The sequence below is a fragment of the Streptomyces sp. NBC_00019 genome, assembly GCF_045041015.1.
GTDB lineage: Bacteria > Actinomycetota > Actinomycetes > Streptomycetales > Streptomycetaceae > Streptomyces.
Genome location: NZ_CP108302.1, coordinates 9,321,621 through 9,776,820, shown reverse-complemented (window position 1 = coordinate 9,776,820; position 455,200 = coordinate 9,321,621). Strand labels below are relative to the sequence as shown.

The following is a 455,200-nucleotide window of genomic DNA, read 5'->3' as shown; positions in this document are numbered from 1 at the left end:
TCCTGGAGCAGCTCCAGCACCCGGATGCGTACGGGGTGACCGAGCATGCGGAAGAACTCCGCCTTGACTTGATAGAGAGGGGCCTGCATGTCTGCTCGCTCCTGGTCGGGTGGGGGGGCGACGGGGCTGCCGAGGTGCGGCGGCATCCGAGGACGCCGCCGCACCGCATGCCGCCCTCGGATGCCGATCCTTCATGCCCCGGGCCCGCCACGACCGCACATTGGAATCATGCTGATGTGGTGACTTGAAGAAGTCTTCACATGACGGGCAGACGTGGCCCAGGGCCTTTCGACCGCGCTAGATCTCGATCGCCTCCTCCACCCGCTTGAGCTGATGGCGGGCCATCGCCAGGTTCGAACGGGCCTTGTCCAGGACGAGGTACAGGAACAATCCGTTGCCGGTGCGACCGGTGACCGGGCGGATCAGGTGGTACTGGGAGTCCAGCGTGATCAGGATGTCCTCGATCCGGCGGTTGAGACCCAACTGCTCCATCGTGCGCACCTTGGCCCGGATCACATCCGTGTTGCCGGCCGCCGCGACCGTCAGGTCCAGGTCCTTGCCCCCGCCCAGTGTGCCCAGCGCCATTCCGCTGGTGTAGTCGACGACGGCGGCTCCCAAAGAACCCTCGACCCCGGCCATCATCTCCTTCAGCGACACTTCCACACTCGCCACAACGCCTCCCCTTGCATGCCGTTGACTGCGGCGGACCGATGCTCCCGACCCGCCTCGGTCTCCGGACCGTATGCACGCCGTCCGCACACCACGACCGAGTCTTTGAGACTGACCTGTGCCGACCGAACAACGGCATGCCCGGACCGTTCGATGGACCGGAAGTGCCGTGACTGGCCTTGAAGTTGACACCCCCGCACCGGTCGGCAAGCGACGCCCCACCGACCGGTGCGCCGGATCGCAGGGACGACGGTTCTGTCAGGGATCTGCCAGAGTTCGGTCGTGCGAGGTCGAGGCGGGTTTCCCGGACGGAGAGAACAGTTGGCCATGGACGTGAGCAGACGGGCGTATCGAGGACAACGGTGGGCGGCGAGGGTGGCATTGGCCGCTGCCGTCCTCGCGGTCCTGGTGCCTCTCGGCTACGACGGCCTGGCCGGCGTGCTGCTTCTGGTGTGCGGCGCTGTCGGCCTGGCGGTAGCCGCGGCTGCGGCGTGGTGGACGCTGACCCTGCGGGGACCGTTGCGCTGGGCGGCGGGCGTGCTGGCCCTGGCCGTCCCCGCCGGAATCGTCGCCCTGTTCGCCGCCACCCTCTTCTGGGCACTGCCGGTGTCATTGGCGCTGTGGGGCGTGGCCGTGTGGAGCGGCCGGTATGCGTTGCGCGGCACCGGAAGCCATCGGGTGCGGAGCAAGGAGCACCGCACGCCCCCGCCGCAACGGCCGTTCCTGATCATGAATCCGCGCTCGGGCGGCGGCAAGGTGGACCGCTTCGGGCTCAAGGAGAAGGCCGAGCGGCTCGGCGCGCGTGTCGTCCTGCTCGACCCGGACGAACAGCAGGACATCACGGCGCTGGCCCAGGCCGCCGTCGCGGAGGGTGCGGATCTGCTCGGTGCCGCGGGCGGCGACGGAACCCAGGCCCTGGTCGCGGCCGTCGCCGCCGAGCACGGCATACCGTTTCTCGTGATCAGCGCCGGCACCCGCAACCACTTCGCCCTGGACCTCGGTCTCGACCGCGACGACCCGAGCACCTGCCTCGACGCGCTCAGCGACGGTGTCGAACTCCGCGTCGACCTCGGCTTCGCCGGTGACCGTCCCTTCGTCAACAACGCCTCGTTCGGGGCGTACGCGGCGATCGTGCAGAGCCCCTCCTACCGCAACGACAAGATCGGCACCAGCCTGGACCTGCTGCCCGACCTGCTCACCGGTCAGCAAGGTGCCCGCCTCACCGCAAAAGCGGGAGACACCACACTCGACTCCCCTCAGGCTGTGCTGGTGAGCAACAACCCTTATCGGACCGGCGATCCCTTCGGGTTCGGCCGTCGCGACCGCCTCGACACCGGAGCGCTGGGGGTCCTCGGCGTACGAGTGGACAGCGCGGCCGACGCCGCCGCGCTGCTGCTCGACCCGGAACCGGCCGCGCTCACCGTCCTGACCGTCCGCGAGGTCCTCGTCGAAGCCGACGGCGCGGAGGTGCAGGTGGGTCTCGACGGCGAGGCCCTCGTCCTTCCCTCACCGGTCCACTGCCGCATCGCGCCGGGCGCCCTCGCCGTCCGAGTCCCTCGCAAGCGGCCGGGGGTGGTGCAACGTCAACCCCGTCTGGACTGGCGCCGGTTGAGGAAGCTGGCGGCGACGGTCGGCCGTACGGCTGCCCCACGCCGTACCTGACGGTCACCGACGACCTGGTAAGGCTGTCGGCTCGTACGTCCGCGAGAGTCGTCTCTTACGGCTCCGACGTCTCGGATTCGAGCGAAGTTCGCGTCGCCGGTCCGTAGACGCCCGGCTCGTCCTCGGCCACCACACGAGTCAACTGGTAGGCGCGGACCGCGTTCTCGACCTCACGGTCGTAGACGCCGTCGGCCTCTCCGCTGAGGAAGCCGGTCTGCCGCAGGCGGAGTTGGAGCTCGATCACCTCGGGGCCCCGGTCGCCGAGGCGGAGCACGGGGGCCTCCCCTGGCGAGGGGCTCGATGTGGGGCTGCCCGTGGCGGTGACGCTGGACGAGGTCTCGCTGGGGGTGGTGCCGGTCGGGGGGAGCGGACCTGCGGTCGGGGTCGTGTCCGGTGAGGGACTTGCAGACGGGGACGGTTGCGCCGAGGTCGTCGACGCGGAGGGGTTCGGGGACGAGGGATCGATTGGCGTGGACTGTTCGTCGGGCAGGCCCGCGCGCACGCCGCCGGACAAGGAGCCGTCCCGATCAGGACTGTCGTACCAGAAGAACCCGCTGACGAAGCTTCCCGTCAGCAGGACGGCCGCCGCGGCCCCCACCCCGGTGCCCAGCGCGATCCGGCGCCTGCGCGGAGAGTTCTGGGCGTTGTCGTCCGATGGAGGCACATCCGGATTGTCGACGTGCGGTGAGGTTGCGTCTTCCCGGCCACCGGCCGGTTGGTCCGCGGGGTCCGTCTCGGACTCCTCCGACGTCGCGTAGACGTCAGGCGATGCGGCGTCGTCACCTATCTCCACGAAGGGCCGTATCCGCACCGGATCGAAGTCCTCCGCGGCCTCGGCCTCTGCCATGCGGGTCGCGCGATGGGCGTCGGATGCGCGGCGGGCACAGGAACAGGCCAGGCTGCCGTCCGCGGGTCGAGGCGTACCGCACTCCGCGCAGGCGGGACCCGTCGACTGACTCACACACGCTCCCTCTCCGTACGACCTCCATATTTTAAACATGAACAACACGCGTGAGGTCCGCAAGAAATCCAAAAATGGAATCCACGTGTCCGGACCGTCGAGAATCGGCCGTGCGGGCTCTTGGGGCGGGTGATGGCACGTCACCTGCCCGTTGACCTGGCGGTCAAGCGTCGCTGGGAGGGACGGCACCGCGGTTGACAGCGCTGCTTCGTGGCAGGCCATTCAAGCGGCATCCGGAGTACGGTCCGCAGCCCCGCGTCAGACGACGAGGTGTCTGCCGTCCGTCAGCCAGTCGGCCAGGTCGTCGCTCAAGGCCTGAACGCAGCGGATGCCTGCGGTGATGTCTTCCGTCTCAGGCTGTGCCCCGTTGTTGAGCACTTCGAGGGCACGCCGTGCCGCGCCGAGGTCGTGCGAAATGCGGGAACCTATGCCTCCGGGCAGCGAGAACATGGCGATTTCCACGCTGCTGGCGGCGACGAGCCAGTCGGATCCCTCCGTGTTCGGAACCGGCAGGCCACGATCGTCGCGGGCTCTCTCGAGCATGCTGAGGAATCGGCCTGCCAACTGAAGCATCTCCACCGCCGCCCTACGCGCCTCCGCCAGCAAAAAGGCCCGCTGCTGGTGTTTATGAGTGGCCGTCACCACCGCCCAGGCGGTCAGCGCAGCCACGACGCCTCCGATCACTGCGGACAGAGCGCCCTGCAGCAACAGCCTCCACCAGCCCTGCGGATCCACAAGTCCTCCCAAGCCAGGCCGCGCGCCCGCCCACGACTTGGGCTCCGGCCGCGTAGTGCCACCAAGGGTGAAGGCCACCCTCGTCGTCGGCCAACAGCCGACAACTCAGAGGGAACCGCACAGGATCCCGGTCGGCGAGTCGCCCATGCCGACGGATGGACTCGGAGGCATCGCCCTTCCAGCCACACTCGTCGCGCCCAGGGGCCGACCCGACTCCCGGGGTCAAAGGGATGCCAGCCAGCCCACCGTGTCCTTGGGGTGGCCGAAGCGGAGGGTGTCGAGAGGGGCGAAGCGGGGATCGCGGACGCGGCCCTCGATTTCGCGGCGGCGGACGCCGTGTTGCGACCAGGCCCACCACGCGGGGTGTTCCCGGCTCAGCCAGCCGGTCCAGGTCTCCCTGTTCCCGCCGAACAAGGCCTCGCGGGTGACGGTGCGCCGGATGGAGCGGCGCAGAACGCGGGGCATGATGACGTGTTTGGGGTAGTCCAGCCAGATCACGGTGTCGGCCCGGTCCCAGAGCAGGTCTCGGACTTCCGGGTAACCGACGGAGTCGATGATCCACCGGGGCTCGGCGGTGAGCCTTGATACGTCTTCGGTCAGCTTGTCGTTGATGGCCCAGTTGGGGCCGTTGAAGTAGAGCGCGTCCATCTCGTGGTACCGCAGGCCCAGACGACTGCTCAGGGTTTGGGCGAGCGTGGATTTACCTGCGCCGGTGACACCCACCACCAAGATCCGTTCCACGGGTGCACTCTATGCCCGGCGCCGCAGCGCAGTCCCCCAACCTCCCTGCCATGGAACCGCTTTGTTAGCGTCAGCCGCGTGAACGGTTCCCAGCCCCCCAGCCAGAGCCCGCGATGAGCGTCGTCGAGTCCTGGCCGCTCGGCGCCGCGACCACGCTGGCCGAGCTCGCCCAGGATCCGCATCCGCGTCTGGCACTGCTCCGGGCGCGGGAACCGGTGTCGTGGGTGCCCGAGTTGGGCGGCTGGCTGGTGACCCGGCGTGATCTTGCGTTGAGTGTGATGCGGGATGCCGAGACCTTCACCGTCGATGACCCCCGGTTCTCCACCGCGCAAGTGGTCGGCCCCAGCATGCTGTCCCTCGACGGTGACCGGCACGCCCGGCACCGCGAGCCCTTCAGCGCGCCCTTCCGCCCCCGGGCCGTGCGTGAGGGTTTCGCCGCGTTCATCGAGCGGGAGACCGACACCCTCATCAGCGCATTGGAGCCGGCGGGCGCGGCCGAACTGCGGCGCTCCTTCGCCGGACCCCTCGCGGTCGCGGTGGTGACCGAGGCGCTGGGGCTCGTCGGCGCCACCGTGGACACGGTGCTCGCCTGGTACGACGCCATCGTGCAGTCGGTCTCGGACATCACCTCCGGCCTGGAGGCGGGAGCGGCGGGTGTCACGGCGTACGCGCAGCTGCGCTCCGCGGTGGAAGCCACCGTCGCCGACCGGAACACGTCCTCCCTCCTCGCTGCGGCCGCCGGGCAGTTGACCGTGCCCGAGGTGGCATCCAATGCCGCGGTGCTGATGTTCGGAGGCATCGAGACCACCGAGGCGATGATCACCAACGCGCTGCTGCACCTGCTGCGGCATCCCGACCAACTCGCCCTGGTCCGGGCCGATGCCGGTCTGCTGGACGGCGCGATCGAGGAATCACTGCGTCTCGAACCCGGCGCGGCTGTCGTGGACCGCTACGCCACTGGCGACACCGTGCTCGGGCTTGCCACCATCCGCCGTGGTGACCTCGTCACCGTCTCCCTCACCGGCGCCAACCGCGACCCGGCCGTCTTTGCCGACCCCGACCGGTTCGACGTCCGCCGCGAGAACGCGCGTCTCCAACTGGCCTTCGCACACGGCCCGCACTACTGCCTCGCCGCCCATCTCGCGCGCCTGGAAACCAGTATCGCCCTCCAGCACCTGCTCCGACGCCTCCCCGCGCTGCGCCTCGACCCCGACCACACCGCGGCCCCGTACGGCCTGGTCTTCCGCAAACCCACCGCGCTGCACGTGCGGTGGGGACGAGCGGCCTGAGCGGCCCCACCGGGCTTTCGGGCGAGCAGGCCGCAATACGGATCTGCCTCGCCGCGCCGCCTGAGCGTTCTGGTGGAAGTGCGGTGATGGACCTGCGGGCCGGTGGGGGCTGCTCGCGCAGTTCCCCGCGCCCCTTACGGGGCGCGGTGCCGCACCGGACTTCCTAGCCCGCGGTCTCCTGGCAGCCGGTTTCAGTCGAGCGCGTGTCCGGGTAGCGGGCCTCTTCCACCGGGGTGAGGGTGCGGTCGACGGCCGCGCAGATGGTGCGGATGGCACGGGTCAGGTCGGGCAGGTCGACGTCCCACAGGCCGACGGAGCTGCCCATGCCGATCGCCAGGGTCCGTCCGTCGGGGCTGAAGGCCGCTGCGCCGGGCGAGCGGGTCGGCAGGGTGATGCGGCTCTGGCTGGTGGCGAGGTCCCACAGCCGGACTCCTCTTGCGGTGCTTGCGGCCAGGGTGCGTGCATCGGGGGTGAAAGCCAGGGACGACACCTGAGCGCTCAGGCTGAAGGTGTCTTCGAGCTGACCGGTACGCGTGTCCCACGTCTTCACGAGTCCGCTGCTGCCGCTCGCGGTGGCCAGGGTGTGCGCGTCCGGGCTGAACGCGAGGGTCAGCAGGCTCCGGGGGCCCGGGTCGATGGTGCGCTGTGTGCGGCCGGTCGCGGCGTCGAGCAGCGTGATCTGGTCGCCGCCGGCCTCGATGTCCACGACGGCGAGTGTTTTGCCGTCCGGGGCGAATGCCACCGCCCTCACGGATTGGCCGTGACTGGTGTGGACGGTTCTCAGTTCGCCCGTCGACAGGTGCCAGATGCGTACCCACCCCTTCTCGCCGACGATGGCGAGCCGTGTCCCGTCGGGACTGAAGACCGCTGTGTCGATGGCGCCCACGTCACGGCTTTGGCGAAGGCTGCCCGTGGCGACATCCCGGACCTCGATGACCCTGCGGTTGACGGCCTCGGCGGCCAGGGCGCGCCCGGTCGGGCCGAACCCCGCGGCCACGGGGCGGGAACCCGTGACGGGCGGTCGCCGGCCCTGAAGTGCCAGGTCGGTGTCGGGTGCCGGGGCGGCTTCGGGTTCGCCGGTCCTGGCATCCCAGAGCTGTACCGACCCACGGCCGAGCGGCCGTTGACGGACCGTCGTCAGCGTGCGTCCGCCGGGACTGAACTCCATGTCGGCGATGTACGTGCCGGATGGGCCGGGCAGCGTGGTCCGCGGGTGATCATCAAACAGGTGGTGCACGCGGATGGTGGGGCCCGTATTGCTGCTGGTGAACAGGGTACGGCCGTCCTCGCTGAGGGCCACGCTCCTGACTCCCCCTCCATGGAGGCCTGCCGTCACGGTGGTCCGCGCCGTACCGGAGGCGGTGTCCCACAGTCCCACCGTGTCTCCTGGACCCGGGATGGCGAGGGTTCGCCCGTCCGGGGCGAAGGCCATCCCGCGCGACCCGACAGGTACGTCTTTGATGGTGCGCCGGACGACGCCGGTGGCCGTCTCCCTCAGTTGCACCGAACCGTCGGTGCGGACGACCGCGTACGTCTGACCGTCCGGGCTGAAAGCCACCTCGCTGCCCGTGATCTGGCTGTCGTGGGAGGTTCGGGTGCGGCCGGTCGTCATGTCCCACACCCGCACCCCTCCGTTGAGGCTTACCGCGGCGACAGTGCGTCCGTCAGGGCCGAAGCTGACCGCCTGCGGGTCGGGGTGGTTGGTGAAGCTGTGGCGTGTGCGGCCGGTGGCCACGTCCCACACCCGTACGGCCCCTGGGGAGGAGGCGGCCACGGTACGACCGTCAGGGCTGAAGGCCAACCCGCGTACCGAACCGTCGGGAACGGAAAGGGTCCTCATCTTCCTGCCGCCGGCCGGATCCCACAGGGTCACCCTCGCGCCGGTGCCACCGGAGGTAGCGACGGCCAGGATGCGTCCGTCGGGGCTGAACACCGCGGCCTGGCTGGTTTCATGGCTGCTGGTGAGGCCGGTGAAGGTGCCTCGGAGCCGGCCTGCGGGCAGATTCCAGATCCGTATTCTGCCGTCTCTGCTGGGGGTGGCGAGGGTCTTTCCGTCCGGGCTGAGGGCGAGGGCATCCACGGGCTTGGTGCCGCTGGTCAGGCGCTTGCGCAGCGGTAGCGCCGCGGCGGCGTAGAGGGCGGCGGTGGCTTCGCGGGTCGGGCTGGTCCGGTAGGCGTGCACAGCGAGCAGTGCGGCGAGGTCGGGGTCGGAGTCCAGCAACGCGCTGGACTGGGCGGCCAGTTGCCGGGACTGGGCCATGTGCTGGGCGGTGACCGCGCTCTGCCACTGCCCCACGGCGAGGCCGGCGGCGACGAGGGCGAGGCACAGGGCGGCGGTGACCGCGGTGAGCACCAGCCGGTACCGGCGGCGGCCCTGCTGCTCGTGGTCACGGCTGGCGTCAAGGAAGGCGTGTTCTACGTCGGTCAGGTCCTCGCGCGATGCGCCACCGAAGTGTTCCTGGGATGCGGCGAGCCTGCTTCCCCGGCTCAGAGCGCCCTTCTCGCGGCCCAGTTCCTGCCAGGCGTGGGCCGCTTCGGTCAGGTTCCGGTGCACACGCAGGCGTTCACGGTCTTCCTCGATCCACCCGCGCAGCCGGGGCCACGACGTGATCAGGGCCTCGTGGGCCATCTCGACCGTGTCACCGTCCAGGGTGAGCAGCCGCGCCCCGGCGAGTGCCTCCACCACCGTGGCGTTGTCGTCCTGGCCGGTGCCGGGCAGTTCCGCGCGCCGGACGGGACGGCGGGTGTCGGGGGTGCCGTCACCGGGGGCGACCAGGCGCAGCAACACCCGGCGGGCGGCAGTCGCCTGGCTTTCGGTGAACCGGTCGTAGACCTGCTCGGCGGTCTTGGCGATCGCGCCGTCCAGGCATCCGACCGCCTCGTACCCCGCCATGGTCAGTGTCTTGCCTCGGCGGCGGCGCCAGGTCTCCAGCAACGCGTGGGACAGCAGCGGCAACCCGCCCGGCGCATCGGTGACCTCCTTGACCAGCCGTGCGGTGAGGGCGCGTTCCACGGTCAGACCGGCGGCCGCGGCCGGTTTGACGACGGCGTCGCGCAGTTCCGTCTGACTCATCGCGCCGGCCAGGAGGTTGGCGTCGCGCAGTGCGTCGGCCAGGTCTCGGTGCTCGGCGCAGCGGCCGTAGAAGTCGCCGCGGACCGCCAACAGCACCCGCAGGCGGCTGTCCGGTTGCCGGGCGGTCAGCAACAGGTCGATGAAGCGAGCGCGTTCGGCCGCGTCGTGGCAGAGGGTGAAGACCTCCTCGAACTGGTCGACGATCACGAACGTGTCCGCTTCCGCGCTGCCGTCGCGGGCTGATGCCGGTACGAGGAGGGGTGCGTGGCTGCGGGCGGGGCGTTCACCCGGTGTCAGGATGCGGATCGCGGCCGGGCGCAGACCGGGCTCCTGAGCGCGCCGGAGAGCGGGGATCAGGCCGGCCCGCAGCAGGGAGGACTTGCCGCTGCCGGAGGGGCCGAAGACGGCGGCGAACCGTCGGCCGCGCAGCAGATCGACCAGGTCGGCGGTGAGCTGGTCCCGGCCGAAGAACAGGCCGCTGTCCCCGGTCTCGAACCGTGTCAGGCCCCGATACGGCGTAAGGGATCCGTCGTCGTCCCCGTAGCCGTCACCGGCCGACTCCTCCACCGCCTCCTTCCACCGGGCCTCCCATTCCGCCAGGTCGCCGCCGCACGCCCCCGCATAGGCCAGGGCCACCGGCAGTGTCGGCAACTGCTCGCCCGCCGCCGCCTGCGACAGCGTGGTCACCGAGTAGCCCGCCCGCTGCGCCAGCGACCGGTAGGTGATCCCGTCCGCCTCCGCCCTCAGCTTGCGTAACTCGAACGCGAACCGCTGCACCGGACCCGCCGCCGGGTCCAACGGCACCTCACGACGCCCCGCCACACCTTCACCCCCTTCAGCCACCCCCGCAACACGCGGGAGCAGCCGATGCACACACCTCGATGACACCCGAAAGCTCGCGCGCCCCGCTCCATTGTTCGGCCGCCAGAACGGTACTGCCGAACAATGCTCCGGCCGCTGGACTCAGTGCTGTGAGCGGCGCGGGGCCAGTGCCCAAGAACCGACTCCGAGACGGTCGGTGAGGGCCATCGCCGCGTGAGCCTGCGGACCAGGCTCGTGCCGCCTTTCGCCGCCGTACGACAAGCCCAACGCCTACCTCGTCGAAGAGGACTTCGCCCACGCATGGAATCCCGACCCGTCGCCCCTACCTCGGCACCTTCACTTCCCGTCACGTCACGATTACTGACCACCATCACGGCAGTCGGTCCGTCACGGTTGGGCTGGCTGGACGCGTTGCGCGGCATCGCCGCACTCGTCGTCGTGTTCGACCACTCCTCGTACACCTTCATGGCCGACTTCCGGCGGGAGTTGATGCCGCAGTTCAACACGAGCCGCTACGCCATCATGGTGTTCTTCCTGGTGAGCGGCTATGTCATTCCCGCTTCGCTGGAACGCCGGGGCTGCGTCCGGACGTTCTGGATCGGACGGATCTTCCGCGTCTACCCGCTGGCGGCGGCTGTCGTCGCGATGCTCCTCACCGCCAACCTCCTTGGCGTTGCGGAGATCCGTGGCTTCGACCGGCAGAGCGCGGTCACCGTGATCGTCGCCCACGCCACCATGCTCCAGGAGTTGCTGGGGACACCCAATCTCCTGCTCGTCCTGTGGACGCTCTCCTACGAGATGTCCTTCTACCTCCTGGTCGTCGCTCTCTTCACGGTCCGCCTCCACCAGCAGTCCGCGGCGATCGCAACCGTCCTGGCGGCGCTCGCCGCCGTCAGCGTGACGGCAGGGCTGATGCTGCCGGCCTCTGCCCTGTCCGAACTGATCGGCACCGGTCCGCTGATCGCGTTCGCCTCGGTCGCCATGGTGGTCGCGATCAGCTGCGCGAGCGCCGGATCACCCGTACTCCGGGGATTCGGGGGCGTGTTGGGCGGGGTGCTGGCGCTCGTCCTGGTCTTGTTCAACGGCACGGTCCCGCAGTGGGAGGGCCTGGTGATCCTCGCCGTGATGTTCCTCGGCACCGCCGTCTACCGTGCCGAGAACGGTCAGACCACTTGGCGCCGTGCAGCCGCCGCTGCTGTCATCGTGGTCGTCTGTGCCGTGGGGAGCGCGTTCTGGTACGGCGACGTTGACCACTTCGTACGGCGCGGCTGGATCGTCGCGTTCCTGATGGCTGTGCTCACCTTCGGCGCCGGACTGTTGTTGCGGCGCCGGCGCATACCGCGGTTGCTGACCGGGCTGGGAACGATCAGCTACTCGGTCTATCTGGTGCATCCGGTGCTGCTGGCGGTGATCGACGGCACGATCGGCCGACGGCGGCAGGACAGTCTTCCGCTCGAAGTGGCTTTCTTCACCGTGCTGTTGCCGCTGTGCCTGCTGACCTACCGCTGCATCGAAGCGCCCAGCCAGAGGTGGGGCCGAAAGTCTTTGCGCGGGCCGCTCTCCGGGTGATGGAGTGGCACGGTGATCGACCACGGTGAGGCGGCGACTGTCCGGCCATTGACCCTGGCTTGGGTGGGCCGGCAACTCAACACCGGCGAACGGATCGTCGGAACCGAGGTGCTGCACGGCGGGATCACCGCCGAGATGCGACGGCTGACCATCGGCACGCGGGACGGAGGCACCCGCGACCTGGTCCTGCGAACCTTCGTCGACCCGTACTTCGTGGAGCACGCCGAGGTTCTGCTCAACCGCGAGGCCGGGGTTCTCACCCGGCTCGCGGGGACCGGCGTGCCCGCTCCCGGACCGGTCGCGGCTGATCCGACCGCCACGCATTGCGAGTATCCGTCGCTCCTGATGACTCATCTGGCGGGCCGGACGGTCCTCGATGACGAGGGGGTGGAGGCGCGGGTCCCGCTGCTGGCCCGTCAGCTCGTGGCGATCCACGCGTTGCGGCCTGCCGAGCGTCCCCAGGAGTACAAGGCGTGGACGACCGCCGACGCGGTCGTCCCTCCGGACGGTGCCGATGCGGCGGCATGGGCCGCGGCGACCAATGTGATCCGCGAGCCTGCGCCGCCCTATGAAGGGCGGTTCCTGCACCGGGACTTCCACCCCGGCAACGTGCTGTTCGACGTGCCGCCGCCACCCGGCCGCCCGGCAGGCCTCCGGATCAGCGGCGTCGTCGACTGGGTACAGACCTCTTGGGGCCCGGCGGATCTCGACGTGGCGCACTGCTCCACCAATCTCGCGCTGCTGCACGGCCCGGCGTGGGGTCCGCGGTTCGCCGAGGCGTACGAGGAGGCCGACGGGGTGCTGGCCGCGACCACGAGCGAGCGGTTGTACTGGCGGCTGCTGGACGCGCTGGCCTTCGCGCCGGGCGTCCAGTGGGCCGCGCGGCCGTGGCGGGAGGCGGGGAGGACGGAGCTGACGACGCGGGCCGTCGAGGAGCGGCTCGATGCCTACGTCACCGCGCTGATGGACACACTGGGCTGAGCTCGATCCGGTGACCGCCCGAGGGATGAGGCGTCAGCCGAAGAGGTGCCGGTGGTCTTGGCTCCATGCCAGCTTGCGTCCGAGATCCAGCAGATATCCTCCGGCCACCCAGGTCGCCTGAGGTTCGTGCCCGGCTTCGGCCAGCAGGCGTACCCGTTCGATGTTGTCCTGCTGTTCGCGGATGACAGCGTCCACGATGCCGTCGGTGGAGGAAAGACCGTAGGCCGTGCAAAACCCTTCCAGGCGTCGGCGGCGGTCGGGAGGCTGCGGGTAGTGCAGCCAGCGCGTGCACTCGGTGTCGTCCCGAAACGGCGCGACGTACTGCAAGGCGTAGGCGATGTCGTGCAGACGCGCTGCTGGGCGGGTGAAGTCGAAGTCGATGAGGCCCACGGGCCGTGGTCCTTGCCAGACCACGTTCCACGGACCGAAGTCGCCGTGGCAGACCACTTCACCGTCGGTGGCCTCTGTCGCACCGACCGCCCAGGCGGCGTTGCCGGGAGGCGTGAAGCTGGTGGTGGCGTCGTGGTAGTCGCGCAGCAGCCGGGCGAAGGCGGCCAGGCCGTTGTCGTCCACGACCTTGGCCCACCCCAGCGGCCCCGAGTCGCCGTCGATGTAGCTGAGGACCTCACGGCCTTCCTCGTCGAACCCCAGGACGCGCGGAGCACAGGGGAAGCCCACTGCCTCAAGGTGCCGCAGCAGCGCGTGCACCGTCTCGGTCCAGGGCTGCACGGGGCGGCGCACTGTGTCGCCGATCCGCACGACCTGCCGGTGAGCGTGGTCCTGCAACACATGCTCGTTCGTCACGGCACGAGGCTATCCACGTCTCCGACGGGACGACTCGCGGATATCGCGCCCTGAGTTCGACGCTGCCAGGCCCGTCGGCGGCACCCCTCACCGCGGGCCATGGGCAACGTCGAGGTCACCGTTCCCGAATGCGCCACCACCACCAGCGCCCCGCCGTCCATTCGCTCACCCAACCGGGGTTCGGAAGGGTACGACGTTCGAACTCCACGTCGATCCGCTCCACCAGGCGGCCCAGATCTGCTCGGGCTCCTGTGGGCAGGTACAGCAGAGCGACTTCCAGGTCGTCTCGGCCGTCCTCGATCTCGATACCGGGGCTCTCGGCGGGGCCGGTCAGATATCGTCCCGGCTCCTTGAAGGCCCACTTGAACCGGCTGAGCGCGGCAGCGACTGCGTCCGGCCAGAGATGTTCGGCCTCAACACGTCGCACCGCTGCCCGGGTTCGGGCTGATACGCCTGGGATCCGACGGACCGGCATGTGCTTCGGTGGCCGCCACCGCTCGGCGCGGACGGCCTTCGGGCGCCTACGCGGCATTGCCCTTTCTGATCAGAATCATGTCGGCATTCTGCCACGGCCCGTGCCCTCGGAGCAGGGCCAGGGGATCCGAGCCTCACAGCCGAGAACAGCCCTGTCATGTCGCTGAGTTGGCCCGCCGTACGGAAGCAGCGCTCCCCCTGGCCTCAGGGACAAGCCCACGAGATGATCACCTCATGGCGGATGTGATCTTCTTCGATCTGGACGGCACCCTGGTCGATCATCGAAGCGCGGTCTGGGAAACGATCGGCCAGATCATCCAGGCCGCGCCGAACGCGACGGCACCACCGGAGGAGCTGGCGGCGTTGTGGTGGACGCTGGAGGCACGCCACATGCGGGAATACCTTGCCGGTCAGTGCTCCTTCGCCGAACACCACCGGCGCAGGGTCCGCTCCTTCCTGCCGATGCTCGGCGAGTCGGTTCCTGAAAGTCCCGGCCTGCTGGACGCCTGGATCTCCGAGCGCTACCTCGCCGTGTTCGAGGCGGCCTGGCAGTGCTATCCCGATGTCCAGCCATGCCTGGAGACCCTCAAACGGCTCCCCCGAGGACCGCGTCTGGCTGTACTCACCAACGGGGATCCCGGCCAACAGCGCGCCAAGCTCGCCCGCTTCGGCCTCCTCGAGTATTTCGAAGCCGTCCTGACCCCGGCCGAGCTCGGTGCGGCCAAGCCCGTCGCCTACGCCGCCGCCTGCCGGTGGATGCGTACGGACCCCGTCCAGGCGGTCAACGTGGGCGACATGCTGGAAAGCGACGTGAACGCGGCCGCCCTCGCCGGGCTCACCGGCGTCTGGCTGGACCGCGGCGTCGACTTCGTCACCGGTGGGCCCTCGCCGACGGCAGCCGAGACGGTGCTCCGCATCGAACGGCTCACCGAGCTCCCCGAACACGTGTCCCGTACGAACGCCTGACCGGCGCTCGCGGACGCCATGTCCCTGTCCGGGGGTGTGCGGAAAAAAGGTGTGGGGCCTGTCCGCATTTGCGGACAGGCCCCAGATTGAGCGCCGGGCAGGCCTTGCACCTGCATCTCCCCGCAGGAAGCGGGGCGTCTTTCCTTGGACCACCAACGCACTGCCGAACAACCAGAGTTGTGGCGACCGGCTCGTGATCAACTCTAGCGCATGTACGGGGTGGTATTCACCACACGCCGGGCCCGCCGAATACGTCATTGCAGGGAGGCCGCGCCCCGAAACTGAAGTGCGTTCGGCCTCCGTGACACCTATCGTGCCGCCCATGCACGCGACGCCGGCCCACCGGCCACTCACGCTCGAGAACGCCCCGGCCCTGGCCGAGTTGTTCGCCGCGGTGGAGGCGGTCGACGGCACCGACGAGCACTACGACGCCGAGGACCTCGCCGATGAACTGGGCGACCCACGCCTGGAGTTGCCCCACGACTCGGCGGGGGTGTGGTCGAGCGGCGAACTGGTCGGTTACGCCAAGGCGACGGGGCTGCGAGACGCGACCGACGTGCACCTGGTGTACGTCGAGGGGGCGGTACGACCCGACGCACGCGGCCAAGGCGTGGGCGCCGGCCTGGTGACATGGCAGGTGACCCGGGCGGCGCAGCTGCATCGCGAGCGGTTTCCTGACCTGCCGGGCGAGGCGCACATCCAGATCCACGCGCCGAACACCGCCAAACGGGACCTGTATCAGGGCGCCGGGTTCCAGGCGCGACGCTGGTTCTTCGACATGCGTCGGCCGCTGGACGGCGGCGAGATCCCGGTGACGGCCCCGGCGGGCGGGCTGCGCGTCGTACCGTTCACCGCGGCGTACGAGGAGGCGACCCGGTTGGCGCACAACGAAGCGTTCCGCGATCACTGGGGTCACACGCCGACCGCTGCGGAACGGTGGCGTCACGGCACCACCGGCGCCCGGTCGTTCCGGCCGGACGTGTCGTTCCTGGCGCTGGACGGGGACGAGGTCGCCGGGTATCTCATCAGCCACGAGTACGACGCCGAGACCGCGATGACCGGTATCCGCGAATGCTGGATCGCCCAGCTCGGCACCCGACCGGGCTGGCGTGGCAGCGGCGTGGCCACCGCGCTGCTCACCACCTGCCTGCGGGCCGGCCAGGAGCAGGGCTTTCGCAGGGCCGGTCTGAATGTGGACGGCGCCAATGCCACCGGTGCGCTGAGCCTGTACGAGCGGTGCGGGTTCCGCACCCTGCACACCTGGATCGGCTACGTGAAGCCGCTCTAGCGGCAGGCACGTCCGTCCACGGGTTCACAGCAGGCCGAGGTCGCGGGCGCGCAGTGCGGCCTGGGTGCGGTCGCGCAGGGCGAGGCGGCTGAGGATGCGGGAGATGTGGTTCTTGACGGTGCCTTCGCTGAGGTACAGCTGCGCGGCGATCTCCCGGTTGGTGCGGCCGCGCGCCACGAGCCGCAGGATGTCGATCTCGCGCGGGCTGAGGGCGGGAGCGACGGCGGGCGGGTCGGGAGCGGCATGGGGCAGGGCGGCGGCGAGCCGGGCGGCCACCGAGGAGTCGAGTTGGGTGACTCCGGCGTGCGCCAGGCGGATCGCCTGCGCGAGTTCCTCGGCCGGCAGGTCCTTGAGGAGATAGCCGCTGGCTCCCGCGCGCAGCGCCTGGACGACGTACTCCTCGTCGTCGAACGTCGTCAGCATCACGACCCGGCACTCCGGTGCCCGGCCGCGCAGCACGGCGACGGCCTCCACGCCGTCCAGTTCCGGCATCCGTACGTCCATCAGCACGACGTCGGGTCCCAGTTCCACCGCCTTCTCCACGGCCTCCCGCCCGTTGACCGCCGTACCGACGACGGTGATGCCCGGCCGGATCGAGAGCAGTGCGGCGATGCCGTCCCGGATCAGCTGCTGATCGTCCACCACCAGCACCCGTACCGCCGTCGGCTCCTGGCTCACCGCTCGCCTTCCCGCCGCGGGACGACGACGGTGAGTCGTGTGCCCTGGCCCGGCCTGCTGTCGATGTCGACGCTCCCCGCGACCAGGTGCACCCGTTCGCGCATGCCGGTCAGACCGAATCCGGCCGTGGCCCGGTCCGGTGTGAAGCCGCAGCCGTCGTCGGTCACCGCCAGGCGTGCGGTGTCCTCGGTCAGCCGGACCGCCACGGACACCCGCGAGGCCCGCGCGTGCCGCAGCGCGTTGGTCAGGCCCTCCTGTGCGGCCCGGTACAACGCGGTCAGCGCGGCCGTGCCGTAACCGTCCTCTTCGCCCGTCACCTCCACGCTGACGCACGGCCCCGAACCACCCTCACGCGCCCATCCCGCGAGCGTGGCCGACAGCGACGGGCGCGCGTCGTCGCGCAGCGCCCGCACCGACTGCCGGACGTCGCCGAGTGCCAGCTTCACCGACTGTCTGGCCTCGGTCATCGCCCGTCCGGCCGCGTCCGGGTCCAGGACGCGGAACTCGGACGCGATCTCCAACTGCACCGAAATCGCGGTGAGATGGTGGCCGAGGCTGTCGTGGATGTCGCGGGCCAGCCGGTTGCGTTCGGTCGCCGCGGAGAGCTCCGCGACCCGCGCGGCGTACTCCTGCAGTTCTCGCCGGGCCCGTTGCTCGCCGACGGCGACGGCGGCCATCGAGATCGCCAGCACCAGGCCGACGCCGACCATCAGCAGGTCGGACACGTACTCCATGTCGCGATACCAGGCGGGGGCCGTCAGGAGAAAGCCGGTGAGCAGTCCGGCCAGGCACAGCGCCCCCAGTACGAGCGCCGTCGTGCGGCCGAACGCGAAGTACGCGGTGAACGGCAGGAGCACGAACAGCACTTGGGACAGTTCCGAGGCATCTGCGGCGACCACCGCACCCGTCAGCCCGCACCGTGCGAGCAGCAGCGGCACCCGCGGCAGGTTCCGGCGACGCCCCGCCACGTCCAGCGCGCACAGGGCGGCGAGCCCGGCGACGAAGCCGGCCGTGCGCCAGGACAACAGGCCGGGGCCGGCGCCCAGATCCGCCGCCAGGTAGTAGATACCGCCGACGAAGACCGCGCCGTACAGCAGCGGTGACACCCACGGCACGGGCACATACGCCGACATGCACACCCCCACCCCCCGACGCCACCGCCCAGGCTAGGCCGGACGCGCAGGCCGGGCGACACCGACGGGAGAACTCCGGCCGGGAGCCGCGAAGTATGGACGAACGGCACATGTCGAACGGCACTCACGCGACCGCGGGCGCCGGTGACCTCCAGCATCGGATGTCGCCGCTCGGCACCTGCCTGGACCGGCTGCTCACTTCCTACGGTTTCGGCCTGACCTGCCCTTCGACACACCGGAGTTGGCTCTCATGTCCTCAGCGTTCAGCACGGTGCCCGCCTCCGCCCGGCTCTCCCGCTTCGGCGCCCTGTGCGGGGTGCTGGCCGGTCTGCTCATCGCACTGCCCGCCGCCGTCGAGGCATTCACCGGCGAGACCGCCGTGACCAGCCTCCTCCTCGCCCTCTCCCCCGCGTTTGCTCTGCCGTTCCTCACCGCGCTCCACCAGTGGCAGAGCCCTGCCACCGGCCGCTTCGGAGAAATCGCCTATCTCGTGAACCTCATCGGCCTCGGCCTGTTCGGCGGGGCCGCGTTCGCCGCGAACCTGGTGCTCTACTACCTGGACGACGACGTCATCGAAGCGGAACTGACGGGTCCCACCATTCCGGCACTCCTCGGTTCAGCGGTCGTCTTCGCTGTGGGCTGCGCGCTGTTCGGGGCGGCGCTGATCCGTGCCCGCATGGTGCCGAGGGTTCCGGCGTGGGGGTATGCCGTCGCACTGCCCCTGTTCGCGTTTCTGATCGCGCTGCCCGATTCCGTGCTGACGAGCGCCCTGCACATCGTCGTCGGCATCGTCCTGGTATGGGTCTCGACCGCCCTGTGGCGATCCGCCTCATCGAACGACCGTACCGCTGTCTCGGCGTTCACCAGCTGATTCCGGCCGCCACCGGCAGATGGTCGCTGCCGGTGGCCGGCAATACCCATGAGCTGTCCGGCTCCACGCCGCGGACCAGGATCTGGTCGATGCGTGCCACCGGGAACTTCGCCGGCCAGGTGAAGCCGAAGCCGTCCCCGGCCGTGTCCTGTGCCGAGTGCAGCTGCGAGGTGATGCCGGCGAGCGCGCGGTCGTCCACGGTGCCGTTCAGGTCGCCGAGCAGCACCACGCGCTCGTTCTGCTCGGCGGCGATGGCCTTGGCGAGGGCCTGCGCGTTTCTGTCCCGCGAGTCCGTCCAGAAGCCTGTCCTGGGTGTCACGCGTACGGACCCCAGGTGGGCGACGTACACGGCGAGGGGCCCGTTGTCCGTGGCGACCGTGGTGCGCAGCGCCCGGTTGTAGGCCATCTTGACGTCGGCCGGCTTGGCGTCGCCCAGCGGCCCGGCGTCCATCTCGGTGTCGACCGCCCGGGTGTCCGACAACGGCAGCTTGCTCCACAGCCCGACCGTGCCCTGGACCGTGTGGAACGGGTACGTCTTCGCCAGCCCCTTCTCGTAGATGCCCCGGTCCTGCGCGGTCAGCTCCACCAGCGCCAGCACGTCCGCACCGGAGGCGACCAGATCACGGGCGGTGCCGGCCGGGTCGGGGTTGTCGGCGCCGACGTTGTGGCCGGCCACGGTGAGGTCACCGCCCGCGTGGGACTTGTCGCCGAACAGCCCGCCGAAGAGGTTCAGCCAGACCATGACCGGCAGCAGCAGCGAGACCACCGCCGAGGCGGAGCGACGCCACAGCGCCGCGGCCAGCAGCACCGGGATGAACAGGCCGAACCACGGCAGGAAGGTCTCCACCAGGCTGCCGAGGCCCCCGGTACGGTTCGGGATCTTCGCGTGCAGCAGCATGAGCAGGCCCAGCAGCAGCGCCAGCGCCGCGAGCACCAGGCCGCGCTTCCACGGCTCCGGCCGGGAGCTGAGGCGGATCGCCCGGTGGGCGGCCGCGCGCCAGGTCCCGGCGCCGGGGTCCCGGCGGATGCCCGCGGGCCGGGCACCGGCGTCGGCTCCCTGGCTGCCGGCGCCGCCCTGTCCGGGCTCCGCGGTGTCCACCTGCGCCATCGTCTGTCCTCGCTCACTGCCGGTCACTGCTGCATCCTGGGGTCCTGGGTGGGGTCGGCATACATGCGGGGGCAATCCCGGTCGATCGCCTCGGTACGCAGTTCGTAATGCCAGGGTTCGTTCTCGTAGATCTGGCACAGCCCGTACTCGGCGCCGTGCGTGGACAGCCACGCCGTCGCATCGGAGCGCCCGATGTCGACCGCGTCCCCCGACACGTGGGGAGATGTCGCCGCGGTGGCCACCCATCGGGCGGCTTCCTCTTCGGATCCGTACTCGGAGACCGCCTCACGAAGAAGCTGATCCTGGTACTCGGGGGAACGCCAGCCGCTGTTGACGTAGAACGCCACGCCGTCGTCGGCGGCAGCCGTCGCAGCCTCGCGGAGGACCTTGAGCAGATCCGGATCGAGGCGGGTCACGGCCGGAATCGCGTCATCGAAGACCGTCACGCCGTCGGGGACGACACCGCCGGCCTCGCCGAGCGCACCACGGTGCTCACCGCGATGAGGACTCGTGAGTAATGCGGTGGAGGGAGGTAAGGGGGGCGAGGAGGACGAGGACTTCGTCACCTGGTGGCCGAGGGCTGCGGTGAGCCCCGCCAAGACGACGAACAGGCCGACGACAAGGAGCCATCGCATCCGGCGGGTCGGTGTTCGTGCTGCTGGTGGGGTTCCCGTCATACCGACAGTCAAGGCAGCACGGTGTTGTCGGCACGTATGCGGTTTTCGATATGCCGACGATAGGCGCCGACTCGTAGCCTCGGAGCATGCGTGTGTTGATTGTCGAGGACGAGCCCTATCTGGCTGAGGCCATCCGCGACGGCCTACGTCTGGAAGCGATCGCGGCCGACCTCGCAGGCGACGGCGACACCGCGCTGGAACTGCTGAGCATCAACACCTACGACATCGCCGTCCTCGACCGCGACATCCCCGGACCGTCCGGTGACGAGATCGCCAAACGCATCGTCGCCTCCAGCAGCGGCATGCCCATCCTCATGCTCACCGCGGCCGACCGGCTCGACGACAAGGCCTCCGGCTTCGAACTCGGCGCCGACGACTACCTCACCAAACCCTTCGCACTCCAGGAACTCGCGCTCAGGCTCAGAGCGCTGGACCGCAGACGTGCCCACAACAGGCCTCCCGTGCAGGAGATCGCAGGGCTGCGGCTCAACGCGTTCCGCCGAGAGGTCTACCGCGACGGCCGCTACGTCGCGCTGACCAGGAAGCAGTTCGCGGTGCTCGAGGTCCTCGTCGCCGCCGACGGCGGTGTCGTCAGCGCCGAAGAACTCCTGGAACGCGCGTGGGACGAGAACGCCGACCCGTTCACCAACGCCGTGCGCATCACCGTCTCGGCACTGCGCAAGCGCCTCGGAGAACCCTGGATCATCGCCACCGTGCCAGGCGTCGGCTATCGCATCGACACCCAGCCAGAGGCCGGACACGAGGGGCGGGACCATGGATAGAGCGCCTGGTGTGAGCGTCCGCCTCAAGCTCACCCTCAGCTACGCCGGATTCCTCATGGTCGCCGGTGCCCTGCTGCTCACGGCGGTGTGGGTCTTCCTCCTCCGCTACGTCCCCGACCGCGCGATGCTCATCAACCCAGACGACCGGCCCACGGGTGGTGTCTTTCCCATCCGGTCCGTCCTTCTGCACGTCTTCGCTCCGAGGGCGGTCGCGGTGCTGGCGTTCCTGCTGGTGTTCGGTCTCGTGGGAGGGTGGCTCCTCGCCGGCCGGATGCTCGCCCCGCTGACCCGCATCACCGAAGCGACCCGCCTGGCCTCGACCGGATCACTCTCCCACCGGGTCCGGCTGCCGGGCCGTAAGGACGAGTTCCGCGAGCTCGCCGACGCCTTCGACACCATGCTCGCCCGCCTCGAGGAACACGTCGCCGAGCAGCGCAGATTCGCAGCCAACGCCTCTCACGAGTTGCGCACCCCGCTCGCGATCTCGAAGGCGCTTCTCGACGTGGCCCGCACCGATCCGGCACACGACACCGGCGAGATCATCGAGCGCCTCCACGCCGTCAACACCCGAGCGATCGACCTCACCGAGGCGCTGCTCCTGCTCAGCCGCGCCGGCCAGCGGTCCTTCACCCGAGAACAGGTCGACCTGTCCCTCCTGGCGGAAGAAGCCACCGAGACACTCCTTCCCCTGGCAGAAAAGCTCGGCGTCACCATCGAGACCTCCGGCGACATCGCCCCCACCGACGGCTCACACGCGCTGCTGCTGCAGTTGAGCATGAACCTCGTACACAACGCGATCGTCCACAACCTGCCGGGACAGGGCACCGTGTCGGTGAACACCGGCGTCCGCACCGAGAGCGTGGTGCTCACGGTCGAGAACACCGGCGAGAAGCTCACCCCACAGTCGGTCTCCACGCTCACCGCACCGTTCCAGCGCGGCACCGAGCGCATCCACACCGACCACGCAGGCGTCGGCCTCGGCCTGGCCATCGTCAACACCATCATCCAGGCACACGACGGAACGCTCACCCTCACCCCGCGCCCTGCGGGCGGGATCAGCGTCAGCGTGGAACTACCCCGGTCTGCCCTGCGGGGCGGGCGTCAACTGCACCGGTCGTGAACGACCGGGCTTGCTGCTCGAGTCATCACTGGCTGTGATGGGATCGGCTGCGTCCTGAGCTCACGCGAGGAGCGTAAGTTCTGGGGCCGTTGACTGGGCCCCGCAGACCCACGCCATCCACCCGCGGTGGGCGATGTTGTGGGACGAGTTGAGGTCCGCATGCTCAACGAAGCCGCAGGACCGGCACGCGAAACGGGCCTGGGAGGGCCGGTTGCCGCGTTCGATGTGGTGACACTGGGAGCATTCCTGGCTGGTGTACGCCGGATCGACGTACACCACCGGCACCCCGGCCTTCTTCGCCTTGTAGGCGATGAAGGCGCCGAGCTGGGCGAAGGGCCAGGAGTGGAGCGTGGCGCGTTGGGGCTTTCTCAGCCGTGCCCGCTGCCGGATGCCCGTGAGGTCTTCCAGGGCGATCCCGCGTGCGGTGCGTTCAGCCTCCGCCACGATCCGTTTCGAGATTTTGTGGTTGATGTCCTTGGTGCGGCGGGCCTCGCGGCCCGCGTACTTCTTCGCCCGGCGCTTCGCGGACTTCGTGTTCTTCTTCTGCAGCTTGGCGCGCAGCGTCCGGTCGTGCTCACGCCTCCGGTTGGTCTTGCGTCCGCAGTGGCGTGCGCCGTCGGAGGTCACCGCGACGTTCACGATGCCCAGGTCGACCCCCAGGAAGGAGGGCGGGTTCGCGTTCAGCGCCTTCTCGTCGATCTCGCAGATCGCGATGAGGAACCAGGCGCCGTCCTGGCACACCAGGTCGGACTCGCCCCTGCGGTGCGCGGCCAGCACGGCCAGCTGCTCGGCCTGTCCGGTGAAGGCGAGGTCCTTCATCCGGCCGCCGGTGGTCCAGATCGAGACCGTGCGCCGCTCGTGCTGCCAGGACAGCATCCGGTCGTCGTAGGGCTGGGCGGCATCCGGCCGGAAGACGACCGGCTTGCCCAAGACGCGGGTGTGGCGTTTGGAGCCGGGCCGTCCGTAGCGGCCGCCTCGTAGGTTGGCCTTCATGGTGGTGTAGGCGTCGCAGGTCTTCTTGATCGCGTGCTGGGCGGCCTGCGCTCCCAGCCCCCACCGCTGCCGGATCGGGAGGTAGGCGTGCTTGCGCAGACCCAGCGGTTTGCGCTCATTTTCCTCGAACGCAACCCGGGCGGCCCACGTGGCAGCCTCGTTGCAGGCGTGCAGGGTCGCCTCAAGTGCTTCCGCCTGTAGGGGCGTTGGCAGCAGCTTCACCCGCACCACCAGCTTCATGAACACGACCCTAACCACCCGAACACGCCCGCCGACTACGCGCGTAGGTATTCCGCTTGACCGGGTGATCCCTCGACCGCGCGTTCGCTTCACGGCCTTGGTCGGCTCCGCCGACGGCATTCCGGGCGCTCCGCGCCCAGTGGCACGACTCGGCGACGCTCCGCGTCGCAGTCTTGGGATGCGATTCCTCCCGGGCGTGAACACCCGGGGTTCCTCGCAAGATCATGCGGAAGTCGGCGTTCCAGGGTGTGTCATGTCCCCCCACGCCACTGTCGGCGCCGGTTGTTCGCCGCCGCGGCCCCGATGGAACGTTACGGATACGTTCCGAGCTCTTGACGGCCACGGTATGACTGCGTAGACATGACCGCGCAGTCAGACATGCGGCGTCTGGCTGGATCGTGCGGCCATCGGGAGACGTCATGACGCGAGGTACTGGACGGGACGGAAGCCCCGGCGCGCCGCGCAGTGTGGACGTGGCCCGTGTGGCCGGGGTCTCGCAGAAGACGGTGTCGCGGGTCTTCAACGACGAGCCGTACGTCTCCGCCGACGTACGCCAGCGCGTCCTCGACGCCGCAGAACAGCTCGGCTACCGGCGCAACAACGCCGCCCGGGCACTGGCCTCCGGGCGGACCCGCTCGATCGGCGTGGTGACACTGGGCACGGCCCTGTACGGTCCCGCCTCACTGCTCATGGGTGTGGAGCGGGTCGTCCGTGACACGGGCTACGCGCTCCGCGTGGTCAACACGATGGAAGGCGACCCGGCGGGCCTCGCCGGCGCCGTCGGCTCGCTCCTCGACCAGGGCGTGGACGGCATCGTCATCTCCGAGCCGATCGACGAGCCGGGTGGCGGCGAAGCCGAACCCCTCCGCGTCGACGTGCCGATTCTGGTCCTCGGCGCGCCGCAGCCCCTGGCGGCGTCCACGGTGCTGTTCGGGGGACGCGGCGCCGACCAGATGGCACGGGCGGTCGTCGAGCATCTGCTGGACCTGGGCCACCCGACGGTCCATCACCTCGCCGGCCCCCAGCGGTGGTACGCCGCCAAGGACCGTCTCGAGGGATGGCGGTCGGCACTGGCCGCACACGGCAGGGACGAGCCGCCCGTCATCGAGGGCGACTGGTCGGCCGCCTCCGGCTACGCGGCGGGCCGGAAGCTGGCCGCCGACCCCGAGGTGACGGCGGTGTTCGCCGCCAACGACGACATGGCCATCGGCCTCATCCGGGCTCTGGCGGAAGCCGGCCGGAATGTGCCGCAGGACGTCAGCGTCGTCGGCTTCGACGACATCCCGGTCGCCGCCTATGTGACTCCTCCGCTGACCACGGTGCGACAGCCGTTCGACACGGTGGCGCAGGAGGGGCTCAAGCGACTCGTGCACGCCATCGAGAACCCGCAGGCAGAACCTCTGCCGACGAGTGCTCCACCGGTCGACCTCATCGTGCGTGCTTCCACCCAGCCCCCGCCGCCCCGGACACCACCGGGACGCCGACGACATAGCACCTCCCGATCCCCTGGAGAGGTCCCCTCACTCGCTCCCTGAGAAAGGCTCGTCCACCCGCCGCTGAACGGCGCCGATCAGTTCTGCCTCCAGAGCCCGGACCCGGCGCATGAGCCCAGGGCCTGGCGGCCGTACCGGCCGTAGCTCAGTCCCTGCCCAGCCCGACCGCGTCCCCGCCACTGCGGACGACCCCGCCACCCGGACGACGCGCGCATGCCCCTCCACCCAGCGGCTCTCGAGCCGCAGCCGCAGCGCGCTGCGGCCCGTCCCACACCCACCTGCGTGCCATACACCGGTCGCAGCCAGCGCAACCAAGCTTGCCGAACCCGTCGGCTCCGACGTCCAGATCGTCGCGCCCACACCTGTATTCACCTTCGCCATCCCCGTTCCGCACGCCCTCCCCCGGCGTGCTGTCCCCTTCGCCATCGGCGGGAGTTCACCATGCCCACATCCGGATCCTTCGCCAACTCCTCCTCCATGAACCGTCGTCTGTTCCTCACCGCGACGGGCGCCCTGTCGCTCGGCGCCGCCCTCACCGCGTGCGGCGGCGGTGACTCCGGCGGTTCCTCCGCGGCCGCAAAGCCGGTCAGTCAGGCCGACATCGACAAGGCGATGAAGACGCCGACCGAGCTGACGTTCTGGACCTGGGTCCCGAACATCGCCAAGGAGGTCGCCCTCTTCGAGAAGAAGTACCCGGCGGTCAAGATCAAGATCGTCAACGCCGGTCAGGGCACCCCGCAGTACACCAAGCTGCGTACAGCACTGAAGGCCGGAAGCGGCGCTCCGGACATGGTGCAGATCGAGTACCAGGCCATCCCGACCTTCACGATCACCAACAGCCTCCTGGACCTGCGTCCTTACGGCGCCTCCGCCCTCAAGGGCCAGTTCGTCGACTGGACTTGGGGCCAGGTCAGCGGCAGCGACGGCGAGGTCTGGGCGATCCCCCAGGACACCGGCCCGATGGGCATGCTGTACCGCAAGGACATCTTCGACAAGCACGGCATCGAAGTCCCGGGGACCTGGGACGAGTTCGCCGCGGCGGCCCGCAAGCTCCACAAGGCCGACCCCGACGTCTACCTCACCAACCTCGCGGCGAACCAGCCCGCGGCCTGGCACGGCCTGCAGTGGCAGGCGGGCGCCAAGCCCTATGTGACCTCCGGCAAGAGCGACATCGCCATCAGCGTCGACGACGCCGTCTCCCGGAAGCTCGGCGACTACTGGGGCGGGCTCGCGAAGGAAGGCGTTATCGGCGTCGAGCCGGACTTCACCGACGCCTGGTACGCGGCCCTCAACAAGGGCAAGTACGCCACCTGGCTCACCGCCGCCTGGGGGCCCGTCTTCCTCTCCGGCTCCGCCAAGGCCACCGCGGGCAAGTGGCGGGCGGCCCCGCTGCCGCAGTGGGACTCCGCCAAGCCCAGCTCGGGCAACTGGGGCGGTTCGACCACCGCGGTCATCCGCTCGACCAAGAACCCCATCGCGGCAGCCGAGTTCGCGAAGTTCCTCAACTCCGACCCGGCCAGCGCGCGGATGTTCGCCACCGAGCAGTTCTTCTTCCCGGCGACCAAGGCCCTGCTCACGGACGCCGAGTTCGTCGGCCAGGCGCCGTCGTTCTACGGCGGCCAGAAGGTCAACCAGCTGTTCGCCGACATCAGTTCCACGGTCAACTCCTCCTTCCAGTGGCCGCCGTTCCTCGACCAGGCGGCCACCGACTGGACAGAGACGGTCGGCAAGTCCCTCGCCGACAAGACCGACACCGTCCGCGCGCTCGGCACGTGGCAGTCGCGACTGACGACGTACGCCAAGGGCCAGGGCTTCACCGTCAAGGGGAGCTGAGATGGCTGCCACCACCCCGGCCCCCGCCAAGGGCAAGCGCCGTGCGGCAGGGCCGCTGTTCGTCGCACCGTTCATGGTGCTCTTCCTCCTGCTCTTCCTCGCCCCGCTCGGCTACGCCGCCTACCTCAGCCTCTTCCAGGAACGCCTCATCGGCGGCACGGCGTTCGTCGGGCTGGACAACTACATCAAGGCCGTCCAGGACCCGCAGCTCATCCATGGCGTCGGACGCGTCGCACTGTTCTTCGCGATCCAGGTCCCGGTGATGCTGCTGCTCGCCCTGCTGTTCGCCCTCGCGCTGGACAGCGGGCTGCTGCGGCTGGCCCGGGTCATCCGGCTGGGCATCTTCGTGCCGTACGCGGTGCCCAGCGTGGTCGCCGCGCTCATGTGGGGCTATCTCTACGGCCCGGACTTCGGCCCGTTCGCCCAGCTGAGCCGGGACCTGGACCTGCCGGTCCCGCACTTCCTCAGTGAGAGCTGGATGCTCGGCAGCCTCGCGAACATCGTGACCTGGGAGTTCGTCGGCTACAACATGATCATCCTGTACGCCGCCCTGCGCACCATCCCCACCGAGCTGTACGAAGCGGCCGCCATGGACGGCGCCGGCGCCTGGCGCATCGCCTGGTCCGTCAAACTCCCCGCCCTCAAGCCGGCGCTGCTGCTCACCCTGCTGTTCTCCGTCATCGGCAGCTTCCAGCTCTTCAACGAACCGAACCTGCTGATGAAGGTCGCCCCGGACGTCATCAGCAGCTCCTACACCGCCAACCTCTACGCCTACTCCCTCGCCTTCACCGGCCAGCAGGTCAACTACGCGGCCACGGTGTCCTTCCTTCTCGGCCTCGTCATCGTGATCGCCTCCTACGCCATCCTGCTCACCGCGAACCGCAGGAGGACCCCGTGACGACCACCACCGCCCTGCCCCCGGGGACCACGAGCGCCCCGCCCAAGGGCCGGAAGTCCGCGACCCGCAGCCGGCGTAAGCCGTCCTCGGGGCGCCGTAGCACCCCGCTGACGATCGCCATGCTGGCCGCCCTGGCCTACTTCCTCCTCCCCCTGTTCTGGCTGCTGATCGCCTCGACCAAGAGCACCCAGGACCTGTTCAACAGCTTCGGCCTGTGGTTCTCGGACGCCCCGCAGCTGCTGGCGAACATCAAGGCGACCTTCACCCAGGACGACGGGGTCCTCGTGCACTGGCTGCTCAACACGGTGATGTACGCCGTGGTGAGCTCCGTCGGTGCCGCCCTGCTCGCGGCCGCGGCCGGGTACGGCTTCGCCAAGTTCCGTTTCCGCGGCGACCGGTTGGGCTTCAACCTGGTCCTCGGCGCCGTCATGGTCCCGACCACCGCCCTGGCGATCCCGACCTACCTGCTCTTCGCGGAGGCGGGCCTGGTCAACACCCCCTGGGCGATCATCCTGCCCTCCCTGGTCAACCCGTTCGGCCTCTACCTCATGCGCGTCTACGCCCAGGACGCCGTACCCGACAGCATCCTGGAGGCCGCCCGCATCGACGGCGCCGGGGAAGCACGGATCTTCTTCACCATCGCCCTGCGACTGCTCGCGCCGGGCCTGGTGACCGTGCTGCTGTTCACGCTGGTGGCGACCTGGAACAACTACTTCCTGCCGCTGATCATGCTCAACGACCCCAACCTGTACCCGATCACGGTCGGCCTCTCCTCCTGGGCCGCCCAGGCCCAGAACGGCGGGGCCGGCGCCAGCAGCGACATGCTCGCGCTCGTCGTGACCGGCTCCCTGATCTCGATCCTGCCCCTCGTCGTGGCCTTCCTGCTCCTGCAGCGGTACTGGCAGAGCGGCCTGGCCGCCGGCGGCGTCAAGCAGTAGGGCACGCAGCCCTCGTACCACTCCCCCTTCCCCGGAGGTTTCCTTCATGCCGGCTCTGCCTGCCCGCGTCCTCTTCGGTGCCGCGTACTACCACGAGTACCAGCCTTACGAGCGCCCCGACGAACGTCTCAAGACCGACCTGGACCTGATGTCCGAGGCCCATGTCACCGTCATCCGGGTCGGTGAGTCGGTGTGGTCGACCTGGGAGCCGGAGAACGGACGGTTCGACCTCGACTGGCTCCAGCCGGTCCTCGACGGCGCCCACGAACGCGGCATCTCCGTCGTCCTCGGCACCCCGACGTACGCCGTCCCGCCGTGGCTCGCCCGCCAGTACCCCGAGATCACCGGCGAGCGGCGCACCGGCGAGCGCATCGGCTGGGGTGCCCGCCAGGAAGTCGACTTCACCCACCCCGCGTTCCGCTTCCACGCCGAGCGGATCATCCGCAAGATCGTCGCCCGGTACGTCGACCACCCCGCGGTCATCGGCTTCCAGGTCGACAACGAACCCGGCCTGGAGCTCTTCCACAACCACGGCGTCTTCCAGCGCTTCACCGACCACCTGCGCGCCAAGTACGGCGACGTCGAGACCCTCAACCGCGAGTGGGGACTGGTCTATTGGTCGCACCGGCTGTCGACCTGGGCCGATCTGTGGACCCCGGACGGCAACGCCCAGCCCCAGTACGACGTCGCCTGGCGGGAGTTCCAGGCCCGACAGGTCACCGAGTTCATCGGCTGGCAGGCCGACCTCGTCCGCGAGTACGCCCAGTCCGAGCAGTTCGTCACCACCTGCATCTCCTACAAACGCCCCGGGGTGGAGGACGACGAGCTGACCGACCGGCTCGACATCGCCACCGGCAACGCGTACTACGGCATGCAGGACGATCTGCTGCTGCCCGACCCCACGCCGGACGGTCTCGAGCAGGGCTGGCAGACCACCGGCGTCTGGGCGCTCTACCAGACCGCGGACTGGATGTACTCCTCCCGCCAGGAGCCCTTCCTGGTCACCGAGACCAACGCCGGCTCCATCGGCATGCCGTGGGACAACCGCCCCGCCTACGACGGCCAGTGGCGCCAGGCCGCCTGGGCGCTGGTCGGGCGCGGGGCCCGGATGATCGAGTACTGGCACTGGCACACGCTGCACTTCGGCGCGGAGACCTACTGGGGCGGCATCCTGCCCCACACCGGGCAGCCCGGCCGTACCTACGCGGAACTGGCCCGGCTGGGCGCGGAGTTCGACGCCGCGGGCCCGCTGGTGGCCGGGCTCGAACCGGACGCCGACATCACGATGGTGTACTCGACGCCGAGCAAGTGGCTGATGCAGAAGTACCCGCCGCTGGCCAAGCCGGACGGCGAGCCCGACCCGACCGCCTACCACCGCATCTTCGACCCCTTCTACCGCGGCGCCTTCGACGCAGGCCGCCAGGTCCGCATCGTCCACGCCCGCCAGCTGCACGACCCGCGCGGCGACCGGGAGGGAATGACGCCGCAGGACGCCGCCCAGCGCCACCCCGTCCTCGTCGTCCCGGCGCTGTATATCGCCGCCGACTCGACACTCGACTGGCTCGCCGCCTACGCGGAAGCCGGCGGCCACCTGATCCTCGGCCCGCGCACCGGCTACGCCGACCACGAGGCGCGGGCCCGCCACGAGCCGGCGCCCGGACGGCTGGTCGACGCCGCAGGGGTCCAGTACGACGAGTTCAGCAACCTCGTACGAAAGGTCCCCGCGCGCTCGGCGTCCGGTGGACCGCTGGACCTGCCCGAGGGCGCGACGGCGACCCACTGGGCGGAAGGCCTGACCGTCACCGACGCCGACGTCCTCGTCGAGTACGACCACCCGCACTTCGGCCGCTGGCCCGCCGTCACCACCCGCCGCCACGGTGCGGGCCGCGTCACCACCGTCGGCACCGTCCCCGGCCGCGACCTCGCCCGGGCACTGGCCGCCTGGATGACACCGGCGTCCCGCGACGCGTGGACGGACCTCCCGGAATCCGTCACCGCCACGACCGGCACCTCACCCGACGGACGCCGCGTCCACATCGTCCACAACTGGAGCTGGGAGCCCGCCCGCGTCCAGACACCGGTGGACCTCTCCGACGCCCTGACCGGCACCGCCCTCCCCACGGGCACGGAGCTGGAGCTCGGCGCCTGGGACGTCCGCGTACTCGTCGCCTGACCCGACCCCTGACCGGCACCACCGTGGCCATCCCCCAGGAGGGGCAATGCACACAAGAAGAGCAGGAAAAGCGCTGGGCACCTTCGTCGCGGCATCAGCGATGCTGGCGATACCCGCCTCCAGTGCGCAGGCGTACAACCCGACGGGCGGAATCCTCTACCAGCTCGGCAGCGAACCGTGTCTGAAGGGGCGGGGCAACTGCGCGGTCTACCCGAAGTCGGCGCAGCTGCCGAGCGGGCGTCTGGTCGCGTCGTTCGAGAAGTCCACGGTCGTGTCGGCTACGGACAGTGCCGACAGACAGACCCTCCCCGTGTACAAGAGCGACGACCACGGCACGTCGTGGCAGCCGCTGTCGGAGGTCAAGGCTCCCGCGTACCTCTCCAGCGACCCCAAGTACGCGAAGTACACGAGCAATTGGACGAACCCGTACCTCTACACGCTTCCGCAGGACGTCGGGAACCTGAAGCAGGGCACGCTGCTCCTCGCGAGCGTCGTGTCGGGCGATGACTATTACTACAGGGAGCACAAGGCGGCCGACCCGAACTGGACGCCGTCCAACGACGGAGACCGTAAGGACCTGGCGATAGCCCTGTACTCCAGCACCGACGAAGGTGCGACGTGGAAGGTCCTCAACATCGTCGCGACCGGCGGCTGGCAGGGCGGCAGTGCGGGCGCGACCGGGCAGAACATCGCCGCCGCGAACACGAACAAGCAGGTGGATCCCCTGTGGGAGCCGTACCTGATGGTCTACAAGGGCCAACTCGTCTGCTACTACTCCGACGAGAACGACTACACCGGCTTCAACGCGAGCACCGGCGTCCCGACGCTGGACCCCGCCAACGACACGGCCACGGACTCCCTGGGCCAGATCCTCGCCCACAAGACCTGGGACGGTCGTAGTGCGCAGTGGAGCGGCCCCGTTGTCGACGTCGCCGGACTGACCCAGAGCATGGGAGGCGGCAAGACGGAGATCGGCGGCGGGCGGCCGGGCATGGCGAACGTCGTGCGCACGACGGACGGCAAGTGGATGCTCCCCTTCGAGTACTGGGGCGGCGGAGCCAACACCAGGTACGTGGTCGCCGACAACCCGTTGGAGTTCTACCGGGGTTCCGCCACCGGCGCGGACATCGCCTCCCTGCCGGTCGACTCCGGCTCCCGTCCGCTCGCCAGAAACGGCAGTCCGGTGATCATCAGGCTGCCCGGCGGGCGCCTGGTCTACAACGCGGCCGCGAGCGGCAACGTCTGGGTCAACGAGAGCGGACGCAGCGACGGCACGTGGAAGGAGTACCAGACGACCTCACCGGCCTCTTACAGCCGCAACCTGCAGTACGTCGAGGGCACCGGCCGCATCGCGATCCTCAACAACCAGGGCACGTCGACGATCGCCTACGCCGAGGTCGACCTCGGCCAATCGGCCGGCGCCTACTACCAGTTGGTCAACCGCAAGACCGACCAGGTGATCGGTACCGGGAACAACTCCAACGACGCGAACCTCGGCAACGGCGACGTTCCCGACATCGTCCTGGAGGACCCCGGCGCGGCGGCCAACCCGGACACCCAGTACTGGCACGTGGTGACCGAACCGAACGGCGGCACGACCCTGCTCAACAAGTCGGGCGGCCGCGCGGCGGCCATCTGGACGGGCAACGCCACGGCCGGCCAACGGATCGGCCAATGGGTCGACAACAGCGCCACCGGCAGCTGGAACCTGATCAAGACCAGTGACGGGTTCTACAAGCTGCAGTCGGTCAAGAACACCAGCCTGTACCTGACCGGCGCCACCGACGGAGCACCTCTGACCTTGCAGAACGCGGCCACGGACGGCTCGCAGGACTGGGAGCTCGTCCAGTAGGCGCTCCCGGCCTTCACGGTCGGCGACACCCCGTACGAGGGCTCCAGGGGGCGCTGCTCCTCGTGCGGGGTGGTCTCATGCCGGTGCGGTCAGTTCAGCGTCGAAGTGTCGATGACGAACCGGTACCGCACATCGGAGGCCAGCACTCGCTCGTACGCCTCGTTGATCTTCTCGGCCGGGATGACCTCGACCTCGGAGCCGATGCCGTGCTCGGCGCAGAAGTCGAGCATCTCCTGAGTCTCGCGGATACCGCCGATCAGCGAACCGGCGAACGACCGGCCCTGCAGGATCAGCGAGAACACCTGGAGCGACAGCGGCTCGGCGGGGGCGCCGACGTTGACCATGGCGCCGTTCACGGCCAGCAGGCCGAGGTAGGCGTCCAGGTCGAGCTTGGCGCTGACCGTGTTGACGATCAGGTCGAAGGTGCCGGCCAACTGCTCGAAGGTGGCCGGGTCGCTGGTGGCGTAGTAGTGGTCGGCGCCCAGACGCAGACCGTCGTCCATCTTCTTCAGCGACTGCGACGGACCGCGTCGTACAGCCTGTACGGTCCGCTGGTTCGTGATCATGCGCAGCCGTTTTCGGGGGAGCGCCCGGTGGCGTACCCGGACGTCAGCCGGTACTCGCCCGCACGGCGCACGGTCACCTCGGTCCACGGGCCGTTCGCCCGCACGCAGGCGCCCTCGGCACGCAGCCACGGCGAGTACACGATCCGCACGGTCACCGTCCCGGCGCGCGGCATCCACAGGGACAGGTCCGCCTCTCCCCCGAGCCTGACGTGGGCCGGAGCGGACACGAGCGGGCGGGCGTCACGGACGCGGTAGATCTTCCAGTACCGGTCGTGCCAGACCGGCTCCAGCCAGTCCTGCCCCGCCGCGATCAGGTCGGTCTCGCTCACCGCCGACCTCTCGGGCGTACCGGTGTACACGACGACGAAGCCGACAGCCCAGTGGCGCAGCCAGGCGTGGTAGCGCGGACCGTCCAGCGAGCCGTCGTAGAACAGCCGCCCCCGCTCGACGTCGAGTTGCTGGTTCCAGCCCCGCATCAGTGGCACGTGCGGGGCCAGGAGGGTGGCGCCACGATGGTCGACGTCAGTCGGCATCTCCACTCTGGTGCGGTCGGCGCCCAGCCGGTCGAGTGCGGCGAACACCCCGTCGGTGTGCGAAGCCCAGGCCGGGACAGGGTCCGGGCCACGCAGATTCCCCAGCGACGTCAGACAGAGGTGGAACACGGACAGAGCGGCGACCAGCAGCGCCACCCCGCGCGAAAGACTCCGCCGTATGCCCTTGCGGGTCGCCGTGGAACGGCGGTGGAGCGCGGCCGCGAGCAGTACCGCCGGGGCGAGATGTACGGCGAGCCGCTCCACGTTGGAGCCGATCGGCGAGGGGATCAGCCAGCATAGGACGACCCCGACTGCGTACACGACGGCCCCGGCCCGCACCACCCGCCACTCGCGCGGAGCCGCCCACGCCACGGCGGCCGACAGCAGCACGGGCAGGACCATCCGGCTCGCCGCCATGGGCTGCTCGCCCTGGAAGGGGAACAGCAGGGTCGTGCAGGCGACCACGGCGATGGGCGGAACCGCGAGCGCGAGGGACTTGCCGTACTGCCGGTCCAGCAGATAGCCGGCACCCGCGACCAACAGGAAGAGCCCTGCCACCGGACTGCCCAGGGTCGCCAGCAGTGCGCCGAGGGCAGCGGCGGTGAGCCGGGAAGGTCGGGGCGGACGGCCGGCCACGGCCAGCAGTCCGGCAAGTCCGAGGGCGAGGCCGAGTGCGAAGGTGGTGCGGCCCAGCGCGACGTTGTACCAAAGGCCCAGTGCGGCGACCAGGGCCGGCCACACCGCCACCCGCGGGACAGTGCGTTCCAGCAGCCGGGCCAGCAGCCAGGTGGCGCTCACCCCGGCGAGGACGGAGACGGTACGGACGCCCAGCACCGCCATCAACGGCGGTGACAGCACGCTGTAGTTGGCGATGTGCGCACCGCCGAACCAGAAGAGCCCGTACGGCGCGCCCGGGTGCCGGGTGAAGAACCCCGCCCACGCGTACTGCGCGGCGAGATCGCCGCCGCCCGTCGCGAGGAAGAGAGCCCACACGCCGTACAGCGGGAGGACGGCGGCGACCGCGAGCAGCGGGACTCGGGACGCCTGAGGCACGGGCGACCGAGGTTCCCGGCGTCGTAGGGGCGGTGGGGGGAGAACTGGAGGCAGCACGGAGGGCGTTTGCAGGGCCATGACGGATTTCCGGGTTCGGTGAGGAGCCGTGAGGGGGAAGGCCGGGCCGTCTCAGAGGCGGCGGGACAGGATCAAGGCGCGCTGGCCGTCCGTGTCTCGATCCGCGGCTCCGGATGACGGGCGGCCGGCTTCGGGGTGGTCTGCCGTGGCCGGCGTCATCCGCTCAGCGGCCTGGGTGACCGCCGCCGTGCGCACTCGCAGTTTCGGTGGCTGGGCCCGCGTCGTGTGATGTCCCCGATGCAGCCGCACGGCGGTCATGCCGGTTCGGCCCTGGTCGTATCCGCACGCGGGAGCCCTCTCAGTGGAACCAGGCCCGCCCAGGGACCCACCAGGCGGAGGGCTCCTGGAATCCGCGGACCCGAGCGAGTGTCACGGCCGGATCGACCCCGGCTGACATCACCACTCTCGCCGCGCGCGCCCGCTCCTCGCCTCGGCCGATCGGCCATCCCTCGCACGGGTCACGGTCGTTCACCTCGGCCGATCGGCCATCCCTCGCGCACGGCCACTCGGACGCAGCGCCGGCGGGTCACCGTTGGATCCTCAAACGATGCGGCGCAGGATGACGACCCCCGCTGTTCTCGGCCGCATGTGGAGGGCGGCCGAAGACTCGTCCACCAGGGCCGTTGCCGCGCGCCATACGCCCGCGTGGTTCGTGCCGGCCGCGACACTGCACATCCGCAGACAGCCGTCCGCCCGGCTCCGGACTGCGGATCCGGGCGGATTGGCGGCCTCGGCTGTCGGCTCGGTACGGCGTCGTCAGCTCACCGGCACGCAGCGCCGCGGTCACGCCGCCATCCATGAGGAGGTCGGCCCCGGTGATGAAGCCGGCCTCGCGGCCGAGCAGGAACGCAGCGGCCGCGGCGACCTCCTCGGCGGTGTCGAAGGGGCTCGGCCGCGGGGTCTCCAGGACGAGCTTCAGGTCCGGGCGCACGCTGCGGCTCGGCGGCGGAGGGGCTTCGGGGGCGTACCGCGTGGCCCGGGTGGAGAGCTCGCTCAGGTGCCGGTGCTCGGCGTCGTCCAGGTGCAGGGCGTGGGCGATCGCGTCCAGCGCGGAGGGGCTGGGGCGGGTCTCTTTCGCGGACGTTGCGGGCGACCGTCTCGTCGTAGTCGTCGGAGTAGGCATCGACGGCTTCGATGAACAGAACGCCGACGCCCGGCCGGCCATCGTCAACCCCCTGTCCTCAGTCGAGCGTTACGACGTGTTCCTGCTGGCCGGCCCCATCTGGAACGTCAGAGCACCCATGATCATGTCGAGCTTCGCCGAAGGGTACGACTTCCGCGGAAAGACCGTCCGTCCGGTCACGACGCATGCGATGAGCGGACTGGGTACGACCGAGCGCGACTACGCGGCCTCCTGCCCGGAAGCGACCATCGGAGAAGGGCTCGCGGTGCGCGGCGAGGAAGTCGGGAAGGCCGATGCGGAGGTCCGGTCGTGGCTGCGGCGCATCGGTGCCGCAGCCGAGTAGGGCTGTACGCCGGGTTCAGCCCGCTCGGCCCGACGCGAGAGGCGGGCGAAAACGCCTTTCGTGTCGGGCCGACGACAGCTAGCGTCTGGGTGCAGCGAGTCGCCCACGAGGAGTTGAGAGATGCCCGGTCTTCCGAGCGCGCGTTGACGTCGTAGGCCGTGATCGGCCCGTCATCGCGTGCTGCCCTTGATGTTGCGGCACAGCGAGCCTTCTCCTGCCTGGACCGTCGGCGCACCTGTCGGGTGCCCGGTGACAGGCCTCGTTGTCGGCAACCCGAGGGATCCCCGTGCCGTCCGCTTCCTCCGCTGTATCCGATTCCGGTCGACCCGTTCCGTCCAGCCTGTGGCGGGACAGCGACTTCCGCAGACTCTGGGTGGGGCAGACCGCCTCCCAACTCGGGGAACAAGCAGGTCTGGTTGTCCTTCCGCTCTTCGCCGTCCTGACGCTGCATGCCGGCGCGACCGAGCTGGGCGTGCTGCGTGCCGTCGGTCAGGCACCGATCCTGTTGCTCTCGCTGTTCGTCGGCGCATGGGTGGACAGGTGGCGCACTCGCACGGTGATGGTGTTGACGGACGTGGGCCGGACCCTTGCCCTGGGTGCCGTCGCCGTGGCCGGCCTCTTCGGCTGGCTCGGCCTGCCCGCGCTGTTCGTGATCGCTTTCGCCGTCGGGGCCCTGTCGGTGTTCTTCGACGTCGCGTACCAGGCGTGTCTCGTACGGCTGGTGCGACGCGATCAACTGGTGCGCGGAAACAGCGCCCTTGAGGGCAGCCGGTCCGCGGCGCAGATCGGCGGTCCCGCCCTTGGTGGTGCGTTGGTGTCGCTGCTGTCGGCGCCGATCGCTGCCGTCTCCAGCGCGCTGTTCTTCGCGCTGTCGTTCTTGTCGATCCGGCGAATCCGTCGAGTCGAATCGACCTCGGAGCATCGGGAACGTCCCTCGCGGGTCTGGCGGCGGATCCACGAGGGTCTACGTTTTGTCGTCAGCGATACGGCACTGCGGACCGTGTGCCTGGCCTCGGCCGCCTTCCAGTTCTCGTTCGCGGCCGTGATGACCGTCTATCTGCTCTTCCTGCCGCGGGAACTGCACCTGTCCGGCGCTGCCGTCGGGCTGGCCCTCGCGGCGACAGGGCCGGGCGCGCTCCTGGGCTCCATCCTGGCCGCCCGTCTGCCGAACCGGTTCGGGTACGGCCCGGTACTCGTGGCCGCGGCGGCGCTCGGCGACGGCGTGTTCTTGTGTGTACCCGCGCTGCACGGCTCCCCCGCGGTGACCGTTCCCGCGCTCCTCGCGGTCAACTTCGTGTTCGGGGTCGGCAGCCAGTTGGTGAATGTGGCGGTCATGGCCGTCCGGCAGACGGTCACTCCGGACGGGATGCAAGGCCGCGCCGCCGCGACGATCACGTTTGTCGGCATGGGGCTCTCCCCCCTCGGCTCGCTGCTCGGCGGATTCCTCGCGGAGGCCTGGGGGTTGCGCACCAGTCTCCTGGCGACGGCCACAGGCATGCTGCTGTCCCCGGTGGTGATGGCGGTGTCGCCGCTCGTACGCCTTGGCCGGACGCTCCCGGCCCCGCAGAACGCGCCGCTGACGGCTGACCGTGCGAAGGGCAACTCGGGGTGATGGTCTGGTCAGCCGGCTTGGAGCCGGAAGTGCAGCAGGCCGGTGTCACTGGCCGGGGCGGGCGTGCCGTCAGGATCGGTGACGGCGGTCACGGTCAGGCCGGCCGTCGTGGCCAGCTTCTCGAACTGGTCCCGGGTGTACCAATGCAGGATCCACGGGCGTTCCACGACGCTGCTGTCCGAAGCATGGTGGCGTTCGTAGCGCAGAAGCGTCGTCTGTGTTCGAGCTGTCTCGTCCCGTTGTTCGGCGACGACGGACACGCGAAGCTCGGCGCCGTCGGGTGCGGCAGCCGTGCGGACGCGGCCGATCTGTTCGGCCGGGGTCGGTGCGGGGGTGAACAGCGGCACCAGGGCGGTGCCGCCCTCCGCCAGGTGAGCGCGGATGCCGCGCAGCGCGGCCAGCGCCGCGTCGTCGTCGGGGAGCAGGGTGAAGGTCGGTCCGGCGAGGAAGATCGCCCGGTAGCGGCGGGGCAGCTTCAAAGCCTCCATACGCTGGTGGAACACGGTCGCACGGATGCCTTGCTCGTCGGCCCGGCGACGGAGGCGGTCGAGCATGTCCGCGGAGGAGTCGACGCCCTCGACCTCCAGACCGCGTCGGCGCAGTTCGAGCAGAGGGTCACCGTCGCCGCACCCCAACTCCAGTGCCGGCATGCCGGCTCGCTGAACGAAGGCCGCATAGGGCTCGGGGTCCTGGGAGAAGGACTTCAGCGGTGCGTAGAGCTCTGCGACGATGCCGGTGTAGAAGTCAGCTGGGTCCACGCGCGTCACCCTACGCAGCGCATTCCGTCCGTTCACTCGAATATCAAGGGCGGGGCACTGCTGGAGCCAGCTCCCGGCTCCGCATCAAGGGGGCGGGAGGCACGTTGACAGGTCTCTGTCGACATGTTGCTATGATGCGCTGCTCAGCCGGACCTGCGTCGCGTCGCATACCGCTCGGGCACCGGATCGACGGCCACCAGAGCGGGGGCAGTGCCCCTCAGTACAGAGCGAGGAACCATGCCGCAGCGCGCTGCGACCATCGTCGGCGGCGGCATCGGCGGGCTCGCGGCGGCCATCGCCCTGCATCGCCGGGGCTGGCGTGTCGAGGTGCTGGAACGGGCACCGGAGTTCACCGAGATCGGCGCCGGCATCTCCCTGTGGCCGAACGCGCTGCGCGCACTCGAGGCGCTCGGCCTGGCCGACGCCGTCTCGGCACTGGGCGCCGTCGAGGCCGCGGGCGGCGTACGCGACCGCCGGGGCCGGTGGCTCTCCCGCACGGACAACGCGGAACTGGCACGCCGCTTCGGCCACCCCCTGACGGTCCTGCACCGCGCCGACCTGTTGCGGGCGCTCACCGAGGCACTGCCCGCCGAGAGCCTGCGGCCGGGCAGCGAGGTGTCCGCGGTCCACGACGACGGCCACCACCCGGTCGTAGATCACGGTGGGGGTCAGTCCCGGCCCGACCTCGTCATCGGCGCCGACGGGCTCCGCAGTGTGGTCCGGCACGCCCAGTGGCCCGACGCGGCCGGCCCCAGGTACGCCGGTTACACCGCCTGGCGCATGGTCACCGAGCCCCTCCCCCAGCCGCCCGCCGAGGGCGCGGCGACCTGGGGCCGCGGGGAGAGATTCGGCTATACGGCGCTGCCGGGCGGGCGGATGTACTGCTTCGCGACCGCGTCGCTCCCGGCCGGAGCGGCCTCCGCCTCCTCCGAGTACGCCGAACTGCTGCGCCGGTTCGGATCCTGGCCGGATCCCGTCCCCGCCCTGCTGGCCGCGGTCCCCGCGGACGCTGTGCTCCGCCACGACCTGTACGACCTGCCGCCCCTGTCCTCCTTCGTCCACGGCCGCATCGCGCTGCTGGGTGACGCGGCCCATGCGATGACCCCCAATCTGGGCCAGGGCGCCTGCCAGGCGCTGGAGGACGCGGTCACCCTCGCCCACTGCCTCGACAGCACCCCGGACGTCACCGCCGCGCTCCGCTCGTACGACCTGCTGCGCCGCCCGCGCACCCAGGCCATCACCCGCCGCTCCGCCCGGCTCGGCGCCCTCGGCCAACTGTCGTGGCCGCCGGCGGTGTTGCTGCGCGACACCGCCGCCCGGCTGACACCGACGCGAGCGACCCTGCGTTCCATGACGCCGGTGCTCGGCTGGACCGCACCCGATGACCGGACGACCGCGACACAGAGCGAGACCCACTGATGCCGGACTGGACCTATCACCCGCTGCGCCAGGCGGCCGCCGCCGTCCTCGGCCGACGCCGTTCACAGCGCACCGCACTGGGACTGCTCGCCCGGATCGGCTCCCGCCCCGCCGGCGCGCGACTCATCGCCCGCGGGTTCGGCCACCGCCATCCGCCGCAGCAGCTCGCCGGCGACATCGTCGGCGTACCCGTGACCGTCCGCCTCGGCATCTCCGTCCCGCCCTCACTCGCCCGCGAAGCGATACACGCCATGCCCCCGCTCGGGGCCGGTGTCGTCGAGGTGGCGCCCGTGTCGGCGGCCGACGCCGAGACGGTACGCAAGGCCGCTGCCGACCGCACCATCCCGCTGGTCGTCCGCACCTGCGACCCCGAGGTCGAAGCCGCCCTCAAACCCCATGTCGACGGGTTCACCAGCGACGACGACCCACACCTGGTCCACGTGTCCGACCCGTCGGTCACCGCAGCGGCCTCCGCGCTCGAGAAGCCGGGCACGGTCGTCCTCGCCCGGCCCGGGGTGCTCATCGAGTCCGGACCCGGCTGGTTCGCCCGGGTCACCGAGGCGGCCACACCGACCGCGCCCGCTCCACACCTACGGGACGTCGGCCTCGATCCCCGCCGCTGGCCCGCCTGGTGGTGGGCGCTGCTCGTCGGGCTCGGGATGACCGGCGCCGGACTCGGGGCCGCGGCGATCACCCTCGGGCCGGTACTGCTCTGGTACGACCGCGACTACCTCGGCATGACGCTGCACGACCTGCATGCCGCCAACCACCACCTCGTGCACTTCCTCCAGCACGACCGGATCACCATGGCCGGCACGATGGTGGCGATCGGCGCCCTCTACACCGGCCTCGCCGTGGGCGGAATCCGACGCGGCTGGCCCTGGGCCCGCGAGGTGTATCTGCTCTCGGGGGCCATCGGCTTCCCCACCCTGTTCTACTTCCTGGCCACCGGCTTCGTGGAACCCCTCCACACGGCCACCGCCCTCGTCCTGTTCCCCATGTTCGTGGCCGGGGTCCGCCGCACCCCGCACGCACCCCGCTGGCGCCTGGCCCCCGAGGGACCGGAGCCGGAGCGCCGACGGGCGCTGACCGGCCAGCTTCTCCTGATCGTCACGGGCGCCGGGCTGTTCGTCGGCGGAGCCGTGATCTCCGTGGTGGGCCTGACCGGCGTCTTCGTGCCTACCGACCTGACCTTCCTGGGCACCAGCGCCCAGACGCTGGAAGCCGTCAATCCCCGGCTCGTGCCGTTCATCGCCCACGACCGCGCGGGGTTCGGAGGCGCCCTGATGTCCGCGGCCGTGGCGATCCTCCTGCTCAGCGCGTGGGGCTGGCGACGAGGTGAGTCCTGGGTGTTCTGGACCCTGGCCGCGGCGGCGACCGCCGGCTTCCTGCCCGCCGTAGTGGTCCACGGAGTGATCCACTACACCAACTTCATCCACCTCGCGCCGGTCTACATCGGCAGCGCCCTGACCAGCACCGGGCTACTGCTCGCGCGCCCGTATCTCTGCGCCAAGACGCCGGCCCCGCCGAACCACTGACGGGCAGCCCCGGAGAGAAACCAAACCCGAACGGCGCAAGTCACGCTGCGGGGACGGCACTTGAGCAAGGTGGACAGTCACCGTGGCGACCTCGGCCGACGGCTCACGACGCCTGCTTGCCCTGGGTGAACGCGGCGATCAGGGCCTGAGCGGTGTTGTTCTCGGAGTCGATCCGGTGGATCTCGGCTCCTTCGAACATGGCGACCTCGGCGCTGCGGGGGAACATGGCCTGTTCGTACTCGCTGAGCGCGGCCTCGATGTCGTCGGGGTGCGCAGCGAGGGCCCTGCCGAGCTCGGCGCCGTCGAGCATGGCCAGGTTGGCTCCTTCGCCATTCGGGGCCGCGAGGTGGGCGGCGTCACCAAGGAGGGTCACCCCCGGCACCCGGTCCCACCGGTGTTCGGCCGGCAGGGTGTAGTGGGGACGCAGGACCGGCGCGGTGTCACCTTCGGTGATCAGCGCGGTCAGTTCGGGCGCCCAGCCGTCGAACTCCTGGGCGATCCGTGCGGCGGCCGCGGCGGCATCGGTGAAGTCGATGGCGGCGAACCACTCCTGCGGCCTGCTCAGCGCCACATAGGTGTGCAGGGTGTCGCCGCTTTCCCGGTGGCCGAAGATCTCCTTGCCCGGCGAAGGCGCCATCAACGAACCACCGCCGACCGCTATCGCACAGGCGGGGTGCCGGGTGTCGGCATCGAACAGATAGGTCTCGACGAACGACGTCCCGACATACTCGGGTGTGGCGCTGGAGAGCAGCGGCCTCACCCGTGACCACGCGCCGTCCGCGCCGACCAGCAGACCGGTGACGACAGTGGCGCCATCGGCGAAGGACACCTCGTAGCGGCCCTCGCCGAGGGCACGGGTGCCGCTGGCCTTGTGCCCCCACCGGACGGTGCCGGCCGGGAGCGAGTCGAGCAGGATCTGCCGCAGTTCGCTGCGCTGCACCTCGGGGCGTCCGCCGGTGCCGTCGTCGCCCTCCTCGAACAGGCAGGTCCCGTCCCGGTCGAGGACCCGCATGGCCTGACGGCCCTCCAGGATGGTGGCCCGGAACTCGTCCATCAGGCCGGCCGCCTCGAGGGCGAGTTGCCCGTTGTAGTCGTGGATGTCGAGCATCCCGCCCTGCATACGCGCCGACGGGGAGGACTCAGCTTCGTAGACCGAGACCGGGATGCCGTGGACGTGCAGGACACGGGCCAGCGTGAGTCCGCCGAGTCCGGCGCCGATGATCGTGACGGGTGTCTGCATGGTGGCTCCTTGGGGATCGGGCCGCCCGGTGGTCTCCGGCCGGCCTCCTCCGGAAAGATCCCAATGCCTACCTACAAGCCACCGACATCGCACCAACAGCGCCCGACAACCGACCGACACCACGGCTCGGCCGCCCGACGAGAAGCCACAAGGGCACCGGCAGGCCCGACAGCCGCACACAGGTCTGGCCCGCCGCTACGGGGGAGAGCGACGGGCCAGCATCTCCACAGTGCCACAGCCGCGCACGAGATGTGCGGCGTCACGGGAAAGCGGCGCGGCTCAAGGTGGCCCAGAAGGCCGGAAACACACAGAGCCTGTCCCGAATTCTGCGACGGGACAGGCTCTGCTTCTGAGCGCCGGGCAGGCCTTGCACCTGCATCTCCCCGCAGGAAGCGGGGCGTCTTTCCTTGGACCACCAACGCGCGACCGGGAACCAGGAGTTCTGGCGACCAGCTCAAGATCAAGCATAGCGGATACTCAACGGCCGGCAGACACGGGCGACCGCGCGAAACGGTCAGTCCTCTGCCGGGTTCACGTCCGTCACCTTGCCCTCGGTGTCGGTCCGCAGGTAACCGGTACGGCTGTACTTGTCCGAGAGGTAGACCGACAGCCCGAACGAAGGGTTGAAGACGTCGGGTTGGCGCACCAGCACGTAACGGGTCTCGACATCCTTGACGTTCAGCTTCTTCTCCGCCTCAGCCAAGAGAGCGGGAATCCTGTCCCAGTTGAAGTCCTCGACAGCGAAGGGCTTTTCGCTACTCGTGAGGGTGCCGTCGATGATGCCCTTCTCCGCGCCCTTGCCCGGGCGGTAGTCGTACGACTCGTATGCGGTGTCACTGCCGTTGACCATCACCCGGGCCAGCACGTAGTCGTCGTAGACGGAGAAGCTTCCGAACCTCTTCCGTCCGCTCTCCTTCTCCAACGCCTTGATGGCGATGCGGATGTTGGCGGGTGTGAGCATGCTCCCCGTCGCGGTCTCCTCCGAATCCTGGTCCGACGTCGGCGTCGAGACCGACGTGGGCACCGAGACTGACGTGGGTGTTGAGGACGACGTGGGCATCGACGGGCCTCCCGTTTTCAGGTCGGCGGAGCCGTCGTCCAGGGGCAGTAGCCACCACAGCAGGGCTACGGCGCCGACGAGCGAGGTTCCCGACAGGCTCAGCAGCAAAGGGCGGCCCGGGGCGCCTCGGCGTGGCGCTCGGGTAGGGGCGATCACCGATTGAGGTGCTGTCGGCCCTGGGATCGGGTGGGCCGAAGGGGGCCCGAACGCGGCAGGAGTGGCAGGCGCGCCGGGGTACCAAGGGCCCGTGGGCGTGGTCGGTGCGGGCAGGGGGTACGAGGTGGGCTCGTCGCGCGGGGGCGTCGCGCCGGTCGTCGGCTCCGACTCGATCACGGCGAGTCTCCGGTCCAGGACAGCGGCGGAGGCCCGCGCTGCCGGGTCCCGTACCAGCACGCTCATCAGGACGTCGCCGAGAAGGCCGGCCCGTACCGGTGGCGGCACGTCCTCGTGGAGGACGGCGGCGAGGGTGGCCAGGGTGCTGCCCCGGCGCAGCGGGTGGTGGCCCTCCACCGCGTTGTAGAGCATCATCGCCAGGGACCACAGGTCGGACGCGGGTCCGCCCTCGTGGCCCGAGATGCGTTCCGGCGCCATGAAGTCGGGTGTGCCGATGATGGAGCCGGTGGCGGTGAGACTGGTCGTCTCACGGATCGCGGCGATGCCGAAGTCGGTGAGGACGGGGCGTCCGTCCGGCCGTAGCAGAACATTGGCGGGCTTGACGTCCCGGTGCTGGATTCCGGCGTCGTGCGCCGCGGTCAGTGCGGCCAGTACCCCGCGGCCGATCCGTGCCGCCTCGGCCGGGGACATCGACCCCTGGGCCAGCCGGTCGGCGAGCGAGCCGCCGCCGACCAGCTCCATCACGATCCACGGGTAGGTGCCCTCGCCGCCGTCGACGATGTGGTGGATGGTGACGACGTTGGGATGGTCGATCCGGGCCAGGGCCCTGGCCTCGCGCAGCACGCGCTCACGCAGCATCCGTGCGGCCTCGGGGTCGTACTCGGCGAGATCGCGGTCCGGCGGGCGGACCTCCTTGATCGCCACCAGCCTGTGCAGGACCAGGTCCCTGGCCCGCCAGACCATTCCCATCCCGCCGCCGCCGAGGCGGCCCTCCAACTCGAAGCGCCCGTCGACAACTCGTCTGCCGGGACCTCCGTCTGCCTCACTCATGGGCGGGAGCTTAGTTGGCGCCACCGACATCGTTCGACGGCCCCCGAGGCGCCAGTCCGGTGCTGTGCGATCACCGTGCCCAACGGCCTTCGGACAGGGCCCCGTTGGCTCTCAGTCGAACCGCAGAATGCGCGGGGCGAAGGTGCCCTCGGGGCCGTCGGCGCGGCCGACCGACCACACCGTTGACGTGCCCGGCACCGGTGCCAGCCGTAGCGTCCTGGAGTCTCCCTCCCCGGCCACCGCCGGTTCGCTGTACTCGGCGAACGACTGTCCGTTCCAGGCGAGGAAGTCCGGTCCGGGGACCCACGGTGGGGTGCTGCCCGGCGGGCCCCACTTCTGCGAGCGGGCCACCGCGGCCCAGCCCAGTTCGCCGGACGTGGTGGGCGACAGTGACGTGATGCCGCCGAAGTCGGTGGGCACGGTCACGTGGCTCCACTCGTGTCCGTCGAAGCGGACGAGCAACGGCGGTATCGGCCGGCCCACCGGGCCTCCGACGAACCCGGCCGTGCCACCCGCCCACACCTCCGTCGGAGAGACCGCCAGCACGCTGCCCACGGCCGAGCGCGGGAACCCGTCCACGATCGTCTGCTCCCACGTCTGCCCGTCCCAGTGCGACACCGCCGCACCCGAGCTGGTCTCGCCCGCGGCCCAGACGTTGTCGGCCGCCAGGATGTGCAGGCCGTACACGGCCCCCGGCGGCACGGGCACGTCCCGCCAGCCACGGCCGTCCCAGCGCAGCAGTACCTGGGCACCGTCCCGTGAGCCGATCAGCCAGGTCTCACCGCCACCGGAGACGACTCGGGTCAGCAGGACCCCGCGCGGCGACCGGCTCTCGCGCCAGGCGGTGCCGTCGTAGCGCAGCAGGTGCGCGCCGCCCGCCGAATCGCGGCCGACCGCCCAGACGGTGGTCGGTGAGGTCGCGGCGACGGACAGCAGTTCTCCCTGCCAGCCGATCCCGGGCAGGTTCTGGCGCTGCCAGGTGGTTCCGTCCCAGCGCAGCACCAGCGGGAAGCCCGGCGCCTCGCGGCCGACGGCGTCGGCACCGACCACCCAGGCCCGGTCCGGCCCGAGTGCCACGGCCTCGTTCAGTCCGGCCTGTGGGCGTACCTGTGCCGGGACGGGAACGTGTTGCCAGGACTGGGTTTCCGCCGTGGCCGTGGTCATGAAGGTGATGACGGTCAGGGCGACGGCGAGGGCCGCGACGAGAAGTCTGCGTGCCATGGTCAGCCTCCCAGCCGCTCGCTCATCAGGTTCGGTTTGGAGCCGTAGATCTCGACGGTCCCGAAGGACAGCAGTGAGGACCCGGCCCTCGTCAGTGCACTCGGTTTGACGTCGATCGCGTTCGCGCGCTCCGGGCCGTAGGAGAAGGTGGTGCGGGTGCCGTCCACCCGTGCGTACTTCGACTGGAACGCACGGTCGCTGCGCACCGGCAGCCACAGGGCGCCGTCCGGGCCGCGCGTCATGCCCTCGGTGTACGTGTCGCCCAGCGAGGGGTAAGTGGTGTGCCAGGTACGCCCGTTGAAGGTCATCAGGTAGGTGCGGGGCACGCCGTCGGTGTACTGGCTGCCGCCGATCGTGGCCCGGCCGGACGGTTCGAGCAGGATCGTGTGCACGTTGCTGTTGGGCGGCAGCGGCACCTTCGCGTCCCGCCACGCCGTGCCGTCCCAACGCAGGACGGTGGTCCCGGTGTTGGTGTCCGCCCAGGCCCAGGCGTCGGTGGCCGTACGCGCGGTGACGCCCATCAGGTAGATCACGCCGTCCGGGGTGGACTGCGTGGTCCAGCCGGAGCCGCCGTAGTGCAACACCTTCAGCCCGGTGTCGTCTTCGCCGACCACCCACGCGGCACCCGGAACGGCGGTGAAGTCCTGGTAGGTCCACAGGGTCTGCGGCAGCGGGACGGCACTCCATCCGTTCGCCGACCGGCGCAGAATCTCCCCTGTCCCCGCGCGGTTGTGGAAAATCCACACCTCTTCGCCGACGAACTGCACCTTGCCGAGCCAGCCCAGCTCGTCGGCTCCGGGGAAGGTGGTGTCCCGGTTCCACGCCGTGCCGTCCCATCGGTACAACATCGGCCGCAGTCCGTCGGTGGCGTGCTCGTACCCGGTGGCCCAGGCCTCGCCCGGCCCGCGGGCGGCGAGATCGGACACGGTCACCGGCGGGGCCGCCGCAGGCACCGGCAGCGCCGACCAGCTCGGTTTCGCAGCGGCGGCGGGCGGTGCAGCCGTGGCCGGTGACACGACCGTGGCGCACGCGATCACAAGGCAGACGATGACTGTGCGGAGACCGTTCACGAGACCCCCCAGTACGCGACGGTCGCACACGGTATTGGCGTTCACCCACCGGGAACAGACGGCATTCGGCCATCACGGCTCCCTCTGGAGGACGTCCGTGTCGTGGGGCTCCTGGAGTCACGAGCACGGTTCGTCGGGCGGGAGTCTACCTCCTGCGCGCCGCGCTGAGGTGCAAGCGTTTTCACTTCAGGGGCGCACAGACGACCAGGGCACGACGACCGTTCTGAACTCTATAGATGTAGCCATGCGTTTCACCTTGACGCGTACGCATCACGATGCTTCCATCGCCACCGTGTAAACGCTTCAACTCCGGACCGCTCGTTGGCGATCGATCGACGCGAGGTCACGCCGGCGAGGCGGTCACGAGGGCAGCCGAGTCCGGTCCGCTGCACCGCACCACGAACGCAACCGAGAGCAACCGAGAGCAACCCGAGGAGACCGTCGTGCATTTAACGCATCGGTGGCGAGCCGCCCACCGGCTCCCCGTCACCGTCTCAGCGGTCCTGGCCGTCTGCGCCACCCTGGCCGCCGCCCCGGGAAGCGTCGCCTCGCCCGACCCGGCCGCGGCCGGCGATGTGACGATCCAGGCCGCGCGCGTGATGGAGAACCTCGGACGCGGGGTCGTGGCGGTGCGCTCCGGCACCAGCCAGATCCTGGTCTCCTGGAGACTGTTGGGCCTGGACCCGGAGGGCATCGGCTTCAACGTGTACCGGTCCACCGGTGGCGGCGCGTACGCCAAGCTCAACACCGCCGTCCTGACGGGCGGGACCAACTACACGGACTCCACGGCCGACTTGACGCGGTCCAACAGCTACCGCGTGGCCGCGGTAGTGGGTGGCCAGGAACAGGCGCCCAGCGGGGCCTTCACGTTGACGGCCAACCACGCGACGGAACCCGTGGTCCGCGTGCCGCTGCGCTCCGGCGGTCCGGTGAAGTTCGTCTGGGTCGGCGACCTCGACGGCGACGGCGAGTACGACTACCTGGTGGACCGGCAGACCTCGCCCCAGAAGCTCGAGGCGTACAGCAGTGACGGCGACTTCCTCTGGGACGTCGGCATGGGGCCGAACAGCCAGAACCAGGACAACATCGAACCGGGGTCGTCCGCGATCGACGTAGGCCACTGGGACGGCGTCACGGTCTACGACTTCGACAGCGACGGCCGAGCAGAAGTCGCCCTCAAGATCGCCGACGGCGTGAGGTTCGGCGACGGAGCGACCTGGACGCACGCGGACGACGCGCGACAGTTCATGGCCATCCTCGACGGCCGGACCGGAGCACTGCGCAACTGGGCCGCCATACCCACCACTTACCTGAGTGACGGCCCGATGGGGGCGCGTCTGGGGGTGGCGTACCTCAACGGCACCACGCCAAGTCTGGTCGCCTACATGAAGAACCGACGCGACGACGGCGCGTTCAACCTGATGATGGCCGCCTGGAAATTCACCGGCAGTGCACTGAGGCAGGAATGGACGTGGCTGCGCGGCAGCCAGAACGCACCCGACGGACACAACAGCCGCGCCCTCGACGTCAACGGCGACGGGACGGACGAGGTCGCCGAGATCGGGTTCGTCCTGAACGGCGACGGCACTCTGCGCTACTCCATGGGCCCCCAGGGCATCGTCCACGGCGACCGCTTCCACATCGCCGACATGGACCCCAGCCGCCCGGGCCTCGAGGGCTACGGCGTCCAGCAGGACAACCCCAGTGGCCTCCTCGAGTACTACTACGACGCCGCGAGCGGCTCCATCATCTGGAAGCACAACGGCGGCCCCGCCGACGTCGGACGCGGCATGGCCGCCGACGTCGACGCACGCTTCCCCGGCATGGAGGTCTGGTCCTTCTCGGGCCTGTACAACGCACGCTCCAACCAGCTCACCGAACCGAACACCTCACTACGGCCGTGGCCGCAACTGGGACTCTGGTGGGACGGCGACCTCACCACGGAACTCCTCAACGACGGCAAGATCGAAAAATGGAACCCACTCAACCCGACATCGACCGGCAGCCTCCCCCGTCTGGTCAGCACCTGGAACTACGGCGCCGTCACAGCCGCCCAGGGCGGCCCCACCCTCGTCGGTGACATCCTCGGCGACTGGCGCGAGGAGGCCGTATACACCAACGCCTCCTACAACGAACTGATCATCTTCACCACGAACCAACCGACAAACACCCGCCTCTACACACCGGCCCACAACCCCGCCTACCGCAACGCCATGACCTTCAAGGGCTACATGCAGTCCCACCACGTCGACTACTTCCTCGGAGCCGGCATGTCGCCGGCGCCCCGACCGAACATCACCTACGCGGGGAGCGCTGCCGCGGCCGCGACGGAAGCACGGGTCGGCGCGAACGGCTCGGGCGGCTAGAAGCTGGTCTCCATGAAGGGGCGGCCGGTTGATTGGAGACGTCTGCCCGGTGAGTCATCGCTGGTGCGGCGATGCGGCACGGGATCGGATCGACCTGCTGATGCCAGCTGATCCGGTTCGAGGACGACGATGGTTCGACCATCGCTCTCGAAGCATCGTGGGGTGGGGGGTGCTGCGTAGGGGCCAGTGCGGCCTCACCCGCGCTGATGACTGCCAGACGCCGCGCTTGTCCGCCGGTGTGCGTGGGCGTTGTCACGCGGTTGGACACTCACCCCTGCGTCTCTTGTCGAGGGCCGGTACTGGGCTCGGCATTGTGCAGAACGGCGAGTTCCTGAAGGTCATTCGCGACCATGACCTGAGCGAGGCGACCTGCGACGGCGACCACGTCCGGCCAGGAGGGTGCCCGGAGATACTCCTCGTCGGTATCGCCGGGCGCCTCGTCTCCAGCGGCGTTGAGCGCGACGCCCAACTCACGTATGAGAGCGACCTCTTCCTCTGTCCTCAGACTGACGCCGAGGTATCGCTCGGGCTCGTTCGCGTTGCAGAAGTGATCCCAGAGCGTGTGGAAGACGTGGTCCAGGTACTCGAACACCGAGGGGTCGAGCCGGATTGGCCAGAGCCAAGACGACGGGTACGACGTGAACCCGGAAGTTCGCTATGCGGCGGGCGTCTTCACTCACGGGGGCGAGCCTAGCGATCCGACTTCGTGGACGTGCCGGGGAGCGAGCGGTCTGTAACGGAGCCTGGACTCTCAGGGGGAAGCTGCGGGTTTGGGATGGCAAGGCGGCTCAGCCGGCCGTTCCTCGGGTGGTCCAGCGCTCCGCCAACGCGCGCGGTCCCCATGAACCAGGGGAACTCGGCGAAGTGCGTGTCGGGGTACTTCCAGGCGGGCTTGATACCTGCGGGCCGCTCGATGTCAGTGCGCGCCGACCAACCGAGCAAAGACTGCTGATGGGCCGTCGACAGCCACCAGTTGAGGCAAAGCCTCGCCGCCTCCAGGTGCGGCCCGCCGGGAGGTGGCGGCGCGCTGACCCCAGGCCGCGTCGCCTCCGGGATCGTCCAGCGCAGTGTGGCGCCGGTCGGCGTGACCGCCGCTCCGCTGGCACAGCGACTCCAACGATCTTCTACCCGGAGCCGGGCCGCCGCGAGGGCATTGTCAGTGGTGGCAGGCAGGATGATGGGCATGACGACACCAGCTGCACAGATCGTGGATGCCGCCGCCTACGCGCAGGCGGTCGAGGATGCGCTGAAGGCCGCGGGCGCCTACTACGAGGGCGGCACCTCGTCCCTTGACGACGACGCCTACGACCGGCTGGTGCGCGGCATCGCGGCGTGGGAGGCCGAGCATCCCGATGAGGTGCTGTCCGACTCTCCGACGGGCAAGGTCGCCGGCGGGGCCGTGGAGGGGGATGTTCCGCACACGGCGGCGATGCTGAGTCTGGACAACGTGTTCTCGCCGGAGGAGTTCACCACCTGGACCACCTCACTGGCCCGGCGCATCGGCCACGACGTCACCTGCTTCAGTGTCGAGCCGAAGCTCGACGGGCTGGCGATCGCTGCCCGCTACACCCACGGTCGTCTGAGACAGCTGATCACGCGCGGGGACGGGACCGCCGGTGAGGACGTCTCGCACGCGATCGGCACCATCGAGGGGCTCCCGGAGGAACTGTCCGAGCCGGTCACCGTGGAGGTGCGCGGCGAGGTCCTGATGACCACGGCGCAGTTCGAGCACGCCAACGAGGTGCGCACCGCGCACGGCGGGCAGCCGTTCGCCAATCCGCGCAATGCCGCGGCGGGCACTCTGCGCGCCAAGGAGCGTGCCTACACCGTGCCGATGACGTTCTTCGGCTACGGCCTGCTCCCCCTGCCCGACACCAAGCCGGCACTGGCGGAACAGCTCGGCGAGAGCGCCCACAGTGACCTGATGGCACAGGCCGGCGGGCTCGGCGTGAACACCACCGCGACGACCGCCGTGCCCGGCAGCACCGCCGACACCGTCGAGCAGGTCCTGGCGCGGGTGCAGGAGATCGCGGCCCTGCGTGCGGAGCTGCCCTTCGGGATCGACGGGGTCGTCATCAAGGCCGACCTTGCCATCGACCAGCAGACCGCCGGATCCGGGTCACGCGCCCCCCGCTGGGCGATCGCCTACAAGCTCCCCGCCGTGGAGAAGGTCACCCGGCTGCTCGAAGTGGAGTGGAACGTGGGCCGCACCGGCATCATCGCGCCCCGCGCGGTCCTGGAACCGGTGGAGATCGACGGCTCCACCATCACCTATGCCACCCTGCACAACCCCGCCGACATCACCCGCCGCGACCTGCGCCTGGGCGACCACGTCATGGTCTACCGTGCCGGCGACGTCATCCCCCGCATCGAAGCCCCCGTCGCCCACCTGCGCACCGGCGACGAACAGCCGATCGTCTTCCCCGAGGTCTGTCCGCACTGCGGCTCCGCCATCGACACCAGCGAACAGCGCTGGCGCTGCGAGAACGGCCGCAACTGCCACCTGGTCGCATCCCTGTCCTACGCGGCCGGCCGCGACCAGCTCGACATCGAAGGCCTCGGCCACACCCGTGTCGTCCAGCTCGTCGACGCCGGACTGGTCGCCGACCTCGCCGACCTGTTCACCCTCACCCGAGACCAACTCCTGGCCCTGGAACGGATGGGCGACACCAGCACCGACAACCTCCTTGCCGCGCTGACCACGGCCAAGAACCAGCCGCTGTCGCGAGTGCTCTGCGCGCTCGGGGTACGCGGCACCGGCCGGTCCATGTCCCGCCGTATCGCCCGCTACTTCGCCACCATGGAGAACATCCGGGCCGCCGACGCCGAAGCGATGCAGCGGGTCGACGGCATCGGCACCGAGAAAGCCCCCTCCATCGTTGCCGAACTCGCCGAACTCGCCCCGCTCATCGACAAGCTCACCGCAGCCGGGGTGAACATGACCGAGCCGGGTGCCACCCCGCCCGTCCCGGCGGACGACAACACCGCAGACGCCGACGGCGAGGTTGAAGGAGCGGAGCTGCCGCTGGCAGGGATGGCCGTCGTGGTCACCGGCTCCATGACCGGCGCGCTGGAGAAGCTCTCCCGCAACGAGATGAACGAGCTCATCGAACGCGCCGGCGGCCGCTCCTCCTCCAGCGTCTCCAAGAAGACCGCCCTGGTCGTCGCCGGAGACGGCGCCGGCTCCAAGCGAGCCAAAGCCGAAGACCTCGGCATCCGTCTGGCCACCCCGGACGAATTCGCCGCGCTCATCGCCGACTTCCTCAACTGACCGAAACTGACCGACACCTGGAGCCGCGGCCGATCCTTTCCCGACCAGTCGCGGCGCCGCCCCTGTCGACGGCAGCACCAGCCACGTCCGTGCTCACGTCCAGGGCGCGTCTGGTGAGCGGCAAGGGGAAGGACCTGCGAGGTACAGGGCATGCTGACGGGGCCGGACCTGTACCAGGTGCAGTCGTACTCGCGGTGGCAGGTGGTTCTGGCGCCGACGATGGGCTCGTCGTGCTGAGTGTGCACGGGTATGCGCCGGGTCCGGCATGTCAGAGACGGCAAGTAGCCTCGGCACCATGGGCATTGAGATCGATGTAGTGGTGGGTTACCCGATCAACGATGAGGTGGAGCGGGTGCTCGGATTGGCCGAGGCGGTCGACGAGCCCATCACGGTCACGTTCATGTGGGAGGGGCGCGAAGAGGCGGAACGCGCGGTGCTGGTGCCCGCGGCCACGCTGGCGCTCTGGGAGCACTGGGCCCCCACGGCCTACCGGACAGGTCGCGCTGGGGAAGAGGACCAGGCTGTGGCGGAGGAGCCGGAACTGGCCCACCCGGCGGAGTTCGGCGAGTTCACTCTCTTTCGGCGACGCGTGGGCGGGCGCACGGCGGTTGCCCGTAAAGGCGTGGTGGTCGCCGAGCTCCTGGACCCCGACGAGGCGCACTGGCTCCAGGAGAAGGCCCGCAATGTCCGCCAAGGCTTCATGGATCCGAAGCAGAAGGCGGCGTTCGAGGAGTTCCTTGCCTGACAGGCATCCCTCGGTGATCAGTGAAGGGCCCTCGAACACGGTCCGGCGGGGGCCTGGTGCGATCCTGCGGGTATGAACGATCTCGGTGACGCTCACCTACGTACCTGGACGGTGCGGTTGATGACTCTCCTCGCAGCCGACGCCCAGGATCAGCTTGCCTGGCTGGGCGAAGGTGAGCTGGAGACGGAGTCCGTCGTTGAAGAGGTGGAGCTCCTCTGCCGTGTCTCCGAGGGACTGGCAGAGCGCGGAGTCTTCGAACCCCAGGAGCTGCTGGATCTTCGGGCCGTCGGCCGTCGCCTCGGCGAGATCGATGCCACCTCCCGCACCGGCCTCTGGGGCGACGCCCTGGCAGCCGGGGATCCGGCGTGGGGCGAGATTCGTCTTCTCGCCCGCCAGTTTCTCCTCACGGCGCTGGGCGACTGGCGTCAGCCGATGCCACGTCCCGTGCATCCGCACACGGGCCACCACTGAGCGCATCCAGGTCACCTGCGCGCCTCTGGCTCGGACTATGACACACAGATGATATCGAACAACTGTTCCCACTCGTCCCTGGAGGCGACCGCAGTGATGCAGGGGGCCCGGACCCGCGGGCCGCTGGGCGTCCGCTGGTAAAATGGGGGCACGCTTCGACATCGCCGGGGCCCGTGCCCTGGGGTACGGGCCCTGGATCGTTCCGGGGCGCCACTTCAGGAAGGTTCCCCTCATGAACGCGAAGCCGTCGACCCCTGGACGCTCCCGTGCCGGTACACCGCAGCGGGCGGCAGGGGCGCAGGGCGACCTTTCGACGCCGGAGACGGTGTCGCCGGGCCTGCCTGCGGCCGCGTCCTTCGACGCACTCGAGCTGCCGTCGGAGCTGAGGAAGGCGATGACCGGCCTCGGGGTGACGGAACCGTTCCCGATCCAGGCGGCCACCCTGCCCAACGCGCTGGCCGGCCGCGATGTCCTCGGCCGCGCACGGACCGGCTCCGGCAAGACGCTGGCCTTCGGGCTGGCCCTCCTCGTCCGGATCGCAGGCCTGCGAGCGGAGCCGAAGCGCCCGCTCGCGCTGGTCCTGGTACCGACCCGGGAACTCGCACAGCAGGTGAGCGACGCGCTGACGCCGTACGCGCAGACCCTCAACGTGCGACTGACGACGGTGGTCGGCGGGCTGTCGATCAACCGGCAGCAGGCCGCGTTGCGGACCGGAGCCGAGGTGGTCATCGCGACGCCGGGGCGACTGGCCGACCTCGTGTCACGCCGGGACTGCCTCCTGAATCAGGTGCGGATCACGGTGCTGGACGAGGCGGACCAGATGTGCGACCTGGGTTTCCTGCCGCAGGTCACGGAAATCCTGGACCAGATGCCCCTCGACGGGCAGCGCCTGCTCTTCTCCGCCACGCTCGACCGCAACGTCGACCAGCTGGTGCGCGACTACCTCCACGACCCGGTGCTCGCATCCGTCGACCCGGCGGCAGCCTCGGTCACCGAGATGGAACACCACCAGCTCAACATCCATCCCGCCGACAAGTACGCGACCGCGACCGAGATCGCCGCGCGGGACGGCCGGGTCCTGATGTTCCTGGACACCAAGGCCGCCGTAGACCAGTTCACCCGTCACCTCCGGGCCAGCGGCGTACGGGCCGGAGCCCTGCACAGCGGAAAGTCGCAACCTCAGCGCACGCACACCCTGGGCCAGTTCAAGGACGGCGAGATCACCGTGCTGGTGGCCACCAATGTCGCCGCGCGAGGCATTCACATCGACACGCTCGACCTCGTCGTCAACGTCGATCCGCCAGCTGACGGCAAGGACTACCTGCACCGCGGCGGGCGTACGGCACGTGCCGGGGAGTCCGGGACCGTGGTCACCCTGGTCACTCCCAACCAACGACGTGATGTGAACCGGATGATGTCCGAGGCCGGGATCCGGCCGACGGTCACTCAGGTGCGCTCCGGCGAGGCGCAACTGACCGCCATCACTGGTGCGAAGCGCCCGCCGACGGGGACGAAGTCCACCACCGGCAACATCCCCTTCCGCGGTCTCGGTGACCGTACGGGCCGCCCCGCGAAGGAGTCCCGCAAAGCCGCCGATGCCCGTAAGGCCGCGGAAGCCCGCGCGGCGGCCCGGGTACGCAAAAGCCGCTGACGCCGGTGCGCTCGCGCGGGCGCTGAGCGTCGTACGAACTCCGCGCGGAGCGGCACAGACGCCGGTCGATACGAAACTGCCTAGCGGTCGGCGGCGCGTGAACGCCTGCGTCGCCGCAGCGGTGCTGTCCCCCACACCGTCAGCCCGACGAGGGAAACGATCAACGCCCCTCCGATGACGATGGGGACGGCCGCTATCAGAGCGAAGTTCAGCAGGAGCTCCGCCCAGGTCGGCTCCTCACCCATCGTGCTCCCGCCCTGTGCCATACACGCCAGGACGTCGGCGGGAGTCGATCAGTTCCAGGTGTCCGGCACGGCCTACGCCACTCAAAACTCGGCCGCGAGCAAGCCGCTTGAATGTCCGCTACGAACCCTTCTGTGACCGACAACCCATCGGCAGCAGGGAGTTATCCATGCAGCGCAACACCACCACCACTCCGGGCCGCAAGCGAGCCGGGCGGCTCGCCGTCGCCGTCGCCGCAGTTGGTGTTCTCGTGGGCGGCGGGATCGCCGCGGCGGGCCCGGCCAGCGCCGACACCTTCTGCGGAGCAACCGGGGACGGCGGCTTCGGGTGTGTGATCGACCAGGGAGACGGGACGTTCAAGATGGTCAACAGCAACGGGGACATCGTCTACAACTGGTGACGACACGTACTTGGCGCCTGACCTGACGACGGGTGGACCACGACCGACTCCCGTCGGCGTGCGCCCACCCGTCTGCCCGTCTACGTCGTTGGCTCGCATCATGCGGCAGCAGCGATCGCTCACCCTTACAGAGCAATTGATCACTTTCGAGTATCTGCGCCCTGTATCAGGGTGATATGAAACCCCTTGTCAAACGCTCCACTTCAGAGACGGGCATGGGGAAACGGTTCCACAGGGGAACGCAGGTCGGCGTGGTGATTCTCGGGGCCGGCCCGGCGGGGCTGGTTTTGGGGAATCTGCTGCTGGACCGAGGTGTCGACTGCGTGATCCTGGAGCGGCGCGGCCGCGAGGCCGTGGAGGGGCGGGCCAGAGCGGGGTTCCTCGCGGCGAACTCCGTGCGGGTGCTGGCGGAGAACGGGCTGGGTGCCGGGGTGCCGGCCCGCGGGCGGGCGCACCGGACGTGTCTGTTCCACAGCGACCGTGGGGAGTTCACCCTGGACTACGGGCGGCTGGGGCAGGGCGAGACGCACACCGTGTATCCCCAGCAGGAACTGGTGCGGGACCTGGTGGCCGAGTTTCTACGGCGCGGTGGTGACCTGCGGTTCGAGGCCGAGGCCGAGGAGATCTCGGAAGGCCGGGTGCGAGTGCGCGGTGGTGCGGAGGTGACAGGTCGGTTCGTCGCCGGCTGCGACGGGCACCGGGGTGTCGCGCGCCGGGCGTTGGCAGCGCGGGGTGTGCGGACGGACCGGTGGGATCACGGGGTGTCCTGGCTGGCGGTGTTGGTCCAGGCGCCGCCCAGTCTGGCGGCCGTGGGATACGCCCTGCACGAGCGGGGGTTCGCGGGGCACATGGCCCGTACGGAAACCGTCACCCGTTATTACCTCCAGTGTCCGCGCGGAACCGTTTCCGCCGACTGGAGTGAGGAACGGATCTGGGCCGAGCTCGCGACGCGGATGCGGACGACCGAGTTCGGGCCCCTGCACGAGGGCGCCGTCCTGGAGAAGGCGGTCGTCGACCTGCGTTCCGATGTGCTGGAGACCCCGGGTGCCGGGCGCCTGTGGCTGGCCGGCGATGCCGCCGGGCTCATCAGCCCGTCGGCGGCCAAGGGGGCCAACCTCGCCGTTCTCCAGGCCGAGTTGCTCGCCCGGGCGCTGCACGAGGCGCTGGCGCGCGGGGACGAGAACGGCCTCGCGCGGTACGCCGCGGACTGTCTGCCGCGGGTCTGGCGGGCGCATGAGTTCTCGCACTGGATGAGCACGCTTCTGCACGGTCCGGCCCATGGCGGTGCCGAGGCTCGCTATGGGCGGGCGCTCCAGTACGCCCGGCTGGAGAGCCTGCGTACCTCCCGCACTCATCAGGACTTCTTCGCCGAGAACCACACCGGCATCTGATCCCCGGGACACGTCTGTCCCGGTTCCGTCCGCACGATCATCGGAAACCCCTTCATGAACCTCCCTGTCGCACAGGCCTGCCTGTCCGCTTCCGATCTGAAGCGAATTGAGCGCGCGGCCGCCCATGTCCGCGACTACGACACCGAGCAGGTTCTCGCCGAAATCCTGCCCGGCCTCACGGCCGAGGAGCGGGGCGACGTCTGCCGCCACCTCGTGTTCGACCACACCGCCGTGCTCGTCTTCCCCGCTTCTCTCGACGGGCTCTGCGACGACCTGCGCCGGCACGGGTTCGAGCCGGGTCCGGTCGCGCCGAGCGTGGTGGTCCGCGAGCGGCTGGTCCGCCGCTACGGCGCGCTCGTCGGCGACGCCCCGGTCGGCATCGTGCACGTACCCGTCGACGGGCGCAGCGTGGAGATCTTCGCGTTGCCCGTAACGCCGGACTCCCCGAGGCAGGCTGTCGCCGACGATGAACGTACCGCCGAGCACGAGGTGCACCACGCGTTCGCGGTCACCGCGCCGGGGGCTGTGGTGCCGGCCGGGCTGCGGACGTTGCTCCATGAGCGGGGCGGCGCGGTGCCGGACGGTGGTGGGTACAACGGCCATGAGAACGTGACCGTCCTGTACTTCCGCACCAGGCAGCACCGCCGCTTCGAACTCCGGCTGCCCGGCCGTCACGAGCCGCTGCCGGACCCCTCGGTGTCGTTGCTCGGCGTGATGACCGGCGCCTGGGCCACCCAGGCCCTCGCCGCCATGGCGGAGCTCGGGATCGCCGACCACCTCGCCGACCGGCCGGGGCTCGGCGCCGACGCCCTCGCGGAACTCACCGGCACCGACCCGGACGCGCTGCGCAGGCTTCACGCCTGTTCCGGCCTTGGTCGACTTCTCCGGTACGCGGCGCGTCGTCGATGTCGGCGGCGGAAACGGCGCCCTGCTCACGCGAGTTCTGCGGGCACACGGGCATCTGGAGGGCGTACTGCTGGAACGGCCCGAGGCGCTGGAGGCGGCGCGGAAGGAGCTGGCCACGGTGGGGCTCGACCGGCGGTGCTCCTTCGTCGTCGGGGACTTCACGGTGGCGGTGCCGGAGGGAGGCGACGTCTATCTGCTGTCCCGGGTGCTGCACGACTGGGACGACGAGCGGTGCCTGACGATTCTCCGGCGGTGCGCGCAGGCGATGCGGGCGGGAACCGAACTGCTCGTCGTGGAGCGGCTGTTGCCCCAGGGTGAAGGGGTTCCGTCACCTGCGGTGGCCTGGGACGTCCACATGTTGTGCAACGTGGGCGGCAGGGAGCGGACCGAGGACCACTACGCGCGCCTGCTGGCGGAAGCGGGCTTCGAGGTGGCGGCTTGCCACGGTCTGCCCCTGGGCGGCTCTCTGATCCATGCCGTGAGAGGTGCGGGGCTGTGACGTCTCCCTTCGTCGGAGCGCCCCGCTCGATCGGCTCGGGGCGGGGTGGGCTGCCTCCCTTCTGACTCAGCGGTTCTCACCACGACACACGCGCATTTGGGGGTCCTGGTCGCAGCGGCCAACCAGCCTGGTTCCGGCTGCTGCTCGCCGTGTTGTCCGTGAACTCCCCCGGAATTGTCCTTGATCGGTAACAGGCGCATCCCGGGGCCGCCAGCCATCGTCCTGCCTGGTGTCGCACGGCGACGCGGGATCGGCGAGGAACTGTTAGAAGGTGGGGCGGACATGGCGCAGCACGGCGGCGGGCGGGGCTGGTACGGCAAGGTCGTCGGAGCTGCTCTCGGTGTGACGGTGCTGGCCGCCGGTGCCTCGGCGTGGTCCGCGCAGGCCGGCGCCGTGGACGGCGCGTCGCCGCGGGCGGAGAGTTCCGCCACGCCGGGCAGTGTCAAGCCTGTGTCGGTGACCATCGCGCATGCCTCGGACAAGGGCGCGCGCGGAGTCAACATCACCATCGACGACGGCCCCGACCCCGTGTGGACCCCCCAGATGCTCGACGTGCTGCGGGAGTACGGGGTGAAGGCCACGTTCTGCATGGTCGGGACGCAGGCGCAGGCCCACCCGGACCTCGTGAAGCAGGTGGTCGCGGCCGGACACCGGCTGTGCGACCACTCGGTGGCACACGACACCACCATGGACACCAAGACCCAGGCGTACCAGTCGCAGCAGATCCTCGACGCCGAACGCATGATCACCGAGGCGTCCGGGGGCGTACGGCCGATGTACTACCGGGCCCCTGGTGGCGCGTTCACGCCCTACAGCCGCAAGCTCGCCGCCTCTCGGGGCATGCGCCCGCTGGGCTGGAACGTGGACACCAAGGACTTCGAACGGCCGGGCGCCGACGCCATCGTCGCGACCGTCCAGCAGGAGCTGTCCAACGGACCGACGCTCCTCTTCCACGACGCGGGCGGCGACCGGTCCCAGACCGTCGAGGCCCTGCGCCGGGTCCTGCCCTGGCTCAAGACCCAGGGCTACTCCTGCGGCTTCCCGGTGCGCTGAGCCCCAGCAGCTGTAAACGTTTCGGGCCCGCGAGCTTGGCTCGCGGGCCCGAAACACTTACTTCAGAACTAGGCGGGGGTGATGTTCTCCGCCTGCGGGCCCTTCTGGCCCTGGGTGATGTCGAAGGTCACCGCCTGGCCTTCCTGGAGCTCACGGAAGCCGGAGGCGTTGATGTTGGAGTAGTGAGCGAAGACGTCCGGTCCGCCGCCGTCCTGGGCGATGAAGCCGAAGCCCTTCTCCGCGTTGAACCACTTGACGGTTCCGCTGGCCATGCTGGTACCTCTCAATAGACGTCAGAACCGCACCGCGCGGTCCTGAAGGTGCTCGCCCTGGTCCGGTACTGCACAGCAAAGCGCCCGCGCCTAAGCGCGGGCAGGTACTGCGAACCACGACAGCTGGCAGTGACGCTACACCGCGGAAAGGACGATCACCAGAGAGCAACAACCGTGAACCACACCAGGCCGGTTGGAAAACTCTCCCAAAGGCTTCGTTCTGCCGGATTCCACGGTTCTGGATTGTTCAGAATGGTACGGAAAGTCCAGCCTCTCGCAGCCTGAGCAGTCTTCGGGCAGCGGGAATGCACCGTCCGCACACCGCACCGGGTCCCGGCATCCCTACGCCTCGGCATCGGACCCGGTCCTCAGGTACCGACCCCAGATCTGGGCCTTGCGGTACGGGCCGTCCCTGTCGCTGTCGTACTGCGGGGTGTCGAAGGTGACCCAGTACAGCAACTCGCCATTGAGCGCCTGGGCATGTTCGTTGGGCTCGGGCGTACGCGTGGCGTCGATCGTTCCGGGAAACTCGACCTGCCAGGGACCGTCCCAGTCCGACGCGCGGACCACCGTGACCCGGCTGCCGGGTGGCAGTGCGCCCGTCGGCCATGTCTGACCCGCATCGGCAGGAGCGGGGTCGGAAATGTCTTTCATGCCGCCCACCCTGCCCGCACCGCTTCGGAGGCGCCACAGGATAGTCATGCCTCGAGGCACGCGAGACGGCTCGATCCGGTCCTTCTCGGTCCCCCGGATATCAGCGAGGCTTTCCCTGCTCATGCCCGCGTCTTCACGCAACGGCCTTCGCGCGGAACTGTGATGACGGGTGCGGTGCTCAGGTGCCGTCGCCCACCGCACGGGCCAGAGGTCAGGAGAGGTATGTCTGTGATTGCCGAGTCGCCCGGACGCACAGCACACCGTGGACAGCACAGGACCGTACGCAGCTTCGCGCTGGGGACCGCGCTCGCCCTGATCGCGTTCGCTCCGTCGGCGGCCGCGAGCGAGCGGGACAGCTCGGTCGGCGGCGGTGCGATCTCGTGGACCACCCAGTATGTGGCTCCCGGAGTCGAGGTCCGTACCGGGGTGTTGAGCGCCCCGGAGGCCGCCGGCGTCTGGACGGTCACAGTCCAGGCACCCGCGGTCAACCGCCTGACCGGCGCGGCCACATGGGCGCCGCTCGGTGACCGGTCGTGGGCCGACACCACCGCCGAGAAGTTGCAGGCGGCCGGATTCGCGCCGCGCCTGGAGCGGGTGGCCTGGGATGCGTATGCGGACACACCGCGCGGCACGATGGGGTGGCAGGTCAGGGTCGGGCAGTACGGCACCCAGGCCGAGGCCCGTACTCTCAACTTGGCGGTGTCGGGGGCGGGTTTCCGTACGTCCGTGGAGTGGACGGGCTACGACGGGCGCCGGCGTGCCGACGCGGAGCGCATCCACGTGGCCGTCATCGATCCGGGCCGGCTGCGGGGCACCGTCGAGGTCAGCGACGGCGGCAATGCGGCCGATCGAGAGAAGACCTCGACGGTGGCCGCTCGGCTGGGGTCCCTGGTGGGTGTCAACGGCGGCTTCTTCGTCACTTCCGATGCGGACGGCGTACAGGGCACGACCGCCGGCCTGTCGGTGGTGGACGGCGAGTTGCAGTCGATGGCGGTCGGCTCCCGCGCCGCGCTGATCCTCGAGAACGGGGGACGGCACGTTCGTGTCGCGGATCTGTCCACCGACGTCACCGTGCGTGCCGGTTCCGCCGTCCACGCGGTGGAGGGCATCAACCGGGTGCCGGGCAAGGTCCGCAACTGCGGCCGTCCCGGCGCCGTACCCACCGAACTGCCCCGTCAGGACCTCACGTGTTCCCTGCCGGACGATCTGGTGAAGTTCACCGATTCGTTCGGGGCGCCGCTGCCGACGGGCGCCGGTGCCCAGGTCGTGCTGGACGAGCACGATGTCGTCGTGTCCCAGGGAGCCCGGGGCGGCTCCGTGCCTGCCGAGGGCTCCGTCCTCCAGGGCACCGGGGCAGCAGCCACCTGGCTGACCGAGCACGCCGAGGTGGGCCGACGGCTGCACCTGCGCGAGATCGTGCGGGACACTGCGGGCCGGCAGTTGCGCCTCGGTCCCGACGATGACGTCGTCAGCGCGGCACCCACCCTCGTCGAGAACGGCCGCATCCACATCGACGCCGCCACCGAGGGCACGCTGGACCCGCTCGACCTCTCCTTCGGCTTCGCCTGGTCCAACGTCCGCCAGCCCCGCACCCTGGCCGGCATCGACCGGCACGGCAGGCTGCTGCTGGCGACCGTCGACGGACGGCAGCCCGGCGTCAGCGAAGGCTTCACACTCGCCGAAGCCGCACAGTTCATGCGAACCCTGGGCGCCGTCCAGGCCCTCAACCTCGACGGTGGCGGCTCCAGCGCGATGGCCGTCGACGGGGCTCTGGTCAACGTGCCGTCGGACGCAACCGGTGAGCGAGCCGTCGGCGACACCGTCCAGATCCTGCCGCGTGCGACGCAGTCCGCTTCCGCTGAAACCGAGGTGCCCTGACTGTCATCTGTCGGGTAGCGTGCGGGCCATGTCGAGTCCTGAGTCGGACAAGGTGGGGGCTTTCGGTCACGCCGTCAGCCCCCTGAACCACTGAGCTCATAGCCCGTCGTCGCGCCGCGTCCCGCGGTGGGACACGAGCGCTCCTGAGGGCTGGCCGCGGTGACGAGATGACCCTCTCGTACTTGTCCTCACCTCGGAGCCACTCGATGCCTCTCCCCCTGTATCTGCTTGCCGTGGCGGTCTTCGCCATGGGCACCTCGGAGTTCATGCTCGCCGGCCTCTTGCCGGACATCGCGTCAGATCTCGATGTCACCGTCGCTACGGCAGGCGTGCTCACCTCCGCCTTCGCCACCGGCATGGTCGTCGGCGCCCCTCTGGTGGCCGCGCTCGCCCGCAACTGGCCCAGGCGCTCCAGTCTTCTCGGTTTCATCCTCACTTTCGCGGCAGCTCACGCCGTGGGCGCCGTCACCACGAGCTTCCCGGTCCTGTTCGCCACCCGGGTCGTCGCCGCGCTCGCGAACGCAGGGTTCCTCGCCATCGCGCTGACGGCGGCCGCCACGCTCGTCTCACCCGACAAGAAGGGACGCGCACTGGCCGTGCTGCTGTCCGGCACGACGGTGGCCACGATCGCCGGTGTCCCTGGTGGATCGGTACTCGGCGCGTTGTTCGGCTGGCGAGCCACGTTCTGGGCTGTCGCCGCCCTCTGCCTGCCCGCAGCCCTCGGCATCCTCAAAGGGACCCCAAGGGGACGAGGGAACGATGGGGCGACCGGCGGCCCAGCCTTGCGTACGGAGCTCGCCCTGCTCGCACAGCCGAGGTTGATTCTGGTGATGGTGCTCGGCGCGCTGGTGAACGCGGCGACCTTCGCCAGCTTCACCTTCCTGGCCCCCGTCGTGACCGACACCGCCGGGCTGAGTGAACTGTGGGTCTCCGTCGCCCTGGTCCTCTTCGGCCTCGGCTCCTTCGCCGGGGTCGCGGTCGCCGGCCGTCTGTCCGACCAGCAGCCCGGCCCGATCATCGCCGTCGGCGGTCCGCTGCTGCTCGTCGGCTGGCCGGCCCTGGCGGTACTGGCCGACGAGCCGGTCGCTCTGCTCACCCTCGTGTTCGTGCAGGGCGCGTTGTCGTTCGCGCTGGGCAGCACTCTGATCACACGGGTCCTCTACGAGGCCGCGGGAGCCCCCACCATGGCCGGCTCGTACGCGACGGCGGCACTCAACGTCGGCGCCGCCGTCGGACCCCTCATCGCCGCGTCCACCCTCAGCACCTCGGCCGGAGCCCTCGGGCCGCCATGGTCGAGCGGACTCATGGTCGCTGCTGCACTGCTGATCGCGTTCCCCTTGCGCAGGGTGATCGCGGCCGGCCGGAACAACGACCGGAACACCGAGGTGCTCCAATGACGCATGCGAGCGCCCCTTTGGCCTCGATCACTCGATCAGGCCAATGGTGGCGCCCAGGGCAGGGGAACCATCCAAGAGCGATGAGTCTCGTCGTGGTGGCCAGTCTCCATCCCCGACACACGATCAATCGCACCCTGCACTCAAGGAGAGCATCGTGACCGCTACCTACACCTTCGACGTCTTTTCCAGCCTCGACGGATACGGCGCCGCCGGCGGCAACTGGACCGGCTACTGGGGCAAGCAGGGCCCCGAACTCCTCGACCACCGCCTCGGCCTGTACAGCGAGGAGCAGCGGATGGTGTTCGGGGCGAACACGTATCGGGCGTTCACGCAGATGCTGGCCGCGAGCACCGAGGAGTCCGACGTGCGTGACCCATGGGTCACGCGAATGAGGAGCCTGCCGGCCACGGTGGTGTCGACCACCCTGGAAGGCCCCCTCGACTGGCCGGACGCGATTGTCGCGAGCGGTGACGCTGTCGACGTGGTCGCCCGGCTCAAGGAAGAGTCCGAGGTGCCGTTGCGCTCGCACGGCAGCCTGTCGATGAACCGGGCACTGATGGCCGCCGGTCTCGTCGACCGCGTCCAGGTGACTCTCTTCCCCGTGATCACCGGTCAGACCGGGGCGGACCCGATCTTCCAGGGCGCGGCCGACTTCGACCTCGAACTGATCGAGCACCGGACGCTCGACAGCCACATCCAAGAGCTCGTCTACCGGCCCACCCTGCATGTCTGAGCCGATACCCGTGGGCCGTGGCCGTCGCGGCTGAGGCGGGCCAGGCGGGTGACGGGCGACGTTGCGCCGACGCAACCGTGCGTGAGTCGATGCACGTCGCCGATGTCGCGGTCTCGGTGTTCGCCCCACCGCAGCGCCACTCGACCCACGCCTACGAGCACGCGCGCCTGGATCGCATGGTCGGATCTGGACTCGCAGCCGGAGCCGGTCGAGCCGCCGCAGTTGTCGGCTGTGCTCGGCGACTTGATGCCGGAGGGCCCGTGGCGTGAGTCGGTCGGGGGCCTGCAATAGGGGACCGCTTGACCGTCCCGGTCCGGTAATCGTTGGGTGGGCCTGCGGCGTTCCTCGTATGTTGGCGCAATGACGGACGAGGGAGAGCCGACGCTCTTTGTGAACCGCTGGGGCGACACTTCGACGCCGGGCCGAGGCGGGCCGGCGCCCTCCACGGACAGCTGCTCGTGCTTCGACGGCTCCAAGCCGCACCCGCGCGCCAGGGTCGGGTTTCACGGCGAACGTCAGGACACCTCCGCCCCGGGCTGGCAGCACCTGCTCGAGCTCATCGACGAGGCCGCAGCAGACGGTCGCGAAGAGTTCCGCCCCCTGGTCGAGCTCAGCCCCGAGGAGCGCCGGCAGGTCGTCACCCTGCCGCCGAGCATCGCCAAGCTCACCGAGGTCAAGCACCTCATGCTCTACGGCAGCAACCTGGTGCGGATTCCGCCCGAGATCGGGGCCATGACCAGCCTGAAGCAGTTCACGCCGTACACCTCCTACCGGCTGCACTGGTTCCCGTACGAGATCACCCGGTGCCGCAAGCTCATCTCCAGCACGGTCAGCACCCGCGCGCTGTTCGGCAACTACAAGCTGCGGCCGCCCTTCCCACGTCTGCAGCCTTCTCAGGACTCCGTCGTGGAGCTCGATACGGCTGACCTCGATCCCCGGCGTTGGGGAGCTACGGCCGTGCGCCACTGCAGTGTCTGCGAGCGGCCGATCGAGCAGAGCGGCCTGCATCAGATGTGGATCTCGATCCGTGTGGCCGCGGACGTGCTGCCTCTCCTGGTCAATGCCTGCTCGTCCGCGTGTGTGGCCGCCCTGCCCGATGGCGCCGAGGACTACATTCGCGCGCCCCACAAGGGTGGCCGCGTCGATCAACCGCGCTCTGACTGGGACTGACTCGCGAAGGCGCCCACGACACCCCCCTCACCTATCAGGGTGCTGTGAATTTCCGATGCGGTTGAACAGACGCGACTCCCCATCCGTATGGGGCCGGGGGGCTTTATATGCCGGGACGGACGACAGGCGCAGGAGTACTTCCGTGGGACGCAGTAATCGCAGACGCCCAACAGGTGCACGACGTGCGACCTTTGCAGCCGTAGCTCTGATGTTGGGGGGTGGTGGCCTGGTGGCGGCGAATGTGTACGCCTCCGCGACCGAAGGCAGCCCCGACACGAGCCAGACGACCGACGGCGGTTGGCAGGCGGGCACGATCGACTGCCCCGACGTGGGCGACACCTTGACGAACGTGCCGGATGACGCGAGAGAAGAGGTCGACAAAGAGCTCGCCCTGCTGGACCAGCAGATAGCCGAGGCGTACCAGAAGTTGCAGGACCCGGCGGTACAGGGTGACGAGGCCGCCGCAAGCGGGATCATGGATCCGCTGGCGGAGAACCGAGCCGCGACGATCGAGCGCATCGCCGCCGCTCTCGAACGCGCCGGGGAGCGCCCCGAGGGACTCGACGAGCTCGCGGCGTGCACACTCCGCCAGTCCGACGACCAGGCCGACGGACAGGACGGAGCCCAGGACGACCAGAACGGCCAGGGCGATCAGGGCCAAGAAGGCAGCCAGGAGCAGGACGGTCAGGATCAGGGCAACCAGCAGCAGGGCAACGGCGGGCAGTCCGGCAACGGCCCCGTCGCCGCCGACTTCGCCGACATCACCACCGCACCGCCCGCCGCCCCGGCCCCGAACGCCGGAGCCGACGCCTCCAGCGGCACCTTCGCCACCAGCTGCGGCGTGAACGCGAACGGCCTGTTCAACTCGGACAACGTGATCGTGGCCCCCGGCGTGTCCAACGGCGCCCATCACTTCCACGACTACGTCGGCAACCAGGCCAACAACGCCTTCGCCGACGACAACGAACTGGCCAACGGCGGCACCAGCTGCGTCGACCAGGGCGACAAGTCGTCCTACTACTGGCCCGTCCTGCGTCTGCAGAACGGCACCCAGGAGCAGGACGCGGGCGCGCCCGGCGGCGGTATCGAGGGCAACGCGGGTGAGATCGTCACGCCCAAGGACGTCACCCTCACCTTCGTCGGCAGCCCGAGCAGCAAGGTCACGGCCATGCCGCGGCTGCTGCGCATCATCACCGGCGATGCCAAGGCGTTCGTCAACGGCACCACCAACGCCAACGCGTCCTGGAGTTGCACCGGTTTCGAGGACCGCCAGTTGAAGGACAAGTACCCGGTGTGCCCCCAGGGCAGTGACGTGGTCCGCACCTTCAAGTTCCAGAGCTGCTGGGACGGTCGCAACATCGACAGCGCCAACCACCGCACCCATGTGGCGTTCGCCCAGGCCGACGGCGCCTGCCCGGCCGGCTTCCAGGCCATCCCTCAGCTGGTCCAGCGCATCGTCTACGACGTCGACGCGCCGAGCCTTCAGGATGGCGGCCGTACCGTTCCGCTCTTCGCCGTGGACGCGTTCCCGGAGCAGTTGCACAAGCCCGTCACCGACCACGGTGACTTCATCAACGTCTTCGACGAGGGCCTGATGGGCGAGATGGTCGGCTGCATCAACGACGGCCGCCAGTGCGGGGCGGGCGCGGACGAGGAGCCCGGCGACGACAACGGCAACGGCAACGGCTCAGACGACGGCTCCGACAATGGCTCGGACAACGGTTCTGACAACGGCTCGGACAACGGGGCGAGCCAGGAACCGGGGTCCGGTTCCGACAACGGTTCCGAGAATCCCGGCGGATCCGACGACGAGCCGCAGGAAGAGCCGACGCCGACCGCCGACGTACCGAGCGATGACGCGAGCACCGCACCCGCGGCCGACGAGCCCAAGACGTACACCTCGCCCTCGGCCGCCGAGAAGCCCGTCACGCAGTCCCCCGAGGCCACGTCGTACCCCCGCAACGACACGCCGAGCGCGTCCGAGAGCGACTCCACCGGCGTCGTGGCGCAGCCTCCGGCCGATGCCCAGCCCGCTCCGCAGGGCGGCAACGGCAGCCTCGCCGAGACCGGCACGCAGTTGTGGCCGGCCGCGGCCGGAGCGGTCCTGCTCATCTCCGGCTTCGTTCTCCTACGCCGCACCAGGCGCCGTTACATGTGACACCGCGGCTCGGTTGGTTCGTGACGGCGCGTCACGCCGTCACGAACCAACCGAGCCCGCACAGCACTTCAGACGCACCTTCACGCACGTGCGAACTGGCTGAAACAGCGCGCTCCGATCCGCGAGTTCGCAGCTCAGCGCCCACCGCGCAGACTTCTGGCGTACGCGATCGCCGCCCATTCCGCAGGCGCCTGCCGAGTCCTGGCACCGGCTCGGGGGACCGATTGTCAGTGATCGCCGCTAACGTTCCTCACATCGTCGCACTGGCGCCGGGAAATCACCGGCTGAACTGTGCTTTCTTCTTGCTGTCTTGGTGCGGAAGGCGGGGACTCGTGGGTTGGCTCTCGGCGGGTGACGGGTATGAAGTCGCCCTGGTGGAAGGACGGGTGGCAGCGCGTGCCACCTCGGGCCGGTCGGCGGGGCGGCAGTTGAAATCACTGCCGCGTGCGCTGCGCGACCACCCGGAGGTGGACCGGCTGCGTCGCTTCGCCGAATGGCTGGATCGGCACGCCACGGCATGTGTCGCACAGGTCGACTCGTGGATGGTGTCGTCGCTGCCCGTGCCCACCGGCCTGCTGGCCCGGGTGTGGCCGGACGAGGCCTGGCAGGCCGCGCTGCGTGACATGGCCGTGGTGGGTGATGACCCGGAGGAGGTCGGATTCCTGCGGGGGGCCACCGAGGACGGCGAGCTGCGGGTGGTGAACCTGGACGGCGAGACGGTACGGCTGTCCCCGCGCACGGTCACCCTGCCGCACCCGGTGCTGCTCCCTGACCTCGACGACATCCGGGAGTTCGCGGCGGAGCTGGGCATCGTCCAGCGTGTGGAGCAGATCCACCGGGCGACCTGGCAGCGGCCCGACGACCTCGACCCCAAGGCCACCGAGATACGGGAGTTCACGGGCGGCTCGTTCCGTTCCCGCTTCGCCCTCGCCGCTCGGGCGAGTTCGCTGGGCTACCGCGTCTCCGGGGGCTACTCCACGGCTCGGGTCCGCGACGGCGGGCGCACCGTGGAGGCCTCCGTGTGGATCGGTGAGCCGTACTGGGAGGACACGGTGGAGACCGGCAGCCTCACCTGGCAGGACCAGGACGGCCGTGCCCTGCCGCTGCGGGAGGTGGGCCCGGTGGCCTGGTCCGAGGGGATGCGGATGGCCGCGGCGCTCTATGCCGGGCGTGTGATCGAGGAAGGCAAGAACGCATGAGCGGGGGCACGCAGGTGTCGTACGAGGAACTGCTGACGGCGGGCGCGGTGCTGCCGCCGGACACCGAGGGGGGCGGCGAGCGCGCGGTGCCGCTGACGGCGCGGGCCTATCGCCATCCGGGCCTCGACGACCGTGTGGTGGTGCGGCTGGTCGCCGGTGAGCTCGGGGCGGCCGAGGACCTCGCCGCCGGGTTCCTCGGCCTGGAGCCGGACGGCGAGCCGGCCGTCGTGGGGCTCGGGTTGCGCCAGTCGTTGGGCTTTCCCGAGTGGGTGCTGGTGCACCACCCCGAGGACGGCCACCACGCGCTGGGGGTCGTACCGGACCTGGAGCGGGCGGCCCGACAGGCCAAGTCCCGCCCGAAGGCCGCCCTGGACGCCTACCTGGAACTCGGCCAGCGGCTGGCCGCGTCGGTCCCGCATTTCCTGCCGACGTTCTACGAGCAGGCAGGACGGGTGTTCCTGGCCGAGGAGAACGCCACCTACGCCGCCCAGTTGTTCACCCGCGCCCGCAAGGCCGAGGCGGAGCACGGACTGACGGTGGAGGAGGAGCGTCTGGACGCGGTGTTCCTGGAGTTCGCGCTGGCCGGCGCCCTCCCGGTCAAGGTGCTGTCCGCGTACGGCAAGGAGCTGGCCGCCCGGGTACCGGCCGAGGAGGCGCTGCGCCGCTTCACCCGGCTGTGCCTGCGCCGCACCGCGGGCGGTCTGCCGCCGTCCGCGCAGATGGCCAACGACCTGCGCAAGCTCGCCCGCGCCGCGGGCCAGGACGCCGACCGCGCCGAGCAGGACTATCTGGCCGAGCTGCTCGGCCTGCCGGCGACGCTGCGTGCCGCGGCCGGCTGGTGGAAGGGCCACCATGCCGCCCTGGTGGCGCTGGCCGAACGGGACCGGCGGGTACGCGGCACCCTGCTGGACATGCTCCCCGCCAGTGCCGACAGCGCGATGCCGGCGATGTGGCTGCAGGTGCTGGAGGCGTCCGGCGCGACGGCGGGGTTGTGGGACGAGTCCCTGCCCGCGGAGGAGCGCCCGGGCAGCGGCACGGCGGGCTGGCTGGAGCGCTTCCTGACGTTCCGGGAGCGGGCCCGGTCCTGGCGCGCCTCCACCCGGATGCCGGAGCTGTACCCGCTGGTGGAGCGGGCGGCGGACCGACTGCGTGCCGAACTCGCCGCGTCCGGGGGCGCGTTGAAGGTGCTGCACGACATCGACCTGATCGATCTGCTCCTGTCCCTGGACGTGCCGGTGGCCACCCCGGGCAAGGACGAGGACCTGCCGCTGACGGCATGGGCCGTGGGCGAGGGACAGCGGGATCTGGTGCTGTTCGGTGCCGACCCCCGTTTCCGGGACGCCTTCCTGCGGGGCGCGGAGCGCTTCCACAACAACGACCAGGGTCTGCGGGCCATCCGTCTGCTGTCGGTGTCACCCGGCGCCCGCCCCTGGCTGGCGGAGTGGGTCAGCACGGTCGTGCGACGGTTCACCGCGGTCGGGCTGCCCGGCCTGCCCAACGCGCTGACCCGGCTCGGCTGGCTCCCCGCCGAGGCCCTGGCGCTCGCCGAGGACGACGTCCGCGCCGCGGTCGGCACCGACCTCGCACCGGTGCTGGCGCGCACCCTGCGCGCCGGGCTCTTCGACGAACTGGGCTGGCCGGCCTGGGAGGAGGCGACCGCCGCCCTCGTCCCCAAGGACCGGGTCGAGGACATCATCGTCGCCGACGCCTGGCCCCACCTCGTCGTCGCCGGCAACGCCCAGGCGCGGGTCATCGGCGCCGACGGCACCTTGCTCACCCACGACCTGCGACTGCCCGCGAACGACGTGTCGGGCGACCCGGGGTTCCATCATGTGGACGGCGAGCTGCTCGTCTACTGGAACTCCCGCAAGGACGGCCTGCGCGGCTACTGGCACTCCCGTGCCGACCGCGTCGAGTCCCTCAAGGGACCGCACGCCACCCGGGGCACCGAGATGGACTGGTACCGGGCCGACTTCCCGGTCACCCTGCCCCTGCCGGACGGCGGCCGGACCACCGGACGCGGCGTCCTGCACGCCGGTGACACCACCCTGCCCGACGAGCGGCCGCTGCTCTTCGACGGCTCCTCCTACTGGGTGTGGCACGCGGACTCCGAGGACCGCGAGGCGCACGGCTGGTACGAGTACGACCCGGCCACGAACGAGCGCGGCCGTATGAGCCGCCCCGCCTTCCTGGCCGACGCCCTGCGCGACGCCCCCGAGGGCAGCAGCTTCGCGGGCGGTCGGCTGCGCCCCTCCCCCACCGCCGACACCACCTCGGCCTGCGCTCCCGTCGACGGCCTGGTCGGCCTGCGCGTGGTGGAACTGCCCGACGGCTCACGGCGCGCCGAGAACCTCGCCGGACACACCGTCACCCTGCCCGCGGAGGCCGGCAAACCGACCGCGCTTGTCGTCTTCCCGGGCGCCGAGCGGGCCAGTGCCGTCGTACGCAACAACTGGCAGCTCGAACTGGTCGACGCGGACGGCACCGTCACCGCCTGGGCCAAGACCGACCGCACCCCTGGCGACTTCGGCGAGGGCACCCTGCTGCTGCCGCCCGTGCAGTACTGGGAGTGCCTGACACCGCGTGACCCGGAAGGGTCCAAGGCGCTGCGGAACATCGACCGGGACACGGCTGCGGCGCTGCTGGCCGCCGCGGCGAGCGACGACAAAAAGGCGCTGCCCGACGCGATCGGCGCGCTCCTTCCGGTCACCCACGAAGCTCTCGTGACGGGCATCGCCGGCGTCGCCCGCTACGCCGCGGCCCAGCAGGCCGTCCTGGACGCCGCGGCCGTTCGGCTCACCCGCGCCCTCGAAGGCGACCTGGAGGACGAGGGACCTGCCGGACCGGCGGACAGCATCCTCTCTGCGGCGACGAGCGGACTCGGCACCTCCAAGGGTTACTGGTGGAACGGTGACCACGAGGCCGACACCGTCTTCCGCTCCCTGCGTGTCCTTGCCCGGGCCGCCGGGCTCGCCGAGACGGCCCTGCCCGACCGGCCGGACGTCCGGCTCCACCTCGACGGTCACCTGCTGCCCGTCGGACAGCCGGACCTGGAGTCGCTGCTCGATCGGGCGGCTGCGCTGGCCTACCGGGCGGCATCCGGCACCACCACCGAGGAGCACCGTGAGGTGCTGCGCACGCTGCTCGCCGAGTTCGACCGTCTCGGGCTGGGCCCGGCCGCGTCCGCCCACTGGCGCAAGGTGAGCCTGCACGTGCCGGCGGCCACGCTGCGCACTTCCGCGGGCCAATGGCGCGACGGATCGTGGAACGGGCTGCTCCCCCTGGCCGACGGCGCGTTCCTCGCCGTCACCGGACGCCGTCTGCTGGACGACGACGGCGGTACGTTCACCGGCTACTTCCAGGACCCGGCCGGACGGTTCGAGACGCCGCAGCCCTACAAGGTGCTGACGTCGGAGCCGCTCGGCGAGGACGCCGACACGGAACGGCTGGGCAGGTTCCTCGCCGAGCTGGCCGAGCGCGGACCGGCCCCCTGGTTCCCGGCGGCCGCCGAGGAGTTCGCCCGCCTCACCGGTGTGACCGAGACGATGGCCCGGCTGATCGTGGCCGGTCTGCCGGGGATCGACGTCTACGAGCGGAGCTTCCTGAGCACCGAGGCACGCACCCTCATCGGCGTGAAGGTGGCCCCGGCGGCGGTCGCCAAGGACGAGCTGAGCGCCGTCGACAGCATGGTGCGTGCCGCGGTCGTGGGCGCGCTCACGCCTACCGAACCCGCCCGGCTGTGGACCGAGGGCCCGGACGTGGCCGCGGCCGCCGCGGTGTGGAACGCCAGGGTCGGCAAGCGGGTCGCCGTGCCCGAGGAGCTGCTCGGCGATGCGGGCCGCACCTTCAGACGGGCGTCCTGGCCGGTCCGGCAGGCACTGCCCGAACTGCTGGACCCGGCCGGCTCTCCCCGGCTCAGCCGGGATCTGGAGTGGGCGGTCAAGGGCGACCGGGTCCGGCCCGTCGGTGACGATGCGGACGGGTTCACGGCGGAGACGCTGATCGGCGCGGTCGGTTTCACGGCCTGGCTGGCCCACCGGCTGCCCGCCGGCGACCCGGTGCGGGCCGCGCTGCCACCGGCCCTCACCGCCGTGCGTGAACGCCTCGCCCACCCCGGGCTGATGCTCGACCTGGGGCGCTACATCAGCCTCCCCGACTTCCGGAAGACCGCCGGAGCCCCCACGGAGACCGGCCCTGGCTTCGAACGGTACGGCGCCGTCGTCCTGGCCACCCATGACGACCAGCCCGCTCCGGGCGTGCGGGTCGCTCTCCTCGACGAGGCGGGCCAGGACCCCTACCTGCCCGCGGTGCGCGTCGACAACCAGCGGCCCTACACCGCCGAAGTGGCCCTGCGTCTGGTCCGCGACCAGCGGTTCGCCGCCCTCCTCGCCGACCCCGGGGCCCCGCTCGCGGGCGACCGGGACAAGGACGGCACCTGGTGGCCGCAGGACCCGAGCCGTTCGGTGCCCGAGCTGGTAATTGAGGCGGCCAAGGAGTACGGCCTCGGCGAGGACGCCGCCACGCTCTATCTGATGCTGCTCGCCATGCCCGACCCGACCGACCGTATGACGGCCCGGTGGACGGGCTGGAAGCCGGCCCGGCTCAAGGCGGCACGCGCCGAACTGGCCGCCACCGACCTGGTGGTCGAGGCCAGCCGGACGCGGGCCGGACGGTCGCTCTTCCTGCCGGGCGGCTGGGTCTCGCAGTCGTCGCCGCGCGTTCCGCTGGAGCGCTGGAAGCTGCCTCTGTTCGCCGACGTGAGCGACGAGCACGCGCCGTTCGGCGTGATCGTGCCGTTCGAGCCGGCCTCGGAGCTCTACCGCAGGGTGTGGCGGCGCGTGCAGGACGGCGACGCTCCCCGCTTCGAGGAGCTGAAGGTGCGGCGGGCCCGCCGCCGCTGACGCGACGCAGCCCGGGGCGCCGCCGAGCGGCGGCGCCCCGATCCCCCCACGTCTGTCTCCCCCACGCCCCGACACAGACCGATCCACCGAGCAAGGACATCCATGCCCCTGACCGACACGGTGTCGGCCCTCCCGGCCCGGCAGACCCTGCCCGCCGAAGAGCGCTTCGCCACCGAACTCGCCTTTCTCGCCGCCCACGACGACGGTCCTCGTCCGCCCGGCTGGCTGCTGACACCCCGCGCCGTGATCACCTTCGTCTGCGGCAGTGCCGGCGAGGCGCTCAAGCTGCCCGAGGCGCCCGGGACGCTGCCGGACGAACTGGTCATAGCCCCCAAGTTCGTCGGCGAACGCGCCCTGGTGGAGCGGTGCGTGGTCACCCTCGCCGGAGAACGCGGACTGCTGCTCGTCGGCGAACCGGGCACCGCCAAGTCGATGCTGTCGGAGCTGCTGTCGGCGGCCGTCTGCGGCACCAGCGCGCTCACCGTGCAGGGCACCGCGGGCACCACCGAGGACGCCCTGCGCTACGGCTGGAACTACGCCCTCCTCCTCGCCCAGGGCCCCACCCCGCAGGCCCTGGTGGACTCACCGGTCCTCTCCGCGATGCGCGCCGGGAGCGTGGCCCGCATCGAGGAGATCACCCGCTGTCTGCCCGAGGTGCAGGACGCCCTGGTGTCGCTCCTGTCCGACCGGCGGATGAGCGTGCCCGAGCTGTCCGGCACCGATGACGCTCAGGTCGCCGCCGCGCCCGGGTTCACCGTCATCGCCACCGCCAACCTCCGCGACCGCGGGGTGTCGGAGATGTCCGCCGCTCTCAAGCGCCGCTTCAACTTCGAGACCGTGCACCCGATCGCCGACGTCGAGGCCGAGACCGCCCTCGTCAAGCGGCAGGCCACGGCGGCCGTCGAGCGGGCGGGCGCGGCCTTCGGCGTCGACGACGCGGTCCTCGACGTCCTGCTCACCGTCTTTCGCGACCTGCGGGCCGGACGCTCCGCCGAGGGCTGGGACGTGGAGCGCCCGGGAACGGTGATGTCCACCGCCGAGGCGGTGCAGGTCGCCGTCTCCCTGGGGGTCGCCGCCGCCTACCTCCCCGGCGGCGACTCGCTGGACCTGGTCCCCGGCCATCTGCTGGGCGTGGTCCGCAAGGACGACCCGGCCGACCACGCGCGTCTCCTCGGCTACTGGGACGGCCCGGTGCGCCGCCGCGCCGAGGACGGTTCGGCGACCTGGCGCCGCCTGTGGGACCTGCGGGAGAACCTTCGGTGACCCTCGCTCAGGAACCGAGGGCGGCCCTCGCCGCCCTCGCCGACTCCGTGGTGCCGTACCTGCTGGGCGTACGGCACCACAGCCCGGCGCTCGCCGCCGCCGTCCCCGCACTGCTGGACGCCTCCGGCGCCGAGGTCGTCTGCGTGGAGCTGCCCACCGACTTCCAGCCTTGGCTGACCCATCTCGGCGCGCCGGGCACCCTCGCGCCGGTCGCCCTGGCCGGGGCCGGCGAGGGCGACCGGCTCGGCTTCTACCCCTTCGCCGACTTCTCGCCCGAACTCGCCGCCGTCCGCTGGGCACGCGAGCGTGGCGCCGAGGTCGTCTGCTGCGACCTGCCGATGTCCGACCCGCGCTGGAGTGCCGAAGCCGGGGACACTCGCGTACCGGCGGCCGAGGCGCCCACGGCGTTCGCGGCCGCGCTCACCGCGGCCGGTACGGGTCGCGACGGCGACGACATGTGGGACCGCAGTGTCGAGGTCCTCGCCCCGGGCTGCGCCCCCGACGCCGTACGCCGGGCCGCTTTGGGTGTCGGGTGGGCGCTGCGCCGCGACGCCGAGTCGGCGGGCGGGGTTCCCGCGGTGGATCTGGCACGCGAGGCGCACATGCGTGAGGCGATCGCGCGCGCCGCGGCCGGCGGACGCCGCGTCGCGGCCGTCGTCGGAGCCTTCCACGCACCGGCGTTGGCCGAAGGGGCCGCGACGCCCGCTGCGGCGCCGGTGTCCGTGGGCGAGCGGCCGGCCGTCGTCACCTCCCTCGTGCCGTACGCCTTCGATCTGCTGGACTCCCGTTCCGGCTATCCGGCCGGCATCCGCGATCCGCGCTGGCAGCAGGCCGTGTTCACGGCAGGGGGCGATCCCGAGCGGCTGCACGAGGCCGCGGCACGGGCGACCACCGACGTCTGCCGTGAGCTGCGGGCGGCCGGACACGTCGCCGGTACCGGCGAGGCCCGCGAGACGCTGCGGGTGGCGTGCGACCTGGCGCGGCTGCGCGGTCTGTCGGCTCCCGGGCGCGGCGAGGTGCTGGAGGCGCTGACGACCGTGATGGGCCAGGGTGAACCGCTCGGCCGCGGTCGGGCCCTGGCGCGGGCGTTGGAGGTCGTCCTGGTCGGCACCGACCGCGGGCGCATCGCCCCGGGCACGCCCCGCTCCGGGCTCGGCCCGTCCGTCGAGGCGGAGCTCGCCGCGCTGCGGCTGCCAGGACCGGACGATCCCGCCGGGCGTGAACTGCGGCTCGACCCGCTGCGCTCGGCGCTCGACGGCCGCCGCGAGATCCTGTTGCAGCGTCTCGCCGTGTGCGGAGCGGGGTACGGCGAGCCGGTCCAGGTGGCGGGTACGGGGGATGCGGCCGCGCTCACCACGCGGTGGCGCCTGTCGTGGACCCCGGCCGTCCCCGTCCGGCTCGATCTGGCCGGCATCCGGGGCGTGACGGCGGCCCTGGCCGCCGAGGGCACCCTGCGGGAGACCTTCCGCAGGGAGTCGGCGGACGGCGGGCCCACCAGCGCCCTCGTCCTGGCGGCACTCCGCGGCGCCGCCCGGTGCGATCTGCCGGAGCTGGTCGCCGAGCGGCTGGCCGACGCCGCCGAGGTGCTTCCCACCTGCGCCACTCTCCCCGAACTCCTCAGCGCCCTCGACCTGTTGGAGGCGCTGCGGCGAGGTCATCTGCCCGGCACCACACCCGAGAGCCGACAGGCGGCCGCCGAACTCGCCGCCGAACTGCTGGAGTCGGCGGTACGGTCCCTGCCCGGGCTCGCGGGCAGCGACGACCCGCAGGACGCGGACGCGCTCGTGTCGCTGGCCTCCCGGGCGGGGGAACAGCGCCTCGGGCTGCGGATGGACGGCGCGTTGGACGACCTCGCGCGCAGCGGCTCCCCGCTCGTCCAGGGTGCCGCGCTCGCCGCCCGGGTCATGCTTGACCTCGACGACGCCGACACGCTCGGCACCCGTGCCGCGGGCTGGATCGACACCGCCACCGGGCCCGACGAGCGGCATGCGTTGAGCCGCCGCCTGACCGGCCTGCTCAGCGGGGCCGCTCCCCTGCTCCAGTCGGCGCCGACCGCGCTGGACCCGCTGCTCGACCGCATCGACGTACTCAGCGACCAGGGGTTCCTCGACCGGCTGCCCGCCCTGCGCGGTGGCTTCGACGCGCTCAGCCCGGCCGGCCGCGGCCGGCTGCTGGACACCGTGACCGAGCGCCTCGGCGACCGGCTCGACCTGTCGCTCGGCGCCTCGCCACAGCTGCTCGCGCTGTGGACGGCCGCCGACGCGGCGGGCCGGGCGGCGGTCGACGCGCTCCGGCCACCCCTGGGGTCGGCACTCGCCCCGGCCGACAGCACCCCGCATCTGAAGGCCGCGGACACCACCAAGGCTCCCGACGCGCCCGCGTCCCGCACTGAACCACGACACGGCTCCTCCCTCCACCTCACGCCGACCGACCGCTGGCGACTGCTCCTCGGCCGGGAGAGCGACAAGCTGCCGCAGGGCGCCCGCCGTTACGCGCACGCGCTCGACGAGTTGTACGGCACCGGCCGTGGCGAGGGCTCCGCGGACCTCGGCCGCGAGGGCGGTCCCGGCGGTCAGGACGCCTCCTTCCCGACCGCCCGTGAGTGGGCCGAGGAACTCGACGCGCTGTTCGGCACCGACGTCCGTGAGGAGGTGCTGGCCCGGGCCGCCGACCAGGGCCGCAGCGACGTCCTGGCCGAGCTCGACCCGAAGGCGGTCCGCCCCTCGGTCGAGCTGCTGTCGTCCGTGCTGTCCCTGGCCGGCGGGATGCCGGAGCAGCAACTGGCGCGGCTGCGCCCGCTGGTGCGCCGTCTGGTCGACGAACTGGCCAAGGAGTTGGCCACCCGGCTGCGTCCCGCGCTGACCGGGCTGGCCACCCCGCGCCCGACCCACCGGCCGGGTGGGCGGATCGACCTGCCGCGCACCCTGCGGGCCAACCTCGCCCACACCCGCAGGACCGACGACGGCCGCACCCTGGTCGTCCCGGAGCGGCCGGTGTTCAGCACCCGCTCGCGCAGGGAGGCGGATTGGCGGCTGATCCTGGTGGTCGACGTGTCCGGGTCGATGGAGGCGTCCGTCATCTGGTCGGCGCTGACCGCGGCCGTGCTGGGCGGAGTGCCCACACTGAGCACGCACTTCCTCGCCTTCTCCACGGAGGTGATCGACCTGACGGAGCGCGTCGACGACCCGCTGTCGCTGCTCCTGGAGGTGCGGGTCGGCGGCGGCACGCACATCGCGGCGGGGCTGGCCCAGGCGCGTTCCCTGGTGACCGTCCCCAGCCGGACCCTCGTGGTGGTGGTCAGTGACTTCGAGGAGGGATATCCGCTCGGCGGCCTCCTCGGCGAGGTACGGAACCTCGCGAGCTCCGGCGTCCATCTGATGGGCTGCGCCGCCCTGGACGACACCGGCAGCCCGCGCTACTCGGTCCCCGTGGCCCAGCAGCTCGTCGCGGCCGGGATGCCGGTCGCCGCCCTCAGTCCCCTCGCCCTCGCCCGCTGGGTGGGCGACCGCCTCCGCGGAGAGACCCGATGAACCCCGAACTGCCCCCCGTGGCACCCGAGGTGGTCGCCACCGCCGTCGAGCAACTGACGTCCCGGCTGCGCAAGAAGCTGGACGCCGCGATCGAGACCTACGCCACGCTGCCCGTCACCGCCGACGGCACCGTACGGCGCGTGCGATGCGGTGAGGACGCCGAGGTCACCCTCACGCCCGGGCCGTCCGGTGCGGTCACGGAGGACGGTCAGGCGCAGTGCAGCTGTCTGCTCGCGCCCCGGTGTCTGCATCGCACGGCCGTACTCGGTGCCGCTCCGGTGGCCGACGCGGACACGGTGGCCGAGACGCCGGAACCCTCGTCCGACGGGGCCGACGTCAAGGCGGTCCCAGCTGACGGAGGTGCCGAGACACCGGGCACTCGTGAGGCGGATGCGCCGCCGGTGGGACCCACCGATGCCCAGGTGTCCGCTGCGACGGGCCTTTGGGATGCCGCCGCCGCTGTGCTGGCCGCCGGGGTGCCCGGCGCGGGCGCCGTACCGCAGGCCGAGTTGCTGCGGGCCGCGCACACGGCCCGGCTCGCCGGGCTGCACCGTCCCGAGGCGGCCGCCCTGCGGGTGGTGCGCGCACTGCGCGCGGCCCGCGCCCGTCACGACGGCCACCGGCTGGCCGACCTGGTGGCCGCCCTGCGTGAACTGCTCCTCACCAGCGGCCTGTTGGCCGCGTCCGACCCCGACCCGGCTCTGGTCGGCACCGCCCGGCGCGGCTATCTGCCGGGGGGCAGCCTGCGTGTCCACGGGGTGTGCCGGGAGCCGGTGATCTCCGCCACCGGCTACGGCGGGGTCGTCACGCATGTGCTGTCGGAGGAGGGGCGCTGGTTCTCCGTGGCCGACGTCAAGCCCGGTGGCCCGGCCCGGGCGCGGGGTGCCGCCACGGCCACCGTGGCGCTCGGCTCCGGCAGCCTCGATCACGCGCAGCTCTCCCGGGGCGGGTTGCTGATCTCCGGTGCGACGCTCTCGCCGGACGGCCGTCTCGGCGCTGGGAAGGGGGTACGGGCCACCCCGGTCACGGGCCTGTCCTGGACGTCGGGTCCGCTCGCCCGGCTGTTCTCCCGCCCGTTGGCCGAGGCCGCGGCGACACGGTTCACCGGCGCCGGGACGACCGAGCCGGAACAGGCCGGGCAGACGGCCGACGAACTCATCGGCTGTGACGTGGTCATCGTGGGAGCGGCCGAAGGCCAGCTGTTCGCCCGGGAGTTGCCCGCACAGGAAGCGGACGGCGAGGGCCTGCTGATCCGGCTGGTACCGTCCAGCAGCCACCCCGACCTTGCCCATACGGCCAACTTCCGCAAGCTGGCCTCGCGGCCCGGCTTGCGGTTGCGCGTCGTAGGGCGTCTCGACCCGGCCCGCGCCGCGACACTGCGGCCACTGGCAGTCGGCCCTGTGCCGGACGGCACGGCGACCCTGCGTCTGCCGACCGAGTGGACGGGGCACGCCGATCTGGGCTACGACCGCCTCGAAGGCGCGCACTTCCCGCCGGCCGACGAACTGCCGTCGGTGGAGACCCTGGCCGCGTTCCCACCGGATCCGGTGGCCGAAGCGCCCCTGTGGCGGCTGCGACGGCTGGTCGAGGTCGCCGTCTCCGGGGGCCGGCGGACCGCCGCCGAGCCCGCACGCGACGGCGACCGGGCGTCAGGAACCGCGGCCCTACGGCGTAGCGGCTTCCGGGCCGCGGCCGACCTGGCGGACGCGCTCGCGGCGGAGGCCGACCGCCGTGGCCGCGATGTGTTCGGCCGGACTCTGCAGGCCGATCCGGGCGGATACGCACGGGTGTGGCTCGCCGCGGCCATCTACCTGTCCGGCACCGAACGGGCCCTGGTCGAGGCGACCTGGCGGCCACCGGCTGCCGCATGACCACCAGGCCGTTCACTCCGGCCGGGGCACAGGGCCCCCGCGAACCGCGCATGTGACCCACGCCACACTGCGGAAGTGCATAGCGGGGCGGGGCCCAGCGTCTTGTTAAGGGTGACAGCGGTGGAAGCCGGCGTGTTCGGCAGGGGGTTGGGGGGGCGACGTTGACGGGGCAGCCGCGGGCCGTTGAGTTCGACCGGTTCGTGGCTGCCCGGTGGTCGGCCTTGCTTCACCTGGCGCGGCTGCTCACCGGCGGAGACCGGCACCGGGCCGAGGACCTGCTGCAGGAGGCGCTGGTCAAACTGTGGTTCGCCTGGCCGAAGGTGGCCGACCAGGCGCCCGAGGCCTATGTGCGCAAGGTCCTGGCCCGTGCCGCGGCTCGCTCGGCACGGCGTCGGTGGTGGGGCGAGCACCCTGTCGACCAGCTGCCCGACCCGCCCGGAGCGGGAGACGAGACCGCCGTCGTGGACGAACGGACCCGGCTGGAGGCCATGTTGGCGTTGTTGCCGGCACGGCAGCGGGCCGCGGTGGTGCTGCGCTACTACCAGGACCTGCCCGAGCGGGACGTCGCGGAAGTGCTGGGGTGTCCGGTGGGTACCGCCCGTTCACTGACGGCGCGCGGGGTCGCACGGCTGCGGCGGCTTCTGGCCGAGGCAGTCGAGCCGGTCGAGTGAAGGAGGAACAGTGGATCGCTTCGAGCAGGAGCTGACACGCATGATGCGTGACGGCCACACGGACAGGCCCTACGAGGACCGGCACCGATACCGACTGCAGGCCGGCGTCCGTGCCCGGCAGCGGGCCCGGACCGCCTGGATGGCCACCGCGTCCGTGCTGACCATCGCCGGACTCGGCATCGGACTGCTGCTCCTGGCGAGCTCTGTCGCCCAGGGCGGACCCCACACGAGGCAGCCCCGCCCCGTCACCTCCGCCGAGTCGGTCCCGATGCCGTCGACGGTCCTCCCCGCCTCCACGGCCCAGGTAGGGGCAGGTTCGAGCGGCCCCGCTCGCTGAGGGCCGAGCCGGCGAGGCCCTCGCCGCCCGCCAGGCGGCCGACGCCCACTCGTCCCGCTCTCCACGAACAGAAGGCTCACCAGGTGTTCCACAAGAACGCGCCCACGTCTGTCGGCATGCCTCGAATCGATCAGGCCGGTCATCGGCCGGCCTCCTGGGAGCAGCGGCTGCGCGCCTTCGGATACACGGGACGCCCGCACACGTCCGTGCGCGACCGCCTGGTCGTGCCCTTTCCCGAGCCCGGGTCAGGGCCGTGGCGCAGGCTCGGGCTGTCGCCCACGGCGGCGTGCCGGCCGGCCCGCTGGTCGGGATGGGGCGGCCCCCTGCTGGTGGCGCTCCTTTCCGGGCTGCCGCGCTTCTGGCGTCTGGGCAGCCCGCGGGCGGTCGTGTTCGACGAGACGTACTACGCCAAGGACGCCTGGTCCCTGCTCCGGCTGGGCTACGAGGGCACCTGGCCGGACCGTAAGATCGCCGACCCGCAGCTCCTGGCCGATCCCCAGGTGATATCGCTCTCCGACACCGGGTCCTTCGTCGCGCACCCGCCGACGGGCAAGTGGGTGATCGCCCTCGGCGAGTGGATGTTCGGTCTCACTCCGTTCGGCTGGCGCTTCATGACGGCGGTCCTCGGCACGCTGTCGGTGCTGATGCTGTGCCGCATCGGACGCCGTCTGTTCCGTTCGACGCTGCTGGGCTGCCTGGCCGGGGCGCTGATGGCGGTGGACGGTCTGCACTACGTCATGAGCCGCACCGCTCTGCTCGACCTCGTCGTCATGTTCTTCGTCCTGGCGGCGTTCGGCTGCCTGCTCATCGACCGGGACCACGCACGGGCCCGGCTCGCGGCAGCCCTGCCCGTCCCCGAGGACGGCCGGGTGCGCCCGGACGGCCACACCGGTGACCATGCCGGAACGGGAGTGCGTCCCTGGCGGATCACGGCCGGCCTCTTCCTGGGACTGGCGGCCTCCACCAAATGGAACGGCCTGTACTTCCTCGCCTTCTTCGTGATCCTCACCCTGCTGTGGGACGTCGGGGCCCGCCGTGTGGCCGGGGCGCGCCGCCCGTATCGCGCGGTGCTGCGCAAGGACCTCGGCTGGTCGGTGCTGTCCCTCGTTCCGGTCGCCGTCGTGACGTATCTGGTGACATGGACCGGCTGGTTCCTGTCCGACGACGGCTACGGACGCCACTGGGCGGACGGCCGCGGCGGCACATGGTCGTGGATTCCGGCTCCGCTGCGCAGCCTGTGGCACTACGAGTACGGGGTGTACCAGTTCAATGTGGGGCTGCACACGCCCCACAAGTTCGAGTCGAACCCGTGGAGTTGGCTGGTCCTCGGCCGCCCGGTGCTGTTCCACTACGAGTCGCCGAAACCCGGGACGGAAGGCTGCCACACAGCCACCGACTGCACGCAGACCATCCTCGCCCTGGGGACGCCCCTCCTGTGGTGGTCGGCGTGCTGCGCCCTGGTGTACCTGCTCTACCGGTGGGCGCTGCGCCGCGACTGGCGCTCCGGCGCGGTCCTGTGCGCGGTGGGTGCCGGTTATCTGCCCTGGTTCCTGTACCAGGACCGCACCATCTTCTCCTTCTACGCGGTCGCCTTCGTGCCGTACCTGTGCCTGGCCGTCACGATGATGCTGGGAGCCCTGCTGGGTCCGCCGGGAGCGACCGGCGAGCGCCGCGCACTGGGCGCGGTGGCCGCAGGTGTGGTCGTCCTGCTCATTGTCTGGAACTTCATCTACTTCTTCCCCGCCTACACCGGGCAGACGATTCCGTACGCGGACTGGCGCGCCAGGATGTGGCTGGACAGCTGGATCTGATTCGTGTGATGTGGGTCACTCGCCAGGTGCTGCGGGTCGGACGTGCTCGATCATGATCCGAATGGACGCCCACTTTCTTGGCATCACCGAGCTGGTCGAGACTCCGTCCGTGGCGGTCGTGGTCGACGTCATGCGTGCCTTCACCGTGGCCGCCTGGGCCTTCGGCCAAGGGGCGGAGAAGATCGTTCTGGCTGAGTCGCTGGACGAAGCCCTGGCTCTCAAGGCCCGCCACCCGGACTGGGTGGCGCTCAAGGACGGTCCGCCCGCGCCCGGCTTCGACACCGTCAACTCGCCGGGCATGCTGCGCTCCATGGACCTCGGCGGACGGACCGTCGTGCAGAAGACCACGGCAGGGACGGTCGGCGCCCTCGCGGTCAAGGACGCGTCGCTGGTGCTGTGCGCCGGCTTCGTGGTGGCGGAGGCAACGGCTCGGCTCCTGCGGACACGGAAGAGTGACAGCGTCACCTTCGTCGTCACCGGCGAGGGTGGACAGGCCGACGAAGATCTGGCGTGCGCCCAGTACATCGCCCGGCGGGCCACCGAGGCGAAAACGGATGCCGCCGAGTTCCTCCGCCGCGCCGCCGAGTCCCGCGCGGCAGCCGAACTGACGCAGGGCGTGCGTCAAGGCGTCCACCCCGATGACGTCGCACTCTGTCTCGAGCTCGACCGCTTCCCCTTTGCCATGGCGGCGGCCCTGGAAGACTCCCTGATGGTCCTTCGTCCCGCCCCCGTGCCTTCGCGGGGCGACGACACCTCGATCTGAGCGCCCATGCGGTCCGGCTAGGCCATTCCCCGAGCCCCGTGGCCTGTTCACTCCTATCGTGGAATGGCACAGTGACGCTCGGCGCCGAGGCAGGCAGCAAATGGCGGTGGAACCGCAGATCGACTATGCGGCGGTATTCAGGGCTCTGCCCGGCATGGTGGCACTGCTCACCCCCGAGCTGGTGTACGTGGACGCCAACGAGGACTTCCTCCGGCTGGCCGGACGCACCCGCGAGCAGCTGCTGGGCCACTACATTTTCGACGTCTTCCCCGAGAACCCGAACGACGCGGCCGCGGCCGGTATGCGCGAGACCCGGGAGTCGATGCTGCGCACCGCCGCCACCGGCGAACGCGACACCATGGCCCTGCTCCGCTACGACATCGAGGATCCCGCGCACCCCGGCCGCTGGGAGGAGCACTACTGGAGCCCGGTCAACGCCCCCGTCCACGGCCCCGACGGGCGGGTCACGCTGATCGTGCACCGGGTGGAGGAGGTCACCGAGCTCATCCGCGCCTTCGGCGGCCCGGGCGGCGACCGGCGGTCCCGGGTGCTGGAGGCCGAGCTGTACACCCGCGCGCGGGAACTTCAGCAGGTCAACGAACGCCTGCGCCAGGCACACGACCGCGAGCGTGAGGTCGCCCTGGCCCTGCAGGCGGCCATGCTGCCCGACCCCAGACCCCTCGAACACCGCAAAGCGGCTGTGCGCTACCGGCCCGCCATCGGCGCCCTGAACGTGTGCGGCGACTGGTACGACGTGGTCGAGCTGCCCGGCGAGAGCCTCGCGGTGGCGGTGGGTGACGTCGTCGGTCACGGCCTGGCGGCCGCCTGCGCCATGGGACAACTGCGCAGTGCCCTGAGCGCGGCCACACGCGTCGCCGACGGCCCGGCACAGGCACTGGAGGCCCTCGACATGTACGCCCGCTCCGTCGACGGCGCCGAGTCGACCACAGCGGCGACGACCTTCATCGACTGGGGCGACCACACCATTACCTACAGCTGCGCCGGCCACCCGCCCCCCGCCCTGCTCCACCCCGACGGCACCGTGTCCTTCCTCGACCGGGCCACCGACCCGCCACTCGCCGCCCGTCCCCGCTCCGCCCCGCGCCCGCAGGCCCAGACCCCCTTCGCCGAGGGCTCCACCCTGGTCCTCTACACCGACGGTCTGGTCGAACGCCGCACCGACGACATCGACGCCGGGCTGGCCCGCCTCGCCGACTCCCTCACCCACCATCAGCACGCCGCCCCCGAGGCCCTGGCCGACGCCCTCCTCACCGACCTGCTCCCCCACACCGGCAACACGGACGACACCGCGCTCATCGTCCTACGACTGTGACGCGTGCCCTGGCCCGGCCTCAGCACTCGATGACATTGACGGCGAGGCCGCCGCGGGCTGTCTCCTTGTACTTGACCTTCATGTCGGCGCCGGTCTCCTTCATGGTCTTGATGACCTTGTCGAGGGAGACGTGGTGCCGGCCGTCGCCCCGCAGGGCCATCCGCGCGGCGGTCACGGCCTTGACCGCGGCCATGCCGTTGCGTTCGATGCAGGGGATCTGGACGAGGCCGCCGACAGGGTCGCAGGTCAGACCCAGGTTGTGCTCCATGCCGATCTCGGCGGCGTTCTCGACCTGTTCCGGGGAGCCGCCCAGCACCTCGGCGAGACCGCCCGCGGCCATCGAGCAGGCGGAGCCGACCTCGCCCTGACAGCCGACCTCGGCGCCGGAGATGGAGGCGTTCTCCTTGAAGAGCATGCCGATCGCCCCGGCGGCGAGCATGAAGCGGACGATGCCGTCCTCATCGGCGCCCGGCACGAAGTTGAGGTAGTAGTGCAGAACGGCGGGGATGATGCCCGCCGCGCCGTTCGTCGGCGCGGTGACGACCCGGCCGCCCGCCGCGTTCTCCTCGTTCACCGCCATCGCGTAGAGCGTGATCCACTCCATCGCGCGCGCCAACGGATCGCCCTCACTGCGCAGTTGACGAGCCGCCGCAGCAGCCCGGCGACGCACCCTCAGACCACCGGGGAGGATGCCTTCGCAGGACATCCCGCGCGACACGCACCCTTCCATCACCCGCCAGATCGCCAGCAGGCCCGCGCGGATCTCCTCCTCGGTGCGCCAGGCCTTCTCGTTCTCCAGCATCAGCGCGGAGATCGACAGCCCCGTCTCCCTGGTCAGCCGCAGCAGTTCGTCACCCGTGCGGAACGGGTGAGCCTGCGCGGTGTCGTCGACCTTGATCCGGTCCGCCCCGACGGCGTCCTCGTCGACCACGAAGCCACCGCCCACCGAGTAGTACGTCTTCTCCAGCAGCGGGACCCCGTCGGCGTCGTACGCGAAGAGGGTCATGCCGTTGGCGTGGTACGGCAGCGAGCGCCGACGGTGCAGGACCAGCTGGGTCGAGGCGTCGAAGGCGATCTCGTGGGCCGGGCCGATCTCGGCACCGAGCAGTCGGATGCGCCCGCTGCCGCGGATCCGCTCGACGTCCAGGTCGGCCTGGGCGACGTCGACCGTGTGCGGCTCGTTGCCCTCCAGGCCCAGCAGCACCGCCTTGGGGGTGCCGTGGCCATGGCCGGTGGCACCGAGGGAACCGAACAGCTCCGCCCGTACCGCGACGGTCGGGGCGAGCACACCGTCCGTCTTCAGCCGGGCGGCGAACATCGCGGCGGCGCGCATCGGCCCGACGGTGTGCGAGCTCGACGGGCCGATGCCTATGGAGAACAGGTCGAAGACGCTGATTGCCACGCTGTACTCCATGGGTTGAAGGGCGAGGGGCGTGCCCCTGCGGGAGGTCGTCGATTACAGGCCGGGGTACAGCGGGTGCTTGTCGGCGAGGGCCTTGACCCGGGCCTTCAGGCTTTCGACGTCGGCTCCCTGGAAGGGAGAGGGCGCCTTCAGTGCGGAGGCGATGACGTCCGCGACCTCGGTGAAGTCCTGGGCGGTGAAGCCGCGGGTGGCCAGCGCCGGGGTGCCGATCCGCAGGCCCGAGGTCACCATCGGGGGGCGCGGGTCGTTGGGGACGGCGTTGCGGTTGACGGTGATGCCGACCTCGTGGAGACGGTCCTCGGCCTGCTGGCCGTCCAGCTCGGACTCGCGCAGGTCGACCAGGATCAGGTGGACGTCGGTGCCGCCGGACAGCACGTTCACGCCGGCCTCACGGGCGTCCGCGGCCGTCAGCCGCTCCGCGAGGATCCGCGCGCCTTCCACCGTACGCGCCTGGCGCTCCTTGAACTCCTGCGAGGCGGCAACCTTGAAGGAGACCGCCTTGGCCGCGATCACATGCTCCAGCGGACCGCCCTGGAAGCCCGGGAAGACGGACGAGTTGAGCTTCTTCGCGAAGGCCTTCTTCGCCAGGATGATCCCGCCGCGCGGACCGCCGAGGGTCTTGTGCGTGGTGGAGGTGACGACGTCGGCGTGCTCGACCGGGTTGGGGTGCAGTCCGGCGGCGACCAGGCCGGCGAAGTGCGCCATGTCCACCCACAGGTACGCCTCGACCTCGTCGGCGATCCGGCGGAACTCGGCGAAGTCCAGCCGGCGCGGGTAGGCGGACCAGCCGGCGATGATCACCTTGGGGCGGTGTTCCTTGGCGAGGCGTTCGACCTCGGCCATGTCGACCAGGCCGGCGTCGTCCACGTGGTAGGCGACCACGTTGAACTGCTTGCCGGAGAAGTTCAGCCGCATGCCGTGGGTGAGGTGGCCGCCGTGGGCCAGGTCCAGGCCCAGGATGGTGTCGCCGGGGGAGGCCAGCGCGAACAGCGCTGCCTGGTTGGCGGAGGCGCCCGAGTGCGGCTGGACGTTGGCGTATTCGGCGCCGAACAGGGCCTTGACCCGGTCGATGGCGATCTGCTCGGCGACGTCGACGTGCTCGCAGCCGCCGTAGTAGCGGCGGCCCGGGTAGCCCTCGGCGTACTTGTTGGTCAGGACCGAGCCCTGGGCCTCCATGACCGCGACCGGCGCGAAGTTCTCGGAGGCGATCATCTCCAGGGTGGACTGCTGACGGTCCAGCTCGGCGTCGACCGCGGCGGCGACATCCGGGTCCACCTCGTGCAGGGACTGGTTGAAGAGGGTCATCGACGGTCTCCTTGGGTGTGGGCGCAGTGAGCGGCGCAGGCGTCGACTCAGAGCGCGACCGCGGCGGCGGGGACGAGGGTGCGGCGGAGCCGGTTGAAGAACTTGGGCTGGTTGAGGGAGAGCACCGCGACGGGGGTGCCCCCGCGCCGGTAGACGGCGGTGAAGGATCGGCTGTCGACGTCGCCTTCGACGATTTCGGGCTCGGCTCCGGGGGCGACGTGTCCGGCGAGCTGGATGCGCACCTGGTACTGGTCGGACCAGAAGTACGGCGCGGTGAGCGGCGCCGGGGCCGACTCTCCGCGGAGCAGTGTCCGAGCGGCGGTCCTCGCCTGCTCGGTGGCGTTGCTCCAGTGCTCGATTCGGGCGTGGCGCCCGGTGAACGGGCTGGGGCAGCGGGCGACATCGCCCACGGCGACCACGCCCGGGACACCGGTCGCACAGCCGGCGTCGCACACCACACCGTCGTCCACCCGCACGCCGGATCCGGCGAGCCAGTCGGTGGCGGGCCTGACACCCACGCCCACCACGACGATGTCGGCGGGCAGCACTCGCCCGTCCGCCAGCCGTACGCCGGTCACCCGGTTCTCGCCGACGAGTCCCGCCACTCCGGTTCCCCTCAGCAGGCGGACCCCGTGATCGGTGTGGAGCGAGGAGCACACCAGCCCCATCTCCCGCCCCAGTTGGCGTTCCAGGGGTACGTCGAGTGCCTCCACGACGGTGACGTCGAGCCCCAGTCCGCGGGCGGTGGAGGCCACCTCGGCGCCGATGAAACCGGCGCCGATCACGACGAGCCGGGGCCGGCCGTCCAGTAGTTCGGCGCGCAGGGCCTGGGCGTCGTCCAGGGTGCGCAGGGTGTGGACACCGGCCGTCCCGTCCGTGCCGGGGAGCATCCGTGCACTGGCGCCGGTCGCGACGACGACCCCGCCGGTGCGGACGTGCCGTCCCCCGGCCAGGGTGACGGTCCTGGCCACCGGGTCCAGCCGCACCGCGCGCTCGCCGAGCAGCCACTGCACGTCCAACGCCTCGTACTCATCAGCGTCACCGAGCGCGAGCGCCTCGACGTCGAGATCCCCCTTGAGGAAGTCCTTCGACAGCGGCGGGCGGTCGTAGGGAGTGTGGCGCTCCTCCCCCACGACGACGATCTCACCGTCGTAGCCCTCTGCGCGCAGCGCACGGACCGTGCTCAGACCTGCCAGTGACGCTCCGACGACGGTGATGCTCCTCATGCGGGCTCCAGACGGAGAGTTGTCTCATATAGCACAACGACACTCGTTATGCGCAACATGGTTTCTGTGCGGCACGGGCGTTGTCAAGGGAGGAGTCGTTCATCAATTTCTGATTGCGCGCACCGTTGCGCACTTCGCAACGCGGGCCCGAAGGGTTCAGTCGGCGGGCGGCGCGTCGATCCGGTCCTGTACCCAGGTGTGGAACTCGCCGATGTGGTGCTCGCTGGGGACCAGGACGCCGCCCTTGGCGTAGACCCGTGAGCTCATGCCCGGCTGGGTGCGTTCGCAGGCGTCGAAGTCCTGCTGGTTCACGCGGTGGAACAACTCCACCGACCGCGCCGTGTCCTTGCCGCTCTCGACGACGTGCGGGAGGTAGAGCCAGTCGCACTCGACGATCGTGCGGTCGACCGACACCGGGTACATCCGGTGGAAGATCACGTGGTCGGGGACGAGGTTGATGAACACCTGCGGCCTGACGGTGATCGCGTAGTAGCGCCGGTCCTGGTCGTCGGCCACGCCGGGGATGCGGTCCAGGCCCTCGGAGCCGTCCACGGTGAAGCCCTCGACGTCCTCACCGAACTCCGCACCGTGGCCGACGTAGTACTGGGCGGCGTAGCCGTCCGCGAACTCGGGGAGCACCTCGGTGAGTTCGGGGTGGATGGTCGCGCAGTGGTAGCACTCCATGAAGTTCTCGATGATGAGCTTCCAGTTGGCCTTCACGTCGTAGGTGATACGGCGGCCCAGCTGGAGGTTGTCGATGTCGTAGCGGTCGATCGACTCCACGTCGCCCAGTCGCTCGACGACCGCGCCCACGATGTCCTCCTCGAAGGACGGCGGGGTTTCGGCCAGGCACACCCACACATATCCGAGCCATTCCCGGACGTGGATGCTGGCCAGGCCGTACTCGGTCCGGTCGATGTCCGGCATCGAGGTCAGGTTCGGTGCGGCGATGAGCTTGCCGTCGAGCCCGTAGGTCCAGGCGTGGTACGGACATTGGAAGGCTCGCTTGACCTCGCCGGACTCCTCCGTGCACAGCTTGGCGCCGCGATGCCGGCAGACGTTCAGGAAGGCCTTGATCGAGCTGTCCCGGGAGCGGGTGATCAGCACGCTCTCCCGTCCGACCTGGTAGGTGCGGAAGCTCCCGGGCTTGGCCAGCTCCGAGGCTCGGGCCACGCAGAACCACATGGCCTCGAAGATCCGCTGCTGTTCCAGGGCGAAGATCCCGGGGTCGGTGTAGTGCTCCCCTGACAGGGTGGCGATCAGGCTCGGGGGCAGGCTGGTGGTGGTCAACGAAAGTCACCTCGGGAAGTGTCGGACGCGCACACGTCGGGGGGCGCAGAGGGCGATGGGGTGGGGGGTCTGGGTCCCCACGGTCACAGGACGACCACCGAGCGCAGGACCTCCCCGTGGTGCATCTCGGCGAACGCGGCTTCCACCTCGTCCAGCGCGATGGTCTCGGCGACGAAGTCGCCCAGGTCGAAGCGGCCTTGGAGGTAGAGGTCGATCAGGGCGGGGACGTCACGGGAGGGCAGGCAGTCGCCGTACCAGGAGGACTTCAGTGCTCCGCCGCGGCCGAAGACGTCCAGCAGGGGCAGGTCGAGGGTCAGTTCCGGGGCGGGGACGCCCACCAGGACGGCGGTGCCGGCCAGGTCGCGGGCGTAGAAGGCCTGCTTGAAGGTCTCGGGGCGGCCCACCGCGTCCACGACGACGTCCGCGCCGAAGCCGCCGGCGAGGCTGCGGATCGCCTCGACGGCGTCGGTCCTGGAGGAGTCAACGGTGTCGGTGGCGCCGAACTGCTCGGCCCACTTCAGCTTCCGCTCGTCCACGTCGACGGCGATGATGCGGCCGGCACCGGCCACCTTGGCGCCCGCGATGGCGGCCATGCCCACACCACCGCAGCCGATCACCGCGATGGAGTCACCGCGGCCGACTCCTCCGGTGTTGACCGCCGCGCCGAATCCGGCCATCACTCCGCAGCCGAGCAGCCCCGCGGCGGCGGGCGAGGCGGTCGCGTCCACCTTGGTGCACTGACCTGTGGCGACCAGGGTCTTCTCGGCGAAGGCCCCGATGCCCAGGGCCGGGCACAGCGGGGTGCCGTCGGCGAGCGTCATCGGCTGGGTGGCGTTGTGGGTGCTGAAGCAGTGCCACGGCCTCCCCCGGCCACAGGCCCGGCATGTGCCGCAGACCGCACGCCAGTTGAGGACGACGAAGTCGCCGGCCACGACGTCGGTGACGCCGTCGCCGACCGCCTCGACGATGCCCGCGGCCTCGTGGCCGAGCAGGAACGGGAACTCGTCGGTGATACCGCCCTCCCGGTAGTGCAGGTCGGTGTGGCAGACGCCGCAGGCCTGCACCCGCACCAGCGCCTCACCCGGTCCGGGCTCCGGCACGAGGATGGTCTCCACCGAGGCCGGGGCACCCTTCTGCCGGGCGACGACGGCACGTACCTCATGTGTCACTGCGGTCTCCTCATTGAGGGGCGGCCGAGGCGAGGCCGAGCCACTTCTAAGTTGCATATAACGCAACTACATTCGCCATAAGAAACGAACGTCCAAACTGTCCCGCCGCCGACACCCACTGTCAAGAGGTCGGCGGATCGGACCTTCTCTCCACACGCCACCCCTTGACCGACGCGGCGCCCACGTTGGAGCATGTTGCGCATAGCTCTACTTGTTGCGTAATACGCAGCTAGACAACGGAGGATGGCATGTCCCCTCGACCGCAGCCCGGCCGCGAGTTCGTCCTCACCCTGTCCTGTCCCGACCAGGCCGGCCTCGTCCACGCCGTGACCACGTTTCTCATGAGTCACTCCGGCAACATCCTGGAGAGCCAGCAGTTCGACGACCGGCTACAGAACCGCTTCTTCATGCGGGTGCACTTCGACGTCTCGGATCCCGCGGTCTCGCTGGAGCAGCTGCGCACGGGGTTCGGTCCGGTCGGCCAGGCGTACGGGATCAGCTGGCGGCTGCAGGACGCCTCCACACCGACGCGAACCCTGATCATGGTGTCGAAGTTCGGCCACTGCCTCAACGACCTGCTCTTCCGCAGATCCACGGGCGCGCTCAACATCGAGATCCCGGCGATCGTCTCCAACCACCGCGAGTTCGAGCCGCTCGCGCGCACCTACGGCATCCCCTTCCACCACATCCCGGTGACGAAGGAGACCAAGACCGAGGCCGAGGCGCGGCTGCTGGGTCTCGTCGACGAACTGGACGTCGACCTCGTGGTCCTCGCCCGCTACATGCAGATCCTCTCCGACGACCTGTGCAAGCAGCTCGACGGACGGGCCATCAACATCCATCACTCGTTCCTGCCGAGCTTCAAGGGGGCCCGCCCGTACGTCCAGGCGCACCAGCGTGGCGTGAAGCTCGTCGGGGCGACGGCGCACTACGTCACGCCCGACCTCGACGAGGGCCCGATCATCGAGCAGGACGTCGTCCGCGTGGACCACTCGCGCACCCCCGACGAACTGGTCGCCATCGGCCGCGATGTCGAGGCCCAGGCGCTCTCCCGCGCGGTGAAGTGGCACAGCGAGAACCGTGTGCTGATCAACGGCCACTGCACGGTCGTCCTGCGCTGACGGGCGACGGACAGCACCGGGCCCGCAGAGCTCAACAGCCCGCTGACCGGCCGACATCGGGCACACCGTCGAATTCCACGACACCGGTCCGACAGAGGCAACCCGTGATTATAGTTGCGCCATGAGCAACCACACGGCAGACGGCGAGACAGCCGGGCCCGCGGTGAGCGGAATACAGTCCGTCGACCGGGCCGTCAGCGTCCTGGAGATCCTCGCCCAGCGCGGCGAGGCGGGCGTCAGCGAGGTCGCCGCGGAGATCGACGTCCACAAGTCGACCGCCTTCCGCCTGCTCGGGGCATTGGAGGCGCGCGGTCTGGTCGAGCAGACGGCCGAGCGCGGCAAGTACCGCCTCGGTTTCGGCATCGTGCGGCTGGCCGGCGCCGTCACGGGCCGTCTCGACGTCACGCAGCAGGGTCGGCAGGTGTGCGAGCGGCTCAGCGAACAGATCGGCGAGACCGTCAACATCGCGGTCCTGCAGGAGCATTACGCGGTCAACCTGTACCAGGTACGCGGTCCGGGCGCCGTCGGCACCCACAACTGGGTCGGGCAGCTCACCCCGGTGCACGCCACGTCGAGCGGCAAGATCCTGCTGGCCCACCTGCCGGCGAAGGAGCGCGCCGACGTGCTCGCGGAGTCCGGGCTGCAGAAGCTGACGCCGCGCACCCTGACCACCGAGGCGACGCTGGAGAAGGACCTCGCGGAGGCCCGGGAGCGCGGCTACGCCGTGACCCTGGAGGAACTCGAGATCGGACTGCACGCCGTGGCGGCCCCGATCCGGACCCATGACGGCGAGGTCATCGCCGCCCTCAGCGCCTCCGGCCCCGCCTACCGCTTCACCGAGGAGCGCATCCACGAGCTCGTACCCGCGCTCCTCCAGGGCGCGCACGAGATCAGCCACCGGATGGGCTACCTGGGCTGACCCCAGTTCCGCCTCGGCCGGCGGGCTGGGGGCCGGCGTTCGCTCAGACGTACTCCGTCGCCGCGTCCAGCAGCCAGTCGGTCAGGTAGCCGGCGAAGGACGAACGCACCAGGACCCAGAAACCGGCCCGGGAATCGGCCCGGGCGACCACGATGACCTGCGTACGGCCCAGTGTGGTCTGGGCGCAGCGTCCGGAGCCGAAGCTCCGCGGATGCAGGTCCAGTGCGCAGCCGTGCGCCAGCAGATCGTGGGCGCGGGGGCCCGCCACGAGCAGCGTGGTCCGCTGTGCGGAGACGTCGGTGACGGAGACGGGTTCGTCTCCCGCGGCCGTGCGGATCCGGCTCTCCAGCTCCCGCTCGGTTCCGGGCGGGCCGACCAGCAGCCATTCGTCCGGGCCGAGCCACAGCACGGTCAACTCCCCCGTGCGGACAACAGTGTTGGGCTGCAGGGGCAGTTGCAGGTCCAGCGCGAGCCCGACGGCTTCCGCCGCCGTCCCCTTGGCGTCGAGGCGCACATTGAGCTGGGCCAGGAAGGGGAGTTCGGCCAGCCGGACCGCGCCCCCGGAGGTGCGGGTGGCGGCGGCCAGTCGGCCCGCGACCTGCGACAGGGGGCTGCGGGGTGGGGCGGTCAGTGCGGTGTCAGCCATCGCGGCGGGCTCCCTCGGGGTCGTAGAGGACGGGGCTTGCGACGGTCACCGGGACCAGCCGGTCGCCCACGGGGGCGTAGAGCCGCTCACCGATGCGCTCGCGGCCGCCCTTGACCAGGGCGAGCGCGAAGGTCCGGCCCAGCGCCGCGCTGCGGTAGCTGGAGGTGACGTGGCCGAGCATCGGGACGGGCGGCGCCGGAAGGACGCTGTCGGCGACCAGGTGGGTGCCTTCGGGGAGGAAGGTGCCGGGGTCCTCGGGAAGGAGGCCGACCAGGTGCTTGCGGTCGGCGCGGCCTGTGTCGGCGCGGGCGAAGGAGCGCTTGCCGATGAAGTCGGGCTTCTTCTTCGACACGGCCCAACTCATGCCGAGGTCCTGGGGGGTGACCGTGCCGTCGGTGTCCTGGCCGATGATGGGGTAGCCCTTCTCGGCCCGCAGGACGTGCATGGTCTCGGTGCCGTACGGGGTGATGCCGTACGGCGCGCCGGCCTCGTACAGGGCCTCCCACAAGGCGCGGGCCTGCCACGGTGACACGTTGATCTCGTAGGCCAGTTCGCCGGAGAAGCTGATCCGACAGACCCTGGCGTCGATGCCCGCGACGGTCGTGTCGCGCCAGGCCATGAACGGGAAGTCGTCGTTGCCGACAGCGAGTTCGGGTGCGAGCGAGCCGAGAACGTCGCGGGAACGGGGGCCGACCAGGGCGACGGTGGCCCATTGTTCGGTCACGGACGTGCAGTGGACCTTCAGTTCGGGCCACTCGGTCTGCAGCCACTCCTCCATCCAGTCCAGTACGGCGGCGGCGTTGCCGGTCGTGGTGGTGGCCAGGAAGCGGTCCTCGGCGAGGCGGATGACGGTGCCGTCGTCGAACACCATGCCGTCCGGGCGGCACATGACGCCGTAGCGGATCATGCCGACCTTCAGGGTGCTCATCATGTTGGTGTAGAGCAGGTCGAGGAAGACACCGGCGTCCGGGCCCTGGACGTCGATCTTGCCGAGGGTGGAGGCGTCCATGAAGCCGACGCTCTCGCGGGTGGCGGCGCACTCGCGCAGCACGGCGGTCTCCATGTCCTCGCCGTTGTGCGGGTAGTACCAAGGGCGCTTCCACTGGCCGACGTTCTCGAACAGGGCGCCGTGGTCGACATGCCACTCGTGGATGGCGGTCGTGCGGACCGGGTCGCTCAGGACGCCGCGGTCGCGGCCGGCCAGCGCCGCGAAGGAGACCGGTGTGTACGGCGGCCGGAACGTGGTCGTGCCGAGTGCCGAGATGTCCACGCCGAGCAGTTCGGAGACCACGCCGCCGGCCAGGATGCCGGACGTCTTGCCCTGGTCGTTGGCGGTGCCGGCGGTGGTGTAGCGCTTGGTGTGCTCGACCGAGCGCATACCGGCGCCGGCCGCCCGGGCCAGGTCGTCGACGGTGACGTCGCGTTGGAGGTCCACGAAGCGGTGGGGGCCGGAGGTGCCGGGGACGACGTACACGTGCATCGGGGGCGTCGGTCGCGGCTGCGTTGCCACGGCCGGGAGGCGGGGTGCCTGCGGCGTGTAGCCCTCGGACTCGATCGCGCGAGCACCGGCGGCGCTGCCGTGGGCCAGGACCTCGGCCGTGGCCAGGACGCCGTTCGCGCTGCCCACGACCTCGACCGCCTGTCGGCAGGCGTCGGGCACGAAGGAGCCGAGCGTCTCGTCGTAGCGGAGCTTTCCGCCTGCCTGGCTGTACAGGTGCGCCACCGGGTTCCAGCCACCGGAGACCAGCAGCAGGTCGGCGGCGAACTCGCGCTGTCCCACGGAGTCTCCGTACGGGGCGACGGTCACCGCGGTCAGGCGGGGGGCGCCCTCCGTGCCGGTGACCGCGTGGCCGGTCAGCACCTCGATGCCGGCCTGGCGGGCGCGCTGCGCCCACTCCCCCGGTTCGGGTCGGGTGTCGACGACGGCGGTGATGTCCACGCCCGCCGACTTCAGGTCCAACGCGGCCGCGTAGGCACTGTCGTTGGTGGTGAGGACGACCGCGTGGCGGCCGGGGAGGGCGCCGTGGCGGTTGACGTGGGTGCGGGCCGAGGAGGCCAGCATCACTCCGGGGCGGTCGTTGTCCGCGAAGGCCAGTGAGCGTTCGTGGGCGCCGGTGGCGAGGACGACGCGGCTGGCGCGGATGCGCCAGACACGTTCGCGGGAGACGTTGTCGGGGGCTGCCGCGCCGAGGTGGTTGGTGCGGCGTTCCACGGCGAGGAGGTGGTTGTCGTCGTAGTAGCCGAAGACAGTGGTACGGCGCAGGACGCGGACCTCGGGTGCGGCGTCGAGGAGTTCGGCGACCTCTGACACCCAGTCGAGGTGTTCGCCGGTGCCCAGGAGACTGCCGCCCGGCTCCGGCTGGTCGTCGGCGAGGATGACGTGGGCGCCGCTCCTCGCTGCCGCGGCGGCTGCCGCGAGGCCGGCCGGGCCGGCGCCGACGACCAGGAGGTCGCAGTGGGCGTGTACGGCGTCGTAGCGGGCGGGGTCCGGGTCCGTGGCGAGGCGGCCCTGGCCGGGGAGGCTGGTCGCGACCAGGCCGTCGTAGAGCTCGACGGTGGTGGCGGGGAGCATCGGCTCGGGGAACGGGGCCTCGATCTGGATGACCGCGTTGGGTTCTTCGACGCCGGCCGAGAAGATGCCTCGGGGACGGCCGAGCTTGATGCTGGTGCCGGCCTGGATGACGCCGTTGGCGAGGAGGGCGGAGGCGAGGGTGTCGCCCTTGTAGCCCTGGTACTCGGTGCCGTCGAAGGTGAAGGTGAGGGGGGTGTCTCGGTGGATTCGGCCGCGGGTGGGGTGGCGGAATGGGCCCGCGGCGGAGCCGCTGATGGATGCAGCGCCCTCGCCGCCCTTACCCGTTCCCATCCCCAGGGGCTCCGCCCCTTCGACCCCGCCAGGGGGCTCTGCCCCCTGGACCCCCGTCGGCCCTGAAAGGGCCTCGTCCTCAAACGCCGGACGGGCTGGGTGCACTGGGCGGGGCTCAACAGGTGCCGGGCGTTCCTCGCCCGACCTGTACACCGTCAGGATCTCGTTCGTCGACGTGTCCCGTATCGCGTTGAACCACTTGCGGCAGCCCGCCGCATGGCTCCAGCGTTCGGCGAAGGGGCCCTTGGTGTTGTCGCGGAAGAACAGGTAGCGGGCCCACTCCTCGTCGGTGAGGGCCGACGGGGTCTCGGGGTACGGGACGTGGGCCTGGCCGCCGTAGTGGAACTCGGCCTCGTCGCGGGGCCCGCACCACGGGCAGGGGATGAGCAGCATGGATCGGCTCCCAGTATCCAGTGGTCCTAGTGGGCCACCGCGGCCGCGCCGTGCTCGTCGACGAGCGCGCCGGTGGTGAAACGGTCGAGCGAGAACGGGGCGTTCAGGGGGTGAGGGGTGTCGTGGGCGATCGTGTGGGCGTAGACCCAGCCGACACCGGGGGTGGCCTTGAAACCGCCCGTGCCCCAGCCGCAGTTGAGGTAGAGGTTGTCGACCGGGCTGAGGCCGATGATGGGCGAGGCGTCGGGGCTGACGTCGACGATGCCGCCCCAGGTGCGCAGGACGTGGGCGCGGGCGAAGACCGGGAAGAGTTCCAGGGCGGCCGCCATCTGTTCCTCGATGATGTGGAACGCGCCGCGCTGCGTGTAGGAGTTGTACGCGTCGATGCCCGCGCCCATCACCAGCTCGCCCTTGTGGGCCTGGCTGACGTAGACGTGGACCGCGTTGGACATGACCACCGTGGGGTGGACGGGTTCCAGCAGTTCCGACACCAGCGCCTGCAACGGGTGGCTCTGGACCGGGAGTTCAATGCCGGCCATCGCCGCGAGGACCGAGGTGTGGCCCGCCGAGCACAGGGCGACCTTGCCCGCGGCGATCGGGCCCAGGTTCGTCTGGACTCCGACGACTCGGCCGCCGACCACGTCCAGGCCGGTGACCTCGCAGTTCTGGATGATGTCGATGCCTGCCGCGTCCGCCGAGCGGGCCAGGCCCCAGGCCACGTGGTCGTGCTTGGCGATGCCCGCCCGGGGCTGGTAGGTGGCGCCTAGGACCGGATAGCGCACGTCCGGGGAGATGTTGACGATCGGGCAGACTTCCTTGACGCCGTCCGCGTCGAGCCATTCCGCGTCCACGCCGTTCAGGCGGTTGGCCTCCACGCGGCGCACGCTGTCGCGGACGTCCTGGAGGCTGTGGGCGAGGTTCAGCACACCGCGCTGGGAGAAGAGGATCGGGTAGTCCAGTTCCTCCGCCAGGCCCTCCCACAGCTTGAGCGCGTGCTCGTAGATGCCGGCGCTCTCGTCCCACAGGTAGTTGGAGCGGATGATCGTGGTGTTGCGGGCCATGTTGCCGCCCGCCAGCCAGCCCTTCTCCAGCACGGCGACGTTGGTGATGCCGTGGTTCTTCGCCAGGTAGTGGGCGGTGGCGAGGCCGTGGCCGCCACCGCCGACGACGATCACGTCGTAGGAGCGCTTGGGCTCGGGGTTGCGCCAGAGGAAGTCCGGGTGCTCCGGGAGTTCGGCGCCGGGGGTGCGGGGGCTCATCGGACGGCTCCGTCCTCGGGAAGGGACAGGTTCATACGGTGCTCGCGTTCCTCTCAGCGGCCTCGACGACGTTGGCCAGCAGCATCGCCCTCGTCATGGGGCCCACCCCGCCGGGCATCGGTGCGACCCATCCGGCGATCTCTGTCGCGTCCGGGTGAATGTCGCCGACCAGGCCGTTGTCGGTGCGGGTGATGCCGACGTCCAGGACCGCGGCGCCGGGGCGCAGCATGTCCTTGGTGATCAGCCCGGGCGAGCCGGCCGCCGCGATGACGATGTCCGCCTCGCGTACGTGCCAGGCCAGGCCCTTGGTTCCGGTGTGGCACAGGGTCACGGTGGAGTTCTCGGAGCGGCGGGTGAGCAGCAAGCCGATCGGGCGGCCGACCGTGATGCCGCGGCCGATCACGCACACCCGGGCTCCGGCGAGGGGTACGTCGTAGCGGCGGAGGAGTTCGACGATGCCGCGCGGGGTGCAGGGCAGCGGGGCCTCCACGCCCAGGACGAGTCGGCCGAGGTTGACGGGGTGCAGGCCGTCGGCGTCCTTGGCCGGGTCCATGCGTTCCAGTACGGCGTTGGCGTCCAGGTGCCTGGGGAGCGGCAGCTGGACGATGTAGCCGGTGCAGGCCGGGTCGGCGTTGAGTTCGTCGATGACCTCCTCGACCTGCTTCTGGGTGGCGTCGGCGGGCAGTTCGCGGCGGAAGGAGGCGATGCCCACCTGTGCGCAGTCGCGGTGCTTGCCTGCGACGTAGGCGTGGCTGCCCGGGTCGTCGCCGACCAGGACGGTGCCGAGGCCCGGCGGGCGCTCGCCGCCGGCGGTCAACTTGGCGACGCGCTCGGCGAGTTCGCGACGGATGTCGGCGGCGGTGGCCTTGCCGTCGAGCAGCTGTGCAGTCACCGGCTGTGCTCCTTCTGTCGAAGCCGACGCGGCAGGTCAGCCACGGAGGCGGGACATGGTGGGGTCGAACAGGGGCTCCTCGGCGACGACGGCCTCGATGCGCTGGTCGAAGTAGCCGATGTGCACGGTGGTGCCCGGGGCGGTGAGTTCGGCGGGGAGCCAGGCGTAGGCGATGCCCTTGCCGATCGTGTAGCCGTAGGAGGCGCTGGTGACGTAGCCGACCGCGCGGTCCCCGTCGTACACCGGCTCCTTGCCCAGGACGACCGCCTGCGGGTCGTCGACGGTGAGGCAGGTCAGCTTGCGCCCCACGCTCTCCTTGCGGCGCTCCAGGGCCTCCTTGCCGATGAAGTCGCCCTTGTCGAGCTTGACGGCGAAGCCGACGCCGGCCTCGTAGGCGTCGTGCTCGTAGGTCATGTCGGTGCCGAAGGAGCGGTAGCCCTTCTCCAGGCGGAGGCTGTTGAAGGCGCCGCGGCCCGCGATGATCCCGCCGAGGGGCCTCGCGGCCTGCCAGAGGGTGTCCCAGAGTTTCTGGCCCTGGTCGGCGGTGGTGTACAGCTCCCAGCCGAGTTCGCCGACGTAGGACAGGCGCATCGCGGTGACGGGGACGCTGCCGATGTAGGCGCGCTTGGCGCGGAAGTACTTCAGGCCGTCGTTGGTGAAGTCCTCGTCCGTCAGGGGCTGGAGGACCTTGCGGGCCAGGGGACCCCACAGGCCGATACAGCAGGTGCCGGGGGTGATGTCGCGGACCTGGACGGTGCCGTCGGCGGGGAGCCGGCGGGTGAACCAGTCGAGGTCGAGGTTGCCGTTGGCGCCGACCTGGAAGAGGTCGCGGGCGAGGCGGGCGACGGTGATGTCACTGCGGATGCCGCCGTCGTGGTCCAGCACCAGGGTGTACGTCACCGAGCCGACCGACTTGGCGACCTTGCCGGTGACCAGCCGCTCCAGGAAGTCCGCGGCACCGGGTCCGGCGACCTCCAGGCGCTTGAGGGCCGTCATGTCGTACATCGCGACGGTCTCGCGGGTCACCTGGGCTTCGGCGCCGACGATGGGCGACCAGTACTGCGCGGCCCAGTCGTTGGGCGTGGGGATGGAACGGCCCTCGACCAGGCCCGCGTTGGCCTCGTACCACTGGGGGCGCTCCCAGCCGTTCGCCTCCAGGAAGAACGCGCCGTGCTCCTCCTGGCGGGCGTAGAAGGGGCTCTTGCGGATCGGGCGCGGGTCGCCCGAGGGCTGGAGGGGGTGGAGGATGTCGTAGACCTCGACGAAGTTCTGGCAGTCGCGGGCCAGGACGTACTCCGGGGCGAGCTGGTGCGGCTCGAAGCGGTTGACGTCGCACTCGTGCAGGTCGAAGGACGAGCAGTGGCCGTCGACCAGCCATTCGGCCATCGCCCGGCCGACGCCCGCGGAGTGGGTGACCCAGACCGCCTCGGCGACCCAGAAGCCCTTGACGCCCTGGGACTCGCCGAGCAGCGGGAAGTTGTCGGTGGTGAAGGAGAAGAGGCCGTTGATGCCCTCCTCGACCTTGGCGTCCTTCGTCGCGGGGAGGAGGGACTGGGTCTCGGTCCAGGCCGGCTCGAAGTCCTCCTCGGTGAACTTCAGGACGGACGGCATCTCGTCGGCCTCGTCGACGGAGAGGATGTCGTCGGCCGTGATGGGCATCGGGCGGTGGCCGTAGTAGCCGATGCCGATGCCGTCGAAGCGGTCGCGGTAGTAGAGGTCGGCGTCCTGGTGGCGCAGGATCGGGCGGACGGCCTCCTCGGTCTGGCCGGCGAGCGCCGGTACCGGGCCGGTCCAGGCGAGCTGGTGGGCGAGCGGGGTGAGCGGGAGGTTCATGCCGGCCATGCGGGCGATCTTCGGGCCCCAGATGCCGGCGCAGCACACGACGATGTCGGCGGGGATCTCGCCCTGGTCGGTGAGGACGCCGGTGACGCGGCCGTCGCTCTGCTGAATGTCGAGGACCTCGTGGCGGGCCAGGAAGCGTACGCCGCGCTCGGTGGCCCGGCGGATCTGCGCCTCGACGGCGAGGACGGCCTTGGCGAGGCCGTCCGTCGGGACCAGCAGACCGCCGAGGACCCTGTCCCGGTTGACCAGGGGGTGCTGTTCGACGCACTCGTCGGCGCTCAGCAGCCTGCTCTCGACGCCCCAGGCGGTGATCCAGCCGTGCCGGCGCCGCAGTTCCACCAGGCGCTCGGGGGTGGTCGCCACTTCCAGGCCGCCGACCTGGAGGAAGCAGGGCTTGCCGTCCACGTCGAGGGAGCAGAACTTCTCGACCGTGTAGCGGGCCAGCTCGGTCATGGTCTTGGAGGAGTTCGTCTGGAAGACCAGCCCCGGGGCGTGCGACGAGGAACCCCCGGTGGCGGGCAGCGGGCCCTGGTCGACCACGGTCACCTCGGTCCAGCCGCGCGCGGAGATCTCGTCCGCGAGGGCCGCTCCCACGACACCCGCTCCGATGATGACCACTCGGGGTCCCGCCATCGCCGCACCTCCGGATTGTTGACCAGTCAAGCCGATCGAGTTGCTGTCTGCGCAACGTGATTCAGGTTGCGCAACTCAATGTGCCTTCCGTGCAGGTGGGTGTCAAGGGGGCCGGGACCTCGGAAAACAGGGCGTGACAAGGCAATGCCCGGTGGACGGTGCGCGCGGGGTGCGCACCGTCCACCGGGCATGTTCGAACGGTCCTCGACTCCTGGTCCGCCGGGGCTACTTGAGCCAGGCGTCCACCTTGTCGCGGTTGGCCTCGACCCACTTCTTGGCGGCCGCCTCGGGGGTCATCTTGTCGACCGCGATGTACTTCGCCACGAGGTTCTGGTCGTCGTTGGTCCAGTTGAAGTTCTTCACCAGGTCATAGGCGGGGCTGCCGGACTTGGCGAACTTGGCACTGACGATCTTGTCCAGGTCGTAGACGGGGTAGTCGCAGGCGACCTTCTCCGCGTCGGCGTCGCAGCCGTCCTTGTAGGCGGGCAGTGCGACCTTCTTCAGCGGCACCTCGGAGAGGAACCACTGCGGCTCGTAGAAGTAGCCGATCACCCATTCCTTGTTCTTCTCCGCCTTGCGGAAGGCCTGGATGAGCGCGGTCTCGCTGCCCGCGTACACCACCTTGAAGTCCAGCTTCAGGTTCTTCACCAGCGCCTCGTCGTTGGTGACGAACGACGGGTCACCGTCGAGGAGCTGGCCCTTGCCGCCCGACTCTGAGGTCTTGAACTTCGACGCGTACTTGTTGAGGTTCTTGGAGTCGAGGATGTCGGGGTGCGCCTTGGCCAGCCACGGCGGCACGTACCAGCCGATGATGCCCTTGTTGCCGGTCGAGCCGGCCTCCACGGCGGTCTTCTGGTCGGTGATGTACTTCTTCTTCAGGTCGGGGTGGCCCCAGTTCTCCACGACGGCGTCGACCTCGCCCGTCCCGAACCCCTGCCAGGCGATCTCTTCCTTCAGGTTCTTCGAGTTGACCTTGCAGCCGAGGTCGTTCTGCGCGACGTAGGCGAGGACGGCCGCGTCCGCCTCGTAGCCGACCCACGGGTTGACCGCGAGGTTGAAGGTGCCGCACTTGCCGGACTCACCGGATCCCGCGGAGTCGTCGCCGACCTTCGCGCCGCCGCAGGCCGTGAGGGTGAGGCCGAGTATCGCCACGCCGGCCGCGCCGGCCCGCCAATGTCTTGCCATGGTGTGGTGCTCCTTATGCGGAGGTGCGGCGAGCCGCTGCCTGAGTGATCCGGTCGAACATGACACCGAGAAGGACGATGGCGAGCCCCGCGGCGAGCCCCTTCCCGTACAACTGCCCCTGCGAGAATCCGGCCACGACGTCGTAGCCGAGGGCGCCCGCGCCCACCAGGCCGCCCACCACGACCATCGACAACACGTAGATCAGGCCCTGGTTGGTCGCGAGGGTCAGGGCGCTGCGTGCCATCGGCAGCTGGACCTTGGTGATGATCTGCCAGGTGTTGCACCCGGCAGAGGTGGCCGCCTCCACGGTGGTGGCGGGCACGTTCCGCACGCCGTCAGCGATGATCTTCATGGCGACGGGGGCCGCGTAGACGACGGCCGCGACGATCGCGGTGAAGCGGGTCGCACCGAACAGCGCGAGGAACGGGACGAGATAGACGAACGGCGGCATGACCTGTGCCGCGTCCAGCGTGGGCCGCAGCAGCCGGTCCGCCAGGGCGCTGCGGCCCATCCAGACGCCGAAGCAGATGCCGAGAAGCATCACGAGCACCGTGGCGACGGCGGTCGACGCCAGCGTCGTCATGCTGTCCGACCACACACCGGTGGCGACCAGCAGCCCCACGCACACGGCCGTGGTGATGCCGGCGCGCAGGCCGCCGAGGACGACGCCGATCCCGATCAGGGCGGCTCCGACGAGCCACCACGGGGAGTCGGTGAGCAGCGACTGGAACGGGTTGAGCAGGCCGTTGGTGATGGCGTCCCGGAACGCGTTGGTCAGACCCGACAGGTTGTCCTGCGCCCAGGTGGTCACGTTGTCCGCCCCACTGCGGATGGCACTGCCCGTGCCTCCCTCGCCGGGGAACTCCGCCGCCCACAGATAGGTGTGCGAGAGATAGATCAGAACCGCCGTGACCACAGCGCCCGCGCCCAGCAGCGGGCGCCGCCAGGCCAGGAAGCGGTTCTTCGAGCGCCGCGCCGACTCCGCGCGGGTGCTCGCCGCGGTGGTGACGCGGTCCAGCACGATCGCCAGGACGACGATGGCCAGGCCCGCGTTGAAGGCGGTGCCGACATCCAGCGACTGAAGTGCCTGCAGGACGGTCTTACCGAGGCCGGGCGCGTCGATCAGGGCGGCGATGGTCACCATGGCCAGGGCGGCCATGATGGTCTGGTTCACGCCCATCACCACGGTCCGCTTGGACATCGGCAGCAGCACCTTCGTCAGGGACTGCCGTCGGGTGGCGCCGAGCGAGTCGGCCGCCTCGACCGTGGTGTGCGGCACGGAGCGGATGCCGTGCGCGGTGATGCGGATCGTCGGCGGCGCCGCGTAGATCAGCGTGGCGATCGTGGCCGAGGCCGGGCCGATCTGGAAGAACAGGGTCAGCGGGGCCAGGTAGACGAAGGTCGGCATCGTCTGCATGAGGTCCAGGAAGGGCGTCACGATCTGGTTGAACCGGTCGGACAGCCCTGCCCACACGCCCAGCGGGATCGCGAAGAGCAGCGCCACGAAGACCGCGGAGACGGTGAGCGCCAGGGTGTCCATGCTCTCCTGCCACAGGCCCTGCAGGCCCAGGAAGGTGAAGCCCGCCACCGCGAGGAGCGCGACCCGCCAGTTGCCGACGGCCCAGGAGCCGAAGCCCACGATGCCGACGACGCCGAGCCAGCCGATCTGCGGGACGGGCCGGTCGCCGGTCGGCTGGGAGATCAGCTCCTGTACGAAGGTCACCACGTTGTCGATGACCAGGCGGATCTCGTTGAAGAAGTACAGGAAGAGCGGGTTGGAGTTGCGGTTCGCGCCGATCGAGTCGTTGACGTCGTTGAACCACCGGTGCAGATCTGTCAGGTCGGCCGCTGCCAGGGTGAGGGTCTGCTTGCCGCGCAGTACGGCGAAGAGCACCAGCCAGACCACGAGGATCGCGGCGATCACCATGGACCGGCTGACCCTGCGCACGGGTTTGACGGGCGCCGGCTCCTCCGCGGCCCCGGTCTTCTCCGGTTTCTCCATGACGACGGTCATTACGCGCCGCCTTCCTGCCCGGCGACCACCGCGAGGATCTCCTCGTCGCCGACGATGCCGAGCAGCTTGCCGTTCTCCACGACCTTGACCGGCTTGTCGGCCGCGAGCACCGCCCGGGTGGCCTCCTTGACCACGACGTCCGGGCCCAGTTCGGGTCCGTCCAGTTCGTCGCCGTCCGCCAGGGGGCGCATGATCCACCGCAGGGTGAGCACGTCGCCGCGCGGCACGTCCTTCACGAACTCGCGTACGTAGTCGTCGGCGGGGGCGCCGACGAGTTCGTCGCCGGTGCCGCACTGGACCATCTTGCCGTCGCGCATGATGAGGATGCGGTCGCCCAGCTTGAGGGCCTCGGAGAGGTCGTGGGTGATGAACACCATCGTCTTGCCGACCTCGTGGTGCAGCCGGATGACCTCGTTCTGCATGTCACGGCGGATCAGCGGGTCGAGCGCGGAGAACGGCTCGTCGAAGAAGAGTACGTCGGGGTCGCCCGCCAACGCCCGGGCGAGGCCCACGCGTTGCTGCATACCGCCGGAGAGCTGGTCGGGGTAGGAGTTCTCGTAGCCCGAGAGGCCGACGAGCTCGACGACCTCCAGGGCCCGCTTGTTCCGCTCGGCCCTGCTCATGCCCCGGATCTCCAGGCCGAACGACACGTTGTCGACGACGCGACGATGGGGCAGCAGACCGAAGTGCTGGAAGACCATGGAGAACTTGCGGCGCCGCAGATCGCGCAGCCGCCTGTCGTCGGCCTTGCGGATGTCCTCGCCCTCGAAGACGACCTCACCGGCGGTGGGTTCGATCAGCCGGGTGAGACATCGCACCAGCGTGGACTTGCCGGAGCCCGACAGACCCATGACGACGAACACCTCACCGGGCGAGACGTCGAAGTGGACGTCGCGGACGGCGGCGGTGCACCCGGTGCGGTCCATGAGCTCACGGCGGGTCAGTCCGCGCAGCTCCTCGGAGTCCGGCACCTGGTCGGCCTTCGGCCCGAACACCTTCCACAGCCGGCGCACGGATATGACCGGGGTGGAGCCCGAGTCCTGGGGCGTGCCGCGCCGCGGTGGCACCTCGGTCTGTGTGGTCACGTTCGACCTTCTTTCGGCGTTCAGCCGCTGAACCAGCGCTGCGGCCGGGGTTGGATGTTCTGCCAGATGTGCTTGGGCTCTCGGTACTCGTTCAGGCCGGTCGGTCCCAGCTCCCGGCCCACGCCCGAGTGCCCGAAGCCACCCCATTCCGCTTGCGGCACATAGGGGTGGTAGTCGTTGATCCACACCGTGCCGTGCCGCAGCCGCCGGGCGACCCGCTGGGCCTTGCCGGCGTCCTGCGTCCACACGGCTCCGGCGAGTCCGTACTCGGTGTCGTTGGCGATGCGTACGGCGTCGTCCTCGTCGGTGAACCGCTCCACGGTGAGCACGGGTCCGAAGGACTCCTCGTGCACCACCCGCATGTCCTGCCGGCACTCGTCGAGCACGGTCGGCGGGTAGTAGTGGCCGTCTGTGAGGGCCGGGTCGTCGGGGCGCGCACCGCCGCAGCGCAGTACGGCGCCCTCGGCGAGGCCCGCGGCGACATACGCCTCGACCTTCTCCAGGTGCTGTGCGGAGATCAGCGCGCCGGTCTCCGCGTCGGGGTCGAAGGGCCCGCCGAGGCGGATCAGTCCGGCGCGGCGGACGACCTCGTCGACGAAGGCGTCGTGCAGGGAGTCCTCGACGATCAGCCGGGCGCCGGCCGAGCAGACCTGCCCGGAGTGCAGGAAGACGGCCGTGAGGGCGAAGTCCACTGCCGTCTCGAAGTCGGCGTCGGCGAAGACCACGTTGGGGTTCTTGCCGCCGAGTTCCAGCGCCACCTTCTTCACGCCCGCCGCGGCGGTCGCCATGATGCGCTTGCCGGTCTCCAGGCCTCCGGTGAAGGAGACCATGTCGACGGCCGGGTGCTCGGAGAGCGGGGCGCCCACCTCGGGGCCGGTGCCCAGGACGAGATTGGCGGCGCCGGCCGGGATCCCGGCCTCCTCGAGCGCCTTCATGAGCAGGATCGAGGTGGAGGGGGTAAGTTCGCTGGGCTTGAGGACGATCGTGTTGCCGGCCAGGAGGGCCGGGGCGACCTTCCAACTGGCTTGCAGCAGCGGGTAGTTCCACGGAGTGATCAGACCACACACGCCGACCGGCTCGTACACGACACGACTGACGGCGTCGTCGCGGCCGGTGTCGATCGCACGGCCGGCATCGGTGCCGCCGAGCCCGCCGTAGTAGCGGAAGCAGGAGACGACGTCGGCGATGTCGTACTCGCTCTCCACCAGCCGCTTGCCGGTGTCCAGCGACTCGGCGCGGGCGAACTCCTTGGCGTCGCGCTCGAGGATGTCGGCGGTACGCAGCAGCAGCGCGCCGCGCTCGCGTTCGGGGGTGCCCGGCCAGGGGCCTTCGTCGAAGGCGCGGCGGGCGGCGGCGATCGCCGCTTCGGTGTCGGGGCGTGTCCCTTCCGAGACGGTCGCCGCGAGGGAGCCGTCAGCGGGACATCGGATCTCCCGGTGCCCGCCGGCCACCGGATCCCGCCATTCGCCAGCCACATACAGGTCTGCCACGCGCCGAGCCTTTCAACAGAAATTCGTTGCGCATCATGCACCCAATTGCTTGTGGTGGAACACAGTGGCGAATGTCCGGACAGACGTCAAGGGGTTCGCCTATGCCGTTCTCACCTTGAGACCACTTGCCCGACCACCCTTGACCGCGGGCCGCACCGCGCCGACCATGTTGCGTATCGCTCACCTTGTTGTGCAATACGCACCAACGGAGGCCGCACATGTCCCCTCGCCCACAACCCGGCCGTGAGTACGTCCTCACCCTCTCGTGCCCCGACAGCGCCGGACTGGTCCACGCCGTGAGCGGCTTTCTCGTCAGGAACTCCGGAAACATCCTGGAAAGCCAGCAGTTCGACAACCGACTTCAGGGCCGGTTCTTCATGAGGGTCCACTTCGACGTTTCCGATCCGAACGCCGATCTGGAACATCTGCGTTACCGGTTCGGTCCGGTCGCCCAGGCCTACGGGATCACCTGGGCGCTGAGCGACGCCTCGACACCGACCCGGACGCTGATCATGGTGTCCAAGTTCGGGCACTGCCTCAACGATCTGCTGTTCCGCAAGCGCACCGGCGCCCTCAACATCGAGATCCCCGCGATCGTCTCCAATCACCGGGACTTCGAGGGGCTCGCGGAGACCTACGGCATCCCCTTCCACCACGTCCCGGTCACCCGGGACACCAAGGACCAGGCCGAGGCACGCCTGCTGGAGCTGGTGCGCGACCTGGACATCGACCTGGTCGTGCTGGCCCGGTACATGCAGATCCTCTCCGACGACCTGTGCAAGCAGCTCGAGGGCCGCGCCATCAACATCCACCACTCCTTCCTCCCCAGTTTCAAGGGGGCCCGACCCTACGACCAGGCCTACCAGCGCGGAGTGAAGCTGGTCGGCGCGACGGCGCACTATGTGACCTCGGACCTGGACGAGGGGCAGATCATCGAGCAGGACGTGATCCGCGTGGACCACTCGCTCGACCCCGGCGACCTGGTCACGGTCGGACGCGACGTGGAGGCCCAGGTCCTCGCGCACGCGGTGAAGTGGCACAGCGAGAGCCGGGTGATGGTGGACGACAACCGCACGGTGGTCTTCCGCTGAGCGGCACCAATAAAGGGGGCGGGGCCGGATTGCGGCCCCGCCCCCTTCGTATGCGAGTCGCTCAGCCGCCCAGCCGGTCCCGCAGCTCGCGACGCCACCGCTCCGTCTCGGCGATCTGGTTGAACGTGAACAGGTGCAGACCGGCCACGCCCGCCGAGGGCGCGGTGAGGGCCTGTTCGGCCCGGGTCAGCAGCCGTTCGGGCGCGTACCCGCCGGGTGCCGCGAACCGCACGAACCACGAGGCGTGCTTCGTCAGGAAGCGCGTCGACTCCCCCACTCCGATCTTCGTCGCCATGGCCAGCAGCTTGGCCCGCTGCACGGGCCCGGCGACGCCCACATGCACGGGCAGGGTGACGTCGCGGCGCCGCAGCCGGGCGATCCACTCCCCCAGGACCCGCGGATCGAAGCAGAGGTTGCTCACGACGTAGGTGGCGTGCTCGCGCTTGTCCCACATCGACTGGATGGTGATGTCGTCGTGGATGAGGGGATGGCTCTCGGGATAGCCGGTGACGCCGACCCGTGCGAACGGGCTGCCCAGCTCGCCCAGTGCGCGCAGCACCGGCAGCGCGCCCTCGTAGGCGCCGGCGGGCGGATCGGCGTCTCCCGCCGGGACGAAGACATCGTCGACCCCGCACTCACGCAGCCGGTCGGCGACCTCTTTCAGGTGGACCTCGTCGCGCAGCAGCCGCGCGGGCACGTGCGGGACCACGCGGTGACCGTGCGCCGCGAGCCGCTCGGTCAGGGCGAGCGTCGGCTCCAGGCCCTTGACCGGCGACGCCGTCACGGTGACGACGACGTCGCGCGGCACATGGGCGAGGACCTTGTCCTCGGTCGCCTTGGCGGGCAGCACCTCGTAGCGGACGCTGTCCAGCAGCGCCCGTAGCCCTGTGGCGGCCAACGTCTATCCCGCCTGCTTCTGGGCGTCGCGGTGGCGGTAGAACGCGGCCTTCGAGGGCGCGAGCGGCTCCTTGCCGAGGATCAGGTCGGCGGCCTTCTCCGCGACCATCATCACGGGGGCATAGATGTTGCCGTTGGTGACGTACGGCATCACCGACGCGTCGACGACCCGCAGTCCCTCCACACCGTGCACGCGCATGCTGGTGGGGTCGACGACGGACATCTCGTCGGTGCCCATCTTGCAGGTGCAGGACGGGTGCAGCGCGGTCTCGCCGTCCTTGGCGACCCAGGCGAGGATCTCCTCGTCGCTCTCCACCGACGGTCCGGGCGAGACCTCGCCGTTGTTGAAGGGGGCGAGCGCGGGCTGGTTGAGCAGCTTGCGGGCCACCCGGATCGCCTCGACCCATTCGCGGCGGTCCTGCTCGGTGGAGAGGTAGTTGAAGCGCAGGGCCGGGTGTTCGCGCGGGTCCTTGCTCTTGAGCTTCACCGAGCCGATGGCGTCGGAGTACATGGGCCCGACGTGCACCTGGTAGCCGTGGCCGCCCGCGGGCACGGAGCCGTCGTAGCGGACCGCGATCGGCAGGAAGTGGAACATCAGGTTGGGGTACTCCACGTCCTCGTTGCTGCGGGCGAAGCCGCCGGCCTCGAAGTGGTTGGTGGCGGCCGGACCCTTACGGAAGAGCCACTGCAGGCCGATGAAGGGGGCGCGCCACTTCGCCAGGTAGGGCTGCATGGAGACGGGCTGTTTGCAGGCGTACTGGATGTACACCTCCAAGTGGTCCTGCATGTTCTCGCCGACGCCCGGGAGGTCGTGGACGACGTCGATGCCGAGGGCGCGCAGTTCCTCGGCGTTGCCGACGCCGGAGAGCTGGAGCAGCTGCGGGGAGTTGATGGCGCCGCCGCACAGGATGACTTCCCTGGCGCGGACCTGCTGGGGGGCGCCCTTGCCGCGCTGGTACTCGACGCCGACGGCCTTCTTGCCCTCGAAGAGGACGCGGGTGACCAGGGTGCGGGTCTTGACGGTGAGGTTGGGGCGCTTGCGCACCGGCTTGAGGTACGCCTTGGAGGCCGACAGCCGGCGCCCGCGGTGGACGTTGCGGTCGAACTTGGCGAAGCCCTCCTGCCGGTAGCCGTTGACGTCGTCCGTGGGGGCGTAGCCGGCCTCCTCGGTGGCCTTCTGGAAAGCGGTGAAGAGCGGGTTGGTGGCGGGGCCGCGTTCGAGGACGAGGGGGCCGTCGTGGCCGCGGAACTCGTCGTCCGGGTCGGCGGCGAGACAGTTCTCCATCCGCCGGAAGTACGGCAGACAGTGCGCGTAGTCCCAGCTCTCCATGCCCGGGTCGGCCGCCCAGCGTTCGTAGTCCAGGGGGTTGCCGCGCTGGAAGATCATGCCGTTGATGCTGCTGGAGCCGCCCAGCACCTTGCCGCGGGCGTGGTAGACGCGGCGGCCGCCCATGTGGGGCTCGGGCTCGGACTCGTACTTCCAGTCGTAGAACCGGCTACCGATGGGATACGTCAGCGCCGCGGGCATCTGGATGAAGACGTCCCACGGGTAGTCGGACCGGCCGGCCTCCAGAACCAGCACCCGGTTCGCCGGGTCCGCGGAGAGCCTGTTCGCCAGTGCGCTGCCGGCCGATCCGCCGCCGACGATGACGAAGTCGTATTGCAGGGGAGCCATGGTGCCTCGTCTCGCTCGCGCCGTAGATATGCGAGGCATGCTAGCGCCGTAGCGTTATACGCACCAGGTTGCGAACGGCGCAACTTCGGGGACGTTGTTTCGGTGCCGTTACTTGCAGTCGTGTTGTTTACTACGCGTATAGTTTCACTGTGAGCAACTACAGCACTGACACAGAAACGTCGAATTCACAAGCCGGCGGCGTGCAGTCCGTGGACCGTGCCATCAGCGTCCTGGAGATCCTCGCTCAGCGTGGCGAGGCGGGCGTCAGTGAGGTGGCGGGCGAGATCGACGTCCACAAGTCCACCGCGTTCCGCCTGCTCGGGGCACTGGAGGCGCGCGGTCTGGTGGAGCAGGCGGGCGAGCGCGGCAAGTACCGCCTCGGCTTCGGCATCGTGCGGCTGGCCGGCGCGGTGACCGGGCGTATCGACATCACCCAGCAGGGCCGCCCGATCTGCGAGCGGCTCGCCGAGGAGATCGGCGAGACCGTCAACATCGCGGTCATGCAGGAGCACTACGCGATCAACCTGTACCAGGTGCGTGGTCCGGGGGCCATCACCGCGCACAACTGGGTCGGCCAGCTCACCCCGCTGCACGCCACGTCCAGCGGCAAGATCCTGCTGGCCCACATGCCGGCCAAGGAGCGCACGACGCTGCTCACCGAGACCGGCATGAAGAAGGTCACCGCGCGGACCATCACCGCGAAGACGAAGCTCGAGAAGAACCTGGCCGACGCCCGGGAGCGCGGCTACGCCTTCACCCTCGAGGAGCTGGAGATCGGCCTGCACGCCATGGCCGCCCCGGTCCGCGACCGCGACGGCACGGTCATCGCCGCACTCAGCGCCTCCGGACCCGCGTACCGCTTCACCGAGGAGCGTCTGCACGAGGTCTCCCCGGTGCTCCTCAAGGGGGCCGAGGAGATCAGCCACCGGATGGGTTACCTGGGCTGAGTCACCCCAGGGGCGTGCCCAGACGCTCGTTCACCCAGTCGTGGAAGGCACCGATGTGGTGCTCACTGGGTACCAGTACGCCACCCTTGGCGTACATCCGGGAGCTCATCCCGGGCTGTGTGCGCTCGCACGCGTCGAAGTCCTGCCGGTTGACCCGGTCGAAGAGCTCCACGGACCGGCTGACATCCTTGCCGCTCTCGACGACGTGCGGGAGGTAGAGCCAGTCGCACTCGACGATCGTGCGGTCGACGGACACCGGGTACATCCGGTGGAAGATCACATGGTCGGGGACGAGGTTGATGAACACCTGCGGCCTGACGGTGATCGCGTAGTAACGCCGGTCCTGATCCTCGGCCACCCCCGGAATGCGGTCCAGACCCTCCGAGCCGTCCACGGTGAAGCCCTGGACCTCCTCACCGAACTCCGCCCCGTGGCCCACGTAGTACTGCGCCGCGTAACCGTCCGCGAACTCCGGGAGCACCTCGGTGAGTTCGGGGTGGATGGTCGCGCAGTGATAGCACTCCATGAAGTTCTCGATGATGAGCTTCCAGTTGGCCTTCACGTCATAGACGATGCGCCTGCCGACCGACAGATTGTCGATGTCGTAGCGCTCGATCGACTCCACGTCGCCGAGACGGGAGACCACCTCGCCGATGACGTCCTCCTCGAAGGACGGCGGGTTCTCCGCGAGGCACACCCACACATAGCCCAGCCATTCACGCACGGCCACGCTCACCAGGCCGTACTCGGTACGGCCGACGTCGGGCATCTTGGTGAGGTTGGGCGCCGCGACGAGCTTGCCGTCGAGGCCGTAGGTCCAGGCGTGGTACGGACATTGGAAGGCCCGCTTGACCTCGCCGGACTCCTCTGTGCACAGCTTGGCGCCGCGGTGCCGGCAGACGTTGAAGTAGGCGCGGACTGAGTTGTCACGCGCCCGGGTGACGAGGATGCTCTCGCGGCCGACGTCGACGGTGCGGAAGGCGCCGGGCCGGGCCAGTTCGGAGGCGCGCGCGACACAGAACCACATGGTCTCGAATATGCGCTCCTGCTCCTGCGCGAAGATCTGCGGATCCGTGTAGGAGGAGCCGGGGAGGGTGGCGATCAGGCTGTCCGGCAGACCGGTCGAGGTCACGGGGCACTCCTCGGAGAACGTCATGGAGGGGTCATTCACGCGCCGGGAAGAGCGACTCCGGACGGTGTTGTGTATGGAGCAACGCTGCGTGCCATATGCAACCGCAGCATGGGATGTGCCAGAGGCGGTGTCAAGAGCCCGCGGCGGCGAGCTGCTTGCGCCAGCGCGTGAACAGCCGCGGCTGGTTCATGCCGAGCACGGCGACCGGATCTCCGGCGCGCCGATAGACGGCCAGCACGTCACGGCCGTCCGCGGTGCCCGCCTCGACGGTCACGCTGTCGGCGGCCGCCGCGTGCCCGACGAACTGGATCTTCACGCCGTACTGGTCGGACCAGAAATACGGCGGCCGGGGCACACCCGGTTCCACCGCGCCGCCCGCCAGCAGCGTGGCGATCGCGGCGTCGGGCCGCTCCCGGGCGCCGGTCCAGTGCTCGACACGGCGGTGGAAGCCCGCGCGCGGGTCGTACCAGTTGGCGCAGTCACCGACCGCGACCACCCCGGCCAGGGTGGTGCGGCCGTCGGCACCGCACTTGACGCCGTTGTCGAGCTCGACGCCGGATCCCGCCAGCCACTCGACGCACGGACGCGCACCCACACCGACGACGACGATGTCGGCCGGGACGCTGCGGCCGTCCTCGAGCAGGACGGCGTCGACCCGGCTCTCCCCGCTCAGCCCCTTGACCCCCACGCCGCACAACAGCCGTACGCCGTGGTCGGTGTGGAGGGCGGAGACGACGGCGCCCATGGCCTCCCCGAGCGGCGCGGCAAGCGGCGTCGGGGCCACCTCGACGACGGTCACGTCCAGACCGAGGGCGTACGCCGTGGAGGCGACCTCGGCGCCGATGAAGCCGCCGCCGATCACCACCAGCCGTCCGCCGCGGGCCAGTTCGTCCCGCAGGGCGCGGGCGTCGTCCAGGGTGCGCAGGGTGTGCACTCCCGCCAGGCCCTCGGAGCCGGGAAGGGTGCGGGCCGCCGCCCCGGTCGCGATGACGATGCCGTCGGCGCGCACCTCACGTCCGTCGGCCAGCCGGACCGCGCGGTCCGTACGGTCGAGTCCGACGGCGCGGGTACCGAGCAGCCACTCCGCCCGCAGGTCCTCGTCACCGGCCTCCAGGGAGAGTTCGGTCTCACCGAGGGTGCCGGCCAGGAACTCCTTGGAGAGCGGGGGCCGGTCGTAGGGCCGGTGGAGTTCGTCCCCGATGACGACGAGCCGCCCGTCGTAGCCCTGCTTGCGCAGTGAGCGCGCCGCCGACAGACCGGCCAGCGAGGCGCCGACCACGGCGACGGTCCTCACGCGGGACCCCCGGCGAGCCGGGCAGATATGCAGGGCGGGAGGTTGGGTGCCGCCGTGGACACCCGGACGTAGACCATGCCGTCCTCGACGAAGACCTCGTGCGTCCGGACCGGCAGCTTGGCCGGCGGGGCGTCGACCGCTCCGGTCCTCAGGTCGAACTTCGAGGCATGCAGCGGGCATTCCACCTCGCAGCCCTCCAGCCAGCCGTCGGCGAGCGAGGCGTCCTGGTGGGTGCAGGTGTCGTCGATGGCGAAGAGCTCGCCGTCGTCGGTGTGGAACACCGAGACCGGCGGATCTGTGTCGAGCCGGTGGGCCTCACCTCGCGGGAGATCCGCGAGACGGCACGCGGGAATCATCATGACACCTCGGTGCGTATAGCGAAACGGATTGCGGTAAGCGCAACATCAGTCTGGGGTCGGCCAGAAACCTTGTCAAGGCATTCAGAGAGCACTGTGAGCCGTTCATCTTGTTGCGTACAACAGAACCAAGTTCACATAGAACAACAGCAGCCCGCCGTATCGGCTCGCGACAGCGGCGAGCCGATACGGCGGGTCCATACGGGTATATAGGGGACGTCCGCGGGCGTCAGAAGCCGCGGTCGATCCACTCCTGCACATGCGGAGCCTCGGCGGCGACGGTGGTCGTGTCCCCGTGTCCGGTGTATACGACGGTCTCGCCGGGAAGCGTGAGCAGCCGGTCCCGGATCGAGTCGACGATGGTCGGGAAGTGGCTGTACGACCGTCCCGTCGCCCCGGGTCCACCGGCGAACAGCGTGTCGCCGCTGAACAGCGCCGCCAGGGCGGGGGCGTGGAGGCAGACCGCACCCGGGGCGTGCCCGGGGGTGTGCAGCACGGTCAGTTCGACGCCGGCCACCGCGAGCACCCAGCCGTCGGCAAATTCGCCGTCGGGCGAGCGGTCGGGGTGGGTCTGCTTCCACAGCGGCAGGTCGTCCGGGTGGAGCAGGATCGGGGCGCCGGTGCGCTCCGCGAGTGCGGGCGCCGCGTCGATGTGGTCGTTGTGGGCGTGGGTGCACACGATCGCCCGCAGGGTCCGTCCGCCGACGGTCGCCGCGATGGCCTCGGCGTCGTGCGCGGCGTCGATGACGATCACCTCGTCGTCGTCGCCGACGATCCACACGTTGTTGTCGACGTCCCAGGTGCCGCCGTCCAGCGAGAACGTGCCCGAGGTGACGAGATGTTCGATGCGGGCCGCCATCAGAACACCACCACCGAGCGCAGGACGTCGCCGCCGTGCATCCGCTCGAAGGCCTTCTCCACCTCGTCGAGTGCGATGGTCTCCGTGACGAAGGCGTCCAGGTTCAGGCGGCCCTGCAGGTAGAGGTCGACGAGCATCGGGAAGTCCCGCGAGGGCAGGCAGTCGCCGTACCAGGAGGACTTCAGCGAACCGCCGCGGCCGAAAACGTCCAGGAGGGGAAGTTCGAGCTTCATCTCCGGGGTGGGCACGCCGACGAGGACGACGGTGCCGGCGAGGTCGCGGGCGTAGAAGGCCTGCTTGTACGTCTCCGGGCGGCCGACCGCCTCGATGACGACATCGGCGCCGAAACCGCCGGTCAGCTCACGGATCGCCTCGACCGGGTCGGCGTTCCTGGAGTTGACGGTGTGGGTCGCACCCAGCTTCTGGGCGGTCTCCAGCTTGTTGTCGTCGATGTCGACGGCGATGATCCGCGCCGCGCCCGCGAGGCTGGACCCCACCACCGCGGCGTCCCCGACGCCCCCGCATCCGATCACCGCGACCGTGTCACCGCGTCCGACGTTGCCGGTGTTGATGGCGGCGCCGAGGCCCGCCATCACCCCGCACCCCAGCAGACCCACGGCGGCCGCCGACGCGGCCGGGTCGACCTTCGTGCACTGCCCCGCCGCCACCAGCGTCTTCTCGGCGAACGCGCCGATACCCAGCGCCGGCGACAGCTCGGTGCCGTCGAGCAAGGTCATCTTCTGCTTCGCGTTGTGGGTGTCGAAGCAGTACCACGGCCGGCCCCGCAGACACGCTCGACACTGCCCGCACACCGCGCGCCAGTTGAGGATGACGAAGTCACCGGGGGCGACATCCGTGACGCCCTCCCCCACCGCCTCCACGACACCCGCCGCCTCATGGCCCAGCAGGAACGGGAAGTCGTCGTTGATGCCACCCTCGCGATAGTGCAGATCGGTGTGGCAGACCCCGCAGGCCTCGACCTTCACCAACGCCTCGCCCGGCCCCGGGTCGGGCACGATGATCGTCTCCAGGCTGACGGGGGCACCCTTGCCCCGCGCGACGACAGCACGCACCTGGTGCGTCATGGCCACTCCTCGGCTGGTCGAGACTCGAATCAGATGTTGCTCATTACGGCACGCATCTCATGTGTCGCAACACAGCATCATGCAGCACCGAGCGGCGGTCAAGGCACGCGACGGGGGTTCTGGCGGCTGTACGGCTTCGCCGTCGAGCAGCGCGAATGCGGACGGGGCCGTGGCCGTGGCCGTGGCCGAAGAGTGTCGGCTCACCGGACCCCGCCGGGCACAGGTCCCTGCGGCCTCGGCGGGCGGAGGGTGCCGCGGGCTCCGCGGGCGCCGCGCTGTCGTTCGGCGAAGCCGGTCCGATACGGAGCATGAGGTCGCCGTCGTACCGCTCGTGGCCGGCGATGACGGCCGTCTCGAGGCCTCCTTGTACTGGCGGCCGCGGATGACGGACGGGGCATGGCGCAGATCCCGGGTGAGCGCGAGCCGGGATGAAGGGGTCCGCCGCGAGGATGGTGAGGTTCCGCAGTCCGGTGAGTGCGTCGCCCCTGCCGCCGCCGATGAGCAGCATGACGGCGGCGACCGCGCCGGTCAGCACGCCCCAGAAGGCCACGACGTCCGGCGAGGGGCCACGTTCCCGGGCGACGGCTGGGGGGAGGTGCATCCCAGGAGATCGACCGTTGCCGGTCGCCGCACGCCGGCCGGACACGTGAGTGACGCGTCTCTGCCGCCCGAACCGGCCGGTTGTCGGCGCGGAAGCAACTCCTTCAGGGCGTGCTCGGCGAAGCCGCCGGCCCCCGGGCACCGAGTTCGGGGTGCTGCCGCTCCCCCCTCCGGCCAGAAGCGTTGAACTTCGGGCCGGAGCAACGACAGGCCGGGGACCTGCTGATTCCTCTTACGGCTACGCGGCCGAGCCGAAGTCCTGCGTCCAGTAGTAGCCCGGCTGGGCCAGGCCGATACCGATCTCCTTGAAGCCGCAGTTGAGGATATTGGCCTTGTGACCGGAGCTGTTCATCCAGCCGTCCATGACGCTCTCGGGAGTGCTGTACCCGTAGGCGACGTTCTCGCCCGCCGACCTGAACTTGTACCCGACGCGGGCGAGCCGGTCACTCATGGACGACCCGTCGGAACCGGTGTGGGACATGTTCTCGTGATCGGCCATGTCCTGGCTGTGGTCCTGAGCGGCCTTGGTGAGCTTGGCGTTCTCGGTCAGCGGCACAACCCGCCTTTTCGCGCTCGGCGTTGACGAGAACCAGCACACGATCCGTGGGTCCGGGAGCGGCACTGCCGGCGGAGGGGCTAGGGGCGCTGCTGGAGCTTGTGGCCTTCGGAGAGGCCGAAGGCGAGGTGGACTCGTCGGGCGAGTCGGAGGTGGGCGTGGCGGACGGGCTGCTGGATACCGACGGCGACGCGCTCGGGGCGGCGCTGGAGGGAGAGGCCCCCCGGGGCGCCGGACGGAGCAGACGTGGCCGAGGTGCCCGAGGCGGACGCGACCGGTGACGCCGAGGGCGTCGGATCGGCTACGGGATCCGCCTTGCCCCCTCCCCACCAGGGGAACGAGACGACCCGCCAGCCTCCCAGCCCACTACCGCTTGCCTGGGCGATCGAAGGAACGCCCACAGCGCCCACAACCACGACGGCTACCGCGGCACCGGCTATTTTCTGGCGTTTCGATTTCTGACGGTGCTTGCTCATACGTGGCCTCATTCGGTGATCCGGAATTGTGCAGCAAAAAGCAGCACCCCGTAGCGAGACCGGGTGCGCACAACGGCTCGCCTCGGCCCTGGCGAGCCCGGTCATTATGGGGATCGCTCAGCACACCGGGCAACGAACGCCCGTGCCGCTGACGGGTGTTGGCGCAATGACCCTCGGGAGTCGAGCGACCGCCGTTCGCACGCCCCCTGCAACGCCCGCACCCACTCGCGACCAGCCCGGAAGGGCTCCTCCGCAACCGCGATCACCGGCACCACGGAGCAGTCGAATGAGCCGTTCACGGCGACAAGCTCCCGGTTAGGCTTCAAAAGAGCACAGTTATTACCTTCGGTAACAAGTCAATCGATGCCATCGAGCGCAATTCCGGCGTGACGCACATCACTTCAATTCGAAGTGTGAGAACGACGGCAACCTTTCGGCTCCCAGTGGCGACTGGGAACCAGTTCGCTGAAGGTCGGCAGCCGCACCAGTGGATGCCGCGGGACTTCTGGCGGCATCTGAAGAACCGCTACGGCCACTAGCCGTCAGTTCTTCTTCAGCTCCTCGGCGAGCATCACAAGGATGCCGCTGGGACCGCGGAGGTACGTGAGCTTGTAGATGTCCTGATAGGTCGCCACACCGCGAAGCGGACGGCATCCGTGCTTCGCGGCTGCCTCAAGGGCTTTGTCGATGTCGTCGACCGAGAAGGCGACGCGATGCATGCCGATCTCGTTGGGAAGAGTGGGCTCCGTCTCGATCGCTTCGGGGTGGATGTACTCGAAGAGCTCAAGGCGACCCTGACCGTCCGGCGTCTGGAGCATCGCGATGTTGGCGTGATTGCCATCAAGGCCGACGGCGGTGTCGGTCCACTCACCACTGACCGTGTCACGGCCGAGGACCGTGAGACCGAGGTCGGTGAAAAAGGCGATCGTTGCTTCGAGGTCGCGGACGGCGATGCCGACGTTCTCAAGTTTGATGGCCATGCGTCGCATGCTATCGAGCCGGGCTGACAATCCGCTCGGCGACCGCCGTCGTGAAAGAGCGAGGCCGGCAGCGTCGCTCTGTCCTCCAGGACTCGGTGCGGGTCCCTGACATCTGTCAGGGACCGTTGGGGCCGACCGGCCTCTACGTTGCTGTGCGCACCCCCCTCTCTCAGTCCGCAACGGCCCGATCTCGCAGAGGACCACTCCGCTCGACACCCACAGGAGCAACGCAGCCCATGCGTCCCCAGCGATCCCTCCTCGCTGCGGTCGGCACCATGACCCTGGTGCTGGCCTCCGTCTTCGCCTCCGGCACGGCCCAGGCGGCGTCGTTCGCCACGTCCGCCGTCGCTCCGACGATCTCACCGGCCGCCCCCTCACAGCTGGTGCCCTCCGGCAGCCACCTCACCTGCGACACAGGGAACTTCTGTGCCGGCGTCTGGGACCCCACGGTCAACCAGTGGCGGGTCTTCTTCCTGTACGACTGCGACCGCTACTACCTGTCGAACTGGCATGGCACGGGCGAGGTCAAGAACAGCCAGACCGACGACGCCCAGGCAACGACCTACGGTCAGAACGGCGACGTGATCCAGACCTTCCCGGTCAGCACGGACGCACCCGACGTGGACTGGGAGCCCGTCTGGTCGATCCGCAACTGCTGACCAGCAACTACAAGGAGGTACTCGCGATTTTCAGCAAACTCACGAGGATCGCGGTTTCCGCCGTCGCGGTAGCTGGGTCGCTCATCGCCGTCACCGCCGGGCCCGCGTCCGCGACTCACACCGATTACGGATGCCCGTACGGAGCCGTGTGCCTCTACAACAACGCCGACCCGAACTCGGGTATCCAGAACGGCGGTGTCTACTGGGCCTATGGTCCGCACAACCTCAGCAACCAGTACGGCGACCACTACGTGATGAACAACCAGTACGACGACGCCTGGGTGGAGCTGTGCACCGGGTACAACGGAACTGGCAGAGGAACCACCATCATCTCCGCGGGGTGGGGGTTCCCCCAGAATCTGAGCCCGACCAATTCCATCGTGCTGGGTACCGGCAACAACTACCCCTGCTCCCCTCCGTGATCCGTACGTAGCCCGGACGAGGCCGCCGGGCCGTTCTCGACATCCTCGCCCGAGCCAACAAGCCCGCCGCACGAGAGACACGGTCACTCTGGCCCTGCCGCGCGTGCGGCGCGGGCGTAGCGGGCGGCGAGGTCCGCGCATGCCGTGGCCAGTTGGGGTGGGCCGATGACTTCGATCTCGGTGTCGAAGCGGCCGATGGCGGCGGCGAGTCCGGTCCATGACCAGGAGCCGAGGGTGAGCCGGCAGTGGTGGGGACCGAGTTCCTCGACGATTCCGTCCTGGGCGAAGGGCGCGATCTCGACGGCTGGGAGGTGGAGGACGACTTCGCCCTGGCAGGGCCAGTCGGTGGTGGCGCCGTCGTTGCCGCGGAACCGGCCGGTGATGAAGGCGGAGACGCTGCCGCCGGGGAGTTCGCGCGGGGTGAAGCGGGGGCCGGTGGGGGTGCGGGGCCGGATACGGTCGACGCGGAACGTACGCCAGTCCTCGCGGTCCAGGTCCCAGGCCACGAGGTACCAGCGATTGAGCCGGGTGACCAGGTGGTGGGGTTCTACGCGGCGGAGATCGTCGACTGAGGTGCTTGGGCCCAGGGTGTAGTCGAAGCGCAGTTCCTCACGGGCGTGGATGGCGCGGCTCAGCTCCACCAGGACATGCGTGTCGACCTGAGGGGCATCGCGGGCCACGGGTGGTGGGACAGCGGTGATGCGCAGCAGGTCGATGCGGTGGCGCAAGCGGGATGGCATCACCTGGCGGAGCGTGGCCAGGGCGCGGGTGGCGTCCTCGGCGACGGTCGCGTCGGCGGCCGAGGTCTGCAGCGCGACCGCCAGCGCAACGGCCTGGCCGTCGTCGAACAGCATGGGCGGCATGTGGGTGCCGGCGTCCAGGCGGTATCCGCCGGCCGGTCCTTTGACGGTCGTGATCCGGTAGCCGAGTTCACGCAGCCGATCGATGTCACGGCGCACGGTGCGCGAGGTGATGTCGAGACGCCCGGCGAGATCCTCGCCGGACCAGTCACGGTGCGTTTGCAGCAGCGAGAGCAGCGCGAGCAGTCGGGAGGATGTCTTGTGCATGAGATCCATCCTGCCTGCAGTACAGGACACATCCTGTCCGCTACCTCCGCCAGGGTGACCTACGTCTTCGTCACTTGAGGCAAGGAGCAGATCATGTCCGTCACGACCACCACGCACCTGAACTTCCGGGGCACCGCGCGTGCGGCGCTGGACTTCTACCGGTCCGTCTTCGGCGGACGCACCGTCGCGGTGACCTACAAGGACGCGGGCGCCGTGCAGAACGAGAGCGAGGCGGACTGGGTGATGTGGGGCGAGGTGGCCGGCGACAACGGCTTCCACATCATGGCCTACGACGTGCCCTCGCAGCTGCCCTGGAACCAGGGCGAGAACCCGTTCTTCGTCTCCGTACGCGGTGACGCCAGCGACGAGATCAGTGCCCTGTGGGGCAGGCTCGCCGAGGGCTCGACCGTCGTGCGCCCGCTGGAGCAGGCGCCGTGGGCGCCGCTGTACGGCATGCTCACCGACCGCTTCGGCGTCACCTGGGTCCTGGACGTCACCGCCCCGTACAACGGCTGAGCCGACCGACCCCGTCCAGGCCGCCGCGGCCACCTGGACGGGCCGGACGCCTTACGACAGGTTCAGGTCGCTGTGCAGCACGTAGTGGTCGGAGTACGAGCTGGGTTCCACACTGTGCCTGAGCGGGGTGATGCCTCGTAGGAAGACGTAGTCGAACTTGCTCTGCCACTCGGTGGTCGGCTTGCAGACGCCGACGGAGGCGGGACGGCACTGCGGGTCGGTGTCCGTGGCCAGCGCCCAGATCGGGGACAGCTCGGGAGCGTCCGGCACGGCGTTGAAGTCGCCAAGGACGATGGCACGGTCGTGCCGGGCGATTTCCTTGGCGAGTACGCCGGCCTGCTTCGCCCGGATCTCTTCCTGCCGTCGTTCGGCGAAGTGGGTGTTGAAGACCCGGACGGACTGGCCGCCCACCTTGGTGGTGACGGCCATGTAGCCGCGGTCCTCGGATCCGCCGTCGGGGTACTCCACGTTGACGCGATCCGTCATCGGAGCCGCCGACAGAAGCGCCTGACCGTAGCCTCCCGGATTCCACGGCGCTCCCCCGCAGCGACCCCAGTTCTGCAGGACCGACCCGTACTCGACGTGGTAGACCAGCCCGAAAAGGCTCTCCAGGTAATCGCGGATCTTCTTCACGTCAGGCGCGCACGCCTCCTGCACGGCAATGACCTGCGGCGCGTACTCGGCGATCTCCGCCGCCCGATCGACGTTGCTCTCCTCGCACGGGTTGCACAGATTCCACGTCATCACCCGGTTGGGAACGACCTTCTTGACCGCGCCGGCGGGCTCCGACCTGCCGGAGAGAGCACCGCCCAGTGCACCGGAGCCGACGAGCGCCATGCACGCGACGATCACCGCGCCCGCGAACAACCCCGCGCGCCTACCGAACACCAAGGCCTCCCCAATATCGATACACACGGCACCCAACGTCCTGTGCTACGTATGTACGAGGTTATGGGACCCGGTTGTCGACCACACATTCACGGCTCCGGAAACGGCGGCAACTCGTCCATGAGCCGCAGCAGCCTCCGGGCAGGGGCGTGCCCACAATTCCGTTGCCGGGCACCGGCCATCTTCGATCAAATGCCTCCATGACTCATGACGGCCACACGGACCATCTGGAGCAGAACCGACGGTATTGGGATGACCAGGCGGCCGCATGGCACGGCCCGCTCGCCCGTGATCACTGGGCTGAGGTGGAACCACGCTGGGGATTGTGGGCGACCCCGGAGTCACAGGCCTCCGTGCTTCCCTCCGACATTGCCGGGATGCGCGCCATCGAGTTGGGCTGCGGTACCGCCTATGTCTCCGCCTGGCTGGCCAGAGCGGGTGCCCATCCGGTCGGGATCGACCTCTCCGAGCAGCAGCTCAGCACTGCTCGGGCCATGCAGGCGGAGTTCGGCATCGACTTCCCCCTTGTCCTGGGCGATGCCGAGAAGGTGCCTTACGAGGACGACTCGTTCGACCTGGCGATCAGCGAATACGGCGCCTCGCTGTGGTGCGACCCCTACCGGTGGATCCCGGAGGCAGCCCGGCTCCTCGCTCCCGGAGGCCGACTGGTGTTCATGCGCTACTCACCCCTGTTCGCTCTGTGCGTGGGGCCCGAGGGATCGGCGTCCACCTCTCTGTCCCGCACGCAATTCGGCCTGACCCGACTGAACGGAGGGAATAATGTGCAGTTCGTCCTGCCGCACGGCGAGACGCTTCGTCTGCTCCGGTCCTGCGGGTTCGTCGTCGAGGACCTGATGGAGATACAGGCACCCCGGCCTACGGAGCGGGACTACTCGGAAGTGTCCGCCGACTGGGCCCGGCAATGGCCCAGCGAGGAGATCTGGAAAGCCCGTCTGGCGGGCTGACGGCGCCGCGGGCGGTGGCTTGCTCTGGTGAGCTGGTCACTCGGGCTGGTTCCAGTGGAGTTCGAGCGCTGCTGCCACCGCGGTCGGCATCTGCAGGAGCGGCCAGTGATTGCGGTCCAGTCGCAGGAAACGGGATGCGCGCACCGCGGTGGCCAGCTTCTCGCCGAACTCGATCTGGTAGAGCCTCAGGACGCTCTGTTTCATCGGTCCGTCCACGTGCCGGACCATCTCCTCGGCGAGTTCGGAGGGGACGTCGAAACCGGCTGCCAACTCCTTGGCGAAGGCCGTGGGTTCGAGCTCGTTCATGTACCGGTCGCCCTCGACCGGGTCCTGCCAGGTCTTGGCCAGGGGGTGCCAGACGTACTGGGCACTGATCGGGCAGTTCCCGCGCGCCCACGTACGGACCAGGTCGGGGCGTGTCGAGGCGACGCGTGCGGTGAGGATGCCGCCCCAGTCGTGGCCGACCAGGTCCACCGGCTCGCCGATCCGCTCCAGGCGGTCGATGAGCCAGTCGACGTACTCCTCTTTGGTGGAACCGAAGTGAGGCGGCGGCGTTGCGCCGAAGCCGGGAAGATCCCAGGCTTCCACGTCGGTGCGGGTCAGATGCCGGCGTGGGCCGACGGCACATCAGCGCCGTAACAGTGTGTGTAACCATGTGAGATGCGCACGGAAACGTACCGTGCAGGGACACACCTTGTCACACTTGCGTTATCCCTCAAGGAGCAGGCGATGAAGGAAGTCAGCGTGCCCGATCTCCATGGAAAGCTCGCGGTGGTGACCGGTGCGAGCGACGGTATCGGGCTCGGGCTGGCCGAACGGCTTGCCCGTGCCGGTGCCGAAGTCGTTCTTCCGGTCCGCAACGCGGCCAAGGGGGCCGCGGCACTTGAGCGCATCCGTGCCCGCACGGCCGGGGCGAAGGTCTCCACCCGTGTTCTCGACCTCGCTTCGCTGGCATCGGTGGCCGACTTCGCCGAGACGCTGCTGGCGGAGGGGCGGCCGGTCAACCTGCTGATCAACAATGCGGGAGTGATGGCACCGGCCACCCGGCACACGACGGCGGACGGGTATGAGCTGCAGTTCGGCACCAATCATCTCGGCCACGCGGCTCTCACCGGACGCCTGTTGCCGTTGCTGCAGGCCGGTCAGGCCCGCGTGACCACCATCACCAGCAGTGCCGCACGCAGCGGCCGGATCGACTGGGACGACCTGCAGAGCGAGCGACACTATGCGCCGGTACGTGCCTACAACTTCTCCAAGCTGGCCAACCTGTTGTTCGCCCTGGAACTGAACCGCCGCAGCACCGCGAACGGGTGGGACATCGTCAGCAACGCCGCCCATCCCGGCACCACGTTGACGAACCTGTACGCGTCCGGGCCCAACCTCGGCCGCGGCCGTCCCGCACCCCACGAAGCGATCATGAAGCGGCTCGCCAAGTGGGGCATCCTCGTCCACTCGGCCGACGCGGGAGTGCTCCCGCCGCTGTACGCGGCCACCAGCGCCCAGGCCAAGGGCGGACTCCTCTACGGTCCTGACGGCTTCGGGCAGTTCACCGGCGGCCCTACCGAGCTGGCGATCTACAAGTCGGCCCGGAGCGAGGCGGACGCGGCGCGGCTCTGGCAGATCTCCGAGCGGCTGACCGGGGTCGCGTTCGCGGCAGCCTGAGGCAACCGACAGCCGGTTCTCGGACCGTACCGCGCGCGAGACGGACGTCACACCAAAGCTCCTGTCACACATCGTGGGGTCACATGGTCAACAGTGTGTATCCGCAACGTGGCAAGGAGATCACCATGGAATCGCGTCTCGACTACTTCGGCCACCCCCTCGCGGGCAAGGTACTGAGGCACGTCAACACAGCCGCCAAAGTGGTGTCGGACTCCACGCTGCCCGGCACCGTCCAGGAGCTGGTGAAGATCCGCGCGAGCCAGATCAACGGCTGCGGTTTCTGCACCGACATGCATACCAAGGACGCCGCGCACGCCGGAGAGAGCGCGCAGCGACTCCACCTGGTCGCGGCCTGGCGGGAGGCCACCGTGTTCACCGAGGCCGAGCGTGCGGCGCTGGAGGTGGCCGAGCAGGGCACCCGTATCGCCGACGCCGCCGGTGGTGTCACCGACGAGGCCTGGGCCCGCGCGGCCAAGCACTTCGACGAGGAGCAGCTCGTCGCCCTCATCTCCCTCATCGCCGTCATCAACGCCTACAACCGCATCAACGTCATCAACCAGCAGCCCGCCGGGGACTATCAGCCCGGCCAGTTCGGCTGACCGGGCTGACAGTCCCCGACCCGATCAGGCAGCACGCCTGCCCCACTCCTGCGAACCGAGAAGGACCCATGCCCAGTTCCACCCCGCAGCACTTCATGGACCGCGTCGCCATCGTCACCGGGGCGGGGTCGGGCATCGGCCGGGCCACCGCCGTGGCCCTGGCCGAGTCGGGGGCGCGTGTCCTCGGCGTGGGGCGCCGTAAGGAAGCCCTGGAGGAGACGGCCCGGGCCCACTCCAATATCGCGGTCCTGCCGCTCGACGTCTGTGAGGAGGGGGCCGCGGACACGGTCGTCACCACCGCCGTGGAGTGGTGGGGCCGAATCGACGTCCTCGTGAACAACGCCGGTGTCACCGCTGTGATGCCGCTGGCCGAGACCGACCGGTCGGTGATCACCAGGCTGTTCGAGGTCAACGTGACGGCGCCGAGCATGCTCGCCCACGCGGCCCTGCCGTATCTGCGTGACTCCTCCGGTTCCGTCGTCAACGTCTCCAGCACCTACGGTCATCGCCCGCTGGCCCAAGGAGCCCACTACGCCGCCACCAAGAGCGCTCTGGAGCAGCTGACACGGAGCTGGGCGCTCGAACTCGCCCCGGAGGGGGTACGGGTGAACGCCATCGCGCCCGGCCCCACCGAGACCGATGTCCTGTCCGCGGCCGGTCTCCCGCAGGACGCCATCGACGCCATGCTCAGCCACGAACGTGACCGCATCCCCACAGGCCGCCTCGGCGATCCCCAGGATGTCGCCGCATGGATCCTGCGCATCGCCGATCCTTCGGGCCCGTACCTCACCGGCCAGGTGCTGACGATCGACGGCGGACTCGAACTCGTCTGACCTCCGAAGCCAGAAGCACGGGTCGCTGTATGCCCGTTCCGGCCATCACACCTCCACGGAAGCAAGCCATGCCCGCAGACACTGTGCCCGATTCACCTCCCCCGCCCCTGCGGCCGTTCCCTGCCGACTGGCAACGAGCGCTTGCCGTCGTGGCCCATCCTGACGATCTCGAATACGGGTGCTCGGCCGCTGTGGCGTCCTGGGTCCAGGAAGGCCGTGAGGTCGCCTACGTCCTCGTCTCACGCGGCGAAGCGGGCATCGACACCCTGCCGCCCGCCGAGGCCGCGCCCCTGCGGGAGAAGGAACAGCGCGCCAGTGCCGCCGCCGTCGGCGTCTCCGTGGTGGAGTTCCTCGACCACCGGGACGGCTCGATCGAGTACGGCATCGATCTGCGTCGCGACATCGCCGCCGCAATTCGCCGTCACCGCCCCGAGGTACTGATCACCCTCAACCACCGGGCGACCTGGGCGCCGGGCGCCTGGAACACCCCGGATCACGTGGCCGTGGGACGCGCGGTCCTCGACGCGGCAGCCGACGCGGGCAATCGCTGGATCTTCCCGGAGCTGACCGAGCGGGAGCTCCCGCCCTGGAACGGTGTGCGCTGGGTCGCCGTGGCCAACTCCCCCGACCCCACCCATGCGGTGCGGGCGGACCGGGGCCTGGAGCATGCGGTGTCGTCGCTGCTCCAACACCGCGCCTACATCGAGGCTTTGACCGACGAGGACCCGGAGACGTACGTGCGCCGCTTTCTGACGGAGAGCACCGGCGCATCCCGTGCACGGTTCGGCGGGAAGCCTGCCGTGGTCTTCGAGTTGTTCAGCCGATGAAGGGACGGACCGGCCACGGCCGCCGTTCCTGCCCGTCCGACGCACAGAGGAGATGGTGAAGATGTCCTATCCGGAACAGGTGTACTGGGGTAGCGGCGGCGAGGTCAGTGCTGATTTCCGTCCCGCGGACACTCCGCCGGATCTCGGTGAAGCCGGCAAGGACGCCGTCCACTATCTGGCGACCACCGCCACCACTCAAGGAGAGTTCGGGCTCTATCGCGTGGAGATGAGGGCGAAGGCCGGCGGGCCCAGGACGCACTTCCACAAGACCATCTCGGAGTCCTTCTACATACTCGACGGCACCGTATGTCTCTACGACGGAGCGCGGTGGATCGATGCCCGCAAGGGCGACTTCCTGCACGTGCCGCAGGGAGGACTGCACGCCTTCCGCAACGACTCCGACGCCCCGGCCGAAATGCTGCTGCTCTTCACGCCGGGCGCACCGCGTGAGGAGTACTTCGAGCAGGTGTCGCAACTGGCCGATGCCACGGATGAAGAGCGCGCCAAGTTCTTCGACAAGCACGACTCCTATTTCGTGGAATAGCCGAGAGTCGTCGTTCCCGGTCTCCGGGACCGGGAACGACGACTCTCGGCTGTTCAGGAGCAGTACGGCCGGTCAGGCGGCGGGACGCGGCGCGCGCCGGTGGGCCCGTCGGGCCAGTTCCTGCTCATCGACCAGTTCGAGCATGGGCTTGCCCGGCGCGCACATCATCGTCACCACGAACCGGGTCCGGGCATCGGGCAGCGCGTTGCCGTCCTGGTAGTGGATCGCGTCGCCGCCCGGTTCCCAGAACGTCCCGCCGGCCTCGACCACGCGCTCGGGTTCGCCCTCGAGCTCGAAACGGACCGCGCCCTCGATGACGTACCCGAACGCCGGTCCCGAGTGCCGGTGCGGCGGGGTTCCCGGGTCTCCCGGCTCCCACTCGACCTCGATGGTCATCGCCGAGGCGCCCTCGGGGACGGAGATCGGTGCGGCGTCCTGCAGCATCTTCGCCGCCGTCTTCCACCCCTCCGACCTTGACCGCAGGCCGGTCCCGTGAGCTGAGTCCTTGTTCGGCACTGTGCTGCACCTCCGTAGGTCCACCGTGCCATGGCTCCCATGGCCCTTCCACAGTGATGACCGGACTCCAAGGGGATCTGTGACACCAACCGACGTGTTGATTTCACAACATTGGCACGAGCCCTGGTCCTAGATGTTGTGAAGGACGGACGTCACCGTCACCGCGCGGGGCGACATGCGTGACGTGGTCGCCGACGCACTCGACGCGCCGGCTTGTAGCATGGGTGATCCACTTCTGGAGGACTCCTATGCGCGCCGGTGACGCAGACTCTCTCGACCAGGCAACCCGGGAGTTCATCGCGGTGCGTCCCCGGCTCTTCGGCATCGCCTATCGGGTGCTCGGGAGTGTCGCGGAGGCCGAGGACATCGTCCAGGACGCGTGGCTGCGCTGGCAGAACACCGACCGCGCCGAGGTCCTCGATTCGACCGCCTTTCTGGCCACGGTCACCTCCCGTCTTGCGATCAACCTCGCCCAGTCCGCGCGCAAGCGCCGCGAGTCCCATGTCGGACCGTGGTTGCCGGAGCCGGTCGACACCAGTGCGGATCCGCAGTTGGGTGCGGAGCGGGCGGAGGCGCTCGATCTGGCGGTGCTGCTCCTTCTGGAGAAGCTCAACCCGGTGGAGCGCGCCGCGTACGTGCTGAGGGAGGCCTTCGAGTATCCGTATCCGCAGATCGCGGACATGCTGGAGACGAGTGAAGCCAACACGCGCCAGTTGGTCAGCCGGTCCCGTAAACGGCTGCGGGCGGAACGCAGGGAGCAGGTGAGTCCGACCGCCCACCAGCGGCTGCTGGAGGTGTTCCTCTCCGCGGCACAGGGCGGCGATCTGAAGGTCCTTGAGGACGTTCTCACCGAGGACGTCGTCAGTTACACCGACGGTGGCGGGGTGCGTGGGGCATCCCGGATTCCGGTCGTCGGACGGCTGCATGTCTCCCGGTATCTCGCCGCCTTCGCGCCCCGGTTCTGGCCTGGGACCGAGGTGCGCCGGGTCGAGGCGAACGGCAGGCCGGCCATCCTCGTCTCGTCCGGCGGCGACGCGGTGGCGCTGTTGTCCGTCGAGGCGTCGACGCGCGGCATCGAACGCATCATGTGGGTCATGAACCCGGAGAAGCTGGCACGTTACGTTGCCTCCCTGAAGGCCTGAGGCAGCCCGGCCGTCGCTTCCGTACCGGGGTGCCCGGTCTCGCGTCACAAGTCGGGTGCCTTGCCGGTCAACTCGTTGTCCGGAACCTGGGGTTCTCCATGACGCGAAGGCGGATCACCAACGATGAACGACCACATCCGGTTGCCCGACCTGTCCACGGACAAGGATTTCCAGGGCGAGTCCTTCGCCCCCATCTACACCACGACCGTGACGGTGAGCGGTGGGGCGGCGGCTCATGGGCGGGCCTCCGGGAAGGCGCGCTCGGACGACGGTGTTCTGGATCTGGACCTGCGTATGCCTGCCGAACTGGGCGGCGACGGTCAGGGGACGAATCCCGAGCAGTTGTTCGCGGCCGGGTTCGCCGCCTGCTTCCACGGCGCACTGAGTCTGGTGGCACGGCAGGCCGCGCTCGACCCCGTCCTGATCTCGGTCGACGCGACCGTCGCGTTCGGGCGGGATCCGGAGGACGGAGGTTACCTGCTCCATGTCGACCTGGTGGTCAAGTGGCCGGGCATCGATCCCGAGATCGCCGCTCCCCTTCTGGAGAAGGCGGATTCGCTGTGCCCGTACGCGCGGATGGCCTGGCACGGCACACCGACCACCATCACGCTGGCTTCCTAGTTCCTCAGGAGGGAAACCACAGGTCGACGTCGGCGGCCTCTCCTGTCCTGTCGAGGCCGGCTCGAAGTACTCCGCGTTGATGGCCGCGTAGCGCGCCCAGCGTTGTGGGATGTCGTCCTCGTGGAAGATGGCCTCGACCGGGCAGACCGGCTCGCAGGGCTCCGCAATGACGTACGTCATCTTCTCCTCCATGGTCCGGCTGGAGGTATGACCGAGGTGCTCGTGCGGGTGTGACATCCCGCGTGTTTTCCGCAGGCTGTGGCCGGTGTTGTCACAGGATGAGGGGTTGTGCGGTCTGAAGGGTGTCCCTTCCGACATGACTCGCCGCATGCGACATCCGAGACGAGGAACACTGTGAACGCATTCGTGATCGTCGGTGGCGGTCTCGCCGCGGGCAAGGCGGCAGAGGCACTGCGGGAGCGGGGCCACAGCGGTCCGCTCGTCATCATCGGCGACGAGCGGGAGAAGCCCTACATCCGGCCGCCGCTGTCCAAGGGGTATCTGCTGGGCAAGGAGGAGCGCGATTCGATCTTCGTGCACCCGGACGACTGGTACCGCGAGCACGAGGTCGAGCTGCTGCTGGGGACGAGAGCGCGTGCGGTCGACGTGCGGGCGCGGCAGGTGGAGCTGGACGACGGCCATCGGGTTTCCTACGCCAAGCTCCTGCTGGCCACCGGTTCGTCACCGCGTCGGCTGTCGGTTCCGGGGGCGGACCTCGACAACGTTCTGTATCTGCGCCGGGTGGGCGACAGTGAGCGGCTCAAGTCCGCCTTCACCGCAGGTGCGAAGATCGTTGTGATCGGTGCGGGGTGGATCGGTCTGGAGACGGCCGCGGCCGCACGCACGGCCGGTGCCGACGTGACGGTGCTCATGCACTCCGAGCTGCCCCTGCTGAAGGTGCTGGGCCGGGAGGCCGCGGAGGTGTTCGCCGCCCTCCATGTCGAACACGGCGTCCAGCTGCTGCCCGACGTACAGGTCGAGGCCCTCACCGGAACGGACGGCCGGGTGAGCGGAGTCCGGCTGGGCGACGGCAGGCATCTGGAGGCGGACGCGGTGGTCGTCGGGGTCGGTATCACCCCCAACGTCGAACTCGCCCAGGAGGCCGGCGTGGACGTGCGCAACGGCATCGTGACCGACGCCCACCTGCACACTTCCGTCGCAGATGTCTACGCCGCGGGTGACGTCGCCAACGCCTACCACCCGCTGCTCGGCCGGCATCTGCGCGTCGAGCACTGGGCCAACGCGCTCAACCAGCCGCGTGTGGCGGCGCTCGGCATGCTCGGCGAGGACGCCGTCTACGACCGGTTGCCGTACTTCTACACAGATCAGTACGACCTCGGAATGGAGTACACGGGATACGTCGAACCCGGTGGCTACGACCGTGTCGTCTTCCGCGGTGAGCCGGCAAAGCGACAGTTCATCGCGTTCTGGATGGCGGGAAGCCGGGTGCTGGCGGGGATGAGCGTCAACGTGTGGGACGTGATCGATCCGATCCGGGACCTCATCGTCTCGGGGGCGGACCTCGACGACGCGCTCCTGTCCGACCCTGACGTACCCCTGGACCGCGTCCTGCCCTGACGCCGGAACGGTGTCACAGAAACCCCGATGGTCCGGTCGTAGTGAGTGACAACCTTGGCGATCGGAGAAGACCGTGGCTCTCACCGAACAACATCTTTCCACCATGGTGCTGGTGATCGGCACCGGCGGAGCCGGGCTGCGAGCGGCGATCGAACTGGCCGAAGCCGGTGTCGACGTCCTCGCGGTCGGCAAGCGCGCCAAGGAGGACGCCCACACGGCGCTCGCCGCCGGAGGGATCAACGCCGCCCTGTCCACCATGGATCCCGAGGACAGCTGGCAGCAGCACGCCGCCGACACGCTCAAGGAGAGCTATCTGCTGGCCGACCCGCGCACCGTCGAGATCGTCACCCAGGGCGCGGCCCGCGGCATCGACGACCTGGAGCGCTATGGCATGGCCTTCGCCAGGGAGGAGGACGGCCGGATCTCCCAACGGTTCTTCGGCGCGCACAAGTTCCGGCGCACGGCCTTCGCCGGCGACTACACCGGGCTGGAGATCCAGCGCACGCTGATCAGGCGTGCGGAGCAGCTGAGGGTACCGGTGCTCGACGGTGTCTACATCACCCGGCTGCTGGTGCACGACGGTGCGGTTTTCGGCGCCTACGGCTTCGATCTCACGAGCGGCCGGCGCTGCCTGATCCACGCGGACGCGGTCATTCTGGCCGCGGGCGGCCACACGCGTATCTGGCGGCGTACCTCCTCGCGGCGCGACGAGAACACGGGCGACTCCTTCCGTCTGGCCGTGGAGGCCGGTGCCCGGTTGCGCGACGCCGAGCTGGTGCAGTTCCATCCGTCCGGGATCATCGAGCCGGAGAACGCGGCCGGCACGCTGGTCAGCGAGGCCGCCTGGGGTGAGGGCGGAGTGCTGCGCAATGCGCTCGGGGAACGGTTCATGGCCCGCTACGACGCCGACCGCATGGAGCTGTCCACCCGCGACCGCGTGGCCCTGGCCTCGTACACCGAGATCAAGGAGGGGCGAGGGACGCCCAACGGAGGCGTGTGGCTCGACGTCTCCCACCTGCCACGGCAGACGATCATGACGCGGCTGCCCCGGGTCTACCAGACGCTGCTCGAGCTGCAGATGCTGGACATCACCCGGGAACCGATCGAGATCGCGCCCACCGCGCACTACTCGATGGGCGGAGTGTGGGTGCGTCCGGAGGACCACAGCACCGATGTGCGGGGCCTGTATGCCATCGGTGAGGCGTCGAGCGGGCTGCACGGCGCCAATCGTCTCGGCGGGAACAGTCTCATCGAGCTGCTGGTCTTCGGCCGGCTCACCGGGCAGGCGGCCGCCGCCTACTCGCAGTCGCTGACCGCACAGCCGCGGTCGGCGTCGGCCATCGCCGGGGCCCGTGCCGAGGTGGACGGCCTTCTCGCCGCGGACGGCCCGGAGAACGTCCGAGCGCTGCAGCGGGCCATCCGGAACACGATGACCGAGCATGCCGGTGTGGTCCGTGACGAGGAGGGCCTGCGCGCGGGACTCGCGGAGCTCTCGGTGATCGAGAAGCGGATGCAGGACGTCGGCGTACACCCGGACATCGCCGGTTTCCAGGACCTCGCGCACGCCTTCGATCTGCGGTCCGCCGCCCTGGCCGCCCGGGCCACCCTCGAATCGGCGCTGGAGCGTCGTGAGACGCGCGGCTGTCACAACCGCAGCGACCATCCCGACCTGGATCCCGCTCTGCAGGTCAATCTCGTGTGGTCGCCGACGACCGGTGTCACCCGCGAGAGCATTCCGGCCGTTCCTGACGAGATCTCCTCCCTGATGGAAGAGGTCTCGACCGAGGGAAAGCTTGCCGAATGAGAATCTTGCCGATTCTTTCGGGCCCGCTGTCACACACAGCGGTGCTGCCCGGTCTCTTCTAGTGCAGACCGAATAAGACGATGTGAACCCACGAGAGGAATCCGTTATGAAGGTCGTAGTGATCGGTGGCACCGGGCTCATCGGCTCGAAGCTGGTCGGCAAGCTCAACGAGCACGGCCACGAGGCGGTCGCGGCGGCGCCCCGACACCGGTGTCAACACCCTGACGGGCGAGGGCCTGGCCGAGGTCCTCAAGGGTGCGTCGGTCGTCGTGGACGTGTCCAACTCGCCCTCCTTCGAGGACGAGGCCGTCATGGACTTCTTCCGCACCTCCACGACGAACGTCCTCAAGGCGGAGGCCGAGGCCGGTGTGACACACCACGTCGCACTGTCCGTGGTCGGGACCGAGCGGCTTCAGGGGAGCGGGTACTTCCGCGCCAAGCTGGCCCAGGAAGAGCTGATCAAGGCGTCCGGTATCGCCTACTCCATCGTCCATGCCACCCAGTTCTTCGAGTTCGCGAAGGGGCTCGCGGACGGGGTCACCGAGGGCGACACCGTGCGCCTGCCCGCCGCGAAGATCCAGCCGATCGTCTCCGACGACGTGGCCGCGGCCGTCGGCCGTACCGCGGTCGGTTCCCCGGTCAACGGCGTGGTCGAGGTGGCCGGTCCCGAGGCGTTCGAGCTCGAGGAGTTCATCCGTATGGGACTCGCCGCCCACGACGATCCCCGCAAGATCGTCACGGACCCGCAGGCGACGTACTGGGGCGCCGAGTTGCAGGAGGACACGCTTCTGCCGGGTCCCGACGCGACCGTCGCCGAAACCCGGTTCGCCGACTGGCTCGCGCAGCAGAAGTAGCCGCCACAGGTGGCCCCCGCCGGCGACGGGGGCCACCTGATGTCTCCGGCAGCGGGGAATGGATCCGGATTCCTGGTTTCATGACCGGCGGAATTTCGCATCAGGAGAATTCCTGAGGGAAGCGAAACGATGAATCAAGCCACTGATTGCCCCACCGATATCGCGACCGCCGTCGTATCGCTGACCGCGGAAGCGGCGGAGCTGGAAACTCGTATGCACGCGATCCGCCGAGAACTCGCGGACGTCAGGGAACGCATGCAAGCGGTCACCGCCGCCCTGTCAGCGACCCGCGGGTAGCCGACCGGCGTCCGTGGCGAGAACCCTCCCCAGGCGCTCGACGTCACCGGACCGGGCCGCCCCGAAGAACGCCTGGACGAGCCTGCGGTGCGCGACCGAATCCACCGGCTGCCGGCGGCGGTCGGCAGCCAGGCGCTGCTGGGCGCGTGACACCTGCTGCCTGGTATTGGCGACGCTCAGGCCCAGCAGTTCGGAGATCCGGACATACGGGTGGCCGAACCCCTCGCGCAGCAGGTAGGCGGCACGCTGCGTGGGTGTGAGGGTCTCCATCAGCAGCAGGACCGCTCGCTCCACGGCGTCCTGCTGCTCGGCCACCGCCTCCGGGCTCGCGTGGCCGTCGACCAGGTCCAGAAGCCAGGGGCTGCTGCACGACTCGCGGCGCCGCCAGGCGGACTGCACCACGTTGATGGCCAGGCGCACGGTCGGTTCGGCAGGTCGTTGCACTGGGTTTCACCTCTATGACAGAACACCCTGTGAAGGTGTGACACACACGGTGGTATTCGCGGCGACGCAAAGCCCCAGCGGGGCGGTGGTGCGGCGCGGCAGGCCGTCGAGGAACCCCATGTCACGAGATGCGCGTCTGGCCGGTCTAACGGAGTGAGGCGTGAAGTGAGGTGGGGTATGGAGGACGCGGACGCGATGCCGATCGCGGAACTGCTGGAAGAGCGTCGGTATCTGCTGGACGTGGCCTACTGGATGCTGGGCAGCGCCGGTGAGGCCGAGTGCGTGGTGGATGAGGCCTACCGGCGGTGGTACGGGCTCTCGGAGGCGGCCCGCCAGGAGGTTGTCCGGCCCCGGTCCTGGCTGGCAAGGACCGCGGGCCGCAGTTGTCTGGGGCGACTCGCACTCACCGATCGGGGTGGGGGCGCCGCGCAGGACGCCGACGGGCCGGTGGCAGGTCTGGCGGCGAAGGTCAGCGGGATTCTGCTGGACGCGCTGGGGACGCTGTCGCCTGCCGAGCGGGCGGCGTTCGTGCTCAACGACGTCTTCGGGATGCGGCCGGCCGCGGTGGCCGACATCGTGGGGCGCTCGGAGCCGGAGTGCGCCGAACTCGCCGAACGAGCTCGTGACTGTCTGCGGCACCGGCGTTCGCATCCCGTGTCCGCGGAGGAACAGGACGCTCTGGTCCGCGGGGTCGAGCGGGCCTGTGCGGCGCAGGACGCGGAGCTGCTGGCGTCTCTGCTGGCGCCGGATGTCACGGCGTTCTTCGACGGCGGCGGCAAGGTACGGGCGTCGGGCAGGCCGGTGCACGGCGGCCGGCAGGTCGCCCGCAGTCTGCTGACCCTGCTGGCCCACCGGCCGCGCACCACGGTGACCCCTCAGTCCGTCAACGGCCGTACCGGCCTGGTCGCCCGCTACGACCGCCACGTCGCCGCGGTCATCACCCTCGACATCGCCGACCATCACATCGCCCAGGTCTGGGTCGTCCTCAACCCCGACAAGCTCCGCTCCTGGAACCAGCCCCGTACCCCTGGCACCTGACGCCGACGCCGGCGGTTCCACGTCGACACCGTGTGTCCGTGTGCCGTCGTCGCGTCCCGCGGCCACCGACCGAAATTTCTCTTTCCGGTCCTGTCACAGACGCATGATCACCCCGGTCTATGAAGGCAGGCGCGCCGACAGTCAGCCGCCACCGCCGGAACGGAGACAGCGGGATCATGCATTGCGAACCGTCCCCCACGGCAGGTGACCTCGAAGAGGCTCTCTCGGTCTTCGTGCAGCACAGAGCACGTCTCTTCGGCATCGCCTACCGAGTGCTCGGCAGCGCGGCCGAGGCAGAGGACGTGGTGCAGGAAGTCTGGTTGCGCTGGCAGAAGACGGACCGCTCCGTGGTGAACAGCCCGGTGGCCTTCCTCTCCAGCACCGCGACCCGCCTGGCCATCAACATCGCGCAGTCGGCGCGGGTACGCCGGGAGACCTACATCGGCCCCTGGCTGCCCGAGCCCGTCGACACGAGCTCGGACCCCGAGGTGGGAGCCCAGCGCGCCGAGGCACTGGAGCTGGCGCTTCTGCTGGTGCTGGAGAGGCTGAGTCCCACCGAGCGGGCCGCGTACGTGCTGCGCGAGGCGTTCGACTACGGCTATCCCGAGATCGCCGAGATCCTTCAACTCAGCCTCGTCAACGTGCGGAAGATCGTCAGCCGCGCTCGCAAGCACCTGTCGGAGGAGCAGCGCGAGAGCGTGGACACCTCCGAGCATCGACGCCTGCTCAGCGTCTTCGTCTCAGCGGCTCAGACCGGGGACGTGGCGTCACTGGAGGCCCTTCTCACCCCCGACACCGTCAGCCTCTCCGACGGCAACGGTGTGCGGGGCTGCGCGCGGATCCCTGTGCTGGGCCGTGCTCGGGTGGCGAAGATGGTGACCTATCCCAGGCTCTGGCAGGACGCCGAGCCCAGGTTCGTCGACGCCAACGGCCGCGCGGGTGTGATGGTCTACCGGGACGACCGCCCCGTGGCGTTCATGACGATGGCCGCCTCGAAGGAAGGCATCCACCAGTTGATGTGGGTGTTCAGCCCTGGCAAGATCGCCGCGTTCCTCGATTCACGCTCCCGCCTCGCAGCCGGTCTCCGTGCAGCTCGAGCGACTTCCTGACCGAGGCCGCCGGCCTCGAAGCCAGTGTGCGCATACCGCATCCACACCCATTGCGTCAGCCGCGAACAGTGGCAATCATTGGTTCCGCTTGGGCTACTGCCTATGATGTCGAAGGTACCCGTACCCGCGTCCGGACCAAGCGGCACCGCAGGTGAGCCGGGGCGCGGCACCGAGGGTGAGGATGAGAGGAACACATGGTCTCCGTAACCCACGTGGCGCATGACATCGAGGTCACGGCCGAGGGGCTGCAAGCGGAACTGGCCCGGCTGGAGCTTCAGAAGCAGGCGCTGGAAAGGGAATTGGCCGCGGTCGTGGCGCACCTCGCGTCCGTGCAGCGCACTCTGAGCACCTTTGAGTCACTGATGCGGGATCCGGCTGCCGGGGAGCGCGGTCAGGCCTCGGTCGCGACCGCCTCGCAGAAATCCGCCGCCGTTCCCTCGCCGGGCACTCCGGACACCACAACACCTGCCACAACGCCGTCCGCCTCGCCGAAGGCTCGCAAGGCTCGAAGTGGCAAGAGTGCGGGACGTCCCGCTGCCGACGCCGCCGACCCGGACGGGCAGAAGCAGTACGGCCAGCTCACCGAGCAGATCATGGAGTACTTCGCCGCGGTCGGTGATGTCGATGTGCGGGCCCGTGATGTCGCGGCGGCTCTCGGGCGGGACTCCGACAGCGGAAGCATCAACGCGGTCCGCAGCACGCTCGATCGCCTCGTCGGCACGTCGCGTGTCCGCCGGGCCGGGCGCGGCCTGTACCGCGCGCAGGCTTCCTGACTCCACGTTCCGCGCGCCGGGCCCCGGGAGGCCTGGGCGGGCGGCTGAGCATGGTCCCGGGCGCCACTCATCGGGGGAGTGGGCGGCGCACGGAACACTGTGTCGATTCTACCAATGTTTCTCCTGTGCGGCGGAAGCTGTCACACAACACTGTGATCCACGTGTCGACGCCGGAGAATCAGTCACGTCTTCTTGCGCAGCAGGCGGGTGATCTCCCGGCCCGCCTCGTGCGTCAGCCGCGCGCTTCTCCCGTTGCTGACACCGAGCGCGGTGGCGAGCCTGCGTGCGTGCAGGTCGACCGCCGACTCGACGAGTTCGGCGAACGTGTCCGCCGCGTCCCGGCCGCCGCGCCAGGCACTCACCGATGTCACCGCCGCGACCAGCGCCGCGGGCCACCACCACGGGGCCACGGCGAGATACAGCAGAGCCCAGCCGGCGCGACGCGCGGCGGAGCTGAAGGCGTCCCGCGCCGTCGTCAGGTCCGTCCGAGGTGTCTGGGGCAGCAGCAGCCACAGACGCGGCCACGCGGAGGACAGATCGATCCGGTAGGCGTCGAACACCCGGTGGTCGACGGCCGTGAGCCGGTCCCCCATCCACGTGGGGCGCCGGGGCGGGGCGAGGGAGATGCGGTTGCGTGCTTCGTTCAGGGCGATCGTGTCCGCTTCGGCGGGCGGGGTCCGGTCGGGGTCGAGTTCGTCGGGTACGTCCGCTGCGGCGGCGCGGCTGCGTACGGCGCTGTGATAGCGGTCCTGGGCCTGGGTCCAGCGGCGAGAGCGCCACCGCGTGAGCGGAGCCGCGGCCCGGTCCAGGGGTGCGGGCCACTCCCCCAGCCACAGCCGCTCGACGGCACCGCCGAGGAACGAGGCCAGCATGCTCGCGCCCGCCGCGGCGGCCACAACGAAGGCGGCGGCGACGACGATCGTCCCGTTGGAGTGCGCGGCGGGGCTGCCGGCCATGTCGTCCAGTCGGTCCGTCAGAAGACCGACGTCGAAGGCGTCTCGGTGTCCCAGGACGGAACCGGCGGCGGCCACGGACACATAGAGCAGACCGGGCAGGACCAGCACCGAAACCCAGGTGTCCGCCAACTTCCCGCCCAGGGTGGTGAGAAAGGCGTCCACGGATCAGAACCTCCTCAGCCGCAACGGCAGTCCAGTGACACGACACGACGGCGCGTCGGTTCCGTCAGGGATGTTGAAAGCATGGACCAGACGGGTGCAACCGTCCTCCTGGCGTGGGCAGAAGTAGAACTCCTCGAGAGGGTGGCCTCCTTCTGCATCCGCAAGGGCAGGGACAGGCCCTCGTAGAGCCCCCGGGACACCGCACCGGCGCAGTAGCTCGGCGGTCTGACCCAGCAGCGTCGGCACATCGGCGGCGGATCCAGCCAACTCCCCCAGGATGCGCTCCAGTTCCTCACGCACACCCTTCCGGGCCGCCACCGCACGCATATCGTCGACCCGCTCGCAGATCCAGGCGACTTGCTGGGCCTGTCGGTCGTTCATCACCGTTGAGTCCCCCGCATTCACCCGGTCCGTCCTCGATCGACAGCGCTTTCGTTCCCCCGTGTGTGGCCGTACCGTACTGGCACGCGCTCGGCTGACGGGAAGCGGGGGCAATGGCGCTGCAGTTGCGTGACGAACTCACCCGGGCGCTGCTGGCGCGGCTGAGCCTGTTCGCCGCCACGATGGACCGGGACGCGGTGCTGGCGCCCGAAGCGGTGCGGCAGGCGCGGGAGTTGATGTCCTGTGTCGCCGATCCCGCCCGCGATCCACAGGCCGTCGGCGCCGTGGCCGGGCTGTACCGGGCGCGGTCCATGCTGCTCACGGGTGAGGCGGCGGCCGAGGCGCTCGCCATCGCGGAAGCCCTGCGGGGCCTGGCGGGCCCGGGGGGCGACGAGGAGGCCGTGGACGACCGGCCGGACGAGCCCGTCGAGGAGACCTGGGCTCGGCTGGTCGAACTGGACCGCCGCGCGGCCCTGTTGGAGCAGGCGGCGGTGAATTCACACGGCGATGTGGAGTTGCTGGCACAGGCGGAGGCGGCGGCCCGTGCGACGGTGAGCGCGGCGCCCAGGGCACTGCTGCCGCAGCGGGCCTCGGCACTGCGGCGTCTGGGCAGCATCCTGCGTCTGCGCTACGAGGCCCAGGGCGACCCGGCGCAGCTGGACGAGGCGATCCTGGTGCTCCGCGAGGCCGAAGTGGCTCACGGCAGCGGACATCCCGACCGCGGCGCGCTCGCCACGACCCTGGGGGTGGCGTTGCGGCTGCGGTACGAGCGGACCAACGCGCTGGGCGACCTGGAGGAGGCGGTGCGGTTCGGGCGCGTGGCCGTGGCGGCGGCCGAGGACGATCGTCGAGCGGCCGCCTCCGGCCCCAACGGGGCTGAGGTGGACCCGAATTGGGCCGGTTGCCTGCACAATCTCGGTATCGCGCTGCGGCTGCGCCACGAGCGGCTGGGCGAGCCGGCGGATCTCCAGGAGGCTCAGCGGCTGGGGCGGGAGGCGGCTGCGGCCTCCGTGCCCGGCCACCCCGGGTTCGGCATGATCCGCCTCGGCCTCGGCAACGCCACGACCGGCGAGGAGAGGATCGCGGCCTACGAACAGGCACTGGCCGGACTGCCGTCCGAGGACCCCGCACGACCCCGCCTCCTCGGCAGCCTCGCCGACGCCCTGACGCAGATCTGCGTCCAGGGAGGCTCGCCGGCGGTCGCCGCCCGCGCGGGGACACTGCTCGACGAGGCCCTCGCCGCCGTGCCGGACGCTCACGCCGATCAGGCCCAACTGCTGTATCTGCGCGGCAGGTTGTTGACCGCGAGGCTCTTACGGACCGGCACGACGCTCGGCGGTGTGCCCACGCGGCAGCTTGAGGAAGCCCTTCAGTGCCACCGTGCCGCGGCCGTCCACCCGGCGGCGACGCCACGCGTCCGGCTGTGGTCCCTGACGCACTGGGCCAACCTGGCCATGGCCGCCGGCGACGTACACCAGGCGGCACACGCCTACGAGGACGCCGTGGCGCTCCTGCCCGTCCTCACCCCGCGGAACCTCACCGACACCGACACCGAGCACACCCTGACCGCGCTCTCCGGACTGGCCTGCGACGCCGCGGCCTGCCACGTGGCCGCCGGCGACCCGGAACGCGCGCTGGCCCTGCTGGAGCTGGGCCGTGGGGTGTTGCTCGGGCGCGGGCTCCAGGGCCGTGACGACATGTCCGAACTCGCCCGGCAGGACCCGCACACGGCCGAACGGCTGCTCGCGCTGCGCACCGCGCTGGACACCCCCGCTCCCGCCACCGCGGACCGCCTCACGGACGGCGCCACCGCCGCGGACACCCGGCACGTCCTCGCCGGACAGTGGTACGACCTGCTCACCGAGATCCGCACCACCCGGCCGGGGTTGCGGCACTTCCTTCAACCGCCTCCGGTGTCGGACCTGTTGACGCAGGCGGACGCCGGTCCCGTCGTGGTGGTCAACGTGAGCCGCTTCCGCTGCGACGCCCTGCTGCTCACCCGGGGCGGGCTGCGCGTGGTGCCGCTGCCGGAGCTGACCCTCGACGGTGTCCGGCAACACGTCGAGGCGTTCCTCACCGCTCTGCGGGGATTCACTGACCCGGAGCGTGACTTCCTGGAGGATCCCGACCGCCAGGACGTCCTCGACCTGGTCCTGCGCCGGCTCTGGGACACCGTGGCGGGGCCGGTCCTCGACGCGCTCGGAATCGACGGCGTATCCGCACATCCCACGCCGCAGCGGCTGTGGTGGGTACCCACGGGACCGCTCACCCTCTTGCCGCTGCAGGCGGCGGGGTATCACCGCGAGATCGGCCGACCGGTGCCGCGTACGGTCCTCGACCGGGCCGTCTCGTCGTACACCCCCACCGTACGAGCCCTTGCGCACACCCGCGGCCGAGCAGACCACTCCCGCCGCCGCTCGCAGGGGGGCAACGGTCGCACACGCCTGCTCCCGCGCCGCACCGCGCCCAGCGGCTTTCTGGTCGTCTCCGTCCCCGAAGTACCGGGAGCAGACAGCCTGGAACGGGCGGCCGAGGAGGCGGCCCTGCTGGCGCGGACCGTGGCCGGAGCGCGGGTCCTGGGCGGCACGGACGCCACCCGCAGCCGTGTGCTGGAGGAGATCGGGCACCACGGCTGGCTGCACTTCTGCGGGCACGGTGTGACCGAACCGGACAGTCCGTCCCGCAGTCACCTGGTGGTCCACGATCCGGCCGACCGACGCCTGACGGTCGCCGACATCTCCCGGCTCGACCTGCCCGGCGCGGAGCTGGCCTATCTGTCCGCATGCGGCACCGCAGGCACCGGAGCCGCCCTCGCCGACGAGGCGCTCCATCTGGCCAGCGCGCTCCAACTCGCCGGATATCGCCATGTCGTGGGCACACTGTGGGAGACCGACGACGCGGTCGCCCTTGACCTGGCCGAGAAGACGTACGCGGCTCTGGGGGCGCCCCGGCCGGTGGCGGAACGCTCGGCTCAGGCCCTTCACACCGCTGTACGCACCGTGCGCGATCTGTACCGGGACAGCCCGTGGTTCTGGGCCGCCCATGTCCATGTAGGCATGTGAACGCAGATACGGGGAGGGGCAGCGGATGAGGATGTGGAAGAGGAACGGCGGGGCCAGATCCCGGGACCAGGCGGTCCAGAGCGCCTACCAGTACGACCACGCCATCTCCGAGGAACTCGCCCGCGAGGCCGCGGAGGCGGGCAGCCCGCAGGCCATGGCCGTCTACGGCATCGGCCTCGGTGACCTGGGCCGGACCGACGAGGCGGTGCACTGGCTGGAGAAGGCGGCGGACGCCGGGGATCCGCTGGCGCCGGCCGCCCTGGCCACGCTCCACTGGGACCGGCAGAACGCCGTACAGGCCGTCCGCTGGCTGCGTACGGCCGAGACCGCCCAGGGGCCGGTGGACGCCCGGATCTCGCTGTTACAGGTGTGGGCCCGCAGCACCGTCCCGTTCGACCGGCCACCTCGACCGGCCGGAACTCCCACCACCGACGCCGAGAAGGGCCGTGCCGCGGAGCGCGGCGGCGGCCTCTCCCCCGCCGACTGGGAGGAGATCCGGCAGAACCTGGGAGAGCACCGGTACGGCGATCCACGGGTGCTGTGCCTCGTCGCGCCCATCGCCATCGAGGCCGAGGCCTGGTTCACCGCCGCAGCCGAGACCGCGAAAGCGGGTGTCGGAGACATACCGGACGGGCTGAGCCTGTCCCCCGACAACTGGCCCGTGCTCAAGGAAGTCCTCAGCCCGGACGACGACATGGCGCCGGAGCACCAGCTGACGGTGGGGGCTCTCGCCGCGCAGGCCGGGGACCTGGCCGGGGCGGAGGAGTGGTTCGCCGCCGCCGCCCGAAGTGGTGACCCGACGGCGCTGCTGTACCGGGCCGAGGTCCACCGCGACCGCCATGACATGGAGCGGGCGGAACCGTACTTCGAGGCGGCCTCCGACGCGGGGAGCGCGGAGGCCCAGTACGCGCTGGGCCACTGGTACGCCGGACGCGGCGATCATCAGGGCGCCGAGCGCTACTACCGTCTGGCCGCCGAGGCCGGGTGCACCGACGCCTGGCTGAATCTCGGCGTGAGCCTGCGGCAGCTCGGCAGGCTCGACGAGGCCGAGCGGTGCTGTCGCCGGGCGATCGAACTGGGCGAGGTCGGCGACGGCTGGAACAACCTCGGCAACCTGATGCGGCAGCGGGAACGGATGGGCGAGGCCGAGGAGTGCTGGCGCAAGGCCGCCGCGGCCGGCAGCGGCCCGGCCATGACGAGCCTGGGCGTCTGCCACTACGGGCGCGGCGAGGTTCAGCAGGCCGAGCAATCGTTCCGCGGGGCCGCGGAGACGGGTGACCCCACGGGCATGCTCAACCTGGCGACCCTGCTCAAGCAGACGGGCCGTATGGCGGAGGCCGAGGGCTGGTTGCGGCGGGCGGCCGGGGCGGCGTCCCCCTCCGCGGGCGTAACGCTCGGGGCCACCGCGCCATCGGAGACGCCCTCCTCCGACCGCGACGCCGTCGCCCGCTGGCTGTCCCGGAGCGCTACCGACGGGGACCCCGCCGTACAGGAAGCCCTGCGGCGGCTGCGGCGCGAGGAGGGATGACGCGGCGGCTTCCGGCTGACCGGAGGCACCTTCACACGGTTCGTTTGGCCCCGTAGTAGCCGTGGCTCATCCGGAACCTCATGGCGTCGGTGCCGTCTGCCTGGATGTGCTCGCTCAGCATCGACCTCAGCGGTTTGGGCAGTCCCCTCCCGTGTGCTTCGGTCCACTTGGTGGAGCCGAAGAGTTCCGCCGCCCCGTCGAGCCGGTCCGGGCTCGAAGGCCGCGTGGCCGCCGCGGCGAGGACGAGGGCGGGATCCTCGCCCAGGAGTTGCTCCTGCACGGCCATGTCGTACCACTGAAGGGCGCCGGTGGACTCCCTGGAGGGAATTCCGGCCCAGGCCAGGAGGACACGGATCCGCTCGATCCCGTCGGGGTAGTGCTGTCGGCTGAGAGCGGCGAGCCGGTCCTTGGCCTCTTGAAGCCGGCGCGACCAGGCCATGTGGTCGCGCCCCGGCGGCTGTGCCACGTCCGCGGCCGCGTCGGACAGCCCGGCGGGCGCGGCCAGGACCCAGCGCGTCCGGCGCCGGTCGGCTTCGGCCTCTTGTGCGGCCAGCTCCGACTGGACCTCCCGAGAGCGGGTCAGACCTCGCTCCGCGAGCCACTCGGTGAGTGCCGGTCCGTCCCGCAGGTCGGCGTCGCAGTCGCCGAGCCCGCGGAGACCGGACTGGTGGTGCAGCACCCAACAGGCGAGCAGCTCGCCGTTCACGTCGTGCACCATGATCGTCGGCCAGCCCATGCACCGGCACCGGTCGCCCGTGCCGCCGTCCTCGATGGCCAACAGCCGGGCCAGGTCGGCGATCTCGGCGCCGCTGACCACGGTCCGTGCCACGTCGGCGCGGTCGACCGCGTCACGCGGGCCCTCGACGATCACGACGTGCCCGGCACGGTTCAGCACCTCCCCCAGCCGAGCTGTTGTCGGGGCGCCCTCGGCCATGCCCGCCGTTCCCTCGTAGATCACGCCCGCGAGGATATCGACAGCCTCTCGGCACCTCGACCGCTCAGCTCCCCGGCGTCAGTCCCCGTGACGACCGGACGGACATCACGGGCCGTTGCTCACCGGTGCCAGAGCCGCCAGTCCGCCGGCGAGCAGCATCAGCACGAGCAGCCATGCGCGCAGTCGTCCGTTCAGTTTCCGCGTCACTCCGGCCCCCTTCTGTCAGCCGCCCCCGGTGCAGGGGCAGGCTCGGACTTTTCTCCCCCGTGCTCCAGCCAACCTAGTGCTGTGCTCAGAGCGTGGACAGGTCGATGGCTCGGTCGATGTCCTGCGGCCGCAGTACGCGCAGAATGCCTTCCAGGAGGTAGTAGTCGGCGTAGGGAAGGGAGATCTCGATCCCGTCCTCGGCGGGCCGGTTGCGGGTGCAGCGGGCCACGGTCGCGTCGGCGCGGGTCGACTTCGTCGTCAGGCAGGTCTGGGACAGGGCGGTGAGCAGGCGTAGCGCCGCGTCGCGGTAGGACGGCGTGCCGGTGGCCGTGGAGAGGTCGAGGAGGCCGCAGGCCATGATCGCGCCGGCCGAGGCATCCTTGATGTCGTGGGGCTGTTGGGGTGCTCGGTAGTCCCATACCGGGATGTGGTCCGGGGTCAGCGCGGCCAGTGCGTAGTCGGCGAGTGTGCGGGCGGTGGACAGGAAGTCGGGGTTTCCGGTTCGTCGGTACATCGTGGTGAATCCGTAGAGGCCCCAGGCCTGTCCGCGTGACCAGCAGGAGGTGGGGCTGTAGCCCTGCACGGTGTTCGGGCCGATCGGGGTGCCGGTGTTCGGGTCGAAGTCGTAGACGTGCGGGGTCGATCCGTCCGCGCGCGGGAAGACCCGTCGAGTGGTCTTCGCGTGTTCCACGGCGATGTCCAGGTACTTCTGGTCGCCGGTCTGCCGGCTCGCGAACGCCAGCAGGTCCAGGTTCATCATCGTGTCGATGATGACCCGGCCCGCGTTCTTCTGATCGTTCAGTGCGCCCCATGCCCGGATGAAGTGGCCGCGCGGGTTGTACCGCTGGATCAGTGAATCGGCCGCCTGTACGGCACCGGTGCGCCAGGCGTCGTCGCCGGTCAGCCGCCAGGCGGTGACCCAGGACGGGTAGAAGAGGAAACCGAGGTCGTGGGTACCGGTGTCGTACTGCCGAGGAGCCAGCTTCTGTGCGGATGCCAGCGCCCAGGTGCGGAAGTCGTCGTCCTGGCTGTGGAGCCATGCCATCCACAGGATTCCGGGCCAGAACCCGCCCACCCAGTCGCCGTTCTGGGAGTAGACCCATTTCTCGAATCTGGTTCCGACCGGGAACGCGGTCACGTTCGGCGCGACGGTGCGGAGTTTCTCGACCGCGAAGTCGGCCGCCGAGCGCAATACGTGCACGGTCGGCGCCGGTAACCGGCTTTCGGCCGCGGCCACAGGTGGTGTCGAGGCGGCGAACGACGCTGCGGCACCGGCCGCTGTCGTCAGCACGCTACGCCGGGAAACGCTCATGTCTGGCCTTCCAGCGGGGAGTTGGGGCGGCTAGCGGTGGCAGGTGGAGATGCCCGGACTCCACCGGCAGGCGATGCCCGCGAAGCCACCGTTGTCGGTGACGTCTATGTCGAGCGTGTCGCCGCCGCGCAGGACCGTACGGTCCTGGACGAGTCCGTCGGCGCCGTCACGGATCGTCTCGACCAGCCATCGTCCGGCGCCGATCGCCAGCGGCACTTCGGCGGTGCGGGCGGTACCGGAGTACACCCCGCCCAGGAACCAGCGGTCGCCGTCGCGGCGGGCGAGAACGGCCTCCCGACCGGGGCCGCCTGCGAGCAGTCGGGTGTCGTCCCAGGCGGCGGGCAGTTGGTCGTAGAAGTCGCGGGCGAGGGGTCGTTCGTCGTACGACTCCGGTGTGCCGGCGTACATCTGCAGGCCCGACTCGTAGACGACGGCGAGTCCGGTCTCGGCGGCGTCGGAGTTGGGGCGCAGACCGACGCGTTGGAAGGCGCCGGGGGTGAAGTCCATGGAGCCGATGACGTTGCGGGTGAAGGGCAGGGTGGTGAGGTGGGCGGCGGTGTTGGTGCGCTTCTCCTCGCCTGCGACGCCTTCCAGGGTCATGACCTGGGGCCAGGTGCGTTGCATGCCCTTGGGGACGGTGGAGCCGTGGAAGTCGACCATGAGGTGGTGGGCGGCGGTCTCCTTGAGGATGGCGTCGTACCACTGGAGCATGGACTGCGCCTCGGAGTCCATGAAGTCGATCTTGACTCCCTCGACTCCCCAGCGTTCCAGCGTGGGGAGCCACTGGGCGCGTTCCTCGGGGGTGTCGAGGTCGCGTTGGTGGATCCAGACGATGATGCCGACGCCCTTGGCCCGCGCGTGGTCGACGAGTTCGGGCATCCAGCTCGTGGTCTGCCAGTTCGGGTCGGTGGTGTCCCACTCGTCGGACTTGAAGTACCAGCCCGCGTCGACTGCCTCGTAGGGCCAGCCGCGTTCGGCGGCGTAGTCGACGTAGGCCTTCTGCGCGGTGAGGCTCTGGCCGGCGGTGCGGCCGCCGGCGAGCCAGGTCCACAGGACGGTGCCGGGTCGGATCCAGCTGGTGTCGGTGACCTTGGAGGCGGGCGCCAGGTCGTCGGTGAAGGTGGAGCCGGTGACGGTGGCGAGATCGCCGGTGACCATGGCACGCCAGGGGGTGGCGAGGGGGCCGGTGGTCCGGACTCGGTCGTCGGCGAGCTTGATCCGGTACGTTCCGGCGCCTTGGTCGTGGGCGAGGCGGGCGCCCGAGTAGGTGCCGGTGAGGTCGGACTCGGCGAGGAGCGTGTAGCCGCCGTCCGTGGCGAACAGAGCCTGGGGCGAGTAGTCGTTGGTGGGGGCCGTCGCCGCGGTGTACTGGGCGAACTGGCCTTCGTTGTCGACCCGGTAGGTGCTGAGCCAGGCGGTCGCGTCCTGCGGAAGGCGGAACGCGGAGGTCTCGGCGAGGACGTCACCGAGGCCGGCGGGCAGGACGTACCGATAGGCGACGCCGTCGGCGGAGGCGCGGACGACGAGGTCGAGCCGGGCGCCCGTGGGTGTGGCGAACGACAGGCGCGTTTCGTTCATGAGGGCCCGGCGTTCCAGCCGTTTGCCGGACTTGGTCCGGTACCGCTCGTCCACGAGGCGGTCCTTGCGGTGCAGGAAGCTCAAGTCCTTGGAGAGGTCGGCCTGTTCGGTGACGATGCCGACGGGTGACGGCTCGATGACGGTACGGCGGTCGCGGGTCACGGAGAGGCTGACCGTGCCGGTCGTGTCGTCCAGGGATACCCGCGCGTGGGGTGCGTGCGTCGCGGCCCGCCCGGGGCCGGACACGGTCCAGGTGTGCTCGCGTTGTTCGGCCCGCGCGGGAACCGTCGTGAGAAGGGTGGCCACCAGGCCGGCGCACAGCGCGGCAGCCGCGGTCCTGATCGGAACCGCCATGAGAATCCTCCCTGTTGACGAGGTGAGGGCGAGGTGAGGTGAGGTGAGGTGAGCGCTGCGTCGGCTACGGCAGTCCCCAGGCCGGGCCCGGTTCGCTGATGGCGACGGGCTCGATGACGAGGTCGGGGCGGCGGCCGGGGTGGATGAGTACCTCGCGGCCCTTGGGCAGGTCGATGGCGAGGGTGCCGTCGCCCAGGTCCTCGGTGTGGGCCGGGGTGCCGTCGTCGAGGAGCACGGTGAGGGTTCCGGCGAGGCCATGGCGGAGCTTGAGCGGCTCGCCCGCCAGGCTCTTGATCCGGATGAACCGAGTGGTCCCGGCCTTGCGAACTGCGCTGACCAGAAAGGCGCCTTGGGTGCGGAAGTCGTGCAGGGTGAGGTCCTGCCAGGTGGACGGGACGGCGGGGAAGACGCGGATGACGCCGCCCCAGCTCTGACAGAACATGTCGTGCAGGGACTGCGAGGCGGACAGCGGCGTCTCGATCACCGGACCGGCCTCGGTGTAGTGCGTGTTGGGCCGGCAGGGGTAGCGGGTGCTGGTGTCGAGGAACTTGCGCAGGTAGGCGATCGCGGTGTCGCCGTCCCCGGTCATCGCGTAGATCGACGCGGCGCCGGTGTAGCTGTAGCCGCGGTGGGCTCCGGCCAGCGCGTGCCAGCGGACCACCGACTTCGTGATGAGGTCCCGGTGTTCGGGCTGGTCCCAGTTGACGAGGTACAGCGGGTACACCATCAGCAGGTGCGAGTAGTGGCGGTGGGACTGGGCGTACGGGGTGTCGGCACCGATCATGAAGCCGTTGCCGTCGACCGGGTACGGCGTGAGCCGGGCCAGCACCTCCTGCCAGCGTGGGGCCGACTCGTCGTCGACGCCGAGCAGTTCGGCGGACTCGATGAGCGTCTGGCAGCCCCAGCGGATGAGCGCCAGGTCGTAGTTGGTGTCCTGGGGCGGCACCACGGGGTATTCGGGCGAGAGGGTGCTCGGCAGGTGGAGCCTGCCGTCGCTGCCCGGGGTGAGGAAGTGCAGGTAGTAGTTGATGGCCCGGCGCAGTACCGGGTAGATCGTGTCGCGCAGCAGCGACGTGTCCATGGTGTGCCGGTACGACAGCCAGACGTTGTGCAGCGCCCAGGTCAGATCGCCGGTCTCGGCGCCGGTGCCGGGCATGCCCACACCGCGGTTGGCGAACATGTCGGAGCTGCGGCCGACGCCGGAGCTGTCGGAGCGGTAGGCGGCGGGCACGTTGGCGATGAGCTGTTCCTGGCTCTGGCGCAGGGTGGTGGCGAGCGCGTCGAGTTCCAGGTGGTTGGAGCCGTGGATGAGCCAGTACTCCAGTTGGACGTTGAGGTTCCACCAGACCGCGGGCCACGGTGTCGGCTCCAGCCATGGACCGGAGGTGGCCATGACGGGGCCGCCCGCGCGGCTGGCGGAGGCGACTTTGTAGAGCTGGATCCAGTGGAAGCTCTGCAACCGCTGATCGGGGAACGAGACGAAGCTCTTGCGGTAGAACGCGTGCCACCAGCGGATGTGCCGTCGCCTGAGGACGTCGTAGGACGGGGCGCGCCGGAGGTTGCGCAGGGAGTCGGCCTCGGCGGCGGTGCCGGAGGGGAAGCTGTGGCCGACGCTGAGCAGCAGGTCGTCCCCGGTGCGGCGGTGGGAGGTCGCGGTCTGGCCGCCGCCGGTGAGGGGCTGGAGTGTCTGTTCGGTGCCGTCGGCGGTGGTCCGGGTGGTCCAGGGCGGGTTGGGGGTGTAGCCGGCGGGCGGGGCCTCCTGGATCTTCCGGGGGCTGATGGCCTCCTCGGGGTGGAACGTCCAGGTGGGCTCTTCGTCGCCGTCGGCCGTCACACGGACGGCGAGGACCTCGTCGTGGATGAGGGCGGAGAGGGTGAGGGTGCCTGCGGTGGTGGTGACCGTTCCGGTGAGTTCGGCGTTCCACAGGCTCAGTCGCCAGTCGACGGCCGTGATGGTGCCGACCGGTTCGAGGGTGAGATGTCCGACCGGCAGGCGGGCGGTGCCCCAGCCGCTGCCGAACTCGGGCCGGTGGTCCTGGACACGGCCGTGCTGGACGGTGAAGCGGATGTGCTGGGTGTTCGGCTCCTGGTAGACCATGGTGCCGAGCAGGCCGTCGCCGAGGAAGGGGCCCTCGTACCAGAGGGTGGGCAGCTTGCTCCAGAGCAGGTCCTGACCGCGGAGGAAGCCTTCCCAGGCGCGGTCGGTGGTCATGGTGTCGCGGAGTTTCCAGGGGCGGCGTTCCTGCTCGGCGGCCAAGCCGTCACCGCCGGACTGCTCGGACCGTTGGGGTTGTTCGGCGTGGGCCGTGCCGGGCAGGGCCGCGGCTGCCGCGCCGCCCAGGGCCGTGCCGAGTACGGCTCTGCGGGGCATGGGTGAGGTCTTCCCCGACTGCGAGGTCATCGTCGTCCTCCGGGTCTGAGGGATCATCGATACATCGGGTGTATCGGGGAACGTAGGCATGCGCCATGCAACTGTCAAGAACCTTTACAATGACGGAATTCGGCCATCACTGAAGCAGACAGAGGGAGATGAGCCTCAAGGTGCGCCTGAGCTGCTCCGATACACCGCCAACTCATCCGATGTATCGGGATCCTAGGCCCGTACTCGACCGTGCCGGGTCACTTCACGAAGCGGTACTTCAGGTGGGTGGCGAGCGGGGTGTCGACGACCCGGGCCACTTCGAGCCGCCGGCCTGACTCCAGCCCGCCGAAGAGCCGCAGCCCGTCTCCCAGAAGCGCCGGCACCACATGCAACTGGAGCTCGTCGACGAGTCCCGCATCGAGGTACTGCCGCACCGTGCTCGCACCGCCCGCGATGTCGACGTTCCTCTCCCCCGCGGCGGCCTTCGCCTGCTGGAGGGCGCTGTGGATGCCTTCGCTGACGAACGTGAAGGTGGTGCCGCCCTGCTTGACCAGGGTCGGCCGGGGCCGGTGGGTCAGTACGAACACCGGGGTCCTGAAGGGCGGGTTGTCGCCCCAGAACTCCTCGCCGGTGTCGTACATGATCCGCCCCATGACCACGGCTCCGGTGGCATCGAACCACTCACGCATCAGCTCGGAATCCCGGTTCTCCTCCCCACCGCTCATCCCCTGGCGCTCCCGCCAGCTCGCCAGGTTGTGGATCCACTCGAAGAGCGGCTCGGCACCGTCGCCGCCCGGGTTGTCGAGAGTGACGTTGGGGCCGGCGATGTAGCCGTCGAGGGACATGGCCAGATCAGCGGTGACGGTCACGATGGGGTGCTCCTCGAGTCCTGGGGTGGTGCCTTCACTCTCACGTCGATCGGGAAGCGGCGCATTCGACATCCGAGCACGCCTGTATCGAAGTCGACGTCCGCCGATTCGAGAGCCCGGCTTCGGGAGCGTCGCGTTGTCAGACCCTCATGCCACCGTGGAGGCAGGGCGAGGGGAAGGTAGGGCCCCGTCATGGCCGATGTCGACGCACAGTTCCTGCGCAGCCTCTTCGACGAGGAAGGCAGTCTGCACACCGCGGGTCGCACCGCCCTGTATCGGCTGTACGGCCCCGAGGGCCTGCTCTACGTCGGGATCACGATCTGCCCGCTCACCCGGATCCGCACCCACCTGCGCGAACAGCCCTGGAGATCACTCGTCATCGCCATCCGGATCGACTATCCCGACGACCCGGAGGCAGCTGAGCGCCAGGCCGTCCGCGCCGAGCACCCTCGGTACAACGTCGTCTTCAACGCGCCCGCCCCTCCCCCACCCGCCGACCCCGCCTCACGCCTCAGAACCCAACTGGCCGTGGAACAGCGGCGGCTCGCGGAGCTCGAGGCCACCGTGCCCGAGTCCTCCACCCACCTGCGTCTGCTCACCCGCGCCATCACCACGAAGAGAACGAGAATCGCGAGACTCGCCGAGCACATCGAAGAAGCGGAGAGCGCGACCACTCCTGTCCCACCGGAGTCCCGGAGGCGTCGATGATGACCGGATCGGTCCGCTGCCGGACCCGATGCGGCCTGTCGTCGGCCCACCCGCGCGGATCAGGATGGGCACATGACCCGAGCACTGATCGTCATCGACGTCCAGGAGTCCTTCCGCGCCCGGCCGCTGTGGGAGACCATTTCCGACCCTAAGATCGCCGACAAGGTGAACCGCCTGGTCCGGCTCGCCCGCCGGGCCGGGGACCAGGTGGTGTGGGTGCTGCACTCCGAGCCCGGCACCGGCGACGTCTTCGACCCGGCCCTGGGCCAGGTGCGGCTGCTGGAGGAGGTCGAGCAGCCGACGGACGACGAGCCCCTGATCCACAAGACCTCGCACAACGCCTTCACCACCACCAACCTGCAGCAACTCCTCACCGAGCGCGGCATCCGCGAGCTCACTGTGTGCGGCATCCGCACCGAGCAGTGCGTGGAGACCACCGCCCGCGTCGGGAGCGACCTCGGATACCAGGTCACCTTCGTCGTCGACGCGACCGCCACCAACCCCATCCCGCACCGCGACGCCCCCGAGGACCGGAGCGTCGCCGCACTGCTCGCCGACCCCCGCACCCTGCCCGCCGAGGAGGTCATCCGCCGTACCGAATACGCCCTCGCCGGACGCTTCGCCACCATCGCCACGGTCGACGAGCTGGAAGCCGCAGCCGACCTTCCGGCATGATGACCGAATCGTGAGTCACGTCGTCTTCTTCCTGGTGCCCGGAGTCCACCTGCTGGACCTGGCCGGCCCCGCGCAGGTCTTCTCCACGGCCGCCGATTTCGGGCACCCCTACACCCTCACCTACGTCGCCGAGCAGCCACAGGTCCCGACCGCCCAGGGGCTGCCGCTGGTGGCCGGCCTCGACTGGCCCGAGCTCGGACCCCAGGACCTGATCGTGGTGCCCGGCTGGTGTGCCGTCACCCTGGCCGACTCGCCCGCCGTCGGCGAGGCCTCCCTCCAGGTCCTGCGAGACCACCACGCCAAGGGCGGGACGGTGGCCAGTGTCTGCGCCGGGGCGGAGGCGCTCGGGCGGGCCGGGCTGCTCAGGGGTCGGCGCTGCACCACCCATCACGACGTGCAGGACGAACTGGCCGTACGCCACCCCGGCGCGCTCGTCGTCCGCGACGTCCTGTTCACCTCCGACGACCGCGTGATCACCTCGGCCGGCATCGCCAGCGGCATCGACCTGGCCCTGCATCTGGTCGCCGGCCGGCACGGCCCCGCCGTCGCGGCCCAGGTCGCCCGGGACATGGTCGTCTACGCCCGCCGCAACGGCCATGAGTCGCAGTCCAGCGCGATGTTCCGGCACCGCTCCCATCTCGACGACACCGTGCACCACGCCCAGGACGTCATCGACACCCGCTTCGACGAGCCACTGCCCCTGCCCGCCCTGGCCACGGCCGTCGGCGTCAGCGAACGCACCCTCACCCGCCTCTCTTCACCCGCGCCACCGGCCTCACCCCCCTCCGCTACCAGCAGACCCTCCGCCTCGAACGCGCCCAGCACCTCATCAGCCACGGCGCCACCGTCGACGCGGCCGCCCGCTCGGTCGGCTTCACGGACCCACGCATGCTGCGACGCCTTCGCGCGCGTACGGACTGACATCGAAGTCCGCCTGACATCGAAGTCCGCCCGAGCCCCGGCGGCGCGACGCAGGAGCTAGGCCTGGGGGACGTCCTTGATGAACACGATCCCGTCGGTCGCGGCCAGGTGCGCCGGGTCGAACGAGGCGTAGCCGTAGTACGGGGACACCCGGTGGGCAGGCCATGTGTCGACGAGGGTGGTGGCCAGGCGGGCGGGGTCGATGACGCAGCGGTCCTCCGGAAGCGCGTACAGGAGCCCTTCGACGGTGTCCGGCGGCGGGGTGTCCACGCCCTGGTGCCGGATCGTGCCGAGGGCCGTGGCCAGGACGGCGTACTCCTCACCCAGGCGGGCGCTCACGATCGCGCCGGCACTCCACCACTCCAGCAGGGGGTGGTCCCACATGCGCATCGAGCTCTTCTCCCGCTGGAGATGGGCGTTGTGGGCGAAGACCAGCACCGGGGTGCGCTCGGCGAGGGCGAGCAGGTTGTCGGCCATCATCGAGTCCCGCAGACCCAGCAGCCGGGTCATGCGGCTCGGTGAGGTGTCGGCCATCCAGAAGTGGTAGCGCAGCAGGCCGGTGCCGGTACGCCCGTACAGGCGCGCCCGGTCCCAGTCGTCCCGCGAGGTCGCCTGGATCAGGTGCGGGGTGTGCGCGTCGAGGAGTGCCACCAGGTCGTCGGCGAGCAGCCGCAGTTGACCGGCCTCGGTCGACTGCCCCACGGACCGGGCCGGGTCCGTCATCGCGGCGGGGTCGGTCCATCGGTCGTCGGCGCCGAGCAGGCGGTCGAGTGTCTCCGCGGTGCACGGGAGCTGGTCCGCGTCGACCTGGGCCGACAGATAGCCGTGAAGTGCTGTGAGGGCCTGCCGGGGGCTTTCGGCCCCGGTGATCTCCAGCGGGCCGTCGAAGCCGGCGAAGCGCAGCCGCTCGGACACAGGCCGGCCGTCGTTGTAGGCGCGCATCCAGCGCACGAGTTCGCGGTTGGCCGCGGAGGCGCCCAAGCCGTGGCTGAACCCGTGCTCCATGACCTCGTCGAGGGTGCCCGTGCCCGTGGTGACGTACTCGTCCACGACCAGGCCTCTCAGGCAGTCGCTCTCGATCGTGATCGTCCGGTAGCCCTCCTCCTCTACGAGCTGCTGGAAGACGTCGTTGCGCAGGTCGAGCAGCACGTCCTCGCCATGGGTGGGCTCCCCCAGGGCGAGCACCCGCGGCCGGGTCGGGAGCAGCCCCATGACGGCCGCGGCCTCGACGGCATGGACGGTGTCCTTGAAGTCAGTAGCCATACCTTCAACGCTATCGTTGAACTTTCGGTTGAAACTTTCGCTCGATATCAGCAGGGTCATGGGACAAAACCTTCAAACCAATGGGCGGCTCAGGCCGGTCGACCTGGCCCGCGGGCACGGTCTGTCCACCCAGGCGGTCAGGAACTACGAGGAGGCGGGCATCCTTCCGCCCGCCGGTCGCACTCCGCACGGCTACCGCACCTACACCCCGCTGCACGCGCGGGCTCTGCAGGCGTTCCTCGCCCTGGTGCCCGGGCACGGCCACCAGACGGCGACAGCGATCATGCGGGCGGTGAACGAGGACGCGACCGATGAGGCGATGCGCCTCATCGACGAGAGCCACGCCCAGCTCCTCGACGACCGGCACACGCTCCAGGCCGTGGAGCGCGCCCTGCGCGACCTGGAGCCCACGCCCGAGCCCTACGAGGCGGCCCGGTCCGACGGTGGGTTCATCGGAGTGCTGGCGGACCAACTCGGCATCCGCCCCGCGACGCTGCGCAAATGGGAGCGCGCCGGGCTGCTGCACCCGCGCCGCGATCCACGGACCGGGTATCGCGTCTACGACGAGACCGACGTACGGGACGCCCGGCTCGCCCACCAACTCCGGCGCGGCGGCTACCTGCTGGAGCAGATCGCCCCGCTGATCGCCCAGGTACGGGCGGCCGGCGGGCCGAAGCCGCTGGAGGCCACCCTGCGCGACTGGCACGGCCGGCTGTCCGCCCGCGGGCGGGCGATGCTGACCGGGGCCGCGGAGCTGGAGGCGTACCTCCGCGAACGCGGACAGCGCCCCCTTCTCTCCGGCCTTTGACAGTCCAGGAGAGCCCCGCTAGCTTCAATCGACGAAGTCAGCTGGGAGGACGCCGGAACATGGGACGCATACGCACCTACGAGTGGGACGACCCCGCGATCACCGCCGCCGCCGTGGGGCGCGCCTCAGGCCTGGAGTTCCTGCGTGAGGTACAGGCCGGCCGCCTGCCCGCGGCTCCCGTCGCGGCCACCCTCGACTTCACCCTCGACGAGGTGGACGAGGGCAGGGTCGCGTTCTCGATCACCCCGGGCGAGGAGCACTACAACCCGATCGGCAGCGTGCACGGCGGCGTCTACGCCACCCTGCTCGACTCGGCGGCAGGGTGCGCCGTGCAGTCCACGCTCCCGGTCGGCATGGGGTACACCTCGCTCGATCTGACCGTGAAGTTCCTCAAGCGGATCACCGTCGACACGGGCCGGGTCCGGGCCATCGGTACGGTCGTCAGCCGAGGCCGGCAGACCGCGCTCGCCGAGGCCAGGCTGATCGACAGCGAGGAGCGCCTGCTGGCCCACGCCACGAGCAGCTGCATGCTCTTCCCGATGCCCGCCGACTAGCGTGCTTCGCCGTGCTGCTGGAGGAAGGCCGCGAGAGCAGCCGTGAGTTCGGCAGGCGTGTCTTCCTGGACCAGGTGGCCCGCGCCGGCGAACGGTTCCAGGCGTGCGCCCGGGATGCGGGCGGCGAGCTCGCGTCCCTTCTCCGGGGGGATCCAGGTGTCGTCCTCGCCCCAGCAGATCAGCGTGGGGATGGTGATGTCGGCGTACCGGTCCTGGATCTCGTCGGTGTGGTGCTGGGTCGCCTGGGCGATCTGCCGGTAGAAGGCCGCCTGGCCGGGGTCGCCGAGCCAGGGCCGGACCAGTCGGTCGAGGACGGCCGGGTGCAGGCCGGGGCTGCTGGCCGAGCTGACGTATTCGCGTACCAGGGCCCGGTGCAGTGCGGGCGGCAGTTGTTCGAAGACCGCCGAGTGTTCGCCGACGAGCCGGAAGAACGGCGAACCCCACGGGGCCAGTGCGACCGGATCGACCAGGGCGAGCGCACGGTAGCGGGCTCCGTGCAGCAGATGCGCTCGCAGACTGACGGCACCGCCGAAGTCATGGGCGACCACGAGGGGTTCGTCGAGGCCCCAGTGCGCGAGGAGTTCGGCGAAGACCCTGCCCTGTGAGGCCAGGGAGACGTCCTGGCCGGTGGACTTCTCCGATGTGCCGTAGCCGGGCATGTCCCACACGAACACCTGGTGGTCGCGGGCCAGCGCGCGGGCCACGGAGCGCCAGACGTACGACGAGAAGGGCGTGCCGTGCAGCAGCACGACCGGGTCCCGGCCGGGTGGGCCGAGGCTGCCCCAGCGCACCTCCCCCGACGTGCTGCGGAATGTCTCGGCCAAGTCCCAGTCACTCACGAGTGCTGCTCCTCTCCCACAGCACGATCAAGGGCGGAGCCGTCAGATGTATTCCGCCGCCGCGTCCGACAGATATTTCCGTGCGATTCGCAGGAGGGACAGGAGACGCTGACGCGGTGAACCAGGTTCAGCAGATCGTGGGGTTGGTCGGCGCTGTGCTGGGTGACGATGTCATCGGCGCCTACCTCCACGGTTCCTCCGTGCTCGGCGGGCTCAGGCCGGCCAGCGACGTGGACGTGCTGGTCGTCTCCCGGCGGCACATGGACGCGCGGGATCGACGGGCACTCCTCGACGGACTGCTGCGGATCTCCGGCTCCGGCGACAAGGCCCGCCCGGTCGAGCTCACCGTGGTCGTCCAGTCCGAGGTCCGGCCATGGCGGTACCCGCCGACCATCGACTTCCTCTACGGCGAGTGGCTGCGCGCGGAGTACGAGGCCGGGGAGGTCCCCCAGCCGGAGCCCATGCCCGATCTGGCCCTGCTGATCACCATGGTGCTGACCGGCGACCGCCCTCTCACCGGCCCGAGCCCGGCGCGGGTCCTCGACCCGGTCCCGCGGAGGGACCTGGTCCGGGCGAGCGTGGCGGGTATCCCCGGCCTGCTCGACGATCTGGACGGCGACACCCGCAACGTCCTGCTGACCTTCGCCCGCATCTGGACCACGCTCGCCACCGGCCGGATCACGTCGAAGGACACCGCCGCCGACTGGGCCCTCGCCCGGCTCCCGCCCGAGCATCGCGCCGCCCTCGCACACACCAAGCAGCTCTACCTCAACTGCCCCTACTCCGAGGAGCGTTGGAGTGACGCGTTGCGGGCGCAGGTGCGTCCGCAAGTGGACCGCATGCTCGCCGAGATCGACCGGCTGTCAGACGGAATTGCACGGTGACCGATCGAGGCGCTGCACGGCGGCTCAGTCCCGGCGGGCGTTCAGGGCGTCCACGGCGGCGCGAGCGTCGCCGATCGTCGTGTAGTCGATCGCGATGAAGTTCACGGGGCTGCCTCGCTCCCGTTCGCAGAGTTGGACGCGGTCGAGCACGTACTGGCGGGCGTTGACCTTGCCCGCGTCGAGTCGGCTGCCGCCGTTGGCGGTGATGAAGTGGTTGAGGAGGAACAGGCGTTTGCCGGTGCCGCCCCGGTGGGGGACGCAGCTCATCTCGTCGGGGCTGCGGAACGCGAAGGGGGTCTCCATGCCGTAGCGGTAGAAGTTGCGGTACCACGCTTCCGGGCCGTCCGCCTGCTCGGCGAAGACGACGAGCCGACGGCCGCTGTCGATCATGTCGCCCAGCGTCGGCCAGGGCTCCGCGGGATCCGGGTCCGGTGTGTACACCAGGTCGGACAGTCCGGCTTGCGCGATCGCTTTCGCGGTGTCCTCGCCGCTGATCGCGTCCTGGACGATCAGCGTGACGACGTCGGTCGGATGGTCGCGCAGGCGGTCGCGTCGGTGGTGCGCTCCGACACCGCGACCGGTGCCACGGCGGCCAGGGCGGTGGCGATGTCCCCGTCGGCCAGGGCCACTTCGATGTCGTCGCGCAGCGCCGCCCTGTCCTGCTCGGGCAGAGTGCTCAGGACGCGGTCGGCCGCCTTGGACGCCTGTTCCTCGGAGAGCGGCAGAGCGGGCAGTGTGCCGGGGACGCGTCCGGCCACCACGTCCTTCAGCGCGGCGGACAGGTCGGTCGAGAAGGCATCGAAGTCCGGCTCGGGACGGTTCTGCACGGCGGCGACCAGGTCCCCGAAGTAGATCTGCGCCAGGTCGTTGATGTTGGTCAGCACCGGGCGCAGATCGACGGTCAGGACGAGGCTGCTCCGGTCGCCGTTGAGGTATCCGACCACGGCGTCGATCTGCTCATGGGTGAGTTCCCGGGCCGTCTCCGGAGGAAGGACCAGCTTGACGTTGGATGTGAGCACGGCTTCCGGGACCGGCAGCCCGGCCAGGAGGTTCCGGGTCACGACGGCCGCCCTCGGGTCGACCAGGACCTGGTCGTAGAGCCGGTCGTACGCCGATTCCTCGTCCAGGACGGACTGGTGGAACGCCGCGGAGACGACCGTGTCACGGGCTGTGGCCGCCACCGTGACGACCAGCGTGCAGAGCCCTGCCGCGGCGAAGGCGAGGAAGCGCAGCCATCTGCGCGAGGTCACGGGATCCATGGGCCACCTGCCCCTCATGGTGATCGTCCCGCACGCAAGCCGCAAACGGTACGGATACTCCCGGCCGGCCGCGCTTGTGAGGTCTGTGTGTCAGCTGGTCCGTGGCGGGGCGTCGGCGGGGTCCTGGAGGTGGTGGAAGAACTCCTCCAGCAGGGCGACGAGGCCTTCGACGGCACGGGTGTGCTCGTCCTTCGACCACGGTGAGTCCGGCCGGCCCTCGGGGAAGACGACCTGGACGACCTGCGCCGCCCACATGAGGTTCTCGCCCACCCCGTACGTGGCCGCGAGCCACTCCCGAAGACCGTTCAGCAGCACCCCGCCGCTGGCATGGTCGTAGCCGTCGAGGTACGCCGTCACCCCCTCGTAGGTGACGCGGCCGACGTACATCCCCATGCGATCCCGGAAGCTCTCCCAGAACCTCTGGTGCGAGTCGACCGGTCGGTGTCTGAACCGGCGCCAGGCGGCCGGGATGCGGGAGAGGTCGGTGCCGATGCCCCAGGTGGAGTAGGACACCACCTCCATGCCGACGCCGAGTGCCGTCAGGAGAATGCCGGTGCGTGCGGCCGGGTCGACGGGGCCGGACTTCCTGACCCAGACGTACGTTCGCGGCGGATCACCTTCGTGATGGGTGACGACGAAGTCCGTTCCGGCGAGGGTGAAGAACGCGGCGCGCACGGCTCCGTGTCCGTCCCATGACTCCTCGATGGTCAGGCTCAGTCGCCGTGCCACCTCGTCGAGGTCCAGGGAGAGCAGGGCCATCGAGACCAGCGGCCCGGTCGTGGCCTGGAACATGGAGCACTGCACCGCCGGCTCGGTCGCGGAGCGGCTCGTGGCGTCCGGGGTCACAGGTCGGCCTCCGTGAGGATGCGGTTCATACGGGCGGGCCGCAGGGCCGGGTTGGCCGCGGCGTCGTCGGCCACGTTCGGGTCGGGGTCCGACAGCAGTCGGTCCAGCAGTGCGTCCGTGATGTTGGGGTGACGGGCGACCCCGCGGCGCAGGAATGGCTCCTCGGCCGCGGCGAGTTCCTGGAGCGCCGGCACGGGCAGTTCGGGGTCCTGGAGGGCGACGTAACGCACGTTCGGGGTCGGTTCGTCGACGAACGTGCGCAGCGTGTGGCGGGGGAAGTTGGGGTGCTCGACGAGCAGGGGGCGGTGGTGGAAGACGTCGCCGTGGGCGCGTACCAGCCGTTCAAGGACGTCCGGTGGTGCGTCCGGTCGGCGGGCGGCGGTGCGGCGGACCGACAACTCCGGGTCGTTGTCCAGCCGGAGCCATGCCTCCTCGGGCAGGTCGCGGCTGCCGGCGAGTACGCGCCGGAATACCGTGTGCGGGCTGTCCAGATAGCTCAGACGCTCGTCGAGGGGTGCTTCGCGCATCCAGTCCGGTTCGGTGAAGCTCCAGCTCAATGCCACCTTTGCGTCGATGTCGCCGTCCGCACGCCGGGCTTCCACGAGTGCGTACAGCCGGTCGCGCGTGGCGTCGTCGACATGGCGGCTCTGCGCCACCGCGACCCGCACCAACGGGTCCTCGATGTCCAGGAGTTGGGCCACCATGTCGGCGGTGAGGTGGGGATTGGCGGCCACGGCCCGCTGGATGTCCTCGTCGCCGGTCCGCATGAGCTCGGTGAACTGGTCCCAGGTGAGCGGGACGTACCACGCCACGTTGGCTCGCACGGCGGGGTCGGCGAGACAGCGGTCCCGCCACTCGGCCGGCACGCCCGGTTGCTTGTGCTGGGTGGCCGCCGCGCGCACCTCCGGATCCGGGTCGGCGAGCAGTACCGTCTGCACCTCGGCCGGCCGGTCGTACCAGGAGCCCGCGATCGCGGCGCGCAGTTTGGGATCGGGCGCCGCGACCAGCGAGGCCAGGGGTTGACCGTAGATCTCCTCCAGGTCTCTGAGAACGACCGTCGTCCCGAACTCCACGAGATGGTGGATGAAGTCCGCGCGGGCGTCGCGGATCGCGGGATTCGGATGCGTGGCGATCCTGCGGCGCATGGCCGGGGAGATCTGCTCCGCGCGGAGGGTGGTCATGACGTCGCCGTCGTCGTGCTCCAACAGCGCCTCGACCACCGCATCCGTCACCGGCCCCCGTCGCATCGACATCCCGTGCCGGCCGGCCCTGTGAGCCGCGAGCCGCACCAGGACGCCCTCGGAGGCTGCCGGGTTCCGGCCCAGCCCGGACAGGCGCGGATGGTGAAGGTTCGTCATGTCCTCAACATAATCGGCGCGGGCTGCCGGTCGTTCATCGCCTGCGCGAGCGGCGACAGCGAGGTGTTGGAGCGCAGTGTGGCGGCGGCCTGCCTGGCGTGGATACGGATCATGGCGTCGACCGGGTCGGCGGCCCTCTGCGCGACGGTCGCCTCGTACACGGTGCGCAGGGACTCGGAGATCGCCTGAAGGTTGCCAGGCAGCGTCGTACGGTCGTGCATCGCCTTGTACGCCGCCTTGATGGCACCGCAGCGCTGGTGGCCCAGGACGACGATCAGCGGGGTTCCCGCCGTGAGGGGTCCGTACTCGACGGAGCCGGTGACGACCGGTGCGACCACCTGACCGCCGGTGCGTATGACGAACAGGTCGCCTATGCCGGTGTCGAAGACGAGCTCCGGCGGCACCCGGGAGTCGATGCAGGACAGGACGACGGCGTACGGCTTCTGCTCCTCGGCGACGGCCTCGCGGCGGCGGGGGTCCTGGTCGGGGTGGAGCAGCGCGCCCTTCACCCAGCGCCGGTTCCCCTGCATCAGCCGGGTGAGGGCGCCCGAGGGCGAGTCCGGCCGTGCGCCGGCGGCCGGTGACGGCGTGGATGCCGCCCCTGCGGCTCCGACCCGTACGGTCGGCTCGGCACCGCTGGACGACGAACAACCGGTCAACAGGGCGGCGGTGGCCGCCAGCCCGCCGGTGACGATGGTTCTGCGCTGCGGATATCCGGTGATGCCCATGGTTTCTGTTCCCCTCCAGCCTGCACGCACGGTGCGCCCTTGATGCGTGGGCGTCGTACCGAAGCGCATGAGACTGCTGTGACGTGCTGCCACTCTCGCTGGGGGGTCGGCAAGGGCAGATCCAGCGCTGATGCAGCGCAGGGGAAGCGTTCGTCCAAGATCCGAAGCGGGGTCCGACAAGACGCGTGAGCTGCCGCATCCGGCCGGGCTCCTCGGGCAACCTGCCCGACAGAGCCAGGACTTCTGCCTCAGGCAGCCGCTGGTCCGGGGTCGCCACCATGACGCCCTGCCGTCCGTGAGACCAGCTCGCGGAGTGGTTCACACCGATCCCGCAGGAGAAGCCATGAACAAGGGAATGGTCCAACTCGCGCTGATGGGCCTGGCGGAAGTGATCGCCCGTTCCATCGGACTGACGGCCGACGCGGTGTCCGCGAACCGGGTCGACCGGGACCGGGCGGGGGCCGCGGGCGACACCGCCACGGCGGACTCCGACGCCGGTGCCGCCGCCCACCGTGCGTCGCTGCTCGTCGGGGCTCAGGGGGCGGAGGTGCGGCTGCCGAACCGTGACGACAGCACCGTCTTCCCGACCTGGTTCTGGGGCTCGACGCAGCTGAGCGTGCGCAACGACGGTTCCTCGTACGGTGAGGCGCGTGTGCAGACCGTCCTGGGCGCGGACCCCGAGTGGCTTCCGCTGTCGCCGGGCGAGACCAAGACGGTACGGCGGTGGTGGGGAGCCGTACCGGTCCGGGTCACCAACAACGCGGACGCGCCGCTGACCGCATGGACCCGGTGAGCCGGTGATCGCGGAGGCCTCGTCCCGTGTCGACGGATGTCGGCCACGGGACGAGGCCTCTGTCATGGTCTGAACACGGAGCGCTTCATATCCGTAACGGTTCAAAGGAGCAGTGATCGGACCCCGCACACATGCAGCCAGGAACGGCCCGACACGTTCAGCCGGGCGCGGTCGCGGGCCACCCGTCGTCGAGAGGTCGGTAGTCGAGTGAGCAAAGCAAGGCGAGCAGCGCCCCGCAAGGCAGCTGCGGGAGCTCCCGTGGCTCAGCCAACTCCACCGCCTCAACGGCCTGAGCAGCCTGCACAGCCGAAAGCGACCGGGCCCAAAAAGCGCATCTCCTTCACCCACAACTGGCGGGTGGCGCGGCGGCTGCGGGCCATCCTGCTGATCCCGGTCGTGGTCACGCTCGTGCTCGGCGGATTCAGGGTGACGCGCGCCGTGGACACCTGGCAGAGCGCCGACGACGCGGTCCGGGTCGCGGAGTTGGTGCAGGCGGCGAACAAGTACGCCAGTGACGCGATCAACGAGCGTGATCTGTCCGTCGTGCCGTTGCTGCGGGGCGACACCGACTCGAGTGTCGTCGCCAAGGTGCGCAAGATCACCGATCAGGACAGGGCCGCGTTCGACAAGACGGTGGAGCGGATGCCCCAAACCGAGCGTCTGCTGAGAAGGGTCGAGGTCGTCCAGAGCGGCGGCAAGCAACTCGCCGGCATCCGAGCCGCGGCGTTCACGTCCGCGCTGCCCGGGGTGCAGACCGAGGAGAAGTACCACCTGATCCAGCACCCGCTGATGGAACTCTCCAACGAGCTCGGCTTCGGCAGCAACAACCAGGCCAGCTTCGGCCGCGCCCTGTACGCCATCTCGCTCACGCAGGCGGCCGAGTCCCTGACCCGGGCCATCGGCACGCACATCCTGGCCGAGGACCGCAGCAAGCTCAAGGAGGGTGAACTCGCCACCCAGCTCGCCTCGTTCCGCTCCTACGCCTATCTCCAGCGGGTCGCGCTGGTGGAGTTCGACGGCGCCGCCACGAGCCAGGACACGGCGCGGCTGAAGAAGGCGCTGGCGGCCGCGAAGATCAAGGGCGAGCAGCAGGTCACCCAGGCCGCGGCGCGTGCCGACGCGGCCGGCGAGGACTACGTCGTCCCGCCGGCCATGACGACGATGATCAGTGAGATCGCGTCGGGGAAATCGGCCGGGGATCTCGCGAAGCAGGGCATCACCACCGACTCCTTCTTCGCCGCCTCCACGCTCTCCTTCGACGCGTACCGCCAGGTCGAGGTCTATCTGAGCGACACCGCGCTCGCCAACGCGAAGGACATCGCCGACAGCGCGCGCCGGGACGCCATCGTCCTGTCGGCCGTGGTCCTCGGCGCCGTGCTCGCCGCGTTCCTGATCGCCGCCGGGGTGGCCCGCTCGATGAGCCGCCGGATGAGTGTCCTGCGCACCTCGGCGTTCCAGATCGCCGAGCAGCGGCTGCCGGCCCTGCTCTCCCAGCTCAACCGCTCCACTCCCGGCCGGGTCGACACCCGGGTGGCGCCGATCCCGATCACCTCGACCGACGAGATCGGCGAGGTCGCCCGGGCCTTCGACCAGGTGCACCGTGAGGCGGTGCGGCTGGCCGCCGAGCAGGCGGCGCTGCGGGGCAACATCAACGCGATCTTCACCAACCTGTCGCGACGCAGCCAGTCGCTCGTCGAGGGTCAACTGGCCCTGATCACCGACCTGGAGAACAATGAGGCCGACCCGGACCAGCTGGACAACCTCTTCCGCCTGGACCATCTGGCCACCCGTATGCGCCGCAACGGCGAGAACCTCCTGGTCCTCGCCGGCGAGGAGTCCAACCACCACGGGATGCCCCAGCTCGCGCTGATCGACGTGCTGCGGGCCGCCGCCTCGGAGGTGGAGCAGTACGAGCGGATCGAGCTCTCGGGCGTCCCGGAGGCCGAGATCCACGGCCGTGCCGTGAGCGACCTCGTGCATCTGGTGGCCGAACTCCTGGAGAACGCCACCGCGTTCTCCTCGCCGCAGATGAAGGTGTACGTCACCGCGGGCCGGCTTCCCGACGGGCGGGTCATGGTGGAGATCCATGACAGCGGCATCGGTCTGACGGCCGAGGACTTCGCCGCCATCAACCACAAGCTCGCCCATCCGCCGACCGTCGACGCCAACATCTCGCGGCAGATGGGTCTGTTCGTGGTCGGCCGGCTCGCCGACCGGCACGGCATCCGCGTCCAGTTGCGGCCGTCCCGACAGCAGTCGGGCACGACGTCGCTGATCATGCTGCCGCACACGATCACCTACGCGGCGCCGCAGGAGGTTCCCGTCGACTCGACCGCCGGCTTCCCCTATCCCCTGGAGGACGCACCGCACTTCGCGGGTCCCGACGGGAGCATCGTGGAGTCGTTCTCCCAGGGCGGTCAGGGGGCCCACGCGGTTCGGGACCAGTCGGGGTCGGACGCGATGAGCCGCTACCTCTACCGTGAGGAGCGTCGCCGCCAGATGGGACAGGACGAGCACGAGGACGCTCCTCGGTAGGCAGTCAACAGGTCCCGGAGTGCGACGCCGCCCGCCCAACAGGGCGCCGCACTCCGGCCGATGGGCCCACAACAGCGCTGTTCGACCTGTCGGACATTGTTCGAAACCTCTTGACGCTGCACCACACCCCGTTTGACACTCTCGCAACACGACGTCACACAGCCGAAACGCCAGGGTGTCCACCGCCGAGGCCACCCCCGTCGACGGCCTGCTCCGCCACGCCTTTCCCTCCCCCGTCAGCCATGCCTCAGCAGGGAAACCCCACATGACGTACTTCGCACGTCCGCGCACCCGCGCGAGACGCCGGACGGGCCGATTCGCCGGCCTGACCGTCGCCTCGCTGTTCCTGGGCCTCACCGCACCCCTCGTCCCCGCGCAGGCGGCGGACACCGCGGACGTCACCGCCGGACTGGCTCTCTGGTACAAGCTCGACGCCTCCTCCGGCACCACCGTCACCGACGCCTCCGGCAACGGCCGGGACGGCACGGTCAACGGCACCGCCGGCTGGACGGGCAACGGCCAGGGCCTCGCCTTCAACGGTTCGGACACCTACATCAAGGTGCCGAACGACGTCATGAAGAGCATGGACTCGATCAGCGTCTCCATGGACGTGCTGATGGACGAGTCGCAGAGCACCCCGTACTTCATCTACGGCTTCGGCAACACCACCAGCGGCGCCGGCAACGGCTACCTCTTCGCCACCGGCAACTCGCTGCGCACCGCCATCGCCTCCGGCAACTGGTCGACCGAGCAGAACACCCGGCCCACCGACTCGCACAACCTGACCCGCTCGGTGTGGAAGCAGCTCACCTACACCCAGACCGGCACCACGGCCGTGCTGTACGAGGACGGCGTAGAGGTCGGCCGCAACACCTCGGTCACCACCACCCCGGGCTCCATCGGCTCGGGCACCACGACCGCCAACTACATAGGCAAGTCGGTCTACACCAGCGACAAGCTCTTCAAGGGCAAGATCCGTGACTTCCGGGTCTACGACCGCGCACTCGCCGGCTCCGAGGTCGAACAGCTCTCCCTCCCCATCGCCGAGCAGGGCGTCGCCGACGACAAGGCGGCCCTCACCCTGGGCGACACCAGCGCGGTGACCGCCGATCTGACACTGCCCAAGACCGGCACGGCCGGCGGCTCCTCCATCACCTGGGAGAGCGACAACACCGACGTCGTCTCCGACTCCGGCGCGGTGACCCGCCCCGCCGCCGGTGAGCCGGACGGTCACGCCACGCTGACGGCGACCCTGAGGAAGGGCACCTTCAGCGCCACCAAGACCTTCGAGGTCACGGTCCTGCCCGCCGTCGACGACACGACCGCCGTCAAGCAGGCCGCCGAGGCACTGACCGTGCACAACCTCGACGACGTCCGCGGCAACCTCACGCTCCCGGCCGACGGCGACTTGGGCACCGAGGTCTCCTGGTCCTCCGCGAACACGGACGTCGTCTCCGCCGAGGGCGTGGTCCACCGACCCGCGCACGGCGACGGCACCGCGACCGTCGAACTGACCGCCACCGTCACCAAGGGCGACGCGACGACGACCCGCGCCTTCACCGCGAAGGTGCCGGAACTGCCCGAGAAGGAAGCCCTCAAGGGCTACATGTTCAGCTACTTCACCGGCGAGGGCACCTCGGACGGCGAGCAGCTCTACGCCGCGCTCAGCAAGGGCAACGACCCGCTGAAGTGGCGGGAGCTGAACGACGGCAAGCCGGTCCTGACCTCCACGCTCGGCGAGAAGGGCCTGCGCGACCCGTTCATCATCCGCTCCCCCGAGGGCGACAAGTTCTACCAGATCGCCACCGACCTGCGGATCTACGGCAACGGCGACTGGGACGCCTCCCAGCGCACCGGCAGCAAGTCCATCATGGTCTGGGAGTCCACCGACCTGGTGAACTGGACCAACCAGCGTTTGGTGAAGGTCTCCCCCGACTCGGCCGGCAACACCTGGGCCCCCGAGGCGTACTACGACGAGAAGCTCGGCGAGTACGTCGTCTTCTGGGCCTCCAAGCTGTACGACAACGAGGCCCACTCCGGCGACACGTACAACCGCATGATGTACGCGACGACCCGTGACTTCTACACCTTCAGCGAGCCCAAGGTCTGGGTCGACCGCGGCTACTCGGTCATCGACTCCACGGTCATCCAGCACGACGGCACGTACTTCCGGCTCTCCAAGGACGAGCGGAACAACAGTTCCTCCACGCCCAACAGCAAGTTCATCTTCGAGGAGAAGAGCGACACGCTCCGCAACCTCTCCTGGACCGCCGTCGCCGAGGGCATCGGCAAGGGCGAGATGAGCGCGGCCGAGGGCCCGTTGGTGTTCAAGTCGAACACCGAGGAGAAGTGGTACGCGTTCCTCGACGAGTTCGGCGGACGCGGCTACATCCCCTTCGAGACGACGGACCTGGCCTCCGGCGTCTGGACCCCGTCCACCGGCTACGACCTGCCGTCCAAGCCCCGGCACGGCACGGTGCTCCCGGTCACCCAGGCCGAGTACGACCGGCTGCTCAAGACGTACCAGCCGGACCAGATCATCACGAGCGTCGAGGACGTCAAGGTCGACACGCGCATCGGTGACGCCCCGGTCCTGCCCGCCACCGTCATCGCCGAGTCCGCGGACGGCGTGAAGCGTCCCGTCGCCGTCACCTGGGAGGACGTCGCCGCATCGCAGTACGCGCAGGCCGGCACCTTCACGGTGAAGGGCGACCTGGCGGGCGACTCCGCGATCGACGTCAGCGCCGAGGTCACGGTCTCCACCGAGGGCCCGGACGTCCCGGCCGACCTGCTCCTGCACTACGACTTCGACGAGAGCGGCGGCAGCATCGCCCGCGACTCCAGCGGCCACGGCTACCACGGCACCTACGTCCGTACGCCCGACTTCGGGACCGGCGTCGAGGGCGGCTCGTTCAAGATGTCCGGCGGCAACAGCAGCTCCAGCTCGCCGTACGTCAAGATCCCGGGCGGCGTACTGAAGGACACGAACAGCGTCACCGTCTCCACGTACGTCAAGTGGAAGGGCGGCGACAACTTCCAGTGGCTGTTCGGACTCGGCCCGGACAGCAACAAGTACCTGTTCGCCACCCCGTCCAACGGCGGCGGCAAGCTGTTCTCCGCGATCACCAAGGCCACCTGGTCCGGTGAGAAGCAGATGATCGGCGGCTCCCGGCTCACCGCCGGTGAGTGGCAGCACCTCACGGTCACCCTGGACGGCGCGACCGAGACGGCGATCCTCTACGTGGACGGCGCCGAGGCGGCCCGGGTCAACGGGGTCACCACCAAGCCGTCCGAGCTGTACGACTCGGCGAAGGACTACTCCGGCTACATCGGCAAGTCCCTCTACTCCCCCGACCCGTACTTCGGCGGCGAGGTCGACGACTTCCGGATCTACAACCGGGCCCTGACGCCCGCCGAGATCCTGGAGCTCAGCGGCAACACCACCGGGATCGCGGGGGCGACCCACCCGGCGCTGAAGACCGACGCGATCATCACCGACAAGAGCAGCAAGATCGTCCTGCCGCTCACCCCGGGCAGTGATGTCACCGCTCTGGCACCGGAGTTCACCCTCGCCCACGGCGCGACCATCAGCCCCGCCTCCGGCACCCTGCACGACTTCACCGAGCCGGTGACGTACGAGGTCACGGGCTCGGACGGCAAGAAGCGCACCTGGACGGTCTCGGCGGCGGTCATGAAGAGCCCGGTCCTGCCCGGTCTCAACGCCGACCCGAACGTGGTCCGCTTCGGCGACACCTTCTACATCTACCCGACCACCGACGGCTTCGAGGGCTGGAGCGGTACGCAGTTCAAGGCGTACTCCTCCAAGGACCTGGTCCACTGGACCGACCACGGCGTCATCCTGGACCTGGGTCCGGACGTCTCCTGGGCGGACAGCAGGGCCTGGGCGCCGGCCATGGAGGAGCGGAACGGCAAGTACTACTTCTACTTCTGCGCCGACGCGAACATCGGTGTCGCGGTCTCCGACTCACCCACCGGCCCGTTCACGGACGCGCTCGGCAAGCCGCTGCTGAAGGCCGGTGACTACACGGGCCAGATGATCGACCCGGCCGTCTTCACCGACGACGACGGCACGTCGTACCTGTACTGGGGCAACGGCCGCGCCTATGTGGTCCCGCTCAACGACGACATGGTCTCCTTCGACGCCTCGAAGGTCACCAACATCACGCCGAGCAACTACAACGAGGGCTCCTTCGTCGTCAAGCGCAAGGGCACCTACTACTTCATGTGGTCGGAGAACGACACACGTGACGAGAACTACCAGGTCGCCTACGCCACCGGCCCCTCGCCCACCGGTCCCTGGACCAAGCAGGGCGTGATCCTGGAGAAGGACCTCTCGCTCGGCATCAAGGGCCCCGGCCACCACTCGGTGGTCCACGTCCCGAACACCGACGACTGGTACATCGTCTATCACCGCTTCGCCATCCCCGGCGGTGACGGCATGCACCGCGAAACCACCATCGACAAGCTGGAGTTCGACGCCGACGGCCTGATCAAGAAGGTCGTCCCCACCCTGGAGAGCATCGACCCGGTCACCATCGCCCGGGCCGGCGCGGACGCCTCCGGCAAGGAAGGCGACAAGATCCAGCTCAGCGGCACGGTATCCGGCGCGGGCTCCCCCAAGTGGACCGCCGAGGCGGGGGCGCCCTGCACCTTCGCCGACGCCGGGGCCGCGAGCACGACGCTCACCTGCACCGACAACGGCACGTTCAAGGTGACGCTGACCGGCGGCCGCAGCAGCGACACGGCGACCGTCGAGGTCGCCAACGCGGCACCGGCCCTCACCTCCGCCACGGGACCGAAGTCCCCGGTGTCGGTGGGCAAGCGGGCGGTCGTCACGGCCGAGTTCACCGACCCGGGCACCCGTGACACCCACACCTGCACGGTCGACTGGAAGGACGGCACCGCGCCGACGGCCGGCACGGTCACCGCGTCCGGCTGCCGGGCGGAACACACCTACCGCAAGGCCGGTATCCGTAAGCCGGTGATCACCGTCACCGACGACGAAGGCGCCTCGGACAGCAGGACGCTCCCCGAGCTGATCGTCTACGACCGCGCCGCCGGACCCGCGTTCGGCACCGGCCTCTTCACCTCGCCGGCCGGGGCCTACCCCGCCAAGCCGACACTGACCGGCAAGGCCGCCTTCTTCTTCACCGCCTTCTACACGCAGCTGACCTCCGTCCCCATCGGGCAGATGTCCCTCGACTTCGGTCCGGCCAAGCTCAAGTTCCGTTCCACCGGCTCCGACTGGCTCGTGGTCACCGGCTCCCAGGCCGTCTACCAGGGCACCGGCACGGTCAACGGCGCCGACGGCTACGCCTTCCGGGTCACCGCCACCGATACCCCGGACACCTTCCACGTCAGGATCTGGAAGGAGTCCGGTGGTGATGTCGTCTACGACAACGTCACCAGCTCGAAGATCACCGGATTGGTCACCATCGGCGACCGTCGGGAGTGAACCCCCGGCCGGGCGAACCGGTCATGCCGTCCCCCCACACTCGACGGCCAACCCCCCACAGGAGGACCTCATATGAGCCCACGTCAGAACAAGGAGCACAGTCCTCGAACGGCCATACCCTGGCGCACCACACTGGCCGTCACCGCGCTCGCCGCGGCCCTGCTCGCGGGGCCCGGCGTCGCGCAGGCCGCACCGAAAGCAGCGCCCGTTCCACAGGAGCAGGTGGCGGCGGCCACCATCACCTGGACCCTGGAACGGGCGAGCAATCCCACGGCGGACCAGCAGACGGCGTACAACCTCATCACGGCGGCCATGAACGCGGCCGTGGCGCGCTACAACAACCTCAGCGACCTGGGGAAGAGCATCACCGTGCGCTACGACCCGAGCGTGCCCACCGCCGACGGCAACCTCAACGGCACCATCCGCTTCGGCAACCGCAGCTACATGACCGAGAGGACGGCCCTGCACGAGATCGCCCACACCATCGGGGTGGGAACGAGCTCGGGCTGGTCCGCTCTCGGCGGCAGCGGCACCTGGACCGGCGCGCAAGCCACCGCACTGGTCAGGCAGTTCGACGGCTCCAGCGCCAAACTGTCCACGGGCGGTGGCCACTTCTGGCCCTACGGCCTGAACTACGAGAACGAGATGTCCCGTACGGCGGCCGACCGCCATGTGCAGATCGTCGCCGCCATGGTGCGTGACGGGCTGTAACCCACGACCGGGAATGCCTGGGGTGTTGAACCCCCCAGGCATTCCCCTACATAGGGTCGAGTTGGTCGGCGAGGTCGCTCAAGTCGGCGGCATGCAGATCGAATCGGTCCGAGGGAGCGGGCGGGTCACCGACCGGGCGGGCCACATAGGCGGTGCGCAGGCCGAGGCTCTGCGCTCCACGCAGATCATAGGCATGGGCGGCGACCATCAGCAGTCGCTCCGGCGGGAGCCCGGAGACGGTGACAGCCAGTCGGTAGACGGCCGGGTCCGGCTTGAAGGTCCGGGCGTCCTCGGCGGACAGGGCCTGATGCCAGCGCAGTCCCGCGTGAGCGTTGATTCCCAGGAGCGCCGTCCTGCTCGCGTTGGAGAGTCCGATCAGCGGGAACCGCGAGGCGAACCGGGCGAGCCCCGAAACGGTGTCTGGCCAGGGCGGCAGCCGGCGGCCCGACAGGGACAGCGCCGTCACCGCCGCCGGGTCGTCGACTCCGGCGGCGTCCCCGACCACGCGGGCGGCTTCCAGGTCCAGTACGTCGGTGGGGACGTAAGGCCGCACGCCGTCGAGGATGCGGCGTTGCTCGGTCTCGATGTGCCGCTGCCACAGCGACAGGAGCTCCTCGATCCCGGCGTCGTCGAGCTTCGGGGCGAACTCACGGATACCGGCGCGCAGACCGGCGGGTTCGTCGACGAGGGTGCCGAGCACGTCGAACACGACGGCGTCGATCTCCGGCTCTGCCATGGGAGGTCTCCTGGACGAAGCTGGGACGGGTGAGCGGTCGTGGGGGCAACGCGACGAGCGGCCACCCTGATTCCCGAACCGGCTACGCGCCACGAGGCTGCGCCTCTCCCTGCCTGAAGGCTCCGTCGGTGAGGACGGGCACGATCGTGGCGGCGTCCACCTCGACGGCGATGGCCACATCATCGGCGAAGCCTGCGCAGGACAGTTCAAGGCCCGAGGCGCAGGCGGTCACGGCGGCGGCCACGTCGGGAGTCCCCGTGAAGCAGAACCTCGCGGCAGCCGCCTCCGGTGACAACGCGCCGACGCCCTGCTCTTCCAGGGCGGCGATCACGGCACCGGCTCCCAGCAGGTCCTCCAGCGCCGGACGCAGGGATCCGTCCGGCCATCGCTCCCCCGCGCCGATCACCGCGACGGGACGTTCCCCTGTCCCATAGCCGTGCAGAGCCAGCCATCGTCCGACGGCTGACGCGTTGCGCAGACACCCGGCGACGACCGACGAACCACCCGCCGCCGCCGCGATGGCGGACCCGTTGGGTGAGGGCAGCACGAGCCGCGGAGTGAACGGGGCTCTCCGCAGCGCCGCCGGAGACAGCGACCACGGCGACTGCGGGGTGGCGGCTCGCCGGCCCACGGCCTGCGCGGCCGCCTTCTCCCGGGCGAAGGCGGCCGCCGTCTCATCACGCCAGGCATAGGGAAAGACCTCGGTTCCCGCCTCGACGGCGACACTCACCGACGTCGTGAACGACAGCACGTCCACCACCACGAGACAGGCGGCCTCGCGCCCCAACCGCTGGGCACCGGACGGACCCCACTCGAATCGCACGCCGTACGCCTGCTGAAGGAACCAGTCGCTCATGACGACCGAGTCTGGCAGCGTGAGCGCCTCAGCTCACGGCCTTCTTGATGAGCGCGGCGATCCGCTCCTCGGTGTCGCCCGTCAGGTCCGTCAGCGCGTAGGCGGTCGGGAACAGCGGGCCGTCGTCGAGGTTCGCCAGGTCGCTGAAGCCGAGCGTGGCGTATCGCGTCTTGAACTTCTGCGCGCTCTGGAAGAAACAGACGACCTTGCCGCCCCTGGCATACGCCGGCATGCCGTACCAGAGCTTGGGCGCGAGCTCCGGCGCGCTCGCTTTGACGATGGTGTGGAGCCGCTCGGCCAGGACACGGTCCGCCTCCGGCATCTCCGCGATCTTCGCCAGTACGTCGGTCTCCGGGTCCGCCTTGGCGGCCCCCTTGCCCCGCCGCGCGGACGCCTTCAGCTCCTTGGCGCGCTCCTTCATCGCGCCCCGCTCCTCCTCCGTGAAGCCGTCGTACTTCTCGCCTGCCGCGCCGCCGCTCTTGTCCGACGTCCGGGAGCTCTTCATGGCGGATTCCTCTCGTACGAGCCCTGGTGGGGTGACACCAGGTTAGGAATTCTCCGGCGCAGCCGCTTCTCCGAAACTGATCGGATGAGGGGTACGGAGGTCGTCACGGCACGGTCGTCGGGTTCGTCTCCGCGAAGGTGAGGATCTCCGGTACCGCTGCGCGCAGGGTGGCGAAGTGGCGGTGTACGCCGGTCACCGCCACCTCGGCATTGACGCCCCACACCGTCATACCGGCTCGCAGTCCCGCCTCCACCCCGGACGGGGCGTCCTCGATGACCAGGCAGTCCGCCGGCCGCACTCCGAGCTGCCGGGCCGCCTGGAGATAGGGCTCGGGTGACGGCTTGCCCTCCTGGACCGCGGCGGCGTCCACGACGAGGGGCGGGACCGGCAGGCCCGTACGGGCGAACCGTCCGCGTACCCGGTGCTCGTAGTTCGAGGTCACCAGCGCCCACGCCCCCGGCGGCAGGGCGCCCAGCAGCTCCGCCGCTCCGTCGAAGGCCGAGTACTCACCGGAACGGACGTCGTCATCCTCCAGTTCGTGCAGAACAGCCAGGCAGGCCTGCGGATCCTGGTCGGGAGCGACCTGGGCGAAGGTCTCGGTCGGACGGGTGCGCAGGGCCACGCGGTGGACCTCGTCCTCGTCCAGTCCGTAGCGGCGTGCCCAAGTCGCCCATACGCGACGCTGGTTGTCCACGGCGTCGATCAACGTGCCGTCGACGTCGAGGAGGACACACTTGCCAGGGCTGGGCGGTATGCGGTCACTGATCACCCGGTGATGATGTCAGTCGGCCACCCGCTGCGGCATCGGGCTCCGGGAGTCATGGCAAGATCCGCAAGCATGAGCAGCATCGAGCAAGCGGATCGCCCCGTCGCCCTGGTCACCGGCTCCACCTCGGGCATCGGGGAGGCCGTCGCGCGCAGGCTGGCGGCCGACGGGATGCGTGTCGTCGTGCACTCGCGGAGCAGCGTGGAAGCGGGCAGGGCGCTGGCGGCGGAGCTCGACGGCGCGTATGTGCGGGCCGACCTGGCGGTCGAGGACGAGGCGCGCGCCCTGGTGGAGGAGGCGCTGGGCCACTACGGCCGGCTGGACGTCCTGGTCAACAACGCGGGCATCAGCTGGCCCATCCCCCACCACGACCTCGCGGCCGCGACACCGGCGGACTGGCGGCAACTGCTGGAGGTCAACCTGATCGCCCCCTGGGTGCTCTGCACGGCAGCCCTTCCCGCGCTGCGCCACTCCCCCACCGGCGGCTGCGTCGTCAACATCACCAGTCACGCCGGGGTGCGCCCCAAGGGCTCGTCGGTGCCCTACGCGGCGAGCAAGGCCGCGCTCAACCACGTCACCCGGCTCCTCGCGGCCGCCCTCGCACCCGATGTACGCGTCAACGCCATCGCCCCGGGCCTGGTCGACACCCCGATGACCAAGGACTGGACGCAGGCCCACGAGCTGTGGCGCGACCGCGCCCCCATGGGCCGCCCCGCCCGGCCCTCCGACGTCGCCGGCCTCGTGGCCTCGGTGATCGCCAGCACCTACCTCACCGGCGAGGTCATCGTCCTGGACGGCGGACTCAACCTCACCTGAGCGGCCGCGTCGCCTCCCCTGCGCTCGGCGGCGGCGGACGGCACAGTGGACGTATGGACGCAGACGACAGGAACATGCTGGCCCGGGGACGCGTGGCGACCCGACTACCCGCCCAGGACCTGTGGCGGGCCCGGCGTTTCTACGCCGAGAAGCTCGGGCTGGAGCCCGTCGACGAACGACCCGGCGGGCTGCTGTACCGCTGCTCGGGGACGGACTTCGCCCTCTTCGCCTCCACGGGAGCCTCGGCCGGCACCTTCACACAGATGGGCTGGGAGGTCGACGACATCGAGGCCGTCGTGACGGAGCTCAAGCGTCGCGGCGTGGTGTTCGAGGACGTCGACGTGCCCGGTCTCCGCACGAAGGACTCCATCGCGGACGTCGAGGGCAACTATCCCAGCAAGGGCGCCCGAGGTGAGCGCGCCGCCTGGTTCCGTGACAGCGAGGGGAACCTCCTGGGCGTCGGAGAGCCCGTCGTCTGAGGGACGGTGCCCACAGGTGACGGCCGTACGGCCGCCTTCGGGGTCTACAAGAGGACGACACATCCTCGTCGTTCCAGCTCGGCCAGCAGCGACGCAGGAGGTTCGCACGCGTTCCAGCGCAGGTCCAGCTTCTCCAGGGCGGGCATCTCCAGGACCTGGTGCGGCAGTTGGACCAGGCGGTTGCTGCGCAGGTCGAGGTGGCGGAGGCGGGGCAGTGCGGTGAGGGGCTCCGGGAGTTCGGCGAAGGCGTTCTCGCGCAGGTCCAGGTGGCGCAGTTCGTGGAGTTCGGCCACGGTCGGCGGCAGGCTGTCGAGTGCGTTGCCCCGGAGCCAGAGTTCGCGCAGGCTGCACAGGTCGCCGAGGCTGTCGGGCAGTGCGGTCAACTGGTTGTGCTGGGCCCGCAGTTCGATCAGCCCGGCCATGCGGCCGATGGTTTCCGGCAGCGCGGTCAGCTTGTTCTCCCCGACGTTGAGATAGCGCAGTCGGGTCAGGTCGCCCAGGGACTGCGGGAGTTCGGCCAACTCGTTGTCGTGCAGATAGAGGCAGCCGTCGAGGCCGGTCAGGTCTCCGAGCGTCTCGGGCACGGCCGGGAGGAGGTTGTGGCCGAGGTCGAGTGTGGTCAGGCGGTGCAGCCGTCCGATTCCGGCCGGGAGCTCCGTGAGCCCGTTGTCCGCGAGGATCAGCACCTGGAGCTCGGTCCGGTCCCACACCGACTCGGGCACCTCGCCCAGTTGTTGACGCCAGAGGTTCAGGACGTGCGGCACGATGTGTCTTCCTTCCGGTGTACCAACGGTTCAGGGTCAGTGTCGATCACCTGTGGCTCCTGCCCGTTACTCTTCCGGCGTGTATGCGTACGAGGAACTCACGTCGGCGGAGCGGCAGTTGTGGGACGCGTACCCCACGGGCCGTTTGGTGGACTTCCGCACGGGTGAGGCGGAGGACGATCCCGACAACGGGGGCGACTGGGGCGACGAGCGGACCGTGCGAGCCGGTGTCGTGGCCGCTCTGCTCCTCGGCGCGAACCCGGCCCGGCCGGGAGGGGTGCCCGCGCTGCGGCTCGCGGGCGCGCGGATCAGCGGGGGCCTGGAGCTCGGCGGGGCCGAGATCGGGCATGTCATGCGGTTCGAGGGGTGCTGGTTCGAGCAGGGTGCCGGACTGTACGGCGCCACCACCCGGACGATCGAGATCAAGGGCAGCAGACTGCCGGGGCTCGATCTCAGCATGGCCAGGGTGGAGGGCGGGGTCGCTCTGCGGTACACGGTGGTCAGCGGTGCCGTGAAGCTGCTGAATGCGCGCCTGACCGGTGAGCTGGCGCTCAGCCACGCGGTGCTCTCGCATCCCGGTGAATGGGCCCTGTTCGCCGGCGGGCTCGTCATGGAAGGCGGGCTGTTCTGCCGTACCGCCACCCTGCACGGCGGCGTGCGACTCGTGGGTGCCCAGTTGCTCGGTGGCCTGCACATGGAGCGGGCGCGGCTGCACAATCCCGGAGGTGTGGCGCTCCTCGCCGACCATGCGGTGGTGAGCAGCATGGCTCTGTCCGAGGGGTTCACGGCCGAGGGGACGGTCAGTCTGCGGGGCACGCAGATCACCGACCAGGTGACCTTCGACGCTGCCGTGCTGCGGGCCGACGGCACGGCGCTCGACTGTGCCCGTATGCAGGCGGGAGTCGTCGTCTTCACCCCGGCCCAGCCGCCGTCCGGCGTGGTGGATCTCGAGGACGCCCGGGCCGTCGCCTTCCATGACCGGGAGGGTGTCTGGCCGAAGACCGTACGGCTGCAGGGCTTCACCTATGGCTCCCTGCACGAGAGCAGCGAGCTCCAGGCGTCGTCCGTGGAGCGCCGTGTGGCGTGGGTGCGACGGCATCCGGGGTACGCGGCCCAGCCGTACGAGCAGCTGGCGGCCTGGTACCGGCAGATCGGCCATGACGACGACGCCCGGCGTGTGCTGCTGGCCAAGCAGCGCCATCGCAGAAGAACCCTGTCGCTGCCCGCCCGGGTGTGGGGCCATCTCCTGGAGGCCACCGTCGGCTACGGCTACCGCCCGTGGCGTGCGGGCGTGTGGCTCGCGGCGCTCGTCCTGCTCGGCACCACGGTCTTCGCCACCCACACCCCCACGGCGACCGAGCCCGGCCAGGTGCCGCCGTTCAACCCCTTGGTCTACACGCTCGACCTGCTGATCCCCATCGGTGGTCTCGGCCAGCGCACGTCCTGGTACTGGGAGGGCGGATCGGCCGCCTGGCTGTCGTATTCGCTGATCGCGGCGGGCTGGATCCTCACGACGGCGGTACTCGCCGGCATCACGCGGACCCTGAACCGGAACTGACTGCCCCCTCCCGGATTCGCAACCGATGGTTGCGTGAAGGCGCCTTCGGTCGTACTCTGATACGCAACCGATGGTTGCAAAAGGGAGCCGGGTATGGAGTACGGAAGCATCGAGCGCGACCTCCACGTCGACGCGTCGCCCGACGTGGTCTTCGAGGTCGTCAGCCGACCGGAGCACATGCGGGAGTGGTGGCCGGACGACGCCCGGTTCGAGCCCGCCGAAGGGGCACCCGGAGAGCTCTTCTGGCGCGACAAGGCGACGGGCGAGACCAAGACCGTCGCGTTCACGGTGGTCGAGGTCGACCCGCCCAAACGGTTCTCGTTCCGGTGGTGCCACACCGGTGCCGAACGCGGCGGGGACTCACTGCTGGTCACCTTCGATCTCGAGCCGACGCAGACGGGGACCCTGGTGCGGATGACCGAGACCGGGTTCCGCGAGATGGGCTGGGAGATCGCCGTGCTCGAGGAGCAGTACCGCGATCACGTGAGCGGCTGGGACCACTACATCCCCCGGCTGGGCGCCTACGCCGCACGGCTGGCGTCGACCCGATGAGCACGCCGGTCGACGACGACCTGTGGTCCGCGATCGGCGACCCGACCCGGCGCACCATGATCGACCTGCTCCTCGCGTCCGGCCCGGGGACCGCCACCTCGCTCAGCGCGAGCCTTCCCGTCACCCGGCAGGCCGTGTCGAAGCACCTCGCCGTCCTCGACCGGGTCGGGCTGGTCCACGCCGAGCCGGCCGGACGGGAGCGGCGCTACCGCGTCGACGAGGCCCAACTCGCCCGCGCGGTCGCGCAACTGGCCGCCGTCGGCGCCACCTGGGACGCCCGACTCCGCCGTATCAAGCACATCGCGGAAACGATCCAACGAAGCCGTACCACCACCGAAGGAGCATGACCATGGTCGACATCCTGCATCGCATCGGCGCCGTCGCGCCACTGGACGACGTCTACCGGGCGGTCGCGACCCCCGAAGGCCTCGCCGGCTGGTGGACCACCGACACCACGGGCAAGAGCGAGGTCGGCGGCCAACTGGCGTTCCGCTTCGGCGACGTCGGCGGTTTCGACATGGAGGTCCTGGAACTCGACCCCGCCGGCCATGTGCGGTGGCGCGTCACGGACGGCCCCGCGGAATGGATCGGCACCGAGATCGACTGGGCCCTCAGTCGGACCGACGAGTACACGATCGTCCTGTTCAAGCACGAGGGCTGGCGCGAGCCGGTCGAGTTCATGCACCACTGCAGTACGAAGTGGGCGCTCTTCCTGATGAGCCTCAAGGAATACGTCGAGACGGGTCACGGCAGCCCGGCACCAGCCGATGTCCGGATCAGCGACTGGCATTAGCGGGCGCTAGGTGCCGTAGTGGTCGGCGGTTCCGGATGCCTCGCGGGAGCCGAGGCGGTCGAGGGAGACCACGAACTCGTTGAGGTCCTGGAGAACTACGACGACCTCGTCGAGGGGGATGCGGATCTCGCGGGTGGACATGTACTACCGCGCGGCCGGTGGGCGGAGCCAGTCGCGCATCCGCGTTGAGCGGGAGCCCGGTCCGTCCTACGGTGGCTCGGTGAGTGATGTGAAGCACGACGTCTACTGCACCGAAATCGGCTCCCGGGCCGACGAGTTGCGCGCCGCTGTGCGGTCCGCCGAGGCGGGGCCGGCCGTGACACCCGTCCCCAGCTGTCCCGGGTGGAGCCTCACCCACCTCGCCCGGCATGTCGGGGGAACCCATCGGTGGGCGGCGCGGATCGTCCGCGGCCGAGCCACCGGTCCCGTCGCCCACGACATGGTGGACGACGTCTTCTCGCCCGGTCCCGAGTCCGCCGCCGACCTGGACGCCTGGCTCGCCGAGGGGGCAGCGGAGCTGACCGGTGCCCTGCGCGAGGCGGGTCCCGACGCCCCGGTGTGGACCGTCGCGCCGAGCGGCGTCGCGGGGTTCTGGGCCCGGCGGATGGCCCATGAGACGACCTTGCACGCCGCCGACGCCGCCTTCGTCACGGGCGCCCCCTTCGCCGTACGGGAGGAGCTGGCGCGGGACGCCCTGGACGAGTGGATGGGGTTCGGCGCGCTGCCCCGGGTCCTGGAGGCCGCCGGGCCCGACGCCCCGCCGCTCACCGGACCCGGCCGCACACTGCACCTGCACGCCACCGACGCGCCCCACGCCGAATGGCTGGTGGACCTCACGGGCGTGCCGATCACCTGGAGCCACACCCACGCGAAGGCCGCGGTGGCGGTACGCGCCCCGCTCACCGACCTCATTCTGCTTCTCTACGGCCGCCGCACCCCGGCCGACACGTCGGTCGAGGTGTTCGGGGACGGCGACCTGCTGTCCCTGTGGCTGGAGCGCTCCGGCTTCTGGCTCCGCAAATAGCTCAGAGTGCCGGGATCCCGAACTCCACCCACAGCGGAAAGTGGTCCGAGATGTGCCAGGACAGCTCGTTGAGCGTCCGGTCGCCGCGCAGCTCGGGCACGAAGTCGATGTGCCCTCCGGCCAGGGCTTCCAGCGTCAGCACCGGTCGGCGCTTCTGCCCCTTGGTGAACCACGCGATCTGGTCGTAGAAGTGTTCGGCGCCCGGGTCGTCGAAGATCGTGCGCGGCAGGCCGTCCAAGGACGGGGCGGGGACCAGGCCGGTGGAGGTGAAGGCCTGGAACAGAGGGTCGCCGGCGCGGTCGATGTTGAAGTCTCCCAGCGCGATGAGGTTGTGGTCCCAGCCGAACTCCTGTTCCGCCCAGGAGGCCAGCCACTTCGCGATCGCCCGCAGTTCCGGTGCCCGGTCGGCAGCCTTGTCGCCGTACAGGACATGCAGGGTGACCAGGGTGAACGTCTGCCCCTGGGAGAGGAAGCTGACCGCGTAGGGCGTACGGGCGAACTGCTCCTCCAGATCGGTCGCGGGTACACCCGCGTCCTCCTCGAGGGGCACCACCAGCTCACAGGCCAGACCTGACGGCTTCACCCTGCGGGTGTCGAACAGGAACGCCAGCCGCTCGCTGTTGCCTGCGCTGCCCCGTGTCACGTCGGTGAGGATGAACGCCCAGTCGTCGCCCAGGACCTTCAGCAGATAGCGCAGGGAACGCAGGTTGCCGCGCACCTCCTGCACCGCCACGACGTCGAACCGGCGGACGACCGACGCGATCAGGTGGATGTCGGTGAAGTTCCGCTTCGGCGAGGCACCCTCCGGGGTGGTCCAGGCCTTGGTGAGGTCGGAGAAGGCGCGGAGGTTCCAGGTCGCGATCAGCAGGTTGGTCCCGGCGTCCTTCGCCGGTACCGCTCCGTCGAGGAACGCGTCCCAGCGTTCGACTCGTTCGACCACCCGTTGGGGTGGCGCCAGGATGTCGGCTTCAGCGGGCACAGATCCTCCTCGACGCTGGGAGCAGAGCGTTTCGAGCCTGCGAGATAGCGCACGGGGGAGCAAGAGGCCGTTGCGGTGACGCGCCTCGTCCGGCCGAACCCGGCGAGCCGACGGGACCGGGCTTCTCGTTCGCCGGGCCGACCCTGTTCGAGGTGTGATCCGGCGGTTTCATAGGCTCGGGGCATGGTGAGCGAATTCAGCGAGGCGTTCCTGCTCGAGGCCGAACGACATGCCGCGTGGGGCGCGGCCCAGCTCCACGCGCTGGGCGCGTTCATGCCCGAGGGGCCGTGGACCGCCGATCTGCCCTCCTGCCTGTACCAGCAGGGGGAGCTGGAGCTGCGGGTGGCGGTGCTGGGTACGTACGACATGGACCAGCAGTCCTGGATGTGGGGCTGGGCCAATCCTGGTCTGCGGGGCACCGAGGTGGTGGCGCTGACCGGCGCGGTCCGGCGGTACGGCCGCGTGCACGGGATCGCAGAACTGGCCGAGGAAATCGTGCCGTTGTCCGGGTTCGCCGACCCTCGGCGGGCCGCCGAGATGCTCGCCTTCACGGGGATGGGGGTCGCCGAGGCGCCCGGGTACATCGGCGTTCCGGCGGGACCGGCCACACAGGTCTACTTCCTGCCCGACGACCCCCGGGTCCCCCGCGCCGGCCTGGACCCGGTCACGCTGCCCCGGACACTGCTCACCGGAGCGGGGCTGATCGGGTACTCGGCCCGGCATGTCGTCAGCGGCTACTTCGACCACCACGACGTGCCCCAGCGCTCTGAGGGCGACCGGATCGTCGCGGACCTGGGCGCCGGCAACGCGGTCGAGGTGGGCTTCGACGCGGTGGGGCGGATCTCGGGGGTGCAGGTGAAGGTTCTGCCCTGAGCGACCGGGGCAAGGTTCCGAGGCGCGCTGCGGGGCCGGTCAGCGCAGCCGTGGTCCGCCCGGATGCTCGCCCTCGATGATCCCGACCAGCCAGTCGAAGACGGTGGGCCCGCGTCCGGCGCGGGCCTCCGCCGGCTCTGGGGAGAGTGGCGCCACGACGACGGTCACATCATGCTTCTACACGACCGAGCTCAAGTAGGAGACAGGCGTAGGGACGCGACGGGTTGTACCCGCAGAGCGGTCAAGCAGGTGCGAACCCTACGGAGCGGCGGGCAGGATGGCCTCATGACCAAAACATCCGGATCGTCGACACAGTGCGCCGGCTCGAACTCCTTGTTGTCCCTGTGGTCGCAGGACTCGGTGCTGTCGATCGGGTCCGTGGGATCGGTGTTGTCCATCGGGTCGGTCGGCTCGGCCCTGTCCGTCGGGTCGATCGGGAGCGCTCTGTCCGTGGGGTCGATCGGGTCGGCGCTGTCGCTGGTCTCGTTCGGATCATGGCTGAGCACAGGGTCGTGTCTGTCCGCGCAGTCGCAGTGGTCGGTCCTGTCCTGGCGTTCCTCACGCACCTTCCGCTCTGCCGGGGTCCTGGGGGTGGTGGGCGTGGCTGCTCTGTTGGTGGCTCAGCGGTCGCGGCACGGCGAGCGGGCGTGACGGAAGAGTCCATCGCCGAGGGTCTCAGGACGTCAGTTCCGTCTGTGCCGCTCCCGTGGGGACGGGGTCGTGGCGGATGTACCACTCCGTCGACAGCAGCAGTTCACGGTCGGCTTCCGGGAGGGCGGCGATCAGGCCCGGGGCGGCTCCTCGGGTCACCTCGGTGCGGTGGGCCAGGACGGCGGCGATCTTCTGCTCCAGCCAAGGGCGGACATCGACCGTCGCGGTGATGCGCTCGTCGGGGACGGTGTACATCGCCTTGCCCGTCGGGGCCCAGTGGTTGCCCCACGCCCGCATGGCGGAGTGCGGATGCGTGGCCGTGTACATGGCTCTCGGTCGCCAGGGCTCGCCAACGTCGGGGTAGAGACGTTCGAGGCCGGCCGCCTCGACAGCGAGTGTCGTGACCCGGTGGGTGTGGACATGGTCCGGATGGCCCGTCAGGCCGCCGTAGGCATCGTGGGTGATCACGATGTCGGGTCGGAACTCCCGGATGTGGGCGACCAGTTGACCCACCAGGTCATCGAGCGGCGCATCGCAGAACCGTGGGCTGCCCGGGGCCGAGTGAGGAGCACGCGCGTCGGCGTGGCCGAGCATCCGCGGGGCGCCCGCACCGAGGATGCGCAGCGCCTCGGCCAACTCCGCGGCGCGCGGGGTGTCTTGCGCCCAGGTTGCCGTGACGACCCCGGTGCGCGCGCCGGCGGACGCGTGGCGGGCGAGTACTCCGCCCGCCGACAGGGACTCGTCGTCGGGGTGGGCGAAGACGGCGAGCAGGCTCGGCACGGGCACGGGTGATCACCTTCCGAGGCGAGTGGTCGGTCGGATCGGGGACGGTGCGACTCGGTTCCGTGCCGTCCGGCGCAGGAGCGGAACGCTGCCGGGCCGGTGCCGGCCACGTGCCAGGGACCCTTCTACGGCGGTCAGTCGGCGGTCCCGTCGGCGGGCTGCCAGGCGCGGGGCCAGTTTCCGGACGGCGGTGGCGGACCGGCCACCCCCAGCTCACTTCGGGCGCATGTGTAGAACGCGTCGCGTTTGCGGCTCAGCCGCTGGGAGTCCCGGGTCCATCCCTGCGCGTCCTGCCGCTGCTCCCGCACATGCAACTCCAGGGTCCAGACGGCCTCGTGCCACGACCGCGCGGCGACCACCGTCTCCGCGTCGCCCACCAGCACACCCAACAGCGTGCCCCACTGATCCACCACCGCGCTCCCCCTTCGCCGGCTGATGCTGAACCCAGTGCGGCGATCAGTCGCGCTTGCGCGCCACGCCGCCGTAGAAGCCGATCAGTTCGGACCCGGGCGGCGGCGGAGTGTCCGGGCGCCAGAACGGGGCCTGGGCGAGACCGGGTTCGATGAGGTCGAAGCCGTCGAAGTAGCGCTCGACCTCGGCGTGGGAGCGGAGGTTCAGGCTGGCGGAGGCCTTGTTGTAGACGGCCTGGGCCGCGGTGCGGTCGGCGAAGTCGCCAGTGGCGTGGGAGAGGACGAGGTAGCTGCCGGAGGGGAGTGCGTCGCGCAGGGTGGCGACGATCTCCCCGGGCTTGTCCGCGTCGGTCAGGAAGTGGACGATCGCGACGAGGAACAGGGCGACCGGCTCATCGAAGTCGATGACCTGGCGGATGTCGGGGTGGTCCACGACGGCTCGCGGGTCCCGGAGGTCGCCGAGCACGATGCTGGTCGTGCCGTCGCTGCTGAGCAGGGCGTCGCCGTGTGTCTTGACGATGGGATCGTTGTCGACGTAGGCGACACGGACGTCCGGTGCGACCTCGTGGGCGATCTCATGCACGTTCGGCGAGGTGGGGAGTCCGGTGCCGATGTCGAGGATCTGGCGGACGCCGCCCTCGGCGACGACGTGACGGACGGCCCGCCGGAGAAACCCTCGGTTGGCGCGCAGGCCGATCCGTACCTCGGGTGCGGCGGCGGCGAGTTCGTCGCCGGCTCGCTGGTCGACCTCGTAGTTGTCCTTGCCGCCCAGCAGATAGTCGTAGATCCGGGCAGGGTGCGGTCTGCTGGTGTCGATCTCCTCGGCACGCACGCCGTTCCCTGTCACCCTGAGCTCCTCTCGACGCCCGCGACGGCCCGCTCGCCGCCCACGGTGGGGACAGCTTTGCATATCAACTTCCGTGCTGGTGGCCCCAGTTCCCGTCGCCTTGCCGCTACGGGCGCAGCTCGACGGTGATGTGCGGCGACAGTGCACGAAGGAAGTCGGGTGCGTCGAAGATCTCGCCGGCGGAGGCGACCCCGACCGTCCTGGTCTGTCCGGTGAGGATGCGGTGGACCGCCTCGACCGCGAGCGGTGCGGTGACGGCGTAGATGTCCCGGCCCCGGGCCACTGCGCGCCGTTCGGTGCCGCCGGAGCGGACGACGGCGTCGACGAGGAAGGTCTGGTCGGAGCGCCCGTCGTCGGTCGCGGTCGGCGCCGGTGTGTCGGAGGCGGCGAGTTCCCTGGCCGCCTCGCTCGCCATGTGGGTGCTCACCTCCGGGATGGACAGATGGCTGGGGATGGTGACGACGTCGGCCATCGTGAACTCCCCCATGACGTCCCGGATGCCCATCGGCTCGGGGAAGTGCCACTTCAGAACCGTCGGCTGGTCGTCGTGGTACGCCAGCCGCCCCTTCGTGTAGCGCACGCGCTGCCCACCCCGGCGGCCGTGGGAGACCTCGCCCGCGGCCCGTGTCCCGGCGGTGGGGTGCCAACTGCTCAGCCCGTAGGCGATGTGCGCCTCGTCGGCCGTCGTCCAGTCGCCCATCGCGGCGGTGGCCAGGAGGTCGCCGAGGCCGCCGTAGAAGGCCATCGCCGGGACGATCACCGCTTTCGCCGCCCGGGCGCGGTCCGCGAAGTCGGTGAAGGTGTCGACGTTGGCCTCGATCTCGGCGGCCACGTCCACGTAGGGGATCCCGGCGCGCAGGGCCGCCTCGATCACGGGGGCCGCGGTGGTCGCGAAGGGACCCGCGCTGTTGATCACGGCGTCCGCGCCGGCCAGGGCACGGTCGAGGGCGGCGGTGTCGTCGACGGATGCGGGCCGGACGTCGAGGCCGGGGAAGGAGGCGGCCAGCTGCCGCAGCTTGTCGGCGTCACGGCCGGAGAGCACGGGGACGAATCCGCGCTCCAGCAGGTGTGCGACCACGAAGCGTCCGGTGTGCCCGTACGCGCCGTACACCGTGACCGTCTGTCCCGATCCCATGAGATCTCCCCTGTATGCGACTGATCAACAGTGTGCGCTGATCGACTGAGACCATCCTGCCGAGTTCGTACGCCCTTCCGTGAGTGTCCGGAACGACGTGCCCCGTACACTTTCGGACATGACCTCTCTCGCGCTCGCCGTCACCGACGGAATGCTGCACTTCGAACTGTCCATGGCCTACGAGGTGTTCGAAGCCGCCCCGGTCGGCGTGACGGTCCCCTGGTACGAGGTCACCGTCTGCGGTTCCGCCGCCGTGCGGGTCGGCCGGTTCCGCCTTGAGCCCGATCAGGGGCTCGACGGGCTCCGGCACGCCGACACCGTGATCGTGCCGGGCTGGGCGGACGTCGACGTGGACCCGCCCGCCGAGCTGGTCGACGCGGTGCGCGCGGCCCATGAGGCGGGTGCCCGGGTGGCCTCCCTGTGCACGGGGGCGTTCGTGCTGGCCGCCGCCGGTCTGCTGGACGGGCGGCAGGCGACCACGCACTGGGCGCACACCGACGTGCTGGCCGCCCGGCATCCGCGCATCGACGTGGATCCCGACGTGCTCTACGTCGACAACGGAAGCGTGCTCACCTCCGCCGGCAAGGCCGCCGCGATGGACCTGTGCCTGCACCTCGTCCGGCAGGACCACGGCTCGGCCGTCGCCAACGCCGTCGCCCGCCGTCTGGTGGTGCCACCGCACCGGGCGGGCGGCCAGGCACAGTTCGTCGCCGCCCCCGTGCCGACCCGCGACGACCATCCGCTCGGCGCGCTGCTCCCCTGGGTCGTCGAGCGGCTCGACCAGCCGCTGACCGTGGAGGATCTGGCCCGGCAGGCCCGGATGAGCTCACGCCACCTGGGCCGCCGGTTCAGGGAGACGACCGGCACCACCCCGCTCCAGTGGCTGCTGACCCAACGGATCCGCCGCGCCCAGGAGTTGCTGGAGGCCACCGACGCCAGCATCGACGCCATCGCGACAGCCACCGGCATGGGCACCGCCACGACCCTGCGCCGCCACTTCAACCGCACGGTCGGCGTGCCCCCGGACACCTATCGCCGCACCTTCCGCGCACGATCCGACGCCGGGGACGCCGTCGCGTGACGCCGGCTCAACCACCCTCTACGGCTTCTCCGCCTTCCGTAGTCACGCTCAATGTGACTCACGGCTGACTTCGGACCCGCTGGAGCCGACCAGGAAGTCGAGGTCGGCCCCGGTGTCGGCCTGCAGGACGTGGTCGACGTAGAGCCGCTCCCAGCCGCGTCGGGGTGCGGCGAAACCGTCGACCGTGGCCTGGTCGGGCTTGCGGTCGGCGAGTTCGTCGTCCGGTACGTCGACGTCGATACGGCGGGCCTCGACGTCGAGGGTGATGAAGTCGCCCGTGCGCACCAGCCCCAGCGGACCGCCCGCCGCGGCTTCGGGGGCCACGTGCAGAACGACCGTGCCGTACGCCGTGCCGCTCATCCGGCCGTCGCAGACGCGGACCATGTCGCGGACGCCCTGTTCGAGGAGTTTCTTCGGCAGCGGCATGTTGGAGACCTCGGGCATGCCCGGGTAGCCCTTGGGTCCGCAGCCGCGCAGGACGAGGACGGAGTCGGCGTCGACGTCCAGGTCGGGGTCGTCGACGCGGGCGTGGAAGTCCTCGATGGAGTCGAAGACGACGGCGCGGCCGCGATGGCGCAGCAGGTGCGGGGAGGCGGCGGCGGGTTTGACGAGGGCTCCGTCGGGGGCGAGGTTGCCGCGCAGGACGGCGATACCGCCCTCGGTGACGAGTGGTTCGGCGCGGGGGCGGATGACTTCGGCGTCCCAGACGGTGGCGTCGTCGAGGAAGCCGACCAGGGGTTCGCCGGTGACGGTCAGCGCGTCGGGGTCGAGCAGGTCGCGGACTTCGCGCAGGACGGCGAGGAGTCCCCCGGCACGGTGGAAGTCCTCCATGAGGAAGCGGCCGGCGGGCTGGAGGTCCACCAGGACGGGGACGCGCGAGCCGATGCGGTCGAAGTCGTCGAGGGTCAGGTCGATGCCCAACCGGCCCGCGATCGCGAGGAGATGGACGACCGCGTTGGTCGAACCGCCCACGGCGGCCAGCGCCACGATCGCGTTGTGGAAGGAGCCCTTGGTCAGGAAGGTGCCCGGCCGCCGGTCGGCGGCGACCATGTCCACGGCCAGCCGTCCGGTGTGGTGCGCGGCCTCCAGGAGTCGGCTGTCGGGAGCGGGGGTACCGGCCACGCCGGGCAGTACCGTGCCCAGCGCCTCGGCGACCAGTGCCATCGTGGACGCGGTGCCCATGGTGTTGCAGTGTCCGCGGCTGCGGATCATCGAGGACTCGGAGCGGACGAACTGCTCCTGGGAGAGCGTGCCCGCCCGGACCTCCTCCGACAGCTGCCACACCCCGGTGCCGCAGCCCAGCAGGCTGCCGCGGAAGGTGCCGTTGAGCATCGGGCCGCCGGGGACCACGACCGCGGGCAGGTCCACCGAGGCGGCGGCCATGAGCAGCGAAGGGATCGTCTTGTCGCAGCCGCCCAACAGGACGACGCCGTCCAGGGGGTTGGCCCGCAGCATCTCCTCCGTGGCCATCGCGGCCATGTTGCGCCAGAGCATCGCGGTGGGCCGTACGTTCGTCTCGCCGAGCGACACGACCGGCAGGTCCAGCGGGATGCCGCCCGCCTCGTAGACGCCGTTGCGCACCGAGGCGGCGACCTCGTCGAGGTGAGCGTTGCAGGGGGTCAGGTCCGAGGCGGTGTTGGCGATGGCGATCTGGGGGCGCCCGGTGAAGGCGTCGGCGGGCACGCCCCGGCGCATCCACGCCCGGTGGATGTAGCCGTTGCGGTCCTGACCCGCGTACCACTGTGCGCTGCGGAGCCTCACCATGGAGTCCCTTCCAATAGTCGGTACGGCGGTCTACTGTTCGGAACGCGATGAAGCCTACGCAGACGTACGACGGACCGACAGACCCCGGCACGGACGGCGCAACCGGCGTCGACGGCGGCCGACTGGTGGGGTCGGACCGGGTGCTCGCCGTCCTCAAGGAGCTCGCCCGCCATCCCGAGGGCGTGGGGCTGGAGGAGCTCACCCGGGTGATGGGGAGCCCCAAGCCGACCGTGCACCGGGCGCTGGGGGCACTGCGACGGGCGGGGCTGGCCGACCAGGACGCGCACGGCCGCTATGTGCTGGGGGACGAGTTCCTGCGGATGGCATTCGCCCACCACGAGGCACGGCCCGATCATGTCCGGGTCCGGCCCGTGCTCGACGCGCTGGCAGGCCGGTTCGGTGAGACGGCGCACTACGCGGTGCTCGACCGCCATGAGGTCGTCTACCGTGCCAAGGTCGACCCGCCCACCGGTGCCGTACGGCTCACGTCGACGATCGGCGGGCGCAACCCCGCCCACACCACCGCCGTCGGAAAGCTGCTGCTCGCACGGGAGTTGACGTCCCTGGAGGAGGTCGAGGCGTGGGTCGGGGACTCGGGCGGCCTGGATCGCCGTACGCCACGGAGTCTGTGCGCGGCGGCCGATCTGCACCATGAGCTCGCGGCCACCCGGGAGCGCGGGTACGGCGTCGACGACCAGGAGAACGAGACCGGGGTCAACTGCCTTGCCCTGCCGGTCTATCTCACCTCCCCGACAGCCCCCTCCGGAGCCGTGAGCATCAGCGCGCTGGCCTACCGGACGCCGCTCGCCTCCCTGGTCGACGCACTCGACGAGATCCGTGCCCTGCTGAACGAGCCGAACGGCTGAAGCCCCCACCACCCCTGGAGACAGCCCCGTGTACCTCATGCGCATCGGTGCCCCCGGCGCCGAGAAGCCCGTCGCCCGCGTCGACGACGAGACGTACGTCGACCTCTCCGACGTCGTCACCGACTTCGACGAGGCGTTCTTCGGCTCGGGCGGCCTGGACCGCATCCGTCCCGTCGTGGCCGAGCGGACGGCGGCGGGGCAGGTGTCCCGCTTCGCCGGGGAGCGCGTCGGCGCCCCCATCGCACGTCCGCACCAGATCCTGTGCATCGGGCTCAACTACCGTGACCACGCCGCCGAGAGCGGCATGGCCGTGCCCGACGAGCCGATCCTGTTCACCAAGTCGCCCAACACGCTGATCGGGCCCCACGACGACGTACGCATCCCGCGCGGTTCCACCAAGACCGACTGGGAGGTGGAGCTCGGCATCGTGATCGGCCGGCGCACCAGCTACCTGGACTCGGTGGCGGAAGCGCGCGACGCCATCGCCGGGTATGTGGTCGTCAACGACGTCAGCGAGCGCGGCTTCCAGCTGGAACGCGGCGGGCAGTGGGCCAAGGGCAAATCCGCGGAGACCTTCAACCCGGCGGGACCGTGGCTGGCCACGGCCGACGAGATCGACGACGTCCTCGCGCTGGACATGTGGCTGGACGTCAACGGGGTGCGGCGGCAGACCGGCAGCACCAAGACGATGGTCTTCGACCCCTACTTCATCGTCCACTACCTCAGCCAGTTCCTCGTCCTGGAACCCGGCGACCTCATCAACACCGGCACCCCGCCCGGCGTCGGCATGGGCCTCACCCCGCCCGTGTATCTCCAGCCGGGTGACGTGATGGAGCTGGGCATCAAGCAGCTCGGCACGCAGCGCCAGCATGTCCTCGGCCCCCGGTGAACGGCTCTCGATGCGCGCTTTCGTACTGACCGGCCCCGGCACCTACGAGGTCCAGGACCTCCCGGCGCCGGTGGCCGGACCCGGTGAGGTCGTCGTCGACGTCGAGCGGGTCGGCGTGTGCGGCACCGATGTGGAGTTCTTCACCGGCGAGATGGCCTATCTCCATCAGGGCCACGCCGCCTACCCGATGCGCCTCGGCCACGAGTGGTCCGGCCGGGTCACGGCACTCGGCGACGGCGTCGACCCCGGCCGGCTCGGTCGCCGGGTCATGGGCGACACGATGCTCGGCTGCGGCACGTGTCGCCGCTGTCTCCTGGGCCGCGGGCATGTCTGCGAGAAGCGGCAGGAGGTGGGTATCCGCGGGGCCCGCGCGGGGGCGCTGGCGGAGCAACTCGCCGTTCCCGCCTCCTCGTTGCACGCCCTGCCCGACTCCGTCGACGCCGTACTCGGAGCGCTCGTGGAGCCGGGCGGGAACGCCCTGCGCGCCGCACAGGCCGCCGCGCCGCGCGCCGGTGACCGGGCCCTCGTGCTGGGCCCGGGGACCATCGGGCTGCTGGTCGCGATGTTCCTGCGAGCCGCCGGTGCCGAGGTGCACCTGATGGGGGTCACCGACAGCTCCCTCGCCTTCGCCCGCGACCTGGGCTTCGCGCACGTATGGACGGAAGGGACCGTGCCGGACCTGCCGTTCGACTCGGTCGTGGACGCCTCGACCGCTCCCCATCTCCCCAACCGTGCCCTGGAGTTGGTCGAACCGGCCGGCCGCGTCGTCTACATCGGGCTGGCCGGCGAACCCGCCCGCCTCGACCATCGCACGCTCCTCCTCAAGGACGTGACGGCGGTGGGCGTCCTGTCCGCCTCCCCGGGACTCGACGCGACGATCAAGGCCTACGCCGAGGGGTCGGTGGACCCCAGGCCGCTGGTCGCCGCGACCGTGGGGCTCGACGAGGTCGGACCGGTGCTCGCCGGTGAGCGTCCTGCGGGTGCCGGACCGGGCCCGAAGATCCACGTCGACCCTAGGCTCGGGCGGTGAAGGCAGGCGGGACGGCGTACGCGCCGCATTCCCGAGCGCGCCCCGGAGGATAGGCGCATCGCGGCTCGTCCGGGACGAGCGACCGGCCGGGGCCCGTCCGCCTCGGCCTGGCCGCATCGGCCCAGCACTACCTGACGTCGCCGCATCACCAGTGACGCGCACGGCGTGAACATCCCGTCATCGTGAAGGGCCGCACCCGTCGCGAGTGCGGCCCTTCACTGTGCACGGCAGACGGTCGGCGGAGCCCTTCCGACGCCTTCCGTCAACGGCGCAGTTTCACCTTGCTGAGCGCGGCGACGCCGAGGGCCGCGAGGGCGATCTGGATGAGCCACTCGAGCCAGTCGACGCCGTCGGTGTCGGCGACGTCGAGGCCTGAGGCGATGCCGGTTCCGATGAACGCGGCGACGATACCGATCGCGATCGTCCACAGGACACCGATGCGCTGACGGCCAGGAATGACGAGCCGGCCGAGCACACCGATCACGATGCCGATCACGATCGCACTGATGACGCCTGAAATCTCCATGAGCGGTATGCCACCCCTCACTCGTTGGTGACATACGAGTGCCCGTTCGAGTCGAAGCCACGCAGATCCGTTTCACGGCCGCGAAATCGGCTGCGGGCAGGGCCGGTCAAGGCATACCGTCCGGCTGTGCGTTGATCTCCCGGGCGGTGGCCGAGTGCCGCCGCGGACGGTACGGGCGCCCCGGCCGCGGGGCCGCCCCCACAGCCATGCCGCCGGCCTCTCTGGAGATCACCCCATGACTGCTCGACACCCCCTCACCTACGACTCCTTCGTGAAGCTCGCCCTCGCCGATGCCGCCGTCGTCGGGCTGGTCCTCAAGGGCTCCCGCGCCCATGAGGGCATGGTCACCGAGCACTCCGACCACGACCTGTACGTCGTTCTCGCGGATGCCGCGACCACGGATCTCACCCGGTTCCAGGGCTACCGCACCGGCGGGCTCGATCTCGTCGTCATCCCGCTCACCGAGTTCCGCACGGCCGGCATGCCCGGCTTCGAGCGCTATGCCCTCGCCCGCGCCCAGGTCGTGCTCGACCGGCTGGACGGCGGCATCGCCGGAATCCTGGCCGCCAAGGCGCTCCTGGACGCCGACGAGGCCCATCGGGACGCAGGCGGTTGGCTCGACGCCTACGCCAATTCCCTCTACCGGTCCCTCAAGAACGCGCGCGACGGTCATGGGCTCGCCGCCCGTCTCGACGCCGCCGACAGCGTGCGGTTCCTGCTGGAGCTGCTCTTCACCCTCGACCGCCGCCCCCGTCCCTACAACAAGTACCTGGAGTGGGAACTCGCCCGCCGTCCGCTGCCCGGCTGGGACACCGTCCTGCTCCTCGACGCCGTGGACCGCATCGTGCGGACCGGAGACGTGACCTTGCAACGCCGCCTCTTCATCCTCGTCGAGTCGGCGGCCCGGCAGGCCGGGCACGGGGCGGTGCTGGACGCCTGGGGAGCGGACCTCGACCTGATGCGCCCGAGGTGACCGGCCGGTCACCGTGTCACTCGTTGTGCAGCACCTCCGCGACCGTCAGCCGTGCCGCCCGGCGTGCCGGGACGAACGCGCCCAGGACCGCGATCGCGAGGCCCGCGAGGGCGAGGCCGGTCAGGGCCGGGGCGTGCCAGACGTCCGTCATGTACGTCGGCAGGGTGATGTCGACCGCGTCCGCCATGCGCGGGACCACCAGGTGGTGGCCCACGATGCCGAGCGGGATGCCGAGGAGTGAGCCGAGAGCGCCGAGTAGCGCCATCGACGTCACGGTCATCACCGTGACCTGGCGTGGTGTCATGCCGATGGACTTGAGCATGCCCAGGTCACGGCGGCGGTCGCGGGTGTTGAGGACGACGGTGTTGAAGACGCCGAGGGACGCGACCACGGCGAGCATCAGGGTGAGTGCCGTCGAGGAGCCGATGATGGTCTGGGTGACGGTGTTGGAGCCCTGCACGGTCGGGCTGACCCCGGCGTCGGCGGCTCGGGCAGCGCGGGCGTAGGCGGCCGGGTCGGCGCCCTCGCGGAGCTTGACGTGGTACGCGATCGGCTTTTCCTTGGGTGCCAGGGCCGTGAAGGTCGCCCAGTCGGCGACGACCAGCCGGGCGTTGCTCTCCATGAACTCCCCGACGACGAGCACCCTTTCGCCCCGGCCTCCCTTCTCCAGTCGCAGCCGGTCGCCCACGCGCAGGGCGTTCTCGCGCAGGAAGGCCGAGCCGGCGACGATCTCGCCCGCGTGCCGCGTCCACCGGCCCTCGGTGAGCACGCTGCCCATGCGCGGCCGATCCCCCCGACGGGCTTCGAGCCACACGGTGTCCCCGGAGGCCGCCGCTCGGACCTCGACATCCGCCCGGGCGGTGACCTCGCGTGCGCCGGGCAGTGCGCGCAGGAGCGAGTGCAGCTCGAGATCGTCGTGTCGTGGCCGGATCTCCTTGCCGTCCTTGAAGGCGCCGACGTAGACCGTGACCTGGTAGGCGTCCCGGCCCGCGTTCCCGAACCGGTCCATCGTGGTGGCCAGGCCGGTCGCGAACGTCACGGTGGTCACGCCGAGGACGACGGCGGCGAGCGTGAGCGCGCTGCGCCCCGGCCGGGCGAACGGCAGCCCCAGCCCCAGGCTCACCGAGCGCGGCAGTGCGCTGCCCGCCAGTCTGCGCTGGATGCGCAGGGCCCGGCCGGCGCGGGGCGCGCTGCCCGCGCTGATCGCCCGCGCCGCGGGCAGCCGGTGTGCGCGCACGGCGGGGGCGAGTGCGGCGAGTACACACACGGCGGGCATGCCCAGCAGGGCGAGGACGTTCAGCCAGGGCGCGATCGAGGCACTGTCGTGGAACACACCGGCGTCGGGCCCGGAGAAGACGAACTGGAAGAAGGGCCGCGCCGCCAGGTTGCCCGCGAGGGTGCCCAGCGCGCAGCCGAGGACGGCGGGTACGGAGATCATCGTGAGGTAGACGGTGACGACCTGCCCCGGCGTGAAACCGATCGCCTTGAGCACGCCGATGTGCCGGAACCCGGAGATCACCGCGCCGCTGACCACGTTGGCGACGATGAGCACGGCCACCACGATGCCGAGGATGCCGAAGGCCATCAGGTAGGGGGCGTAGGCGCGGGCCGAACTCCCGATCCTGTCCTTGAGGGTGAGATAGGACCGCGAGGCGGTCAGCGCCTCCGTCGGGAGCCCTTCGGTCGCGGTGGCGAGCTGCTCGCGGAGCCGGTTCTCCGAGGAGGCGTCGGTGAAGCGGAACAGCATCTGGGTGGCCGTGGGGTGGAGCGCTCCGATCTGGTCGGGTGCGACCCAGGCGTCCGCGGTGCGGCTCAGGTCGAATGCCATTCCGACAATGGTCAGGGCCGGTCCGGAGGGGACCTTCAGCTGCTTGCCCAGGTCGTCCGATGTCCAGTCCGGGTTGCGGTTGATCACGATCTCGCCGGGCTCGGTGGCCCAGCGGCCCGCCCACAGGTTCAGCCGGTCCACCGGTCCTGCGGGGTCGCCGCGGCCCACGATCGTGAGCTCGCTGCTGAGCCCGTAGTTCATGGCTTCCCGTGGCAGCGCGACCGTGGCCTGGGCGAAGGGTCCGGCGGTGGCCGTCACGCCCGGTCGGTGGGCCGCTTGCGCGAGGTGCGCGTCCGTCGCCCGGGCGGGGTCGAAGGCGGCGACGACATGCGGGCCGCGCTGCTTGTCGAAGGCCTTGTCGAACGGGGCGGAGGCAGCGTCGACCAGACCGAGCGCCACCACGATGGCCGCCGTCGAGGTGAGGGTCACCAGGGCGATGACGAGGGTCTGGAGTCTGCGCCGCCGTACCGCCGCGCGCGCGGCGCGCCACACGGCCCTCATGCGGACGGCTCCAGGGTGTGCTCGCCGGTGAGCCGGCCGTCGGCCACCTCCACGAGCCTGCTGGCGCAGCGCCGGGCGAGGTGTTCGTCGTGGGTGACCAGGATCAGCGTCTGGCCGATCTGGTTGAGGTCGAGCAGCAGGTCCATCACCTGTTCCCCGGAGCGGCTGTCCAGGGCGCCGGTCGGCTCGTCGGCGAGCAGCAGGGCGGGGCGGTTCATCAACGCCCTTGCCACGGCGACACGTTGGCGCTCGCCGCCGCTGAGGACCGCCGGGTAGGCGTTGCGGCGGTCGGCGATGCCGAGTTCGTCGAAGAGTTCCAGCGCGCGACGGCGGGCCTGCCGGGCCGGGGTGCCGGTCAGCTGGGCGGCCAGGGCGACGTTGTCGAGTGCCGACAGGTCGTCGATCAGGTTGAAGAACTGGAAGATCATGCCGATACGGCGGCGCCGGTACAGGGCGAGCCCTTTCTCGCTCAACTCCCCCACGTTCTCCCCGTGGACGACGACCGTGCCGCCGGTCGGCCGGTCGAGACCGGCGATCATGTTGAGCAGGGTGGACTTGCCGCACCCCGAGGGCCCCATCACCGCGACGGCCTCCCCCGCCCGGATCTCCAGCGACACCCCGTCCAGTGCCGTCGTCTCGCCGTACTCCTTGCGCACCCCGTCGAGTCGTACGACGGCCTCTGTGCTGCTGACCTCGGTAACCATGTACAGGACGCTAGGCGCAGGACCGGGGCCGCGACATCCCTCCTCGGATGGCACCTCGGCGCCCACTTCATCCTGGGGATGCAGGCTCCTGCATCCACAGGCCGATGCGGACCCGGTGATCGTCTGCCATGGTGACTTCCGTGGGGGAATGGGAACCGGACGGGCTGAGAGCGGCGTTGGGAGCGGCGTGCGCGGCCGTGCTGTGTCTGACCGTGGCACTGGTGCGTGTGCGGCGCCGCTGGCAGGCGGCCGTCGGGGAACGCGGCTGGCTGCTGGAGCGGGAGCGCGAGAGCGCCTCGCAGGCCGCCGTCGCGGCCGAACGCGACCGTATCGCCCGCGAGTTGCACGACATCGTCAGTCACAACGTCAGCCTCATGGTCGTCCAGGCCGGAGCGGCCCGCGAGGTGCTGGCCACGATGCCGGACGAGGCCGTGACGGCTCTGCGGGCCGTGGAGGACGCGGGGCGGGGCGCGATGACCGATCTACGGCATCTCCTGGGGCTGTTGGCGCCTTCGCAGAGCGGTGAGGACGCGGACGAGGACGCTCCGGCGGACGCCGTGGCGGACTTGTCCCCCCAGCCCGGCCTCGACCGTCTGGGTCAACTGGTGGATCGTGTCTCCTTCGCGGGGCTGCCCGTCGAGGTCCGCGTCTCGGGGGAACCGCGCCCGCTCCCGCAGGGCATCGACGTGACCGCGTACCGCATCGTCCAGGAGGCGCTGACCAACGCGCTCCGGCACGGTGACGGCGGCAAGGCCGAGGTGACCGTGCGCTACGCCGACCACGCGCTGCGCGTGGAGGTGCTCAACACCGGCCCGAGCGTGCTGACCGGCGCCCCGCCCGCACGGGCGACGCGCAGACACCGGGAGGGCACCGGCCGCGGACTGCTCGGCCTGCGGGAGCGGGTCGCGGTGTACGGCGGCGACCTGGACGCCAGGCGCCGGCTCGGCGGCGGCTACCGGGTCCGGGCGCGCATCCCCCTGGACCCGTCGTGACGGCGGCCCCGGACGGGCGGGCTCCCCGGGTGCTCGTCGCCGACGACCAGACACTGATCCGGACCGGCTTCCGGCTGATCCTGACCGCGCGCGGCATCGAGGTGGTCGGCGAGGCGGCCGACGGTGCGGAGGCGGTCGCCAGGGCGCGCGAACTCAAGCCCGACGTCGTCCTGATGGACATCCGTATGCCGGTGATGGACGGCCTGGAGGCCACCCGCCTGATCCTCCGGCAGGCCCCGGAGTGCCGGGTGCTGATCCTGACCACCTTCGACCTGGACCGCTACGTCTATACGGCGCTGTCGTTCGGGGCCAGCGGCTTCCTGCTCAAGGACGTCACTCCCGAGCACCTGGCGGCGGCCGTACGGCTGGTCGACACGGGTGACGCCCTGCTGGCCCCGTCCATCACCCGACGCCTGGTCGAGCGCTTCGCCTCGAGCGCCGCGCACTCCCCCGCCGTTCCCGCGGACCTCTCGGCCCTGACACCCCGTGAGCTGGAGGTCCTGGCGCTGTTGGGCCGCGGCCTGTCCAACACCGAGCTCGCCGCCGAACTGACCCTCAGCGAAGCCACGGTGAAGTCCCATGTGGCCCGCATCTTCGCCAAGCTGACCCTGCGCGACCGCGCCCAGGCCGTCGTGCTGGCGTACGAGACCGGGCTGGTCAGACCGGGCGGCGCCGGTACGGGCGGGTCTTCCGGCCGGTAAGCCCGGTGTCACTGACGGGCGGCTCGTACGAGGGCGTCGAAGAGGCCCTGCTGGGCGGGGTCCTCGTGGGCGGTGTCCTCGGGGTGCCACTGGACGGCGGTGAACCAGCCCTGGGCGCCGAGGAGTTCGAGGCCCTCCACGGTGCCGTCGGCGGCGCGTGCGGTGACCGCCAGTCCCGCACCGAGGCGGTCAACGCGCTGGTGGTGGTAGCAGGACGCCTCCACCTTCTCCACCCCCGTGGCCCGCTCCAGCAGGGTGCTCCGCTGGAGGGCCACCGGGTGCACGACGTGCCGGTGTTCGCCGTCGGGGCCGCCCATGTCCTGCTCCAGGGTGCCGCCGAGGGCGACGTTGACGACCTGGAGGCCGCGGCAGACCGCCAGCAGGGGCAGGCCCAGGTCCACTGTGTGCCGCGCGACTTCGAGGTCGAAGGCGTCCTGCGTCTCGTCCACGTCGTAGACGCTGTCATGGACTCCTCGTGCCCCGTAGCGGTGCGGGGCGAGGTCGCCGCCGCCGGGAAGCAGGACGCCGTCGAAGCGGGCGAGGCGCTCGGCGACGTCCGTGGCGGCGGGATGGATGCCCGCCGGTTCGCCGCCGGCCCGCCAGACGGCCTCGATCAGGGCGCGGGCGTTGACCTCAGCGGCGTATCGCAGGGCGGAGGTGGTGGCGGAGAAGCGGGCGGGGATCGCTATCAGGGGTCGGCTCACAGCTGGATCCAGGTGGTCTTCAGTTCGGTGTACTTCTCGATGGCGTGGGCGGACTTGTCGCGGCCGTTGCCGGACTGCTTCATGCCGCCGAAGGGGACGGTGAGGTCGCCCTCCTCGTAGCAGTTGACCCAGACCGTGCCCGCCTTGAGGGCGCGGGAGACCTGGTGGGCGGTGGTCAGGTCGGAGGTCCACAGGCCGGCGGCGAGGCCGTACTCGGTGGCGTTGGCCAGTCGTACGGCCTCGTCCAGGTCGTCGAAGGTGAGGACGGAGAGCACCGGGCCGAAGATCTCCTCGCGGGCCAGCCGCATGCCGGGGTCCACCGCGTCGAAGACGGTGGGCTGCAGGTAGGTGCCGCCGGTGTCGGCCCGTGTGCGTGCGCCCCCGGCGCGGAGTCGTGCGCCTTCCTGGAGGCCGGTGCCGATGTGGTCGAGGACGCGCTCCAGGTGGCTCTCGCCCACCAGTGCGCCCATCTCGGTCGCCGGGTCGAGCGGGTCGCCGACCCGCAGTTCCCGGGCCCGGGCCACGATCGCCTCGGTGACGCGCTCGGCGATCGAGGAGTGCACCAGCAGTCGGGACGGGGCGGTGCACATCTCGCCCTGGTTGAAGAAGATGCCCCAGGCCGCGGTGGCGGCGGCCTTCTCCAGGTCGGGGGCGTCGGGAAGGATGATGTTGGGTGATTTGCCGCCGAGTTCGAGCCAGACGCGCTTGAGGTTGGAGTCGGCGGCGTAGTGCAGGAAGTGGCGGCCCACCGCGGTGGAGCCGGTGAAGGCGAGGACGTCGACGTCGGGGTGGAGGCCGAGGGCGCGGCCGGTGACGGGGCCGGCGCCGTTGACGACGTTGAGCACGCCGGGCGGCAGTCCGGCCTCGGTCGCGATCCGGGCCAGCAGCAGGGCGGAGAGCGGGGAGTTCTCCGAGGGCTTCAGGACGACCGTGCAGCCGGCCGCCAGTGCCGGGGCGACCTTCCAACCGGCCAGTGTGAGCGGGAAGTTCCAGGGCACGACCGCGCCGACGACACCGGCCGGTTCCCGGGTGACCAGGGCGAGGGCGTCGGGCGCGCTGTGCGGGGACTCGTCGGTCAGCTTGTCGGCCAACTGCCCGTACCAGCGGAAGGTGTTGATGACGGCGCGCAGTTCGATCCCATGGGCGTCGGTGATGGGCTTGCCCATCTCCAGGCTGACGGTGAGCGCCAGTTCCTCGCGTCGCTCCTGGAGCAGATCGGCGATCCGGATCAGCATCCGGCCCCGCTCGGCGGGCGCCAGGCGGGGCCACGGGCCGGTGTCGAAGGCGCGGCGGGCGGCCGCCACGGCCGCGTCCACCTCGGCGGCGCCCCCGTCGGCGACCTGCGTCAGGACCTGGCCGTCGCGGGGCGAGACGGCGGCGAAGGCCGCTCCCGATCCGGCCTCGTCGGCGCCGTCGATGTGATGCGCGCCGGACAGGTCCAGGGACTTGGCGCGGCGCTGCCATTCCTCGTGGGTGATGGCCGGCATGCGGAGACCTCCAGAGTGATTATTTGAATCCAAACGATATGATGGCCGCGGAGCCTCCACAAGGCCCCACGGGATCGATCCGGCAGGTCCGCGGGCCCCGGGGAACGGAACGCACAGTGCGCGCACTCGTCGTCCGGCACGAACACGTCACGGAACCCGGAGAGGTCGGCGCGCGGCTGACCGAGCACGGATACGACCTCACGGTCCTGACCGTCGTACCGCAATCGCGCCACCACGCCCCGGACGTGCCCTTCGACTTCCCCGACGCGGACGACTGGGACCTGATCGTGTCCCTGGGCGCACCGTGGTCGGTGTACGACGAGGACGCCATAGGCAGCTGGATCGGCGGCGAACTCGCCCTGCTGCGCAAGGCCCATCACCTCGGTGTGCCGGTGCTCGGCATCTGCTTCGGCGCACAGGCGCTGACCACCGCGCTCGGGGGCTCGGTCGAGGCGTCACCGCGCCCGGAGATCGGCTGGGTGGAGGTGGAGACGGACGATCCCCGCCTGGTGGGGCGCGGCCCCTGGTTCCAGTGGCACCACGACCGCTGCCTGCTGCCGCCCGGGGCCGTGGAGGTGGCACGCAACCCGGTGTGCGCGCAGGCGTTCCGGGCCGGACGCAGCCTGGGAGTGCAGTTCCATCCGGAGATCACCACCGGGACGGTGCGTGGCTGGCTGGACAACGGCGGCGCGGAGCAGTGCGTACGGCATGGAGTGGACCCGGAGGAACTCCTGGCCCGCAGCCGGGCGTTGGAACCGGCCGCGCGGGCGGGCGCCCGGCGGCTGGTCGACGGCTTCCTCGACCAGGTGGCGAGCGCGGCCGGCTGAGGTCGTCGCGCGGACCGTGGATCGGGTGCGGCCGGCTCGGGTCCTGGGGAGGGGAACCGCGCCGGCCGCACCGCGGGGTGGTGGCCTCAGCCGGCGGCCGTCGCCCTGTCGCGCGTCACGCGGGCGGCGATGACGCCGAGGATCAGGACCGCCGGGACGGCGAGCTCCAGCCAGGTCGCCGTGGTCGCGTCACCGCCGATGAGGGTCGTGAAGTTGGCCAGGATCAGCCAGATCGCACCGGCGATACCGAGCGCGCCCAGCACGGGGGCGATCAGCGTGTTCCAGGGGCGGGTGTCCAGCCGCTCGCGGCGGAAGAACACGATCACCGACACGGAGGTCAGGAAGTACAGGAGCATGATCGCCAGCACGGCCACCCCGCTGAACCACGAGAAGAGGCTCAGCACCGGGTCCTTGCCCAGCAGGGCGAAGGGCATGACGAACAGCACGGCGAGAACGGTCTGCACACCACCCGCCGCCCACGGGGAGTGACGGCGATTGATCGCGCAGAGCCTGCGGGGCAGCAGGCCGTCGCGGCCCAGGGAGAACAGGTAGCGGTTGGCGGAGTTGTGGAAAGCGAGGATGCCGGCGAACAGGGAGGTCGCCAGCAGGATCGGCCCGACGTCCGCGACCCAGTCGCCGAACTGCGCGGTGATCGGCGCGAAGACCCAGCCGGTGGCGTCCCCTCTCTCCAGCGCCTTTCCCGCCTCGGCCGTGGCCCGGGAGGCGCCGTGGGCGGAGACCAGCATCCATGAGGTGAAGGCGAAGAAGCCGCTCACCACGACGACGGAGAGATACGTGGCCCGCGGCACGGTCCTGCGGGGCTCGCGCGCCTCCTCGCCGTAGATGGCGGTGGCCTCGAAGCCGAACATGGACGCCACGGCGAACATCAGGGCCACACCCGGCGCCCCCTGCAGAGCCGCGCCCGGCGAGAAACTGTCGGTGAAGCCCAGCCCCTCGGGGCCGCCGCCCTTGAAGAGGGTGACCAGGGCGAAGGCGATCAGGATGCTGAACTCGGCCAGCACGAACACGGCCAGCAGCTTGGCGCCCATCTCGATCCCGGCCGCGCCGAGGACCTGGACGATCACCATGGTGACCAGGACCCACACCCACCACGCGACGTTCAGGCCGGTGTAGTGGTCGACCAGACCGCTGACGATGGAGCCGTACAGCCCGTACATCGCGGCCTGGATCGCACAGTAGGCGAAGAGCGCGACCCCGGCGCTGCCGGAGCCGGCGGGGCGGCCGAGTCCCCTGCCGATGTACGTGTAGAAGGCGCCGGCGTCCACGACGTGGCGCCCCATGGCGACGAAGCCGACCGAGAACAGCAGGACCACGACACCGGCCCCGATGTAGGCGGCGGGCACCCCCGCGCCGTTGCCGATGGCCACGGCGATGGGCACGGCGCCGGCGATGCCGGTCAGCGGCGCCTGCGCGGAGAGGACGAAGAAGAGGATGCCCAGCACGCCGAGGGAGTTGGGCTTGAGCCGGCCTGCGGTGGGCTCGTCCTGCACGGCCTGTTGTGACCGGACCGTTTGACTGTCCACACGGATCACCTGCCAGAAAGGGGGAGAGTCGGATTGTTTCGAGCCAAACGAGTTGCCTCATAGTGGTGCGGAACTATCCACCTGGCAAGGGGTTGGGGGATGATTTTTCCGGAACGAAACGAGGCCCCGGACTCAACGCGTCCGGGGCCTCGAAAAGCACGACTCAGGTCTGGCCGTCGGCCTTCCCGCCATCGGCTTCCAGCAGCCGCAACAGATTGCGGAGCTGCTCCAGGGCGGCGTCGGTGACCTCGGGCTCGTCGAAGACGAGCTGGTGCAGCACCAGGCCGTCCAGTGCGGCGAAGACCAGCCGGGTCAGCGCCTTGTCCGCGCCGGACGGCAGCATCCGGCCGAGTTCACGCTGCGTGGCGTCGAAGTACTCGTCGTACAGCGCCCGCAGCTGCGGCAACAGCTCCGGGCGACGGCGGGACTCCAGCAGCAGCTCGTACTGGAACGCCTGGGTGCCCGGATCCGCCGTGACCATCCGGGACAGCCCGCTCGAGAAGTCCGCGACCCTGCCGGTGCCCGGCTCGAGGTCACTGGTGTTCAACGAGGTACGGATCGTGTGGGCGAGGGCCTCCTCGATCAGCGCGTCACGCGACCCGAAATGGTGCACGACCAGCCCGTGGGTGACCCCCGCCTCCTCCGCGACCGCCCGATAGGTGAGCTTGCGCAGCCCGCCCCGCGCCACCACACGCACGGCGGCGTTGAGCAGGGCCTCGCGCCCCTCGCCGTAGTGCGGACGCTTGCGTGCCCTTCGGCTCTTCGGGACGTCGGCGGAGTCGGTCATGCGGGTGACCCTACCTGCACACTTCCGCGCGGGAACCTCACCTCCGGGGCGGGCGGACACCCCGGAACTCCCAGTCGCCGCCGAGCGCGGTGGACAACACCTCCTCGGACTCGGTGGGCTGGGCGCCGACGTCGGCGCGGACCGGGGTCGGGCCGGTGACGATGTGGTTGGTGAGCCTGCCGAGCCCCTCCACCTCCACCTCCACCACGTCACCGGGCCGCACGGGACGGGAGTTGGCCGGAGTGCCCGACAGCAGCACATCGCCGGGGTGGAGGGTGATCGTGCGGGCGATGTCGGCGACGAGATAGTGCATGTCCCACTTCATCTCGTCGGTCGAACCGTCCTGCACCACCTCGCCGTTGACGTATGTGCGCAGGGTCTTGCCGTGGAAGTCCCAGTCGGTGACGAGCCCCGGACCGAGCGGGCAGAGGGTGTCCGAGCCCTTCACCCGCAGCATCGATCCCGCGTCGGTGTCGCGGAAGTCGTGCAGACCGTAGTCGTTGGCGACGGTGTAGCCCGCGATGTACTCCCCCGCCTCGTCCGGGGAGATGTTCCGCGCGGTCTTCCCGATGACGATGGCGACCTCGCCCTCGTAGTTGAGCCACTTGCAGCCCTCGGGGCGAACGACGGCGCCCTGGTGGGAGTTGAGGGCCGAGGTCGGCTTGTGGAAGTACGTGGGGGTGTCGGGCAGGTCGATCTGGAACTCGTCGACACGGCTGCGGTGGTTGAGGTGGACGGCGATCACCTTGGACGGCACGACCGGCGGCAGGTGCTGCGCCTCGTCGATCTTGACGCGGCGGCCGTCCCCGGCGACGAGCTCGTCCCCGTCGACGGTGACCTGGACGGCGGCACCGTCGAGGAGGATGCGGCGGTATTCGGGCATGACAGGGCTCCTAGAGACGACTGTGAGGGGTACGGGGAGCGGGCAGTCCTTCGCCGGTCCAGCCGTCGGCCGGACGGTCGAACCACAGATGCACCTGCCCGGTGCCGATGGAGTTCTCGTACTCCCCGTATTGGCGGGCCTTGGCGACGCACCGCTGCTCGCCGAGGGCGCCGGCCATCATCAGGTAGTGGAAGAACTTCGCCTCGGGCCGGTACTTCCAGAACGCGTCCATGGTGTCGAGGACCTTGTCGTGCCTGCCCTCCTTGAACCACGCGATGCGCTCGGAGTCCGCCTCGCGCGCCTGGGGCGTGAAGATGTGCACGGGGTCGCTGGACTCGTGGTCCCGCAGTTCGCGCAGCGGCCAGAAGGTGTGCGACAGCGCGCCCGAGGCGATCACCAGCACCCGTCGCCCCGGAGTGGCGGCGATGCCGTCGGCGAGCGCGCGCCCCAGCCGCAGATGGTCCTCCATGTCGCCGGTCTGGCAGACGCCGATGGTCACCCACCGCTTGTCCGGCAGCCCCTCCCCCAGGAACTTCCAGAGGTTGATGGTGGCGTAGTAGATCGGCAGGTAGTCGTCCTCGATCGCGGTGATCCAGGTGCCGTGCTTGTCGGCGAACTTCTCGATGTTGCGGGCGAGTTCGGGATCGCCCGGGAAGTCGTACGGCATCCGGCACATGCCGCGCGGCAGCTCCTCGGAGGTGAAGAGCCCGGCCCTGCGCTGCTGGGCGGTGACGACGAACTCGACGGTCGTGGCCCAGTGCGAGTCCAGGACGACGACGGTGTCGTAGTCCTCGCGCTCGAAGACGTCCCTGCGAAGTTGGCGAAGCCCGGTGACAAGGGTGATCTCCTTGCCCTCGTTGAGCTCCAGCCGGTCCTCCTCCGGGAGCACGATGGTGGGGACATGGGCCAAAAGGCCCGCCCCGACGATCTCACCCATGGTTGGTCCATCCGTTCGGTGCGGTGACCGTGTTCTTGAGGTCGCAGTAGAAGTCGAAGCTCCATGTGCCGCCCTCCCGGCCGACGCCGGAGTGGCGGGAGCCGCCGAAGGGCGCCTGGAGGTCGCGCACGAAGAAGCAGTTGACCCACACCGTGCCGGCCACCAGCCGCGCGGTGACGCGTGCGGCGCGCTCGGGGTCGCCGGTGGCGACGGTGGCGGCGAGCCCGAAGCGGGTGTCGTTGGCGAGGCGGACCGCTTCGTCCTCGTCGCCGAAGGTCTGGAGGGTCAGGACCGGCCCGAAGACCTCCTCCTGGACGACTTCGCTGTCCTGGGCGACGTCGGTGAGCAGGGTCGGCGCGTAGTACTGCCCGTCGTTGCGGTGCCCTCCGATGACGGCCCGCGCCCCGGCCGCGATCGCCCGCCGCACGAACCCGTCGATCTTCTCCAGCTGACGGGGGTGGATGTTGGGCCCGATGTCGGTGCCCTCTTCTCGAGGATCGCCCTGCCGCAAGGCGGAGGCCTTCTCCACGAACCGGCGCGTGAACTCCTCGACGACCGACTCCTCGACGAGGAACCGCGTCGCGGCGAGACAGACCTGCCCGGCGTTGTCGTACTGCTCCACCGCGAGGTCCACGGCGAGGTCGAGATCGGCGTCCGCGAACACCAACAGCGGTGACTTGCCGCCGAGTTCGAGACTGAGCGGCGTGAGGTTGGCCGCCGCCGACCCGGCGATCCGCCTTGCGGTCGGCACCGAGCCGGTGAAGCTGATCCGCCGCACGTCCGGGTGCGAGGTGAGCGCGTCGCCGATCTCGGAGCCATATCCCTGGACGACGTTCAGCACCCCGGCGGGCAGCCCCGCCTCGGCGGCGATGTCGGCAAGGAGGGAGGCCGTCAGCGGGGACCACTCGGCGGGCTTGAGAATGACGGTGTTACCAGCCGCGAGGGCCGGCGCGACCTTCCACGTGGCCAGCATCAGGGGCGCGTTCCACGGCGTGATCAGCACGGAGGGCCCGGCCGCGTCCCAGCTCACATGGTTCGTGTGCCCGCGCGTCTCGAAGTCCTCGTGGTCCAGCGTCAGCAACCAGTCCGCGAAGAACCGGAAGTTGTGCGCGACGCGCGGCATCACTCCCCGCCGATGCGAGCGCAGAAGGGCACCGTTGTCGGTGGTCTCGACGATGGCGAGCTCTTCGATCCGCTTCTCGACACCATCGGCGATGGCATGAAGGATGCGGGCACGCTCGGCGCGAGGAGTAGCTGCCCAGGCGGGGAAGGCGGCTTTGGCAGCGGCGACGGCTCTACTGGCCTCGGCGGGTCCGCCGCGGGCGATCTCACCGATCGTGCTGCCGTCGATCGGCGAGACATCCGTGAACGTCCCGCCGGAGGCAACGCGCTCGCCCCCGATCCAGTGCCGGGCGTCGACGGAAACACCGGCGACGACGATCTTGTCAGCCATGAGAGGGGTTCCTTTTCAAACGAGGGGAAATGAGCTACTTAGGGGCGCGGGGAACTGCGCGACCAGCCACAACGGACCTGCACCAGCCCACCGGCCTCACCCCGCAGCCGCTTCCGACGTACCGACCTCCAGCAGCCGCCCGCCATCCCAAACCACCCCGACCTGCCGGTAGTACGCAGCGATCGGCTCCCGAATCTCCAGCCGCGCCAACTCCTCGGTAGGCGCCTCGAAAAGCGACAACTCCGCCTCCCCCACCCACGCTTGCCCGCCCTCGACCGACGAGGCCCCGGACTCGATCAGCTCATCGAGCGCCAGCCCCTTCCCCTTCTCGATCGACGGCAGCCACCGGTGATGAGCCATGGGATGCGCATTGACGAACCCGTTCGTCGCCGAAGGCTCCCGCAGCGTCACCACGGCCTGCGCCAACCGCCGGTCCGCCGCAGCGAGCGTCGCCCCGAACCGCGCCCCCGCCTCGATCCGAGGCGCGGGCCCGTACGGATGCGGACGCGTCTGATGGATGGACCCGAGCTTCTTCGGATACCCCTGATGCAACCCGCGGGCGATGGCGAAGTCCTTGTCGACCCAGATGTAGACGCAGCGCGTGTAGGTCTGCCCCTTGTACTTGCAGCGGACGACCGCGAACGCCTCCTTGTACTGGGAGAGCACGGGGTCCAACAGCTCGCCCCCGGCCCCGGAGCACGACTGCCAGTCGGCCCAGATCAGGGCGACCGCACCCGGATCCTCGTCGGCCAACTCCAGCGGCTCGGGCAGCAGTTCACGCACCCGCGCCGGATCGGTCCGGTACTCCACGGTGAGCAGGTCGCCGGAGTACCGCCACGGCGGCGACGGAATCAGCGACGAGGCACCGCCGGCGGTCTTGGGAAAGAAGTAGCCACGAACTGAGGACATGAGGGGGTTCCTTACGCGGTGAGGGCGGGCTGCTTGAGCAGTTGGGCGCGGTATCGTGCGGCGCCCGTCGTGGCGCGGTGGCCGCCGAGCGCCACGACGCCGACCAGCCGGCCGTCCGTGTGGTAGCCGACCAGCACATCGCCGTCCGGCTCGCCGTCCAGCACCCGGACGTCGCCGAGACCGAGGACGGGCGCTCCGAAGGACTGCAGCCGGAAGTCGTGCTGGTCGCTCCAGAAGGTGGGCAACGGCGCGAAGGGCGCCAAGTCGGCCTGGACGCCGGTCAGATGCGCGGCCAGCGCCCTCGCCGCGTGCTTGGCCGTGTCCGTCGGGATCGACCAGTGCTCGACGCGGCGGGGCACCCCGTCGTAGCGGGCGTTGGGAAAGCGGGCGACATCGCCGACCGCGACGACCTCCGGCCGGCCCCCGACGCGCAACTGCTCGCAGGTGAGCACGCCGTCGGACAGATCCAGCCCGTTGCCCGCCAGCCACTCCACGTTGGCGACCGAACCGACCGACTCGACCACCACGTCGGCGGGCAGCACGGTCCCGTCGCTCAGCACGACTCCCGTGACCCGGTCCTCGCCCTCGAACCCGGCGACTCCGGCGCCCAGCGCGAAGCGCACACCACGTTCCTCGTGCCGCTTCAGCAAAGCCTGGCCGAGGAGTTCGCCGAGGGGTCCGACCATGGGCAGGGGCAGCGGATCGACGACGGTCACCTCTCGCACGCCGAGCCCTACAGCAGTGGCGGCGACCTCGCAGCCGATGAACCCGGCGCCGACCACGACCACCCGGGCGCCGGGGCGGGTCAGTTCGGCGCGGAGGTCCTGGGCGTCGGCGAGGGTGCGGACGGTGTGACGGCCGGTGCGCGGGCCGGGGCAGCCCAGGCGCCGGGGGCGCATGCCGGTGGCGACGACGAGTCCGTCGTACGGGAGTGTCGAACCGTCGTCGAGGGCGACGGTCCGTTCGGCGAGCCGGGCCGAGGTGACTGCGGTGCCGAGGCGCCACTCCACGTCGGCGGCGGCCGGCTTCGGGGTGAAGGCCAGGGACGCGAAGGGGGCCTGGCCGGCGAGTACCTCCTTGGACAGTGGAGGCCGGTTGTAGGGCATGTGGGGTTCGTCGCCGACGACGGTGATCGTCCCGGTCCAGCCCGCGGCACGGAGCTGTTCGGCGGCGCGCAGGCCGCCCATCGAGGCGCCCGCGACGACGATGCGTGCGGTCATGGGGCTCAGCCCTCGATCCGGATGGCCTGCAGCGGGCACACGTCGGCGGCTTCCTCGACCTCGTCGCGCAGGGCGTCGTCGGGGTCGGAGACGTGGAGCAGGTGTCCGTCGTCGTCCAGCGAGAAGACGTCCGGGGCGGCGAAGACGCACTGGCCGTGGTCCTGGCACTTGTTCATGTCGACGACGACCTTCATGGCGGTCCTCCTGGGGATGGAGGGCCCGGCCGATGGCGGCCGGGCCCTGGGCCAAAGGGGTGCGGGAACCACTGAGCGCCCACACTCCTGACTCGTTTGGCTTCAAACAACATAGGAAGCCGCTCGACCCTGGTCAAGAGCTGTCCAGATGGATAAATTTTTGAGGCCACCCCCTTGCGGGCCGAGACACCGCTTCATATCGTTCGGAGCCAAACGACTTACCGGGTCCGCCGCCTCTTCCCGCGGCCCGGCCCGCTTTTCCCCACGCCCCCCATCCGCCTGAGGAGACATCGGTGAGCGCATCCGACACCCCAGAGATCCGCCGGCACATGGAACGGCTCGCCGCCGAGGGCGTCGACGTGGTCCGGGTGGTCTACCCCGACCTGATCGGCACCGACCGCGCCCGTGACGTGCTCCTTGACCACCTGCCGACGGCCTGCGAGCACGGCCTGGCCTTCTGCCGCGCCGTCTACCACACCACCCCGCAGGGCGATGTGGTCCCGGTCGCGGGCGGCCTGGACGCCGGCCTTCCGGACGTGCAAGTACGCCCCGACCTGTCGACGCTCGCCGTGCTGCCCTGGGAGCCCGGGGTCGCCGCCTGCCTCGGCGAGGTCGTCGACCCGGCGACCTCGGCTCCCGCCCCCGAGTCACCCCGCGACCTGCTGCGCACCGTCCTGGCACGGTGTGCCGAGCAGGGCCTGCGGCCGATCGTCGGCCCGGAGCTGGAGTACTTCCTGCTGGAGCCCGCCCCCGGCACCCCCACCGGCTGGCGCCGCTCACCGCAGACCACCGGCGCCGTCTACACCGCCGGGCTGCGCTCCGACCCCGACAACCACCTGTTGCGCACCCTGCGCCTGCTGCGCGACCTCGGCCTCGGGGTCGTCACCGGCAACCACGAGTTCGACGGCGGACAGTACGAGATCAACCTGACCCACTCCGGGGCCCTGGACGCCGCCGACCGCGCCTTCCGCTTCAAGGCGGCCGTCAAGGAGCTGGCCCGCAAGGAGGGCAACCTGGCCACCTTCATGGCCAAGCCGTTCGGCGACGCGGGCGGTTCCGGCTTCCATCTGCACCTGTCCTGCGAGGCCTCCGACGAAGAAGGTGCGCGCAACGCCTTCGACGATCCGGCCGGCGCGTACGGTCTCTCGGCCACGGCCCGGCACGCCCTCGCGGGCATCCTCGCCCACGCCCCCGCGCTGGCGGCACTGGCCAACCCGACGGTGAACTCGTACAAACGCTTCGGCCCGGACACCCTCGCGCCCTGGCTGATCGACTGGGGGCTCGACAACCGCAGCGCCATGCTCCGCATCCCGCCGGAGCGCGGCTCCGGCGCCCGCCTCGAGCTGCGGCTCGGTGACGCGAGCGCCAACCCGTATCTGCTGATCGCGGGCACGATCGCCGCCGCCCTGCTCGGGGTCCGGGCGGGCGAGGAGCCGCCGGCCCCGCTGGAGGGCTACGGCTACGACACCGACCGGTCGGCCATGCTGCCGACGACCCTGACCGGTGCCCTGGACGCGCTGGAGGCGGACACCGCCCTGGCCGACGTCCTCGGCAAGGAGTTCACCGCCTCCTTCCTGACCTACAAGCGCAACGAGGTCGAACGCTTCCAACGGCACGTCACCGACTGGGAGTTCACCGAGTACGCCTACCATCTGTGACGCCGAGGAGCCACCGATGACCGAGATCCTGACCCCTGCCGTGCACGAGCCGATGCCCCTGTCGGACATCGACCTGGCCGACCTCGACAACTTCACCGACGGGGTCACGCCCTGGCGGATGTTCCACACCCTGCGACACGAGGACCCGGTGCACTGGCAGCCCGAGGAGGCCCCCAACTCCGGCTTCTGGGCGGTGACCCGGCACGCGGACATCGCCACCGTCGACCGTGACGCCGAGACGTTCACCTCGACACGGTTCGTCAACCTCGAAGAGGTCGACGACGACCAGATCAAGAAGCGCGCCTCCATCCTGGAGATGGACGGTGTCCGCCACCGCGCCCTGCGCAGCGTGATCCAGCGGCAGTTCGGCGCGAGCGTCATCAACAGCTACGGCGACTTCCTGCGCGGACTGACGGCGAAGACCCTGGACGCGGCTCTCGCCAAGGGCACGTTCGACTTCGTCGCCGATGTCGCCGCGGACTTCCCGATCAACGTGCTGGCCCGTCTCCTCGACGTGCCGCCGCAGGACAACCAGCAGCTCATCGACTGGGGCAACCGCATCATCGGCAACACCGACCCCGACTACGCGGACGTACTGCTGCACAGCGAGGAGAGCGAGAAGTACCGCGATCTGCCGTTCCGCTCCCCCGCGTCGATCGAAGTGTTCGAGTACGGGCGGGAGTTGGCGCGGCAGCGGCGCGGCGGCGACGGCCAGGACCTGGTGTCGAAGCTCGTCAACACGGTCCCGCGCGACGGAATCCCACTGTCCGCGCAGGACTTCGACAACTACTTCCTGCTCCTGGTGGTGGCCGGCAACGAGACCACCCGGCACACCATCTCCCACTCCATGCTGGCCCTGCTGCAACACCCCGAGCAGCTCGCGAAGTTGAAGGCCGACCCGTCCCTGATCCCCACGGCGGTCGAGGAGTTCCTGCGCTGGGCCTCCCCGGTCTACCACTTCCGCCGCACCGCGACCCGGGACGTCGAACTCGGCGGCAAGCGGATCAAGGAGGGCGACAAGGTCGTCATGTGGTACGCCTCCGGCAACCGCGACGAGGCGGTCTTCGCCGACCCCTACGACCTCGACGTCACCCGGCAGCACAACGACCATGTCACCTTCGGCAAGGGCAGCCCTCATCTGTGCCTGGGCAACCTGCTCGCCCGCACCGAGATCCGCATCATGTTCGAGGAGCTCATCCCGAGGATCGCCGACATCAAACTGACCGGCGCCGTCCCCCGCGTCCGCTCCAACTTCGTCAACGGCATCAAGAAACTGCCGGTCGAGGTCACCCTCGCCTGAGAGTCCGGAGCAGCTCCCTCACGTGTGCTTCCTTCTCCCCGACCAGGCATCATGGCGCCCGGTAGCAAGGAGAAGGGAGCGCGCACGTGGGAGTGCACGTCAGCCTCGTACACGTCACTCAGGTCGGCACCAGCTCCAAGGGGCGGAGCCTGCGCCGCATGGCCACCGTGGGGAGATCCGGCGAGACCTTCGCCGACCTGTGCGCCCGAAGCGGGCTTCCCATGTTGAGTGGCGTGGACCCTTACAGGACCCGGATCCTGACCGTGCAAGACATGCCGCAGTTCATCTCCGAGCTCGAAGCGACACGGGCACAAGGTGAGGATCCAGGGACCGTCGGGCTGCTGAACGATCTGATCGCCCTCGGCCACCGTTGCGCGTCGCAGCCGGATCTGGAGATCCATCTCGACGGCGACTAGGTCTACCGGGAGGCACTCGCGATGTCCGAGCTCGACAGTCAAGTCCCCTACTGGGACGCGGCCGCCACCACGAAGACGTTCACGCACCCGCTCCATGCGCCCTGGTTGGACGTCCTCGGCAGACAGGCCGCAATCCTCGACTACGGTTGCGGGTACGGCCGCACGATGGCAGAGCTCGAACGGCACGGCTTCGACGACCTCACCGGCGTCGACACCTCGCCAGGAATGCTCGACCGGGCCCGCGACCTGCACCCCGGAATGCGCTTCGCGCTCCTGGACACACCACCGCTCGTGCCCTGTCCGGACGCCGGCTTCGACGCGGTCCTGCTCTTCGCCGTGCTGACCTGCGTCCCCGTCGACGAGGCCCAGCACCGGTTGATCGCCGAGCTGCACCGCGTCCTCGCACCCGGCGGGCTCCTCTTCATCAGTGACCTTCTGCTGCAGGACGACGAGCGCAACCGCGACCGCTACAGCCGCCATGCCACGCGGTACGGAAGCTACGGCGTGTTCGAGACCAGCGATGGTGCCGTGTGCCGCCATCACTAGCGCGAACGGCTCTGCGCTCTTCTCGCCGGGTTCGAAACCGTCGACACCCGGGTCATTCCCGTGCGGACCATGAACGGGCATACGTCGAAGGGGATCCGGATACTCGCCCGCAAGTCCTGACGGCCAAGGTCGGCCTCTGTGGGGCATCGGGGAGCGTTCCGGCCGTCAGGAAGAACGTGACGGCGTAGGTGAAACAACCCGTACGCGCGGCCTCGTCGAACTGGACCACGAAGCGGTCCGCGTCCGCCGGATCGAGGTGGCCGCGGGCCGCGGCCGTGTGTGCCCAGGTGCGCAGGCCCATGACGTGGTCGACCGCCGACGGATCGCGGACGACCAGCGTGCGGGCCTCCACCGTGATGTCGTCGAGACCACGCGCCGCGAGAAGGCCGCCGTGCCGGTGGGCCAGTGTGCCGTTGCGCAGCAGTACGTCGGCGCGGAAGCGCAGCACCCGGCGGGCGAGGTCCTGGTCGTCGATGTCGAGGACCTGGGTGTCGTACTCGGGGTCCGCCAGCGCGACCCGGCCACCGGGGCGGACCACACGCAGCAGTTCGTCCAGCACCCGGCCGGGCTCGGCGACATGCTGCAGGACCCGGTCGGCCCAGGCACCGCCGAACCGGTCAGCGCCGAACGGCAGTCGGTGGCCGTCCCCGACGCAGGCATGCGCCAGCCCTCGCTCCCGCGCCTGCGCGACCATCGTCAAGGAGTTGTCGACCGCGACGACTTCGGCCCTCCAACGCGAGCGCAGCGCCTGCGCGGCGTCCCCCGTACCCGCTCCGACCTCCAGGAACAGTCCGCCCGCCGCGGGGCGCAGCAACTCCTGCAACCGCTGCTTGTAGGCGGCGTAGAACGGCTCCGCGGCCACCCGGTCCAGGACCTGCACCCAGTCGCCGGGCCGGGACTGCGAGTCCACCGACGTGAAGCCATGAGCAACACCGGGATCGTCCATGCGAGCACGCTAGTGCCCCGGGCAGTACGTCAGGCAGGTTCCGCCGTGGTCCCGCGAAGGACGAGCCGTGGGTTCAGGACGACCTCACGGGGTTCGGTGCGGTCCTGGTCGAGGCGTTCGACGGCCGCGGTCACCGCGTGCCGGGCCTGTTCGCGGGCGCTCTGGCTGACGGTGGTCAGGTTGAAGCAGCTCAGCCGGGAGAGCGTGTCGTCGTCGTAGCCGACCACGGAGATCCGGCCGGGGACGGAGACGCCGGCGCGCGCGAGGGCGGCGAGCACGCCGATGGCGCACTGGTCGTTGAACGCCACGACCGCGGTGGGGAGTTCGGGGCCGTCGAGGAGGTGGCGGGCGGCGCGCTCACCGGCCGCTTCGGTGTGGTCGCCGGTGAGGACGCGGATGTGCTCGTCCAGACCGTGGCGGCGCATCGCTGCGCGGTAGCCGCGGCGGCGGTCGGTGGCGATGACGCCCTTGCCGCCGTCGACGTAGACGATCTCGCGGTGGCCGAGCCCGACCAGGTGGTCGATGATCTGGCCGACGCCGTCGTCGTCCGCGGTGCGTACGACGTCCAGGGCGGCGTCGGCGATCCGGCGGCCGACCGCGATGACGGGGGCCTTGTTGTCGAGGGTGGCGAGCACGTCCGCGGGCGAGGTCGGGCCGAGGAGGATCAGCGCCTCGCTGCGGAAGGCCAGCAGCGTCTCCACGGCGGTCTGCTCGTCGCGGGTGCGGGTCAGGGTGCTCAGGACGAGGTCGTAGCCGACGTCTTCGGCCGCGGTGTGCAGGTGTTCGACGAGTTCGGCGTGGAAGGGGCTGCGGATGTCGACCATGACGCCGAGCAGCCGGCTGCGTCGGCTGGCCAGGGTGCTGGCGGTGCGGTCCACCTGGTAGCCGAGGTCGGCCGCCGCTTTCAGGACACGCTGCCGGGTCCGCTCACTCGGGCCGGACACGCCGCGCAGCACCAGGGAGACGGATGCCGTGGAGACGCCCACCCGGGCGGCCACGTCCTCCAGCCTGGGGCGTTTGTGCGTGCCGTTCCGGTGACGCGCGGATTCGCCGTCGTCCACCTGTGCCTCCCCGCGGTAAATCTCCTCGTGCAACACCCTTGACACCCTCACGAAACAAGGCTGATAGTACCAGGACTTAAAGCGCTTTAAATTGTCCTGATGTTCCAACGAAGTCATCCGGAGAGCGCGGCAGCCATCCCTACTGCCCGCGCCGTTCCGACTCCGCCTCCAGGCGCCACCACGCCCCCTGGAAACGGCCGCGACCGGCCCGTACGGCGGACGGTGATCCACCCTCCCCTCCCAGTTCTGCACAGTGAGGTGCACCCCGCATGAGCCGTATGTCCCTCCCCCGTTCCCGCAGAATCGCCCCGGCAGTGGCCGTGGCCGCCGCGGCCGCCCTGGTCCTCGCCGGCTGCTCCAGCAGCTCCGGGGGCAAGAAGGCCGAGGAGAGCGCCGCCGGTGTCTCCGCCGGCAAGGCCGACACCCCCCGTCTGACCATCGCGCTGGTCACCCACGCGCCCTCCGGCGACACCTTCTGGGACACCATCCGCAAGGGCGCCGAGGCCGCCGCCGCGAAGGACAACATCAAGCTCATCTACTCCAACGACGAGACCGCCTCCGACCAGGCGGCCCTGGTCCAGAACGCCATCGACCAGAAGGTCGACGGCATCGCCGTCACCCTCGCCAAGCCGGACGCCCTCGAGGACGTCGTCGCCAAGGCGGAGAAGGCCGGCATCCCGGTGGTCGGCCTCAACGCGGGTCTGGACGTCTGGAAGGAGCAGGGCCTGCTGTCGTTCTTCGGCCAGGACGAGTCGATCTCCGGCGAGGCGCTCGGCAAGAAGATCGACGGCACCGGCGTCAAGCACGCCCTGTGCGTGATCCAGGCCCAGGGCGCCGTCAACCTCGAACAGCGCTGCGCCGGCGTGAAGAAGGCCTTCGGCGGCAAGACCGACATCCTCTACGTCAACGGCACCGACATGCCGTCCGTGAAGTCGACCATCACGGCGAAGCTCAAGCAGGACAGCTCCATCGACGAGGTCGTCACCCTGGGCGCGCCGATCGCGCTGACCGCCGTGCAGGCGGTGGACGAGACCGGCAGCAAGGCGAAGATCGCCACCTTCGACCTCAACAAGGACCTGGTCAAGGCGATCGAGGCCGGCACCATCGAGTTCGCCGTCGACCAGCAGCCCTACCTCCAGGGCTACCTGGCCGTCGACTCCCTCTGGCTCTACAAGAACAACGGCAACTTCAGCGGCGGCGGTGAGCAGCCGGTGCTGACCGGTCCGGCCTTCGTGGACAAGTCCAACGTCGAGGCCGTCGCCGGGTTCGCCGCGAAGGGCACCCGGTGATGGGTATGACCCAGCAGGCTGAGCCGGCGGTGACCACACCGCCGGCCGCCGGCCCCAAGGAGACCGACGGGCGCACCGCACAGCGCCCGACGGCGCTCAGGCTGCTCGCCCGGCCCGAAGTGGGTGTCTTCCTCGGCGCCCTCGCGGTGCTGGTCTTCTTCCTGATCACGGCGCCACCGGTACGCGACGCCGGCTCCATGGCCAACATCCTCTACCAGTCGTCGACCATCGGGATCATGGCGCTGCCCGTGGCACTGCTGATGATCGGCGGCGAGTTCGACCTCTCCTCCGGCGTCGCGGTCATCGCCTCGGCCCTCACCGCGGCCATGATCAGCTACCAGCTGTCGATGAACGTGTGGGTGGGCGTGATCCTCGCCCTGGCCATGTCACTCGCGGTCGGCTTCCTCAACGGCTGGCTGCTCGTCAGGACCGGGCTGCCCAGCTTCCTGATCACGCTCGGCACCTTCCTGATCCTCCAGGGCGTCAACCTCGCAGTCACCAAGCTGGTCACCGGCAACGTGGCCACGGACGACATCAGCGACATGGAGGGCTTCGGCCAGGCCAAGGCGCTGTTCGCCTCGTCCTTCGACATCGGCGGTGTCGACGTCAAGATCACCGTGGTGTGGTGGCTGGTCTTCGCCGCCCTGGCCACCTGGGTGCTGCTGCGTACCCGCTACGGCAACTGGATCTTCGCCGTCGGCGGCAACAAGGACTCCGCGCGGGCCGTGGGTGTCCCCGTGACGTTCACGAAGATCTCGCTGTTCATGCTGGTCGGGTTCGGTGCCTGGTTCGTCGGCATGCACCAGCTGTTCGCCTTCAACACCGTGCAGTCCGGCGAAGGCGTCGGCCAGGAGCTCATCTACATAGCCGCGGCAGTCATCGGCGGCTGCCTCCTCACCGGCGGTGCCGGCTCGGCGATCGGCCCGGTCTTCGGCGCCTTCATGTTCGGCATGGTGCAGCAGGGCATCGTCTACGCCGGCTGGAACCCGGACTGGTTCAAGGCCTTCCTCGGCGTGATGCTCCTCGGCGCCACGCTCATCAATCTGTGGGTCAGCCGCGCGGCGACCCGGAGGTGACCAATCACATGACAACCACCCCCGACATCACGCGTGAAGACGCCCCCGTCGTCGAACTCAAGGCCACGGGCAAGTCGTACGGCAACATCCACGCCCTGCACGGCGTGAGCCTGTCCGTCCACCCCGGCAAGGTCACCTGCGTCCTCGGCGACAACGGCGCCGGCAAGTCGACCCTGATCAAAATCATCTCCGGGCTCCACCAGCACACCGCGGGCGAGTTCCTCGTCGACGGCTCCCCGGTCCGCTTCACCACGCCGCGCGACGCGCTCGACAAGGGCATCGCCACCGTCTACCAAGACCTGGCGACGGTCCCCCTCATACCGGTGTGGCGCAACTTCTTCCTCGGCTCCGAGATCACCAAGGGCCCCTGGCCGTTGCGTCGCCTCGACATCGAGAAGATGAAGAAGACCGCCGACGAAGAGCTGCGCAACATGGGCATCGTCCTGGACGACATGGACCAGCCCATCGGCACCCTCTCCGGCGGACAGCGCCAGTGCGTCGCCATCGCCCGCGCCGTCTACTTCGGCGCCCGCGTCCTCATCCTCGACGAGCCCACCGCCGCCCTCGGCGTCAAACAGTCCGGCGTGGTCCTGAAGTACATCGCCGCCGCCCGCGACCGCGGCCTCGGCGTCATCTTCATCACCCACAACCCCCACCACGCCTACATGGTCGGCGACCACTTCAGCGTCCTGCGCCTCGGCACCCTCGAACTCTCCGCCGAGCGCGCCCGCATCACGCTCGAGGAACTCACCAACCACATGGCCGGCGGCTCCGAACTCGCCGCCCTCAAGCACGAGTTGTCCCAGGTCCGCGGCGTCGACACTGAGGAGCTCCCGGAAGCGGAAGACCTCACCGCCATCACCCCGGAAGGCACCCTGTCGTGAAGATCGCCCTCGACCCCTACATGATCCGCAACACCCCGCTGCTCGAACTGCCCTCCGTGGTAGCCGAGTTGGGCTACGAGTGGATCGAGCTGTCCCCTCGCGAGGACTTCATCCCCTTCTTCCGCCACCCCCGCGTGGACGACGGAACCGTCCGCAAGTTCCGTAAGGCGCTGGACTCCGCGGGCGTCGGCATCTCCTCCATGCTGCCGCTCTTCCGCTGGTCAGGACCGGACGAGGACGCCCGCCAGGCCGCCGTACGGTACTGGAAGCGCTCCATCCAGATCGCCGCCGACCTCGGCGTGGACAGCATGATCTCGGAGTTCAACGGCCGCCCCGAGGACTCCGACCGCAGCGAGGCGCAGTTCTGGAAGTCCCTGGACGAGTTGTTGCCGGTCTTCGAGCGCGAGGGCATCAAGCTCACCCTGGAGCCACACCCGGACGATTTCATCGAGAACGGCTACGACGCGATCAATCTGATCCGGGGCATCAACCACCCCAACGTCACCTTCCTCTACTGCGCCCCGCACACCTTCCACATCGGCAACGACGCCCCCGGCATCATCGAGTACGCGGGCGACCTGCTCACCCACGTCCACCTGGCCGACGCCTTCGACCACACCGCCTCCTCGGGCAACCGCTACATCCTCAACCCGCCCGGCACCCCGGCCCGTATCCACCAGCACATGGACATCGGCCAGGGCGAGGTCGACTTCAACGAGCTCTTCCGCGAGCTGCGCGCCAACGGCTTCGACGGCACGCTGACCGCCTGCGTCTTCGCGTGGGAGGAACGGGCCAAGGAGTCCTCGGTGTTCATGCGCGAAAAGATCGCGGAGTACTTGGGCGCCTCGCAGTAACCGCTCTTTCATGCCCAATTTTTAAAGCGCTTTAAAGCAGAGAAGGGATACCCAGCGTGATGCCGTTCGAAGTCCTGACCATGGGCCGGGTGGGAGTGGATGTGTATCCGCTCCAGATCGGTGTGGGACTGGCGGAGGTCACCTCGTTCGGCAAGTACCTGGGTGGCAGCCCGACGAACGTGGCCGTGGCCGCCGCGCGGTACGGCCGGACCTCCGCTGTCATCACCAAGACCGGCCGCGACCCGTTCGGGGACTTCGTACGGTCGGCCCTGGACGGGTACGGGGTGGACAGCCGGTTCGTGGGGACGTCGGGGAGCGCGCCGACGCCGGTGACGTTCTGCGAGATCTTCCCGCCGGATGACTTCCCGTTGTACTTCTACCGGCTGCCGAAGGCTCCCGACCTGGACATCTCGGCTGCCGAGCTCGACCTGGACGCGGTGCGGGACGCGCGGATCTTCTGGATGACCGGTACCGGTCTGAGCGAGGAGCCGAGCCGTTCGGCCACGCTGGCGGCGCTGGCGCACCGGGCGAAGGCGGGGGTGACGGTCTTCGACCTCGACTGGCGGCCGATGTTCTGGAGCAACCCCGCGGAGGCGCGTTCCTACTACACCGAAGCCCTGCGGCACACCACCGTCGCCGTCGGCAACCTCGACGAGTGCGAGGTGGCCACCGGCGAGCGGGAGCCGTACGCGGCCGCGAAGGCGCTGCTGGCGGCCGGGGTCGAGCTGGCCGTGGTGAAGCAGGGGCCGAAGGGCGTCCTGGCGATGGACCGCGACGGCTCGGCGGTCGAGATTCCGCCGGTCCCCGTGGATGTCGTCAATGGGCTGGGTGCCGGGGACGCGTTCGGCGGGGCGCTGTGCCACGGGCTGCTGTCCGGCTGGGACACCGCTCGCACGGTGTCCTTCGCCAATGCCGCCGGCGCGATCGTCGCAGGCCGGCTGTCCTGCTCCGACGCGATGCCCACCGAGGCCGAAGTCGACTCCAAGCTCCACGAGGCATCCCTCGGCTCAGCCGATGCCTCCACCGAACGAAAGGCGTGACGCCGTGCTGTCCGACAACATCAGCCGGATCGTGGAGGCCCGGGTCAACAACCCCGGCGCCATCGCGGCAGCCGCAGCGCGCCGTGTGAAGGCCACCTCGCTGTTCGGCGAGCACGGCAAGACGATGATCATCGCGGCGGACCATCCCGCACGGGGCGCCAACGGGGTCGGCGCTGATCCGACCGCCATGGCCGACCGTTTCGAACTGCTGGACCGACTGTGCGTCGCACTGGAACGGCCGGGCGTGACGGGCGTGTTGGCCACCGCCGACATCCTGGAGGACCTGCTCCTGCTCGGCGTGCTCGACGGCAAGAGCGTCTTCGGGTCCATGAACCGGGCGGGGCTTGCGGGTTCGGTCTTCGAGATCGACGACCGGTTCACCGGGTACGACGCCGAGACCATCGCCGCGATGGGCTTCGACGGCGGCAAGATGCTCACCCGTATCGCCCTCGACGACCCTGCCACCCCGGCCGCCCTCGCCGAAACCGCGCGCGCGGTCAATGAGCTCAATGACCGACAACTCATCGCCATGGTCGAGCCGTTCCTGTCCGTCTGGACGGACGGAAAGATCAGCAACGACCTGTCCACGGACGCCGTGGTCACGTCGGTCACCATCGCCTCGGGGCTGGGCCGCCATACCGCCTACACCTGGTTGAAGCTCCCGGTCGTCGAGAACATGGAGCGGGTACTGGCCTCCTCGACCCTGCCAGCCCTGCTGCTGGGCGGTGAGGTCAAGGACGCGGAAGCCGCCTTCGCGTCCTGGGGCAAGGCGCTGAAGCAGCCCACCGCGCAGGGCCTGGTCGTCGGCCGCTCCCTGCTCTACCCGTCCAACGGCGACGTGGCCGGTGCGGTCGACAAGGCGGTGAGTCTGCTGTGACCTCGCCGAGCAAGTACCACCTGCCGAAGGGGACTTCGGCCGACGGCCCATACGACCTCCTGGTCACGCCCGAGTCGGCGGGCTGGGGAAACTCCGGCCTCAGGATCCTGACCCTGAAGCCGGGCGAGGCGCACGCCCTGTCCACCGGAGACTCCGAGTTCCTGGTCCTGCCGATGACGGGCTCGTGCACCGTCACCACGGACGGCATGGCCTTCGAACTCGCCGGTCGGACAGGCGTGTTCGCCTCGGTCACCGACTTCGCGTACCTCCCCCGCGAGTCGGAGGCATTGATCAGCAGCGCGACCGGAGGTCGATTCGCGCTGCCGTCCGCCCGTACCGAGCGCGGTGGCCTCCCCGCTCGGTACGGGCGAGCCGAGGACGTACCCGTGGAGTTGCGAGGGGCGGGCGCGTGCTCGCGGCAGGTCAACAACTACTGCTTGCCGGGGACGTTCGAGGCGGAGCAGTTGCTGGTGTGTGAGGTTCTCACGCCGGGTGGCAACTGGTCGTCGTATCCGCCGCACAAGCACGACGAGGCACGGCCCGGCGTCGAGTCTCAGCTGGAGGAGATCTACTACTTCGAGGTCTGCGGCGAGAACGGCTTCGGCTACCAGCGGGTCTACGGCACCCCCGAGCGGCCCGTCGACGTGCTCGCCGAGGTGCGCTGCGGCGACACCGTTCTCATCCCGCACGGCTGGCACGGGCCCTCGATCGCCGCGCCCGGCTACGACCTCTACTACCTCAACGTCATGGCCGGCCCGGGACAGGACCGCGCCTGGCTGATCTGCGACGACCCCGACCGCCGCTGGGTGCGGTCCACCTGGGACTCCCAGGACGTCGACGACCGGCTGCCCTTCGAAGGAAACCACGACCGATGAACACCGTCCGACTTACGACCGCTCAGGCGCTGGTGCGCTTCCTTGCGAACCAGTACAGCGAGCGCGATGGCCAGGAACAGCGCCTCATCCCCGGGGTGTGGGGAATCTTCGGGCACGGCAACGTGGCCGGCATCGGGCAGGCGCTGCTGCAGGCCGCGGTGACCCAAGAGGCCGATCTGCCCTACTACTTGGCGCGTAACGAGCAGGGCATGGTCCACGCGTCGGTGGCGTACGCGAAGATGCGGGACCGGCTGGCCACCTTCGCCTGCACCGCCTCCACCGGACCCGGCTCGACCAACATGATCACCGGCGCGGCCCTCGCGACCACCAACCGGCTGCCGGTACTGCTGCTGCCCTCCGACATGTTCGCCACCCGCGCCGCCGACCCCGTCCTCCAGCAGCTGGAGGACACCAGGGGCGGGGACGTCACCGTCAACGACGCCTTCCGCGCCGTCTCCAAGTACTTCGACCGCATCCAGCGGCCCGAACAGCTCATCCCCGCCGCGCTGGCCGCGATGCGGGTACTGACCGACCCGGTCGAGACCGGCGCCGTCACCCTCGCCCTGCCCCAGGACGTGCAGGCGGAGGCCTACGACTGGCCGGTCTCCTTCTTCCGGCGCCGGGTGTGGCACGTGGGCCGGCCGGTGCCGGAACCCGCCGCCATCGAGCGGGCCGCGCGTCTGCTCCGGCACGCGAAGAAGCCGCTGATCGTGGCGGGCGGCGGCACCGTCTACTCCGGCGCCGAGACCGCCCTACGGGCCTTCGCCGAGGCGACCGGGATTCCGGTCGCGGACACCCACGCGGGCAAGGGCGCGGTGCCGTGGGACCACCCGTACGCGGTCGGCGGCATCGGATCGACGGGATCGCACGCGGCCAACGAGCTGGCGAAGGACGCCGACGTGGTGCTCGGGATCGGAACCCGGTACTCGGACTTCACCACCGCCAGCCACACCGTCTTCGCCAACCCGGACGTCGCCTTCGTCAACCTCAACGTCGCCCGTCTGGATGCCGTCAAGCACTCCGCGGAACCCGTGGTCGCGGATGCGAGGCTCGGTATCGAAGCGCTGGCGGGGGCGCTCACGGACTGGGAAGTGGACCAGGAGTACCGCGACCGCACCCGCCAACTGATCGCCCGTACAAGGGAGATCGAGGAGGAGTGCTTCGCACCCGACCGCAATACCGGCCCTCTGCCGGCGCAGACACAAGTCCTCGGTGCGCTCAATGACGTGCTCGACGACCGGGCCGTGGTCATCAACGCCGCCGGCTCCATGCCCGGCGACCTGCAACAGCTGTGGCGGGCCCGGGACCCGAAGGCCTACCACGTCGAGTACGCCTACTCCTGCATGGGCTACGAAGTCGCCGCCGGCGTCGGCACCAAAATGGCTGATCCATCGCGTGAGGTCGTCGTCCTGGTCGGGGACGGCTCCTACCTGATGATGGCCCAGGAGATCGTCACCATGGTCTCCGAAGGCCTCAAGGTCATCATCGTCCTGGTCCAGAACCACGGCTTCGCCTCCATCGGCGCCCTGTCCGAATCACTCGGCTCGCAGCGCTTCGGCACCAAGTACCGCTACCGCGACGGTGATTCGGGCCAGCTCGACGGTGCCGTCCTGCCCGTCGACCTCGCCGCCAACGCCTCATCGCTCGGCGCCGACGTCCTGCACGCCGCTTCCGTCGACGAGTTCCGTACGGCGATGGAGAAGGCCAAGGCCGCAACTCGCACCACCGTCGTCCACGTCGAGACCGACCTCTACGGCCCCAACCCACCCGGCCACGGCTGGTGGGACGTCCCCGTCAGCGAAGTCTCCGCCCTGGACACCACCCGCACCGCCCACGACACCTATGCCGCCCACAAGCAGACCCAGCGGCACTACCTGTAAGGAACCCGCTCCCGTGAACACCATTCCCCACTGGATCAACGGCTCCCCCACACCGGGCTCCGCCACCACCAGTCAGCCGGTCTTCAACCCGGCCACCGGGCAGGAGCAGGCTCAGGTCGTCCTCGGCGGCGCCGCCGACGTGGACACCGCCGTCGCCGCGGCCTCCAAGGCCTTCGAGACCTGGTCCGACTCGTCGCTCACCCAGCGCACCCAAGTCATGTTCGCTTTCCGGCAGTTGCTCGTGGAGCACGAGGAAGAGCTGGGCCGGATCATCTCCGCCGAGCACGGCAAGACCGTCGACGACGCCCGCGGGGAGATCACCCGGGGACGTGAAGTGGTCGAGTTCGCCTGCGGCCTCGGCGACGTGCTGAAGGGATCCTTCTCCGACCAGGTCTCCCGCGGCATCGACGTCCACAACTTCCGCCAGCCCCTCGGCGTCGTCGCCGGCATCACCCCCTTCAACTTCCCGGCGATGGTGCCGCTGTGGATGCACCCCATCGCCATCGCCACCGGCAACACCTTCATCCTCAAGCCGAGTGAGCGCGACCCGTCGGCGGCCAACTTCGTCGCCGAGCTGTACCGGCGCGCGGGCCTCCCGGACGGCGTGTTCAACGTCGTCCACGGCGGCAAGGACGCGGTGGACGCGATCCTCACCCACCCCGGCATCGAAGCCGTCTCCTTCGTCGGCTCCACCCCCATCGCCAAGTACGTCCACGAGCAGGCCACCTCCCACGGCAAGCGCGTCCAGGCCCTCGGCGGCGCCAAGAACCACGCCGTCGTCCTCCCCGACGCCGACCTCGAATTCGCCGCCAACCACATCACCGCCGGCGCCTACGGCTCCGCAGGCGAACGCTGCATGGCCGTCTCGGTGGCCGTGGCGGTGGGTGAAGCAGCCGACGGGCTGGTCGAGGTCCTCACCAGCAAGGCCCGCGAGATCACGGTCGGCCCCGGCAACGCACCCGGCACCGACATGGGCCCGCTCGTCACCAAGACCGCCCAGGAACGCGTCGAGAACGCCGTCGCGACCGCCGCCACCCAAGGCGCCACCGTCGTCGTCGACGGGCGTGGCCTCAAGGTCGACGGGCATGAGGAGGGCTTCTTCACCGGCCCGTCTCTGCTCGACCACGTCACCACCGAGATGGACGCCTACAAGGAGGAGCTGTTCGGCCCGGTGCTGGCCGTCATCCGCGCCGAGTCCCTCGACGAGGCGATCGACCTCATCAACGCCAACCCCTACGGCAACGGCACCGCCCTCTTCACCGCCTCCGGCGAGGCCGCCCGCCGATTCCAGCGCAACGTCAAGGTGGGCATGATCGGCGTCAATGTCCCGGTCCCGGTCCCGATGTCCTACTACTCCTTCGGCGGCTGGAAGGACTCCCTCATCGGCGACAACCCCATCCACGGCCCCGAAGGCATCCGCTTCTACACCCGCCCCAAGGTCGTCACCACCCGCTGGCCCCAGCAGGCCCAGCCCATCACCGCCGGCTTCAACTTCCCCACCTCCAACTGACCCCACCTCCTAAGGACACGTCATGACCTCGTCCAGCAAGCCGATCTCCGTCGCCGTGATCGGCGCGGGTATGGCCGGTCGCAGTCACGCCGCCGGTTACCGCAATGTCAACACGGTCTTCGGGGCCGGGCTGCCGCCGGTGCGGCTGGCCGCGATAGCCGATGCCAATGGTGTGCTCGGTGAGGACGCCGCCCGGCGTTATGGCTTCGAGAAGGCGCTGCCGAGTTGGGAGGCGGTTGCCGAGGACCCGTCGATCGACGCCGTCAGCATCGTCGTAGGAAATGCTCTGCACCGTCCGATCGCGGAAGCGCTGGTCGCCGCCGGCAAGCATGTGCTGTGTGAGAAGCCGCTGGCCGGGTCGCTCGAAGACGCCCGTGCGATGGCCGAGTTGGAGCGTTCCGCCGAGGTGGTGACCGCGGTCGGGTACACCTTCCGTCGTTCGCCCGGCATCGCCGCCATTCGTGGGCATGTGCAGCGGGGCGAGCTGGGGGACCTGACGCTCTTCAGCGGTCGCTACTGGTGTGACTACGCGACCGACCCCAACGGGCCGTTGAGCTGGCGGTTCAGGGGCGGTGCCGGTTCCGGTGCGCTCGGGGACGTCGGCTCGCACGTGATCGATGGCGCGGAGTATGTCGCCGGGCCCATCGTGTCGGTGTCCGGTGCCGCGCTGTCGACGCAGATCACCAAGCGGCCGCTGCCGCTGGGCGCGGTCGTCGGACACAACGCGGCTCCCGTGTCGGACGAGTTCGGTGAGGTCGAGAACGAGGACACCGCGTCCTTCACGGCTCGTTTCGAGTCGGGGCTCGTCGGCACGTTCTCGGTGACGCGCACCGGGTTCGGGCTGCCCAACGGGCTGTTCTTCGACGTGCTGGGCGTCGGCGGCCGGGCCGCGTTCGACCAGCACCGGCCCGCCGAGTACCTCTTCGACGACGCGCAGCCCGAGGCGCGTACGCGCGGCGCCCGGCAGGTCATCGCCGGTCCGCAGATGCCGTACTTCGCGGGCGGTGTCCCGATGGAAGCGCCAGGTGTGGGCGCCAGCAACGGCGACAACTTCACCTACCAGGCGCGGGCGTTCCTCGACCAGGTAGCGGGCGTCGCCGAGCCGCTGCCGGCCTGTGCCACCTTCGCCGACGCGCTGCGGACGATGGAGATCATCCGGGCCGTCGTCGAGTCCTCCGAGAACGGTGGCGCCGCCGTCACGGTTCCGCCCGTCGCCTGACCCCACTTATACAGAAGGACTACTCGTATGGCTCTCAAGCTCGGTGCCTACACCGCCTGTCTGCACGACCGTCCGCTGGCCGAGGCCCTCGACATACTCAAGGAGAACGGACTGACCTCGGTGGAGGTCAACACCGGCGGCTTCATCCCCTCCCCGCACTGCCCGGTGGATCTGCTGCTGTCCTCGGCCGTCGCGCGCGAGGAGTACCTGGCGGCCTTCGCCGACCGCGGGATGGAGCTGACCGGCCTCAACTGCAACGGCAACCCGCTCAACCCGCTTCCCGGGGTGGGCCCCAAGCACGCCGACGACCTGCGCCGCACCATCCGTCTCGCGGGTCTGCTCGGTATCAGGCACGTCGTCACCATGTCGGGTACGCCGGGCTCCGACCCGGACGCCAAGTACCCCTCCTGGGTCGTGAACCCGTGGGACGGCGTCTACATGGACGTCCTGGACTACCAGTGGGGCGTGGCCGTCGAGTTCTGGAAGGAGATCGACGCGCTGGCCCGGGAGAACGACGTCCGGGTCGCCATCGAGATGCACCCGCACAACCTCGTCTTCTCCCCGGTCACGCTGAAGCGGCTGGTCGACGCGGGAGGTCTGACGAACGTCGGCGCCGAGATGGATCCGTCCCACCTGATGTGGCAGGGCATGGACGTCATCGCCTCCGTCAAGTGGCTGGGTCCGTTGGTGTTCCACGCGGCCGCGAAGGACGCGACGCTCTGTCCGGGCGCCGATATCCGCGGTGTCCTGGACACGTCGTTCACGCGTGTGCCGGCCGATGCCGACGGCAAGGTGCCGACCGGTTACGGCTTCTGGTGCAACGCCTGGCCCGAGAACCCGGCGTGGAAGTTCGTCGCCGTCGGCCTCGGGAACGACGTCCCCTTCTGGACGGAGTTCCTGCGGGCCCTCGCCGAGATCGACCCGGACATGGCGGTGAACATCGAGCACGAGGACGCCGCCTACTCGCAGACCGAGGGACTGGCCCTGGCGGCGAAGAACCTGCACAGCGCCGCGTCGGCCCTCTGACCGACCGTAGGAACGTATGGGCCCCGAGGGGCCCATACGTGAGCGCGCTTCAGTCGCCCTTCGTCACCGCCGCGTCGAGGAGGGGGCCGAGTTCCCGGGCCACCGTCGTCAGGGCGCGGACGTCCCGTTCGGCCCGGGCGATGAGGAGGGCCCCTTCCAGACTGCTGATCATGAGCGTGGCCAGAGCCCCGGTCCGTGGCTCTGGTACGCCCATGTCGGCCAGCGCCTGCGCCACCGGTCCGGTCCAGGTGGCGAACGCGGCGGACGCGGCCTCCCGCGTGGACTCGGTGGACTCCGCGCAGTCGATCGTGGCGGCGGCGACGGGACAGCCGCCCGCGAAGCCGTCGGCCTCGTACTCGTCGGTCCACTGCCGCACCATCTCGGCGAACAGTGCGCTGGGCGTGGGCTCGTCCAGGGCTGCGAGGAAACGGGCGACGCGTTTGCCCGCGTACCGGCCCGCCCAGCCGACCGCCTCGTTGACCAGTTGTTCCTTGCCGCCCGGGAAGTAGTGCTGGAGCGAGCCGCGCGGCGCGCCGGCGTGGGCGGCGACCTCGCGCATACCGGTGGAGGCGACCCCGTCGCGCCGGATGAGCTGGGCCGCGCTGAAGACCATCCGCTCGCGCGGTCCTCGTTCGGACATCGTCGTCGGTCTCCCCTTCGTCGTGCGCTTCGACGCCCACCCTATGACCGCTGTCATAACGACGGCTACTATGACCGCTGTCATAACAGGATTCAGGGCGGCTCGGCTTCGGTGTGGGCCGGGAAAGGCGGAGCATCGTGTCCGTCGGTTTCGTCGGCCTCGGGCTCATGGGGCAGCCCATGGCGCTCAACCTCGTCCGCGCCGGGACTCCGCTCGTCGTCTGGAACCGCACGCCCGGACGTTGCGCACCCCTGCGCGCCGCGGGAGCGGAGGTCGCGGCGAGCGCGGCCGAGGTCTTCGACCGGGCGGAGACCGTGATCCTCATGCTGGCCGACGAGACCGCCATGGACGCGGTCCTGGGACGCGGCACCCCGGGCTTCGCCGCGCGCCTCGCCGGGCACACCGTGGTCCACATGGGCACCACCTCGGCCGACTACTCGAGCGGCCTGGAGGACGACGTCCGGGCCGCGGGCGGCCGCTATGTCGAGGCCCCGGTGTCCGGTTCCCGCGCCCCGGCCGAGCAGGGCGAGCTGGTCGGGATGCTGGCCGGTGACGACGACGCCGTGGCGGCCGCACGTCCCCTGCTGGCACCCGTGTGCCGGGAGACGTTCGAGTGCGGTGCGGTACCGGGCGCGCTGCTGATGAAGTTCTCGGTGAACCTGTTCCTGATCACCCTGGTCACCGGGCTCACCGAGGCGTTCCACTTCGCCGACCGGCACGGACTCGACCAGCGTCTGCTCCGGGACGTCCTGGACGCGGGCCCGATGGCCAGCGCCGTCTCCCGCGTGAAGGCACCCAAGCTGCTGGCCCGCGACTTCGCCGCCCAGGCGGCCGCCGCGGACGTGCTGAAGAACAACCTGCTGATCGCGGAGGCGGCCCGCAAGGCAGACATCGCCTCCCCGCTCCTCGACGTCTGCCACACCCTCTTCGGCGAGACGGTCGACCAGGGCCATGGCGGTGAGGACATGGTGGCCGTGGTGCACGCGCTCGAGACTCGCACCGCCCAGAATGCCCCGTGGAACCGGAGGGCCGGGCAGAAGCGTTGTGATGAGGGAGTGGAGGGCGGGCCCTGACTCTCCGCCGGAGCGAATGAGGACGACCCATGAGTGACAAGGCCCGGATCCTGTTCGAAGCCCTCGACCTCGACCAGAACGGGATCCTGACCCGGCAGGAGGTCATCATCGCCCTGCGGTCGAAGGGCCCGACGCTCGCCGCGTCCGGGACCCTGCCGCTCTGGGCCGTGGGGGACGTCGACGCCTCCTCCGCGCTGTTCGACGCCGCCGACCAGAACGGCGACTCCGTACTGACGCTGGAGGAGTTCGCGGCCGTGGTGGACCGTCGGTTCGGCTGGCGCTGACCCCGTCCTACGAAGCCGTGTGCGGCTTCACCAGACCGCTCTGGTAGGCGATGACGACGAGTTGCGCGCGGTCGCGGGCGTTCAGTTTGGTCATGGCCCGCTGGATGTGGCTGCGTACGGTCAGCGGGCCCAGGACGAGCCGTTCGGCGATCTCGGCATTGGATCTGCCGTAGGCGGCCAGGGCCGTGACCTCGCGTTCGCGGTCGGTCAGGGCTTTGACCGCGTCGGGGAGGGCGAGGAAACCGTCGGTGTCGGGGGTGGCCAGGAATCGGGTGACGAGGGCCCGGGTGGCAGCGGGCGACAGAAGTGAGTCACCGGCCGCCACGGTACGGATGCTCGACAACAGCTCCTCGGGGCGCGCCCCCTTGCCCAGGAAGCCGCTCGCTCCGGCGCGCAGGGCCTTGGCCACGTTCTCGTCGTTCTCGAACGTGGTGAGGATGAGGATGTGGGTGTCCGACAGCTCGGGCCGGGAGCAGATGGCGGCGGCGGCCGCGACCCCGTCGAGGTTCGGCATACGGATGTCCATGATGACCACGTCGGGCCGGTGCTCGGCGGTGAGGTCGACGGCTTCCTGACCGTCGGTGGCCTCCGCGACCACGGTCAGGTCCTCGACCGAGTCGATGAGGATGCGGAAGGTGGCCCGGAGCAGGGCCTGGTCGTCGGCGAGCAGGACACGGATGGTCATGTGGCGGGGCTCTCGTCGTGGCTGTGCGGCAGCGGGGCGTCGTGGGGGTCCGGCGGGGCACCGTGGTGGTGGAGCGGCAGGGTGCAGGCGACCTCGAAGCCGCCGTGCGGACGTCGGCCGGCGTGGAAGGTGCCGCCCGCGGCCGCCGCACGCTCGCGCATACCGAGCAGGCCGAAGCCGCCCCCGGCGGTGGCGGGGGCCACGGCGCGGTCCGGGGTGGTGTCGTTGATGACGGTCAGGGTCAAGTAGTGGGGTGTGTAGGCGAGTCGGACCTGAGCGGTGCGGGTGGCGGCGTGCTTGGTGACGTTGGTGAGCCCTTCCTGGACGATCCGGTAGGCCGTCAGGTCGAGTACGGACGGCAGCGGTCGCCGCTGTCCCTCGACGGTGACCGTCACCTCCAGGCCGACCATCGAGCAGGCGTCGACCAGGTCGGGCAGCCGGTCCAGTCCCGGCGCGGGAGTCAGGTCGGAGGCGTCGTTGTCCTGGCGCAACAGCCCTACGGCGGCCTTGAGTTCGCGCAGCGCGGCCGCGGTGGTCTCCGGCAGCTTCGCGATGATGTCGAGGGCCTGCTCCGGGTGCGTGCGCGCGAGGTGCGCCGCAGTGCCGGCCTGGGCGTCGGCCAGGGTCAGGTGGTGGGCGACCACGTCGTGCCGGCAGGCGCTGGTGGGCCTGACCTGCTCGTCCTACTCCCAGAACGGCCTGCTGGCCACCCAGACGAACTTCCGGCTGGGTGGCCTGCGGCTGGCCGAGATCACCGGGAACGAGCACGTCATCGAACGCACCCCGCGGACCTGTCGGGACCTCCCGAAGGACTCGGTCTTCGTCAGTCTGCTGACCGACGGCCAGGCGGTGTTCTTCCACGAGGGCGGCTGTCTCACCGTCCGGGCCGGCGACCTGGTCCTCTACGACACCCGCCGCTCGTACCTGTTCGGTTTCCCCACCGCCATGCGCCAGTCGCTGGTGGACATCCCCCGCGACGTTTTCGCCGAGCGGCGCGTCCCGGGCGACGTACCGGCACCCCTGCTCTTCCGGCAAGGTCTCACCCCGGTATCCGCGCTGGAGTCGGTGCTGGCCGAGTGGGCCACGGGGCGCGGGGACACCGATCCCGCGCACGCCGAGGCCACCGTGCTGGACCTCGTGCGCACTCTGGCGGCTCCCCGGCTGGGCGACGATCACGCCCTGCCCGCGTCGTCGTCCCGGCTGGCCATGGCCCTGGATCACATCGACCGGCATCTGTCCGACCCCCGGCTGAGCGCGGAAGCGGTCGCGGCGGCGATCGGGGTGTCCACCCGGCACCTCAGCCGCCTCTTCCGGCCGACCGGCGTCGGTCCCGCCCGTCACCTCCTCGACCGACGGCTGGCGAAGGCACACGAGCAGCTCGCCGACCCGGACTCCCGGCATCTCACGGTCGCCGAAGTCGCCCACCGTTGGTGCTTCGCCAGCCAGGCCCACTTCACCCGGGTCTTCCGCGACCGCTACGGCCGGACACCCGGCGAGATCCGCCCACCCCGCACGGACCTGGCCCGAGGTTCACTGCAGTCGGCAGGTCACCCGGTAGCGCCCTGACGGCAGTCGGTACGAGGCCACCCCGTCCGCGTGGCCGAGGAACCGCACGCCCGCCACTCGCGCCAACGGAGTCCGCCCCTCATGGACCGCGTCGGCGGACGCGGCCGGCAGGCGCAGGGTCGCCTCGCTGTTGGCGGGCACGACCGCGTCGTAGACCAGCGTCCGTCCCTCGTCGTCGACGCTCCACTCGCTTCTGATCTCGCCGTACGGGGACTCGTACGCCCCCGACACCCGTGTGATCCGGCCCGTCGGATCGATGTGGGGCTGGAGCAGGAAGCGCTTGAACCCGGGGCTGTCGGGGTCGCGGGCGATGCCGGCCATGTAGGCGTACATCCACTCCATGATCGCGCCGTAGGCGTAGTGGTTGAACGAGTTCATGCCGACCGGGCCGAACCCGTCCTCCTCGGAGTAGGAGTTCCCTACGGGGCGAGCCCCGAGATGCGCGCGAAGGTGCGCCGCGCGATCGACGAGCTGGGCTATCGCCCCCATGCGGGCGCCCGGGGCCTGCGCGGGCAGACCTACACGATCGGCGTGATGCTGCCCGACATCCGCAACCCGTTCTTCCCCGAGATCCTCGACGGCATCACCGCCTCGCTGGAGGACACCGAGTACCAGGTGTTCCTGGGTCCGGGATGCAACGGGGAGAAGGCGGAGGCCCGCGTCACCGAGGCGGTGATCGACCGCGGCATGGACGGCATCATCCTGGTCGCACCGGTGTCCTCACGTGACCATCTGGAGCGCGTCGGCACCGCGGTGCCGACCGTCGTCGTGGGCCGGCACGGATCCTCTCCGGCGTACGACACCGTGGCCGACGACGACGTCGAGGGCGCGGCCCTGATCGTCGCCCACTTCGCCGCTCTCGGGCATCGCCGGATCGCCCACATCGAACATCACGAGACCGACCCGACACGCCTCACCGAGATGCCCAACGCCCGGCGCGCGGACGGCTATCGCCAGGCGATGCGGGACCAGGGGCTGGAGGAGTGGATCGACGTCATCTCCACCAGCTACACCCAGGAGGGCGGCTACCGGGGCGCGCAGGAACTGCTGGCCCGTCCGGTCCGGCCCACGGCCATCTTCGCCGGTGCGGACATCGTGGCCATGGGTGTGCTGGAGGCGGTCGCCGAGGCCGGACTGTCCGTGCCCGGCGACCTCTCGGTGGCCGGCTACGACAACACCATGTTCGCCGCGTTCGGCCCGATCTCCCTCACCAGCGTCGACCAGGCCGGCCACGAGCTGGGCAGAAACGCCGTCCGTCTCCTCCTGGAACGGATCACCGACCGCGGCCGCCGCTCGGCCCAGGTCATCCTGTCCCCCACGCTCGTGGCGCGGCGGTCCACGGCGCGGCTGGTGGAGTAGGGCGTCAACGCCCCACCGTGCAGGTGGGGTTCACCTTTCGACCGAACCGGAACTCTCCGTCCTCCGACTGCCGGTGTGGCCCAGCGGCGTGGCGTCGATCAGCCTCTGCGTCGACGCGTGCTGGGCCGCATTCTGCCTGTCCATGACGCCGGGTGAGAGGTCCCGGGGTGAGCGCCGAATCCACCGGACTCCTTGGGTTGCGGCAGCCGTATGACCCCTGCGGACCGGAGCGGTTCGACGGTCCGGTCGCTCAGCTTGCCGAGTGACTCGTTCTCGTCGGCGAGCCCGGCCAGTTCAACACCCAACTCCTCGACACGGCCGACCACTTCATGCGTCACTCCGCACACCTCCTGGTGACTGATCCCTCGCACGGGCCGCACGTCGCCGGCGGCCGGACGGCCCCAGTGTCGGGGGGTGGAACCGGCGCCCGCTGCGTGCTTTCCGCTGACCGGGACTGGGTCGGCCTCAGCGCGTGACGCGGGGGCGCAGCGCGGCGGTGGAGCGGCCCTTGAGGGCGGAGAACCACACGCCGGCGCCGTAGGCAGGGTCGTCGAGGCGGCGGGCGACGCCGTGGCCGTTGGCGAAGAGGACTCTGCCCGCCCACAGGGACAAGGAGCGCGTCAGCTCCACCAGCACCGCGCGCAACGCCTCGTGTCCCATCGAGACGGTCCCCGGGAAGTCCGCGTGTTCGCCGCTCGCGCCGTAGGCGAGCGGCGGCGCCACCAGAGGCGGACCGGGGAGGAGGTCGGCCGTCCGGCGTGCGACGGCGTGGGCGACCGTGGTGTCGGTGTCGAACGGCAGGTGCGGGCCGTGTTGTTCGGTGGAGCCGACCGGGACCAGCACGAGCGCGCCGGTCGGCACGGCCGGCCAGACGCTGTCACCCAGGGCGCCACGCTCAGCCATGTTCAGCCGACCGTGGCGAGGTGTTCCCCGCCGCCCAGGGTCAGCGGAAAGCCGGGAGGCATGACCAGGTCCCCGGGTCCCAACTCGTGGACGGAGGAGTGCCCGAGGCCCAGCACGGCCGAGTCCAGCCCGCCGCGCAGGATGTCCAGCACGTTCTCGACACCGGCCTGTCCGTTCGCCGCACGATCCGGAACCGTTCGTACCGCAGCAGGCGCGAGGAGATGCCCAGCTCGCCCCCTCCGGCGACCGAGCGAAGCAGACCGGCCCGCCCCGCCGTCTACTCGGGCAGCCGCTCCAGCGCCGCCGAGATCCCGGACCGCTCCACCACGTCCATCAGCGCCTGTCCGATCACGGAGACGGGCTCGCGGGCCGGGAGCACCAGGCCGATCTGCTCGGAGCGGACGGGTCGGACCAGCGGGACGGCGTGCATCCCTGCGGGGACGCCGAAGACATGGAGCCAGGCGTACGGGACGATGCTCGCCCATTGTCCGGCCCTGACCTGGGCGAACAGGGAGGCGATCGAGTCGGTCTCCACGCGCGGGGTGACGGAGACGCCGACGGTCGCGAATACCGCGTCGAGGATCTGGCGGCCCTGCATCATCGGGTCCAGCAGGCACAGGGGGTACTGGGCCGCCTCCTCCCAGGAGATGTCCACGGGGCCGGTGTCGGGGGCGGACCGCTGGGTCAGAAGGACGTGGCGTTCCCGGTACAGCGGGACGAACTTGAAGTCGTGGTCCGCAACCGAGCTCTGGTAGGTCACGGCGGCGTCGAGTTCGTATGCGCGAAGCCGGTTCACGATGTCCTCGGCCCGCAGGTCGGCGAAGACCTGGACGGTCGCCAGCGGGTTGGCCGCGCAGAACGGCTGGGTCAGCAGCCCCACAGCCGTGGAGGCCGTGGGCACGGTCCCGATCCGCAGACGGCCGCTGAGTCCGGCCCGCAGTGCCTGGATCTCGTTCTCCATGGCGTCCCGGTCGGCGAGGATCCGCTGGGCCCACAGGACGACCCGCTCGCCCTCCGGGGTGAGCCCGTCGAACCGGCGTCCCCGCTGGACCAGAGGGATGCCGAGCTCCTCCTCCAGCTTCCGGATGCCCTCGGACAGGGCCGGCTGGGAGACATAGCAGGCCTGCGCCGCCTTGGCGAAGTGGCGGACCCGGGCGAGGGCGACGAGGTACTCGAGTTGTCGGAGCAGCACCCCTCAATGATCCACCGCGCGCGGTGGATCCGGGGCCCACGGCTGTGCCGGTGTGATCGGTGCGGCCTATCACGCGATAACAACTACCGCTTTGACCTGGACCGATGTGCTGACGAAGAGTGAGGGGCGAACAGCTGGCGAGAGGGCGTGGTGCTCGATGCGGGACATCGGCGAACCGGATGAGAGCGAGCTGTCGGTGACGGCTCCCAAGACCTGGGCCGCGGGCACTCCAGGAGTCGTGCACGCCCTGCAGTACGCGCTGGGCCAGACCTCGCCGAAACGCACCGCGCTCACCCTGCTCACCATCAACCAGGCCAAGGGCATCGACTGCCCCGGCTGTGCCTGGCCGGAGCCCGCGCCGGGCAAGCGGCACCTCAACGAGTACTGCGAGAACGGCGCCAAGCACATCAGTGACGAGGCCACGTCCCGGCGGGTGACCCCCGAGTTCTTCCAGCAGTACTCCGTCGACGAGCTGAGCCGTAAGTCGGACTACTGGCTCAACCAGCAGGGGCGGCTGACCGAGCCGATGGTGCTGCGCGAGGGCACGGACCACTACGCGCCCATCGGCTGGGACGAGGCACTGGAACTGCTCGCCCACGAGCTGCGCGCCCTGGACCACCCGGACGAGGCGCTGTTCTACACCTCCGGACGGCTGGCCAACGAGCCGGCGTTCCTGCTCCAGCTGTTCGCCCGGGCCTTCGGCACCAACAACCTGCCGGACTGCTCCAACATGTGCCACGAGTCCAGCGGCTCAGCGCTGAACGAGACCCTGGGCATCGGCAAGGGCAGCGTCACGCTCGACGACCTGTACAACGCCGACCTCGTCTTCGTCGTAGGACAGAACCCCGGCACCAACCATCCGCGGATGCTGTCCGCGCTGGAGGAGACCAAGCGCCGCGGTGGCAGTGTCGTCGCCGTCAATCCGCTGCCCGAGGCCGGGCTCATGCGCTTCAAGAACCCCCAGAAGGCGCGCGGCATCGTCGGCCGGGGCACGGCCATTGCCGACCAGTTCCTGCAGATCCGGCCCGGTGGCGACCTGGCCCTCTTCCAGGCGCTGAACCTGATGCTGATCGAGGCCGAGGACAAGGAGCCGGGCACCGTCCTGGACCGGGAGTTCATCGAGGCGCACACCACCGGCTACGAGGCCTTCGCCGAGCATCTGCGCGCCACGACGTCGTGGGACGAGGTCCTGGAGGCCACGGGGCTGAGCCAGGACGAGATCGAGCAGGTGCACGCACGGGTCCTGGAGAGCCGTGGCGTCATCGTCTGCTGGGCCATGGGCCTGACGCAGCACAAGCACGGTGTGCCCACCATCAGGGAGGTCGTCAACTTCCTTCTGCTGCGCGGCAACATCGGCCGCCCGGGCGCGGGGGTGTGCCCGGTCCGCGGGCACAGCAACGTGCAGGGCGACCGCACGATGGGCATCTGGGAGCGCATGCCCCAGTCGTTCCTGGACCGGCTGGGCGACGAGTTCCGCTTCACCGCGCCTACGGCGCACGGTCTGGACTCCGTCGACTCCATCCGGGCCATGCTCGACGGACGGGCCAAGGTCTTCCTCGGTGTCGCGGGCAACTTCGTGCGGGCCACGCCCGACAGCGACGTCACCGAGCGCGCCATGCGCAACTGCCGTCTGACCGCGCACATCTCGACGAAGCTCAACCGCTCCCACACGGTGTGCGGACGCACGGCGCTCATCCTGCCGACGCTCGGCCGCAGCGACCGGGACGTCCAGGCGGGCGGGGAGCAGTTCATGACGGTCGAGGACTCCATGAGCGAAGTCCACGCCACCCGCGGCCGGCTCGCCCCCGCGTCCGCGCGGCTGCTGAGCGAGGTCTCCATCATCAGCCGCCTCGCCCGCAAGGTCCTGGGCTCCGCACCGGAGATCCCCTGGGAGGACTTCGAGGCCGACTACGGCCTCGTCCGCGACCGCATCTCCCGAGTCGTCGAAGGCTTCGAGGACTTCGACGAGCGGGTACGGCGCCCCGGCGGTTTCCGGCTGCCCAACCCGGTCAACGACAAGGTGTTCCGGACGCCCAGCGGGAAGGCCGTCTTCAGTGTCAACGACTTCACGATGCTCCGGGCCCCGAAGGGCCATCTGATCCTGCAGACCCTGCGCTCGCACGACCAGTGGAACACCATTCCCTACGCGATGGACGACCGCTACCGGGGCATCAAGGGCGGCCGCCGCGTCGTCCTCGTGAACTCCGCCGACCTCGCCGACCTCGACATCCCGGACGGCAGTCTCGTCGATCTGGTCAGCGTCTGGTCCGACGGCTCGGAGCGCCGCGCGGACGCCTTCCGTGTCGTCGCCTACCCCACTCCCCAGGGTTCGGCCGCCGCGTACTACCCGGAGACCAATGTGCTGGTGCCGCTCGACAGCGTCGCGGACATCAGCAACACGCCGACGTCGAAGAGCGTGATCGTCCGGCTGGAACAGCGGTAGTCCCGTTCTGGCCACGGCTGTTCGACAACGTCACCCTCCGTCTGATCGGCAGCGACGACTTCCCACGACCGTGTCGACGCCGGGGGCCGCGGGCGCGTACTGGTCACGACCCCCGCTGAGCCGGGGCGGGTCAGCCGACAGGCGCGGTGCGGATCGCCGCGATGTCGAACTGGAGGCGGACCTTCTCGCTCACCATGGCGCCGCCCTCGGCCAGTTTGGAGTTGTAGTTCAGGCCCCATTCGGAGCGGTTGATGGTGGTGGTGCCGTCGAAACCGGCCCGCTGGTAGCCGAAGGGGTCGGTGACATGGCCTATGTAGGTGAGCTCCAGGCCCACGGGGCGGGTGGTGGCCTTGATGGTGAGGTCGCCGGTCATGCGGTAGACATCGTTGCCAACCATCTCCACGGCGGTGCTCGCGAAGCGCATGCGCGGGTGGTTCCGGGCGTCGAGGAAGTCACGGCCCACGAGGTGGGCGTCGCGCTGTTCCACGCCGGTGTCGACGCTGCCGGTCGACAGCACGATCTCCGCCTGTGAGCGGGATGGATCGCGGCCGTCGAAGTACAGGCGGCTCTGGTACTCCGGGAAGGCTCCGCGGACCGTGGTCACCATCGCGTGCCGTACGGAGAAGCCGATCCTGCTGTGGGCGGGGTCGATGACCCATTCGCCGGTCAGGGGCGCCAGCGCCGGGTCCGGGAGGAGCGCGGTGCCGGCAGCCGTTGACATGGTGGGGGGCTGGGGCGTGACGGTGCGCTCCGTGCGGCGGAACGAAGTGTCACGGCTGAACAATTTCATGATTCACCTAGTTACTGTACGGGAGTTGTCGCCGCAAGCCCTGATCAACGATGAACAAAAGCTCCACAAATTCCCCATGCCATCGTCGAGTTCACTCCTGGTCCGCTCCGACGAGGGTGCGGACCTCGAAGTCCTCGTAGCTTTCGGGCGATTGCGGACTGCTCAACACCGAGCCCAGCCAACCGAGGAGGAATCCGGCCGGAATGGAGACAATGCCGGGATTCTGCAGGGGAAACAGGGCGAAATCGGCGGACGGGTAGAGCGAGGAGGGAGTGGAGGAAACCACCGGCGAGAAGACCACGAGCAGGACGGAGCTCAACAGCCCGCCGCAGAGGCTGAGCAGGGCGCCCTGAGCCGTGAACCGCCGCCAGAACAGGGTGTAGACGAGTGTCGGCAAGAGGGCCGAGGCGGCGATCGCGAAGGCGAGGAACGCCAGTGTCGCCGTGTTCGCGCCCCAGGAGATCAGCGCGAGCAGCATGCCGAGGACACCGATGACGGCCGCCGCGAGACGGGCCACGGCCAGTTCCTCGGTCTCCTTCGCCCGGCCCTTGCGGATCACCTCGCCGTAGAGGTCGTGGGCGAGGGAGGAGGCCGCGGCCAGGGTGAGGCCCGCGGCGACGGCGAGGAGGGTGACGAAGGCCAGACAGGACAGCAGGGCGGTCAGGATGCCGCCGCCGAGGTCCTGGGCCAGCAGCAGGACGGCTGCGTCGCCCTTGCGGTCGGTCTGCGCGATGGTGTCGCGCCCCACGATGGCGGTGGCGCCCAGGCCGAGGATGCCCGCGGCCAGACAGACGAGGCTGACCAGGCCCATGGCCCACACCACCGAGGAGCGCAGAACGCTGACCTGCTTCGGGGCGAGGAGCCGCATCATCACGTGCGGAAGCGCGGCGAGGCCGAGCACGATGGCCAACTGGAGGCTGAAGAAGTCCAGTTTGCTGGTGGTGCTGCCGCCGTAGCGCAGCCCGGGTTCGAGGAACCGTTGGCCCTGACCGCTGTTGTCCGCGGCGGCGGCCAGCAGGGCGTCGAAGTTCCAGTCGAAGCGATGCAGCACCATCACGGCGGTCACGGTGACCCCGCAGATCAGCATCACGGCCTTGACGACCTGGATGAACGTGGCGCCGGGCATGCCGCCGATGGCGGCGTACACGATGACGATGGTGCCGATGACGACCACGCACAGGGTGCGGGTGGTGGCGCTGGGCTCGCCGGTGAACTGGGTCAGCAGCGCGACGCTGCCGACGAGTTGGGCGACCAGATAGAGGGTGGCGATGGCGAGGGTGCAGACGGCCAGGGCGAGGCGTACCGGTCGCTGCATGCGGGGCAGGCGGTACGCCAGGGTGTCGCCCAGGGTGAACCTGCCGGCGTTGCGCAGGGGTTCGGCGATGAGCAGCAGGACCATCATCCAGGCGACGGCGGTGCCGCACAGATACAGCAGTCCGTCGTAGCCGGTCAGGGCGACCAGCCCGGTGCTGCCCAGCAGGGTCGCGGCCGACAGGTAGTCGCCGCACATGGCCAGCCCGTTGCGCAGCGGCGACATCATGCGGTTGCCGAGGTAGAACTCGCTGATCTCGTCGCCCTGCGGTGCGGTCAGCAACGCGGTGAAGAGGGTGACCACGACCACGGACAGGAAGAGCACGAGCGTCAGTTGCAGGCTGAAGCGGTCCACGACCGCGGCGCCGGTCGTCACCATCGGCGGTGGTCCCCCTCACGGGGAGCGGCGCCCACTCGCGCCCGCGCTGCGGCCTCCTGGTGGCGGGCGAGTCTGCGCAGACCTCGGACGACGGGTGTGACGTGGGTGCGGTGGTGCACGAGGTAGCGCCACACGATGACGCCCATCAGCACGAACTGCCCGAGCCCCAGGGTAAGTCCCAGGGTGAGCTGGCCGCCGAGGGTGCGGTTCATCAGTGCGGGAACGAAGCTGGACAGCAGGACGTACATCAGGAATCCGCCGACGGCGCCGGCCGTGGCCCGCACTCCGAACTGCCGGTGGGCGCGGCGGAGTGTCCGGTAGGCGGGATCGTGCGCCACCGATGACCGCTCCGTGGATTCGTGGGGGGTTTCGGAGTACGGCGGCGGCGCGCCGAACGGCATGGAGTGCCGTGACACAATGCACCTTCTTCGCTGCTTTGCGCGGAGGCAGGCCAGAGCCACGCTCTGTGCGGACTTCGTGGGGGATTTGTGAATCAGAAATTCGCGTGATGCGAATTGCCACAACGGGGTCGGGACGGGGATTCTCGCAGCGCCCACGTTGAACTATCAACGGGACGAACAAGGCCGATTCCCGCCCTGACTCATTCACACGCTCCGGCGTCCGCGACGACTCCCGCGCAGCCTGCGGAAAGGGCTCTCCAGGGATCAGGTCTGAACCTTCTCTCGAGCCAGGTTGTCTCAAATGCAGCGCACAGCAAGGCAGTTGCCGAGGCCGCCGCACCAAGGACGGCACCAGGGAAGACCAAGATCCACCCAAGATCACGTCACGCTTTCCCCGCGCTTCGCCATGGTTTGGCAACGCGACGGACCGGTGCCGGACTCGGTCATACGTTCGTCGCCGTGAACTCTCAAGACACTCCCCACAGAGCCGGGCGCCGCGCACTCCTGCGCGCCGGGCTCACCGGTGCCGCGGCTCTCGGCGCCGGCCTCACGCTCGGCGCGACCCCCGCCTCGGCCACCCCCGGCACGCGTCCTCGACCCGGCACTCCCGACCAGGCGCTGCGGGAACTGGCGGCGGGCAATCTGCGCTGGCGCACCTACCGCGAGCGGCACCCCGACGAATCACCCGCCGTCCGTCAGGCCCTGGCGACGGGTCAGCATCCCTTCGCCCTCGTTCTCGGGTGCATCGACTCCCGGGTGCCCCCGGAGCTCGTCTTCGACCAGGGCCTCGGCGATCTGATGACGGTGCGCAGCGGCGGTGAGGTGCTGGACGAGGCCGTGCTCGGCAGTGTCGCGTACGGAGTCCTCGAACTCGACATACCGCTGGTGCTGGTCCTGGGGCACCAGTCCTGCGGCGCCGTGAAGGCCGCCGTCGAGACCGACATCTCCGGTGCGCAGCTGCCGGCCCACATCCAGTACCTGGCCGACCAGATACGACCGAACATAGACCGCACCAAGGACGGCGACGCCCGCGTCGACGCGACCATCGACGCCAACGTCCGGGCCGTCCGCTCCCGCATCGCCGAGGAGCCCGACCTCGCCGCGAAGGTGGCCGCCGGTGAACTGGCCGTCGTAGGGGCCCGGTACGAGCTCACGACCCAGCTCGTGCACCGCATCTCCTGAATCGGAGACGGGGGCGCCGCCGGTGAACTCACCGGCGGCGCCCCCGTCTTCGTGTATAGGCTGAGCACGCAGCTGGTTCGCCCTGTCCGCCAGGCAGGCGCGTCGTAAGAGGGAACCCGGTGGGAATCCGGGACTGCCCCGCAGCGGTGAGCGGGAACGACCGCCGTCACACGCACTGGACCCGGCAAGCGGGTCTGGGAAGCGACGGCCACTAGGTGCCTCGTACGTCACGAGGTGTGCCCGCGAGTCCGAAGACCTGCCACTGCCCGTGTACGACCGACTCGTACACGGAGATCCCGGTGACCTCGTGGGCGGGTCGGCGAACACTCAAGGCGGGCACGGCTTTTCGTGCCATCGCCCGGAGTGCCGTATGCCCTTCGCGTTCTCCCCCGTCGCCGGGGTCGTGCTACGAGAACAGCTCGCGAAGGAGAGTTCCGTGACCACCGAGTCCGCAGCCGCGGCAGCGCACGCCACCGTGTACGGCTACCCGCGCCAAGGCCCGAACCGGGACCTGAAAAAGGCGATCGAGGGCTACTGGAAGGGCCGCGTCACCGCCGACGCGCTCCACCGGACCGCCACCGACCTGCGCCGTTCGAACTGGCGAGAGCTGGCCGACGCCGGCCTCCACGAGGTGCCGACCGGCACCTTCTCGTACTACGACCACGTCCTGGACACCACCGTCATGGTCGGCGCCATCCCCACCCGCCACCGCGACGCCGTCGCGGCGGACGCACTGGACGGCTACTTCGCCATGGCCCGCGGCGGCCGGGACACCGCGCCGCTGGAGATGACGAAGTGGTTCGACACCAACTACCACTACCTAGTCCCCGAGTTGGGGCCGGACACCGTCTTCGCCGCGGATGCCTCGAAGCAGGTCGCCGAGGTACGGGAAGCCCTCGCGCTCGGTCTGGCCGCCCGGCCGGTCCTGGTCGGCCCGGTCACCTATCTGCTGCTGGCCAAGCCCGCCCCCGGAGTCTCCGCCGACTTCGACCCGCTGACGCTGCTGGACCGGCTGCTGCCCGTGTACGCCGACGTCCTGTCGGATCTACGGGCCGCCGGCGCCGCGTGGGTACAGCTGGACGAGCCCGCGCTCGTCCAGGACCGCACCCCGGCGGAACTCAACGCCGCCGCCCGCGCCTACCGTGAACTCGCCGCTCCGGCCGACCGGCCGAAGCTGCTCGTGGCCTCGTACTTCGACCGCCTCGGACAGGCCCTGCCCGTGCTGGCCAAGGCACCCGTCGACGGGCTCGCCCTGGACTTCACCGGCCCGGCCGCCGCCAACCTCGACGACCTCGCCGCCGTGGGCGGACTGCCGGGCAAGCGGCTGGTGGCCGGGGTGGTCGACGGGCGCAACATCTGGATCAACGATCTGGAGAAGTCACTGTCCACGCTGGGCACCCTGCTCGGCCTCGCCGACCGGGTCGACGTGGCGGCTTCCTGCTCCCTGCTCCACGTCCCGCTCGACGTCACGGCCGAACGCGACATCGCCCCGCAGATCGCCCGCTGGCTCGCCTTCGCCCGGCAGAAGACGTCCGAGATCGTCACCCTGGCACACGGCTTGGCCCGCGGCACCGACACCATCGCCGCCGAACTCGCCGCGAACCGCGCGGACCTGGCCTCCCGCGCGGCCTCCCCCATCACCCACGACGACGCCGTGCGCACCCGGACGGCCGCCGTCACCGATGCCGACGCCCGCCGCTCACGCCCGTACGCCGAGCGTGTCCTGGCCCAGCGCGCCCACCTGAAGCTCCCGCCGCTGCCCACGACGACCATCGGCTCCTTCCCCCAGACCGGCGAACTGCGCACGGCACGCGCCGACTTGAAGGCCGGACGCATCGACACGGCGGCGTACGACCAGCGCATCGAGGCAGAGATCCGCGAGGTGATCTCCTTCCAGGAGAAGACCGGCATCGACGTCCTCGTGCACGGCGAGCCCGAACGCAACGACATGGTCCAGTACTTCGCCGAACAGCTCACCGGCTACCTCGCCACCCGGCACGGCTGGGTCCAGTCCTACGGCACCCGGTACGTCCGGCCACCGATCCTCGCCGGCGACATCTCGCGCCCCGAACCCATGACGGTGCGCTGGACGGCGTACGCCCAATCCCTCACCGACCGCCCGGTCAAGGGCATGCTCACCGGTCCGGTCACCATGCTCGCCTGGTCGTTCGTCCGCGACGACCAGCCCCTCGACGAGACCGCCCGCCAGGTCGCCCTCGCCCTGCGCGACGAGGTGAACGACCTCGAGTCGTCCGGCACTTCGGTCATCCAGGTCGACGAGCCGGCGTTGCGCGAGACCCTGCCACTGCGGGCCGCCGACCGGCCGACCTATCTGACCTGGGCCACCGAGGCGTTCCGGCTCACCACGGCGGGCGTACGGTCCGAGACACAGATCCACACCCATATGTGCTACGCGGAGTTCGGTGACATCGTCGGGGCGATCGACGACCTCGACGCCGATGTCATCAGTCTGGAGGCGGCCCGCTCGCACATGCAGGTGGCCGGTGAGCTGGCCGCGCACGGCTATCCACGCGAGGCGGGGCCGGGGGTGTACGACATCCATTCGCCTCGGGTGCCGAGTGCGGCGGAGGCCGCGGCCCTGCTCCGCAAGGGACTTGAGGCCCTGCCGGCCGAACGGCTGTGGGCGAACCCCGACTGCGGTCTGAAGACCCGTGACTGGCCCGAGGTGCGTGCGTCGCTGGAGAACCTGGTGGCGGCGGCACGTGAGGTCCGGGGCGACGTGTCCTGAGTGAGTCGATGGCGGGTGCGGCCGCGGGACGGATTCCGGGACCGCACCCGCCATCCCCCTTGTGTGGGCTCAGCGGGTCGGCGTCACGAGGACAGCCACTCGGTGGCGTTCAGCGCGAGCGCCGCGTTGGTGGCGCCGGTGTCGTTCCAGCCGTCGTAGAGCGTGTTGCCGGACTGGCCGGTGCCGTCGTCGATGGGTGAGCTGTCGCCCCAGAAGGCGATCTTTCCGCTGCCGAAGGTGCTGGTGGCGAAGAAGGCTCCGGTGTTGCCGGAGTATCCGGTGCGGTAGAGAAGTCCCTTGACGGCCGAGTTGTCCGCGGGCTTGAGGGTGGCCGTCGTACCGCTGGCGATCAGGCTCTTGGTGACGGTGCCGAACGAGCCGTGCAGCACCGGATTCGAGCTGTCGCTGATGGCCGACGGGTAGTCCGAGCCGATGCTGAGCGAGTCGACGGAGAAACCGAACGGGTCGGTGGAGTCGACACTGTTGTTGGTCATCAGGTCGTTGAGGATCTCGACCGCGTCCTCGCCGTCGTTGTTGCGGTCGGCGCCGGTGTGGTCGGAGATCATGAACAGGCCGCCGCCGTTCTTCACGAAGTTCATGATCGCCGTCTTCTCGGCGGTCGTGAACAGCGTGTTGGGCTCCGGCAGGACCAGCGTGTCGAAGTTCGCGAGATCCTGAGCGCCGGACCCACCGTAGGTGAGGCTGCCGCCCGACGGGAGCGTCTTCAGGCTGTAGTCGCCGGTCTGCTGAAGCGCCACGCCCCAGGAGGACAGCGCGCCCGTCCAGTCCGTCTCGCCGGAGGGCGAGGAGTCCTCACCGGTCGGGTCGGGCTGGCTGGTGGAGACGATCCAGTCGGCATTGCCGGCCGTCTCGGCGTGGGCGTTGTCGAACAGGACACGGTGCGTGGTGGCGGCGGCAGCCGGACCGGCGGTGGAAGCCTGGACTGCGGCGCCGGTGACGAGCAGGCCGAACACCGTGACGGCGGTGGTGAATCTGCGGGGGGACTTGCCGAGGCCGAGCATGCGGTGAACCTCCAGGAGTGGGGGGAGCGGGAGGCGGTGCGGGCGCCGAATCTGCGCGCGTAGAACGGCAGTTGCACGACTGCCGCTCAACACAAGGCTGGACGCTACACACAAGATCCAGAAGGTCGGCAGGGCCTGCTGGGGGTTCACGTAGAGCTCTTACCCGGTTGGCGATCGGCTCGGACGTCACTTGATGGTCTTGAGGAAGTTCAAGTAAGTATCCACGTCGCGCCCATGGCGATCCGACTCCTCGACGGCCCGCACGAGATCCCGCTGGACCTTCCCTGCGCAATCAAGGTCTGACTTCCGGAGCTTCGAGAACTTCTGTGCGAACTGGAGCAATAACCGGGACGCTTCGGGCGGCGACAAGAACGCCACGGTCCCTGCGCCACGGAAGGACTCATCCGTCCCCTCGCGATAGGTGACCTCCACGACATAGGCACGTGTCGCCCCTTGCTCCTTTTCGTAATAGGGATTCTTTTCGGGCTCACCGAGTACGAATTGAACGGCCTCCGACGTGCCGGGCAAGATCTCGAAAGGCCGAACAAGCAGCTCACTGCCTTCATCGGGCAAGGTCACATCGAAGCTGCCCGTGACACTGACACCACCCCCTGTGGGCGGGAGTTCCGGCCTGCACGGATCGGTCGCCCGGTAGACGTGCTTGCCCGTGAACCGGAAGTCAGTGATCACGGCGGTCAGATCGCCCCTGTCGCGCAGGGTGAGCAGGATCGGAGTACCCAGGGTGGTGGTCTTGCCCGGCAGTTTCCGTTCCCGGCCTTCAGGACGGCGGGAACCCGTACTTCTTCCTCCACCGACAAGGAAAGAGCCTCCAGTCCGGGCTCGGCCCCGTCGTCCCCCTCCCACGGGTTCGGCAGCCACCCGAAGAAGACACTCGTGAAAGCCAGGGCGACAGCACTCCCGAATGCCGTGACGGCAGTCAGGAAAGGTCTGCTCGATTGTTCTTGCCCCGGGTCCGATCCCGTCGTGCCGTCCGACTCCGACTCCCCCATGCCGCTGATTTTCCCAGAGCGGGACTCCGCGCACTACGTCGTTGCAGGACCGCCCCCGAGCCCGATCTCGTTACCGTCCGGGTCGTGGTAGGTGATCTTGCGGACGCCGTTGGAGTAGGTCTCGCGCCTCGTGGGTTCCAGACCCCGGTCGGCGATGCCGGCGATACGGGTGTCGAGGTCGTCGACGAAGAGGGTGTGGAGGGCGTTGCCGGCGCGGGCGGGGAGGTGCTCGATGTAGATGTACCGGTGTTCCGCCAGCTCCCAGACGGCTTCCGTGTCGTTCGGGAAGAACGCCGGTGCGGTGCCGAAGAGTCGTTCGTACCAGGCCAGCGCCGCCGTGTAGTCGCTGACCGGAATGCCTGCGAAGAGGTCCAGGGACATCCACCCATGCTAGGCGCTCGCGCTCCACGCGGCCTTCGCCACGGCTGTCCCCGCCCGGAGCGCGGCCACGGGATCGGCCGCCTCGTCCAACTCGATCAGCACCGTGCCGGCTCCCGGTGTGCGGGACATCGCCGCGGCCCAGCCCGGCCAGTCCACGATGCCGTTGCCGAGTTCGGTCATGTACGGCTGCTGTTGGGCGTAGACCGTGTCGTCGATGGTGAGGTGGACGTCGATCGGGCGTATCGCGTCCTTCCAGTGGGCCAGCGCGATCCGTGGGGCGTGGCGGCGGGCGACGGCCACCGGGTCGCCGCCGCCGAGGGCGATGTGGCAGGAGTCGGGGCACAGCCAGACGTAGCGCGGGTCGGTCAGGGCCATGAACAGGTCGATGTCCCGCTCGTACCAGAGCGTGCTGTGGGACTCCGTGTGGAAGGCGAGCTTCACGCCGTGCCGGGCGACGGCCTCACCGACCACGTGCGCGATGTCGGCCATGCGGGTCATGTAGGCGGCGTCGACGAAGAACGGCGGCCGGGTCCCGTACGTCGTCCGCATCGGCAGCCCGGCGACGAGGAGTTCGCCGCCGACCTCGGCGAGGAAGGCCGCCCGGCGTTCGGCGTCGGCGACGATCGCGGGCAGGTTGTCGCCGTGCCGCCAGTCGGGGGCGTCGCTGCCCGCGATGAACGCGCTCACGACGAACAGGCCCCGGGCCGCGAGTTCGCCGCGGAACGCGGGGGCGCTGCCGAAGGCGCGCAGGGCGGAGTCGATGTCGCCGGGGGCGAAGGTCAGCTCGATGCCGGTGACACCGGCATCGACCAGGGCGTCCATGACCCGTGCCCAGAAGAGCTCCGGGTGTGCCTGGGCCCGCTCGCGTACAGCGTCCGCCGAGGCGAGTCCCCAGAAGTCCGGGTGGTAGAAGGTGATGATGTCGGTCGCGAAACGCGGCGTCGTCATTCGGCACCTCCGCGGGCGTTGTAGACGACGACGCCGTCGGCCGCGTCGACGGCCTTGCGGTAGTTGCGGAACACAGCGAGAGCCTCGTCCCGGAGCACGTCGCCCACGACCTCGATGCCGCGTGCCTCGAACTGCTCGGCCCAGTCCGCGCCGAGCGGGCCCTCGTCGAACGTGGTGATCTCCTCCAGTTCGGGGCCCTCGCCGGCGACGACGAGTCCGCGTACGCCGGACCACATGGTGGCGCCGTAACACTGGATGCAGGGACGCCAGTTGACGACCAGCTCGTGAGGGGGAAGCCCCTCGCCGCCCAGGTCCCAGCCGCCGGTCGCCGTCTGGGCGAGACCGAGCGCGACGACCTCGGCGTGGGCGCTGGAGACGCCGGAGGCGAGGACGACGTTCACCCCGACCGAGACGATCCGGCCGGTGTCCCGTTCGGCGACGAGCGCCGCGAACGGACCGCCGTTGCCCTCGCGCCAGTTGCGGTCGGCGAGTCGGTGGACCAGCCGCATCCGGTCGTCACGGCCGGGGATCACCGCGGGCACGTCGGCCAGTTCGTCGTCGATCCAGGCCGGCAGGGCCACGTGGTACTGCTTGGCGATGTCGATCACGGTGCGGGCTTCCTGTCAGTGGGCGGCGAGTGCTGTGTTGCGTACGGCTACCGCGCGGGCGGCGCGGATCGCGGTCACCGCGCCGGTCAGGGTGACGTTGGCGGCCATCGCGGTGGGGATGACACCGTTTCCGGCGAGGTACAGGTTGTCGTAGCCCCACACCCTGCCGTCCGGGTCGCACACACTGGTGCCGTCGTCGGCCGTGCCGGAGCGGACGGTGCCGGTCTGGTGCAGGGACGAGCCGGGCGGGAGCAGCGCGCTCTCGGTCGCCGGGTCGAAGGGGCCGAACTCCTCGGCCAGCGAGCGGACTTCGGCCAGAGCTCGGTCGATCAGTGTGCGGTCGGCGTCGGAGTGGCCGAACTCGACGGTGATCCGGGGCATTCCGGCGAGGTCGGTCTCGGTGTCGGAGAACACGAGCCGGTTCTCGGGGCGGGACTCGACGGGGGCGTACAGCGACAGGCCCACGGAGTGGGCGAGGGGGCGGCCGCCGTCGTCGACGTACGTGCGGTTCATGATCTGGCCGTGGAACGGCTGGGCCGGCCCGTTGTGCGGCAGCCAGAGCGAGTCGGTGCTGAACTCGCCGGGGCGTGGCAGGGGCAGGGTGTCGAGGTCGATGCCGAACCGGTCGAGGTCGAGCAGGACGCGGGCGGTGATGAACGCGTGCTCGTTGAGGCGGCGGCCGAGCGCGGGCGGCCGTATGCCCGAGGCGAACAGCAGTTGGGGGGTGCGCAGGGCATCGGCGCAGACCACCACGGTGTCGGCGTGGAGTTCGGACTCTGCGCCGTCGGAGACGCGGCGCAGCCGGGCGCCGGTGACCCGGTCGTCCGTGACGAGGAGGGCGGTCACGAGCGTGCCGGTCAGGAAGGTGAAGGCGGGGTCGCCGCCGGTCGCGAGGGTGGGGAAGATCGTCCCGGGAGCCGTGCGGGGCATGGGGCCCGACGCGGTCGGGGTGACGGCCATGGGCATCGGCTGTGGTCGCCGGTCGTGCGGTCCCCCGCCGTCGAAGCGGCGGCGCAGGATGTCGAGGACCCGGCTCCCGACCTCGGTCGGGCCGATCGCGGCGGGCGTGACGGCGAGGATCCGGCGCGCGGTTTCCAGGTCCGTGGCCCAGCCGACCGGGTCGCCGAAGTCGAACACCTCGTCCCCGGCGGGCCAGGGGGTCGCGGCGGTCCAGTGGACGCCCATGCCGCCCGCGTTCCACGCGAGCGCCGCCTGGGGCATAGCCTCGGCGTCCTCGCCGAAGGCCAGGGCGTGGAACATGCCGGGCGTCAGGTCGGCGAGGCTGCCCGCGATCTCGCGCACCACCTCGGCGCCGGTGTACATACCCTGGATGCCGGTGGCGACGCGTTCGTTGTAGCGCGCCCACAGGTCCGGGTCGTCGAGGTCGTGCAGGTGCAGGCCGGGAGCCGCGCCGATCGCGCTGCCGCCGTCCACCATGGTGATGTCCAGCGCCGGATCGCTGTCGCGCAGCTGCCGGGCCACGACGGATCCCATGATGCCGCTGCCCACGACGAGGACGTCGGTGCGGGGGGTGTCGGTCAAGGTGAGACTCCATGTGTTGTGCCACGGGTGCGGGTGGGGGGCGAGCTGTGGGGGTGTGGGTCAAGCGCGCGGGACGAGCGGGCCGAACAGTTCGGTGTCCATGCGGTCGAGGGCCAGTTTCACGGCGCCGATCAGGGCCGCGTCGCGGCCCAGGACGGTGGCGCGCAGTTCGATCTCAGGGGCGCGGGCGTGGCGCATCGCCTCCCGCACCCGGGGCAGCAGCACGTCGGCCGCGTCCTCCAGGCCGCCGCCGAGCACGATGAGCGAGGGGGCGACCGTCCACGACAGGATGGTGAGGATCGACGCCATGTTCTCCACGAACTCGTCGACCTCCGCGAGCGCGGACGCCTCCCCCGCCCTGGCGGCCTCGCAGCGGGCGAGGGCGACGGCCCGCTGTGCCGGTTCGGGTGAACTCAGCCAGGCCACCGGGTGGTTCTCGACCGAGGCCGTCGGGATCGACCGTGCCTCGACGATCTCGCCCGCCGCGCCGTCGAGACCGCGGTGCACGGCGCCCCGTATCAGGATGCCGAGACCGGTGCGGTTGCCGAGGATCGCCCAGACGACGTTGTCGTGGTCGCCGGCCACACCCCGCCAACGCTCCGCGAGTGCACCGAGGTTGGTGTCGTTGTCCGCGAACCACGGCATCGGGATGCGCCGTTCGAGCTCCTCGGGCAGGTGCACGCCTTCCCAGTGCGTCGTGTGCACCAGCCGCCGTACGACTCCCTCGTCGTCGATGGCGCCACCGCCCGCGACCGCTCCGGCGCGCAGCCGGTCCACCGACCCGCCCGCGTCGTCGAGCGCCCGAAGGACCAGCGCCGCCGCGTCGTCGAGGGTGGCGTGCGGGTCCTGGTAGGCGCGCAGTGGCCCCTGCGCCCTGCCGAGAATGCGTCCGCGCACGTCGGCGACGACCGCCGACGCGCCCGAGGTGGTGATGCACACGGCCGCCAACAGGGCGTGTTCGGCGCGTAGTTCGTACCGCCGGGCGGGCCTGCCGGCCGAGCCGCTGACCGGGACCCGGTCGAGCTCCACCACCCAGCCGGCCTCGACGAGCGAGTCCAGGATGAGTTCGATGGTACGGCGGGACAGACCGGCCTGATCGGCCAGCGCGGTCAGCGTCGTCGGCCCGGCCGACACCGCCAGCGCACGCAGGACGACCGAGGTGTTGACGCGCCGGACGGCGCTCTGGTTCATCCCCGACATCAGCACGTCGCCGCCGCCTCGGGCAGCGGCCGTACGACGGGATCGAACACGCCCGTGGTGTCGGCCACCAGCGGTGCACCGGTACGGCCATACTCGCGCGCCGGGTCGCCGGGCGACCCGGTCGCGCGCGCCCAGTCCGGCTCCTCGCCGTGGAGGAACGCGACCAGGTCGGCGTGCATCGAAGTGGCCAGGTTCTGGGGCGGGTCGGTGCCGAGGGCCTCGGCGATCCCGCCCGCGTCGAGTACGTCGAAGAAGTACGGGATGTCGACGCAGTGCGCGGCACCGCCGAGCACGGGCGAGGGCCATTCGAAGGAGTACAGCCAGGTGCCGGCGCGGGCGGCGCGACGGGCGGCCGCGGCCCGCGGGCAGGCGGCGCGGAACAGGGTGTCGGTGCGGCGGGTGCCTGCCGCACGGGCTCCGTGAACGGGACCTGGGCCGCTGTCGAACTCGTCCCCCGTCGCGCCGAGCAGCAGCGGTACGTCGTGCCCGTGCACGGCGAGACCCTGGGCGACCGGTACCGGCAGGATGTCGTCGCCGACGAACGGGCCCAGCACGGGCGCATCGTCGCCTCCCTCGTCCCGCAGGTCGAGGACGGCCCGCTGGACGTCCGTCACGCTGCGGGCGCCGAATCCGGCTCGCGTCGCGGACACACCGAGCCGCTCCCCCAGCCGCCCGAGGAACGCGCGTACCGCGCGTGGTTCGAAGAACCCGCCGGACAGACTGACCGCCCGCTGGAAGCGGCCACGGCCGGCCGGCGACGAGAGCAGCGCGAGCACCGCCGCGCCCCCGGCCGACTGCCCGGCGACGGTCACCCGGTCCGGATCACCGCCGAAGGCGGCGATGTTCTCGCGCACCCAGTCGAGGGCGAGCAGCACATCCCGCAGCCCCAGGTTGGTGGGGACGTCGTCCAGTACGGCGAATCCGTCGACGCCGAGCCGGTAGCCGACGGTGACGCAGACGACGCCGTCGCGGGCGAAGGCTCGGCCGTCGTACCAGGGGCTGGCCGGACTTCCCGCGAGGAACCCGCCCCCATGGATCCACACCATGACCGGGAAGGGCCCGCGGTCGTCGTCCGCGGCCGGGGCGACGACGCCGAGGTTCAGCACGTCGTCCCCCGGCACCGACGGCTCGGGCACCGTGGTCGTCGCGAACAGCGGCACGCGCTGGGCGGTCGGGCCGTGCCGGGACGCGTCGTACGGCTCGTGGAACCGACCGCGTGGGACCGGTGCGGCGAACCGCCGTGCACCGGTGGGTGGTTGGGCGTAGGGGATGCCGAGGAAGCGGCCTACCTCACGGTGGCGGCGACCGGTGATCGTGCCGGCCGGAGCGTGCACGGTGACCGGCTCGCCCGGCGCGTCGAGGGAGTTCATCACGCTCACCGCATTCCCGTTCCCGAGATGCCCTGTACGAAGTAGCGCTGGAGGAACAGGAAGAGCACCAGCACCGGCAGCATCACGACGATCGCACCGGCGAGCAGCAGGCCGTAGTCCTTGACGTTGGCGGCCGCCTGGCTGGTGGCGGCGAGGCCCACCGGCAGGGTGTAGGTGTCCATGCTCTGGGCGACGATGAGCGGCCAGATGAAGTTGTTCCACGAGGCGAGGAACGACATGATCGTGATCGTCGCGACGGCCGGGCCGGCCAGCGGGAGGAAGATCCGGAAGAAGATCCGGAACTCGCCCGCGCCGTCGATCCGGGCCGCTTCGAGGAGTTCGTCGGGGATCGACATCGCGTACTGCCGCATGATGAAGACGGACAGCGGCATCGCCACGCCGGGCAGGGTGATCCCGGTGAGGGTGTCCGCGAGACCGAGGTCGACGGTGATCACGAACTGGGTGACGAACACCGCGGTGAACGGCACCATCATCGCCGCCATGACCGCGCCGAACGCGAGCCTCTTGCCCGCGAAGTCGAGCTTGGCGAGCGCGTATCCGGCGGCCGACGCCGCGACGATGTTGCCGACCACGACGATGGCCGCGACGACGACGCTGTTGACCATGAACTGACCGAAACCCTCGGTGCGGAACAGCCGCAGGAAGTTGTCGAAGGTGACATGGTGCGGGAGCCAGGCGCCGGGGTCGGAGCGGATCTCGTCGAGGCTGCGCAGCGAGCCGCTGACCACCCAGAAGAAGGGCAGCGTCGTGAGCAGCGCGCACAGCACCAGCGCGCCGTACAGCAGTGGTCGGGCCACGGGCCGACGGCGCGTGGCGAGACGGTCGATGGTGGTTGACGTGTTCCGCGACGCGGCGAGAGCGGTCATGTGCGGGGCCTCAGCAGTCGGAACTGGACAAGACTCACCAGGGCCACCAGGACGAGCATCACGAAGGACGCGGCCGAGGACATCCCGAACTCGCCGGCGCCGAACTGGTGGTAGGTGTACAGCGCCACGGACTCGGTGGAGCCGAGCGGGCCGCCGTCCGTGAGCAGGTAGGGCTCGTCGAAGACCTGGAGGTAGAAGACGGTCAGCAGCACCGACACCATCAAGGTGGTGGGCAGCAGCAGTGGAAGGGTGATGTGCCTCAACTGCCGCCATTTTCCTGCCCCGTCGAGGGAGGCGGCCTCGTACACGTCGTCCGGGATGGCCTGCAGACCGGCGAGGAACAGCACCATCGCGGTGCCGAAGTTGCGCCAGATGCCGAGCAGGATGACCACAGGCATGGCGAGGTTCGGGTCGTCCAGCCAGTTCGGTCCGGCGAGGCCGACGGCGCCGAGCCCTCTGTTGACGGTGCCGTCGGCGTAGAAGGCGTACTGCCAGATCAGGGCGACCGCCACGACGTTGGTGACGACCGGCGCGAAGAAGAGCGTGCGGAAGGTGCCGCGCAGGCGGCGGATGCCGGAGTTCAGCGCCACGGCCAGGGCGAAGCCGATCAGCATGGTCAGCGGCACGCCGACGGCCACGAACAGGGCGGTGTTCAGGATGTCGCGCAGGAAGCTGTCGTCCTGGAACAGCCGGACGAAGTTGTCCAGGCCGGTGAAGTCGACCGCGAACGGATGCCTGAGGTCCGTGCCCCGCAGATCGGTGAGGCTGAAGCCGAGCGCGGCGACGGTGGGGATGGCCGTGTAGACCAGGAACACCACGGCGAACGGCGCGAGGAACAGCCAGGCGACGGCGGTACGACGGGCGCGCCGCCGGGTGCCCACGACAGGGGTGGTGGTCATGGGCGGCTCACTTCGCACCCGTGCCGAGGCTGTCGGCGTACGACTGGATGTCCGCGGCGGCCTTCTCCGCGGTCGACGTGCCCCTGGCGACGGCCTCCATCTCCTTGCCGATCCGGGTCGCGACCTGCTGCCAGGTGCTGACCTGCGGGAACGTCCGGGTGTTCTTGAGCTGTGTGAGGAAGGCGTCGAGGAGCGGCTGCCCCTTGATCGCGGAGTCGTCCCAGGCGGAGACCACCGCGGGCAGCGAGCTGTACGCCTTGTACTGCGCGATCTGGGTGCTCGGCTGCGCTATGTGCCGGACGAGCTTCCACGAGGCGTCCGCGTTGCCACTGTCCGCGAGGACACCCCAGCTGCCGCCGGCGGAGAAGGAGACGCTGCCCGAGGACCCGGCCGGCAGGGGTGCGGTGGCGACGTGGGACGCGGTCCAGCCGTCCTTCTTCGCGGCGGTGTCGAGCTGGCCGACCACCCACGGGCCGGTGATCATCGTGGCGGTCTTCCCGCTGACGAAGTACGGCTGCGCGTCGAGGAAGGTGGGCGTCGCGGTGTCGGCGACGCCCGAGGTGAAGAACGACGCGTTGTACTCGAGCGCGTCGATCATCGCCGGGGTGTCGACTGTCCACTTCCCGCCGGAGGAGAGCAGCGAGCCGCCCGCCTGCCATGCGTACATCGCGACGTCCTGGCCGTTGAAGATGTCCCATCCGATGTCGGCCGCGAGGCCGTGCTCGGCGCCGGCGCTTTGGAGGGCCTTGAAGAACGGCACCATCTCGTCCCACGTGGAGGGCGCCTCGACGCCCGCCTTCTTGGCCAGATCGGAGCGGTACACGAGGGCGTACGTGTAGGCGTACCAGGGCACCGTGTAGGCCACGTCGTCGACGACGCCCGCGTCCCAGAGGCTCTTGAAGAAGCTGTTCGGGTCGACGAGGCCGCCCGGCACCGGCTGGAGGATCGACGGGTCGAGGAACTGGGCCTGCGACTCGGGGAAGAACTGGGCGATGTCGGGCCCCTTGCCCGCCGCGACCGCCGACTGCAGTTTGGTGTAGTAGTCGGCGTTCGGGATCAGCGTGAACTTCACGGTGACGTCGGGGTTGGCGGTCTTGAACGGCTTGATGACCTTGTCGAGCACATCGGCGTCGCCCTGCGCGGCCCAGACGGTCACCGTGCCCTTGGCCGGGGAGTCGTCGACGCGCTCGGCACTGCCGGTCGCCGCGCTGTCGTCATTGCGCCCGCAGCCCGCCAGTGGAAGGGCGAAACCGAGAGCCATACCGGCGGTCAGCCGCAGGGCACCGCGTCGGGTGAGGTTGGGCACGAAAGCCTCCTGTCTCAGGGCAGCGCTGGGAACGCTGCGGACAGCGGTGGGATTTTCGGGGGAAGTAGCCAATTCGGAGCGGTGGATCCCACGTGTCGGGTGGAATCCGTGCCGTTGACAGCGACGCTACGAAGGATGTGTTTCGGCCACGTGGCGAGGCCGGCCCCCATTAATTTCGGAACTTGTAGCGAAATCACTGCTGCCAGACTGCGGCCATGGGATCTTGGACCACTTTGGGACCGGCCGTGCTGTCCTTGGCGGGCGTCGCGTTGGGCGCGGCGGGCACCCTCTTCGGGCAGTACCTGGTCTCGCGCGCGAGCGCGCGCCAGGTGGAGGCCCAGGAGTCGGCCGCACATCGCGCCGAGCTCAAGGGGGTGATCCTGAAGTTCCTGGGCGTCGCGTTCCAGGTGAAGAAGGCGGTGCCGGCCCCGAGCGACGCGGACGACTCGCTCGAAGGACTGGTCGAGGAGCTGTGGCTCACCCATGCCGAGCTGGACCTGGCCGCCCGCACCGAGCCGTTGCGCGGCGCCGCCTACCGTTTCGCCGCGCGGCTCACCGAGGCCTCCCGGAGCTCTGCCGTCGACGGGGGCGTGCTGCACCGGGCGCAGGTCGAGTTCATGAATGCGGCCTACGACGATCTCTGGCCCGGGCAGCGGCGAGATTCAGCCGCGCTCTGATCAGCCCTTCGCCGTGTGCTCCAGGATCGCCTCGGCGAGCGGGGCGTGGACCTGGGGCGGGAGGGCGTGGCCCATGCCGGGGATCTCGACGAGGCGGGCGCCGTGGATCGCCTGGGCGAGGTGGTGGGCGTGCGGGGGTGGGGCGACGGGTTCGGCCGGGGCGGAGATGACCAGGGTGGGGACATCGGTGCGGGCGAGTGGTTCGGTGCGGTCCATGCCGGAGGTGTCGGCACGGGCGTGTGCGGTGCTGGTGGCGCGGTGGCCGGTGTGCTCGATGATCTTCCGTTCCAGTGCGCGGGCGTATGCGGCGTCGAAGGGCAGTTGGTCACCGCCCAGGGCCTGCCAGTGCTCGACCCGGCGTTCCAACTCGGCCTCGGGGCCCTGGTCCTCCGCCGGGCGGGACCACAACTCCAGGAGATGCGGGGCGACTCCGGGAAGCTCCTCCGGCGGGGTGCGGGTTCCGTCCGGACTCACGTAGGGGATGGTGCTGAGGGCGGCGGTGCCGATCAGTGTGGCGCTGCGCAGCCGGTCGGGGTGGTCGGCGACGAGGAGTTGGGTGAGCATGCCGCCCAGTGACATACCGACGACGTGGGCGCGTTCGACACCGAGCCGATCCAGGACCGTGACGGCGTCTTCCGCGAGTCGGGTGAGCGGGTAGGGCTGTTCGTCGAAGCGCCAGGTCGAGCGGCCGGTGTCCCGGTGGTCGTAGCGGATGACGTGATGGTGGGTGCCGAGCGTGTCGATCAGTTCGTCGGGCCACCCCAGCCCCGATGCCTGCGCACCCATGATCATCAACAGCGGGGGCGCCCCGACCGCGCCGCGATCCTCCACCCACAGACGCACACCGGGGGCCACGTCGACCATGCGTTCCATGTCTGCGCTCCTCACACCCATCAAGCAAGACGAGACGTACCGTATCGCAAAGCCCTACACGATGCTCCCCGCCGACCAGGTTTGCCGATTCCCGCCGCCCGTCCGTAAGTTGACCCGATGGGCCTTTTCGACAAGCTGACCGGCACGCGCCACCCCGACAGCGGCATCGCACCGCGTTCCGCCGAGGAGGTCAGGACCGCGCTGCTCGCCGTCAACCGGCCCGACGCGCCGTACGTCGTGCGCAACGCCCGGCCCGACGAGCGTGCCGACCTGGTCGCGGAGTGGCGGATCGAGGAACCCGCCTGGCACACCTTCTTCGCCCGCTCCCAGCTCACGTCGACCCTCAGGACGCGGATGCGCCTGGTGCCGGAAGACCAGGAGGTGCGGGCGGTCGACGAGCAGTGGCAGGTCACCTGGGTCGGGGACACGCCCCGGCTGGCCATCTCGCGCGAGTACTCCCGTGGGCAGGTCTCCGCGGTCAGCCGGCAATGGACGTACGAGCGCGGGGACGACGGCCGGATGCACAAGACGGAGGTGTTCCGCTTCGATCCCGCGGAGCTCAAGGATCCGCTGCGCGCTGCGGTCCTCGGCGCGGGATGGACGTGGCGCGGCGTGGTCTTCAAACTGTGACGCCCTGACAGGTCCGAGGCGTCCGTCTCATTTGCCGACCGGCCTGCGGGCCGGGCAACCCATGGCCCAAGATGAGCAGGTCATGCGCCAACCCGCCACGCACCGTCCAGCGCCCCTGCCCGTCCTGCGGGCCGCGGTGTTCGCCGTCGTCGGCACGGTGCTGGGGGTGAGCGCCCACCGTCTGGCCGCCGAGGGCGCCGTACCGTGGGCGCAGGGCTCGACTGTGACCGCCGCACTGTTCGGTCTGGGGCTGGTCGGCGTACGCCGTCCCCGGCGCATGGGAACGGTCGTCGTCTGCAGTGTCGTAGGCCAGTCCGGGCTGCACCTGTGGCTGACCCTCGGCGCGCACGCACAGCCCCCCGCTCACCAGCACGGTCACCACATGCAGGGCGCCCACCCGGCCTCGTACGACTCCGTGGCCATGGCGGCGGCCCACGCCCTGGCCGCCGTACTCGTCGCGGTGCTGCTGCACCGCGCGGACGCGGCCTGCTGGACCCTCGCGCGTGGCGTGGCCGCGGTGCTCGACGCGGCGCGCGCCCATGTCGCCGCCGCGCGCGCGTTGTTCACACGGCCCCGGACGGCCGTGCGGCTCCTGCCGCCGGTCCTCGTGCCGATGGAGGCCGGATGGTCCGCGGCCACCGGTCCGGTGCTCGCGTATGCGGTGGTACGGCGCGGTCCTCCCGCGTCCGGGTCGGCCGAAGCCAACTGACCCAGCCGGGAGGCCTGTTGAGGCCGCCCCGGCGAACCCCCCTGCCTGGAGACACCCATGTCCCGCACCACATGCCGCCTCGCCGTCGCCACCGCGGCCGCGGCAACCGCCGTCCTGCTCGCCGCCGTTCCGGCCGCCGCCCATGTGGAGGTCGAGGCCGACGGCGCACAGGCCCTCGCCCAGGACGTCGAGCTCACCTTCACCGCCGAGTCGGAGTCGGCCACCGCCGGCATCACCCAGCTCCGGGTGATCCTGCCCAAGGACATCGCCCCTTCCGACGTGACGTACGAGGACGGCCCCGAGGGCTGGAAGTTCGCCACCACGGACGACGGTTACACCGTCAAAGGTCCGGCCGTGAAGGTCGGTGGCGACGCCGAGCACTCGGTCGTCGTACGGCAGCTGCCCGACGCGAAGGAGCTGGTGTTCAAGACGCTCCAGACCTACAGCGACGGCAAGGTCGACCGCTGGATCGAACTGGGCGAGTCCGACGACGGGCACGGACACGGGCACGGCAACGAGGCCCCGGTCCTCGAACTGAAGGCGGCCGCGCCGGGCGCGACCACGGTGAGCCCCACCCCCAGTGCGTCGCCGACCCCGACGCCGACGCCGACCGCCACGGAGACCGGCGTCTCCCCCACCCCGCAGGCCGCCGACACCGAACAGGACGAGGACAGCGGTCTGTCCACGGGCGCGTGGATCGGTATCGCGGTGGCGTTGGCCGTGGCGGTCGTCCTCGTCGTACGGCGACGGGGCGGCGCCCAGCAGTAGTCCGGCAGCACTCTCCAAGGGCCCTCGCACCCACGGCAGTTCGCGATGCGGGGGCCCTGCCTCAGAAGTTCTTGACGAGCAACGTCGCCAGCCACAACGCGACCACCACCACCGCGAGCACTCCGACCACCTGGACGGCCCGGACAGGAATCCTGCGCATGGCGTCCACCCTCTCCTCGACTCCTGACGCAGTCCTACCCCGGGCACTGGCCGGCGGCACGGTTCACCGCGACGATCCGAGGGAATCCCGACCAATCGGCGGTCAAGGAGAGCCCCTGTGAAGGCCATCGTCCAGAACGCCTACGGCTCCACCGACACACTGCACCTGCGGGACGTCGACCGTCCCGTGCCCCGCGACGACGAGGTGCTCGTCGAGGTGCGGGCCGCCGGCGTCGACCCGAGCGTCTGGCACCTGCTGACCGGACGGCCCTACATCGCCCGGCTCAGTCCACAGCTCGGACTGCGCCGCCCCGCCCACACCGTGCGCGGCTGGGACGCCGCCGGACGTGTCGAGGCCGTGGGCGCCGAAGTGACCGCCTTCAAGCCCGGCGACGAGGTCTTCGGCCAGTGCGACGGCTCCTTCGCCGAGTACGCGCGCGGCAAGGCCGAACAGCTCGCCGCCAAGCCCGCGAGCCTCTCCTTCGAGCAGGCCGCCGTCCTGCCCGTCTCCGGCGTCACCGCCCTCCAGGCCCTCGACGTGGCGCGCCCCCGATCGGGGCAGAAGGTCCTCGTCATCGGCGCCTCGGGCGGGGTGGGCACGTACGCCGTCCAGCTCGCGGCGCACTACGGCGCCCAGGTCACCGGCGTCTGCGGCCCCACGGCGGGCGACCTGGTCCGCTCGCTCGGCGCCACCGACGTCGTCGACTACACCCACGAGGACATCACCGACCGGCCCGTCCGCTACGACCTGATCATCGACGCCGCCGGCAACCGCTCCCTCTCCCGGCTGCGCCGTATCCTCGCCCCGCGCGGCACCGCCGTCTTCGTCGGCGGCGAGGACGCCGGCCCCGTGCTAGGCGGCCTGGACCGGTGGGTCCGCGGTCTGGTCCTCTCCGCCTTCGTGGGACAGCGCCTGCGACCGGTGTTCGCGGTCACCCGGCAGCAGGACCTCCTCACGCTCAAGGCCCTCGTCGAGACGGGCGCGATCACTCCGGTCATCGACCGCGCCTATCCCCTGGCCGAGGCGGCCGACGCCGTACGCCACCTGGAGAAGGGGCATCCGCGGGGCAAGTTGGTCGTCACGGTCTGAAGCCGCGTGCGGCTGCTCCGGCATCAGTCGGTGCGCGCGACCTCCTGACCGCCGGGGGATTCCACGCGGGTGAGCCACGTCGTGAGGAGCGTTTCGAGCGTCTCGGCCTCGCCGGGTGTCAGCAGGTCCAGGAGCCGGCGTTCGTTGCGCATGTGGTCGGTGAAGGCTCGGTCGATCAGTTCACGGCCGGGCCTGGTGAGGGCGACGATCCGGCCCCGCTGGTCGTCGTCGGCGCGTCGGCGGGTGACGAGTCCGGCGCGCTCCAGGCGGTCGATCCGCTTCGTCATCGCGCCGGTGGTGACCATGGTGTGGGCGGCGAGCTCGCCGGGCGCCCGTTCGTAGGGCTCGCCGGCGCGGCGCAGGGCGCACAGGACGTCGAACTCCCCCTCGCTCAGGCCGTAGTCGCCGTAGACGAGGCAGAGCTCCTCGGTGAGCCGGTCGGCCAGGCGGTGCAGTCGGCCGATCACTCCTTGCGGGGTGACGTCGACGTCGGGCCGTTCACGACGCCAGTCGGCCTGGATGCGGGCCACGCGGTCGAGTTGTTCCATGCGGTCACAATACCTTCCCGGGAAGCTATATTGGCTTCCATGGAAGCTAATGCACGCTGGGTGGCGCTGACCGCGGTCGCGCCGGTGGCCTGGGGGACCAACTACTTCGTCACGCACGAGTACCTGCCCGCGGACAGCCCGCTGTACGGGGCCGCTCTGCGGGCGCTGCCCGCCGGGCTCGTCCTGCTCGCGCTGTGCCGCAAGCTGCCGCGCGGCGCGTGGTGGTGGCGGTCGGCGGTGCTGGGGCTGCTCAATGTGAGCGTGTTCTTCGTGCTCGTCTACGTCGCTTCCCAGCTGCTGCCGACGAGCATCGCCTCGACCGTCATGGCGATGTCCCCGCTGACGATGATGCTCATCGCCTGGCCCCTGGTCGCCGAGCGGCCCGGCCTCGCGCACCTGACCGGCGCGGCGGTCGGGCTCGGCGGGGTGTGCCTGATGCTGCTCACCGGAGAGGGCGGGGTGAACGTGCCGGGCGTCCTCGCCTCGGCGGGGGCGATGCTGGTGTCGGCCTTCGGTCACATCCTGACCAAGCGGTGGAACGCCGGTACGGACGTGCTCGCCTCCACCGCCTGGCAGCTCACCGCCGGAGCGGTGTTCCTGCTGCCGGTCGCCGCGGCCGTGGAGGGCCCACCACCCGCGCTCTCCCCGTCGGCGCTTCTCGCCTTCGGCTACGTCTCCCTGGTCGCCACCGCGCTGGCCTTCACCGTCTGGTTCGCCGGACTGCGCCATCTGCCCGCGGCGACCGTGGGTCTGATCGGGCTGCTCAACCCGGTGACCGGTGTGCTGCTCGGCACGGCCGTCGCGGGCGAGGCGATGACGGGCCGGCAACTGTGCGGGCTGGCGCTCGTGCTGATCGGCGTGGTCCTCGGCAGGCCCGCGCGCCCGGCTCGACGGAACTCCCGTCCGCGAGCCCTCACGCCTCCCGCGCCTGAGCCCTCCGCCTGCGATCGCCGGTGAAACCGGTGCAAGGTTGAGGGGTGACCGAACGACGCTTCGACGTATGGGCGGCCGGGGACGCGTACGAGCGGTACATGGGCCGCTGGAGCCGGCTCGTGGCCGACGAGTTCGTGGCGTGGCTCCCCTGCCCGCCCGGCGCACGGTGGCTGGACATCGGGTGCGGCTCGGGCGCCCTGACCTCCACGGTGGCCGCCCGCTGCCGGCCCCGGACGCTGCTCGGTCTTGACGGGTCCGCCGGGTTCGTCACCACGGCCCGCGCCTCGACCCCTGAACCGGCCCGCTTCGCGGTGGCGGACGCCCGGGCCCTGCCGGTGCGGGACGCGGTCTTCGACGTGGCCGTCAGCGGACTGGTCCTCAACTTCCTCACCACGCCCGGTGTCGCGGTCGCCGAGGCGGCGCGCGCGGTGCGGCCCGGCGGACTGGTCGCCGCCTATGTGTGGGACTACGCCGAAGGCATGGAGTTCCTGCGCCACTTCTGGGCTGCCGCGACAACCGTGGACCCATCGGCGGCCGCCCAAGACGAGAGCCGCCGCTTCCCGCTCTGCGATCCGACCGCACTGCGCGACCTGTGGGACGAGGCCGGGCTGACCCGGGTGACGGTTGCACCGATCGACATCGCCACCCTCTTCCCCCACTTCGACGACCTGTGGTCCCCGTTCCTGTCCGGTCAGGGCCCCGCCCCCGGTTACGTCGCCACCCTCTCACCGGCCACCCGGGAACGGCTGCGTCAGACGCTGCGCGACCGAGTGCCGGCGGGGGCCGACGGCACGATCGCCCTGAAAGCCCGCGCGTGGGCCGTACGGGGAGCAAGCAGGATCACTGACAGCGCCCGGTAGTGTCCGCCCGGTGAATCTGAACCTCTCCGGCAAGGTACCCACAGGACTGACCCTGCGGGCCCGCGATTTCATCGGCAGCCACTGCGTCAAGGTCGACGTCCAACCGAGGGAGCAACACCGGCAGGCGTGGCTCGAGCTCGGCATCCCCGCGGAGGAGATAGACCGCGTCGTGGCGTTTCAGCGCCAATGGGGCGGCCTCGTACTGCCACCGTATCCGCGCTACGAGGGTGGGCCCAGTTATCTGGATCCCGATGTCCCGGTGCGCTCCGGGGACGAAGGCTGGTGGTTCGCGGCAGGGGACCAACGGTCCTCGGTGCCCTTCTCGTTCATGATCGGACCCGGCGGGGAGTTCGGCCTCCACTCGCACCGCTGGACCGCGCTGCACGAGACGATCGAGGGGTGGGTGGAGTCCCTCGCCCTGGCCCACCACGCCGCCCTGTGGGCCAAGTGCATCACCAAGGTGACCGGCGACGAGGTCGAGGACATCGAGCTGGCCGGCTATCAGCCGGTGCGCGAGGTCAGAGGGCTGGCGGACACCTGGTGGCGGGGCGCCGACTCGCTGGTGGCGATCTACAACGGTGAGGCCGACTGCCTTTCGGCTCCCTGGTCCCGTACGGCGTTGATCTACTCCGGCCTCGACGAGTGGGGCCTGAGAGGGGGTGTCGACGACGAAGGATGAGTACCCCGACCCTAGGCCCTGGGGGACGACCTGACCGTCGTGGGCGAGGACTGAGCGGGTCCCGCTCCGAAGGGCTCCCGTTCTAGTGGAGCTCGACCGTGGCGCCACGGCGTTCGAGGAGTTGGACGATCTCCTCGAAGTACGTGAGCCCCTCCCCGGACATGTCGTCGGCGAAGGCCTGCCGTGCGATGTGGGAGTCGTGCCAGATCAGCGTGAAGGGCGCGGCTATGCCGAAGTCACCGCCCAGGCAGTCCCTGAACGCGTTCCACTCCCGCCCGAAGTAGCCGCCCGGACCCACCAGCGCCTCGGCCATCGCACAGTGCAGGCCCGGCTCGTCGGTGACGAACCTGCCGTCGAGACGGTGGACGCCACCGGAGCGGTCGGGGCGTCGCTCGCCGACACCGGTGGCCGTGAGTTCGAGCCACTCGTTCCGGCCCGCGGTCGTGTACGGAGCCCATTGGTTACGGACCGACGGGGCTCCCCGGTACCAGGTCTCCCAGATCGGACGGGCCACCAGCGGGCGCTGGTCGCCGCCGTCGGTGAGCGTGATGTCGAGGAGGTCGGTGCCGAGCACGGACGGGCGTGACTTCTCGATACGCAGATCGACGTTGTGGCGGTGCATCACCCGGCCGTGGCGGTCCAGCGCCCACAGCCCCACCCAGTCCCTGTCCCATTTACGCCGTCGACTCAGCACCGTGCGCAGCGGCTCGGCGGGCTCGCAGCCGACGAGGTGCATCGGCACCGGCGCCCGGCCACAGCGGGAGGCGAACAGCCCCTCCACGTCCAGGCACTGCCCGGCGGGCGTGGTACCCGCGGTGGTCCCCGCGAACACCCCCAGTACTGCTCCTCGCCGTCCGCGTCCTCCTGGACCAGCAGATACCTGACCGGAAAATCCCGCTCCCAGACCGCATGCTCCGCGCCCCGCACCCATCCCCCACACTCGAACCACCCGCACCTGAGCCGCACTTGGGATCAGGTCACCAGAAGCGTGTCACCCGAGCGCGGTTCACGCCTCTCAATTCATGTCCGGTACCGGCGGCGGCGAACAGGCGGCCGAGGCCGCGCTCCGGGAGATCCCTGAGGCCTGCGCCACGACTGCCGGCAGCTACCTAGTGTTCGTCGGAGACCGAGCGGTCTCACTCATACGTCGCCGAGGAACCCCGGATCGGCCGAACCCAGCTGCCGGGCGAAGTCGGCGGCCACTCCGAGGACTTCGCGCATCGGCACGGCCCGCCAGCTGTTCGCGGCGAGATCCGCGTGGGCCTCCTCGGTCCACAGGAACGGGTACACGGTGATGCCCTGCGAGAGGTCCAGCGCGGCGGCCTCCTCGCGCCAGCCGGGCCGGCGCAGCCCGTCGTAGAACGTCTCCAGGCGGCCGGACAACAGCCAGTGCACCCATGAGGAGTGGCCCATGTCCATCGCCTCCCACGCCAGGGTGTCGGGCGCGAAGTAGGTCATCCGGCCCGGGGAACCGGGGCGTCCGGACGCGGCGGGATCATGGCCGTTCAGGGCGAACACGCCTCCCAGCGCGTCCTGTCCCACGACGAGTCCGGCCTCGGGAGACCAGTCCGGGTCGAACGCGTCGGGGAAGCGATTGACCTGGGCCAGGCTCGGCAGGCCGCCGCTCGCCTCGGAGCCGCCGCCGAAGACCCGTACCCATCCGTCGTCGAGGACCAGTCCGCCGCAGTTCCAGGCCAGGGCGCCGAGCGTGGAGCGCGCGGTGACCTGCATCTGCAGCACGCTCCGACGCCCCTCGGCCGGGTCGGCGGCGAGCACCCGCACCGGGACGGCGCCGGCCGCGAACGCCTCCTGGAGTTCCGGCCAGGCCGGGTCGTCCACCTGTGTGAGCTCGTCGATCTCTCGCATCCGAGGATGATCGCAGCCGATGGGGGGGGCAGGGTCTAGGGGGCCGCCGCCTCCAGGTCGGCGACGGTGCCCGACATGACCGTCCGGACGTGTTCGGTGATGTGCTCCACCGGCCAGTCCCACCAGGCCACCGCCAGCAGCCGGGCGATGTCCTCGTCGCTGTAGCGGGTGCGGATGAGGCGGGCCGGGTTGCCGCCGACGATCCCGTAGTCGGGGACGTCGGCGGTGACCACGGCGCCGGTACCGATGATGGCGCCGTGACCGATCCGTACACCGGGCATCACCGTCGTGCCGTGGCCGAACCAGACGTCGTTGCCCACGACCGTGTCACCCCTGTTCGGCAGTCCGGTGAGGAGGTCGAAGTGCTCGGTCCAGGAGCCGCCCATGGTCGGGAAGGGGAACGTCGAGGGGCCGTCCATACGGTGGTTGGCACCGTTCATGATGAACCGCACCCCCGTGCCCAGGGCACAGAACCTGCCGATCACCAGCCTCTCCGGCCCGTAGTGGTACAGCACGTTCCGCGTCTCGAAGGCGGTCGGGTCCTCCGGGTCGTCGTAGTACGAGAACTCCCCCACCTCGATGAGCGGCGACTTCACCAACGGCTTGAGCAACACCACACGCGGCTGCTCGGGCATCGGATGAAGCACCGTGGGGTCGGCGGGTACGGGCATGGTGGCGAATCCTTGCTGATCCGGGTACGGGGGTCCGGAGCCACGATCGCAGTGGGCCGGGCCCGGCAACACCGAATTACCGCCGAGCCGCGGTGGCCGTTTCGGGCGCGGCGACGTCCGTCACGGCTGGGTCGGCGCAACAGGTGCTGCCCTGCTGCTTGGCCAGGGAGTCTGCGTCGGCCTTGACGACGTACATCTCCCAGGCCTCGGTGCTGTCGACCTCTACGCCGAGATGGTCCATGCGGGTCGCCTCGTCCGGGGTGCCTTCGATCAGGACGAGCTTGAGCGGTGGCTCGGCGATGGCGAAGTTGGCGTAGCCGTCACGGAGTTTGGTGGGTTCGGTGCCGAAGAGCTTGCTGTAGAAGGCGATGGACGCGTCGAGATCCGGGACGCGGAGGGCGAGTTGTACGCGGGATGTCATGGCGAACCTCCTGGTGTGGGTGCGGGTTCAGCAGCCGCCGTGGAGAACAGACGGACGTGCGACCACTCCCGCACGGCGCTGCCCGCGGTCGGGCCGGCCTCCAGGACCAGGGGGCCCAGGCCGCGCTCGACCAGGTGGGCGGCGGCGGCCAGGCCGATCGGTCCGGCACCGATGACCACGACGGGCAGACGGTCGCGACACCCCCCGCCGGTTCACTGCGCCCAGTGCGGCGTCCAGGTCTCCGCGTCGTGGCGACCCGGTCCCGCGCTGTCGAGGTAGGTACGGAGCCTCCCGAGGGCGGGGTGGGGGTTGTCGGACCGCCAGATCAGTGAGTGCGGGTAGACCGGCATCGGGTCGCGCAGCGTGATGCGGCGCAGGTCCTGGTCGGTGGGCCAGACCATGCGCGTCTGTTCGCCGACCAGGGTGGCCAGCTGCGGGGAGTCGGCGATCGTGTCCAGGAGCGGATCGGTGCCGAAGTCGGGTCCGGTCGCCTCGATGGTGAGGCCGAACTCCGTGGCGAACTCGTCGTAGTACGCCGCCCATTCGGTGCCGGCCACCAGACCGGGCATCCAGATCCGGTGCCCGGCGAGCTGGGCCGGGGTGACCGCGCGGGCCGTGGCCAGGGCGTGCCGCGGTCCGGTCAGCAGCTGGACGGGCTCGTCGTACACCCGCGCCGCGGCGATGCCGTCGGGGAGTCGGCGGGCTGGGACGGTGACGGCGCGGAAGGAGGCGTCGATCGTGCCGGAGCGGATGGCGGCCAACGCCTCCTTGGCGTCGAAGAGGGTCACCACATCGAGTTCGGCCTCGGGACACGCGCGATGGAAGCCGCGCAGCAGTGCGGCCGGGCCCAGCCGGCGGCCGATCACGTCCACGCGCAGGGCACGGGAACCGGGCCGTACGGAGGCCATGGCCCGCTCCGCGGTGTCGAGAAGCGCCCGGGCGTGCGGCAGGAACGCCTGACCGTCGATGGTGAGCCGCACTCCGCGCGGGGTGCGCGTGAACAGTCGTACGGCGAGCTCCTTCTCGAGCGCGGCAACGCGCTTGGAGACCGCCTGCTGGGTGACCGCCAGGGTCGTGGCGGCGTCCTGCAGCCGTCCCGTCTCCGCGGCCGTCACGAACGTCCGCACGCCATCGAGGTCCATGGCCGCCATCGTAGAGCCACAACCCATGGTTGTGTCCGAGCCGCTCGGGGGTTGTTTGATCTCTGGATCCGTCGACCGCTTGGATGTCCGTGGATCAGGGAGAGAGGCGGCGGCATGGGGCGGGCATTCGGATGGTTGTGGGCGGCGTACGGCGTCAGTGCGCTCGGCACCGCGCTGGCCCTCCACGCCTTTCCGCTGATCGCGATCCTCGTGTTGCACGCAGGTCCGGCCCAGGTGTCGGCGCTGGCAGCGGCGGGGCTCGCGGTCGGGGCGGTGGTGGCGGTGCCGCTCGGGCCGTGGGTGGAGTTCCGCCGTAAGCGGCCGGTGATGATGGCCATGGATCTGGCCCGGTGCGCCCTGCTGCTGAGCGTCCCTGTCGCGTACGCCTTCGATCGGCTGAGCTTTGCACAACTTCTGGTTGTGTCGGTGCTCGTCGCCGCGGCCGACATCACCTTCACCGCCGCGTCCGGCGCCTGCCTCAAGACCCTGGTGCCACAGGAGGATCTGCTGACCGCCAACGGGCGGTTCGAGGCCACGATGTGGACCACCACCATGATCGGGCCACCCCTCGGCGGCGCGGCGATCGGACTGCTCGGCCCCGTGGTGACCGTCGTCGCCGACGCCGTCAGCTATCTGCTCTCGGCGGTCGGGATCCGCGCCATGGGCGGGAAGAAGGAGACCCGCCCCGTACGGCCCGAGACGGGAAACCGGCTCAGGAGCCGTGACCTGCTCGACGGCTGGCGCTTCATCCTCACCGATCCGGTGCTGCGCCCGCTGTTCCTCAACGCCGTCCTCGTCAACGGGCTGATCATGGTGGCCGCCCCGCTGCTCTCCGTCCTCATGCTCGGCGGCCTCCATTTCGCACCCTGGCAGTACAGCCTCGCCTTCGCGGTGCCGTGCGTCGGCGGACTGATCGGCGCACGCCTGTCCCGGCGGCTCGTCGCACGGTTCGGCCGGCACGAAGTGCTCGTCACCGCCGGAACCCTGCGGGTGTGCTGGCCGCTGGGGCTGGCCTTCGTCGGTCCCGGTGTGCCCGGACTCCTGCTGGTCATGGTCGTCGAACTCGGACTCATCACCTGCATCGGCGTCTTCAACCCGGTCCTGGCCACCTACCGGCTCGAACACACCCCGCCCGACCGTGTCGCCCGCACGCTCTCCGCCTGGTCCATCAGTGCCAAACTGACCATCGCCGCCCTGACCGCACTCTGGGGCCTGCTGGCCACCCTCACCACCACCCGCACCGCCATCGCCGTGGCCGGACTCCTCCTCCTCGCCACGCCGCTCCTGCTCGGCAGGCGTGCGCTGCCGACGGCCTGACAAGGCAGCGGATCACCTCCGCGGCGTACGGACGGCCGAGCGCGCGGCCCCGGCCCTCCCCGGACGACCTGCTCCTCACAGTCGTACGACGATCAGGGCCGTGTCGTCTGTGGCCCCCTCCGGCGGGAGGAGTTCCTGCAGGACCGCGTCCGCCAGCGTCTCCGGATCGGCGTCCCGGTGGCGGGTGAGGGAGTCCGCCAGGCGTTCCAGACCGATCTCGATGTCCTCGCGACGGCGTTCCACCAGGCCGTCGGTGTAGAGCACCAGGGTGGCGCCGTCGGCGAAGCCGGTCGTCGCCTGCGGTCGCGGGACCGGGTCGGGGCTGGCGTCCAGCGGCGGGTCCGTGGCCGCGTCGAGGAACTCGACCTTGCCGTCGGCGTGGACCAGCGCCGGCGGAGGATGCCCCGCGCTGCTGTAGGTGACGGTGCGGGCGTCGAAGTCGATGAACGTGATGACCACCGTGGCGGACTCCGCGCCGGCCACCACGTGTGCGTAACGGCCCAGGACGTCGAGGGCCTGCGCCGGCCCCTCGGCCACCCGCGAGGCGGCGCTCAGCGCGCTGCGCAGCTGACCCATCACGCAGGCCGCCGCCAGTCCGTGGCCGACGACGTCACCGACCGCGACACCGATACGGTCGCCGCCGACCAGATCCACGAGGTCGTACCAGTCGCCGCACACGTTCAGCGCGCCGACCGCGGGCCGGTAGCGCACGGCCACCCGGTGGTCCCCCTCCAGCCGGGGTGTCGGCAGCATGGCCTCCTGGAGCGCCAGCGCGACCTCCCGCTCCCGGGCGTGGGCCTTTCTCAGTCGCTCGTTGACCTCCTGCAACTCCCGGGCGCGGATGTACAGTTCGGCCTCCAGCGCGCGGGCCCGGGTGCCGACGGGTCCGCCGCGGTCGCGGATGAACTCGGTGACCTCCTCGACCCGGTGCACGAGGAGGGCGACCTCGCCGCCGGGGCCCAGCACGGGGGCGTTGACCGGGCTCCAGTAGTGCTCCTCCCAGCGCCCCGGCAGCTCCAGGGACCGGACGTCGTAGCGCTGCACGGCCATGGTGTCGCGCTCGCCGGTGGTCAGGACACGCTGCAAGGAGGCCGCCAGATTGCGCATACCGGAGGCGCCCGGGTCCTCCGGGTTGTCCGGGAAGACGTCGAAGAGGTAGTGGCCTACCAGCTGCTCCCGGCTGCGGCCGGACATACGGACGAACTCCTCGTTGGCGTCCGCGTACACCAGCTCGGGGGTCAGGACCGCCACCATGCCGGGCAGGGCCTGGAACACCGCTGCGTAGTCGATCCCCGCGTCCGCCATGACACTGCCGCCTCACTGCCGATATTGCATCACTTCCCACGATATGAGCCGACGGTGACCGCCGGGTAGTTCTTGCAGATCGCGGGCGCCGGTAATTCGGTTGCCCCGGCCCTGTCCCCACGGGCTAGATTCCGCGCATGGCAGACATTCGGGGCTCGTACGACGATCTGTTCACCGCCGTGCCGAACGCGCTGGCCGGTTTCCTCGACGCCGGGGACGTGGGTGGTTCGGCCGCGGTCTTCGTGGGCGGTGAGCCCGTGGTGGACGTCTGGGGCGGCTTCGCGGACGCCGGCCGCACGGTGCCGTGGGAGCGGGACACCGTCACCAACGTCTGGTCGGTCACCAAGACGATGACGGCACTGTCCGCGCTGGTGCTGGCGGACCGGGGCGATCTCGACGTGGAAGCGCCGGTCGCCCGGTACTGGCCGGAGTTCGCCGCGGCGGGCAAGGAGAAGGTGCTCGTACGGCATCTGCTGTCGCACACCGCGGGTCTGCCGGACTACGACGGGCCGGTGGCGGAGCTGTACGACTGGGCGGCGGTCACGGCCCGGCTGGCCGCGCTGGCGCCGCAGTGGGAGCCGGGGACCGCGGCCGGGTACCACTCGCTGACGCAGGGGTTCCTCGTCGGCGAGGTCATCCGCCGGATCACGGGCCGGACGCCGGGCGCGTTCTTCGCCGAGGAGGTGGCCGGGCCGCTCGGCGCCGACTTCCGGATGGGGCTGTCCGCCGAGCACGACCACCGCGTCGCGCTCGGCGTTCCGCCGCCCGGTCAGGACGAGGACTACGTCGCCGGGGCCGCGGGCCAGGACCCGACCCCCTCCACGGCGACCGGGATCCGCCTCCGGGACGGCAACAGCATGTCCTGGCGCCGGGCCCAGATCCCCGCGGCGAGCGGCTTCGGCAACGCCCGCTCGGTCGCCCTCGTCCAGTCGGCGATGGCCTGCGCGGGCACGCTGAACGGAGTCAGGCTGCTGTCCCCGGCAGGCTGCGCACGGGCCTGGGAGGAGCAGTACAGCGGCGAGGACCGCATCCTGGGCATGCCGGTGAGCTGGGGCCTCGGCTACGGCCGCTTCGGCACCACGTACGGCTGGGGCGGCTGGGGCGGCTCACTCGTCATGATCGACCCGGACGCCCGTATGACGGTGGCCTACGTGACGAACCAGATGCGCGAGCCGGCGGCGGACCAGCGGGGCCTGGAACTGGTGATGGCGGCCTACGAGGGGCTACAGGGGCTTGCCGGCTGAGCCCGGCGCCGGGGGTGGGGCACCCCCACCCCCGGCACCCCCACCCCCGGCGCCGGGGGTGGGGGTGCCGGGCCGGGGCCGCGGCGCGGGGACACAGGGCCGAGGCCCGGGGCGCGGAAGAGCCCGTCCCACCCGTAGGCCCGTGCCTGCGTCCCGCGCCCGGGGCTTCGTACCGCCCGACCGTGCGGGGTACCGGACACCCCGCCCGGCTTCCGTCACATCTGCCCCACCCGGATGCGCCGCAGGCCCCTCGTGGCGCATTCTGGCTGTGTCGCCCGTGGGGCGGCGCAGGGACGAGGCAGGCCGATGACTGGGAGCGGCGAGGACGCGCACCGGACGCCGGGACGGCTGGCCGCGCTGCTGATCGACGCCTCGACGGAGGCGATCGGCGCGGGCGGTGGTCACGCCGGCGGCGTCTACCTGCGTTCGAGCACCCCCGGGATGCTGCGCCTCGCCGTGCTCGCCGGGCTCCCGGGACCGTTGTTCCGGCCGTGGTGGCGGCTGCACGCCGACCGTCCGTTCCCCGTCGCCGACGCCTACCGGCTCGGGGTGCAGGTCGTGCTGCCGAACGCCACGGAGACCATGCGCCGCTACCCCCAGTTCGCGGCCGGCCTGCCGTTCCAGTTCGGATCGCTGTACGTACCGGTCGTGGGGAAGTCCACGACCTTCGGCGTGCTGACCGTGCTGCGTCCCTCCGCCGCGGACGCCACCGAGGTGCTGGCCGAGCGGGAACTGGTGGCGCGGGTGGCGGAGGATCTGGCCCGCCGTCTGGAGGACCTGCGGGACACCGACCCGGTCGCCTGGGACGGTGAGCCGTTGTGCGTGCGGCCGCCGACCACGCATGCGTCGGCTGGACGGCTCGGACGGTTCGCCTGGGATCCGGCGACCGGCGTGGTCACCGCGGACGCGCATCTGCATGCCCTGCTGGGCGTGGCCCCCCCGGAGTTCGGCGGCACGATCGAGGCGCTGGCCCGGGCCGTGGCCCCCGACGACGCCCAGCGTGTGCTCGCCGCACTGCGGGAGGCCGCCGCGAGCACGCCGTCGCTGCCGCTGTACGTGCGGGCCGCGGACGGCGGGCTGCGGCTCATGGAGTTCTGGACCCCCGAGGCCTCCGCGGCCGCGTCCGGCGCACGGCCCGTCAGAGGCTTCGTCCTCGATCCCGGGCCCGGTTCGGCGGCCGACGCCGCGGCCGATCTGCTGCCGGAGGGCGTGTTCTGCCTGGACCGGCTGGGGCTGGTCACCTACGCGAATCCCCGCGCCGCACAGCTGCTGCACCGGCCGCGGGACGTACTCCTGGGCCGCCCGCTGTGGGACGGCGTGCCCTGGCTGGCCCAGCCCGACTTCGAGGACCATCTCCGCAGCGCCCTGCTGTCCCCCGAGCCGGTGCATCTGCATGTGCGGCGGCCGCCCGACGTGGATGCCGCCTACGAGGGCGACTGGCTCGCGCTGTCGGTCTACCCCGGCCCGGACGTGCTGACCTGCACGGTTCAGCCGACGAGCCGGATGCCGGACTCCGCCGAGCCCTTCGAGGCCGCCAAGACGGGTAATTCGTCGCTGGCGCCGCTGTACCGTCCGATCGTGCTGGCCATCGCGCTGACCGAGGCGGTCACCGCCCGTCAGGTGTCCGCCGTGGTCATGAAGGAGCTGCTGCCCGTGTTCGGGGGTCGCCGATTGGCGATCTACCTCCTCCAGGACCGGCATCTGTACCTGGCGTGGGAGTCCGGCTTCCCGCCGGGGTTCCTCGCCCCGTTCGACGGCGTGGGGCTCGACGAGCATCTGCCCGGCGTCGAGACGCTCACCACCGGCAGGCCCCTGTTCTTCGACTCGATGCAGCAACTCACCGACGCCTACCCGGGCATCCCGCTGGACGCGACGGAGGGCGCCCGCGCCTTCCTGCCGCTGATCGCCTCGGGGCGTCCGGTCGGCTCCTGCATCCTGGGCTTCGACCGCCCCCGCACCTTCACCGGCGAGGAACGCTCGGTCCTCACCGCGCTCGCCGGGCTGATCGCCCACGCCATGGACAAGGCACGGCGCTACGAGAGCGAGGCCGCACTCGCCCGCGGTCTCCAACAGGCCCTGCTCCCCCGCCGTCTGACGGACCATCCGCTGGTGGAGACGGCGGGCCGCTATCTGCCCGGCACCCAGGACATGGAGGTGGGCGGGGACTGGTACGACGTCGTCGAGGCGGGCGACGGTCTGGCCCTGGTCATCGGGGACGTGATGGGACACGGTGTGCAGGCTGCCGCGACGATGGGCCAACTGCGCAGCGCGGTACGGGCGTTCGCGCTCGGCGACCGGCCGCCCGACGAGGTGATGAGCGGCACGAACCATCTCCTCATCGACCTCGACCCCGGTCAGTTCGCCAGCTGCTGCTACATCCGCCTGGACCCGGTCACCGGGCTCGCCCGGGTGGCCCGCGCGGGCCACCCGCCGCCCCTGCTGCGCAACCCCGACGGCAGCACCCGCGTCCTCGACCTGCCCGGTGGCGTCGTGCTCGGTGTGGATCCGGACGCCCGTTACCCGGTCACGGAGTTGCGGATCGAGCCGGGCGCCGTCCTGGCGCTCTACACCGACGGTCTGGTCGAGCGGCCGGGCATCGACATCGACGACGGCATCAGCGCGCTGCGTGTGGCTCTCGCCCGGGCCGGAGCTCCCACGGCACGTCTGGCGGGTGTGGCCGACTGGCTCACGGCGGCGGCCCGGCATGCCACCGACCGGCCCGACGACATCGCGCTGTTGCTCGCCACCCGGAGGCGACAGCGGTGAGGCGCCGTGGTTGTTCTGTCACGGTGTGTGACGCCTCTCGCCTCATGGGGCCGTGCAGTGTAGACATGGCACATGGCCCGACTCTCGCAGCGTGACGCAGGCCGGTCGCGGCGCGGGCGAGTCGCCGAAGCCCGGTCGGCGCTGGGTGGACGCAGCGTAGCCGGACAGGTGTTCGTATCACAGGTCGTGATCGTGCTGCTGCTGGTCGTGGCCGCGGTCGTGGCGCTGGTGCTGCAGGTACGGCACGACAGCACGACCGAGGCCCGCAACCGTTCGGTCGCGGTCGCCGAGGCGTTCGCCAACGCGCCGGGCACCCGCGAAGCCCTCGACGCCCCCGATCCCACAGCGGTCCTGCAGCCGCGGGCCGAGGCGGCGCGCAAGGCGACCGGCGTGGACTTCATCGTGGTCCTGAACACCGACGGGACCCGCTACACGCATCCCAAGCCGGACCGCATCGGGAAGAAGTTCGTCGGCACCCTGGCGCCCGCGCTGGCGGGGCAGGTCGTGACGGAGGAGATCGACGGAACCATCGGCCGGCTGGTGCAGGCCGTCGTACCGATCAAGGCGCCCGACGGGAAGGTCGTGGGCCTGGTGTCGGCCGGCATCACCACCGAGCACGTGGGCGGTACCGCGGACGAGCAGATGCCGCTCCTGCTAGGCGCCGCGGCGGGCGGCCTCGCCCTGGCCACGGCGGGCACGGCACTGGTCAGCAGGCGGCTGCGGCGCCAGACACACGGTCTGGGACCGCACGAGATGACCAAGATGTACGAGCATCACGACGCCGTGCTGCACGCCGTGCGCGAGGGCGTGCTCATCGTGAGCGGCGAGGGCGTGCTGCTGCTCGCCAACGACGAGGCCGTGCGGCTGCTCCATCTGCCCGCCGACGCCGAGGGCCGGCACGTCCTCGAGCTCGGCCTTCCGGCGGACACCGCCGAGCTGCTGGCCTCGGGGCGGGTCGCCACGGACGAGGTGCACCTGGTCGGCGACCGGCTGCTGGCCGTCAACCAGCGGCTCACGGACCTGGAGGGCGGACCGGCCGGCAGCGTGGCGACGCTGCGCGACTCGACGGAACTGCGGGCCCTGTCCGGCCGGGCCGAGACGGCACGCGAGCGCCTGAACATGCTGTACGACGCCGGGGTGGGCATCGGCACCAGCCTGGACGTGACCCGGACCGCCGAGGAACTGGCCGAGCTGGCCGTACCCCGGTTCGCGGACTTCGTCACCGTGGACCTGTTCGACGCCGTACTGAGCGGCGGGCAGCCGGATTCGGGCACGGATCTGCGCCGCACGGCGTTCAGCGGGATCCGCAAGGACGCGCCGCTCCACTCGGTGGGCGACCGGATGCGGCTGGTCGCGTCCTCGCCGCAGATCCGCGCGCTGCACTCCGGGCAGGCGGTCCTCGAGACGCGCCTGGCCGAGTCCCCGGGCTGGCGGGCCCAGGATCTCGAACGCACCGCGCAGGTCCTGGAGTTCGGCATCCACTCGCTGATCGCGGTGCCGCTGCGCGCGGGCGCCCTGGTGCTGGGTGTGGTCAACTTCTGGCGTTCGGAGAAGCCCGAGCCCTTCGACACCGACGAACTCGCCCTGGCGGAGGAGCTGGTGGCCCGGGCCGCGGTCTCCATCGACAACGCCCGCCGCTACACCCGCGAACACACCATGGCGGTGACGCTGCAACGCAGCCTGCTGCCGCGCAACCTGCCCGAGCAGAACGCCCTCGACATCGCCTACCGCTACCTCCCCGCGCAGGCGGGTGTGGGCGGCGACTGGTTCGACGTCCTGCCGCTGTCCGGCGCGCGCGTGGCACTGATCGTCGGGGACGTGGTCGGCCACGGACTGTACGCGGCGGCGACGATGGGGCGGCTGCGCACGGCGGTCCACAACTTCTCCGCCCTCGACCTCCCGCCCGACGAACTGCTGGCCCTGCTGGACGAACTGGTCAGCCGCATCGACCAGGACGAGACCCAGGACGGCGACAGCGCCCCGGTCACCGGAGCGACCTGTCTGTACGCCGTCTACGACCCGGTCTCCCGGCGCTGCACCGTCGCCCGCGCCGGACACCCCCCGCCCGCCCTGATCCACCCCGACGGCAGCGTGGAGTTCCCGGACGTGCCCGCCGGTCCCCCGCTGGGGCTTGGCGGCCTGCCGTTCGAGACGGCCGACCTCGAACTGGCCGAGGGCAGCCGCCTCGTGCTCTACACGGACGGGCTGGTCGAGGACCGGGAGCGGGACATCGACGTAGGCCTTGAACTCCTGCGGGCCGCTCTGGAGCGGGCCGGTGACTCGCCGGAGGACACCTGCCGGACCGTGCTCGACTCCCGGCTCACCTCCCGGGCGAGCGACGACATCGCCCTGATCGTGGCACGCACCCGGGCGCTCGGCGCGGACCAGGTCGCCGAGTGGGACGTGCCGTCCGACCCGGTGGCCGTCGCACAGGTGCGCGCCGATGTCACCCGGCAGCTGTCCCGATGGGGGCTGGAGGAGCTGGAGTTCGCCACCGAGCTGATCCTGAGCGAGCTGGTGACCAACGCGATCCGGTACGGCGGTGAGCCCATCCGCGTCCGGGTGCTGCGCGACCGCAGCCTGATCTGCGAGGTCTTCGACAGCAGCAGCACCTCGCCCCATCTGCGCTACGCGGCGATGACGGACGAGGGCGGCCGCGGTCTGTTCCTCGTCGCGCAGCTCGCCGAGCGCTGGGGCACGCGGTACACGCCCGAGGGCAAGGTCATCTGGGCGGAGCAGCCGCTGCCGTAACCGGCACACCTTGTTCATAGGTACGAACCTTTGACGCGACGGGTTCTCATTGTGTCGTGGCTCTGATAGTAAACCTTCCTATCAGTCTCACGTACGGCCAACTCCCCACCCCCCACCTCCCTTTGGAGCCGCCGTGAAACACCCCACGCACGCCTCGCGCCGCACCGTCCTCACCCTGATCGGCGCGTCCCTCGCGACAGCACCCCTGCTCACCTCCCGAGCCGCCGCGGCCCGCGCGACCGCGACGGGACTCGACGACCCGGCGAAGAAGGAGATCGCCATGCAGCTGGTGTCGAGCGCGGAGAACTCCTCGCTCGACTGGAAGGCGCAGTACCAGTACATCGAGGACATCGGCGACGGCCGCGGTTACACCGCCGGCATCATCGGCTTCTGCTCCGGCACCGGCGACATGCTCGACCTCGTCGAGCTCTACGCCGACCGCCGCCCCGGCAACGTCCTCGCCCCCTACCTGCCGGCGCTCCGCCGGGTCGACGGCACGGACTCGCACGCCGGACTCGACCCGAACTTCCCCCGGGACTGGCGCCGGGCCGCCCAGGACCAGGCGTTCCGGCAGGCGCAGAACGACGAGCGCGACCGCGTGTACTTCGACCCGGCGGTACGCCAGGGCAAGGCCGACGGGCTGCGTGTGCTGGGCCAGTTCGCCTACTACGACGCCATCGTGATGCACGGCGACGGCACCGACCCGACCAGCTTCCGCAACATCCGTAAGCGCGCCCTGAACCGGGCCCGTCCCCCGGCCCAGGGCGGCGACGAGGTCACCTACCTGCACGCCTTCCTGGACGCGCGGGTGTGGGCCATGAAGCAGGAGGAGGCCCACAGCGACACCAGCCGCGTCGACACGGCCCAGCGGGTCTTCCTGCGCGCGGGCAACCTCGACCTGAACCCGCCGCTGGACTGGCAGGTCTACGGGGACAGTTACCACATCGGCTGATCGTCCCGAGGCACCGCGGTCCCGGCTACGGGCGTTGACCGATGCGGTCCACGACGCCCAGCTCCTCCCGGGCTCGCATCTCGTGGTACCAGTCGCGATGCTTGAACTCCCCGTCGACCAGGTCCGCGGTGCTTCCCTTCATCCGCAGCCCGGCGTAGGCATAACTCGTCGCGTCGAAGATGAACGCGAAGTCGAACTTCGGGTAGGAAACCGCCACTCCCTTGCGGCCGAGGCCGTCCACCACCTGGCGATCGATGCGAATGCCGGGAATCCGCGCCACGGCCTCGAACGTGGCCGCCTCCAGCCCGGCCGGCATGATCCGCGGGACCACGAAGAACTGGACGGCGTTGGCGAACGCCACACCGTCGATGTCGGCCTGGCTCATCGGCGCCTCCTGGACCTTGTCCGATCCCACCGACGCATTCACCCGCTTGTCGTCGGCGCTCAAGCCCATCCGCAGCGTGTCCAGGAGCTTGTCCGGGTCCGTCGGCCACTCCGCCAGCTTGGCGTACTCGGTCGGCGGCCACCTCACCTCGTGCTTGCCGAGCGGCGGATCGCGGTGGATCTTGCCGTGCTCCTGGCGCCTGGAGGGCTTGGAGCCGTCCACGGACATCCAGCTCTCGTCCGTCCAGGTCCTGCGCTTCCCACCCTCCACATAGGTCCGGGTGATGAACATCTTGGTGTACACGTACTGGTCGTCGCGCGGAATCGGCGTCCCGGCGCTGTCGGCACGGGATCGCGCCGCCGCCTTGTGCAGCAGCTCGGCCGCGCTCAGCGTCGCGATCCGCGAGGCATCCGTGCCCCCGCCTCCGTCGTGCCGGCCGGCCACGACCACGCCACCGGCGACCGCCGCCGTGGCGGTCCCCACCACCGCGACCCTGAGCATCAGTCGCCGGGACAGCGCGCCCGGGCGGCCGTCCCGGACGATGGCGCGCCGCAGCCGGGCGCGGGCGGCGAAACGGGCGTCGTCGGTGAGCGGGGCCACGTCGGACTCGAACTCGCGCACCACAGTGAGGTCATCCACGATCCGTCTCCTCGTTCTCCTCGTGAAGGGCTGTGGGGTCCGCCCCGCCCAGTGCGTCGCGCAGCCTGGTCCGCGCCCGGTTGAGCCGTGAGCGCACCGTGCCCACGGGGATGCCGAGGGCCTCCCCGGCCTCGGCGTAGTCGAGATCGCCCCAGGCGATCACCAGCAGCACGTCCCGGTACCGCGCGGGCAACTTCGCGAGCGCACCCGCCAGTTGGGCGCGGGAGTGCTCGGCGCCGACCCTCGCCACGACCCGGTCGGCCAGCGCCTCGCCGCCGTCACCGGCCCCCGTCGAGGCGACGCGCGAGAACGCCCTCAACCGCCGAGCCTCGGCGCGCCGGTGCTGGCCGACGAGGTTGGTGACGATCCCGTAGAGCCACGGGCGGGCCTGCGGCCGCGACAGGTCGTAGCGGTGGCGCTGCTGGAACGCGATGACGAAGGTCTCGGCCATCAGGTCGTCGGCCGCCTCGGCGCCTAGCCGTCGGGCCGCGTAGCGGTGGATGTCGTCGGCGTACCGGTGGAAGAGGATCTCGAAGGCATCGGGCTCCTCCCGCGAACGCTCGACGACCGAGGCGTCGGACTCGACGCCGTCGCGGGGAACGACGTCGGGAAGGTCTGCGACGCTCGGATCGCCTGTCGATTGCATGCGGTTCCCTCGAAGTCATGGGCATGGTCGACTGCTGTTGGCCGATGCCCGCGATCGGGTTCCCGTCCGGCGTGAGAGAGCGCTCGCACAGCCCGTCGAGGTCATAAAGTAGCCTTATGAGCTCATAGATCGGACCCGCGTACCAGCTTAGGCTTGCCTTAGTTTAGGCTTCCCGACGAGATCGCTTGTCGCCACTCGAAGGGAACCTGATCATGCCCCGCCCCCTGCGGGTAGCCATCGTCGGCGCCGGCCCGGCCGGCATCTACGCCGCCGACGCTCTGCTCAAGTCCGACGTGGCCACCGAGCCCGGTGTGTCCATCGACATCTTCGAGCGGATGCCCGCCCCGTTCGGGCTGATCCGGTACGGCGTCGCTCCCGACCACCCCCGCATCAAGGGCATCATCAAGGCCCTCCACCAGGTCCTCGACAAGCCGCAGGTCCGTCTCTTCGGCAACGTGGACTACGGCACCGACCTCCACCTGGACGACCTGCGCGCGTTCTACGACGGCGTGATCTTCTCGACCGGCGCCATGGCGGACCGCGAGCTGAAGATCCCCGGTGTCGAGCTCGACGGCTCCTACGGCGCCGCCGACTTCGCCTCCTGGTACGACGGCCACCCCGACGTGCCGCGCACCTGGCCGCTGGAGGCCGAGAAGGTCGCCGTCCTCGGCGTGGGCAACGTGGCGCTCGACATCTCCCGCATCCTCGCGAAGACGGCCGACGAGCTGCTGCCGACCGAGATCCCGCCGAACGTCTACGAGGGCCTCAAGGCGAACAAGGCCGTCGAGATCCACGTCTTCGGCCGCCGTGGCCCGGCGCAGGCGAAGTTCAGCCCGATGGAGCTGCGCGAGCTGGACCACTCCCCCAACATCGAGGTCATCGTCAACCCCGAGGACATCGACTACGACGAGGGCTCGATCGCCGAGCGGCGGGGCAACAAGCAGGTCGACATGGTCGCCAAGACCCTGGAGAACTGGGCCATCCGCGACACCGGCAACCGCCCGCACAAACTCTTCCTGCACTTCTTCGAGTCTCCGACGGAGATACTCGGCGAGGACGGCCAGGTCGTCGGTCTGCGCACCGAGCGCACCGAACTGGACGGCACCGGCAACGTCAAGGGCACCGGTCAGTTCACCGACTGGGACGTCAACGCGGTCTACCGCGCGGTCGGTTACCTCTCCGACAAGCTCCCCAAGCTGCCCTGGGACATCGGCTCGGGCACCGTCCCGGACGAGGGCGGCCGTGTGATCCAGGAGAGCGGCGCGCACCTTCAGTCCGTGTACGTCACCGGCTGGATCCGGCGTGGTCCGGTGGGCCTCATCGGCCACACCAAGGGCGACGCCAACGAGACCGTGGCGAACCTGCTGGACGACTTCGCGAACGACCGTCTGCAGACGCCGGCCTCCCCCGAGCCGGAGGCCGTGGAGGCGTTTCTCGCCGAGCGCGAGCTCCGCGTCACCACCTGGGAGGGCTGGTACAAGCTGGACGCCGCCGAGAAGGCGCTGGGCGAGCCGCAGGGCCGCGAGCGCGTGAAGCTCGTCGAGCGTGAGGACATGCTCAAGGCGAGCGGCGCGTAAGCGAGTTGATCCGTACGACGTGACGGGGCCGGGGGTTCGCCCCCCGGCCCCGTCACGCGTTTCAGTGCCCGACGGTGACGACGATCTTCCCGACCTGCGAGCCCGCCTCCATGTACCGGTGCGCCTCGGCGATCTCCTCCAGGGCGAAGACGCGGTCCACGACGGGTACGAAGACACCCGTGCTCAGACCGGCGGTGACGAACGCCTCGGCGCGGCGCAGCCGTTCGGGGTCCCGCGTCGTCTCGGGGAGGGTGTAGGTGCGCATGTTCAGCGCGGGCATGCCGAGGTCGAACCCGGGGTACGGCGTGGGCAGGCCGCTCAGCGCGCCGTACAGGAACAGTGTGCCGCCGGGGGCGACCACCCGGGCAAGGTCCACCACGCCCGGACCGGCGACGGCGTCGAAGACGAACTCGGCGCCGCGCCCCGCCGTCAGCTCCAGCACCCGGCCGACGATGTCCTCCTCTCCGGTCACGATCACCTCGGCCGCGCCCGCCTTCAGCAGCGCCTCCCTCTTGGCACGGGTGCGGGTGGTGGCGACGGGGACCGCGCCGACGCTGCGGGCGACCTGGATGGCGGCCAGGCCCACGCTGCTGGACGCGGCCGTCAGGACGACGGTGTCCCCGGCCCGCATCCCGCCGACCTCGACCAGCGCGCCGTAGGCCGTCATGTACGGCATCCACACCGCGGCTCCGGCGATGGCGTCGAGCCCGTCGGGGCGGCGGAGCACCGCCCTGGCGGGGACGACGGCGCGCTCGGCGTAGACCCCGTGGTCGTTCATGGAGAACGCCGGCACCACGCTGACCTGTTGGCCGATCGCGAACCCCGTCACGTCCGCGCCGACCGCCTCGACGATGCCCGCGGCCTCGATGCCGAGCCGGGCGGGGAGCCGGGCGGGTTCGATGTACCGGCCGCTGCGGAACAGCACTTCGGCCCGGTTGAGACCGATGGCGTCCACGCGGATCAGCAGCTCGCCGGCGCCGGGTTCGCCGACCGGCACATCCTCCAGCCGCAGCACCTCGGGCCCGCCGAGCTCATGGAACCGCACGGTCCTGGTCATGACGCATCCCCCTGAAGCCTGAAGTTCGATGATTATCGTAGTTCGACAGTCACCGTACTTCAATGCTCCCTAGAGACGGTCGAGTTCTCCCGTCGCACGGCCGAGGCAGGCGACCGGACCGCTGAGGCCCGGGACATCGATCTCATGGAAACCGAGGCGGTCGTAGAAGGCGCGGGCCGGGACGTTGGCCGTCGCCATCACCAGATGCACGGCCGGCACCCCGCGGTCCCGCAGGGCCCGCAGAAACGTCCGCATCAACTCTCGGCCGTGACCGCGGCCCTGCCACTCGGGGAGCAGGTCGATGTGCAAGTGGGCGGGGTAGGCGGCGAGTTCGGGGACGACCATGCGCTCGGGGTGGTGCAGCAGCGGGATCATCGCCTCGTCGGGGCCGACGGGCGGGCCGCTGGGTTCCGGGTAACGGTCGGCGACCAGAGGGAGCCACTTCTCACGGAAGTCGTCGGCGAAGCGGGGTGTGTCGGCGGTGCCGAGGACGTAGCCGACCGCCTTCCCCCGCCCGTCGTCCAGCACGAACACGAGGTCCGGTTCCAGTTCCGCGTAGGGAGTCGCGAAGATGACCGGAAGGATTCCGGGGTCCGCGTACACGGGGCGGCTGTCCAGGCCGTTGTGTGCGGTGCGGATGCAGATGTCCTCGAGGGCGGCTCGGTCCTCGGGACGGTACGAGCGGATCACGGCTGACGAAGTCATCGCAGTATCCTGCATAGTTGGGAGCGCTCCCACAACCCCGTGGGCGGAAGATCACCTGTTAGCGTCCTGCGGTGTTCTCCCTCCATGAGCCTGCCCTCTTCACCCGTCTTCGCGCCGCGCGACGGGTGCTCGTCGCCGGAGCCGGCGGCGGTTTCGACATCTATGCCGGTCTTCCGCTGGCCCTCGCGCTGAGGTCGGCCGGGAAGGAAGTACATCTGGCCAATCTGTCGTTCGCGGATCTGTACGGCCTCGACGCGGACGTGTGGCTGGACATGGACGTCGCGGCCGTACGCCCCGACACCGCCGCCCGCGGTGACTACTTCCCCGAGCGCTCCCTCGCCCAGTGGCTGGATCGCCAGGGCCTGCCCGCGACGGTGTACGCCTTCCCGCGCTCCGGCGTACAGCCGCTGCGGGCCGCCTATCGCACTCTCCTCGACCACCTGGGCCCGGTGGACGCGATCGTGCTGGTGGACGGCGGGACCGACATCCTGCTGCGGGGCGACGAGCACGGGCTCGGCACCCCGGAGGAGGACATGGCGAGTCTGGCCGCGGTGGCGGGGCTGGAGGACATACCCGAACGGCTGGTGGCGTGCCTCGGGTTCGGGGTGGACTCCTACCACGGCGTCAACCACAGCCTGGTCCTGGAGAACCTGGCCGCGCTGGACCGCGAGGGCGGCTACCTCGGCGCGTTCTCGCTGCCGCACGAGAGCCGCGAAGGCTCCCTCTACCTCGACGCGGTGGCCCATGCGCAGGAGTGCACCCCGGAGTATCCGAGCATCGTCAACGGCTCCGTCGCCGCGGCCGTGCGCGGCGAGTTCGGAGACGTCCGCTTCACCGAACGGACGCGCAACAGCGAGCTGTTCATCAATCCGCTCATGGCCCTGTACTTCTGTGTGGACGCCCCGGCCCTCGCCCGCCGCAACCTCTACCTCGACCGGCTCGAGAACACCGCGCTGATGCGCCAGATCAGTTCCGTCATCACGGAGTTCCGTGACGAACTGCCACGGCAGCGGCCGCCGCGCGCGTATCCGCACTGAAGGTCACGTTTCGGGGAATCCCCCGTGATCGCACAGCAAGGCTGTATACGCTCCAGGTTCTTCTTCACTGAACGTTCACAAGGGGGGCCTTGTCATGCGTATACGCCTTGCCGCCACAACCGCCGCCGCCGCGGGCACACTGCTCGCGCTCACGGCCGTACCGGCCCAGGCCGCCGAGTACACGTCCGCGCTGAAGATCCGCGGTGTCCAGTACGACGCGCCCGGCAGCGACTCCAACAACTGCTCCACGGGGAACACCGACGAGGAGTACCTGACCGTCAAGAACTACTCGTCGACCAAGACCGTGAACCTGAAGGGCTACGTCGTCGAGGACGCGGTCGGCAACTTCTTCGAGTTCACCGCGAACCACTACCTGCAGCCCGGTGACTATGTGAAGCTCCGCGGCGGCAACGGCGGCGACTCCGATGCCAAGAACGTCGTCTACCGCGACAACTGCAACTTCATCTGGAACAACGACAAGGACACGATCTACCTCTACAAGCCGTCCGGCAGCCGGGCCGACGTCCACTCCTACACCAAGAGCGGCTCCGACCCGGACCGGAACGGTTACATCAAGTTCCACAGCTGAGGTCGCGCCTGGCCACCACCCCCAGCACCACGACCAGCAGCGCCAGTGCGGCCGCCTGGGCGACCGCGCCGACGAGGAACACGGCGGGCAGGGGGAAGCCGAGCCACGGAAACAGTGCCGCGACCCGCACCACGAGGATCAGCAGGCCCAGTACGGCCAGGGCCAGAGCACTGCTTCCGGCGCCCGGTTCCGTGCGGCGGGTACCCAGCAGCAGCCAGCCCAGGACGGCGAGCACGAAGCAGGTCGCGGGCGCCCAGGCGATGTCGGCCATGGCGGGCAGGACGGCGACGGAGGCGCCCGTGACGACGCAGCAGGCCAGGAAGGCGAGGCCGGGGGCGTCGCCGGGCAGCGCGGCCTGCGGGGCGTCGCGGTGGTACGCGGCGCACACGGCGAGGGCCGGCAGCCAGGCGAACAGCGCGTTGGCGGTGGCGAACCACGGGTCGGACGCCGACCAGTCGCTCACCAGCGGCGCGATCAGCGGCCACAGCGAGGGCAGCGCGGCCAGCAGAACGGCGGCCCGGGCGAGGCGCCGGCGGTCGTGGACGAGGGCGAAGAACCCGACCGTCCACAGCAACGGCAGCAGCCAGCCGGCGATGGTGACGACGGTCTCCGTCGGGCCGCCACCGGCGAAGCCCGTCAGGAACATGTCCCATTCACGCGCGCCGCGGGAGGCCGACCAGGTCACCCGCAGGATCTCGTCGGAGACGACGGCGGCCGCCTGGAGCAGTACGGCGTACAGCGCGAAGTGCCGGACGGCCGAGCCGAGCAGGGCGTAGCGCCGGGGCGCGCCCACGGTGGCCAGTCTGCTGCGGACGGCGAGCGCGGCGATGCTGGCCACCTCCCCGAGCGTGGGCCTGCTCTGGTCCTGGGTGTCGCGGTCGACGTCCCACAGATAGACCTCGACCATCTCCTCCTCCCGGTCCCTGCGGTAGTAGGCGGGGAGCAGGCGCAGCACGGTGCGGTAGCGCGCTTCGAGCAGGGTCGTCATGCGAGGCCTCCCGCGAGTCGCGGTCCGGTGACGGGCGGGGTGCCGGTGGCCTTGCGGCCGTCGGCGATCCGCTGCTTGGCGGCACTCGCGCCCGCGGCCATCCGCTCCGCCTCGGCGTCGAGGGCCCGCATGCCCTCTTCGGTGAGGCGGTAGTAGCGCCGGAGCCGGCCGTCGTGGACCTCCTCGCGGTCCAGCACGATCAGGGCGTCCGCGGTGAGCCGGTCGAGCACGCCGTACAGCGTGCCGACCCTCATCTGCAACGCCCCGGCGGAGAGTTCCTCGACCTCGCGCAGGATGCCGTAACCGTGCCGCGGCTCGTCCGCCAGGGCGGCGAGGACGAAGAACGCCGCCTGTGTCATGTTCCTCGATGCCATGGAACAGAATATATCGGTTGCCGATATATTCTGCGAGGGCAACACGCCCTGTCGGCTGATGTCCGGGTCAGAGAGTGCGGCCCAGGAGCTCCAGCAGTGCCGTCCAATGACGGTCCGTCGCCTCGGCGCTGTACATCGCCGTGTCGGCCCGGGTGAAGCCGTGGTGGGCGCCGGGGTAGATCTCGGCGCGGTGGCGGACGCCGGCCGTGGTGAGGGTCTTGTCGAGGCGGGCTATCTGGTCGGCCGGGTTGGTGGAGTCCTGGTCGGCGTGGCCGAAGTAGAGCTCGGCGGTGATGCGGTCGGCGAGGTGGAGGACGGTGTAGCCCGCCGAGGCGAGCCGGTCCGCCATGCCGTTGAGGTGCCGGCGCAGTCCGAAGGCGTCCATGTACAGCAGGACTGCGGGGTGCGGGGCACCGTCGTCCGGGTGGGCGAGATAGGCGTCGGCGGTGCCGTCCTGGGTGGGAATGTCAATCATCGTTTTCATGCAGCGGCACTCCCGGACTCGATCCTTGATACCCAAACTGACACTGAGTATCACGTTAGCCATCAAGCTTCTCCCTTGCAAGTGAGCGTCGGGGTGGCGGTACGATCACGGGGTGACCGGAGCAGCGCGTACGAACACCAGAGACATCGCCCGGGCCGCCGTACGGGCCGAACTGGCCCAGGTGGCTTTCGAGTTGTTCCGTCGCGAGGGGTTCGACAAGGTCACTCTCGACGACCTGGCGGCGGCCGCCGGGGTGTCGCGCAGCACTGTCCTGCGCTACTTCGGCACCAAGGAGGACGCCGTCCTGGGCGCCTTCGAGGGCCACGACCGACGGGTCGCCGACGCCCTGCGCGCCCGGCCCGCGGACGAGGACGAGTGGACGGCGCTGCGGGGTGCGATGGACACCGTCATCGAGCGGTATCGCGAGGACCCGGAGGGCTCGCTGGCGACGACCCGGCTCGTCCGGGAGACCCCGGCCCTGTGCGCCCGGCATCTGGAGAAGCAGCACAGCTGGCGGCCCGCGCTGGTCGAGGCGCTGGCCGAGCGGTCCGGCAGCGAGGGGCACCCGGCGCTGGGCCAGACCGTGCGGGCGGCCGCCGCGATCGACTGTCTCCAGGTCGCCCTCGACCACTGGACGGCCTCCGACGGCCGACTCAACCTGGTCACCCTCCTCGACGAGGCCTTCGCCGCCCTCGCACCACGCTGAACCGCGGGCCCCCAGCAGGGCCGACCGACGGGCACCGGACCGACACCACCAACGCCCGGCACCGCCCCGGCCTCACCCACCGGTCGGCACCCACCCGCCGTCACCACCGGTCGGCACCCGGCCAGCGTCACCAACCCCCGGCACCGCCCGGCGTCACACCGGTCAGCACCCACCCTCCGTCACCACCGGCCAGTCCCCACCCCCCGTCACCACCGGTCGGCGTCATCGACCCCCGGCACCGCGCGGCGTCACCAGCCGCCGCCACCCGACCACCCGTTCACTCACCGACCGTGCCAGTGGTACCGGCGTTCAGGACGCCCCGCGTGGCCGTAGCGCAGCGACACCACTGCCCGGCCAGTGACCGCCAGGTGTTCGAGATAGCGGCGTGCGCTGACCCGGGAGATGCCGACGCGCTCCGCGCACTCCGCGGCGGACAGGGTCCCGTCGACCGCGCGCAGCGCACGCTCGACCAGCTCCGAGGTCTCCACGCTCATGCCCTTCGGCAGCGTGGGCGCCACCGTCTGCGCGGCGGCCCGGCCCAACGCCCGGTCCACCTCGGCCTGTCCGCTCACCGTCCCGACGCACAGGTCGCCGCGCCGGGCGCTGTAGCGCTCCAGCCGGTCCTTGAGTTCCTCGGCGTCGAACGGTTTCAGCAGGTAGTCCACGACGCCCTGGCGTACCGCACGGCGCACCGCCTCCGCCTCGCGGGCGGCGCTGATCACCATCACGTCGCAGTCGTGACCGGCGGTCCGCAGCCGGGGGACGACGTCCAGGCCGAACATGTCGGGCAGATAGAGGTCGAGCAGAACAAGGTCGGGCTCCAGCGCGGCGACGGCGGTGAGGGCCTGCTCCCCGCAGTTCGCCGTGCCGACGACACGGAAGCCCTCGACGCTGTCGACGAATCCGCGGTGGATGCGCGCCACCATGAAGTCGTCCTCGACCACGAGTACGTCGATCACCGGACCTCCTCCGTCTCCCGCTCGGCCGGCCGGCCCACGGACATCCGGGCCGTGAACACCGCGCCCGTCTCTGTGTTGGTCACCGACACCTCACCGCCCCTGCGCGTACAGACCAGCCGGGTGAGGGCCAGGCCGATGCCCCGGACGCCGCCCTGCGCGGCCTTCGTGGTGAAGCCGTGGGAGAAGACCTCCTGGGCGAGCTCGGGAGCCACCCCCGGGCCCGAGTCACGGACCACGATCTCCACGCAGGAGGCGTCCTGGCTCAGCTCGACCTCCACCCAGGCGCCGTCGGCACGTTCCGAGGCCGCCGCCGCGTCGAGAGCGTTGTCGACGAGATTGCCGAGCACGGTGGCCACGTCCGCGGAGTCCATCGGCTCCAGCCGGTCCAGGGCCGTGCGTTCGGAGATCCGCAGCTGCACCCGGCGCTCCGCCGCCAGCGCCGACTTGGCCATCAGCAGCGCGGCTACGGCCCGGTCCCGGACCCGGCTGTTGAGGGTCAGATCAAGCGACTCGCGGTGCTTGCGCAGGGCGCGGACATACCGTACGACCTCGTCGTGCTCGCCGATCTGGATGAGCCCGGAGATGGTGTGCAGCTGGTTGGAGAACTCGTGCGCCTGGGCGCGCAACAGCTCGGTGCTGCTGCGGAAGGACCCCAACTCCCGCTCCATCCGCGCCAGTTCGGTGCGGTCACGCAGGGTCGTCACCGAGCCGAGGCGTCGGCCGTCCTTGGTGACCTCCATGCGGTTCATCACCAGCACCCGGCCCCGGCGCACGACCACCTCGTCGCGCTGCTCGGCGCCGCGGTCACCACCGGTCCCGGCCAGGACGTCGTACAGCCTGCCCTCGATCCCCAGATCGGCCAGGCTCATCCCGACGCAGGTCTCGGGCAGGTCCAGCAGTGCGCGGCCGACCTCGTTGACCAGCGTGAGCCGCAGCCGCGGGTCGAGGGCGATCACTCCTTCGGCGAGCCCGAACAGCATGGCCTCACGGTGCTCGGCGAGACCGGCGATCTCGCGGGGTTCGAGACCGAGGGTCTGCCGTTTGATGCGGCGGGCCAGCAGCCAGGACCCGGCCACGCCGAGCACGCTCGCGATGCCGAGGTAGGCGAGCAGATAGGAGGAAGCCCCGCTCAGGCGCTGCCAGACCGACGGTGAGGCCCGTCCGATCATGACCGTGCCGATGTGCTCGCCGACATGGTCGACGTGCTCGGCGAGCACCGGCGCCTGGGCGACCAGTTCCCGGCCTCCGGCCACCGGAAGCTCTCCCGACCAGCCGCGGGCCCGCGCGACGTTCGTCCCTTCGACCGGAAGTCGGGTGCCGACCAGGGTGGGGTTGGTGGCGGCCACGATCTCGCCGTCCGCGTCGGCGACGGTGACCGAGGTGACGTTCGACCGGGTCCGCGTGGTCTGCAGCAGCGGCGCCAGCACTTCACCGGGCGCGGGCAGCACGAGCTGGGTGCGCAGCAGGGGGTTGCCGGCCATCTCCTCGGCGAGGGCGGTCACCCGGCGGCCCTCGACCCGGTCGAACGTCGCCTTGGACTGCGCCAGCGAGACGGCGGCCACCGCGACCAGCACGACCACCACGATCGCGAGCTGGAGCACCAGCAGCTCACCGGCGAGCGTGGGGCGGCGCGATCTCACGACCACTATGAACTCAACCTTCAATGGTCACACAAGGCAGACGGGGTGTTCGAGAATCCGCACAATCATGGCGCCGGACCAGCCCGAGCGAAAGAGATGAGCCATGAGAACTCGCAGAGCCGCACTTCTCGGCGCTCTTGCCACTGTGTCGATGATCGCCGTGAGCGCCTGCGGTGCCACCGCGGAGAAGGAGGACTCGGGGAGCGGGGGGTCCAAGACCGCCACCGGTCTGCGCCTGATGGTGCCCAACACCCCGGGCAGCGGGTACGACGTGACCGCCCGGACCGTCGCCCAGGTGATGCAGGACTCCAAGGTGGCGTCCGGGGTCCAGGTGTACAACCTGCCCGGCGCGGGCGGCACCGTGGGGCTCCAGCGCCTGGTCAACGAGAAGGGCAACGGCAAGCTGGCCATGCAGATGGGCCTGGGCGTGGTCGGTGCCGCGTACACCTCGAAGTCGAAGGCGACGCTCACCGACACCACACCGCTCGCCAAGCTGATCGAGGAGGCCGGCGCGATCGTCGTGTCGAAGGACTCCCCGTACAAGACGATCGACGATCTCGTGACGGCCTGGAAGAAGAACCCCAAGAAGGTTGCCGTGGGCGGCGGTTCGTCACCGGGCGGTCCTGACCATCTGCTGCCGATGCAGCTGGCGAAGGCGGTCGGCATCGAGCCGAAGGACGTCAACTACGTCTCGTACGACGGCGGCGGCGAGCTCCTGCCCGCGATCCTCGGCAACAAGATCGCCTTCGGTGCCAGCGGGTTCGGCGAGTTCCTCGACCAGATCGAGGCCGGACAGGTGCGGGTCCTGGCGGTCACCAGCGAGGAGCCGATCGCGGCGGTCAAGGACGCGCCCACCCTCAAGGGTTCCGGGATCGACCTGGTCTTCACCAACTGGCGCGGCTTCGTGGCCCCTCCCGGGATCACCGACGCGCAGAAGACGTCCTGGATCGACGCGCTGACCACGATGCACGAGTCGAAGGAGTGGAAGGCCGAGCTGACCAAGCGCGGCTGGACCGACGCCTTCGTCACCGGTGACGAGTTCGGCACCTATCTGAAGGACCAGGACAAGTCCGTCGCCGATCTACTGGCAGAGCTCGGGCTGGCATGAGCTCCCAGGCGACGGACGAACACACCGTGGAGGACGCCCGTCCGCCCCGGGGTGGGGACCGCGCGCAGTACGGCGTGTGCGCGTTCCTCGTCCTGCTGGGCACCGCGGTGATCGTGGACGGGCTCGGGATCCCGCACATCACCAGCAGCACCGACCCGGTCGGACCGCGCGCGGTACCGGTGATCCTCGGCGTGCTGCTCCTGGTGGCCGCGGCGGTGTACGCGGTCGACGTGGCCCGCGGCGGTCACGGTGAGCCGGAGGCCGGGGAGGACGTCGACCTGTCCCAGGGCAGCGACTGGCGCACGGTGCTGCTGCTGATCACCGCGTTCGTGGTGAACGCGGTGCTGATCGAGCGGCTCGGCTGGGTGATCAGCGGCGCACTGCTGTTCTGGGGGACGGCCTTCGCCCTCGGCAACCGGCACTACGTACGCAATCTGCTGATCGCGGTGACGCTGTCCCTCACCACGTTCTACGCCTTCGCGATCGGGCTCGGTGTGAACCTCCCGGCCGGTGTGCTGCAAGGGATCCTCTAGATGGACAACCTCGACAACCTCATGCAGGGCTTCGCGGACGTCGTCGCCCCGATGAACCTGCTCCTGGCGCTCATAGGTGTCGTCATCGGCACCGCGGTGGGCGTGCTGCCGGGGATCGGCCCGGCGATGACCGTGGCCCTGCTGCTGCCGGTCACCTACGGCATGGAGCCGGTGCAGGCGTTCATCATGTTCGCCGGCATCTTCTACGGCGGGATGTACGGCGGGTCGACCACCTCGATCCTGCTGAACACCCCCGGGGAGTCGTCCTCGGTGGTGACGGCCATCGAGGGCAACAAGATGGCCAAGTCGGGGCGGGCCGCACAGGCGCTCGCGACCGCCGCGATCGGTTCCTTCGTGGCCGGCACCATCGGCACCCTGCTGCTGGTTCTGGTCACCCCGTTCGTGGTCGACTTCGCGGTCAGTCTGGGCGCGCCGGACTACTTCGCCCTGATGCTGCTGTCGTTCATCGCGGTCACCTCCGTGCTGGGCGCCTCCCGGATCCGGGGTCTGATCTCGCTGCTGCTGGGTCTGACGATCGGCCTGGTCGGCATCGACGCGGTCTCCGGACAGCAGCGGCTCACCCTGGGCATCCCCCAACTCGCGGACGGCATCGACGTGGTGGTCGTCGCGGTCGGCATCTTCGCCGTCGGCGAGGCGATGTGGGTGGCCGCGCATCTGCGGCGCAAGCCCGCCGAGGTCATCCCCGTCGGCACACCGTGGATGGGCAAGCAGGACTTCAAGCGGTCCTGGAAGCCCTGGCTGCGGGGCACGGCGCTCGGCTTCCCGTTCGGCGCACTGCCGGCCGGCGGCGCGGAGATCCCGACCTTCCTGTCGTACGCGACGGAGAAGCGGCTGACCAAGCACCCCGAGGAGTTCGGCAAGGGTGCCATCGAGGGGGTGGCCGGTCCGGAGGCCGCGAACAACGCCTCCGCCGCCGGCACCCTGGTCCCGATGCTGGCCATCGGCCTGCCGACGAACGCCACCGCCGCCGTCATGCTCGCCGCCTTCCAGTCGTACGGCATCCAGCCCGGCCCCCTGCTGTTCGAGCGCGAGGCGAGCCTGGTGTGGGTGCTGATCGCCAGCCTCTTCGTCGGCAATCTGCTGCTGCTCCTGCTCAACCTGCCGCTGGCACCCGCCTGGGCGAAGCTGCTGCAGATACCGCGCCCCTATCTGTACGCCGGGATCCTGTTCTTCGCGTCGATGGGCGCCTACGCCGTCAACGCCCAGCCCCTGGACCTGTTCCTGCTGTTGCTCCTCGGACTCCTCGGCTTCGGAATGCGACGGTTCGGACTGCCGGTGCTGCCCCTCATCGTCGGCGTCATCCTCGGCCCGCGGGCCGAACTGCAGGGGCGGCGCTCCCTGCAGCTGTCCGGCGGCGAACTGTCGGGACTGGTGGGCGGACCGGTCTCCTACGCCGTCTACACGACGATCGTCCTGGTGCTCGCCTGGCCGCTGGTCCGGCGGTTCGTCGTGCGTCCCCTGCGTGAGCGAAGTGCCTGAGAGGAAGAGCAGACATGACCGTACTGGTCGGATACGTACCCTCACCCGAGGGTGAGGCCGCGCTACGGGCAGGGATCGACGAGGCCCGGCTGCGCGGCGAGAAGCTGCTGGTGGTGAACACCTCGCGCGGGGACGCCTACGTGGACCCGCGGTTCGCGCAGGAGCCGGATCTGGCCCATGTCCGGGAGGATCTCGCCGCGCTGGGCGTCGAGTTCGACGTCCGCCAGGTGCTCGGCGGGGGCGACGCCGCCGAGGAGATCATCGAGCTGGCGGAGCAGGCGGACGTGTCCCTGGTGGTGATCGGGCTGCGGCGGCGCAGCGCGGTCGGCAAGCTGATCACGGGCTCGGCCGCACAGCAGATCCTGCTCGGAACCGGCTGCCCGGTCCTCGCCGTGAAGGCCGCCGTGTAGCCGTGGCCCACGGCAGTGGGAACAGGGCCCGCCCCAATGCGGATGGTGGGCGGACCCTGTTCGTCCCAGACATTGTGGTGCGCGGATCCCGCCCCCGACATGGGTGAACCGTGGCCACCCGAAGTGGATCGCGCACACCCCGAGTGCGCGGTTCGCACGGGGACGGTGGCGGGATGACGACCCCGCCCGACCTCCGCGGACCGGCGGTGACGATACTGGTAGCCGCACGGACCCCCGCCCCACAGATGGACTCATGCAGACCTCCCCCGCAGCCCTTCCCCGCACCGTGTGGCCGGCCCGCGGCCGCCACGTCGGATCCGCCGCCGCGGACGTGCTCCGCGTCAACCTCCAGCAGCTCAAGGACGGCGCGGTCGTCGACGACTTCCTGGAGCTCAAGGAGGAGCAGGTCTTCGAGGCCCGCTGGCGGGTCGACGGCGACGTGACCGTACGGGCCCGGCTCACGCTCGGGTCCGGCGACGAGTGGGTCCTGGTCGCGGAGGCGGAACAGCCGTGGAAGACGGCGTGGGCCTCCCCCATCGGCATGTTCTGGCCGCTGGATCCGGACGCGGGCTGGGACCACGACACCGTCGCCGGACTGCGCTTCCGGGACGTCAACCGGCTGCCCGAGGACGACAAGGAGCTGCGGCGCCTGCTGCGGGACTGCGTGCGCGACTCCTGGGCGCTGCACATCGTCGTCCACGAGGCCATGACCCCCGACGACCGTGGCCGCCGGACGCTGACCGAGCATCTGCCACCGAGTCTGCGCCATCGCGTGGTGGAGCACCGGGCCGCGCCGCATCAGCTGCGGGCCGTCAACTGGGCGCTGAAGGAGTTCGACGTCCAGATCCCGCGCGGCGGAGCCGTCGTACTGTCCCCGCTGCCCCTCGACACCGACGCCGACGACTTCTCCGTACGCAGTGTCTTCCTGGACGGCACCCGGCCCACGGACCTCATCGACGCCGTGACCCGCTTCGCCGGGCTGCCGAGGCCGCTGCCGGAGGGTGCCGAGGAGGCGCTCACCGCGCTGCGCGAGCAGTGGCGGCTGACGACCGCCGAGGAGGAGCTGGTCCGCCAGCGCGAGCTCGTCGCCATGTACGCCGAGGCACTCGACGCGATGACGAAGTCCCGCGATCTGTACCGGGAGGCCGCCGAGCGCGCCAACGAGGCGCTGGCCGCCTACCGCGAGGCGGGCGCCGAGCCACCGAAACCGCCCGCCGAACAGCCGGGCTCGCCGCTGCAGCAGCTGACCCGGACCCTGGAACGCTTCAAGCCCCGTCGGCCCCCACGGGACGAGAACGGCGGCGGCTAGCCGCCGCGGGCGCTGCGGTCACGACGGCAGTCCGGTCACCGTCGGCCGCAGCGCCCGCCGCGCGATCACTCCGCCAGCAGGCGGTCCGCCGCGCTCCGCCTCGGTGTGTGCGAGGCCAGCCGGACGACCAGGGCGGTCAGCGCCGCGAGTGCCGCGCAGACGGCGGCGAGGCCGGCGAGCCAGGCCGGTGCGAGCGTGAGGTCGAGGGCTGCGGACAGCCGGCCCGAGTCGAACCGGCTCGCGTACAACTGGGCCGCGGCCAGGGCCGCCGGCACCAGGACCGCTCCGGCCAGTACCGGCACCGCCGGACGCACGGCCACCAGCAGACCGAGCAGCAGGCACAGGCCGGACAGGCCGAGGACGAGGCCGTAGCGGCGCAGGGACGCCCCGTCCTGGTGCACCGGGAAATGGGCGACGGCGCACAGGAGAAGGGCCACCGCGGTGAGGCGGGCGGGCCAGCCGGGAGGCCCGGCGGGCCGGCGGCGCACGAGGCCGGGGAGGTTCGCCGGGTTCCGGTCCTGGTCGGCGTCGTCCACGTCGTCCGACGGCGCGGCGGTTTCTGTGGTCTGCGGCGGAGGGGCTCCCTTGCGCTCCTCGGCCAGTCGGCCGATCAGCTCCACGAGTTCCTCGACGGACCGGCCGGTGGCGGCCGCCCTGACCGCCTCCTGCCCGCAGTGCGGCTCGAGCGGTGCCTGTTGCAGCAGGGCCATCAGCCGGGTCACGTCCTCGACCGGGCGGGTCTCGGCCGCGGCGTGGATCGCCTCGTCCGCGCTCGCCGCGTCCCGCGGCGGCTGGGTGAGCAGCACGACCAGCCGGGTGACGTCGTCCACGGACCGGTTCACACCGACCGCGCGGAGGGCGTCGACCATGGCGCGTGCGTACAGGGGAGACTGTTCGAGCAGCGTGATGAGCTGGGCCACCTCTTCCAGCGGCCGGTCGGCCACGGCGGCACGCACCAGGCCGTCCACCGGATCGCCGTAGCCGAACCGCTCCCCCCGACGACCACGGGCGCCGGGCTCAGGGAGCCGGTGATCTCCGTCGCGGGTATGGCGGGATCGTTCGACTGCGGGGTTGACGAGCGAGTGGTCATGCGCGGCTCTCCAAGCGAGGGGATGCGGCCGCTGTTGCGTCCCCGACGCACGACACGCGACCTTACGGTGACCATTACCGGGCGTCCGCGCCGGGGGCGCCACTCGGGTGCGCCACAGGTATGACTCCCGCTTCGGCGCCCTCGCCCCGCCACCCCCACTGGTGTTCGAGTGCACCGGTTTGGCCCTGGCAGGCAATACCGGCGCCCCGAGCGGGAATCCGATTATTCGCGCGCGCTTCGCGGGCGCACCGGAACGAGGAGGGCCGTTGGACACCACCACCCGATGGATCGCTGTCGCCGTGCTCCTCGCGGCGGCCGTCCTCGCCGTTGCCGTCGCGGTGTTCGTACGACTGGTCCGGGCCCGGCGCGGTCTGCGGCAGGCCGGACTTCCGACCGGCCCGCGCTGGGTCTTCTGGGGAGCTCTCGCGTACTTCTTCCTGCCGGCCGACCTGGTGCCCGACCCCGTGTACCTCGACGACGTCGGCGTCCTGCTGCTCGCGTTGCGCACGATGCGCAGGCACTCGGGCAGTGAACCTGCCTGAGTTCACCCACGTCTCCCCCATTGTCCGGACCATGAACCGCCAATGACTACGCAGCGTAAGGAAACCAATCACCCGTTCGATTCGTATAAGTCTCAGGAAGCCGACGGGAGTCGGCGTCCCGAGCGACGGCGCAAGGTGACCATCGCTGGATCGGCGCAGGACCCACGAGGGAGAGACGATGCAACCGTTCGCGCTCAACTACGCACGTCCGGCAGCGGAGTCGGAGGTCACCGCTCCGTACGCCTACGACACCGGACTGCAGTTGAACGTGCTCTCGGACGGGCGGATCGCCGCCCACGACCACGCGCTGCTGAGAGAGTTCGGGACCACGACCTCAACCGCGGGGTCGAAGACGCACTTCGACGACTGAACACGGGCAGGCTCTTATGACCGTGTTGATTCTGACTTGTGAGGAGGACGTCACCGCCGACATGGTGGTCGTCCACCTCAATACGACGGGGGTTCCGGTCGTCCGTCTCGACCCCGCCGACCTGACCGAGGGGGTCGCGCTGTCGGGCGAGTACGTGCACGGCGCCTTCCGGGGCCATCTGTCGTCGGGGGGCCGGCTGGTGAGCATCAACGGGCTGCGGTCCGTCTGGGTGCGCCGGCCGGGCACCGCGGCCACCCGGGCGGCCGAGCCGTCCGGCTGGCTGACCGAGGAGTCGTCACAGGCCCTGTACGGGATGCTCCGCAGTTCGGGGGCGCGCTGGATGAACCACCCTGACGCCTCCCGCCGGGCCCGGCACAAGCCCTGGCAGCTGCGGCACGCCCAGCGCTGCGGGCTGCCCGTGCCGGCCACGCTGATCACGACCTTTCCGCAGGCCGCCCGCGAGTTCTCCGCGCGCTATCCGGACCTGGTGGTCAAACCGGTCTCCGGGGCGCATCCGCAGGACCCGCCGAGGGCCGTGCCGACCAGCCGGGTCACGCCGGACACGGACTTCACCGCCGTCGCCTTCGGTCCCACGCTGCTGCAGCGGAGGGTCGCCAAGCGGGCGGACATACGGCTCACGGTGGTGGGCGACCGGATGCTGGCCGCGCGCAAGACGACCGCGGAGGACGACGAGGTGGACGTCCGTTTCGCCTCCCCCGCCTCTCCGTGGCGCCCCACCGACGTCCCGCCACGGGTCGCCGAAGGGGTGCGTGCGTACATGTGCGACGCCGAACTGGCTTACGGCGCCTTCGACTTCGCCGAGGACGCCGACGGGACGTGGTGGTTCCTGGAGTGCAATCAGTCGGGGCAGTTCGGCTTCGTCGAGGTGGAGACGGGTCAGCCGATCGCCCGCTCGATAGCCGAGTGGCTGGCCCGGCCCGTGCCGGACGGTGCGGGGCGCGTCAATGGCAGGGACACCGTCGTCCCCTGAACCTCACCGCTGCCCGGGTCCGGGCAGGGCCGCCCGCTGCCACTGCGGGGCGGGCGGCGCGGAGGGCAGTTCTCCGTAGTGGGAGCGGTCCATGGAGCGGAGGGGCTGCATGACGAACTCCAGTTCCCTGCTGACTCGCTCGGCCTCCCTGCGAACCTGAGTGGGAACGTCGCCGCGTTCCGCGATGAGTCGGTCATAGATGGGGGAATCCTGGAACACCCGTCAACGTGCCTTTCGTGTCATGGCCCATATGTATGGGCGCAGCTGCCGAGTCTAGGCGCCCCTGCACCCTGCGGGGTGAATTCCACCGTTCGGCTTGACTCAGGCTCCCGTCGTGGAACCGGGTCGGACGATCATCAGAACGGTCACCGTGGCCCACAGCAGGTTGAAGATCCCGGTGAACATGGCGAGTTGGACGGTGTGGGCGCGCTCGACCGTCTGCCGGGCGCCCAGCTCCTCGAGAAGCTCCTCCTGACGGGGCAGCACGAAGGCGACCAGGATCCCGGCGGCCACGGCGGTCAGGGTGATGGAGGTGATGAGCCAGGCGTCGCCCAGGACACCCATCGCGACGGCGGTGGCGAGGCCGAACACGGGCACGGCCACGCCGAAGCGGGCGTAGACCCGGCAGATGCGGTGCAGCAGGGCGACGGTGTCCGCCGCCGTCCCGGAGGGGTCCGCGCTGCGCACGGCGGGCGGGAACATGCTGGCCGCGACGGTCACGGGGCCGATCGCGACGATGGCGGCCAGGACATGGAGGGACAGCAGGAACTTCGTCATGAGGTGGCGTCCAGGGTGGTTCGGAGGTGTTCGGCCGCCCACGCTAGGGATCTCCGTACCGGATCGCCCAGAGGCTGAAACGACAGCTTCCAACGGATTCCCGCCAGCCCCCTCGACCTGCTGCCCTTCCCTGAGGCCAGCCTGGCGGGGCTGGCGGGAATCCGCCTATCGTGTCGTTCATGCACACCGGGGCAATCCTGGCTCTCGACCAGGTGGTGCCGTTCGACATGGCGGCGCCCATGCAGGTCTTCGACTGGACGCGGCTGCCCGACGGCCGCCCCGCGTACCGGATCCGGCTGTGCGCCGCAACGCCTGAGGTACGGGCCGACGGCGGCTTCTCGCTGCGCGTCGAGCGCGGGCTGGAGGCGCTGGCGGACGCGGACACCGTCGTCGTACCGGGCTGCTCCCCGGCTGCCGGACCGACGCCCGCGCCCGTTCTGGAGGCGCTGCGCCGGGCGGCCACGGCGGGCACCCGGATCGCCTCGGTGTGCGTGGGTGCCTTCGTGCTGGCCGAGGCGGGGCTGCTGGACGGGCTGCGCGCCACCACGCACTGGGTGGCCGCACAGGAGCTGGCGCGCCGTTTTCCGGACGTACGGGTGGAGCCGGACGTCCTCTATGTCGACAACGGGCAGATCCTCACCTCGGCCGGTGCCGCCGCGGGCCTCGACATGTGTCTGCACATGATCCGCCGCGACTTCGGCTCGGCGGTCGCCGCGGACGCGGCCCGGATGTCCGTCATGCCCCTCGAACGGGAGGGCGGACAGGCCCAGTTCATCGTCCACGATCATCCGCCCGTGCCGCGCGGCTCGACGCTCGAACCGGTCCTGGAGTGGATCGAGGACAATCTGGCCCGGGAGATCACCCTGGGCGCGCTGGCGTCCCGGTCGGGGATGAGCGAGCGGACCTTCAGCCGCCGGTTCCGCGAGCAGACGGGCACCACACCGCTGCAGTGGCTGCTGCGGGCGCGGGTGCGGCGCGCCCAGTACCTGCTGGAGAACAGCGACCACCCGATCGAACGGATCGCGCAGCAGGCGGGGTTCGGTTCACCGACCGCGTTCCGCGAGCGATTCCGCCGGGTGGTCGGCACCAGTCCGCAGGGCTATCGCTCGGCCTTCCACGGGAAGTCGGGTTCCCCGGCGGCGCGCGTCTGAGCCTGCGGACCTGGTGCCGACGAGATCTCACACGGCCAACAGGCCGCCGCGTCCTGCCGGTTCCTCCACCGTGGACGCCGTCCGTCCCACGCCGAGGAGCAGGGCGTCCGCCTTCGCGACCGCGTCACGGATGCCGGTGGTGGCCATCATGACGCAGAGTGTGTAGCTGACATCCTCCAACTCCCTTGTCGTCGCCGGGTTGCCCCGCTCCGCGTCGGCGATCCGCAGAGATGCGTACCGCGTCAGCAGCCTTCTGACGACCTTCGGATCCGGAACGAGCACGGAGAGCCCCTCTCTCGATTTTCCGCTGCGTATGCCCGGGCAGGGGGAGGCCAATCTCATCTCCCGCTCTCCGGCTCGCGATTGACGAGATCCTTTCGCCGAGCACCCGACTGACGCTCGAATCCCACCAGTGCGAAACCCACAGGAGTGACGTTTCAGCGGGTACGGCACCGACCCGCTTCCCCCCGGGGCCCGGGGCAGTTGAACAGGGGGCAGCCCCTCAGCACGGACGCACGAACGGTGTACGCCCATGAACTGCCCCCAGCGCCTGCTCTGCGCGCTCTACGTCAGCACGAGCTCCGGACTCACCCTGACCACGGTCCACGAGTTCCGTCACGGCCCCTGGTGGGCCGCGGGTCTCTTCGCCGCCGCGAGCCTCGTCCCCCTGGTCGCCGTCGTCCGCGAGGCCGAGCCGCGTGCGCCGGCGACCGAACGGCGGCTGCGGGGCGTCGGGCCCGGCACGGACGACGATGTCGTGCGCACCGAGCTCGACGCCGCGTGCTGCGACCGCTGGTGGACGAGCTGCGGCACCGAGCACGACGCGGCCTGCCCGCACCGCGTCCCACGGAGCAGCGCCGCCTGACGGGTGGGGTGCCGTCAGGCGACCTGCCCGCTGTGCAGCGCCGTGTACGCCCCTCCCCTGCGCAGGAGTTCGTCGTGCGTGCCGATCTCCTGGACGCGGCCGTCGCCCATGACCACGATCCGGTCGGCGCCCCGCACGGTGGACAGCCGGTGCGCCACCACGAACGTGGTCCGTCCGCGCAGCAGCCGGGCGAGCGCCTGCTGCACCAGGGCCTCGGAGCGGGTGTCGAGCGCGGAGGTCGCCTCGTCGAGCACCAGCACCCTGGGGTTCCTGATCAGGGCGCGGGCGATGGCGAGGCGCTGGCGCTGCCCACCGGACAGCCGGGCGCCACGCTCGCCGACAAGGGTGTCCAGGCCCTGCGGCAGCTGCTCCACGAACTCCAGCGCGTTGGCGTCCCGCAGCGCCGCGCGCACCGCCCCCTCGTCGGCCTCGTCCTCCATGCCGTAGGCGACGTTCTCGCGGATCGTGCCGTCGAAGAGGATCGACTCCTGCGGCACGACCGAGACGAACCGCCGGTAGGTGCGCAGATCGAGGGTGTTCATGTCGGTGCCGTCGAGCAGCAGCCGGCCCGACGTCGGGCGGATGAAGCCGATGACGAGGTTGAGGACGGTGGACTTGCCCGCCCCGGACGCGCCGACGAGGGCGATGGTCTCCCCCGGCCGCACGGAGAGGCTGAAGTCGTGCACGGCGGGCCGCTCGCCGTCCCCGTAGACGTGGCCGACCTGCTCGAAGGCCACGGCCCCGCGCACCTCGGAGACCTCCGACTTGCCCTCGTTGTCCTCCAGTTCGGGCGCCTGGAGTACCTCGCCGACCGAGCGGACGGACTCCAGACCCTTGGTGATGACCGGGGCGAGACCCGCCAACGTGGTCGTGGAGTTGGTGAGCGTGGTCAGGAAGGCGCTGAGCATGACGACGTCGCCGGCGGTGACACCCCAGACGTCGTAGTACGACACCAGGGCCGCACCGGCGAGGACCAGCACACCGACGACGTTGAGCACCACCCAGGCCAGCGAGCCGAAGCGGCCGTTGACGAGGTCGAGGCGCATCCCGGAGGTGAGCAGCCGGTGCAGGGTGCCGTCCATGCGGCGCAGCGCCTTGCCCTCCAGGCCGTGGGCGCGGGTGACCGGGATGAGACGGGTCATCTCGGTCACGCGGGAGGACAGGGTCTCGACCTCGTGCCGGAAGTGCTCGTTGTGGGTGCGCAGCCGGGCGCGGAGGCGGGCCACGACGAGGGCGGCGGCGGGGACGACGACGAGGAAGACCGGCAGGAACTCCGGTGTGCGGATGCCGATGATGACGAGGCCGCCGATGAGCACGGTGCCCGCCCCGAGCCCGGTCTCCGCGGTCTGCTGCACCATCTGCTCGACTGTCTCCACGTCCCGCACCACCTTGGCCTGGAGCACGCCGGCGCTGACGCGGGAGTGGTAGCCGATGGACAGCTGCTGCATACGGATGCAGAGCGCGGAGCGCAGGGAGGTGCCCATGCGGCGCACGCTGCCGTACAGGAGACGGACGTAGAGGATGTGCAGGGGGTAGTTGACGAGCAGGATCAGCAGGATGACCCCGGTACTGAGCCAGAGTTCGGTGATCGCCCGGTGCTCGACGACGGTGTCGATGATGGACGCGGTGATCAGCGGCAGCAGCCAGACGGGGCTGTGCTTGACCGTGAAGATGCCGACCGCTGCGGCCAGGCGCCTGCGGTCGGCACGGAACAGGTAGGCAAGGGTACGGACGGGATGCTCGCCCCGGTAGCGGTGGTCGAGCGGTCTCTCCAACGGCGAGGCCATTGGTGGCGGTTCCTTCCGGGCGTCGGATCATGGGGCTTTCAGCAAGCGCTTACTCCCCGGGGTGTGCCGGATTACACCGCATCCAGCACGGCGATCTCGTCCACCGTCAGGACCAGGTCGGCCGCGGCGACCGAGTCGAGGATCGTCTCCGGGCGACTGGCGCCCGGGATCGGCACGACCACCGGCGACTTGGCGAGCATCCAGGCCAGGCAGACGCGCTGCGGGCTCACCCCGTGCTCCTCGGCGATCCGGGCGAACGGAGCGTAGGCGGACCCCAGTTCACGGGCCCGGGAGATACCGCCGAGGGGGCTCCAGGGCAGGAACGCGATGCCGAGCTCGTCGCACAGGCGCAGTTCGGGCTCGCTGGAGCGGAAGGCCGGGGAGAACTGGTTCTGTACGGAGACGAGTCGTCCGCCGAGGATGTCCTGGGCCTGCCGGATCTGCTCCAGGTTCGCGTTGGAGATGCCCGCCAGGCGGATCTTGCCCTCGTCCAGCAGGTCCCGCACGGCGCCGACCGAGTCCGCGTACGGCACGCGCGGGTCGGGGCGGTGGAACTGGTAGAGCCCGATGGCCTCCACACCGAGCCGGCGCAGGGACGCCTCGCAGGCCTCCTTGAGGTACCGCGGGCTGCCGTCCAGGGTCCAGCTCCCGTCACCGGGACGCAGATGGCCGCCCTTGGTGGCGACCAGGACATCGGCGCCCCGGTCGTGGGAGGCGAGGGCCTTGGCAATCAGGGACTCGTTGTGGCCGACCTCGTCGGCGTCGCGGTGGTAGGCGTCCGCGGTGTCGATCAGGGTCACGCCCGCGTCGAGGGCGGCGTGCAGCGTGGCGAGCGAACGGGCCTCGTCCGGCCGTCCCTCGATCGACATGGGCATCCCGCCCAGACCGATCGCACTGACCTCGACATCACCGATGCGTCGCGTGTGCATGGGCTCGTGACCTCTTCCGGGCTGTCGGGGGACGATGGACACCGGCAAGCGGTTGCACCGCACCGGTCGCACACCAGCCTGAACCCGCCTCGGCCCGCAGGTCCAATAGAAGAACGCGAACGTATTCAGCAGCGCGAGGACTGAATGACCGGGGGCGTTCCCCCTGCCCGGCGCCCCGGAGCACGGCGAGGGCGGGCTCGTCGAAGCCCGCGGCGAGCTGTCGCACGGCCTGGTCCAGGAGGTCGCTCAGGCTCGCCGTCTCCTCCGTCAGCCAGTGCTCGTACGCGGTCACGCAGGCGGCCAGCGCCGCGTGCCCGACCAGCCGGGGCAGCAGGTCCGAGGGCGCCAGTCCGGTACGTCGTGCGGCGAACTCCGTGACCAGCGCCCGCCACGAGGTGTAGCGCACCGCCGAGTCGGCCTGGAGCGCGGGCACCCGCAGGATGAGGGCCATGCGCTGCCGGTGCCAGGGCACCACCGCCGGGTCGAACCGGTTGAACTCGACGACGGCGCCGCGCAGCGCGTCCACCATCGGGACGGCCGGATCGTTGGCCGCCAACAGCTCCTCCAGCCTGACCAGTTGCTCCTCGAAGTCGCCCCACACGAGGTCGTTCTTGGACGCGAAGTAGCGGAAGTAGGTGCGGCGCCCGATGCCGGCGGCGGCCGCGATGTCGTCGACCGTCGTGGCGTCGAAGCCCTGCCGGTCGAACAACTCGAAGCCGAGGCGCTCCAGCGCGGCCCGCGAGGTCGCTCGCGGGCGCCCCGCCCGGACTCCCGCCGCTCTGCCCGTCACCGGCTGCCCCGTTCTGTGTCCGCACCCACGCCCACGCCCCCATCATGCATCGGGCGGACCCCGACCACGCCACTGTTCGCAACCGGGCTGTCTGCGACGTATCCGGACGCTCCGGCGCCAGGCCTGGGCATGTCATCGATCTTTCCCCGCATTCCGGTTGCGCGGCCCTCAGGTGCGTGTGGCACCCTCGGGCTGGACCTTCGGGGTGTGGAAAGGCGGGGGCATGCGCATCGGACTGCTCGGCACGGGCTCATGGGCCGAGGGGGCGCACGCGCCCGCCCTGAGCCGGCACCGCGAGCTGGATTTCGTCGGCGTGTGGGGCCGTCGTTCGGAGGCCGCCAAGGAGTTGGCGGGCCGCTTCGACACCCGGGCCTACGACGACGTCGACGCACTGTTCGCCGACGTGGACGCCGTCGCGGTGGCGCTGCCGCCCGCCGTCCAGGCCGGTCTGGCGGTGCGGGCGGCGCGGGCGGGCTGCCATCTGCTGCTGGACAAGCCGCTCGCGCCGACGGTCGAGGAGGGCCGGGCCGTGGTGGCGGCGGTCCAGGAGGCGGGAGTCGCCTCGGTCGTCTTCTTCACGACCCGTTTCCAGAGCGTGACCGAGGAGTGGATCACCGAACAGGCCGCCGTCGAGGGCTGGTTCACCGCGCGGGCCGAATGGCTCGGAGCGGTCTTCACCACGGACAGTCCGTTCGGGGCCTCGCCGTGGCGGCGGGAGAAGGGCGCGCTGTGGGACGTCGGGCCGCACGCCCTGTCGGTGCTGCTGCCGGTCCTGGGCGACGTTCGGGAGGTGGCCGCGGCCGTGCACGGTCCCGCGGACACCGTGCACCTGGTCCTCCAGCACACCGGTGGCGCGTCCAGCACTCTGACGCTGAGCCTGACGGCGCCGCCCGCGGCGGCGGGTGCGTCGGTCGAACTGCGCGGCGAGGGCGGGGTGACGCTCCTCCCGCCCAGCCCGGACGGTGCCGTTCCCGCGCTCGAACGGGCCGCGGACGCGCTGCTCGCCGCCGCTCGCAGCGGCCGCCCGCATCCGTGCGACGCCACGTTCGGGCTGCGGGTCACGGAGATCCTGGCGACGGCGGAGGCTCTGCTGGGCGGCTGACGCCGCTCACCACTCGCTCTCGACCGTCTCCGTCAGCCGGGAGACGGCGGCCGGATCCGGCAGGCTCGCCAGCGTGTCGACGACCTTCCCGCTCGCGAACTCGCGTTGTGCGGTGGTCGCGTCCGGATCGATCGCGCCCTCGGCCTGCACCTTGACGAAGTTCAGATCCGTCGCGAACAGCATCGAGAACGAGCCCAGGCTCCTGACCGTCGCGCGGCCGCCGGCGTCCACGTACGCCCGCACGAGCCGACGCGCGGATCCGGCGGTGAAGTCGTTGCCGCCCGCCCAGACGTACAGAACACGGGCGAGTTCGCGTTCCGCCGCGATGGGTCCGGCGTTGTCCCAGTCCAGGAGGGTCGGACCGGCCGGGCCGACCAGGACGTTCTGCGGCTGCATGTCGAGATGCGACACCACCAGGTCACCGGGGCCGGACGGGGAGACGTACCGCGCGAGTTCGGGCGCCGTGGTGTCGATGAACCGGCCGAGCTCGTCGGCCCACGGCATCCCGGCCCTGCGGACCTCCTTGTGGAGCACCGCCCAGTCGGTGTCCTGGGGACACTCCTCGTACCAGAGGTGCGGGGTCCCGGTCGCGCCCCGGCCCGCCCGGTGGAGGAGGGCCAGGGTCCGGCCGCACCAGCTCAGGACGTCCGGGTCGGTGGGGTCCGCCTGGGTTCCGGTGACCCAGTCGTAGAGCTTCACGGCGGAACCGTCGAGCTGCGAGACGTGCATGCCGTCGCGGTTTGGCAGGAGCCGTGGTGCGGAGATCCCCAGATCCTCGGTGGCGTCGCGCAGGGCGATCTCGTACTGGAACTTCTCCTCGCTGCCGCCGAAGATCAGTTCCTTCACCGCCCAAGAGGTGCCGTTCCCGGTCAGCTTCCAGATCTGCCCCAGGGCGCCGCGGGTGACCGGCGTCATCGTCCAGGGCCCGGCACCCAGTTCGTAGGTGTCTGCGATCAAGTCCGCGGCGCTCTGCATACAGCTCTCCTCCATGCGTCTCGGCCACCCAAGATCGCAGGGAGGGCACCTATTCGTCGAAGGGTTTGTCGCTCCAGCGGAACCAGGCCCGGTCGCCCTCGATGTGCAGCAGGAACTCGGGGACCGGGCCTTCCGGCGAGGTCAGGGACACGCGTCGCCGGACCTCGTCGTGGACCCGCTCCCATTCCTCTCCCGGGTCCTCGGTCAGGGCGAGTTCGCGGGCGAACAGCTCCCGCAGGGTGTCGAAGGCCGGAGCGGCCGTGAAGCGGCCCGACAGCCAGGGGAAGTCGGCCTCGTCGATCAGGATCTCCCCGACCGGGACGTCACCGCTGTGCAGATGCCACACCTGGCCGTCGAACCCCACTACGCCTCCGTCACCCGGTGCCGACTCTCGTGGACACCTTGCCATCCGGCACTGACAGCGGCGCCCGGGCCTACCGCGCGCCCGCCGGCAGATGGAAGTTGACGCGTTCGCGTGTGACCGGATAGCCGGCCTTGGCGAAGTGCGCGGCCATCGGGACGTTGCCCTGGTCCGTCGCGGCGACGATGAACTCGGCACCCTGCGCGACGAGGTAGTGGGTGCACTCGGTCAGAAGGTCGTAGGCGTAGCCGTGTCCGCGCTGTTCGGGCACGACGCCGATGAAGCCGACGATCGGGGCCTGGTGGTTGCGGGCCGGGATGTGGATCCCCGCCAGCTCTCCTTCCGGCGTGTGCGCGACCTGCCACCACTCGCGCGGCGACGGGCACCAGCGGAAGAAGTCGAGCTCCTCCTGTGCCGCCTTGTCGACGCCGCCCTCCTCGACGGCCTTGAGCGCGTGGGCGTCCAGGGTGGCGGAGTGGATGCGGCGCAGCGCGTCGAAGAAGACGGCGTCGTCGGGTTCGGCGCCGAAGACCAGACGTCCGGGCCGTTCGGGCAACCCGCATGCGGGGGTCCAGCGGTAGTTGAAGCGTTCCACCAGAAGCTCGTATCCGGCCGCCCGTGCGGCGGTGAAGCGGGCCTCGACGGCGGTGCGCAGGGCCGGGTCCTCGCGCCAGCCGGGCGGCAGGCTGAAGTCGATGCCGACCTGCCAGGGCGCCGAGCGCAGGAGTTCCACGGCTGCCTCCGTCTCACCGTCGGCCATGTCGAGCCGGTCGACGCAGAGCGGTGCGGTGTCGTCGGGGCCGCCCCACCAGGCGGCCCTGGCGACGATCCGGCCGTCGCGCAGCGCCACGCGCTGCCAGTCGGGGCGGTGCCGGGTCAGCGGGTGCGCGGCGCGCACACCGAGCGGGTCGGGCAGGGAGTCGAACTCATGGGCGGTGCTGTCGTCGAGCTGGCGAATGACCGTTCCGGTCATGGATTCCTCCGGGATGCTGCGTGGAGCGCTCCCGCGAAGCTCAGAGACGCACGCCGGGGGCGACGGGAAGGGAGCGCGGGGTGTTGGTGTACTGCACGGCACTCGCCTCCTTCCGTCGGTCTCGGGGCGTGACGCGCTCACGCTAGAAGCTGTTGCGGGCGGGCGTCCAGCGAATTTCCCGGCGTGCGTGGCGCACCGGGTCGGAGGACCGTAGAGGCGTGGGAAAGGCGCAGGTCATACGGGACCACCGGGACCGGCGCGGCTGGTTGCACGGCGCACCGCCGCCCGGCTGGGTACGAGTGCTGCCGCCCGCCCTGCTCGCGGGGGTGTGCGCGGCGACCCTGGCCAGCCCCGGCCCCCTCGACATCGGCTTCCTGCTGGGAGCCATCCCGCCGCTGGCCGTGTTGTCCTACGGCCCCGCGGGCACCGCGCTGCTCGGCGCCTTCGTCGTGAGCCTGCTGGTCGTCCCGGCGTTCCGGCTCAACGACCCCGGCACCACCGATCTGCTGACCGTCTCCTTCGTCGCCGCGCTCAGCGTGCTGGTGTCCTACGTACGGAGCCGGCGGGACGCCCAGCTGGTCACCGAACGGGCGGTCGCCGAGGCCGCCCAGCGGGCCGTGGTGCCGCCGCTGCCCGAGCGGGTGGGGCCGGTGGGGTGTGCGGGGCTGTACCGGGCGGCGCAGCGGGGCACGCTCGTCGGCGGTGACTTCTTCGACGTACGGCGAGGGCCGCACGGTGTGCGTGCGGTGATGGGCGATGTGCAGGGGCACGGGCTGTCGGCCGTCGCGACGGTCGCCTCGCTGCTGGGCGCGTTCCGGGAGGCGGTGCTGGACGAGCCGGACCCGGAATCGGTGGCGGCGCGGCTCGACCGCAGGCTGGTGGTGGACTCCGCGGACGTGCCGCACGCCGAGCTGTTCGCCACGGCCGTGGTGCTGGAGTTCTCCGCCGACGCGCGGGCCGTGCGGATCGTGGTGTGCGGGCATCCGGCGCCGCTGCTGCTGCGCGACGGGCGGGTGGCGGAGCTGGAGGTGACGGCGGGTGTACCGCTGGGGCTTGGGCTGTCCGGGGCCGGCCCGGCGATAGGGGTCACGGTGCCCTTGCGCGCGGGTGACCGGCTCTTTCTCGCGTCCGACGGTGTCTCCGAGGCCAGGGGCACCGACGGTGCCTTCTATCCGCTGCTCGACCGGCTCACCGGGTTCGCCGATGACGATCCCGCGGTCATGGTGCGGCATGTGTGGCGCGATCTGAGAGGGTACGGGACCGTCCTGGACGATGTGACGATGCTCGTCCTCAGCCCTCTCTGACCTGTTCGTGCTCCCCTTCGGCATCGATGTGCGGCAGGATCCGGTCCAGCCACCTCGGCGTCCACCAGGCGTGCCGGCCCAGCAGCGTCATGACCGCCGGAACCATGAGCAGCCGGACGACGGTCGCGTCGATCAGCACGCTCACGGCGAGCCCCAGGCCGAGCATCTTGACCACGATGTTGTCGCTGACGATGAACGCCGCGAAGACGCTCACCATGATCAGCGCCGCGCAGGTGATGACCCTTGCGGTGATCTCCAGCGCATGGGCGACCGACGCCTTGGCGTCCCCGGTGCGCAGCCAGGCCTCGTGCACCCGGGACAGCAGGAAGATCTCGTAGTCCATGCTCAGCCCGAAGATGATCGCGAACATCATCATCGGGACATAGCTCTCGATGGGCACCTTGCCGGCCACTCCCAGCGCCGGACCGCCCCAGCCCCACTGGAAGACGGCGACGACGACACCGTAGGAAGCGGCGATCGACAGGACGTTGAGGACGGCCGCCTTGATCGCGACGAGCAGACCGCGGAAGACCGCGAGGATGATCAGGAAGGCCAGCGCGACCACGACGCCGATGATCAGGGGCAGCCGGCTGGAGACGATGTCGCGGAAGTCGACCTGGGCCGCGGTCGTGCCGGTGACGTAGCCCTGGGCATCGGTGCCGGACACCGCGGCGGGCAGGGTGTCGTCGATCAGGCGGTTGGTCAGGTCCGTGGTGGCGGCGCTCTGCGGGGACGTCTTCGAGTAGACCGTGCTGATCAGGACGTCGCCGTCCTTGGTGGGCGTCAACGGCGTGACGGCGGCCGCGCCGGAGACGCCGTCGAGGGTCTTCTGGGCCTGTGAGGTGAGGTCGGAGCGGCTGGAGTCCGATACGGAGGTCTGGTCGATGACGACGGTGAGCGGGCCGTTGGAGCCGGGGCCGAACGCGTCGGTCATCAGGTCGTAGGCACGCCGGTCGGTGAAGGAGGTGGGGTCGGCGCCGTCGCCGATGTGGCCGAGCTGGATGGAGAACACCGGGATGGCGAGGACGGCGACGGTTGCCACGCCCGCGGCCAGATAGCGCAGCGGGTGGTGTTCCACGCGGAGCGCGTAACGGTGCCAGGTGCCGTGCGACTCGGCGCCCTCCTCGGCGTCGGTCTCGGCGACGGGGCGGCGCACCCGGTAGCGGTCGATACGGGTGCCCATCAGCCCGAGCAGGGCCGGGACCAGGGTGAGCGCGCCGAGCACGGCGGAGACGACGGTCACGGCGGCGGCGACACCGAGTTTGCTGATGAACGCCACACCGGAGGCGGACAGGCCCGCGAGCGCGACGATGACCGTGCAGCCGGAGACGAGCACGGCACGGCCGCTGGTCGCGGTGGCCCGGCCCGCCGCGGTGACCGGATCGGCGCCGTTCATCAGGAGCTGGCGATGACGGGTGATCAGGAACAGCGCGTAGTCGATGCCGACGCCCAGTCCGATCATCGTGGCGAGGGTCGGCGAGACGGTCGCGAAGGTCAACGCGGCGGCGAGCAGTCCGAGGCAGGCGAGCCCGCCGATCACACTGATCAACGCGGTCAGCAGCGGCAGACCCGCGGCGATCACACTGCCGAAGCCGACGAGCAGGACGACGATCGCCACCGCGAAACCGATCAACTCGCTCACCCGGTCGTCGGCGGCGGGCCGCGCCAGCTCGCCGAGGGGGCCGCCGTACTCGACGTCGGCGCCGGCCGACCGCAGCGGCTGCACCGATGTGTCCACCCCGTGCAGGTAGTCGTCGCCCAGGGTGGAGGGCTGTACGTCGAACCGGACGGTGATGTACGCCGTCTTCGCGTCGGAGGAGAGCGGTCCGACGGACGAGGCGGTGGCGGTCAGAGGGTTCTGTACGGCCAGGACGTGCGGGAGCTTCTGCAGGTCACCGACCGTCGTCGACATCTGGGAGCCCAGCGAGGTGAGGGCCTTGCCGCCGTCGTGCACGACGATCTGGCTGCTGTAACCGCCCGCCGCCGGGTCGTGCTTCTTCAGGACGTCCAGGCCCTGTTGGGACTGCACGTCGGGCAGCGAGAAGTTGTCCTCGTACTCCCCGCCGACGGACCGGTTCAGTACCTGCAGAGCGACCAGGGCGACCAGCCAGGCCACGATGACGATCACGAAATGCCGGGCGCACCACTGACCCAGCCGTCGCAGTGCCCCGAGGGCGGCGGTCCCCTCGTCCCCTGCGGTACCTCGGGTGGGTGACATGTCCTGGACCTTTGTTCGCTACCCCCATTACACGCCCGCGCGATCACCTCGGCATCCCGGACGCGGCCGCTCCGGATGCACGCGGCGCTCCCCGGGTGAATGGTGATATCGGACCCGATGACGACCCGAGGAGCAGAGATCATGCCGACGTCACAGCCCGACGCGTCCGGGCCGTCCGAGGACCGCACCACCCCGGACGCCCTGCTCCACACCCGCACCGGCACCGAGGTGTCGCCCGAGGACCTGGTGCTCGCCACAGGCAGGGACCTCACCCCGCGCAACCTGGAGTGGGCCAGGCGCAAGCTGGAGGCCGAGGGACCGGCCGCCATGGAGAAGCTGCTGCCCTAGCACCTGTCCGGCGGAGCGACCCTGACTCCGCCACCGTCAGGGCCCGGTGCTTCCGGCCGGGCCCGTCAGTCCGGTGCGTCCTCGTCCAGGCAGAGCACCGGAACCCGCTGTACGAGGTTGTTGACGAACCCGCCCCGGTTCCAGGGCTGTTCCAGCGGCTGGGTGTGCCCCTCGGCGTCGGTGGCCCGCGCGCTCAGCAGGTACTCGCCGGGCATCGCCGTCCAGCTGAAACGCCAGCGGCGCCACGCCCAGCGGTGCCCGTCGTCCGGCTCCAGTGCGGTCTCGTGCCAGGTGCGTCCGGCGTCCGCGCTCACCTCGACCCGGGTCACCGGCGCGCGCCCGGACCAGGCGCGCCCCTCCAGCGGGACCTCGCCCGGCCGGACCACCCGGGTCCGTGACATGAAGTCCGGGAAGCCCGGCGGCACCAGCAGGGCGCGCGGCGCGATGCGCGTGACGGGTTCGCCCGGGTCCTCGGGGCGCTCCCGCAGGCGGTAGGCGACGGCCTGCTGGAACCCGGCGAACGGCTCGTCGACGACGGTCACGTCGCGCAGCCACTTCACATGGGCCATGCCGTACCAGCCGGGCACCACCAGCCGCAGCGGACGGCCGTGCTGCGGCGGCAGCGGGGCGCCGTTCATCGCGTACGCCACCAGTACCTCGGGCTCGCTGCCCGTGGCGGCCTCGACGGGCAGGGAGCGCTGGTAGTCCTGCTCGACCCCGCGCTCCACGCCGTGATCGGCGCCGGTGAAGACCACGTCGACGGCGCCGGGCCCGATGCCGGTTTCCGCCAGCAGCAGCCGCAGCGGCACGCCGGTCCACTCGGCGGTGCCGACCGCTTCGACGAGCCAGGGCTGGCTCACCGGCCGGGGCGTCAGCAGGGCCCGCCCGTTGCCGGCGCACTCCAGCGTCACCCGGGTGGTGACCTGGGGGAACGCCCGCAGCTCGGCCAGGTCCAGGCGCAGCGGGCGGCGGACCAGGCCGCCAACGGTGAGCTGCCACGCGGTGTCGTCGGGGACGTAGGGGATGTCGTAGTGCGTCAGCACGTAGTGCAGGCCCGGCGGGCTGAGGTCGTGGCGCAGGGCTTCGAGCGGCAGTCCGTGGTTGCGGGTGGCGAGGGCGAGTTCGTCCGGGCCGATGCCCTCGTCGGGGCCGGCCAGCCGGGCGGGTGCGCTCGCATCACCGAGTCGATGACCCATGACACCAGTGTCGCGCCGCGAACCAACCGTTGCACGGTGTCTGCCGGTTCACCCTTTCGAATCGGGCCCTCGTACTGCCAGACTGCGGAAGGTGCCCGACTTCGACATGCTCGTCATCGGATCCGGTCCGGGTGGCCAGAAGGCCGCCATCGCCGCGGCCAAGCTGGGCCGCCGAGTGGCCATCATCGACCGCCCCGACATGGTCGGCGGGGTCTCCATCCACACCGGCACCATTCCCTCCAAGACGCTGCGCGAGGCGGTGCTCTACCTCACCGGTCTCACCCAGCGCGACCTGTACGGGCAGAGCTACCGGCTGAAGGAGGACATCACCGTCGCCGACCTGACCGCCCGCACCCAGCACGTGGTCGGCCGGGAGGTCGACGTCATCCGCAGCCAGCTCTCCCGCAACCACGTCGCCCTCTACGCCGGAACCGGCCGTTTCGTCGACGCCCACACCGTCGCCCTGCGCGAGGTGACCGGCCATGAACGGCTGCTCAGCGCCGAGCACATCGTCATCGCCACCGGCACCCGGCCCGCCCGGCCGGACACTGTCGAGTTCGACGAGCGGACGATCCTGGATTCGGACAACGTCCTCGCCCTGGAACACGTTCCGCGGTCCATGGTCATCGTCGGCGCGGGTGTCATCGGCATGGAGTACGCGTCCATGTTCGCCGCGCTCGGCAGTAAGATCACGGTGGTCGAGAAACGGGCCGGGATGCTCGACATGTGCGACGTCGAGGTGATCGAGTCGCTCAAGTACCACCTGCGGGACCTCGCCGTGACGTTCCGGTTCGGGGAGACGGTGGCCGCGGTCGAGCGGCACCCCCGGGGCACGCTCACCATTTTGGAGAGCGGCAAGAAGATCCCCGCCGACGCGGTGATGTACTCGGCGGGCCGACAGGGGCTCACCGACGACCTCGATCTCGACAAGGCGGGGCTGGCGGCGGACCGCCGGGGCCGGATCACGGTCGACGAGTACTACCGCACCGAGGTGCCGCACATCTACGCCGTCGGCGACGTCATCGGCTTCCCGGCGCTGGCCGCGACCTCGATGGAGCAGGGCCGGTCGGCGGCCTACCACGCCTGCGGGGAGACCGTCGGGCGGATGCACCACCTCCAGCCGATCGGCATCTACACCATCCCGGAGATCAGCTTCGTGGGCCGGACGGAGGATCAACTCACCGAGGACAGCGTCCCCTTCGAGGTCGGTATCTCCCGCTACCGCGAACTGGCCCGCGGACAGATCATCGGCGACTCGCACGGCATGCTGAAACTGCTGGTCTCGCCCGAGGACCGGACGCTGCTCGGCGTGCACTGCTTCGGCACCGGCGCCACCGAACTCATCCACATCGGCCAGTCCGTGATGGGCTGCGGCGGCACGGTCGACTATCTCGTCGACGCGGTGTTCAACTACCCGACGCTCGCGGAGTCCTACAAGGTCGCCGCCCTCGACGCCACGAACAAACTCCGCCAGATCGACCGCATCGGGGACTGAAGGAACCCGGCGCTCGGACGCCTTCGTCGGGCCTCTCCCGGGCGAGCCGTTCGTCGAGGCTCTCGCCGTCGTGCCGTTCGGCGGCCATCCCGATCCGCGTTTCCAGATCCGCCCTTCCGAACCACGGGTTTCCGTCACGGAGCCTCGGCAAAGCCCCTGACCTGCGGCGCAGTTGGATCCGGGAGGTTACCCTCCGGTCAATCTTGAAAGGGGATCCCGTAGGGCTATCATCACTCGCACACACGGTGTGTGACCGTCTGCCGACGCGACGCTGAACGGTGTCCGCCGCCCCCCAATGTGCCGCCGCTGGCCGAGGCCATCCCCCTTCGGTCCGAGGCGGGTTCCACCCCCCACCCCTTACGCCGTCGAGGCCTGGTCGTCCTCGCGTCGTGCACGACGGAAAGCAGCTTCAGCATGAGCAACAGCAGGGGCAGAGGGTTGCAGGCCAACGCCCTCGGCACGTTCGACACGGTGGTGATGGCGGTCGCGGGAAGCGCTCCGGCCTACTCGATCGCCGCCACCACCGCCGTCCTCGTCGGCGCGGTGGGCCTCGCCAGCCCGGCCGCACTCCTGTACTGCGCGATCCCGATGCTGGGCATCGCGCTGGCGTTCAGCTATCTCAGCCGCATCGACGTGAACGCGGGCGCCAGTTACTCATGGGTGGGGCGAACTCTCCACCCGTTCCTGGGCTTTCTCAGCGGCTGGGCGCTGGTGGTGTCGGCGACCATCTTCATGGTGGCCGGTTCGCTGCCGGCCGGTTCGATGACGCTCGCCCTGTTCGACGAGGGCCTCGCCGACGACACCGCGCTGTCCACACTCGTCGGCGCCGCCTGGTTCGTGGCCATGCTGCTGGTCGTGCTCGGCGGCGCCCGGCTCACCGTCCGCGCCCAGCTCCTCATGTCCGGCGTCGAGCTCGCGATACTGGCCCTGTTCGCGGTCCTGGCCTTCTTCCACACGGACAACGCCCGTGCCTTCGACTGGTCCTGGTTCGGTTTCGGCCAGTTCGAGGGCATGGCCGGCTTCGCGTCCGGCGCGCTGATCGCCGCGTTCTACTACTGGGGCTGGGACGTGACCAGCAACCTCAGCGAGGAGACCCGTAACAGCCGTCGTACGACCGGACTCGCGGGCCTGATCGGGGTCGGCATCGTCTTCCTGCTGTTCGAGGTGTTCACCATCGCGGTGAACGTCGTGCTGTCCTCGACACAGGTCCGGGAGAACGAGGCCAATGTGCTCGCGGTGCTGGGCGAGGAGATCTGGCCGGGCTGGGGCGGCAAGCTGCTGATCGTCGCGGTGATGCTGTCCACCATCGCCACGCTGGAGACCACGCTGATCCAGGTCACACGCTCGCTGTTCGCGATGGGCCGCGACCGTACGATGCCGTCCGCACTGGGCAAGGTGCACCGCGAGTGGAACACGCCCTGGGTCGCCATCGTCGTGGTCGGCGCGGTGGCGCTGGTGATGTTCATCGCCTCCAACGCGCTCGGCTCGATGGGCGACATCCTCTCCGACGCGATCTCGGCGATCGGTCTGCAGATCGCCGTCTACTACGGTCTGGCGGGCCTCGCGGCCGTCGTCGCCTACCGCAAGATGCTGCTGAAGTCCGCCGCCAACTTCTTCTTCGGCGGCCTGTGGCCGCTGCTGGGCGCCCTGTTCATGTTCTGGATCTTCATCGAGTCGCTGGGCGAGCTCAGCCGCGCCGCGGTCACGATCGGCATCGGCGGACTCGCCGCCGGACTGGTCCCGATGCTCTGGTACTGGAAGAAGGGCAGCGACTACTACCGGCCCGCCAAACTGGACGCCACCCACACCGTCGAGGCGGACTACGTCCCCGCCGGCGCCGTGCCCGCGCAGTCCCGTGCCCACGAGGGTCTCTCCACCGACTTCTGAGGGGTGTGGCGATGACGCGGGATCGCTTCGCTCCCGACTTCGACCCCGACTGCGGGGACGTACCCCTCACCACGGCCCGCCAGGACATCGTCATCGGACGCTGGCAGGGTCTGAGGGAACTGCTGCGGGCGACCGGACCCGACTGGCCGGTCCGCGGCCACCGGGTCCGGCTGCTCGCCCAGGCCTGCGCGGGCAGTTCGACGGCGGAGTCATGGCTGGCCGCCGAACCGCACGGCGCCGACGCACTGGTGCTGCGGGCGGCGACCGAGACGGCCCGGGCGTTCAACCTGGCGATCGCCGCGGGCCGCGGTGTGCCGATCGACCAGCACCGCGTCGACACCGCGGTGATGGCGAGCCTCCAGGCCGCCGACGCGTATCCGGAGGACCCCACCCCATGGATCTCCCTGATCTCCGTGGCACGGCTGTACCCGGCGGGCGTACGGAGGCAGGAACTGGCGCGCTGGTGGGACGAGTTGCACCAGCGCGACCCCTACAGCGTGGAGGGTCACCTCCAGGTGCTGCACTACTACTCGTCCCGCTGGCACGGCACCCACGGCCTGATGTACGACTTCGCCCGCGACGCGGCCGGAGTGGCACCGCCGGGCTGTGCGCTGCCGGTGCTGGTGCAGTACGCCCGGGTCGAGGAGTACCGGTTCGCGCTGGACGCCGCCAAGGGCCGGCAGTCCGCGGTGGCGCTCGCCCAGCACTGGAGCAACGACGGTGCCGTCAGCGACGTACGCCGCACCTGGCAGCGCTGGATCGCCGGCCGGCCCGAGGCCGCGGTCACCCCCGCCGAGCTGCGTGACCTCAACTACCTGACGCACGCGGCCTGTCTCGCGGGCCTCGCGGATGTCGCGGGCCCGCTGTTCCGGATGCTGGGGCGGCGGGCCACCCGCACTCCCTGGTCCTACACCGGGGAGCCGGACAAGCAGATCGCCAAGTGGCGCAAGGAGGTGGGGCTGCGCGCCTGACGCGCTCGCTCCGCGTGCGGTCACGGCCGGGGCGGTTCGTCAGGGCGTGGCGTTCGGGCCGTCCGGCCGGCTGCTGCGCTGCTCGACCATCTCGCGGGTGAGCTGCTCCGTCTCCGATTCGGGCAGCCGCTCGAAGCCGTCCTCGGTGATGACCGAGACGATCGGGAAGATCCGCCGGTTGATGTCGGGGCCGCCGGTCGCGGAGTCGTCGTCCGCCGCGTCCCACAGGGCCTGGAGAGCGGCGAGCGCGGCGTCGCGCCGGGACATGCCCTTGTGGAACAGCTTCTTCAGCGCGCCCCGGGCGTAGGGCGAGCCGGAGCCCTCGGCGTGGAAGTCCGTCTTCTCGTACAGGCCGCCGGCGACGTCGAAGCTGAAGATGCGTCCCTTCTCGCCGTCGTCGGCCGTGTGGTCGTAGCCGGTGAGGAGGGGGACGACGGCGAGGCCCTGCATGGCCTGGCCGAGGTTCTGCCGGATCATGCCCGCCAGGCGCCGGGCCTTGGCGTTGAGGGACATCGGTGCGCCCTCGATCTTCTCGAAGTGCGTGAGCTCGACCTGGTACAGCTTCACCATGTCCAGTGCGAGACCGACGGTGCCCGCGAAGGCGACGGCGGTGTGGTCGTCGGCCGGGTGCACCTTCTCCAGGTCGCGCTGGGCGATGAGGTTGCCCATCGTGGCCCTGCGGTCGCCGGCGATCAGGACGCCGTCGCGGTAGGCGAGGGCCAGCACGGTGGTGCCGTGCGGGAACTGGTCGGGGGCGGCGCGCACGCCGTCGGGGAAGGGTCTGCGGGTGGGCAGCAGGGCGGGTCGGTGGGCGGTGAGGAACTCGGTGAAGGACGCGCTCCCCGGAGTGAAGAACTCCTCCCCCAGCCGTCCGCCGTGCTCGCTCTCCGTCATGACGATCCCCCTCGTGTCCCCGGTCCGACATCCGAGTCCTACCTGAAGCGGACGGACGGGAAACCCGCGGCCTGGATCACAACTCACGCCTTGCACGCACCTGTTGTGCTCACAAGGCCTTGCGTCGCACCAGCACGCCGAGCACGACCAGGCCCGGCACCAGCGGCAGCCACACGGTCAGGAGCCGGTAGCCGAGTACGGCGGAGGCGGCCGCGGCGGCCGGGGCGCCCGCGGTGGTGAGGGCGAAGGCCAGGGCGGCGTCGAGGGAACCGAGGCCGCCGGGGGTGGGCAGCAGGGCGGCGGCGCTGCTGGCGGCGAGATAGAGCAGCGCCACCCGGGCCGGCGGCAGGGAGAGCGCGACGGCCTGCGTGACGGCGATCAGGACGAGGGCGTGCAGGGCGGCGAAGGCCAGCGAACCGCCCCACAGAGCGGCTGCCCGGGGCGGGTTGGCGTGCACGGACCTGATGTCGGCGGCCACGGCGGCCAGGGCGCGCCGGCACCGGGACCACGCCAGCACGCCGGCCACACAGACGGCGGCGGCGAGGAGGGCGACGAGGATCGCTCCGGACAGCTGCGGGAACCGCAGCACACCCGGGCAGGCCAGCGCGAGCGCCACGACCAGGACGACCCGCACCACTCCGGCGGCGGTGCCCTTGACGGCGAGGGCGGTCGCCGCGCGGCCGGCCGGCAGCCCGCAGCGCATGAGAAAGCGCAGGTTGACCGCGCCGGCGCCGAGCCCGGCGGGCAGCAGATGGTTGGCGGCGGAGGCGGCGAACTGCGCTGCCACGAGCCGCCCTTGGGGAAGGTGCCGGACGACCGCGCCCTGCTGGGCGAGCGCCGCGCAGAACCAGGTCGCGGCGGCGGCCGTGCCGCCCACCAGCAGCCAGCCCTGGTCGGCGACGGCGAGCCGCACGGCCCCGCGCTCGAGGACCGGCCAGTGCCGCTGGGCGAGGCAGACCGTGCCCACCAGGACGACGAGGGTGAGTGCGGTGTGCCAGTAGACGCGTCTTCGACCGGGGGCGACGACGACCGGTTCGGACGTCATGGGCCGCCGTCCTCCCCCGCGGGCCCGATCCGTACCTGGAGCCCGTCGATCCGGTGCGCGGTCCAGTCGCGGGCGTACCCGGCCGGGCCTCCGTGCGCCGGCACGAGGTGGGCGACCGGGATCCGGCGGGCGGTGTCCTGGATCTCCGCCGCCGTTGCGTTGGTGTTGGGCCCGCTGACCGCCGCGGAGGAGCAGCCGGTGTAGTAGGCGATGGGCAGCGCCTCTTCGCCGGTGAGCAGACAGGGCGGCCGGATGCCCAGGCGGTGCAGGTCGGCCGCGGTGCGCTCCCAAGCCTGCCGGTCGGCGGTGCTGCGGCTGACGGTGCGGTCCAGGACCGCGTACTGCACCGCCAGGTGCCCGGCCAGCCCGAGCGCGACCAGGGTCGTGGCCACCGGTCGCCACTTGCCGCCCGGTGCGGTGACCAGGTGGAGCAGCCCGTCGGCGACCGGGATGGCCAGCAGCGCGTAGGCCGGCAGGAGGAAGCGGGGGGCCGCGTATCCGATCAGGAACAGATACGGGAAGGCCGCCGACGCGGCGCAGGCCAGCGTGACGAGCGTGCGTGCGGTGCGCCCGGCCCGGACGGCGACGACGAGGCCGAGGAGGGCGAGCAGCGGAAGGACGTACCACCACACGGTGATCACGGGGTGGGGCATCGAACCGGTGCACGGACGGCACAGGGTGCGCCCGACGAGGCTGCGCATCTGGTCGTCGACGGCGAGGTTCCAGCCGAGTCCGCCCTGGATGCGGGAGCCGTCGTGCATCCGCTGCGCCAGACCGCCGTAGCTGAGGTACGCCTCCACCACCCACTGGGCGGCGCCGAGGACGGTTCCCGCGAGGAGGGCGACGAGCACCCGCCAGTGGCGCAGCGCCACCGCGAGGGCGAGGAGGGGCAGGGTCACCCAGACGGCGTCGGTGGGCCGCATGAGCGCCATGAGGGCGGCACCCGCAGCGACACCCCACAGGTTGGCCGGGGCGCGCAGGAAGGAGCCGACGCAGACCAGCGCGCCGATCGCCACCCAGTAGTTGGGCATGGCCTGCGGGCCGTAGTAGACCGTCACCCACAGGGAGGCGAAGAGCGCCCCGGCGCCGGCGAGGACACGGGCCGGGAAGACCCCACGCCAGACGCGCAGGGCGAGGTAGAGGCCGATGCCCGAGAGCACGGCCAGGTAGACGCGCAGCAGTGACGTGGACGTCGACCAGGACGCGATGGGTGACACCAGCAGCGAGATGCCACGCGCGCGTGGTGCGCTGAAGTAGGAGGGTGGCGCCTGAGCGCTGACCTGGCTGACGTAGACGGTCTCGTCCCAGCCGAGGCCCATCCAAGGGCGTACGAGTACCAACTGGGCGAGGACGAACGCACCGGCCACCACGGCGAGGAGGACGTCACCGCGCCTCCGCCGGGCCGCACCGGGCACGGTCGCCGTGTCGCGCCGTCGCCCACTCACGAGCGTCGCGTTCGCGCCGTGCACCATCGTCCACCCCTTACCCCTACGCGTCGCAGGGTTTCTGAGACCCCACGGCCATGAGCTGGGGAAATAGAGAAAACACGGACAAACTAACCCGCGTCCGGCCTGTGCGCAGCGCGAAGTTCGGCCAGGTGCCTGATATTTCGTCCGATTATCGGCGCAACCGTTGCGTCAGTCGTGCGGGAACGAGTGGTGCTCGTGGGCGACGAGCCAGCGGCCGCCCTGTTTGCGCAGACCGAAGGTCAGGCGCAGGCGGAGGCCGGGGTGTTCGACGAGTTCCTCGGGGGTCGCGCAGCGCAGGAGGGCGTGGGCGTAGGCGACCTCGGAGCCGGCGGTGACGTCGAGGGACTCGATGTCGAAGCAGGCGCCCTGGGCCTGCCAGGCGAAGAAGGGCGGCCAGGCGGCGCTGTAGGCGGCCAGTCCGTGGATGCCGTGGTGGGGCGGCGGGACGTCGTACATGACGATGTCCTCGGCATGGTCGGCCAGTACACCGTCGAGGTCGCCCCGGTGGACGGCGTCGGCCCAGTTCGTGATCAGGGTGCGGATCTGTGAGGCGTCGTCGGGCACGGTGGCGGCTCCCTCCTGTGTCCCCTCGCCATCCTCCCCGTCGCCCTGAGTCCCCGCGCGGCGGTGGGTGACACACTCTGCGGTGTGCCGCTGACATTGGACGACCTGCTCATCCGTGCCCGTGCCCTCGCCCAGGGCGACCGGCGCGCGATCCTCGGCATCGCGGGCAGCCCCGGCGCGGGCAAGACGACACTCGCCGAGACCCTGGTGCGGGAACTCAACGCGGGCGGGGAGCCATGGGTCGCGCACGTCCCCATGGACGGCTTCCACCTCGCCGACGTGGTACTGGACCGGCTCGGACTCCGTGACCTCAAGGGCGCTCCGGACACCTTCGACGCGGCGGGATACGCGGCGCTGCTGCGGCGGCTGCGTGCGGAGGAGGACGAGGACATCGTGTACGCGCCCGGCTTCGAGCGGGTGATGGAGCAGCCGATCGCGGGCGCCGTGCCGGTGCCGCCGACGGCCCGCCTGGTGGTGACCGAGGGCAACTACCTGCTGCTGGACACGGGCGCGTGGGTACGGGTGCGGCAGCAGCTGGACGAGGTGTGGTTCTGCGAGCTGGACGAACAGGAGCGGCTCCGGCGGCTGGTGGCCCGGCACGAGCGGTTCGGCAAGGAGCACGACGAGGCCGTGGCCTGGGTGCTGCGCACGGACCAGCGCAACGCCGACCTGGTCACGGCGACCCGCGACCGTGCGGACCTGGTCGTCCCCACCCGGGCCCTGGAGCGCCGTCAGGCAAGGTCGTAGGCACGCCTCGCCCGCTCGACCTCGTCGAGGTGGCCGGCGGACCAGTCGGCGAGGTGCGCGAAGAGCGGGGCGAGGCTGCGGCCCAGCTCGCTGATCTCGTACTCGACCCTGGGCGGAACCTCGGCGTGATACGTGCGCACGACCAGCCCGTCCCGCTCCAACTGCCGCAGCCGCTGGGTGAGGACCTTCGGCGTGATCTTCGTGATGCGCCGCTCCAGCTCGACGAAGCGCTGCCGGCCGTGCGCGTGCAGGCTCCACAGGATCGGGGTGGTCCAGCGGCTGAACACGATGTCCACGACCGGGCCTATGGGACAGGCGAGTGCGGGGTCGGTCGTCACCTCGACCTTCATACGCATCCCTCCGGGATAGCCACTTTCCTCTAGGTACCTACTATACCCGCGCTGTTAGCGTCCCTTCATCGGCAGCAAAGCTGATTTCACAAGGGAGTTACTCATGATCGTGGTGACGGGGGCGACGGGCAACGTCGGCCGGGAGCTCGTCCGGACGCTGGCCGCCGACGGCACGCGGGTGACCGCGACCTCCCGGCGGATCGCCGACGGGGACGTGCCGCAGGATGTCCGCGCGTGGCCGGCGGATCTGGCGGACGCCGAGAGTCTCAGGGCCGTGCTCGACGGAGCCGATGCTCTCTTCCTGCATGACGGCGGGCTGTCCGCGCACCTTCTCGACGTTCCGCATCTCATGGACGTCGCCAAGGCCGGCGGGGTCCGGCGGGTCGTGCTGCTGTCCTCGCTGGGGGTCGCGACCAGGCCGGAGTCGGCCTCGCACGGTGGCATCGGGCGGGCCATCGACGAGGCCGTACGCCAGTCGGGCCTGGAGTGGACGATCCTACGGCCGAACGGTTTCCACACCAACGCGTTCGCCTGGGTCGAGTCCGTGCGCACCCAGCGCACCGTCGCCGCCCCGTTCGGCGACGTCGGTCTGCCCACGGTCGACCCCGCGGACATCGCCGCGGTCGCCACGGTGGCACTGCGCGAGGACGGACACACCGGACAGACCTACGAGTTGACCGGCCCGGGCCTGGTGACGCCCCGTCAGCAGGCAGCGGCTCTCGGCACGGCGGTGGGCGAGCCGGTCCGGTTCATCGAGCTCAGCCGGGACGAGGGCCGGGCTCATCTGCTGCGCTTCATGCCCGAACCCGTGGCCGACACCACCCTCGACGTCCTCGGCGCCCCCACCCCTGCCGAACAGCGCGTCAGCCCCGACATCGAACGCGTCACCGGCCGCACCCCGGGCACGTTCGCCGACTGGGCGCGACGCCATGCCGCCATGTTCCGGTAGGACTTACCGCATGGGGTTGGACATCACCGTGCTCGCCGTCGACTGGGAGCGACTCGAGGCGACACCGTTCACGGAACGGCTCGGGCTGCTCGAGGACGCGGCGCTTCCCGAGGACGAGATCGACTGGGACGCGGAACCGCGGAAGGGCTGGGTGTTCCCGGCGGCGTCGAACGTGCCATGGTGCGGGCGGTACGAGTTCCACAGCACCACCGGCTCGTACAAGCCGCACTTCTGGGCGGGACAAGCCTGGGAGGACGTACGGGACTTCGCCGGCCCAGCGCTGCGGGAGCAACTGAACGGGTTCCTGGGCCCGTTGCTCCGGGACGAGGACGACAGCGGCCTCTTCCCGGCCGACCCCGATCCTTGGCGCCCCAGGCTGCTGCTCGTCTGTCCCCCGCCGACCGTCTCCGCGCTGTCCGTCCACTGGGCCCTGGCGGAACCGCTGTTGGAGAGTCTGCGCGAGCCGTTCGCCGTGCACGCGGCTTCGCCGGGGCGATGGATCGAGGACTTCGACGAGTTCTCGGTGCTGCTGCGCGAGTGGGCGGTGGTGGTGGGCGAGGCCGACCAGCGGGGCTGGGGACTGGTCGGCCTGCCCCTGTGACTCAGAGGTGCAGCGTCAGTTCCGGTTCACCGTGGGCGTCGCCCGCGATGTCACCGATCACGGCGGTGAACGCCTCGGTCCGGACCGTCAGGCCTTCGGTGCCCTGCTCGACCGTCACCGTGAACGTGCCGCCGGGACCGTAACGCACCGCGAAGACATGCAGGTCCTCAGGCGCGTCCGGGACCGGGTCGGCCTCCAGGGCCGTCGAGGAGACCAGGTGGCTCCAGCCCTCGTCGGGGTTGCCGTAGCCGCGGGGGTCGGCGGCCAGCGCGAAGGCGGCCTCCTGCTGGGTGGCCTCCGAGCGGGCATCGAAGTGGTCGGCGCCCTCCGACTGCGGGTGGGTCAGCCGGAGTTCGCCGACGGAGGCGACCTGGGCCTCGGCGGTCCGCCGGACCCGGTCGCCGTCGTCCGTGGCGTACGGCATCCCGGCGAGCAGATACGGCGTGCCGGGCAGGCGTTCCACGGCGACCGTCACCCACAGGCTCGTGCCGTCGGTGACGTACAGGGACCGCACGTGCCGCAGGACGTGGTCGCGGCCGACGACCGGCTTGGTGACCAGCTTGGCCACGAGGCCCTCGGCGCGGACGTCGCGGACCCGGACCTCGCCCATCGGGCGGCAGAACACGAAGCCGTCGACGACCGGGCCGTACCCGTGCTGACGGTCGACGGCGGCGGGCAGGCAGTACGTGCCGTCCGCCTCGATCACCGACGGCGTCATGTGGCCGTCGAAGGCCACCGACACGGTTCCCGCCCGGAGTTGATGACGGACGGGGGCGGCCGACGGCGTACGGTGCCAGCGCGTCGTGTCCTCGATCTGCCAGACCAGCATCCACGCGAAGTGCCCGTCGACCCCGCCGTCCGCCTTCACCGCGTGCCGGGCCCAGCGGCTGTCGCCCCGGTAGCGGCCCAGGTCGGAGCCGATCCGGGCGCCGAAGTAGCGCAGACCCAGGACCGACTCGAACGCGGAGTGCTGCTCGCTGTAGCGGGGGCCGCCGTTGTCGAAGCCGCCGCCCGTCAGGCGGGCGTCGATGTAGCGGGCGAGGGCGTCGCCGTCCTCCGCGAAGATCTCCTCACCGCTGACCCGATGGGCCTGGGCGAGGAAGGACAGGGAGATCGGGCCGTAGTTGTTGTCGTAGGCACCGCCGTGCTCGGGGGGCAGCAGGGCGCCGCGGTCGCGGACCCGGAGGGCGCGGATCCTGTCGACGTACAGGTCCACGGCGCGCCCGCGGACCGACTCCCGTTCCGGCGACGGCAGATGGCTCGCCAGCATCAGCCCGCCCACGACGCAGCCGATCGCCTGGTTGCCCGCCTCCTGCGGGTTGAAGAACGTCGCCTCGGTCAGCCAGCGCCAGTAGCCGCGGGCCACCTCGACCAGCTCGACGCGCTGCGCGTCGTCGACGAGACCGTCCGCGGCGTCCAGCAGATTGACCGCCTGGAGCAGCGCCCACACCGTGCTGGGCCAGTCACCGATGGGGTGCGCGCCTGCCGCGAGGGTGTAACGGGCGTACGGCAGACCGGAGTTGCGGACCCTCAGGTTCGGATAGCCGGGGTTGTCCTCGACGTAGACCCGCTCGCGCAGATGGAAGGCGAGGCTGCGGCGCACCACTTCCGGCAGCCGCGGGTCCTTGGTGCGCTGCCAGGCGAACGCGAGGAGCGAGGTGATGCCGAGTGAGGTGTCACCGATGTCGTCGACACAGTCGGGGTGTTCGAGGTTGCCCTCCGGCGTGAGCCGGGCCAGGGCCTGCTCGACGACGTCGGCGAGGACGGCATCGTAGGCCTCCGGGGTGTCCGGGAGGTCGTGCAGCGGGCCGCGCTGGTGGAGGAGGTGCACGGGTGGATCAGCCCTTCATGCCTGAGATGTGGCGCGCAGTGTGAGGGTCAGTGTCTGCGGTCCGTGCCCACCGAGGTAGACGCGGTTCCCGGTCGTCGCGTCGGTGCCGCCGACCACGGTGTAGTCCTGCCCCGGGTCGTAGCGCAGTACGTCGCTCCGGTCCGGTCCGGCGAGCGGTTCGCCCGTCTCGACGGCGGCCTCGACCCGGATCTCGTCGTCGCCGACGCGGTAGGTCAACGGCTCGGTCGTCATGCACCAGCTTCCGTCGCCGAGCGGTACGGCGCCCTGCGGCTCGCCGCCCGGCCGGAAGGTCAGTTCGAGGGCCCAGGGCACCGGTGGGCCGCCGATGTCGATCCGCAGGTCGGCCCCGTCCTCCCGCAGGTCGACCTCGACTCGGGTCGTGTGGGAGATCTCGTCCTGAGGGCGGTCGGGGAAGGCCATCGCCGCGGAGAAGCGACCCTCGTCCACCAGACGGTAGGCGCCGTCGTCGCGCCTCCGGTCCTTCGGGAGCGGCTGGTAGTAGGCGGTTGTGAGGGTTCCGGTGAGCCGGTACCGGTTGTCGGCGAGCTGTTCCATGTCGGCGGCGCGGAACGGGCCCAGGTCGAAGAACCCTCGCGAGAGGCGGACCGCGTCGAGGACGGCGGCACCGGCGAACAGGCGCAGGAAGGTGGGGTTGCAGGCGAGACCCGAGCGGATGCTCCGGTGCTCGGGCACGTCGGAGCCGCCGTACACCACGGTGTGCGTGGTGGCCGAGGCGTGTGCGGCGAGGCGTGCGGTGGGGAGGTACCGGTCGCGCGGGAGCTTCTCCGCGTCCGGTGCCGGCAGGGCGCGGCACAGATCCGGGGTGAGGAGGGTCTGGGCGAGCAGGTCGGGGTCGTCGATGCCGTCGACGGCCGCCAGGCGGGCCGCGCGGGCGAAGTCGCCCCGGCCGGTACGGATCGCGAGCAGCCGGTAGTGCGGCAGGTAGGGCCACAGCGAGAACGAGAGCTTCTGGTCCTGCCGTCGTGAGTGGACGGTCTCCACCGTGCCGTCCGGCCTGATCAGGTCCAGGGTGGTGGCGAGGTTGCGTTCGACGGCGGCCGACAGATCGGTCCGGCCGAGCGCCTCGGCCAGCAGGAGCAGCGCCGGGTTGGTCACGATGGACGCGTAGACGGCGCTGCGTTCCGAGTACAGGCCGTCCGTGTCGATGTCGACGCCCTCGGCGAGCCACTGCTCGACGCGGTCGAGCAGCCGGTCGTCCGGGAAGGACCGGTGCAGTCTGGCCAGCGCCGCGGACAGTTCCCAGCGGTGGTTCGGGGTGTGCACGCCACCGGTCAGAAGACTGTCGGTGGCGGCGTCGGCGATCTCGGCGAGCGCTGCCGTGACGTCGCGCAGTTCCGGCCCGGCGGCTCCGGCGAGGACGTGCGCGTCGCACACGTCGTTGACGGTGAACGCGGAGTCCGGCGGTGACTGGACGTTGTCGCCGCCCGCGAAGAGGCCGGAGGCCGTCTGCACGGCCCGCAGGGCACGGAGGTGGGTCATCGCGGCGGCGACGGCCCAGCCGCTGCCGTGCAGGGTCGAGTCCGGGGAACGGTACGCCGCGATCAGGGTCTTCACCCGGCGGGCCAGCACGCGGTGGGTCACGCCGACGGGTTCCACGTCCGGGCCGGCCGCCAGCAGGCAGGCCGCCAGCGGGGCGGCCTGTCGGTCGGCCGCGCGGGCCACCGCGCGGCCGAACTCGTGGTCGAGCGGGACGGGCAAGATCAGTCCTTCAGGCCGGCGTTGATGTCGGCGTTCATGACGTACTTCTGGAACACCAGGAAGACGACGATCAGCGGGATCATGGAGATGACCGAACCGCCCAGCAGCACCGACCAGTTGATGTTCTGCGCACCGACGAGGCTCTGGATGCCGATCTGCACGGTGAACTTATCGGGGTCGTTCAGCATCAGCAGCGGCCAGATGTAGTCGTTCCACCGCCACTGGAACGACAGGATGGCGAGCGTCAGCATGATGGGCCGGGAGAGCGGCACCATGATCCTCAGGAAGATCGACAGCTCACGCGCGCCGTCGATGCGGGCGGCCTCGATGAGCTCGTCGGGGACCGTCAGGAAGAACTGGCGGAACATGAAGCAGCCGGTCGCGGTGAGCAGGGCCGGGAGGATGATGCCGGAGAGCGAGTTGTAGAAGCCGAGGTCGCGGACCACCAGGAACAGCGGGGCGAGCATGACTTCGGCCGGCAGCATCGTGGTGGCCAGGATGCAGAGGAAGAAGGCCTTGAGCCATTTGTTGTCGTACTTGGCCAGCGCGTAGCCGGTGCAGCAGCTGACTCCCACGGTGAGGATCGTCGCGATCACACACACGAGGGTCGTGTTGATGAAGTACTGGGCGAAGTTGGCGCTTGCCCACGCTTCCTTGTAACCCGACACGGTGGGGTTGTCCGGGAACACCGTCAGCGGAAGGGAGAACAGGTCTCCCGCCGGCTTGAAGGAACTGAGGACGAACCACAGCACCGGAATCCCGTAGAGGCCCGCCAGGATCCACAGCAGAGTCGTCGGGGCAATCGCGCGCCGAAGCCCGCCGGTTGCCGAGCCACGGGGCCTCTTCTTGGAGACGGCCCGTACGGAGTCGGCGTCGGCCTTGCGCGGCATGTCTGTGGTTGTCATCGGTTCTCCACCCGCCGGTTGACCATCATCTGGATGGCCGCGACGCCCATCAGGATGAGCATGAGCACGAACGACGCGGCGCTCGCGTAGCCGATCTGGCCGGACTTGAAGCCGGTCTGGTAGATGTACTGGACCAGCAGGTTGTTCGACGTTCCGGGTCCGCCGTTGTTGAGGGAGGCGAACACCGCGTATTCCTTCATCGCGTGAATCGTGTTGAGCAGGATGACGATGAAGGACGTGGGGGCGATGCTCGGCAGGGTGATACTGAAGAACTGGCGCCACGGACCGGCGCCGTCGAGCGCCGCCGCCTCGTAGTACGACGTCGGTACGTTCTTGATCGCCGCGATGAACAGCAGCATCGAGAAGCCCGTCCAGGCCCAGGCCGCCGCCACCACGACCACGATCAGCGACAGGTCCGCGTTCGACTGCCAGGGAACGGCGCTTCCGCCGACCTTCTCGATGAGGTAGTTGACCAGTCCGAAGTTCTCACCGAACAGCCACCGCCACAGGACACCCACGATGATGGGCGACAGCAGCCACGGGATGAAGAAGAAGATGCGGGCGACCGACGCGCCCTTGGCGTGTTTGCTCACCAGCAGGTTGGCGATGAGCAGCGAGAGCACGAAGTTCAGTGGGACGAAGAGCACGGTGTACAGCAGCGTGCGAATCAGCGCGTCGTAGAACGTGGAGTCCCCGGCCAGGTTCTGGTAGTTGTCCAGTCCGATGAACTGGAACGCCCCCACGCCTGTGTAGTTCGTGAAGGAGTAGACCAGCCCGATCACCGCCGGCCAGACGAAGAACAGCGCGAACAGCACGACATTGGCCGCGATGAGGACGAGCGGCGCGACGGTGTACTTGCTGCGGCTCCTGGGCGGGCTCACGGACACGTCCGAGGCGCGTTTTGTCATCTTCCTGACTCCGTGCTGGTGGATTGGATTGCGGTGGGCTCACGCCATGAGCCCGGCATCACATGGGTGGCCGGCTGCCGGGCGGCGTCGACACGCCGCCGCCCGGCAGCCGGCCCACGATCAGCCGCCGACCTGCTGGTTGTAGCCGGCCACGATGTTCTCCAGGGCCTTGTCGGCCGACTGCTCGCCGTTGATCGCCTTGCCGAGCTCCGCCTTGGTCGGGTCGTCGGCGAGGCTCTTGCCCTTCAGCACCCAGTTCGTCTGGGCCTTGTTGAAGTAGCCGGAGATCGGGTCGTAGAGCGGGATCGACTCGTTGTAGAGCTTGAACGCCGCCTGCGCCGCCTCGGACTTGAAGGGGTACGTCGGGTTCAGACCGGTCTCGACGGGCAGGAAGCCGGACGCCTCGCACAGCGCCTGGTAGTGGGCCGGCTCGTACAGCCAGGACAGGAACTTCTTCGCGGCGGCGGCCGCGTCGGCGTTGTTGTTGAAGCCCACCGTCATGCCGCCGCTGTTGACGTCACTGGCCTGGACCGGCTGGGCGGGGGTCGGGACGCTCGCCCACTCGAACTTCGTGATGCTCTCCGCGAAGGAGGCAACCTGCCACACGCCGGACCAGTAGGCGACGACGTCACCGCTCTGGAACATGGCCGACGGGTCGGCGCCGCTGGTCCACACCGACTTCGGCATGACCTTGTCGTCGTTCCATCCGACGAAGGTGTTCACGGCCTTCTTGGTCGCCGCGTCCACCGAGAACTTGCCGGAGTCGTCGGCGTGGACGTACTTCCCGCCCTTCTCGTACACCATGGCGCGCAGCCGGGACGGCGACTGGTCGAAGGTCAGGGAGTACTTGGCGTCGGTCTTCTCCCGGACCTCGTTCGCCGCCTTGATGAACTCGTCCCACGTCCAGGTCTTGTCGGGCGAGGTCGGGTAGTCGACGCCGGCCTTCTCGAAGAGCGACTTGTTGATGAACATGCCGGACGCGGTGACGTCCGAGGGGATGGACAGCACCTTCCCGGACGAGTCCTTGGCGACGAAGTTGGCGTTGATCTTGTTCGCCTTGTTGTTGGCGATCTCACTGAGGTCGATCAGCTTGTTCGACCAGATCGGGTCCAGCGCCGGCACGGCCGCCACGTCGGGCAGCGAGTTCGCCTGCGCGGAGTTGCGCAGCTTCGTCGTGTAGCCGTCGTAGGGGATGTTGACGAGCTTGACCTTGACGCCGGTTTCCTTCTCGTACTGCGCCACCATCTTCTTCCAGCCCGCGTCCTGCCCCGGAACCGTGGAGATCCAGAACGTCAGCGACTTGGAGGTACCGCCCGAGTCGGAGCCCCCACCGCAGGCGGAGAGCAGCAGGGCGCCTGCCGAAGCCACGGCAGCGAGGGGAACCATGCGGCGCATGCCGCGGCCGAGTCGGCTGGAGCGCCGCACACCTACATTGGTCATCTTCGATCCCTTTTTCGTCGCAGGGGACGGAGCACGGCGCCGATCAAGGCGGCACGGGTGCATCTTGCAGGAGAAGTCGCTCTCCGGGGGCGCGGCCTCGCCCGGCCGCGTCTTCCTGACGGGCGAGGATCCCCGGCCTTCATGGCCGTCACCGCACGGGCACGCCCTCGTGCGGTTGCCGTACGTCAGTACGGGCGGGACGCTCGCTCCAAGCCGGCGTCCCGGCCGACTTAGAAAGCGCTTGTCCGGACATTGGCAGACCGAGCCGGAAACCGTCAATCCTTGGCCCGTGCCACATCGGTCACGGTTTGGACTCCCCGGGCGACGGCGAGCCGGGAAGCACCCACGACGGTGCCGAGATCGCCCACCGTGCTGCTGACCACCTCGGTGGGCCAGCTCAGCCGTGCCATCTCCGATCGCACCCCCGCCAGGAGCTGGGGATCCGCGCCGGTGCTGCCGCCCAGCACGATCAGTCCGGGGTCCAGTACGGCGGTCACCGCGGCGGCCAGGCGGCCGATGTCGGCGGCGTGCCGGTCCACGACCGCACGGGCCGCCGCACGGCCCTCCTGGGCGAGCGCGAAGAGCTCGTCGGCGGTGCGCGGGCAGGGCCCGTCGGCCTCCGGCCAGGCGTCGGCGGCCCGGCGTACCAGCGAGCGGGCGCCGATGTACTCCTCCAGGGCCTCCTGACGCGGCTCCACGCCGTCGTCCCAGGGGTAGGGCAGCCGGGCGAGCTCACCGGCTGCCCCGTTGGCCCCGCGCAGCACCTGGCCGCCGACGACGATGCCGAGACCGATACCGACGCCGATGCGCAGATAGCCGAAGGATGCGCGGCCCCGGGCGGCACCCTCGTGCAGCTCGGCCAGCGCGGCGCAATTGACGTTGTTCTCCAGATGGACCGGGACGCCCTTCGGCAGAGCGACGGCCATGGCGTCGAAGACGGGCCCGGCCTTGGCGGTGGCGGGGCGGGCTCCCGCGCCGTCCTGCTCCGCGGCGACGTCACCGACGGCGACGACGATGGAGCGCAGCGGAGCGCCGTCGGGCAGCGCGAAGACGGCCTCGCGCACGACGTCGGCGGCCTCGTCCCGGGAGCCGGTGGCCTGGGCGAGCAGGGTGCCGTCCAGGGCGCAGCCGCGCACCCGGGTGAGGGCGGGGCCGAGATCGACGGCGAGCACCGCTCCGGCGGCCGGTCCCAGGCCGTATACGGCGGCGGAGCGGCCGGTGGCGCCGGAGGCGGTGCCGGAGTGGGCGGCGAGGCGGGCGCTCTCGAGTTCCGCGACGGCGGAGGACACCGTCGGCTTCGACAGGCCCGCCAGGCTCGCGAGCTGCGGGCGGGTAGCCGTGCCGGCCTGTGCCAGCACGGCGAATACAGCGCTGGCGCTCTCGGTCAGACGGGGGGCTTCCGCCACGTCGTGTTCCACAGTTCTCCCACGGAGGTCGAGCGCCGTGCCCCGGGTCGAAGCGTCTTCACGGGGTGCGGCGATGGGATGCCATGACGTCACGCGTTCCCGCCCCGCAGCGGCCCTGCGGTGGTCGAGTGCGCGATTTCTCTTGACGCACTGTACTTCGTTAGTTAACTTCCTAACGAACGTCACGGTACTCGCCTGCCGTGGTCCGTCAGAGGCCCGTCCCGGGGCTTCCCTAGTTCTTCAACTGCCCTTCCTCCGGCACGGTTTCGCCCGCCGTCGCATGCTTCAGCGCACCGACGAAAGAGGATCCGTGCAGGACGCCACACTTTCCGGCCCGCTCGTGGTCGGTATCGACGTGGGCGGCACCAAGACGCATCTGCGCGCCTTCGCGGGCGACACCCCGGTCGCCGATCACGTCCGCTCCAGCAGCGGCTGGCGGCCGCACGACCCCGTGACCGCCGCCGCCTGGCTGGCCACGCTGGCCGCCGACGCCCTGCCGAGGGGCGCCCGCCCGTCCGCACTGGCGGTCGGCGGACATGCCTGCGAGACACCTCGCCAGTGCGCTCAGATCCGCACCGCCCTGCAACTCCACTTCGACGCGCCCGCACTGGTCGTGGGCGACGCCGAACTCCTCGTGCCCGCAGCGGGACTGGACAAGGGGGTCGGCCTGGTGGCCGGTACCGGTTCGGTCGCGGTGGGCCGCTTCCCCGACGGACGCCCCGCTCAGGTCGGCGGCTGGGGTGCGGTCCTCGGCGACGAGGGCGGCGCCGCCGGTCTCGTCCGTGAGGCCGCACGCGCCGTCTGGGCGGCCCATGACCGCGGCGAGGAGCCCGACGCGCTCGCGCACGGTCTCGTCGCCTCCTTCGAGGTCGCCGAAGTCCCCGCGATCGGGGCGGCGCTGGAAGCCGCCAAGGACATCTCCGCCGAGTGGGGCCGGCACGCCCCGGCCGTGTTCGCCGCCGCCGAGGCGGGCTCACCGCTCGCCCTCACGGTCATCGAGGAGGGCGGCCGGTCGCTGGCCGCGCTCGTCGAGCGACTCGCCGCACGCGGAGTCGCGGTGGACGACGTGGTGGTCGCGGGCAGCACCGTCCTCGCCCAGCCCGTCCTCTACGACGCCTTCGCCTCCGCCCTCTCGGACAGGGTGCCCGCAGCCAGGCCACAGCCCCTGCGGGTACCGCCGGTCGAGGGGGCGGTGGCGCTGGCGCGTTCACTCCTGTGACACCCGCCGGACGCCGGGCCCACCCCCGTCCGACACGACTCGCCCGTAGATCTTCGCTCGTAAGCCTCATGGGGCACCTCGCGGCTCGCTCCTCCTCCCGCGCCCCACGGGCTGTCATCGCTCGACTCCCCCGGCCGCACGGCCGAAGAACTCAAGAGAGGCAGCAGCATGCCGTCATCCGCCGGGTCCCGCTCCACGTCGTCGGTCAGTGAACTCGCCGTGAACAGAAGGGGGTTCCTGAGGACCTCCATCGGTGTCTCGGCCGGCGTCCTGGCCGCGCCCACCTTCGCTTCCTGGCTCGGGGCCGCGGACGCGAAGGCCGCCACGAGCGCCGCCGCGTTCGTCGACGACTACAAGACCAACATCACGGCGAACCAGACCGCCGAGACCAACGCGGTGATCCGTGCCCTCGGCGGCTTCGCCGAGATCTGGAAGACGGGCGGCGCCTGGAACACCGGCACGCCGCTGCTTCCCGAGATCCTGCGCGCCAACATGCGCTACTGCGCCCACATCACGCGTGCACGCACCGACGCTGAGGCGAAGGAAGCGTTCATCTACGACCGTCAGCACCAGAGTTACTCGGTGATCGGCGGACTCGGTCCGCTCGCCGACCTGTACAGGACGGGCGCCAAAGCAGTCACTTCGATCACCACGGCGCCGGACGGCACCCCCGCCGGGAAGGTCAACGACGCCGTGCCCGCCGACGCCCCCGCCGGGTCCGCGCTCGGCGCGGGCTCGTACGACTCGGAGCTCGGCAAGGTGGCCAAGCTCGTCGACACCGTGCGCGGCCCCTTCGCCTCCAGCAACCCGGCCAAGTTCGCCTTCCAGTACCCGCGCCCGTGGCGGATGAACGAGGACAGCGAGGTCGTCGACACCGGCAGGAAGGACGCGTTCGGCTTCCCCGTCTACGAGTCGGAGGTGATCGTCGCCCCGCAGCTGTTGCGTCAGCGCGGCGAGACCCCGGCCGAGGACGGCGGCTTCCCGAGCGGACACACCAACGCCATACATCTGGCGGCCCTGGCGTTCGCCTACGCCGTGCCCGAACGCTTCCAGGAGCTGGTGACCCGCGCCTTCGAGCTCAGCCACACCCGGATCATGTCGGGCATGCACTCCACGGTCGACGTCCTCGGCGGCCGCGTCATGGCCACCGCCCTGGCCGCCGCCGCTCTGGCCGACCCGGCGAACGCGGACCTCAAGGCCGCGGCGCGCGCCCAGGCCCTCGCCTACTTCGAGGCGCAGACCGGCTCGACGGCGGACACGCTCTTCGCCTACGCCCACTCGGACGCCTCGGACGCGTACGCCGACCGCGACGACAACGCCTGCCTGGTCGGGCCCAAGCTGACGTACGTCCTCACCCGTCGGGGCCGCAGCACACCGCTGACCGTGCCGAAGGGCGCCGAGGTGCTGCTGGAGACGCGTCTGCCCTACCTGGACGCCGAGCAGCGGCGCGAGGTGCTGCGCACGACCGCGCTGCCCTCCGGGTACGTCCTGCTGGACGGCTTCGAGCAGTGGGGCCGGCTCAACCTCTTCGCCGCGGCGGACGGTTACGGCTCCTTCGACACCGACGTGACCGTCGCGCTCGACACCTCGGCCGGTGGCTTCGGTGCCGCCGACACCTGGCGCAACGACATCGACGGCGACGGCTCTCTGACCAAGCGCGGCACCGGCACCCTCACCCTGACCGGCCACAACCGGTACACGGGCGGCACCGTGGTGCGCGAGGGCGTCCTGTCCGCCGGCTCGGCGCACGCCCTCGGCCACGGCGACGTACGGGTGTCGGGCGGCACGCTGCGGGTGGCGACCAAGTCGTCGGTGCAGATCCACGGGACGTACGCCCAGGAGTCCTCGACGCTCGACGTGACGCTGCGTTCGGGCCGCGGTCCTGCCCTGGAGGTGACGCGGCGCGCGGTGCTCGGCGCGGGCAGCGTGCTGTCGCTGCGGCTCGACGCCGACAAGCCGCCGGCGGCCGGGAGCGTGGTGCGCGTGCTCGGCGCCGCGGGACTGCGCGGCCGGTTCGACCGGGTGGAGCTGAACTCCGACACGCTGCGGGCCGTACCCGTCTACACGGCGGAAGGTCTGTCGGTACGACTCCTGAAGCGGTGACACCCTGAGGGGCGGGAGCTGATGCAGAGTAGGCGCATGAGGCGCCCTCGCATCGTTCCCGCCCCCGCGCGGCCCACGTCATCGCGGGGCAGATGATGGCGCGCGAACTGCACCCGGTCCTCGAACCGGAGACGCCCCCCGAAGTACCCGCCCCGCGGCCGGCGGGCCGGTCGGGCAGGCCCTGGCTCGTGCCGCTCCTCGTCGTGCTGCTGCTCGCCCAGATGGCCTTCGCCATGGTGACCACCGCCGTGCAGCAGACGCCGACCATCGACGAGCCCGTGTACGTGGGCACCGCCGCCGACTCCCTGCACGAGCACGAGATCCGCTACAACCCCGAGCACCCGCCGCTGGGAAAGCTCGTCATCGCGGTCGGGGTGGCCCTCGCCGATCCGCGCTACGACCCCTCCTTCAGCGGCGATCAGGGGCAGGTCGGACGGCATCTGCTGTACGAGTCCGGCAACGACCCCTGGCAGGTCATGCTGTGGGCCCGGCTGCCGGTGATCGTGCTGACGCTGGCGTTCGGGCTGGTGGTCCTCGCCTTCGCCCGTGAACTCGTCGGCCCGGCGGGCGGCGTCGTGGCGCTCGCCCTGTACGCCTTCTCCCCCGACGTGATCGCGCACGGCTCGCTGGCCACCCTCGACGTGCCCACGGCCGGCTTCCTGCTGACGTCGGTGTGGCTGCTGTGGCGGGCGCGCCGCCGGCCGCGGCTGTACGTGCCGCTCGCCGGGCTGGCCGCCGGGGCGGCGCTGGCGACGAAGATGAGCGCGCTGGCAGCCGTTCCGGTGCTGCTGGCACTCGCCGCCTGGTCGGTGTGGCGCCACGACTCCCACGACCGTCGCAAGGCGCTGGCGCGGGCGGCCGCGGGCGCGGGTGTCGTGGCGGTGGTCGCGATCGCCGTCGTATGGCTCTCCTATCTGGTGGTGGATCCGCGGCTGCGCTGGACTCCGCAGCAGCATGTGCCCGTCGTGCACGGTCTGCGGGCGCTGCTCGTCGATCTGATGCCGTTCCCGGAGGCCTACCGGGACGGGATGCGGGTGCAGTTCGGCTTCGAGAACCATCCGTGGCAGGGGTTCCTGTTCGGGCGGCTCTACACCGGCTCCCTCTGGTACTACCTGCCGGCCGCGCTGCTGGTGAAGACCCCGCTCGGCATGCTCGCCCTGTGGGCCGCGGGTGCCGTCGCGGTCGTGGCGGTACGGCGGTTGCGGCCCGCGGCGCCCTATCTGCTGGTCCCCACCGCCGTGCTGCTCGCCGCGGCCATGACCGGCTCCCGGGACTTCGGCACCCGGTACGCCGTGTTCGTGCCGATGTTCCTGGCGGTGGCGGCGGCCGGTGTTCTCGCGGTGCGACGGCGGTGGGCCGTTGCCGCGGCGGGGGCGCTGGTGCTGTTCGTCGCGGTCAGCTCGGTGCGTACGTTCCCCTACTATCTGCCGTACTCCAACGAGGCGTTCGGCGGTCCGGCCCAGACGCGTCTGCGGCTGCACGACTCCAACGTGGACTGGGGCCAGGATCTGGGCCGCCTCGCCGACCGGCTGCGCGAGCGGTATCCGGCGGAGCGGATCTGGCTCGTCTACAAGGGCAGTGGTGTGCCGTCGTACTACGGCATCGACGCATCCGATCCGCGCGGGGTTCCCCTGGAGGACGTCCACGGACTGCTGGTGGTGTCGGACTCCTCGGTCGCCAAGGCCACGGGCCGACTCGCCGAGTTGATCGACAGCAGCCGCTCGATCGATCAAGTCGGTCACTCGATCACGATCTATCGACGGTGACCGCACAACCCCTGGTCACAACAGTGTGTGGGCTATGTTGAGGCACTGTGGAAGACAAAGGAGGCGCACCCGTGCCATCGCCGCAGCAGGCACGCGCACAGGCATCCGCGATCACCTCGGGCAAGTCGGTTCCGGAGGCCGAGGCCTCCCCGACCTCCCAGCTCAGGGCCCTCTTCGACCGGCCCCGACTCTCCCCGGGGCAGCGCCGTATCGCCCAGTACCTGATCGAGCACATCACCGAGGCGGCCTTCCTTTCGATCACCGATCTCGCCGAGCGGGTGGGCGTGAGCCAGCCCTCGGTGACCCGGTTCGCCGCGGCCGTGGGCTTCAGCGGTTACCCCGCGCTGCGGGAGAAGCTCCAGTCGATCGCCCTCGGCACCCTGGCGGGGGGCCCGGCGGCGGCCGAGGAGAACAGCGGCAACGAGTTGCAGGCCGCGGTCGACGCCGAGATCGAGAACCTGGAGAACCTGCGGCGCGACTTCGCCGACCCCGACCAACTCATCGACCTCGGCCGCAAGCTGTCGCAGTCGACCCCGCTGACCGTGCTCGGGGTGCGCATCTCGGTGTCGCTGGCGGAGTACTTCGCCTACGCCGCACGCCGCGTCCATCCCGACGTACGGCTGGTGACCCTGGGCGGCAGCGTCGCCTACGACGCGCTCCTGCAGTCGCGTGAGGCGGGCGGTACCTGGGTGCTGGCGTTCTCGATGCCCCGGCACGCGCAGGAGACCCTCACGGCCGTGCGGGTCGCGCGCAGCGCGGGGCTGCGCGTCGCCCTCATCACGGACCTGGCGCTCGGCCCGGTCGCCGACGAGGCGGACATCGTCTTCGCCACCGGCACCGGCTCCCGCCTGGTCTTCGACTCCTACGCCGCCCCCGGGGTGATGGCCGCCGCACTGCTCCAGGCCATGACCGACGCCGACCCCGAGCGGACCCAGGCGCGGCTCGAGGAGTACGAGCAGATCTCCGACCAGCACCAGTTCTTCCTGCGCGACTGACGCGGCGGGCGACACCGCCCCTTCCGGCCACACCCGACGAAACAGATCACAAAGGGACCAACCGCCTCATTTCCCGCATGAATGTTTTCATACGTCTTGCAAACCGGACGGCATATATAAATACTGCTCACGGATCGTCCCCGGTCACTCCCGGGACACGTTCCGCACCCCCGTCCCCACCCCTCGCAACAGCCCGCAGAAAGCCGACGGTCCGCCCATGCGCACGCTGCACCAACCGCCGCGCAGGCGCCCTCTGCCTTCCGGGCCCCTGCGCGAACATCCGAAGCCGCCGCCACCTACCCGCGACGGCGCATCGGGTGTTCGGACGGGCATCGCCTCGGCGAGCGCCCGCGGCGGCCCCGGTCATCCCCTAGGCCGGGGCCGCCCATACCCGTCGGACCACCCCTCCTGACGCCGCACACCCGGAAGAGATGGCCATGACTCCCATGACTCTGACGACCACGCGCATCAGCCCGGACTGGCCCTGCCAGGTCAAGACCCCCGGCAGCTACGACTGGGAGCGCTCGGCGGCCAAGTGGCTGCGCGAACTGGTGCCGGCCCGCTACGCCAGCTACCCGGCGCTGATCCGCCACCCCGTGCTGCTGGCCCGGCATGCGCAGATCCAGGTCCAGCAGGAGATCCGGGTCGCCCGTACCGCCCTCCAGACCGCCCGCGCCGACCTCCCGGGGCTCGGTCTGCCCGAGTCGGTCATCGAACACACGATCAAGCTGTACGCGGCGGAGGTCCTCCAGCTGCAGCACATCGCCCGCAGCGTACGGGCGGTTTCCCAGGCTCTCGTCGAGCACAGCGCCGGACGCTGACCAGGGCGCACTCTCGAGTGAAACCGGTCCTGACAAGGCGGCAATCGCACCGGGCTCCGTGTGCGATGCTCGTCGCGTGACGAGCGAGCCCGCCGGCCCAGCGGAGTCCGGCGCCCCCGACACGGTCGCGCTGGCCAAGATCGTCGCCCGCCAGCGAGCCGAGATGGACCGGCTGCGCGACCAGGCGGCGACCACGGCCGTCGTGGAACGGGCCAAGGGCGCCGTGATGGCGCTGACCGGGTGCTCCCCGGACGCCGCCGGCGAGGAGCTGGTGCAGCGCGCGAAGGCGGCACGCCGCACGCTGCTCGAGGAGTGCTGGATCACCCTCGGCGACCTGGCCCCACCGGCCCCGACCACCTCTGCGGACGCACCGGAACAGGACGCCGTCGTCCACGCCTTCCGGGACCCGGAGGCCGGCGAAGCCCGCGACCTCAGCCGCCTCGGCCGGGCCCTCGTCCGCGTCGGCACCGCACACGACCTCGCCCGGTGCCTGCTCGAGCATCTGACGGCCGGCACGGAGTCGGACGCTGTGATGATCTTCGCCCGGCTGCCCGCCGGGGGGCTCGAACTGGTCGGGCACGCCGGCATCGACGAGACCCTGGCCGCCCAGTGGCGCCAGGTGCCGCCGCTGAGCGGGATCGCCGCGCTCGACGCGCTCCGCACAGGGGAGCCGCGCTGGCTGGAGGACATCGAGACGGACCGCGAGCGGTACCTGCTCATCGGGGATCCTCCCGAACGCTGGCTCTCACGTGCCTGGATCCCCTTGGTCACCAGCGACCGGGCCGACGTCTGCATCGGGGTCCTGCGCGCCCGCGGCGGAGAGTTCACCCCGGCCGCCCGGGAGCATCTGCTCGCCGTCGCCCGGCTGTGCGCCGGCCGGCTGCGCGCCTTCGATCCCCGCCGGGGACCATCCGCCGACGCCGCCGTGGACGCCGTACAGACGGTGTTCGACGCGCTGCCGGGCTCGACCATGCTGCTCACCCCGCTGCGTGCCCCGTCCGGTGAGGTCGAGGACTACCGCATCGAGGCCGCGACCGAGGAGACGTTCGACGCCCTCGGACGTACCGGCCGGGACCTGCTCGGGCTGCGACTGCTGGAGTGCTTCCCCACGCTCGCGGGCGATCCGCTGTGGGAGGGGTGCCGGCACACGCTGGCCACCGGAGAGGCGTACGACGGAGAGCCGTTCGCGCAACAGGAGGTGGTGGCGGGCGTCGCGGAGCTGTCCACCTACACCGTGCGGGTCACGCGGCTGGGCGACGGACTGGCCGTCAGCTGGCTGCGGCACGACTCCTCCGACCGGCAGGAGCAGCGGCTGGCCGACGTCCAGCGACTGGGCAACCTGGGCTGGGCGAACTGGAACCTGATCACGCACGACGTCAGCTGGTCGTCGCAGGTCTACACCGTGCTCGACCGGGACCCCGCGGCCGGTCCGGTGCGCCTGACCGCACTGCGGGACCTCGCGGTGCCCGAGGACGCACCCGCCCTGACCCACGCCGTCGGCGAACTCATGCGCCGGGGCCGGCCGTGCTCCATGCCGTTCCGGATCAGGGCCACGGACCGGATCCGGCATCTGCGGATCGTCGCCGAGGCGGTCACCGACGTCCACGGCACGCCCGTCGAGGTGCACGGCTTCGTCCAGGACCTGACCGCGCAGCGCACCGCCGAACTGGCCCTCGTCGAGAGCGAGCAGGCGATCGTGACCCAGCACGACGTCCTGCGCGCCGAACGCACACTGGCCGCCCGGCTCCAGCACGCCCTGCTGCCCCTGCCCACCCGGCCCGTACAGCCGGCCGGGCTGCAGGTCGAAGTCGCCTATCTGCCCGCCCAGTCCGGGATCCATGTCGGTGGCGACTGGTTCAGCGCCATCGAACTTCCCGACGGCGACGCCCTGTTCGTGGTCGGTGACGTCGCCGGGCACGGCATCGACGCCGTCGCCACCATGGCCCAGCTCCGCTTCACCGCCAAGGGCATGGTCATCACGGGCTCTTCGCTGACCGGTGCGCTCACCCGGCTCAACACCCTGCTGCTGCACTCCCGCGACATCCACGGCACGGCCACCATGATCCTGGCCCGCTACACCCCCGACCGGCACCGCCTGGTGTGGGCGCAGGCCGGACACCCCGCGCCGCTCCTGCTGCGCGCCGGCGAGGCGCGCTATCTGGACCGGCCGGGCGGCATGCTCCTCGGGGCGAGCTCCGCACCGCACTTCCAGGAGGCCGAGTGCGTGCTGGAACCGGGCGACCGGCTGCTGCTGTACACGGACGGGCTGGTCGAGCGGCCCTCGGAGGGCATCGACCGGGGCTTCAAGCGGCTCGCCGACGCCTTGGTGACCCACCATGGCGACGAGTCCGGCTCCCTGGGACCGATGCTGGCGGACCTGCTGGAGAGTGAACGGCGGGACGACGTGTGTGTCGTCGACATCCGGGTGCCGTTGGCCGACCTCTAGGGCCCGCTTCACTCGTCGCCGCGATACCGCCAGTACCACAACGCGCCCACGACGAGGGCCAGGAGGAAGACGGCGGGCAGTACGAGGCCCGGGATGCGGGAGACGCTCATCGGCATGGCTTTCGGCTCGGACGGGTGCGTCCATCGTGAGGCCCGTCGGCGCATGGTCCCGAGTTCTTTCCCCTTGTCTTACCCGGCGTTCGAGAGTCAGCCCGTACGGGACTCCAGTGCGAGCCGGGTGTCGTTGCCGTAGACGCCGGTCTCGTCGCCCCGGATGCCGTACCAGACCTGGAAGCGGGCGACGGCCTCGGTGAGGACGGCGTCGTAGGTTCCGCTGGTGGAGCCGTTCTCGTAGACGTTGGGGATACGCAGCAGACGTTGCTGAAGGTCGGTCACCTCGGGGCCGTTGGCGCCCTCGCGCAGGGTGCCGGGCCCGTCGGGGTCGGTGGCGGCCGGGGTGGTCGCGGCGGAGGGGGTGGGACTGGCGGACGGCGGAGGCGCCGCGGTGGCATCGCCGCGGCCCGGCAGCAGGAGGGCGCAGCCGAAGCCGACGAGCGCCGCCGCACTCACGCCGACCACGACGGCGGCACGCCGCAGGCCGGGGCCGAAACCGAAGGGGCGGGCCCCGTCGTGGGCGGGGACGGGCGGCAGTTCCTGTGTCTCGTCCTCGGAGCCGGACAGCCGTCGGGGCATCACCACGGACTCGTAGCGGGTGCTCTCCTGCGGCGATTCCCTGAAGAGTTCCGCCAGGGCGTCGGTGCGACGGGGGCGCAGCACCCGGATCGGTTCCAGGGGCAGGGGGTCCTGCGGCTGACCGCGCTCGGGCCGTGTCGGCATCTCGCTCTCCTTCCGTCCCGTACCCAGGGGCCGGGTCCGTCCCCTCGCGGAGTGATACGCGGCCACGGCCCGGTGGGTTCAGCGGATCCATCCACCGACAAACGATCGATACGCTCAGCTTGGCGTGAACTATTGAGCGTTTGATCGATGCCGTGCTAGAAACCGCCGTCATGACGACTCGTTGGTCACGCCGCGAAAGGACGTCCTGGACGACACGTCCGTCACCGCGATCGCCGAGCCGACCGCCCACCGCCTGTTCACCAACATGGCGCGCGCCACGCACCGCAGACCCGGCTGGGCCGCGTCGATCAGCATGGCCGACCGGCGCATCACCTACTACGAGACCGGCAACGGCGAGAGCCTGCGCGGCTGGCACACCGGTTCCGGAATGCTCTACTGGTGGGGCGACAGCTACGCCAACGGCCAGTACAGCGACGCCTTCTGGCCCACCGTCGACCCGTACCGGCTGCCCGGCACGACCGCCTCGCGCCTGGCGCTCGCGGACGCGGCCGGCGGCGACTGGGGCGCCTCCCTGCCGGACGTGAACTGGGTGGGCGGCGCCACGGACGGACAGCGGGCCGCGATCGGCCAGTACCTCAAGGGCCTTCAGTCCACGCTCCTGGCGAAGAAGTCGTGGTTCTGTCTGGACGACTCGATCCTGTGTCTCGGCGCCGGCATCAAGTGCACCGACGGCACGACCGTGGAGTCGACGATCGAGAACCGCAACCTCGGCCCCACCGGCAGCCACTCCTTCACCGTCGACGGCACCGTCAAGTCGGCCGCCTACCCCTGGTCCGAGACGCTCACCGGGGCGACCTGGGCGCACCTCGGCGGCATGGGCGGCTATGTCTTCCCCGGCGGCGCGACCGTCCAGGCACTGCGCGACTCCCGCGAGGGCACCTGGAGCGCAGTCAACAAGGGCGGCTCCACGACGGTCCTCAACCGCAAGTACCTGACGATGTACGTCGACCACGGCACCAACCCGACGAACGGCACCTACGCCTATCTCCTCATGCCGGGCGCCACGGCAGCCCAGACCCAGGCGCGGGCCGCCGCCACGACCTGGCTCACCGTCCTCGCCAACACCGACGACCAGCAGGGTGTGTCCGTTCCCTCGCTGGGCTTCACCGGCGTCAACTTCTGGTTCGGCGGCACGGTCGGGAGCCTCGCCGCGAGCGACCCGTGCTCCGTGATGATCACCGAGAGGAGCGACGGCACCGCGGTGATCTGCGTCAGCGATCCGAAGCGGATGAACACGGGCCTCACCCTCACCTGGAACCGGGCGGTGTCCTCGGTGATGTCGAAGCCGTCCACGGTGACCTCGGCGACCACGGGATCCGCGCTTCAGCTGGTCTTCGGGGACATGACCACGTCGGCCGGTGCCACCCAGAAGATCACCGTCAGGCTGGGGTGACTCTCTACGCCCCGAGGAACCGGTGCAGGGACGCCTTCATCGCCGCCACGAAGGCGTCCCTGCCGCCGTCGCTCAGCGCGTCCAGGGACAGATAGGGGTTCAGGTCCTCCAGCTCGACGAGCAGGAGCTCGCCACCGGGCGCACGGCAGGCGTCGACACGCTGGATGCCGTGGCCGAGGGCGCTCCAGTCGATGAACCGGCGGGCGAACTCGAGGTCGTCGTCGGTGGGTTCGTACGGTTCCAGCTGCCAGCGCCGGTCAGGATGCGGCGCGTACAACGCGTACTGGAAGTCGTGGTCGACGAAGTAGAAGGACACCTCGTAGGCGAAGTCGATGCACGGCTGGACGAGGACGCCCTCGCCGACGAGGTCGCGCACACGGTCGCGGGTCACGATCTGCAGACCCATCGAGTCGGCACCGAGCTTCGGCTTGACGACGTACCGGTCCGTCTGCGGCAACCGGTGCAGGTCGTCGACGCTGTCGACCGTGGGGATCACGGGGTACCCCGCCGCGCTCAGGTCGAGCAGATACTGCTTGCCCGCCATGTCGGCCTTGCCGGACAAGGGGTTGTAGACGCGGGCCCCGGTCGCGGTCGCCCGCTCGCGGAAGGCGTCGTAGGCGTTCTGGTGGGTGAGGACGGGCCCGCTGTTGCGGACGACGACGGCGTCGAAGGCGTCCATCAACGCCGCCGCGTCCCGCGGGTTGCACAGAGCGAGGTCGAAGTCCTCGCGCAGCCGTGAGGTGAGGAATATGTCCTCGTCGCAGTACCGGCGCCCGCGAGCCTCGTAGGCCAGGTCGGTGACGTACAGGATGCGGGGCATGCGGGTCTCCTCGGCGGCTACGGCGAGGGGCGATCGTATGCGGCTCGTATCGGTCGAACAAAATTCCGACCTGCGAGGTCACGCGGGGTCCGCGCGCTCTGCGCGGTCACAGTCCCGCCGTCCACAGTTCCCTGGGGCCGATTCCCTTCAGGTCGGGGAGTACGGTCCGCCGGGGCGCGGGATCGATCGCCGCGTACGAGGGGACGGCGAGCACCCGGCACCCCGCCGCCTCGGCGGCCCGCACGCCGGTGGGTGAGTCCTCCACCGCGAGGCAGGCCGCCGGGTCGACGCCGAGCGCGCGGGCCGCCGCGCGGTAGGGGTCCGAGGCGGGCTTGGTGCGGGGCGTCTCGCCGTCGGCGACCGTCGTACGGAAACGGTGGGCGCCCAGCACCTCGAGGACCGCGTCCACGACGGGGCGCGAGGAGGCGGAGACCAGGGCCGCGGGGATGCCGGACTCCGCCAGGAGGTCCAGGAGGTCGAGGGCACCCGGTAGCGGGGTGACCTCCTGCTGGACGGCCGCCAGGAAGCGCGCCTCCAGGTCGGCGGCGAGGGCCTGCTGGTCGGCGCCGGTGCGTGTGTGCAGGTGGGCGGCGGTGTCGGCGACCGAGCGGCCCAGGACGTGGGTCACGTCGACATCGGGTGCGGCCTCGCGGACCGTGCGCAGCCACAGCGACTCGGTGTCGACGAGGGTGCCGTCCATCTCGAGGAGAACGGCATGCGGGCGCCAGGAAGGAGAGGGTCTTGCCGGAGGCGCGGGCCTTGGTCTCCTCGGGGCTCCAGCCGGTGAAGGTCTGGACGAGGTCGTCCTTGACCAGACCGTCCCAGTAGGCGGCGACCTTCTTGGTGTCGGCGTCGTTCACGCCGGCCTTCCACGCGTCGCCCTCGGTGGCGAACCACTTGCCGCCGGCCTGCCAGGACAGCGCGGCCAGCAGTGCCGGGTCGCTCTTGGGTATGGAGGCCAGGCGGACGTTCTTGTCCTCCTTCTTGACCTTCTCCGCGACCGTCTTGAACTCGTCCCAGGTCTTGGGGACTTCGATGCCGTACTTCTCGAAGAGGTCGGTCCGGTAGTAGTACAGCTGCGGCGCGGCGTCGTACGGGACGGTCCAGGTCTTGCCGCCGAAGGTCACGAGGCTCTGGATGGACTCCGGGAACTTCGACTTGACCGTTTCACCGGCGTATTCGGTCAGATCGATCAGGTTTCCCTGGCTCGCGAACTCGGGGACCATCTGGTACTCGATCGTGGCCACGTCGGGCGCGTTGCCCGCCTTCACCGCGTTGGCCATTTTGCTGTAGCCCTCGGTGCCGCTCGGTATCTCGGTGAACTTGACCTGGATGTCCTTGTGGGTCCTGTTGAACGCCTCGACGGTCGACTTGGCGCCGAGTGTCCAGGTCCAGTAGTTCAGGGTGACCGGCTTGCCGTCGGACGCGGAGTCGGACGTGTCACCGTCGCCGCAGGCGGTGGCGAACAGGCCCAGGGCTGCGACGGCGGCTGCGGCTGCGGCTGCGGCTGCGGCTGCGGCTGCGGTGCGGAACGAACGTGAAGTGCGCGTCATGTACGGCTCTTACGAGACCTCGTACGGAAAGAGGCGGTCGGAGGACATCTTTTATGCGCACACGATCGGAGTCAAGAGCGTTCGCGCAATACAATCAAAACGATCGCACAACGCTCATCGATCGATCACTCAGTTTCAACTCGCCGGGAATCGCCACCGCAAGAGGAGCGGATCCTCAACTCCGGGAGCAGGTCGAGGTGTTGACGCGGACCCGGCTGCTGACCGCTCCTGCGTTCCGCGAGCCGCTGGAGCAGCAGCTGAGCGGCGAGTTCCCCGACCGAGCGCTTGGGCGGTGCGACGGCGGTGAGCGGCACGTCGGAGAGGCCGGCCACCTCGTCGTCGTAGGCGATCAGCGCCAGATCGTCCGGCACGCGGATGCCGCACGCCTGGAGTCGGGGCACGAGCACGATCGCGTCCTCGTCGCTGTGCACCAGTGCCGCGGTGACCCCACGCTTCTTCACCGCTTCGACCAGGTAGTCGACGCTCGCCTCGTAGTCGCCGTGCTCACGCACGCTCGGGGCGGCCGTGTCGACGTCGAGCCCCAAGGACTGCACCGCCGCCTGGAATCCGGCAGAGATCTGCACGGCGTGCGGGCCGTCCTGCAGCACGGCGGTGATCTTGCGGTGTCCGAGCGAGGCGAAGTGACTCACGGCGACCGCGGCCCCGTGCGCCCGATCGGTGCGCACCCGGTCGAGCACCGCCGCCGGGTTCGCGGGCGGCGCGGAGCGCTCCACCAGAACGGCCGGTACATCGCGCTCCAGCAGCCACTTCTCCTGGCCGTCGACGGGGACGCCGCCGAACCAGCTGGGCGCGACCAGCAGCCCCTCGGCCCCGCCCGCCACCAGGTGCTCGGCCTGCACCGCGTCCTCGGCATCGACATATCCGGTCACCCCGAGCACGAGCCGTGCTCCCTGTGCGGCGACGGCCTCCCGGGCGCCGCGGACGATGTCGGCGAAGATGTAGTTCGTGGTCGGCACGATCATTCCGATCACGACGCCCTCGGAGTCCTCCGCCCGCTCCCGCACCTCCACCGCCCCCTCCCCCGGCCACACCACCGCACCATGCAGCCGCTGCACCCGGCCCTGCGCCGCCAGCGCCTCCACATCGCGCCGCAGAGTGACCGCGGAGACCCCGAGTTCGGCGGCGAGTTCGGCGACTCGGAGGCTGCCCCGCTGCCGGACTAGTTCGAGTACCCGCTCATGGCGCTGGTCGACGTGCAGTCGCATGGAATCCCCCTGGGGCGAGGCCGGACGGACGATCTACGGGCCGACGCGGAGCGTGATCCCGAATCGCTCACTCTACGCCCATAATCGTATCGATCACTTCCGATCAATACGATCGACCATCGCAGCTTGCGGCACTCAGTTCCCCATGAGAGCGCACCGAGTGCTATCCGTGCCGCTCCGGTGCTACGTTCCCGTCCATGAGCGAGAAGACGGAAGCGGCCCCCACCAAGCCGCCCATGCGGGACGCCCTGATCGCGGCCGCGTTCCAGCTGTTCACGGAGCGGGGGTACGAGCAGACCACGGTCGACGACATCGTGTCCCTCGCCGGGGTCGGGCGACGGTCGTTCTTCCGCTACTTCCCCTCCAAGGAGGACGTGGTCTTCCCCGACCACGAGGGCTGCCTGGCCGACGTGACGGCCTTCCTCGCCGCCGGCGACGACGCGGACGAGCCGGTGCAGCGGGTCTGCGACGCGGTCCGGCTGGTGCTGCGGATGTACACGGAGAACCCGGCCTTCTCGGTGCAGCGCTACCGGCTCACCAAGCAGGTCCCCGGGCTGCGCGCGTACGAACTCTCCGTGGTGTGGCGCTACGAGCGCGCCTTCGCCGACTACCTCCGTGGACGGCTCGCCGGGCGGCGCGACGGGGCCCTGCAGGCCGACGTGGCCGCGGCGGCCGTCGCCGCGGCGCACAACAACGCGCTGCGCTCCTGGCTGCGCTCGGACGGTGAGGGCGACGTGGGCACGGAGATGGACCACGCGCTCGGGTACGTCCGGTCCGCGTTCGGCGCGCCGCCCTCCGACGCCGAGCGCACCGAGGACGTCGTGGTCCTCGTCTCCCGGCGCGGGGCGCCCCTGTGGCGGGTCGTCCAGGAGATCGAGGCAACGCTCGGCGAGGACTGATCCCGCCGGATTCCCCGACGGGACCGCCGAAAAATTCAGGGTACGCAGTACCTTTACGGGTGGCACTCAGTGCCATACATTGATGGCGTGCACGGTGGCACAGCGAACCGGGCATGTGGGATTCCGCCCGAGCGCAGGGAGTTGACCAGCGTGTACCACCACTCAGCCAGCGTTGCCCGTCAGGGATTCGGCTCCGCAGCGGGCCTGCTCGAACCCTCGGCCCCGGCATCCGACGCCATGCAATTCCAGCGCTGCACCTGGTGCGGCACCGCGATGTACCACCGGCTGCTGTGTCCGGTCTGCCAGGGCAGCGACCTGCGCACGGAGCGCAGCGAGGGCGTGGGGATCGTCCGTCACTCCTCGGTGGTGCACCGCAACACCCCCGCCGCGCGCAATGTGTCGATGATCGAGATGGCCGAGGGGTTCGTGGTGCGCGGCCGGGTCATGGGCCCGCTCATCGGCATCCACAGCGGAGACCGGGTGCGGCTGTCCGCGGCCAAGGACCCGGTGCGCGGCGAGCCCGTCTTCCAGCTGGTCGACGAGCCCTACCGCGCCTGGAGCTGACAGGCCGGGCCGCTCCACCGTTCCCGGTCGGATCTCCTGGTCACCCGACCCACCCCGCGCATCGGCTCAGTCGTCCCACACCCCACGGATCAGCGCCCGCACGGCCACGGGCCGCCCCGTCTCGAAGCACCGGTTGGCGGCGAGCCCGACGGCCAGTGCGAGGGCACCGTCGCGCTCCGTGGCCGTCGGATGCGCCCCCTCCCCCGTCACCGCGCCCGCGTCCACGGGACCGAAGAGCGCGTCCAGCATCCGCGGGTCTCCCCCACCATGCGCCTCGTGCGCGGTGACGAGCGGCACCTCGACCGGCGGCTCCCACAGCGGCCGCAGTACGAGCCGCGCACCCCCGGCGTGCTCCGCGGCCGTGTCCCCGTGCAGCGCTCCGGTGCCGGAGGTGATCCGCGTCGACGGCCGCTGCCAGCGGCTCTCCTCGACCTCGAGCTCCAGCCTCCCGGCGCTGCCGTTGAACATGACCCGGTAGCCCTCCCACGGGGAGTAGGCGGTGAGGTGGTACGTCATCGTCGCGCCCCGCGTGTAGCGCACCAGGACCGCCATGTCGTCCTCGATGGTGACGGGCTCGCCGAAGACGTTGCGGTCCCGGACGTAGCCGTCGTCCTGCTCGGCGTCCAGGTAGAGGGCGCGCAGGGTGTCGTCGGCCGCCAGGTCCAGGGCGAAGGGGTCGTCGGCGGCCGGCTCGGCGCCGTGCGCCCGCTCGTAGTCGCGGCGCAGCCCGTGGCGCTCGCCCGCCGCACTGCCGTAGAAGGCGAGTCGTCCGTAGCCGAAGACCTCGTGCGGCACGTCGGCGAGCCACCAATTCACCAGGTCGAAGTGGTGGCTCGACTTGTGCACCATCAGCCCGCCGCTGCTGAGCTTGTCCCGGTGCCAGCGGCGGAAGTAGTCGGCGCCGTGGCGGGTGTCGAGGAGCCACTCGAAATGGACGGAGACGACCTCGCCGATCGCGCCCTCGGCGAGCAGGGCGCGCACCTTCTCGTGCACGGGGTTGAACCGGTAGTTGAAGGCGACGGTCAGGGAGTTGCCGGTCTCCCGGACGGTGTCCAGGATGCGGGCGCAGCGGTCCGCGTCGACGGTCATCGGCTTCTCGGTGACCACACGGCAGCCCGCCTTCAGGGCGGGGACGATGTAGTGGTCGTGGGCGGCGTCGACGGTGGTGACGACGACCTCGTCGATGTCCTCCTTCGCCAGCAGGTCGGTGAAGCGCCCGGGTTCCCACTGGGTGGCGGCGCTTTCACCGGCCTCGGCCAGCAGCCGGTTGTGGAAGGCCATCCGGGTGGGGCTGGGATCGCACAGGGCGGCGACCTGGTGGCCCGGGCGGGCGGCGAGGGCCCGGGTGTACAGCTGGGCGCGGTGACCGGTGCCGACGACTGCCGCGCGGAGAAAGGGAGTTCGGCTCATTGTGGGGGCCTTTCCCGCCGTACGGCACACCAGTCCTGCGTGCGCTCCGCTGGCTTGATCACATCCCTCGGCCCTCACTCGTCCCTCCTCACAGACAACCCACAGATGCTCCGCACCCGTCCTCTGTGACGCGAGAGGCTTTCCGGGACCGACGGGACGCCTGCGCTCTGGGTTTTGAGGAGTGAACCTTGATCCGTGCCCGGCGAATATGTGTGACCGCCGTGGCGGTGCTGGCGGCCCTGGCGGGCTCGCCCGGACCGGTACAGGCTCAACAGCCGCCCGATACGGGGACGTTGAGCGCGAGTGACGAGAGCGGACTGCCGCCGGGATGGCGGATCGACGGGGAAGGAGCGGCGCGCGAGCTGGTCTGGCGCGCTCCCAAGCACGTACCCATGGGGGACGCGCGCGTCGAGTTCCGGGCCGGGGAGCGGCTGCTCGGCGTGCCGCAGCCGGCGAAGGACGGCAGGACCTTCCGGCTGAACCTCGCGGAAGCCACCACCAAGGGGCTGACGGACCTTCAGGTGACGGCCGGGGGAAGGCGGTTGGACGCCTCCGACGACGACCAGGGCAGGGCCTCCCGGGTCGCCCCGAAGCAGTCCGCCGCGCTGCCGGCGAACTCCGTCGACCCCGGGAAGCCTGGGTCGTACCGCACGGTCAGCGGGGAGTACGAGCTCGACCCGGTGCGCCTGCCCGGCTACAAGGCACCGATCGAGATGCAGGCCGAGGTCGTGGCTCCCAAGGGCGCCACGGGTGCCCGTCCGCTCGCGCTGTTCCTGCACGGTCGTCACTCCACCTGCTACAAGCCGGGCGCCGAGGACGACGTGACCGGTGAGTGGCCCTGCCCGGACGGCTACAAGTCGATCCCCAGCTACCGGGGTTACGAGCGCGACCAGCAACTCCTGGCCTCCCAGGGCTATGTGACGGTGTCGATCTCGGCGAACGGCATCAACGCCCAGGACGCGGAGGCCGATGACGCCGGCGCCCAGGCGCGTTCCTCGCTGGTGCGGCAGCACCTCGCCCGCTGGGCCGCCTGGACCGCCCGGCCGAGCACCGCCCCGGCCGCCGTACGTCAGGGTGCGAAGGCCGATCTCTCCCGCGTCCTGCTCGTCGGGCACTCCCGCGGCGGCGAGGGCGTCAACCGGGCCGCGATGGACAGCCTGTACCCGCCGCCCGCCGCCCAGGACGGCTACCGGGGCCCGGTGCGCTGGAAGGTGCGCGGCACCGTGCTCATCGGACCGACGATCTTCGGCCAGAATCCGGTGGCGGACGTGCCGTCCGTGACGCTGCTGCCGGGCTGCGACGGCGATGTGTCGGACCTCCAGGGCGAGGTGTACACCGACGGGACGCGCGGGATCAGCCGGGGCGGCGCACTGCACATTGCGGTCTACGTGGTCGGCGCCAACCACAACTACTTCAACAGCGAGTGGACCCCGGGCCAGGCCGAGGCGCCCGCCTGGGACGACTTCTGGAAGGACGAGGAGCGGCCCGACCCGGTGTGCGAGCCGGGCACCGCGACCAGGCTGACCGCCGACCAGCAGCACAAGGCGGGCGCCACCTACATCGCGGCCGCCGCCCGGCTGTTCCTCGCCGGGGACGACCGGGTGCGTCCCCTGCTCGACGGCTCCGGCAAGCGGGCCCCGTCCGCCGACCCGGCCCGGGTGCTGACCCACGCGGTCGGCGGTCGACGCGCCGGCGGCTTCCTGCCGGACGGTCCGGTGAAGGTCACCGGCGCCCGGCTGTGCGAGGCGATCGATCCCGATCCCGCCGTGTCCTGTCTGCCCCCGCAGACGGAGGGCTCCTCGCCGCACTTCGCATGGTGGGAGACCGAACGGGAGACTGGCCGCCGCGCGGTCGACCTGAAGTGGTCGGCGCCCGGTACGGCGGCGCGGATCACCCCGGCGAAACCGCTGTCGATGGCCGGTTCGCAGAAGCTCGCGCTGCGGGTCTTCGTTCCGCCGAACACCACCGGCACCAAGCTCGACGTGTCCGTCACCGACGCCGCCGGCCGCAGGGCCGATCTCGGCCGCGTCCAGGTGGACGGCCTGCCGGGCTCCGACCGCACCTCCTCCTACTGGGCGCGCGAGGTACGCGTACCGCTCACCGCCGCCACCCGCGCGGGGCTCGACCTCAAGCACGTCAAGTCCCTTGACATCACTCCGCGTTCCGGCTCCGGACAGGCCTGGCTGATGGACGCCTGGGGCTGGGCCGCCGGTACCCCGGCGGTCAAGGCGGCGGCACTGCCGCGCGTCGACGTCGGCCGCACGGTCGTCAAGGAGGGCGACTCGGGCACCGTCACCTACCGGATCCCGGTGCAGGTCTCCGGGCACGGCAGCGGCCAGGTCCGCGTGTACGTCCTCGACCCGGACTCCGGAACCGGCACGGAGAAGCTGGTCACGGTGAAACCGGGCAGCAACACCGTCGACGTGCCGGTCGAGGTCAAGGGCAACACCACCTTCGGCTACGACGTGCAGCACGACATCGCGGTGAAGGCGGTGCGGGGCGCCGTCGTGGGAGCCCACCGGGGCGGGATCACCGTCGAGAACGACGACCCCGAGCCGGTGATCACCCTGACCCCGGTCGCCGACCGGGTGAACGAGGGCGAGACGCTCAAGTGGCGGCTGTCGCTGGCCGAGCCCGCGCCCGTGGACATCTGGCAGCCGGTGCGGGTGCTGCCGGTCACGGACGGGGCCGAGCTGTCCACGAAGGACGTGGATCCGCAGTGGCTGATGGACTACGCCGGTGACGTGCCGGACCCGGAGCGGCCGCTGTCCCAGGCGAACCTGTGGGTGTGGATCAACATCCCGGTCGGGAGCACGAGCGCCGACTTCGATGTCGTGACGATCCAGGACCAGTCGGCCGAGCCCACCGAGTCGCTGCGCCTCGCGCTCACCGACTACGACGCCGAGCCGCTGCCCGACCGCCCGGTGCTGACAGGCACGGTGCTGGACGCTTCCTAGCCGGCCCGCGTACGACGCCAGGGGGCACGGACCGGTCGGTCCGTGCCCCCTGGCCGTGTTCTGCGTCCGTCACAACGTGACGCGGATGCCGACCGTGCCGTTCACGCCTCGGCGCAGCCGGCTGCCGAGGAGGCTGAGCCGGCCGGTGATGCCGTACTTGCGGGCGATGAGCCTGCGGTAGTGGGCACTGGCCTCGGCGTCGCAGATCTCGGCGGTGGCCCGGACCGGGTCGCCGGTCGGGTTGCCGCGCAGGTCGCACGGGCCGACGAGGACGTCGGCGCGGGCCCGGATCCGCTTGACCTTCCAGGAGTCGGCGACCGTCCACACGCCCAGGGTGTCCCCGTCGCGCACCACCCATACCGGGGTGGGAACCGGGCTGCCGTTCTTGCGGTAGCTGGTGATCAGCAGATACTTCCCGGCACCGAGCCGGTCCAGCGGCGTGTCGCTCATGGCGGGGAGTCTAGGCAGGGATCATCGGGCCGCTGCTTCCAGGGGGCGCGAACAATTCGGTTCACCTCTGGTTTCGTCCGGGGGATGCTGGTGGTGACGCACCGGACAGGGGGCTTCTACGTGACCTGGAAACCTGATGACGGCGTACGCGGCACGCTGGAGGTCGTGTGCGACGAGTCGGGGTCGGACGGGGAGAACCTCACCGGCGGCAACACCGACGTGTTCGCGCACGGCAGTGTGTCCATGCCGACGGAGGTCGCCGCCGCGTACGTCCAGGAGGTCCGGGACCGGATCCGCTCGCCCGCCACCGAGTACAAGGCCAACCATCTGCTGCGGGAGAAGCACCGGGACGTCCTGGAGTGGCTGCTGTCGCCCTCGGGCCCGATCGACGGGCACGCCCATGTCCACCTCACCGAGAAGGCGTACTTCGTCGTGGACCGGGCCGTCGACCTGCTGCTCGGCGACGGGACGGAGGCGCTCGCCCTGTACCGGCTGGGGCGGCGGGAGTTCGGCGAGGAGCGGTGGCGGGACTTCCTCGACGCGGCCAACCGGCTGCTGCGGGTCCGGGTCGACGGGAAGGCGGACGGTCCCGTCGACGGGTTCTTCCGCAGGGTGGACGACCTGCGGCGCGCGCATCCCCGCAGGGAGATCCTGGAGCGGCTCGCGGCGGCCCGGTCCCGCGCCGACGCCTACCGGGCGCGCCTGCTCGAAGGGCCGCCCCTGATCCCCGTACTCAATCCGCTGCTGCCCGCCATCGTGCACACGGTCGCGCACTGGAGCGCGGGCGGGCGCACCGTGCGGGTGGTGCACGACCGGCAGAACATGCTCACCGAGCAGCGCATCGCGTGGATCGAGGAGCAGGCGGCGCGGGCCGGGATCGGGTTCGCCGGCCTGGAGCTGGTGCAGGCGCGCTGGGACCCGCGGATCCTGCTGGCCGACTTCCTCGCCGGGATCGCCCGCAAGCTGGCCTCCGACGAGCTGAACGGGCGCGCGGACCCGGCGCTCATCGCGTTGTTGCGCCCCTTCGTGGGTCCGACGTCGGTGTGGGGTGACGCGCGCAGCTGGGCCTCGCTCACGGAAAACACGGAAAGTGCCGCAGCCCCCTCACCAAACATCAACTCCGCCGTTTAGATTGCCGGTTGACGTCGTACGCCAAGTACCCCACCAGGCATTCCAGGAGACCCGAGCCCTGTGACGGACGCCGAGGACCTCGCCGCATCCCTGCGCCGGCGGATCAACACGCTGCAGCCGCACACGGCGCGGATCTGGAACTACTGGCTGGGCGGCGGGGACTACTACGAAGTCGACCGCGCCGCGGGTGACCGGATCCGTGAACTGCACCCGGGCATCGGCGAGTACGCGCGCGCCGACCGGCTGTTCCTGGCGCGCGCGGTACGGCACCTCGTCGCGGAGGCCGGGATCCGCCAGTTCCTCGACATCGGCACCGGGCTCCCCACCGCGGACAACACGCACGAGATCGCCCAGCGCCTGGCACCGGAGTCACGGATCGTCTACGTCGACAACGACCCGCTGGTCCTGGTCCATGCCCGCGCCCTGCTCACCAGCACGTCCCAGGGGGCGACCGACCATCTCGACGAGGACCTGCGCAACGTGGAGCAGATCCTCCAACGGGCCTCCGCCACCCTGGACTTCACCCGCCCGGTCGCCCTGCTGCTGCTCGGCGTGGTCATCTTCATCGACGACGAGGAAGACCCGTACGGCATCGTGCGACGGCTCATGGACGCGTTGCCGTCCGGCAGCCATCTCGTGCTGTCGCACACCGTCGTCCACCCGTCGATGCCGGACGTCGACGAGGCCGTCCGGTTCTGGAACGCGCACGGCACGCCCCGGCTGACCCAGCGCCCGCCCGAGGCGGTGGCCCGGTTCTTCGACGGACTCGACCTGCTGGAGCCGGGGGTGGTGTCGTGCTCGCGCTGGCGTCCCGAGCGCGAGCACGGCGCCGAGCCGCAACAAGTGGCCCTGTACGGCGGAGTGGGGCGCAAGAGGTGAACGCGGGCGCCCCGGGCCGCGTATGACAGGGGGGTGCTCGACTACCTGAGCGCCACGCGGTGTTGATGCCGTGCTGTTCGGGGTTCGGGAGCCATGCATGAGGCACGCACGACGACGGATGGTCCGGCGAGTGACACGGCTGGCCGCCGTCGGCGGACTCCTTCTGGGCTCGGTGATGGTCACGCGCGCCATGGCGAGCGAGCCCTCGGACGCCTCCGCCCTGCCGCGTACGACCGCGCAGTCGGCCTCCGCGACGGGCTCCGACCTGGTGTCGCGGCTCGGCACGTCCCGTACGGCGGGCTCCTGGATCGACTCCGAGGGCCGGCCGGTCGTCGCCGTCACCGACAAGGACACGGCCGCCCAGGTACGCAAGGCGGGCGCCACCGCGAAGGTGGTGCAGCACAGCATGGACGATCTCAAGTCGGCGACCGGCACGCTGCGTTCGGCGCCCCGGGTGGCCGGCACGTCCTGGGCCGTGGACTACCGGACCAACGAGGTGGTGGTACGGGCCGACAGCACCGTCTCGGCCGCCGACTGGTCCCGGATGACCGAACTGGCCGAGAACATCGGCGGCTTCGTCCGCATGGAACGCACCGAGGGCACCTTCACGACCCGTGTCAACGGGGCGCAGCCGATCCTGTCGACCGGCGGGCGCTGCTCGGCGGGCTTCAACGTGACCAACGGGCAGAGCGACTTCATCCTCACCGCCGGGCACTGCGGCCCCACGGGCTCCGTCTGGTTCGCGGACAACCGGGGCCGGACGCAGATCGGCAAGACCATCGAGCAGAACTTCCCCGGCGCCGACTTCTCCCTCGTCCAGTACGACGGCGGACAGGCGGGGAACGGCGCCGACGTCGTGGCGATCGGCAACGGCAACGGCGTACGGATCACGGGCGCCGCCGACCCGACCGTGGGGCAGCGGGTGTTCCGCAGCGGCAGTACGAGCGGACTGCGCGACGGTACGGTCACGGCGCTCAACGCGACGGTGAACTACCCCGAGGGCACGGTCACCGGGCTGATCGAGTCGAACGTGTGCGCCGAACCCGGGGACAGCGGTGGGCCGATGTTCTCCGAGGGGATCGCGCTCGGTGTGACGTCCGGCGGGAGCGGTGACTGCACGACGGGCGGGACGACCTTCTTCCAGCCGGTGACGAAGGCGATGAGTGAGCTCGGGGTCCAGATGATCGTGTCGCAGCAGCAGGCGGGGGCCGGGCAGCAGGGTGCCTCGCCGGCGCCGTCCGCGGCGGCCACGCAGGGCGCGATCGCCCCCGGCGCGGCCTCGCCGGGCTCCTCGGCTCCCGCTTCGGGCGTCGGCACGACCACGCAGACGCTGCTGGCCCGGCTCACGGACACCCGGAACATCGGTCCGGGTCTGTTGGTGATCGGGGGCAGTCTGATCGCGCTGGTGGCGACGCGGTACATCCGCGCCGAGCAGGACCGCAAGGCGTATCAGCGGTACTACTCGGCGACCTGGGGCTGAGGGGGCGGCCCCGGCGTCGGCCGGGGCAGGGAAAGCGGGGCATGAAAAAGGCACCCGTGCCAGCGGGTGCCGTCGATGGTCTGCCGAGTGGAGGCGTCAGACCGACTGCGGGGCCGCGGCGGCCCACTCCAGGACGAGCCGCCGGTACTCCTCGCGCTGCTCGCCGCTCAGTGTCCCGCCCGACCGGAGCCACAGGGCCCTGATCTCCTCGTTGACCTCGTCAGCCGTCCTATCGAAGGCGGATTCAACAGTGGTGGACATGGTGTGAAGCATACGGCTACGGAGGTGAAGGCCGCGTGAGTAAGTACGAGTAATTCGGGCATTTCGGACCGTGTTGCTGATCACGTACATCTCTCAAGGCAGGTCGGGCAGTTCGGGCGCCCCGACCGTGGCGGAACTCACGCTTCCGCTGTGCCCAGCACCAGCACCTGGATCGCCAGGACGGCCGCTCCGCGGGCCCAGTCGTGAAAGTCGGACACCTTGGTCTCCAGGTCGACGGGGGCGGCCAGCGGGTGCCGTCCGGCGCGGACGGCCTCGGCCACGGACTTCCCGGCGACGTCCATCAGGCCGACCCCTTCGCCGGCGAGCAGGATCTTCTGCGGCATCGCGAAGTTGGAGATCTGTGCGACCAGGGTGCCCAGAGCACGCGCGGCCTCGTCGATGACCCGGGCGGGCATGGGCTCGCCCGCGGCGGCGAGGGCGAGGATCTCCTCGTAGCTGTGGTCACGGCCGGTGGCGGCGTGCACCTGGTAGCGGATGTTGGGGATGGTCAGGAGCGACACGGCACTGCCGCGTTCACCCTCGGGGGTGAGCGGCCCGTTGGGGTTGACGATCCAGTGGCGCCCGAAGCCGCGGTCCTCCTCGGCGTAGGGCACCCTGCGCCCGCCCAGCACCAGTCCGTAGCCGAGGCCGGCGCCGATGGTGAGGACGACAAAGCGCTCGAGTCCGCGGCCGGCACCGAACCAGGTCTCGGCCTCGACGAGGGCGGCGACGTCGTTCTCCAGCACGACCGGCATTCCCGTGCGCTCCTCGACCAGTTCGGCGAGCGGGACGTCCCGCCAGTGCAGGAACGGGGACTCCCCCACGACGGCACGCCGCCGGACCAGGCCGCCCACCCCGATGCCGATGCCGGCCAGACGTGAGCCGTGCGTACGGGCGAGTTCGTCGGTCATCTCCGCGAGCAGGTCGGCGACTTCGGCCGGGTCATGGGTGGCCAGGGGGCGGTCGTGGCGGGCCACGATGTCACTTCTGAGGGTGGTGACGACGCCGTAGACCATGTCGTCGGTGATCTTGAAGCCGATGAAGGAGCGGGACTCGACGACGACGTCGAGCGGCTGCGAGGGGCGGCCGGTACGCACCTCGGCAGGAGCTCCCGCTTCGGGGACCTCGATCAGCAGGCCCGACTCGATGAGGGGTTTGGTGAGCCGCGTGAGGCTGCCCGCGGACAGGTCGAGGCGCCGGGCGAGCTCGGTACGCGAGAGCGGTCCGTTGACGAGCACCTCGATCGCCACCGAGCGTTCACCGGGACTCAGTGGATGCCAGCTGGCGGCTACTGCGGTCATGCAGGTCAGTCTCCCCCATCGGGTTTCTTTCGCCATGAAACCAACATGACCACTCTACGGCGTTCAAGGTGGCCTGGAAAAGATGTTTGCACGCCCCTTGACGCCTGGATTCTTTCGCCACAAAAGTAAGTGGCCCGAGGACGAGCCGCCGCAGACGAGGGAGTCTCCCGATGACCATCGCCTCCAGCAGCCCCCCGTCGCGTCTGCCCCTGGGCAGCGCCGAGGGAGCAGCGACGAAACCCAGGACGCGGAAGGCGCGGGCCCGCGAGGGCGGGGGCGACGGACGGCTCGCCGCGGTGTTCATCGCACCGGCCCTGCTGGGCTTCCTGGTCTTCCTGCTCTGGCCGACGCTGCGGGGCATCTACCTGAGCTTCACCCGCTTCAACCTGCTGACCCCTGCGGAGTGGGTGGGCCTCGACAACTACACGCGGATGGTCCACGACCCCATCTTCTGGGACTCGTTGAAGGTGACCGTCGAGTACGTGTTCATCAACATCGGCATCCAGACGGTCTCGGCGCTCGCGATAGCCGTCCTCCTGCAGCGGCTGACGCAGTCGGCGGTGCTGCGCGGGATCGTGCTCACGCCGTATCTGATGTCCAACGTGGTCGCGGGCATCGTCTGGCTGTGGATCCTGGACACCCAGCTCGGCATCGGCAACGAGATCATCGCGGGCCTCGGCTTCGACCGCATCCCGTTCCTGGCCGACGAGACCTGGGCGGTCCCGACGATCGCCCTGATCAATGTGTGGCGGCACGTCGGGTACACCGCGCTGCTGCTGTTCGCCGGGCTCCAGGCCATTCCGAACGACATGTACGAGGCCGCGAAGGTGGACGGCGCGAGCGAGTGGCGGATGTTCTGGCGGATCACCATGCCGCTGCTGCGGCCGGTCCTGGCGGTCGTTCTGATCATGACCGTGATCGGGTCGTTCCAGGTGTTCGACACGGTTGCCGTGACGACCAACGGCGGTCCGGCGAACGCGACCAACGTGCTCCAGTTCTACATCTACGGCGCCGCGTTCGGCCGCTTCCAGTTCGGCTACGCCTCCGCGATGTCGGTGGCCCTGCTGGTCGTCCTGAGCGCGATCACCTTCCTGCAGTACCGGCTCACCCGGGCCGGCCAGACGGATCTCGGCTGAGAGGGGAGACACCGACATGGCTGCTGTGACCACCGCGCCGACCACACCTGCGGCGCCCCGTGTACGTCCTGTCCGACGCCGCCCGTCCCCCGGACGGGTCGTGGCCTGGGTGGCGATGGCCGCGATGATCCTCGTGACCCTGCTGCCGTTCTACTGGATCCTGCGCACCGCGCTGTCCTCGAACGCCGCCCTCGCGGCCCATCCCGGGGACCCGCTGCCGGTGGACTTCACCACCGGCGGCTTCGAGCGGGCGCTGGGCCTGCAGTCCACCGAGGAGGCGATCGCCCAGGGCGGTTCCGGCGGCGGACTGAAGTTCTGGCGCTATCTGATCAACTCGGTCGTCGTCTCGACGCTGATCACCGTCTGCCAGATCTTCTTCTCCGCCATGGCCGCCTACGCCTTCGCCCGGCTGCGGTGGCGCGGACGGGACAAGGTGTTCGGGCTGTTCCTGGCCGGCCTGATGGTCCCGGCCATCTTCACGCTGCTGCCGAACTTCGTGCTCATCAAGCAACTCGGCCTGGTCGACAACCTGTTGGGCATCGCTCTGCCGACGATGTTCATGACGCCGTTCGCGGTGTTCTTCCTGCGCCAGTTCTTCATGAACGTGCCCCGGGAGGTCGAGGAGGCCGCCCTGCTCGACGGCGCCGGCAAGATCAGGATCTTCTTCCGGGTGATGCTGCCGATGGCGTCCACGCCGATCCTCACCCTCGGGGTGCTGACGTACATCACCTCCTGGAACGACTACTTCTGGCCGCTGATGGTGTCCTACAGCGACAGCTCACGCGTGCTCACCGTGGCCCTCGCCATCTTCCGGGCGCAGACCCCGCAGACCGGCTACGACTGGTCCGGCCTGATGGCGGCCACGCTCATCGCGGCCCTCCCGATGCTGGTCCTCTTCGGTGCCTTCGCGCGCCGCATCGTCAGCACCATCAGCTTCACCGGCGTCAAGTAAGGGGACTGGGATGCGAATTCGTACCGTAGTGGCGGCGACCGGAGCCCTGGCCCTGTCCCTGGTGTCCGGGTGCGCGCAGGGCGGCGCGGCCGGGTCGGGCGCGAACACCGTGACGTACTGGCTGTGGGACGCCAACCAGCTGCCCGCCTACCAGGCCTGCGCGAAGGGCTTCGAGAAGGAGAACCCGGGCCTCGACGTCAAGATCACGCAGATGGGCTGGGCCGACTACTGGACCAAGCTCACCGCGAGCTTCATCGCCGGCACGGAGCCGGACGTGTTCACCGACCACATCCAGAAGTTCGGCCAATTCGCCGACCTCAAGGTGCTCGAACCGCTGGACGACCTCGGCATCGACGACTCCTCCTACCAGGCCGGCCTGGGCGCCAACTGGACGGGCCAGGACGGCCATCGCTACGGCGCGCCCAAGGACTGGGACACCGTCGCGCTCTTCTACAACCAGAAGATGGTCAAGGACGCCGGGCTCACGGCCGGCGAGCTCAACACCCTCGTCTGGAACCCGCAGGACGGCGGCACCTTCGAGAAGACCATCGCGCATCTGACCGTCGACAAGAACGGCAAGCGCGGGGACGAGCCCGGCTTCGACAAGAACAACGTCAAGGTGTACGGCCTCGCCACGGGCGGCGCGGGCGACGGCGACGGGCAGACCACCTGGAGCCCGTTCGTCGAATCGGCGGGCTGGCACTACACGGACAAGGCGCGCTGGGGCAACAAGTACCAGTACGACAGCAAGACCTTCCAGTCGGTGATCGACTGGTACTTCGGCCTCGCCAAGAAGGGCTATCTCGCCCCCTTCACCGACTACACCGACGGCGCCAACCCGGCCAACGCCCAGGTCGCCTCGGGCAGGGCTGCGGCCTCCTTCGACGGGGCCTGGATGATCTCGACGTACTACGGCACCAAGGGTCTGAAGGTCGGCACCGCCCCCACACCGACCGGCCCGAGCGGCAAGCGGGCCACGATGATGAACGGCCTCGCCGACTCGGTCACCAAGAACGCCCGTAACAAGGAGGGCGCGAAGAAGTGGGTGCAGTACCTGGCCTCCGACGCGTGCCAGAAGACCGTCGGTGGCTACGGCATCGTCTTCCCGGCCACCCCGTCGGGCACCGAGGCCGCCGTGGCCGCGTACGAGAAGAAGGGCATCGACGTGTCCGCCTTCACCGAACCGGTCACCGACAAGAAGGACTCCGCGACCTTCTCCTTCCCGATCACCGACTACGCGGCGGACGTGTACGCCCTCATGCGCCCGGCCATGCAGGACGTCTTCGCCAACGGGGCCCCCGTGAGCGGCCTGACCGAAACCAACGACCAGATCAACTTCATCCTCGGCCAGTGAAAGGCACTTACTCCATGACGTTCTCCCTCGGCATCGTCGGCGCCGGGCAGTTCTCGGGCCAGTTCGCGAAACTGTTCCTGGCCCATCCCGGCGTCAACGACGTCTACGTCACCGATCTCCTCCCGGAAAGGGCCGAACAACTCTCCGCCGCCGAAGGCCTGTCGGGCACCTTCCCCTCGTACGAGGCGATGCTGGAGTCGAAGGCGGTCGACGCGGTCGCGATCTTCACCCAGCGCTGGACGCACGGCCCGCTGGTGGTGCAGGGCCTCAACGCCGGCAAGCACGTGTACTCCGCGGTCCCCATGGCCATCACCACACAGGAGATCGCGGCGATCATCGACGCGGTCCGGGCGACCGGCCTGACGTACATGATGGGCGAGACCAGCCAGTACAACCCGGCGACCGTGCACGCCCGCAACCAGATCGCGGAGGGCTCCTTCGGGCGGATCTTCTACGCCGAGGGCGACTACGTCCACGACATGGACCTGGGGTTCTACGAGGCGTACCAGTACAGCGGCGGCGAGAACTGGAAGGCGACCGCCAGCTATCCCCCGCTGCTGTACCCGACGCACTCGGTGGGCGGTGTGCTCGGCGCCTGGCAGACGCACGCGGTGAGCGTGTCGGCGATCGGCGTGGTCGACGACCGGGGCGACGGCGTCTTCGACAAGGAGGTCAGCCAGTTCGGCAACGACATCTCCAACGCCACCGCGCTGTTCGAGGTGGCGGGCGGCGGATCGTTCCGTACCAACGAGTTCCGACGGGTGGGCTACCCCTCCCACATCCGTGAGTCCCGTTTCCGCTTCTTCGGCACGGAGGGGAGCATGGAGCAGCTCGCCACCTTCGCGCTGTGGCAGGACAAGAACGGGGTGAAGGACATCAGCGAACTGCTGGAACCCAAGCCCACCCTGTCTCCTGACGACCCGTCACTCCAGCACATCGCACCGGATCTGCGGGCCGCCTTCACCTCCGGCTCGGCCCCCGTGCACGACCGGTCCCGACTGCCCCGGGAGTTCGACAACCTGCACAACGGGCACGAGGGCAGCCACCACTTCCTCGTGGACGACTTCGTCACCGCGGTCAACACCCGGACCCTGCCGTCGGTGAACGCGTGGGTGGCGGCCCGCTACACCCTGCCGGGCATCGTCGCGCACGACTCCGCGCGGCAGGGCGGGGCGCGGCTGGAGATCCCGGACTTCGGGGACGCGCCGCAGGAGTGAGCGGCCGCCTTCAACCGGGCGGTGTCCGCGGTTCGCCGATGCCCGCGTCGCGGGCCCGGGCCACGGCTGCCGCCCGATCGGAGACATGGAGTTTGTCGAGGATGGCCGACACGTGGTTGCGGACCGTCTTCTCGGCGATGAACAGGCGCCCGGCGATCTGGTGATTGCCCAGTCCGAGGGCGACCAGGTCCAGCACCTCCCGTTCCCGCTCGGTCAGTTGAGGGAAGACCTGTGCGGCGAAGTCGCGGTGCGCGCCGGTGAAGAAGTCGACGATCCGACGCGCCACCGCCCCGCCGTACACCGCGTCCCCGCGGCGACGGTGAACACCGCGCGGACGATCTCCGTGGCATCGGCGTCCTTGAGGAGATACCCGCGAGCCCCCGCCCGCAGCGCCCCGAACAGTGCCTGGTCGTCCTCGTGCATCGTCAGCACCAGCACACCGAGGGCGGGGTGGCGGGCCAGCACGGCGCGGGTGGCCAAGGTGCCGTCGAGGCCGGGCATGGCCAGGTCGGTCACCACGACGTCGGGGGCCGTGCGGTCGACGGCCGCCAGCAGGTCGTCGCCGTTCGCGGCCTCGGCGACGACGTCGACGTCCTCGCTCGTGGCGAGCACGGCGGCGAGGCCGTAGCGGTACATGGGGTGGTCGTCGGCGATGACGACACGGACGGTACGGCTCATCGGTCCTCCCCCGGCGCACACGGTGTCCTGGCTCGGGCGGCCGGACCTCCCGGGCCCGACGGGACATGCGCCTCAGGCCGACGGACGGGTTCGGGGCGAGCATGGCGCGTACTCCGCACCCGGCCCATGGCCCGAACCAAGGGAACCCCATGTCGACGAACCCGTCCCAGCCCCCGGTCATCTCCGGGGTGGCGGCCCTGCTGGCCGTGATTCCGCCCCTTCTGTCCCTCTCGGTCGGCTTCGTGCTGCACACCCAGGACGCCGAACGGGTCGCCCAGGTCGCCGCGGGCGTGATCGCGGTCGTCACCGCCGGCCTGCCCGTGTTGCAGCGTTCGACCAGCGCCGACTGCCGACGTGCCGCCGGACCTCCGGGCCCGGTGACGCACCTGTTGGGTCCACGCCCCAGGGTCGTGCCGAGCCCGACCACCGTCGTCCTCACCATCGTGTTGGGAGTCGGTGTGTTCTGGCTCCTCGACCTGCTCACCACCTGGGTGGGGCTGGGCAGTCTCGGCTACTGGAGCGGCGAGTACCCCAGCGACCCGTCGGCGGTCTACCGCACGGTGGTGCTCCGGGCCCTCGTGGTCCTCGTGCCGGCCATCTTCGTCGTCGCCGTCGCCATGGCCCACCGCCTGCACGACCTCGCGGGACGCGCGCTGCTGATCACCAGCGTGCTGTTCACCATCGCGGTGCTCGCCACCAACGCGGTGTTGCTGCGGCACTGGGACAGCGAGCCGATGGCGGAGGACGTGTACGTGCCCCTCGTGCTCGGTGCGATCGCCTGGGTGGTCTGTCTGGCGGGGCGTCGGTACGCGGTGCGTACACAGGAGCTGTTCGATCTCATGCAGGCGGTCGGGGTGGAGTGGCGGCGGGCCGAGGCGGACCGGAGGCCCTGACCACCGCCCGTGGGGCGTCGCCCGCACCGGTGGACGGTGCGGGCGACGCCCTGTGCCGGCTCTCACCCCCTTGCTCCGCGCGGCCACACATACGGCAGGGCCACGTCGGCGCGTACGAGCCCGTATCCGGTCGCGTCGTCCGGGCCCTCGTCCGCCCTGCCGCCCGTCCGCGCGTTGCTCGCGCCCTTGACCACGTCGCGGGCGCTGCGCTGCAGGACCTCGCGGATGCCGTTCGGCGTCAGCGAGGGGTCGGCCTGCCGCAACAGAGCGCAGACGCCGGCCACTTGGGGGGCCGCGGCGGAGGTACCGCTGGCGACGACCCAGCCGTCCTCAGGACCGGTACCGTCCCCGGTCCGGTCGGGCGGCTGGGCACGGCGCCGGTCGATGGCGGAGCCGGGCGGTGCGGGGAGCATGATGTAGCTGGCGCCTGGCTGCATGCCCACCAGGCCGCACACATCGGGAACGACGCGTCCCGGATAGATGCCGCTGGTGTACCCGCTCGCGTAGTCGGACGCCTCGGCCTCCCCGTCGTCGTCGAAGTGGACACCGCCGACCGAGATGACGTCGGGATGCTGGCCCGGGAAGGCGTGGTGGCCGTTGCCCGCCGCGCAGACGACCACGATGCCGGCCCTGACGGCGAGGGCGATCGACTCGGCCAGCACCTGGTCGGCGGCGGTGAAGTCCTGCTGGTACTTGACCTGGTAGCCGAGGCTGATGCTGATGATGTGGGGCCGATCCTGCTGGTTCACCGCGGTGTCGAAGGCCGCGATCAGGTTGGTGCGCCCGGCTTTCACCATGGTGAACGTGATGCCGGGTGCCACCGCGAACACGTTCGCCGATTCGCAGGTGCCGTGCCCGTCCTCGTCGACAGCGGTGTCGCCGGACTCGGGGCCCGCGACGACGGTGCCCTCGAACTTCTCCCTGACGAAATACGGGTGCCGCTCCCACCCGGTGTCCAGCACGCTCAGCCGGCGTTCCGCGAGGCGGTCGCGCTCCGCGTCGAGGAGTGGACTGGTCATGCCCTCGCAGAGCCCCCCGTGCCACAGGCTCAGAGTCGGTGGCACGCATGACTTCAAGGAGCCCCCGACCCCCGTGTCCGTCCCGCTGAACGGCAATCCCGACTATGAGCGCGAGATCGTCCTGTCGTCGCTCCAGGCCGGGCGCACCTACTCGCTCGTCGCCTCGCTGGCGTACCGCAACCCCGCGGGCACGCCCGCGGCGCTGGGCGGCTATGTGAGCGTCGGCACGGTGAACGTGCTGCTCTGACCACCATCCCGGGGGAGTCCGCGTCCCGCCCCGCCGCATCGGCCGGGCGGGACGCGGGCGTTCGGCTCAGGTGCCGGGCTTGCGCCCGTAGACGTAGACGTCGTCGCCCTTCTTCAGCAGCGACCAGTACTTCTTGGCGGTCGTCTTGGTCATATTGACGCAGCCGTGGGAGCCCGGCGGGTTCCACATGCTGAGGTTGACCGAGTGGAAGGCCTGGCCGCCGTCGAAGAACTGGCTGTAGGGCATGGGCACGTCGTAGATGTTCGAGACGTGGTCGATGTCGCGCCAGTAGATCTTCTTCAGACCGGTGCGGGTCTCGTAGCCGTTGCGGCCGGTGCGGACGGGCACCGGACCGTACACGAGGGTGTTCCCGTCCTGGATCCAGCTGAGCTGGAGCGTGAGGTTGACGCAGGCGATACGGCCCTTGTTCACCGGGCACTTGCCGTCCTTGTTGGGCTTGTTCCCGACGGCCTTCTGCTTGTTCATCAGGTCCATCACGCCCCAGGTGACTGGGCCCGCGTAGCCGGCGTTCGGCGTGATGCCGTGCTTGTTCTGGAAGGCCTGGATGGCCTTGCAGTCGGCGGCGGACTGCTTGCCGTCGACGGGGCGGCCGAGGAACTTCTCGACCTGCTTCTGGTACGGCCCGGTCTGTGTGGTGCAGGCGGTGGCCGCCTGCGCGGGCGCGGTGCCCAACGTGAGGGTGAGTGGTGCGATCAGTCCGGTGATTCCGAGGGCGATGGCCCCTCGTCTGCGTATGTCCCCCATGGCGGGCCCCTTCGTCGGGCGTGTGATGTCCTGTGATCTGCCTGCTAGACAGGTGCGCGGGGGCTGCGGTTGTACGCCGGCTCAGGCTGTGACGAAACGGTGAACTTCCCGCTCGGAGCAGCGGCCCAGCAGGTGTACCGCGCGGCTGAGGACGTCCGGTGTCGCCGTGAACGGCAGGCGCAGGTGGTGGGTGAGCGTGCTGCGGTCGGCGGCGAAGTGCGGGCCGGGTGTCACCGCCAGGCCCAGGCGGGCGGCCCGGGCCGCTAGGTCCGTCGCCGACGTGGTCGGGCCGAGGTGCGGCCACAGCGACAGACCGCCCTGCGGGATCGTGTACGTCCATCCCGTGCCGTCGAGGAGTTCGGCGAGGTGGTCGCGCTGGGCGCGCAGTCTGGCCCGGCGGTCGGCGAGCATCTCGTCCAGTCCGTCGCCGAGCAGTTCGGCGGCGATGAGCTGTTCCAGGGGTGGTGGCGACAGCTGTGCCTGGAGGGGGCTCTGCCGCAGGTGACGTACGAGATCGGCGGTGGCGCGGATCCAGCCGACCCGCAGCCCGCTCCACACGGTCTTGCTCGCCGAGCCGATCTGGATCACCCGGGGCCCTGCCAGATGCGGTTCGGTGCCAGGCGCTGCCCTCAGGTCGAGGTCGCGCATGGTCTCGTCGGCGATGACCGTGAGCGGGAGGCCGGCGATCCCGGCGCGGGTCGCGGCGTCCATGTGGGCGCCGGTGGGGTTCTGGAAGTCGGGGATCAGATAGGCGAGTCGGGGGTTGCGGGTGCGTACGGCGGTCGCGAGGTGGGCGGTGTCCCATTCGACGATCTGCGGGCCATCGCCGCGCTCCGGGAACGGCACGACTTCTGGCTGCACGTGGACGCCGCGTTCGGCGGCTTCGCCGCGCTCTCCCCGTCGTACGCCGGTCTCGTCGACGGTCTCGACGGCGCCGACTCGGTCTGTGTCGACCTGCACAAGTGGCTCAACGTGCCCTATGACGCGGCCGTCCAGTTCACCCGCCGCCGGGATCTTCAGGTGGCGGTCTTCCACAACGCGTCGCCGTACCTCGGACTCCCGGTCGGCGAGCCCGACTTCGTGCATCTCACGCCCGAGAACTCGCGGCGGCTGCGGGCCCTTCCGGCGTGGTTCTCGCTCATGGCGTACGGCCGTGACGGGCATCGCGAGATCGTCGAGCGGAACGTGGCACTGGCCCGGGAGCTCGGCGAGCGCGTCGCCGCGACGGACGGGCTGCGGCTGCTCGCCCCGGTCCGGCTGAACGTCGTCTGCTTCACCCTGGCCGACGATCCGACGCAGGAGCGGGTCGACGCGCTGGCGCGGGCCGTGGCGGCCACCGGCGAGGCGTTCGTGACGCCGACCGTGTACGACGGGACTCCCGGGCTGCGGGCGGCGTTCAGCAACTGGCGTACGTCCGCGGCCGACGTGGACCGGATCAGCGGGGCTGTGGCGCGGGCGCTGTGACCAGGGCGTACCGCGGGAGTTCGCGTCGGGTGCGGACCGGGGAGAGGAAGACCGGCAGGAAGGCCGCCGTCATCAGCGCCCCGCCCACCCACAACGTGGCGCGTACGCCGACGAGTTCGCCGAGCACGCCCGACACGGCGGCGCCGATCGCGAGCGCTCCGGTCAGGACGAAGCGATAGGTGGCGTTCATACGGCCGAGGAGCTCGTCCGACGTCATCCGCTGACGCAGGCTGACGCCGAGGACGTTGTCCGTGCCGGTCTTGAACAGGACCAGGGTCCATCCCAGGCCCGCGATCCACAGCCACGGTCCGCGGTCGATGAGCGGTACGAGCAGGGCGGCGGGCGCCAGGATCGCGCCGACCACTCCGAGGGTACGGCCGTGGCCCAGGCGTGCGGCGAGGGGGCGGGCGCAGCGGGCGCCGAGCAGCAGGCCCAGTCCGCCCGCGGCCCAGAAGAGGCCCAACGCGCTTGCGGGTAGGCCGAGTTCGCGGACGAACAGGATGGGGAGCATGGTGTTCACGACCTGCATGCCCAGGTTGATGAGGGCGGCGGTGAGGGCGAGGGCGCGCAGTTCCGGGTTGCCGAAGACGTGCCGGAGGCCTTCGGCGATCTCCGCCTTCAGTGTGGTCTTCCGGTTCCGGCCCCGGGGACTCTCCGCGCCCCGGATCATGGTGAGTTGGAGGGCGGAGGCCAGATAGGTCACCGCGGCGCACACGACGGCCACCGGAGCGGTGAGGAACTGGACCAGGGCGCCGCCCGCGCCGCGGCCCGCGACATTGCCCACCGCCTGCAGGCCGACCAGGGCGGCGTTCGCGGGTACGAGGGCCTCGCGGCCGACCAGGAGGGGCAGGGTGCTCTGGGAGGCGACGTCGAAGAAGACGGTCGCGGCGCCGTTCAGCAGGACGACGGCGTACAGCTGGCCGAGGGTGAGGGTGTCCGTCCACCAGGCGAGCGGGACGGAGGCGTACAGGACCGCGCGGGCCAGGTCCGCCGCGATCAGCACCCGGCGGTGCCGCATCCGGTCTACCCAGGCCCCGGCGGGCAGCCCGAGGAGCAGGAACGCCAGCGTGCTGAGGGTGGCCAGCGCACCGACCTGTCCGGGTCCGGCGTCCAGTGCGGTGACGGCGAGCAGGGGGACGGCGACGTAGCTGACGTTCGTTCCGAGCTGGCTGAGGGTGCTCGCGGCGAAGAGGACGCGGAAGTCGGCGGTACGCCAAGGGGAGCGAGGCAGGGAGTCGGGCTGGGTGTCGGGCACACGAGAACGCTGCCCGACACCGTCCAGGAAGGACAAGTGAAAAGATCTACAGCAATTGTTAAGCGTTCCTGCGCAGTTGACGGAACCCGGAGTCGACCGCGGTGATCCCGCCGTCGACGGGCAGGGTGACTCCGGTGATCCAGGACGCATCGCGGGAGGCGAGGAAGAGGATGGCGGCAGCGATGTCCTCGGGTTCACCGACGCGGCCCAGGGGATAGAGCTCGCGCGCTCTTGCCAGGTCCTCCTCGCGGCCCTCCCAGGCGGTGGTGCGGACGGTGCCGGGGGCGACCAGGTTGACGCGGACGCCACGGGAGGCGGCATGTCCGGCGAGGGTGCGGGTCAGGGAGCCGAGGCCGGCCTTGGCGGCGCTGTAGGCGTGGTTGCCGAAGTCGGTCAGGCCGTTGACGGAGCCGATGTTGACGATCGCGCCGTGGCCGGAGGCGGCCAGGTGCGGGAGGGCGGCACGGCAGCAGCGGTAGGCGCCGGTGAGGGTGATGTCGAGGTCGCGCGCCCACTCGTCGTCCGGTTCGTCCTCGAAGAGCGCGGCGTCCGGGGTGCAGTGACAGGCGTTGTTGACCAGGACGTCCAGCGAGCCGAAGGTGTCGACGGCATGCCCGACGGCCGCCTCCACGTCGGCCCGGTCCCCCACGTCGCACCCGAACGCCCTGGCCACCAGGCCCTGTTCGCGCAGGCTCTCCGCGGTCTTCTCGGCCGCGGCCACGTCGATGTCGGTCACCAGCACCCGCGCCCCCTCCTGCGCGAACCGCCGCGCGGTCGCGGCGCCGATGCCGCGGGCCGCGCCGGTGATGAGAACCCCGTACCCCTCGAAGCGTGTTGTGTCCGTCATGGGATCGCACCGTAGTGCCCTGTCGATCAACTGGGCAGATAGCGTGCGCCCATGTCCGCGTTCATACTTGGCGGTCGCCCGCAGCGGGGGCGCCCGCTTCCGCCGCGAGCAGACGGCCCGATGGGAGCAGCGGCGGCTCGCGGTGTACGCCGACCACGCGCGCACGCTGAAGCGGACCCCCACCCTGACGTACCGGGTGGCTGTCCACTTCGGCAACGACCGGCATCCGCATCTCCTCTCCCCCGAGGAAGCCGCGCCGCAGCTGGCCGAGGCTGCACTCGCCCGGGACCCGTCCAGGGAGGCGCTGCTCATGCTGGGGCGTGATCCGGCGGCGTGGCAGGCGTTGATGGAGCGGCAGCGCGCCGGGCGCGCCGGCTACTACACGGCCGTACGCGACGACCTGGCGCTGCCACCGGGCCACTCGGCGCGGTGGCAGCTGCCGTCGGTGCGTCAGCCCTGATCTCAGCGGTAGCCGGTGGTGTCCGCCGGCTTGCCCGCGTCCTGGACCTCGACGACATAGCGCCAGGCGTCCGGGCGGCTGCCGTCGAGGTCGGTGAAGCCGTACGTCCGGGCCAGGCCGCCGCTGGAGAGGGACTGGCCGTTGAAGCGGGCCACGTCGGGGTCGGTGGCGAGGGCGGTGACGGCACGGCCGACGTAACGCGGGGTCTCCGAGATGGCAAAGTGAGGGACGCGGTCGAGGGCGTCGCGCCAGTTGTCCTCGCCCACCCCGAAGTGCTCCAGCATCATCTCCGACCGGAGCCAGCCCGGGGTCAGCGCGACGGCGGTGGCTCCGCGCGGACCGAGTTCGTGGCCGAGGGAGAAGCCCATCCGCAGGACGGACGTCTTGGCGAGGTCGTAGAAGAAGGAGTTGCGGTAGGTCGCGCCGTTGTACTCGGCGGTGCCGTCCGTCATCTCGACGACCAGTCCCCCAGGGTTGCGCAGCAGCAGGGGCAGGGCGTGATGGCTGGTGATCGCGTGGGTCTCGACCGCGAGCCGCAGCAGCCTGAGCCCGTTGTCGAGGTCGTGCTCCCAGACGGGGCTCTCCCACTCGAAGAGGTTCTCGCCGCCCCAGATGTTGTTGACGAGGACGTCGAGACGGCCCTCGGCGTCCGCGATCCGGTCGACGAGCGTGCGGACCTGCGCCGGGTCGAGGTGGTCGGTGGGTACGGCGATACCCGTACCGCCGGCCTCGCTCACCAGGTCGGCGGTGCCCTCGATGGTCTCGGGGCGGTCGTACTCCGAGCGCCGGCCCCGCGTGCTGCGCCCCGTCGCATAGACGGTGGCGCCGGCCGCCCCGAGCTCCACGGCGATCCCTCGCCCGGCTCCTCGGGTCGCTCCGGCGACCAGTGCGACCTTGCCCTTCAGCGGCTGTGACATGTCCGGCCTCCCGTGTTTTCGTCGTCGATTCCACGGTGCCGGGTAAGCCGGACATCTTCTGTCACCTTTTTCGCCGGGTCACCGGGATCTTCTCCGGCGTCACCCGGCCGCGCGCGGCTTCACGGCCACGTGCGGCGCCACGGCCTCGTCAGTGGCCGCGCGCGATCCACTCCTCCAGGTGCGGGGCCTCCGCGCCGATGGTCGTGGCGTCGCCGTGGCCGGTGAGGACCTTCGTCTCCGGCGGCAGGCCGAGCAGCCGGTCGCGGATCGAGTCGACGATCGTGGGGAAGTGCGAGAAGGAGCGGCCGGTGGCGCCGGGGCCGCCCTGGAAGAGGGTGTCGCCGGTGAAGACCGTCGCCAGGCCGGGGTCGTAGAGGCAGACCGCGCCGGGGGCGTGGCCCGGGGTGTGCAGCACCCGCAGGTCGGCGCCGGCCGCCTCGATCACCTGGCCGTCCTGGAGGTGGGCGTCGGGCTCGCGGTCGGGGTGGGTCTGCTTCCACAGCGGCAGATCGTCGGGGTGCAGCCAGATGGCGGCACCGGTGAGGTCGGCCAGGGCGGGCGCGGCGTCGATGTGGTCGTTGTGCGCGTGCGTGCACACGATGGCGGTCACCCGGCGCTCCCCCACGGCGGCGGCGATCGCCTCGGCGTCGTGCGCGGCGTCGATGACGATCACCTCGTGGTCGTCGCCGACGATCCACACGTTGTTGTCGACGTCCCAGGTTCCGCCGTCGAGGCTGAACTGTCCGGACGTCACGAGGCGTTCGATGCGCGCGGTCATCAGAACACCACCACCGAACGCAGGACGTCGCCGCCGTGCATCCGCTCGAAGGCCTTCTCGACCTCGTCGAGCTGGATCGTCTCGGTCACGAACGCCCCGAGGTCCAGGCGGCCTTGCAGGTGCAGGTCGATCAGCATCGGGAAGTCACGGGAGGGCAGGCAGTCGCCGTACCAGGAGGACTTCAGCGCACCGCCACGGCCGAAGACGTCCAGCAGCGGCAACTCCAGCTTCATCTCCGGGGTCGGCACACCCACCAGGACGACGGTGCCGGCGAGGTCACGGCCGTAGAAGGCCTGCTTGTACGTCTCGGGGCGGCCGACCGCCTCGATGACGACGTCGGCGCCGAAGCCGCCGGTCAGCTCACGGATCGCCTCGACCGGGTCGGAGTTCTTGGAGTTCACGGTGTGGGTGGCGCCCATCGAGCGCGCCTTGTCCAGCTTGCGGTCGTCGATGTCGACGGCGATGATCCGCGCCGCACCCGCCAGCCGGGAACCGGCGATCGCCGCGTCGCCCACGCCACCGCAGCCGATCACCGCGACGGTGTCACCTCGTCCGACGTTGCCGGTGTTGATGGCGGCGCCGATCCCGGCCATCACCCCGCACCCCAGCAGCCCGGCCACCTGCGGCGCCACACTCGGGTCCACCTTGGTGCACTGCCCGGCCGCGACCAGCGTCTTCTCCGCGAACGACCCGATTCCCAGAGCGGGCGAGAGCTCCTGTCCGGTCGAGGCGAGTGTCATCTTCTGCGAGGCGTTGTGGGTGTTGAAGCAGTACCACGGGCGCCCCCGCAGACAGGCCCGGCAATTTCCGCACACGGCCCGCCAGTTGAGGATCACGAAGTCGCCGGGGGCGACATCGGTGACGCCCTCGCCGACCGCCTCCACGACACCCGCCGCCTCATGACCGAGCAGGAACGGGAAGTCGTCCGAGATCCCGCCCTGCTTGTAGTGCAGGTCGGTATGACACACCCCGCAGGCCTGCACCTGGACGACCGCTTCCCCGGGGCCGGGGTCGGGCACCAGGATCGTCTCCACCCGGACCGGCTCGTCCTTGCCCGGTGCGATCACGCCGCGAACTTCCTGCGCCATGGTGGTGAACCTTTCCTTCCGCCGGTGTCCGTCTCCTCGACCCTACGTGCAACTGATCAGTAACGGCACGGGAGCGGATCCGTCACCGCAGGAAGCCCCGGACGGCCCGGCCCAGCGCCTCCTCGTCCCGGGTGTCCGCGCCGCCCAGGGCCAGCAGCCGGTGCGGCACATGGACCAGTGTCTCGGCGATCTGCCGGGCCGAGGTCCCCGGAAGGCCCGGCTCGACCAGCACCAGGTCCGCCCGGTCGGCGGCGAGGGCGGCCGTGCGCAGGCCGATCTCGTCGAAGGGCCGGACGGTGGTCGCGTAGAGAACGGCCAGGTCGAGGCCCGTGGTGGCGCGCAGCACCGGGTCGAGGGTGGAGCCGACCGCGAGAACCACGCCGTCGAGGCCTTCCCGGACGAGTTCGAACCCTTCCGTCGCTCCGCGCGGCTCGCTGTTGGAGTCGGCACAGACATGGATGTACGCCCGTTCGCCGCCCGCCACCGCGGCCAGGACGGCTCGGCGCACTTCGGCGGGGTGGCCGGGGACATGCACGGTCCAGCCGGGGGTGGCGGCGAACCTGGTCAGTTCCTCCAGCGCTCCGTAGCCGACGAGGACGGTGCCGCTCGTCGTGGAGTCCGGAAGGGATTCGGCGGCGGCGATCAGCATGTCGGAGTGCACGGGAGACCTCCTGGTGAGGACATTCTTTCGACACGTCAAGAATTCGTTAAAAAGCAAGCCGCGGCGGCCACGCGACTGGCCCGGGCGACCGGTGCCCCGATCGTGGTCGCCGATCGCCTCCAGTGCTTCACCGACCTCGCCACCACGAGCGCCCGCGCGGGTGCCGATGTGCCGGGTGTGTGCCGGTACTGGCTCGGGGACCGCACGTTCGCCGACGGTGACCTGTGCGCGACGGAGGCGACGGACGCCTTGATCGCGCTGGTGGAGCGGCTCGGCGCCCGGCACCGGTCGGTGATCGTCGAGGGTGGCTCGATCTCCCTGCTGCGGGAGCTGGCCGCCCGGCGGACCGAGCTGTCCTGGCGGCTGTCGGTCCGCCTTCTGTCCCCGCCCGGCCGGGACGAGTACGTCGCCGCGCTCGCCCGCCGGGCACGCGAGATGCTCGCCCCGCAGGCTCCGGGCCACAGCCTCCTCGAAGAACTCGCCGCACTGTGGCGCGAGCCTCGGCAGCGGCTGTTCGCGGCCTCCGTCAACGGCTTCGAGGCCGTCCTCGAATGCTGCGCCAAGTACGCGCTGGATGTGGAGTCCCTCGACCGGCAGCCTCTTTCGGAACACGTACGGGATCGGATGGCCGCACTGATCGCCGAACGGCACGCCGAACACGGTTTTCTCCAGCACCGCGTGTTCTCCGAAATTTTCGACAGTCGAATAGCGGGTTTCGGATTCGATGGATTCGAAGGATTCGACGGCGACCCCCTGGAGGGCGCCGCGTGAATGCGATCCGGGAGGACATGGCACTCGCCTCGCACGATTTCGGCCACATCGTCGAATCCCGCCCGCTCGGAGTCGTGACGCCGCGTTCCGGTGGCGCGGTCCGGGAAATCGTCTCCTGCGCCGGTGCACAGGGGTTGCCCGTCGCCGCCCGCGGCTGTGGACACGCCCCGTACGGGCAGGGCCAGGCGCACGGCGGATACGTCGTCGACATGGGCGGACTCGACGAGGTGCGCTGTGTGCCGGGCGACCTGACGCTGGTCGCCGGGGCGGGCGCGACCTGGGGCGAGGTCGTGCGGGTCGCGCTCGCCGAGGGGCTGGTGCCGCCGGTGCTCCCCGACCATCTGGGCGCCATCGTCGGCGGGGTGCTGAGCACCGGCGGGTTCGGCGGGGTCGAGCCACCGCCGAGGACTGGTCGCCGACTGGGTGCGGGAGCTGGAGGTGGTCACCGGCGCCGGCAAGCGGCTGGTCTGCTCGCCAAAGCGGCACGGACCAGCGCAGACTGGCCCGCGACGGCCGGTTCAGCCACGATGCTGCCGTACGAGATCACCCACACAGGGCTCACCGAGCTCGAAGTGGTCGCCGACCTCCACGAACGCAAGGCGCGGATGGCCGAGTCGGGCGACGCGTTCGTGGCGCTGCCGGGCGGTCTGGGCACGGCGGAGGAGCTCCTGGAGGCGTTGGCCTGGGCCCAGTTGGGCCTGCACCGCAAGCCGTGCCTCCTGCTCGATCCGTCCGGTTTCTACCGGCCGCTGCTGTCCTTCCTGGAGCACGCCGGGGACGAGGGTTTTCTGCGTCCCGGGGATCTGGAGCGGATCGTGGTGTGCCGGTCGGCCGAGGAGGTGCTCGCGCGGCTGGCGAGCCCGCCGATGGCCGACGCTCCGGTGCGGGTGCCGCGGGGCCGGACCGCGTTCCTGTTCTCGGCGGCCGGCTCGCAGCAGCCGCAGATGGGACGCGAACTCCATGCCACGTCACCGGTGTTCGCCGAGACCCTCGACGAGGTGTGCGGCCTGCTCACCCCCTACCTCGACCTGCCGCTGCGGGACGTGATGTTCGCCCAGGCCGGGACGCGCACCGCGGCGCTGCTCGACCGGATGGCGTACGGCTTTCCGGCGATCTTCGCGCTCCAGGTCGCCCAGTACCGGCTGCTGGAGAGCCAGGGGCTGCGCCCCGACGTGGTGTTCGGGTACTCGGCCGGGCACATGGCGGCGGCGCACTCGGCGGGGGTGTTCTCGCTGGCGGACGCCTGTCGTGCGGTCGGCACGCTGTCGCGGCTGGTGCGGACCCTGCCGGAGGGCGGATGCATGGCCGCGGTGGAGGCGGGTCCGCAGGAACTGCGCCTGGGGCCGGGCGCGGTGGTCGCGGCGGTCAACGAGCCCCGGTCCGTCGTCGTGGCCGGGGACCGCGAGGCGGTGACGGCCCTGTGCGCGCAGTGGTCGGCCCGCGGCCGCCGCACCCATGTGCTGCGCGTGGACGCGGCTCCCCACTCCCCGCTCTTCGAGCCCCTCCTCGCCGACTACCACCGCACCCTGCTCACGATGGAGCTCCACGTCCCCCGCATCCCACTGGTGTCCGACACCACGGCCGAACCGGTCACCAGGACGGCCACCGAACCCGGCTACTGGGTACGCGCCCTGCGTCGGCCCGTCCGCTTCGCGGACGCGGTCGCCCGGCTGCACGCCGAGGGCACGACCACCTACGTCGAGCTGGGACCGGGCGAGGTCCTGACCGGCATGCTCGACGCCTGTCTGCCCCGCGGGGCCGGCCGTCCCCTGCTCCTCTCCGTGACCCGGAACTGGCGAGCCCTGCGCAAGGAGACGGACGTAGCCTGAAGGCTCCGCCCGACCCGCAAGGAGCCCCGTGAGCATCGCCGCGACCGAGCAGGCCCCGCCCACCTGGCGGCTGCTCCTCGGATACGTCCGACCCCACCGCTGGGCCCTGCTGGCGGGCGCCCTGCTCTCGCTGGTCACGGGCGCCACCGGGCTGCTGCTGCCGCTCGTGGCACGGGAGTTGATCGACGACCTCTCCCACGACCGCACCATCACGGGCGCGTTGCTCGTCATGTCCGGCCTGGTGGTGACCAACGCGGCGGTGGGCGCGCTGGGTTCGTACGTGCTGCGGCGCACCGCCGAGTCGGTCGTGCTCGGCGCACGGCGCTCGCTGTCGTCGTACCTGCTGCGGCTGCGCATCACGGCCGTGGACCGCAGCGAACCGGGCGACCTGATGGCCCGCATCACCTCGGACACCACGCTGCTGCGCGAGGTCACCACCGACTCCCTCGTCGGCCTCGGCACCGGCGGGCTCACGCTGGTGGCGACGGTGGTCATGATGGGGCTGGTCGATCCGGTGCTGCTGGCCGTCACCCTGGCCGTCATCGCGGGCGCGGGCACGATCCTCGGTGTGATCGTGCCGCGCATCAACAAGGCCAGCCGACAGGCTCAGGACGCGGTCGGTGTGATGGGGGCCTCGCTGGAGCGGATCCTCGGCGCGCTGCGCACGGTGAAGGCGTCCGGCGCGGAGCACCGGGAGGAACGTACGCTGCACGCGGCCGCAGAGGAGTCGTGGCGGCAGAGCGTGCGGGCCGCCAAGTGGTCGGCGGCCGCGGGCAACACGGCGGGGCTGGCGATGCAGATCGCCTTCATCACGGTGCTCGCGGTGGGCGGGGCGCGGGTGGCGACCGAGTCGATCGACATCGGCACGCTGGTCGCGTTCCTGCTGTACGTCTTCTACTTGATGTCACCGATCCAGCAGGTCGTCGGCGCGATCACCCAGTACCAGACGGGCGCCGCGGCCCTCGCCCGTATCCAGGAAGCCCTACGGCTGCCCGCCGAACCCGCCGGTGAGCCCGCCCCGTTGCCCGCCGCCGGCGCGGAGCCCGCGGCCGTCGGCTTCACCGACGTACGGTTCCGCTATGCCGACGACCTCCCCTACGTCCACCACGGTGTGACCTTCTCGGTGCCCGCCCAGGGCATGACGGCGTTCGTCGGCCCTTCCGGTGCCGGGAAGACGACGGTCTTCTCCCTCATCGAGCGGTTCTACGACCCGGAGTCCGGGACGATCACGCTGGACGGCCGGGACCTCGCCGACTGGGAGTTGCCGCAGCTGCGTTCGGCGATCGGCTATGTCGAGCAGGACGCCCCGGTGCTGTCGGGCTCGCTGCGCGACAATCTGCTGCTGGGCAACCCGGACGCGGACGACGCGGCGTTGGCACGGGTCCTGAAGACGACCCGTCTGGACGGCCTGGTGGCCCGTCTGCCCGGCGGAGTCGACACGCTCGTCGGTCACCGCGGCACCAGGCTCTCCGGCGGCGAACGCCAACGCGTCGCCATCGCCCGCGCCCTGCTGCGCCGCCCCCGTCTGCTCCTCCTCGACGAGGCCACCTCGCAGCTGGACGCGGTGAACGAGGCCGCGCTGCGCGACACGGTCGCCGACGTCGCCCGTACGACGACCGTGCTCGTCGTCGCCCACCGTTTGTCCACGGTGACGATGGCCGACCGGATCGTTGTCATGGACGCGGGGCAGGTCCGGGCGGTGGGGACACATCGGGAACTGGTGGCCGCGGACCCGCTGTACGCGGAACTGGCGGCCACGCAGTTCCTGGCGACGGCGGGCTGAATGGGGCGTGCCGCACAAGGCATCTGGCAGGATCCTCGGATGATCCCGCGCCGTCCCACGCATCTTCTGTTCGACTTCTTCGGCACGCTCGTCGACTATTCGCCGAGCCGGACGGAACAGGGCTATCAGCGCTCCCACGCTTTGCTGCGCGAGTTCGGCGGGCAGTGGGGTTACGAGCGGTTCCTGGACGCCTGGTCCGCCACCTCCGTCCGGTTCGACCAGGACAGCGCGGTCGACGACCGCGAGTTCTCCATGGCCGACGTCACGACCGCGTTCCTGGGCGAGGCGCTGCCTCAGGAACCGTCGCCCGGACAGGTGGAGGCCTTCGTCGCGGCCTACCTCGCCGAGTGGAGTGCCGCGGTGCGCCACCCTGCCGGTATCGACGTCCTGCTCAAGGCGTTGAGCTCGGAGTTCCGCCTGGCGGTGGTGTCGAACACGCACAGCCCGACCATGGTGCCCGAGCAGCTGGCCGCGATGGGGGTGCTCGATGCCATGGACGCCGTCGTGCTCTCCGTCGACGTGGGCAGGCGCAAGCCCCACGCGGACATCTACCAGGCGGCGATGCGTCAACTCGGCGTCCCCGCACAGGACGTGTGGTTCATCGGTGACTCCTACGAGGCCGACTACGCCGGTCCGCGCCGCATGGGCATGGAGGCACTCCTGATCGATCCGCAGGACACGGCGTCCGTCCCGCCGCATCATCGGCTGGACTCGGTCTTCGACCTGCCGGACCGCCTCGACCGCGTGACCGGTTGATCCTTCACCGCGAGAAGCCGGACGCCTGTCAGGTCTCCAGCCTCCGCAGCCGCTCCGCATCACCCGTGCGCGGGCACGTGGAGCAGGCCTCTGCCGGGCGGATCGCGTAGAACATGCAGCAGCCGGTGCGGGTGCGCGTGGCATGGCGGGTGCCGTCGTCGCCCACCAGATAGCGGAAGTCGGCGCCGCGGGGATACGGGGGCACGGGGATCGGCAGCACCTCGGTGGCGGCCCTGATCGCGGCGCCCTCCTGGCCCAGCATCCGGCCCAGGTACCAGAGGGCGGAGACGAGGTCGTCGGAGACCATCCCCCACAGGGCGCGGGACCGGCGGCGCGCGACAGGACCGAGGGCGGCGAGCAGGGGGCGCATGTGCTCGGCGAGGGACATGCGCAACTGGGCGCGCAGCTGGTCCTCCTGAGGGAGCGTCAGTACGCCGGGGAGTGCGGCCACGGGGTCGCCGGGCAGACAGGCGAGTTCGGTGCCGGGGGTGATCTCGTACGTTCCTGAGGCGAGGTCGAGACGCAGGTCCTCGGGGCGGATGCGGGGCACCCTCCGTTCCAGGTACCAGGTGCCGCCCATGAGCACTCCGACGGACCAGGCGTAGTCGTGCAGGGCGCGGGAGGCGGCGACATCCGGGCGTACGGCGACTCCGTAGCGGTCGCGGATGCGGGCCGCCTCGGCCTCGACGAACGCGTCCAGCACGGACCGGTCCGACGCCAACCGGTCGGCCGTCACGCCCACTTGACCACCCTCGGCGACTCTCGCGTCCAGCGCTTCGCAGATGCCGGCCAGCCGTCGGTAGACGTCACCGAGGGCTCGGGAGACGCCACCGTCCGGCGTGGTCTTGAGGGCCAGGGACATCGACGTGCTCCAGGTGCGGGGGTTTCAGGAGAGGATCAGTAGGCAAGCCTTACCTTACCTTGATCAAGGGAGCCGCACGTCAAGCCACCTCAAAGGAATCACACAGTCAGTTGAAAACTAAAGCAAGCCTCACCTAAGCTCACGCCTCGTGACTGCGACCCATCGGGGCGCACCCCCCACAGGTGTGTCCTTTCGTGCCTACAGGCACATACCGCTCTTCCTGACCGGCCTCGCGGCCCTGACCCTCTGCACCGCCCTGAGCCTCGCCCTCGGCGCCCGCTCGGTGCCCCTGTCCACCGTGACCGACGCGCTGTTCGGCAACGCCCACGGGCGCGACGCCCTCGTCGTGACCGGGCTACGGCTCCCCCGCACCGTCATCGGCCTCGCGGTCGGTGCCGCGCTCGGCGCCGCCGGAGCCGTCGCGCAGGGCATCACCCGCAACCCGCTCGCCTCCCCCACGACCCTCGGCATCAACGCGGGCGCGGGCTTCGCGGTCGTCGTCGCCATCTACGCGCTGAAGCTCAACGACCCCGTCGAGTACGTGTGGTTCGCGTTCGCCGGAGCCGCGGCCGCCGCGGTCTTCGCACAGGCGCTGGCCCGCCGCGCCGGTGACATCGATCCCGTACGGCTCGCCCTCGGCGGCACCGTGCTCCAACTCGTGCTGCTGTCCTGGACGTCCGCGGTGATGCTGCTGAACCAGCGCACGCTCGACGAGGCCCGCTTCTGGCTCGCCGGCTCCCTGTCCGGACGCACCCTCGACACCCTGTGGCCGGTCCTGCCGACCCTGCTGCTCGGCATCGTCATCGCGCTGGCCGTCTCCCCCGCCCTCAACGCCCTTGCCCTGGGCGACGATTCGGCGCAGGCCCTCGGCGTCCCGGTGGCCCGGATCCGGCTGGCCGGCGGCATCGCGGTCGTCCTGCTCGCCGGATCGGCGGTCGCGGTGGCCGGACCGATCGCCTTCATCGGGCTCGCCGCGCCCCATCTCGTACGTCCGCTGCTCGGCGGCGACCACCGGCTGCTGGTGCCCGGCTGTCTGATCGCCGGTCCGCTGCTGCTGCTCGCGGCCGATGTGCTCGGCCGGATGGTGATCCGCCCCTCGGAGCTGGAGGTCGGCATCGTGACCGCGTTCCTGGGCGCGCCCCTGCTGGCGCTGCTGGCCCGGAAGGTGGTGACCCGGTGAACCGGTCCAGGACTCGTGTGCGCGTTCTCGTCTTCGCCGCCTCCGGTCTCGTCGCGCTGTTCGTGCTGCTCACCGTCTCCCTGACGACCGGTGAGATGCGGATCCCCGCCGCCACCGCGCTGCGTGCCCTGGTCGGGCTCGGTGACGCGGGGGACGTCCTCGTGGTGCAGCAGTTCCGGGCACCCCGGTCCATCGCGGCCATCGTCGGCGGCGCCGGGCTCGGCGTGGCGGGCTGTGTGCTGCAACGGCTGTTCCGCAACCCCCTGGCCTCCCCGGACGTCATGGGCGTGACCGGCGGGGCCTCGCTCGGCGCGGTCGCGCTGATCGCCGCCGGGGCCTCCCAGACGCTGGTCCCGCTCGGAGCACTCGGCGGAGGCCTCCTCTCGGCACTGCTGCTGGGCGTGTTCGCCTGGGGATCCGGGCTCGCCGTCACCCGCCTGGTGCTCACCGGGCTCGCCGTCCAGGCGGGGCTCGCCGCCGCCGTGAACCTGATGATCGTGCGTTTCCCGGCCGAACTGGCCGGATCGGCGCTGCAGTGGACCACGGGTTCGGTGTACGGGCGGACGTGGACGGAGGTGTGGGGAGCGGGCGGCGCCATGGTGCTCGCGCTCGCCGCCGCCTTCGTACTGCATCGCCGGCTGGCCGTGCTCGACCTCGGGGACGACTCCGCGGGCGCCCTCGGCCTCAACACCTCCACGGCACGCCTCCAACTGCTCGTCCTCGCGGTCGTGCTGGCCTCGCTCGCCGCCGCGCTCGCCGGTCCGGTGACGTTCGTGGCGCTCGCGGTACCGCACATCGTGCGGTTCGTCACCGGGCCGCCCACCGCCGTCTCGCTCGCGCTGGCCGGACTCACCGGGGCGGCGCTGCTGCTCGCCTCCGACCTGGTGGTGCAGCACCTGCTGCCGATCGAGGGGCTGCCGGTGGGCGCGGTCACCGCCACGCTCGGCGCGCCCTGGCTGCTGGTGCTGATGTTCCGGCAGAGCTCGCCCGTGAAGAGGAGCCACGCATGACCGGCGCACGGAGCACGGGCCGGGAGCCGCTCAGGACCGACGTGCAGAAGACGGGCCAGCAGCCGCCCGAGACCGACGTGCAGAAGACGGCCCAGGACCCGCTCAAGACCGCCGCACAGGAGCCGCGCATGACCACCGCCAACCAGCTCTCGACACAGCGCCTCGACCTCCGGTACGGCGACCGGCTGGTCGTCGGCGGCCTCGACCTCACCCTCCCCGGCGGAGCCGTCACCGCGATCGTCGGCCCCAACGCCTGCGGCAAGTCCACGTTGCTGCGCGGACTGAGCCGGCTGCTGGCCCCGGCCGCCGGCACCGTCACCCTCGACGGCTCCGACATCCACCGCATGTCGGCGAAGTCCCTGGCGCTGCGCATGGGCCTGCTGCCGCAGCAGCCGGTCACGCCCGAGGCGATCACCGTCGAGGCGCTCGTACGGCTGGGCCGCTATCCGCACCAGCGGCTGCTGAGCCCTTGGTCGGCCGCCGATCAGAAGGCGGTGGACGAGGCCCTGGAGCGCACCGGGACCGCGTCCCTGCGCGACCAGCCGGTGGACCAGCTCTCCGGCGGCCAGCGGCAACGCGCCTGGATCGCCCTGGCGTTGGCCCAGGACACCGAGCTGCTGCTGCTCGACGAGCCCACGACCTTCCTCGATCTGCGGCACCAGCTCGACGTACTCGACCTGGTGGCCGCCCTGCACGCCGAGGCGGGCCGCACCGTGGTGATGGTGCTGCACGACCTCGGACAGGCCGCCCGTTACGCGGACCACATGGTGGTTCTCAAGGACGGCCGGCTCGCCGCCGTCGGAGCCCCGGCGGACGTCCTCGACGCGGAGCTGGTGAAGTCCGTGTTCGACGTGGACTGCCGGGTCATCCCCGACCCGGAGACCGGCACCCCGCTGGTGGTCCCGAGAAGCAGCGCGGTGCGGCGCTCCGCCGCCACCGCCTGATCAGCATCTACCAAGAAGGAACCGACCCCCCATGTCCCACCGCTCCGCCATGCCCGGAATCCGCCGGATTCTGACCTCTCTGCTGGCCGTGACACTCGGTACCGCCGTTCTGGTCGCGTGCGGCTCGGAGTCCGAGGACTCCACCTCCGCGAAGCCCGCCGCCGATTCGGGCGGCGCCTTCCCGCGCACCCTCAAGACCGCCATGGGCGACGTCAAGATCCCCTCCCAGCCGAAGCGGGTCGTCGTGCTCGACACCGGTGAGCTGGACGACGTGACGCTGCTCGGCATCGACCCGGTCGGCGCGGTCGCCCCGCACTTCAAGACGGAGGGCGGCTTCCCGACGTACCTGAAGGGCGAGTTGAAGAACACCGCCGACGTCGGCCCGCTCCTGGAGCCCAACCTGGAGAAGATCGCGTCGCTCAAGCCCGATCTGATCCTGTCCTCCAAGATCCGCCACGAGAAGGTCTACGACAAGCTCGGCGCCATCGCCCCGACCGTCTTCACCGAGACCACCGGCGGTGTCTGGAAGGAGAACCTGAAGATCCACGCCGAGGCGCTGGGTCTGGAGAAGGAGGCCGCGGCCAAGCTGAAGGAGTACGAGACGCAGGCCAAGGCGCTGGGTGAGGCCATCAGGAAGAAGGACGGCGGCACCATGCCGACCGCGTCCGTGGTCCGCTTCATCGCCGGTCCGACCCGTCTGTACCAGTCCAACTCCTACAGCGGTGTGGTCCTGAACGACATCGGCTTCAAGCGGCCGTCCTCGCAGGTCTCGAACGACCCCGAGGTCACCATGAAGGACGTCAGCCCGGAGCAGATCGACCAGGCCGACGCCGACCTGGTCTTCGTCACCTCCGCGGACGTGGACGACAAGACGCAGAAGAAGCAGGTCACTTCGAACCCGGTGTGGAAGTCCCTGCCCGCCGTGAAGGGCGGCAAGGTCTTCGAGGTCCCGGACGAGACGTGGATGTCCGGCATCGGTGTCCAGGCCGCCGAGCAGATGCTCGCGGACGTGGCCAAGGCCACCGGTGTGCCGCTTCCCGCCAAGTAACTCCCGCTGAATCGGGGCGGGCCGCAGCCATGGCCCAGGCCCGCCCCTTCAACCCCCCACCCGCTAGCGGAAGTTCTCCTCCACCCATGCGTCTGTACCTGCTCGCCCTCAACCCGACCGACTCCGTCACCGAGGGCTTTCTGCCCGCGGCCGCCCGCCTGGGCCTGGACGTCACCGTCCTCACCGACCAGCCCGACGCCCACCGCACGACGTACCCGGACATCGAGATCCTTGAGTGCGACGTCCGCGACTTCCGGGCCGTCGTCACCCGCATCTCCACCCACCACCGCCCCGACGCGGTCTTCACCAACAGTGACCATCTCCAGACGCAAGCCGCCCTGGCCGCCGCCTTCTTCGGGCTCCCCGGCAAGGACTGGCGGGCCACCCTGCGCTGCAAGGACAAGGCCGAGATGCGCCGCCGCCTCGCCGACACGGGGGTGGACACGGTCTGGTCGACCGAGCTCACCGGACCGACCGCCCTGCCGGACGCCCCGTACCCCTGTGTCGTCAAGCCGCGCGAGGGCGTGGCCAGCGAGGACGTCGTCCTCGTCGACAACGCCGAGGACGTGGTGACGCGCTCCAAGGAGATCTTCGACCGGCGCCCCGGCACCGTCCTGGTCGTCGAGGAGTACCTCCCCGGCGAGCTCTACACCCTGGAGACGCTGGGCGACGGGCAGACCCGGCACGTCCTGGGCGGCTTCCACACCGAGCTGTCGCCGCCGCCGTACTTCATCGAGGAACGCCTCACCTTCGTGCCGGGCCACCCCGGGCCGGTCGTCGAGCAGGTCCTCGCCCAACTGGACGCGCTGGGCGTCGGGTTCGGCGCCTGTCACACCGAGTTCGTGGTGCACGAGGGCCGGGCGAGGATCATCGAGGTCAACTACCGCGCCATCGGCGACCAGTGCGACCTGCTGCTGGCCCGGCTGCTGGAGATCCCGCTCTTCGAGCACATCCTCCGCGCCCACCTGGGTGAGCCGCTCCCCGCGGACCTGGGCGCCCGCCGCGACGGCGCCGCCCGCCTGGACTACCCCTGCGCCGAGCGCCCCGGCACCCTCACCGACGCCCCCGCGGCGACGGAACTCACCGTCGACGGCGTCCACTTGACGTACCGTCCGCTGCGCGCGGCGGGCGAGCGGCACGAGCTGTACGGCACCAACCGCGACTACCTCGGCGTCCTGCGCGCCACGGGCACCGACCAGCCCACGGTGGACCGGGTGACGACCGACTTCCTGGCCGGGCTGCGCTGGGAGATCCAGCCGTGACGGCCGTGCCGACCGCGACGACCGCGACGACCGACACCTGCGAGGAGGAACTCGTCACGCGCGTGCTCAGCGCCCTGCTCCGCGAGGACGTGGTGGGGCTGCGCACCGGCAGCACGCTCGTGCACCGGCCGGACGGCCCCTGGCTGCGCCTGCCGACCGAGGGCGACGCGCTGCTCCTGCCCGTCGCCGAGGACGGCTTCCAGTGCGAGTACGCCGCCCGGCTGCCCCTGCTCGTCCGTGAGTCGGACGGCGCCGAGTTCACCTCGTACGACACCGTCCTCGCCGCACTGCGCGCACTCGCCGACCCCGTGGACCGAGGCGGCTACGACGCCTTCGCCGAGGAGTGCCGGCAGACCCTGGCCACCCTGCGACTGCACACGGCCACCCGGGCCGAGGTCGAGGCGAGGCTCGGCGGCGACTCGGCACGGTGGCCCTCGCTGGCGTACGACACACTCGCCGCCCGGCTCGACCATCCGGTCTATCCGACCGCGCGCGGCCGCTCCGGCCTCAGCGAGCTGCAACTGCAGGCCTACGCACCGGAGTTCCACCCCCGATTCGCGCTGCGCTGGATCGGCCTGCGCCGGGAGTCCGTCACCCTGACCGGCACGCTCCCCGACTTCTGGCCCACACCCCGCCGGCTCGGTCTCGCCGGGGTGGAGGGCACGCATGTGGTCCTGCCGGTGCATCCGTTGACGGTCGACGCCCTGCGGGACGCCGGGCTCCCGGACGGGGCGGTGTTCGCCGACCGGGCCCACCTGGAGGTCGTACCGACGCTGTCGATGCGCACGGTGGCCGTGAACCCGTCGGTGCATCTCAAACTCCCGCTGGCCACGGCGACGTTGGGTCTGCGCAACAAGCGGACCGTCAAGCCCGGCACGCTCGTGGACGGCGCTGCGGGACAGCGGCTGCTGGAGGCCGTGATCGCCCGGGAGCCCCGGTTCCACGGCACGATCCTGCACGCCGACGAGGCGACGTACGCCCATGCCGGGCACGAGCTGCTGGCCGTCCTGTGCCGGCGTTTTCCGGCCGATCTGGACGGCGCCGACGTCGTACCGCTGGCCGCTCTGCTCGCCGGGGCCCCGGACGGGCGGTTGGTCGTCGACCACCTGGCCGACCGCTTCTACGGCGGCGACCCGCTGGCCCTGCTGGACGCCTTCCTGACCCTGTTGTTCGACTGGCAGACCACACTGTTCGGGTACGGCATCGCGCTGGAGTCGCATCAGCAGAACATCTCGCTGGTCCTGCGGCCCGGCAGTCTGCGGCTGCTGTTCAAGGACAACGACGGGCCCCGCGTCAACGCGAAGCGGCTCGGCGCGGTGCTTCCCGGCCCATGGGGCTTCGACGACGCACGGACCTATGTCTCCGGAGACGGACCGGTCGCCGACCTGTTCACCACCATCACGGTCCATCTGTGCGCGGGCGCCTACGCGTTCGGCCTCCCCCGGCACCGGCGGGCGCTGCTCGATCTCGTACGCGACCGGCTGGCCGAAGCCGTGGACCGGCTCGGCGGGGACGCGGCCGCCGTCCTGCGCGCGCACGTCCTGGACGCGCCGCGGCTGCCGGTGAAGGCGATGGTCACGGCCGGCTCGCTGCTGTCCAAGGAGCGGTCCGGCGCGGCCGACATCAACAAGCACTACACGACCGGACCCAACTACCTGCTGCGACAAGGGGGTTCGGTATGAGCGCCGGGGCCCTGCGGATCCCGCGGTCCGCCTCCGGGCGCGGTCAGGTGCACGCGGTGGCCGCCTGCTATTTCGTGGCGTCCTTCGCGGCCCTGGGCCTGCCGCCGTACCTCACCGAGATCCTGCCGGGGCTGGGCGATCGCGACGCCCGCTGGGCGGGGGTGCTCTATGTCGTCCCGACCGTGTTCGGGGGCATCGCGGCCCCGATGTGGGGGCGGCTCGCCGACCGCTACGGCCGCAAACGGCTGCTGCTGCGCGCCCAGTTGGGGCTCGCGGTGGCCTTCCTGCTCGCCGGGTGGGCCGACTCACTGGCCACCTTCACGGTCGCGCTCGTCCTCCAGGGGATCCTGGGCGGCACCTTCGCCGCCTCCAACGGATATCTGGGCGCGGCCCTGGAGGGCCCGGCCCTGTCCAAGGCGCTCACCCTGATGCAGGGCAGCGCCCGAGCGGCCCTGGTCTTCGCACCGATCGTGGTCGGCGCGCTGTCCGGCTGGCTGTCCCCGCACCGCCAGTACGCGCTCCTCGCCGTACTCCCCCTCACGGCCGCGCTGCTGCTGGCGGCCCTGCCCGAACCGGAGCCGGTCGCCCGCACCACGAGCGAGAGCGCCACCGCGGATCACACACCCCCGGTGATGTCGCTCAAGGCTCTCTACGCACTCGAGTTCGCCTTCGTCTTCTCCACCGTCATCTCCTTCCCCTATCTCATCGCCCTGGTCGACGACCGGCTCCCGGGCACCTCGCCGACCCTGTCCGGAGTGCTCTTCGCCCTTCCCCACCTCTGCTACCTGGTGGCGGCGCTGGCCGTGCACACCAGGTTCCACGGCCGTCCCAGGACCGGGATCGTGCTCGGCTTCGTCCTCATCGCCTTCGGTCTCGCCGGACACGGCGTCGTCGACTCGCTGCCCGCGCTGATCGCCGCACGGCTGCTGCTCGGTGCGGGCCTCACGCTCGGCCTGGTGTGTCTGCAGGTGCTCGCGGCGGACTGCGCCAAGGGCCGCGCGCCCGGTGGGCTGTTCGGCTCGCTGGAGTTCTTCTCCAAGGCCGGCGCGGTCGCCGCCGGTCTCGCCGCGGCCGCCGGCAGCGTCCGCTTCGGCCCCGCCGCCCCCGTACTGACCGGTGCCGCCGCTGCCGCCGTCACCGCCGTGGCGACCCTCCTCCCCTCCATGACCCCCCGCTGGAGCCGCTGATGCCCTCCCTCACCGATACGCCCACGCGCACCGGCCTGCCCACCGCCGACGACGTGGTGGCCCACACTCTCCTGAACTGTGTGCTGCGCGAGGTCTCCGGCCCCGAGCACCAGAGCGTCGTCACCGACGGCCGGCTCCTCCTGCGGCTGCCCCGCCGCGGTGTGCTGCTCCGTGTGACCCTGCGCCGCACCTCGCTGCTCGGCGCGCACCGGTTCACCGGTCCCGTGCAGGAACAGCGCGACGGCGACTGGGCGGAGCTGGACTGGCGCCGCCTCGCGGAGTACACGCACGACGAGCTGTCGCTGCGGACCGGGGTGCGCAACGAGGAGTTCCTGGAGCAGATCGCCTCCAGCCACGAGGCCGTGACGACAGCTCTCACCGCGACCGGCGCCGCGCAGGGCGGCGACCCCTACCTCGCCTCCGAGCAGTCCCTGTTCTTCGGCCACCGCTTCCATCCCACGCCCAAGGCCCGCACCGGCGACCCGCGCGCCTGGTCGGCGTACGCGCCGGAGGCGGGGGCCGCCTTCCCGCTGCGGCACCTCGCCGTACGGGAGCATCTGATCGCCGAGGAGGCCGCGGAGCCGTCGGCCACCGCCGCCCTGGACCGGCTGCGTGCCGACGTCCCGGCCGGATACCGTCTGCTCCCCGCCCACCCCTGGCAGTACGACACACTCCGCGAGCACCCGGCGCTGAGCGCGGCGCTCGCGAACGGCGATGTCCTCGACCTCGGTCCGGGCGGGCAGCCCTTCGCGGCGACGGCGTCCGTGCGCACGCTCTACGACGGAGAGACCTTCCTCAAGTTCAGCCTGAACGTGCGGATCACCAACTGCCTGCGCAAGAACAGCAGTTACGAGCTGTCCGGTGCCGTCGCCCTGACGCGTGTCCTGGCCCCGGCCCTGGCCGACCTCGCCGAGCGCTTCCCGGGCAGCGCGGTGCTCCGCGAGCCCGCCTACCGCACACTGGCCCTGCCAGGGCCCGACGGCAGTCCGGACCAGGCGCTGTTCGAGGGCTTCGGTGTGATCGTCCGCGAAGGCCTGCCCGAGAGGCTCGCGCCCGGCACCACCGCCCTGCTGGCCGCCGCCGTCGCCGACGAGTACCCGAGCAGCGGCGCCCACATCTCCCGTCTGCTCGACGGGGCCGACGCACAGGCGGCCCTCGACTGGTGGTCGGCGTACCTCGATCTGCTCGTCCCACCGGTCCTGGCCGCCTACTTCGACCACGGTCTGGTCCTCGAACCCCACCTCCAGAACGTCCTGGTGTGCGTGGACGGCGACGGCATGCCCGCCCAGGTGCTCTTCCGCGATCTGGAGGGCACCAAGCTCGTCCCCGAGCACCACGCCGACACCCTCGCGGCGCTGCCGCCCGAGGTCGCGGGCCCGATGACGTACGACGCGCAGCGCGGCTGGGACCGGGTCGTCTACTGCCTCCTGGTCAACCACATCGCGGAGCTGCTCGCCGCCCTGGCCGATCTGCACCCCGAGGCGGAGGCCGAGCTGTGGGGCCGCGTCCGCTCGGCGCTCCGGTCGTACGCCGACCGGCTCGGCTGCCCGCCCCGCCTCTCCGCCCTGCTCGCCGGCGTACCGCTGCCCGCGAAGGCGAACCTGCTGACCCGCTGGGAGCGCAAGGCCGACCGCGAGGCCGGTTACGTCCGTCTGCCGTCCCCGCTCGCCGAGGACATCCTGACCGGGAGCACCCGATGACCCCTGCCGTCCATGCCCGCGCCCTCGCCCTCACGTCGGCCGAACTGCCCGCGTACCTCTACGACTTGGCGGCTCTGCGCGCACACGCGGCTGCCGTACGGTCCGCTCTCCCCGAGCAGGTCGAGCTGTACTACGCCGCCAAGGCCAATCCGGAGCCGGAGATCCTCGCCGCGCTCGGTCCGTACGTGGACGGCTACGAGGTCTCCTCGGGCGGTGAACTCGCCCATGTGGCCAAAGCGGTGCCGGGGCGCCCGCTGGCTTTCGGCGGCCCCGGCAAGACGCCGGACGAGGTGACAGCGGCTCTGGAGCAGGGGGTCGAGCGCTTCCACGTCGAGAGCGTGTACGAGCTGCGGATGCTGGGCGAGCTGGCGCGGCGGGCGGGGCGGCGGGTCGCGGTGCTGGCGCGGGTCAACCTCGCCCTGTCCGACGGTTCGCTGGCGGGCAGTTCGCTGGCGATGGGCGGGCGTCCGACCCCGTTCGGCATGGACCCTGACCAGGCTCTGGAGGTGGTCCGCGCGCTCACGGACGGCACCTGTCCGTACCTCGAACTGCGGGGAGTCCACGCCCACTTGGCCAGCGGTCTCGAAGCCCCGGAACAGCTCGCGGTGGCCGAGGCGATCGTGGCCTGGGCCACCGGACTCGGGGTCCCGGTCGCGGAGGTCAACGTCGGTGGCGGTATGCACGTCGACTACGCGGACCCGGACCGGCGCTTCGACTGGGCCGCGTACGGCGAGGGACTGGCCCGACTCGCCGCGGCGCAACCGGAGTTGACGCTGCGCATCGAACCGGGGCGGGCGCTGACGGCGTACTGCGGCTGGTACGCCACGGAGGTGCTGGATGTGAAGCGCAGCCACGGTGAGGAGTTCGGTGTGGTCCGGGGCGGCACCCACCATCTGCGGACCCCGGCGACGAAGGGCCACGACCAGCCCTGCTCGATCCTGAAGGTGGACGACTGGCCGCACCCGTGGCCGCGACCGGCGGCGGAGGACGAACACGTCACGCTGGCGGGGCAGTTGTGCACACCGAAGGACGTCCTCGCCCGCCGGGTCCCCGCATCCGGGCTGCGGGCCGGTGACCGGGTGGTGTTCGCGTTGGCGGGTGCCTACGCCTGGAACATCTCCCACCACGACTTCCTGATGCACCCCCGGCCCGGCTTCCACTTCCTGGACGCCGGGCCGGAGGTCACCACGCGGCCCTAGAACGGGTAGTGCGCCTGCTGGGTGGCGATGGTCACCCAGCGGGTGTTGGAGAAGGCCTCGATGCCCCAGCGTCCGCCGAAGCGGCCGTATCCGGAGGCCTTGAAGCCACCGAAGGGGGCCTGCGGCTCGTCGGCCACCGACTGGTCGTTGATGTGCACGATGCCGGTACGGATGCCGCGGGCGACGGCCAGTCCGTGGGTGGCGTTCTCGGTGATGATGCCGCAGGTCAGACCGTTCTCCGTGTCGTTGGCGACGGCCACGGCGGTGTCGTCGTCGGAGAACGTCTCGACCACGCACACCGGCCCGAACGCCTCGGCGTGGTAGATCTCGGCGTCCTTCGGCACATCGGTGAGCACGGTCGCCGGGTGCACCGCTCCGTCGGGCTTCCCGCCGCCGGTGAGGACCTTCGCGCCCTTGGCGACGGCGTCCTCGACCAGAGCGGCCACGCGCTGCGCGGCGGAGGCGGCGACGAGCGGTCCGACCACGGTGTGCGGGTGGTTCGGGTCACCGGCCTGCAGCGAGGCCGTCTTGGCGGTGAACTTCCGGGTGAACTCCTCGGCCAGCGACTCGTGGACGAGGATCCGGTCGCCGGACATGCAGATCTGTCCGGCGTTCATGAACACGCTGAAGGTGACGGCGTCCACGGCGTAGTCGACGTCCGCGTCGTCGAGCACGATCACCGAGTTCTTGCCGCCCAACTCCAGTACGGCGGGCTTGAGATGACGGGCCGCGTGCTCGCCGATGATCCGGCCCACATTGGTGGAGCCGGTGAAGTTCACCGCACGGACGCGCGGGTCGGCGATCAGCGCCTCAGCGATCTCGGCCGCGTCCTCACGGGCGTTGGTGACGACGTTGAGCACCCCGTCCGGAAGCCCGGCCTCGCGCAGCACGTCGGCCACGAACAGGCCGCACGCGATCGGCGCGTCCTCGCTCGCCTTGACGACGACGGTGTTGCCTGCGGCCAGTGGCGCCGCGACCGCCCGTACACCGAGGATGACGGGCGCGTTCCACGGCGCGAACGCCGCGACGACGCCCACGGGTTCACGGACCGCGAGGCCCAGTGCGCCCTGCTCCTGGGCGGTGAGGACCTCGCCGCGCGGGGCCGTCACGGCGGCGGCGGCCTCGCGCAGCATGTTCGCGGCGAGGTAGACGTTGAAGTGCGCCCACGGCCGGGTTCCGCCTGCCTCGTGGGCCATCAGCTCGGCGACCTGGTCGCCCTTGCCGTCGAGGAGGTCGGCGGCCTTCAGCAGAATCGCCCGCCGGGCGAACGGGGCCAGCGCGGCCCATTCGGGGAACGCCGCGTCGGCCGCGTCCACGGCCCGCCGTACGTCCTCGGTGCCCGCGGCCGCGACGGTCGCATACACCTCGCCCGTGTAGGGGTTGACGTCCTCCGCCCTACGGCCGGAGGCGGCGGGCTCGTCCTTGCCGCCGATGAACAGTTCGCGGGTGATGGGCATGATGCGGACCTCTTTGTTCGCCACGTGAACCAAGATTCATTTCTAAGCGCATGCTCTGTTCACCCGGCAACAATGTCAAGGGCCGCCCGGCCGTGCTTGATTTCTGGTGGCCGGGCGGCCCTCGGTGTGGACGTGCGCGTGTCGATCAGTACTGGATGCCTGGCAGCAGCTGGGTGACGGGGGCGGCCAGGTCGGTCACCTGGGTCAGCTATTGGAGGTCGTTCAGCTTGTTCAGCTCCGCCAGCTGCGCGGAGGGCCGCGGAAGCGCGTCCTTGTACTCCGCGGGCAGGTCGCTCACGGTGAGCGAGTCGAGCGTGGCCATCAGGCTCAGCGGGGCGGCGCCCTTGTCCTCGGGAGCCGCGCTCGCCAGCGGGGCGGCGAGACCGGTGACGCCGACGGCGAGACCGGTGACGCCGACGGCGAGACCGACGACGGCGGCGATACGTCAAGTGGAGATCATGTTTTCAGCAACGCCGACGGGCCCGCACCGGACACGGGCACCGGGCGTCGCTCACCCGTCAGGCGGAGTGTCGCCGTTGCGCTTGCCGAGCCCGGCGGGGCGGAGGAGTCTCGAAGGAGAGGCCCTCGCGGCCCGCTCCCCTTCGACCGCGGGCCTTCACCGGAGGTCAACCATGGGCACCGCGTTCAACACCGAGACACTGCGCCAGAGCATCGAGGGAAACACGGCGACGAATCTGCTGTCGCTCTACACGGACGACGCGGAACTGCGCGTCGTGGACCGCAACACCCAGCCCAGTAGTCCAAGGGTCCTGCACGGTCGCGAGGAGATCGGCGAACTCCTCGCGGACGTCTACAGCCGCGACATGACACACAAGCTGGAGCGCTGCGTCGTGGACGGCGACACCGTCGCGTTCAGCGAGAGCTGCCGGTACTCGGACGGGGTGCGTGTCCTGGCCGAGTCGATGATCACGCTGCGCGACGGCAAGATCGCCGAACAGATCATGATCCAGGCATGGGACGAGTAGGGAGGCGGCTGCCGAAGGTCCAGATCACGACTCGCTTGACCTGGACCTTCGCGGTGCGGGCCCGTCCGGTCCGCTCTCCGCGGCCACGACCAGTTTCCGCAACAGGTCGGCTAGCGTCCGTTGCTCTTCTGCGGTCAGTACTGCGAGCAGCGCGACCTCGTCCGCTTCCTCCGCCGCCGCATGCTGTTCGAAGGCGGCGTATCCGGCGTCGGTGAGCCGGACCAGCACCCTTCGCCGGTCGGCGCTCTCGTGCGTGCGGCTGATCCACCCGGCCTCCTCCAGCGGCGCCAGCCGTGCCGAGAGGGCACCCCGCGTCAGCCCGAGCCGGTCGGCGAGCTCCGAGGGGCTCGCGGTGTACGGCGGACCCTGTCGGCGCAGCGTCAGCAGCACCTTGAACTGCCAGTGCCGCAGCCCGTCGGAGTCGAGCGCGTCGCGACGCGCCTGGGACGCGTGCCGGGCGAGTTTCGCCAGCCGCACGTAGATCGCCTCCTTGACCGGGTCCATCCAGGCGAGTTCCTTCGACCACTCCGCGACATGCCGGTCGACCGAGTCCTCCATCGTCTGCTCCCCGCAGTGGTTTTCTTGTGGATGGTTTTCCACCTAACTACCTTCCCCTGTCATGACGAACACCACGAGCACATTCGTCGACCTCGACGAACTCCTCGCCTCCGCAAGGGACTTGTCGCTGGCGGGACGGTGGGACCGGGCACTGCGCCTGTTGGACGCGACGACGTCCGACCATCCCGAGGACCGCGCACGCCTCGCCCTGGCGGCGGCCGAAGTAGCCCTGGAGAGCGACTGGTTCGGCGGTACGCGGCTCACCGCCGCCCGCGTCAAGCAGGCGGAGAAGGAGTCACCGGGCGGCGACTGGGACCTGGACTTCGTACGGCTGCGCCACGACTACCTGCTGCTGTTCCGCCCCGACGGCACGTCCCGGCACGGCGCCGAGGGCAAGGACCCGGAGGCACTCGTGGCGATCCGGCGCCGCGGACACGACCTGCGCGAGGCCGCCCCCGACGAGGTGCGGCGGGGCTGGGCCTCGATGTACCTGGGGCTGATCGCCGACAACCTCTTCGGCGAGCGCACCGCGGCGCCCGCCCACTACGAGGCCGCCCTGCGCGCCGGCGCATCGGGCGACGACCTGCTGGTCCGCGAGGCGCTGCGGCACCTCGGTGACCACGACCACCACGCCGGCGAACACGAGCGGGCCCTGGAGCGCTGGGAGCGGGCCACCGCGCTGGGCGCACGCGCGGGCATGGTCCCCGGTGTGCTCACCCAGCAGATGCTGCTGGCGGTGCTGGCCCGCGACACGGGTGACGAGGGCGGCGCGACCGCGCTGGCGAAGGAGATCGCCCGCTGGGCCGAGGCGATCGGCGCCGGCCATCTCCACGCCCAGGCGACCGGGTTCCTGGCCGGAGTCGATCCGACGGCGCCGCCGCAGGAGAGCGGGTCCTGACCGTCGTAGGGCATACGGGGTCCCGGCCGGAGGACCGGCTCGGTTAGGCTGACGGCGGGCCGTGACTGGCGCTGAGGTGGAGCACCACCGGGGAGCGGTCCGCAGAACCTGATGCCGTGCGCCTGGGCGAACCGACTACCAGCCCAGGAGTGGATCATGTCTCAGGCCCGGCTCATGGACGGCACGGCGCTCGCCCGGCGGATCGTGGAGGAGACCGCCAAGCGCGCCGCCGACCTCACCGAACGCACCGGCGGCACACCATGTCTCGCGACCGTACTGGTCGGCGAGGACCCCGCCTCCGTGACGTACGTCCGGATGAAGCAGAACCGCTGCCGCAAGGCCGGTATCGCCTCCCGGCACGTGGAGCTGCCCGCGGCGACCACGACGGAGGAACTGGTGGGCACGCTCAAGGCGCTCTCCGCCGATCCCGCCGTGCACGGCATCCTGCTCCAGCATCCGATGGGCGAGCACATCGACGAGCGGGCCGCGTTCGAGGCGATCGCGCCCGAGAAGGACGTCGACGGCGTCACCTTCGCCTCGTTCGCGACGATGAGCTTCGGCCTGCCGGGCTTCGTGTCGTGCACGCCCGGCGGGATCATGCGGCTGCTCGACGAGTACGGCGTCGACCCGTCCGGCAAGCGGGCCGTGGTCGTCGGCCGCAGCGCGATCCTCGGCAAGCCGGCCGGGATGCTGCTGCTCGCGCGCGACGCGACGGTGACGTACTGCCACTCGCGGACGGCGGACCTGTCCGCGGCCGTCCGCGAGGCGGACATCGTCGTCGCCGCCGTGGGCCGGGCGCGGCTCATCAAGGGCCAGGACATCAAGCCCGGCGCCGTCGTGCTCGACGCCGGCTACAACGAGGGGAACGTCGGCGACGTCGACTTCGACTCCGCCGCGGAGCGGGCCTCGCTGATCACCCCGGTGCCGGGCGGCGTCGGTCCGATGACGATCGCCACGCTGCTGGAGCAGACGGTCGACGCGGCCGCCCGGCAGCTCGGGGTCTGAATCAGCGCATCCAGGCGCTGTAGTCCATGACGTCACCGGCCTTGACGCCGTACTCGGGATCCGCCTTGGTGAAGGTGGTCTCCAGGCCGAGTACGGCGCCGCTGGCCGGGTCCATGATCAGCATCCGGCGGGTGGCCGACTGCTGGTACACATACGCCTGTCCGCGCCGCCCGAGCCGGTCGGTGACCTGTCCGACGGGCTTGAGCCCTTCGGCGTCCGCCAGCATCTCGGCCACCGTCGCGGACTCACGGGCCCCGAGGTGCCAGGTGTCGAGGAGCACTCTTACGCCGTCGAGGAGCTGGCTGGTGTCCAGTGCGGTGTCGGTGTACGTGGCTTCCTGGAGGTAGGCGCGCAGACGGGTGACGTCGTGCGGGGGCTCCGACTGCGGCGGGGCGTCGCTCCAACTGGGCGGATAGGTCTGCGTGGTGCGGTCGTGGCCGTCGTCGACGATCACCGTGTGGCTGTCGTCGGCGTTCCACCGCACGATGCGCTCCTCCGGGTAGGTGATCGGAGGCTTGTCCTCGCTCATGCCGAGGCTCCACGACTTCACATGGGTGCCCTTGCGGAGTTCGGGCGAACCGTCAGCCGCTCGGGCCCGCGCTGCCAGGGTCTCCAGGGATACGGGGGTGGAGTCGGCCCGCACGACGAGCGGGCGGGGTGCGGCGACCGCCGGCGCGGTGGTCTGGTCGGTGAACAGCAGGGCCGCCACCAGCGCGCCGACGACGGCCGTGGCCGCCAGGCCCCACAGCAGCCGGGGTCGGCGGGAGGTCCGTTGCTGCATGAGCCGGTTCAGCTGCCGCTCGGCGTGGTGGTCGAGAGGGCCCTCGCCGAAGTGCGGGCCGTCGATCGGCACCGGGTTGGCACGGCGCAGGAGTTCGAGTTCGTCAGCCATGGCCGTTCTCCTTCAGGGCGGCGGCGGTCGTGGGGCCCATGCGGTCGATCTCGGCTCTCAGCCGGCGCCGGGCGCGGTGCAGCCGCATCGACGCGGCCCGCCGGCCGCAGCCGAGGGCGACCGCCACCTCATCGGTGTCCAGTTCCTCCCAGGCCGTGAGCCGCAGCACCTCCTGGTCGGCCGGGGAGAGCCGGGCCAGCGCGTCGTGCACCCAGGCGCCGGGGCTCTCCGCGTCGGGACCGGCCTCGACGTGCCGCCCGTGTGCCGTGTCGTCGTTGCCCAGCCGGTCCACCAGTCGCCGCCGGCGCCCCTGTCCGCGCACCGCGTTGGCCAGGCAGTTCCGTGCCACCCCGTACAGCCAGGGCAGGGGGGAGTCCGGGAGGTCGGTCCGGCGGCGCCAGGCGACGGTGAAGACCTCCGCCACCACTTCCTCCACGTCACTCGTACGCCCGTCCAGTCGCCGCGCGACATAGCGGCTGACCGCCCAGTAGTGCTCGCGATAGGCAGCGGCGAAGTTGTCGTCGTCGCTCATGTTCCGTTCGTGTCCGGCACCCTCGGGATCGTCACAGCCGTTTCCGTGATTCTCGTCGCGTCCCTGAAGTGTGACGTCCGGGCCGGGCGCGGACACAGGCGGGGCATGAGGCACCTGAAGTGGCTGACGACCACGGATCACAAGACGATCGGAACGCTGTATCTGGTCACGTCGTTCGCGTTCTTCTGCATCGGTGGTCTGATGGCGCTGTTCATGCGCGCCGAGCTGGCCCGCCCCGGTCTGCAGATCATGTCGAACGAGCAGTTCAACCAGGCGTTCACGATGCACGGCACGATCATGCTGCTGATGTTCGCGACGCCGCTGTTCGCCGGCTTCGCGAACTGGATCATGCCGCTGCAGATCGGCGCGCCGGACGTGGCCTTCCCCCGGCTGAACATGTTCGCCTACTGGCTGTACCTGTTCGGCTCGCTCATCGCGGTCGGTGGCTTCCTCACCCCGCAGGGCGCGGCCGACTTCGGCTGGTTCGCCTACAGCCCGCTGTCCGACGCGGTCCGCAGCCCCGGCATCGGCGCCGACCTGTGGATCATGGGTCTGGCCTTCTCCGGCTTCGGCACCATCCTCGGCTCGGTCAACTTCATCACCACCATCATCTGCATGCGCGCACCCGGCATGACCATGTTCCGCATGCCGATCTTCGTGTGGAACGTGCTGCTGACCGCGGTGCTGGTCCTGCTGGCCTTCCCGGTCCTCGCGGCCGCGCTGTTCGCCCTGGAGGCGGACCGCAAGTTCGGTGCGCATGTCTTCGACTCCGCCAACGGCGGGGCCTTGCTATGGCAACACCTCTTCTGGTTCTTCGGCCATCCAGAGGTGTACATCATCGCCCTACCATTCTTCGGAATCATTTCCGAAGTGATCCCGGTCTTCTCCCGTAAGCCGATGTTCGGCTACATGGGCCTGGTGGCCGCGACGATCTCGATCGCCGGTCTGTCCGTGACGGTGTGGGCGCACCACATGTACGTCACCGGCGGTGTGCTCCTGCCGTTCTTCTCCTTCATGACGTTCCTCATCGCCGTGCCAACAGGCGTGAAGTTCTTCAACTGGATCGGAACGATGTGGAAGGGCTCGTTGAGTTTCGAGACCCCGATGCTCTGGGCGACGGGCTTCCTGGTCACCTTCGTCTTCGGCGGCCTGACCGGCGTGATGCTCGCCTCGCCACCGATCGACTTCGCGGTCTCCGACTCCTATTTCGTGGTGGCGCACTTCCACTACGTGGTGTTCGGCACCGTCGTCTTCGCGATGTTCTCCGGCTTCCACTTCTGGTGGCCGAAGATGACCGGCAAGATGCTCGACGAGCGCCTCGGCAAGATGACCTTCTGGACGCTGTTCATCGGCTTCCACGGCACGTTCCTGGTCCAGCACTGGCTGGGCGTGAACGGTATGCAGCGCCGAATCCCGGACTATCTCGCGGTGGAGGGCCTCACCCCCCTCAACACACTGTCGAGCATCTTCTCGTTCGTGCTCGGCGCGTCACTGCTCCCCTTCTTCTACAACGTCTGGAAGACGGCCAAGTGCGGCAGGAACGTCGAGACCGACGACCCGTGGGGCTACGGCCGCTCGCTCGAGTGGGCGACGTCCTGCCCGCCCCCGCGGCACAACTTCCTCACCCTGCCGCGGATCCGCAGCGAATCCCCGGCGTTCGACCTGCACCACACCACCGAGCCGCAGAGGGAGTTGACCGCTCCGTGAGCAAGTTCCTGGCCGACGTCGAGGGCCATCTGCTGCTCTCCGCCACCCGCGAGGAGGGCCGCACGGCCGCCGAGCGCTTCACCGCACCACTGCACTGGCTCACGGACACCCAACGGGCCGAGGTGGAACGGCGGTTCGAGGCGGAGTACCTCGCACTCGCCCGCGACTCCTGGCAGCACACCTCGACGCGTGCCGGGCGACTGCGGGAGGAGTACGAGGCGAAGTACCGCGAGCTGCGGCGCAGACTGCTGGCCGGTTGGCTGCTGGGCTGTGCCGGGCTCGTCGGTGTCGTGGTGGTGTGTGTCGTCCCGCAGCTCCGGCCTTGACCTCGAGCAAAGTTGAGGTTCTACGGTCGTCACATGGCGATCAAGGAGTACTCGCAGGAGGAACTGGCCGCTCAGCCGATCGGGGCGTGGAGTGGTGAGGCGTACCGCCGGGTGGTGGGAGGAATCCGCGCACAGTTGGCTGTGGAGAACCTGACGCAGCCCCACTGGTGGACGCTCAACCACGCCGCCGGGGATCCCGGACGGTGGACCCGTGCGGCGCTCGTCGAGCGGCTGACTCCCTACGACGACCAGGGCATCGACTTCGACGGCGTCTTCGACGACCTGGTCGCCCGCGGCTGGCTCACGGAGGAGCCGGACGGCATGCGGCTGACCGAGGCGGGTGAAGCGGGGCGCGTCCGTGCCCGGGAGCGCAACCTGCGGATCCACGAGCGGACGCATGACGGGATCGACCCGGCCGACTACGCGGTGACGGTCGATGTCCTGCGCCGGATGGTCGCGAACCTCGGCGGCGAGGGGAACCTCCCCGACTGACCGGCTCGCACCTCCGGGTGGCGGGCGAGGCTGTGCCGGACACAGCCTCGCCCGTGCGGGGGTTCGCCGCCGCTAGTTCAGCGTCCACTTCTGGTTGTCACCGGCGCCGCAGGACCACAGCACCAACTGGCTGCCGTTGGCCGTCTGGTTGTTGTAGGCGTCCAGGCAGAGTCCGGAGTGGACATTGGTGAGGGTGCCGTCGGTGTTGACGTTCCACTTCTGGTTGTTCTGACCGTTGCAGTCCCAGATCACGACCTTGGTGCCGTTGGTCGTGCCGAGGTTGTAGGCGTCCAGGCACTTGTTGCCGTACACCACGAGTTCCTTGCGGGAGGTGTACGTCCAGGCCTGGTTCTGACCGCCGCTGCAGTCCCAGAGCTGGGCCTGGGTGCCGTTGGTGATGGTGTTGTCGTTGATGTCGAGGCAGCGGCTCGACTGCGTGCCGACGACCAGGTTGCCGTTGGCGCCGGGCAGCGGCCTGACCGTGATGTCGGCAAGGGTCGGGGCGCCTGTGAAGGTCAGCGTGTTCGAGGAGCCCTTGGAGAGGGCGACCTGGACGCTGATCGTGCCCTGGCCGGCACCGGTGGGCGGGAAGGAGACCGCCGTCGAGCCCTGGCCGTTGACCTTGAGGGTGGCCTTGCGGGCGGTCGAGGTGTTGTTGGTGTAGGCGACGTCGACGGTCTTCAGGCCGGTGCTCCCGGCGACCACGCCCGAGAAGCTCGACGTGCCGGTGTAGGTGCTGCTCGCGGCCTCGGTGCCGCCCTTGACCGTGAGCATCACGGAGCCGCCCGCCGGGACGCTGGTGGTGTAGCTCGTGCCGTACGAGCCGATGTTCTGCTGCGTCCACAGGTCACGGACGGTCGCGCTGGCGTTGGTCAGGCCGAGGTCGGACCAGCGGACGGTGATGTTCTGGGCGGAGGAGGTGCGGTTGAGCAGAACGGCCGCGCGGTTGCCCGCGCCGGACAGGACCTTGCCGTACACCTGCAGTCCGCTGGTGTCCTCGGCGATCTTGACGCCCTGGAGGCCGCGCGCGTCCTGGTCGACGGCGATGACCTCGGGGTTCTTGAGGATGTTCGCGGTCTCGGTGGTCATCGTGGCGAGGTTGTTGCCGGCGAGGAGCGGGGCGCCGGAGATCGCCCACAGGTTCATGTGGGTGCGGTTCTGGGCGGCGGTGAAGCCGTCCATGCCGACCATCAGCATGTCGGGGTCGTTGTAGTAGCCGGTGTGCTGCGCCGTGGGGTGCAGGTTCCGGTCGTAGTTGGTCAGCAGGTTGGTCATGGACGGCTTGTTGCCGTACAGGATGATGTCGTCGTTGGTCCGCCACATCGCGCCCTGGCCCGGAGCCCAGTTCCACGGGTTCTGCCGGCCCCAGTTGCACAACGACAGGGTCATCGGGCGGCCGGTGCTGGCGGTGGCCTGCGTGATCGCGTCGCTGATGGCCTGGTACGTCGTCTTCGCGTCAAGTCCCTCCGCGTCACCGCCGCACCAGTCGACCTTCACGAAGTCGAAGCCCCACTGCGAGAACTGGAGCATGTCCTGCGCGTAGTGGCCCTCACTGCCGGAGCCGGGCGCGGCGGGGCGGCCGGTCGGGTAGTAGTAGCCGCAGCCGTCCTTGCCGGCGTCGGTGTAGATACCGGCCTTGAGGCCCTTGCTGTGGATGTAGTCGGCGATGGCCTTCATGCCACCGGGCCACTCCGCCTCGTCGATGGTGATGTTGCCGGCACTGTCACGGGTGCCCTGCCACCAGCCCTCGTCGATGTTGATGTACTGGTAGCCCGCCGCCGGCAGACCCGAGGCGACGAACGCGTCGACCTGCTGCTTGATCACGCTGTAGTCGATCTTCGCGGCGAAGCTGTTCCAGGAGGCCCAGCCCATCGGGGCGGCGGGCACGGATATCTGACGGCTGGTCGCCGCCTGCGCCTGGTTCGGCTGCGCGAACAGCAGGGCTGCGGTGACGGCCAGGGCGAGGACGAGGGCGCGTACGGCGGCGGCTCTGACCCGGCGGACACAACGCGGTGGGGGGTACATGCGGCTCCTTCGTGCGGGGAAACACTCAAGGGTGACGATATTTCGAACAAGGATCGATAGTTCGAACGTGTCGCGCGCCGAAAGTAGAGCCACGGGAGGGTGAAGTCAACGGATGTGACAGGGGTGAAGTAGCCGGTCCCCTTGGGTCGTTCGCCCTTCGGAACACGCCGCCGCGCCATACTGACCGGTGTGCGCGTAGCGATCATGACAGCGGGGTCCCGGGGCGACGTCGCCCCGTTCACCGGACTGGGACACGGCCTGGTGCGGGCCGGGCACGAGGTCACCCTGGTCACGCACGGCTCCTTCGAGCCGTTGGTGGCGGGGTCGGGGCTCGGATTCCACGCCCTGCCGCTCGATCCCCGGGCGGAGCTGGAGTCCTCACGCGGGCGGGCGCTGCACGACAGTGCGACGGGCGCCGGGAAGCTGCTGCGGGTGGTGAGCATGGCGCGGACCCTGGCGCAGGAGATGGCCGACGACGTACTGGCGGCCGCGCGAGGGAGCGACGTGCTGCTGCTGTCCGGCTCGATGGCACCGCTGGGACACACCGTCGCCGAGGGCCTGTCGCTGCCCAGCATGGGCGTCTATCTCCAACCCCTCGCCCCCACACGCGAGTTCGGCCCTCCCATGCTCGGCGGCCGCTCCTGGGGAACGGCCGGCAACCGGCTCGCCGGGCACGGTGTGGGCCTGGCCGTGGAGCAGGTCTTCGCCGCGACCGTCCCCGCGGTCCGCGAACGGCTGGGGATGCCCCGCGTCCGCACCGCGGCGGCACTGCGGGCCCGGGAGCGGCAGGCGTGGCCGGTGCACCACGGCTTCAGCCCGCTGGTGGTGGCCAGGCCACGCGACTGGCGGACCGGGCTGGACGTGACCGGCTACTGGTGGCCGTACGACGTGAAGAGCGGACTTCCGCCCGAGGTGCGGGACTTCCTCGACGCGGGCGAACCTCCGGTGTTCGTCGGTCTGGGCAGTGCGACGGTCCCGGACCCCGCGCGGCTCAGCGAAGACATCGTGCGCGCGCTGCGCCGGGCCGGGCTGCGCGGGGTGATCCAGCAGGGCTGGGGCGGGCTCGCGGCCGACGGCGACGACATGCTGACCGTCGGCGAGGTCGCCCACTCGGCACTCTTCCCGCACATGGCGGCGCTCGTCCACCACGCGGGCGCGGGCACGACCGCGGCGGGGCTGCGGGCCGGGGTGCCCGCCGTACCGGTGCCGGTCCAGTTCGACGCGGGCTTCTGGTCCGCGCGGTTGGTCGCGCTGGGCGTGGCACCGCGTGCGGTACCGCTACGGGGACTGAACACGGACACGCTAGCGTCGGCGCTGACGCGGGTCACCCGCGATCCGGGGTACCGGGAGCGGGCGCGGGCGCTGGGGGCACGGATTCGCGAGGAGGACGGGGTCAGGCCGGTGGTGGAGGCGGTGAACAGACTGACGCGCTGAACAGTGCCCGCGGATTCACCACCCGACCGGCCGCAGAATCGCCAACAACTGCCGCACCAACTCCTCCACCACCTCGTCCAACGTCGCGTCCACCCATCCAGCACTCCAGTCGTGCAACAGCCCGTTGACCGCACCGATGAACGCCGCGGCCGGAATCCGATAGTCCCGCGGCACAGCCTCACCCCGCGCGACGGCCGCGTTCGCCTCGGCACACAGCAGGTCGATCCACCCGGCGCGGCGGGCGAGGCGCTGTTCCTCCAGACGCGGACTGACTCCGATGATCTCGACGAAGGTGATGCGGACACGGCGAGGATCGCCGGTGACACTCGCGGCGTACGCACGGAAGATCGCCGCCACTCGTTCGGCGAGCGGCAGCGACTCCGCGTCGGCCACCGCTGTCAGGACCGCCTCCTCGGCCCATCCGTTGACCTGGAGATGGAGGGCCGCGAGGACATCCTCGAGGGTGCGGAACTCCTCGTAGAACTGCCGGGTCGACAGACCCGCGGCCTCGCTGAGCGCGGCGACCGTGGTGTTGCGGTAGCCGGGGGTGTCGCCGAACAGCTGCAGGGCCGCGTCCAGGAAACGCCCGCGCCGCAGCGCCTGTCGTTCTTCGGCGGTCTTGCCGCCGTAGCGGCCGGTCGGCGCCTTGAGCCTGCCCGCCACGGTCACCTCCGTTGATCGTCCTCCGACGCGCCAATATTTATCGTGTACGCGGTCTTGTGGACAGGGCGCCCCTTCCTTACTTTTCAGTAAGTTGATTCTGAAAGCGTTCGTGTTCAGATTCACGAGCTTTGCCTTGGCATGTCCTACTCATGAACCCCACTCAGAGAAGAGAGCCGTCATGCCCGCTTTCGGACCCCGGCACCTTGGCGCTCTGGCCGCCGCCGTCGCCCTGACCGTCACCGCCCCGGCGACCGCCACCGCAGCGGACGCCGCCGCCCTGCGCGAGGTGCTGTTCGTCGGCAACAACTGGGACGGCACCGCCGACGTCCTCAAGTCCACGGGCGATCTCGCGAAGGTCGGCCGGATCAACGTCATCCCCGACAAGGACGCGCGGATGGCCGAGATCAACGCCGATCCGATCAAGTGGATCTACTTCATGGCGATCCGCAACGGTGTCGGCGAGGGCCACGACCAGTTCGCCGACGACATGTACACCACACCGGACGGCGCGTCGGTCGTCGTCTCCCGGCCGAGCTTCGCCGACGTCGTCTCGATCAACCTGGCCACCGGGGCCATCAACTGGCGTTTCCCCGTGTCGGGTTACCGCTCGGACCACATGGCGGTCTCCCCCGACGGTACCCGGGTGGCGGTGTCCGCCTCGACCTCGAACACCGTGCACGTGCTCGACATCAGCACCGGAAAGCAGCTCGGCAAGTTCACCACCGGCGACAAGCCGCACGAGAACATCTTCACCAAGGACGGCAAGTACATCTACAACATGGCGATCGGTGACGTGAACACCGACACCGACGCCGCGTGGCTGGACTGGACGAAGGGCGACCGGCGCATCACGGTCGTCGACGCCACGACGTACCAGCAGGTCAAGGTCATCGACCTGCGGCCGAAGCTGGACGCGATCGGTCTCACGGACTACTCCGACGCGGTCCGCCCGGCCGTGTTCTCCCCGGACGAGTCCAAGCTGTACTTCCAGGTGTCGTTCTTCAACGGCTTCTTCGAGTACGACCTCGCCACCGACAAGATCACCCGGACCAAGACCCTCCCGAAGAACCCGGCGACCAGCGACGACCGCACCACGTTCGTCAACGACTCCCGCCACCACGGCATGTCGATGAGCCCCGACGGCACCAAGCTGTGCGTCGCCGGGACCATGGACGACTACGCGACCGTCGTCAACCGCACGACCCTCCAGGAGGGCCCGCTCGTCACCGCCTCCAAGCCCTACTGGGCCACGGTCAGCGGCGACGGCAAGCTCTGCGTGATCTCCGAGAGCGGCACCGACCAGGTCACGGCCATCGACTTCGCCACCGGCCGGAAGACGGTGTCCGTCCCGGTCGGCGACCACCCCCAGCGCGTGCGTCTGGGCCATGTCGCGGCGAACTGGACGAGCCCGGCCTCCTGAGGCTCAGCCCGCCGGCCGTTCCACGGCCTTGACCGCCTCGCCCGCCCCGTCCTCGGCGGCCATGAGCTGCGCGGCGGTCACGGCCGCACGGCTGTAGGACTGCTGCCGTACGACACGGCCGAGCGCGTCGGCGAGCGCCTCGGCCGTGAGCGACCTGAACGGGATCGGGTCGGTGGCGGCCCCGAGCGCGGCCAGCCGCCCCGCCCAGAACGGCTGGTCCGCCGTCACCGGCACGGGCACCGCGGGTACCCCGGCGCGCAGTCCGGCCGCCGAGGTGCCCGCTCCGGCGTGGTGGACCACGGCGGCGACCCGCGGGAACAGCAGCGCGTGCGGTACGTCCCCGACGGTCAGGACGTCGTCGCCGTCGGCCGCGAGTCCGGCACTGCCGGTCTGCAGGATCCCGCGCAGCCCGGCCCGCCGCAGGGCCCGCACCGCGATGTCGCCGAGCCGCTCCCCCTGGCCGGCCGCCATGCTGCCGAACCCGATGAACACCGGCCGCGCTCCGGCCGCGAGGAAGTCCTCCAGTTCCGCGGCCAGCCGCCGGGACTCGTCGACGTAAGGCCACCAGGTGCCCACGACCTCCAGCCCCGGCCGCCAGTCGGCGGGGCGCGGCACGAGTGCCGTGCTGAAGCCGTGCAGGACGGGCCGGTTCGCCTGCTCCTGTCGGCGGCGCATCGCACGCGGCGTGAGCGGGGGCAGGTCGAGGCTCCGGCGGAGGTCGGCGACCGCCCCCGTGTAGAGACGGTCGGCCATGCGCAGCGCGAAGCGTCCGGCCGTACGGTTGCCGAGGCGGCCCAGTGAGCGGGCCGCGGTGACCACCGGCGGGAAGTCGCCGGTCGGGGCGACGGGCACGAGGTAGGCGCCGATCGCCGGGGTGCCGGTGGCCTCGGCCAGATGCCAGCCGAGGGGAGCCGTGGTCGTCGACAGCAGGAGCAGATCCGTCCCCCGGTCCATCGCGGCGGCGAATCCCTGACCGATCTCGGTGACGAACTCGGCCGCGGTGCGAAGCAGTTCACGCCTGGTCGCCGCCCCACCGCCCTCCGCGCGGGCGGGAAGACCACGGAACTCCAGCCCCGCCTCCTGCGCCAGAGGCGCGAAGGCGTCCGGTGCGGCGAGGGCGACCTCGTGCCCGGCCCTCAGGAGCGCACTGCCGAGTCCCGTGTACGGCGCCACGTCGCCGCGCGATCCGGCCGCGGCGATCAGGATCCTCATCTCTCTTCCTCCGGGGAGTCGTTGCGGGCCGCGTTGGCGTGCACGGCCTTGCCCAGGTAGGCGGCGAGACCGGGCCGTTGCTGCGACGGGGGCACGACGAGGGCGAAGGCGCGCGGGTCGGCCACGAAGTCGTCCGCGATCCGCCGGTGCATGACGGGCGGACAGGCCGTGAACCAGCGGGTGATGTGCCGGCGATGCTCCTCGGCGAGGTCCATGGCCGCCTCGCCGTCGCTCGGCTCCCCCGCGTCGAAGGTCGCGAGCAGCCGTGCGCGCCACTCACCGGCCTCCCCCATGAGCTGCCGCCAGTCCTCCTTGGTGTGGGCGGCCGCCCGTGCCATCGATTCGCGCTGCCCCCGCGAGCCGGCCCACTTCAGCTGCCGTTCGGTGGCGTAGCTGAGGTCGAAGCCGATCTCGCCGAAGACCTCGAAGCGTTCCTGCGGGGTGAGGGTCACGCCGGTCTGCTGGACCTCGATGGCCCGCTCGGCGACCTCGGAGAGCCGCTGGAGCCGGGCGATCTCCTCGCTCAACTGCCGTTGCCGGGCCCGAAGATGGTCCAGGGCGTTGGCCTGCGGGTCCTCGAGGATGGCGGCGATCTCGTCGAGGGAGAAGCCGAGTTCGCGGTAGAAGAGGATCTGCTGGAGCCGGGCCAGGTCCGTCTCGTCGTAGAGGCGGTACCCGGCCCGGCTGCGGGTGCCGGGCGTGAGCAGGCCGGTCCGGTCGTAGTGATGGAGCGTGCGCACCGTCACCGCGGCCCAGGACGCGACCTGCCGCACGGAGTACCTCATTCACCTGCCCTTTCGTCGGGGTCCAGCCTCAACCCTGACGTAAGGAGAGGGTCAAGCGAACTTCGACGCCATCCACGCGGCCAGTTCCGACTTGGCGGCGCTGAGCAGGGATGCGGAGGGCGAGGTGGCCCCGTTGGCGACGAGCGCGTAGTGCAGGGTGCCGCTGTCGGTGTCGGTGAGCAGGAGGCGGCGGCTTCCGGTGCCGCCCGGTTCGGCGGTCGTGCCGATCGGGGTGGTCGAGGTGTACGCCGGCGGGGCGTACACCGTGCCGAGGTCGGAGACCACGGTGGTGGAGGCGTTCGGGAAGGACGCCGGGAGGTGCAGTTCGGTCGGTGCCGAGCCACTGCCCGAGCGCCACACCAGCAGGGAGTACTGGCCGGAGCCGACCAGCGAGGACACGTTCGGCAGGCTGCTCGGGACCGGGTTCCAGGTCAGGGTCGTGGAGCCGTCGCGGGAGCGGTCCTCGTAGGTGAAGGCGAGGGTGCTGCCCGAGGTGGCGCTCGGGTAGATCCGGTCGAGGAGCCGGGCGTCCTGACGCAGCACCGCCGTGCCGGAGTCGTCGAGGCGTACGGCGGACAGGTCCTCGTCGTTCCAGGCGTCCCCGGTGGTGAGCTCCTTGTCGGGGTTGCCGTTCATGAGCTCGCTGTGACGGCCGTTGTAGATGTCCCACTGCCACTGCGAGCCGGACAGCACCGGGCCGGAAGTGGCGGGCGTGGTCCACCAGTTGGCACCCTTCACCCGGGAGTCCAGGGCCTGGTACATCGCCTTGAGGACCGTCGGCGCCTTGCCGGCGGTGGAGCCGTTCAGGGGGTGGCCGAACTCGCTGACGATGGCCGTGGTGCCGAGCGCCGAGGCGCGGTCGCGGACCGTGGCGAAGTCGGTCACGTACTGGCCGTCCGAGGCGTTGCCCCACATGAGGACGCCGGAGATGGCCTTCTGGTCGTAGAAGTGGGTGTTGAAGACGTACCGGGAGCCGATGGCGCCCGCGTCGAGCAGGCCGCCCTCCTCCTTGCTGACGTTGCCGTTCCAGAACAGGTTCGGCTCGACGAAGGCGGGCTTGTCCGTCCAGCCGGCCGCGTCCATCCGGGCGCGGAACTTCACGTAGAAGGGCCACAGCAGGTCGCGTTCCCAGGTGCGGCTGGCCTGGCCGGACTCGTAGGTGCCGGCGTAGGGCTCGTTGTAGGGGTCGAAGCCGAGGACGCCCGTGAACTGCTCGGCGGACAGGTTCTGCTTGATGTACGCCATGGTCTTCTGGGCCGTGGCGAGGAAGGAGTCCTGAAGGCCGTGGGCGTTGTGCCAGAAGTCGTACTGGGCGGCCTTCACCGCGCCGTTCTGGGTGATGTTCTGGCCCCAGAGGAAGCAGATCCCGCAGGACTCGTCCGGATAGTTGCCGAGGTCCACCGCCCATTGCGGGGCGCCGTCACCCGTGTACCAGCTGTCCGAGTCGAAGAGGTAGCGGGAGTAGAGGTCCTGGTGGAAGTCGGGGTAGACGCGGATGCCCGCGTCCAGGAAGGCGCCCATCTGTGCGGTGGCGGCGGCCAGATAGGCCGTGTCCAGCTGGCCGCGCACCGGCTCCGCGTAGGCCCAGGAGAGCAGGAAGCGGACCGAGTTGCCGCCGCCGAGGGCTCTCAGCGCGGTCGCCGACTTCTTGGCGTCGGCCACGGAGGCGAAGGGCAGGCCGTGGTTCTCGTCGAGCTTGGTCTCGCCGGAGACGTTGTAACCACGGAGAACCACCTCGCGGCCTTGGCCGTCGACGAAGCGGCCGTTCGACACGGTGAGCGCCGTGCCGTCGAACCAGAGGGAATTGGGGACGGCGGCGGTGGCGGGCCCGGCGCCCGCCACCGTCAGGGATCCGAAGAGGACGACCAGAACCGCCAGCAAACGCAACCGGATATTCGGCATGTCCACTACAGTCGGGCGATTTCCGGACACCGTCAACACTTCTGACTCATGAGTAAGTATCAGCTTTTCTTTACACGTTCTTTCTCAGCCACCTCAACTGCCGACTCGACGCGTCACGTTCAACAGGTACTCCTTGCGGTTCAGCGGGTTGTGATCGGTGCGCGGACGGCTCGGTACATCACCGCGCACGACCGGCGCGTAGTGGTCGAACCCGCTCTCCAACTCGCCTTCTCCCCGCGTGAGTCCGGGCAGCCGCTGCTCCAGCGCGTGCACGCGGGCCGCCGGCACCGCACCCTCCAGGACGCAGCTCTCCCCGCGCGTCTCGGTGGTCTGCGGCACGGCCTGGAGCGCGGCCAGCACCGGCAGCAGGGCACCCAGGGTGTCGGCCGGGGCCTCGATCCGGAAGCGGTGCATCGGCTCGTACACCTGGCTCCCGGCCTTGCGCAGCGCCTCGATCAGAACCAGCGGTGTCAGGCCCCGGAAGTCGGCTCCGGTGGTGGACATGCTCTTGTCGAAGCCCTGGTGGGCGTGGCTCTGGCGGGGCCAGTAGCCGGAGTGGGTCATCGTGACCGCGCAGTCGGTGACCTGCCAGCCGTTGAGGCCCTGGTCGAGGGTCTCGCGGACGGTGTCCTCGACCGCCTTGAAGAAGGCGTACGGCATGGCGCCCAGCTCCACCTCCAGCCGGAAGGCGACGCCGGTTCCCGGCAGGGCGGGGTCGACGCGCAGGCCGACGGTCGCGAGGAACGGGTTGGCGTCCTTCTTGATGAACTCGGCGGCAGCCCCCGTCCCCGCCGGCCTCTCGATGCAGAGCGGCGTGGTCTCCCGGAAGCCGACGGCGAGCCCGAACTCCTCCGCCAGAGTGGCTTGAATGACCTCCTTCTGGACCTCCCCGTACAGGGAGACGGAGGTCTCCTGGCGTACCTCGTCGTGGCGCAGCCCGATCAGCGGGTCCTGTTCGGCGAGTTGGCCGAGCGCGAGGTGCAGGGCCCTGCGGTCCGTGTCCGGGCCGGGCACGACCACGGTCTCCAGGGTCGGCGGGGCGAAGAAGTGACCGTGCGCCTTGCGGGGTTCGCCGAGCGCGTCGCCGATCCGCACGTCGACGAGACCCCAGAGCCTCGCGATCCGCCCCGCCGGGACCGCGTCCTCACGGAGATCCGTGCCGTGGTCGAAGACGCTCACCGCGGTGACCCGGCCCTCGTCGCGGGCGTCGCCGGCCCGGGTGTCGCCGAAGGGGACCCGGTCGCGGGTGCGCAGCGTTCCGGAGAACATCCGCGCGTAGGCGACCTTCTCCCCCGCCGGGCCCCGCTCGACCTTGAAGACGGTGCCGGAGACCGGGCCGTCGGGGTCACCGTCGGCGTGGGGCAGCAACTCCTTGATCCCGGCGATGAGTTCGGGGACGCCCGCACCGGTGACCGCGGAGCCGAAGAACACCGGGTGGACGAGGGCCTCGCGGGTCCGGCCGACGAGGGCCGTACGCACCCGGTCCTCGGAGAGCGTCCCCTCGACATAGGCCGCGAGCAGCTCGTCGTCGTGGTCCGCGAGGACGTCGACGGGAACGCGGTCCGGGGCGAACGCGGCCTTACGGGTGCCGAGCCCGACGGCCCGCCCCATCGGTACGACCGCGGGCGTGAGCCGCTCGGAGAGCGCGCGCAGGACAGCGTCGTACCGCGCACCGCGACGGTCGATCTTGTTGACGAAGATCAGCGTGGGGATCTTCAGCCGCTGGAGGGTGCGCATCAGGACGCGGGTCTGCGCCTGGACGCCCTCGACGGCCGAGACCACCAGCACGGCGCCGTCGAGGACGCCGAGCACCCGCTCCACCTCGGCGATGAAGTCCGGGTGGCCGGGGGTGTCGATGAGATTGACGGTGACGTCGTCGACCGCGAACGAGACGACGGCGGACTTGATGGTGATGCCGCGCCGGCGCTCCAGCGCGAGGGAGTCGGTCCGGGTGCTGCCGGCGTCGACGCTGCCGATCTCGTCGATGACTCCGACGGAGTGCAGCAGCCGCTCGGTGAGGCTGGTCTTACCGGCGTCGACGTGGGCGAGGATCCCGAGGTTGAGCAAGTGCACGAAGCGTCATGTCCTTCGAAGAGGGGGTCATTCCTTCTTGGGTGGACATGCGTGCTCCTCGCATTACTGCGCTCCTCCGTTGATCGCCTACCGGTCCCTCGCAGTGCAGCAGATCCGTGCACCGGGCGCCAACGAATTAACGGTCAACAAACCCACGTCCCAGCCCTCGCCCCCTCCCCTGACCGGTCCTAGAGTGACGCCCATCACGTCAGGTGGCCGATTTTCCCCGCCAGCCCCCTGCTATCCCCTCGCACGGTTCCCTGGGAGGGCACATGACCCGTATCTCGGTGAAGGTGGACGGCACGAACTACCAGGACGAGGTCGAACCCCGTCTTCTGCTGATCCACTACCTGCGTGACCGACTGGGCCTGACCGGCACCCCCGTGGGCTGCGACACCTCCAACTGCGGGGCCTGCACGGTCGACCTGGACGGTGCGAGCGTCAAGAGCTGCTCGGTCCTGGCCGTCCAGGCGGACGGGAGCGAAGTGACCACCGTCCAGGGGCTGACGTCGAACGGGGAGTGGACGGGGCTCCAGCAGGCGTTCCACGAGCGGCACGCACTCCAGTGCGGCTACTGCACTCCGGGCATGCTCATGGCGGCAAGGGATCTACTGCGGGACAACCCGCACCCCACGTCCGACGAGGTGCGCCATGCCCTGGAGGGCAATCTCTGTCGCTGCACCGGCTACCAGAACATCGTGCGCGCGGTGCTCGACGCCTCCGAACAGGAGGTACGGACATGAGCGAGACCGTCGAACGCGAGGTCGGCCGCTCGCGCCCCCGCAAGGAGGACGCACGCCTGCTCACCGGGCAGACCAACTGGACCGACAACATCAGCGTGGGCGGCCTGCTCCATCTGGCGATCCTGCGCAGCCCCATGGCCCATGCCCGCATCGACCGTGTCGACGTGACGCCCGCTCTCGAACGCCCGGGCGTCGTCGCGGCATTCAGCGGCAGCGACCTCGCGGAGGGGATGGGATCGCTGCCCTGCGCGTGGCCGGTGACCGAGGACATCGTGCTGCCCGACCACCCGCCCATCGCCGTCGACGAGGTGCGCTACGCCGGAGACCCGGTCGCGGTCGTCGTGGCCCGCGACCGGTACGCGGCCACCGACGCCCTCGAAGCGATCGAGGTCGACTACACGCCCCTGCCGCCGGTACTGGACCTGGAGGCCGCGCTCACCGAGAACTCGCCCCTGGTCCACTCCGACAAGGGCACCAACCGCAGCTACCTCTGGCCACTGAAGACCGGCGAGGACTTCGACGCCGTACGCCGGCGCGCCGAGGTCACCCTCAAGCGCCGCTACGTCCACCAGCGGCTCATCGCCAACGCCATGGAACCGCGCGGCGTCGTCGTCACCCCGCTCGCCGCCTCCGGCGAGTACACCCTCTACTCCTCCACCCAGATCCCGCACATCCTGCGGATCATGCTCTCCGTGGTCACCGGGGTCCCCGAGCACAAGCTGCGGGTGATCGCCCCCGACGTGGGCGGCGGCTTCGGCTCCAAGCTCCAGGTGTACGGCGAGGAGGCCATCGCCCTCACGGTCGCCCGCCGCCTCGGACGCCCCGTCAAGTGGACCGAGTCCCGCTCCGAGGGCTATCTGGCGACCCACCACGGCCGCGGCATGATCCAGGACGTCGAGATCGCCGCGAACCGCGACGGCAAACTGCTGGGCCTCAAGGCCGACCTGCTGGTCGACATGGGCGCCTATCTGATGCTGGTCACGCCGGGCATCCCGATCCTGGGCGCGTTCATGTATCCGGGGATCTACAAGATGGGTTCCTACGAGCTCAACGTCACCGGCGTCTTCACCACCAAGACGCCGACCGACGCCTACCGTGGCGCGGGGCGCCCGGAGGCGACGTACGCCATCGAACGCATCATGGACGAGCTGGCGGTCGAACTCGGCCTGGATCCGGTGGAGTTGCGGCGCCGGAACTGGATCGGGCACGAGGAGTTCCCGTACACGACGATCGCGGGTCTGACCTACGACAGCGGCAACTACGAGGCCGCGACCGAGAAGGCGCTCGCGCTGTTCGACTACGACAAGCTCCGTGCCGAGCAGGCGGACCGCAATCGCCGGGGAGACTCCGTACGCCTCGGCATCGGGGTGTCGACCTACACCGAGATGTGCGGGCTCGCGCCGAGCCGGGTGCTGCGGGACCTGCGGTACGCGGCCGGCGGCTGGGAGGCCGCGAGCATCCGTGTGCTGCCCACCGGCAAGGTCGAGGTGGTCACCGGGACCAGTCCGCACGGGCAGGGCCATGTGACGTGCTGGAGTCAGATCGCCGCCGACGTGCTCGGTGTGCCGTTCGAGGACGTCCAGGTCGTGCACGGCGACACCAGGGCGGCACCGCAGGGCATGGACACCTACGGCTCGCGCTCCCTCGTGGTGGGCGGCACCGCCATTCACCACGCGGCGCGCAAGGTGGTGGACAAGGCCCGCAAGGTGGCCGCCCATCTGCTCGAAGCGAGCGAGCAGGACCTGGAGTTCACGGACGGCGTCTTCTCGGTCAAGGGTTCCCCCGACGCCCGCAAGACCCTCCAGGAGCTCGCCTTCGAGACGTTCTCCTCGCACGACCTGCCCGACGGCATGGAACCCACCATCAACGCCGGACACGTCACCGACCCGGACAACTTCTCCTACCCGCACGGCACCCACCTGTGCGCGATCGAGGTCGACACCGAGACGGGACGCAGCCACATCCGGTCGTACGTCTGCGTCGACGACGTCGGCAAGGTCATCAACCCGATGATCGTCGAGGGCCAGGTGCACGGCGGCCTCGCGCAGGGCATCGCGCAGGCGCTGTACGAGGAGGCGGTCTACGACGACCAGGGCAACCTCGTCTCCGGCACGATGGCCGACTACCTCGTCCCGTCCGCGCCCGACCTGCCCGACTTCGTGACGGACCGCACGGAGACGCCGTCGACCACCAACCCCCTGGGCGTCAAGGGAGTCGGCGAGGCAGGGACGATCGCGTCCACGCCCGCCGTCGTCAACGCCATCGTGGACGCCCTGCGCCCGCTGGGCGTGACGGAGGTACGGATGCCCTGCACCCCCGAACGGGTGTGGCGAGCCATCGAGGAGGCCTCGGCATGATCCCCCCGGCATTCGACTACGCCCGTCCCGCCGACGTCGACGAAGCGGTACGCGCGCTCGCCGGGGCCGGCGAGGACGCCAAGGTACTGGCCGGCGGGCAGAGCCTGCTGCCGCTGCTCAGGCTCCGCCTCGCCTTCCCCGAACTGGTCGTGGACGTCGGCCGCATCCCCGAACTGCGCGGGGTCCGCGAGGACGGCGACACCCTCGTCATCGGCGCCATGACCACCCACCACGACGTGATCCGCGACCCGCTGGTACGCCGCCACGCGGGCCTGCTCGCCGCCGCCACGGCGACCGTCGCGGATCCCGCCGTACGCCATCGGGGCACCCTCGGCGGCTCCCTGGCGCACGCCGATCCGGCCGGTGACCTGCCCGCGGTGGTCCTGGCGCTCGACGCCGAGCTGGTGGCGCAGGGCCCGCGCGGACGACGGACCGTCCCCGCACGGCAGTTCTTCGTCGACTACCTCCAATCGGCCCTGGATCCCGACGAGTTGCTCGTGGAGGTGCGGGTGCCGAAGGCCGACGGCTGGGGCTTCCACTACGAGAAGTTCCATCGGGTCGCCCAGTCCTGGGCGATGGTCGGCGTGGCCGCGCTGGTGCGGCGCGACGACGGGCACATCGCCGAGGCCCGGGTCGGGCTGACCAACATGGGCACGACCCCACTGCGTGCCACGGCGACCGAGGAGGCCCTGACCGGCGCCGGGGACCCGGAGGCGGTGGCGCGGGCCGCGGAGTCGGCGGCGATAGGGACCCAGCCGTCGCAGGACATCTCGGCCTCGCCCGAGTACCGGGCACACCTGGCGCGGGTGCTCACCAAGCGGGCGGTGCTCACCGCCGCCGGAATGGGGTGAGGGGAGATCACCGAGTTCGACGGCCCGGAACAGGTGCGGGCCCGCCTGGAGGAGACGGGATACCTCGTCGACCACGGGCTGGCCGTCGCCTGTTTCCTGGCCCTCCGGCTGGCCCGGCCGATCTTCTGCGAGGGCGACGCGGGCGTCGGCAAGACCGCGCTCGCCTCCGCCCTCGCCGAGGCGCTCGACGCCCCGCTGATCCGCCTCCAGTGCCATGAGGGCATCGAGGCCTCGCAGGCCCTGTACGACTGGGACTTCCCACGCCAGCTGCTGCATCTGCGCGCCGCCGAGGCGGCCGGGGTCAGCGACGCCGACCGGCTGGAGAGCGAGCTGTACGACCGGCGCTTCCTGATCGCCCGGCCGCTGCTGCGCGCGCTGGAGACTCAGCCGTCGGTCCTGCTGGTCGACGAGATCGACCGTGCCGACGACGAGTTCGAGGCGTTCCTGCTGGAGCTGCTCTCGGAGTACTCGGTGACCGTTCCGGAACTGGGCACCCTGCGGTCCCCGTCCCCGCCCGTGGTCGTGCTGACCTCCAACCGCACCCGCGAGGTGCACGACGCGCTGAAGCGGCGCTGTCTCTACCACTGGTTCGACCATCCCGGGTTCGCCCGTGAACTCGCCATCGTGCGACGGCGGTTGCCCGGGGTGTCGGCGCGGCTGGCGGAGCAGGTGACCGCGCTGGTGCAGGCCCTGCGTGCGCAGGACCTGCTCAAGCCGCCCGGCGTGGCCGAGACGATCGACTGGGCCGAGGCCCTGGACGCGCTGGGCGCGAGCGAGGTGGACGCGGAGCTGGCGGTGACCACTCTGGGGTCGGTGCTGAAGTACCGGGAGGACGCGGAGCGGGCGCGGAGGCTGGACTTCGCGGCGCTGCTCTCCGCCCGAGGGGCGTGAGGGTCATGGGAGGTGTACTCGCCGCGGACGCCGCGCTCCTCGGCTTCGCCCGTGCCCTGCGCGCGGCGGGCGTCGACGCGAGCGCCGACCGGCTGCACTCCTTTCTGCGGGCGGTGGACGAGTTGGGTCCCTCGCTGCGGGCGGACGTGTACTGGGCGGGGCGGCTGACCCTGTGCGGGGACCGGGACGACCTGGAGCGCTACGAGCGGGTGTTCGCCGCGTACTTCGGCACCGGTGAGACGGACCGGAAGGCGGTGTCCGTACCTCCGCCGTCCCGGCTGCGACTGATCGTGCGGGATACCCCTGAGCCTCGTACGACCGCTTCGGGCGAGCGTGAAGGACCGCCCACCGCCTCCCTGGCCGGCTCCGCCGAGGTCCTGCGCCACCGCGACATCGCGGAGCTGGCCGGCGCCGATCGTGAGCAACTGCGGCGCCTGCTGGCCGCGTTCACCCTGCACGGCGAGTCCCGGCGCAGTGCCCGGCGGCGGCCGGCCCGGCGCGGGGAGGTCGATCCGCAACGGACGGTGCGGGAGCTGCTGCGCCACGGCGGAGAACCCGGACGGCTGCGCCGGCACGCGCGGACCGAACGGCCTCGGCGGGTCGTGCTGCTGGTGGACGTCAGCGGCTCCATGGCGCCGTACGCCGACGCGCTGCTGCGGTTCGCGCACGCGGCCGCCCGTGGTCCGCGCACCGAGGTGTTCACGATCGGCACCCGGCTGACCCGGGTGACCCGCGAGCTCTCCCACCGCGACCCCGACCTGGCGATGACGGCGGTCGCGGCGGCCGTGCCCGACTGGCGCGGGGGTACCCGGCTGGGGGTGCTGCTGCGCGAGTTCCTGAACCGCTGGGGGCAGCGCGGGATGGCACGCGGCGCGGTCGTGGTGGTGCTGTCGGACGGTTGGGAGCGTGGCGATCCGGAGGTGCTGGCGGCACAGATGCGACGCTTGCGGCGGCTGGCCCACCGGGTGATCTGGGCCAATCCGCGCAGGGCACGCCCCGGGTACGCACCCCTGGCGGCCGGTATGGCGGCGGCACTGCCGAGCGTGGACGCGTTCGTCGACGGGCACAGCCTGGCCGCGCTGGAGAGCCTGGCGGCGGTCGTGAGAGGAGCGGATCGTGCGTGAGATTCTCCCGGCGCTGAGCGCCTGGTACGCGGCGGGAGTGCCGTTCGGTCTGGCGACCGTCGTCGCCGTGAGCCGCAGCGCGCCGCGCGACCCCGGTGCGGCGATGGCCGTGGGGCCCGAGGACGAGGTCGTCGGCAGTGTGTCCGGCGGCTGTGTGGAGGGGGCGGTGTTCGAGCTCGCGCAGGAGGTGGTGGCGAGCGGCGAGGCGCGGTTGCAGACCTTCGGGTACAGCGACGAGGACGCGTTCGCGGTGGGGCTGACCTGCGGCGGCGAGATCACCCTGCTGGTGCGGCCCGTCTCCCCGGCCACCGATCCGGTCTTCGGTGAGGTCGCCGGGTCGGTGGCGGCGGGGCGCCCGGTGACCGTGGCGACGGTGACCGACGGACCCGCACCGCGCGGGGCGACCCTTGCGGTGTGGCCTGACCGGTTCGCGGGGAGTCTCGGCACCGACGGTCTGGACGTGGCGGTCACCGCCGACGCGCGCGGCGAACTCGCCCTCGGCGCAACGGGGTTGCGCCACTACGGCCCGCGCGGCGAGCGCCGCGAGGACGCGGTCACCGTCTTCCTGCACTCCTTCGCGCCTCCCCCGCGCATGCTGGTCTTCGGTGCGATCGACTACGCCGCCGCGGTCGCCCGTATCGGTGACTTCCTCGGCTACCGGGTCACCGTGTGCGACGCCCGCCCGGTCTTCGCCACCCCCAAGCGCTTCCCGCAGGGCGTGGAAGTGGTCGTGGACTGGCCGCACCGCTACCTCCAGGGCACGGACACCGATGGGCGCACGGTGATCTGCGTCCTCACCCACGACCCCAAGTTCGACGTCCCGCTCCTGGAGGAGGCGCTGCGCCGGCCCGCCGCCTACATCGGGGCGATGGGCAGCCGCCGTACGCACGACGATCGGATGAAGCGGCTGGTCGAGGCCGGGCTCACGGACCGTGAACTGGCCCGCCTTCGCTCCCCGGTCGGGCTCGACCTCGGCGCCCGCACACCGGAGGAGGTGGCCGTGTCCGTCGCCGCCGAGATCGTCGCACTGAGGTGGGGCGGCACGGGAACCCCTCTGACCGCCACGGCAGGTGCCATCCATCCCCATTGACGGAGGAAGTCATGGAACTGCACCACGAATTCACCGTGCCCGTCCCGGTCGACGACGCCTGGCGGGCGCTCCTGGACATCGAGCGCGTCGCGCCGTGCATGCCGGGGGCGACCGTGGAGGACTACGACGGCAAGACGGTGAACGGCTCGGTGAAGGTCAAGGTCGGCCCGATCACGGTGACGTACAAGGGCACCGCCGTCTTCGAGGAGCAGGACGAGGACGCCCACCGCATCGTCCTCATCGCGAGCGGCCGCGAGACCCGTGGCCAGGGCACCGCCCGCGCCACCGTCACCGGCACGCTCACGGAACAGGACGACGGTACGGCCGTGTCGGTACGCACCGATCTGACGGTCACCGGGCGTCCGGCCCAGTTCGGACGCGGGGTGATGGCGGAGGTGGGCGACCGCATCATCGGCCGGTTCGCACAGAACCTCGCCGAGCAACTGGGCGACAACCCGCAGGAGACACCACCGCCGGTGGCGGACGAACCACTGGACCTGTTCCGTACGGCCGGGGTGCCGGTCGCCAAGCGCGCGGCGGTCGCCGCCGCCGTGGTCGTCGCGCTGGTGGTGGTGCTGCGGCAGTGGCGGCGCCGCTAGGGCCTAGCCCCGGCGGTGGTCCGCGATCACCTGCTCCAGATGGCCGAGGGCCCTGGTGACGCGGGCCGGGTCCTGTTGGAAGCAGGGGTCGTCGGGCACCGGGAGCGACCCCGCGACGGCCCAGCCACGCGCCCGGGCCCATGTGGCGTATCGGCGCCGACCGCCTCGCGGAAGGCGTCCCGGGCCCGCGGCGGCAGGAAGTTGTAGGCGGGCAGCAGGTCGACCGCCGGGTCGGCGACGGCCAGTGTCCCGAAGTCGTCCCCCACACCCCGGAAGGCGTTGCTCTGCTCGGGGCCGGGTCCGCCCGTCGGGTCGATGTCCCGGAGAGCGTTGACGAACCCGGCGAGGTCGAGGGCGTACCGGGGCAGCCGTACGGACAGGTCGTCGCCGAGTCGGAAGGTCGCGTTGTCCATGCCGGACTGCTGAACCGGGGCGAGGGGGAGGTCCGCCCATTGCGGGAACTGGGTGGTGAGCAGACGGCGTACGAGCGTGGTGCCGATCAGCACGCCGTCCATCTCAGCGGGGCGACGCCACCGACGTCCAACGAATCAGGGGGTTGAGGCCGGAGCCGACGGGTAACCGCCGCACAACGGAAGAGGGGCGCACTCCCTCTTGGGCACCTCTGTCGGAAGGAGGTCCGTGACAGCGCACACTCGCAGCGCCCGGGCCGCTTCCGCGAACACGGAGCGGCCCGGATCTTGTCTCCTCAGGCCGCCCGCGGCGGCAGCTCGTGCAGTCGTACGTCCGTGAGCCGGCCGTCGTCGACGGTCGCCGTCATGTACGTGCAGTGCGGCTGACGGCGGCGGTCCGTCGGGGAGCCCGGGTTGAGCAGGCGCAGGCCGGTAGGGGCGGTGGTGTCCCAGGGGATGTGACTGTGACCGAAGACCAGCACGTCGAGGTCGGGGTACCGCGCGGCACAGCGTGCCTCGCGGCCCTGGGCGGGACCGGTCTCGTGGACCACTCCCCAGCGCAGACCGCCGAGTTCGGCGTATGCGACCTCCGGCAGCCGGGCGCGCAGCTGCGGTCCGTCGTTGTTGCCGTACACACCGACCAGACGCCCGCTGAGGCGCTCCAGCAGGTCGAGGGTCGCGGTGTCGACCCAGTCCCCGGCGTGCAACACCACATCGGCGCGCGGGAGTTCGGCCAGCAGCGGGGCCGGCAGCACCTTCGCCCGCTTCGGCAGATGAGTGTCGGACATGAGGAGCAGACGCACGCGGTCAGACTATCGGCGGGAGATCGTCAACGTTCACCTGATCGGTATGCGATCTAGGCGGTGGCCGAAGCGAGAACCGTGGTGTCGTCGGGTTAGCATCTGGCCACAAGCACCGCACCATGACAGAAACGACAAGCGACCCAAGGGGGACCGAGCCTCATGCCGGTCAAGGTCAGCGTCGTCGTCCCCGTGTACAACCCCGGGGTTTACATCGAGGACTGCATCGCATCTCTGAAGAGGCAGTCGCTGCCTCCCGACGAGTTCGAAATGGTCTTCGTGGACGACGGTTCCACCGACGGAACACCAGCCCGGCTCGATGAGCTCGCTGCCGAGGATTCCCGCGTACACGTCATCCACCAGGAGAACTCCGGGTGGTCGGGCAAGCCCCGCAATGTGGGGATCGCGGCGTCCCAGGGCGAGTACGTGATGTTCGTCGACAACGACGACTACCTCGGCGACGAGGCCCTCGAGCGGATGTACGACTACGGCGTGGCCAACGGCGCCGATGTGATCGTGGGGAAGATGGCCGGCAAGGGGCGTCCCGTCCCCGTCGAGCTGTTCCGCCGCAACCACCCGCGCGCGTCGGTCGAGAACGCTCCGCTCATCGACAGCCTCACCCCGCACAAGATGTTCCGCCGGGCCTTCCTCGACGACATCGGACTGCGCTTCCCCGAGGGCCGGCGGCGCCTCGAGGACCACGTCTTCATCGCCGAGGCGTATCTGCGCGCGGACAACGTCTCCGTGCTCAGCGACTACGTGTGCTACTACCACGTGCGCCGCGACGACGCCTCCAACGCCGGTTTCCAGCAGTTCGAACCGGCGGGATACTTCAAGAACCTGCGCGAAGCCCTCGACGTCGTCGAGACGTACACCAAGCCGGGGGACCTGCGGAACCGTCTCTTCCGCCGCTGGCTGCGCAACGAGATGGTCGAGCGGATGCGCGGCAAGCGCCTGCTGGCGATGCCCGAGGACTACCGCCGCGCTCTGTTCACGGAGATCCACGCCACCGTCGTCGAACGCTTCGGTCCCGGCGTCGCGGCCGGGCTCCCGCCGACACAACGCGTCGTGGCCGAGCTGATCGCCGCGGACCGCTACGCCGATGTCGTCGCCTTCGCCGAGTGGGAGGCCGGCATCGCCCTCAGGGCGGTCCCGGAGGGCGTCGAGTGGCAGGACGGCACGCTGCGGGTCGCTCTGCGCACCGAGTTCACTTCCGGCGGCGAGCCGATGGTGTTCCCCGCCCATGGCGTCCCGGCGACGGGCGGTCCGCCGCTGGACGCCGCCGAGGCCATCGCGTGGGTGTCCGCCGACTCCGTCGCGCGTTTCGATACGGCGACCGGCGACCTGCTGCTGCGCGAGCGCGCCAGCTCCGCCCAGCACTTCCAGCAGGTGCGGGTCACCCGGGAGACCGTGCCGGAAGGTGACGGCGAGCGGGTGCGGCTGGTGCAGCGGGTGACGGCCACGGTCGACCCGGCCGTCGCGGCGGGCGGCGTGCCCCCGGCCGGCGGACTGTGGGACGCCTTCGTCCGCGTCCGCCTCGGCGGCTGGACCAAGGAGTGCCGGCTGGGCCCGGCCCCGGCACACGACCGGCCCGCACCGCAGGCCGCCGTCGTGGGCGGCCGTACGGTCCTGCCGTACTGGACCCACCCCCACCGCAACCTCGCCCTCGCCGTGGACCGCGCGCCCGAACGGCTCGGCCTGGACTGTGCCACTCCCGGGACCGTCACCGTCTCCGACGACCACATCCAGGTGCCTCTGCCGCTTCATGTGTCCGGTGAGCGCAAGGTCGTGCTGCGGCTCGGCTCCGCGAGCATCGTGGACGTGCCCGGCACCCTGTCCCCCGCCGCGGACGGCTCGGGATCGGTGCTGGAGGCCGAGCTGCCCCTCGCCGAACTCAGGGCCTCCACCTGGCGGGTCGCGCTGAGTCCCGTCCCGGAGGCGGCCGAACCGCGTTTCCTCGTCCTGCCGTTCGCCCTGCGCGTCGCCGGTGAGACGGTCCGCGCGGTGCGCGCGCCCAACCCCGGTGGCATGGAGCGGCTGGCCCGCCGGGTCCGCCGCAAGCTCGGCAGGGTGCTGCGCGGTGCCACATCCCGGATCAAGAACGGCAGGAGGTAGCGGCGTGCGACCGCTGGGCATAGAGGGCGCCTGGGTACTGGAGCCCAAGGTCTTCCCGGACGAGCGGGGCAGTTTCCACGAGTGGTACCGCGGCGAGGAGTTCCGCGAGGCCACCGGGTACGACCTGTCGCTGGCGCAGGCGAACTGCTCGGTCTCCAAGCGGGGCGTGCTGCGCGGAGTGCACTTCGCGGACGTGCCGCCCGGTCAGGCCAAGTACGTCACCTGCGTGCGCGGCGCCGTCCTGGACGTGGTGGTGGACGTCCGCGTCGGCTCGCCCACCTTCGGCAGCTGGGAGGCGGTGCGGCTCGACGACGACACGCGGCACGCCGTGTTCCTCGCGGAGGGGCTCGGGCACGCGTTCATGGCGCTGACCGACGACGCCACCGTCGTGTATCTGTGCTCGACGGGATACGCGCCGGGGCGTGAGCACGGGGTGCACCCGCTCGACCCGCAGCTGGCCATCGCCTGGCCCGAGGGGATCGCGCCGGTGCTGTCGGACAAGGACGGACAGGCGCCGTCGCTGGCCGAGGCGGAGCGGTCCGGGCTGCTTCCGTCGTACGAGGAGTGCTCCGCCTACCACGAGCGGCTGCGCGCCGGGCGGTCCGGCGACTGACGGCGCTTCACCGAAGCGTGACAGCAGTGGACCCCGTCCTTCGAAGATGAAGGGCGGGGTCCACTGCTGCCGTGCCAGGGGCACGGCCCTGCCCTACGGGGTCTTCGTCGTCTTGGGGGTGGCGGGGGTGCCGTAGCGGGCCTTGAGGGCCTGGCGCTTGTTGCTGCCCTCCGCGTTCACGCCCTTCTCGATGATCACGAGGTTGTGGAAGAAGTGCACGCCCACGATGTTGCGGTCGGTGTACGTGGGCTTGTAGTCCTCGTCCACGAACTCCTCGAAGTTCAGCCCGTCCGTCAGCCGCTTGAGCAGGCCCATGCTGGTGTCCGGGGAGTCGAGGTCCTCGCTGCCCATCCACTCGGGCCAGTAGGAGCTCTGGGTGTCCTCGACCACGTAGATGCCGCCGTCGGCGAGCAGCGGGAACAGGGTCTTGAACGTGGTGATGACATGCGGGCTGCGGTGGCTGCCGTCGTCGATGATGACGTCGAGCTTGCCGATCTTCCCGGCGATGGACAGCAGCGAGTCCGGGTCGGACTGGTCGCCGATGTACGTCGTGATCCGGTCCTCGTCGACGAACGACTTGTCCTGGATGTCGACGCCGTGGATCTGCGCGTTGGGGAAGAAGGCCTTCCACATCCGCAGCGACGCACCGCCCTGACCGGCCCGGGCGTAGCCGCCGATGCCGATCTCCAGGAGGTTGAACTCATTGTTCTTCAGGTGCTGGAGGTAACGCTGGTAGTGCTGCGCGTACTTGTGGGCGCCCCACTTGTCGGTCTTGAAGTGCGCGGCCAGTTTGCACAGGTCGTCGGAGATCGCGGCGACACCCGTGAGGGCCTTGGGCTTCGGCTTGGGCTTCGGCTGGGGGCCGACCGTCCGCTGCTTGACCTTGCGCAGCGTCTCCCAGCCACGCTCACCGACGACGGGTTTGACGGCCTTCTTCACGGCCGACTTGATCGACATGCTCCGGAATCTCCCTCTGTGATGGTCACGCCAGGGACGGAAAGGCCGCTGCCAGCGCCTCCCGCCAGTCTCGGATGGGGGTGAGGCCGGCCTGCTCCCAGCGCGCATGACCCAACGCGCTGTACGCGGGGCGGGGCGCGGGCCTCGGGTAGGCCGCACTGCCGACCGGCCGCACCCGGTCGGGGTCGGCACCGAGGTGCCGGAACACCTCGCGGGCCAGTCCGTACCAGGTGGTCTCGCCGGAGCTGGTGGCGTGGAAGACACCGCTCGTCCCCTGGCCGATGCGGGGGCCGAGGTCGGCGATGCGGGTCGCCACGTCCGCGCTCCACGTGGGCTGCCCACGCTGGTCGTCGACGACGTCGACGGTGTCGCGGGAGGCCTCCAGTGCGATCATGGTGCTGACGAAGTTGCGGCCGTGGGCGCCGTAGAGCCAGGCGGTGCGCAGCACGGCGCCGGACTCGGGGAGCTCCTCCAGCACGGCCTGCTCCCCGGCCAGTTTGGTGCGGCCGTAGGCGGTGCGCGGCGCGGTCGGGTGGTCCTCGGGGTACGGGGTGCTGCGGGCGTCGCCGGCGAAGACGTAGTCGGTGGAGACGTGCACCAGGCGCACTCCCTGGGCCGCGCAGGCGCGGGCGAGGTTCCGCGGCCCGTCGCCGTTGATCAGCAGCGCCTGCTTCTCGTCGGTCTCGGCGTCGTCGACGGCGGTGTACGCGGCGCAGTTGACCACGAGGTCGGGGCGCTGCCCGGCGAGGGCGGTGTCGACGGCGTCGGGGTCGGTGATGTCGAGCCCCGCGTGGTCCAGGGCCGTCACCTGCTCGCCGCGGCGCGTCAGTTCGTCGACCGTGTCCCGGCCGAGCATCCCGCCGGCCCCGGTGACCAGCCACCTCATACGTGCTCCTGGGCGACGCGCCGCTTCAGCGGCTCCCACCAGGAACGGTTCTCCCGGTACCAGGCGACGGTCTCGGCGAGGCCGGTGGCGAAGTCATGGCGCGGCTGGTAGCCGAGCTCGGTGTGGATCTTGGTCCAGTCGACGGAGTAGCGCAGGTCGTGGCCCTTGCGGTCCTCGACGTACTCGACCATGTCCCAGTCGGCGCCGCTCGCTTCGAGGAGCAGCCCGGTCAGTTCCTTGTTGCTGAGTTCGGTGCCGCCGCCGATGTTGTAGACCTCGCCGGCCCGGCCCTTGGTGCGCACCAGGTCGACGCCCTGGCAGTGGTCGTCGACGTGCAGCCAGTCGCGGACGTTGCGGCCGTCGCCGTAGAGGGGGACCTTCAGGCCGTCGAGGAGGTTGGTGATGAAGAGCGGGATGACCTTCTCGGGGAACTGGTGGTGCCCGTAGTTGTTGGAGCAGCGGGTGACGCGGACGTCCATGCCGTGGGTGCGGTGGTACGCCAGGGCGAGCAGGTCGGAGGAGGCCTTGGACGCCGAGTACGGCGAGTTGGGCTGCAGCGGGTGGTTCTCGGGCCAGGAGCCGTGCTCGATGGAGCCGTAGACCTCGTCGGTGGAGACGTGCACGAACGGGCCGGTGCCGTGCCGCAGGGCCGCGTCCAGCAGGGTCTGGGTGCCGACCACGTTGGTCATCACGAAGTCGGTCGCCCCGGCGATCGAACGGTCCACATGGGACTCCGCAGCGAAGTGCACGACCTGGTCCGCGTCGGCCATGAGCTTGTCGACCAGCTCGGCGTCGCGGATGTCTCCCTGGACGAACTCCAGCCGGGGATGGTCGAGTTCGAGGTTGTCCAGGGTGCCCGCGTAGGTGAGCTTGTCCAGCACGGTGATCCGAGGCGCGTCGGGGGTCTCCGAGGCGAGGAGTCTGCGCACGTACTGGGAGCCGATGAAGCCGGCGGCGCCGGTGACGAGGAGATTCATGAATGGATCTGCACCTTGCTGTGGTCTCCGAGCACGAGGCGGTGGACAGTGGGCATACCGACCGTCGGGGTCACCTCGACATGACGGCCGATGAGGGAGGACTCTATACGCCCGACGCCCTGGATCGAGGAGTCCCGCAACACGATCGAGAACTCCAACTCACTGTCCTGGATCCGGCAGTTCTCGGAGACGGAGGTGAAGGGGCCCACGTAGGAGTCGCTGACGACCGTCCCGGCGCCGATGATCACGGGTCCGACGACACGGGAGCCGGTGACCCGCGCGCCCTCCTCGACGACCACCCGGCCGACGAGCTCGGACCGTTCGTCGACCTCGCCGTCGACGCGGTGCTCGATGGTCTCCAGAACCGTCCGGTTCACCTCCAGCATGTCGACGACGTTGCCGGTGTCCTTCCAGTAGCCCTTGATGACCGTGGAGTGGACGTCGGCGTGGAGGTCGATGAGGTGCTGGATGGCGTGGGTGATCTCCAACTCGCCGCGCCAGGAGGGCTCGATGGCGCGGACCGCCTCGTGGATCACGGACGTGAAGAGGTAGACGCCGACCAGGGCGAGGTCGCTCTTGGGGGATTCGGGTTTCTCCTCCAGGCCGATCACCTGGCCCTCGGAGTCCAGTTCGGCGACGCCGAAGGAGCGCGGGTCGGGCACATGGGTGAGGAGGATCTGGGCGGCGGGCCGGTTGACGCGGAACTCGTCGACCAGTTCGGAGATGCCGCCGACGATGAAGTTGTCACCGAGGTACATCACGAAGTCGTCGTCACCGAGGAAGTCCCGTGCGATCAGCACCGCGTGGGCCAGTCCGAGCGGGCGGTCCTGGGGGATGTAGGTGATCTCCAGGCCGAACTTCGAGCCGTCTCCGACGGCTTCCTCGATCTCGGCGGCGGTGTCACCGACGATCACCCCGACTTCGGTGATCCCGGCGGCCGCGATGGACTCCAGGCCGTAGAAGAGGACGGGTTTGTTGGCCACGGGAACGAGTTGCTTGGCCGATGTGTGGGTGATCGGTCGCAATCGCGTACCGGCGCCACCAGACAGGACAAGAGCCTTCATTTGGTTCACCTTAGTCTGGTTCGCCGGTAACGGACCGTTCGCGATATGGCTTGCATGTTACGAAAGCCCGTGGTGACACGGGTGTATTCGATCAACTCGCCATGTGTTCGATCAGTTCCCAGTGCACTCGTAAGAGTGGTCAGGCCCAGGGGTCAGTCCTCACCCCTGACGATGTTGCCCTCCGTGGCCGGGCACACGCCGTACGTGCCCTCGGAATCCACGACGGCCGGCACCCAGGTCCGCACGCCGGCCCGGCCTCGCAGCCGACGGGCCCTGGCCCAGCCCGTCTCGGGCCGGCGGGTGACGGGTTTCTCGAGAATGTGCGCGGTCACGGCGGTTCATCTTCCTTCTGCTGCACGGATGCACGGTGTTGTCGGGGCACCGGGTACCCCGTCGGCGCTGCTCGGCACTCACTGCTCCAGTGAGATCTCGCTCCACACCTGCTTGCCCCCGCTGACCGGCAGCGTCCCCCAGGCGTCCGACATGGCCTCGACAAGGAGGATGCCGCGCCCGCCGGTGGCCTCCCAGCCGATGCGGGTCGCCCTCGCGGGGGTGCGCGGCGAGGAGTCGGCGACGGCGACGCGCAGCCGGTGGTTGACGAGGGTGAGCTCGAGGCGGACCCGGCCGTCGGTGTGCACGAGGGCGTTGGTGACGAGTTCGGACACGACGAGCAGCACGGTGTCCAGGGCGTCGCCGGACACGCCCCACGTGCGCATCGTGCGCCGGGTGAAGCGGCGGGCGTGTCCGACGGCCTGGGGGACGCGCCACACCGTCCAGCTCTCGCGCTGCGGACGGGTGGCCATGCCGTCGTAGCGCATGAGGAGCAGGGCGACGTCGTCGCTGCGGCGGGCGTTGCCGAGCAGGGCGTCGGCGACAAGGCCCAGGTGGGCGGGGTCGGAGACGGACAGCCCCTGGGCGAAGCGGTCCATGCCCTCGTCGATGTCGGAGTCGACGGACTCCACGAGGCCGTCGGTGGTCAGGGCGATCAGGGTGCCGGGCTGGAGTCTGAGCGGGGTCATCGGGAAGTCCGCCTGCATGACCACACCGAGGGGCGGGCCGCCGTCGGCCTCGGCGATCTCGGTACCGCCGTCCGGGTGACGCAGCACCGGCGGCAGGTGTCCGGCACGCACGCACCAGGCGGAGCCCTCCTCCATGTCGACGTCGACATAGCAGCAGGTGGCGAAGAGGTCGGTCTCCATGTCCATGAGGAGCCGGTTGGCGTGGGAGACGACGACGTCCGGGGGGTGTCCCTCGACGGCGTAGGCGCGCAGGGCGGTGCGCATCTGGCCCATCAGGGTGGCGGCGGCCGCGCTGTGGCCCTGGACGTCGCCGATGACGAGGGCGACGTGGTTGTCGGGCAGCGGGATCACGTCGTACCAGTCGCCGCCCAGCTCCAGCCCCGCGGTGCTGGGCAGATAGCGGGCGACGGCGACCGCGCCGGGCAGCTTGGGCAGACGGCGCGGCAGCAGCTGGCGTTGGAGCATGCCGACGAGTTCGTGTTCGGCGTCGAAGGCGTGGGCGCGCATCAGTGCCTGACCCGCGAGGCCGGCGGAGGCGGTCAGCAGGGCGCGTTCGTCGGGGCCGAAGTCGTGCGGGGTGTCCCAGCCGATCAGACAGGCCCCGACCATGCGGCCCCCGCCGGGCAGCGGCAGCACGGCGAGGCCGCCGGGGCCGACCTCGGCGAGGGCGGGCTCCAGGGCGGTGCCGGCGGGCCAGATGTGGGCGCGGCCCTCGCTCAGGGCCGCGGCGAGGGTGGGCATGGCGCGTACGGGCGCGTCGGGCCACTCGGTGCGCCACTCCAGGCGCCACAGCTCGGGCCAGGACTCCGCCTCGGGCGGGTCGAGGACGGTGACGATGAGCCGGTCGCCCTCCAGCTCGGCGAGCGCGATGCGGTCGGCCTGGAGCGGCTTGCGCAGGGCGGCGACCACGGCCTGGCTGACGTCACGGACGGTGCCGGCAGCGGCCAGGGCGGCGGCCAGGCGCTGGACGCGGGCCACGTCGGTGACGTCGGAACGCAGCGTGGAGGCGTCGGCGACGGTGCCCACCAGACGGGCGGGCCGGCCCTCGCCGCCCGGCAGGAGGCGGCCGCGCAGTCTGAGCCACTTGGGTGGGCCGGTGGGCTGGAGGACCCGGAACTCCAGCTCCCGGTCGCCGATGGACATGTGGTCGGCCTCGACGACCGACATCAGGGACGGCAGGTCCTCGGGCACGGTCAGCGCCAGCAGGGTCTCGACACGGCCGTCGAAGTCCTCGCGGCCCATGCGGAACAGTTCCAGGATGTCGACGCCGACCTCGACGCGCCCGGTGTCCATGGCGAGGGTGAACGCGTTGGCGGGCAGCTCCTCGCCCTCGGCGGGCCGGGCCGGAGCGGAGTAGGCCACGGCGTCGGCGATGAGTTCCAGGCATGCGCGGTCGTCGGCGTCGAAGCCGTCGGGGCGCTCGCTCACCGCGACCAGACAGCCTCCGCCGCCGCCCCCGCGGGCGGGCAGGGCCGCGAGGCAGAAGTCCCCCGCCGGGGCGCGCCGCGACTCGGCGGCCTCGGCGAGCTCCTCGGGGCCGAGCCAGGCGGCCTTGCCGGTGCGGTGGACGTCGGCGACCGGGGACCGTCCGGAGGCGGGATAGCCGTCGCGCACGCCGTACAGGGTCCGCGGCACTCCGACCGACTCCGCCAGGCACAGCAGCTCGCCGTCCTGGCTCGGCGTGTACACGGCGGCGAAGGAGGCCCTGGCGAAGACGAGCACCTGCTCCAGGACACGCCGCAGCCGCTCGGGCGAGCCCGGATCGGCCGTGACCGCTTTGAGGGCGATTTCGGCACGGGGCGTTCCCGTTCTGCGTCCCGCAGCGCCCTCACTGACCACGTCCGCCATTACAGCGCTTATGAGACACCCGCGCAGCCCCTGTGACCGTTCCGTGGAGTGTCTGGGGTGGCTCCGCGGTGGTCACGCTCGAAAGTCACCGAACAAGTCTTGACGCATGCGTTCCGCACGGTGAGCTCGTGACAGGCATGACTGTCCGTGCCCGCCGTCCCCGCAGGAAGCTCGATGCCGGGCCACGGAGGGGGTCGCATGGACAAGCGGTACGAGGTGTACGCGCTCGCCGACCGGCACTTCTACGAGACGCCGGACCGGCTGTCCGCGGGGGTGACCGAGGCGGCGCCCCAGTACGGGACGGCGCGGCGCGAGGTGCCCGGCGGCTGGGACGCGTCGCGGATCGGCGACTGGCTGGCCCTGACACCGCTCGGCCCGGACGGCGCCCTCGCGCCGGGGCCGGCCCAGGGCTGGAAGATCCACGCCTCGGCCACCCGGGCGAACGCCGAGCGGATCGCGGCGATCGTGTGGGACTACTGCGTACCGCGGCGCATCGCGTTCAAGTTCGTGCCGGGACCGCATCTGCTGCACCTGCGCAACACCAAGTACGCCGGCCGCGACACCAGCGGCAAGTTCGTCACGATCTACCCGGCCGACGAGGAGCAGCTGCACACCGTCCTGCGTGAGCTGGGCAAGCTCCTCGAAGGCTGCGAGGGGCCCTATATCCTCACCGATCTGCGCTGGTACGACGGTCCGCTCTATGTCCGCTACGGCGCGTTCGCCCGCACTTTCGTGGTCGACGAGCGGGGCTCGCTGGTGCCGGCGGTGCGGGACGGCGCGGGGAAGCTGATTCCCGACCGTCGGGCGCCGTCCTTCCAGGTGCCCGAGTGGGTGACGCTGCCGGCGTTCCTGGAGCCGCATCTGGCGGCGCGGAACACGACGACGGTGGGCGACCTGCCGTACCGGATCGAGAAGGCGCTGCACTTCTCGAACGGCGGCGGGGTGTACTCGGGTACCGACACCCGTGACGGCAGCAAGGTCGTCCTCAAGGAGGGGCGGCCGCACGCGGGGCTGGCGGCGGACGGGGCGGACGCGATCTCGCGGCTGGAGCGGGAGAAGTACGCCCTGGAACAGGTGGCGGGGACAGGTGTGGTGCCGGAGGTACGGGACTGGTTCACGCTCGGCGACCACCGGTTCCTCGTCATGGACTTCCTGGAAGGACGCCCGCTCAACTCGTTCTTCGCGGAGCGGCACCCGCTGCTCACCCCGGATCCGGATCCGAAGGCCGTGGCGGACTACACGGCGTGGGCGGTGCGCATCCACGGGGCCGTGGAGCGGGCGGTGGCGGCGGTGCACGCGCGCGGGATCGTCTTCAACGACCTGCACGTCTTCAACATCATGGTCGGCCCGGACGAGGAGTCGGTGTCCCTGCTCGACTTCGAGGCGGCCGCGCCCGTCAGCGAGAACGGCCGCCAGGTGGTCGCCCATCCCGGGTTCTTCGCTCCGCCGGACCGTACCGGCATCGACGTCGACCGGTACGCGCTGGCCTGTCTCCGGCTCGCCCTGTTCCTGCCGGTCACCACGCTGTTCGTGGTCGACCGGGGCAAGGCGGCCCATCTGGCGGAGGTGATCTCCCGTCAGTTCCCGGACGTGCCGCGCGAGTTCCTCGACGAGGCGGTCGCGGAGATCACCCGGGAGACACCGGTGCGCGCACCGTCCTACGTGGAGCCCGGCGACTGGCCGTTCAGCCGCGACTCGATGGTCAAGGCGATCCTCGCCTCGGCCACCCCGGAACGCGAGGACCGGCTCTTCCCCGGCGACATCGCGCAGTTCTCCGACGGCGGCGGCCTGGGCCTCGCACACGGTGCGGCCGGGGTGCTGTACGCGCTGGACGCGATCGGCGCCGACCGGTACGAGGAGGGCGAACGCTGGCTCCTGGCCCGCACCGCGCCACCGCCGAGGGGCACCCCGCTGGGGCTGTACGACGGTCTCGCGGGCGTCGCCCACGTCCTGGAACGTCTCGGTCACCGGCAGCGCGCTCTCGACCTGGTCGCGTCGATCCTCGCCGAGCGCTGGCAGAACCTCTCCTCCGACCTGCACGGCGGGCTGGCCGGACTCGGCCTGGCGCTCGGCGACTTGGCCCGCACGACCGGCGAACCGGAGCTGCGGGACCGGGCCGCGGAGGCCGCCGACATCCTCGTACGACGTCTCGCGGAGCCGGTCCCGGACACGCCGCGGCGGCGACGGGCCGGGCTGCTGCGGGGTGCGAGCGGGGCCGCGCTGTTCCTGCTGCGGCAGTACGAACGCACCGGTGAGCAGCGGTTGTTGGCGGCTGCCGAGGTGGCGCTGCGGCGTGACCTGGAGTGCTGCGCGACCCGCGAGGGCGGTGCGATGGAGGTCGACGAGGGCTGGCGCACGCTGCCGTATCTCGGCGACGGCAGTGCGGGCATCGGGATGGTCCTGGACGACTACCTCGCCCAGGTCGACGACCCCGGCGAGGAGTTCGTACACGCCCGGGACGGCATCCTGACGGCCGCCACCTGTCGCTTCTATGTGCAGCCCGGCCTCTTCCAGGGCCGTGCCGGACTGATCCTGCACCTCGCCCGCACCGGCGACGCACGGCTCGCCGAGCAGATCGCCGGGCTCGGCTGGTTCGCGATGGACTACCAGGGCCAACTGGCCTTCCCCGGACACCAGATGATGCGGCTGTCGATGGACCTGGGCACCGGAACGGCAGGGTGCCTGCTCGCGCTCGGCGCGGCCCTAGACAGCGGCACGCATGCCCGCCTGCCGTTCCTGCCGCCGCTCGGGCGGCCCCCACAGCACGGTCCCGCGAACTGACGGAGCCGTGACCCAACCCCGTCCCCACGGGTGGACGACACCGATGGAAGGAAACGACATGGCACTTCTCGACCTGCAGACGATGGAGTCCGACGAGCTCACCGGCGGCGGCAACAGCACCCTCAGCCTGCTGTCCTGCGTCAGCGCCGCGAGCATCACGCTCTGTCTCTGACGAGCACCCTGCGTACCTAGACTCCGGGCGGCCCGCTCCCGCGAGGGAGAGGCCGCCCGGAGTCCCGCACATCGAGGGGTGACATGGCTGAGAACGTCGGCACGCTGCACGGGCCGCTCGGTCCGGCCCCCGCCCGCTGGCTGGCCCTGTGCCTGGCGAGCACGGCGGCGACCGGCGCCGCTCTGCTGCTGCCCGCCGCGCTGGGCCGCACCCTGGACCTGCTCCTCGCGCACGACCCGGCGACCCGCTGGGTGCTGTACTGCGCCGCACTCGTCCTGCTGATCGCTCTCCTCGACGCCTGCGAGACCGTGCTCGGCGGCACGGTCGACGCCCGCACCACCGCCTGGCTGCGCCGGCGCCTCACCGGTCATGTCCTGGCCGTCGGCCCGCGCGCCGCCGCCCGTTTCGGGCCCGGTGATCTCGTCGCCCGGCTCGTCGGCAACTCCGCGCAGGCCGGCACCGCGCCGACCTCCCGCGCCGCCCTGCTCTCCGCGCTGGCCGGACCGGTCGGCGGTCTGGTGGCCCTCGCTCTGATCGATCCGTGGCTCGCGGCCGTGTGGCTGGCCGGAGCACCGGTCCTGGCGCTGCTGCTGCGCGCCTTCGCCCGCGACACCCGGGAATGCGTGACGCGCTACCAGGAGGCGCAGGGGCGGATCGCGGCGGCGCTCTCCGAGGCCGTCGGCGGACACCGCACGATCGCGGCGGCCGGGACGGCGGACCGCGAGACGGCACGGATCCTGCGACCGCTGCCCGAACTCTCCTCCGCCGGGCATCGCATGTGGCGGGTGCAGGGCCGGGCGGCCGGCCAGTCCGTCGCCGTGGCACCGCTGCTCCAGCTCGGCGTCGTCGCGGTGGCCGGAGTGCTGCTCGCCCGGCACCGGCTGACGGTGGGCGAGGTGCTCGCGGCCTCGCGCTACGCGGTGCTCGCGACCGGCGTCGGTGTCCTGGTGGGACAGCTCGCGGGCCTGGCCCGCGCCCGGGCCGCCGCCGGACGGCTCACCGAGGTGCTCGCGGAGCCCGCCACTGTGCACGGCGAGCGCCAACTGCCCTCCGGCCCCGGCCGGTTGGAGTTGCGCGGTGTCACGGCCCGGCGCGGCGGACGGGCCGTGCTCGACGGAGTGGACCTCGTCGTGCCCGGTGGGACGACCCTGGCCGTGGTCGGCCGGTCCGGCGCGGGCAAGTCACTGCTGGCGGCGCTCGCCGGACGCCTCGCCGACCCGGACGCCGGGGAGATCCTGCTCGACGGGGTGCCGCTGCGGGAGCTGACCCGTGACGAGCTGCGCCGGGCGATCGGCCACGCCTTCGAACGACCCGCCCTGCTGGGCGGCACGCTGGCGCAGGAGATCGGCCTCGGCCTCACCTCCCCCTCCCCCGCCCGGATCCGGGAAGCGGCCCGCGCGGCCCACGCGGACGACTTCGTGAGCCGGCTCCCCTCCGGCTACGCCACCCGCTGCGCCGACGCCCCGCGCTCCGGCGGCGAGTCCCAACGTCTGGGTCTCGCCCGGGCGTTCGCACACGGCGGCCGGCTCCTCGTCCTCGACGACGCCCTGTCCAGCCTCGACACGGTGACGGAGGCCCGGATCACCGAGTCCCTGGTGGGCGCCGGCACGGACGGCACCCGGCTGCTGATCGCCCACCGAGCGTCGACGGCGGCCCGCGCGGACGCGGTGGCCTGGCTGGACGAGGGGCGGGTTCGGGCGGTCGGACCGCATGAGGAGTTGTGGACGATGCCGGGGTACCGGGCGGTGTTCGCGGGCGGGGAGGGGGCGTGACGGCCGGGGGCGCCGGAGCGGAGCCGGCGGAGAAGGTTCTGCGTCCCGGTCTGCGTTTCCTGAGGGAGCGGTGGCGGGTCGTGCTGCGGCTCGGGGCCTGGTCCGTGCTGGAGACCGGACAGACCTTCCTCACCGGGTACGCGCCCGCCCGCGCCCTGGACGAGGGGTTCCTGGCGGGGCGGGCGGGCACGGGACTCGTGTGGCTGGGGGTGGCCGGGCTCGGTGTCCTCGTCGGGGCGTACGGCACGGTGCGGGTGTACGCCGCGGTCGCCGCGCTCGTCGAACCGCTCAGGGACCGGCTGGTGGCGCGGGTCGTCGCGCGCGGGGTCCGGGAGGGGGATGCCGGGGCGCTGTCCGGGCTCACCCAGCAGGCCGAGATCGCGCGGGACACGTTCGCCGGTCTGGTGATGGTGTCGCGTTCGTTCGTGTTCACCGCGGTCGGCGCCCTTTTCGGCTTGTTCTCGCTCGCCCCGTTGCTCCTTGTGGTGGTCGGGTTCCCGCTCCTCGCCGGGGTGGCACTGTTCGCGGCGACGCTGCGGCCACTGGCCCGGCGTCAGGAGGCGTTCCTCGTCGCCGACGAGGCGTTGGCCGAGCGGCTCGGTGCCGTCTGCCCGGGGCTGCGGGACATCACGGCGGCCGGTGCGGAGGAGCAGGTCGCCGACGGCACCGGGGACCGGGTCGACGCCGAGCTGCGGGCCGCGAGTTCGCTGGCCCGCCGGAGCGTGCTGCGTGTGGCGTCCCTCGCGATCGGCGGCCAGTTGCCGATCGTGCTGCTGCTCGCCACCGCGCCCTGGCTGCTCCGCAACGGCGTCACCACGGGCGCCCTGGTCGGCGCCCTCGCCTATGTCACCCAGTCCCTGCTGCCCGCCCTGAGCAACCTGGTGCACGGCCTGGGCACGAGCGGGTCGCGGCTGGTGGTCGTGGTGCGGCGGCTGGTCCGCAGCAGCACGCGGGAGTCCGGTGCGACGGCGGGGAGTGCACGCGAGTCCGCGGGCGAGCCGTCCGAGGGGCCGCCGCGGACCAACGGCGCGCTGCCCGTCCGGCTCCCCCACCCCTCCGGCAACCCGCCCGACGCCCCCGCCCTCTCCCTCACCTCCCTCACCTTCGCCTACGGCCCCGCCGCCGCCCCCGTCGTCCAGGACCTCCACCTCACCCTCGTACCCGGCGCCCACCTCGCCGTCGTAGGCCCGAGCGGCATAGGGAAGTCCACGCTCACCGCGCTGGTCGCCGGGCTGCTGGAGCCCGGAAAGGGGTCGGTCCTGGTGTGCGGGCACCCCGTGCCCGGGGCGGAGGCCGCCGCGTGCCGGGTGCTCATCCCGCAGCAGGCGTACGTCCACACCGGCACCCTCGCCGAGAATCTCGGGCACCTGCGGCCGGACCCCGTGCCCGAGGCCGAACTGCTCGCCGCGGCTGGGGCGGTGGGACTCCTGCCGCTGCTCGAAACGCTCGGCGGACCGCGGGCGACGGTCGATCCGGCCGCGCTCTCCGCGGGCGAGCGGCAACTCGTGGCGCTGACCCGCGCCTATCTGTCGTACGCCCCGCTCGTCCTGCTCGACGAGGCGACGTGCCATCTGGACCCGGAGGCCGAGGAGCGTGCGGAGCGGGCCTTCGCCGAGCGGCCCGGCGGCACCCTGGTGGTCGTGGCGCACCGCATGAGCTCGGCCCGTCGTGCCCACCGGGTCCTGGTCATGGACGGCCGGGAGACGGCGTACGGGACGCATGACGAGCTCATGCGGTGCTCGGCGCTCTACCGGGATCTCGTCGGCAGTTGGACGCCCGTGCCGTCAGAGCCAGCCCTCGCCCTGCGAGATCCGGATCGCGTCGACGCGGTTGCGGGCCCCGGTCTTGCGGGTGATGGCCGCCATGTAGTTGCGCACCGTCCCGTGGGACAGATGCAGGCTCCCCGCGATCTCCGCGACGGAGGCGCCCTCGGCGGCCAGGACTAAGACGCTCAACTCGCGTCTGGTCAGCGGCATTTCGGCGGCCCTGAGGAAGCCGAAGCCCAGCGAGTCGTCGATGAAACGTTTCCCTTCGGCAACGCGCCGGATGCCGCGCACCAGGTGTTCCGGTGGGCCCTCCTTGTCGACATAGCCGAGCGCTCCAGCCTCGGCCGCGCGTTTCAGGAGCCCCGGCCGGTTGGCGCTGGCCAGGACCAGGAGGTGGGGCGGCGGCGCGTCGGGGTGGCGCGCGCCCAGGTCGCGCAGTGGGGGGATGCCGTAGGTGTCCGAGCACTCCAGGTCGGCCGCGCAGACGTCCGGCGCGACGGTTCGCAGTCGGCTCGGTGCGCTGCGCCACGGGGCGTCGAACACCCCGAGGTCCGGCTCCCGGCGCAGCCACTCCGCCAGTACCGATCTGACCAGACACTCGTCGTGCACCAGAAGAACCCGGATCAACTGCCCGTCCCTTCGATTCACCGTTCGCCGGTTCCATGGGGTGAGGAGCGCGTGCCCCATTGTTCGCGCCCGGCACCTTTCCCGGGCGCGATGAACCGGCCAACAGGGTGCGCGGGGGCGCACACCCGGAGCCCGTACGCCGCCGCGCGCTTCGACTGTGGGGGCATGGGAGGAGGCCGAGGGGGTAGGCGCCGGCGTTCGTCGTCGTGCCGGGACGCACGAACGGTCCGACCCTCCCGCCGGAGGGCCGGACCGTGTCCGTGGACTGCTGGTGGAGCGCTTTGGTCTGTGGGTCAGTGCGTCTCGGTCAGACCGGAGGAGCCGTCCTCCGCGCCCGCGCCGGCTTCCTCGCCGCCGACCTCCTGGCCGCCGACCTCTTCGCCACCGACCTCCTGACCGCCGACTTCTTCACCGCCGACCTCCTGGCCGCCGACTTCTTCACCGGCACCGGCTTCCTCGCCCGCACCGGCTTCCTCGCCCGCACCCGCTTCCTCACCGGCGCCGGCCTCGTCACCCGCGCCGGCCTCTTCGCCGCCGCCCGCCGCGTCGCCCGCGCCGAGGGTCGCGCCGACCGCCTCCAGGGCGGTGGTGACCGGCTGGAAGAAGGTCTCGCCGCCGACCGTGCAGTCGCCGCTGCCGCCGGAGGTCAGGCCGATGGCCAGGCCGTCCTGGGTGAACAGCGAGCCGCCGCTGTCGCCGGGTTCGGCGCAGACGTCGGTCTGGATGAGCCCGGTGACGGTGCCCTCCGGGTAGTTCACGGTGGCGTCGAGTCCGAGGACCTGGCCGTCGTTGAGCCCGGTGGTGCTGCCCATCCGGAACACCTGGAGGCCGACCTCGGCGTCCGCGGCCTGGGAGATCGCGACGGTCTGGTCACCGACGTTGACCTCGCTCGGCGCGACGGTCGCCGGGTCGTCGTACTTGACCAGGGCGAAGTCGCCCTCACCGGGGAACGTGGCCTGGTCGACGGTGGCGATCGGAGCGCCGCCGTCCGCATCGGACCACTCCGCCGCGGCGACCCCGCAGTGACCGGCGGTCAGGAAGGCCGGGGTGCCGTCGCCCGCGGTGACGTTGAACCCCGCCGAGCAGCGGGCGCCACCGGCGAAGATGGCGTCGCCGCCGGAGAGGAACGTCTTGAAGGTGCCGGCCGACTTCTTGATGGTCGCCATGCCGGAGCCGAGGGTCTGGACGGTCGACTCCAGCTGGTCCCAGTTGTCGCCGGTGACCGTCTTGTCTGCGGTGACGAGGATCTTGTTGGTCCGGGGGTCCACGGCCCAGGCCGTGCCCGGGATGGTCGCGTCGGACTTCAGCGTCTGCGCGCCGGCGGCCAGTTCGGCGAGGCTGTTGTCGACCTCGCGTATCTCCGCACCGGCCTTCTTCGCCTGGACGATCACATTGTTGTTGTCGCCCGGGATGACGTTGACGACGAGCTGCTGCTGGTCCGCGTCGTAGTACGAACCGGCGAACGACTCGCCGAGCAGGTCGGCGAGCTGCGAGGCGAGATCCGAGGCGTCCGATGCCTTGAGGGTCTGGGGTGCTGCGGCCTGGCCCGAGGAGCCGTCCTGGTTGGCGTTCGCCTGCGGCAGGAGAATTGCGGCTGCTCCGAGCGCCACCACGCCGCCCGCTGCGATCGCGGCCTTGCGCTTCGGAATTCGCTTGTGACTCAAACTACTCGACCTCCTGAAGGACGGGGTCAGTGCCGCCGGTCGTCGGCGGCTTGTCGGGGCGCCTGGATGGCAGTGGGTACGCAGGAGTCACGTGGGGCGTTCAATTCCGTTTGCAGGCAATCTCTTTACGCAATCGCGAATCGGCCAGGGTCCGCGTCCGGCGGGCCGGGAGCGGGAACAATCCCCCATATGACGATGACCACCGCCGAAGCCGACAAGATCCTCGCCGACAACTTCGCCCCCTGGGTCCTTGAGCTGGGCCTGTCGGTCGAGGCCCTGGACGACCGCCGCGCCACCCTGCGTCTGCCCTGGTCGGACCGCCTGTCGCGGGAGGGCGGGGCACTGTCGGGACAGGCGCTGATGGCCGCCGCCGACACGGCCACGGTGATCGCGATCTCGGGGGCGCGCGGCGCCTACGGACCGATGACGACGGTGCAGCAGTCGACGTCGTTCCAGCGTGCGGTGGCCGGTTCGGATGTCCTGATCGAAGCGGTCGTCACCAAGCTGGGCCGGCGCATGGCGTTCGCCGACATCACGATGACCGACGCGGGGTCGGGCGAACTCGCGGCCCGTGCGAGCACGGTGTACGCACTACTGGGCTGACACGGTCCGCTACCGGTCAGCAACGGTCCGTTCCGAACTCCGTGCCGAATCCTGGCTTCAGGGAATCTGCACATCCAATACTCAACGAAGTCACCGGGCGCAGTGGTTCTGCACAAGCCCGCGCACCCTCGTACGTCATTGGGGCGGGAGTGTCTGATTCGCTGCCCGGGCCGCAAGGGCCCGTATGAACGGAACACGCGCCAGGTGTGAAGAAGTCACCACCGAGACGTGCGCACTCCTGCACGGTTCGGTGCTTGAGGGGCTCAAGTTGCCTAGTGAGGCCATTGGTTGATTGGAAGGGCACTGCCGCCGCGTGCTTTGATCCATCGCACCGCAGGAGCCGCACAGGGCTTCGGAAACGGGCGCTTGGCGCCTGCGGTCGCGGCCGTCCCCAGAGGGGTCACCGCTCCCCCTTGTGAATATCCATATGAAGGGAAGTTCCATCATGAACTCCACCCCCCAGGTTGAGACCGTCGAGATCTCCGACGCCGAGCTCGACAACGTCTCCGGCGGCCTGCAGCTGAACGCCCTGGGCACCGTCACCGGCCTGGTGGACGGCATCGCCCCGGTTTCCGGCCTGGTCGACACGGCCGTCGGCACCGTCGAGGGTGTCACCGGCCTGTCCGTGGCCCCGGTCACGAACCTGGTCGCCGGTCTCTGATCGCGCCTTGTGCCGTGAGTCCCGGAGCCGTTTCCCGGCTCCGGGACTCTCGGATGCCTTGAAGCAACCGGCTCCCAGGGGCCGGTCCACTGTCGTTTTCAGGTGAGGGAAAGTTCCGTGCAGTTCCGCCAACAGGCCCTCGCCAAGCTTCAGTCACCGGAGGAGCTCGACCTTCCGGTGCGTTTCGCCCGCCCCCAGGGCTGGCTCGCGCTCTCCGTGACCGTGGTCGTCATGGCCGCCGCGTCCGTGTGGGCGGTGACCGGTTCGGTCGCCTCCACCGTGAGCGCGTCCGCGATCCTCACCCACGGGCAGGGCAGTTACATCCTGCAGAGCCCCGTCGCGGGCCAGGTCACCGCGGTCCTCGCCGAGGAGGGCGAGCAACTGCCGGCCAACTCCCCCGTACTGAAGGTCCGTACGTCCCAGGGCGACTCCGTCGTCCGCTCGGTCGCCGCGGGGCGGGTCACCGCGCTGGCCGCGACCATCGGGCAGATCATCCAGACCGGGGCGAACGTCGCCGCCGTGGAGAAGGTCGCGCACACCAAGGACCCCCTGTACGCCACCGTGTACGTGCCCGCCGAGAACGCGGCCTCCATCCCCGCGCACGCCGCCGTGGATCTCACCGTCTCCTCGGTGCCCACCCAGGAGTACGGCGTGCTGCGCGGCCATGTGAAGTCGGTGGACCGCTCGGCGCAGTCGGCGCAGCAGATCTCCGCGTTCCTCGGGGACAGCCAGCTCGGGGAGCAGTTCACCAAGGACGGCAGGCCGGTGGCCGTACTGGTGAAGCTGGACAAGGCGTCCGGCACGAAGAGCGGCTACAAGTGGTCCTCCGAGGACGGGCCGCCCTTCACCCTGACCTCCATGACCGTGGCCACGGGTTCGATCCGGCTGGCCGACCAGCGCCCCGTCGATTGGCTGCTGCCGTGAGCACCGCACAGGACACCCGCAGCAGACGCCGCCCCACCCCGCCCAAGCGGCCCGTCCCCAAGGGCAGGGCGAAGACCGTCCGTACGCCCACCGTCCTCCAGATGGAGGCCGTGGAGTGCGGTGCCGCCTCGCTGGCGATGGTGCTCGGCCACTTCGGCAAGCACGTCCCGCTGGAGGAGCTGCGCATCGCGTGCGGTGTCTCGCGTGACGGCTCCCGCGCGAGCAACCTCCTCAAGGCGGCCCGTAGTTACGGTCTGACCGCCAAGGGCATGCAGATGGACACGGCCGCCCTCGCCGGGGTGAGGACGCCGGCCGTGCTGTTCTGGGAGTTCAACCACTACGTCGTCTACGACGGCATGGGCCGGCGCTTCGGTCGCCGCGGGGTGTTCATCAACGACCCCGGCAAGGGCCGCCGGTTCGTGCCCATGGAGGACTTCGACTCCAGCTTCACCGGTGTCGTCCTGGTGATGGAGCCGGGCGACGACTTCACCAAGGGCGGGCGCAAACCGGGGGTGCTCGGCGCGATGCCCGCCCGGCTGCGCGGCACCGCGGGCACAATGCCGGCCGCGGTGCTGGCGAGTCTGCTCCTCGTGCTGGTCGGCGCGGCGGTGCCCGCGCTGAGCCGTACCTATATCGACATGTTCCTCATCGGGGGGCAGACCTCCCTGCTCGGCGTGCTGTTCGCGTCGATGGGGACGTGCGTCCTGCTCACCCTGGTCCTCACCTGGCTGCAACAGGCGAACCTGCTGCGCGGCCGCATCATCTCCTCCACGCTCTCCAGCGCCCGCTTCCTGCGCCATCTGCTGCGGCTGCCGGTGACGTTCTTCTCCCAGCGCAGCCCGGCCGACCTGGTGCAGCGCCTCCAGTCCAACGACGCCGTGTCCGAGACGCTGGCCCGCGACCTCGCGGCGGCGGGCGTGGACGCGGTGGTGGTCGTGCTCTACGCCCTGCTGCTCTACACCTACGATCCGCAGCTCACGTTCGTCGGCATCGCCGTCGCCCTGCTGAACATCGTCGCCATGCGGGTCGTCATCCGGCTGCGGGCCACCCGTACGGCCAAACTCCGCGCGGACAGCGCCCGGCTCACCAACACCGCCTACACCGGCCTCCAGTTGATCGAGACGATGAAGGCGACCGGCGGCGAGGACGGCTACTTCCGCAAGTGGGCGGGACAGCACGCCACCACGCTGGAGGAGCAGCAGCGGCTCGGCGTGCCGAGCGCCTGGCTGGGCGTGGTCGCCCCGACGCTGGCCTCGCTGAACAGCGCGCTGATCCTGTGGATCGGCGGCATGCGCGCGGTGGAGGGCGGCATCTCGGTCGGTCTGCTGGTGGCGTTCCAGGCCCTGGTCACCCGCTTCACCGCCCCGATCACCCGGCTCAACGGAGTCGCCGGGCGCATCCAGGACTTCGCGGCGGACGTGGCCCGCCTGAAGGACGTGGAGAACTTCCAGGCGGACCCGCTCTACGGCCGTCCCGGCGCCGGCGACTCCACGCGCCGCCTGCACGGCCATGTCGAACTGCAGAACATCACCTTCGGCTACAACCCGCTCGACAAGCCCCTGTTGACCGGCTTCGACCTCACCGTCGGACCGGGCCAGCAGGTCGCCCTCGTCGGCGGTTCGGGCAGCGGCAAGTCCACGGTCTCCCGGCTGATCTCGGGCCTGTACACGGCCTGGGAGGGTGTCATCCGCATCGACGGACAGCGCCTGGAGGACATCCCGCGCGGGGCGCTCGCCTCCTCCGTCTCCTTCGTCGACCAGGACGTCTTCCTCTTCGAGGGCTCGGTCCGCGACAACGTGGCGCTGTGGGACCCGTCGATCCCGGACGAGGCGGTGGTGGACGCGCTGCGGGACGCGGCGCTGTACGACGTGGTGATGCGCCGCCCCGGTGGCATCCAGAGCCGGGTCGAGCAGGACGGCCGCAACTTCTCCGGCGGCCAGCGCCAACGCCTGGAGATCGCCAGGGCGTTGGTCCGCCGCCCCAGCATCCTGGTGCTGGACGAGGTGACGAGCGCGCTGGACGCGGAGACCGAGCAGATCGTGATGGACAACCTCCGCAGGCGCGGCTGTGCGTGTGTGGTGATCGCACACCGGCTCAGCACCGTGCGCGACAGCGACGAGATCGTCGTACTCCAGCACGGCACGATCGTGGAACGCGGGCGGCACGAGGAGCTGGTGGCGCACGGCGGTGCGTACGCGGCGCTGGTCAGGGAGCGATGAGATGACGACCGCACACGAAGGGGACGTCGTCCTCACCGCGCTCGGCGCCATGGGCACCCCCATCGACTGCTCGGGGTTCAACCGCCTCGACCTCGAAGGCCCGCAGGTGCTGTGGCTGGTCGCGTCCGGGGCCGTGGACCTGTTCGCGGTGGACGTCGAACAGCAGGGCCACTGGCACCACTTGGGCCGCCTGGAAGCGGGCTCTCTGATCCTCGGTCCTGGCCCCGGTCCCCAGCACACCTTGGTCGCCCGCCCGCTCAGGGACTGCGTGGTCCACCGCATCGGACTGCGGGAGCTGTACCAGCCCGCGAACACCCAGACCTGGTCCTACGACGAGTACGGCAACCCCCAGTACGTACCGCCGACGACGAGCCCGCTGGAGTACGCCCTCGCCCTCGGCGTCGGCCGCAGCCTCTCGATCCTCTTCCAGGCGCCGATGGCGAACGAGCGCGCCGCCGAGGTGACCGACGACGACGTGTTCTGGATGCAGGTGCCGCCGGGCAGCGTGCAGTACGGATCGCTGTACGGGGCCGAGGCGGCCGCCGATCTCCTGATGGATCCCGCCATCTGGCAGAGCATGGTCGACCAGCAGTACCGGCTGCTGACCACGCTGGACCGCTGGATCGAGCAGCTGGAACGCACCCACGAGAACCGGACGGCCGAGGGCATCAAGGCCGGTGAGGCGGTCCGCGCGCAGGCCGACCGGACCCTGCTCGCGTCGATCGGCAAGTCCTCGGGCAAGCGCACGACGCCCGCCGACGCGGACGCCTCCTACGCGGCGTGCAGGCTGGTCGCCCAGGCCGCCGGGATCACGCTCGCCGACCCGGCGCAGAGCGGTACCGGCAGCGATCGTCTCGACCCGGTCGAGCAGATCGCGCTCGCCTCCCGCATACGGGCCCGGGCCGTGCGTCTGGACGGCAGCTGGTGGCGGGACAACGTCGGTCCGCTGGTGGGCCATCGCGCGCTGTCCGGTGCGCCGGTCGCGCTGCTGTGGCGGCGCGGCGGCTATGTGGCGGTGCATCCGGCGACGGGCCGTGAGACGCCGATCGAGAAGGCCAACGCGGAGGAGTTCGAGCCGCGTGCCGTCATGTTCTACCGGCCGCTGCCCGAGCGGCGGCTCAGCCCGCTCAGACTGCTGCGGTTCAGCATGCATGGCATGGGCGGGGACCTGACGAACCTCCTGCTCAGCGGGCTCGTCACCGTGGCGATCGGGGCGATCGTGCCGATCGCCACCGGCAAGATCCTCGGCGAGTTCGTACCGAAGGCGCAGACGAACCTGATCGTGCAGGTCTGTCTCGCGGTGATGATCAGCAGCTTCGTGGCGGCGGCGTTCATGCTGCTGCAGAACCTGACCATCCTGCGTCTGGAGGGCCGTATCGAGGCGACCCTCCAGCCGGCGGTCTGGGACCGGCTGCTGCGGCTGCCGACGAAGTTCTTCACCGAGCGGTCCACCGGTGAGCTGGCGAGCGCGGCGATGGGGATCAGCTCGATCCGCCGGCTGCTGGCGGGAGTGGGGCCGGTCGTCGCCCAGTCGGTGACCGTCGGCGCGATGAACCTGGGGCTGCTGTTCTGGTACAGCGCCTCGATGGCGATGGCGGCGATCGGCATGCTCGTGGTGATCGCCGGGGTGTTCCTGGGGCTCGGGCTGTGGCAGGTGCGCTGGCAGCGGCGCCTGGTGGTGCTCGGCAACAAGCTGAACAACCAGGCCTTCCAGACCCTGCGCGGGCTGCCCAAGCTGCGGGTCGCGGCCGCCGAGAACTACGCGTACGCGGCCTGGGCCTCGCAGTTCGCGCGCAGCCGGGAACTCCAGCAGAAGGTGGGGCGGATCAAGAACCTCACCACGGTGATGGGCGCCGTCTATCTGCCCATCTGCACCCTGCTGATGTTCATGCTGCTCGCCGGCCCGGCGCGCGGCTCGATGTCGGCGGCGGCGTTCCTCACCTTCAACACCTCGGTGACGATGGTGCTGACCTCCGTCACCCAGCTGACCGGCTCCTTCGTCTCGGCGGTGGGCGCGCTGCCGCTGTTCGAGGAGATCAAGCCGGTCCTCGACGCCGCCCCCGAGGTGCGCACGGCCACTACCCGGCCGGGTCCGCTGTCCGGCGGGATCGAGGCGCGCAGGCTGTCCTTCCGGTACTCCGACGACGGTCCGCTCGTGCTGGACGACGTGTCGTTCGAGGTGCGCCCCGGTGAGTTCGTGGCGGTCGTCGGCCCCAGCGGCTGCGGCAAGTCGACGCTGCTCAGGCTGCTGATCGGCTTCGATCCGCCGGTCTCGGGCAGTGTGCTGTACGACGGTCAGGACCTGGCGGCGCTCGACCAGTCGGCGGTGCGCCGGCAGTGCGGGGTGGTGCTTCAGCACGCCCAGCCGTTCAACGGCTCGATCATGGACGTCATCTGCGGGACCGAGCCGTTCACGCCGGAGGAGGTCATGGCGGCGGCCGAGATGGCGGGGCTCGCGGAGGACATCAAGCGGATGCCGATGGGGCTCCACACGATCGTGTCCGGCAGCGGTGCGGTCTCCGGCGGCCAGCGTCAACGGCTCATGATCGCGCAGGCGTTGATCCGCCGGCCGCGCATCCTGTTCTTCGACGAGGCGACCAGCGCCCTCGACAACGAGACACAGCGCAGGGTGATCGAGTCCACCAAGGCCCTCCACGCCACCCGGATCGTCATCGCACACCGCCTCTCGACGGTGCTGGACGCCGACCGTGTGATCGTGATGGAGGACGGCAAGGTCGCCCAGCAGGGCCCGCCCGCGCAGTTGCTCGCGGACACGGGCGGGCGACTGCACGAGCTGGTGCGCCGGCAGCTGGCGTGAGAGGTCAGTCGAGACCCGGGACGGGGGCACCGGAGGGGACACCGGCGGCCACGTAGCCGTCGTAGAACTCCTTCCAGGGGGCCTGACTCCTGGTCGACCCGTTGGCATACGTCTCCAGGGCGGCCAGGCAGACCTCCCAGCCGGCGCCGTTGCGGGCCGCGGTGTCGGCCTCGGTCAGTACGTTGGTGAGCGTGAAGCGGGTGCGCTTCTCGTCCAACGCCTCCAGGTCGAAGTGGAGTTCGTCGCCGCCCCACTCGAAGGACAGGTGCCGGGGCGCGTCGACGGCCAGGACCCGGCCCTTGGAGTCCGCCATGTTCGGATCGCCGCTGAACCTGATCTCCCCGCCGGGGCGCGGGTCGATCTCGGCGCGGGACGGGAACCAGTGGGCAAGCTCGTCGGCGTCGGTCACGAACTGCCAGACGCGCTCGACGGGATGGTCGTAGGTACGGCTGAAGCGGACGGCCGGGCGACCGTCGTCCAGGGTCAGATAGGTGCCGGTGAGGTCTGCGGACATGGTGGATCAGTCCTTCGGAGAGGGTTCCTCGGGGTCGTCCGGCGCGGTCTCGTCGAGGCGGCGGCCCAGCACGTCCAGGCTGTTGTTCCACAGCCTGCGGTAGGGGGCCAGCCAGGCGTCGAGTGCGGCGATCGGGGCCGGGTCGAGGGCGTAGACACGGCGCTGCGCGTCCTGCCGGACCCGGACCAGACCCGCTTCCCTGAGCACCTTCAGATGCTTCGAGGTGCTCGGCTGGCTCAGACCGCATTCCTCCACGATCTCCCCGACGGGCCGCGGCCGCTCCAGGAGCAGCGCGACGATGGTCCGCCGGTGGGGGTCGGCGAGGGCGGTCCAGAGCGCGGCGTCGGACATGACTCCAATATGCCTCCGCAGTTATATGCCAGTCAAGGCATATCGAGCTCGGACCGGTAGCCCGCATCCCCTGCGCCGTCGATCTCGAATGTGCCGCCGGTCACAATCGATCTCCCACCTCATCGAAACTTTGCCGTTTCGCTAAAAGTGCTCTAACCTCAAGGTGTACGAAACAGTTTCGTTTACGACTTCGTAAAATCCGAACGACTTCCCTGGAGTGGTTCCGCCATGTCCCAGAAGACCCTGACCGAGAGCGCCCCGACGGGCGCGGGCGAGGCGTCGCCCGAGGCCACCACCAAGCGGTGGTGGATCCTCGCGGTCGTCGCCCTCGCCCAGCTGATGGTGGTCCTCGACGCGACCATCGTGAACATCGCCCTTCCGTCGGCCCAGGCCGACCTCGGGTTCTCCGACGGCAACCGGCAGTGGATCGTCACCGCGTACGCGCTGGCCTTCGCCTCGCTCCTGCTGCTCGGCGGCCGGATCGCCGACCTCTTCGGCCGCAAGCCGGCCTTCCTGATCGGTGTCGTCGGTTTCGCCGGGGTCTCCGCGCTCGGCGGTGCCGCCACCAACTTCGAGATGCTGGTCACCGCCCGTGCCCTCCAGGGTGCCTTCGGCGCACTGCTCGCACCCGCCGCGCTCTCCCTCCTGAACACGACGTTCACCGACGCCAAGGAGCGCGCCAAGGCGTTCAGCGTCTACGGCGCCATCGCCGGCGCGGGTGGCGCGGTGGGTCTGCTGCTCGGCGGCATCCTGACCGACGCCCTCGACTGGCGCTGGACCCTCTACGTCAACGTCGTCATCGCCGTGATCGCCTTCGTCGGCGGCTGGTTCCTGCTCAACAACCACCGCGACGCCGCCAACTCCAAGCTGGACGTGCCCGGCACGATCCTCGTCGCCGCCGGTCTGTTCGCCGTGGTCTACGGCTTCTCCAACGCCGAGACGCACGACTGGAGCTCGCCCGAGACCTGGGGCTTCCTGATCGCCGGCGGTGTGCTGCTGGCCGCCTTCACCTGGTGGCAGACCAAGGCCGCGCACCCGCTGCTGCCGCTGCGCATCCTGCTCGACCGCAACCGCGCGGCCTCCTTCTTCGCGGTGCTGATCTCCGGCGCGGGCATGTTCGGCGTCTTCCTCTTCCTCACCTACTACCTCCAGCTCAACCTGGGATTCAGCCCGACCAAGACCGGTGTGGCGTTCCTGCCCATGGTCGCCGCGCTGATGGTGATGGCCCAGCTCGGCACGACCGTCCTGGTGCCGCGGATCGGCCCGAAGACCGTCGTCCCGCTGGGCTTCGCGATCTCCGTGGTCGGCATGGCGTGGCTGACCGGGATCGGCAACGACTCCGCCTACCTCACCGCCGTGCTGCCCCAGCTGATCATCATCGGCGCCGGTCTCGGCCTGGTCATGCCGGCGGCGATGCAGCTGGCCACCGGCGGGGTGGCGGCCGAGGACGCGGGCGTGGCCTCCGCCACGGTCAACGCCATGCAGCAGGTGGGCGGTTCGATCGGTACGGCGCTGCTGAACACGCTGGCCGCGAGCGCCGCGACCGACTACCTGGCCGGGAAGGACGCGAGCAGCAAGCTGGTCCAGGCGCAGGCCACGATCGAGAGCTACACCACCGCCTTCTGGTGGTCGGCGGGCTTCTTCGCCGCCGGTGCGCTGATCGCCTTCCTGCTCTACCGGCGCGGGGTTCCGGAGCAGGACGCGGACGCCGCACCCGTCGTCCACATGTGACCGACACCTGAACCGAGGGGCCGCCGTCTGCAGGGAGACGGCGGCCCCTCCTCGCTGTCATGGTGGCGGTATGCGCACACCGGCGGCGGCCCTCGGCAGCACGGTCTTCTTCGCGCTCGCGCCCGGCACGGTGGCCGGGCTGCTGCCGTGGTGGCTGACCGAGTGGCGGTCCGGCGACTGGTGGCTGACCGTCCGTCTGCTCGGTCTGCTCCCGCTCCTCGCGGGCGCGGCCGTTCTACTGGCCGCCTTCGTGCGGTTCGTGCGCGAGGGCCTGGGCACTCCGGCGCCGGTCGCGCCGACCGAGCACCTGGTGGTGGGCGGGCTGTACCGGCATGTGCGCAATCCGATGTACGTCGCCGTGGTCGCGGCGATCGGCGGCCAGGGGCTGCTGCTCGCCCGGCCGGTGCTGTTCGGCTACGCCGCCGGAGCCTGGGCGCTGATGTGGGCGTTCGCGCGGTGGTACGAGGAGCCCGCGCTCGCCGACCGGTTCGGCGCGGAGTACGCGCGCTACCGCGGTGCCGTGCCTGGCTGGTTCCCTCGGCTCACGCCCTGGCACGGTGAGTGACGGCCACAAACGGGTACTCACGCATCCATGCGACTCAGCGTGATGGATGTGGGCTCGAACACGGTCCGGCTGATGGTGGCCGATGCGGAGGGCGGGGTGCCGCTGCCGGTGCACACCGCGAAGTGGCGCCTGAGACTCTCCGAACAGGTCGACCCCGGCGGCCCGTTGCCCGAGGAGGCCGTCGAACGCCTCGTAGTGGCGGTGACCGAGGCGAGCAGGACCGCGGCGAAGTGGGGCGCGGCGCCGCCGCAGGCATTCGCGACCGCCGTGGTACGCAACGCCTCCAACCGCAGCGAGGTACTGCGCGAGGTGCGCTCGCGCACCGGGGTCGGGCTCTACACACTGCCGGGCGAACTGGAGGCCGAGCTCACCTTCCTCGGGGCGCGGCGCTGGATGGGCTGGCGGTCGGGTCCGCTGGCACTGCTCGACATAGGCGGCGGCTCGCTCGAAGTGGCCTTCGGGCGGGGCCGGTTGCCGGACTTCGTGGCCTCGCTGCCGCTGGGCGCGGGACGGCTGATCCATGAGTTCTTCGAGGGCGAGGACCAGCCGACGCCGGACCTGGTGCGGGCGCTGCGCCGCCGGGTCCGCCACCAACTGCGGGACGTCGCGGCCCGGATCCGCTGGGAGGGGCCGCACACCGCGGTGGTCACCTCCCGCACCTTCCAGCAGCTGGGGCGGCTGTGCGGGGCCCCGCCCGGACGGCACGGGCCCTTCACGGAACGCCGGTTGCACCGCTCGGACCTGCGGGAGGCGATCGTCCGCCTCGCCGCGCTCCCCGCCACCGAGCGCTCCCGGCTGCCCGGCATCTCCGCGCCGCGCGCCGCCCAGAGTCTCGCCGGTGCGGTGGTCGGGCACACGGCGCTGAAGCTGACCGGCATCAAGACGGTCACCCTCTGCCCATGGGCGATCCGTGAGGGCGTCCTGCTGCGCCGCATCGAGGACGGCCCGTCCTGGTGGACGGAGGTCAGCCGCCTCGAAGAGGAGACCGCCCCCCAGGAACCGATGCCCCTGCGCATCGCGGCCGCGCGGAGCTGACAAAGGCGAAGACCGCCGGGAAAGGAGACACCATGTCCGAGGGAGAGCGGCCACCTCACGGTCCGCTACCCACGGACGGGTGACCTCGTGCCGCCCGGGTACCCGGGGCGCATGGCACAGGACCCCGAAGGACCACGGCTGCCGCCCGCCCGGGGGCCGGTCTCCGCAGCCGTTTCGGAGTATCTGCTGGGCGCAGGGCCCCTGCCCGGCGACGCCGACGTCGCCCGCGCGGCCGTCTACGGCGACGACCTCCAGCTCGCCCTCTACCTCTGCTACGAGCTGCACTACCGGGGCTTCGCGGGCGTCTCGCCGGACCCCGAGTGGGACCCGGCCCTGCTGCGCACCCGGGCCGCACTGGAGCACCGTTTCCTGACGGCACTGCGCGCCGACACCCCGGTGCACGACAGCGTCGAGGACGCCCTGGGGGGACTCCTCGTCGAGCCCGTCGACGGCACGGGCGCCGGCCACTATCTGCGCGACGAGGGCGAGCTGTGGCAGCTGCGCGAGTACGCGGCCCAGCGCTCGCTGTACCACCTCAAGGAGGCCGACCCCCATGCCTGGGTGCTGCCGCGGCTGTGGGGACGGGCCAAGGCGGCCATGGCGGCGGTGGAGTTCGACGAGTACGGCGGCGGCCGCCCCGACCGGGTGCACGCACAGCTGTTCGCGGACCTGATGACGGACCTGGGCCTGGACACGACGTACGGGCACTACCTGGACGCCGCCTGCGCGGAAGTCCTGGCGACGGTGAACCTCATGTCCCTCTTCGGTCTGCACCGAGCCCTGCGGGGCGCCCTCGTGGGCCACTTCGCGGCGGTGGAGGTCGCCTCCTCGCCGGGTTCCCGGCGACTGGCCGAGGCGATGCGCCGCACGGGCGCCGGGGCGGCCGCCGCACACTTCTACGACGAGCACGTCGAGGCCGACGCGGTCCATGAGCAGGTCGTCCGCCACGACGTCATCGGCGGACTGCTCACCGAGGAGCCGCATCTCGCGTCCGACGTGGCCTTCGGCGTCGACGCCACTGGACTCCTCGAGGACCGTTTCGCCGACCACCTCCTGGCCGCCTGGCGCTCGGGCCGGTCGTCCCTGCGGGCACCGCTCGATTCCGAAATCTCCCATATCTCCTGAATGCCGGGGTACTCGAGCCACATGACGCTGGTACCACCGGGTGTCTACACCCCGCAGGAGGACACCGCGCTGCTGGCCGGAGCACTGTGCGACGAGCCGCTCCCGCCGGGCGCGGAAGTACTGGACATGGGCACCGGAAGCGGGGTACTGGCGCTGGCGGCCGCGCGCCGCGGCACCCGGGTGACGGCGGTGGACGTGTCGTGGCGTGCGGTGTGCACCGCGCGGATCAACGCCCGGATGGCCGGGCTGCGGGTCCGCGCCCGGCGCGGAAACCTCTTCACTCCGGTACGGGGACGGTCCTTCGACCTCATCCTCACCAACCCGCCCTACGTGCCCGCACCGGCCTTCCGACGTACCCCCCGACGCGCCTGCCGGGCGTGGGACGCGGGCCGTGACGGCCGGCTGGTCCTGGACCGGATCTGCCGGGAGGCTCCGGGTCTGCTGCGCCCGGGAGGCGTGCTGCTCCTCGTCCAGTCGGCGCTCAGCGGCCCCGAGGAGACGCTCGGGCATCTGCGCGCTGCCGGGTTGAAGGCCTCGGTGACCCTGCGTCGCCGGATCGCCTTCGGTCCGGTGCTGCGCTCCCGGGAGGACTGGCTGCGCGAGTGGGGGCTGCTGTCCGCGGCCGAGAACAGCGAGGAGCTGGTGGTGGTCCGTGCCGAAGTCCCCCGCTGACCCACCCTGCCGCATCCGGCTCGAACGCCGTGGTCCGCTGCTGGTGGACGGCCCCGTCGAGGTGGAGCTGGAGGACGGGACCACGGTCTCCTCCGACCGTTTCCGCGTCGCCCTGTGCACCTGCCGCCGCAGCCGCCGCTATCCGTGGTGCGACACCAGCCACCGCGAGCGGTCCTAGGCCCCGCCCCGCGCGTCACCGGCCGGGCACCAATGCCTTTCCCACACCACCCACACCTGCCCCTCGGAACCGCGATGGATCCGCAGTCCGTCGACAACGCCCAGCAGGGGCAGCCTCGTTGCTCCGTCGGGGTGGTCCCGGTCCCGGGCGATCAGCACGTCGTCCGTGCCCGCCACCGTGATACCCCCGCGGTCCGCCGTCAGGACGATCCGGCAGACGTCCGCCGTAGTCCGGGCCAGCAGACAGCTGCTCACCCGCCGGCCGGCGTCGAGCAGGGAGGCCAGGAACCACGCCGGCGCCTCGACGACCCCGGTGACCGCGGCCGTCGCCGCGCCTGCCGCCACCTCGCCGCCGCGACGGGCGAAGTGTGCCGTGAACTCCATCTCCAGCGCGGGTTCCAGCAGTCCGAACTGGGTGAGCAGCGGAGGCTCGTCGGAGGGAGTGTGTACTGGCGTACCCACGTCCCACCCCCTGTTGCGCGA

General features: G+C 70.6%; 407 protein-coding genes, 15 pseudogenes and 2 riboswitches (1 of these 424 running past the window's edge). Of the genes and pseudogenes, 218 read left to right on the top strand and 204 right to left on the bottom strand.

The genetic code is table 11. The annotated features are described in order from the left end of the window. Together OHU89_RS45360 and OHU89_RS45355 are read right to left on the bottom strand one after the other, a co-directional pair. Positions 1-89, bottom strand: the 5' end (the start) of a protein-coding gene (locus tag OHU89_RS45360) for a helix-turn-helix transcriptional regulator (protein ID WP_171145451.1). The gene continues 271 nt to the left of window position 1, outside the view; the window shows 89 of its 360 coding nt (coding positions 1-89); its start codon is at positions 87-89; its stop codon lies beyond the left edge, outside the window. A 208-nt stretch (positions 90-297) separates the two neighbouring features. After that, positions 298-672 carry a hypothetical protein gene (locus tag OHU89_RS45355; RefSeq protein ID WP_405651675.1) on the bottom strand — a complete coding sequence of 125 codons (375 nt, stop codon included), beginning with the start codon at positions 670-672 and terminating at the stop codon, positions 298-300. 324 nt (positions 673-996) lie between these two features. Here OHU89_RS45355 and OHU89_RS45350 point away from each other — a divergent pair, with 324 nt between their 5' ends. After that, positions 997-2,331, top strand: coding sequence for a diacylglycerol/lipid kinase family protein (locus OHU89_RS45350; RefSeq protein ID WP_405651673.1), 1,335 nt, complete (start codon positions 997-999; stop codon positions 2,329-2,331). 55 nt (positions 2,332-2,386) lie between these two features. Here OHU89_RS45350 and OHU89_RS45345 read toward each other — a convergent pair whose 3' ends face one another. The 3 genes from OHU89_RS45345 to OHU89_RS45335 all read right to left on the bottom strand — a co-directional run bounded on the left by OHU89_RS45345 (position 2,387) and on the right by OHU89_RS45335 (position 4,768). Then, positions 2,387-3,292 carry a peptidoglycan-binding protein gene (locus OHU89_RS45345; RefSeq protein ID WP_405651671.1) on the bottom strand — a complete coding sequence of 302 codons (906 nt, stop codon included), beginning with the start codon at positions 3,290-3,292 and terminating at the stop codon, positions 2,387-2,389. Between the two features lie 258 nt (positions 3,293-3,550). Beyond that, positions 3,551-3,961, bottom strand: a complete 411-nt coding sequence (locus tag OHU89_RS45340) for a hypothetical protein (RefSeq protein WP_405651669.1) — start codon at positions 3,959-3,961, stop codon at positions 3,551-3,553. Between the two features lie 288 nt (positions 3,962-4,249). Continuing rightward, complete coding sequence (locus tag OHU89_RS45335; protein WP_405651667.1) at positions 4,250-4,768, bottom strand: adenylate kinase; 519 nt, start codon at positions 4,766-4,768, stop codon at positions 4,250-4,252. Positions 4,769-4,881: 113 nt separating this feature from the next. Between OHU89_RS45335 and OHU89_RS45330 the strand changes: the two genes are divergently transcribed. Beyond that, entirely contained in the window at positions 4,882-6,057 is a 1,176-nt protein-coding gene (locus OHU89_RS45330; protein WP_405651665.1) for a cytochrome P450, read from the top strand. Between the two features lie 163 nt (positions 6,058-6,220). Here OHU89_RS45330 and OHU89_RS45325 read toward each other — a convergent pair whose 3' ends face one another. Then, positions 6,221-9,952 carry a helix-turn-helix domain-containing protein gene (locus tag OHU89_RS45325; RefSeq protein ID WP_405651663.1) on the bottom strand — a complete coding sequence of 1,244 codons (3,732 nt, stop codon included), beginning with the start codon at positions 9,950-9,952 and terminating at the stop codon, positions 6,221-6,223. Between the two features lie 300 nt (positions 9,953-10,252). Between OHU89_RS45325 and OHU89_RS45320 the strand changes: the two genes are divergently transcribed. Both OHU89_RS45320 and OHU89_RS45315 read left to right on the top strand, forming a co-directional pair. Next, a complete protein-coding gene (locus OHU89_RS45320) occupies positions 10,253-11,521 on the top strand; it encodes an acyltransferase family protein (RefSeq protein ID WP_405651661.1) in 1,269 nt (422 codons plus the stop codon). Positions 11,522-11,584: 63 nt separating this feature from the next. Continuing rightward, positions 11,585-12,502, top strand: a complete 918-nt coding sequence (locus OHU89_RS45315; RefSeq protein ID WP_405651659.1) for a phosphotransferase family protein — start codon at positions 11,585-11,587, stop codon at positions 12,500-12,502. Between the two features lie 33 nt (positions 12,503-12,535). Here the strand turns inward: OHU89_RS45315 and OHU89_RS45310 are convergent, their stop codons facing one another. Next, positions 12,536-13,306: a phosphotransferase gene (locus OHU89_RS45310; protein ID WP_405651657.1), complete on the bottom strand. Its 771-nt coding sequence runs from the start codon at positions 13,304-13,306 to the stop codon at positions 12,536-12,538. Positions 13,307-13,421: 115 nt separating this feature from the next. Continuing rightward, a complete protein-coding gene (locus OHU89_RS45305) occupies positions 13,422-13,733 on the bottom strand; it encodes a hypothetical protein (RefSeq protein ID WP_405651655.1) in 312 nt (103 codons plus the stop codon). Between the two features lie 281 nt (positions 13,734-14,014). Between OHU89_RS45305 and OHU89_RS45300 the strand changes: the two genes are divergently transcribed. Beyond that, positions 14,015-14,746: an HAD family hydrolase gene (locus OHU89_RS45300; RefSeq protein WP_405651653.1), complete on the top strand. Its 732-nt coding sequence runs from the start codon at positions 14,015-14,017 to the stop codon at positions 14,744-14,746. A gap of 322 nt (positions 14,747-15,068) precedes the next feature. Further along, positions 15,069-16,034, top strand: coding sequence for a GNAT family N-acetyltransferase (locus tag OHU89_RS45295; RefSeq protein WP_405651651.1), 966 nt, complete (start codon positions 15,069-15,071; stop codon positions 16,032-16,034). 24 nt (positions 16,035-16,058) lie between these two features. Here OHU89_RS45295 and OHU89_RS45290 read toward each other — a convergent pair whose 3' ends face one another. Together OHU89_RS45290 and OHU89_RS45285 are read right to left on the bottom strand one after the other, a co-directional pair. Further along, on the bottom strand, positions 16,059-16,712 hold the full coding sequence (locus OHU89_RS45290; RefSeq protein WP_266883796.1) for a response regulator transcription factor: 654 nt from the start codon (positions 16,710-16,712) through the stop codon (positions 16,059-16,061). Next, on the bottom strand, positions 16,709-17,845 hold the full coding sequence (locus OHU89_RS45285; protein ID WP_405651649.1) for a sensor histidine kinase: 1,137 nt from the start codon (positions 17,843-17,845) through the stop codon (positions 16,709-16,711). Before OHU89_RS45285 ends, OHU89_RS45290 begins: the two co-directional genes overlap by 4 nt. A 250-nt stretch (positions 17,846-18,095) precedes the next feature. Here OHU89_RS45285 and OHU89_RS45280 point away from each other — a divergent pair, with 250 nt between their 5' ends. Then, a complete protein-coding gene (locus OHU89_RS45280) occupies positions 18,096-18,716 on the top strand; it encodes a hypothetical protein (RefSeq protein WP_405651647.1) in 621 nt (206 codons plus the stop codon). Here OHU89_RS45280 and OHU89_RS45275 read toward each other — a convergent pair. Continuing rightward, positions 18,706-19,824, bottom strand: coding sequence for an endonuclease/exonuclease/phosphatase family protein (locus OHU89_RS45275; RefSeq protein ID WP_405651646.1), 1,119 nt, complete (start codon positions 19,822-19,824; stop codon positions 18,706-18,708). The genes OHU89_RS45280 and OHU89_RS45275 overlap by 11 nt on opposite strands. 23 nt (positions 19,825-19,847) lie before the next feature. Next, positions 19,848-20,459 carry a M15 family metallopeptidase gene (locus OHU89_RS45270; RefSeq protein WP_405651644.1) on the bottom strand — a complete coding sequence of 204 codons (612 nt, stop codon included), beginning with the start codon at positions 20,457-20,459 and terminating at the stop codon, positions 19,848-19,850. 128 nt (positions 20,460-20,587) lie between these two features. On the opposite strand from OHU89_RS45270, the gene OHU89_RS45265 reads away from it, so the two are divergent. Together OHU89_RS45265 and OHU89_RS45260 are read left to right on the top strand one after the other, a co-directional pair. Then, positions 20,588-21,283, top strand: coding sequence for a response regulator transcription factor (locus OHU89_RS45265; protein WP_405651641.1), 696 nt, complete (start codon positions 20,588-20,590; stop codon positions 21,281-21,283). Beyond that, complete coding sequence (locus OHU89_RS45260; protein WP_405651639.1) at positions 21,276-22,403, top strand: sensor histidine kinase; 1,128 nt, start codon at positions 21,276-21,278, stop codon at positions 22,401-22,403. Before OHU89_RS45265 ends, OHU89_RS45260 begins: the two co-directional genes overlap by 8 nt. 60 nt (positions 22,404-22,463) lie before the next feature. Here OHU89_RS45260 and OHU89_RS45255 read toward each other — a convergent pair whose 3' ends face one another. Further along, complete coding sequence (locus tag OHU89_RS45255; protein WP_405651636.1) at positions 22,464-23,636, bottom strand: RNA-guided endonuclease InsQ/TnpB family protein; 1,173 nt, start codon at positions 23,634-23,636, stop codon at positions 22,464-22,466. A 419-nt stretch (positions 23,637-24,055) separates the two neighbouring features. On the opposite strand from OHU89_RS45255, the gene OHU89_RS45250 reads away from it, so the two are divergent. The 6 genes from OHU89_RS45250 to OHU89_RS45225 all read left to right on the top strand — a co-directional run bounded on the left by OHU89_RS45250 (position 24,056) and on the right by OHU89_RS45225 (position 32,823). Further along, positions 24,056-25,171 (top strand): LacI family DNA-binding transcriptional regulator, encoded by a 1,116-nt coding sequence (locus OHU89_RS45250; RefSeq protein ID WP_405651633.1) that lies wholly within the window; start codon positions 24,056-24,058, stop codon positions 25,169-25,171. A 399-nt stretch (positions 25,172-25,570) separates the two neighbouring features. Continuing rightward, positions 25,571-26,962, top strand: a complete 1,392-nt coding sequence (locus OHU89_RS45245) for an ABC transporter substrate-binding protein (protein WP_405651631.1) — start codon at positions 25,571-25,573, stop codon at positions 26,960-26,962. 1 nt (position 26,963) lies between these two features. Continuing rightward, the gene (locus OHU89_RS45240; protein ID WP_405651629.1) at positions 26,964-27,860 is read left to right on the top strand and encodes a carbohydrate ABC transporter permease; all 897 of its coding nucleotides are present in this window, start codon (positions 26,964-26,966) and stop codon (positions 27,858-27,860) included. Further along, on the top strand, positions 27,857-28,798 hold the full coding sequence (locus tag OHU89_RS45235) for a carbohydrate ABC transporter permease (RefSeq protein ID WP_405651627.1): 942 nt from the start codon (positions 27,857-27,859) through the stop codon (positions 28,796-28,798). Before OHU89_RS45240 ends, OHU89_RS45235 begins: the two co-directional genes overlap by 4 nt. A gap of 46 nt (positions 28,799-28,844) precedes the next feature. Beyond that, on the top strand, positions 28,845-30,971 hold the full coding sequence (locus OHU89_RS45230) for a beta-galactosidase (protein ID WP_405651624.1): 2,127 nt from the start codon (positions 28,845-28,847) through the stop codon (positions 30,969-30,971). 46 nt (positions 30,972-31,017) lie between these two features. Beyond that, entirely contained in the window at positions 31,018-32,823 is a 1,806-nt protein-coding gene (locus tag OHU89_RS45225; protein ID WP_405651622.1) for an RICIN domain-containing protein, read from the top strand. Positions 32,824-32,912: 89 nt separating this feature from the next. Here the strand turns inward: OHU89_RS45225 and OHU89_RS45220 are convergent. From OHU89_RS45220 to OHU89_RS45210, 3 genes and pseudogenes are all read right to left on the bottom strand, one after another. Beyond that, a pseudogene (locus tag OHU89_RS45220) lies at positions 32,913-33,344 on the bottom strand (zinc-binding dehydrogenase); the annotation flags it as partial. 41 nt (positions 33,345-33,385) lie between these two features. Next, positions 33,386-34,975 (bottom strand): hypothetical protein, encoded by a 1,590-nt coding sequence (locus OHU89_RS45215; RefSeq protein ID WP_405651619.1) that lies wholly within the window; start codon positions 34,973-34,975, stop codon positions 33,386-33,388. A 604-nt stretch (positions 34,976-35,579) separates the two neighbouring features. Continuing rightward, positions 35,580-36,176 carry an SDR family oxidoreductase gene (locus OHU89_RS45210; RefSeq protein ID WP_405655121.1) on the bottom strand — a complete coding sequence of 199 codons (597 nt, stop codon included), beginning with the start codon at positions 36,174-36,176 and terminating at the stop codon, positions 35,580-35,582. On the opposite strand from OHU89_RS45210, the gene OHU89_RS45205 reads away from it, so the two are divergent. Continuing rightward, positions 36,091-36,519 carry a flavodoxin gene (locus OHU89_RS45205; RefSeq protein WP_405654928.1) on the top strand — a complete coding sequence of 143 codons (429 nt, stop codon included), beginning with the start codon at positions 36,091-36,093 and terminating at the stop codon, positions 36,517-36,519. The two genes, OHU89_RS45210 and OHU89_RS45205, sit on opposite strands and share 86 nt — an antisense overlap. Before the next feature lie 286 nt (positions 36,520-36,805). Beyond that, on the top strand, positions 36,806-38,131 hold the full coding sequence (locus OHU89_RS45200) for an MFS transporter (RefSeq protein WP_405651617.1): 1,326 nt from the start codon (positions 36,806-36,808) through the stop codon (positions 38,129-38,131). Positions 38,132-38,139: 8 nt separating this feature from the next. Here the strand turns inward: OHU89_RS45200 and OHU89_RS45195 are convergent, their stop codons facing one another. Further along, the gene (locus OHU89_RS45195; RefSeq protein WP_405651614.1) at positions 38,140-38,889 is read right to left on the bottom strand and encodes a class I SAM-dependent methyltransferase; all 750 of its coding nucleotides are present in this window, start codon (positions 38,887-38,889) and stop codon (positions 38,140-38,142) included. 237 nt (positions 38,890-39,126) lie between these two features. On the opposite strand from OHU89_RS45195, the gene OHU89_RS45190 reads away from it, so the two are divergent. Together OHU89_RS45190 and OHU89_RS45185 are read left to right on the top strand one after the other, a co-directional pair. After that, a complete protein-coding gene (locus OHU89_RS45190; protein ID WP_405651612.1) occupies positions 39,127-40,308 on the top strand; it encodes an FAD-dependent monooxygenase in 1,182 nt (393 codons plus the stop codon). Further along, complete coding sequence (locus OHU89_RS45185) at positions 40,308-41,846, top strand: hypothetical protein (protein ID WP_405651609.1); 1,539 nt, start codon at positions 40,308-40,310, stop codon at positions 41,844-41,846. Before OHU89_RS45190 ends, OHU89_RS45185 begins: the two co-directional genes overlap by 1 nt. Before the next feature lie 103 nt (positions 41,847-41,949). On the opposite strand, the gene OHU89_RS45180 is transcribed toward OHU89_RS45185, so the two are convergent. The 4 genes from OHU89_RS45180 to OHU89_RS45165 all read right to left on the bottom strand — a co-directional run bounded on the left by OHU89_RS45180 (position 41,950) and on the right by OHU89_RS45165 (position 47,601). Beyond that, the gene (locus tag OHU89_RS45180) at positions 41,950-43,086 is read right to left on the bottom strand and encodes an FAD-dependent oxidoreductase (RefSeq protein ID WP_405651607.1); all 1,137 of its coding nucleotides are present in this window, start codon (positions 43,084-43,086) and stop codon (positions 41,950-41,952) included. 514 nt (positions 43,087-43,600) lie between these two features. Further along, on the bottom strand, positions 43,601-45,310 hold the full coding sequence (locus OHU89_RS45175; RefSeq protein WP_405651604.1) for a protein kinase domain-containing protein: 1,710 nt from the start codon (positions 45,308-45,310) through the stop codon (positions 43,601-43,603). A 111-nt stretch (positions 45,311-45,421) separates the two neighbouring features. Then, positions 45,422-46,531: a hypothetical protein gene (locus tag OHU89_RS45170; protein WP_405651601.1), complete on the bottom strand. Its 1,110-nt coding sequence runs from the start codon at positions 46,529-46,531 to the stop codon at positions 45,422-45,424. A 2-nt stretch (positions 46,532-46,533) separates the two neighbouring features. Beyond that, on the bottom strand, positions 46,534-47,601 hold the full coding sequence (locus tag OHU89_RS45165; RefSeq protein ID WP_405651599.1) for a hypothetical protein: 1,068 nt from the start codon (positions 47,599-47,601) through the stop codon (positions 46,534-46,536). A 443-nt stretch (positions 47,602-48,044) separates the two neighbouring features. Here OHU89_RS45165 and OHU89_RS45160 point away from each other — a divergent pair, with 443 nt between their 5' ends. Next, a complete protein-coding gene (locus OHU89_RS45160; protein WP_405651596.1) occupies positions 48,045-49,967 on the top strand; it encodes a hypothetical protein in 1,923 nt (640 codons plus the stop codon). Between the two features lie 268 nt (positions 49,968-50,235). Here OHU89_RS45160 and OHU89_RS45155 read toward each other — a convergent pair whose 3' ends face one another. Next, entirely contained in the window at positions 50,236-50,559 is a 324-nt protein-coding gene (locus tag OHU89_RS45155; RefSeq protein WP_405651594.1) for a hypothetical protein, read from the bottom strand. A 591-nt stretch (positions 50,560-51,150) separates the two neighbouring features. Here OHU89_RS45155 and ligA point away from each other — a divergent pair. From ligA to OHU89_RS45135, 4 genes are all read left to right on the top strand, one after another. Beyond that, positions 51,151-53,238, top strand: a complete 2,088-nt coding sequence (gene ligA, locus OHU89_RS45150; RefSeq protein WP_405651591.1) for an NAD-dependent DNA ligase LigA — start codon at positions 51,151-51,153, stop codon at positions 53,236-53,238. Between the two features lie 295 nt (positions 53,239-53,533). Then, complete coding sequence (locus tag OHU89_RS45145) at positions 53,534-53,983, top strand: hypothetical protein (RefSeq protein WP_405651588.1); 450 nt, start codon at positions 53,534-53,536, stop codon at positions 53,981-53,983. Between the two features lie 120 nt (positions 53,984-54,103). Further along, on the top strand, positions 54,104-54,454 hold the full coding sequence (locus OHU89_RS45140) for a hypothetical protein (protein ID WP_405651585.1): 351 nt from the start codon (positions 54,104-54,106) through the stop codon (positions 54,452-54,454). A 232-nt stretch (positions 54,455-54,686) separates the two neighbouring features. Continuing rightward, a complete protein-coding gene (locus tag OHU89_RS45135; protein ID WP_405651582.1) occupies positions 54,687-56,105 on the top strand; it encodes a DEAD/DEAH box helicase in 1,419 nt (472 codons plus the stop codon). A gap of 80 nt (positions 56,106-56,185) precedes the next feature. On the opposite strand, the gene OHU89_RS45130 is transcribed toward OHU89_RS45135, so the two are convergent. Continuing rightward, entirely contained in the window at positions 56,186-56,350 is a 165-nt protein-coding gene (locus OHU89_RS45130; RefSeq protein WP_405651579.1) for a hypothetical protein, read from the bottom strand. Between the two features lie 167 nt (positions 56,351-56,517). On the opposite strand from OHU89_RS45130, the gene OHU89_RS45125 reads away from it, so the two are divergent. The 5 genes and pseudogenes from OHU89_RS45125 (at position 56,518) to OHU89_RS45105 (ending at position 60,597) form a co-directional block, all read left to right on the top strand. Then, positions 56,518-56,748: a hypothetical protein gene (locus OHU89_RS45125; RefSeq protein ID WP_405651577.1), complete on the top strand. Its 231-nt coding sequence runs from the start codon at positions 56,518-56,520 to the stop codon at positions 56,746-56,748. Positions 56,749-56,999: 251 nt separating this feature from the next. Continuing rightward, positions 57,000-58,139, top strand: a complete 1,140-nt coding sequence (locus tag OHU89_RS45120; protein WP_405651575.1) for a 4-hydroxybenzoate 3-monooxygenase — start codon at positions 57,000-57,002, stop codon at positions 58,137-58,139. A 54-nt stretch (positions 58,140-58,193) separates the two neighbouring features. Next, positions 58,194-58,970 (top strand): annotated as a pseudogene (locus OHU89_RS45115) (hypothetical protein); the annotation flags it as partial. Positions 58,971-59,010: 40 nt separating this feature from the next. Then, positions 59,011-59,544 carry a methyltransferase gene (locus OHU89_RS45110; protein WP_405651572.1) on the top strand — a complete coding sequence of 178 codons (534 nt, stop codon included), beginning with the start codon at positions 59,011-59,013 and terminating at the stop codon, positions 59,542-59,544. Positions 59,545-59,826: 282 nt separating this feature from the next. Next, positions 59,827-60,597 carry a polysaccharide deacetylase family protein gene (locus OHU89_RS45105; RefSeq protein ID WP_266883888.1) on the top strand — a complete coding sequence of 257 codons (771 nt, stop codon included), beginning with the start codon at positions 59,827-59,829 and terminating at the stop codon, positions 60,595-60,597. 68 nt (positions 60,598-60,665) lie between these two features. Here the strand turns inward: OHU89_RS45105 and OHU89_RS45100 are convergent, their stop codons facing one another. Together OHU89_RS45100 and OHU89_RS45095 are read right to left on the bottom strand one after the other, a co-directional pair. Then, the gene (locus tag OHU89_RS45100) at positions 60,666-60,869 is read right to left on the bottom strand and encodes a cold-shock protein (RefSeq protein ID WP_037751662.1); all 204 of its coding nucleotides are present in this window, start codon (positions 60,867-60,869) and stop codon (positions 60,666-60,668) included. 342 nt (positions 60,870-61,211) lie between these two features. Continuing rightward, positions 61,212-61,523 carry a ferrous iron transport protein A gene (locus OHU89_RS45095; RefSeq protein ID WP_405651568.1) on the bottom strand — a complete coding sequence of 104 codons (312 nt, stop codon included), beginning with the start codon at positions 61,521-61,523 and terminating at the stop codon, positions 61,212-61,214. Positions 61,524-61,745: 222 nt separating this feature from the next. Here OHU89_RS45095 and OHU89_RS45090 point away from each other — a divergent pair, with 222 nt between their 5' ends. From OHU89_RS45090 to OHU89_RS45020, 15 genes are all read left to right on the top strand, one after another. Next, complete coding sequence (locus OHU89_RS45090) at positions 61,746-63,401, top strand: phosphodiester glycosidase family protein (RefSeq protein WP_405651566.1); 1,656 nt, start codon at positions 61,746-61,748, stop codon at positions 63,399-63,401. 206 nt (positions 63,402-63,607) lie between these two features. After that, entirely contained in the window at positions 63,608-64,798 is a 1,191-nt protein-coding gene (locus OHU89_RS45085; protein WP_405651563.1) for a Cmx/CmrA family chloramphenicol efflux MFS transporter, read from the top strand. A 154-nt stretch (positions 64,799-64,952) separates the two neighbouring features. Further along, positions 64,953-65,531, top strand: coding sequence for a dihydrofolate reductase family protein (locus tag OHU89_RS45080; protein ID WP_405651560.1), 579 nt, complete (start codon positions 64,953-64,955; stop codon positions 65,529-65,531). A gap of 360 nt (positions 65,532-65,891) precedes the next feature. Beyond that, on the top strand, positions 65,892-66,701 hold the full coding sequence (locus OHU89_RS45075; protein WP_405651558.1) for a leucine-rich repeat domain-containing protein: 810 nt from the start codon (positions 65,892-65,894) through the stop codon (positions 66,699-66,701). Between the two features lie 208 nt (positions 66,702-66,909). Beyond that, complete coding sequence (locus tag OHU89_RS45070; RefSeq protein ID WP_405651555.1) at positions 66,910-68,859, top strand: DUF1996 domain-containing protein; 1,950 nt, start codon at positions 66,910-66,912, stop codon at positions 68,857-68,859. A gap of 332 nt (positions 68,860-69,191) precedes the next feature. Continuing rightward, entirely contained in the window at positions 69,192-70,058 is an 867-nt protein-coding gene (locus OHU89_RS45065) for a DUF4132 domain-containing protein (RefSeq protein ID WP_365409044.1), read from the top strand. After that, positions 70,055-74,959, top strand: coding sequence for a DNA-binding protein (locus OHU89_RS45060; RefSeq protein WP_405651552.1), 4,905 nt, complete (start codon positions 70,055-70,057; stop codon positions 74,957-74,959). Before OHU89_RS45065 ends, OHU89_RS45060 begins: the two co-directional genes overlap by 4 nt. Positions 74,960-75,061: 102 nt before the next feature. Then, positions 75,062-76,222 carry an AAA family ATPase gene (locus OHU89_RS45055; protein ID WP_405651549.1) on the top strand — a complete coding sequence of 387 codons (1,161 nt, stop codon included), beginning with the start codon at positions 75,062-75,064 and terminating at the stop codon, positions 76,220-76,222. Continuing rightward, entirely contained in the window at positions 76,219-79,752 is a 3,534-nt protein-coding gene (locus OHU89_RS45050) for a vWA domain-containing protein (RefSeq protein WP_405651547.1), read from the top strand. Before OHU89_RS45055 ends, OHU89_RS45050 begins: the two co-directional genes overlap by 4 nt. After that, a complete protein-coding gene (locus OHU89_RS45045) occupies positions 79,749-81,623 on the top strand; it encodes a hypothetical protein (RefSeq protein WP_405651544.1) in 1,875 nt (624 codons plus the stop codon). Before OHU89_RS45050 ends, OHU89_RS45045 begins: the two co-directional genes overlap by 4 nt. Positions 81,624-81,784: 161 nt before the next feature. Next, entirely contained in the window at positions 81,785-82,294 is a 510-nt protein-coding gene (locus OHU89_RS45040) for a SigE family RNA polymerase sigma factor (protein ID WP_405651541.1), read from the top strand. Between the two features lie 10 nt (positions 82,295-82,304). Beyond that, positions 82,305-82,631, top strand: coding sequence for a hypothetical protein (locus OHU89_RS45035; protein ID WP_365409062.1), 327 nt, complete (start codon positions 82,305-82,307; stop codon positions 82,629-82,631). A gap of 116 nt (positions 82,632-82,747) precedes the next feature. Continuing rightward, positions 82,748-84,442 (top strand): dolichyl-phosphate-mannose--protein mannosyltransferase, encoded by a 1,695-nt coding sequence (locus OHU89_RS45030; protein ID WP_405651539.1) that lies wholly within the window; start codon positions 82,748-82,750, stop codon positions 84,440-84,442. A 61-nt stretch (positions 84,443-84,503) separates the two neighbouring features. After that, positions 84,504-85,205: a 2-phosphosulfolactate phosphatase gene (locus OHU89_RS45025; protein ID WP_405651537.1), complete on the top strand. Its 702-nt coding sequence runs from the start codon at positions 84,504-84,506 to the stop codon at positions 85,203-85,205. A 100-nt stretch (positions 85,206-85,305) separates the two neighbouring features. Further along, positions 85,306-86,538 carry a PP2C family protein-serine/threonine phosphatase gene (locus OHU89_RS45020; RefSeq protein WP_405651535.1) on the top strand — a complete coding sequence of 411 codons (1,233 nt, stop codon included), beginning with the start codon at positions 85,306-85,308 and terminating at the stop codon, positions 86,536-86,538. Positions 86,539-86,557: 19 nt separating this feature from the next. On the opposite strand, the gene OHU89_RS45015 is transcribed toward OHU89_RS45020, so the two are convergent. From OHU89_RS45015 to OHU89_RS44995, 5 genes are all read right to left on the bottom strand, one after another. Further along, positions 86,558-87,940: an L-serine ammonia-lyase gene (locus OHU89_RS45015; RefSeq protein ID WP_405651532.1), complete on the bottom strand. Its 1,383-nt coding sequence runs from the start codon at positions 87,938-87,940 to the stop codon at positions 86,558-86,560. A 54-nt stretch (positions 87,941-87,994) separates the two neighbouring features. Next, on the bottom strand, positions 87,995-89,266 hold the full coding sequence (gene glyA, locus OHU89_RS45010) for a serine hydroxymethyltransferase (RefSeq protein ID WP_405651530.1): 1,272 nt from the start codon (positions 89,264-89,266) through the stop codon (positions 87,995-87,997). Between the two features lie 47 nt (positions 89,267-89,313). Further along, positions 89,314-90,492 carry an NAD(P)/FAD-dependent oxidoreductase gene (locus OHU89_RS45005; protein WP_405651527.1) on the bottom strand — a complete coding sequence of 393 codons (1,179 nt, stop codon included), beginning with the start codon at positions 90,490-90,492 and terminating at the stop codon, positions 89,314-89,316. Positions 90,493-90,648: 156 nt separating this feature from the next. Beyond that, a complete protein-coding gene (locus OHU89_RS45000; RefSeq protein WP_405651524.1) occupies positions 90,649-91,782 on the bottom strand; it encodes an aromatic ring-hydroxylating dioxygenase subunit alpha in 1,134 nt (377 codons plus the stop codon). A gap of 83 nt (positions 91,783-91,865) precedes the next feature. Then, entirely contained in the window at positions 91,866-92,951 is a 1,086-nt protein-coding gene (locus OHU89_RS44995; protein WP_405651522.1) for an S-(hydroxymethyl)mycothiol dehydrogenase, read from the bottom strand. Between the two features lie 248 nt (positions 92,952-93,199). On the opposite strand from OHU89_RS44995, the gene purU (OHU89_RS44990) reads away from it, so the two are divergent. Together purU (OHU89_RS44990) and OHU89_RS44985 are read left to right on the top strand one after the other, a co-directional pair. Beyond that, a complete protein-coding gene (purU, locus tag OHU89_RS44990) occupies positions 93,200-94,072 on the top strand; it encodes a formyltetrahydrofolate deformylase (protein ID WP_405651519.1) in 873 nt (290 codons plus the stop codon). 121 nt (positions 94,073-94,193) lie between these two features. After that, positions 94,194-94,991, top strand: coding sequence for an IclR family transcriptional regulator (locus OHU89_RS44985; protein ID WP_405651516.1), 798 nt, complete (start codon positions 94,194-94,196; stop codon positions 94,989-94,991). A gap of 43 nt (positions 94,992-95,034) precedes the next feature. Here the strand turns inward: OHU89_RS44985 and OHU89_RS44980 are convergent, their stop codons facing one another. The 9 genes from OHU89_RS44980 to OHU89_RS44940 form a co-directional block, all read right to left on the bottom strand. Next, positions 95,035-95,637 carry a sarcosine oxidase subunit gamma gene (locus OHU89_RS44980; protein ID WP_405651514.1) on the bottom strand — a complete coding sequence of 201 codons (603 nt, stop codon included), beginning with the start codon at positions 95,635-95,637 and terminating at the stop codon, positions 95,035-95,037. Next, entirely contained in the window at positions 95,630-98,893 is a 3,264-nt protein-coding gene (locus tag OHU89_RS44975) for a sarcosine oxidase subunit delta family protein (RefSeq protein ID WP_405651511.1), read from the bottom strand. The genes OHU89_RS44980 and OHU89_RS44975 overlap by 8 nt, the downstream gene beginning before the upstream one ends. A 26-nt stretch (positions 98,894-98,919) precedes the next feature. Further along, positions 98,920-100,152, bottom strand: a complete 1,233-nt coding sequence (locus OHU89_RS44970) for a sarcosine oxidase subunit beta family protein (protein WP_266819105.1) — start codon at positions 100,150-100,152, stop codon at positions 98,920-98,922. A 31-nt stretch (positions 100,153-100,183) separates the two neighbouring features. Next, positions 100,184-101,044 carry a bifunctional methylenetetrahydrofolate dehydrogenase/methenyltetrahydrofolate cyclohydrolase gene (locus tag OHU89_RS44965; protein ID WP_405651509.1) on the bottom strand — a complete coding sequence of 287 codons (861 nt, stop codon included), beginning with the start codon at positions 101,042-101,044 and terminating at the stop codon, positions 100,184-100,186. 36 nt (positions 101,045-101,080) lie between these two features. Beyond that, positions 101,081-103,519, bottom strand: a complete 2,439-nt coding sequence (locus OHU89_RS44960) for an FAD-dependent oxidoreductase (protein WP_405651507.1) — start codon at positions 103,517-103,519, stop codon at positions 101,081-101,083. A gap of 225 nt (positions 103,520-103,744) precedes the next feature. Continuing rightward, on the bottom strand, positions 103,745-104,704 hold the full coding sequence (locus OHU89_RS44955; protein WP_405651505.1) for an ABC transporter substrate-binding protein: 960 nt from the start codon (positions 104,702-104,704) through the stop codon (positions 103,745-103,747). A gap of 13 nt (positions 104,705-104,717) precedes the next feature. Beyond that, positions 104,718-106,718: an ABC transporter permease gene (locus OHU89_RS44950; protein WP_405651502.1), complete on the bottom strand. Its 2,001-nt coding sequence runs from the start codon at positions 106,716-106,718 to the stop codon at positions 104,718-104,720. Next, positions 106,718-107,803, bottom strand: a complete 1,086-nt coding sequence (locus OHU89_RS44945; protein ID WP_405651499.1) for a glycine betaine/L-proline ABC transporter ATP-binding protein — start codon at positions 107,801-107,803, stop codon at positions 106,718-106,720. The genes OHU89_RS44950 and OHU89_RS44945 overlap by 1 nt, the downstream gene beginning before the upstream one ends. Before the next feature lie 20 nt (positions 107,804-107,823). Then, positions 107,824-109,293 carry an aldehyde dehydrogenase family protein gene (locus OHU89_RS44940; RefSeq protein ID WP_405651497.1) on the bottom strand — a complete coding sequence of 490 codons (1,470 nt, stop codon included), beginning with the start codon at positions 109,291-109,293 and terminating at the stop codon, positions 107,824-107,826. 218 nt (positions 109,294-109,511) lie between these two features. On the opposite strand from OHU89_RS44940, the gene purU (OHU89_RS44935) reads away from it, so the two are divergent. Next, positions 109,512-110,384 (top strand): formyltetrahydrofolate deformylase, encoded by an 873-nt coding sequence (gene purU, locus OHU89_RS44935; protein WP_046263185.1) that lies wholly within the window; start codon positions 109,512-109,514, stop codon positions 110,382-110,384. A 61-nt stretch (positions 110,385-110,445) separates the two neighbouring features. Here purU (OHU89_RS44935) and OHU89_RS44930 read toward each other — a convergent pair whose 3' ends face one another. Continuing rightward, positions 110,446-111,282 (bottom strand): 5,10-methylenetetrahydrofolate reductase, encoded by an 837-nt coding sequence (locus tag OHU89_RS44930; protein WP_266883957.1) that lies wholly within the window; start codon positions 111,280-111,282, stop codon positions 110,446-110,448. A gap of 3 nt (positions 111,283-111,285) precedes the next feature. Further along, complete coding sequence (betA, locus tag OHU89_RS44925) at positions 111,286-112,956, bottom strand: choline dehydrogenase (protein WP_405651492.1); 1,671 nt, start codon at positions 112,954-112,956, stop codon at positions 111,286-111,288. Between the two features lie 200 nt (positions 112,957-113,156). Here betA and OHU89_RS44920 point away from each other — a divergent pair, with 200 nt between their 5' ends. Then, positions 113,157-113,903: an IclR family transcriptional regulator gene (locus OHU89_RS44920; RefSeq protein ID WP_405654926.1), complete on the top strand. Its 747-nt coding sequence runs from the start codon at positions 113,157-113,159 to the stop codon at positions 113,901-113,903. Between the two features lies 1 nt (position 113,904). Here OHU89_RS44920 and OHU89_RS44915 read toward each other — a convergent pair whose 3' ends face one another. The 9 genes and pseudogenes from OHU89_RS44915 to OHU89_RS44875 form a co-directional block, all read right to left on the bottom strand. Then, a complete protein-coding gene (locus tag OHU89_RS44915; RefSeq protein WP_405651490.1) occupies positions 113,905-115,035 on the bottom strand; it encodes an aromatic ring-hydroxylating dioxygenase subunit alpha in 1,131 nt (376 codons plus the stop codon). A 130-nt stretch (positions 115,036-115,165) separates the two neighbouring features. Continuing rightward, positions 115,166-116,329: an NAD(P)/FAD-dependent oxidoreductase gene (locus tag OHU89_RS44910; RefSeq protein ID WP_405651488.1), complete on the bottom strand. Its 1,164-nt coding sequence runs from the start codon at positions 116,327-116,329 to the stop codon at positions 115,166-115,168. Beyond that, on the bottom strand, positions 116,326-116,688 hold the full coding sequence (locus OHU89_RS44905) for a bifunctional 3-phenylpropionate/cinnamic acid dioxygenase ferredoxin subunit (protein ID WP_266819118.1): 363 nt from the start codon (positions 116,686-116,688) through the stop codon (positions 116,326-116,328). Before OHU89_RS44905 ends, OHU89_RS44910 begins: the two co-directional genes overlap by 4 nt. 226 nt (positions 116,689-116,914) lie before the next feature. Beyond that, a complete protein-coding gene (locus OHU89_RS44900) occupies positions 116,915-117,544 on the bottom strand; it encodes an MBL fold metallo-hydrolase (RefSeq protein WP_405651485.1) in 630 nt (209 codons plus the stop codon). Continuing rightward, positions 117,544-118,629, bottom strand: coding sequence for an S-(hydroxymethyl)mycothiol dehydrogenase (locus OHU89_RS44895; protein ID WP_405651482.1), 1,086 nt, complete (start codon positions 118,627-118,629; stop codon positions 117,544-117,546). The genes OHU89_RS44900 and OHU89_RS44895 overlap by 1 nt, the downstream gene beginning before the upstream one ends. 271 nt (positions 118,630-118,900) lie before the next feature. Beyond that, a pseudogene (locus OHU89_RS44890) lies at positions 118,901-119,194 on the bottom strand (BCCT family transporter); the annotation flags it as partial. 273 nt (positions 119,195-119,467) lie between these two features. Further along, entirely contained in the window at positions 119,468-119,785 is a 318-nt protein-coding gene (locus OHU89_RS44885; RefSeq protein ID WP_405651479.1) for a CAP domain-containing protein, read from the bottom strand. Between the two features lie 80 nt (positions 119,786-119,865). Next, the gene (locus OHU89_RS44880) at positions 119,866-120,261 is read right to left on the bottom strand and encodes a hypothetical protein (protein ID WP_405651476.1); all 396 of its coding nucleotides are present in this window, start codon (positions 120,259-120,261) and stop codon (positions 119,866-119,868) included. A 542-nt stretch (positions 120,262-120,803) separates the two neighbouring features. Beyond that, complete coding sequence (locus OHU89_RS44875) at positions 120,804-121,241, bottom strand: VOC family protein (protein WP_267013937.1); 438 nt, start codon at positions 121,239-121,241, stop codon at positions 120,804-120,806. 236 nt (positions 121,242-121,477) lie between these two features. On the opposite strand from OHU89_RS44875, the gene OHU89_RS44870 reads away from it, so the two are divergent. Next, positions 121,478-121,900 carry a hypothetical protein gene (locus OHU89_RS44870; protein ID WP_405651474.1) on the top strand — a complete coding sequence of 141 codons (423 nt, stop codon included), beginning with the start codon at positions 121,478-121,480 and terminating at the stop codon, positions 121,898-121,900. Positions 121,901-122,046: 146 nt separating this feature from the next. Further along, positions 122,047-122,322: a hypothetical protein gene (locus OHU89_RS44865; RefSeq protein WP_405651472.1), complete on the top strand. Its 276-nt coding sequence runs from the start codon at positions 122,047-122,049 to the stop codon at positions 122,320-122,322. Positions 122,323-122,405: 83 nt separating this feature from the next. Here the strand turns inward: OHU89_RS44865 and OHU89_RS44860 are convergent, their stop codons facing one another. Continuing rightward, complete coding sequence (locus OHU89_RS44860) at positions 122,406-123,389, bottom strand: helix-turn-helix transcriptional regulator (RefSeq protein ID WP_405651469.1); 984 nt, start codon at positions 123,387-123,389, stop codon at positions 122,406-122,408. Between the two features lie 93 nt (positions 123,390-123,482). Here OHU89_RS44860 and OHU89_RS44855 point away from each other — a divergent pair, with 93 nt between their 5' ends. Next, positions 123,483-123,905 carry a VOC family protein gene (locus OHU89_RS44855; RefSeq protein ID WP_405651466.1) on the top strand — a complete coding sequence of 141 codons (423 nt, stop codon included), beginning with the start codon at positions 123,483-123,485 and terminating at the stop codon, positions 123,903-123,905. A 51-nt stretch (positions 123,906-123,956) separates the two neighbouring features. Here OHU89_RS44855 and OHU89_RS44850 read toward each other — a convergent pair whose 3' ends face one another. Beyond that, positions 123,957-124,793, bottom strand: a complete 837-nt coding sequence (locus tag OHU89_RS44850) for an endonuclease/exonuclease/phosphatase family protein (RefSeq protein WP_405651463.1) — start codon at positions 124,791-124,793, stop codon at positions 123,957-123,959. Positions 124,794-124,993: 200 nt separating this feature from the next. Between OHU89_RS44850 and OHU89_RS44845 the strand changes: the two genes are divergently transcribed. Continuing rightward, entirely contained in the window at positions 124,994-125,758 is a 765-nt protein-coding gene (locus OHU89_RS44845) for a class I SAM-dependent methyltransferase (protein ID WP_405651460.1), read from the top strand. Between the two features lie 36 nt (positions 125,759-125,794). Here the strand turns inward: OHU89_RS44845 and OHU89_RS44840 are convergent, their stop codons facing one another. Continuing rightward, entirely contained in the window at positions 125,795-126,346 is a 552-nt protein-coding gene (locus OHU89_RS44840; protein WP_405651457.1) for an alpha/beta fold hydrolase, read from the bottom strand. Positions 126,347-126,487: 141 nt separating this feature from the next. Here OHU89_RS44840 and OHU89_RS44835 point away from each other — a divergent pair, with 141 nt between their 5' ends. The 5 genes from OHU89_RS44835 (at position 126,488) to OHU89_RS44815 (ending at position 130,223) form a co-directional block, all read left to right on the top strand. Further along, the gene (locus tag OHU89_RS44835) at positions 126,488-127,420 is read left to right on the top strand and encodes an SDR family oxidoreductase (protein WP_405651454.1); all 933 of its coding nucleotides are present in this window, start codon (positions 126,488-126,490) and stop codon (positions 127,418-127,420) included. A 125-nt stretch (positions 127,421-127,545) separates the two neighbouring features. Continuing rightward, complete coding sequence (locus OHU89_RS44830) at positions 127,546-128,019, top strand: carboxymuconolactone decarboxylase family protein (RefSeq protein WP_405651451.1); 474 nt, start codon at positions 127,546-127,548, stop codon at positions 128,017-128,019. Positions 128,020-128,087: 68 nt separating this feature from the next. Further along, entirely contained in the window at positions 128,088-128,852 is a 765-nt protein-coding gene (locus tag OHU89_RS44825) for an SDR family NAD(P)-dependent oxidoreductase (protein WP_405651448.1), read from the top strand. 68 nt (positions 128,853-128,920) lie between these two features. Then, the gene (locus tag OHU89_RS44820; protein WP_405651445.1) at positions 128,921-129,679 is read left to right on the top strand and encodes a PIG-L deacetylase family protein; all 759 of its coding nucleotides are present in this window, start codon (positions 128,921-128,923) and stop codon (positions 129,677-129,679) included. A 55-nt stretch (positions 129,680-129,734) separates the two neighbouring features. Next, positions 129,735-130,223, top strand: coding sequence for a cupin domain-containing protein (locus OHU89_RS44815; protein WP_405654923.1), 489 nt, complete (start codon positions 129,735-129,737; stop codon positions 130,221-130,223). 72 nt (positions 130,224-130,295) lie between these two features. Here the strand turns inward: OHU89_RS44815 and OHU89_RS44810 are convergent, their stop codons facing one another. Then, positions 130,296-130,667 (bottom strand): cupin domain-containing protein, encoded by a 372-nt coding sequence (locus OHU89_RS44810; RefSeq protein ID WP_405651442.1) that lies wholly within the window; start codon positions 130,665-130,667, stop codon positions 130,296-130,298. Positions 130,668-130,987: 320 nt separating this feature from the next. Between OHU89_RS44810 and OHU89_RS44805 the strand changes: the two genes are divergently transcribed. Together OHU89_RS44805 and OHU89_RS44800 are read left to right on the top strand one after the other, a co-directional pair. Beyond that, complete coding sequence (locus tag OHU89_RS44805; RefSeq protein WP_405651439.1) at positions 130,988-131,881, top strand: RNA polymerase sigma-70 factor; 894 nt, start codon at positions 130,988-130,990, stop codon at positions 131,879-131,881. 123 nt (positions 131,882-132,004) lie between these two features. Then, positions 132,005-132,502 carry an Ohr family peroxiredoxin gene (locus OHU89_RS44800; protein WP_405651436.1) on the top strand — a complete coding sequence of 166 codons (498 nt, stop codon included), beginning with the start codon at positions 132,005-132,007 and terminating at the stop codon, positions 132,500-132,502. A 60-nt stretch (positions 132,503-132,562) separates the two neighbouring features. Here OHU89_RS44800 and OHU89_RS44795 read toward each other — a convergent pair. After that, positions 132,563-132,658, bottom strand: a pseudogene (locus OHU89_RS44795) (ferredoxin family protein); the annotation flags it as partial. 198 nt (positions 132,659-132,856) lie between these two features. Here OHU89_RS44795 and OHU89_RS44790 point away from each other — a divergent pair. From OHU89_RS44790 to OHU89_RS44780, 3 genes and pseudogenes are all read left to right on the top strand, one after another. Next, positions 132,857-134,080, top strand: coding sequence for an NAD(P)/FAD-dependent oxidoreductase (locus OHU89_RS44790; RefSeq protein ID WP_405651433.1), 1,224 nt, complete (start codon positions 132,857-132,859; stop codon positions 134,078-134,080). 103 nt (positions 134,081-134,183) lie between these two features. Next, positions 134,184-135,884 (top strand): L-aspartate oxidase, encoded by a 1,701-nt coding sequence (locus OHU89_RS44785; RefSeq protein ID WP_405651431.1) that lies wholly within the window; start codon positions 134,184-134,186, stop codon positions 135,882-135,884. A 106-nt stretch (positions 135,885-135,990) separates the two neighbouring features. Then, positions 135,991-136,738 (top strand): annotated as a pseudogene (locus OHU89_RS44780) (SDR family oxidoreductase). A gap of 279 nt (positions 136,739-137,017) precedes the next feature. Here the strand turns inward: OHU89_RS44780 and OHU89_RS44775 are convergent. After that, positions 137,018-137,479: a sigma factor-like helix-turn-helix DNA-binding protein gene (locus tag OHU89_RS44775; protein WP_405651428.1), complete on the bottom strand. Its 462-nt coding sequence runs from the start codon at positions 137,477-137,479 to the stop codon at positions 137,018-137,020. 177 nt (positions 137,480-137,656) lie between these two features. On the opposite strand from OHU89_RS44775, the gene OHU89_RS44770 reads away from it, so the two are divergent. From OHU89_RS44770 to OHU89_RS44760, 3 genes are all read left to right on the top strand, one after another. Then, positions 137,657-138,517 carry a sigma factor-like helix-turn-helix DNA-binding protein gene (locus tag OHU89_RS44770; RefSeq protein WP_405651425.1) on the top strand — a complete coding sequence of 287 codons (861 nt, stop codon included), beginning with the start codon at positions 137,657-137,659 and terminating at the stop codon, positions 138,515-138,517. A 176-nt stretch (positions 138,518-138,693) separates the two neighbouring features. Then, entirely contained in the window at positions 138,694-139,626 is a 933-nt protein-coding gene (locus tag OHU89_RS44765) for a sigma-70 family RNA polymerase sigma factor (RefSeq protein ID WP_405651422.1), read from the top strand. A gap of 194 nt (positions 139,627-139,820) precedes the next feature. Next, the gene (locus OHU89_RS44760; RefSeq protein ID WP_405651419.1) at positions 139,821-140,399 is read left to right on the top strand and encodes a hypothetical protein; all 579 of its coding nucleotides are present in this window, start codon (positions 139,821-139,823) and stop codon (positions 140,397-140,399) included. A gap of 182 nt (positions 140,400-140,581) precedes the next feature. On the opposite strand, the gene OHU89_RS44755 is transcribed toward OHU89_RS44760, so the two are convergent. Together OHU89_RS44755 and OHU89_RS44750 are read right to left on the bottom strand one after the other, a co-directional pair. Further along, positions 140,582-141,517, bottom strand: a complete 936-nt coding sequence (locus OHU89_RS44755; RefSeq protein WP_405651416.1) for a hypothetical protein — start codon at positions 141,515-141,517, stop codon at positions 140,582-140,584. Between the two features lie 3 nt (positions 141,518-141,520). Further along, positions 141,521-141,898 (bottom strand): hypothetical protein, encoded by a 378-nt coding sequence (locus OHU89_RS44750; RefSeq protein WP_405651413.1) that lies wholly within the window; start codon positions 141,896-141,898, stop codon positions 141,521-141,523. Between the two features lie 113 nt (positions 141,899-142,011). On the opposite strand from OHU89_RS44750, the gene OHU89_RS44745 reads away from it, so the two are divergent. Together OHU89_RS44745 and OHU89_RS44740 are read left to right on the top strand one after the other, a co-directional pair. Continuing rightward, complete coding sequence (locus tag OHU89_RS44745) at positions 142,012-144,960, top strand: CHAT domain-containing protein (protein WP_405651410.1); 2,949 nt, start codon at positions 142,012-142,014, stop codon at positions 144,958-144,960. 25 nt (positions 144,961-144,985) lie between these two features. Continuing rightward, positions 144,986-146,488, top strand: coding sequence for a tetratricopeptide repeat protein (locus tag OHU89_RS44740; RefSeq protein ID WP_405651407.1), 1,503 nt, complete (start codon positions 144,986-144,988; stop codon positions 146,486-146,488). Between the two features lie 31 nt (positions 146,489-146,519). Here the strand turns inward: OHU89_RS44740 and OHU89_RS44735 are convergent, their stop codons facing one another. From OHU89_RS44735 to OHU89_RS44715, 5 genes are all read right to left on the bottom strand, one after another. Continuing rightward, positions 146,520-147,446, bottom strand: coding sequence for a hypothetical protein (locus OHU89_RS44735; RefSeq protein ID WP_405651404.1), 927 nt, complete (start codon positions 147,444-147,446; stop codon positions 146,520-146,522). Positions 147,447-147,714: 268 nt separating this feature from the next. Further along, positions 147,715-148,941, bottom strand: a complete 1,227-nt coding sequence (locus tag OHU89_RS44730; RefSeq protein WP_405651401.1) for a glycoside hydrolase family 88 protein — start codon at positions 148,939-148,941, stop codon at positions 147,715-147,717. 30 nt (positions 148,942-148,971) lie between these two features. Then, the gene (locus OHU89_RS44725; protein ID WP_405651398.1) at positions 148,972-150,873 is read right to left on the bottom strand and encodes a glycoside hydrolase family 97 catalytic domain-containing protein; all 1,902 of its coding nucleotides are present in this window, start codon (positions 150,871-150,873) and stop codon (positions 148,972-148,974) included. Between the two features lie 64 nt (positions 150,874-150,937). After that, positions 150,938-153,274 carry a glycosyl hydrolase family 95 catalytic domain-containing protein gene (locus tag OHU89_RS44720; RefSeq protein WP_405651393.1) on the bottom strand — a complete coding sequence of 779 codons (2,337 nt, stop codon included), beginning with the start codon at positions 153,272-153,274 and terminating at the stop codon, positions 150,938-150,940. A 218-nt stretch (positions 153,275-153,492) separates the two neighbouring features. Next, positions 153,493-154,104: a dihydrofolate reductase family protein gene (locus tag OHU89_RS44715; protein ID WP_405651390.1), complete on the bottom strand. Its 612-nt coding sequence runs from the start codon at positions 154,102-154,104 to the stop codon at positions 153,493-153,495. Positions 154,105-154,296: 192 nt separating this feature from the next. Here OHU89_RS44715 and OHU89_RS44710 point away from each other — a divergent pair, with 192 nt between their 5' ends. The 3 genes and pseudogenes from OHU89_RS44710 (at position 154,297) to OHU89_RS44700 (ending at position 156,408) form a co-directional block, all read left to right on the top strand. Continuing rightward, the gene (locus OHU89_RS44710; RefSeq protein ID WP_405651387.1) at positions 154,297-154,812 is read left to right on the top strand and encodes a GIY-YIG nuclease family protein; all 516 of its coding nucleotides are present in this window, start codon (positions 154,297-154,299) and stop codon (positions 154,810-154,812) included. Between the two features lie 72 nt (positions 154,813-154,884). Then, positions 154,885-155,487: an isochorismatase family protein gene (locus OHU89_RS44705; protein WP_405651384.1), complete on the top strand. Its 603-nt coding sequence runs from the start codon at positions 154,885-154,887 to the stop codon at positions 155,485-155,487. Between the two features lie 10 nt (positions 155,488-155,497). Then, positions 155,498-156,408: pseudogene (locus OHU89_RS44700) on the top strand (GlxA family transcriptional regulator). Between the two features lie 57 nt (positions 156,409-156,465). Here OHU89_RS44700 and OHU89_RS44695 read toward each other — a convergent pair. Then, on the bottom strand, positions 156,466-157,671 hold the full coding sequence (locus OHU89_RS44695; protein WP_405651381.1) for an erythromycin esterase family protein: 1,206 nt from the start codon (positions 157,669-157,671) through the stop codon (positions 156,466-156,468). A 58-nt stretch (positions 157,672-157,729) separates the two neighbouring features. Here OHU89_RS44695 and OHU89_RS44690 point away from each other — a divergent pair, with 58 nt between their 5' ends. Both OHU89_RS44690 and OHU89_RS44685 read left to right on the top strand, forming a co-directional pair. Beyond that, positions 157,730-158,479, top strand: a complete 750-nt coding sequence (locus OHU89_RS44690; RefSeq protein ID WP_405651378.1) for a TioE family transcriptional regulator — start codon at positions 157,730-157,732, stop codon at positions 158,477-158,479. A gap of 59 nt (positions 158,480-158,538) precedes the next feature. Beyond that, entirely contained in the window at positions 158,539-159,033 is a 495-nt protein-coding gene (locus OHU89_RS44685) for a PaaI family thioesterase (RefSeq protein ID WP_266884055.1), read from the top strand. Here the strand turns inward: OHU89_RS44685 and OHU89_RS44680 are convergent. Continuing rightward, positions 159,030-159,872, bottom strand: coding sequence for an alpha/beta fold hydrolase (locus OHU89_RS44680; protein ID WP_405651375.1), 843 nt, complete (start codon positions 159,870-159,872; stop codon positions 159,030-159,032). The two genes, OHU89_RS44685 and OHU89_RS44680, sit on opposite strands and share 4 nt — an antisense overlap. 116 nt (positions 159,873-159,988) lie before the next feature. Here OHU89_RS44680 and OHU89_RS44675 point away from each other — a divergent pair, with 116 nt between their 5' ends. Next, entirely contained in the window at positions 159,989-160,756 is a 768-nt protein-coding gene (locus OHU89_RS44675) for an aminoglycoside adenylyltransferase family protein (RefSeq protein WP_405651372.1), read from the top strand. Between the two features lie 24 nt (positions 160,757-160,780). Here OHU89_RS44675 and OHU89_RS44670 read toward each other — a convergent pair. The 5 genes and pseudogenes from OHU89_RS44670 to OHU89_RS44650 form a co-directional block, all read right to left on the bottom strand. Then, positions 160,781-161,305: pseudogene (locus OHU89_RS44670) on the bottom strand (hypothetical protein); the annotation flags it as partial. After that, positions 161,266-162,006, bottom strand: coding sequence for a hypothetical protein (locus OHU89_RS44665; protein WP_405651369.1), 741 nt, complete (start codon positions 162,004-162,006; stop codon positions 161,266-161,268). The pseudogene OHU89_RS44670 and the gene OHU89_RS44665, both read right to left, overlap by 40 nt. Positions 162,007-162,105: 99 nt before the next feature. Then, the gene (locus OHU89_RS44660; protein ID WP_405651366.1) at positions 162,106-162,861 is read right to left on the bottom strand and encodes a hypothetical protein; all 756 of its coding nucleotides are present in this window, start codon (positions 162,859-162,861) and stop codon (positions 162,106-162,108) included. Further along, positions 162,858-164,219, bottom strand: coding sequence for a hypothetical protein (locus OHU89_RS44655; RefSeq protein WP_405651363.1), 1,362 nt, complete (start codon positions 164,217-164,219; stop codon positions 162,858-162,860). The genes OHU89_RS44660 and OHU89_RS44655 overlap by 4 nt, the downstream gene beginning before the upstream one ends. Then, positions 164,216-164,947, bottom strand: coding sequence for a carbonic anhydrase (locus OHU89_RS44650; RefSeq protein WP_405651360.1), 732 nt, complete (start codon positions 164,945-164,947; stop codon positions 164,216-164,218). Before OHU89_RS44650 ends, OHU89_RS44655 begins: the two co-directional genes overlap by 4 nt. A gap of 343 nt (positions 164,948-165,290) precedes the next feature. On the opposite strand from OHU89_RS44650, the gene OHU89_RS44645 reads away from it, so the two are divergent. The 4 genes from OHU89_RS44645 (at position 165,291) to OHU89_RS44630 (ending at position 174,462) form a co-directional block, all read left to right on the top strand. Then, on the top strand, positions 165,291-165,740 hold the full coding sequence (locus OHU89_RS44645) for a hypothetical protein (RefSeq protein ID WP_405651357.1): 450 nt from the start codon (positions 165,291-165,293) through the stop codon (positions 165,738-165,740). A gap of 357 nt (positions 165,741-166,097) precedes the next feature. After that, entirely contained in the window at positions 166,098-168,275 is a 2,178-nt protein-coding gene (locus OHU89_RS44640) for a nitrate- and nitrite sensing domain-containing protein (RefSeq protein ID WP_405654920.1), read from the top strand. 265 nt (positions 168,276-168,540) lie between these two features. Continuing rightward, positions 168,541-173,751, top strand: coding sequence for a family 43 glycosylhydrolase (locus OHU89_RS44635; RefSeq protein WP_405651354.1), 5,211 nt, complete (start codon positions 168,541-168,543; stop codon positions 173,749-173,751). Positions 173,752-173,823: 72 nt separating this feature from the next. Beyond that, positions 173,824-174,462, top strand: coding sequence for a hypothetical protein (locus OHU89_RS44630; protein ID WP_405651351.1), 639 nt, complete (start codon positions 173,824-173,826; stop codon positions 174,460-174,462). Positions 174,463-174,508: 46 nt separating this feature from the next. Here the strand turns inward: OHU89_RS44630 and OHU89_RS44625 are convergent, their stop codons facing one another. From OHU89_RS44625 to OHU89_RS44610, 4 genes are all read right to left on the bottom strand, one after another. Continuing rightward, the gene (locus OHU89_RS44625; RefSeq protein WP_405651348.1) at positions 174,509-175,198 is read right to left on the bottom strand and encodes a haloacid dehalogenase type II; all 690 of its coding nucleotides are present in this window, start codon (positions 175,196-175,198) and stop codon (positions 174,509-174,511) included. 82 nt (positions 175,199-175,280) lie between these two features. After that, positions 175,281-176,054 carry a 2-phosphosulfolactate phosphatase gene (locus tag OHU89_RS44620; RefSeq protein ID WP_405651345.1) on the bottom strand — a complete coding sequence of 258 codons (774 nt, stop codon included), beginning with the start codon at positions 176,052-176,054 and terminating at the stop codon, positions 175,281-175,283. Between the two features lie 28 nt (positions 176,055-176,082). Further along, on the bottom strand, positions 176,083-176,559 hold the full coding sequence (locus OHU89_RS44615) for an iron chaperone (protein ID WP_405651342.1): 477 nt from the start codon (positions 176,557-176,559) through the stop codon (positions 176,083-176,085). Positions 176,560-176,662: 103 nt separating this feature from the next. Then, positions 176,663-177,328, bottom strand: a complete 666-nt coding sequence (locus OHU89_RS44610) for an HAD family hydrolase (protein WP_405651339.1) — start codon at positions 177,326-177,328, stop codon at positions 176,663-176,665. A 69-nt stretch (positions 177,329-177,397) separates the two neighbouring features. On the opposite strand from OHU89_RS44610, the gene OHU89_RS44605 reads away from it, so the two are divergent. Then, the gene (locus OHU89_RS44605) at positions 177,398-178,141 is read left to right on the top strand and encodes an SDR family NAD(P)-dependent oxidoreductase (RefSeq protein WP_405651336.1); all 744 of its coding nucleotides are present in this window, start codon (positions 177,398-177,400) and stop codon (positions 178,139-178,141) included. A gap of 53 nt (positions 178,142-178,194) precedes the next feature. Further along, positions 178,195-178,620 (top strand): VOC family protein, encoded by a 426-nt coding sequence (locus OHU89_RS44600; protein ID WP_405651333.1) that lies wholly within the window; start codon positions 178,195-178,197, stop codon positions 178,618-178,620. A gap of 44 nt (positions 178,621-178,664) precedes the next feature. Here OHU89_RS44600 and OHU89_RS44595 read toward each other — a convergent pair whose 3' ends face one another. Continuing rightward, positions 178,665-179,384, bottom strand: coding sequence for a leucine-rich repeat domain-containing protein (locus OHU89_RS44595; protein WP_405651330.1), 720 nt, complete (start codon positions 179,382-179,384; stop codon positions 178,665-178,667). Between the two features lie 79 nt (positions 179,385-179,463). Between OHU89_RS44595 and OHU89_RS44590 the strand changes: the two genes are divergently transcribed. The 4 genes from OHU89_RS44590 to OHU89_RS44575 all read left to right on the top strand — a co-directional run bounded on the left by OHU89_RS44590 (position 179,464) and on the right by OHU89_RS44575 (position 182,287). Then, on the top strand, positions 179,464-180,942 hold the full coding sequence (locus tag OHU89_RS44590; protein ID WP_405651327.1) for an oxidoreductase: 1,479 nt from the start codon (positions 179,464-179,466) through the stop codon (positions 180,940-180,942). Between the two features lie 93 nt (positions 180,943-181,035). After that, complete coding sequence (locus OHU89_RS44585; RefSeq protein WP_405651324.1) at positions 181,036-181,494, top strand: SRPBCC family protein; 459 nt, start codon at positions 181,036-181,038, stop codon at positions 181,492-181,494. Further along, positions 181,491-181,841: a metalloregulator ArsR/SmtB family transcription factor gene (locus OHU89_RS44580; protein ID WP_046259840.1), complete on the top strand. Its 351-nt coding sequence runs from the start codon at positions 181,491-181,493 to the stop codon at positions 181,839-181,841. The genes OHU89_RS44585 and OHU89_RS44580 overlap by 4 nt, the downstream gene beginning before the upstream one ends. A 2-nt stretch (positions 181,842-181,843) precedes the next feature. Beyond that, a complete protein-coding gene (locus OHU89_RS44575) occupies positions 181,844-182,287 on the top strand; it encodes an SRPBCC domain-containing protein (protein WP_267013976.1) in 444 nt (147 codons plus the stop codon). Between the two features lie 6 nt (positions 182,288-182,293). On the opposite strand, the gene OHU89_RS44570 is transcribed toward OHU89_RS44575, so the two are convergent. Continuing rightward, positions 182,294-182,428, bottom strand: a complete 135-nt coding sequence (locus tag OHU89_RS44570) for a hypothetical protein (RefSeq protein ID WP_405651319.1) — start codon at positions 182,426-182,428, stop codon at positions 182,294-182,296. Positions 182,429-182,507: 79 nt separating this feature from the next. On the opposite strand from OHU89_RS44570, the gene OHU89_RS44565 reads away from it, so the two are divergent. Next, entirely contained in the window at positions 182,508-183,311 is an 804-nt protein-coding gene (locus OHU89_RS44565) for a maleylpyruvate isomerase family mycothiol-dependent enzyme (RefSeq protein ID WP_405651317.1), read from the top strand. A 1-nt stretch (position 183,312) separates the two neighbouring features. Here OHU89_RS44565 and OHU89_RS44560 read toward each other — a convergent pair whose 3' ends face one another. Then, positions 183,313-184,290: an endonuclease/exonuclease/phosphatase family protein gene (locus OHU89_RS44560; RefSeq protein WP_405651315.1), complete on the bottom strand. Its 978-nt coding sequence runs from the start codon at positions 184,288-184,290 to the stop codon at positions 183,313-183,315. 183 nt (positions 184,291-184,473) lie between these two features. Here OHU89_RS44560 and OHU89_RS44555 point away from each other — a divergent pair, with 183 nt between their 5' ends. Continuing rightward, entirely contained in the window at positions 184,474-185,163 is a 690-nt protein-coding gene (locus OHU89_RS44555) for a DUF6882 domain-containing protein (RefSeq protein WP_405651313.1), read from the top strand. Between the two features lie 39 nt (positions 185,164-185,202). On the opposite strand, the gene OHU89_RS44550 is transcribed toward OHU89_RS44555, so the two are convergent. Then, on the bottom strand, positions 185,203-185,331 hold the full coding sequence (locus OHU89_RS44550; protein WP_405651310.1) for a hypothetical protein: 129 nt from the start codon (positions 185,329-185,331) through the stop codon (positions 185,203-185,205). A gap of 117 nt (positions 185,332-185,448) precedes the next feature. Here OHU89_RS44550 and OHU89_RS44545 point away from each other — a divergent pair, with 117 nt between their 5' ends. After that, positions 185,449-185,814, top strand: a complete 366-nt coding sequence (locus tag OHU89_RS44545; RefSeq protein ID WP_405651307.1) for a hypothetical protein — start codon at positions 185,449-185,451, stop codon at positions 185,812-185,814. A gap of 24 nt (positions 185,815-185,838) precedes the next feature. On the opposite strand, the gene OHU89_RS44540 is transcribed toward OHU89_RS44545, so the two are convergent. The 4 genes from OHU89_RS44540 to OHU89_RS44525 all read right to left on the bottom strand — a co-directional run bounded on the left by OHU89_RS44540 (position 185,839) and on the right by OHU89_RS44525 (position 188,989). Next, positions 185,839-186,600, bottom strand: coding sequence for a PIG-L deacetylase family protein (locus OHU89_RS44540; RefSeq protein ID WP_405651304.1), 762 nt, complete (start codon positions 186,598-186,600; stop codon positions 185,839-185,841). A gap of 131 nt (positions 186,601-186,731) precedes the next feature. Continuing rightward, positions 186,732-187,010 (bottom strand): hypothetical protein, encoded by a 279-nt coding sequence (locus OHU89_RS44535; protein WP_405651301.1) that lies wholly within the window; start codon positions 187,008-187,010, stop codon positions 186,732-186,734. 43 nt (positions 187,011-187,053) lie between these two features. Next, a complete protein-coding gene (locus OHU89_RS44530) occupies positions 187,054-187,854 on the bottom strand; it encodes an SAM-dependent methyltransferase (RefSeq protein ID WP_405651298.1) in 801 nt (266 codons plus the stop codon). 106 nt (positions 187,855-187,960) lie between these two features. Continuing rightward, positions 187,961-188,989, bottom strand: a complete 1,029-nt coding sequence (locus tag OHU89_RS44525) for a saccharopine dehydrogenase family protein (protein ID WP_405651295.1) — start codon at positions 188,987-188,989, stop codon at positions 187,961-187,963. Between the two features lie 118 nt (positions 188,990-189,107). Here OHU89_RS44525 and OHU89_RS44520 point away from each other — a divergent pair, with 118 nt between their 5' ends. Next, positions 189,108-190,070: a helix-turn-helix domain-containing protein gene (locus OHU89_RS44520; protein WP_405651292.1), complete on the top strand. Its 963-nt coding sequence runs from the start codon at positions 189,108-189,110 to the stop codon at positions 190,068-190,070. A 48-nt stretch (positions 190,071-190,118) separates the two neighbouring features. Here the strand turns inward: OHU89_RS44520 and OHU89_RS44515 are convergent, their stop codons facing one another. Further along, entirely contained in the window at positions 190,119-191,834 is a 1,716-nt protein-coding gene (locus OHU89_RS44515) for an IlvD/Edd family dehydratase (protein ID WP_405651289.1), read from the bottom strand. 47 nt (positions 191,835-191,881) lie between these two features. Between OHU89_RS44515 and OHU89_RS44510 the strand changes: the two genes are divergently transcribed. Genes OHU89_RS44510 through OHU89_RS44500 form a run of 3 tightly spaced genes read left to right on the top strand, consistent with a single transcriptional unit; the run spans position 191,882 to position 194,619 of the window. Continuing rightward, the gene (locus tag OHU89_RS44510) at positions 191,882-192,700 is read left to right on the top strand and encodes an IclR family transcriptional regulator (protein WP_405651286.1); all 819 of its coding nucleotides are present in this window, start codon (positions 191,882-191,884) and stop codon (positions 192,698-192,700) included. Positions 192,701-192,728: 28 nt separating this feature from the next. Beyond that, entirely contained in the window at positions 192,729-193,589 is an 861-nt protein-coding gene (locus OHU89_RS44505) for a fumarylacetoacetate hydrolase family protein (RefSeq protein WP_405651283.1), read from the top strand. Next, positions 193,570-194,619, top strand: coding sequence for a zinc-binding dehydrogenase (locus OHU89_RS44500; protein WP_405651280.1), 1,050 nt, complete (start codon positions 193,570-193,572; stop codon positions 194,617-194,619). Before OHU89_RS44505 ends, OHU89_RS44500 begins: the two co-directional genes overlap by 20 nt. 262 nt (positions 194,620-194,881) lie before the next feature. Here the strand turns inward: OHU89_RS44500 and OHU89_RS44495 are convergent, their stop codons facing one another. Then, entirely contained in the window at positions 194,882-195,145 is a 264-nt protein-coding gene (locus tag OHU89_RS44495; RefSeq protein ID WP_267013984.1) for a GlsB/YeaQ/YmgE family stress response membrane protein, read from the bottom strand. A gap of 235 nt (positions 195,146-195,380) precedes the next feature. Between OHU89_RS44495 and OHU89_RS44490 the strand changes: the two genes are divergently transcribed. Continuing rightward, entirely contained in the window at positions 195,381-196,118 is a 738-nt protein-coding gene (locus OHU89_RS44490; protein ID WP_405651276.1) for a hypothetical protein, read from the top strand. Positions 196,119-196,134: 16 nt separating this feature from the next. On the opposite strand, the gene OHU89_RS44485 is transcribed toward OHU89_RS44490, so the two are convergent. Both OHU89_RS44485 and OHU89_RS44480 read right to left on the bottom strand, forming a co-directional pair. Then, a complete protein-coding gene (locus tag OHU89_RS44485; RefSeq protein WP_405651273.1) occupies positions 196,135-198,447 on the bottom strand; it encodes an ABC transporter permease in 2,313 nt (770 codons plus the stop codon). Next, entirely contained in the window at positions 198,444-199,151 is a 708-nt protein-coding gene (locus OHU89_RS44480; RefSeq protein ID WP_266884122.1) for an ABC transporter ATP-binding protein, read from the bottom strand. The genes OHU89_RS44485 and OHU89_RS44480 overlap by 4 nt, the downstream gene beginning before the upstream one ends. A 140-nt stretch (positions 199,152-199,291) precedes the next feature. On the opposite strand from OHU89_RS44480, the gene OHU89_RS44475 reads away from it, so the two are divergent. Further along, complete coding sequence (locus OHU89_RS44475; protein WP_405651269.1) at positions 199,292-200,143, top strand: sensor histidine kinase; 852 nt, start codon at positions 199,292-199,294, stop codon at positions 200,141-200,143. Next, complete coding sequence (locus tag OHU89_RS44470; RefSeq protein ID WP_405651266.1) at positions 200,140-200,844, top strand: response regulator; 705 nt, start codon at positions 200,140-200,142, stop codon at positions 200,842-200,844. Before OHU89_RS44475 ends, OHU89_RS44470 begins: the two co-directional genes overlap by 4 nt. 8 nt (positions 200,845-200,852) lie before the next feature. Here the strand turns inward: OHU89_RS44470 and OHU89_RS44465 are convergent, their stop codons facing one another. Further along, positions 200,853-201,548: a gamma-glutamyl-gamma-aminobutyrate hydrolase family protein gene (locus OHU89_RS44465; RefSeq protein ID WP_405651263.1), complete on the bottom strand. Its 696-nt coding sequence runs from the start codon at positions 201,546-201,548 to the stop codon at positions 200,853-200,855. Beyond that, positions 201,545-203,035, bottom strand: coding sequence for an aldehyde dehydrogenase (locus OHU89_RS44460; protein WP_405651260.1), 1,491 nt, complete (start codon positions 203,033-203,035; stop codon positions 201,545-201,547). Before OHU89_RS44460 ends, OHU89_RS44465 begins: the two co-directional genes overlap by 4 nt. 116 nt (positions 203,036-203,151) lie before the next feature. On the opposite strand from OHU89_RS44460, the gene OHU89_RS44455 reads away from it, so the two are divergent. Further along, a complete protein-coding gene (locus tag OHU89_RS44455) occupies positions 203,152-203,862 on the top strand; it encodes a type 1 glutamine amidotransferase (RefSeq protein WP_405651257.1) in 711 nt (236 codons plus the stop codon). Positions 203,863-203,948: 86 nt separating this feature from the next. Here OHU89_RS44455 and OHU89_RS44450 read toward each other — a convergent pair whose 3' ends face one another. The 8 genes from OHU89_RS44450 to OHU89_RS44415 form a co-directional block, all read right to left on the bottom strand. Further along, positions 203,949-205,406, bottom strand: a complete 1,458-nt coding sequence (locus tag OHU89_RS44450; protein ID WP_405651254.1) for an APC family permease — start codon at positions 205,404-205,406, stop codon at positions 203,949-203,951. A gap of 163 nt (positions 205,407-205,569) precedes the next feature. Next, positions 205,570-206,193: a TetR/AcrR family transcriptional regulator gene (locus OHU89_RS44445; protein WP_405651252.1), complete on the bottom strand. Its 624-nt coding sequence runs from the start codon at positions 206,191-206,193 to the stop codon at positions 205,570-205,572. 37 nt (positions 206,194-206,230) lie between these two features. Then, entirely contained in the window at positions 206,231-207,076 is an 846-nt protein-coding gene (locus OHU89_RS44440) for a fumarylacetoacetate hydrolase family protein (RefSeq protein ID WP_405651249.1), read from the bottom strand. Positions 207,077-207,086: 10 nt separating this feature from the next. Continuing rightward, positions 207,087-208,013 carry a 3,4-dihydroxyphenylacetate 2,3-dioxygenase gene (locus tag OHU89_RS44435; RefSeq protein ID WP_405651245.1) on the bottom strand — a complete coding sequence of 309 codons (927 nt, stop codon included), beginning with the start codon at positions 208,011-208,013 and terminating at the stop codon, positions 207,087-207,089. Then, entirely contained in the window at positions 208,006-209,466 is a 1,461-nt protein-coding gene (locus OHU89_RS44430; protein WP_405651242.1) for an aldehyde dehydrogenase, read from the bottom strand. The genes OHU89_RS44435 and OHU89_RS44430 overlap by 8 nt, the downstream gene beginning before the upstream one ends. A gap of 96 nt (positions 209,467-209,562) precedes the next feature. Further along, the gene (locus tag OHU89_RS44425) at positions 209,563-210,375 is read right to left on the bottom strand and encodes an acetoacetate decarboxylase family protein (RefSeq protein ID WP_405651240.1); all 813 of its coding nucleotides are present in this window, start codon (positions 210,373-210,375) and stop codon (positions 209,563-209,565) included. 11 nt (positions 210,376-210,386) lie between these two features. Next, positions 210,387-211,595, bottom strand: coding sequence for an NAD(P)/FAD-dependent oxidoreductase (locus OHU89_RS44420; protein WP_405651238.1), 1,209 nt, complete (start codon positions 211,593-211,595; stop codon positions 210,387-210,389). 5 nt (positions 211,596-211,600) lie between these two features. Then, entirely contained in the window at positions 211,601-211,789 is a 189-nt protein-coding gene (locus OHU89_RS44415; protein WP_266884148.1) for a ferredoxin, read from the bottom strand. Between the two features lie 293 nt (positions 211,790-212,082). Here OHU89_RS44415 and OHU89_RS44410 point away from each other — a divergent pair, with 293 nt between their 5' ends. The 4 genes from OHU89_RS44410 to OHU89_RS44395 all read left to right on the top strand — a co-directional run bounded on the left by OHU89_RS44410 (position 212,083) and on the right by OHU89_RS44395 (position 215,709). After that, positions 212,083-213,447: a glutamine synthetase family protein gene (locus tag OHU89_RS44410; RefSeq protein WP_405651235.1), complete on the top strand. Its 1,365-nt coding sequence runs from the start codon at positions 212,083-212,085 to the stop codon at positions 213,445-213,447. Between the two features lie 16 nt (positions 213,448-213,463). Further along, positions 213,464-214,747, top strand: a complete 1,284-nt coding sequence (locus tag OHU89_RS44405; RefSeq protein ID WP_405651233.1) for a cytochrome P450 — start codon at positions 213,464-213,466, stop codon at positions 214,745-214,747. Positions 214,748-214,905: 158 nt separating this feature from the next. After that, entirely contained in the window at positions 214,906-215,163 is a 258-nt protein-coding gene (locus OHU89_RS44400) for a hypothetical protein (protein WP_405651230.1), read from the top strand. A 21-nt stretch (positions 215,164-215,184) separates the two neighbouring features. Then, a complete protein-coding gene (locus OHU89_RS44395; RefSeq protein WP_405651228.1) occupies positions 215,185-215,709 on the top strand; it encodes a class I SAM-dependent methyltransferase in 525 nt (174 codons plus the stop codon). A gap of 52 nt (positions 215,710-215,761) precedes the next feature. Here OHU89_RS44395 and OHU89_RS44390 read toward each other — a convergent pair whose 3' ends face one another. Next, complete coding sequence (locus OHU89_RS44390; RefSeq protein ID WP_405651225.1) at positions 215,762-216,655, bottom strand: methyltransferase domain-containing protein; 894 nt, start codon at positions 216,653-216,655, stop codon at positions 215,762-215,764. A gap of 29 nt (positions 216,656-216,684) precedes the next feature. Beyond that, a complete protein-coding gene (locus tag OHU89_RS44385; RefSeq protein ID WP_362405135.1) occupies positions 216,685-217,716 on the bottom strand; it encodes a LacI family DNA-binding transcriptional regulator in 1,032 nt (343 codons plus the stop codon). A gap of 269 nt (positions 217,717-217,985) precedes the next feature. Here OHU89_RS44385 and OHU89_RS44380 point away from each other — a divergent pair, with 269 nt between their 5' ends. Genes OHU89_RS44380 through OHU89_RS44330 form a run of 11 tightly spaced genes read left to right on the top strand, consistent with a single transcriptional unit; the run spans position 217,986 to position 230,246 of the window. Continuing rightward, positions 217,986-219,005 carry a sugar ABC transporter substrate-binding protein gene (locus tag OHU89_RS44380; protein WP_405651223.1) on the top strand — a complete coding sequence of 340 codons (1,020 nt, stop codon included), beginning with the start codon at positions 217,986-217,988 and terminating at the stop codon, positions 219,003-219,005. Then, on the top strand, positions 219,005-220,081 hold the full coding sequence (locus OHU89_RS44375; protein WP_405651220.1) for an ABC transporter permease: 1,077 nt from the start codon (positions 219,005-219,007) through the stop codon (positions 220,079-220,081). The genes OHU89_RS44380 and OHU89_RS44375 overlap by 1 nt, the downstream gene beginning before the upstream one ends. A gap of 8 nt (positions 220,082-220,089) precedes the next feature. After that, a complete protein-coding gene (locus tag OHU89_RS44370; protein WP_405651217.1) occupies positions 220,090-220,965 on the top strand; it encodes an ATP-binding cassette domain-containing protein in 876 nt (291 codons plus the stop codon). Beyond that, complete coding sequence (locus OHU89_RS44365; RefSeq protein ID WP_405651214.1) at positions 220,962-221,819, top strand: sugar phosphate isomerase/epimerase family protein; 858 nt, start codon at positions 220,962-220,964, stop codon at positions 221,817-221,819. The genes OHU89_RS44370 and OHU89_RS44365 overlap by 4 nt, the downstream gene beginning before the upstream one ends. 59 nt (positions 221,820-221,878) lie before the next feature. Then, positions 221,879-222,859 carry a 5-dehydro-2-deoxygluconokinase gene (gene iolC / locus OHU89_RS44360; RefSeq protein WP_405651211.1) on the top strand — a complete coding sequence of 327 codons (981 nt, stop codon included), beginning with the start codon at positions 221,879-221,881 and terminating at the stop codon, positions 222,857-222,859. Positions 222,860-222,863: 4 nt separating this feature from the next. Then, positions 222,864-223,736, top strand: a complete 873-nt coding sequence (locus OHU89_RS44355; protein ID WP_405651209.1) for an aldolase — start codon at positions 222,864-222,866, stop codon at positions 223,734-223,736. After that, positions 223,733-224,611, top strand: coding sequence for a 5-deoxy-glucuronate isomerase (iolB, locus tag OHU89_RS44350; protein WP_405651207.1), 879 nt, complete (start codon positions 223,733-223,735; stop codon positions 224,609-224,611). The genes OHU89_RS44355 and iolB overlap by 4 nt, the downstream gene beginning before the upstream one ends. Next, positions 224,608-226,491 carry a 3D-(3,5/4)-trihydroxycyclohexane-1,2-dione acylhydrolase (decyclizing) gene (gene iolD, locus OHU89_RS44345; RefSeq protein WP_405651205.1) on the top strand — a complete coding sequence of 628 codons (1,884 nt, stop codon included), beginning with the start codon at positions 224,608-224,610 and terminating at the stop codon, positions 226,489-226,491. Before iolB ends, iolD begins: the two co-directional genes overlap by 4 nt. A 13-nt stretch (positions 226,492-226,504) precedes the next feature. Continuing rightward, positions 226,505-228,001, top strand: coding sequence for a CoA-acylating methylmalonate-semialdehyde dehydrogenase (locus OHU89_RS44340; protein ID WP_405651203.1), 1,497 nt, complete (start codon positions 226,505-226,507; stop codon positions 227,999-228,001). Between the two features lie 22 nt (positions 228,002-228,023). After that, positions 228,024-229,220, top strand: coding sequence for a Gfo/Idh/MocA family protein (locus OHU89_RS44335; protein ID WP_405651201.1), 1,197 nt, complete (start codon positions 228,024-228,026; stop codon positions 229,218-229,220). Between the two features lie 27 nt (positions 229,221-229,247). Continuing rightward, positions 229,248-230,246 carry a sugar phosphate isomerase/epimerase family protein gene (locus tag OHU89_RS44330; RefSeq protein ID WP_405651198.1) on the top strand — a complete coding sequence of 333 codons (999 nt, stop codon included), beginning with the start codon at positions 229,248-229,250 and terminating at the stop codon, positions 230,244-230,246. Between the two features lie 49 nt (positions 230,247-230,295). Here the strand turns inward: OHU89_RS44330 and OHU89_RS44325 are convergent, their stop codons facing one another. Then, positions 230,296-230,886, bottom strand: a complete 591-nt coding sequence (locus OHU89_RS44325; RefSeq protein ID WP_405651196.1) for a TetR/AcrR family transcriptional regulator — start codon at positions 230,884-230,886, stop codon at positions 230,296-230,298. 137 nt (positions 230,887-231,023) lie between these two features. Between OHU89_RS44325 and OHU89_RS44320 the strand changes: the two genes are divergently transcribed. Further along, the gene (locus OHU89_RS44320) at positions 231,024-231,959 is read left to right on the top strand and encodes an NAD(P)-dependent oxidoreductase (RefSeq protein WP_405651194.1); all 936 of its coding nucleotides are present in this window, start codon (positions 231,024-231,026) and stop codon (positions 231,957-231,959) included. A 29-nt stretch (positions 231,960-231,988) separates the two neighbouring features. Further along, positions 231,989-232,243, top strand: a complete 255-nt coding sequence (locus tag OHU89_RS44315) for an EF-hand domain-containing protein (protein ID WP_405651192.1) — start codon at positions 231,989-231,991, stop codon at positions 232,241-232,243. A 7-nt stretch (positions 232,244-232,250) separates the two neighbouring features. Here the strand turns inward: OHU89_RS44315 and OHU89_RS44310 are convergent, their stop codons facing one another. After that, a complete protein-coding gene (locus OHU89_RS44310) occupies positions 232,251-232,928 on the bottom strand; it encodes a response regulator (RefSeq protein WP_405651190.1) in 678 nt (225 codons plus the stop codon). Further along, positions 232,925-233,578 (bottom strand): annotated as a pseudogene (locus tag OHU89_RS44305) (sensor histidine kinase); the annotation flags it as partial. The gene OHU89_RS44310 and the pseudogene OHU89_RS44305, both read right to left, overlap by 4 nt. Positions 233,579-233,591: 13 nt before the next feature. Between OHU89_RS44305 and OHU89_RS44300 the strand changes: the two are divergent. Beyond that, a complete protein-coding gene (locus tag OHU89_RS44300; protein WP_405651188.1) occupies positions 233,592-234,494 on the top strand; it encodes a helix-turn-helix domain-containing protein in 903 nt (300 codons plus the stop codon). On the opposite strand, the pseudogene OHU89_RS44295 reads toward OHU89_RS44300, so the two are convergent. After that, positions 234,459-234,911: pseudogene (locus OHU89_RS44295) on the bottom strand (alpha-L-rhamnosidase C-terminal domain-containing protein); the annotation flags it as partial. The gene OHU89_RS44300 and the pseudogene OHU89_RS44295 sit on opposite strands and share 36 nt — an antisense overlap. Positions 234,912-234,932: 21 nt before the next feature. Between OHU89_RS44295 and OHU89_RS44290 the strand changes: the two are divergent. Continuing rightward, complete coding sequence (locus OHU89_RS44290; protein ID WP_405651186.1) at positions 234,933-235,853, top strand: LacI family DNA-binding transcriptional regulator; 921 nt, start codon at positions 234,933-234,935, stop codon at positions 235,851-235,853. Positions 235,854-236,318: 465 nt separating this feature from the next. Here OHU89_RS44290 and OHU89_RS44285 read toward each other — a convergent pair whose 3' ends face one another. The 3 genes from OHU89_RS44285 to OHU89_RS44275 all read right to left on the bottom strand — a co-directional run bounded on the left by OHU89_RS44285 (position 236,319) and on the right by OHU89_RS44275 (position 237,948). Further along, positions 236,319-236,756 carry a creatininase family protein gene (locus OHU89_RS44285; protein ID WP_405651184.1) on the bottom strand — a complete coding sequence of 146 codons (438 nt, stop codon included), beginning with the start codon at positions 236,754-236,756 and terminating at the stop codon, positions 236,319-236,321. Positions 236,757-236,758: 2 nt separating this feature from the next. Further along, the gene (locus tag OHU89_RS44280; RefSeq protein ID WP_405651182.1) at positions 236,759-236,908 is read right to left on the bottom strand and encodes a hypothetical protein; all 150 of its coding nucleotides are present in this window, start codon (positions 236,906-236,908) and stop codon (positions 236,759-236,761) included. A gap of 125 nt (positions 236,909-237,033) precedes the next feature. Then, positions 237,034-237,948, bottom strand: a complete 915-nt coding sequence (locus tag OHU89_RS44275) for a LysR family transcriptional regulator (protein ID WP_405651180.1) — start codon at positions 237,946-237,948, stop codon at positions 237,034-237,036. Positions 237,949-238,105: 157 nt separating this feature from the next. Between OHU89_RS44275 and OHU89_RS44270 the strand changes: the two genes are divergently transcribed. Next, positions 238,106-240,391, top strand: a complete 2,286-nt coding sequence (locus OHU89_RS44270; RefSeq protein ID WP_405651178.1) for an FdhF/YdeP family oxidoreductase — start codon at positions 238,106-238,108, stop codon at positions 240,389-240,391. A 130-nt stretch (positions 240,392-240,521) separates the two neighbouring features. Here the strand turns inward: OHU89_RS44270 and OHU89_RS44265 are convergent, their stop codons facing one another. The 3 genes from OHU89_RS44265 to OHU89_RS44255 all read right to left on the bottom strand — a co-directional run bounded on the left by OHU89_RS44265 (position 240,522) and on the right by OHU89_RS44255 (position 243,209). Then, complete coding sequence (locus tag OHU89_RS44265; RefSeq protein ID WP_405651176.1) at positions 240,522-241,181, bottom strand: YceI family protein; 660 nt, start codon at positions 241,179-241,181, stop codon at positions 240,522-240,524. Between the two features lie 91 nt (positions 241,182-241,272). Further along, positions 241,273-242,871: a cation acetate symporter gene (locus OHU89_RS44260; RefSeq protein ID WP_405651174.1), complete on the bottom strand. Its 1,599-nt coding sequence runs from the start codon at positions 242,869-242,871 to the stop codon at positions 241,273-241,275. Beyond that, positions 242,865-243,209, bottom strand: coding sequence for a DUF485 domain-containing protein (locus OHU89_RS44255; protein ID WP_405651172.1), 345 nt, complete (start codon positions 243,207-243,209; stop codon positions 242,865-242,867). The genes OHU89_RS44260 and OHU89_RS44255 overlap by 7 nt, the downstream gene beginning before the upstream one ends. 522 nt (positions 243,210-243,731) lie before the next feature. On the opposite strand from OHU89_RS44255, the gene OHU89_RS44250 reads away from it, so the two are divergent. Further along, positions 243,732-244,454 carry a carbonic anhydrase gene (locus OHU89_RS44250; RefSeq protein WP_405651170.1) on the top strand — a complete coding sequence of 241 codons (723 nt, stop codon included), beginning with the start codon at positions 243,732-243,734 and terminating at the stop codon, positions 244,452-244,454. A 56-nt stretch (positions 244,455-244,510) separates the two neighbouring features. After that, a riboswitch (cobalamin riboswitch) is annotated at positions 244,511-244,733 on the top strand. 157 nt (positions 244,734-244,890) lie between these two features. Further along, positions 244,891-247,203: a 5-methyltetrahydropteroyltriglutamate--homocysteine S-methyltransferase gene (gene metE / locus OHU89_RS44245; RefSeq protein ID WP_405651167.1), complete on the top strand. Its 2,313-nt coding sequence runs from the start codon at positions 244,891-244,893 to the stop codon at positions 247,201-247,203. Positions 247,204-247,286: 83 nt separating this feature from the next. Here the strand turns inward: metE and OHU89_RS44240 are convergent, their stop codons facing one another. The 11 genes from OHU89_RS44240 to OHU89_RS44190 form a co-directional block, all read right to left on the bottom strand. Further along, a complete protein-coding gene (locus OHU89_RS44240) occupies positions 247,287-248,225 on the bottom strand; it encodes a hydrolase (RefSeq protein WP_405651165.1) in 939 nt (312 codons plus the stop codon). A gap of 186 nt (positions 248,226-248,411) precedes the next feature. Then, positions 248,412-249,104, bottom strand: a complete 693-nt coding sequence (locus tag OHU89_RS44235) for a hypothetical protein (protein WP_405651162.1) — start codon at positions 249,102-249,104, stop codon at positions 248,412-248,414. A gap of 164 nt (positions 249,105-249,268) precedes the next feature. After that, positions 249,269-249,616, bottom strand: coding sequence for a VOC family protein (locus OHU89_RS44230; RefSeq protein WP_405651160.1), 348 nt, complete (start codon positions 249,614-249,616; stop codon positions 249,269-249,271). A 9-nt stretch (positions 249,617-249,625) separates the two neighbouring features. Beyond that, positions 249,626-250,564 carry a sugar phosphate isomerase/epimerase family protein gene (locus OHU89_RS44225; protein WP_405651157.1) on the bottom strand — a complete coding sequence of 313 codons (939 nt, stop codon included), beginning with the start codon at positions 250,562-250,564 and terminating at the stop codon, positions 249,626-249,628. Beyond that, positions 250,561-251,172, bottom strand: coding sequence for a nucleoside deaminase (locus OHU89_RS44220; RefSeq protein WP_405651155.1), 612 nt, complete (start codon positions 251,170-251,172; stop codon positions 250,561-250,563). The genes OHU89_RS44225 and OHU89_RS44220 overlap by 4 nt, the downstream gene beginning before the upstream one ends. A 15-nt stretch (positions 251,173-251,187) precedes the next feature. Further along, complete coding sequence (locus OHU89_RS44215; protein ID WP_405651153.1) at positions 251,188-252,714, bottom strand: GMC oxidoreductase; 1,527 nt, start codon at positions 252,712-252,714, stop codon at positions 251,188-251,190. Between the two features lie 60 nt (positions 252,715-252,774). After that, positions 252,775-253,905, bottom strand: coding sequence for an ROK family protein (locus OHU89_RS44210; protein ID WP_405651151.1), 1,131 nt, complete (start codon positions 253,903-253,905; stop codon positions 252,775-252,777). Between the two features lie 8 nt (positions 253,906-253,913). Further along, complete coding sequence (locus OHU89_RS44205; protein ID WP_405651148.1) at positions 253,914-255,284, bottom strand: carboxylesterase family protein; 1,371 nt, start codon at positions 255,282-255,284, stop codon at positions 253,914-253,916. A 5-nt stretch (positions 255,285-255,289) separates the two neighbouring features. Continuing rightward, positions 255,290-256,171: a carbohydrate ABC transporter permease gene (locus OHU89_RS44200; RefSeq protein ID WP_405651146.1), complete on the bottom strand. Its 882-nt coding sequence runs from the start codon at positions 256,169-256,171 to the stop codon at positions 255,290-255,292. After that, positions 256,168-257,070: a carbohydrate ABC transporter permease gene (locus OHU89_RS44195; protein WP_266884248.1), complete on the bottom strand. Its 903-nt coding sequence runs from the start codon at positions 257,068-257,070 to the stop codon at positions 256,168-256,170. The genes OHU89_RS44200 and OHU89_RS44195 overlap by 4 nt, the downstream gene beginning before the upstream one ends. 7 nt (positions 257,071-257,077) lie before the next feature. After that, entirely contained in the window at positions 257,078-258,376 is a 1,299-nt protein-coding gene (locus OHU89_RS44190) for an extracellular solute-binding protein (RefSeq protein WP_405651143.1), read from the bottom strand. A 215-nt stretch (positions 258,377-258,591) separates the two neighbouring features. Between OHU89_RS44190 and OHU89_RS44185 the strand changes: the two genes are divergently transcribed. After that, positions 258,592-259,053 (top strand): hypothetical protein, encoded by a 462-nt coding sequence (locus OHU89_RS44185; protein ID WP_405651141.1) that lies wholly within the window; start codon positions 258,592-258,594, stop codon positions 259,051-259,053. Here OHU89_RS44185 and OHU89_RS44180 read toward each other — a convergent pair whose 3' ends face one another. After that, positions 259,054-259,926, bottom strand: coding sequence for an alpha/beta fold hydrolase (locus tag OHU89_RS44180; RefSeq protein ID WP_405651139.1), 873 nt, complete (start codon positions 259,924-259,926; stop codon positions 259,054-259,056). It lies immediately after the preceding gene. 117 nt (positions 259,927-260,043) lie between these two features. On the opposite strand from OHU89_RS44180, the gene OHU89_RS44175 reads away from it, so the two are divergent. From OHU89_RS44175 to OHU89_RS44160, 4 genes are all read left to right on the top strand, one after another. After that, positions 260,044-260,556, top strand: a complete 513-nt coding sequence (locus tag OHU89_RS44175) for a hypothetical protein (RefSeq protein WP_405651137.1) — start codon at positions 260,044-260,046, stop codon at positions 260,554-260,556. Positions 260,557-260,638: 82 nt separating this feature from the next. After that, complete coding sequence (locus OHU89_RS44170; RefSeq protein WP_405651135.1) at positions 260,639-261,265, top strand: hypothetical protein; 627 nt, start codon at positions 260,639-260,641, stop codon at positions 261,263-261,265. Between the two features lie 57 nt (positions 261,266-261,322). After that, positions 261,323-262,033 carry a DUF1775 domain-containing protein gene (locus tag OHU89_RS44165; RefSeq protein WP_405651133.1) on the top strand — a complete coding sequence of 237 codons (711 nt, stop codon included), beginning with the start codon at positions 261,323-261,325 and terminating at the stop codon, positions 262,031-262,033. Between the two features lie 277 nt (positions 262,034-262,310). After that, positions 262,311-263,282, top strand: coding sequence for an NAD(P)-dependent alcohol dehydrogenase (locus tag OHU89_RS44160; RefSeq protein WP_405651131.1), 972 nt, complete (start codon positions 262,311-262,313; stop codon positions 263,280-263,282). A 23-nt stretch (positions 263,283-263,305) separates the two neighbouring features. Here the strand turns inward: OHU89_RS44160 and OHU89_RS44155 are convergent, their stop codons facing one another. Next, the gene (locus OHU89_RS44155; protein WP_405651128.1) at positions 263,306-263,830 is read right to left on the bottom strand and encodes a MarR family winged helix-turn-helix transcriptional regulator; all 525 of its coding nucleotides are present in this window, start codon (positions 263,828-263,830) and stop codon (positions 263,306-263,308) included. A gap of 39 nt (positions 263,831-263,869) precedes the next feature. Between OHU89_RS44155 and OHU89_RS44150 the strand changes: the two genes are divergently transcribed. The 3 genes from OHU89_RS44150 to OHU89_RS44140 are packed head-to-tail and all read left to right on the top strand — an operon-like array spanning position 263,870 to position 266,302. Beyond that, the gene (locus OHU89_RS44150) at positions 263,870-264,787 is read left to right on the top strand and encodes a DMT family transporter (RefSeq protein ID WP_405651126.1); all 918 of its coding nucleotides are present in this window, start codon (positions 263,870-263,872) and stop codon (positions 264,785-264,787) included. Positions 264,788-264,807: 20 nt separating this feature from the next. Beyond that, positions 264,808-265,623, top strand: a complete 816-nt coding sequence (locus tag OHU89_RS44145) for a class I SAM-dependent methyltransferase (protein ID WP_405651124.1) — start codon at positions 264,808-264,810, stop codon at positions 265,621-265,623. Between the two features lie 10 nt (positions 265,624-265,633). Further along, positions 265,634-266,302, top strand: a complete 669-nt coding sequence (locus OHU89_RS44140) for a hypothetical protein (protein ID WP_405651121.1) — start codon at positions 265,634-265,636, stop codon at positions 266,300-266,302. Between the two features lie 82 nt (positions 266,303-266,384). Here the strand turns inward: OHU89_RS44140 and OHU89_RS44135 are convergent, their stop codons facing one another. The 6 genes and pseudogenes from OHU89_RS44135 to OHU89_RS44110 form a co-directional block, all read right to left on the bottom strand. Then, on the bottom strand, positions 266,385-267,134 hold the full coding sequence (locus tag OHU89_RS44135; RefSeq protein WP_405651119.1) for a barstar family protein: 750 nt from the start codon (positions 267,132-267,134) through the stop codon (positions 266,385-266,387). A gap of 308 nt (positions 267,135-267,442) precedes the next feature. Then, the gene (locus tag OHU89_RS44130) at positions 267,443-268,168 is read right to left on the bottom strand and encodes a DUF2625 family protein (protein WP_405651117.1); all 726 of its coding nucleotides are present in this window, start codon (positions 268,166-268,168) and stop codon (positions 267,443-267,445) included. Between the two features lie 35 nt (positions 268,169-268,203). After that, entirely contained in the window at positions 268,204-268,839 is a 636-nt protein-coding gene (locus tag OHU89_RS44125; RefSeq protein ID WP_405651115.1) for a CatB-related O-acetyltransferase, read from the bottom strand. A 76-nt stretch (positions 268,840-268,915) separates the two neighbouring features. Next, on the bottom strand, positions 268,916-269,260 hold the full coding sequence (locus tag OHU89_RS44120) for a VOC family protein (RefSeq protein ID WP_405651112.1): 345 nt from the start codon (positions 269,258-269,260) through the stop codon (positions 268,916-268,918). Positions 269,261-269,265: 5 nt separating this feature from the next. After that, positions 269,266-269,448: pseudogene (locus OHU89_RS44115) on the bottom strand (FAD-dependent oxidoreductase); the annotation flags it as partial. Between the two features lie 24 nt (positions 269,449-269,472). After that, complete coding sequence (locus tag OHU89_RS44110; protein WP_405651110.1) at positions 269,473-270,402, bottom strand: LysR family transcriptional regulator; 930 nt, start codon at positions 270,400-270,402, stop codon at positions 269,473-269,475. A 114-nt stretch (positions 270,403-270,516) separates the two neighbouring features. Here OHU89_RS44110 and OHU89_RS44105 point away from each other — a divergent pair, with 114 nt between their 5' ends. Next, the gene (locus tag OHU89_RS44105) at positions 270,517-271,719 is read left to right on the top strand and encodes an MFS transporter (RefSeq protein ID WP_405651108.1); all 1,203 of its coding nucleotides are present in this window, start codon (positions 270,517-270,519) and stop codon (positions 271,717-271,719) included. A 75-nt stretch (positions 271,720-271,794) separates the two neighbouring features. Here the strand turns inward: OHU89_RS44105 and OHU89_RS44100 are convergent, their stop codons facing one another. Then, positions 271,795-273,024, bottom strand: coding sequence for a PP2C family protein-serine/threonine phosphatase (locus OHU89_RS44100; RefSeq protein ID WP_405651106.1), 1,230 nt, complete (start codon positions 273,022-273,024; stop codon positions 271,795-271,797). Between the two features lie 137 nt (positions 273,025-273,161). Here OHU89_RS44100 and OHU89_RS44095 point away from each other — a divergent pair, with 137 nt between their 5' ends. The 4 genes from OHU89_RS44095 to OHU89_RS44080 all read left to right on the top strand — a co-directional run bounded on the left by OHU89_RS44095 (position 273,162) and on the right by OHU89_RS44080 (position 280,737). Further along, positions 273,162-274,268, top strand: a complete 1,107-nt coding sequence (locus OHU89_RS44095; protein WP_405651104.1) for a serine hydrolase domain-containing protein — start codon at positions 273,162-273,164, stop codon at positions 274,266-274,268. Between the two features lie 306 nt (positions 274,269-274,574). Further along, the gene (locus OHU89_RS44090) at positions 274,575-277,034 is read left to right on the top strand and encodes a SpoIIE family protein phosphatase (protein ID WP_405651102.1); all 2,460 of its coding nucleotides are present in this window, start codon (positions 274,575-274,577) and stop codon (positions 277,032-277,034) included. A 72-nt stretch (positions 277,035-277,106) separates the two neighbouring features. After that, positions 277,107-279,785 (top strand): SpoIIE family protein phosphatase, encoded by a 2,679-nt coding sequence (locus tag OHU89_RS44085; RefSeq protein ID WP_405651100.1) that lies wholly within the window; start codon positions 277,107-277,109, stop codon positions 279,783-279,785. Positions 279,786-279,918: 133 nt separating this feature from the next. Then, complete coding sequence (locus OHU89_RS44080) at positions 279,919-280,737, top strand: chitosanase (protein ID WP_405651097.1); 819 nt, start codon at positions 279,919-279,921, stop codon at positions 280,735-280,737. A 25-nt stretch (positions 280,738-280,762) separates the two neighbouring features. On the opposite strand, the gene OHU89_RS44075 is transcribed toward OHU89_RS44080, so the two are convergent. Together OHU89_RS44075 and OHU89_RS44070 are read right to left on the bottom strand one after the other, a co-directional pair. Next, positions 280,763-281,761, bottom strand: a complete 999-nt coding sequence (locus OHU89_RS44075; protein WP_405651095.1) for a CU044_5270 family protein — start codon at positions 281,759-281,761, stop codon at positions 280,763-280,765. Then, positions 281,754-282,407, bottom strand: a complete 654-nt coding sequence (locus OHU89_RS44070; RefSeq protein ID WP_405651093.1) for an RNA polymerase sigma factor — start codon at positions 282,405-282,407, stop codon at positions 281,754-281,756. Before OHU89_RS44070 ends, OHU89_RS44075 begins: the two co-directional genes overlap by 8 nt. Positions 282,408-282,619: 212 nt before the next feature. Between OHU89_RS44070 and OHU89_RS44065 the strand changes: the two genes are divergently transcribed. After that, entirely contained in the window at positions 282,620-283,984 is a 1,365-nt protein-coding gene (locus OHU89_RS44065) for an FAD-dependent oxidoreductase (protein ID WP_405651091.1), read from the top strand. 61 nt (positions 283,985-284,045) lie between these two features. On the opposite strand, the gene OHU89_RS44060 is transcribed toward OHU89_RS44065, so the two are convergent. Next, a complete protein-coding gene (locus tag OHU89_RS44060) occupies positions 284,046-285,041 on the bottom strand; it encodes a zinc-dependent alcohol dehydrogenase family protein (RefSeq protein WP_405651089.1) in 996 nt (331 codons plus the stop codon). A 69-nt stretch (positions 285,042-285,110) separates the two neighbouring features. After that, complete coding sequence (locus tag OHU89_RS44055) at positions 285,111-285,746, bottom strand: GNAT family N-acetyltransferase (protein ID WP_405651087.1); 636 nt, start codon at positions 285,744-285,746, stop codon at positions 285,111-285,113. A 71-nt stretch (positions 285,747-285,817) separates the two neighbouring features. Between OHU89_RS44055 and OHU89_RS44050 the strand changes: the two genes are divergently transcribed. Continuing rightward, a complete protein-coding gene (locus tag OHU89_RS44050) occupies positions 285,818-286,783 on the top strand; it encodes a DUF1152 domain-containing protein (RefSeq protein WP_405651085.1) in 966 nt (321 codons plus the stop codon). A gap of 94 nt (positions 286,784-286,877) precedes the next feature. After that, positions 286,878-287,372 carry a lamin tail domain-containing protein gene (locus tag OHU89_RS44045; protein ID WP_266884316.1) on the top strand — a complete coding sequence of 165 codons (495 nt, stop codon included), beginning with the start codon at positions 286,878-286,880 and terminating at the stop codon, positions 287,370-287,372. On the opposite strand, the gene OHU89_RS44040 is transcribed toward OHU89_RS44045, so the two are convergent. The 3 genes from OHU89_RS44040 to OHU89_RS44030 all read right to left on the bottom strand — a co-directional run bounded on the left by OHU89_RS44040 (position 287,356) and on the right by OHU89_RS44030 (position 289,218). Beyond that, a complete protein-coding gene (locus tag OHU89_RS44040; protein WP_405651083.1) occupies positions 287,356-288,360 on the bottom strand; it encodes a hypothetical protein in 1,005 nt (334 codons plus the stop codon). The genes OHU89_RS44045 and OHU89_RS44040 overlap by 17 nt on opposite strands. After that, the gene (locus tag OHU89_RS44035; RefSeq protein ID WP_405654918.1) at positions 288,357-288,719 is read right to left on the bottom strand and encodes a PadR family transcriptional regulator; all 363 of its coding nucleotides are present in this window, start codon (positions 288,717-288,719) and stop codon (positions 288,357-288,359) included. Before OHU89_RS44035 ends, OHU89_RS44040 begins: the two co-directional genes overlap by 4 nt. 82 nt (positions 288,720-288,801) lie before the next feature. Then, on the bottom strand, positions 288,802-289,218 hold the full coding sequence (locus OHU89_RS44030) for a dienelactone hydrolase family protein (RefSeq protein WP_405651080.1): 417 nt from the start codon (positions 289,216-289,218) through the stop codon (positions 288,802-288,804). 112 nt (positions 289,219-289,330) lie between these two features. On the opposite strand from OHU89_RS44030, the gene OHU89_RS44025 reads away from it, so the two are divergent. Further along, on the top strand, positions 289,331-289,924 hold the full coding sequence (locus tag OHU89_RS44025; protein WP_405651078.1) for a TetR family transcriptional regulator: 594 nt from the start codon (positions 289,331-289,333) through the stop codon (positions 289,922-289,924). 281 nt (positions 289,925-290,205) lie between these two features. Here the strand turns inward: OHU89_RS44025 and OHU89_RS44020 are convergent, their stop codons facing one another. Both OHU89_RS44020 and OHU89_RS44015 read right to left on the bottom strand, forming a co-directional pair. Beyond that, positions 290,206-290,883, bottom strand: a complete 678-nt coding sequence (locus OHU89_RS44020; RefSeq protein WP_405651076.1) for a response regulator — start codon at positions 290,881-290,883, stop codon at positions 290,206-290,208. Continuing rightward, positions 290,880-292,529 carry an ATP-binding protein gene (locus tag OHU89_RS44015; RefSeq protein ID WP_405651074.1) on the bottom strand — a complete coding sequence of 550 codons (1,650 nt, stop codon included), beginning with the start codon at positions 292,527-292,529 and terminating at the stop codon, positions 290,880-290,882. The genes OHU89_RS44020 and OHU89_RS44015 overlap by 4 nt, the downstream gene beginning before the upstream one ends. 97 nt (positions 292,530-292,626) lie before the next feature. On the opposite strand from OHU89_RS44015, the gene OHU89_RS44010 reads away from it, so the two are divergent. The 5 genes from OHU89_RS44010 (at position 292,627) to OHU89_RS43990 (ending at position 297,383) form a co-directional block, all read left to right on the top strand. Further along, positions 292,627-293,631, top strand: a complete 1,005-nt coding sequence (locus OHU89_RS44010) for a tripartite tricarboxylate transporter substrate binding protein (protein ID WP_266884328.1) — start codon at positions 292,627-292,629, stop codon at positions 293,629-293,631. Further along, a complete protein-coding gene (locus OHU89_RS44005) occupies positions 293,628-294,164 on the top strand; it encodes a tripartite tricarboxylate transporter TctB family protein (protein ID WP_405651072.1) in 537 nt (178 codons plus the stop codon). Before OHU89_RS44010 ends, OHU89_RS44005 begins: the two co-directional genes overlap by 4 nt. After that, positions 294,165-295,664, top strand: coding sequence for a tripartite tricarboxylate transporter permease (locus OHU89_RS44000; protein ID WP_405651070.1), 1,500 nt, complete (start codon positions 294,165-294,167; stop codon positions 295,662-295,664). A 14-nt stretch (positions 295,665-295,678) separates the two neighbouring features. Next, positions 295,679-296,074: a universal stress protein gene (locus OHU89_RS43995; RefSeq protein ID WP_266884333.1), complete on the top strand. Its 396-nt coding sequence runs from the start codon at positions 295,679-295,681 to the stop codon at positions 296,072-296,074. Positions 296,075-296,327: 253 nt separating this feature from the next. After that, positions 296,328-297,383, top strand: coding sequence for a hypothetical protein (locus OHU89_RS43990; RefSeq protein ID WP_405651068.1), 1,056 nt, complete (start codon positions 296,328-296,330; stop codon positions 297,381-297,383). A gap of 65 nt (positions 297,384-297,448) precedes the next feature. Here the strand turns inward: OHU89_RS43990 and OHU89_RS43985 are convergent, their stop codons facing one another. Beyond that, positions 297,449-298,351, bottom strand: coding sequence for a hypothetical protein (locus OHU89_RS43985; protein ID WP_405651066.1), 903 nt, complete (start codon positions 298,349-298,351; stop codon positions 297,449-297,451). A 388-nt stretch (positions 298,352-298,739) separates the two neighbouring features. Here OHU89_RS43985 and OHU89_RS43980 point away from each other — a divergent pair, with 388 nt between their 5' ends. From OHU89_RS43980 to tgmB, 3 genes are all read left to right on the top strand, one after another. Further along, positions 298,740-299,015 (top strand): YkvA family protein, encoded by a 276-nt coding sequence (locus OHU89_RS43980; protein ID WP_405651064.1) that lies wholly within the window; start codon positions 298,740-298,742, stop codon positions 299,013-299,015. Between the two features lie 178 nt (positions 299,016-299,193). Next, the gene (tgmA, locus tag OHU89_RS43975; protein WP_046258248.1) at positions 299,194-299,385 is read left to right on the top strand and encodes a putative ATP-grasp-modified RiPP; all 192 of its coding nucleotides are present in this window, start codon (positions 299,194-299,196) and stop codon (positions 299,383-299,385) included. A gap of 16 nt (positions 299,386-299,401) precedes the next feature. Next, the gene (gene tgmB, locus OHU89_RS43970; RefSeq protein ID WP_405651062.1) at positions 299,402-300,376 is read left to right on the top strand and encodes an ATP-grasp ribosomal peptide maturase; all 975 of its coding nucleotides are present in this window, start codon (positions 299,402-299,404) and stop codon (positions 300,374-300,376) included. 3 nt (positions 300,377-300,379) lie between these two features. Here tgmB and OHU89_RS43965 read toward each other — a convergent pair whose 3' ends face one another. Beyond that, positions 300,380-300,595: a hypothetical protein gene (locus OHU89_RS43965; protein ID WP_046258246.1), complete on the bottom strand. Its 216-nt coding sequence runs from the start codon at positions 300,593-300,595 to the stop codon at positions 300,380-300,382. Between the two features lie 102 nt (positions 300,596-300,697). Next, entirely contained in the window at positions 300,698-301,153 is a 456-nt protein-coding gene (locus OHU89_RS43960) for a DUF2269 family protein (RefSeq protein ID WP_405651060.1), read from the bottom strand. A gap of 179 nt (positions 301,154-301,332) precedes the next feature. Here OHU89_RS43960 and OHU89_RS43955 point away from each other — a divergent pair, with 179 nt between their 5' ends. After that, positions 301,333-302,304 (top strand): GlxA family transcriptional regulator, encoded by a 972-nt coding sequence (locus OHU89_RS43955; protein WP_405651058.1) that lies wholly within the window; start codon positions 301,333-301,335, stop codon positions 302,302-302,304. Positions 302,305-302,331: 27 nt separating this feature from the next. Here OHU89_RS43955 and OHU89_RS43950 read toward each other — a convergent pair whose 3' ends face one another. Then, a complete protein-coding gene (locus OHU89_RS43950) occupies positions 302,332-302,586 on the bottom strand; it encodes a DUF5133 domain-containing protein (RefSeq protein WP_266884347.1) in 255 nt (84 codons plus the stop codon). Positions 302,587-302,836: 250 nt separating this feature from the next. Here OHU89_RS43950 and OHU89_RS43945 point away from each other — a divergent pair, with 250 nt between their 5' ends. Beyond that, entirely contained in the window at positions 302,837-303,169 is a 333-nt protein-coding gene (locus OHU89_RS43945) for a hypothetical protein (RefSeq protein ID WP_405651056.1), read from the top strand. Between the two features lie 14 nt (positions 303,170-303,183). Here OHU89_RS43945 and OHU89_RS43940 read toward each other — a convergent pair whose 3' ends face one another. The 3 genes from OHU89_RS43940 to mftR all read right to left on the bottom strand — a co-directional run bounded on the left by OHU89_RS43940 (position 303,184) and on the right by mftR (position 306,675). Continuing rightward, positions 303,184-304,956, bottom strand: coding sequence for an ABC transporter ATP-binding protein (locus OHU89_RS43940; protein ID WP_405651054.1), 1,773 nt, complete (start codon positions 304,954-304,956; stop codon positions 303,184-303,186). Positions 304,957-305,027: 71 nt separating this feature from the next. Then, positions 305,028-305,885, bottom strand: a complete 858-nt coding sequence (locus tag OHU89_RS43935; protein ID WP_405651052.1) for an aldo/keto reductase — start codon at positions 305,883-305,885, stop codon at positions 305,028-305,030. Beyond that, a complete protein-coding gene (gene mftR / locus OHU89_RS43930; RefSeq protein WP_405651049.1) occupies positions 305,863-306,675 on the bottom strand; it encodes a mycofactocin system transcriptional regulator in 813 nt (270 codons plus the stop codon). Before mftR ends, OHU89_RS43935 begins: the two co-directional genes overlap by 23 nt. 223 nt (positions 306,676-306,898) lie before the next feature. Here mftR and OHU89_RS43925 point away from each other — a divergent pair, with 223 nt between their 5' ends. Further along, the gene (locus tag OHU89_RS43925) at positions 306,899-307,777 is read left to right on the top strand and encodes a Gfo/Idh/MocA family protein (protein ID WP_405651047.1); all 879 of its coding nucleotides are present in this window, start codon (positions 306,899-306,901) and stop codon (positions 307,775-307,777) included. Positions 307,778-307,783: 6 nt separating this feature from the next. On the opposite strand, the gene OHU89_RS43920 is transcribed toward OHU89_RS43925, so the two are convergent. The 3 genes from OHU89_RS43920 to OHU89_RS43910 form a co-directional block, all read right to left on the bottom strand. After that, a complete protein-coding gene (locus tag OHU89_RS43920; protein ID WP_405651045.1) occupies positions 307,784-308,752 on the bottom strand; it encodes a phosphotransferase enzyme family protein in 969 nt (322 codons plus the stop codon). A 49-nt stretch (positions 308,753-308,801) separates the two neighbouring features. Further along, positions 308,802-309,116, bottom strand: coding sequence for a hypothetical protein (locus tag OHU89_RS43915; RefSeq protein ID WP_267014044.1), 315 nt, complete (start codon positions 309,114-309,116; stop codon positions 308,802-308,804). A gap of 70 nt (positions 309,117-309,186) precedes the next feature. Beyond that, positions 309,187-310,086, bottom strand: a complete 900-nt coding sequence (locus tag OHU89_RS43910) for a GNAT family N-acetyltransferase (protein ID WP_405651043.1) — start codon at positions 310,084-310,086, stop codon at positions 309,187-309,189. 218 nt (positions 310,087-310,304) lie between these two features. Between OHU89_RS43910 and OHU89_RS43905 the strand changes: the two genes are divergently transcribed. After that, entirely contained in the window at positions 310,305-311,390 is a 1,086-nt protein-coding gene (locus OHU89_RS43905) for a PP2C family protein-serine/threonine phosphatase (RefSeq protein ID WP_405651041.1), read from the top strand. Here OHU89_RS43905 and OHU89_RS43900 read toward each other — a convergent pair. Then, complete coding sequence (locus OHU89_RS43900) at positions 311,377-313,608, bottom strand: MMPL family transporter (protein ID WP_405651039.1); 2,232 nt, start codon at positions 313,606-313,608, stop codon at positions 311,377-311,379. The two genes, OHU89_RS43905 and OHU89_RS43900, sit on opposite strands and share 14 nt — an antisense overlap. A 141-nt stretch (positions 313,609-313,749) precedes the next feature. Here OHU89_RS43900 and OHU89_RS43895 point away from each other — a divergent pair, with 141 nt between their 5' ends. Then, positions 313,750-313,956, top strand: coding sequence for a hypothetical protein (locus tag OHU89_RS43895; RefSeq protein WP_405651037.1), 207 nt, complete (start codon positions 313,750-313,752; stop codon positions 313,954-313,956). Between the two features lie 65 nt (positions 313,957-314,021). Here OHU89_RS43895 and OHU89_RS43890 read toward each other — a convergent pair whose 3' ends face one another. Beyond that, positions 314,022-315,152, bottom strand: a complete 1,131-nt coding sequence (locus OHU89_RS43890) for a sulfite oxidase (protein ID WP_405651035.1) — start codon at positions 315,150-315,152, stop codon at positions 314,022-314,024. Positions 315,153-315,243: 91 nt separating this feature from the next. Here OHU89_RS43890 and sthA point away from each other — a divergent pair, with 91 nt between their 5' ends. The 3 genes from sthA (at position 315,244) to OHU89_RS43875 (ending at position 319,505) form a co-directional block, all read left to right on the top strand. Next, complete coding sequence (gene sthA / locus OHU89_RS43885; protein ID WP_266884373.1) at positions 315,244-316,647, top strand: Si-specific NAD(P)(+) transhydrogenase; 1,404 nt, start codon at positions 315,244-315,246, stop codon at positions 316,645-316,647. Positions 316,648-317,061: 414 nt separating this feature from the next. Next, positions 317,062-318,534 (top strand): APC family permease, encoded by a 1,473-nt coding sequence (locus OHU89_RS43880; RefSeq protein WP_405651032.1) that lies wholly within the window; start codon positions 317,062-317,064, stop codon positions 318,532-318,534. An 11-nt stretch (positions 318,535-318,545) separates the two neighbouring features. Further along, positions 318,546-319,505: a hypothetical protein gene (locus OHU89_RS43875; protein WP_405651030.1), complete on the top strand. Its 960-nt coding sequence runs from the start codon at positions 318,546-318,548 to the stop codon at positions 319,503-319,505. Between the two features lie 39 nt (positions 319,506-319,544). On the opposite strand, the gene prcB is transcribed toward OHU89_RS43875, so the two are convergent. From prcB to OHU89_RS43855, 4 genes are all read right to left on the bottom strand, one after another. Beyond that, positions 319,545-320,399 carry a proteasome subunit beta gene (gene prcB / locus OHU89_RS43870; protein WP_405651028.1) on the bottom strand — a complete coding sequence of 285 codons (855 nt, stop codon included), beginning with the start codon at positions 320,397-320,399 and terminating at the stop codon, positions 319,545-319,547. Between the two features lie 109 nt (positions 320,400-320,508). Beyond that, a complete protein-coding gene (locus OHU89_RS43865; protein WP_405651026.1) occupies positions 320,509-321,444 on the bottom strand; it encodes a lysylphosphatidylglycerol synthase domain-containing protein in 936 nt (311 codons plus the stop codon). Next, complete coding sequence (locus OHU89_RS43860; protein WP_405651024.1) at positions 321,441-322,916, bottom strand: hypothetical protein; 1,476 nt, start codon at positions 322,914-322,916, stop codon at positions 321,441-321,443. The genes OHU89_RS43865 and OHU89_RS43860 overlap by 4 nt, the downstream gene beginning before the upstream one ends. A gap of 165 nt (positions 322,917-323,081) precedes the next feature. Then, positions 323,082-323,477 carry an SgcJ/EcaC family oxidoreductase gene (locus tag OHU89_RS43855; protein WP_266884385.1) on the bottom strand — a complete coding sequence of 132 codons (396 nt, stop codon included), beginning with the start codon at positions 323,475-323,477 and terminating at the stop codon, positions 323,082-323,084. An 84-nt stretch (positions 323,478-323,561) separates the two neighbouring features. Between OHU89_RS43855 and OHU89_RS43850 the strand changes: the two genes are divergently transcribed. Beyond that, the gene (locus OHU89_RS43850) at positions 323,562-324,224 is read left to right on the top strand and encodes a nucleoside/nucleotide kinase family protein (RefSeq protein WP_405651020.1); all 663 of its coding nucleotides are present in this window, start codon (positions 323,562-323,564) and stop codon (positions 324,222-324,224) included. Here OHU89_RS43850 and OHU89_RS43845 read toward each other — a convergent pair. Next, the gene (locus tag OHU89_RS43845; RefSeq protein WP_405651018.1) at positions 324,209-324,580 is read right to left on the bottom strand and encodes a winged helix-turn-helix transcriptional regulator; all 372 of its coding nucleotides are present in this window, start codon (positions 324,578-324,580) and stop codon (positions 324,209-324,211) included. The genes OHU89_RS43850 and OHU89_RS43845 overlap by 16 nt on opposite strands. Positions 324,581-324,677: 97 nt before the next feature. Between OHU89_RS43845 and OHU89_RS43840 the strand changes: the two genes are divergently transcribed. Together OHU89_RS43840 and OHU89_RS43835 are read left to right on the top strand one after the other, a co-directional pair. After that, positions 324,678-325,523 carry an SDR family oxidoreductase gene (locus OHU89_RS43840; RefSeq protein WP_405651016.1) on the top strand — a complete coding sequence of 282 codons (846 nt, stop codon included), beginning with the start codon at positions 324,678-324,680 and terminating at the stop codon, positions 325,521-325,523. Positions 325,524-325,533: 10 nt separating this feature from the next. After that, positions 325,534-326,124: a hypothetical protein gene (locus OHU89_RS43835; RefSeq protein WP_405651014.1), complete on the top strand. Its 591-nt coding sequence runs from the start codon at positions 325,534-325,536 to the stop codon at positions 326,122-326,124. Between the two features lies 1 nt (position 326,125). Here the strand turns inward: OHU89_RS43835 and OHU89_RS43830 are convergent, their stop codons facing one another. From OHU89_RS43830 to OHU89_RS43805, 6 genes are all read right to left on the bottom strand, one after another. Beyond that, positions 326,126-327,955 carry a hypothetical protein gene (locus OHU89_RS43830; protein WP_405651011.1) on the bottom strand — a complete coding sequence of 610 codons (1,830 nt, stop codon included), beginning with the start codon at positions 327,953-327,955 and terminating at the stop codon, positions 326,126-326,128. Positions 327,956-327,970: 15 nt separating this feature from the next. Beyond that, positions 327,971-329,695, bottom strand: coding sequence for a hypothetical protein (locus OHU89_RS43825; RefSeq protein ID WP_405651009.1), 1,725 nt, complete (start codon positions 329,693-329,695; stop codon positions 327,971-327,973). A 2-nt stretch (positions 329,696-329,697) separates the two neighbouring features. After that, positions 329,698-330,600 (bottom strand): carbohydrate ABC transporter permease, encoded by a 903-nt coding sequence (locus OHU89_RS43820; protein WP_405651007.1) that lies wholly within the window; start codon positions 330,598-330,600, stop codon positions 329,698-329,700. Next, positions 330,597-331,508 carry a sugar ABC transporter permease gene (locus tag OHU89_RS43815; RefSeq protein WP_361492898.1) on the bottom strand — a complete coding sequence of 304 codons (912 nt, stop codon included), beginning with the start codon at positions 331,506-331,508 and terminating at the stop codon, positions 330,597-330,599. The genes OHU89_RS43820 and OHU89_RS43815 overlap by 4 nt, the downstream gene beginning before the upstream one ends. 120 nt (positions 331,509-331,628) lie before the next feature. After that, positions 331,629-332,948, bottom strand: coding sequence for an extracellular solute-binding protein (locus OHU89_RS43810; protein ID WP_405651005.1), 1,320 nt, complete (start codon positions 332,946-332,948; stop codon positions 331,629-331,631). A gap of 275 nt (positions 332,949-333,223) precedes the next feature. After that, on the bottom strand, positions 333,224-334,354 hold the full coding sequence (locus OHU89_RS43805) for an ROK family transcriptional regulator (protein WP_405651003.1): 1,131 nt from the start codon (positions 334,352-334,354) through the stop codon (positions 333,224-333,226). Positions 334,355-334,634: 280 nt separating this feature from the next. Here OHU89_RS43805 and OHU89_RS43800 point away from each other — a divergent pair, with 280 nt between their 5' ends. The 6 genes from OHU89_RS43800 (at position 334,635) to OHU89_RS43775 (ending at position 343,704) form a co-directional block, all read left to right on the top strand. After that, a complete protein-coding gene (locus OHU89_RS43800) occupies positions 334,635-335,573 on the top strand; it encodes an N-acetylglucosamine kinase (RefSeq protein ID WP_405651000.1) in 939 nt (312 codons plus the stop codon). A 168-nt stretch (positions 335,574-335,741) separates the two neighbouring features. Then, positions 335,742-337,676 (top strand): phosphatase PAP2 family protein, encoded by a 1,935-nt coding sequence (locus OHU89_RS43795; RefSeq protein WP_405650998.1) that lies wholly within the window; start codon positions 335,742-335,744, stop codon positions 337,674-337,676. A gap of 92 nt (positions 337,677-337,768) precedes the next feature. Beyond that, entirely contained in the window at positions 337,769-339,442 is a 1,674-nt protein-coding gene (locus OHU89_RS43790) for an ArnT family glycosyltransferase (RefSeq protein WP_405650996.1), read from the top strand. 71 nt (positions 339,443-339,513) lie between these two features. Continuing rightward, positions 339,514-340,437 (top strand): MurR/RpiR family transcriptional regulator, encoded by a 924-nt coding sequence (locus OHU89_RS43785; RefSeq protein WP_266819376.1) that lies wholly within the window; start codon positions 339,514-339,516, stop codon positions 340,435-340,437. A gap of 446 nt (positions 340,438-340,883) precedes the next feature. Beyond that, entirely contained in the window at positions 340,884-341,258 is a 375-nt protein-coding gene (locus OHU89_RS43780; protein ID WP_266829624.1) for a hypothetical protein, read from the top strand. A 76-nt stretch (positions 341,259-341,334) separates the two neighbouring features. Beyond that, complete coding sequence (locus OHU89_RS43775) at positions 341,335-343,704, top strand: SpoIIE family protein phosphatase (RefSeq protein ID WP_405650994.1); 2,370 nt, start codon at positions 341,335-341,337, stop codon at positions 343,702-343,704. A gap of 206 nt (positions 343,705-343,910) precedes the next feature. On the opposite strand, the gene OHU89_RS43770 is transcribed toward OHU89_RS43775, so the two are convergent. Next, positions 343,911-344,540, bottom strand: coding sequence for a peptidoglycan-binding protein (locus tag OHU89_RS43770; RefSeq protein ID WP_405650992.1), 630 nt, complete (start codon positions 344,538-344,540; stop codon positions 343,911-343,913). A 196-nt stretch (positions 344,541-344,736) separates the two neighbouring features. On the opposite strand from OHU89_RS43770, the pseudogene OHU89_RS43765 reads away from it, so the two are divergent. Beyond that, a pseudogene (locus tag OHU89_RS43765) lies at positions 344,737-345,954 on the top strand (polysaccharide lyase family 8 super-sandwich domain-containing protein); the annotation flags it as partial. Between the two features lie 4 nt (positions 345,955-345,958). On the opposite strand, the gene OHU89_RS43760 reads toward OHU89_RS43765, so the two are convergent. From OHU89_RS43760 to OHU89_RS43745, 4 genes and pseudogenes are all read right to left on the bottom strand, one after another. Further along, positions 345,959-346,774: a hypothetical protein gene (locus OHU89_RS43760; protein ID WP_405650990.1), complete on the bottom strand. Its 816-nt coding sequence runs from the start codon at positions 346,772-346,774 to the stop codon at positions 345,959-345,961. A gap of 106 nt (positions 346,775-346,880) precedes the next feature. Further along, positions 346,881-347,477: pseudogene (locus OHU89_RS43755) on the bottom strand (HAD family hydrolase); the annotation flags it as partial. Between the two features lie 100 nt (positions 347,478-347,577). Further along, positions 347,578-348,327 (bottom strand): annotated as a pseudogene (locus OHU89_RS43750) (ABC transporter substrate-binding protein); the annotation flags it as partial. Positions 348,328-348,452: 125 nt separating this feature from the next. Beyond that, positions 348,453-349,553 carry a substrate-binding domain-containing protein gene (locus tag OHU89_RS43745; protein ID WP_405650988.1) on the bottom strand — a complete coding sequence of 367 codons (1,101 nt, stop codon included), beginning with the start codon at positions 349,551-349,553 and terminating at the stop codon, positions 348,453-348,455. Positions 349,554-349,750: 197 nt separating this feature from the next. On the opposite strand from OHU89_RS43745, the gene OHU89_RS43740 reads away from it, so the two are divergent. Together OHU89_RS43740 and OHU89_RS43735 are read left to right on the top strand one after the other, a co-directional pair. Beyond that, a complete protein-coding gene (locus OHU89_RS43740; RefSeq protein ID WP_405650986.1) occupies positions 349,751-350,452 on the top strand; it encodes a TetR family transcriptional regulator in 702 nt (233 codons plus the stop codon). 150 nt (positions 350,453-350,602) lie between these two features. Further along, positions 350,603-351,016 carry a Zn-ribbon domain-containing OB-fold protein gene (locus OHU89_RS43735; RefSeq protein WP_405650983.1) on the top strand — a complete coding sequence of 138 codons (414 nt, stop codon included), beginning with the start codon at positions 350,603-350,605 and terminating at the stop codon, positions 351,014-351,016. Positions 351,017-351,082: 66 nt separating this feature from the next. Here the strand turns inward: OHU89_RS43735 and OHU89_RS43730 are convergent, their stop codons facing one another. Then, positions 351,083-352,426: a Gfo/Idh/MocA family protein gene (locus tag OHU89_RS43730; protein ID WP_405650981.1), complete on the bottom strand. Its 1,344-nt coding sequence runs from the start codon at positions 352,424-352,426 to the stop codon at positions 351,083-351,085. A 188-nt stretch (positions 352,427-352,614) separates the two neighbouring features. Between OHU89_RS43730 and OHU89_RS43725 the strand changes: the two genes are divergently transcribed. Further along, a complete protein-coding gene (locus OHU89_RS43725; RefSeq protein ID WP_405650979.1) occupies positions 352,615-355,383 on the top strand; it encodes a hypothetical protein in 2,769 nt (922 codons plus the stop codon). A 69-nt stretch (positions 355,384-355,452) separates the two neighbouring features. Here the strand turns inward: OHU89_RS43725 and OHU89_RS43720 are convergent, their stop codons facing one another. Then, positions 355,453-355,833 carry a PPOX class F420-dependent oxidoreductase gene (locus OHU89_RS43720; protein WP_266884437.1) on the bottom strand — a complete coding sequence of 127 codons (381 nt, stop codon included), beginning with the start codon at positions 355,831-355,833 and terminating at the stop codon, positions 355,453-355,455. 120 nt (positions 355,834-355,953) lie between these two features. Here OHU89_RS43720 and OHU89_RS43715 point away from each other — a divergent pair, with 120 nt between their 5' ends. The 3 genes from OHU89_RS43715 to OHU89_RS43705 all read left to right on the top strand — a co-directional run bounded on the left by OHU89_RS43715 (position 355,954) and on the right by OHU89_RS43705 (position 359,323). Further along, a complete protein-coding gene (locus OHU89_RS43715; protein ID WP_405650977.1) occupies positions 355,954-356,964 on the top strand; it encodes a hypothetical protein in 1,011 nt (336 codons plus the stop codon). A gap of 60 nt (positions 356,965-357,024) precedes the next feature. Then, the gene (locus OHU89_RS43710; RefSeq protein ID WP_405650975.1) at positions 357,025-357,843 is read left to right on the top strand and encodes an SAM-dependent methyltransferase; all 819 of its coding nucleotides are present in this window, start codon (positions 357,025-357,027) and stop codon (positions 357,841-357,843) included. A 97-nt stretch (positions 357,844-357,940) separates the two neighbouring features. Further along, complete coding sequence (locus OHU89_RS43705; protein WP_405650972.1) at positions 357,941-359,323, top strand: S1 family peptidase; 1,383 nt, start codon at positions 357,941-357,943, stop codon at positions 359,321-359,323. A gap of 96 nt (positions 359,324-359,419) precedes the next feature. Here OHU89_RS43705 and OHU89_RS43700 read toward each other — a convergent pair whose 3' ends face one another. Beyond that, on the bottom strand, positions 359,420-359,584 hold the full coding sequence (locus tag OHU89_RS43700) for a hypothetical protein (protein WP_365413365.1): 165 nt from the start codon (positions 359,582-359,584) through the stop codon (positions 359,420-359,422). Positions 359,585-359,721: 137 nt separating this feature from the next. Then, positions 359,722-360,885: an ROK family protein gene (locus OHU89_RS43695; protein ID WP_405650970.1), complete on the bottom strand. Its 1,164-nt coding sequence runs from the start codon at positions 360,883-360,885 to the stop codon at positions 359,722-359,724. 170 nt (positions 360,886-361,055) lie between these two features. On the opposite strand from OHU89_RS43695, the gene OHU89_RS43690 reads away from it, so the two are divergent. The 4 genes from OHU89_RS43690 to OHU89_RS43675 are packed head-to-tail and all read left to right on the top strand — an operon-like array spanning position 361,056 to position 365,544. Beyond that, positions 361,056-362,021: a carbohydrate ABC transporter permease gene (locus OHU89_RS43690; protein WP_405650968.1), complete on the top strand. Its 966-nt coding sequence runs from the start codon at positions 361,056-361,058 to the stop codon at positions 362,019-362,021. A gap of 16 nt (positions 362,022-362,037) precedes the next feature. Beyond that, positions 362,038-362,973 carry a carbohydrate ABC transporter permease gene (locus tag OHU89_RS43685; protein WP_405650966.1) on the top strand — a complete coding sequence of 312 codons (936 nt, stop codon included), beginning with the start codon at positions 362,038-362,040 and terminating at the stop codon, positions 362,971-362,973. A gap of 10 nt (positions 362,974-362,983) precedes the next feature. Beyond that, positions 362,984-364,327 carry an ABC transporter substrate-binding protein gene (locus OHU89_RS43680; protein WP_405650964.1) on the top strand — a complete coding sequence of 448 codons (1,344 nt, stop codon included), beginning with the start codon at positions 362,984-362,986 and terminating at the stop codon, positions 364,325-364,327. Between the two features lie 14 nt (positions 364,328-364,341). Continuing rightward, entirely contained in the window at positions 364,342-365,544 is a 1,203-nt protein-coding gene (locus OHU89_RS43675; RefSeq protein WP_267014062.1) for a Gfo/Idh/MocA family protein, read from the top strand. Between the two features lie 10 nt (positions 365,545-365,554). On the opposite strand, the gene OHU89_RS43670 is transcribed toward OHU89_RS43675, so the two are convergent. Both OHU89_RS43670 and OHU89_RS43665 read right to left on the bottom strand, forming a co-directional pair. Beyond that, positions 365,555-365,830 (bottom strand): LuxR C-terminal-related transcriptional regulator, encoded by a 276-nt coding sequence (locus OHU89_RS43670; RefSeq protein ID WP_405650961.1) that lies wholly within the window; start codon positions 365,828-365,830, stop codon positions 365,555-365,557. Beyond that, positions 365,758-366,222 carry a response regulator transcription factor gene (locus OHU89_RS43665; RefSeq protein WP_405650959.1) on the bottom strand — a complete coding sequence of 155 codons (465 nt, stop codon included), beginning with the start codon at positions 366,220-366,222 and terminating at the stop codon, positions 365,758-365,760. The genes OHU89_RS43670 and OHU89_RS43665 overlap by 73 nt, the downstream gene beginning before the upstream one ends. A 149-nt stretch (positions 366,223-366,371) precedes the next feature. On the opposite strand from OHU89_RS43665, the gene OHU89_RS43660 reads away from it, so the two are divergent. Further along, on the top strand, positions 366,372-367,115 hold the full coding sequence (locus OHU89_RS43660; protein ID WP_405650957.1) for a hypothetical protein: 744 nt from the start codon (positions 366,372-366,374) through the stop codon (positions 367,113-367,115). A gap of 62 nt (positions 367,116-367,177) precedes the next feature. On the opposite strand, the gene OHU89_RS43655 is transcribed toward OHU89_RS43660, so the two are convergent. Continuing rightward, a complete protein-coding gene (locus OHU89_RS43655; RefSeq protein ID WP_405650955.1) occupies positions 367,178-368,134 on the bottom strand; it encodes a S8 family serine peptidase in 957 nt (318 codons plus the stop codon). A gap of 73 nt (positions 368,135-368,207) precedes the next feature. Here OHU89_RS43655 and OHU89_RS43650 point away from each other — a divergent pair, with 73 nt between their 5' ends. Continuing rightward, on the top strand, positions 368,208-368,381 hold the full coding sequence (locus OHU89_RS43650; RefSeq protein WP_405650953.1) for a hypothetical protein: 174 nt from the start codon (positions 368,208-368,210) through the stop codon (positions 368,379-368,381). A gap of 66 nt (positions 368,382-368,447) precedes the next feature. Here OHU89_RS43650 and OHU89_RS43645 read toward each other — a convergent pair whose 3' ends face one another. Both OHU89_RS43645 and OHU89_RS43640 read right to left on the bottom strand, forming a co-directional pair. Next, positions 368,448-369,146: a L,D-transpeptidase gene (locus OHU89_RS43645; protein ID WP_267014063.1), complete on the bottom strand. Its 699-nt coding sequence runs from the start codon at positions 369,144-369,146 to the stop codon at positions 368,448-368,450. An 81-nt stretch (positions 369,147-369,227) separates the two neighbouring features. Beyond that, complete coding sequence (locus tag OHU89_RS43640) at positions 369,228-369,794, bottom strand: aminotransferase class I/II-fold pyridoxal phosphate-dependent enzyme (protein WP_405654916.1); 567 nt, start codon at positions 369,792-369,794, stop codon at positions 369,228-369,230. A gap of 147 nt (positions 369,795-369,941) precedes the next feature. Here OHU89_RS43640 and OHU89_RS43635 point away from each other — a divergent pair. Next, positions 369,942-370,610 (top strand): annotated as a pseudogene (locus OHU89_RS43635) (pyridoxal phosphate-dependent decarboxylase family protein); the annotation flags it as partial. Here OHU89_RS43635 and OHU89_RS43630 read toward each other — a convergent pair. Beyond that, positions 370,582-371,865, bottom strand: coding sequence for an MFS transporter (locus tag OHU89_RS43630; RefSeq protein ID WP_405650950.1), 1,284 nt, complete (start codon positions 371,863-371,865; stop codon positions 370,582-370,584). The pseudogene OHU89_RS43635 and the gene OHU89_RS43630 sit on opposite strands and share 29 nt — an antisense overlap. 58 nt (positions 371,866-371,923) lie before the next feature. Further along, entirely contained in the window at positions 371,924-372,712 is a 789-nt protein-coding gene (locus tag OHU89_RS43625) for an SDR family NAD(P)-dependent oxidoreductase (protein ID WP_405650947.1), read from the bottom strand. 67 nt (positions 372,713-372,779) lie between these two features. Here OHU89_RS43625 and OHU89_RS43620 point away from each other — a divergent pair, with 67 nt between their 5' ends. Further along, entirely contained in the window at positions 372,780-373,172 is a 393-nt protein-coding gene (locus OHU89_RS43620; RefSeq protein WP_405650945.1) for a hypothetical protein, read from the top strand. 2 nt (positions 373,173-373,174) lie between these two features. On the opposite strand, the gene OHU89_RS43615 is transcribed toward OHU89_RS43620, so the two are convergent. The 4 genes from OHU89_RS43615 to OHU89_RS43600 all read right to left on the bottom strand — a co-directional run bounded on the left by OHU89_RS43615 (position 373,175) and on the right by OHU89_RS43600 (position 376,616). After that, complete coding sequence (locus OHU89_RS43615; RefSeq protein ID WP_405650943.1) at positions 373,175-374,089, bottom strand: SDR family oxidoreductase; 915 nt, start codon at positions 374,087-374,089, stop codon at positions 373,175-373,177. 148 nt (positions 374,090-374,237) lie between these two features. Then, on the bottom strand, positions 374,238-374,867 hold the full coding sequence (locus OHU89_RS43610; RefSeq protein ID WP_405650941.1) for an MBL fold metallo-hydrolase: 630 nt from the start codon (positions 374,865-374,867) through the stop codon (positions 374,238-374,240). Further along, complete coding sequence (locus OHU89_RS43605; protein WP_405650939.1) at positions 374,867-375,955, bottom strand: S-(hydroxymethyl)mycothiol dehydrogenase; 1,089 nt, start codon at positions 375,953-375,955, stop codon at positions 374,867-374,869. The genes OHU89_RS43610 and OHU89_RS43605 overlap by 1 nt, the downstream gene beginning before the upstream one ends. Positions 375,956-376,037: 82 nt before the next feature. Continuing rightward, on the bottom strand, positions 376,038-376,616 hold the full coding sequence (locus OHU89_RS43600; RefSeq protein WP_405650937.1) for a transketolase: 579 nt from the start codon (positions 376,614-376,616) through the stop codon (positions 376,038-376,040). On the opposite strand from OHU89_RS43600, the gene OHU89_RS43595 reads away from it, so the two are divergent. From OHU89_RS43595 to OHU89_RS43580, 4 genes are read left to right on the top strand one after another with little or no spacing between them, the layout of a single operon-like run. Beyond that, positions 376,611-377,387, top strand: coding sequence for an isopentenyl transferase family protein (locus OHU89_RS43595; protein WP_405650935.1), 777 nt, complete (start codon positions 376,611-376,613; stop codon positions 377,385-377,387). The genes OHU89_RS43600 and OHU89_RS43595 overlap by 6 nt on opposite strands. Continuing rightward, entirely contained in the window at positions 377,384-379,216 is a 1,833-nt protein-coding gene (locus OHU89_RS43590) for a TIGR00730 family Rossman fold protein (protein WP_405650933.1), read from the top strand. The genes OHU89_RS43595 and OHU89_RS43590 overlap by 4 nt, the downstream gene beginning before the upstream one ends. Before the next feature lie 28 nt (positions 379,217-379,244). Beyond that, on the top strand, positions 379,245-380,999 hold the full coding sequence (locus OHU89_RS43585; protein WP_405650930.1) for an ABC transporter ATP-binding protein: 1,755 nt from the start codon (positions 379,245-379,247) through the stop codon (positions 380,997-380,999). 39 nt (positions 381,000-381,038) lie between these two features. Further along, on the top strand, positions 381,039-381,755 hold the full coding sequence (locus OHU89_RS43580; protein WP_405650928.1) for an HAD family hydrolase: 717 nt from the start codon (positions 381,039-381,041) through the stop codon (positions 381,753-381,755). Positions 381,756-381,783: 28 nt separating this feature from the next. Here OHU89_RS43580 and OHU89_RS43575 read toward each other — a convergent pair whose 3' ends face one another. After that, positions 381,784-382,617: a (2Fe-2S)-binding protein gene (locus OHU89_RS43575; RefSeq protein ID WP_405650926.1), complete on the bottom strand. Its 834-nt coding sequence runs from the start codon at positions 382,615-382,617 to the stop codon at positions 381,784-381,786. A gap of 184 nt (positions 382,618-382,801) precedes the next feature. On the opposite strand from OHU89_RS43575, the gene OHU89_RS43570 reads away from it, so the two are divergent. From OHU89_RS43570 to OHU89_RS43530, 9 genes are all read left to right on the top strand, one after another. Continuing rightward, positions 382,802-383,797, top strand: a complete 996-nt coding sequence (locus tag OHU89_RS43570; RefSeq protein WP_405650924.1) for a FecCD family ABC transporter permease — start codon at positions 382,802-382,804, stop codon at positions 383,795-383,797. A gap of 17 nt (positions 383,798-383,814) precedes the next feature. Continuing rightward, positions 383,815-384,807, top strand: a complete 993-nt coding sequence (locus OHU89_RS43565; RefSeq protein ID WP_405650922.1) for a FecCD family ABC transporter permease — start codon at positions 383,815-383,817, stop codon at positions 384,805-384,807. A 128-nt stretch (positions 384,808-384,935) separates the two neighbouring features. Next, entirely contained in the window at positions 384,936-385,751 is an 816-nt protein-coding gene (locus tag OHU89_RS43560) for an ABC transporter ATP-binding protein (RefSeq protein WP_405654914.1), read from the top strand. Between the two features lie 31 nt (positions 385,752-385,782). Beyond that, entirely contained in the window at positions 385,783-386,799 is a 1,017-nt protein-coding gene (locus OHU89_RS43555) for an ABC transporter substrate-binding protein (RefSeq protein ID WP_405650919.1), read from the top strand. An 86-nt stretch (positions 386,800-386,885) separates the two neighbouring features. Continuing rightward, the gene (locus OHU89_RS43550; RefSeq protein WP_405650917.1) at positions 386,886-388,061 is read left to right on the top strand and encodes an acetyl-CoA carboxylase biotin carboxylase subunit family protein; all 1,176 of its coding nucleotides are present in this window, start codon (positions 386,886-386,888) and stop codon (positions 388,059-388,061) included. Next, the gene (locus tag OHU89_RS43545; protein ID WP_405650915.1) at positions 388,058-389,743 is read left to right on the top strand and encodes an IucA/IucC family protein; all 1,686 of its coding nucleotides are present in this window, start codon (positions 388,058-388,060) and stop codon (positions 389,741-389,743) included. Before OHU89_RS43550 ends, OHU89_RS43545 begins: the two co-directional genes overlap by 4 nt. Then, a complete protein-coding gene (locus OHU89_RS43540) occupies positions 389,740-390,930 on the top strand; it encodes an MFS transporter (protein WP_405650912.1) in 1,191 nt (396 codons plus the stop codon). The genes OHU89_RS43545 and OHU89_RS43540 overlap by 4 nt, the downstream gene beginning before the upstream one ends. Next, positions 390,930-392,630: an IucA/IucC family protein gene (locus tag OHU89_RS43535; RefSeq protein WP_405650910.1), complete on the top strand. Its 1,701-nt coding sequence runs from the start codon at positions 390,930-390,932 to the stop codon at positions 392,628-392,630. Before OHU89_RS43540 ends, OHU89_RS43535 begins: the two co-directional genes overlap by 1 nt. Then, a complete protein-coding gene (locus tag OHU89_RS43530; protein WP_405650907.1) occupies positions 392,627-393,829 on the top strand; it encodes a type III PLP-dependent enzyme in 1,203 nt (400 codons plus the stop codon). Before OHU89_RS43535 ends, OHU89_RS43530 begins: the two co-directional genes overlap by 4 nt. On the opposite strand, the gene OHU89_RS43525 is transcribed toward OHU89_RS43530, so the two are convergent. Further along, complete coding sequence (locus OHU89_RS43525) at positions 393,826-395,286, bottom strand: aldehyde dehydrogenase family protein (protein ID WP_405654911.1); 1,461 nt, start codon at positions 395,284-395,286, stop codon at positions 393,826-393,828. The two genes, OHU89_RS43530 and OHU89_RS43525, sit on opposite strands and share 4 nt — an antisense overlap. Positions 395,287-395,918: 632 nt before the next feature. Here OHU89_RS43525 and OHU89_RS43520 point away from each other — a divergent pair. After that, on the top strand, positions 395,919-396,272 hold the full coding sequence (locus OHU89_RS43520; protein ID WP_405650905.1) for a nuclear transport factor 2 family protein: 354 nt from the start codon (positions 395,919-395,921) through the stop codon (positions 396,270-396,272). Between the two features lie 24 nt (positions 396,273-396,296). Here the strand turns inward: OHU89_RS43520 and OHU89_RS43515 are convergent, their stop codons facing one another. After that, positions 396,297-396,830: a MarR family winged helix-turn-helix transcriptional regulator gene (locus OHU89_RS43515; RefSeq protein ID WP_405650903.1), complete on the bottom strand. Its 534-nt coding sequence runs from the start codon at positions 396,828-396,830 to the stop codon at positions 396,297-396,299. 61 nt (positions 396,831-396,891) lie between these two features. Between OHU89_RS43515 and OHU89_RS43510 the strand changes: the two genes are divergently transcribed. Both OHU89_RS43510 and OHU89_RS43505 read left to right on the top strand, forming a co-directional pair. Beyond that, positions 396,892-397,728: a hypothetical protein gene (locus OHU89_RS43510; RefSeq protein ID WP_405650901.1), complete on the top strand. Its 837-nt coding sequence runs from the start codon at positions 396,892-396,894 to the stop codon at positions 397,726-397,728. A gap of 51 nt (positions 397,729-397,779) precedes the next feature. After that, a riboswitch (ZMP/ZTP riboswitch) is annotated at positions 397,780-397,863 on the top strand. Between the two features lie 21 nt (positions 397,864-397,884). After that, positions 397,885-398,733, top strand: coding sequence for a bifunctional 5,10-methylenetetrahydrofolate dehydrogenase/5,10-methenyltetrahydrofolate cyclohydrolase (locus tag OHU89_RS43505; RefSeq protein WP_405650899.1), 849 nt, complete (start codon positions 397,885-397,887; stop codon positions 398,731-398,733). A 1-nt stretch (position 398,734) separates the two neighbouring features. Here the strand turns inward: OHU89_RS43505 and OHU89_RS43500 are convergent, their stop codons facing one another. Continuing rightward, positions 398,735-399,625 carry a CU044_5270 family protein gene (locus tag OHU89_RS43500; protein ID WP_405650897.1) on the bottom strand — a complete coding sequence of 297 codons (891 nt, stop codon included), beginning with the start codon at positions 399,623-399,625 and terminating at the stop codon, positions 398,735-398,737. Beyond that, positions 399,618-400,157, bottom strand: a complete 540-nt coding sequence (locus OHU89_RS43495) for an RNA polymerase sigma factor (RefSeq protein WP_266884525.1) — start codon at positions 400,155-400,157, stop codon at positions 399,618-399,620. The genes OHU89_RS43500 and OHU89_RS43495 overlap by 8 nt, the downstream gene beginning before the upstream one ends. 105 nt (positions 400,158-400,262) lie before the next feature. Between OHU89_RS43495 and ctaD the strand changes: the two genes are divergently transcribed. The 3 genes from ctaD to OHU89_RS43480 are packed head-to-tail and all read left to right on the top strand — an operon-like array spanning position 400,263 to position 402,682. Further along, on the top strand, positions 400,263-401,864 hold the full coding sequence (ctaD, locus tag OHU89_RS43490; protein ID WP_405650895.1) for a cytochrome c oxidase subunit I: 1,602 nt from the start codon (positions 400,263-400,265) through the stop codon (positions 401,862-401,864). Beyond that, a complete protein-coding gene (locus OHU89_RS43485) occupies positions 401,861-402,190 on the top strand; it encodes a hypothetical protein (RefSeq protein WP_405650893.1) in 330 nt (109 codons plus the stop codon). Before ctaD ends, OHU89_RS43485 begins: the two co-directional genes overlap by 4 nt. A 33-nt stretch (positions 402,191-402,223) precedes the next feature. Beyond that, positions 402,224-402,682, top strand: coding sequence for a MarR family transcriptional regulator (locus tag OHU89_RS43480; RefSeq protein ID WP_405650891.1), 459 nt, complete (start codon positions 402,224-402,226; stop codon positions 402,680-402,682). Between the two features lie 72 nt (positions 402,683-402,754). Here the strand turns inward: OHU89_RS43480 and OHU89_RS43475 are convergent, their stop codons facing one another. Further along, positions 402,755-404,707 carry a ricin-type beta-trefoil lectin domain protein gene (locus OHU89_RS43475; RefSeq protein WP_405650888.1) on the bottom strand — a complete coding sequence of 651 codons (1,953 nt, stop codon included), beginning with the start codon at positions 404,705-404,707 and terminating at the stop codon, positions 402,755-402,757. A gap of 204 nt (positions 404,708-404,911) precedes the next feature. On the opposite strand from OHU89_RS43475, the gene OHU89_RS43470 reads away from it, so the two are divergent. Further along, a complete protein-coding gene (locus tag OHU89_RS43470) occupies positions 404,912-406,141 on the top strand; it encodes a glycosyltransferase (protein WP_405654909.1) in 1,230 nt (409 codons plus the stop codon). Between the two features lie 15 nt (positions 406,142-406,156). Here OHU89_RS43470 and OHU89_RS43465 read toward each other — a convergent pair whose 3' ends face one another. Next, positions 406,157-406,804: a TetR/AcrR family transcriptional regulator gene (locus OHU89_RS43465; RefSeq protein ID WP_405650885.1), complete on the bottom strand. Its 648-nt coding sequence runs from the start codon at positions 406,802-406,804 to the stop codon at positions 406,157-406,159. Between the two features lie 178 nt (positions 406,805-406,982). On the opposite strand from OHU89_RS43465, the gene OHU89_RS43460 reads away from it, so the two are divergent. Next, complete coding sequence (locus OHU89_RS43460) at positions 406,983-408,224, top strand: YncE family protein (protein WP_405650883.1); 1,242 nt, start codon at positions 406,983-406,985, stop codon at positions 408,222-408,224. Positions 408,225-408,227: 3 nt separating this feature from the next. Here the strand turns inward: OHU89_RS43460 and OHU89_RS43455 are convergent, their stop codons facing one another. The 4 genes from OHU89_RS43455 to OHU89_RS43440 form a co-directional block, all read right to left on the bottom strand. Continuing rightward, positions 408,228-409,436: a glycosyltransferase gene (locus tag OHU89_RS43455; RefSeq protein ID WP_405650881.1), complete on the bottom strand. Its 1,209-nt coding sequence runs from the start codon at positions 409,434-409,436 to the stop codon at positions 408,228-408,230. Next, positions 409,433-410,221: a MerR family transcriptional regulator gene (locus tag OHU89_RS43450; RefSeq protein ID WP_405650879.1), complete on the bottom strand. Its 789-nt coding sequence runs from the start codon at positions 410,219-410,221 to the stop codon at positions 409,433-409,435. The genes OHU89_RS43455 and OHU89_RS43450 overlap by 4 nt, the downstream gene beginning before the upstream one ends. 51 nt (positions 410,222-410,272) lie before the next feature. Then, entirely contained in the window at positions 410,273-412,123 is a 1,851-nt protein-coding gene (locus tag OHU89_RS43445) for an endoglycosylceramidase (RefSeq protein ID WP_405650877.1), read from the bottom strand. Positions 412,124-412,216: 93 nt separating this feature from the next. Beyond that, positions 412,217-414,196: a GTP-binding protein gene (locus OHU89_RS43440; protein WP_405650875.1), complete on the bottom strand. Its 1,980-nt coding sequence runs from the start codon at positions 414,194-414,196 to the stop codon at positions 412,217-412,219. 272 nt (positions 414,197-414,468) lie between these two features. On the opposite strand from OHU89_RS43440, the gene OHU89_RS43435 reads away from it, so the two are divergent. Genes OHU89_RS43435 through OHU89_RS43405 form a run of 7 tightly spaced genes read left to right on the top strand, consistent with a single transcriptional unit; the run spans position 414,469 to position 421,851 of the window. Further along, positions 414,469-414,939 (top strand): (2Fe-2S)-binding protein, encoded by a 471-nt coding sequence (locus OHU89_RS43435; RefSeq protein ID WP_365412225.1) that lies wholly within the window; start codon positions 414,469-414,471, stop codon positions 414,937-414,939. Continuing rightward, a complete protein-coding gene (locus OHU89_RS43430) occupies positions 414,936-417,296 on the top strand; it encodes a xanthine dehydrogenase family protein molybdopterin-binding subunit (RefSeq protein ID WP_405650873.1) in 2,361 nt (786 codons plus the stop codon). Before OHU89_RS43435 ends, OHU89_RS43430 begins: the two co-directional genes overlap by 4 nt. Further along, a complete protein-coding gene (locus tag OHU89_RS43425; protein WP_405650870.1) occupies positions 417,293-418,147 on the top strand; it encodes an FAD binding domain-containing protein in 855 nt (284 codons plus the stop codon). Before OHU89_RS43430 ends, OHU89_RS43425 begins: the two co-directional genes overlap by 4 nt. A 6-nt stretch (positions 418,148-418,153) precedes the next feature. After that, on the top strand, positions 418,154-419,038 hold the full coding sequence (locus tag OHU89_RS43420; protein WP_405654907.1) for an AAA family ATPase: 885 nt from the start codon (positions 418,154-418,156) through the stop codon (positions 419,036-419,038). A 5-nt stretch (positions 419,039-419,043) separates the two neighbouring features. Beyond that, a complete protein-coding gene (locus OHU89_RS43415) occupies positions 419,044-420,162 on the top strand; it encodes a vWA domain-containing protein (protein ID WP_405650868.1) in 1,119 nt (372 codons plus the stop codon). Continuing rightward, positions 420,155-421,252: an XdhC family protein gene (locus OHU89_RS43410; protein WP_405650866.1), complete on the top strand. Its 1,098-nt coding sequence runs from the start codon at positions 420,155-420,157 to the stop codon at positions 421,250-421,252. Before OHU89_RS43415 ends, OHU89_RS43410 begins: the two co-directional genes overlap by 8 nt. Positions 421,253-421,263: 11 nt before the next feature. After that, complete coding sequence (locus OHU89_RS43405; protein WP_405650864.1) at positions 421,264-421,851, top strand: SRPBCC family protein; 588 nt, start codon at positions 421,264-421,266, stop codon at positions 421,849-421,851. A gap of 26 nt (positions 421,852-421,877) precedes the next feature. Here the strand turns inward: OHU89_RS43405 and OHU89_RS43400 are convergent, their stop codons facing one another. Both OHU89_RS43400 and OHU89_RS43395 read right to left on the bottom strand, forming a co-directional pair. Next, complete coding sequence (locus OHU89_RS43400; RefSeq protein ID WP_405650862.1) at positions 421,878-422,357, bottom strand: hypothetical protein; 480 nt, start codon at positions 422,355-422,357, stop codon at positions 421,878-421,880. 200 nt (positions 422,358-422,557) lie between these two features. Further along, a complete protein-coding gene (locus OHU89_RS43395; RefSeq protein WP_365412246.1) occupies positions 422,558-423,064 on the bottom strand; it encodes a metallophosphoesterase in 507 nt (168 codons plus the stop codon). A gap of 159 nt (positions 423,065-423,223) precedes the next feature. Here OHU89_RS43395 and OHU89_RS43390 point away from each other — a divergent pair, with 159 nt between their 5' ends. Both OHU89_RS43390 and rfbC read left to right on the top strand, forming a co-directional pair. Continuing rightward, complete coding sequence (locus OHU89_RS43390) at positions 423,224-425,176, top strand: glycosyltransferase family 2 protein (protein WP_405650859.1); 1,953 nt, start codon at positions 423,224-423,226, stop codon at positions 425,174-425,176. A 4-nt stretch (positions 425,177-425,180) separates the two neighbouring features. After that, positions 425,181-425,789, top strand: coding sequence for a dTDP-4-dehydrorhamnose 3,5-epimerase (rfbC, locus tag OHU89_RS43385; RefSeq protein ID WP_405650857.1), 609 nt, complete (start codon positions 425,181-425,183; stop codon positions 425,787-425,789). Positions 425,790-425,882: 93 nt separating this feature from the next. On the opposite strand, the gene OHU89_RS43380 is transcribed toward rfbC, so the two are convergent. The 6 genes from OHU89_RS43380 to OHU89_RS43355 form a co-directional block, all read right to left on the bottom strand. Further along, positions 425,883-426,746, bottom strand: a complete 864-nt coding sequence (locus tag OHU89_RS43380; protein WP_266884573.1) for a class I SAM-dependent methyltransferase — start codon at positions 426,744-426,746, stop codon at positions 425,883-425,885. A gap of 25 nt (positions 426,747-426,771) precedes the next feature. Then, positions 426,772-427,632: a dTDP-4-dehydrorhamnose reductase gene (gene rfbD / locus OHU89_RS43375; RefSeq protein ID WP_405650854.1), complete on the bottom strand. Its 861-nt coding sequence runs from the start codon at positions 427,630-427,632 to the stop codon at positions 426,772-426,774. After that, positions 427,629-428,609, bottom strand: coding sequence for a dTDP-glucose 4,6-dehydratase (gene rfbB, locus OHU89_RS43370; RefSeq protein ID WP_388638330.1), 981 nt, complete (start codon positions 428,607-428,609; stop codon positions 427,629-427,631). The genes rfbD and rfbB overlap by 4 nt, the downstream gene beginning before the upstream one ends. Beyond that, a complete protein-coding gene (locus OHU89_RS43365; RefSeq protein ID WP_405650851.1) occupies positions 428,606-429,673 on the bottom strand; it encodes a glucose-1-phosphate thymidylyltransferase in 1,068 nt (355 codons plus the stop codon). The genes rfbB and OHU89_RS43365 overlap by 4 nt, the downstream gene beginning before the upstream one ends. Positions 429,674-429,825: 152 nt before the next feature. After that, positions 429,826-430,005: a hypothetical protein gene (locus tag OHU89_RS43360; RefSeq protein WP_405650849.1), complete on the bottom strand. Its 180-nt coding sequence runs from the start codon at positions 430,003-430,005 to the stop codon at positions 429,826-429,828. Between the two features lie 78 nt (positions 430,006-430,083). Next, complete coding sequence (locus OHU89_RS43355; protein WP_405650847.1) at positions 430,084-432,540, bottom strand: SpoIIE family protein phosphatase; 2,457 nt, start codon at positions 432,538-432,540, stop codon at positions 430,084-430,086. Positions 432,541-432,738: 198 nt separating this feature from the next. Here OHU89_RS43355 and lanKC point away from each other — a divergent pair, with 198 nt between their 5' ends. From lanKC to OHU89_RS43335, 4 genes are all read left to right on the top strand, one after another. Continuing rightward, positions 432,739-435,321, top strand: coding sequence for a class III lanthionine synthetase LanKC (gene lanKC / locus OHU89_RS43350; protein WP_405650845.1), 2,583 nt, complete (start codon positions 432,739-432,741; stop codon positions 435,319-435,321). Between the two features lie 58 nt (positions 435,322-435,379). Then, the gene (locus OHU89_RS43345) at positions 435,380-435,493 is read left to right on the top strand and encodes a SapB/AmfS family lanthipeptide (RefSeq protein ID WP_266819479.1); all 114 of its coding nucleotides are present in this window, start codon (positions 435,380-435,382) and stop codon (positions 435,491-435,493) included. A gap of 83 nt (positions 435,494-435,576) precedes the next feature. Continuing rightward, entirely contained in the window at positions 435,577-437,265 is a 1,689-nt protein-coding gene (locus OHU89_RS43340) for an ABC transporter ATP-binding protein (protein ID WP_405650843.1), read from the top strand. Then, positions 437,262-439,211: an ATP-binding cassette domain-containing protein gene (locus OHU89_RS43335; protein WP_405650841.1), complete on the top strand. Its 1,950-nt coding sequence runs from the start codon at positions 437,262-437,264 to the stop codon at positions 439,209-439,211. The genes OHU89_RS43340 and OHU89_RS43335 overlap by 4 nt, the downstream gene beginning before the upstream one ends. Here OHU89_RS43335 and OHU89_RS43330 read toward each other — a convergent pair. After that, positions 439,134-439,718, bottom strand: a pseudogene (locus OHU89_RS43330) (LuxR C-terminal-related transcriptional regulator); the annotation flags it as partial. The gene OHU89_RS43335 and the pseudogene OHU89_RS43330 sit on opposite strands and share 78 nt — an antisense overlap. A 233-nt stretch (positions 439,719-439,951) precedes the next feature. After that, positions 439,952-441,322, bottom strand: a complete 1,371-nt coding sequence (locus OHU89_RS43325) for a S1 family peptidase (protein ID WP_405650839.1) — start codon at positions 441,320-441,322, stop codon at positions 439,952-439,954. A 189-nt stretch (positions 441,323-441,511) separates the two neighbouring features. On the opposite strand from OHU89_RS43325, the gene OHU89_RS43320 reads away from it, so the two are divergent. The 5 genes from OHU89_RS43320 to OHU89_RS43300 all read left to right on the top strand — a co-directional run bounded on the left by OHU89_RS43320 (position 441,512) and on the right by OHU89_RS43300 (position 448,547). After that, positions 441,512-441,925, top strand: coding sequence for a PaaI family thioesterase (locus tag OHU89_RS43320; protein WP_405650836.1), 414 nt, complete (start codon positions 441,512-441,514; stop codon positions 441,923-441,925). A 445-nt stretch (positions 441,926-442,370) separates the two neighbouring features. Then, a complete protein-coding gene (locus tag OHU89_RS43315; protein WP_046256964.1) occupies positions 442,371-442,586 on the top strand; it encodes a hypothetical protein in 216 nt (71 codons plus the stop codon). A gap of 117 nt (positions 442,587-442,703) precedes the next feature. Then, positions 442,704-443,510: an HlyD family efflux transporter periplasmic adaptor subunit gene (locus OHU89_RS43310; RefSeq protein WP_266884596.1), complete on the top strand. Its 807-nt coding sequence runs from the start codon at positions 442,704-442,706 to the stop codon at positions 443,508-443,510. Then, positions 443,507-445,729 (top strand): NHLP family bacteriocin export ABC transporter peptidase/permease/ATPase subunit, encoded by a 2,223-nt coding sequence (locus tag OHU89_RS43305; RefSeq protein WP_405650834.1) that lies wholly within the window; start codon positions 443,507-443,509, stop codon positions 445,727-445,729. Before OHU89_RS43310 ends, OHU89_RS43305 begins: the two co-directional genes overlap by 4 nt. Before the next feature lies 1 nt (position 445,730). Beyond that, positions 445,731-448,547, top strand: a complete 2,817-nt coding sequence (locus tag OHU89_RS43300; RefSeq protein WP_405650831.1) for an NHLP bacteriocin export ABC transporter permease/ATPase subunit — start codon at positions 445,731-445,733, stop codon at positions 448,545-448,547. Between the two features lie 4 nt (positions 448,548-448,551). On the opposite strand, the gene OHU89_RS43295 is transcribed toward OHU89_RS43300, so the two are convergent. Together OHU89_RS43295 and OHU89_RS43290 are read right to left on the bottom strand one after the other, a co-directional pair. Next, a complete protein-coding gene (locus tag OHU89_RS43295) occupies positions 448,552-449,061 on the bottom strand; it encodes an SRPBCC family protein (RefSeq protein WP_405650829.1) in 510 nt (169 codons plus the stop codon). Between the two features lie 6 nt (positions 449,062-449,067). After that, positions 449,068-449,412, bottom strand: coding sequence for an ArsR/SmtB family transcription factor (locus tag OHU89_RS43290; RefSeq protein WP_405650827.1), 345 nt, complete (start codon positions 449,410-449,412; stop codon positions 449,068-449,070). A 228-nt stretch (positions 449,413-449,640) separates the two neighbouring features. On the opposite strand from OHU89_RS43290, the gene OHU89_RS43285 reads away from it, so the two are divergent. The 6 genes from OHU89_RS43285 (at position 449,641) to OHU89_RS43260 (ending at position 454,718) form a co-directional block, all read left to right on the top strand. After that, complete coding sequence (locus tag OHU89_RS43285) at positions 449,641-451,143, top strand: MFS transporter (RefSeq protein WP_405650825.1); 1,503 nt, start codon at positions 449,641-449,643, stop codon at positions 451,141-451,143. 70 nt (positions 451,144-451,213) lie between these two features. Then, entirely contained in the window at positions 451,214-451,708 is a 495-nt protein-coding gene (locus tag OHU89_RS43280; protein ID WP_405650823.1) for a methyltransferase family protein, read from the top strand. A gap of 27 nt (positions 451,709-451,735) precedes the next feature. Next, positions 451,736-452,743 carry a Ppx/GppA family phosphatase gene (locus OHU89_RS43275; protein WP_405650821.1) on the top strand — a complete coding sequence of 336 codons (1,008 nt, stop codon included), beginning with the start codon at positions 451,736-451,738 and terminating at the stop codon, positions 452,741-452,743. A 111-nt stretch (positions 452,744-452,854) separates the two neighbouring features. Further along, complete coding sequence (locus OHU89_RS43270; RefSeq protein ID WP_405650819.1) at positions 452,855-453,868, top strand: iron-containing redox enzyme family protein; 1,014 nt, start codon at positions 452,855-452,857, stop codon at positions 453,866-453,868. A 21-nt stretch (positions 453,869-453,889) separates the two neighbouring features. Further along, a complete protein-coding gene (locus OHU89_RS43265) occupies positions 453,890-454,540 on the top strand; it encodes a HemK2/MTQ2 family protein methyltransferase (RefSeq protein WP_405650816.1) in 651 nt (216 codons plus the stop codon). Further along, on the top strand, positions 454,521-454,718 hold the full coding sequence (locus tag OHU89_RS43260; RefSeq protein ID WP_266884618.1) for a CDGSH iron-sulfur domain-containing protein: 198 nt from the start codon (positions 454,521-454,523) through the stop codon (positions 454,716-454,718). Before OHU89_RS43265 ends, OHU89_RS43260 begins: the two co-directional genes overlap by 20 nt. Here the strand turns inward: OHU89_RS43260 and OHU89_RS43255 are convergent. Continuing rightward, positions 454,715-455,179, bottom strand: coding sequence for a hypothetical protein (locus OHU89_RS43255; protein WP_405650814.1), 465 nt, complete (start codon positions 455,177-455,179; stop codon positions 454,715-454,717). The genes OHU89_RS43260 and OHU89_RS43255 overlap by 4 nt on opposite strands. Positions 455,180-455,200: the final 21 nt, after the last annotated feature.

What these genes read in the sequence shown, in the direction of transcription:
- OHU89_RS45350 (WP_405651673.1), top strand. Translation starts at nt 997, where the DNA reads ATGGACGTGAGCAGACGGGCGTATCGAGGACAACGGTGGGCGGCGAGG.
- OHU89_RS45330 (WP_405651665.1), top strand. Translation starts at nt 4,882, where the DNA reads ATGAGCGTCGTCGAGTCCTGGCCGCTCGGCGCCGCGACCACGCTGGCC.
- OHU89_RS45320 (WP_405651661.1), top strand. Translation starts at nt 10,253, where the DNA reads ATGGAATCCCGACCCGTCGCCCCTACCTCGGCACCTTCACTTCCCGTC.
- OHU89_RS45300 (WP_405651653.1), top strand. Translation starts at nt 14,015, where the DNA reads ATGGCGGATGTGATCTTCTTCGATCTGGACGGCACCCTGGTCGATCAT.
- OHU89_RS45295 (WP_405651651.1), top strand. Translation starts at nt 15,069, where the DNA reads ATGCACGCGACGCCGGCCCACCGGCCACTCACGCTCGAGAACGCCCCG.
- OHU89_RS45285 (WP_405651649.1), bottom strand. Translation starts at nt 17,845, where the DNA reads ATGTCGGCGTATGTGCCCGTGCCGTGGGTGTCACCGCTGCTGTACGGC.
- OHU89_RS45280 (WP_405651647.1), top strand. Translation starts at nt 18,096, where the DNA reads ATGTCCTCAGCGTTCAGCACGGTGCCCGCCTCCGCCCGGCTCTCCCGC.
- OHU89_RS45275 (WP_405651646.1), bottom strand. Translation starts at nt 19,824, where the DNA reads ATGGCGCAGGTGGACACCGCGGAGCCCGGACAGGGCGGCGCCGGCAGC.
- OHU89_RS45270 (WP_405651644.1), bottom strand. Translation starts at nt 20,459, where the DNA reads ATGCGATGGCTCCTTGTCGTCGGCCTGTTCGTCGTCTTGGCGGGGCTC.
- OHU89_RS45265 (WP_405651641.1), top strand. Translation starts at nt 20,588, where the DNA reads ATGCGTGTGTTGATTGTCGAGGACGAGCCCTATCTGGCTGAGGCCATC.
- OHU89_RS45260 (WP_405651639.1), top strand. Translation starts at nt 21,276, where the DNA reads ATGGATAGAGCGCCTGGTGTGAGCGTCCGCCTCAAGCTCACCCTCAGC.
- OHU89_RS45255 (WP_405651636.1), bottom strand. Translation starts at nt 23,636, where the DNA reads ATGAAGCTGGTGGTGCGGGTGAAGCTGCTGCCAACGCCCCTACAGGCG.
- OHU89_RS45250 (WP_405651633.1), top strand. Translation starts at nt 24,056, where the DNA reads ATGACGCGAGGTACTGGACGGGACGGAAGCCCCGGCGCGCCGCGCAGT.
- OHU89_RS45245 (WP_405651631.1), top strand. Translation starts at nt 25,571, where the DNA reads ATGCCCACATCCGGATCCTTCGCCAACTCCTCCTCCATGAACCGTCGT.
- OHU89_RS45240 (WP_405651629.1), top strand. Translation starts at nt 26,964, where the DNA reads ATGGCTGCCACCACCCCGGCCCCCGCCAAGGGCAAGCGCCGTGCGGCA.
- OHU89_RS45230 (WP_405651624.1), top strand. Translation starts at nt 28,845, where the DNA reads ATGCCGGCTCTGCCTGCCCGCGTCCTCTTCGGTGCCGCGTACTACCAC.
- OHU89_RS45225 (WP_405651622.1), top strand. Translation starts at nt 31,018, where the DNA reads ATGCACACAAGAAGAGCAGGAAAAGCGCTGGGCACCTTCGTCGCGGCA.
- OHU89_RS45210 (WP_405655121.1), bottom strand. Translation starts at nt 36,176, where the DNA reads ATGCCTACTCCGACGACTACGACGAGACGGTCGCCCGCAACGTCCGCG.
- OHU89_RS45190 (WP_405651612.1), top strand. Translation starts at nt 39,127, where the DNA reads ATGCCGCAGCGCGCTGCGACCATCGTCGGCGGCGGCATCGGCGGGCTC.
- OHU89_RS45185 (WP_405651609.1), top strand. Translation starts at nt 40,308, where the DNA reads ATGCCGGACTGGACCTATCACCCGCTGCGCCAGGCGGCCGCCGCCGTC.
- OHU89_RS45180 (WP_405651607.1), bottom strand. Translation starts at nt 43,086, where the DNA reads ATGCAGACACCCGTCACGATCATCGGCGCCGGACTCGGCGGACTCACG.
- OHU89_RS45175 (WP_405651604.1), bottom strand. Translation starts at nt 45,310, where the DNA reads ATGAGTGAGGCAGACGGAGGTCCCGGCAGACGAGTTGTCGACGGGCGC.
- OHU89_RS45170 (WP_405651601.1), bottom strand. Translation starts at nt 46,531, where the DNA reads ATGGCACGCAGACTTCTCGTCGCGGCCCTCGCCGTCGCCCTGACCGTC.
- ligA (WP_405651591.1), top strand. Translation starts at nt 51,151, where the DNA reads ATGACGACACCAGCTGCACAGATCGTGGATGCCGCCGCCTACGCGCAG.
- OHU89_RS45145 (WP_405651588.1), top strand. Translation starts at nt 53,534, where the DNA reads ATGGGCATTGAGATCGATGTAGTGGTGGGTTACCCGATCAACGATGAG.
- OHU89_RS45140 (WP_405651585.1), top strand. Translation starts at nt 54,104, where the DNA reads ATGACTCTCCTCGCAGCCGACGCCCAGGATCAGCTTGCCTGGCTGGGC.
- OHU89_RS45135 (WP_405651582.1), top strand. Translation starts at nt 54,687, where the DNA reads ATGAACGCGAAGCCGTCGACCCCTGGACGCTCCCGTGCCGGTACACCG.
- OHU89_RS45130 (WP_405651579.1), bottom strand. Translation starts at nt 56,350, where the DNA reads ATGGGTGAGGAGCCGACCTGGGCGGAGCTCCTGCTGAACTTCGCTCTG.
- OHU89_RS45125 (WP_405651577.1), top strand. Translation starts at nt 56,518, where the DNA reads ATGCAGCGCAACACCACCACCACTCCGGGCCGCAAGCGAGCCGGGCGG.
- OHU89_RS45105 (WP_266883888.1), top strand. Translation starts at nt 59,827, where the DNA reads ATGGCGCAGCACGGCGGCGGGCGGGGCTGGTACGGCAAGGTCGTCGGA.
- OHU89_RS45100 (WP_037751662.1), bottom strand. Translation starts at nt 60,869, where the DNA reads ATGGCCAGCGGAACCGTCAAGTGGTTCAACGCGGAGAAGGGCTTCGGC.
- OHU89_RS45095 (WP_405651568.1), bottom strand. Translation starts at nt 61,523, where the DNA reads ATGAAAGACATTTCCGACCCCGCTCCTGCCGATGCGGGTCAGACATGG.
- OHU89_RS45090 (WP_405651566.1), top strand. Translation starts at nt 61,746, where the DNA reads ATGTCTGTGATTGCCGAGTCGCCCGGACGCACAGCACACCGTGGACAG.
- OHU89_RS45085 (WP_405651563.1), top strand. Translation starts at nt 63,608, where the DNA reads ATGCCTCTCCCCCTGTATCTGCTTGCCGTGGCGGTCTTCGCCATGGGC.
- OHU89_RS45075 (WP_405651558.1), top strand. Translation starts at nt 65,892, where the DNA reads ATGACGGACGAGGGAGAGCCGACGCTCTTTGTGAACCGCTGGGGCGAC.
- OHU89_RS45070 (WP_405651555.1), top strand. Translation starts at nt 66,910, where the DNA reads ATGTTGGGGGGTGGTGGCCTGGTGGCGGCGAATGTGTACGCCTCCGCG.
- OHU89_RS45060 (WP_405651552.1), top strand. Translation starts at nt 70,055, where the DNA reads ATGAGCGGGGGCACGCAGGTGTCGTACGAGGAACTGCTGACGGCGGGC.
- OHU89_RS45055 (WP_405651549.1), top strand. Translation starts at nt 75,062, where the DNA reads ATGCCCCTGACCGACACGGTGTCGGCCCTCCCGGCCCGGCAGACCCTG.
- OHU89_RS45045 (WP_405651544.1), top strand. Translation starts at nt 79,749, where the DNA reads ATGAACCCCGAACTGCCCCCCGTGGCACCCGAGGTGGTCGCCACCGCC.
- OHU89_RS45030 (WP_405651539.1), top strand. Translation starts at nt 82,748, where the DNA reads ATGCCTCGAATCGATCAGGCCGGTCATCGGCCGGCCTCCTGGGAGCAG.
- OHU89_RS45025 (WP_405651537.1), top strand. Translation starts at nt 84,504, where the DNA reads ATGGACGCCCACTTTCTTGGCATCACCGAGCTGGTCGAGACTCCGTCC.
- OHU89_RS45020 (WP_405651535.1), top strand. Translation starts at nt 85,306, where the DNA reads ATGGCGGTGGAACCGCAGATCGACTATGCGGCGGTATTCAGGGCTCTG.
- glyA (WP_405651530.1), bottom strand. Translation starts at nt 89,266, where the DNA reads ATGACCCTCTTCAACCAGTCCCTGCACGAGGTGGACCCGGATGTCGCC.
- OHU89_RS45005 (WP_405651527.1), bottom strand. Translation starts at nt 90,492, where the DNA reads ATGAGGAGCATCACCGTCGTCGGAGCGTCACTGGCAGGTCTGAGCACG.
- purU (WP_405651519.1), top strand. Translation starts at nt 93,200, where the DNA reads ATGTCCCCTCGACCGCAGCCCGGCCGCGAGTTCGTCCTCACCCTGTCC.
- OHU89_RS44985 (WP_405651516.1), top strand. Translation starts at nt 94,194, where the DNA reads ATGAGCAACCACACGGCAGACGGCGAGACAGCCGGGCCCGCGGTGAGC.
- OHU89_RS44980 (WP_405651514.1), bottom strand. Translation starts at nt 95,637, where the DNA reads ATGGCTGACACCGCACTGACCGCCCCACCCCGCAGCCCCCTGTCGCAG.
- OHU89_RS44975 (WP_405651511.1), bottom strand. Translation starts at nt 98,893, where the DNA reads ATGCTGCTCATCCCCTGCCCGTGGTGCGGGCCCCGCGACGAGGCCGAG.
- OHU89_RS44970 (WP_266819105.1), bottom strand. Translation starts at nt 100,152, where the DNA reads ATGAGCCCCCGCACCCCCGGCGCCGAACTCCCGGAGCACCCGGACTTC.
- OHU89_RS44960 (WP_405651507.1), bottom strand. Translation starts at nt 103,519, where the DNA reads ATGGCGGGACCCCGAGTGGTCATCATCGGAGCGGGTGTCGTGGGAGCG.
- OHU89_RS44955 (WP_405651505.1), bottom strand. Translation starts at nt 104,704, where the DNA reads ATGGCAAGACATTGGCGGGCCGGCGCGGCCGGCGTGGCGATACTCGGC.
- OHU89_RS44950 (WP_405651502.1), bottom strand. Translation starts at nt 106,718, where the DNA reads ATGACCGTCGTCATGGAGAAACCGGAGAAGACCGGGGCCGCGGAGGAG.
- purU (WP_046263185.1), top strand. Translation starts at nt 109,512, where the DNA reads ATGTCCCCTCGCCCACAACCCGGCCGTGAGTACGTCCTCACCCTCTCG.
- betA (WP_405651492.1), bottom strand. Translation starts at nt 112,956, where the DNA reads ATGGCTCCCCTGCAATACGACTTCGTCATCGTCGGCGGCGGATCGGCC.
- OHU89_RS44905 (WP_266819118.1), bottom strand. Translation starts at nt 116,688, where the DNA reads ATGATGATTCCCGCGTGCCGTCTCGCGGATCTCCCGCGAGGTGAGGCC.
- OHU89_RS44900 (WP_405651485.1), bottom strand. Translation starts at nt 117,544, where the DNA reads ATGGCGGCCCGCATCGAACATCTCGTCACCTCGGGCACGTTCTCGCTG.
- OHU89_RS44895 (WP_405651482.1), bottom strand. Translation starts at nt 118,629, where the DNA reads ATGACGCACCAGGTGCGTGCTGTCGTCGCGCGGGGCAAGGGTGCCCCC.
- OHU89_RS44880 (WP_405651476.1), bottom strand. Translation starts at nt 120,261, where the DNA reads ATGAGCAAGCACCGTCAGAAATCGAAACGCCAGAAAATAGCCGGTGCC.
- OHU89_RS44875 (WP_267013937.1), bottom strand. Translation starts at nt 121,241, where the DNA reads ATGGCCATCAAACTTGAGAACGTCGGCATCGCCGTCCGCGACCTCGAA.
- OHU89_RS44870 (WP_405651474.1), top strand. Translation starts at nt 121,478, where the DNA reads ATGCGTCCCCAGCGATCCCTCCTCGCTGCGGTCGGCACCATGACCCTG.
- OHU89_RS44860 (WP_405651469.1), bottom strand. Translation starts at nt 123,389, where the DNA reads ATGCACAAGACATCCTCCCGACTGCTCGCGCTGCTCTCGCTGCTGCAA.
- OHU89_RS44855 (WP_405651466.1), top strand. Translation starts at nt 123,483, where the DNA reads ATGTCCGTCACGACCACCACGCACCTGAACTTCCGGGGCACCGCGCGT.
- OHU89_RS44845 (WP_405651460.1), top strand. Translation starts at nt 124,994, where the DNA reads ATGACTCATGACGGCCACACGGACCATCTGGAGCAGAACCGACGGTAT.
- OHU89_RS44835 (WP_405651454.1), top strand. Translation starts at nt 126,488, where the DNA reads ATGAAGGAAGTCAGCGTGCCCGATCTCCATGGAAAGCTCGCGGTGGTG.
- OHU89_RS44830 (WP_405651451.1), top strand. Translation starts at nt 127,546, where the DNA reads ATGGAATCGCGTCTCGACTACTTCGGCCACCCCCTCGCGGGCAAGGTA.
- OHU89_RS44825 (WP_405651448.1), top strand. Translation starts at nt 128,088, where the DNA reads ATGCCCAGTTCCACCCCGCAGCACTTCATGGACCGCGTCGCCATCGTC.
- OHU89_RS44820 (WP_405651445.1), top strand. Translation starts at nt 128,921, where the DNA reads ATGCCCGCAGACACTGTGCCCGATTCACCTCCCCCGCCCCTGCGGCCG.
- OHU89_RS44810 (WP_405651442.1), bottom strand. Translation starts at nt 130,667, where the DNA reads ATGCTGCAGGACGCCGCACCGATCTCCGTCCCCGAGGGCGCCTCGGCG.
- OHU89_RS44805 (WP_405651439.1), top strand. Translation starts at nt 130,988, where the DNA reads ATGCGCGCCGGTGACGCAGACTCTCTCGACCAGGCAACCCGGGAGTTC.
- OHU89_RS44800 (WP_405651436.1), top strand. Translation starts at nt 132,005, where the DNA reads ATGAACGACCACATCCGGTTGCCCGACCTGTCCACGGACAAGGATTTC.
- OHU89_RS44785 (WP_405651431.1), top strand. Translation starts at nt 134,184, where the DNA reads ATGGTGCTGGTGATCGGCACCGGCGGAGCCGGGCTGCGAGCGGCGATC.
- OHU89_RS44770 (WP_405651425.1), top strand. Translation starts at nt 137,657, where the DNA reads ATGGAGGACGCGGACGCGATGCCGATCGCGGAACTGCTGGAAGAGCGT.
- OHU89_RS44765 (WP_405651422.1), top strand. Translation starts at nt 138,694, where the DNA reads ATGCATTGCGAACCGTCCCCCACGGCAGGTGACCTCGAAGAGGCTCTC.
- OHU89_RS44760 (WP_405651419.1), top strand. Translation starts at nt 139,821, where the DNA reads ATGGTCTCCGTAACCCACGTGGCGCATGACATCGAGGTCACGGCCGAG.
- OHU89_RS44750 (WP_405651413.1), bottom strand. Translation starts at nt 141,898, where the DNA reads ATGAACGACCGACAGGCCCAGCAAGTCGCCTGGATCTGCGAGCGGGTC.
- OHU89_RS44745 (WP_405651410.1), top strand. Translation starts at nt 142,012, where the DNA reads ATGGCGCTGCAGTTGCGTGACGAACTCACCCGGGCGCTGCTGGCGCGG.
- OHU89_RS44740 (WP_405651407.1), top strand. Translation starts at nt 144,986, where the DNA reads ATGAGGATGTGGAAGAGGAACGGCGGGGCCAGATCCCGGGACCAGGCG.
- OHU89_RS44730 (WP_405651401.1), bottom strand. Translation starts at nt 148,941, where the DNA reads ATGAGCGTTTCCCGGCGTAGCGTGCTGACGACAGCGGCCGGTGCCGCA.
- OHU89_RS44725 (WP_405651398.1), bottom strand. Translation starts at nt 150,873, where the DNA reads ATGGCGGTTCCGATCAGGACCGCGGCTGCCGCGCTGTGCGCCGGCCTG.
- OHU89_RS44720 (WP_405651393.1), bottom strand. Translation starts at nt 153,274, where the DNA reads ATGACCTCGCAGTCGGGGAAGACCTCACCCATGCCCCGCAGAGCCGTA.
- OHU89_RS44710 (WP_405651387.1), top strand. Translation starts at nt 154,297, where the DNA reads ATGGCCGATGTCGACGCACAGTTCCTGCGCAGCCTCTTCGACGAGGAA.
- OHU89_RS44705 (WP_405651384.1), top strand. Translation starts at nt 154,885, where the DNA reads ATGACCCGAGCACTGATCGTCATCGACGTCCAGGAGTCCTTCCGCGCC.
- OHU89_RS44695 (WP_405651381.1), bottom strand. Translation starts at nt 157,671, where the DNA reads ATGGCTACTGACTTCAAGGACACCGTCCATGCCGTCGAGGCCGCGGCC.
- OHU89_RS44690 (WP_405651378.1), top strand. Translation starts at nt 157,730, where the DNA reads ATGGGACAAAACCTTCAAACCAATGGGCGGCTCAGGCCGGTCGACCTG.
- OHU89_RS44685 (WP_266884055.1), top strand. Translation starts at nt 158,539, where the DNA reads ATGGGACGCATACGCACCTACGAGTGGGACGACCCCGCGATCACCGCC.
- OHU89_RS44655 (WP_405651363.1), bottom strand. Translation starts at nt 164,219, where the DNA reads ATGACGAACCTTCACCATCCGCGCCTGTCCGGGCTGGGCCGGAACCCG.
- OHU89_RS44650 (WP_405651360.1), bottom strand. Translation starts at nt 164,947, where the DNA reads ATGGGCATCACCGGATATCCGCAGCGCAGAACCATCGTCACCGGCGGG.
- OHU89_RS44645 (WP_405651357.1), top strand. Translation starts at nt 165,291, where the DNA reads ATGAACAAGGGAATGGTCCAACTCGCGCTGATGGGCCTGGCGGAAGTG.
- OHU89_RS44635 (WP_405651354.1), top strand. Translation starts at nt 168,541, where the DNA reads ATGACGTACTTCGCACGTCCGCGCACCCGCGCGAGACGCCGGACGGGC.
- OHU89_RS44630 (WP_405651351.1), top strand. Translation starts at nt 173,824, where the DNA reads ATGAGCCCACGTCAGAACAAGGAGCACAGTCCTCGAACGGCCATACCC.
- OHU89_RS44625 (WP_405651348.1), bottom strand. Translation starts at nt 175,198, where the DNA reads ATGGCAGAGCCGGAGATCGACGCCGTCGTGTTCGACGTGCTCGGCACC.
- OHU89_RS44620 (WP_405651345.1), bottom strand. Translation starts at nt 176,054, where the DNA reads ATGAGCGACTGGTTCCTTCAGCAGGCGTACGGCGTGCGATTCGAGTGG.
- OHU89_RS44615 (WP_405651342.1), bottom strand. Translation starts at nt 176,559, where the DNA reads ATGAAGAGCTCCCGGACGTCGGACAAGAGCGGCGGCGCGGCAGGCGAG.
- OHU89_RS44605 (WP_405651336.1), top strand. Translation starts at nt 177,398, where the DNA reads ATGAGCAGCATCGAGCAAGCGGATCGCCCCGTCGCCCTGGTCACCGGC.
- OHU89_RS44600 (WP_405651333.1), top strand. Translation starts at nt 178,195, where the DNA reads ATGGACGCAGACGACAGGAACATGCTGGCCCGGGGACGCGTGGCGACC.
- OHU89_RS44585 (WP_405651324.1), top strand. Translation starts at nt 181,036, where the DNA reads ATGGAGTACGGAAGCATCGAGCGCGACCTCCACGTCGACGCGTCGCCC.
- OHU89_RS44580 (WP_046259840.1), top strand. Translation starts at nt 181,491, where the DNA reads ATGAGCACGCCGGTCGACGACGACCTGTGGTCCGCGATCGGCGACCCG.
- OHU89_RS44575 (WP_267013976.1), top strand. Translation starts at nt 181,844, where the DNA reads ATGGTCGACATCCTGCATCGCATCGGCGCCGTCGCGCCACTGGACGAC.
- OHU89_RS44570 (WP_405651319.1), bottom strand. Translation starts at nt 182,428, where the DNA reads ATGTCCACCCGCGAGATCCGCATCCCCCTCGACGAGGTCGTCGTAGTT.
- OHU89_RS44555 (WP_405651313.1), top strand. Translation starts at nt 184,474, where the DNA reads ATGGTGAGCGAATTCAGCGAGGCGTTCCTGCTCGAGGCCGAACGACAT.
- OHU89_RS44545 (WP_405651307.1), top strand. Translation starts at nt 185,449, where the DNA reads ATGACCAAAACATCCGGATCGTCGACACAGTGCGCCGGCTCGAACTCC.
- OHU89_RS44525 (WP_405651295.1), bottom strand. Translation starts at nt 188,989, where the DNA reads ATGGGATCGGGACAGACGGTCACGGTGTACGGCGCGTACGGGCACACC.
- OHU89_RS44520 (WP_405651292.1), top strand. Translation starts at nt 189,108, where the DNA reads ATGACCTCTCTCGCGCTCGCCGTCACCGACGGAATGCTGCACTTCGAA.
- OHU89_RS44515 (WP_405651289.1), bottom strand. Translation starts at nt 191,834, where the DNA reads ATGGTGAGGCTCCGCAGCGCACAGTGGTACGCGGGTCAGGACCGCAAC.
- OHU89_RS44510 (WP_405651286.1), top strand. Translation starts at nt 191,882, where the DNA reads ATGAAGCCTACGCAGACGTACGACGGACCGACAGACCCCGGCACGGAC.
- OHU89_RS44500 (WP_405651280.1), top strand. Translation starts at nt 193,570, where the DNA reads ATGTCCTCGGCCCCCGGTGAACGGCTCTCGATGCGCGCTTTCGTACTG.
- OHU89_RS44495 (WP_267013984.1), bottom strand. Translation starts at nt 195,145, where the DNA reads ATGGAGATTTCAGGCGTCATCAGTGCGATCGTGATCGGCATCGTGATC.
- OHU89_RS44490 (WP_405651276.1), top strand. Translation starts at nt 195,381, where the DNA reads ATGACTGCTCGACACCCCCTCACCTACGACTCCTTCGTGAAGCTCGCC.
- OHU89_RS44485 (WP_405651273.1), bottom strand. Translation starts at nt 198,447, where the DNA reads ATGAGGGCCGTGTGGCGCGCCGCGCGCGCGGCGGTACGGCGGCGCAGA.
- OHU89_RS44480 (WP_266884122.1), bottom strand. Translation starts at nt 199,151, where the DNA reads ATGGTTACCGAGGTCAGCAGCACAGAGGCCGTCGTACGACTCGACGGG.
- OHU89_RS44460 (WP_405651260.1), bottom strand. Translation starts at nt 203,035, where the DNA reads ATGCCGGCCATCACCCACGAGGAATGGCAGCGCCGCGCCAAGTCCCTG.
- OHU89_RS44445 (WP_405651252.1), bottom strand. Translation starts at nt 206,193, where the DNA reads ATGACCGACTCCGCCGACGTCCCGAAGAGCCGAAGGGCACGCAAGCGT.
- OHU89_RS44440 (WP_405651249.1), bottom strand. Translation starts at nt 207,076, where the DNA reads ATGCCCGAATACCGCCGCATCCTCCTCGACGGTGCCGCCGTCCAGGTC.
- OHU89_RS44435 (WP_405651245.1), bottom strand. Translation starts at nt 208,013, where the DNA reads ATGGGTGAGATCGTCGGGGCGGGCCTTTTGGCCCATGTCCCCACCATC.
- OHU89_RS44430 (WP_405651242.1), bottom strand. Translation starts at nt 209,466, where the DNA reads ATGGCTGACAAGATCGTCGTCGCCGGTGTTTCCGTCGACGCCCGGCAC.
- OHU89_RS44425 (WP_405651240.1), bottom strand. Translation starts at nt 210,375, where the DNA reads ATGTCCTCAGTTCGTGGCTACTTCTTTCCCAAGACCGCCGGCGGTGCC.
- OHU89_RS44420 (WP_405651238.1), bottom strand. Translation starts at nt 211,595, where the DNA reads ATGACCGCACGCATCGTCGTCGCGGGCGCCTCGATGGGCGGCCTGCGC.
- OHU89_RS44415 (WP_266884148.1), bottom strand. Translation starts at nt 211,789, where the DNA reads ATGAAGGTCGTCGTCGACATGAACAAGTGCCAGGACCACGGCCAGTGC.
- OHU89_RS44405 (WP_405651233.1), top strand. Translation starts at nt 213,464, where the DNA reads ATGACCGAGATCCTGACCCCTGCCGTGCACGAGCCGATGCCCCTGTCG.
- OHU89_RS44400 (WP_405651230.1), top strand. Translation starts at nt 214,906, where the DNA reads ATGGCCACCGTGGGGAGATCCGGCGAGACCTTCGCCGACCTGTGCGCC.
- OHU89_RS44395 (WP_405651228.1), top strand. Translation starts at nt 215,185, where the DNA reads ATGTCCGAGCTCGACAGTCAAGTCCCCTACTGGGACGCGGCCGCCACC.
- OHU89_RS44390 (WP_405651225.1), bottom strand. Translation starts at nt 216,655, where the DNA reads ATGGACGATCCCGGTGTTGCTCATGGCTTCACGTCGGTGGACTCGCAG.
- OHU89_RS44380 (WP_405651223.1), top strand. Translation starts at nt 217,986, where the DNA reads ATGAGCCGTATGTCCCTCCCCCGTTCCCGCAGAATCGCCCCGGCAGTG.
- OHU89_RS44375 (WP_405651220.1), top strand. Translation starts at nt 219,005, where the DNA reads ATGGGTATGACCCAGCAGGCTGAGCCGGCGGTGACCACACCGCCGGCC.
- OHU89_RS44370 (WP_405651217.1), top strand. Translation starts at nt 220,090, where the DNA reads ATGACAACCACCCCCGACATCACGCGTGAAGACGCCCCCGTCGTCGAA.
- iolC (WP_405651211.1), top strand. Translation starts at nt 221,879, where the DNA reads ATGCCGTTCGAAGTCCTGACCATGGGCCGGGTGGGAGTGGATGTGTAT.
- iolD (WP_405651205.1), top strand. Translation starts at nt 224,608, where the DNA reads ATGAACACCGTCCGACTTACGACCGCTCAGGCGCTGGTGCGCTTCCTT.
- OHU89_RS44335 (WP_405651201.1), top strand. Translation starts at nt 228,024, where the DNA reads ATGACCTCGTCCAGCAAGCCGATCTCCGTCGCCGTGATCGGCGCGGGT.
- OHU89_RS44330 (WP_405651198.1), top strand. Translation starts at nt 229,248, where the DNA reads ATGGCTCTCAAGCTCGGTGCCTACACCGCCTGTCTGCACGACCGTCCG.
- OHU89_RS44325 (WP_405651196.1), bottom strand. Translation starts at nt 230,886, where the DNA reads ATGTCCGAACGAGGACCGCGCGAGCGGATGGTCTTCAGCGCGGCCCAG.
- OHU89_RS44315 (WP_405651192.1), top strand. Translation starts at nt 231,989, where the DNA reads ATGAGTGACAAGGCCCGGATCCTGTTCGAAGCCCTCGACCTCGACCAG.
- OHU89_RS44310 (WP_405651190.1), bottom strand. Translation starts at nt 232,928, where the DNA reads ATGACCATCCGTGTCCTGCTCGCCGACGACCAGGCCCTGCTCCGGGCC.
- OHU89_RS44290 (WP_405651186.1), top strand. Translation starts at nt 234,933, where the DNA reads ATGCGCGCGAAGGTGCGCCGCGCGATCGACGAGCTGGGCTATCGCCCC.
- OHU89_RS44285 (WP_405651184.1), bottom strand. Translation starts at nt 236,756, where the DNA reads ATGGCTGAGCGTGGCGCCCTGGGTGACAGCGTCTGGCCGGCCGTGCCG.
- OHU89_RS44270 (WP_405651178.1), top strand. Translation starts at nt 238,106, where the DNA reads ATGCGGGACATCGGCGAACCGGATGAGAGCGAGCTGTCGGTGACGGCT.
- OHU89_RS44265 (WP_405651176.1), bottom strand. Translation starts at nt 241,181, where the DNA reads ATGAAATTGTTCAGCCGTGACACTTCGTTCCGCCGCACGGAGCGCACC.
- OHU89_RS44260 (WP_405651174.1), bottom strand. Translation starts at nt 242,871, where the DNA reads ATGGTGACGACCGGCGCCGCGGTCGTGGACCGCTTCAGCCTGCAACTG.
- OHU89_RS44240 (WP_405651165.1), bottom strand. Translation starts at nt 248,225, where the DNA reads ATGCTCGGCCTCGGCAAGTCCCCCCGCAGATTCACCACCGCCGTCACG.
- OHU89_RS44230 (WP_405651160.1), bottom strand. Translation starts at nt 249,616, where the DNA reads ATGTCCCTGGACCTCTTCGCAGGCATTCCGGTCAGCGACTACACGGCG.
- OHU89_RS44225 (WP_405651157.1), bottom strand. Translation starts at nt 250,564, where the DNA reads ATGACGACGCCGCGTTTCGCGACCGACATCATCACCTTCTACCACCCG.
- OHU89_RS44210 (WP_405651151.1), bottom strand. Translation starts at nt 253,905, where the DNA reads ATGAACCAGAGCGCCGTCCGGCGCGTCAACACCTCGGTCGTCCTGCGT.
- OHU89_RS44205 (WP_405651148.1), bottom strand. Translation starts at nt 255,284, where the DNA reads ATGAACTCCCTCGACGCGCCGGGCGAGCCGGTCACCGTGCACGCTCCG.
- OHU89_RS44200 (WP_405651146.1), bottom strand. Translation starts at nt 256,171, where the DNA reads ATGACCGCTCTCGCCGCGTCGCGGAACACGTCAACCACCATCGACCGT.
- OHU89_RS44195 (WP_266884248.1), bottom strand. Translation starts at nt 257,070, where the DNA reads ATGACCACCACCCCTGTCGTGGGCACCCGGCGGCGCGCCCGTCGTACC.
- OHU89_RS44185 (WP_405651141.1), top strand. Translation starts at nt 258,592, where the DNA reads ATGGGATCTTGGACCACTTTGGGACCGGCCGTGCTGTCCTTGGCGGGC.
- OHU89_RS44180 (WP_405651139.1), bottom strand. Translation starts at nt 259,926, where the DNA reads ATGGAACGCATGGTCGACGTGGCCCCCGGTGTGCGTCTGTGGGTGGAG.
- OHU89_RS44175 (WP_405651137.1), top strand. Translation starts at nt 260,044, where the DNA reads ATGGGCCTTTTCGACAAGCTGACCGGCACGCGCCACCCCGACAGCGGC.
- OHU89_RS44170 (WP_405651135.1), top strand. Translation starts at nt 260,639, where the DNA reads ATGCGCCAACCCGCCACGCACCGTCCAGCGCCCCTGCCCGTCCTGCGG.
- OHU89_RS44165 (WP_405651133.1), top strand. Translation starts at nt 261,323, where the DNA reads ATGTCCCGCACCACATGCCGCCTCGCCGTCGCCACCGCGGCCGCGGCA.
- OHU89_RS44155 (WP_405651128.1), bottom strand. Translation starts at nt 263,830, where the DNA reads ATGGAACAACTCGACCGCGTGGCCCGCATCCAGGCCGACTGGCGTCGT.
- OHU89_RS44150 (WP_405651126.1), top strand. Translation starts at nt 263,870, where the DNA reads ATGGAAGCTAATGCACGCTGGGTGGCGCTGACCGCGGTCGCGCCGGTG.
- OHU89_RS44130 (WP_405651117.1), bottom strand. Translation starts at nt 268,168, where the DNA reads ATGCGAGAGATCGACGAGCTCACACAGGTGGACGACCCGGCCTGGCCG.
- OHU89_RS44125 (WP_405651115.1), bottom strand. Translation starts at nt 268,839, where the DNA reads ATGCCCGTACCCGCCGACCCCACGGTGCTTCATCCGATGCCCGAGCAG.
- OHU89_RS44120 (WP_405651112.1), bottom strand. Translation starts at nt 269,260, where the DNA reads ATGACATCCCGCGTACAACTCGCCCTCCGCGTCCCGGATCTCGACGCG.
- OHU89_RS44110 (WP_405651110.1), bottom strand. Translation starts at nt 270,402, where the DNA reads ATGGACCTCGATGGCGTGCGGACGTTCGTGACGGCCGCGGAGACGGGA.
- OHU89_RS44105 (WP_405651108.1), top strand. Translation starts at nt 270,517, where the DNA reads ATGGGGCGGGCATTCGGATGGTTGTGGGCGGCGTACGGCGTCAGTGCG.
- OHU89_RS44100 (WP_405651106.1), bottom strand. Translation starts at nt 273,024, where the DNA reads ATGGCGGACGCGGGGATCGACTACGCAGCGGTGTTCCAGGCCCTGCCC.
- OHU89_RS44095 (WP_405651104.1), top strand. Translation starts at nt 273,162, where the DNA reads ATGGCAGACATTCGGGGCTCGTACGACGATCTGTTCACCGCCGTGCCG.
- OHU89_RS44090 (WP_405651102.1), top strand. Translation starts at nt 274,575, where the DNA reads ATGACTGGGAGCGGCGAGGACGCGCACCGGACGCCGGGACGGCTGGCC.
- OHU89_RS44085 (WP_405651100.1), top strand. Translation starts at nt 277,107, where the DNA reads ATGGCCCGACTCTCGCAGCGTGACGCAGGCCGGTCGCGGCGCGGGCGA.
- OHU89_RS44070 (WP_405651093.1), bottom strand. Translation starts at nt 282,407, where the DNA reads ATGCAATCGACAGGCGATCCGAGCGTCGCAGACCTTCCCGACGTCGTT.
- OHU89_RS44065 (WP_405651091.1), top strand. Translation starts at nt 282,620, where the DNA reads ATGCCCCGCCCCCTGCGGGTAGCCATCGTCGGCGCCGGCCCGGCCGGC.
- OHU89_RS44060 (WP_405651089.1), bottom strand. Translation starts at nt 285,041, where the DNA reads ATGACCAGGACCGTGCGGTTCCATGAGCTCGGCGGGCCCGAGGTGCTG.
- OHU89_RS44055 (WP_405651087.1), bottom strand. Translation starts at nt 285,746, where the DNA reads ATGACTTCGTCAGCCGTGATCCGCTCGTACCGTCCCGAGGACCGAGCC.
- OHU89_RS44045 (WP_266884316.1), top strand. Translation starts at nt 286,878, where the DNA reads ATGCGTATACGCCTTGCCGCCACAACCGCCGCCGCCGCGGGCACACTG.
- OHU89_RS44040 (WP_405651083.1), bottom strand. Translation starts at nt 288,360, where the DNA reads ATGACGACCCTGCTCGAAGCGCGCTACCGCACCGTGCTGCGCCTGCTC.
- OHU89_RS44035 (WP_405654918.1), bottom strand. Translation starts at nt 288,719, where the DNA reads ATGACACAGGCGGCGTTCTTCGTCCTCGCCGCCCTGGCGGACGAGCCG.
- OHU89_RS44030 (WP_405651080.1), bottom strand. Translation starts at nt 289,218, where the DNA reads ATGAAAACGATGATTGACATTCCCACCCAGGACGGCACCGCCGACGCC.
- OHU89_RS44010 (WP_266884328.1), top strand. Translation starts at nt 292,627, where the DNA reads ATGAGAACTCGCAGAGCCGCACTTCTCGGCGCTCTTGCCACTGTGTCG.
- OHU89_RS44005 (WP_405651072.1), top strand. Translation starts at nt 293,628, where the DNA reads ATGAGCTCCCAGGCGACGGACGAACACACCGTGGAGGACGCCCGTCCG.
- OHU89_RS44000 (WP_405651070.1), top strand. Translation starts at nt 294,165, where the DNA reads ATGGACAACCTCGACAACCTCATGCAGGGCTTCGCGGACGTCGTCGCC.
- OHU89_RS43995 (WP_266884333.1), top strand. Translation starts at nt 295,679, where the DNA reads ATGACCGTACTGGTCGGATACGTACCCTCACCCGAGGGTGAGGCCGCG.
- OHU89_RS43990 (WP_405651068.1), top strand. Translation starts at nt 296,328, where the DNA reads ATGCAGACCTCCCCCGCAGCCCTTCCCCGCACCGTGTGGCCGGCCCGC.
- tgmA (WP_046258248.1), top strand. Translation starts at nt 299,194, where the DNA reads ATGCAACCGTTCGCGCTCAACTACGCACGTCCGGCAGCGGAGTCGGAG.
- tgmB (WP_405651062.1), top strand. Translation starts at nt 299,402, where the DNA reads ATGACCGTGTTGATTCTGACTTGTGAGGAGGACGTCACCGCCGACATG.
- OHU89_RS43960 (WP_405651060.1), bottom strand. Translation starts at nt 301,153, where the DNA reads ATGACGAAGTTCCTGCTGTCCCTCCATGTCCTGGCCGCCATCGTCGCG.
- OHU89_RS43955 (WP_405651058.1), top strand. Translation starts at nt 301,333, where the DNA reads ATGCACACCGGGGCAATCCTGGCTCTCGACCAGGTGGTGCCGTTCGAC.
- OHU89_RS43945 (WP_405651056.1), top strand. Translation starts at nt 302,837, where the DNA reads ATGAACTGCCCCCAGCGCCTGCTCTGCGCGCTCTACGTCAGCACGAGC.
- OHU89_RS43940 (WP_405651054.1), bottom strand. Translation starts at nt 304,956, where the DNA reads ATGGCCTCGCCGTTGGAGAGACCGCTCGACCACCGCTACCGGGGCGAG.
- OHU89_RS43935 (WP_405651052.1), bottom strand. Translation starts at nt 305,885, where the DNA reads ATGCACACGCGACGCATCGGTGATGTCGAGGTCAGTGCGATCGGTCTG.
- OHU89_RS43925 (WP_405651047.1), top strand. Translation starts at nt 306,899, where the DNA reads ATGCGCATCGGACTGCTCGGCACGGGCTCATGGGCCGAGGGGGCGCAC.
- OHU89_RS43920 (WP_405651045.1), bottom strand. Translation starts at nt 308,752, where the DNA reads ATGCAGAGCGCCGCGGACTTGATCGCAGACACCTACGAACTGGGTGCC.
- OHU89_RS43910 (WP_405651043.1), bottom strand. Translation starts at nt 310,086, where the DNA reads ATGACCGGAACGGTCATTCGCCAGCTCGACGACAGCACCGCCCATGAG.
- OHU89_RS43900 (WP_405651039.1), bottom strand. Translation starts at nt 313,608, where the DNA reads ATGTCACCCACCCGAGGTACCGCAGGGGACGAGGGGACCGCCGCCCTC.
- OHU89_RS43895 (WP_405651037.1), top strand. Translation starts at nt 313,750, where the DNA reads ATGCCGACGTCACAGCCCGACGCGTCCGGGCCGTCCGAGGACCGCACC.
- OHU89_RS43890 (WP_405651035.1), bottom strand. Translation starts at nt 315,152, where the DNA reads ATGGGTCATCGACTCGGTGATGCGAGCGCACCCGCCCGGCTGGCCGGC.
- OHU89_RS43880 (WP_405651032.1), top strand. Translation starts at nt 317,062, where the DNA reads ATGAGCAACAGCAGGGGCAGAGGGTTGCAGGCCAACGCCCTCGGCACG.
- OHU89_RS43875 (WP_405651030.1), top strand. Translation starts at nt 318,546, where the DNA reads ATGACGCGGGATCGCTTCGCTCCCGACTTCGACCCCGACTGCGGGGAC.
- prcB (WP_405651028.1), bottom strand. Translation starts at nt 320,399, where the DNA reads ATGACGGAGAGCGAGCACGGCGGACGGCTGGGGGAGGAGTTCTTCACT.
- OHU89_RS43865 (WP_405651026.1), bottom strand. Translation starts at nt 321,444, where the DNA reads ATGACGTCCGAACCGGTCGTCGTCGCCCCCGGTCGAAGACGCGTCTAC.
- OHU89_RS43860 (WP_405651024.1), bottom strand. Translation starts at nt 322,916, where the DNA reads ATGGTGCACGGCGCGAACGCGACGCTCGTGAGTGGGCGACGGCGCGAC.
- OHU89_RS43845 (WP_405651018.1), bottom strand. Translation starts at nt 324,580, where the DNA reads ATGCGTATGAAGGTCGAGGTGACGACCGACCCCGCACTCGCCTGTCCC.
- OHU89_RS43840 (WP_405651016.1), top strand. Translation starts at nt 324,678, where the DNA reads ATGATCGTGGTGACGGGGGCGACGGGCAACGTCGGCCGGGAGCTCGTC.
- OHU89_RS43835 (WP_405651014.1), top strand. Translation starts at nt 325,534, where the DNA reads ATGGGGTTGGACATCACCGTGCTCGCCGTCGACTGGGAGCGACTCGAG.
- OHU89_RS43820 (WP_405651007.1), bottom strand. Translation starts at nt 330,600, where the DNA reads ATGACAACCACAGACATGCCGCGCAAGGCCGACGCCGACTCCGTACGG.
- OHU89_RS43815 (WP_361492898.1), bottom strand. Translation starts at nt 331,508, where the DNA reads ATGACAAAACGCGCCTCGGACGTGTCCGTGAGCCCGCCCAGGAGCCGC.
- OHU89_RS43810 (WP_405651005.1), bottom strand. Translation starts at nt 332,948, where the DNA reads ATGACCAATGTAGGTGTGCGGCGCTCCAGCCGACTCGGCCGCGGCATG.
- OHU89_RS43800 (WP_405651000.1), top strand. Translation starts at nt 334,635, where the DNA reads ATGCTTCAGCGCACCGACGAAAGAGGATCCGTGCAGGACGCCACACTT.
- OHU89_RS43795 (WP_405650998.1), top strand. Translation starts at nt 335,742, where the DNA reads ATGCCGTCATCCGCCGGGTCCCGCTCCACGTCGTCGGTCAGTGAACTC.
- OHU89_RS43790 (WP_405650996.1), top strand. Translation starts at nt 337,769, where the DNA reads ATGATGGCGCGCGAACTGCACCCGGTCCTCGAACCGGAGACGCCCCCC.
- OHU89_RS43780 (WP_266829624.1), top strand. Translation starts at nt 340,884, where the DNA reads ATGACTCTGACGACCACGCGCATCAGCCCGGACTGGCCCTGCCAGGTC.
- OHU89_RS43770 (WP_405650992.1), bottom strand. Translation starts at nt 344,540, where the DNA reads ATGCCGACACGGCCCGAGCGCGGTCAGCCGCAGGACCCCCTGCCCCTG.
- OHU89_RS43760 (WP_405650990.1), bottom strand. Translation starts at nt 346,774, where the DNA reads ATGCCCCGCATCCTGTACGTCACCGACCTGGCCTACGAGGCTCGCGGG.
- OHU89_RS43745 (WP_405650988.1), bottom strand. Translation starts at nt 349,553, where the DNA reads ATGCGACTGCACGTCGACCAGCGCCATGAGCGGGTACTCGAACTAGTC.
- OHU89_RS43740 (WP_405650986.1), top strand. Translation starts at nt 349,751, where the DNA reads ATGAGCGAGAAGACGGAAGCGGCCCCCACCAAGCCGCCCATGCGGGAC.
- OHU89_RS43730 (WP_405650981.1), bottom strand. Translation starts at nt 352,426, where the DNA reads ATGAGCCGAACTCCCTTTCTCCGCGCGGCAGTCGTCGGCACCGGTCAC.
- OHU89_RS43720 (WP_266884437.1), bottom strand. Translation starts at nt 355,833, where the DNA reads ATGAGCGACACGCCGCTGGACCGGCTCGGTGCCGGGAAGTATCTGCTG.
- OHU89_RS43705 (WP_405650972.1), top strand. Translation starts at nt 357,941, where the DNA reads ATGAGGCACGCACGACGACGGATGGTCCGGCGAGTGACACGGCTGGCC.
- OHU89_RS43700 (WP_365413365.1), bottom strand. Translation starts at nt 359,584, where the DNA reads ATGTCCACCACTGTTGAATCCGCCTTCGATAGGACGGCTGACGAGGTC.
- OHU89_RS43695 (WP_405650970.1), bottom strand. Translation starts at nt 360,885, where the DNA reads ATGACCGCAGTAGCCGCCAGCTGGCATCCACTGAGTCCCGGTGAACGC.
- OHU89_RS43690 (WP_405650968.1), top strand. Translation starts at nt 361,056, where the DNA reads ATGACCATCGCCTCCAGCAGCCCCCCGTCGCGTCTGCCCCTGGGCAGC.
- OHU89_RS43685 (WP_405650966.1), top strand. Translation starts at nt 362,038, where the DNA reads ATGGCTGCTGTGACCACCGCGCCGACCACACCTGCGGCGCCCCGTGTA.
- OHU89_RS43680 (WP_405650964.1), top strand. Translation starts at nt 362,984, where the DNA reads ATGCGAATTCGTACCGTAGTGGCGGCGACCGGAGCCCTGGCCCTGTCC.
- OHU89_RS43675 (WP_267014062.1), top strand. Translation starts at nt 364,342, where the DNA reads ATGACGTTCTCCCTCGGCATCGTCGGCGCCGGGCAGTTCTCGGGCCAG.
- OHU89_RS43665 (WP_405650959.1), bottom strand. Translation starts at nt 366,222, where the DNA reads ATGAGCCGTACCGTCCGTGTCGTCATCGCCGACGACCACCCCATGTAC.
- OHU89_RS43660 (WP_405650957.1), top strand. Translation starts at nt 366,372, where the DNA reads ATGTCGACGAACCCGTCCCAGCCCCCGGTCATCTCCGGGGTGGCGGCC.
- OHU89_RS43655 (WP_405650955.1), bottom strand. Translation starts at nt 368,134, where the DNA reads ATGACCAGTCCACTCCTCGACGCGGAGCGCGACCGCCTCGCGGAACGC.
- OHU89_RS43645 (WP_267014063.1), bottom strand. Translation starts at nt 369,146, where the DNA reads ATGGGGGACATACGCAGACGAGGGGCCATCGCCCTCGGAATCACCGGA.
- OHU89_RS43640 (WP_405654916.1), bottom strand. Translation starts at nt 369,794, where the DNA reads ATGCGCGACCTCGACCTGAGGGCAGCGCCTGGCACCGAACCGCATCTG.
- OHU89_RS43625 (WP_405650947.1), bottom strand. Translation starts at nt 372,712, where the DNA reads ATGACGGACACAACACGCTTCGAGGGGTACGGGGTTCTCATCACCGGC.
- OHU89_RS43615 (WP_405650943.1), bottom strand. Translation starts at nt 374,089, where the DNA reads ATGTCACAGCCGCTGAAGGGCAAGGTCGCACTGGTCGCCGGAGCGACC.
- OHU89_RS43610 (WP_405650941.1), bottom strand. Translation starts at nt 374,867, where the DNA reads ATGACCGCGCGCATCGAACGCCTCGTGACGTCCGGACAGTTCAGCCTC.
- OHU89_RS43605 (WP_405650939.1), bottom strand. Translation starts at nt 375,955, where the DNA reads ATGGCGCAGGAAGTTCGCGGCGTGATCGCACCGGGCAAGGACGAGCCG.
- OHU89_RS43580 (WP_405650928.1), top strand. Translation starts at nt 381,039, where the DNA reads ATGATCCCGCGCCGTCCCACGCATCTTCTGTTCGACTTCTTCGGCACG.
- OHU89_RS43575 (WP_405650926.1), bottom strand. Translation starts at nt 382,617, where the DNA reads ATGTCCCTGGCCCTCAAGACCACGCCGGACGGTGGCGTCTCCCGAGCC.
- OHU89_RS43560 (WP_405654914.1), top strand. Translation starts at nt 384,936, where the DNA reads ATGACCACCGCCAACCAGCTCTCGACACAGCGCCTCGACCTCCGGTAC.
- OHU89_RS43555 (WP_405650919.1), top strand. Translation starts at nt 385,783, where the DNA reads ATGTCCCACCGCTCCGCCATGCCCGGAATCCGCCGGATTCTGACCTCT.
- OHU89_RS43550 (WP_405650917.1), top strand. Translation starts at nt 386,886, where the DNA reads ATGCGTCTGTACCTGCTCGCCCTCAACCCGACCGACTCCGTCACCGAG.
- OHU89_RS43540 (WP_405650912.1), top strand. Translation starts at nt 389,740, where the DNA reads ATGAGCGCCGGGGCCCTGCGGATCCCGCGGTCCGCCTCCGGGCGCGGT.
- OHU89_RS43535 (WP_405650910.1), top strand. Translation starts at nt 390,930, where the DNA reads ATGCCCTCCCTCACCGATACGCCCACGCGCACCGGCCTGCCCACCGCC.
- OHU89_RS43530 (WP_405650907.1), top strand. Translation starts at nt 392,627, where the DNA reads ATGACCCCTGCCGTCCATGCCCGCGCCCTCGCCCTCACGTCGGCCGAA.
- OHU89_RS43525 (WP_405654911.1), bottom strand. Translation starts at nt 395,286, where the DNA reads ATGCCCATCACCCGCGAACTGTTCATCGGCGGCAAGGACGAGCCCGCC.
- OHU89_RS43520 (WP_405650905.1), top strand. Translation starts at nt 395,919, where the DNA reads ATGGGCACCGCGTTCAACACCGAGACACTGCGCCAGAGCATCGAGGGA.
- OHU89_RS43515 (WP_405650903.1), bottom strand. Translation starts at nt 396,830, where the DNA reads ATGGAGGACTCGGTCGACCGGCATGTCGCGGAGTGGTCGAAGGAACTC.
- OHU89_RS43510 (WP_405650901.1), top strand. Translation starts at nt 396,892, where the DNA reads ATGACGAACACCACGAGCACATTCGTCGACCTCGACGAACTCCTCGCC.
- OHU89_RS43505 (WP_405650899.1), top strand. Translation starts at nt 397,885, where the DNA reads ATGTCTCAGGCCCGGCTCATGGACGGCACGGCGCTCGCCCGGCGGATC.
- OHU89_RS43500 (WP_405650897.1), bottom strand. Translation starts at nt 399,625, where the DNA reads ATGGCTGACGAACTCGAACTCCTGCGCCGTGCCAACCCGGTGCCGATC.
- OHU89_RS43495 (WP_266884525.1), bottom strand. Translation starts at nt 400,157, where the DNA reads ATGAGCGACGACGACAACTTCGCCGCTGCCTATCGCGAGCACTACTGG.
- ctaD (WP_405650895.1), top strand. Translation starts at nt 400,263, where the DNA reads ATGAGGCACCTGAAGTGGCTGACGACCACGGATCACAAGACGATCGGA.
- OHU89_RS43480 (WP_405650891.1), top strand. Translation starts at nt 402,224, where the DNA reads ATGGCGATCAAGGAGTACTCGCAGGAGGAACTGGCCGCTCAGCCGATC.
- OHU89_RS43475 (WP_405650888.1), bottom strand. Translation starts at nt 404,707, where the DNA reads ATGTACCCCCCACCGCGTTGTGTCCGCCGGGTCAGAGCCGCCGCCGTA.
- OHU89_RS43470 (WP_405654909.1), top strand. Translation starts at nt 404,912, where the DNA reads ATGACAGCGGGGTCCCGGGGCGACGTCGCCCCGTTCACCGGACTGGGA.
- OHU89_RS43460 (WP_405650883.1), top strand. Translation starts at nt 406,983, where the DNA reads ATGCCCGCTTTCGGACCCCGGCACCTTGGCGCTCTGGCCGCCGCCGTC.
- OHU89_RS43455 (WP_405650881.1), bottom strand. Translation starts at nt 409,436, where the DNA reads ATGAGGATCCTGATCGCCGCGGCCGGATCGCGCGGCGACGTGGCGCCG.
- OHU89_RS43450 (WP_405650879.1), bottom strand. Translation starts at nt 410,221, where the DNA reads ATGAGGTACTCCGTGCGGCAGGTCGCGTCCTGGGCCGCGGTGACGGTG.
- OHU89_RS43445 (WP_405650877.1), bottom strand. Translation starts at nt 412,123, where the DNA reads ATGCCGAATATCCGGTTGCGTTTGCTGGCGGTTCTGGTCGTCCTCTTC.
- OHU89_RS43435 (WP_365412225.1), top strand. Translation starts at nt 414,469, where the DNA reads ATGACCCGTATCTCGGTGAAGGTGGACGGCACGAACTACCAGGACGAG.
- OHU89_RS43430 (WP_405650873.1), top strand. Translation starts at nt 414,936, where the DNA reads ATGAGCGAGACCGTCGAACGCGAGGTCGGCCGCTCGCGCCCCCGCAAG.
- OHU89_RS43425 (WP_405650870.1), top strand. Translation starts at nt 417,293, where the DNA reads ATGATCCCCCCGGCATTCGACTACGCCCGTCCCGCCGACGTCGACGAA.
- OHU89_RS43415 (WP_405650868.1), top strand. Translation starts at nt 419,044, where the DNA reads ATGGGAGGTGTACTCGCCGCGGACGCCGCGCTCCTCGGCTTCGCCCGT.
- OHU89_RS43405 (WP_405650864.1), top strand. Translation starts at nt 421,264, where the DNA reads ATGGAACTGCACCACGAATTCACCGTGCCCGTCCCGGTCGACGACGCC.
- OHU89_RS43390 (WP_405650859.1), top strand. Translation starts at nt 423,224, where the DNA reads ATGCCGGTCAAGGTCAGCGTCGTCGTCCCCGTGTACAACCCCGGGGTT.
- OHU89_RS43380 (WP_266884573.1), bottom strand. Translation starts at nt 426,746, where the DNA reads ATGTCGATCAAGTCGGCCGTGAAGAAGGCCGTCAAACCCGTCGTCGGT.
- rfbD (WP_405650854.1), bottom strand. Translation starts at nt 427,632, where the DNA reads ATGAGGTGGCTGGTCACCGGGGCCGGCGGGATGCTCGGCCGGGACACG.
- rfbB (WP_388638330.1), bottom strand. Translation starts at nt 428,609, where the DNA reads ATGAATCTCCTCGTCACCGGCGCCGCCGGCTTCATCGGCTCCCAGTAC.
- OHU89_RS43365 (WP_405650851.1), bottom strand. Translation starts at nt 429,673, where the DNA reads ATGAAGGCTCTTGTCCTGTCTGGTGGCGCCGGTACGCGATTGCGACCG.
- OHU89_RS43355 (WP_405650847.1), bottom strand. Translation starts at nt 432,540, where the DNA reads ATGGCGGACGTGGTCAGTGAGGGCGCTGCGGGACGCAGAACGGGAACG.
- lanKC (WP_405650845.1), top strand. Translation starts at nt 432,739, where the DNA reads ATGGACAAGCGGTACGAGGTGTACGCGCTCGCCGACCGGCACTTCTAC.
- OHU89_RS43345 (WP_266819479.1), top strand. Translation starts at nt 435,380, where the DNA reads ATGGCACTTCTCGACCTGCAGACGATGGAGTCCGACGAGCTCACCGGC.
- OHU89_RS43340 (WP_405650843.1), top strand. Translation starts at nt 435,577, where the DNA reads ATGGCTGAGAACGTCGGCACGCTGCACGGGCCGCTCGGTCCGGCCCCC.
- OHU89_RS43320 (WP_405650836.1), top strand. Translation starts at nt 441,512, where the DNA reads ATGACGATGACCACCGCCGAAGCCGACAAGATCCTCGCCGACAACTTC.
- OHU89_RS43315 (WP_046256964.1), top strand. Translation starts at nt 442,371, where the DNA reads ATGAACTCCACCCCCCAGGTTGAGACCGTCGAGATCTCCGACGCCGAG.
- OHU89_RS43300 (WP_405650831.1), top strand. Translation starts at nt 445,731, where the DNA reads ATGACGACCGCACACGAAGGGGACGTCGTCCTCACCGCGCTCGGCGCC.
- OHU89_RS43295 (WP_405650829.1), bottom strand. Translation starts at nt 449,061, where the DNA reads ATGTCCGCAGACCTCACCGGCACCTATCTGACCCTGGACGACGGTCGC.
- OHU89_RS43290 (WP_405650827.1), bottom strand. Translation starts at nt 449,412, where the DNA reads ATGTCCGACGCCGCGCTCTGGACCGCCCTCGCCGACCCCCACCGGCGG.
- OHU89_RS43285 (WP_405650825.1), top strand. Translation starts at nt 449,641, where the DNA reads ATGTCCCAGAAGACCCTGACCGAGAGCGCCCCGACGGGCGCGGGCGAG.
- OHU89_RS43280 (WP_405650823.1), top strand. Translation starts at nt 451,214, where the DNA reads ATGCGCACACCGGCGGCGGCCCTCGGCAGCACGGTCTTCTTCGCGCTC.
- OHU89_RS43275 (WP_405650821.1), top strand. Translation starts at nt 451,736, where the DNA reads ATGCGACTCAGCGTGATGGATGTGGGCTCGAACACGGTCCGGCTGATG.
- OHU89_RS43270 (WP_405650819.1), top strand. Translation starts at nt 452,855, where the DNA reads ATGGCACAGGACCCCGAAGGACCACGGCTGCCGCCCGCCCGGGGGCCG.
- OHU89_RS43265 (WP_405650816.1), top strand. Translation starts at nt 453,890, where the DNA reads ATGACGCTGGTACCACCGGGTGTCTACACCCCGCAGGAGGACACCGCG.